General features: G+C 70.8%; 388 protein-coding genes, 31 pseudogenes, 4 CRISPR repeat arrays and 1 riboswitch (1 of these 424 running past the window's edge). Of the genes and pseudogenes, 199 read left to right on the top strand and 220 right to left on the bottom strand.

What is annotated here, in order from left to right:
* On the bottom strand, positions 1-703 hold the 5' portion of the coding sequence (locus CFW40_RS35170; protein WP_088801797.1) for a Mucin-2. It extends 692 nt beyond the left edge of the window; 703 of the gene's 1395 nt are visible here — the first part of the coding sequence; its start codon is at positions 701-703; its stop codon lies off the left edge, out of view.
* Here CFW40_RS35170 and CFW40_RS35165 point away from each other — a divergent pair.
* Entirely contained in the window at positions 702-929 is a 228-nt protein-coding gene (locus CFW40_RS35165; protein WP_143034500.1) for a hypothetical protein, read from the top strand. The genes CFW40_RS35170 and CFW40_RS35165 overlap by 2 nt on opposite strands.
* A gap of 8 nt (positions 930-937) precedes the next feature.
* Here the strand turns inward: CFW40_RS35165 and CFW40_RS35160 are convergent.
* From CFW40_RS35160 to CFW40_RS38810, 3 genes and pseudogenes are all read right to left on the bottom strand, one after another.
* Positions 938-1132 (bottom strand): annotated as a pseudogene (locus tag CFW40_RS35160) (helix-turn-helix domain-containing protein); the annotation flags it as partial.
* 150 nt (positions 1133-1282) lie between these two features.
* Entirely contained in the window at positions 1283-2668 is a 1386-nt protein-coding gene (locus CFW40_RS35155; protein WP_088801795.1) for a hypothetical protein, read from the bottom strand.
* Between the two features lie 1134 nt (positions 2669-3802).
* Entirely contained in the window at positions 3803-4534 is a 732-nt protein-coding gene (locus CFW40_RS38810; protein ID WP_143680879.1) for a hypothetical protein, read from the bottom strand.
* A 210-nt stretch (positions 4535-4744) separates the two neighbouring features.
* Between CFW40_RS38810 and CFW40_RS37460 the strand changes: the two genes are divergently transcribed.
* On the top strand, positions 4745-5764 hold the full coding sequence (locus CFW40_RS37460; protein ID WP_176956275.1) for a hypothetical protein: 1020 nt from the start codon (positions 4745-4747) through the stop codon (positions 5762-5764).
* Between the two features lie 133 nt (positions 5765-5897).
* Positions 5898-6371: a DUF1266 domain-containing protein gene (locus tag CFW40_RS35135; RefSeq protein WP_088801791.1), complete on the top strand. Its 474-nt coding sequence runs from the start codon at positions 5898-5900 to the stop codon at positions 6369-6371.
* Positions 6372-7292: 921 nt separating this feature from the next.
* Positions 7293-7754: a CRISPR direct-repeat array (repeat unit 29 nt; unit sequence CGGCTCACCTCCGCTCCCGCGGAGAGCAC).
* 18 nt (positions 7755-7772) lie between these two features.
* On the opposite strand, the gene cas2e is transcribed toward CFW40_RS35135, so the two are convergent.
* The 9 genes from cas2e to CFW40_RS38590 form a co-directional block, all read right to left on the bottom strand.
* Entirely contained in the window at positions 7773-8102 is a 330-nt protein-coding gene (cas2e, locus tag CFW40_RS35130; RefSeq protein WP_088801790.1) for a type I-E CRISPR-associated endoribonuclease Cas2e, read from the bottom strand.
* 3 nt (positions 8103-8105) lie between these two features.
* Positions 8106-9050 (bottom strand): type I-E CRISPR-associated endonuclease Cas1e, encoded by a 945-nt coding sequence (cas1e, locus tag CFW40_RS35125; protein WP_088802558.1) that lies wholly within the window; start codon positions 9048-9050, stop codon positions 8106-8108.
* Between the two features lie 47 nt (positions 9051-9097).
* Positions 9098-9757, bottom strand: a complete 660-nt coding sequence (gene cas6e / locus CFW40_RS35120; RefSeq protein ID WP_088801789.1) for a type I-E CRISPR-associated protein Cas6/Cse3/CasE — start codon at positions 9755-9757, stop codon at positions 9098-9100.
* Positions 9754-10575, bottom strand: coding sequence for a type I-E CRISPR-associated protein Cas5/CasD (gene cas5e, locus CFW40_RS35115; RefSeq protein ID WP_088801788.1), 822 nt, complete (start codon positions 10573-10575; stop codon positions 9754-9756). Before cas5e ends, cas6e begins: the two co-directional genes overlap by 4 nt.
* Positions 10572-11741: a type I-E CRISPR-associated protein Cas7/Cse4/CasC gene (gene cas7e / locus CFW40_RS35110; protein ID WP_088801787.1), complete on the bottom strand. Its 1170-nt coding sequence runs from the start codon at positions 11739-11741 to the stop codon at positions 10572-10574. Before cas7e ends, cas5e begins: the two co-directional genes overlap by 4 nt.
* A gap of 48 nt (positions 11742-11789) precedes the next feature.
* Entirely contained in the window at positions 11790-12587 is a 798-nt protein-coding gene (casB, locus tag CFW40_RS35105; protein ID WP_088801786.1) for a type I-E CRISPR-associated protein Cse2/CasB, read from the bottom strand.
* On the bottom strand, positions 12584-14128 hold the full coding sequence (gene casA, locus CFW40_RS35100; RefSeq protein ID WP_088801785.1) for a type I-E CRISPR-associated protein Cse1/CasA: 1545 nt from the start codon (positions 14126-14128) through the stop codon (positions 12584-12586). Before casA ends, casB begins: the two co-directional genes overlap by 4 nt.
* A gap of 221 nt (positions 14129-14349) precedes the next feature.
* The gene (gene cas3 / locus CFW40_RS38595) at positions 14350-15888 is read right to left on the bottom strand and encodes a CRISPR-associated helicase Cas3' (RefSeq protein WP_256992069.1); all 1539 of its coding nucleotides are present in this window, start codon (positions 15886-15888) and stop codon (positions 14350-14352) included.
* 104 nt (positions 15889-15992) lie between these two features.
* Positions 15993-17153: a CRISPR-associated endonuclease Cas3'' gene (locus CFW40_RS38590; RefSeq protein WP_256992063.1), complete on the bottom strand. Its 1161-nt coding sequence runs from the start codon at positions 17151-17153 to the stop codon at positions 15993-15995.
* Positions 17154-17315: 162 nt separating this feature from the next.
* Positions 17316-17588: direct repeats of the CRISPR family, unit length 29 nt; unit sequence GTGCTCTCCGCGGAGGCGGAGGTGAGCCG.
* Between the two features lie 437 nt (positions 17589-18025).
* Between CFW40_RS38590 and CFW40_RS35090 the strand changes: the two genes are divergently transcribed.
* Complete coding sequence (locus tag CFW40_RS35090) at positions 18026-19018, top strand: methyltransferase domain-containing protein (protein WP_306427460.1); 993 nt, start codon at positions 18026-18028, stop codon at positions 19016-19018.
* Between the two features lie 466 nt (positions 19019-19484).
* Positions 19485-20239: a CRISPR direct-repeat array (repeat unit 28 nt; unit sequence GTGCGCTCCGCGGAGGCGGAGGTGAGCC).
* Between the two features lie 22 nt (positions 20240-20261).
* On the opposite strand, the pseudogene CFW40_RS35085 reads toward CFW40_RS35090, so the two are convergent.
* Positions 20262-20807 (bottom strand): annotated as a pseudogene (locus tag CFW40_RS35085) (Uma2 family endonuclease).
* Between the two features lie 770 nt (positions 20808-21577).
* Here CFW40_RS35085 and CFW40_RS35080 point away from each other — a divergent pair.
* Positions 21578-21931, top strand: coding sequence for a hypothetical protein (locus CFW40_RS35080; RefSeq protein ID WP_143034501.1), 354 nt, complete (start codon positions 21578-21580; stop codon positions 21929-21931).
* 343 nt (positions 21932-22274) lie between these two features.
* The gene (locus tag CFW40_RS35075; protein ID WP_143034502.1) at positions 22275-22463 is read left to right on the top strand and encodes a hypothetical protein; all 189 of its coding nucleotides are present in this window, start codon (positions 22275-22277) and stop codon (positions 22461-22463) included.
* A gap of 22 nt (positions 22464-22485) precedes the next feature.
* Here the strand turns inward: CFW40_RS35075 and CFW40_RS37455 are convergent, their stop codons facing one another.
* On the bottom strand, positions 22486-22656 hold the full coding sequence (locus CFW40_RS37455; protein WP_176956276.1) for a hypothetical protein: 171 nt from the start codon (positions 22654-22656) through the stop codon (positions 22486-22488).
* Positions 22657-23219: 563 nt separating this feature from the next.
* On the opposite strand from CFW40_RS37455, the gene CFW40_RS35070 reads away from it, so the two are divergent.
* Both CFW40_RS35070 and CFW40_RS39095 read left to right on the top strand, forming a co-directional pair.
* The gene (locus tag CFW40_RS35070; RefSeq protein WP_088801782.1) at positions 23220-24443 is read left to right on the top strand and encodes an IS701 family transposase; all 1224 of its coding nucleotides are present in this window, start codon (positions 23220-23222) and stop codon (positions 24441-24443) included.
* Between the two features lie 208 nt (positions 24444-24651).
* Positions 24652-24744 (top strand): annotated as a pseudogene (locus CFW40_RS39095) (restriction endonuclease); the annotation flags it as partial.
* Positions 24745-24839: 95 nt separating this feature from the next.
* On the opposite strand, the gene CFW40_RS37450 reads toward CFW40_RS39095, so the two are convergent.
* The 4 genes from CFW40_RS37450 to CFW40_RS35050 are packed head-to-tail and all read right to left on the bottom strand — an operon-like array spanning position 24840 to position 29747.
* Positions 24840-25889 carry a hypothetical protein gene (locus tag CFW40_RS37450; protein WP_176956277.1) on the bottom strand — a complete coding sequence of 350 codons (1050 nt, stop codon included), beginning with the start codon at positions 25887-25889 and terminating at the stop codon, positions 24840-24842.
* The gene (locus tag CFW40_RS35060) at positions 25886-28081 is read right to left on the bottom strand and encodes a putative T7SS-secreted protein (RefSeq protein ID WP_088801780.1); all 2196 of its coding nucleotides are present in this window, start codon (positions 28079-28081) and stop codon (positions 25886-25888) included. The genes CFW40_RS37450 and CFW40_RS35060 overlap by 4 nt, the downstream gene beginning before the upstream one ends.
* Positions 28081-28689 (bottom strand): hypothetical protein, encoded by a 609-nt coding sequence (locus CFW40_RS35055; protein ID WP_088801779.1) that lies wholly within the window; start codon positions 28687-28689, stop codon positions 28081-28083. The genes CFW40_RS35060 and CFW40_RS35055 overlap by 1 nt, the downstream gene beginning before the upstream one ends.
* On the bottom strand, positions 28686-29747 hold the full coding sequence (locus tag CFW40_RS35050) for an SseB family protein (protein ID WP_088801778.1): 1062 nt from the start codon (positions 29745-29747) through the stop codon (positions 28686-28688). The genes CFW40_RS35055 and CFW40_RS35050 overlap by 4 nt, the downstream gene beginning before the upstream one ends.
* 294 nt (positions 29748-30041) lie before the next feature.
* Here CFW40_RS35050 and CFW40_RS35045 point away from each other — a divergent pair, with 294 nt between their 5' ends.
* Positions 30042-30491, top strand: a complete 450-nt coding sequence (locus tag CFW40_RS35045; RefSeq protein WP_176956278.1) for a transposase — start codon at positions 30042-30044, stop codon at positions 30489-30491.
* Between the two features lie 865 nt (positions 30492-31356).
* Here CFW40_RS35045 and CFW40_RS35035 read toward each other — a convergent pair.
* The 5 genes and pseudogenes from CFW40_RS35035 to CFW40_RS35010 form a co-directional block, all read right to left on the bottom strand.
* Positions 31357-31515: pseudogene (locus CFW40_RS35035) on the bottom strand (IS5/IS1182 family transposase); the annotation flags it as partial.
* A gap of 555 nt (positions 31516-32070) precedes the next feature.
* Positions 32071-32469: a hypothetical protein gene (locus CFW40_RS35030; protein ID WP_088801775.1), complete on the bottom strand. Its 399-nt coding sequence runs from the start codon at positions 32467-32469 to the stop codon at positions 32071-32073.
* Complete coding sequence (locus tag CFW40_RS35025) at positions 32466-32750, bottom strand: hypothetical protein (RefSeq protein ID WP_088801774.1); 285 nt, start codon at positions 32748-32750, stop codon at positions 32466-32468. Before CFW40_RS35025 ends, CFW40_RS35030 begins: the two co-directional genes overlap by 4 nt.
* A 2524-nt stretch (positions 32751-35274) precedes the next feature.
* Entirely contained in the window at positions 35275-37026 is a 1752-nt protein-coding gene (locus tag CFW40_RS35020; RefSeq protein ID WP_143034503.1) for a hypothetical protein, read from the bottom strand.
* Positions 37027-37441: 415 nt separating this feature from the next.
* Positions 37442-37807, bottom strand: coding sequence for a hypothetical protein (locus CFW40_RS35010; RefSeq protein ID WP_256331103.1), 366 nt, complete (start codon positions 37805-37807; stop codon positions 37442-37444).
* A 152-nt stretch (positions 37808-37959) separates the two neighbouring features.
* Positions 37960-39020: direct repeats of the CRISPR family, unit length 24 nt; unit sequence GTGCTCTCCGCGCAGGCGGAGGTG.
* Between the two features lie 372 nt (positions 39021-39392).
* Here CFW40_RS35010 and CFW40_RS35005 point away from each other — a divergent pair.
* The 3 genes and pseudogenes from CFW40_RS35005 to CFW40_RS34995 all read left to right on the top strand — a co-directional run.
* Positions 39393-39743, top strand: a pseudogene (locus tag CFW40_RS35005) (calcium-binding protein); the annotation flags it as partial.
* 360 nt (positions 39744-40103) lie between these two features.
* Complete coding sequence (locus CFW40_RS38585) at positions 40104-40436, top strand: tryptophan-rich sensory protein (RefSeq protein ID WP_306427452.1); 333 nt, start codon at positions 40104-40106, stop codon at positions 40434-40436.
* A gap of 47 nt (positions 40437-40483) precedes the next feature.
* Positions 40484-41578, top strand: a complete 1095-nt coding sequence (locus CFW40_RS34995) for a hypothetical protein (RefSeq protein ID WP_143680877.1) — start codon at positions 40484-40486, stop codon at positions 41576-41578.
* Positions 41579-41924: 346 nt separating this feature from the next.
* Here the strand turns inward: CFW40_RS34995 and CFW40_RS34985 are convergent.
* From CFW40_RS34985 to CFW40_RS38575, 3 genes and pseudogenes are all read right to left on the bottom strand, one after another.
* Positions 41925-42238, bottom strand: a pseudogene (locus tag CFW40_RS34985) (plasmid stabilization protein); the annotation flags it as partial.
* 234 nt (positions 42239-42472) lie between these two features.
* A complete protein-coding gene (locus CFW40_RS34980; protein ID WP_088801770.1) occupies positions 42473-43030 on the bottom strand; it encodes a hemerythrin domain-containing protein in 558 nt (185 codons plus the stop codon).
* Positions 43031-43347: 317 nt separating this feature from the next.
* Positions 43348-43472, bottom strand: a pseudogene (locus CFW40_RS38575) (hemerythrin domain-containing protein); the annotation flags it as partial.
* Positions 43473-43495: 23 nt separating this feature from the next.
* Between CFW40_RS38575 and CFW40_RS37445 the strand changes: the two are divergent.
* The 3 genes from CFW40_RS37445 (at position 43496) to CFW40_RS34965 (ending at position 46185) form a co-directional block, all read left to right on the top strand.
* Positions 43496-43639, top strand: a complete 144-nt coding sequence (locus CFW40_RS37445) for a hypothetical protein (RefSeq protein WP_176956279.1) — start codon at positions 43496-43498, stop codon at positions 43637-43639.
* A gap of 522 nt (positions 43640-44161) precedes the next feature.
* Positions 44162-45604 (top strand): FG-GAP-like repeat-containing protein, encoded by a 1443-nt coding sequence (locus CFW40_RS34970; RefSeq protein ID WP_088801769.1) that lies wholly within the window; start codon positions 44162-44164, stop codon positions 45602-45604.
* 230 nt (positions 45605-45834) lie between these two features.
* Positions 45835-46185, top strand: coding sequence for a hypothetical protein (locus CFW40_RS34965; RefSeq protein ID WP_088801768.1), 351 nt, complete (start codon positions 45835-45837; stop codon positions 46183-46185).
* Positions 46186-47417: 1232 nt separating this feature from the next.
* On the opposite strand, the gene CFW40_RS39090 is transcribed toward CFW40_RS34965, so the two are convergent.
* Positions 47418-47942 (bottom strand): hypothetical protein, encoded by a 525-nt coding sequence (locus CFW40_RS39090; protein WP_088801767.1) that lies wholly within the window; start codon positions 47940-47942, stop codon positions 47418-47420.
* Positions 47943-48142: 200 nt separating this feature from the next.
* On the opposite strand from CFW40_RS39090, the gene CFW40_RS37440 reads away from it, so the two are divergent.
* The gene (locus CFW40_RS37440) at positions 48143-48334 is read left to right on the top strand and encodes a hypothetical protein (RefSeq protein WP_088801766.1); all 192 of its coding nucleotides are present in this window, start codon (positions 48143-48145) and stop codon (positions 48332-48334) included.
* A 219-nt stretch (positions 48335-48553) separates the two neighbouring features.
* A pseudogene (locus CFW40_RS34945) lies at positions 48554-48898 on the top strand (transposase family protein); the annotation flags it as partial.
* A gap of 82 nt (positions 48899-48980) precedes the next feature.
* Here CFW40_RS34945 and CFW40_RS34940 read toward each other — a convergent pair.
* Together CFW40_RS34940 and CFW40_RS34935 are read right to left on the bottom strand one after the other, a co-directional pair.
* Positions 48981-49547: a GNAT family N-acetyltransferase gene (locus tag CFW40_RS34940; protein WP_088801765.1), complete on the bottom strand. Its 567-nt coding sequence runs from the start codon at positions 49545-49547 to the stop codon at positions 48981-48983.
* Between the two features lie 243 nt (positions 49548-49790).
* Positions 49791-50279: pseudogene (locus tag CFW40_RS34935) on the bottom strand (IS5 family transposase); the annotation flags it as partial.
* A gap of 260 nt (positions 50280-50539) precedes the next feature.
* On the opposite strand from CFW40_RS34935, the gene CFW40_RS34930 reads away from it, so the two are divergent.
* Positions 50540-51565 (top strand): XRE family transcriptional regulator, encoded by a 1026-nt coding sequence (locus tag CFW40_RS34930; RefSeq protein ID WP_143034506.1) that lies wholly within the window; start codon positions 50540-50542, stop codon positions 51563-51565.
* Positions 51566-51798: 233 nt separating this feature from the next.
* On the opposite strand, the gene CFW40_RS34925 is transcribed toward CFW40_RS34930, so the two are convergent.
* Positions 51799-52494 (bottom strand): DUF4232 domain-containing protein, encoded by a 696-nt coding sequence (locus CFW40_RS34925; RefSeq protein WP_088801763.1) that lies wholly within the window; start codon positions 52492-52494, stop codon positions 51799-51801.
* Positions 52495-53615: 1121 nt separating this feature from the next.
* Here CFW40_RS34925 and CFW40_RS34920 point away from each other — a divergent pair.
* A complete protein-coding gene (locus tag CFW40_RS34920) occupies positions 53616-55646 on the top strand; it encodes an ABC transporter ATP-binding protein (protein ID WP_088801762.1) in 2031 nt (676 codons plus the stop codon).
* A gap of 397 nt (positions 55647-56043) precedes the next feature.
* Here CFW40_RS34920 and CFW40_RS34915 read toward each other — a convergent pair whose 3' ends face one another.
* The gene (locus CFW40_RS34915) at positions 56044-57132 is read right to left on the bottom strand and encodes a zinc-binding alcohol dehydrogenase family protein (protein WP_176956280.1); all 1089 of its coding nucleotides are present in this window, start codon (positions 57130-57132) and stop codon (positions 56044-56046) included.
* A 101-nt stretch (positions 57133-57233) separates the two neighbouring features.
* On the opposite strand from CFW40_RS34915, the gene CFW40_RS34910 reads away from it, so the two are divergent.
* The gene (locus CFW40_RS34910) at positions 57234-58127 is read left to right on the top strand and encodes a LysR family transcriptional regulator (RefSeq protein ID WP_088801761.1); all 894 of its coding nucleotides are present in this window, start codon (positions 57234-57236) and stop codon (positions 58125-58127) included.
* A gap of 265 nt (positions 58128-58392) precedes the next feature.
* On the opposite strand, the pseudogene CFW40_RS38560 reads toward CFW40_RS34910, so the two are convergent.
* Both CFW40_RS38560 and CFW40_RS34900 read right to left on the bottom strand, forming a co-directional pair.
* A pseudogene (locus CFW40_RS38560) lies at positions 58393-58500 on the bottom strand (transcriptional regulator); the annotation flags it as partial.
* Positions 58501-58719: 219 nt separating this feature from the next.
* Positions 58720-59484 (bottom strand): SDR family oxidoreductase, encoded by a 765-nt coding sequence (locus CFW40_RS34900; protein ID WP_088801760.1) that lies wholly within the window; start codon positions 59482-59484, stop codon positions 58720-58722.
* 299 nt (positions 59485-59783) lie between these two features.
* On the opposite strand from CFW40_RS34900, the gene CFW40_RS39085 reads away from it, so the two are divergent.
* A complete protein-coding gene (locus CFW40_RS39085; RefSeq protein ID WP_371127031.1) occupies positions 59784-60062 on the top strand; it encodes a transposase in 279 nt (92 codons plus the stop codon).
* A gap of 221 nt (positions 60063-60283) precedes the next feature.
* Here CFW40_RS39085 and CFW40_RS34890 read toward each other — a convergent pair whose 3' ends face one another.
* Positions 60284-61099: an SDR family NAD(P)-dependent oxidoreductase gene (locus CFW40_RS34890; protein WP_088801759.1), complete on the bottom strand. Its 816-nt coding sequence runs from the start codon at positions 61097-61099 to the stop codon at positions 60284-60286.
* A gap of 922 nt (positions 61100-62021) precedes the next feature.
* Between CFW40_RS34890 and CFW40_RS37435 the strand changes: the two genes are divergently transcribed.
* The 3 genes from CFW40_RS37435 to CFW40_RS34870 all read left to right on the top strand — a co-directional run bounded on the left by CFW40_RS37435 (position 62022) and on the right by CFW40_RS34870 (position 64457).
* Positions 62022-62174, top strand: a complete 153-nt coding sequence (locus CFW40_RS37435; RefSeq protein ID WP_176956281.1) for a hypothetical protein — start codon at positions 62022-62024, stop codon at positions 62172-62174.
* Between the two features lie 29 nt (positions 62175-62203).
* On the top strand, positions 62204-63364 hold the full coding sequence (locus tag CFW40_RS34875; protein WP_256331105.1) for an NUDIX domain-containing protein: 1161 nt from the start codon (positions 62204-62206) through the stop codon (positions 63362-63364).
* A 223-nt stretch (positions 63365-63587) separates the two neighbouring features.
* Positions 63588-64457, top strand: a complete 870-nt coding sequence (locus CFW40_RS34870; RefSeq protein ID WP_088801757.1) for an LLM class F420-dependent oxidoreductase — start codon at positions 63588-63590, stop codon at positions 64455-64457.
* 119 nt (positions 64458-64576) lie between these two features.
* On the opposite strand, the gene CFW40_RS34865 is transcribed toward CFW40_RS34870, so the two are convergent.
* Complete coding sequence (locus CFW40_RS34865) at positions 64577-65317, bottom strand: class I SAM-dependent methyltransferase (protein ID WP_088801756.1); 741 nt, start codon at positions 65315-65317, stop codon at positions 64577-64579.
* 428 nt (positions 65318-65745) lie between these two features.
* On the opposite strand from CFW40_RS34865, the gene CFW40_RS34860 reads away from it, so the two are divergent.
* Entirely contained in the window at positions 65746-65964 is a 219-nt protein-coding gene (locus tag CFW40_RS34860; RefSeq protein WP_088801755.1) for an EF-hand domain-containing protein, read from the top strand.
* A gap of 455 nt (positions 65965-66419) precedes the next feature.
* Here CFW40_RS34860 and CFW40_RS34855 read toward each other — a convergent pair whose 3' ends face one another.
* Positions 66420-66956: a hypothetical protein gene (locus CFW40_RS34855; protein WP_088801754.1), complete on the bottom strand. Its 537-nt coding sequence runs from the start codon at positions 66954-66956 to the stop codon at positions 66420-66422.
* A 315-nt stretch (positions 66957-67271) separates the two neighbouring features.
* Here CFW40_RS34855 and CFW40_RS37430 point away from each other — a divergent pair, with 315 nt between their 5' ends.
* On the top strand, positions 67272-67436 hold the full coding sequence (locus CFW40_RS37430; protein WP_176956282.1) for a hypothetical protein: 165 nt from the start codon (positions 67272-67274) through the stop codon (positions 67434-67436).
* A 243-nt stretch (positions 67437-67679) separates the two neighbouring features.
* On the top strand, positions 67680-68375 hold the full coding sequence (locus CFW40_RS34845) for a hypothetical protein (protein ID WP_088801752.1): 696 nt from the start codon (positions 67680-67682) through the stop codon (positions 68373-68375).
* A 94-nt stretch (positions 68376-68469) separates the two neighbouring features.
* Here the strand turns inward: CFW40_RS34845 and CFW40_RS34840 are convergent.
* A pseudogene (locus CFW40_RS34840) lies at positions 68470-69138 on the bottom strand (LysR family substrate-binding domain-containing protein); the annotation flags it as partial.
* A 309-nt stretch (positions 69139-69447) separates the two neighbouring features.
* On the opposite strand from CFW40_RS34840, the pseudogene CFW40_RS38555 reads away from it, so the two are divergent.
* Both CFW40_RS38555 and CFW40_RS34830 read left to right on the top strand, forming a co-directional pair.
* A pseudogene (locus CFW40_RS38555) lies at positions 69448-69597 on the top strand (MFS transporter); the annotation flags it as partial.
* 314 nt (positions 69598-69911) lie between these two features.
* Complete coding sequence (locus tag CFW40_RS34830; RefSeq protein ID WP_088801750.1) at positions 69912-72086, top strand: SpoIIE family protein phosphatase; 2175 nt, start codon at positions 69912-69914, stop codon at positions 72084-72086.
* A 65-nt stretch (positions 72087-72151) separates the two neighbouring features.
* On the opposite strand, the gene CFW40_RS36845 is transcribed toward CFW40_RS34830, so the two are convergent.
* The 4 genes and pseudogenes from CFW40_RS36845 to CFW40_RS38550 form a co-directional block, all read right to left on the bottom strand.
* Positions 72152-72445 carry a hypothetical protein gene (locus tag CFW40_RS36845; protein WP_143034507.1) on the bottom strand — a complete coding sequence of 98 codons (294 nt, stop codon included), beginning with the start codon at positions 72443-72445 and terminating at the stop codon, positions 72152-72154.
* A gap of 403 nt (positions 72446-72848) precedes the next feature.
* Positions 72849-73832, bottom strand: a complete 984-nt coding sequence (locus CFW40_RS34825) for a glycine betaine ABC transporter substrate-binding protein (RefSeq protein WP_088801749.1) — start codon at positions 73830-73832, stop codon at positions 72849-72851.
* Positions 73832-74056, bottom strand: a pseudogene (locus CFW40_RS34820) (ABC transporter permease); the annotation flags it as partial. The gene CFW40_RS34825 and the pseudogene CFW40_RS34820, both read right to left, overlap by 1 nt.
* Before the next feature lie 296 nt (positions 74057-74352).
* A pseudogene (locus tag CFW40_RS38550) lies at positions 74353-74523 on the bottom strand (Lrp/AsnC family transcriptional regulator); the annotation flags it as partial.
* 345 nt (positions 74524-74868) lie between these two features.
* Here CFW40_RS38550 and CFW40_RS34810 point away from each other — a divergent pair.
* Positions 74869-75345 (top strand): GNAT family N-acetyltransferase, encoded by a 477-nt coding sequence (locus CFW40_RS34810; RefSeq protein ID WP_176956283.1) that lies wholly within the window; start codon positions 74869-74871, stop codon positions 75343-75345.
* Between the two features lie 96 nt (positions 75346-75441).
* Here the strand turns inward: CFW40_RS34810 and CFW40_RS34805 are convergent, their stop codons facing one another.
* Positions 75442-76026 carry a helix-turn-helix transcriptional regulator gene (locus CFW40_RS34805; RefSeq protein WP_088801747.1) on the bottom strand — a complete coding sequence of 195 codons (585 nt, stop codon included), beginning with the start codon at positions 76024-76026 and terminating at the stop codon, positions 75442-75444.
* A gap of 104 nt (positions 76027-76130) precedes the next feature.
* On the opposite strand from CFW40_RS34805, the gene def (CFW40_RS34800) reads away from it, so the two are divergent.
* The 3 genes from def (CFW40_RS34800) to CFW40_RS34790 all read left to right on the top strand — a co-directional run bounded on the left by def (CFW40_RS34800) (position 76131) and on the right by CFW40_RS34790 (position 78689).
* Positions 76131-76793 carry a peptide deformylase gene (def, locus tag CFW40_RS34800; protein ID WP_088801746.1) on the top strand — a complete coding sequence of 221 codons (663 nt, stop codon included), beginning with the start codon at positions 76131-76133 and terminating at the stop codon, positions 76791-76793.
* Positions 76794-76929: 136 nt separating this feature from the next.
* Complete coding sequence (locus CFW40_RS34795) at positions 76930-77901, top strand: ATP-binding cassette domain-containing protein (protein ID WP_088801745.1); 972 nt, start codon at positions 76930-76932, stop codon at positions 77899-77901.
* The gene (locus tag CFW40_RS34790; RefSeq protein ID WP_088801744.1) at positions 77898-78689 is read left to right on the top strand and encodes an ABC transporter permease; all 792 of its coding nucleotides are present in this window, start codon (positions 77898-77900) and stop codon (positions 78687-78689) included. Before CFW40_RS34795 ends, CFW40_RS34790 begins: the two co-directional genes overlap by 4 nt.
* Here CFW40_RS34790 and CFW40_RS34785 read toward each other — a convergent pair.
* On the bottom strand, positions 78610-81804 hold the full coding sequence (locus CFW40_RS34785; RefSeq protein ID WP_088801742.1) for a BTAD domain-containing putative transcriptional regulator: 3195 nt from the start codon (positions 81802-81804) through the stop codon (positions 78610-78612). The genes CFW40_RS34790 and CFW40_RS34785 overlap by 80 nt on opposite strands.
* 161 nt (positions 81805-81965) lie before the next feature.
* On the opposite strand from CFW40_RS34785, the gene CFW40_RS34780 reads away from it, so the two are divergent.
* Positions 81966-83033 carry an RICIN domain-containing protein gene (locus tag CFW40_RS34780; protein WP_088801740.1) on the top strand — a complete coding sequence of 356 codons (1068 nt, stop codon included), beginning with the start codon at positions 81966-81968 and terminating at the stop codon, positions 83031-83033.
* Between the two features lie 108 nt (positions 83034-83141).
* A pseudogene (locus CFW40_RS38805) lies at positions 83142-83381 on the top strand (Mobile element protein); the annotation flags it as partial.
* Between the two features lie 23 nt (positions 83382-83404).
* Here CFW40_RS38805 and CFW40_RS34770 read toward each other — a convergent pair.
* Positions 83405-83899 (bottom strand): DinB family protein, encoded by a 495-nt coding sequence (locus CFW40_RS34770; protein ID WP_088801738.1) that lies wholly within the window; start codon positions 83897-83899, stop codon positions 83405-83407.
* 353 nt (positions 83900-84252) lie between these two features.
* Here CFW40_RS34770 and CFW40_RS34765 point away from each other — a divergent pair, with 353 nt between their 5' ends.
* Positions 84253-85074 (top strand): maleylpyruvate isomerase family mycothiol-dependent enzyme, encoded by an 822-nt coding sequence (locus tag CFW40_RS34765; RefSeq protein WP_256331106.1) that lies wholly within the window; start codon positions 84253-84255, stop codon positions 85072-85074.
* 87 nt (positions 85075-85161) lie between these two features.
* Here the strand turns inward: CFW40_RS34765 and CFW40_RS34760 are convergent, their stop codons facing one another.
* The 3 genes from CFW40_RS34760 to CFW40_RS34750 form a co-directional block, all read right to left on the bottom strand.
* A complete protein-coding gene (locus CFW40_RS34760) occupies positions 85162-86280 on the bottom strand; it encodes a M20 family metallopeptidase (protein WP_088801735.1) in 1119 nt (372 codons plus the stop codon).
* Between the two features lie 138 nt (positions 86281-86418).
* On the bottom strand, positions 86419-87237 hold the full coding sequence (locus CFW40_RS34755) for a glutamate racemase (protein WP_176956635.1): 819 nt from the start codon (positions 87235-87237) through the stop codon (positions 86419-86421).
* A 352-nt stretch (positions 87238-87589) separates the two neighbouring features.
* Positions 87590-87793, bottom strand: coding sequence for a hypothetical protein (locus CFW40_RS34750; RefSeq protein ID WP_256332133.1), 204 nt, complete (start codon positions 87791-87793; stop codon positions 87590-87592).
* Positions 87794-88254: 461 nt separating this feature from the next.
* Here CFW40_RS34750 and CFW40_RS37425 point away from each other — a divergent pair, with 461 nt between their 5' ends.
* Positions 88255-88416 (top strand): hypothetical protein, encoded by a 162-nt coding sequence (locus tag CFW40_RS37425; RefSeq protein ID WP_176956284.1) that lies wholly within the window; start codon positions 88255-88257, stop codon positions 88414-88416.
* A gap of 127 nt (positions 88417-88543) precedes the next feature.
* Here the strand turns inward: CFW40_RS37425 and CFW40_RS34745 are convergent, their stop codons facing one another.
* From CFW40_RS34745 to CFW40_RS34735, 3 genes are all read right to left on the bottom strand, one after another.
* Entirely contained in the window at positions 88544-89140 is a 597-nt protein-coding gene (locus CFW40_RS34745; protein ID WP_143034508.1) for a peptidase inhibitor family I36 protein, read from the bottom strand.
* A gap of 166 nt (positions 89141-89306) precedes the next feature.
* Positions 89307-90803 carry an MFS transporter gene (locus CFW40_RS34740; RefSeq protein ID WP_088801727.1) on the bottom strand — a complete coding sequence of 499 codons (1497 nt, stop codon included), beginning with the start codon at positions 90801-90803 and terminating at the stop codon, positions 89307-89309.
* Positions 90800-91384, bottom strand: a complete 585-nt coding sequence (locus CFW40_RS34735) for a TetR/AcrR family transcriptional regulator (RefSeq protein ID WP_088801725.1) — start codon at positions 91382-91384, stop codon at positions 90800-90802. Before CFW40_RS34735 ends, CFW40_RS34740 begins: the two co-directional genes overlap by 4 nt.
* Positions 91385-91551: 167 nt before the next feature.
* Between CFW40_RS34735 and CFW40_RS34730 the strand changes: the two genes are divergently transcribed.
* Entirely contained in the window at positions 91552-92037 is a 486-nt protein-coding gene (locus CFW40_RS34730) for a GNAT family N-acetyltransferase (RefSeq protein WP_088801723.1), read from the top strand.
* A gap of 56 nt (positions 92038-92093) precedes the next feature.
* On the opposite strand, the pseudogene CFW40_RS37610 reads toward CFW40_RS34730, so the two are convergent.
* Positions 92094-92236 (bottom strand): annotated as a pseudogene (locus tag CFW40_RS37610) (IS630 family transposase); the annotation flags it as partial.
* A gap of 239 nt (positions 92237-92475) precedes the next feature.
* On the opposite strand from CFW40_RS37610, the gene CFW40_RS37415 reads away from it, so the two are divergent.
* Positions 92476-92748: a hypothetical protein gene (locus tag CFW40_RS37415; protein ID WP_088801721.1), complete on the top strand. Its 273-nt coding sequence runs from the start codon at positions 92476-92478 to the stop codon at positions 92746-92748.
* 479 nt (positions 92749-93227) lie between these two features.
* Here the strand turns inward: CFW40_RS37415 and CFW40_RS34715 are convergent, their stop codons facing one another.
* The 4 genes from CFW40_RS34715 to CFW40_RS34700 form a co-directional block, all read right to left on the bottom strand.
* Positions 93228-94046: a tyrosinase family protein gene (locus CFW40_RS34715; RefSeq protein WP_088801720.1), complete on the bottom strand. Its 819-nt coding sequence runs from the start codon at positions 94044-94046 to the stop codon at positions 93228-93230.
* Between the two features lie 40 nt (positions 94047-94086).
* Positions 94087-94608 carry a tyrosinase family oxidase copper chaperone gene (locus CFW40_RS34710; RefSeq protein WP_088801718.1) on the bottom strand — a complete coding sequence of 174 codons (522 nt, stop codon included), beginning with the start codon at positions 94606-94608 and terminating at the stop codon, positions 94087-94089.
* Between the two features lie 644 nt (positions 94609-95252).
* A complete protein-coding gene (locus tag CFW40_RS34705; RefSeq protein WP_088801717.1) occupies positions 95253-97016 on the bottom strand; it encodes an amidase family protein in 1764 nt (587 codons plus the stop codon).
* Positions 97017-97308: 292 nt separating this feature from the next.
* Positions 97309-97716 (bottom strand): DUF6303 family protein, encoded by a 408-nt coding sequence (locus CFW40_RS34700; protein ID WP_088801715.1) that lies wholly within the window; start codon positions 97714-97716, stop codon positions 97309-97311.
* A 582-nt stretch (positions 97717-98298) separates the two neighbouring features.
* Here CFW40_RS34700 and CFW40_RS34695 point away from each other — a divergent pair.
* From CFW40_RS34695 to CFW40_RS34640, 11 genes and pseudogenes are all read left to right on the top strand, one after another.
* On the top strand, positions 98299-98658 hold the full coding sequence (locus CFW40_RS34695; RefSeq protein WP_088801714.1) for a hypothetical protein: 360 nt from the start codon (positions 98299-98301) through the stop codon (positions 98656-98658).
* A gap of 899 nt (positions 98659-99557) precedes the next feature.
* Positions 99558-102116, top strand: coding sequence for a Pls/PosA family non-ribosomal peptide synthetase (locus CFW40_RS34690; protein ID WP_088801712.1), 2559 nt, complete (start codon positions 99558-99560; stop codon positions 102114-102116).
* A 5-nt stretch (positions 102117-102121) separates the two neighbouring features.
* A complete protein-coding gene (locus CFW40_RS34685) occupies positions 102122-105784 on the top strand; it encodes an amino acid adenylation domain-containing protein (protein ID WP_256331107.1) in 3663 nt (1220 codons plus the stop codon).
* 32 nt (positions 105785-105816) lie between these two features.
* Positions 105817-106854, top strand: a complete 1038-nt coding sequence (gene sbnB / locus CFW40_RS34675) for a 2,3-diaminopropionate biosynthesis protein SbnB (RefSeq protein ID WP_088801711.1) — start codon at positions 105817-105819, stop codon at positions 106852-106854.
* A gap of 81 nt (positions 106855-106935) precedes the next feature.
* Positions 106936-108009: a 2,3-diaminopropionate biosynthesis protein SbnA gene (gene sbnA, locus CFW40_RS34670; protein WP_088801709.1), complete on the top strand. Its 1074-nt coding sequence runs from the start codon at positions 106936-106938 to the stop codon at positions 108007-108009.
* 275 nt (positions 108010-108284) lie between these two features.
* Positions 108285-108494: a hypothetical protein gene (locus CFW40_RS34665; RefSeq protein ID WP_088801707.1), complete on the top strand. Its 210-nt coding sequence runs from the start codon at positions 108285-108287 to the stop codon at positions 108492-108494.
* Complete coding sequence (locus CFW40_RS34660; RefSeq protein ID WP_088801705.1) at positions 108481-109869, top strand: amidase; 1389 nt, start codon at positions 108481-108483, stop codon at positions 109867-109869. Before CFW40_RS34665 ends, CFW40_RS34660 begins: the two co-directional genes overlap by 14 nt.
* A gap of 118 nt (positions 109870-109987) precedes the next feature.
* Complete coding sequence (locus CFW40_RS34655; protein ID WP_088801704.1) at positions 109988-110278, top strand: muconolactone Delta-isomerase family protein; 291 nt, start codon at positions 109988-109990, stop codon at positions 110276-110278.
* A 168-nt stretch (positions 110279-110446) separates the two neighbouring features.
* Positions 110447-110817: pseudogene (locus tag CFW40_RS34650) on the top strand (SgcJ/EcaC family oxidoreductase).
* A gap of 153 nt (positions 110818-110970) precedes the next feature.
* Positions 110971-111255 (top strand): hypothetical protein, encoded by a 285-nt coding sequence (locus CFW40_RS34645; protein WP_256331108.1) that lies wholly within the window; start codon positions 110971-110973, stop codon positions 111253-111255.
* 109 nt (positions 111256-111364) lie between these two features.
* Complete coding sequence (locus CFW40_RS34640) at positions 111365-112009, top strand: LysE family translocator (protein ID WP_088801702.1); 645 nt, start codon at positions 111365-111367, stop codon at positions 112007-112009.
* 132 nt (positions 112010-112141) lie between these two features.
* Here CFW40_RS34640 and CFW40_RS34635 read toward each other — a convergent pair whose 3' ends face one another.
* From CFW40_RS34635 to putP, 4 genes are all read right to left on the bottom strand, one after another.
* Positions 112142-114208 carry a SpoIIE family protein phosphatase gene (locus tag CFW40_RS34635; RefSeq protein ID WP_088801700.1) on the bottom strand — a complete coding sequence of 689 codons (2067 nt, stop codon included), beginning with the start codon at positions 114206-114208 and terminating at the stop codon, positions 112142-112144.
* A gap of 147 nt (positions 114209-114355) precedes the next feature.
* Positions 114356-115669 carry a HAMP domain-containing sensor histidine kinase gene (locus CFW40_RS34630; RefSeq protein WP_088801699.1) on the bottom strand — a complete coding sequence of 438 codons (1314 nt, stop codon included), beginning with the start codon at positions 115667-115669 and terminating at the stop codon, positions 114356-114358.
* Positions 115666-116337, bottom strand: a complete 672-nt coding sequence (locus CFW40_RS34625) for a hypothetical protein (RefSeq protein WP_256331110.1) — start codon at positions 116335-116337, stop codon at positions 115666-115668. The genes CFW40_RS34630 and CFW40_RS34625 overlap by 4 nt, the downstream gene beginning before the upstream one ends.
* Before the next feature lie 233 nt (positions 116338-116570).
* Positions 116571-118073, bottom strand: coding sequence for a sodium/proline symporter PutP (gene putP / locus CFW40_RS34620; RefSeq protein ID WP_176956286.1), 1503 nt, complete (start codon positions 118071-118073; stop codon positions 116571-116573).
* A gap of 624 nt (positions 118074-118697) precedes the next feature.
* On the opposite strand from putP, the gene CFW40_RS34615 reads away from it, so the two are divergent.
* The 3 genes from CFW40_RS34615 (at position 118698) to CFW40_RS34605 (ending at position 122594) form a co-directional block, all read left to right on the top strand.
* A complete protein-coding gene (locus CFW40_RS34615) occupies positions 118698-119078 on the top strand; it encodes a peptidase inhibitor family I36 protein (protein ID WP_088801693.1) in 381 nt (126 codons plus the stop codon).
* A 536-nt stretch (positions 119079-119614) separates the two neighbouring features.
* Positions 119615-120997 carry a family 2B encapsulin nanocompartment shell protein gene (locus CFW40_RS34610; protein WP_088801692.1) on the top strand — a complete coding sequence of 461 codons (1383 nt, stop codon included), beginning with the start codon at positions 119615-119617 and terminating at the stop codon, positions 120995-120997.
* Positions 120998-121133: 136 nt separating this feature from the next.
* Complete coding sequence (locus tag CFW40_RS34605; protein WP_088801690.1) at positions 121134-122594, top strand: cysteine desulfurase; 1461 nt, start codon at positions 121134-121136, stop codon at positions 122592-122594.
* 113 nt (positions 122595-122707) lie between these two features.
* On the opposite strand, the gene CFW40_RS34600 is transcribed toward CFW40_RS34605, so the two are convergent.
* From CFW40_RS34600 to CFW40_RS34580, 5 genes are all read right to left on the bottom strand, one after another.
* Positions 122708-123274, bottom strand: a complete 567-nt coding sequence (locus tag CFW40_RS34600) for a GNAT family N-acetyltransferase (protein WP_088801689.1) — start codon at positions 123272-123274, stop codon at positions 122708-122710.
* Between the two features lie 197 nt (positions 123275-123471).
* Positions 123472-124107 carry a GNAT family N-acetyltransferase gene (locus CFW40_RS34595; protein ID WP_088801688.1) on the bottom strand — a complete coding sequence of 212 codons (636 nt, stop codon included), beginning with the start codon at positions 124105-124107 and terminating at the stop codon, positions 123472-123474.
* 162 nt (positions 124108-124269) lie between these two features.
* Positions 124270-125838 (bottom strand): IPT/TIG domain-containing protein, encoded by a 1569-nt coding sequence (locus CFW40_RS34590; RefSeq protein WP_371127242.1) that lies wholly within the window; start codon positions 125836-125838, stop codon positions 124270-124272.
* Between the two features lie 172 nt (positions 125839-126010).
* Positions 126011-126763 (bottom strand): IPT/TIG domain-containing protein, encoded by a 753-nt coding sequence (locus tag CFW40_RS34585; protein ID WP_088801685.1) that lies wholly within the window; start codon positions 126761-126763, stop codon positions 126011-126013.
* Positions 126764-126882: 119 nt separating this feature from the next.
* Entirely contained in the window at positions 126883-127575 is a 693-nt protein-coding gene (locus CFW40_RS34580; RefSeq protein ID WP_256331111.1) for a hypothetical protein, read from the bottom strand.
* A gap of 729 nt (positions 127576-128304) precedes the next feature.
* Between CFW40_RS34580 and CFW40_RS36835 the strand changes: the two genes are divergently transcribed.
* Positions 128305-129222 (top strand): hypothetical protein, encoded by a 918-nt coding sequence (locus tag CFW40_RS36835; protein ID WP_119098163.1) that lies wholly within the window; start codon positions 128305-128307, stop codon positions 129220-129222.
* Positions 129223-129666: 444 nt separating this feature from the next.
* Positions 129667-130695, top strand: coding sequence for an aminoglycoside phosphotransferase family protein (locus CFW40_RS34570; RefSeq protein WP_088801683.1), 1029 nt, complete (start codon positions 129667-129669; stop codon positions 130693-130695).
* A gap of 89 nt (positions 130696-130784) precedes the next feature.
* On the opposite strand, the gene CFW40_RS34565 is transcribed toward CFW40_RS34570, so the two are convergent.
* On the bottom strand, positions 130785-131861 hold the full coding sequence (locus tag CFW40_RS34565; protein ID WP_256331112.1) for a S1 family peptidase: 1077 nt from the start codon (positions 131859-131861) through the stop codon (positions 130785-130787).
* 642 nt (positions 131862-132503) lie between these two features.
* On the opposite strand from CFW40_RS34565, the gene CFW40_RS34560 reads away from it, so the two are divergent.
* From CFW40_RS34560 to CFW40_RS34550, 3 genes are all read left to right on the top strand, one after another.
* Positions 132504-133694 carry an acyltransferase gene (locus CFW40_RS34560; RefSeq protein WP_256331114.1) on the top strand — a complete coding sequence of 397 codons (1191 nt, stop codon included), beginning with the start codon at positions 132504-132506 and terminating at the stop codon, positions 133692-133694.
* 123 nt (positions 133695-133817) lie between these two features.
* Positions 133818-134876 carry a class I SAM-dependent methyltransferase gene (locus CFW40_RS34555; protein ID WP_088801680.1) on the top strand — a complete coding sequence of 353 codons (1059 nt, stop codon included), beginning with the start codon at positions 133818-133820 and terminating at the stop codon, positions 134874-134876.
* A 180-nt stretch (positions 134877-135056) separates the two neighbouring features.
* Positions 135057-136325, top strand: a complete 1269-nt coding sequence (locus tag CFW40_RS34550; protein ID WP_088801678.1) for a glycosyltransferase — start codon at positions 135057-135059, stop codon at positions 136323-136325.
* On the opposite strand, the gene CFW40_RS34545 is transcribed toward CFW40_RS34550, so the two are convergent.
* Positions 136307-137251: an alpha/beta fold hydrolase gene (locus CFW40_RS34545; RefSeq protein WP_256331115.1), complete on the bottom strand. Its 945-nt coding sequence runs from the start codon at positions 137249-137251 to the stop codon at positions 136307-136309. The genes CFW40_RS34550 and CFW40_RS34545 overlap by 19 nt on opposite strands.
* A 122-nt stretch (positions 137252-137373) precedes the next feature.
* Here CFW40_RS34545 and CFW40_RS34540 point away from each other — a divergent pair, with 122 nt between their 5' ends.
* The 4 genes and pseudogenes from CFW40_RS34540 to CFW40_RS34525 all read left to right on the top strand — a co-directional run bounded on the left by CFW40_RS34540 (position 137374) and on the right by CFW40_RS34525 (position 141120).
* Positions 137374-137982 carry a TetR/AcrR family transcriptional regulator gene (locus tag CFW40_RS34540; RefSeq protein ID WP_088801674.1) on the top strand — a complete coding sequence of 203 codons (609 nt, stop codon included), beginning with the start codon at positions 137374-137376 and terminating at the stop codon, positions 137980-137982.
* A 318-nt stretch (positions 137983-138300) separates the two neighbouring features.
* A pseudogene (locus CFW40_RS34535) lies at positions 138301-138735 on the top strand (ankyrin repeat domain-containing protein); the annotation flags it as partial.
* Between the two features lie 223 nt (positions 138736-138958).
* Positions 138959-140455 (top strand): PLP-dependent aminotransferase family protein, encoded by a 1497-nt coding sequence (locus tag CFW40_RS34530; RefSeq protein WP_088801670.1) that lies wholly within the window; start codon positions 138959-138961, stop codon positions 140453-140455.
* Positions 140456-140841: 386 nt separating this feature from the next.
* The gene (locus tag CFW40_RS34525) at positions 140842-141120 is read left to right on the top strand and encodes a hypothetical protein (protein WP_088801668.1); all 279 of its coding nucleotides are present in this window, start codon (positions 140842-140844) and stop codon (positions 141118-141120) included.
* Between the two features lie 80 nt (positions 141121-141200).
* On the opposite strand, the gene CFW40_RS34520 is transcribed toward CFW40_RS34525, so the two are convergent.
* Positions 141201-141827, bottom strand: coding sequence for an alpha-ketoglutarate-dependent dioxygenase AlkB (locus tag CFW40_RS34520; RefSeq protein WP_088801666.1), 627 nt, complete (start codon positions 141825-141827; stop codon positions 141201-141203).
* A 222-nt stretch (positions 141828-142049) separates the two neighbouring features.
* Here CFW40_RS34520 and CFW40_RS34515 point away from each other — a divergent pair, with 222 nt between their 5' ends.
* From CFW40_RS34515 to CFW40_RS34505, 3 genes are all read left to right on the top strand, one after another.
* The gene (locus CFW40_RS34515; protein WP_088801665.1) at positions 142050-142808 is read left to right on the top strand and encodes an IclR family transcriptional regulator; all 759 of its coding nucleotides are present in this window, start codon (positions 142050-142052) and stop codon (positions 142806-142808) included.
* A gap of 117 nt (positions 142809-142925) precedes the next feature.
* Complete coding sequence (locus tag CFW40_RS34510) at positions 142926-144164, top strand: PP2C family protein-serine/threonine phosphatase (RefSeq protein WP_088801662.1); 1239 nt, start codon at positions 142926-142928, stop codon at positions 144162-144164.
* 172 nt (positions 144165-144336) lie between these two features.
* Positions 144337-144756, top strand: coding sequence for a PPOX class F420-dependent oxidoreductase (locus CFW40_RS34505; RefSeq protein WP_088801660.1), 420 nt, complete (start codon positions 144337-144339; stop codon positions 144754-144756).
* Between the two features lie 68 nt (positions 144757-144824).
* Here CFW40_RS34505 and CFW40_RS34500 read toward each other — a convergent pair whose 3' ends face one another.
* The gene (locus CFW40_RS34500) at positions 144825-145712 is read right to left on the bottom strand and encodes a SigB/SigF/SigG family RNA polymerase sigma factor (protein WP_088801658.1); all 888 of its coding nucleotides are present in this window, start codon (positions 145710-145712) and stop codon (positions 144825-144827) included.
* A gap of 274 nt (positions 145713-145986) precedes the next feature.
* Between CFW40_RS34500 and CFW40_RS34495 the strand changes: the two genes are divergently transcribed.
* The 4 genes from CFW40_RS34495 to CFW40_RS34480 all read left to right on the top strand — a co-directional run bounded on the left by CFW40_RS34495 (position 145987) and on the right by CFW40_RS34480 (position 149820).
* Positions 145987-146880, top strand: coding sequence for a virginiamycin B lyase (locus CFW40_RS34495; protein ID WP_088801657.1), 894 nt, complete (start codon positions 145987-145989; stop codon positions 146878-146880).
* A 182-nt stretch (positions 146881-147062) separates the two neighbouring features.
* Positions 147063-148352 (top strand): PP2C family protein-serine/threonine phosphatase, encoded by a 1290-nt coding sequence (locus CFW40_RS34490; RefSeq protein ID WP_088801655.1) that lies wholly within the window; start codon positions 147063-147065, stop codon positions 148350-148352.
* Positions 148353-148505: 153 nt separating this feature from the next.
* Entirely contained in the window at positions 148506-149348 is an 843-nt protein-coding gene (locus CFW40_RS34485) for a DUF1206 domain-containing protein (protein ID WP_088801653.1), read from the top strand.
* Between the two features lie 151 nt (positions 149349-149499).
* Entirely contained in the window at positions 149500-149820 is a 321-nt protein-coding gene (locus tag CFW40_RS34480; protein WP_088801651.1) for a hypothetical protein, read from the top strand.
* A gap of 67 nt (positions 149821-149887) precedes the next feature.
* On the opposite strand, the gene CFW40_RS34475 is transcribed toward CFW40_RS34480, so the two are convergent.
* The 4 genes from CFW40_RS34475 to CFW40_RS34460 all read right to left on the bottom strand — a co-directional run bounded on the left by CFW40_RS34475 (position 149888) and on the right by CFW40_RS34460 (position 156258).
* Positions 149888-151693: a M28 family peptidase gene (locus CFW40_RS34475; protein WP_371127314.1), complete on the bottom strand. Its 1806-nt coding sequence runs from the start codon at positions 151691-151693 to the stop codon at positions 149888-149890.
* 379 nt (positions 151694-152072) lie between these two features.
* The gene (locus CFW40_RS34470) at positions 152073-153602 is read right to left on the bottom strand and encodes an aldehyde dehydrogenase family protein (RefSeq protein WP_088801648.1); all 1530 of its coding nucleotides are present in this window, start codon (positions 153600-153602) and stop codon (positions 152073-152075) included.
* A 66-nt stretch (positions 153603-153668) separates the two neighbouring features.
* Positions 153669-155060, bottom strand: coding sequence for a VOC family protein (locus CFW40_RS34465; protein ID WP_088801646.1), 1392 nt, complete (start codon positions 155058-155060; stop codon positions 153669-153671).
* A gap of 28 nt (positions 155061-155088) precedes the next feature.
* Positions 155089-156258: an FAD-binding oxidoreductase gene (locus CFW40_RS34460; RefSeq protein ID WP_088801644.1), complete on the bottom strand. Its 1170-nt coding sequence runs from the start codon at positions 156256-156258 to the stop codon at positions 155089-155091.
* A 179-nt stretch (positions 156259-156437) separates the two neighbouring features.
* Between CFW40_RS34460 and CFW40_RS34455 the strand changes: the two genes are divergently transcribed.
* Together CFW40_RS34455 and CFW40_RS34450 are read left to right on the top strand one after the other, a co-directional pair.
* Positions 156438-157364, top strand: a complete 927-nt coding sequence (locus CFW40_RS34455; protein ID WP_088801642.1) for a LysR family transcriptional regulator — start codon at positions 156438-156440, stop codon at positions 157362-157364.
* 388 nt (positions 157365-157752) lie between these two features.
* Positions 157753-159150, top strand: coding sequence for an amino acid permease (locus CFW40_RS34450; protein ID WP_176956287.1), 1398 nt, complete (start codon positions 157753-157755; stop codon positions 159148-159150).
* Positions 159151-159223: 73 nt separating this feature from the next.
* Here CFW40_RS34450 and CFW40_RS34445 read toward each other — a convergent pair whose 3' ends face one another.
* Positions 159224-160138 carry a LysR family transcriptional regulator gene (locus tag CFW40_RS34445; protein ID WP_088801639.1) on the bottom strand — a complete coding sequence of 305 codons (915 nt, stop codon included), beginning with the start codon at positions 160136-160138 and terminating at the stop codon, positions 159224-159226.
* A gap of 186 nt (positions 160139-160324) precedes the next feature.
* Here CFW40_RS34445 and CFW40_RS34440 point away from each other — a divergent pair, with 186 nt between their 5' ends.
* Both CFW40_RS34440 and CFW40_RS34435 read left to right on the top strand, forming a co-directional pair.
* Positions 160325-163249, top strand: coding sequence for an FAD-binding and (Fe-S)-binding domain-containing protein (locus tag CFW40_RS34440; protein WP_088801637.1), 2925 nt, complete (start codon positions 160325-160327; stop codon positions 163247-163249).
* 87 nt (positions 163250-163336) lie between these two features.
* Positions 163337-164485 carry a Glu/Leu/Phe/Val dehydrogenase gene (locus CFW40_RS34435; RefSeq protein WP_088801635.1) on the top strand — a complete coding sequence of 383 codons (1149 nt, stop codon included), beginning with the start codon at positions 163337-163339 and terminating at the stop codon, positions 164483-164485.
* 28 nt (positions 164486-164513) lie between these two features.
* Here the strand turns inward: CFW40_RS34435 and CFW40_RS34430 are convergent, their stop codons facing one another.
* The 4 genes from CFW40_RS34430 to CFW40_RS34415 form a co-directional block, all read right to left on the bottom strand.
* On the bottom strand, positions 164514-164717 hold the full coding sequence (locus CFW40_RS34430) for a hypothetical protein (RefSeq protein WP_256331116.1): 204 nt from the start codon (positions 164715-164717) through the stop codon (positions 164514-164516).
* A 796-nt stretch (positions 164718-165513) separates the two neighbouring features.
* Complete coding sequence (locus CFW40_RS34425) at positions 165514-166980, bottom strand: MDR family MFS transporter (protein WP_088801631.1); 1467 nt, start codon at positions 166978-166980, stop codon at positions 165514-165516.
* Between the two features lie 361 nt (positions 166981-167341).
* A complete protein-coding gene (locus tag CFW40_RS34420; RefSeq protein ID WP_088802552.1) occupies positions 167342-167617 on the bottom strand; it encodes a hypothetical protein in 276 nt (91 codons plus the stop codon).
* Positions 167618-167760: 143 nt separating this feature from the next.
* Positions 167761-168771 carry an aldo/keto reductase gene (locus CFW40_RS34415; protein ID WP_088801630.1) on the bottom strand — a complete coding sequence of 337 codons (1011 nt, stop codon included), beginning with the start codon at positions 168769-168771 and terminating at the stop codon, positions 167761-167763.
* A 365-nt stretch (positions 168772-169136) separates the two neighbouring features.
* Between CFW40_RS34415 and CFW40_RS34410 the strand changes: the two are divergent.
* Positions 169137-169578: pseudogene (locus CFW40_RS34410) on the top strand (TetR-like C-terminal domain-containing protein); the annotation flags it as partial.
* Here the strand turns inward: CFW40_RS34410 and CFW40_RS34405 are convergent.
* From CFW40_RS34405 to CFW40_RS34375, 8 genes are all read right to left on the bottom strand, one after another.
* Complete coding sequence (locus CFW40_RS34405) at positions 169538-170218, bottom strand: S26 family signal peptidase (protein WP_256331117.1); 681 nt, start codon at positions 170216-170218, stop codon at positions 169538-169540. The pseudogene CFW40_RS34410 and the gene CFW40_RS34405 sit on opposite strands and share 41 nt — an antisense overlap.
* Positions 170218-172074: an ABC transporter ATP-binding protein gene (locus tag CFW40_RS34400; protein WP_088801628.1), complete on the bottom strand. Its 1857-nt coding sequence runs from the start codon at positions 172072-172074 to the stop codon at positions 170218-170220. Before CFW40_RS34400 ends, CFW40_RS34405 begins: the two co-directional genes overlap by 1 nt.
* Positions 172071-172619: a redoxin domain-containing protein gene (locus tag CFW40_RS34395; RefSeq protein WP_088801626.1), complete on the bottom strand. Its 549-nt coding sequence runs from the start codon at positions 172617-172619 to the stop codon at positions 172071-172073. Before CFW40_RS34395 ends, CFW40_RS34400 begins: the two co-directional genes overlap by 4 nt.
* On the bottom strand, positions 172525-173196 hold the full coding sequence (locus CFW40_RS39080) for a MauE/DoxX family redox-associated membrane protein (RefSeq protein ID WP_176956289.1): 672 nt from the start codon (positions 173194-173196) through the stop codon (positions 172525-172527). The genes CFW40_RS34395 and CFW40_RS39080 overlap by 95 nt, the downstream gene beginning before the upstream one ends.
* 97 nt (positions 173197-173293) lie before the next feature.
* Entirely contained in the window at positions 173294-173467 is a 174-nt protein-coding gene (locus tag CFW40_RS37410; protein WP_176956290.1) for a hypothetical protein, read from the bottom strand.
* Positions 173468-173549: 82 nt separating this feature from the next.
* On the bottom strand, positions 173550-174389 hold the full coding sequence (locus CFW40_RS34385; RefSeq protein ID WP_143034509.1) for an AraC family transcriptional regulator: 840 nt from the start codon (positions 174387-174389) through the stop codon (positions 173550-173552).
* 98 nt (positions 174390-174487) lie between these two features.
* On the bottom strand, positions 174488-175027 hold the full coding sequence (locus CFW40_RS34380) for a hypothetical protein (protein ID WP_093649341.1): 540 nt from the start codon (positions 175025-175027) through the stop codon (positions 174488-174490).
* 25 nt (positions 175028-175052) lie between these two features.
* A complete protein-coding gene (locus CFW40_RS34375) occupies positions 175053-175262 on the bottom strand; it encodes a hypothetical protein (RefSeq protein ID WP_088801618.1) in 210 nt (69 codons plus the stop codon).
* A 421-nt stretch (positions 175263-175683) separates the two neighbouring features.
* Between CFW40_RS34375 and CFW40_RS34370 the strand changes: the two genes are divergently transcribed.
* The 3 genes and pseudogenes from CFW40_RS34370 to CFW40_RS34360 all read left to right on the top strand — a co-directional run bounded on the left by CFW40_RS34370 (position 175684) and on the right by CFW40_RS34360 (position 177389).
* Positions 175684-176676 carry a LuxR C-terminal-related transcriptional regulator gene (locus CFW40_RS34370; protein WP_088801616.1) on the top strand — a complete coding sequence of 331 codons (993 nt, stop codon included), beginning with the start codon at positions 175684-175686 and terminating at the stop codon, positions 176674-176676.
* A gap of 77 nt (positions 176677-176753) precedes the next feature.
* Positions 176754-177019 (top strand): annotated as a pseudogene (locus tag CFW40_RS34365) (transposase); the annotation flags it as partial.
* Between the two features lie 118 nt (positions 177020-177137).
* Positions 177138-177389 carry a hypothetical protein gene (locus CFW40_RS34360; RefSeq protein WP_218136774.1) on the top strand — a complete coding sequence of 84 codons (252 nt, stop codon included), beginning with the start codon at positions 177138-177140 and terminating at the stop codon, positions 177387-177389.
* Positions 177390-177404: 15 nt separating this feature from the next.
* Here the strand turns inward: CFW40_RS34360 and CFW40_RS34355 are convergent, their stop codons facing one another.
* Positions 177405-178022 carry a TetR/AcrR family transcriptional regulator gene (locus tag CFW40_RS34355; RefSeq protein ID WP_088801614.1) on the bottom strand — a complete coding sequence of 206 codons (618 nt, stop codon included), beginning with the start codon at positions 178020-178022 and terminating at the stop codon, positions 177405-177407.
* 68 nt (positions 178023-178090) lie between these two features.
* Between CFW40_RS34355 and CFW40_RS34350 the strand changes: the two genes are divergently transcribed.
* Positions 178091-179425, top strand: coding sequence for an alpha/beta hydrolase (locus CFW40_RS34350; RefSeq protein ID WP_256331120.1), 1335 nt, complete (start codon positions 178091-178093; stop codon positions 179423-179425).
* Between the two features lie 212 nt (positions 179426-179637).
* Here CFW40_RS34350 and CFW40_RS34345 read toward each other — a convergent pair whose 3' ends face one another.
* A complete protein-coding gene (locus CFW40_RS34345) occupies positions 179638-179979 on the bottom strand; it encodes a barstar family protein (protein WP_256331121.1) in 342 nt (113 codons plus the stop codon).
* On the opposite strand from CFW40_RS34345, the pseudogene CFW40_RS34340 reads away from it, so the two are divergent.
* The 5 genes and pseudogenes from CFW40_RS34340 to CFW40_RS34320 form a co-directional block, all read left to right on the top strand.
* A pseudogene (locus CFW40_RS34340) lies at positions 179863-180198 on the top strand (fumarylacetoacetate hydrolase family protein); the annotation flags it as partial. The gene CFW40_RS34345 and the pseudogene CFW40_RS34340 overlap by 117 nt on opposite strands.
* Before the next feature lie 172 nt (positions 180199-180370).
* A complete protein-coding gene (locus tag CFW40_RS38540; protein WP_088801613.1) occupies positions 180371-180733 on the top strand; it encodes a helix-turn-helix domain-containing protein in 363 nt (120 codons plus the stop codon).
* Between the two features lie 306 nt (positions 180734-181039).
* A complete protein-coding gene (locus CFW40_RS38800) occupies positions 181040-181231 on the top strand; it encodes a hypothetical protein (protein ID WP_176956291.1) in 192 nt (63 codons plus the stop codon).
* A 257-nt stretch (positions 181232-181488) separates the two neighbouring features.
* Positions 181489-182466, top strand: a complete 978-nt coding sequence (locus tag CFW40_RS34325) for an alpha/beta fold hydrolase (protein ID WP_306427451.1) — start codon at positions 181489-181491, stop codon at positions 182464-182466.
* A gap of 258 nt (positions 182467-182724) precedes the next feature.
* Positions 182725-183324 carry a hypothetical protein gene (locus tag CFW40_RS34320; RefSeq protein WP_088801611.1) on the top strand — a complete coding sequence of 200 codons (600 nt, stop codon included), beginning with the start codon at positions 182725-182727 and terminating at the stop codon, positions 183322-183324.
* Between the two features lie 76 nt (positions 183325-183400).
* On the opposite strand, the gene CFW40_RS34315 is transcribed toward CFW40_RS34320, so the two are convergent.
* From CFW40_RS34315 to CFW40_RS34305, 3 genes are all read right to left on the bottom strand, one after another.
* Complete coding sequence (locus CFW40_RS34315; protein ID WP_256331122.1) at positions 183401-185413, bottom strand: cellulase family glycosylhydrolase; 2013 nt, start codon at positions 185411-185413, stop codon at positions 183401-183403.
* Between the two features lie 231 nt (positions 185414-185644).
* Positions 185645-187171, bottom strand: coding sequence for an FAD-dependent monooxygenase (locus CFW40_RS34310; RefSeq protein ID WP_088801610.1), 1527 nt, complete (start codon positions 187169-187171; stop codon positions 185645-185647).
* On the bottom strand, positions 187168-187581 hold the full coding sequence (locus tag CFW40_RS34305; protein WP_088801609.1) for a hypothetical protein: 414 nt from the start codon (positions 187579-187581) through the stop codon (positions 187168-187170). The genes CFW40_RS34310 and CFW40_RS34305 overlap by 4 nt, the downstream gene beginning before the upstream one ends.
* A gap of 174 nt (positions 187582-187755) precedes the next feature.
* Here CFW40_RS34305 and CFW40_RS34300 point away from each other — a divergent pair, with 174 nt between their 5' ends.
* Positions 187756-188265, top strand: a complete 510-nt coding sequence (locus CFW40_RS34300) for a MarR family winged helix-turn-helix transcriptional regulator (protein WP_218136776.1) — start codon at positions 187756-187758, stop codon at positions 188263-188265.
* A 69-nt stretch (positions 188266-188334) separates the two neighbouring features.
* Here the strand turns inward: CFW40_RS34300 and CFW40_RS34295 are convergent, their stop codons facing one another.
* The 3 genes from CFW40_RS34295 to CFW40_RS34285 form a co-directional block, all read right to left on the bottom strand.
* Positions 188335-189954, bottom strand: coding sequence for an MFS transporter (locus tag CFW40_RS34295; protein WP_088801608.1), 1620 nt, complete (start codon positions 189952-189954; stop codon positions 188335-188337).
* Between the two features lie 299 nt (positions 189955-190253).
* Entirely contained in the window at positions 190254-190598 is a 345-nt protein-coding gene (locus CFW40_RS34290; protein ID WP_088801607.1) for a glyoxalase, read from the bottom strand.
* 1 nt (position 190599) lies between these two features.
* Positions 190600-190779 (bottom strand): CopG family transcriptional regulator, encoded by a 180-nt coding sequence (locus CFW40_RS34285; protein WP_088801606.1) that lies wholly within the window; start codon positions 190777-190779, stop codon positions 190600-190602.
* A 536-nt stretch (positions 190780-191315) separates the two neighbouring features.
* Between CFW40_RS34285 and CFW40_RS34280 the strand changes: the two genes are divergently transcribed.
* A complete protein-coding gene (locus CFW40_RS34280) occupies positions 191316-193136 on the top strand; it encodes a TIGR03767 family metallophosphoesterase (protein ID WP_088801605.1) in 1821 nt (606 codons plus the stop codon).
* On the opposite strand, the gene CFW40_RS34275 is transcribed toward CFW40_RS34280, so the two are convergent.
* Positions 193031-194698: an alpha/beta hydrolase gene (locus CFW40_RS34275; RefSeq protein ID WP_176956292.1), complete on the bottom strand. Its 1668-nt coding sequence runs from the start codon at positions 194696-194698 to the stop codon at positions 193031-193033. The genes CFW40_RS34280 and CFW40_RS34275 overlap by 106 nt on opposite strands.
* Before the next feature lie 255 nt (positions 194699-194953).
* Between CFW40_RS34275 and dacB the strand changes: the two genes are divergently transcribed.
* Positions 194954-196561: a D-alanyl-D-alanine carboxypeptidase/D-alanyl-D-alanine-endopeptidase gene (gene dacB, locus CFW40_RS34270; RefSeq protein ID WP_088801604.1), complete on the top strand. Its 1608-nt coding sequence runs from the start codon at positions 194954-194956 to the stop codon at positions 196559-196561.
* A gap of 134 nt (positions 196562-196695) precedes the next feature.
* Here the strand turns inward: dacB and CFW40_RS34265 are convergent, their stop codons facing one another.
* Positions 196696-197139 carry a hypothetical protein gene (locus tag CFW40_RS34265; RefSeq protein WP_143034510.1) on the bottom strand — a complete coding sequence of 148 codons (444 nt, stop codon included), beginning with the start codon at positions 197137-197139 and terminating at the stop codon, positions 196696-196698.
* A gap of 120 nt (positions 197140-197259) precedes the next feature.
* Here CFW40_RS34265 and CFW40_RS34260 point away from each other — a divergent pair, with 120 nt between their 5' ends.
* Both CFW40_RS34260 and CFW40_RS34255 read left to right on the top strand, forming a co-directional pair.
* On the top strand, positions 197260-197646 hold the full coding sequence (locus tag CFW40_RS34260) for a DUF6086 family protein (RefSeq protein WP_220457253.1): 387 nt from the start codon (positions 197260-197262) through the stop codon (positions 197644-197646).
* 44 nt (positions 197647-197690) lie between these two features.
* Positions 197691-198356 (top strand): antibiotic biosynthesis monooxygenase, encoded by a 666-nt coding sequence (locus tag CFW40_RS34255; protein WP_143034511.1) that lies wholly within the window; start codon positions 197691-197693, stop codon positions 198354-198356.
* A 127-nt stretch (positions 198357-198483) separates the two neighbouring features.
* Here CFW40_RS34255 and CFW40_RS34250 read toward each other — a convergent pair whose 3' ends face one another.
* Entirely contained in the window at positions 198484-198933 is a 450-nt protein-coding gene (locus tag CFW40_RS34250; RefSeq protein WP_088801601.1) for a protein-tyrosine phosphatase family protein, read from the bottom strand.
* Positions 198934-199090: 157 nt separating this feature from the next.
* On the opposite strand from CFW40_RS34250, the gene CFW40_RS34245 reads away from it, so the two are divergent.
* The gene (locus CFW40_RS34245; RefSeq protein WP_088801600.1) at positions 199091-199624 is read left to right on the top strand and encodes a GNAT family N-acetyltransferase; all 534 of its coding nucleotides are present in this window, start codon (positions 199091-199093) and stop codon (positions 199622-199624) included.
* Positions 199625-199756: 132 nt separating this feature from the next.
* Here the strand turns inward: CFW40_RS34245 and CFW40_RS34240 are convergent, their stop codons facing one another.
* A complete protein-coding gene (locus CFW40_RS34240; protein WP_256331123.1) occupies positions 199757-200755 on the bottom strand; it encodes a PhzF family phenazine biosynthesis protein in 999 nt (332 codons plus the stop codon).
* A gap of 84 nt (positions 200756-200839) precedes the next feature.
* Here CFW40_RS34240 and CFW40_RS34235 point away from each other — a divergent pair, with 84 nt between their 5' ends.
* The gene (locus tag CFW40_RS34235; RefSeq protein ID WP_088801598.1) at positions 200840-201742 is read left to right on the top strand and encodes a LysR family transcriptional regulator; all 903 of its coding nucleotides are present in this window, start codon (positions 200840-200842) and stop codon (positions 201740-201742) included.
* A 928-nt stretch (positions 201743-202670) separates the two neighbouring features.
* On the opposite strand, the gene CFW40_RS34230 is transcribed toward CFW40_RS34235, so the two are convergent.
* Positions 202671-203660: an ornithine cyclodeaminase family protein gene (locus CFW40_RS34230; RefSeq protein ID WP_088801597.1), complete on the bottom strand. Its 990-nt coding sequence runs from the start codon at positions 203658-203660 to the stop codon at positions 202671-202673.
* Positions 203661-204087: 427 nt separating this feature from the next.
* Here CFW40_RS34230 and CFW40_RS34225 point away from each other — a divergent pair, with 427 nt between their 5' ends.
* Together CFW40_RS34225 and CFW40_RS34220 are read left to right on the top strand one after the other, a co-directional pair.
* Positions 204088-204345, top strand: coding sequence for a WhiB family transcriptional regulator (locus tag CFW40_RS34225; protein ID WP_088801596.1), 258 nt, complete (start codon positions 204088-204090; stop codon positions 204343-204345).
* A 135-nt stretch (positions 204346-204480) separates the two neighbouring features.
* The gene (locus tag CFW40_RS34220) at positions 204481-205140 is read left to right on the top strand and encodes an NADPH-dependent FMN reductase (RefSeq protein WP_088801595.1); all 660 of its coding nucleotides are present in this window, start codon (positions 204481-204483) and stop codon (positions 205138-205140) included.
* Between the two features lie 232 nt (positions 205141-205372).
* Here the strand turns inward: CFW40_RS34220 and CFW40_RS34215 are convergent, their stop codons facing one another.
* From CFW40_RS34215 to CFW40_RS34190, 7 genes and pseudogenes are all read right to left on the bottom strand, one after another.
* Entirely contained in the window at positions 205373-205789 is a 417-nt protein-coding gene (locus tag CFW40_RS34215) for a hypothetical protein (RefSeq protein ID WP_088801594.1), read from the bottom strand.
* Between the two features lie 52 nt (positions 205790-205841).
* On the bottom strand, positions 205842-206318 hold the full coding sequence (locus tag CFW40_RS38530; RefSeq protein WP_256331124.1) for a sensor histidine kinase KdpD: 477 nt from the start codon (positions 206316-206318) through the stop codon (positions 205842-205844).
* Positions 206294-207334, bottom strand: a complete 1041-nt coding sequence (locus CFW40_RS34210; protein WP_256331125.1) for a histidine kinase dimerization/phospho-acceptor domain-containing protein — start codon at positions 207332-207334, stop codon at positions 206294-206296. The genes CFW40_RS38530 and CFW40_RS34210 overlap by 25 nt, the downstream gene beginning before the upstream one ends.
* A pseudogene (locus CFW40_RS34205) lies at positions 207331-207642 on the bottom strand (winged helix-turn-helix domain-containing protein); the annotation flags it as partial. The gene CFW40_RS34210 and the pseudogene CFW40_RS34205, both read right to left, overlap by 4 nt.
* A gap of 125 nt (positions 207643-207767) precedes the next feature.
* The gene (locus CFW40_RS34200) at positions 207768-210017 is read right to left on the bottom strand and encodes a xanthine dehydrogenase family protein molybdopterin-binding subunit (protein ID WP_088801593.1); all 2250 of its coding nucleotides are present in this window, start codon (positions 210015-210017) and stop codon (positions 207768-207770) included.
* Positions 210014-211012, bottom strand: a complete 999-nt coding sequence (locus CFW40_RS34195) for a xanthine dehydrogenase family protein subunit M (RefSeq protein ID WP_088801592.1) — start codon at positions 211010-211012, stop codon at positions 210014-210016. The genes CFW40_RS34200 and CFW40_RS34195 overlap by 4 nt, the downstream gene beginning before the upstream one ends.
* A gap of 1 nt (position 211013) precedes the next feature.
* Positions 211014-211505, bottom strand: coding sequence for a (2Fe-2S)-binding protein (locus tag CFW40_RS34190; protein WP_088802546.1), 492 nt, complete (start codon positions 211503-211505; stop codon positions 211014-211016).
* A 252-nt stretch (positions 211506-211757) separates the two neighbouring features.
* On the opposite strand from CFW40_RS34190, the gene CFW40_RS34185 reads away from it, so the two are divergent.
* From CFW40_RS34185 to CFW40_RS34175, 3 genes are all read left to right on the top strand, one after another.
* A complete protein-coding gene (locus CFW40_RS34185) occupies positions 211758-212216 on the top strand; it encodes an Rrf2 family transcriptional regulator (protein WP_088802545.1) in 459 nt (152 codons plus the stop codon).
* A 284-nt stretch (positions 212217-212500) separates the two neighbouring features.
* A complete protein-coding gene (locus CFW40_RS34180; protein ID WP_088802544.1) occupies positions 212501-213802 on the top strand; it encodes an acyl-CoA dehydrogenase in 1302 nt (433 codons plus the stop codon).
* Between the two features lie 215 nt (positions 213803-214017).
* Complete coding sequence (locus CFW40_RS34175) at positions 214018-214536, top strand: hypothetical protein (protein WP_256331127.1); 519 nt, start codon at positions 214018-214020, stop codon at positions 214534-214536.
* Positions 214537-214671: 135 nt separating this feature from the next.
* On the opposite strand, the gene tgmB is transcribed toward CFW40_RS34175, so the two are convergent.
* From tgmB to CFW40_RS34140, 7 genes and pseudogenes are all read right to left on the bottom strand, one after another.
* Positions 214672-215601: an ATP-grasp ribosomal peptide maturase gene (gene tgmB, locus CFW40_RS34170; protein ID WP_088801591.1), complete on the bottom strand. Its 930-nt coding sequence runs from the start codon at positions 215599-215601 to the stop codon at positions 214672-214674.
* An 8-nt stretch (positions 215602-215609) separates the two neighbouring features.
* Positions 215610-215801 carry a putative ATP-grasp-modified RiPP gene (gene tgmA, locus CFW40_RS34165; protein ID WP_030079154.1) on the bottom strand — a complete coding sequence of 64 codons (192 nt, stop codon included), beginning with the start codon at positions 215799-215801 and terminating at the stop codon, positions 215610-215612.
* A gap of 422 nt (positions 215802-216223) precedes the next feature.
* The gene (locus CFW40_RS34160; protein WP_088801589.1) at positions 216224-216940 is read right to left on the bottom strand and encodes an alpha/beta fold hydrolase; all 717 of its coding nucleotides are present in this window, start codon (positions 216938-216940) and stop codon (positions 216224-216226) included.
* Positions 216937-217722: a DUF1295 domain-containing protein gene (locus tag CFW40_RS34155; protein WP_088801588.1), complete on the bottom strand. Its 786-nt coding sequence runs from the start codon at positions 217720-217722 to the stop codon at positions 216937-216939. The genes CFW40_RS34160 and CFW40_RS34155 overlap by 4 nt, the downstream gene beginning before the upstream one ends.
* Before the next feature lie 41 nt (positions 217723-217763).
* A pseudogene (locus CFW40_RS34150) lies at positions 217764-218759 on the bottom strand (class I SAM-dependent methyltransferase); the annotation flags it as partial.
* Positions 218760-218799: 40 nt separating this feature from the next.
* A pseudogene (locus CFW40_RS34145) lies at positions 218800-219729 on the bottom strand (cyclopropane-fatty-acyl-phospholipid synthase family protein); the annotation flags it as partial.
* Positions 219730-219786: 57 nt separating this feature from the next.
* Positions 219787-220476: a rhodanese-like domain-containing protein gene (locus tag CFW40_RS34140; RefSeq protein WP_088801587.1), complete on the bottom strand. Its 690-nt coding sequence runs from the start codon at positions 220474-220476 to the stop codon at positions 219787-219789.
* Positions 220477-220782: 306 nt separating this feature from the next.
* Here CFW40_RS34140 and CFW40_RS34135 point away from each other — a divergent pair, with 306 nt between their 5' ends.
* The gene (locus CFW40_RS34135) at positions 220783-221835 is read left to right on the top strand and encodes an NAD(P)/FAD-dependent oxidoreductase (RefSeq protein ID WP_088801586.1); all 1053 of its coding nucleotides are present in this window, start codon (positions 220783-220785) and stop codon (positions 221833-221835) included.
* An 18-nt stretch (positions 221836-221853) separates the two neighbouring features.
* Here CFW40_RS34135 and CFW40_RS34130 read toward each other — a convergent pair whose 3' ends face one another.
* Positions 221854-222426, bottom strand: coding sequence for a helix-turn-helix domain-containing protein (locus CFW40_RS34130; protein WP_088801585.1), 573 nt, complete (start codon positions 222424-222426; stop codon positions 221854-221856).
* Positions 222427-222486: 60 nt separating this feature from the next.
* Between CFW40_RS34130 and CFW40_RS34125 the strand changes: the two are divergent.
* A pseudogene (locus CFW40_RS34125) lies at positions 222487-222648 on the top strand (NAD-dependent deacetylase); the annotation flags it as partial.
* A gap of 170 nt (positions 222649-222818) precedes the next feature.
* On the opposite strand, the gene CFW40_RS38525 reads toward CFW40_RS34125, so the two are convergent.
* The 3 genes from CFW40_RS38525 to sigK form a co-directional block, all read right to left on the bottom strand.
* Positions 222819-223391, bottom strand: a complete 573-nt coding sequence (locus CFW40_RS38525) for a hypothetical protein (RefSeq protein ID WP_256331128.1) — start codon at positions 223389-223391, stop codon at positions 222819-222821.
* A gap of 211 nt (positions 223392-223602) precedes the next feature.
* Positions 223603-224349, bottom strand: a complete 747-nt coding sequence (locus CFW40_RS34115; RefSeq protein ID WP_088801584.1) for an anti-sigma factor domain-containing protein — start codon at positions 224347-224349, stop codon at positions 223603-223605.
* Positions 224346-224933 carry an ECF RNA polymerase sigma factor SigK gene (gene sigK / locus CFW40_RS34110; protein WP_088801583.1) on the bottom strand — a complete coding sequence of 196 codons (588 nt, stop codon included), beginning with the start codon at positions 224931-224933 and terminating at the stop codon, positions 224346-224348. The genes CFW40_RS34115 and sigK overlap by 4 nt, the downstream gene beginning before the upstream one ends.
* 200 nt (positions 224934-225133) lie before the next feature.
* Here sigK and CFW40_RS34105 point away from each other — a divergent pair, with 200 nt between their 5' ends.
* Both CFW40_RS34105 and CFW40_RS34100 read left to right on the top strand, forming a co-directional pair.
* Entirely contained in the window at positions 225134-226372 is a 1239-nt protein-coding gene (locus tag CFW40_RS34105; RefSeq protein WP_088801582.1) for a lycopene cyclase family protein, read from the top strand.
* Positions 226369-227982, top strand: coding sequence for an FAD-dependent oxidoreductase (locus tag CFW40_RS34100; RefSeq protein WP_256331129.1), 1614 nt, complete (start codon positions 226369-226371; stop codon positions 227980-227982). The genes CFW40_RS34105 and CFW40_RS34100 overlap by 4 nt, the downstream gene beginning before the upstream one ends.
* 99 nt (positions 227983-228081) lie before the next feature.
* Here the strand turns inward: CFW40_RS34100 and CFW40_RS34095 are convergent, their stop codons facing one another.
* The 7 genes from CFW40_RS34095 to CFW40_RS34065 form a co-directional block, all read right to left on the bottom strand.
* Positions 228082-229095, bottom strand: a complete 1014-nt coding sequence (locus CFW40_RS34095; protein WP_088802541.1) for a DUF5914 domain-containing protein — start codon at positions 229093-229095, stop codon at positions 228082-228084.
* Positions 229092-230081: a phytoene/squalene synthase family protein gene (locus CFW40_RS34090; RefSeq protein WP_107440535.1), complete on the bottom strand. Its 990-nt coding sequence runs from the start codon at positions 230079-230081 to the stop codon at positions 229092-229094. Before CFW40_RS34090 ends, CFW40_RS34095 begins: the two co-directional genes overlap by 4 nt.
* On the bottom strand, positions 230078-231613 hold the full coding sequence (crtI, locus tag CFW40_RS34085) for a phytoene desaturase family protein (RefSeq protein ID WP_088801581.1): 1536 nt from the start codon (positions 231611-231613) through the stop codon (positions 230078-230080). Before crtI ends, CFW40_RS34090 begins: the two co-directional genes overlap by 4 nt.
* Positions 231614-231661: 48 nt before the next feature.
* On the bottom strand, positions 231662-232894 hold the full coding sequence (locus CFW40_RS34080; protein WP_088801580.1) for a beta-ketoacyl synthase: 1233 nt from the start codon (positions 232892-232894) through the stop codon (positions 231662-231664).
* On the bottom strand, positions 232894-233157 hold the full coding sequence (locus CFW40_RS34075) for an acyl carrier protein (RefSeq protein WP_088801579.1): 264 nt from the start codon (positions 233155-233157) through the stop codon (positions 232894-232896). Before CFW40_RS34075 ends, CFW40_RS34080 begins: the two co-directional genes overlap by 1 nt.
* A gap of 290 nt (positions 233158-233447) precedes the next feature.
* The gene (locus CFW40_RS34070; RefSeq protein WP_256331130.1) at positions 233448-235067 is read right to left on the bottom strand and encodes an MFS transporter; all 1620 of its coding nucleotides are present in this window, start codon (positions 235065-235067) and stop codon (positions 233448-233450) included.
* Positions 235064-235879 (bottom strand): thioesterase II family protein, encoded by an 816-nt coding sequence (locus tag CFW40_RS34065; protein WP_088801578.1) that lies wholly within the window; start codon positions 235877-235879, stop codon positions 235064-235066. Before CFW40_RS34065 ends, CFW40_RS34070 begins: the two co-directional genes overlap by 4 nt.
* Positions 235880-236381: 502 nt before the next feature.
* On the opposite strand from CFW40_RS34065, the gene CFW40_RS34060 reads away from it, so the two are divergent.
* Complete coding sequence (locus CFW40_RS34060) at positions 236382-237338, top strand: NAD-dependent epimerase/dehydratase family protein (RefSeq protein WP_088801577.1); 957 nt, start codon at positions 236382-236384, stop codon at positions 237336-237338.
* Positions 237339-237402: 64 nt separating this feature from the next.
* Here CFW40_RS34060 and CFW40_RS34055 read toward each other — a convergent pair whose 3' ends face one another.
* Positions 237403-237939 (bottom strand): DUF4232 domain-containing protein, encoded by a 537-nt coding sequence (locus CFW40_RS34055; RefSeq protein WP_088801576.1) that lies wholly within the window; start codon positions 237937-237939, stop codon positions 237403-237405.
* A gap of 419 nt (positions 237940-238358) precedes the next feature.
* Between CFW40_RS34055 and CFW40_RS34050 the strand changes: the two genes are divergently transcribed.
* A complete protein-coding gene (locus CFW40_RS34050) occupies positions 238359-240674 on the top strand; it encodes an FUSC family protein (protein WP_088802540.1) in 2316 nt (771 codons plus the stop codon).
* Between the two features lie 66 nt (positions 240675-240740).
* On the opposite strand, the gene CFW40_RS34045 is transcribed toward CFW40_RS34050, so the two are convergent.
* The 5 genes from CFW40_RS34045 to CFW40_RS34025 all read right to left on the bottom strand — a co-directional run bounded on the left by CFW40_RS34045 (position 240741) and on the right by CFW40_RS34025 (position 247643).
* Positions 240741-241151: a RidA family protein gene (locus tag CFW40_RS34045; protein WP_088801575.1), complete on the bottom strand. Its 411-nt coding sequence runs from the start codon at positions 241149-241151 to the stop codon at positions 240741-240743.
* A 134-nt stretch (positions 241152-241285) separates the two neighbouring features.
* Positions 241286-242014 carry a ribonuclease H gene (locus tag CFW40_RS34040; protein WP_088801574.1) on the bottom strand — a complete coding sequence of 243 codons (729 nt, stop codon included), beginning with the start codon at positions 242012-242014 and terminating at the stop codon, positions 241286-241288.
* A 284-nt stretch (positions 242015-242298) separates the two neighbouring features.
* Positions 242299-242991, bottom strand: coding sequence for a hypothetical protein (locus tag CFW40_RS34035; RefSeq protein ID WP_088801573.1), 693 nt, complete (start codon positions 242989-242991; stop codon positions 242299-242301).
* Entirely contained in the window at positions 242988-246800 is a 3813-nt protein-coding gene (locus CFW40_RS34030) for a virulence factor (protein ID WP_371127170.1), read from the bottom strand. Before CFW40_RS34030 ends, CFW40_RS34035 begins: the two co-directional genes overlap by 4 nt.
* Positions 246801-247442: 642 nt before the next feature.
* The gene (locus CFW40_RS34025; protein WP_088801571.1) at positions 247443-247643 is read right to left on the bottom strand and encodes a hypothetical protein; all 201 of its coding nucleotides are present in this window, start codon (positions 247641-247643) and stop codon (positions 247443-247445) included.
* A 434-nt stretch (positions 247644-248077) separates the two neighbouring features.
* On the opposite strand from CFW40_RS34025, the gene CFW40_RS34020 reads away from it, so the two are divergent.
* Together CFW40_RS34020 and CFW40_RS34015 are read left to right on the top strand one after the other, a co-directional pair.
* Positions 248078-248329, top strand: a complete 252-nt coding sequence (locus tag CFW40_RS34020; protein WP_088801570.1) for a hypothetical protein — start codon at positions 248078-248080, stop codon at positions 248327-248329.
* 567 nt (positions 248330-248896) lie between these two features.
* Positions 248897-250294 (top strand): sugar transferase, encoded by a 1398-nt coding sequence (locus tag CFW40_RS34015; protein ID WP_256331133.1) that lies wholly within the window; start codon positions 248897-248899, stop codon positions 250292-250294.
* 76 nt (positions 250295-250370) lie between these two features.
* Here the strand turns inward: CFW40_RS34015 and CFW40_RS34010 are convergent, their stop codons facing one another.
* Positions 250371-251315, bottom strand: a complete 945-nt coding sequence (locus tag CFW40_RS34010; protein ID WP_088801568.1) for a GDP-L-fucose synthase — start codon at positions 251313-251315, stop codon at positions 250371-250373.
* Between the two features lie 177 nt (positions 251316-251492).
* On the opposite strand from CFW40_RS34010, the gene gmd reads away from it, so the two are divergent.
* Genes gmd through CFW40_RS33995 form a run of 3 tightly spaced genes read left to right on the top strand, consistent with a single transcriptional unit; the run spans position 251493 to position 254202 of the window.
* Entirely contained in the window at positions 251493-252506 is a 1014-nt protein-coding gene (gene gmd, locus CFW40_RS34005; RefSeq protein ID WP_088801567.1) for a GDP-mannose 4,6-dehydratase, read from the top strand.
* The gene (locus CFW40_RS34000) at positions 252503-253081 is read left to right on the top strand and encodes a putative colanic acid biosynthesis acetyltransferase (RefSeq protein WP_256331134.1); all 579 of its coding nucleotides are present in this window, start codon (positions 252503-252505) and stop codon (positions 253079-253081) included. The genes gmd and CFW40_RS34000 overlap by 4 nt, the downstream gene beginning before the upstream one ends.
* Positions 253078-254202 (top strand): glycosyltransferase, encoded by a 1125-nt coding sequence (locus CFW40_RS33995; RefSeq protein WP_176956293.1) that lies wholly within the window; start codon positions 253078-253080, stop codon positions 254200-254202. Before CFW40_RS34000 ends, CFW40_RS33995 begins: the two co-directional genes overlap by 4 nt.
* 41 nt (positions 254203-254243) lie before the next feature.
* Here CFW40_RS33995 and CFW40_RS33990 read toward each other — a convergent pair whose 3' ends face one another.
* Positions 254244-255452, bottom strand: a complete 1209-nt coding sequence (locus CFW40_RS33990; protein ID WP_088802537.1) for a glycosyltransferase — start codon at positions 255450-255452, stop codon at positions 254244-254246.
* Between the two features lie 186 nt (positions 255453-255638).
* Between CFW40_RS33990 and CFW40_RS33985 the strand changes: the two genes are divergently transcribed.
* From CFW40_RS33985 to CFW40_RS33965, 5 genes are all read left to right on the top strand, one after another.
* Positions 255639-257144, top strand: a complete 1506-nt coding sequence (locus CFW40_RS33985; RefSeq protein WP_088801566.1) for a hypothetical protein — start codon at positions 255639-255641, stop codon at positions 257142-257144.
* On the top strand, positions 257141-258823 hold the full coding sequence (locus CFW40_RS33980) for a polysaccharide biosynthesis tyrosine autokinase (protein ID WP_088801565.1): 1683 nt from the start codon (positions 257141-257143) through the stop codon (positions 258821-258823). The genes CFW40_RS33985 and CFW40_RS33980 overlap by 4 nt, the downstream gene beginning before the upstream one ends.
* Complete coding sequence (locus CFW40_RS33975; RefSeq protein ID WP_088801564.1) at positions 258820-260388, top strand: oligosaccharide flippase family protein; 1569 nt, start codon at positions 258820-258822, stop codon at positions 260386-260388. Before CFW40_RS33980 ends, CFW40_RS33975 begins: the two co-directional genes overlap by 4 nt.
* A gap of 118 nt (positions 260389-260506) precedes the next feature.
* Entirely contained in the window at positions 260507-262015 is a 1509-nt protein-coding gene (locus CFW40_RS33970; protein ID WP_088801563.1) for a hypothetical protein, read from the top strand.
* A gap of 36 nt (positions 262016-262051) precedes the next feature.
* The gene (locus CFW40_RS33965; protein ID WP_088801562.1) at positions 262052-262480 is read left to right on the top strand and encodes an adenylyltransferase/cytidyltransferase family protein; all 429 of its coding nucleotides are present in this window, start codon (positions 262052-262054) and stop codon (positions 262478-262480) included.
* 65 nt (positions 262481-262545) lie between these two features.
* Here CFW40_RS33965 and CFW40_RS33960 read toward each other — a convergent pair whose 3' ends face one another.
* A complete protein-coding gene (locus tag CFW40_RS33960) occupies positions 262546-263277 on the bottom strand; it encodes a CDP-alcohol phosphatidyltransferase family protein (RefSeq protein ID WP_088801561.1) in 732 nt (243 codons plus the stop codon).
* 40 nt (positions 263278-263317) lie between these two features.
* On the opposite strand from CFW40_RS33960, the gene CFW40_RS33955 reads away from it, so the two are divergent.
* The 4 genes from CFW40_RS33955 to CFW40_RS33940 all read left to right on the top strand — a co-directional run bounded on the left by CFW40_RS33955 (position 263318) and on the right by CFW40_RS33940 (position 267284).
* Entirely contained in the window at positions 263318-264622 is a 1305-nt protein-coding gene (locus CFW40_RS33955) for a glycosyl hydrolase family 28-related protein (protein ID WP_088801560.1), read from the top strand.
* Between the two features lie 192 nt (positions 264623-264814).
* Positions 264815-265876, top strand: a complete 1062-nt coding sequence (locus tag CFW40_RS33950; RefSeq protein ID WP_088801559.1) for a CoA ester lyase — start codon at positions 264815-264817, stop codon at positions 265874-265876.
* A 5-nt stretch (positions 265877-265881) separates the two neighbouring features.
* Positions 265882-266757 (top strand): CoA ester lyase, encoded by an 876-nt coding sequence (locus CFW40_RS33945; RefSeq protein WP_088801558.1) that lies wholly within the window; start codon positions 265882-265884, stop codon positions 266755-266757.
* A 161-nt stretch (positions 266758-266918) separates the two neighbouring features.
* Positions 266919-267284, top strand: a complete 366-nt coding sequence (locus CFW40_RS33940) for a hypothetical protein (protein ID WP_306427449.1) — start codon at positions 266919-266921, stop codon at positions 267282-267284.
* 164 nt (positions 267285-267448) lie between these two features.
* Here the strand turns inward: CFW40_RS33940 and CFW40_RS33935 are convergent, their stop codons facing one another.
* Together CFW40_RS33935 and CFW40_RS33930 are read right to left on the bottom strand one after the other, a co-directional pair.
* Positions 267449-267844, bottom strand: coding sequence for a hypothetical protein (locus CFW40_RS33935; protein WP_088802536.1), 396 nt, complete (start codon positions 267842-267844; stop codon positions 267449-267451).
* A 214-nt stretch (positions 267845-268058) separates the two neighbouring features.
* Entirely contained in the window at positions 268059-269342 is a 1284-nt protein-coding gene (locus CFW40_RS33930; RefSeq protein WP_088801556.1) for a helix-turn-helix transcriptional regulator, read from the bottom strand.
* A 335-nt stretch (positions 269343-269677) separates the two neighbouring features.
* Between CFW40_RS33930 and CFW40_RS33925 the strand changes: the two genes are divergently transcribed.
* Genes CFW40_RS33925 through CFW40_RS33910 form a run of 4 tightly spaced genes read left to right on the top strand, consistent with a single transcriptional unit; the run spans position 269678 to position 275223 of the window.
* Positions 269678-271048, top strand: a complete 1371-nt coding sequence (locus CFW40_RS33925; protein WP_088801555.1) for an acetyl-CoA carboxylase biotin carboxylase subunit family protein — start codon at positions 269678-269680, stop codon at positions 271046-271048.
* Positions 271045-273057, top strand: coding sequence for a PEP/pyruvate-binding domain-containing protein (locus CFW40_RS33920; RefSeq protein ID WP_088801554.1), 2013 nt, complete (start codon positions 271045-271047; stop codon positions 273055-273057). The genes CFW40_RS33925 and CFW40_RS33920 overlap by 4 nt, the downstream gene beginning before the upstream one ends.
* Positions 273054-274379, top strand: a complete 1326-nt coding sequence (locus CFW40_RS33915; protein WP_256331135.1) for an MFS transporter — start codon at positions 273054-273056, stop codon at positions 274377-274379. Before CFW40_RS33920 ends, CFW40_RS33915 begins: the two co-directional genes overlap by 4 nt.
* 22 nt (positions 274380-274401) lie before the next feature.
* A complete protein-coding gene (locus CFW40_RS33910; RefSeq protein WP_088801553.1) occupies positions 274402-275223 on the top strand; it encodes a class I SAM-dependent methyltransferase in 822 nt (273 codons plus the stop codon).
* A gap of 77 nt (positions 275224-275300) precedes the next feature.
* On the opposite strand, the gene CFW40_RS33905 is transcribed toward CFW40_RS33910, so the two are convergent.
* Entirely contained in the window at positions 275301-275606 is a 306-nt protein-coding gene (locus tag CFW40_RS33905) for an agmatine deiminase family protein (RefSeq protein ID WP_218136777.1), read from the bottom strand.
* Between CFW40_RS33905 and CFW40_RS37400 the strand changes: the two genes are divergently transcribed.
* Positions 275590-275766: a hypothetical protein gene (locus tag CFW40_RS37400; RefSeq protein WP_176956294.1), complete on the top strand. Its 177-nt coding sequence runs from the start codon at positions 275590-275592 to the stop codon at positions 275764-275766. The genes CFW40_RS33905 and CFW40_RS37400 overlap by 17 nt on opposite strands.
* 60 nt (positions 275767-275826) lie before the next feature.
* Here CFW40_RS37400 and CFW40_RS33900 read toward each other — a convergent pair whose 3' ends face one another.
* Entirely contained in the window at positions 275827-277407 is a 1581-nt protein-coding gene (locus tag CFW40_RS33900; RefSeq protein ID WP_088798548.1) for an IS1182 family transposase, read from the bottom strand.
* Between the two features lie 484 nt (positions 277408-277891).
* On the opposite strand from CFW40_RS33900, the gene CFW40_RS33895 reads away from it, so the two are divergent.
* From CFW40_RS33895 to CFW40_RS33865, 7 genes are all read left to right on the top strand, one after another.
* Positions 277892-279208: an MFS transporter gene (locus tag CFW40_RS33895; RefSeq protein WP_088801552.1), complete on the top strand. Its 1317-nt coding sequence runs from the start codon at positions 277892-277894 to the stop codon at positions 279206-279208.
* Positions 279209-279327: 119 nt separating this feature from the next.
* Complete coding sequence (locus CFW40_RS33890) at positions 279328-280623, top strand: non-ribosomal peptide synthetase (RefSeq protein WP_088801551.1); 1296 nt, start codon at positions 279328-279330, stop codon at positions 280621-280623.
* A 146-nt stretch (positions 280624-280769) separates the two neighbouring features.
* Positions 280770-283976, top strand: coding sequence for a non-ribosomal peptide synthetase (locus CFW40_RS33885; protein ID WP_088801550.1), 3207 nt, complete (start codon positions 280770-280772; stop codon positions 283974-283976).
* Positions 283973-285910, top strand: coding sequence for a non-ribosomal peptide synthetase (locus CFW40_RS33880; RefSeq protein ID WP_088801549.1), 1938 nt, complete (start codon positions 283973-283975; stop codon positions 285908-285910). Before CFW40_RS33885 ends, CFW40_RS33880 begins: the two co-directional genes overlap by 4 nt.
* A 1-nt stretch (position 285911) precedes the next feature.
* A complete protein-coding gene (locus tag CFW40_RS33875; protein WP_088802534.1) occupies positions 285912-287828 on the top strand; it encodes a non-ribosomal peptide synthetase in 1917 nt (638 codons plus the stop codon).
* On the top strand, positions 287818-290673 hold the full coding sequence (locus CFW40_RS33870) for a condensation domain-containing protein (RefSeq protein WP_088801548.1): 2856 nt from the start codon (positions 287818-287820) through the stop codon (positions 290671-290673). Before CFW40_RS33875 ends, CFW40_RS33870 begins: the two co-directional genes overlap by 11 nt.
* Positions 290674-290962: 289 nt before the next feature.
* Positions 290963-291469 (top strand): DUF664 domain-containing protein, encoded by a 507-nt coding sequence (locus CFW40_RS33865; RefSeq protein ID WP_088801547.1) that lies wholly within the window; start codon positions 290963-290965, stop codon positions 291467-291469.
* 80 nt (positions 291470-291549) lie between these two features.
* Here CFW40_RS33865 and CFW40_RS33860 read toward each other — a convergent pair whose 3' ends face one another.
* Together CFW40_RS33860 and CFW40_RS33855 are read right to left on the bottom strand one after the other, a co-directional pair.
* Complete coding sequence (locus CFW40_RS33860) at positions 291550-292053, bottom strand: metallophosphoesterase (RefSeq protein ID WP_088801546.1); 504 nt, start codon at positions 292051-292053, stop codon at positions 291550-291552.
* A gap of 45 nt (positions 292054-292098) precedes the next feature.
* The gene (locus tag CFW40_RS33855) at positions 292099-292905 is read right to left on the bottom strand and encodes an SDR family oxidoreductase (RefSeq protein WP_371127038.1); all 807 of its coding nucleotides are present in this window, start codon (positions 292903-292905) and stop codon (positions 292099-292101) included.
* Between the two features lie 266 nt (positions 292906-293171).
* On the opposite strand from CFW40_RS33855, the gene CFW40_RS33850 reads away from it, so the two are divergent.
* Both CFW40_RS33850 and CFW40_RS33845 read left to right on the top strand, forming a co-directional pair.
* Positions 293172-293675 (top strand): hypothetical protein, encoded by a 504-nt coding sequence (locus tag CFW40_RS33850; protein WP_088801544.1) that lies wholly within the window; start codon positions 293172-293174, stop codon positions 293673-293675.
* 141 nt (positions 293676-293816) lie between these two features.
* On the top strand, positions 293817-294212 hold the full coding sequence (locus tag CFW40_RS33845) for a thiol-disulfide oxidoreductase DCC family protein (protein ID WP_088801543.1): 396 nt from the start codon (positions 293817-293819) through the stop codon (positions 294210-294212).
* A gap of 151 nt (positions 294213-294363) precedes the next feature.
* Here the strand turns inward: CFW40_RS33845 and CFW40_RS33840 are convergent, their stop codons facing one another.
* On the bottom strand, positions 294364-295095 hold the full coding sequence (locus CFW40_RS33840) for a L,D-transpeptidase family protein (protein ID WP_088801542.1): 732 nt from the start codon (positions 295093-295095) through the stop codon (positions 294364-294366).
* A 256-nt stretch (positions 295096-295351) separates the two neighbouring features.
* Between CFW40_RS33840 and CFW40_RS33835 the strand changes: the two genes are divergently transcribed.
* Entirely contained in the window at positions 295352-295831 is a 480-nt protein-coding gene (locus CFW40_RS33835; protein WP_088801541.1) for an EF-hand domain-containing protein, read from the top strand.
* 44 nt (positions 295832-295875) lie between these two features.
* Here the strand turns inward: CFW40_RS33835 and CFW40_RS39075 are convergent.
* The 3 genes and pseudogenes from CFW40_RS39075 to CFW40_RS33825 all read right to left on the bottom strand — a co-directional run.
* A pseudogene (locus tag CFW40_RS39075) lies at positions 295876-296046 on the bottom strand (FAD-dependent monooxygenase); the annotation flags it as partial.
* Between the two features lie 70 nt (positions 296047-296116).
* The gene (locus CFW40_RS33830) at positions 296117-296980 is read right to left on the bottom strand and encodes an urea carboxylase-associated family protein (RefSeq protein ID WP_088801540.1); all 864 of its coding nucleotides are present in this window, start codon (positions 296978-296980) and stop codon (positions 296117-296119) included.
* 141 nt (positions 296981-297121) lie between these two features.
* Complete coding sequence (locus CFW40_RS33825) at positions 297122-297802, bottom strand: GntR family transcriptional regulator (RefSeq protein ID WP_088801539.1); 681 nt, start codon at positions 297800-297802, stop codon at positions 297122-297124.
* Between the two features lie 744 nt (positions 297803-298546).
* Here CFW40_RS33825 and CFW40_RS33820 point away from each other — a divergent pair.
* Positions 298547-299284: a transglycosylase family protein gene (locus CFW40_RS33820; RefSeq protein ID WP_088801538.1), complete on the top strand. Its 738-nt coding sequence runs from the start codon at positions 298547-298549 to the stop codon at positions 299282-299284.
* A 97-nt stretch (positions 299285-299381) separates the two neighbouring features.
* Here the strand turns inward: CFW40_RS33820 and CFW40_RS33815 are convergent, their stop codons facing one another.
* Positions 299382-299819, bottom strand: coding sequence for a CBS domain-containing protein (locus CFW40_RS33815; protein ID WP_088801537.1), 438 nt, complete (start codon positions 299817-299819; stop codon positions 299382-299384).
* A gap of 192 nt (positions 299820-300011) precedes the next feature.
* Here CFW40_RS33815 and CFW40_RS33810 point away from each other — a divergent pair, with 192 nt between their 5' ends.
* Complete coding sequence (locus CFW40_RS33810; RefSeq protein ID WP_088801536.1) at positions 300012-302039, top strand: M3 family metallopeptidase; 2028 nt, start codon at positions 300012-300014, stop codon at positions 302037-302039.
* A gap of 112 nt (positions 302040-302151) precedes the next feature.
* On the opposite strand, the gene CFW40_RS33805 is transcribed toward CFW40_RS33810, so the two are convergent.
* Entirely contained in the window at positions 302152-302769 is a 618-nt protein-coding gene (locus CFW40_RS33805) for a maleylpyruvate isomerase family mycothiol-dependent enzyme (protein WP_088801535.1), read from the bottom strand.
* Between the two features lie 116 nt (positions 302770-302885).
* Here CFW40_RS33805 and CFW40_RS33800 point away from each other — a divergent pair, with 116 nt between their 5' ends.
* Positions 302886-303887, top strand: coding sequence for a LysR family transcriptional regulator (locus CFW40_RS33800; protein ID WP_088801534.1), 1002 nt, complete (start codon positions 302886-302888; stop codon positions 303885-303887).
* Here CFW40_RS33800 and CFW40_RS33795 read toward each other — a convergent pair.
* The 3 genes from CFW40_RS33795 to CFW40_RS33785 form a co-directional block, all read right to left on the bottom strand.
* Entirely contained in the window at positions 303866-305326 is a 1461-nt protein-coding gene (locus CFW40_RS33795) for an SDR family NAD(P)-dependent oxidoreductase (RefSeq protein WP_088801533.1), read from the bottom strand. The two genes, CFW40_RS33800 and CFW40_RS33795, sit on opposite strands and share 22 nt — an antisense overlap.
* Before the next feature lie 306 nt (positions 305327-305632).
* Complete coding sequence (locus tag CFW40_RS33790; RefSeq protein WP_088801532.1) at positions 305633-308260, bottom strand: MFS transporter; 2628 nt, start codon at positions 308258-308260, stop codon at positions 305633-305635.
* Positions 308257-308808, bottom strand: a complete 552-nt coding sequence (locus CFW40_RS33785) for a MarR family winged helix-turn-helix transcriptional regulator (protein WP_088801531.1) — start codon at positions 308806-308808, stop codon at positions 308257-308259. The genes CFW40_RS33790 and CFW40_RS33785 overlap by 4 nt, the downstream gene beginning before the upstream one ends.
* 75 nt (positions 308809-308883) lie before the next feature.
* Here CFW40_RS33785 and CFW40_RS33780 point away from each other — a divergent pair, with 75 nt between their 5' ends.
* Positions 308884-309093 carry a hypothetical protein gene (locus CFW40_RS33780; RefSeq protein ID WP_176956295.1) on the top strand — a complete coding sequence of 70 codons (210 nt, stop codon included), beginning with the start codon at positions 308884-308886 and terminating at the stop codon, positions 309091-309093.
* A gap of 107 nt (positions 309094-309200) precedes the next feature.
* Here CFW40_RS33780 and CFW40_RS33775 read toward each other — a convergent pair whose 3' ends face one another.
* Together CFW40_RS33775 and CFW40_RS33770 are read right to left on the bottom strand one after the other, a co-directional pair.
* Positions 309201-310577 (bottom strand): nucleotidyl transferase AbiEii/AbiGii toxin family protein, encoded by a 1377-nt coding sequence (locus CFW40_RS33775; RefSeq protein ID WP_088801530.1) that lies wholly within the window; start codon positions 310575-310577, stop codon positions 309201-309203.
* Positions 310574-311212 (bottom strand): hypothetical protein, encoded by a 639-nt coding sequence (locus tag CFW40_RS33770; protein ID WP_176956296.1) that lies wholly within the window; start codon positions 311210-311212, stop codon positions 310574-310576. Before CFW40_RS33770 ends, CFW40_RS33775 begins: the two co-directional genes overlap by 4 nt.
* A 204-nt stretch (positions 311213-311416) precedes the next feature.
* Between CFW40_RS33770 and CFW40_RS33765 the strand changes: the two genes are divergently transcribed.
* Positions 311417-312412, top strand: a complete 996-nt coding sequence (locus tag CFW40_RS33765) for a D-cysteine desulfhydrase family protein (RefSeq protein WP_088801529.1) — start codon at positions 311417-311419, stop codon at positions 312410-312412.
* Positions 312413-312677: 265 nt separating this feature from the next.
* On the opposite strand, the gene CFW40_RS33760 is transcribed toward CFW40_RS33765, so the two are convergent.
* Positions 312678-313589, bottom strand: coding sequence for a DMT family transporter (locus CFW40_RS33760; protein ID WP_088801528.1), 912 nt, complete (start codon positions 313587-313589; stop codon positions 312678-312680).
* Positions 313590-314209: 620 nt separating this feature from the next.
* On the opposite strand from CFW40_RS33760, the gene CFW40_RS33755 reads away from it, so the two are divergent.
* From CFW40_RS33755 to CFW40_RS33735, 5 genes are all read left to right on the top strand, one after another.
* A complete protein-coding gene (locus CFW40_RS33755; protein ID WP_088801527.1) occupies positions 314210-315361 on the top strand; it encodes a PP2C family protein-serine/threonine phosphatase in 1152 nt (383 codons plus the stop codon).
* A gap of 297 nt (positions 315362-315658) precedes the next feature.
* Positions 315659-315844 (top strand): hypothetical protein, encoded by a 186-nt coding sequence (locus CFW40_RS33750; protein ID WP_256331136.1) that lies wholly within the window; start codon positions 315659-315661, stop codon positions 315842-315844.
* 235 nt (positions 315845-316079) lie between these two features.
* Entirely contained in the window at positions 316080-316370 is a 291-nt protein-coding gene (locus tag CFW40_RS33745; protein WP_088801525.1) for a hypothetical protein, read from the top strand.
* A gap of 688 nt (positions 316371-317058) precedes the next feature.
* Positions 317059-318876, top strand: coding sequence for a M4 family metallopeptidase (locus CFW40_RS33740; RefSeq protein WP_088801524.1), 1818 nt, complete (start codon positions 317059-317061; stop codon positions 318874-318876).
* 133 nt (positions 318877-319009) lie between these two features.
* Positions 319010-320239 carry an MFS transporter gene (locus CFW40_RS33735; protein ID WP_088801523.1) on the top strand — a complete coding sequence of 410 codons (1230 nt, stop codon included), beginning with the start codon at positions 319010-319012 and terminating at the stop codon, positions 320237-320239.
* A 34-nt stretch (positions 320240-320273) separates the two neighbouring features.
* On the opposite strand, the gene CFW40_RS33730 is transcribed toward CFW40_RS33735, so the two are convergent.
* Positions 320274-321521 carry a cytochrome P450 gene (locus CFW40_RS33730; protein ID WP_088801522.1) on the bottom strand — a complete coding sequence of 416 codons (1248 nt, stop codon included), beginning with the start codon at positions 321519-321521 and terminating at the stop codon, positions 320274-320276.
* Between the two features lie 279 nt (positions 321522-321800).
* Between CFW40_RS33730 and CFW40_RS33725 the strand changes: the two genes are divergently transcribed.
* Complete coding sequence (locus CFW40_RS33725; protein WP_088801521.1) at positions 321801-322199, top strand: hypothetical protein; 399 nt, start codon at positions 321801-321803, stop codon at positions 322197-322199.
* Between the two features lie 100 nt (positions 322200-322299).
* Here CFW40_RS33725 and CFW40_RS33720 read toward each other — a convergent pair whose 3' ends face one another.
* The 7 genes from CFW40_RS33720 to CFW40_RS33690 all read right to left on the bottom strand — a co-directional run bounded on the left by CFW40_RS33720 (position 322300) and on the right by CFW40_RS33690 (position 331009).
* Positions 322300-322518: a hypothetical protein gene (locus tag CFW40_RS33720; RefSeq protein ID WP_088801520.1), complete on the bottom strand. Its 219-nt coding sequence runs from the start codon at positions 322516-322518 to the stop codon at positions 322300-322302.
* A 449-nt stretch (positions 322519-322967) separates the two neighbouring features.
* Complete coding sequence (locus CFW40_RS33715) at positions 322968-324305, bottom strand: MFS transporter (protein WP_088801519.1); 1338 nt, start codon at positions 324303-324305, stop codon at positions 322968-322970.
* Entirely contained in the window at positions 324302-325393 is a 1092-nt protein-coding gene (gene pdxA / locus CFW40_RS33710; protein WP_088801518.1) for a 4-hydroxythreonine-4-phosphate dehydrogenase PdxA, read from the bottom strand. Before pdxA ends, CFW40_RS33715 begins: the two co-directional genes overlap by 4 nt.
* A 24-nt stretch (positions 325394-325417) precedes the next feature.
* Positions 325418-326728, bottom strand: a complete 1311-nt coding sequence (locus CFW40_RS33705; protein ID WP_088801517.1) for a four-carbon acid sugar kinase family protein — start codon at positions 326726-326728, stop codon at positions 325418-325420.
* Between the two features lie 113 nt (positions 326729-326841).
* Complete coding sequence (locus CFW40_RS33700) at positions 326842-327666, bottom strand: DeoR/GlpR family DNA-binding transcription regulator (protein WP_107440536.1); 825 nt, start codon at positions 327664-327666, stop codon at positions 326842-326844.
* Positions 327667-327831: 165 nt separating this feature from the next.
* Complete coding sequence (locus CFW40_RS33695) at positions 327832-328227, bottom strand: SHOCT domain-containing protein (RefSeq protein WP_088801515.1); 396 nt, start codon at positions 328225-328227, stop codon at positions 327832-327834.
* Positions 328228-328279: 52 nt separating this feature from the next.
* Entirely contained in the window at positions 328280-331009 is a 2730-nt protein-coding gene (locus CFW40_RS33690) for a SpoIIE family protein phosphatase/ATP-binding protein (RefSeq protein WP_088801514.1), read from the bottom strand.
* A gap of 448 nt (positions 331010-331457) precedes the next feature.
* Between CFW40_RS33690 and CFW40_RS33685 the strand changes: the two genes are divergently transcribed.
* A complete protein-coding gene (locus tag CFW40_RS33685) occupies positions 331458-331796 on the top strand; it encodes a hypothetical protein (RefSeq protein ID WP_088802532.1) in 339 nt (112 codons plus the stop codon).
* Positions 331797-331871: 75 nt separating this feature from the next.
* Here the strand turns inward: CFW40_RS33685 and CFW40_RS33680 are convergent, their stop codons facing one another.
* Together CFW40_RS33680 and CFW40_RS33675 are read right to left on the bottom strand one after the other, a co-directional pair.
* Positions 331872-333329, bottom strand: coding sequence for an APC family permease (locus CFW40_RS33680; protein ID WP_256331137.1), 1458 nt, complete (start codon positions 333327-333329; stop codon positions 331872-331874).
* A gap of 317 nt (positions 333330-333646) precedes the next feature.
* The gene (locus tag CFW40_RS33675; RefSeq protein ID WP_088801512.1) at positions 333647-335731 is read right to left on the bottom strand and encodes a SpoIIE family protein phosphatase; all 2085 of its coding nucleotides are present in this window, start codon (positions 335729-335731) and stop codon (positions 333647-333649) included.
* A gap of 482 nt (positions 335732-336213) precedes the next feature.
* On the opposite strand from CFW40_RS33675, the gene CFW40_RS33670 reads away from it, so the two are divergent.
* Complete coding sequence (locus CFW40_RS33670; protein ID WP_088801511.1) at positions 336214-337758, top strand: AMP-binding protein; 1545 nt, start codon at positions 336214-336216, stop codon at positions 337756-337758.
* Positions 337759-337812: 54 nt separating this feature from the next.
* On the opposite strand, the gene CFW40_RS37395 is transcribed toward CFW40_RS33670, so the two are convergent.
* Complete coding sequence (locus CFW40_RS37395) at positions 337813-338166, bottom strand: hypothetical protein (protein ID WP_176956259.1); 354 nt, start codon at positions 338164-338166, stop codon at positions 337813-337815.
* Between the two features lie 274 nt (positions 338167-338440).
* Positions 338441-339454: a non-homologous end-joining DNA ligase gene (gene ligD, locus CFW40_RS33660; protein ID WP_088801509.1), complete on the bottom strand. Its 1014-nt coding sequence runs from the start codon at positions 339452-339454 to the stop codon at positions 338441-338443.
* Positions 339455-339572: 118 nt separating this feature from the next.
* Between ligD and CFW40_RS33655 the strand changes: the two genes are divergently transcribed.
* Complete coding sequence (locus CFW40_RS33655; protein WP_088801508.1) at positions 339573-340634, top strand: ATP-dependent DNA ligase; 1062 nt, start codon at positions 339573-339575, stop codon at positions 340632-340634.
* A gap of 85 nt (positions 340635-340719) precedes the next feature.
* On the opposite strand, the gene CFW40_RS33650 is transcribed toward CFW40_RS33655, so the two are convergent.
* The 4 genes from CFW40_RS33650 to CFW40_RS33635 form a co-directional block, all read right to left on the bottom strand.
* Complete coding sequence (locus CFW40_RS33650; protein ID WP_088801507.1) at positions 340720-341706, bottom strand: MASE1 domain-containing protein; 987 nt, start codon at positions 341704-341706, stop codon at positions 340720-340722.
* Between the two features lie 63 nt (positions 341707-341769).
* Complete coding sequence (locus CFW40_RS33645; protein WP_088801506.1) at positions 341770-342603, bottom strand: PP2C family protein-serine/threonine phosphatase; 834 nt, start codon at positions 342601-342603, stop codon at positions 341770-341772.
* Positions 342604-342869: 266 nt separating this feature from the next.
* Positions 342870-344498 (bottom strand): APC family permease, encoded by a 1629-nt coding sequence (locus CFW40_RS33640; protein WP_256331138.1) that lies wholly within the window; start codon positions 344496-344498, stop codon positions 342870-342872.
* A gap of 194 nt (positions 344499-344692) precedes the next feature.
* Complete coding sequence (locus tag CFW40_RS33635) at positions 344693-345487, bottom strand: helix-turn-helix transcriptional regulator (RefSeq protein ID WP_088801504.1); 795 nt, start codon at positions 345485-345487, stop codon at positions 344693-344695.
* Between the two features lie 132 nt (positions 345488-345619).
* On the opposite strand from CFW40_RS33635, the gene CFW40_RS33630 reads away from it, so the two are divergent.
* Entirely contained in the window at positions 345620-347035 is a 1416-nt protein-coding gene (locus CFW40_RS33630) for an MFS transporter (RefSeq protein WP_088801503.1), read from the top strand.
* A 72-nt stretch (positions 347036-347107) separates the two neighbouring features.
* Here CFW40_RS33630 and CFW40_RS36450 read toward each other — a convergent pair whose 3' ends face one another.
* Positions 347108-347614 carry an acyl-CoA carboxylase epsilon subunit gene (locus CFW40_RS36450; RefSeq protein ID WP_107446828.1) on the bottom strand — a complete coding sequence of 169 codons (507 nt, stop codon included), beginning with the start codon at positions 347612-347614 and terminating at the stop codon, positions 347108-347110.
* 293 nt (positions 347615-347907) lie between these two features.
* Between CFW40_RS36450 and efeB the strand changes: the two genes are divergently transcribed.
* Positions 347908-349167: an iron uptake transporter deferrochelatase/peroxidase subunit gene (gene efeB, locus CFW40_RS33620; protein ID WP_088801502.1), complete on the top strand. Its 1260-nt coding sequence runs from the start codon at positions 347908-347910 to the stop codon at positions 349165-349167.
* A gap of 72 nt (positions 349168-349239) precedes the next feature.
* Here efeB and hypE read toward each other — a convergent pair whose 3' ends face one another.
* The 15 genes and pseudogenes from hypE to CFW40_RS33550 form a co-directional block, all read right to left on the bottom strand.
* Complete coding sequence (gene hypE, locus CFW40_RS33615) at positions 349240-350364, bottom strand: hydrogenase expression/formation protein HypE (protein WP_371127039.1); 1125 nt, start codon at positions 350362-350364, stop codon at positions 349240-349242.
* On the bottom strand, positions 350357-351481 hold the full coding sequence (gene hypD / locus CFW40_RS33610; RefSeq protein ID WP_088801501.1) for a hydrogenase formation protein HypD: 1125 nt from the start codon (positions 351479-351481) through the stop codon (positions 350357-350359). Before hypD ends, hypE begins: the two co-directional genes overlap by 8 nt.
* Positions 351478-351840 carry a HypC/HybG/HupF family hydrogenase formation chaperone gene (locus tag CFW40_RS33605; RefSeq protein WP_088801500.1) on the bottom strand — a complete coding sequence of 121 codons (363 nt, stop codon included), beginning with the start codon at positions 351838-351840 and terminating at the stop codon, positions 351478-351480. Before CFW40_RS33605 ends, hypD begins: the two co-directional genes overlap by 4 nt.
* Before the next feature lie 50 nt (positions 351841-351890).
* A pseudogene (gene hypF, locus CFW40_RS33600) lies at positions 351891-354340 on the bottom strand (carbamoyltransferase HypF).
* Positions 354337-355266 (bottom strand): hydrogenase nickel incorporation protein HypB, encoded by a 930-nt coding sequence (gene hypB, locus CFW40_RS33595; protein ID WP_088801499.1) that lies wholly within the window; start codon positions 355264-355266, stop codon positions 354337-354339. Before hypB ends, hypF begins: the two are co-directional and overlap by 4 nt.
* Positions 355267-355269: 3 nt before the next feature.
* A complete protein-coding gene (locus CFW40_RS33590) occupies positions 355270-355650 on the bottom strand; it encodes a hydrogenase maturation nickel metallochaperone HypA (RefSeq protein ID WP_088801498.1) in 381 nt (126 codons plus the stop codon).
* A 127-nt stretch (positions 355651-355777) separates the two neighbouring features.
* Complete coding sequence (locus CFW40_RS39070; protein ID WP_371127040.1) at positions 355778-355882, bottom strand: hypothetical protein; 105 nt, start codon at positions 355880-355882, stop codon at positions 355778-355780.
* Positions 355876-356445: a hydrogenase maturation protease gene (locus tag CFW40_RS33585; protein WP_088801497.1), complete on the bottom strand. Its 570-nt coding sequence runs from the start codon at positions 356443-356445 to the stop codon at positions 355876-355878. Before CFW40_RS33585 ends, CFW40_RS39070 begins: the two co-directional genes overlap by 7 nt.
* Positions 356442-357863 carry a hypothetical protein gene (locus tag CFW40_RS33580; RefSeq protein WP_088801496.1) on the bottom strand — a complete coding sequence of 474 codons (1422 nt, stop codon included), beginning with the start codon at positions 357861-357863 and terminating at the stop codon, positions 356442-356444. Before CFW40_RS33580 ends, CFW40_RS33585 begins: the two co-directional genes overlap by 4 nt.
* Positions 357860-358582, bottom strand: coding sequence for a DUF6084 family protein (locus CFW40_RS33575; protein WP_088801495.1), 723 nt, complete (start codon positions 358580-358582; stop codon positions 357860-357862). Before CFW40_RS33575 ends, CFW40_RS33580 begins: the two co-directional genes overlap by 4 nt.
* On the bottom strand, positions 358579-359247 hold the full coding sequence (locus tag CFW40_RS33570) for a DUF5947 family protein (RefSeq protein ID WP_088801494.1): 669 nt from the start codon (positions 359245-359247) through the stop codon (positions 358579-358581). The genes CFW40_RS33575 and CFW40_RS33570 overlap by 4 nt, the downstream gene beginning before the upstream one ends.
* The gene (locus CFW40_RS33565) at positions 359244-359855 is read right to left on the bottom strand and encodes a hypothetical protein (protein ID WP_176956297.1); all 612 of its coding nucleotides are present in this window, start codon (positions 359853-359855) and stop codon (positions 359244-359246) included. Before CFW40_RS33565 ends, CFW40_RS33570 begins: the two co-directional genes overlap by 4 nt.
* A complete protein-coding gene (locus tag CFW40_RS33560) occupies positions 359852-361636 on the bottom strand; it encodes a nickel-dependent hydrogenase large subunit (protein ID WP_088801493.1) in 1785 nt (594 codons plus the stop codon). Before CFW40_RS33560 ends, CFW40_RS33565 begins: the two co-directional genes overlap by 4 nt.
* Before the next feature lie 83 nt (positions 361637-361719).
* Positions 361720-362808 carry a hydrogenase expression protein HypE gene (locus CFW40_RS33555; RefSeq protein ID WP_088801492.1) on the bottom strand — a complete coding sequence of 363 codons (1089 nt, stop codon included), beginning with the start codon at positions 362806-362808 and terminating at the stop codon, positions 361720-361722.
* 223 nt (positions 362809-363031) lie between these two features.
* Positions 363032-363775 carry a DUF4232 domain-containing protein gene (locus tag CFW40_RS33550; protein ID WP_088801491.1) on the bottom strand — a complete coding sequence of 248 codons (744 nt, stop codon included), beginning with the start codon at positions 363773-363775 and terminating at the stop codon, positions 363032-363034.
* A 519-nt stretch (positions 363776-364294) separates the two neighbouring features.
* Between CFW40_RS33550 and CFW40_RS37390 the strand changes: the two are divergent.
* A pseudogene (locus CFW40_RS37390) lies at positions 364295-364579 on the top strand (FadR/GntR family transcriptional regulator); the annotation flags it as partial.
* Between the two features lie 54 nt (positions 364580-364633).
* Positions 364634-365167: a GNAT family N-acetyltransferase gene (locus tag CFW40_RS37385; protein ID WP_093491053.1), complete on the top strand. Its 534-nt coding sequence runs from the start codon at positions 364634-364636 to the stop codon at positions 365165-365167.
* A 70-nt stretch (positions 365168-365237) separates the two neighbouring features.
* Here CFW40_RS37385 and CFW40_RS33540 read toward each other — a convergent pair whose 3' ends face one another.
* A complete protein-coding gene (locus CFW40_RS33540; RefSeq protein WP_088801490.1) occupies positions 365238-367685 on the bottom strand; it encodes an MFS transporter in 2448 nt (815 codons plus the stop codon).
* A gap of 591 nt (positions 367686-368276) precedes the next feature.
* Complete coding sequence (locus tag CFW40_RS33535; RefSeq protein WP_088801489.1) at positions 368277-368951, bottom strand: ScbR family autoregulator-binding transcription factor; 675 nt, start codon at positions 368949-368951, stop codon at positions 368277-368279.
* Between the two features lie 172 nt (positions 368952-369123).
* On the opposite strand from CFW40_RS33535, the gene CFW40_RS33530 reads away from it, so the two are divergent.
* Both CFW40_RS33530 and CFW40_RS33525 read left to right on the top strand, forming a co-directional pair.
* Entirely contained in the window at positions 369124-370107 is a 984-nt protein-coding gene (locus CFW40_RS33530) for a ScbA/BarX family gamma-butyrolactone biosynthesis protein (RefSeq protein ID WP_088801488.1), read from the top strand.
* Between the two features lie 197 nt (positions 370108-370304).
* Positions 370305-371069 (top strand): SDR family oxidoreductase, encoded by a 765-nt coding sequence (locus CFW40_RS33525; protein WP_088801487.1) that lies wholly within the window; start codon positions 370305-370307, stop codon positions 371067-371069.
* Between the two features lie 152 nt (positions 371070-371221).
* Here the strand turns inward: CFW40_RS33525 and CFW40_RS33520 are convergent, their stop codons facing one another.
* The 3 genes from CFW40_RS33520 to CFW40_RS33510 form a co-directional block, all read right to left on the bottom strand.
* On the bottom strand, positions 371222-371734 hold the full coding sequence (locus CFW40_RS33520) for a methylated-DNA--[protein]-cysteine S-methyltransferase (RefSeq protein WP_088801486.1): 513 nt from the start codon (positions 371732-371734) through the stop codon (positions 371222-371224).
* The gene (locus tag CFW40_RS33515; protein WP_088801485.1) at positions 371731-373251 is read right to left on the bottom strand and encodes an AlkA N-terminal domain-containing protein; all 1521 of its coding nucleotides are present in this window, start codon (positions 373249-373251) and stop codon (positions 371731-371733) included. The genes CFW40_RS33520 and CFW40_RS33515 overlap by 4 nt, the downstream gene beginning before the upstream one ends.
* 110 nt (positions 373252-373361) lie before the next feature.
* A complete protein-coding gene (locus CFW40_RS33510) occupies positions 373362-373589 on the bottom strand; it encodes a hypothetical protein (RefSeq protein WP_086717821.1) in 228 nt (75 codons plus the stop codon).
* 154 nt (positions 373590-373743) lie between these two features.
* On the opposite strand from CFW40_RS33510, the gene CFW40_RS33505 reads away from it, so the two are divergent.
* Entirely contained in the window at positions 373744-375060 is a 1317-nt protein-coding gene (locus CFW40_RS33505) for a cytochrome P450 (protein WP_143034512.1), read from the top strand.
* A gap of 97 nt (positions 375061-375157) precedes the next feature.
* Here the strand turns inward: CFW40_RS33505 and gcl are convergent, their stop codons facing one another.
* Together gcl and CFW40_RS33495 are read right to left on the bottom strand one after the other, a co-directional pair.
* Positions 375158-376939, bottom strand: a complete 1782-nt coding sequence (gene gcl / locus CFW40_RS33500; protein ID WP_088801484.1) for a glyoxylate carboligase — start codon at positions 376937-376939, stop codon at positions 375158-375160.
* 844 nt (positions 376940-377783) lie between these two features.
* Positions 377784-379010, bottom strand: a complete 1227-nt coding sequence (locus tag CFW40_RS33495) for an acyl-CoA dehydrogenase family protein (protein ID WP_088801483.1) — start codon at positions 379008-379010, stop codon at positions 377784-377786.
* Between the two features lie 163 nt (positions 379011-379173).
* Here CFW40_RS33495 and CFW40_RS33490 point away from each other — a divergent pair, with 163 nt between their 5' ends.
* Complete coding sequence (locus CFW40_RS33490; RefSeq protein ID WP_088801482.1) at positions 379174-379821, top strand: TetR family transcriptional regulator; 648 nt, start codon at positions 379174-379176, stop codon at positions 379819-379821.
* A gap of 64 nt (positions 379822-379885) precedes the next feature.
* Here CFW40_RS33490 and def (CFW40_RS33485) read toward each other — a convergent pair whose 3' ends face one another.
* A complete protein-coding gene (def, locus tag CFW40_RS33485) occupies positions 379886-380443 on the bottom strand; it encodes a peptide deformylase (RefSeq protein ID WP_088801481.1) in 558 nt (185 codons plus the stop codon).
* A 185-nt stretch (positions 380444-380628) separates the two neighbouring features.
* Between def (CFW40_RS33485) and CFW40_RS33480 the strand changes: the two genes are divergently transcribed.
* The 5 genes from CFW40_RS33480 (at position 380629) to CFW40_RS37380 (ending at position 385214) form a co-directional block, all read left to right on the top strand.
* Complete coding sequence (locus CFW40_RS33480) at positions 380629-381867, top strand: MurT ligase domain-containing protein (RefSeq protein ID WP_086716723.1); 1239 nt, start codon at positions 380629-380631, stop codon at positions 381865-381867.
* A 38-nt stretch (positions 381868-381905) separates the two neighbouring features.
* Positions 381906-382634: a type 1 glutamine amidotransferase gene (locus tag CFW40_RS33475; protein ID WP_086716724.1), complete on the top strand. Its 729-nt coding sequence runs from the start codon at positions 381906-381908 to the stop codon at positions 382632-382634.
* Positions 382635-382825: 191 nt separating this feature from the next.
* Positions 382826-383851, top strand: a complete 1026-nt coding sequence (locus tag CFW40_RS33470; protein WP_088801480.1) for a 6-phosphofructokinase — start codon at positions 382826-382828, stop codon at positions 383849-383851.
* 143 nt (positions 383852-383994) lie between these two features.
* Positions 383995-384954, top strand: coding sequence for a cytochrome c oxidase assembly protein (locus tag CFW40_RS33465; RefSeq protein ID WP_088801479.1), 960 nt, complete (start codon positions 383995-383997; stop codon positions 384952-384954).
* A 101-nt stretch (positions 384955-385055) separates the two neighbouring features.
* Complete coding sequence (locus CFW40_RS37380; protein ID WP_164993118.1) at positions 385056-385214, top strand: hypothetical protein; 159 nt, start codon at positions 385056-385058, stop codon at positions 385212-385214.
* A gap of 133 nt (positions 385215-385347) precedes the next feature.
* On the opposite strand, the gene CFW40_RS33455 is transcribed toward CFW40_RS37380, so the two are convergent.
* Together CFW40_RS33455 and CFW40_RS33450 are read right to left on the bottom strand one after the other, a co-directional pair.
* On the bottom strand, positions 385348-385782 hold the full coding sequence (locus CFW40_RS33455; protein ID WP_088801477.1) for an SSI family serine proteinase inhibitor: 435 nt from the start codon (positions 385780-385782) through the stop codon (positions 385348-385350).
* 216 nt (positions 385783-385998) lie between these two features.
* Positions 385999-386688: a hypothetical protein gene (locus CFW40_RS33450; protein ID WP_088801476.1), complete on the bottom strand. Its 690-nt coding sequence runs from the start codon at positions 386686-386688 to the stop codon at positions 385999-386001.
* Positions 386689-386842: 154 nt separating this feature from the next.
* On the opposite strand from CFW40_RS33450, the gene CFW40_RS33445 reads away from it, so the two are divergent.
* The 4 genes from CFW40_RS33445 to CFW40_RS33430 all read left to right on the top strand — a co-directional run bounded on the left by CFW40_RS33445 (position 386843) and on the right by CFW40_RS33430 (position 390770).
* Positions 386843-387598 (top strand): type 1 glutamine amidotransferase domain-containing protein, encoded by a 756-nt coding sequence (locus CFW40_RS33445; protein WP_088801475.1) that lies wholly within the window; start codon positions 386843-386845, stop codon positions 387596-387598.
* A 339-nt stretch (positions 387599-387937) separates the two neighbouring features.
* Positions 387938-388666: a 1-acyl-sn-glycerol-3-phosphate acyltransferase gene (locus CFW40_RS33440; RefSeq protein ID WP_088801474.1), complete on the top strand. Its 729-nt coding sequence runs from the start codon at positions 387938-387940 to the stop codon at positions 388664-388666.
* 85 nt (positions 388667-388751) lie between these two features.
* Positions 388752-389804 (top strand): NAD(P)-dependent oxidoreductase, encoded by a 1053-nt coding sequence (locus CFW40_RS33435; protein WP_176956298.1) that lies wholly within the window; start codon positions 388752-388754, stop codon positions 389802-389804.
* A 141-nt stretch (positions 389805-389945) separates the two neighbouring features.
* Complete coding sequence (locus CFW40_RS33430) at positions 389946-390770, top strand: TIGR02452 family protein (protein ID WP_088801473.1); 825 nt, start codon at positions 389946-389948, stop codon at positions 390768-390770.
* A 166-nt stretch (positions 390771-390936) separates the two neighbouring features.
* Here CFW40_RS33430 and CFW40_RS33425 read toward each other — a convergent pair whose 3' ends face one another.
* Positions 390937-392577 carry an alpha/beta hydrolase gene (locus tag CFW40_RS33425; protein WP_088801472.1) on the bottom strand — a complete coding sequence of 547 codons (1641 nt, stop codon included), beginning with the start codon at positions 392575-392577 and terminating at the stop codon, positions 390937-390939.
* Positions 392578-393217: 640 nt separating this feature from the next.
* Here CFW40_RS33425 and CFW40_RS33420 point away from each other — a divergent pair.
* The 4 genes from CFW40_RS33420 to CFW40_RS33405 all read left to right on the top strand — a co-directional run bounded on the left by CFW40_RS33420 (position 393218) and on the right by CFW40_RS33405 (position 395432).
* Positions 393218-393601, top strand: coding sequence for a hypothetical protein (locus tag CFW40_RS33420; RefSeq protein WP_088801471.1), 384 nt, complete (start codon positions 393218-393220; stop codon positions 393599-393601).
* A 42-nt stretch (positions 393602-393643) separates the two neighbouring features.
* Complete coding sequence (locus tag CFW40_RS33415; RefSeq protein ID WP_088801470.1) at positions 393644-394492, top strand: hypothetical protein; 849 nt, start codon at positions 393644-393646, stop codon at positions 394490-394492.
* 70 nt (positions 394493-394562) lie between these two features.
* Positions 394563-394943, top strand: a complete 381-nt coding sequence (locus CFW40_RS33410; RefSeq protein ID WP_088801469.1) for a roadblock/LC7 domain-containing protein — start codon at positions 394563-394565, stop codon at positions 394941-394943.
* A gap of 114 nt (positions 394944-395057) precedes the next feature.
* Complete coding sequence (locus CFW40_RS33405) at positions 395058-395432, top strand: hypothetical protein (protein ID WP_088801468.1); 375 nt, start codon at positions 395058-395060, stop codon at positions 395430-395432.
* Positions 395433-395448: 16 nt separating this feature from the next.
* Here CFW40_RS33405 and CFW40_RS33400 read toward each other — a convergent pair whose 3' ends face one another.
* The 6 genes from CFW40_RS33400 to CFW40_RS33375 form a co-directional block, all read right to left on the bottom strand.
* Positions 395449-396291: an urease accessory protein UreD gene (locus CFW40_RS33400; RefSeq protein WP_088802526.1), complete on the bottom strand. Its 843-nt coding sequence runs from the start codon at positions 396289-396291 to the stop codon at positions 395449-395451.
* Positions 396288-396983, bottom strand: coding sequence for an urease accessory protein UreG (gene ureG, locus CFW40_RS33395; RefSeq protein ID WP_088801467.1), 696 nt, complete (start codon positions 396981-396983; stop codon positions 396288-396290). The genes CFW40_RS33400 and ureG overlap by 4 nt, the downstream gene beginning before the upstream one ends.
* A gap of 55 nt (positions 396984-397038) precedes the next feature.
* Positions 397039-397713 carry an urease accessory protein UreF gene (locus CFW40_RS33390; protein WP_088801466.1) on the bottom strand — a complete coding sequence of 225 codons (675 nt, stop codon included), beginning with the start codon at positions 397711-397713 and terminating at the stop codon, positions 397039-397041.
* 129 nt (positions 397714-397842) lie between these two features.
* A complete protein-coding gene (locus tag CFW40_RS33385) occupies positions 397843-399564 on the bottom strand; it encodes an urease subunit alpha (protein ID WP_088801465.1) in 1722 nt (573 codons plus the stop codon).
* On the bottom strand, positions 399557-399868 hold the full coding sequence (locus CFW40_RS33380) for an urease subunit beta (RefSeq protein ID WP_088801464.1): 312 nt from the start codon (positions 399866-399868) through the stop codon (positions 399557-399559). Before CFW40_RS33380 ends, CFW40_RS33385 begins: the two co-directional genes overlap by 8 nt.
* A 17-nt stretch (positions 399869-399885) precedes the next feature.
* Positions 399886-400188, bottom strand: coding sequence for an urease subunit gamma (locus tag CFW40_RS33375; RefSeq protein WP_006608038.1), 303 nt, complete (start codon positions 400186-400188; stop codon positions 399886-399888).
* Positions 400189-400720: 532 nt separating this feature from the next.
* Here CFW40_RS33375 and CFW40_RS33370 point away from each other — a divergent pair.
* On the top strand, positions 400721-401665 hold the full coding sequence (locus CFW40_RS33370; protein ID WP_088801463.1) for a M28 family metallopeptidase: 945 nt from the start codon (positions 400721-400723) through the stop codon (positions 401663-401665).
* Positions 401666-401704: 39 nt separating this feature from the next.
* Here CFW40_RS33370 and CFW40_RS33365 read toward each other — a convergent pair whose 3' ends face one another.
* On the bottom strand, positions 401705-402019 hold the full coding sequence (locus CFW40_RS33365) for a type II toxin-antitoxin system Phd/YefM family antitoxin (RefSeq protein WP_088801462.1): 315 nt from the start codon (positions 402017-402019) through the stop codon (positions 401705-401707).
* 58 nt (positions 402020-402077) lie between these two features.
* Between CFW40_RS33365 and CFW40_RS33360 the strand changes: the two genes are divergently transcribed.
* From CFW40_RS33360 to CFW40_RS33350, 3 genes are all read left to right on the top strand, one after another.
* Positions 402078-402713 carry an ATP-dependent Clp protease proteolytic subunit gene (locus CFW40_RS33360; protein ID WP_088801461.1) on the top strand — a complete coding sequence of 212 codons (636 nt, stop codon included), beginning with the start codon at positions 402078-402080 and terminating at the stop codon, positions 402711-402713.
* A gap of 5 nt (positions 402714-402718) precedes the next feature.
* On the top strand, positions 402719-403027 hold the full coding sequence (locus tag CFW40_RS33355; protein WP_088801460.1) for a hypothetical protein: 309 nt from the start codon (positions 402719-402721) through the stop codon (positions 403025-403027).
* A 278-nt stretch (positions 403028-403305) separates the two neighbouring features.
* Positions 403306-403505, top strand: a riboswitch (cyclic di-AMP (ydaO/yuaA leader).
* A gap of 4 nt (positions 403506-403509) precedes the next feature.
* Positions 403510-403983, top strand: coding sequence for a C40 family peptidase (locus tag CFW40_RS33350; protein ID WP_088801459.1), 474 nt, complete (start codon positions 403510-403512; stop codon positions 403981-403983).
* Positions 403984-404085: 102 nt separating this feature from the next.
* Here the strand turns inward: CFW40_RS33350 and CFW40_RS33345 are convergent, their stop codons facing one another.
* Positions 404086-404754 (bottom strand): LysE family translocator, encoded by a 669-nt coding sequence (locus CFW40_RS33345; RefSeq protein ID WP_088801458.1) that lies wholly within the window; start codon positions 404752-404754, stop codon positions 404086-404088.
* Positions 404755-404825: 71 nt separating this feature from the next.
* Between CFW40_RS33345 and CFW40_RS33340 the strand changes: the two genes are divergently transcribed.
* A complete protein-coding gene (locus CFW40_RS33340; protein ID WP_088801457.1) occupies positions 404826-405767 on the top strand; it encodes a LysR family transcriptional regulator in 942 nt (313 codons plus the stop codon).
* A gap of 240 nt (positions 405768-406007) precedes the next feature.
* On the opposite strand, the gene CFW40_RS33335 is transcribed toward CFW40_RS33340, so the two are convergent.
* Entirely contained in the window at positions 406008-407234 is a 1227-nt protein-coding gene (locus CFW40_RS33335) for an 8-amino-7-oxononanoate synthase (protein WP_088801456.1), read from the bottom strand.
* Positions 407235-407390: 156 nt separating this feature from the next.
* On the opposite strand from CFW40_RS33335, the gene bioB reads away from it, so the two are divergent.
* The 4 genes from bioB to CFW40_RS33315 all read left to right on the top strand — a co-directional run bounded on the left by bioB (position 407391) and on the right by CFW40_RS33315 (position 411567).
* Positions 407391-408572 carry a biotin synthase BioB gene (gene bioB / locus CFW40_RS33330; protein ID WP_088801455.1) on the top strand — a complete coding sequence of 394 codons (1182 nt, stop codon included), beginning with the start codon at positions 407391-407393 and terminating at the stop codon, positions 408570-408572.
* Positions 408565-409869, top strand: coding sequence for an adenosylmethionine--8-amino-7-oxononanoate transaminase (locus tag CFW40_RS33325; protein ID WP_088801454.1), 1305 nt, complete (start codon positions 408565-408567; stop codon positions 409867-409869). Before bioB ends, CFW40_RS33325 begins: the two co-directional genes overlap by 8 nt.
* Positions 409870-409976: 107 nt before the next feature.
* Positions 409977-410678 (top strand): dethiobiotin synthase, encoded by a 702-nt coding sequence (gene bioD / locus CFW40_RS33320; RefSeq protein WP_088801453.1) that lies wholly within the window; start codon positions 409977-409979, stop codon positions 410676-410678.
* A gap of 181 nt (positions 410679-410859) precedes the next feature.
* A complete protein-coding gene (locus CFW40_RS33315; protein WP_088801452.1) occupies positions 410860-411567 on the top strand; it encodes a class I SAM-dependent methyltransferase in 708 nt (235 codons plus the stop codon).
* 110 nt (positions 411568-411677) lie between these two features.
* Here CFW40_RS33315 and CFW40_RS33310 read toward each other — a convergent pair whose 3' ends face one another.
* The 8 genes from CFW40_RS33310 to CFW40_RS33275 all read right to left on the bottom strand — a co-directional run bounded on the left by CFW40_RS33310 (position 411678) and on the right by CFW40_RS33275 (position 416906).
* Positions 411678-412049 carry a fic family toxin-antitoxin system, toxin component gene (locus CFW40_RS33310; protein WP_088801451.1) on the bottom strand — a complete coding sequence of 124 codons (372 nt, stop codon included), beginning with the start codon at positions 412047-412049 and terminating at the stop codon, positions 411678-411680.
* Positions 412046-412318, bottom strand: coding sequence for a toxin-antitoxin system HicB family antitoxin (locus CFW40_RS33305; protein WP_088801450.1), 273 nt, complete (start codon positions 412316-412318; stop codon positions 412046-412048). Before CFW40_RS33305 ends, CFW40_RS33310 begins: the two co-directional genes overlap by 4 nt.
* A 317-nt stretch (positions 412319-412635) precedes the next feature.
* On the bottom strand, positions 412636-413097 hold the full coding sequence (locus CFW40_RS33300) for a CAP domain-containing protein (protein ID WP_088801449.1): 462 nt from the start codon (positions 413095-413097) through the stop codon (positions 412636-412638).
* Positions 413098-413553: 456 nt separating this feature from the next.
* A complete protein-coding gene (locus CFW40_RS33295; RefSeq protein WP_088801448.1) occupies positions 413554-414018 on the bottom strand; it encodes an SRPBCC family protein in 465 nt (154 codons plus the stop codon).
* Positions 414006-414902, bottom strand: a complete 897-nt coding sequence (locus CFW40_RS33290; protein ID WP_088801447.1) for an RNA polymerase sigma-70 factor — start codon at positions 414900-414902, stop codon at positions 414006-414008. The genes CFW40_RS33295 and CFW40_RS33290 overlap by 13 nt, the downstream gene beginning before the upstream one ends.
* Before the next feature lie 168 nt (positions 414903-415070).
* The gene (locus CFW40_RS33285) at positions 415071-415544 is read right to left on the bottom strand and encodes a nuclear transport factor 2 family protein (protein WP_088801446.1); all 474 of its coding nucleotides are present in this window, start codon (positions 415542-415544) and stop codon (positions 415071-415073) included.
* Positions 415545-415569: 25 nt separating this feature from the next.
* Entirely contained in the window at positions 415570-416304 is a 735-nt protein-coding gene (locus tag CFW40_RS33280) for an SDR family oxidoreductase (protein WP_088801445.1), read from the bottom strand.
* 146 nt (positions 416305-416450) lie between these two features.
* Positions 416451-416906 (bottom strand): DUF6194 family protein, encoded by a 456-nt coding sequence (locus CFW40_RS33275; protein ID WP_088801444.1) that lies wholly within the window; start codon positions 416904-416906, stop codon positions 416451-416453.
* 47 nt (positions 416907-416953) lie between these two features.
* Here CFW40_RS33275 and CFW40_RS33270 point away from each other — a divergent pair, with 47 nt between their 5' ends.
* Positions 416954-417691, top strand: coding sequence for a MerR family transcriptional regulator (locus CFW40_RS33270; RefSeq protein WP_088801443.1), 738 nt, complete (start codon positions 416954-416956; stop codon positions 417689-417691).
* 440 nt (positions 417692-418131) lie between these two features.
* Positions 418132-418875, top strand: a complete 744-nt coding sequence (locus tag CFW40_RS33265; protein WP_088801442.1) for a DUF4232 domain-containing protein — start codon at positions 418132-418134, stop codon at positions 418873-418875.
* Between the two features lie 85 nt (positions 418876-418960).
* Here CFW40_RS33265 and CFW40_RS33260 read toward each other — a convergent pair whose 3' ends face one another.
* The gene (locus CFW40_RS33260) at positions 418961-420436 is read right to left on the bottom strand and encodes a helix-turn-helix transcriptional regulator (protein WP_088801441.1); all 1476 of its coding nucleotides are present in this window, start codon (positions 420434-420436) and stop codon (positions 418961-418963) included.
* A 599-nt stretch (positions 420437-421035) separates the two neighbouring features.
* Here CFW40_RS33260 and CFW40_RS33255 point away from each other — a divergent pair.
* The 6 genes from CFW40_RS33255 (at position 421036) to CFW40_RS33230 (ending at position 427045) form a co-directional block, all read left to right on the top strand.
* Positions 421036-421509, top strand: coding sequence for a carboxymuconolactone decarboxylase family protein (locus CFW40_RS33255; protein WP_088801440.1), 474 nt, complete (start codon positions 421036-421038; stop codon positions 421507-421509).
* A 275-nt stretch (positions 421510-421784) separates the two neighbouring features.
* A complete protein-coding gene (locus tag CFW40_RS33250) occupies positions 421785-422450 on the top strand; it encodes a 1,4-alpha-glucan branching protein (RefSeq protein ID WP_088801439.1) in 666 nt (221 codons plus the stop codon).
* A 124-nt stretch (positions 422451-422574) separates the two neighbouring features.
* Positions 422575-423000: a GNAT family N-acetyltransferase gene (locus CFW40_RS33245; RefSeq protein ID WP_088801438.1), complete on the top strand. Its 426-nt coding sequence runs from the start codon at positions 422575-422577 to the stop codon at positions 422998-423000.
* A 257-nt stretch (positions 423001-423257) separates the two neighbouring features.
* Positions 423258-424601, top strand: a complete 1344-nt coding sequence (locus tag CFW40_RS33240) for a hemolysin family protein (RefSeq protein ID WP_088801437.1) — start codon at positions 423258-423260, stop codon at positions 424599-424601.
* Entirely contained in the window at positions 424598-425617 is a 1020-nt protein-coding gene (locus CFW40_RS33235) for a hemolysin family protein (RefSeq protein ID WP_088801436.1), read from the top strand. The genes CFW40_RS33240 and CFW40_RS33235 overlap by 4 nt, the downstream gene beginning before the upstream one ends.
* Before the next feature lie 147 nt (positions 425618-425764).
* Positions 425765-427045 (top strand): FAD-dependent oxidoreductase, encoded by a 1281-nt coding sequence (locus tag CFW40_RS33230; RefSeq protein WP_088801435.1) that lies wholly within the window; start codon positions 425765-425767, stop codon positions 427043-427045.
* Here CFW40_RS33230 and CFW40_RS33225 read toward each other — a convergent pair.
* The gene (locus tag CFW40_RS33225; protein ID WP_088801434.1) at positions 427020-427643 is read right to left on the bottom strand and encodes a TetR/AcrR family transcriptional regulator; all 624 of its coding nucleotides are present in this window, start codon (positions 427641-427643) and stop codon (positions 427020-427022) included. The genes CFW40_RS33230 and CFW40_RS33225 overlap by 26 nt on opposite strands.
* Positions 427644-427768: 125 nt before the next feature.
* Between CFW40_RS33225 and CFW40_RS33220 the strand changes: the two genes are divergently transcribed.
* A complete protein-coding gene (locus CFW40_RS33220; protein ID WP_088801433.1) occupies positions 427769-428605 on the top strand; it encodes an SGNH/GDSL hydrolase family protein in 837 nt (278 codons plus the stop codon).
* Positions 428606-428767: 162 nt separating this feature from the next.
* Positions 428768-428917, top strand: a pseudogene (locus tag CFW40_RS33215) (IS5/IS1182 family transposase); the annotation flags it as partial.
* Between the two features lie 684 nt (positions 428918-429601).
* Here CFW40_RS33215 and CFW40_RS33210 read toward each other — a convergent pair.
* Entirely contained in the window at positions 429602-430861 is a 1260-nt protein-coding gene (locus tag CFW40_RS33210) for a hydrolase (RefSeq protein WP_256331140.1), read from the bottom strand.
* A 991-nt stretch (positions 430862-431852) separates the two neighbouring features.
* Between CFW40_RS33210 and CFW40_RS33205 the strand changes: the two genes are divergently transcribed.
* From CFW40_RS33205 to CFW40_RS33185, 5 genes are all read left to right on the top strand, one after another.
* Positions 431853-434177: a cache and HAMP domain-containing protein gene (locus tag CFW40_RS33205; RefSeq protein ID WP_088801431.1), complete on the top strand. Its 2325-nt coding sequence runs from the start codon at positions 431853-431855 to the stop codon at positions 434175-434177.
* 16 nt (positions 434178-434193) lie between these two features.
* Positions 434194-435540 (top strand): poly-gamma-glutamate synthase PgsB, encoded by a 1347-nt coding sequence (gene pgsB / locus CFW40_RS33200; protein ID WP_088801430.1) that lies wholly within the window; start codon positions 434194-434196, stop codon positions 435538-435540.
* Complete coding sequence (locus tag CFW40_RS33195) at positions 435537-436019, top strand: poly-gamma-glutamate biosynthesis protein PgsC/CapC (protein ID WP_033269075.1); 483 nt, start codon at positions 435537-435539, stop codon at positions 436017-436019. Before pgsB ends, CFW40_RS33195 begins: the two co-directional genes overlap by 4 nt.
* Positions 436020-436081: 62 nt before the next feature.
* Positions 436082-437122: an NlpC/P60 family protein gene (locus CFW40_RS33190; protein ID WP_088801429.1), complete on the top strand. Its 1041-nt coding sequence runs from the start codon at positions 436082-436084 to the stop codon at positions 437120-437122.
* Positions 437123-437163: 41 nt separating this feature from the next.
* Positions 437164-439083 (top strand): glycosyltransferase family 39 protein, encoded by a 1920-nt coding sequence (locus tag CFW40_RS33185; RefSeq protein WP_088801428.1) that lies wholly within the window; start codon positions 437164-437166, stop codon positions 439081-439083.
* A gap of 609 nt (positions 439084-439692) precedes the next feature.
* Here the strand turns inward: CFW40_RS33185 and CFW40_RS33180 are convergent.
* Positions 439693-440538 (bottom strand): MIP/aquaporin family protein, encoded by an 846-nt coding sequence (locus tag CFW40_RS33180; protein ID WP_088801427.1) that lies wholly within the window; start codon positions 440536-440538, stop codon positions 439693-439695.
* Positions 440539-440984: 446 nt separating this feature from the next.
* On the opposite strand from CFW40_RS33180, the gene CFW40_RS33175 reads away from it, so the two are divergent.
* Positions 440985-441335 carry a CrcB family protein gene (locus tag CFW40_RS33175; RefSeq protein ID WP_143034514.1) on the top strand — a complete coding sequence of 117 codons (351 nt, stop codon included), beginning with the start codon at positions 440985-440987 and terminating at the stop codon, positions 441333-441335.
* 52 nt (positions 441336-441387) lie between these two features.
* Here CFW40_RS33175 and CFW40_RS33170 read toward each other — a convergent pair whose 3' ends face one another.
* Together CFW40_RS33170 and CFW40_RS33165 are read right to left on the bottom strand one after the other, a co-directional pair.
* Positions 441388-442200, bottom strand: a complete 813-nt coding sequence (locus tag CFW40_RS33170; protein WP_176956300.1) for a recombinase family protein — start codon at positions 442198-442200, stop codon at positions 441388-441390.
* Positions 442197-442586 (bottom strand): annotated as a pseudogene (locus tag CFW40_RS33165) (hypothetical protein); the annotation flags it as partial. The gene CFW40_RS33170 and the pseudogene CFW40_RS33165, both read right to left, overlap by 4 nt.
* 328 nt (positions 442587-442914) lie before the next feature.
* On the opposite strand from CFW40_RS33165, the gene purB reads away from it, so the two are divergent.
* The 5 genes and pseudogenes from purB to CFW40_RS33140 all read left to right on the top strand — a co-directional run bounded on the left by purB (position 442915) and on the right by CFW40_RS33140 (position 448194).
* Positions 442915-444348: an adenylosuccinate lyase gene (gene purB / locus CFW40_RS33160; protein ID WP_088801423.1), complete on the top strand. Its 1434-nt coding sequence runs from the start codon at positions 442915-442917 to the stop codon at positions 444346-444348.
* Between the two features lie 11 nt (positions 444349-444359).
* Positions 444360-444765: pseudogene (locus tag CFW40_RS33155) on the top strand (uracil-DNA glycosylase family protein).
* A gap of 162 nt (positions 444766-444927) precedes the next feature.
* Entirely contained in the window at positions 444928-445806 is an 879-nt protein-coding gene (locus tag CFW40_RS33150; RefSeq protein ID WP_088802525.1) for an alkaline phosphatase family protein, read from the top strand.
* Position 445807: 1 nt separating this feature from the next.
* The gene (locus tag CFW40_RS33145; RefSeq protein WP_088801422.1) at positions 445808-447136 is read left to right on the top strand and encodes an MFS transporter; all 1329 of its coding nucleotides are present in this window, start codon (positions 445808-445810) and stop codon (positions 447134-447136) included.
* A 41-nt stretch (positions 447137-447177) separates the two neighbouring features.
* A complete protein-coding gene (locus tag CFW40_RS33140) occupies positions 447178-448194 on the top strand; it encodes a TolB-like translocation protein (protein WP_088802524.1) in 1017 nt (338 codons plus the stop codon).
* Positions 448195-448227: 33 nt separating this feature from the next.
* Here the strand turns inward: CFW40_RS33140 and CFW40_RS33135 are convergent, their stop codons facing one another.
* Both CFW40_RS33135 and CFW40_RS33130 read right to left on the bottom strand, forming a co-directional pair.
* Positions 448228-448659, bottom strand: coding sequence for a hypothetical protein (locus CFW40_RS33135; protein ID WP_088801421.1), 432 nt, complete (start codon positions 448657-448659; stop codon positions 448228-448230).
* Between the two features lie 90 nt (positions 448660-448749).
* Positions 448750-449490, bottom strand: a complete 741-nt coding sequence (locus CFW40_RS33130) for a TetR/AcrR family transcriptional regulator (protein ID WP_371127042.1) — start codon at positions 449488-449490, stop codon at positions 448750-448752.
* 97 nt (positions 449491-449587) lie between these two features.
* On the opposite strand from CFW40_RS33130, the gene CFW40_RS33125 reads away from it, so the two are divergent.
* The gene (locus CFW40_RS33125; RefSeq protein WP_088801419.1) at positions 449588-451297 is read left to right on the top strand and encodes a CocE/NonD family hydrolase; all 1710 of its coding nucleotides are present in this window, start codon (positions 449588-449590) and stop codon (positions 451295-451297) included.
* 189 nt (positions 451298-451486) lie between these two features.
* The gene (locus CFW40_RS33120; protein WP_088801418.1) at positions 451487-452674 is read left to right on the top strand and encodes an ROK family transcriptional regulator; all 1188 of its coding nucleotides are present in this window, start codon (positions 451487-451489) and stop codon (positions 452672-452674) included.
* A gap of 172 nt (positions 452675-452846) precedes the next feature.
* Here the strand turns inward: CFW40_RS33120 and CFW40_RS33115 are convergent, their stop codons facing one another.
* On the bottom strand, positions 452847-453593 hold the full coding sequence (locus CFW40_RS33115) for a GntR family transcriptional regulator (RefSeq protein WP_088801417.1): 747 nt from the start codon (positions 453591-453593) through the stop codon (positions 452847-452849).
* A 384-nt stretch (positions 453594-453977) separates the two neighbouring features.
* Between CFW40_RS33115 and CFW40_RS33110 the strand changes: the two genes are divergently transcribed.
* Positions 453978-454820, top strand: a complete 843-nt coding sequence (locus tag CFW40_RS33110; RefSeq protein WP_088801416.1) for an alpha/beta fold hydrolase — start codon at positions 453978-453980, stop codon at positions 454818-454820.
* Positions 454821-455084: 264 nt separating this feature from the next.
* Positions 455085-456707 carry an alkaline phosphatase gene (locus CFW40_RS33105; RefSeq protein ID WP_088801415.1) on the top strand — a complete coding sequence of 541 codons (1623 nt, stop codon included), beginning with the start codon at positions 455085-455087 and terminating at the stop codon, positions 456705-456707.
* The last annotated feature ends 2 nt before the right edge of the window (positions 456708-456709 follow it).

Here is a 456709-nt window from a genome sequence, read left to right as displayed (position 1 = left end):
ACGGGTTCTCGGCGAGGTCCGCGAGGTGCGTCCGCTCGGCGACGCACCGCTCGGCGTCGGCGCGGACGAGGAGCCCTCGGCGCAGCGCCTCGGCGGCAGACTTCGGATCGCGGAGGAGTTCGGCGGTGACGAGTGCGTCTCGCCGGCACTCCCACAGCGCGGCGGCCCGCCGCACCTCGGGGTCAGGGTCGGCCAGCAGCGCCGACCGCTCGCCCGGCGGCAGGATCCCCCATGCACGCACCGCTTCACGGCGCGCGGCCGAACTGTGATGAGTAGCCATCGAGGCCACGAACGACGGCGCCAAATGGGGCGAGTCCAGCAGGGCCATCCGGACAGAAGGGGCGGGGTCGTCGAGCAGGCGGACGCACACGGCGTCCGGGAGCGGCGCGACCTTTGTGCGCGGGTCGTACACCTCGGGTCCGTACGCAAGAGCAGCCCGCACCTTGGGAGAAGGATCGTCCGCGAGCCGGGCCCGCTGTGCAGGCTCCGCCCTGGCGCTCATGGCGAAGTCGATCCGGGCGCCCGGGTTCGGGTGGGCCAGGACCACCACGACGGCCGGCTCAGGGAGTCCGGCCCGCTGGAGGGCGTCACGGGGCGGACGGTCACCGCCTCCGTCGAAGGCGAGCAGGCGCAGTAGCAGCGGTGTCGGCAGCGCTGGATTGCGGGCGACTCCGTCCAGAGCGGATGCGTGGAACGACACCATGATTCCCCTACCCCTGTGTCTTCCTCGATTGGTCCGCGATCATGATCTCCCGTATGCCCGTCAGGAACCGCCGAACGGCACCAGCTGCGGTCAGGACGCAGCGATCCGCATGATCTGCGCGGTGCGCTCGGCCACCATGATGGTCGGCGCGTGGGTGCTGGCCCGCGGGGCGGTCGGCACCACCGAGGCACCGAGTGGCCGTCGGTGCACCACCCAGTGGGCGTGACCCGGGTTTCAGCAAGGACGGCGGAAGGTGGCCCGGTAGGTCTGCGGTGTCGTGCCGGTGACGCGCTTGAACCGTTCGCGGAAGGCGGTCGCGGATCCAAAACCGGCCTGCACGGCGATACGTTCGACGGGATGGTCGCTGTGCTCAAGTAGGTACTGGGCGTGTCGGACGCGTGCGCAGAGCAGCCACTGCAGTGGGGTCGGTCGGGGCCGGTTCCTGCCGGCTCGCGATCGGCCGGAGATCGGAGGAGGCGTCCGCCGCAGCCGGGAATGGGAACGCCCCGGCTACAGTCACGCGCAGGGGGCCGGAGCCACTGTCATTGGCTCCGGCCCCCGTTATCTGGGCGTGCGTGGTCAGTCGGTGTTCTCGCGCGGCGCGAGGAGGGCGAAGTACGTCTCGCGGGCCTCATCGCTCAGCTCACCGTCGAGCGACAGGGCTTGGCGCAGGGTACGGAGCGACTCCTGGGGCGGGACGTTCCACCGGTTGTGCGCCTCGCGCATGATCTCGCCGATCTCCCGGTAGGCCGTGTCGGGGTGGTGCCGGACGAACCAGTCGAGCATCTTCCCGATGGGCAGGCTGAGAGTCAGGTGCCACCAGCGCACCTCGTCGTCCTGTTCCCTCTGGTCCTTGGTCAGGGTGAAGGTCTCGGAGAAGTCGTCGAGTACCGCGTGACGGACCGTGGCTCCCAGCAGGTGGGAGGGCAGGATACGGTCCAGGCTCGCCGCCACGTTCCAGGCCAGTGCGTCGGAGACCTCCCGCACGGCCTGCTCGTTGCGCTGGCGCAGGACCCAGCGTTTGCGCACGTCCGGACGCTCCCACAGGAGCTGGTGGAAGTCGGCGGCGAACCGGTCGCGCACCTCGGCTGCCCCGGGGGCGAGGGAGTCACGGTCCCCGGCGGACATCGTGGCCCGGATGCCCTCGGCGGAGCGCTGACGTGCCTCCACCCAGTCGTCGACGACCGCGCGCGCCCACTGGTCGCGCCCGCCGACGCTCGCCTGCGGCTGGGGGACCTCGCTGTTGCTGCGCGAGAGGTAGGCGCGCAGCGTGGAGGCGGTGATGCCGCCGAGTTCCGCCATCTCCGGGATGCCGACCAACTGGGTGCCGGTCAGTTCCGGGGTGGCGAGGTCGACGATGCATTGCTCAAGCGGGAGCGCCTTGTCCTGCTCCTGGTGGTGCTTCGCCCACAGGGCGAGATGGTCGAGCCAGTTCTCGACGGAGGGGGCTTCGGGGTCGAAGGTGGTCACCTTGCCGGCGTGGGCTCGGGCGGGGTCGGCGCGTCCGTCGAGCATGTCAGCGGCACTGACCGTGACGGCTGCACGGGCCTTGCGCCGCTCGTAGTCCTCCTCGACGGGGTCCCAGACCTGTCCGGGGCGGTACCAGGTGGCGCCGTCGAACCAGTAGCCGCCGGCGCGGAAGAGCAGTGCGTCGCCCGACCACTGGGTGTGCCAGGAGGCCGTGTCGCCGTCGCTCATCAGCAGCACGGTCCGGCCGTGGTCGGGGTGGTAGCGCACCACCCAGCCGAGCTCGTGGTTGAGCGGGTCGGTGGTGAAGGCGTACCAGCCTCCGTTGCGGCGGACGCGGTCGAAGCGTCCCCACATGCCCTCGCCCTTGTTGCGTCCTACCTCCTCGATGGCCTCGGGGCCTTCGTCGAGGGGGAGGTGGGAGTCGTCGACGAACGGTAGGCCGGGCACCGGATGGTCGCCACGCAGGCCGTTCGCGAACAGACGGATGTGTCCCAACGTGGATGCCTCTTCCCTTGTTTGGTGCTGCACGCCTTGTGCAGCACCTTCATTCCCGTTCATACAGCACTGCCAAACGCCTTCGTGTAACGGCTTTCGGCCAATCTCTCCGGCGGGTGTCCGAGAAGTCCGCGCTCACCCAGTCGTCCATCGGTCATCTCCTGTCGGCTCCCGGCACAGCGCCCGGGGTGGGCGCTGTGCCTCACCCCTTCGGGGGGAACGGGGCCGTGGGACAGGAACGGGACCGGGAAGTTCTCCGGGCGTCCGTGCCGAGGTCAGCGGAAGGCTGAGGAGAGGGGGGAAGCAGCGAGGGGGAGCGCGTGGTGCGCTGGTGCAGCACGCGCGGCCGTCTCCTGGGTGGGAGACGGCTGTCCGGTTCCCCGAGGGAACAGGCCGGGCGTTCCCCCGGGGAACTGACGGTGCGTTCCCTGGGGGAACCTTGTGCGTCCTCACCTGTCGCCCCACCAGACGTGCCGCGCGCCGCGCGTCCTCGGTCGGCGTCTCTGGGTAACTGGCCTGTTGAGGGCTCGTTAGCAGCAGGACCGTGTCCCCCGCGGACTCAGGGCCCCGCAGCCGTCACGCAGCGGGGCCCTGATCTCGATTGGGCATGCCTTTGGGCATGCCTCTCCCGGGCTGGGCATGCCTCCCTCCATCGGGAAGGCCGGGGCCTGCTGGTGCAGCGATAAGTGCAGGTCAGCGCTGTCAGGCTCCCGAGCGTGACGCCTCGGCGTGACAGTAGTGGAGCCCCCCCAGTCCCCCAGGCCGCCCTTGGGGACTGGGGGACTGCGCTCCTGTTTTCCCAGGTAAAGGCGCTCCGTCCAGAGAGCTGGGGGCTGGGGGGAGGGCAGGCGGCTGTGTACCTGGCCCCGCGTTTTCCCTGGTAGGCGAACCGCTCTGTGTACCTGTGTACCGCCCCTCCTGCCTGCAAGGTTCCAGCCGGCATCCGTCCACGAGACCGGCCCCGCGCCCGTGCGCGTAGGGCGGTGCCACAAGTCCCACAAAGCGCTCGCAGGTCAGCGCATCACATTGATCGGGGGAAGCGTGTCCGGCAGAGCCGCACCGCTCACGCAGGACAGCTCGTCCATGGCAGGCAGTAGGGCCGTGAGCCGTCCGGCGGGGTCGTCTTCCCAGCCGTCAACTACATCTCGGACAGCGTCCACTGTTCCAGCTCGGCCAGCTTGGCCAGGACGTCGTCGTCGAACGCGGCGCCGGCCGAGGCGAGGTCGGCGGGGGCCGAGGCGGGCAGGTGTGGCGGCTCGGTGGTGGTCTTGCGGTCTTCCGGGTGTGGGTGGCCCAGGTGGGGCGGGGTGCGTTGTGGCGGGGCCGGGTGGCGATGCCCCGGGCGGCGAGGTCGCGTCCGCTCCACAGGAAGGAGGAGCCGGGGCGGTGCTGGCAGGAGGAGATGGCGTCGAGGCGGTACCAGCGGGTCGTGCCGTCGAGGAAAGCCTCCCAGCCGGGGGAGAAGGTCTTGTTGGCGCGCAGGTAGCGGTTGACGTAGCCGTGGACGGTGCCGTCGTGTTCGACCAGCCAGCGCTCCAGCTCGGCGTCGCCCTCGCGTTGGGTCAGGCTCCAGCCGTCTCCCAGCCGCGTGGTGAGGGCGAGGGTCTTGATGCGGGGGCGGTCGAGGGCGGCGCGGTGCCGGCGCTCGGCCGCGGCGTACTCGTTCTGGCGGGTCGTGTGGCAGGCCGGCCAGGTCAGCCGGTCGCCGAAGAGCGGGTGTGCGGCCTCCTTGCGATTGCGGGGGGGCCGGGGATCAGGTGCCAGCCGGCGGCGGTCAACCGGTCGCGCAGCGGTGGGGGCAGGATCATCGTCTCGGCAACGACGGGCCGGCCGCTGTCGTCGTCTTCGGTGACCGCGGTCTGGCACTGGCCGCACTGCGGCAGGTACACCGTCCGGTATGAGAGCACTGCTCCCCTTTCATTGCGTGATGCTCCGTCAAGCGCCTTTTTTCGTAGCAACATTCGTAGCATCTTTAGCCCGGATATGTGAGCGGTGGCGGCCACGGAGAAGCGCGGCGTGCAACAACTGACCGATTCTCGGACATCAGCCGCCCAGTGCGTCTGGAAGGCGTCTCGCGTGTCCAACAACGGCGTACGGAAATTCAAAGATCATCATGACGAGGTGGTGACTAGTCAGAGTGGTGTGCCCCCTGCCGTGCCAATCATCGGCCTGGTCGTCTCGGTGATCGCGCTTGGGGTGTCCCTGCTGGCCTTCCGACGAGCAAGGCAGGCCGAGCGCCGAGCGTCTTATCCACGTGTGCGTGTCCAGTTGACCTGGACAGATGCACCTTCCGAAGCACCCCAACCTGACGATCCCTTCGCTGACTTCACGGACGAGCAGCGCAAGAACTCCTTGCTGCTGGGGATCAGATCTGAGGGGAATCTTGGTTTTAATGGCGTACGAGCACGCGTGAAGTTCCGCCGTGCTTGGAGGCTGCGCTCTGTATCGACGTCGTGGGCTTCAGTGGACATGCCGCAACCAGAACAAGACCAGGCGGGACAGTACTCAGCCTATGGGTCGCTGGCGTTCCGTCCCTTCGGGAACTGGGCCGTCCGAAACGTCGGGCTTCACCTACACGCAGTCACGGCAGAACCCGTAGCCCTGTGGGCGCAGGATCCATGGCACAGGCGAATCCTGGTATGGCTGCTTCACCGCATCGGAGCCTTGGAGGACCGGGGGCGACGGAGGCGGGTGCAGCGGCAGCAGGAGGAGCAGGGGCAGACGGAGCAGGAGCAGGGGACGACGGAGGAGCTGCTCAGGAAGTGGATGGAAACCTACGAGTGGGCTGAGCAGCACCGTCCGTGGTGGTGGCGAGTTCGACTCCTTCGTCTTCGTCTGGTCGCTGCCCTCGACCGTGGTGATCCGGATACCCGCATCTACGCCACTGTTCAGGTTGCTTGGCGTGTCGCTCAGCATGGTGGTGAGGTCGTGCGACTGGCGCAGCGTCATACGTACCGCCTGTCCTTCGCGCGGAGTGCACCGATGGAGGGAGTCATCTCGGCTCATCGGTTCTCCGGCGCGTCGCAGTTGCGCGTCGACGACCCCCGCTACCGGTACCGGCTTCGACTTCCCGGGGGTTCCAGCGGTACAGCCTGAGCGCGGAATCCACAGTGCGAACCGGCCCTGCGGCCTACAGCACGCCGATCAGGGCGTTGTCCTCCCACTGGTCGACGACTTCGAGGTAGCCAGCGAGGACTTTGGAGTGGGGGCCCATCCGCCCTGCTTGGCGATGACGATCTGGTCGTGGCCCTTCAGGCGGGAGACAGCTGAGAGGGCCTTGCTCCACAGCGCCGCCGAGAGGGGCGGTGCTGTCTCCGATGCCGAGATCGCCGGAGTGAAGCAACTGATCGGTCGTATCACGCGCTACGAAGGCCGGTTCCGCGCAGAGGGCATCCTTGCCGCAAACAGCGGCGTGCGGTCCGCTCTGGCGTGGGATTACGGACGGGCCTCCTGCATGGCCCGCTGGGGAGTCGGCGCACGCTTCACGGACATCTGGGAAGCTGAACAGGCCGTCGCGCACGTCTCACAGCTGAGCCGCATGACATACAACTCCTGGGCAGAATTCGCCGCCGGCTACTTCCTCGGGCGCTGCCTGCACTTCGACGACGAGCAGTTCGGACACTGGTACACAGACATGCTCCACGCCCATAAAGTGCTAGCCACTCATGCCGAAAGCCCCTGGCGTGCCGTCCCCTGGGCATGACACGTTCGTACCAGCGACGGCTGCCCCGCCGAGTTCGACTCCGTTACCAGCCCCGCCGGCCCGCAGGGCTGGGGTCCTTCTCTGCCCCATCGGCGCCCGGGTGCCGATGGGCAGCGCGCTCGGCCGGCACTCCTACTCCAGGCGGGCCTAACGCTCGCTCTGCTGGTAGGCGCGACTCGGCGAGCTCGTTCAGCAGCGCCGCACGCCTGGGTTGGAGTGTTCAGCGGGACGGAAAATCGGCGCTTGAACCGGTTGACGCGGGACTGGTGCGGGCGGCGGTCCGGCGCGGGGATAGTCCCGGAAGTCCGAAGCCGAAGCGGCAGCCCTCCGCCTGCTCCCCGCAGGTCCCCTCTACCAGGCCACCGCCGACGCCAACAACACCTGCTCCCCGTACGCGCGGGATGGTCCAGGCCAGGAGGGCTTCCGTGACAGGCAGCTCTACTGCTTCCCGCGCCTGCGGGGATGGCCCCCCGCTGAGTCTCCTCGGCCACCATGCGGTTCCGCTCCCCGCCTCGCGGGGGTGTCGTCCCTGGCGTCGAGGCCGGAATTGAGGAACTTTGTGTTTCTGGATCCGCGGAGGTGCTCTCGTCGGCGGCGCGTGGCCAGCAGCCAGCTCCACCTGCCCTGACCGGTGGAGAGGGCCCCGAGCCGGACGTCCGCGTGGTTCAAATCCAGGTGGTGCGCATGGAACGATGCAGGTCACGAAGTCTGCTCCCCGCACGCGTGGGGATGGTCCCACCTCCGGTGACGGCCGCTTCGCTCCGGACTCCTGCTCCCCGCACGCGTGGGGGTGGTCCTATACGGGGCTCTCCGCGGAGGCGGAGGTGAGCCGGCCGGTCCGGTTGTTCCCGTCCAGCTGCCCGGTGCTCTCTGCGCAGGCGGAGGTGAGCAGCCGCGGCCGACGACCGGAACCCAGCCCACCTTGTGCTCTCCGCGCTTGCGGAGAGCACGCCTCGGAAAGCGCCTTGTACCGGCCCCGGCGCGGCTCATCTCCGCTCCCGCGGAGAGCACGAGAAGCACTTGGCCACCGCCTCCCGTTACCTCGGCTCACCTCCGCTCCCGCGGACAGCACCACGCCCCGGAACCTCAAGTGCGCCTCGCCCCCGGCTCACCTCCGCTCCCGCGGAGAGCACTCGTCGTCCAGGTTCGCGGAATCGTAGATAGCCGGCTCACCTCCGCTCCCGCGGAGAGCACTGAAGTACCTCCGCGAGCTCGGCACGCTCGTCGGCTCACCTCCGCTCCCGCGGAGAGCACCCCAGTTTCTCGCCCAGGTCGTGGCTGTCGATCGGCTCACCTCCGCTCCCGCGGAGAGCACCACCGAGGTCCACAACAACAGCACCACGCGCGGGGCGTTCGGCTCACCTCCGCTCCCGCGGAGAGCACCCTTCGCGACCTCCACTTTCAGAGCTGCTTTGCAATTTCGTGATCTGGTTTTCCCGTTGTGGGTGGTGAGCTGAAGGCGACCAGCGTGAGCCCGTCGAAGTCACGCAGGTGGCGGCGGCGGTGTCCGGAGATCCGCACGGTGAAGCCTTGTTCGTTGTCGGTCGGATAGACCATTACCGAGAGTCCGTCCCCTGTGCAGTCGGTGACAGCTGCCCAGAGTTCGTCTCTGACCTTTGCCGATACCGTTCCGACGTATAGCTCAGGTGTGACTTCCAGTAGCCAGCGTGTCAGTGCTCCTCGCAAGTGGTCGGGGACGGCTGTGACGGACAGGGTGATCATTGACGGCATGGGTCACCGGCCTGCCGCGCCGGGTTCTTCGCGTGCGCCGGCGTAGTTGACGCCGCCGGGCACGGCTCCCGTTACCGGGTCCCACAGGTCCACCACTTCGTCCTCGAAGTCCTCTGGCTCTTGCGCGGCGGAGTCGGGTTCAAGGAGCCGCTGGATGTCGGAGACGATGCGGGGCATCAGCCGGAACAGGCGTAGGCCCTCGCGGAAGCGGCGGCGGGCCGCCTGCTCCGGGTGGGGTGTGTCGTGGAGGGTGAAGGCGAGCGGGATGGTGAGTTCGGCTTTGTAGAGGTCTGCGATGTCATAGACGAAGGACTGTTGTTTTCCGCTGTGTACGAAGCCGAGGCCTGGTGAACAGCCCATGGAGGTGATCGCTGCGTGGACGATGCCGTAGAGGCAGGTGTTGGCGGCGGACAGGGCGAGGTTGACGGGGTCTTGCTGGTCCCAGGACGAGGGATCGTAGACGCGTTTGAACCGGCCGATGCGGTGTTGCTGGGCCAGGAGTTTGTAGAGGGCTTTCATCCGCTGTCCCTCCAGGCCACGCAGGCGTTCTAGGGAGGTTTCCCGGGGCACGGTGTTGGAGCCGAAGCGGTGTTCGTACATCCGCCGGGCCACAGCGAGGCGTTCGTCGTCGTCGGCCCAGGCGCGTGCCTGTCTCTCGAGCCATCGGGTGTTCAGGGAGCCGGGAACGGTGGCGCTGTAGGTGCGGACGCCGCCGGCGCCGGTGGTGACGACGGTGGTCCCGTGACGTGCCAGGGTGGCCATCGCGCGGGCGGTGATGCTGGTGCCGGGGCCGAGGAGGACGCAGCTGAGGGCCGCGGTGGGCAGGTAGACCAGTTCGGCTCCGCGCTGTTCGGTGGTGACGACCGCGCAGACACCGGTGTCGTCTTGCTGGACGCGGACGATGTCGAGGTAGAGGAACGAGAGGGAGTCGGCGGTGCGGGGCAACATCGCCACGGTGGGTGCGGCGAGTTTTCGGCGGGCCGCGCTGTGGGCGTTCACGGGGCTTGCCGGGCGGGTGCGAGGGTGAGCAGGCCGCAGCCGTAGGCCTTGCCGCGGCCGATGCCGTCGAGAATGCGTTGGCGCAGCAGGTCTGGGTCTTTGATGTGTGCGGTGCCGTCGAATCTGGTGCGGGCGTGGGTGATGTGGCGTTTGTCGTGGGCGCGTTGGCCGCGGGCGGTGTCGAGGGGGGTGGAGTGGGAGCTGCTCAGGTGCAGTCCGCTGTTTTCTTCGGCCTGGCGTTGCCACCAGTGGTCGGCGTCGGCTCCGGTCAGCGGTATGACGGCGGGGGCGCCGGTGGTGGCGCGGGTGGTGTGGCCGGGTTTGCGTACGGGGCTGGCGGTGATGCGGTATTGGATGCTCAGGCCGGGGCGCAGCGCGTCGAGCATGGGGGTCAGGTCTTTGGTGGCTGCGCTGGCGTAGCCCGCGGGGAGTTTGTCGAGGTCGGGTCGCAGTTGGCTTTGCAGGAGGATGACGGGGGTCGGGCCGGTGTCCTCGGCGCGGAAGAGCGCGCCGGCCTGGCGGCGGGCCTGGGTGCCGAGGCCGTCGGGGAAGAGCGTCATGATGCGGTGGTGCAGGGCGACGGCGCTGGACAGGTCGCGGCGTGCGTCGCGGTGTCGGAGATCGGGCTGGATTCGGGTGAGCCACAGAGCCGTCATTGTGCAGCTCCTTCGCTGTGCAGGGCGTCGAGGTAGAGGGTCAGCGCCGTGAGGTAGTCGGTGCCCAGGCCCGCGCATTGGCTGGCGGGCAGGGGGAGGGTGTGTCGGTAGAGGGCACGTGCCCGGAAGGCGCGGTGGCCTTTCGGATCGTCATTGAGTTCGCTCACGGCAACAGCGCCCTGCTGCTCCTGGTTTTGCGTGTGTTCGGCGGGCAGCCGGGGTGTGGGCAGTTGGTCGAGTGGGCTGTCGGAGTGGAAGTCGACGCGGGCGTCGCCGCGGGGGCGTGGCCGGGCCAGTGGTAGGTGCACGAGGTGATGCAGGGGGTCGGTCAGGAGCCCGAGCAGGAGGGGGCCTGCCGGGGGGCATGAGCGCCGTCCGAGGTAGGGCGGCCAGTGCGGGGTGCGTACGGCTTGTTCGCAGGTGCGCAGCGTGTCGGGGTCCCCGGTGAGGCAGATGGTGAAGGCGGCGTCGGCGAGGTAGGTGCGGTGGGAGAGGAGGGTGCCTTGGGAGGGGGGCCGTTTCTTTCCTTCCGCGGTGGTGACGGTCCCTTTCGCGGGCAGCCCGCCGCCGACGGTGTGGAGGTCGCGCAGCAGGACGCCGGGCCGGTCGGTGCGGGTGGTCAGCGACAAGCGGGCCAGGTCGTCGAGGCTTTCGTCGCGGGTGCGTCCCAGGCAGGCGCCGAGCAGTCCGATGATGCCGGAGCGGGTGGGGTGCGGGGCGGTGTCGCGCTCGTTGTAGTGGCTGCGGGTGCCCCAGGACTGCAGGGGTCCGGCCAGGTGCAGGAGGAGTCCGGGTGCCGCGGTATCGGGGGCGTTCACGCTGTGGCCTCGGCCAGGGCAGCGGTGACGGAGCCGGTGATCAGTTCGTCGAACGAGTCGTTCCGGGCCCCGAGCCCGGTCAGCTCCTTGTCCTCCGAGCTGGCCCAGCCCGCGTGGACCAGGCCACGCGGTCCCAGCAGCCGACCGGCTGCCTGCGCGTAGTGGGCCAGCGCCTGCCGTGAGGGCTGGCCGAATCCGCCGGCGCGGTCGGCGCCGACGGGCCTTTCGAACGCCGCGGCGTACGACAGGGGGCGGTCGGAGCGGACGCTGATGTGCACCAGATCCGGGATGGTGTGAGGCGCGGTGGAGGTCTTCTTCGCCTCGGGCAGCGACAGCACGAACGCCTCGCCGAACGACGTCGCCAACGTGCGGGCGGCCTCTACGTCGCCGCCGATGTTGCGCAGCAGGTCTGCCAGGTCGAGCGTGGCGTAGCGGTAGAACACGCCGGCGCTGAACTCGCCGCTGCCCATGTGGGCGCTGCCGGTGGTGTCCCGCCAGGCGTCGGTGATGTCGTCCACGGCAGCGAAGTAGTCGACTTCCACGTCCGTGCCGTGGGTGGTCAGGGCGTGTGCGAGCTGTACCGCGCCGTCGACGCCGGCGCCGTCGACCTCTGCCAGCATGCGGCCGAACAGGTTGATGATCCCGTTGCGGCGGCGCAGCACCGCGTCGATGTCGGCCTGTGGCAGGACGCTCTTGACGCCCTTCTTCATGTCCTTCGCGCCCTCGATGTCGACCCGGTGGGTCTCGGCGAGGTCGGCGAGTTCCGTGACCGCGGACGCGGGCACGTAGACCATGGCGTTGGTGCTCCAGGCCGGCTCTTCCTCCGAGGGCGGATCGGCCTTGATGCTGCTGCCTGTGGCGATGTGCTGCCCCGCACGCCGGGCAAGGTCCGCCGGCCAGCCGCGCTCGTCGCACAACGCGGCCTCGACTGCTTCTCCGATCCGGCGGGTGCGCAGCGCCTTCTCGCCGATGCTGCGCTGGAAGTAGCGGCGCACGGCGCGCTTCCAGCACTGGCTGCTGACCCGGGTGCGTTCCCGGTCGCCGTACTGGACCGTTTTGACGGAGTTGGTGTCGTCCCTGTTGAGGTTGGCGTAGGGCACGCTCTGCAAGACGTGGAAGTCGATGAACCGGCCGGCGAGGGCGGGCTGCGAAGCGATGATGGACATGTCTGTCTCCTTGCGGGTTGTCGGTGGCGCGAGGTCCGGTGGGGCGGGTCAGGCGGCGGGGCCATCCGGTGCGGAGGCGTCGTCGGCCTTCAGGGCGTCGGCAAGGTCGGCTGCTTGGCGGGCGCGGTAGTAGTCCTGCAACCACCAGCGAGCCACCCGCTTGCGCTGCTGCGGCCAGGTGCGCAGGTCGACCAGGAGCCGCGCCCAGTCCGGCGCCGTGTTCCGGTCGCACAACTGCCGTACGGCGGAGGGAAGGTGACGGTGCAGCCCGGAGGCGCTCTGCTTACACAGCAGGTTCAGGCGGGTCTCGGCGGCGCTCTCACGGATGCCTTGCCGGCCACCGCGGGCCACCGCGGCCGCGTAGGTCTGCCCCATGCTGTCCCCGAACCGCTCGCGACGCTGCGCCTCGGCCTGCGCCCGCCGGGCCGAGCGCTGCTCGGGAATCCCGGGTCCGGCTGCGGGCTCGGCCTCTACGGCAGCCGCGGCCGGGCGGGCCGAGTCGCTCTCCTGGTGGCCGGCCTGCTCGTCGGGACCGATGGCACCGTGCCGGTGATATGCGGCGATCAGCGCAGCGACGGTGTAGAACGCGCGTTGTCCCTCGGAGTCCCGCAGCACGGCGCCGGGCAGGAGCGGAGCCACGATGCGGTGCATCCGCGGCACGTCGTCCAGGCCCTTGCCGACGCCGCTGCGCAACGCCGCCCGCGCACCGGCGTCCTTGCCGGCCACGCGGGTGACCGCAGCGACGAATTGCCGGGCTTCGACCAGCCACGAGGAGGCGCCGGGACTCGCAGGCGGTGCGTCGTGGCCGGGCTGCTGGCGTTCACCGGAGGTGGCTGAAGTGGTCATCGGTCATCTCCCACGGAGGGGCGCTGGGCGCCGGCGGCTTTCTTCTTCCCACGCCCGCCATACAGCTCGATGCGCGCGGACTCCCGGGCCCGCGCGCCGCGCGCCGTGCCGGCGGCCGCTTCGGTGATGTGGTCGTAGATGCGCTCCGCCCGGGTACGAAAGGCCTGGGCTGCGCCGTCGAAGCGGCCTTCGTCCAGGCGCTTCCAGAACTCCGTCTCCGCCTCGGGCCAGTACCGGGCCGCCGCGGCCGCCGACCAGGCGCAGTCCTGGACCTTGGTATTGGCGAACTGCGCCCAGGCCTGCTTGGCCGCACGCTCCAGACGCTGTCCGTAGCGCTCCCCCGCCAGCCGCAACTGCCCGACCATCCGGGCCTGTTCCCTGTTGCGTTCCTCCATCAGATGCAGCACCGGCGGCGTGGTCGAGGAGACGACCTGGGTGTCTTTGGCCTGGCCCTCCTGATCGATGCCCAGGGCCTGGATACGGCATGTGCCCCGTCCGAACAGGTCGACGGCGGTGGGGAACACATCCGGCCGGCGGCTTTCCACGCCGGGCGGATCGCTCAGCAGCAGCGCGTCCAGGTCCCGCCACAGACCGCGCCGGCAGTCCGCGTAGCGGGCGTAGCGGTTGCCTGCCTGGCTCGTCTGCCAGATCAGGAAATCGTCGGTGCGGGCGATGCGCTCGCGGTAGGCCCAGGTGATGTACGCATCCACCGTGTGAGCGCCCGCGTCGTCGGGGACCAGCAGCAGTGCGTGCTGGTTGTGGCCTACCAGCTTCGACATCGGGCCGGTCACCACCCCCTTGAGCGTCAGCGGATCCGTCGGCTCACTGCGCTCCCACGGACAGGGGTCGCCATCGCGGACGTAGCGGCGGGCGCGGTCGGGCTCCGGCAGGCCGGCCAGCAGCGTCTCGAACAACGTGCCACCCAGCGGGTGGTACGACAGCGCCGTGCGCAGCGGTCCCGCCACGCAGTTCGCTTCTTTCGTACCGCGGACGGTCCGGGCGGAGCAGCGCCCGGAGGGCCCGTAGTACCGCCACACCAGCAGATGCTCCAGCGCCTGCGCCGAGGCGAGGGCTACCGGGCGGGCATCCGCGGTGTGCTCGAACCACGCGTGGTTCGAGCCGGACGGCCGGGTCGTGACGAGCTTGTTGATCCCGGCGCTCTTGTCGCACTGCGACGTCAGCCGGGGATCCTGAAGGAAGGGGTGCACCGGGTCATAGAGCCGGAAGCGATCGGCGAAGGCCTCGAAGTAGGCATCGACGCGCTTGGCGTCGAAGGCACCCGCGTCGAGGACATCGAAGCGCTCCTCATGCCAGTCGTCGGCGATGTCCAGTTCCGTGATCCGGGCAGTCAGCGCGTACAGCACCCGGTACAGCCCCGACAACGCCGGCGGCAGCGACACCGCGAGCGCACTGATCTGGTGCGCTCGCAGGAACAGCTCGCGCAGCGAAACGGCCTCCGGCCGGTCGCCGGCGGGCACCGAATCCGCCCACCGGACGGGGAAGGCCCGCTCCGTGAGCAGATCATAGAGGTCTGTGGACATGACACCTCTCTGCTGAGAGCTTCAGTAAGCTTCGGACCAGATCCCCGTGGAAAACGGGGGTGACCCGCGCGATGAAGGCGTCGCGACGCCACCGCAGGTCAACTCCCCGCGAAAGCGGGGGTAGGCGGTCACGGCCGTCGGACCGGACTCGGCGCCTGCTCGGTACTCCCGGGCACACCGAGCTGACAATCTGAATAGAAGCGCGAAGAAGGGGTTGTTCGCTACCGAGAGGCTTGAAGTCCCTCGGAAGTGAAAGAAATTGACCGGTCTCCGACCGTGCACGACCACATGCCGCCCCCTCGGTGGCGCATCGGCAAGACGCACAGCTCCCTCAGCGCGGCCAGCTGTCCCCATGACGCCGGCACCTCCTGCGCCACGCCCCGCCCCCGCAACCATCCCCCGGGCACCGGCACCGTCTGCCGCATTACCTCACGCGCCTGCGCCACCGAAACCCGCCCGGCCCGCCCCCACCCCGGAACCGGCGAGGCCCCCTCGGGGTCAAGCGTCACAGCACCCGCGTCCTGAAGAAACACGCACACCGCCCGCTCCGAGTCCGCCCCCAGACGCGTCGTCAGCAGCGCCTCATCAATCAGCGCACCATCCCGGCTCAACTCCGCCAGATCGACCATCTTCATCGGCGGGTTGATCATCGTGGAATCCGCCAGCGCCTCTTCCGCCAGTACCGCACCCAGATGCTCGGCATCCAGCCGCTCCTGCAGGTCACGCTCAGCGGAATCCTCCAGATGGTCGCAGAAGTCCTCCGCATACACGGCATCAACGAGCCCTTGCACATCCCCCGGCACGGCGATCGGCTTCCCTTCACGCTCGTGCAGCAGACCACTCGTCCGCCTCAGCAACGCCTCCGGATACACCGCCCCCCACCGCTCCGGTGCCCGCACCTTCCCCTGCGCATCCACCGGCTCCAGCACCGCCAGCCGAGGAGTCACCCCCACCCAGCCCACCCGGCCGCCTTCCTCGGGCGCCAGCCCCGCACGGTCATGCCGCATACACCGCCCGGCCCGCTGCAACAACTGAGCCAGCGGAGCAAGATCACTGATCACGACATCGAAGTCGAGATCCAGGGACTGCTCCACCACCTGCGTCGCCACCAGCACCGAGACCGGCGGCCGCCGACGCCCCTCCCCCGGCTTGCCGAACGCCCGCTCGCATGCCTCCGTGATCTCCAACCGCCGCGCAGCCGGAAATCGCGAATGCAACAGCAGCAACCCGTCCTCAGCCGCCGCCAGCTGCGGAAACTCCCGCCTCAGCAGGCGATATGTCTCCTGCGCCTCGGCGACCGTCGTACAGCACACCAACGCACCCCCGCCCCGTTCCACCAACGGCCGCAACTCCCCCACCACCGCCGTCCCACGACCGGCCTCAGACCCCACCGGCGCGTCCCTCGACACCGAAACCGCCCGCACCTCGATCTCCCGGGCACGCCCACTGCCCACCGCACACGGCGCCGAGACCGCCCCACTGCGCCCACTGACATACAGCCACCCCGGATACACCGGCGCCACCTCGCACGGCTCACCGAACCCACAGCCCCGCCGGTACGCCTCCACCAACGACGACGCCGAACGCCCCGACAACGTCGCCGAAAGCAGCACCACCGGAGCACCACACGCCCCCAGCCACTCCAGCAACCGCACCAAAAGACTGTGCATCCACGGCCCATACGCATGCGCCTCATCCACCACCAAGACCTTGTTCGACAGCCCCAGCAGCCGCAGCACGTTGTAGCGAACCGGCAACACGCCCGCCAACGCCTGATCAATCGTCCCCGTCGCCAACGGAGCCAACAGCCCCCGCTTAGCCCCCCTCAACCACCGCCCCGCAACCAACGCCGACCCCACATCACTCACCAAATCCCCTGCACCCTCCCCGCCCCGGGCTCCGCATACGCCTCACTCAGCCACGCCATGCTGTGCAGCAACGTCAACGCACGATCACCCGCGACATTCAGCCCCGCGAACTCCGCCACCCGGGCATGCATCGCATCCGCCGTCGCCATCGTCGGCAACGCAAAAAACAACCCCGAGGCCCCCGAGGCCCGCCCCATCACCGACGCCGCGTGCAACGCCGCCTCCGTCTTCCCCTCCCCCGTGGGCGCCGTCACCAGCAGCAACCCCGGGCCCTCCACAAGCCCCGGCACCCCCTCAGCCACCGACGCCTGCAACGCATTGGCACCCGCGAACGAGAACTGCTCATCGAAGGACTTCACGGGCCACTCAGCCACCCCCAGCCCCACCTCGGCCACCCACCCGCCGGCCACAGCCACGGCCTGCGCCCAATGCGCCTCAAGCCCCGCATCATCCGCAGCCCAACCCTCAACCGGCATCCGCGGCGTGATCACTGCCTCCTGGCTCGCCAGCCAATCCGCCACCACCACGAGCCCCAGCACCACCACCGCAACCTGCGCCGGCAACGGCCCTCGCACCATGTCCTCCGGACCGGCACCCACCAGCCGGCGCACCGCCTCCGCATGCGCCACCCGCTGAGCCTCCCAGCCAGGCCCCCCGAGCTCTGGCACGTAAGCCTCACCGTTTCGCAGAGCGCGATGCACACAACCGTGGTGACCACCAAGCAACTGCGCCACCTGATGATGAGCAGACCGCCGAACCGACCGCGACCCCGGATAGCCCCATGCCTCGAACAACGAAGTCAGAGCCCAGTGAGTGGCCTTGTCATGGTCGAGCCTCTGCTTCTCGACTCCCGCGGCATGCGCATATCCAGGGTCGCTCACGAGGTCGGCATAGGCCTCCCGCGCCATGACCTGAAATGCCGGAATGATCTTTCCGACGTCATGTAAGCCGGCCCACACACTCACCAGGCCCCGAACCTGCCCCTCGCTAAGGCCCACGGCACCAGCCAGACGCGCTCGCGCAGCATCCGTCAAAACCCGGTCCCACAGCACACCGGCAACCGCCGCAGTGTCCAGCAGATGACAGATCAACGGATACCGACGTGCCAGCCCCCGCTCCTTACCCCACAACCGCCCATCGACCACCGGCTCCGACATAGCCCACCCCCATCACGACGCTGTGACAGCAACAGGCATACCAGCGCCCACTGACAACGCCCCCACACAGCGCTTCACAGCGGTAGATTCACGCACATGCACAACCCCCGCCCCTTGAGTCAAGAAAACGCAAACCGCCTCTAACGCCGCAGGTGGCGAAGGGTGCTCTCCGCGGAGGCGGAGGTGAGCCGGCAGGCAACTTGCCGCTCATAGCAGCCCCGTTGTGCTCTCCGCGGAGGCGGAGGTGAGCCGGTGCCGCGCTGGGACGTCCGGACGTAGCCCTCGTGCTCTCCGCGGAGGCGGAGGTGAGCCGGCAAGGGAGCCTTCGTTCGCGATCCGGCAGACGTGCTCTCCGCGGAGGCGGAGGTGAGCCGAACACCACCGCGGACGTGAACACGCCTACCTCGTGCTCTCCGCGGAGGCGGAGGTGAGCCCATTCCTCGTGCTCTCCGCGCAGGCGGGGATGGTCCCCCGCTCAAGGCGGTGCGGGTGCGCAGGGGGAGCGATCGGATTTGGTCACGGTCCGCGATCGACCGGTGTGCGGCGCCGGTTGTGCGCCACGATGGCCGAGGTTGTTGTCTCGAGGAGGAATGTCCGTGGGTGACCACCGTAAGTCCGATCCGGATCCAAGCCAGGGCAAGCCGCCGCCTGGGAACTCTGACGGGAAGGTGCCCGACCCGCCGCCCCCGTCGGGAAAGCGGCGGAAGTAGGCGTCCTCCATGTCTGAACTCTGCGAGCTCCAAGGCCGCCTGGAAAGCGCCATGGAGGCCCAAGGCATCTGGCCGGCGGACTCGCCCTGGGTCCGCCGGGCCGCGCAGGATGCTCCACGGCACGCCTTCGCCCCAAATCGCGTGTGAGATTGGGACGGCGACATCTACGCCCCGGTCGACCACGCTAGCGATTGCGCTCGGTGGGCGAGCCTCGTTTACGGCGGCGTCTACGACTCCACCATCACCCAGGTCGCCGACGGCCTGCCGACGTCCAGCCTGTCCTGCGAGGCAGTGGTCGCCGACATGCTGGACTCGATGATCTTGGAGCCGGGGCACACCACGCTGGAACTGGGCACCGCAACAGGCCGAAACGCCGCTCTGCTCGCGACCCGAGCCGGGCCGGGCCGGGTTACCAGCGTCGAATTCGACCCAGATCTGGCGGCTGCCGCCCACACCAATCTCGCCGCGACGGACACTCACGTGGAACTCGTCGTCGGCGACGGCGAGCTCGGCGCGCCGGGTGCCGGTCCCTTCGACAGGGTGATGGCCACGTATGCCGTCGAGATGGTGCCCTGGGCCTGGGTGGAACAGACCCGGCCGGGAGGCCGCATCGTGACTCCGTGGGGCCGGCTGGGCCATGTGGCATTGACCGTTGCCCCGGATGGCCGTTCGGCAACTGGCTGGATGCAAGGGCTGGCCACGTTCATGCCCGCCCGCGGTATCGGCCAAGGGAGGTCTTGGGAGCAGGTTCGCGGCGATGAAGCACCCGAGGCTCAAGGTTTGTTTGGCCGGGATCTGGAGCCGCTGCGCCGAGACGCCAACGTGCTCTTCGCGCTCCGGGTGATCCTGCCTGACGTCCGGATCCGCACGGAATCCAGCCAGGGGGTCACCGCCTGGGTTCATGACGGCAACACTTCCTGGGCCACGATCGTCGCTTCCGAAGCCGGCCGAACTGTGGCCTACCAGGGTGGCCCGCGGCGCTTGGCCACCGAGCTGGGAGAGGCCTGGCATGCATGGGAGACGAGCGGCGCTCCCGGTCTGTACGACTACGGCATGACACGTACTCCAGAGGAGCAGTACCTCTGGAGCAACGATCCCGACACCGGCCCACGATGGCCAACAGCCGCACCTCTGCTCGGCACTGCCAAGCAATAACCTGCGCCAGCCTGGGTGGTGCACTGCCCGGTCCAGCCACTCCTGTGAGCTCGGCTGTGGCTCCACCAGGATTCCACCAAGTGCTCCCCGTGCCCGAGGGGATGGTCCCCGCGGCGCGCAACGCAGCCCGTGTGTCGAAGGCCTGCTCCCCGCACGCGCGGAGGTGGGCCGGCGGCGGCAGAGAGACTACGAAGGCGGCGACAGTGTTATCCGCGGAGGCGGAGGTGGGCCGACCAAGGACGCGGCGACCAGAGCGCGCGAAGGGTGCTCTCCGCGGAGGTGAGCCGACCCCCGGCCGACTCTCGCCGGACGCTGAGGAGTGCTCTCCACGGAGGCGGAGGTGGGTTGATCCTGGCCAGGTAGTGCCTGCGGGAGCCGTGTGGCCCGGTAGATTCAGGCGGGTGCATGATCGGCGTTCCTTGAATCACGAATCGGCAAAACGCTCTTAACGGCGCAGGTCGCGAAGGTGCGCTCCGCGGAGGCGGAGGTGAGCCGATGCGCGAGCTGAACAGGGCTAGCGAGGCCAAGTGCGCTCCGCGGAGGCGGAGGTGAGCCGTGGTGCTGTGTTGCTCTCCGATGATCCCACGGGTGCGCTCCGCGGAGGCGGAGGTGAGCCGGGCGGCCGCGTGCTGGTGCTGCTGCCGACTCTGTGCGCTCCGCGGAGGCGGAGGTGAGCCGCAGGCGAACGAGCGCAACGGCGACCAGCTCACGTGCGCTCCGCGGAGGCGGAGGTGAGCCCCGTCACCGCACGAGGAGAGAGCAGTGAACGACGTGCGCTCCGCGGAGGCGGAGGTGAGCCAATCCAGGTGTCCGCGAACCGGCAGGCCGACCGGTGCTCTCCGCGAAGGCGGAGGTGGGCCGCTGAGAGCCCCGCGGTAGCGAGGCCCCAGCAGTGCTCTCCGCGAAGGCAGAGGTGGGCCGTGGCTGCGCCGGCTGGCGGCTAAGGACCAGCAGCGCTCTCCGCGAAGGCGGAGGTGGGCCGGCCGAGCAGAGCATGGCTGCACAGCCGACACGGTGCCCTCCGCGAAGGCGGAGGTGGGCCACGACCGCCTGGGGCAGCACGCCTTCGAGGACCGTGCTCTCCGCGGAGGCGGAGGTGAGCCGTCGGGCCCTGCGCACTCTCCGCGGCCGGGCGGGTGCTCTCCGCGAAGGCGGAGGTGGGCCGTAGTCGGTCACCCGCTTCGGCCGGGGCGGAGCGTGCTCTCCGCGAAGGCGGAGGTGAACTGCATGGTTGAACCGCGGGCTACAGGCCGTTGGTGTCCAGGTCGAGGCCGAATGGCTCCGGGATCCGTACTGTGGTGCCGTAGGGGTGGGGCCGTCTGCTCGTGTGTAGCCGAGTTGGCATGGCTCCGAGTACAGAGTTACCGAACGCTCTTGACGGTCGACCAGTAGGTAGAGCGGCGCCCCGTACTCCGCGTACCGACGGCGTTTCACTTTCCGCATTGGACTCGCTGGTGACCTCGACGACGAGGAGTGTGTCCGAGGGCAGCAGTGCACCAGCGCCCTTTGCGACCGCGGCGGGTACCACCGCGATATCTGGTACGTACCAGTTGCTGGACCCGGGCAGGTCGAGGTTGCCGGAGCCGGTGACGCAGTCGAGTTCGCGGGCGCGGGCTCGGATCTGGTCGCGGATCGTCTCCGCGGTCGTTTCGTGGTCCCAGGTCGGTGACACCGGCTCGATGACGCCCTCGACGATCTGGGCGCGGTCGCCGCGGATGTGTTGGATGGCGTACTTGAGGGCGCGTTCGGGGTCGACGCCGTGGTTGTAGTCGGCGGACTCGATGCTCATCGGTCGGGACCGTCCTTCGGCTGGCCGCGAGGCGGCTGAAGGTTCTGAGCTATTCAACGACACGCCTGCCCGCTCCGGCACGCCACCAGTGGCTGATTCTCTGGGTGCGGTCTGCGGGTCTGCGGGTCTGCGGGTCTGCCGGAGGCCTGCGAAGCGTGCGTGGCCCGGGCATTCGAGCGGGTGCACGACTGCTTTGAATCACGAATCGGCAAAGCCGACCCTAACGTCACAGGCTTCGAAGGGTGCTCTCCGCGCGAGCGGAGGTGAACCGCCGCGGGATGCCCGTCCGCCGAGCTGCATCTGGCGCTCTCTACGCAGACGGAGTGAGTCGTTTCGGGCCGGGCAGTTGCCTGCGAGGGGTCGTGTGGCCCGGTAGATTCATGCGGGTGGATGACCGGCGTTCCTTGAATCACGAATCGGCAAAACGCTCCTAACGGCGCAGGTCGCGAAGGTGCTCTCCGCGGAGGCGTAGGTGAGCCGTTGGTGCGCGGCTCGTGACCGGCGCTCGCAACGTGCTCTCCGCGCAGGCGGGGATAGTCCCAGCGCCATGAAAGACGAACAGCTGCGGCTAATCCACGCACGCGCGGGGAGGGCCCCGACATGCCCCACCCCAATCACGACGTTGTGACTCCAACAGGCATAGCAGCAGCCACTGACAGCGCACCCACAGAGCGATTCGCAGGGGCAGATTTCACGCACATGCAGAACAACCGCTCCTTGAGTCAGGAAAACGCAAACCGCCCCTAACGTCGCAGGTGGCGAAGGGCCTCATGAGCCGGTGCCCGGCGTCCTGGAGGGCATGGCCATCCGGTGCTCTCCGCGCAGGCGGAGGTGAGCCGCCGCTCGCCCTCGACAACCCCGACGCCCGCTTCCTCGCAATCCAGTTCGGCCCGCGGATCGCCGCCCTCCTCGCCACCCCGCGCCAGCGGGCCGACGCGATCCTCGCCTACGACCTCATCGCCTCCAGCTACCAGCGAAACGGCGACAACATCGCCCGCGCGTGGATGGTCGATATGAACCCGCATCTCGACGAGCAGTCCCCGATCCAGGCCATCGCCGGCGGCCAGACGGATGCGGTCCTGGCCGCTGCCCGTGGTGAGCGAGACGGCCAGCACGTCAACTAATCCCCGGCCCGAACCTCACCCCCGGCTGCGTCAACCCGCCCGGCTCGACCAGCGAACGCCTGCCCGCCCAGATCCTCGCCGCGATCGACCTGCCGCCCTACCTATCCACCGCATACGACACCGCACTCCGCATCGAGCCAGCCGACGTTCCCGACGCCATGGGCTGGGCGCGAAGGCTGCACGCCTGCTGCAGACTGACAAATAAGTTCACCGGGGCGCCCTGCCCCTGTGCCTGCCACGGCAACGAGGCATAGAGCCCTGGCATCTTGGCCGGCTGGCCGGCTTCGATCTGGAGACAACCAGCCCCGACCCGTTGGGGCCTATGCTCAAGACGGGGGGTGCCGTGACCGGCGACGACTGGAACAACGACAGTGAGTACGAATCCGCGAAAGCTCAGGCTGACCGTGCGGCAAGAATCGGATGTGCGGTGAGCGCGGGAGTCGTCGCGGTACTCGTCGGCGCGATCCTGCTGGCCTGCGTGCTGGTCGTGGTTTTCTTCTTCGCGGCCTTCTTCGAGTTTCGTTCCCTCTGATCCTCAGAGCCCTACTGTGCGGTCAGCTCTCGGCCAGCAGGCGCCGGGCCAGGTTCCCCGCCAGGCGCTGGGCAGCGTGCGTACCCTCGCCTTCGCCGCTGGTCAGCAGCTGCAGCAGCGCGATCGCCACCTGTGCCTGGGGCAGTGTCATGACCTGCTGTCGCTGCTCGTCGACGTCGACGATGCTGTCCACGAGGCGATGATTCGCTCAACCCTTATCGCTCATGATCGAGACAACGGCCGCTGAGCTGCGCAGTTGCGAGCAGCAGCGAGCCGCTCCAGGACCTCGGCTCCACCGTCAAGCTCATGTGCTCTCCGCGGAGGCGGAGGTGAGCCGAACTCCGGACCTGTGGCGCCGGCCGAGCGCGAGCGGTCTTCGCGCGAGTGGGATCAGCTCTGGCAAGAGATCACATGCTCGCGGCACAGGCGGAGGTGAGCCGGCGGTGACCAAGCGGGCCGTCCGCGGCGCGAAGTGCTCTTTGTGCAGGTGGAGGTGGGCTGATCCTGGTCAGGTAGTTTCTGTGGGGAGCTGTGTGGCCCGGTAGATTCAGGCGGGTGCATGACCGGAGTTTTTTGAATCACGAATTGGCAAAGCGCTTCTAATACTCCAGCAGGATTTTGCTGTCTGACCTGGTCTTTCGCCGGGTGGCGGGAGTGTAGCGCGGCTTCGATCGTGTGGGGGCGGTCTCACGGGGACCGCCCCTCGATCGTGCGACAACGTCGCAGGTAGTGGCAACGGCGGGGCGGCCTCCGAGGGTGATCACCGAGTATGCCGCCGCGCAGTGGGACCTTGAACTGGATGATCTCTTCCTGACCATCGGGCACCGCTTCGGCCGAGTCGAGCTCCGCCGACGCATGCGTGACTACGTACGCGGGCTGCTCGCCTCGGTGGCCCGCAAGAACAGCTGGCAGCTGGCCGAACAGGCTGGCCACCGCACGCCTGATGGGTTGCAGCACCTCCTCGCTGGATCGAAGTGGGAGCCCAACGACATCCGTGACGACCTGCAGGAATACGTCGCCGACAAGCTCGGCGAGACCGACGGCGTCCTGATCATCGATGACACCGGGTTCATCAAGAAGGGCACCACCTCAGCCGGGGTCCAGCGCCAGTACTCCGGAACCGCCAGCCGGACCGAGAACTGCCAGATCGGAGTCTTTGCTGCCTACGCCTCCGCCCGCGGCCGGGCTCTGGTCGACCGCGAGCTCTACCTCCCGAAGTCCTGGACCGAGGACCGGGAGCGCTGCCGCACCGCAAGGGTCCCCGACGAGCGGGGATTCGCTACCAAGGGCGAACTGGCCCGGCATATCGTGTTGCGGGCCCTCGCCTCGCCACTGCCTATCGCCTGGGTCACCGCCGACTCCGCCTACGGCCAGGACAACCGCTTCCGCCGGCTGCTGGAACAGTCAGGTGTCGGCTACGTACTGGCCGTCCCCAAGTCCCAGTTCAGCGTGGGCTGTTCACGGATCGAGGGCCTGTTCGCGCAGGCCCCGGACGAAGCGCGGGAGAAGATCTCCTGCGGCGACGGCGCGAAGGGGCCCCGCGTCTACCACTGGGCAGCGGTGCGGGTGCCGGCCGTCGCCGAGTTCGACTACCAGGGCGAGGTCCCCCACCGGATGCGGTGGGCACTGGCCCGACGCAGCATCAGCAAGCCCGACGAGATCGCCTACTACCTCGCCTACGCACCCCTTCAGACCACGGTCCAGGAACTGGTGCGGGTCGCCGGGGCGCGCTGGGCGATCGAGGAGTGCTTCCAGGCCGCGAAGAACGAGTGCGGCCTGGACCAGTACGAGGTCCGCCGCTACGTGGGCTGGTATCGGCACATCACTCTGGCCATGCTCGCGCACGCCTTCCTGGCCGCTACGGCACACCAGGTCCGGGAAAAGGGGGCAGAACAGGTGGGACGGCCGGGGTCATCGGGCTCACAGTGGCAGAGGTTCGGCGACTCATGGCAGCTTGTCGTGCCCGGCCCCCGCACTTGAGTGGACACCGCGGACGACGTCACGCGCTGAGCTGGTCGAACTGGCGCCGCCAGCGCCAAGCAGTCGCCCGCCGCTGCCACTACCTGCGACGTTGTCGCACGATCGAGGGGCGGTCCCCGTGAGACCGCCCCCACACGATCGAAGCCGCGCTACACTCCCGCCACCCGGCGAAAGACCAGGTCAGACAGCGAAATCCTGCTGGAGTACTAGGTCAGGATTCGCCGAAGAAGTACTGCGCGCCTATGCCTTCGCGTGTGCGATGTGCGGGTACGACGGGACACTGGGACGGAACCCGGTCGGGACGAACCGCTCTATCTCCCCCGCCGCCAGCCGGAGTTCATGCCCGCCCAAGCCGAATCGAAGGATCACGTTCGGTAAGCGGATAGCGTCTCAGGGTCAGCCGAAAGGGCTCACCGCCACCTTGGAAGCCGCAATGTCGAGGCATGCCGCGCTCCCCTCGTCGATCTCGATGTTGAGATTAATCATGCGACCCGCCACCTCCGCGGCGTTCATCCAGCGGCAATGCTCCCCGCCCTGCGGTGCGTGGCGCGCTCCGGTGTACATCAGCAAGAATGGGCGCTCTCCGGGGCCGCGCTCCCGGAGGCGCGGCGTACTGCCGTCGTCCTCCACGGGGACCAGGACCTGAGCGGAGCGCAGCTCCTTCAGAAGTTCGTCCTCCGTAATGCGGCCGAGCAGCCTGAGCTGGACGGCCCGCTCCACCGTGTTCTCTGCCCGAAGCATTCCGACCGCCGTCGGGGTGGGGCGGTAGTGCCGGTTACGGACGAAGTCGCCGAACCCGCCGTCCTGGTCGATCTGCCAGTCCCCGACGATCCCTTCGAGGGGGACGCCGCTGAAGAGTGGGTACTCCGGATCGATGGCGATCATCCGCTTGCCCGGAGCGAGGACAGTCGACTTCCGCATGTCGTCGGTGATCTTCGGTACGAGCAGCCTTTGCCGTCCGTCCGATTCGACAGTCCGCCTCGAATAGGAGTGAGTGCGCAGATACGGCGGCTCCTTGACCTCCGGGAACGACTTGATCCGGGTCCGGAGCGCCTCCAGACTCTCCATCTCTCCTCCGGACCTGCGCGACACTCGGCCCGGGAAAGGCATGCCTCCCACCTGGGAGTCCAACAGCCAGTTCAGTGCCTGCTCTGGCGTCAAACCGCGTGCCTTCGCCTCCCGCATGCGCTGGATCCAGAAGCCCCGCGCGTTGATGGCGCGATACCCCTGCTCTGGGCTCGGGATGGAACCGGCGTTGTCAGAGCCGTCCGCCGCCATCCACAGATAACCGATAGCGCCCGCGGGATTGCAGTAAGCGATGTACCGAACGGGTCCGGCTGGACTCCTGCCGTATTCCTCGGGGCCGCCCACAAGCGTGAGGTGCACGTCCTCCGACAATGGGCCTTGGGGAGTCCCACCGTCTTTCGGCGGGCGATCGCCACTCATGATATCTCTCCGTAGATGTGGTACTTACCCTTTTCATCCATAAATACTTGTTTGAAATGAATGTTGCGACCACGTCCGAGCACGATCTCGTTCTCGTTTCCGCCGAAGTGACTGACATCTTCGACGTATGCCGCCGGCGTCCCTTCGGGCGCACGCAGATGAAGCATTGCGGGCTGATGGACGAATGTCGCCTTCCCTACTGCGGTCGACATGAAGCCCTTCTCTTGCACTGACTTACCGACCAGGTCCGTAGGATCGTCAATGTTGAATTCTGACAACCAATGATCGTACCCGGTGCCTCGTAGGACCTCGATGTCCTGCGGGAGTGGCTTTTTGGCCAGCGCTTCGTCGATTCTGGCTATGCGCTGCGCCATCTCTGGATCATCGCTGTGCGTTAGGCCTCGCAAGTCGTTGTTGAGAGCCTTGTAGTCATAGGGAAGACCTTCGCCTGTGTACTCATGCAAGGCATCATACTGAGCATCGTCCAGCTCCTTCCGAAACCCGTCCCAGTGACTTCGCCCGAACTCATGCGCTTCGGCCTCGGAGTCAAAGCGGCGCGCACCATCGAACAGTTCCTCGCTGGCGATCTTGTGCTTCTCGGCATCGGGTAGTTCGTCGAAGTTCGACTGCCCCGAGGGCTCTGGTTGCTTCGGCGTCTCGGGTGGAACCTCATCCGGAAGCGAGTGGCTCGCCTCTGTGCTAGCCCCGCCATGAGAGTCGCCCACCGTGAAGCCGTCGTCGCCCCAACCCGGTGGGGCTTCCTTGGGCCCGCCCATAAAGAAGCTGGGGTCTATGTCCTTCGGATTCGGCCCGCTGCTGAGCCCGAAGCTGTTTTCGAGCTTGTTGAGGTCGGAGCTCATGCCGTCGGTCGCCATGCTGTCGAAGGAGTGCGCGGCGGCTTGATCAACGTTCTGGATGGCCAGGTTGGGCTCCAGATGGGAGAGGTCCTGGCCGAGGCCGCCTCCGACGTCTTCGAAGGCCTTCGCCCCGGCCGCGTGGGAGGCACCGGTCGCCGCAGAGTGCTCAGCGGCGTCCTTGGCGCCGGTCTGGCCGACGGTCTTGGCGGCGTCTTTGGCGGCAGCGCTTTCCATGCCGTGGGCGACGGCTTTGGCTCCTACCTTGCTCGCGGCTCCTCCGCCGCCGAGGAAGTTCGTCGCGAAGGCGCCGATGGCCTGGTTGCGGTCGGTGCTCCAACCCTCGCCGATGAAGCCCTTGACCAGCTCGGTGGGGTGGTTGGCAGTGTGAATCAGGCCGCCGGCGACACCGGTGAGGTGGGTGGTGTAGTCGGCCGGGTGGGTCAGGTTGTAGGGGTCCTGGGGGTTGACCGTGCGGACCAGGCGCAGCAACGAGGTGCCGGTCTTGACGATGCCGCCCAGCTGGTGCTCGGCCCCGACCAGCTGGTTCTTCACCGTGTTGCCGACTTCGCGCTTGAGGCGGTCCAAGCCCTGGGGCTCGGCCGGTGCCCGGCCGGTGCCTCGGGCGAGCTTCACGGCCAGTTGGGCGCCGGCGCTGTCGCGCTGGCTGCGGGCCGTCTTGAGCAGGTGCTCCGCGGACTTGCGTCCCTCGTCGCCGGGGTCGTGGAACGGGCCCGGCTTCTGCGGGGACTGCTGCCCGTCGGCGTCGGCCTGCTCGGTGTAGTCGTCGACCTTGCGCTTGTACTGCTCCACGGCCGCCACGGTCAGCTTCTGGGCCCGCTTCCACCGCTCGACCGCCTCGCGGGCCTGCTTACCCGCCCACTCGACCGTGTCGGCGTAGTGATCCAGCGCAGCGGCCGCGTCCTCGAACGAGTCGGCGGCGCTCAGCCAGCGCTTGGGGTGGGTCTGCACCTTCTCGCGAAAGCGGTCGGCGGCCTTTCCGTGCCAGTCCGAGGGATCCATCTTCCGCAGCGCAAGGCCGGTACGCTCGAAGGCCGCGCCCAACTTCTTCACCTGCCGGGCGGACTTACGGATGCTGCTCGCGTCCCCGTGCAGCAGCAGGGCGGGGTCGTCGGTCTCGTTCAGCTCGAGCTCGCGGGTCTGGGCACCCAGCCCCTCGGCCGCCCAGGAGCCGGCTGCGTCGGCCTTGTCCGCCCAGCCGTGTGCGCCCACGTCATCAAGCAGCCTCGACGTGCCGTGGGTGACGGTCTGCACCCCGTCGGCGAAGGTGTCGCGGGCCGACTGGGTGACGCGGTCCACCTCGTCGAAGAAGCCCATCACTTCTCCTTCGCCGAAGTGCCGGCGTCGTGCCCGTCGTCGTCACCGCTGAAGGGTGCGGAGACGACGGCCTTCGCCACCCGGATGTGGCCCCCGGCCACTCCGGTCTCCGTGACGTCCGTCCAGGTGTGGGAGAGGTTCTTCCGGCTCTCCTTGGCAGCGTCCTGGAAACTGTCCATGGAGTAGTCGGGGGTGTAGGCGTCCTCGATCTTGCCGCCCACCTGGCTCCAGGACATCTTCTCCGCCTTCTCCGAGGTCAGCGTCGGGTCCGCAGTCGCGGACAGCACCACGTCCTTGAGGACGCCCGTGCCGTACTCTTCCGCCTCCTGGTAGTAGCCCGCGTTCAGATCCAACGTCCCGGCCACGTCGTCGCCCTCGTCCAGGAGCGCCTGGACCTCCCAGCCCCAACGCCTGGCGAAGTCGTCCAGCCACTGAGAAGCATCGGAGTGCCCCATCACGGTCGGCGACACCGACAGATCGGAGAAGCCCTGACCCGTGGTCGCCTCAGTCGCATCCGTGATCTTCTTCAGCTCGTCCAGCGCATCGTTGATGCCCTTGGACACCTGCTTCAGGATCTGCGGATCGACCCCGAAACCCCCACCACTCACGACGCGGCCACCTCCCCGTTGACGACGGATTGTTTATCGAGCGCAATCTCATCCGGCACGATCCCGGACACCGGTGGCAGGAAGGCGCGCAGTTCGGAGGTCACGTCCACGACGACCCCCATCGGGACCCGGTCCCGCCCCACCAGCGCAGGAAGCAGCTCGTGCAGCAGCTCCTCGCCGCTCACGCACAGGTAGCGCGCGTGCCGGGCCAGCTCGGCAGGTAGTTCGCCTGGCCTGGCGGCCTCCCATTTCTGCTGCAGGAAGGCGTGCATCTCGCGGGTGCTAGTGAAGGCGAACAGCCAGCGGATGTCCTCGATCTCCCCGCTCCACACCGCGCCCTCGCCGAGCAGGGGGAGCAGCAGCTCCGCCTCCTGCGCGGCCTCGACCAGTGCCTGCGGATCCCCTTCACCTCGCACGAACGCGTCCATCTGCGCCCGCAGTTCCGCTGATTCCCCGGACGAGCTCGTCATCGAGGTAGTCGAGCCGTAGCGGCTGCTGAGCTCTCGTACGTCGCTGTGGTGCTGGGGTTCCTCCGACAGCGCGCCCCCGCTGGCCGGCAGAAGGTCCCGCGTCCGTTGATCATGGGGCGCGGTGACCTCGACAACGAGCCGACGCTGACCGGGGACCAGCGAGGCCTGGACGCGGTGCCCGGCACCACCCTCCGCGGCCAGTGAGACACTCTGTCCCGGAGCCTCTTCCAGCTTGAGCCAGCCGGCTGCCTGGAGCCGCTGGTCCATCACCCCGAGCGCGTTGGCCAAAACGGAGTCCTCGACCTCGTCCATCTGCCAGCGATGGCGCGCCGCACACACCGATCGCAGCCCCTTGGCCCAGCAGTCGGGGCAGGTGATCGCGGACACCTCGTTGCCCTCATCCATCCGGCCCCGGACGACAAGGCCGTCCAGGACGCGGCTGGAGTTGGCGTAGAGCTCCTTCACCATCTCGGGGTCGGGCTTGACCTCCGGGGCAGGCGTGGCCTGCGGAGGGTGCGCGTAATACGCGGCTAGGTGGCCTTCGTCGAGGGAGGCGGCCATCTGCCCCTCCTCGTTGATATCCGCCATCCGCGTGCCTTCCCGTTAGCGTGATCACGTCACCGGCGGCCAAGGCTATCTGGCTTCGTTGATGTCTAGTGGTTCTGGCTCAACTTCCGGATGCTGTTGGTGATCTTCGCTCGGTGGGGTGAAGCTGTGCGGTCTTCCGTCCTTGCTTGGGGCCGGTGTGCTGCGCTTGTCTGAGCGGGGCGGATCGAGCAGTCGGAGGGCCGCTATGGCGATGGGCTCGGGGTACGGGGGGTCTCGCCCTTGACGGTGCGGATGGCTCGGGCGAGCAATCCGCGAGGCACCGCCACGATGTGGGTGCGCGACCGGCTGGATGAACTGTTCATCGATGAGGACTTCGCGGACTGGTATCCGGCTGACGGGAGAAAGGGGCTGACGCCGGCCCGGCTCGCGTTGGTGTCCGTGCTGCAGTACGGCGAGAACCTGACCGACCGACAGGCCGCTGACGCCGTGCGGTGCCGCCTTGATTGGAAGTACTGCCTGGGCCTGGAGCTGGACGATCCGGGGTTCGACTTCTCAGTACTCAGCGAGTTCAGGGACCGGATGGCCCAGGGAGACCGAGCCGACCGCCTGCTGGCCGTGATGGTCGACCATCTTGTGGCGGCTGGGCTGGTCAAACGCCGCGCCCGGGTGCGGACGGACTCCACCCATGTGCTCGCCGCGGTCCGTCGCCTGAACCGGGGAGAGTTGGTCGCCGATACCCTGCGGACCGCGCTGGAGGAACTCGCGGAGCACGGCGAGGAATGACTGGCCCGGCTCGTCACCCAGGACTGGGCAGACCGCTATGGCCGGCCGGTGCGTTATGACCGGCTGCCTCGCGGCGGGGACGCGCTTATCGCCTACGTCCTGAAGGTCGGCGAGGACGGCATGCACATTCTGCGGGCCGTCTACCGGGACGACGCACCGCCCGGACTGCGGGACCTGCCCGCCGTGCAGGTACTGCGGCAGGTCTGGGTTCAGCAGTACTGGTACGACGGCGATGGCCAACTGCGCTGGCGTGGACCGAAGTCCACTCGCGACCGGGCCAGCCGACGGGCAACCGAGCAGAGGAACACCGGCAAGACCAAGGCAGACGGCCGGCCTGATCCCGCCTCGGCACGAGTGCCGTGGTCAAGTATAGAGATCGTCACCCCGCATGATCCCGAGGCCCGTTACAGCCAGAAGGTCACAGCAGCCGGACAGCGCGACTGGATCGGCTACCGCGACCACCAGTGCGAAACCCTGCGACAGCCCTGGCCCGAACGTGATCGTGCAGGTCGTGGCCCGGCCGGCGCCGGAACAGGACATCGATGCTCTCGACCGCATCCATCAGGGCCTGACCACGCAGGGCTTCCAGCCGACAGAGCACGTCGTCGACGGTGGCTACGTCACCCCGGACAGCATCCACCGCACCGAACAGCAGTGGGGCATCAGACTGCTCCGCCCGGTCCGCGACGACCCCCGCGCCTCCGAACGATCGGGTTTCGCCAAAGAGGACTTCCACATCGACTGGCAGGCCCGCACCCTGACCTGTCCGCGCGGCGTGACCAGCCCGCCGTGGAAACCCTGGCACTGCTCTCCCTGGGCTCACACGTCCCAGTGTCCAGGTGTCCAAGCCGAGGGGGGAACTTCAACCGCTGACCAGAACGTAGAGGATGGCCGCGAACAGCGTCTCATCAGGCGTGTTCTGCGTACCGCCACCCTGCGGCCGCATCTTTGACGGAGGGATCAGCGGCTTCGCGATCTCCCACAGCCCATCCGGAACAATCCAACTCCACGTACCCCGCCCCATACGCAGACCAACGACCGCCTCACCACGTAGGACATGGTCTAAGGCGGCGCCCACCCTGTGCTCTCCGCGGAGGCGAAGGTGGGCCGGTCTGGGGAGTCGTCCCTCAGCGGTCACTGCTGTGCTCTCCGCGCAGGCGGAGGTGAAACGGCCCCAGGGTTCGGGATGGACGCGGAGCTTCGGTCCTCTCCGCGCGAGCGGAGGTGAACCGCAGTCCCCGAGCAGCTGCGGATGGGCTCCGGCGTGTTCGCCGCACCGGCGGAGGTGGGCCGCGCATGCCGCGGCGGAACCCGCCGTTGTAGCCGTCTTCTCCGCGCAGGCGGAGGTGAAGCTGAAGCATGGCGTGGCGGCACTTCGGGCATCGCTGTCGGTACTCTGTGTCCTCGGGTCCCGAGTTCCGTGTTCTCGCCCGTTCGTCAGGGCGGGGCGCCACTATGTGGAAACGACACAGCGCCACGTTGGTTCGGCGGCGCAGTGGCGGGCACCGCGTGTCCGCGCCGCGTGGCCAGTGGTCGATCTGGGGGGTCCGCCGGATATGTCGATCTTGGCGTTGTCCGGTCAGTGGAAGCCCAGCATTCCGGGTGAGTCGATGTCGACGGTGACCACGCCGGGCGGGTAGGCGTCCTCGTTGCCGGTCAGCAGGATCGACATGCCGGTAAACTCGGGGCGTGGCAGTGCGCAGTACAGGGCGTGGCAGGTGTCGGGGCCGCCGTAGCCGTCGCGGATCATGGTTCCGACGCTGACGGCGGCCATGGTGTCGAGGCTGTCGACGGCCACGGAGGAGAAGGCAAGGACGCGCTGCGAGAGGTTCTCTTCACCGGATTCGGCCTGCATCAGGCAAAGGGCGGGGATGCTGAGGTGTTCGCCGGGAGTGTTTGCCATGTTGCCGGCCAGGAGGTTCAGCGTTTTGTGGCCGCCGGCGAGTGCCCTGACGGCGCTGGTGTCGAGGATGATCACGCTGCGGTGCCCCGGGCGGCCCTGACTTTCTCAGCGGCGATCTTGTAGATGTTGCCGAGCACGTCGGGGGCTTGCTCGAACTCCTCCTCGGGGATGTCCACGCCCATCATGCGGCGTACGACCTCCCGGTCGGCGGCCAGCCGCTCTGCCCGCTGGGCTGCCGTCGGCTGCTGGGCGGCGAGCGCTTCGACCAGCTGGCCGATGCTCACGCCGCGCTCCTTGGCGAGCTCGGCAAGGTGATCGCGGGTCTCCCGCTGTACCTGGATCGTCGTCGAGGCCATAGGTAGACTATAGAGGCTTTACAGTGGCGGCGCCTCCGGGAAGATGAGCCGGGCAGAAACGTGCAGCGCACCCGCGCGAGCGGAGGTGAACCGCCGGTCTTCTTCGTGAACCGGTCCACGGTCTCGTCGATTGGCGCGTCCCGGTCGCTACCGGGTGCTCTCCGCGCAGGCGGAGGTGAGCCGGCAGCCATTCCTGGTCAGCGGCGATATCCGGACGTGCTCTCCGCGCGAGCGGAGGTGAACCGATCATGGTGCAGCGGTAGCCGTCACGGCGCTTGTCCTCGCCGCGCGAGCGGGGGTGAACCGTTCTCGTCCAGCAACCACTGATCGACGATGACGTCCGCTCCGCGCAGGCGGAGGCGAACCGTTCACGCAGCGGGACATGCAGTTCGCCGAGCTGTCCTCGCCGCGCGAGCGGAGGTGGGTCGTTCCCGGCCGGGCAGTGCCTGCGAGGGGCCGTGGGGCCCGGTAGATTCAGGCGGGTGGATGACCGGCGTTCCTTGAATCACGAATTGGCAAAGCGCTTCTAACGGTGCAGGTCGCGAAGGGGTGCTCTCCGCGGAGGCGGAGGTGAGCCGGCCGCAGGCGTAGAGAAACGAGGAGCCCGCGGGTGCTCTCCGCGGAGGCGGAGGTGAGCCGGAGCAGTCGCCGACGACGCGGGGCCAGAGGATGTGCTCTTCGTGCAGGTGGAGATGGGTTGATCCTGGTCAGTTAGTGCCTGCGGGGAACAGTGTGGCCCGGTAGATTCAGGCGGGTGGATGACTGGCGTTCCTTGAATCACCAATTGGCAAAGCGCTCCTAACGGCGCAGGTCGCGAAAGTTCGCCCTGCTGTGGGGGCTGTTGGAGTGCTCTCCGCGCAGGCGGAGGTGAGCCTTCTCCGGGGGTCACCTCCGGGCACATAGAGACGTGTTCTCCGCGCAGGCGGAGGTGAGCCGTTCTACGTCGAGGACATCGGGCCGCACGTACGGTGCTCTCCGCGGAGGCGGAGGTGAGCCGACCCTCTGGGGTGTTCCGGCGGAGGCTCTGGGGTGCTCTCCGTGCAGGCGGAGGTGAGCCGACATCACCATGCGGGACTGCTACGTGGGGCCGGTGCTCTCCGCGCAGGCGGAGATGGGGCGCCGAGGGCCGCCGCGCTGTTCGGCATCGAGTCGTGCTCCCGGGAGGCGGAGGTGAGCCGACGGTCGGGCAGATCCGGCAAGGTGTCGCGGGTGTTCTCTGCGGAGGCGGAGATGGGCCGCCCCGTCCAGCAGCAGCGTGGCGGTACGCCCGTGTTCTCCGCGGAGGCGGAGGTGAACCGGAGGTTTGGTTGTACGACTTCCTGCGGGCCGCTGCTCTTCGCGCAGGCGGAGGTGGGCCGGCCCGCTACGACGTGATGGCCATCGACCCGGCGTGCTCTCCGCGCCCGTGGGATGGTCCCTCGAACCCCGCCCGCACGGCCAGGAGCCGAGTCGGCTCCCCGCGCCTGCGGAGGTGAGCCGATCATGGTCTGCCCGGCGTCGGCATCGTCGAGCTGCCCGATAGATTCAGGCGGGTGCATGACCGGCGTTCCTTGAATCACGAATTGGCAAAACGCTCCTAACGGCGCAGGTCGCGAAGGGTGCTCTCCGCGCTGGCGGAGGTGAACCGGACCTGCGCGTCCTCGACCTGCACACCCTGGCGTGCTCTCCGCGCTGGCGGAGGTGAACCGGAACGTCGAGAGGATCCGCTCGACGAGGTCGCGTGCTCTCCGCGCTGGCGGAGGTGAACCACCTCAACAAGTTCGCCAAGCAGCTCCGTACCTGTGCTCTCCGCGCTGGCGGAGGTGAACCGTCGAGGGCGCGGGCGAGCGCCTTGAGGTCCCGGTGCTCTCCGCGCTGGCGGAGGTGAACCCCAAACCTGCTGGGTGGGCCGGGGCGCCCGGGTGTGCTCTCCGCGCTGGCGGAGGTGAACCGCGCGCCAACCGCAGGGGAGACGGACATGAAGGGTGCTCTCCGCGCTGGCGGAGGTGAACCTTCGTCGGCGTATACGTGGAGGCGAACGCCATCAGTGCTCTCCGCGGAGGCGGAGGTGAACCGCCAGCCCATCGGGAGGCGGATGGTGATGGCCGGTGCTCTCCGCGCAGGCGGAGGTGGGCCGGCGTCTGCTTCTCACTGGGTTCGGCGGTGAGGTGCTCTCCGCGGAGGCGGAGGTGAGCCGCTGACGAGCGGGCCCTGACGATGGCCGACATCGTGCTCTCCGTGGAGGCGGAGGTGAGCCGGTGGCGGCAGCGTGAACGCTCGGTCATCGCTCATGTTCTCCGCGGAGGCGGAGGTGAGCATCAGGACACCGCACTGGTCACGGCGAGTTCTTTAGCCAGATGCCGGCGCAGACATTGCGGTGCGGCAGCGCGTCACGGCCGCACCGCACGCCGCCAACACCGGAGCAGGTTGCCGCTCCAGCCGCTTCGCCAGGGCGGGACGCTCCACTGCCACCAGGGCGGCGGCTGCTTCGGTGCGCCAGTTTTGCGCAGGCCTCGCGTTCGTGCTGTGCTCGCCGCCCGCTATCTCAGTTCTTGCCCCGGGCGGGGTTCCGCTTCGCCCATGGCTGTTGAGCGATGCCGCGGTCCTTCATCTGCGCCACGACCTTGTCATGCCACTCGCGCAGCCACTCCAGGTCGACCGGTAACGGCAGGGTCGCCACAGTGGCGCCTTTGCGGCGGGTCAGGGTGGCATCCAACTGTCCGTTGCTCGTCTCCCACACCCTTACGGCCAACGAGGCCCGGTTGGTGTGCACAGGGACTTTAGATGCTTCCTGTTCGACGATCATGCGAGTGAGGTTGCCGTAAAGGCGCTGCAGTGGTCCCGCGTCAAAGGGCAGCGGCACGTCTAGGACGGATGCTTCCGGGCGGGTCTGGTTGATATCCGCGTGCAGGCCCCCGTAGCGGTCCTTCCACACCCATACCGGGATCGTGATCGCTGACTTTTTTGACGATGCCGTGTGCATGTCGGGGGTCACCGCAGTCGGTGCTGAGGTGCGGGCTCGTCCAATGCCCGCACGGCTCTTCCACTGGTTGAGCTGCCGCTTCTGCGATGGGGTGATGTGTCTGCCAGCCTCGGCCGCTGCTTTGACGAGCGCCTGCACCTGACTGCGCAGCGTCGCCTCCGAAATGTGGCGAGCAGGCTGCCGGCGTAGATCGCGAAGGTTTCGGCTCACCTCGTGCGAAGCCGCGAGCGCCGCCGTCGCGGCTATCCTTCCCGCGGCCTCTTCGGCTTCCCGCTGCGCGTCCAAGGCGTGCTGGCCTCGGGCCTGTGCTGACAGGAAGTCCGCAGCGGCGCCGACGATCTGGTCCTCGGCCTCGGTGCGGTCGTGTGCAGCGATCGCGTTGACACGGACCAGGAGCTCGCGCACCGGCGCGGTCTTCCGTGCGCTCACCACCTCATCCAAGCGGGCGAACAAATCACGGCGAACCTCGGCCTGCTTCTCCAGCCACACCTGCGCGTCTCGCACGGCCGCGTGCAGTTGGTCCTGGGCTTCCGGGCTCGCCCCGGCTAAGGCGGCGATCTCGCGGCACACCCGCGTCACCACGACCACAGAGTCGACCCGGCGCGCATCAGTCAGTCGGCGCAGCAGCACCTGGGCCCGGGCATCCGGCTCTGGTGCCTTTCTGGCTCTGCCCGCTGACCACCGCAATGGAGGGGCCGTGCGGCGGGATCGGACAATCCGCTCCACCGCCGGCGTCGACAGTCCCTGCTCGGCGATCTCGCACTCGTCCAGGGCGAACCACTCGGTGGGGCGCGCAAAAGCTTCCGTGCCAATACGGATCCGCCGGGCTGTGCCCTCGCTGTCCAGCCGGATCCGGTGCACGTACCAGCGGCGGATCAGTGTGTCCCGGTTAATCGGCACGGACACGCCGAGTACCGGTTCGATGTCGTCGTCGTCCCATACAGGCTCCACCGCCTGGTCCAGATGGACGCGCAGCCACCAGCCCTGGGAGGCGATGTCCACCACCGAGCCGATCGGCGCCCCGTCCGCCTGGCCGAAGCCGATCTCAGCCTGTTCGTCTCGTTCCCGGAGCCAGGCGGCGGCCGCGGACTTCACGTAGAGGTGGTCGGCGCTCGAGACGCCACGGGAGCGGCGGCCGCATATGTGGGGCTGATCGTCCGGGCCCGGGTGGTGGGCGAAGTGGCAGACGCGGTCCATGTAGAGCTTCGTGGTCAGCTGGGTGCCGCACCCGCCAAGTAGCAGACCGCACCAGAAAGTGTCGTGCCGGTGCCGACGGCGGAAGGCATCCAGCTCGATCGCCTCCAGCGGCAGCATCAACGGCTCCTCCGAGTCCGCGCCGCCGAGGACGGCCGTCTGAATCTGCCGCCTGTCACCCCGCATGCCCCCCTTCACCTCAACTCATCGTCCCAGTCCGGGGTTTACTCCACAGCCGATCCGCTGATTTGGCCCCAGGGCCGATGGCTATCAGCTCGGTGCCGAACGAGCCACGCTGGAGGCATACGCCAACCGGGCGAGGACGCTGCCGCAGGCGGCCGGGGCGACCAAGCCGCGCTCGGTCATCACCATGCCGATCGCCGTGCCGAGCCCAAGCGGTTCGCGGCCGTCCCGTCGAACGACCCTGCCGGTGCGCCGCTTCGGCTTCGCCGCGCGGGTAGCGCCGTTCTTCTTGTCGCCTCCCGGACGGCGACCAGGGCCTGGCGCGCAAGGTCGACCCCGCTCAGCTCGCCGGTCACGCGTGCACCGCCATGGCCGTGTCGCCGTCCAGCGGGCGTATAGCAAGGTCGGGCAGCCAGCCCCTCCACGGCACGGCCGCAGTCGTCTCGGTGCGGGCGGCGGCCTGCTCGCGCAGCTGCTCCAGGCGCTCGGCCAGCAGGTACTGCGCGGTGCGCTCCCGGGCGGCGTCGGCGGCCTTCGTTGCGGCGGCGACGGCATCCGCTCCGTTCGGATTGTGCTTGTGCCAGCGGCGGTTCTGCTCAGTGGCATACGCCCGCCGGGCCTCGGCTTCGGCTTCCTCGGTTTGAAGGCGCTGCTGCGGTACTGCTCTCCGCGCGAGCGGAGGTGAACCGCCGCGGGATGCCCGTCCGCCGAGCTGCATCTGGCGCTCTCTACGCAGACGGAGTGAGTCGTTTCGGGCCAGGCAGTTGCCTGCGAGGGGCCGTGTGGCCCGGTAGATTCAGGCGGGTGCATGACCGGCGTTCCTTGAATCACGAATCGGCAAAACGCTCCTAACGGCGCAGGTCGCGAAGGGTGCTCTCCGCGGAGGCGGAGGTGAGCCGGTCAGCATGGAGCCGAAGCGGACGTATTCGCCGTGCTCTCCGCGGAGGCGGAGGTGAGCCCGGTCCTGGCCTCGCTGGCAGCGGCTGAGCGGTGCTCTCCGCGGAGGCGGAGGTGAGCCGTAGACGAGGGCGCGCATGTACTGGCGGACCGCGTGCTCTCCGCGGAGGCGGAGGTGAGCCTCTTCCCACTCGTCCCAGTCGGACGGCAGCGGCGTGCTCTCCGCGGAGGCGGAGGTGAGCCGCTTCCCCGGAGAGCGCAGGGTCACCGAGCCGGGTGCTCTCCGCGGAGGCGGAGGTGAGCCGGCGTAGTTCCGCTGTACCAGCGTGATTCCGGCGTGCTCTCCTCGGAGGCGGAGGTGAGCCGGGCCAGCGGTCCGGCCTGATCTCCGTGCTGCAGTGCTCTCCGCGGAGGCGGAGGTGAGCCGACGCTCGGCCTCGCGGTAGTGCTGGGGTCCCTGTGCTCTCCGCGCAGGCGGAGGTGGCCCGCCTGGGTGGAACAAGACCTGGGACCGCCCCGAGTGCTCTCCGCGCAGGCGGAGGTGGGCCGCTGCTGGATCTGCCGGACCCGACGCGCGTGCAGTGCTCTCCGCGCAGGCGGAGGTGGGCCGCTCAACTGCAGCATCAGCCTGGGCTCCGGCGGGTGCTCTCCGCGCAGGCGGAGGTGAGTCAGGACCTGGTCGTACCGGCCCTCGACGTCGTCGAGTGCTCTCCGCGCAGGCGGAGGTGAGTCACGGGGGTGAGTGCCGTGGCGGACCGTACTGTGGTGCTCTCCGCGCAGGCGGAGGTGGGCCGCTCAACGCTGTACGACCCGGGAGTGCCGAGGGGTGCTCTCCGCGCAGGCGGAGGTGAGCCGGAGACGCCGCGTGCGCACCTTCTGCCTGCTGAGTGCTCTCCGCGCAGGCGGAGGTGGGCCGGCGGGCTGTCGTCTCGTACAGGCCGGCGACAGGTGCTCTCCGCGCAGGCGGAGGTGAACCAGGCCACCCCCGAGATCGTCGCCTTCATGATGAGGTGCTCTCCGCGCAGGCGGAGGTGAGCCGGCCATGGTCTGCCCGGAGGCGGAGGTGAGTTGATCCTGGCCAGGTAGTGCCTGCGAGGAGCCGTGTGGCTCGGTAGATTCAGGCGGGTGCATGACCGGCGTTCCTTGAATCACGAATCGGCAAAACGCTCCTAACGGCGCAGGTCGCGACGGGTGCGTGCGCTCCGCGGAGGCGGAGGTGAGCCTGCGACCCACGCCACGCAGGTACACCGGAGCGGGTGCGCTCCGCGGAGGCGGAGGTGAGCCGCCCGAGCTGCGGGTCGCCGGGGCGAGGCCGGCGTGCGCTCCGCGGAGGCGGAGGTGAGCCGTTAGTGCATGCCGGGGGGCGGTGGCTGCTCCACCCCCGTGCGCTCCGCGGAGGCGGAGGTGAGCCGGATTCCGCCGCGAAGGCGAAGGTCCTGCGCAACTCCAGGCTGAGCGTCAACGCCTCGCCGGAACCGGTGAAGAAGGACAAGACGATCACCGTCGCAGGCGCCCTGACCCGCGCTGACTGGGAGACCTACAAGTACGGGGGCTACACCAAGCAGCCGGTGAAGCTCCAGTTCAAGACGAAGGGAACCAGCACCTACAAGACCCTCAAGACCATCACGACGGACAGCGAGGGCAACCTGAGGACGACGACGAAGGCCACGGCGGACGGCTGCTTCCGCTACTCCTTCGCAGGCACGTCCACCACTCCGGCGGTCGCCTCCACAGCGGACTACGTCGACGTGAAGTAACCCTCGGGAGGGCCATCCATCCTCCAGTAAGCGCAGAAAGCTCAGGCCGGAGACCTTTCGGTCTGGGCTTTCTTGAGCCCTGGCCGTTTCCCGGTCGGCGGGCCGGTCGGCCACTGCATCCCTTCGCACTCTTCAAGCTGATCGACGGTCTCGGCGTCCCCCGAGACCGCCAGCCACCTCACCGCAGCAATCCGCAGGCAGGCTCTGGAGGGTTGCCTCTCTCGCCCCCTGTCTGCCACCGCGTCCTCACCTCCCGCTTCGTATCCGAGTCCGATGGAACCCGGAGCCGGCCCGCCTCCGGCGACCACACACGGTCATTAAGAAGGTGGGTTCCATGGCGCATTGACGACAGTCGCATACGTGAGCCCACCAGTATCAAGGGGCAGGCCACATGCTCTCCGCACAGGCCAAGGTGAACCGGTATCGACGTCCTTCCCCCGCCACGAGACGAGGAAGGCGAGCCGAACCCACGTGCAGCTGATCCACCGCACCGCACACACGGATTCCACCGCCGCGGCAGCACTCATGCCGTATGCGGCCTGGTGTACTTTCGCCACCGCCTTGAATGCAGCCAGCCATCGCTCGGCACAAGACCGCTTGATGCCTGCACATTTACCGGAAAAGCGCCGTGTTCGGCTCGATCAAGCCATTTCGTGTGGAACATCCCCGTCCACCGGGGCCGGCAGTCGATGATGAGCGGCCGGCGGGGCCGAACCCGTCGCGACGAAGGGGGCTCCTCCATGAGACCAGGCAGTAGCAGAGCCATGGCCGCCACGGCACTCACCCTGGGAGCGCTGCTGACCACAGCACTTCCTGCGGCCGCTGCGGAAGACCCTGGCCCGGCCTCCCGCTGCACGCCTGCCGTTCATGTCCTCGACCGGCTGCCGGGCGCCGGCGCCGGGTCCTGGGGCAGCGAGAGTGTCAACGACTTCGGCGCCGGCGGCTTGTCCGTCGGCCAGTCCGCCGGGCTGCCCGCCTACTGGACGGGAAGCACTGTGCACCGTGTCCCGCTCCCGTCCGGGTACGACCGCGGCTCGGTCGCCGCCGTCAACCACCGCGGTCTCATGGTGGGCAGCATCCAGGGCCCGGTGGGCGCCGCCGCCTTCAGCTACCGGGTCGGTGCCTCAGCGGTACGCATTCTCCCCGGCGGCACCTATGCCGCCGACGTCAACGACCGTGGGACCGTCGCGGGCGGCAACGACAGTTCGGACGCCGCCTATCTCTGGACCGGCGCCACCCTCACCCGGACCCTCACCGTCACACCCGGGCACACCCGGGTACGCGTACGCGGTATCAACTCCCGTGGAACGGTGATCGGCTACTCCTGGTACTGGGACGGCGTGAGCGAGGTGAGCGGCAGCGTCGGGCTGGTCTGGCCCGGTGGGACCACCGGTCCGGGACGGCAGCTCAAGCCCGTCGAGATCAACACCGACACCGACTGGTACCCGTCCGCCATCGACAACCACGGACGCGTCGTCGGTGAGCGCACATACGACCACCAGGACCTGGCTGCCGAGACCTACTGGGACGCCCCCTACACCAAGGACGGCGTCCAGATACCGGGGCTGCCCGCTCACGAGGGCAAGGGCTGGCTCAACGACATCAGCCCCAGCAGCGGCGTGGCCGTTGGCACCGCGATGTTCCCGTACGGCATCCCGCCGATCACCCCCATCGACCAGGCCCAGATCTGGCCGGGCTCCGGCCCTCTTCGAGCTCTCCCCAGCCTCGCCCCGACGGCCCGGCCGGCGCCGAGGCCGTCAACGACGGTGCCAGGGCGGGGGGCTGGGCCTACGACGGCGACCCCTACGACGGCGCAGGCACCCCGCACCCCGTGATCTGGACATGCGCCCTGGGTTGAGTGCTGTCTCGCAACTCCTGGTGGACCAGTACCGGCGTCAAATGCGGTGCATCGCAAGGGCCTCCGGCTTCGCGGGGTGGGAGTCGGCCCAAAGAGCCGCCGGGCTGCCCGTCACTCCGCAGCGGGCAGCCCTCGTCACCCTCACCCTCACCCTGCGTGCTGCCGTCCCGTACTTGCCGGCCGACGGCTCCAACAACCTGACTTGCCGGCCGACGGCTCCAACAACCTGACCGCCGTCGGCCTGGATGACCCCCACCGATTCGTCCGCGGCCTCCTCCGCAGCCTCGCGGCCCGCGCCGCCGCCGCAGATCGGGTTCTGGGGGTCAGCGGCCGACGGCGCGTCGTAGCTGCTCCTTGTTCATAGGGGAGCGGCCCTCGATGTTCTTCTTCTTGGCCTCTTCGTAGAGCTGGTCGCGGGCCGGTCCGCCCGGTCCCTTGTGCGAGCGTTCCCCGCCCCGCAGCGATGCGGACTTCGGGTCGCGTGTGGAGGTCTTGCCGGCGGACATCGCCTCGCCAAAGCGCGCGCGTTCCTTGTTCACGGTGCGGGCGGCGATCTCCTTGGCCGGTTCTCGCTCGTGTCGCGCTCCTCGGCCTGTTCCTTGACGTGCGCGTACTGCCGCTCACGCTTCTTGCTGGATCATGCGGGCATGGCTGCCCATCCCTTCACCCGAAGCCGAGCGCGGGGGCGGGCCTGGCGACAGGGGACGGGGAACTGTTTTCGCTGGATGCTGCGACCCTGCGGGCGAGGACCGCGAGGGTGAGCGCGCAGCCAGACCATATGAACCTGCAGCTGATCGTGATGAGTGAACGTACCCGTCCGCCGCACAGTTCGTAGCGCGGGCGCCGGTTACGGGAGGCTGCCGGTGGTGGGTCACCGGCCGCGGCCGGTGACGTAGTCACGCACTCGGTCCACCAGGCCCAGCCCGGGCGCCAGCAGCTTGTTGGCAGGCGGTGTGCTCGGCGCACCAGGATGGGGGCGGGTGGGAGCGCTCTTCTTCGCCTGGCGGACCTTGTTGCCCAGCTCCTCCAGGACATAGGGGTGCACGCCTTCGCGCAGACGGGTGAAGAGGTGGTTCTCTTCGTCGTCGACGTGGGCTCTCACCTCGGTGCGCAGCTTCACCACCAGCCGGTCGAAGTCGAGATCATCGGCTTCGCGCTGCTGGAGGTCGTTGAGGAGCTGTTCGACCCGGGCGTGATCGGCCAGTTCCTTGTCCGCCAGCGCTTCGCCGTCCTCCAGGTGCTCGCGCACCGCGGGGTAGAGGTACTGCTCCTCGGCGACGGAGTGCCGCACCAGCTCGATCGTCAGCGCATCCACCAGCCGTTTGCGGTCCTCGCCTCCGGGGGGAGAGTCTTGGAACTGCTCGAAGAGCTCCTCGACCTCACGGTGATCGGTCGTCAGCTCCGCAATCACATCGCCGCCATGCCCCACGGCACACCGCCTCTCACGTCGGCAGCCGGCCGCTCCGGCTGACGTCGCAACACCGGTTCCCGGACCGGCGAAACACCACACCGATGCGCGCCAAATTGCCCCGCTTGCCGAGCGCTGGGCGTGGCACGCGCGCCTTCGGCCCGGGAGGCGGGAGGATCATGGCGGGTGCGGTGCGCGCTGTGCCCCTCGTCCCGGCCGGTCTCTCACCGGCCGGCGGCCCTGTATCCGCCTCCCGATTCAGGGCGGCCGGCGGCACAGGGTCGACGCCAACGGCCGACGCGGCACCCGGCCAGTGGCACCCCGCGCTCAGGTGGGCGGCGGCCGGTGAGGTAGTCACGCATCCGGTCCACCAGCCCCAGGCCCGGCGCGAGCGCCTTGCCGGCCGGCGGTTCATCCGGGGCAGCGGGGTGCGGGCGGAGGGGGCGGTCTTCTTCGAGCGGCGGATGGTGATCTCGCCGTGCGCTGATGTGCCGGTTCGAGGGCACACTGCTGCGCAAAGCCGGCTGCGGAAACGTCGTCAGCATCGGCGCAGTCGACAACCTGAAGAATGCGAAGGGTTACCGCCCCGCTCTCGAAGACGCCCTCAGCGTCGAGGACAGCGCCGCCTGACCCGCTCAAACCCCGCTCGCAGGGCGCTCAGTACCCGCTCCGGCCCCGCCGGACGGAACTGGTGAGCGCCTGGTGCGTAGGGGAAAGCTCCTAGGTTCTGCCCGGCGGATCATGTGACCGTTTTGCCCCGGGCTCTGTCCTGTTCGTGAGGCAGGGCGGGGCGGGGCGGTCAGACGAACGATGAGTGGGCACGACTCGTACCGCGTGTACCAAAGAGCGGTCACCGGGTCAGGCGGTTGAGTATCAACGGAACGCTGGTCGACCACTCGCTGCGCGCATGGATGAGTACATCGAGGGACGGACGGTAGGCGCCAACTGCTGCGCCCGGAACGGAGTTGCCGTGCACTGCGCGATTGTGTTGGACCGAGTTATTTTCTGTTCATTCTGCAACCGTCCCGCTTTTGTTTCCGTCTATATCTGCAACCCCTTCCGTCCCACCGGGCACACAAGTCAGGGGGACGGATCCGAGGGGCGACCGATGTGTTACCCGTTGGAGGATTTGTGCGCAACCGAACCAGGAGCATGGTGGCAGGCGCTCTGGGAGCCGCCGTGGTCGCGGCCGCGGCCGGCGGCGCCATGGCAGCACCGACGGACGGCAACGGGCGGGGCCAGGACCAGCCCTCCACGAGTGCCGCCAAGCGGAGCAAGATCACCCAGGGCGACCTCGACGGCGACGGCTACGCGGACCTCGGCGTGGGAGCGCCCGAGGGCAGCGTCTCCGGGAAGTCCAAGGCGGGCTACGTGGCCGTGACCTACGGCGCCAAGGGTGGCGTCGACACCAAGCGGCACAGCACGCTGACGCAGGCCAGCGCGGGCGTGCCCGGCACCCCGGAGGCCAAGGACGGCTTCGGGTCGACCGTGGTGCGTGGCGACGTGGACGGGGACGGTTACGCCGACCTGGTCGTCGCCGCGAACAACGAGGCCATCGGCAGCACCACGCAGGCCGGTTCCGTTACGATCGTCTTCGGCTCCAAGAGCGGCTTGTCCCGCGACGCCATCGCCTTCCACGCGCCGAAGGTCGCCGCCAACGCGCACTTCGGCGACCAGATAGCCGTGGGCGACCACAACAAGGACGGCCTCAGCGACCTCGCCATCTCCGACGGCACGAAGGTGCAGCTCGTCAAGGGCGCGAAGAACCTGCGGCAGACCGCGACCCCGAAGATGACCAGCGTCACCCCGCCCGGCGGCGGCGTCAGCGTCGAACACCTGGCCTCCGGCGACATCAACGGGGACGGCTACACCGATCTCGTCACTGTCGCCTCCCAGGACTCGCCCTCCGACGAGGGCACGCTCGGCGTGCTGCCCGGCTCATCCGGGGGCCTGAAGAAGACGCCGCTGGGCAAGGGCATCCCACTGCCGTTCGCGCAGTACCGCCCTGTGGTCGGCGACATCAACGGCGACGGGAAGGAGGACGTCGTCACGGACACCGGCTTCTCGGACGGTCCGCAAGAGCAGAAGCTGCGCACCTACCCCGGCACCACCGACGGGCTCGACTCCGACAAGCCGGTGGACTGGAAGGGCAAGGCGCAGGAGGGCGAGGCTATCCGGCTCGCCGACTTCGACGGCGACGGCCACGACGACCTGGTGATCAGCAACACCGGCGCCGAGGCGCCCGGGGGCTACAACAACGCCGGTGCCATCAACGTGCTCAAGGGCACCGAGAACTGGTTGACCGACAAGGGGTCGCAGACCTTCTCGCTCGACACCGAGGGCGTCCCTGGCTCCATGGAGGGCAACGACAAGTTCGGTACGTCCGTCTCGCCGGCCGATTACAACGGTGACGGCAAGGCGGACCTGGCCGTGGGCATACCGAACCGCACCGAGGGCGTCGGCGCGGCGGCCCTGCTGTACGCGGGCACTGACGGACTGAGCGCCAAGGGCTCGTCACTCATCGACCCGAGTGACCTGGGTTCCCCGGCGACGAAGGGCCGCTTCGGCGCGGAGCTGACGAACCCGGCGAAGTAGGCCCGCACGCTGGGGCCTGTTCGGCAGATCACGTGCCTGCCGGCCGGTGGGCTCGTCGTCGCCGACATGGGGCGAGGTGATCTGACAGATGCCGAGTGGGAACGGCTGCGGCCGTTCCTGCCGGTCAAAAACCGGCGTTGTGGACGGTGGCGGGATCACCGGCATCGTTCGCCCTGGTGATATCGCTCCCCAGGCGTCGCTCGGTAGGCATCAGCTGCCACAGTTGGGGGATGAACGAAAACTTCTTGGCTCGACACCATGACCACTTGACTGCGTGGCTGAGGGATGGAGATGCCGAGAGCCTCAATGCATTCCTGGGCGCACACCACGCGTCCTTCGTGCTCGTGACGACAGAGGGAGCGCTCCTCGGCCTCGAGGCTCTGCGAGAATCCCTGCGTAGTGCGGGCGGCAGCCAGCCTGGCCTGTCGATCCAGGTCGAGGATGTCACCCGTATCACCCCCGAGGTGTACCGGTTCCAGGAGCACCACATCGTGGACGGCTCCGTCGTGGGCCTGCGGGTGGTGACTGCCGTGATGAAGGACGGGTTGCTGCTCAGCGTGCAGGAGACCGCCCGTCAGTAGCGGAACCAGCAGGCGTCACGCTTCAGCGTTATCGATCTCGCGTGGCGCGTACTCGTTCTACCACTCGCATTGCCTGCAACACCTCGCCGCCCGAGCCGGCATCCGAACGGCACGTCACGTCAGGTCAGGTCGCAACAGGGCAAACATCGCCTGATACGGCACTGACTACTCCCCCGTTTGCTGGACTGGACACTCAAAGCGCTGCCGGTGGGCAACTCGCCCGGCATGCCTCGGCATGCCTCGGGCCCTTGCAAGGGGCCGGATCGACGGGGCCAGCCCCCGGGGGATGGTGCGGTCGCACCAGTCGCACACCACCGTCACCAGAGCCCCGCGTCCTGAAGAACCCCGGCCGCCTCATCTGCGAATTCGAGCCAGTTGGGTTCCGTGACCGCTACCGGCGCACTGTCGAGTAGAAGTTCGCTGTTCAGAGGCTGAGACCGGTGATCGTCCGGATCGCACGGACCGCTTCCATCGTCCGGCTACCTGCCGCTGTCAGCAGCACACGGAAACCTGGCTCCTCCACACCCCCTTCCCCGCCATCCCGAGCTATCCAGGTAGCAAAAAGCAACTGCGATTGGCCTCGCCGCCCCCTGGACCCCGCTGTCACGGCCACGACGGGGAGGTCGGCCGCGAGCCCAGGCAAGATGACGGATCCATAGCGACGAACACTCCGGGCCCCTACGCGCTGCCCGGCGGCGCCAACCGCGGAGAGCTCCCTGCAGACGGCTGCGCCGACGGCCACGGCCCCCAGGCCGACTTGTTCTTGAGTACGGCTCCTTATGACCCGCCCTACGCCCCGCGCCGAGGAACTCGTCGACAGCAACCGGTGCCAGGCCTGCCGCCAGGACCGACTCGGCGTCATCACCGACTTCGCGGCCGCCCTGGACGCGCACCACTCGGCGATGTTCCATCGGGAGCGTCTGGCCCTGACCGAGGCAGGCACCAAGCACCAGCTGGAGGCCCGGACGAGGTCCCACGACACCCGGGCGGCAATCACCGCGCCCCCATCCGCCTGCGGGTCCTGGCCCCCGAGCTGGCCGACCTCGCCCAGCAGGCAGATGCCACGTACGCGCTGCGCAAGGCCATCGACCACACCGAGCTGGTCGCCCGGCGGCATGCGGCCAAGGAAGCACCGTCGCCTGCATCACCGCGGCCGCCATGCTACTGAACCCCAACAACCGCTGGCTGAGGGCGACCAGTGTCAGCGTCATGGCCGTCCGGTCCTGCCGGTCTCATACGCCGTACAACACTCGTGCGCCCGGGCAGTCGGGGCTCGGAGGAACGCGCCGATTTGCAGGGTATCGAGCACCGGTTTGCCTTCCACGCCACAACCACCGCCAAGAAGCGAAATGGTTCTGCCGTTTCGCGGATGTGGTGATCTCCTGCCGGTGGCGTCGGGGTTCTCCGGACGAGGTGCTGTCGACGAGCGTCCCGTTCATGTCGAACAGGGCGACTCTCCGGTCCGCGTTCATGAGATCCGCCTCCTTCGTGGCGCCGAGAGAGGGTGCTCTCGCCCGATCGAGAGGGGTGACGGCAACCCTGGTATCGCGTCGCCGGGACGCGATGGTGTCTCCCGTCAGTTGATGCGAGCCGGCGCCGAGCCTGTGCTGGCTGAACCCCGTGCCGGCCTTGCCCGCGTAGCGAAGGGCGCCGTCGTCCGCGTGGTAGCCGAGGAGCAGGGCGCCGAAGCCGATTCGGCTGCCAGTCAGTTCGGTGACCGGCTGCCCGCAGTTCCGAACGTGGGGAAGGTTGAGCAACGGACATTCGCGACACAGGCACTCAACGCCTCCTCAACTATTGACACACAAAGTATCCAAAGCGCTACCATCAGTCGTTGTAAGGGATGCGCAGCCGCGCAGCCCGACCCCCGACGCCTCTCATGCCCCACCCGCTACGGGTCCGCAAGCGCCCCGGAGCAGATCTGCTACCGGGGTTGGCCGAGGAGAAGGGGGCCGGGATGCATGACGGCTGGACCGGGGTCGCGATCGGGGTGATCGGAAGTGTGACGTTTGTAGTCACCTACGCCCTGCACGCGCTATCCGGACTGGCGGAGAGGACGGCCACGACCGTCCGGGCGCTGAAGTCCGCGAAGGCGGAAATCCAGCGCCCCGCCAAGGATGACAACGACACGGGCAACGACGTCCAGTAGTCGGGACGGCCCCCGCAAGCATCCCGCGGGGGCCGTCAACCCCGTTCTGGGCGCCTCAGCAGTTCTCATGGAGCGTCCTGCGTCGTGGGGTCGCCGCGCGAAGCTGTGCCCCAGCCACACCTGCCGTGAATGACTCAGCTTTCGATGGCACAGGGCACAGGAAAGCCTTCTGCCCCTACCTGTGGAGAACGCGGACTCGATGGGGTTCGTGGTGTGCAGGTGGAGCCAGTGTTCGGCGGGGAAGTAGAACGCCAGCAGCTGCGCCACCTGAGCTGTGAACTGGCGGCCCGGCGCCGGGAGATCGGCACCCGGTGGCGGCGGCTGACTGCAGGACGCCAGGCCCTGCTCGCCCTCGACCACCTCCGGTGCGGTGACACCTACGCGCAGCTTGCGGCCGGGTTCGGCATCGAGATAGCAACGGTCTACCACTACATCCGCGAAGCGATCGAGGTCCTGGCCGAGCTCGCGCCGACTCTCGACGACGTGATGGCGACGGCCCGCAGGAAGGCGTACGTGATCCCGGACGGCACCGTGCCGGCGATCGACCGGAAGCGCGCCCACCGTACGCCAGCAGCGGATCGAGGCGACCTTATCCATAGGTGGGTCCCGGATACCGCCTGGTGACTCGATGTCGCGCAAACCAGAGCTACTGCTGCTGCTTCCACTGCTCCTTGGTGATCTCGTACCGTACGTCTCCGTGCTCGGAACCCTCGATCATCTTCATGTCGGAGGGGGTGGGCGTGGTGTCCGTGAGCGTCATCCCGAGCTTCTCCATGATGTTGCGCGAACCGTGGTTCACGGACATCGTCTCAGCCCAGACCATGCGCACACCGAGCTCAGTGAATGCCTTCGCCAGCAAGGCTCGCGAGCCCTCGGTCGCATAGCCCTTGCCCCATGCCGCCTGTCGCAGTCGGTAGCCGAGTTCGACTTCGTCCACCGGGCCCTTTGGTTGTGGACGGGAGTGGAACCAGCCGATGAATGCACCGCCGTCCTTTTCGTGCGCGGCGAAGAGCCCGAGTGCGCCGTCCCACCGCTCGTAGCCGGCAAGGATGCGCGGCAGGTATTCCTCTCGGACGACCTGCGGCGCGGTCGGCTGGCCGCCGGTGAGGTATCGCATCACCACCGGGTCGCTGTCCAGCTCGATCAGGAGGTTGGCGTCGTCGGCAGTGAAGCGCCGCAGGACCAGACGTTCCGTCTCCAAATAGGTATCCATGAGTAGATCATGGCTGGATCAAGCCGGGCAGCCCAGCGGTTTCCCTCGGTACCTCGAGAACTCTGCTGCTCCAAAGGCCGCACTCCGACGCCCCGTAATCCCCTACGTCGCATGAACGCAACCTCGCCCCACTCAACGGTGAGCCTTCTCCGCTTGCGCGCTGACGTGAGAGTGGAACAAGTGCATGTACGGCGGTGGTTGTTGGCTGGCACGGCCCAGTGAATGCGGCGGCAAGGGTCAGCCTCAAGCCATGAGCCGACGGTGATAGATGAGGGCTGCGGCGATGCCGACGAAGGCGAGGAAGTGCTCGGCTTCGCGCTCGTAGCGGCGATGCAGACGTCGACAGCCGGCGAGCCAGGGGACCGTCCTCTCCACGGCCCAGCGGTAGCGGCCCAACCGCGTGGAGGACCCGATGCCCTTGCGGGCGATCCGGTGACGAATGCCCCTTTTACGAAGCCATCGGCGCAGGTGGTCGCAGTCGTAACCCTTGTCGGCGGGGAGCTTGGCTGGACGCCTCCGGCGCGGTCCACGCCGGGAGCGGATGGGCGGTATCCCGCGCACGAGCGGTTGCAGGGCAAGGTTGTCATGCATGGTGGCGCCGGCGATGCCCAGTGACAGGGGCAGTCCTTTCCGGTCCGTGACCAGGTGGATTTTCGATCCGCTCTTGCCACCGGGGGGGCGGGTTCGGTCCGGTCATTGGCCCCCTTTTGCCGCCCGGACACCAACGGTGTCGAGCCGGCGCCTTACCCGGCCTTTCCCGGACTCGCCGCCGCCCTTTGCTGCTACAGGCGCCTCGTCCGCCTCACGACGTAGGACAGGGTCTTAGGCGTTGAAGGCCACCCTGTGGTTCCAGTACAGGCAACCCACTCTCCCCGCCCCGGTTTCCCACCCCGCGCCCGGAACAGCTCGATTTGCTCTTGTGTGTCTCACTCACGCTTTGCAAGCCTGTCCGGGGTTCCCAATACAGGGGAGAGCGGAGGGGGTGGGCGGACGTGTCCGAGGAGCAGCTACCCGATCCTCGGCGAGCCAGGACACCAACGGAGTTCGTCCTGGTGATGCGGGTCATGAAGGACCTGTCCGGCCTGACGTACCGGCAGCTGGCCGTGCGCGCCGAAGAACGCGGGGACGTGCTCCCGGCCAGTACCCTTGCCGGTACGCTCAGCCGCGGCTCCCTTCCTCGCCCTGAGGTCGTGGAGGCTTTCGTCCGCGCCTGCGGTGGCTCTCCGGAGGACGTTGACCGCTGGCTGGGGGCCCACCGCGACCTGACCCGCGGCGGTCTTCATGCCACTGCCCCCGAGGACGCCACGGTGGCGGGCGACACTGACGCAAGCGGCGCTCACAAGGGGGAACCGCCCCCTGAAGGAGGGAAGGCTCCGGGGCCGAGGTGGTCGGCACGCGGTCGTCTCATCGGCAGCATCTCCTTGGCGCTGCTGGTCGTGGCCGGCGGGTCTCTGGCGGTCACGCGCCTTGTCGGGGACGAAACAGCTCAGGCGCATGTCGCCGGTGCGGCTTCTCCCTCCGCCACGCCCCGCCCTGCGCTGTCCGGTCCCCGGCCGGGCGTCTACCGCATCCGGTCCGCCGCCTCGTCGCTCTGCCTGTCCGAACGGGAGGGGGAGAGCGGCGGCCGCGTCTACCAAGCCACCTGCGCGAAAGCTGTCCCGGTCTACTCCGTGGAGCCGGTTGAAGACGGCGCCTACCGGATCCGCTCCCTCCACCCGGTCTTCGGCTACGGCTGCCTTGGTGTGACGGGCGGGAACCCCCGCGCAGGTGCCCAACTGATGGACGACTACTGCGGCCACCGCGGAAGCGCCGAACGTTTCCAGCTCCAGCCCGCCGGCCGCGCCCGCTACCGCCTTGTCCCCGCTCACACCGGCGCCTGCGCCTCGGTCCCCGGGGGCTCACCGACGGAATGGACCCCCGTGGTCCAGCTTTCCTGCCGCCCGGACGACCCAGGTCAGCTCTTCCTCTTCGACAGCCACCCCCCACCCACGGCCGTCCCCTCCATCACCAGCAACTGACCCGAACATGCGCCGACCTGACCATGCCCGCCCACCCGGCACGGAAGTCTCCTACCGCGGCTGCCTGGTCTCTGCACAGCGACCAGGCAGCCGCTCGACACCGTCTGGCTGCCCATCAAGTGTGTAGGCCACGGCGGTTCCGTCCTCGGCGTGCCGGTCGGCGGTGCCAGTGCGGGACGTGCGGCGCAGCGCGTTCCGCACTGGCGCGTCACTGGCCGCCGGGCCCCTTGCTCTCAGAAGTTGTACGGCTTCGTGGTGCTCCAGTTCAGCACGTCGGCCTCGTTCCAGCTGAACTGCGGCTTGGCGCCGCTGAGGGCGACGGAGTAGGAGGGGCCGGTGTGGCCGTCCGCGCCGCGCAGCGCGAGGGCGAACGACTGTGCCGTCTGGTGCTTCGAGCCGTAGTCGAAGAGGTTCACCGCGGTGTATGCCTTGCCGCCGGGCTGGAGCGTGAGGTGCTTGCCGCCGCCGGGGTAGTCCTTCTTCGAGTGCGGCAGTGCGGTGCCCTCGGCTTCGCCGAGCTTCACGGCCGGGTAGGAGGTGACCCAGCAGGGCTTGGTGCCCTTGTTCGTCGCGGTGACCAGCAGGTGGTCGCCCTGCTGCCCGGCGAACCGGTGCACCGCGGTGAGCAGCATCTCGTCGCCGCGGCACTGCCCGGCGGCGGCCGTGGTGCCCTTGCCCGCGACCTCGCCCGTCCCGCCCGAGGCGGTCGTCGAGCGCGCGCTCCCCTTGGTGTCACCGCCGCCGTTGGCCTGCTCCGCGCCGCCCGTGCCGCCCCCGCCGGACGCGGACTGGCTCTGCGCGCTGCCGGCGGCGTTGTCGCCACCCGCCGCCTTCGTACCGCCGTCGGCGCCGTTGCAGGCGGTCAGGCCCAGCGCCAGCGCGGCGGTGACAGCGGCCAGGGCGGCGCTACGAATCCGGGACGTACGCATATCGGGTTCCCCCTGCATCTCGTGCGGGAGTCGCCTTGGCCCTTCCCGCGGTGTGCACACCACTCTTCCCGGGGGCACTGACGTTCCGTGAACGCCTCACTCACGTCCCGCTAACACACCGCGCGCGAACGGGTGAGGCCGAGCCTCCGGCGGCTCAAACTCCCCACCATGAATCCGGCGCACCCACACGCGACCCGAACAGTCTCACCTACCCCGAGGCCACCACCGACCGGCACCACCGACCGCGCTCAACCGGCCAAGTGCCACACCCCACTGGCCAACCAAACGCCCATCGCAGCACTGCGCCGAAGCACGGTAAGCGTCCCCTGCGGCGCCGGCCGGGCAGAGCACCATGATTGTCACGGCGCGGCATGCTGTCTGTCAGCAGCAGTGCGCACAGCACAATCGCTGCCACCGGCTCCGGCGCTCCGCCAACCGCTTCAGCCAGCTCAGCCGGCTCAGCGCCCCGACGGACAAAAGCCCTGTCAGAACCCGTGTGCCGGGCCACGACGGACGTCGCTTCAACCGGTGACAGACCGACCACGTCCCCGGCCCTCTCCTTCTCCCCCGCCGCGTCCACCGTCCGGTCCTTCTTCGCCACGTACCCTCCCGGATGATCGACAGCTGTCCGTCAGGGATTTGGATACCAGGCCATCAAAAGGGGTTGCGAAGCGAGAACCTGATGCGTTTCAGGTGACCTCAGGTGACTGCCGGGAACCGCACCCGCCCTACCGACCCGCCCACCGTCGCAGGACACCACACACCACGGTTCCGGACCAGCCTCCAGCACCGCGCACCCCATCCGGAAGCGAACAAGCAGGCGGGGCAGACCGCGGGGGGCAGAGCCTGGGGCATGCGGCCAATGCAGCCGCCGACAGTGCCAGCAGTGAAAAGCAGGACGCCAGCACATGACCAACAGAAGCACCGTGTTTCGGCCAACCTCCTTTACCCAGGCCGCCCTTGCGGGACAACGCTCCAGGCACCGCACGCCTTCACGCGACCGACCATCCACGCACCTCCAGACCGACCGAAAAACATGTGTTCGAAAGCAGCAGGTGCGTCGTTGAGCCCGGCAAAGCACCGTCACACCCCCCAAACCGTCACACCCCCAAGGAGTCACCTTGACCAAACCCGGCCCAGCCCACCAGCAGCCTCAAGGAGGCAAGGACACGGATGCGGAAATCTCGGATGCGGAACGCGAGCTGTACGGCGGCCGGCTGCGCTACGACCAGGCCTACGTACAGCACGAGGGCCCGCTGATCCGGCTGTCGTTCGCACACATGGCGGCCGCCCTGCCGCGCATGATGGGCATGGTGCTGCGCACCGGCCGGCAATCGGACCGGCGGGCACTGGCCGGGGTGGTCATAGCTCAGCTCGGGCAGGGAGTGACGTCCGCCTGGGGGCTGGTCGCGGTCAATGGCGCCCTCACCGAGCTGTTCGCGAGCGGCCCGACCGGGGACAAGCTGCGCGACGCCCTGCCGTCCCTGCTCATGCTGGGCGCAACCGCAGTGGCGGCGGCACTGCTGTCGGCATGGTCCACGGCGATGTCGGGCCGGCTGGAGCCTCAGGTGGAGCGCGCGGTGTCCGGCCGGTACTACGCGGCGGTGACCGGCGTCGAGCTGGAGGCTACCGAGCGGCCGGAGGTACAGCGGCAACTGGAGGCAGGGAAGTTCGGGACGGACTCGGCGCGGAGCATGCTGCGGCTGTCGGTGGGCGTGGGCAACGTGCTCATCGCCATGATCGCCGCAGCGGGCGTTCTGGCGGCACTGCACTGGACGCTGTTGCCGATGCTGCTGGCAATCGCCCTCCCCAAAGGCTGGGGCGCCGTGCGCTCAGCTCGCCGCGAGTACGTCTCGCGCCTGCACTGGGTCGATCACCGGCGAGCCATCGCGTCGCTGCTGGCATACCTGACGCGCCCCCATGCCGCCGGAGAGATCCGCGTGCACGCGGCCGGGACGAAACTGCTGGCCGGATACGAGGAGATGTCCCGTCAGACGGAGGCCGAGCAGCGCAGGCTGGCCCGAGCGCAGGCGGGCACCGACCTGGTCGCCGGCGCTTTCGCCGGTCTTGCCTCGCTGTCCTGCTACGGGCTGCTGTGGTGGCTGCTGACGAGCGGCGGCCTGCCGCTCGCCGTAGGCGGGACAGCCGTCATCGCCATCCGCACCTCCACTGCCCGCCTGACCTCGCTCGTCCAGCAAGTCAATCGGCTCTACGAGGAGTTGCTGTTCCTCACGGACACCGAGACCGCCATCGAGGTGGCCGCGGAACACGCGATCCCGCCGGCTGGCACGGCGCTGCCGCCCGCCGTGGACCGCGTGCGCGTGCAGGATGTCTCGTTCACCTATCCAGGGGCCGACAGCCCCGCGCTGAAGGGGGCGAGCGTGACCGTGCGCCGGGGCGAGGTGACGGCCCTGGTAGGGGCGAACGGCTCCGGCAAGACCACCCTGACGAAGGTACTGGCCGGCCTGCTGCTCCCCGCCGAGGGACAGGTGTGGTGGGAGAGCGACGACGGCGCCCGGCTCGAACTGCGCGAGGCGCGCCGCTGCGACATCTTCGCCTCGGTGGGACTCCTCGCGCAGGACTTCCCGCGGTGGGAGATGACCGCGGCTGCGAACGTGGCGATCGGCGCCGGGGACCGCCCCCGTGACATGGGCCGGATCCGTGAGGCGGCGCAGGACGCCAACGTGCTCCCGCTCATCGAAAGCCTCCCCCACGGATGGGACTCGATCGTCTTCAAAGGCTACGAGCGCGGAGTCCAGCTCTCCGGCGGGCAGTGGCAAAAAGTCGGCACCGCTCGGAGTTTGTACCGCCGGGCGCCGTTCCTGCTCGTCGACGAGCCCACCTCCGCTCTCGACCCGCACGCGGAGATCGCCGCGTTCGAAGGCCTGTGGTCCCTCGCCGGGCAGGGCCACGCCGTTGTCCTGGTGACCCACCGCCTCGCCGCGACCGCGAACGCCGACCGGATCTACGTCCTCGAGCAGGGACGTGTCGTCGAAGAAGGCACGCACACCGAACTCATGGCGCACCAGGACGGCGTTTACCGCGGCATGTACATCGCTCAGGCAGCTCAGTTCGGGCTCTCCGCCGCAGCCGCCACAGCGCTGCCTGCTACCCGCCGCCCATCGGCACCCGCCGAGGGGGACCTCGTGTGACGTCGCGCTCTGCCGTGCCGGCTTGCTGATCAGCAGTCCGCCTTGCGACTGCCCCATCGACCGAGAGGTGACGACATGCCCCCTCTCGCTCCTGTATCCGTGCGACAGCCGAGGCCTACCTCGCCCGGCATCCCGACGAAAGGATGACATCGACGCCGGCCCAGCCAAGAGACAGCCTCGACACCAGCACTTTGACTTCCGCTTCGCCGCCTCCCTCACGGCCGAGCAGCACTCGCCGCTCACGCTGCAGGACAAAGAGGTCGCCGGCGGCAGCTTCGCCAGGAAGCAGTAAACGGCCGAGCCCCGATTGGCTTCGTTCACGTCAGACAGCAGCCGTATGGCCGCCTGTGCTCGTAAGGATGGCGGTCGTGCGGGTGGTGGGGGTCAGTGGGCCTTGTCAGCCGGCCGATGGGGTGAGGGTGGTGCGGTCGAACGGGCCACCGTGCGCGGCGGCATACGCGATGGCGTCGTTGACGGCATCGAGGCCGAATGACCGGACCCGTTCGGGGGCGAGATCCAGAGTGCCCGAGGCGAGGAGCCGGATGATGCCGACATTGGCTGTGCGCGGGTACATCCACTGCCCGCGCACGGTGATCGAGTTGCGCATGATCCATGGGTACGGGAGTGCGAGGTCGTCGCCACCGAGCATGCCGACGCCGCCCATGAGGACGACGCGGCCGTACTCGCGCACGGTCATGGCCGCCGCGCGCGACGCCGAGCTGGGTGCGCTCGGCGGGAGCAAGTCGATCACCATGTCGATCGGGCCGTCGGCCCCCGCGGACATCGCCGCGCGATCGGTGGCCTCGTCTCCGGTCAGCGAGACCGGGCGCAGACGCGGACCGAACCGGTCGGCGAGGAGGTCGAGGGCGGCCTGGTTGCGGCCCGGGGCGACCACGCGGCCCGCTCCCATCGCGAACGCGACCGCGACCGCGCTGCTGCCGAGATTGCCGGTGGCCCCGCTGACGAGCAGCGTCTCACCGGCTGCGAGCCCGCCTGCCAGCAGCCCGCCGTAGGAGATGGCGTGCACGGTGAGTGCGGCCCAGCGGGCCGGATCGTCGCCTGCCACGGTGGGCAGCGGGAAGACGTTCTCCGTCGGGACCCGCATGAGTTCGGCGAACGAACCGTCGTGCAGGTACCGGGCGAGCCGCGCGCCGCCCTCGCCGCGCGAGCTCCAGCCCTGGAGCGTGATGTCGGGCGTCAGGGCGTCGTCCCGCGAGCGCACCGTCGAGTCGCACCACACCAGGTCGCCGATGCGCAGCCGGGTGGCGTCCGGGCCGACGTGGATGATCCGCCCCACACCGCCGACACCGGGCACGACAGGAGGGACAAGGGGGTAGTTGCGCTTGCCACCGAAGACTTCGGCGGCATAGGGCGCCACGCCGGCGGCGAGGACCTCGACCACCACCTCACCGCCCCCGGCCTCGGGGTCGGGTACCTCCCGCACCGCGAGCGGGGCGCCGAACTGCGTCAGAACTGCTGCTCGCACGTGATGACCTCCGTGTTCGTCCGTGCTCGTGGGATCGACACTAGGAGCTGGGTGAACATGCGGGAAGCGATGATCTGGCATCTGTGGTATGCGTATGCCGCATGGACATCTCCAGCGCGGGACTGCGGGTCCTGCGGCAGATTGCCGAGTCCGGCAGCTTCACCGCGGCAGCTGCCCGGCTCGGCTACACGCAGTCGGCCGTCTCACGCCAGGCCGCAGCCCTCGAACGCAGCGCCGGCAGCGCCCTGTTCGAACGCCGCCCGGACGGGGTACGGCTCACTCCTTCCGGCTTGACGCTGCTGCGGCACGCTCACGCGGTCCTGGCCTCGCTCACAGCGGCTGAGCGTGAGCTCGCCGGCACCGTCCCGCGGACCGAACTGGTGCGGCTCGGGGTAGTCCTGAGCGCGGGCGCGGCGGTCCTGCCGGCCGCACTCGCACACCTCGCGGCGGCCGACCCGCAGATCACGGTCACCACCAGCGAGGGCACCACGCCTACTCTGATCCGGGCGCTTCGCGCGGGCTCGCTCGACCTCGCCGTGCTGACGTCGCGCCCACCCCACCGCCCCTTCGACGGCGACTCGCCGCGCCTGCACGTCGAGACCGTCGCGGACACCGAACTGGTCGTGGCAGTGCCCTCGACCGGAGAGTTCGCAGGACGCACCACGGTGCACGTCGACGAGCTGGTCGCCGCCGCGTGGATCGCCACCCCGTCATCGAGCTCCGAGCCGCTGCTCGGCGTCTGGCCCGGCCTGCCCGGACGGCCGCGCATCATCCACTCCGCACGCGACTGGCTGACGAAGCTCCATCTGGTCGCCGGCGGCTTCGGCGTGACGACGGTGCCGTCCGGGCTCTCACGGGTGCTGCCGCCCGGGGTGAGCCTGCTGCGTGTCGACGGCGCACCCCCCGAGATCCGCAGGGTGCTCGTGGCACGCCTCCCCGGCCACCCCGCCCCGGCGATCACGACCGTCAGCCGAGCGATCACTTCGACCGCCTGAACCGCCGCCAAGGCCGCGTTCGATCGCGTACACCCCTTTCCCCTCACGGGTGGGCACCGCGGTCATCGTCGGCCTGTTCTTCGCGGTACTGGCGATCGGCCTCGCCGTCGTCACGGCCCCGCACCAACTCCTCGTGCCACGCGACCACGCATAACGGCTGCCGGCAGCCAGCCTTCCGCCGAGGTGCGGCGCAGGCCAGGATGGTGGCCACCAATTTGAGATCGATCAAGGAAACGCGCAACGAGAGTGTGGCGCTGCGCACCCGTCAGGCGTCGAAGTGACGGCGCGCGTCCTCGATGTGACCGAGGTACTGGTGAGTCCAGCCGCAGATGGCGTCAACCGTGGCGCGCAGGGCCCGGCCCGGTGTGCTTGTGGGGGGCCATGGCGGCGAGGAAGTCGGCTTCGCTCAGCCGGTTTCGGCGCCGGGGCCGGGGCGGGCCGCGGGGGCCGGAGCGGGCCGCCGGGGCCGGGGCGGGCCGCCGGGGTCGGAGCGGGCCGCCGGGAAGACTGGTCCGCTGTCGAACGGCCCACCGCGCGTGACCACTGATCCGAGTGTTCCCTCACCCTGGGCGTGCCCTTCGCGTTGCGGTTGTTACAGATTGACGCCGCCGGTGACGTCGATCTTGGCGCCGGTGATCCAGCGAGCGTCGTCGGAGGCCAGGAATGCGACCGCGTCGGCGATGTCCGGGATCTGGCCGATGCGGCCGAGGGCGGTCAGGCTGATGTTGCGCTCCAGGTTCGCGGGGTCGGCCAGCGCTGCGGCGGTCATGTCGGTGCGGGTGAATCCGGCGATGACGGAATTCACGGTGATGGCGCGGGGGCCGAGGTGCTTGGCCAGGGTGTGGCTGAAGACTTCGAGCGCGCCCTTGGTGAGCGGATAGCCGATGCCGTGAGCGGAGGCGATACGGGTGGAGACGGATGAGATGTTGATGATCCGGCCACCGTCGCGCAGTCGTGGCAGCAGCCGCTGGGTGAGGAAGAACGGTGCCTTGATGTTGACCGCCACCATCTGGTCGAACTCCTCAGGGGTGAGAACTTCGATCGGTCGCCCCATGAGGTTGAGCCCCGCGTTGTGCACCAGGATGTCGACCGCCGGTTCCCCGTGGGCGCGCAGTCCGGCCTCCAGGCCGGCCATGAGTGTGTCCACGTCGCCGGGAACACCCAGTTGGGCGCCCACGAGGAAGGCCCGGCCGCTGGCCTCGGCGATGGCTGCAACGGTCTCCTCGGCCGCCGCCTCGTTGCTGCCGTAGTGTACGGCGACCAGGGCGCCGTCCCGGGCCAGACGCTCGGCGATGCCTCGCCCGATGCCCCGGCTGCTGCCGGTGACCAGTGCGACCTTGCCACTGAGGTTTCCCATGCGCACTCCTTGATCGTGTTCCGCGACACCTCCACATAAATAAGGCCAGCCTAACCTAAGTTTTATGTTCATTTCGTCCCCGGGCCGGCGCCACTTCTCGGCCGCGGACCGCGCTTCTCCGGCTGGATGCGCTTCCACGGTGGCCAGTTGGGGTCGGGTCGAAGGGGCGTGGCTCCTGGGCGGCCTCGGCGATTGCCAGCATCTGCTGGTCGTGACGACGCGTTCGCCTCGCGCGGGTCACCGGAGGTGATCTGCCCGCATCCGGCGCCGACCGTGCGGTCGGCGATGAAGGAGCCCTCGTGCGTCATGAACTGTCGGCTACTGAAAGGGAGTTCGTCCGGCAGCTGCCTCCTGAGGCCTTGCGGGGACGCAAGCGGCTGGATGACCGCACCGTGCTCAACGGGATCGTGTGGAAGCTCCGTGCCGGCACGGCCTGGCGGGATGCTCCTGAGCGGTACGGTCCATGGGCGCGCCACACACCCGCTCCCGGCGCTGGGCCCTGGACGGCACGTTCGAGCGGATGCTCCGGGCCGCCCAGGCCCGGGCGGACACGGCCGGCGACATCGACTGGCTCGTGACCGGCTCCGGCGCGGCCGCGGCGGGCAAGTGCGCTTCCGACGCTGCCCGCAGTGGGCTGAGGCGGGCCACCGCCTCGCCCACGCCGCCGGCATCGAATTCCCCGGGCGACGGGCACGGCTGCCGCCGGGGCGCCGTCCAGGCCCAGCTTTCCTTGGGCCTGGCCCCGCCATGGATTCCAGCCCCGCTACGGCCCTGCGGGACGGACGTGTCCGGTAATCCGCTACGGGCGCGGGGTGCGCGCCTCGATCCGGTGGCCGAAGGCGGTACCGCCGACGCCGACCGTGGTCACCCCGCCGTCAACGGTGAGGACGGCCCCGTTGACGTAGGACGCGGCGGGCGACAGCAGCCAGTCGATCGCCTCGGCGACCTCCTCCGGATCACCCGGCCGCCCGGCGGGAGTCAGCCGGTTCGCCTCCTCGTACGCCGCCTCGGCGCCACCCGCCAGCCCCGCCTCCGCCGCGAACCGCGCCATCCGTTGGTCGGCCATCTCCGTACGCACCCAGCCCGGGCACACCGCGTTGGCCCGCAGCCCCTGCGGCCCGTAGTCGACGGCGAGGGAGCGGCAGAGGTGGAGCAAACCCGCCTTGGACGTCGCATAGGCGGCGTTGCCGGCGCTGTTGCGGAGCGCACCGACCGAGGCCACCGCTACCACCGCGCCGCGGGCCGCCAGCAGATGCGGCAGCGCGGCACGCAGCAGCAGGAACGGGCCGGTGAGGTTGGTCCGTATCAGCTCTTCCCAGTCCTCGACCGTGGTGTCGCCGACCGCACCGCCCCGCCCGATTCCGGCGTTGAGCACCACACCGTCGAGTCTCCCGTAGGCCGTCACCGCCGTCTCAACGAGCTCGCGCACGGCCTCGGGGGCGGCGGCGTCGGAAGGGTGGGCCAGCGCTCCGGTCTCCTCAGCCACCCGGCGCAGTGGCTCCGGCCGTCGCCCCGAGATCACGACCTGGTGCCCGGCGGTGCACAGCAGCCGCGCGGTGGCGGCCCCGATTCCCGTTCCCCCGCCCGTTACCAGGACAACACGCTGTTCCGACATGCTCGTTCGCCTCCGAAGGTGGTCAGCTTCCGGCTCCCCGCACTGTGAGCATACGAAGCACCGGCACCGCGGGGGCCGACCGGGTGCCGCTGCCGTCGGCACCGGGGCTGGGCGCGGGGCAGGGAACCACCACGGCGAAAGGCAGCGGCCAACAAGCGGCGATTAATGATCGGTGGAACGGTGTGACGGCGCAGACTTGCGGCAGAAGCACGCCGCATCCGGACAGTCCTCTCGAGCTGTCTCGGAGAGAGCCTTGCCGAACGGAGCCCGATCCGGACGACTTACGCGGCTCCCGGGCCGGATCGCCCGGCTGGGCGGTGAGGCTGGATGACGGACTCCATCCAGACGGCCAAGGCCCCGAAACGCACCTCCCCGGATCTGCGCCGCCTCGTCGGCAGCGAGCGCGCGAGCCTGTCCGGATCGGCGGTCCGCACTGTCGGCCTTCCCACCCTGGCCGTGCTGGAGCTCCACGCCTCCACCACCCGGATCGCCGCGCTCGCCTTCCTCGGACAGCTACCGAGCGCCGTCGTGGCGCTCCCGGCGGGTGCGCTCTCGGACCGGTATCCCAGGCGCCCGCAGATGATCGCCGCGGACCTCACCTCGGCCGGAGTCCTCGCGACCATCCCGGCCGCCGCCCAGCCGTCGCGCCGCCCGAGGTCCGCCGCGGCCTACAAGCTCGGATACCGCACCACCGGCACCGACTGCTCCCCCAGCGCCGTCGCGCTCGCTGCCGCCCAGAACGCAGGGCCCGGACCTGGACCGGTATGGCGGTGCGCCGACGTCACCACCGACGCCCTCACGGCACCACCGGAGCCCGCGTACGCGGTGATCACCCGCCGCCTGGTCCTACCGGTGGCTGGACGACAAGACGGCCTCCCTCTACTGCGTCCGCCAACTCCTCGCGCCCGGCGGGACGTTCTGGGTGGTCACCGAGACCGCCGGCCGCCGCAAGGACACCGGCCCCCGCCAGTGCCTCGGGATCAACCCCGCCGAGGCCAAGACCCTCACCTCGGGCTGGTCCTCCGTCCGGACCGCCGACCTCGACGTGCTCCGCTGCTACGCCCTGCGCCCCTGACCCCGCCCCGCTTTCCGATGGAGGACTTGGTGACCACCGAGAAGGACACCGTCGAGATCTGGAACACCTACGGCACGCACCAGCTGACCAGGGGGCTTGAACTGCCTGAGCTGGACCGGTGGGAGTGGGGAGTCCCGGCGACCGGCCCCGGTATCAACGCCCTGGGTGAGGTGGCGGGACTGCGTGTCCTCGACCTCGGCAGTGGCCTCGGCCGGCACGCCGCGAAGCTGGCCGGCCTGGGCGCCGAGGTCACCGCCGTGGACGCCTCCCCCACCCAGCACCAACGCGCCCTCACCCGCTACCCGGACACCCCTGGCCTGCACCTGGTGTGCGCCGACGCCGTGCTCCACCTGCAGGCTGCCGACCCGTACGACCTGATCTACTCCGTCGGCTCGGTGCCGTTCCTGGACCCCGGCCGGCTGCTGCCCGCCCTCGTCAACGGCCTCAAACCGGGCGGGCGCCTGGTCTTCTCCGCGCTGCACACCAACTCCCACGGCACCGGACCCTCGACCGAGGTGACCCCGCGCCCCGAGATCCTGCGGCTGCCCGGCACTACCGAGGATCACCCCGTGAACATGTGGGTCCTCACGCCGCAACTGTGGGAGGACCTGCTGGTCCAGCACGGCCTCACCCTGGAGGAGGCCACCGCGATCGACTCCCCTAAGCCGGACAACCGCGTCTCCTACCGGCTGTATACGGCCCGCCGCCCGGAGCGCGTACCGAGCCGCCCCCGCACCAGCGCACCGCCCCCGCCGAACACCGCGCTGGGGGTCGGCGTGATCGTGCACGGCGCGGACGGTGTCCTGCTCGGCCGGCATCGGCGCCGTACGTGGGAGCTGGCCGGCGGGACCGTCGAGCCAGGCGAGACCTTCGCCGAGGCTGCGGTCCGCGAACTCCACGAAGAGGCCGGCCTGGTGGCCGACCCCGAGGACGCGCAGGTGCTGGGCACACTCCTTGACCGGGTGGGCGGCGTCGTACGGCTGACAGTGCCCGTCCGGATCACCCGGTGGTCCGGCGTCCCTCAACAGCGCGAGGAGGCCATCGGATCCTGGCGGTTCTGGCCCCTCTCCGCGCTGCCCCAACCACTGTTCGTACCGAGCGCCCAGTGCCTGACAGCCTGGCAACCTGCCCTCCCGCTGGACCACCCGCCTGCCCACTTCCAGCCGTACGGAAGGCCCGGCCGCGGTTAGACCGGCGGCCACCCACCACCGCGTTCGACAGGAAGACATCGTCAGCAGTTCGGCCTTCATCTACCAGGCCGAGGACGGCTGCCCGGCTCCGTCACCACTGTCCGAGAGCTGGGCGCGGCGTTCAAGGGCGTCGTGAGCGACCTCACCCGTCCTTTGGGGCAGCGCGCCATGTCACCCGGGCACGTCCGCGCTTCGCGCTTATGGTGAGGTCCGGAGGTGGAGAATGCGAGTGGGGTTGCATGCGCTCGGTATCGGTGACGGTGCCCGTCCCGAGGTGATCCGGGCGGTGGCCACAGCCGCCGAGGCATACGGTTTCGGGCGGCTGTGGTGCGGCGAGCACGTGGTGCTCATGGACGCCCCCGCCTCGCGCTACCCCTACTCCGCGGACGGCCGGATCGCCGTGCCCGCGGACGCGGACTGGCTGGACCCGCTGCTCACCCTGACCTTCGCGGCGGCGGTCACCAGCCGGATCGAGCTCGCTTCCGGCGTCCTCCTGCTGCCCGAGCACCACCCCGTCCTTGTCGCCAAACAGGCCGCCACACTCGATGCACTGTGCGCCGGGCGGTTCAGCCTCGGGGTCGGGGTCGGCTGGTCGGCCGAGGAATTCGCAGCTCTGGGAGTCCCCTTCGCCCAGCGCGGGCGACGCACCGAGGAGTACCTGGCTGCCATGCGCGCCCTGTGGTCCGAGGACCCGGCCTCTTTCACAGGGGAGTTCACCCGCTTCGAGGCGATCCGGGTCAACCCGAAGCCGCTGCGCGGCGGCCGACTTCCGGTCGTGGTCGGCGGCAACAGCAACGCCGCCTTGCGCCGCGCGGCCACACTGGCCGATGGCTGGTACGGCTTCAACATCCCGGTGGCCGACGTCCCGGCGCACGTCGCGGTTCTCGCCGATGAGTGTGCCCGCCAGGGTCGCGCTCTTGACGAGCTCACGGTCGCCGTCGCGCTGAGCGACGGCCTCCCCGAGCACCTGCCCGCGCTCGGTGCGGCGGGCGTCACCGAACTCGTCGTCGTCGGCGCGCCGCCGCCCGCTCCCGACGCGGCGACCGACTGGGTCGCGGAGCTCGCCCGGACCTGGATCCGACCGGAGGAATGACCAGGTGGCCGCCCGGGGTACCAGCGGCGTGCTTTCGTGCCCGTAAGGTCTCTATGGGGATGGACCAGGCGGCGACGCTTCCGGGCCTGCGGCTTACCTTGACGGCCCGGTGGCCGACCTCAGGTTGGCTTGCGCCACACGGAGATGTGCTTCGCGGAGTCCTGGGTGAACGGCGCCCCGTCCCAGTCCGCGACGCGACGTTCCAGCTCGAGCCCAGCGATCCGTGCCATCAGGTCGAGCTCTGCCGGCCAGGCGTATCGGTGCCGGGAGTTGCCGCGACGGTAGTGGCCGTTGTCGCCATCGCGGGTGAAGTGGTGCGAGACGAGAATCTGCTTGACCAGGTCGAAGGTGTCGAAGCCGAGATGCTGCTCGGAGACGTCGAACGGCACCGCGACCTGGCCGGGCGGCAGGAACCGCAGCGGCGGCACGCCCAGCTCGATGACGAATCGGCCGCCGGGCGCCAGGTGACGTGCGGCGTTGCGGAAGCACTCGACCTGCTCGTCCTGCGAGAGCAGGTTCGTGATGGTGTTGTAGACGAGATAGACCAGGGTGAATTCGCCGGCGACGACGGTGGTGGCCATGTCTCCGATGGCTACCGGGAGCGTGCTTTCGTCGATCTTGCTCCGCAGGACCGCTGCCATATGCTCGGACAGTTCGATGCCCACGACCGGCACGCCGCGATCCCGGAGCGGGACCCCCACTCGTCCGGTTCCGATGGCGAACTCCAGTGCCCGGCCGTCTCCGGCGAGCTCGGTGAGGAAGGTGAGAGTCGGTTCGAGAACGGCGGCCGAGGACATCTCGGTCTCCTCGGCGTCGTAGCGGTCGGCGGTCGCACGGGTCCACAGCTCACTGCTCGTCACGGTCGGCCACTTTGCCGGGTGCCGAGGAACGCTGTCGACGCATTTACCTTCCACCGGCTCCGATTCCACGGTTCGAGGACGGGCCGGTACAGACCTTTCAGGGCATCGTCCCGTTCGGGTCGCAAGGTCACGGCAGTGGTGCGGACGTGCTCCTCGGCGCAGCGTGCACCGCCCACAGCGCATCGTCTACTTCCCATGGCTCCGCCCGAGCCCCCAGCACCCCGGGATCATCAGTCCCGGAGTGATCCAACCGTCTTGTCAATCATGTCGTTAGGAGTTCTCAGTCCGCCCCACCCCCAGCAGGGCCGCCGAGCACGCCATGTGGCCCCGGAGTAGGCAGGAGCAGGCGGCGGGGACCGGCTTCGGGCAGGCTTTCCGCAGCCGGATAACCTGGGCCCGTCAGCGAAGATCGTAGGAGGACGGAACACATGGCAGACATCATGGAGACGGCGGCGCGGAAGGTCTTCGAGCGCTACGACATCGACGGCGACGGCGTGGTCACGGCAGACGAATACCGGAAGGTCGTGGCGGAGTTGGAAGGCTCGCAGATCACCGAGGCGCAGGCCCAGGAGCTGATCGACTCGCTCGACACCGACGGCGACCGCCAGATGTCCTTCGAGGAGTTCTGGGCGGCCATGAAGGGCTGATCCTCCGGGCCAGCACGTGACCGTGCCGCAGGCGGTGCGATTCCATGCTGTCCTTGTGTGAATCATGGACGGCTTGAGGCGAGGCCGCGCTGACGAGCTCACCCCAGGACAAGGGGGAAGCAGGCGTTCCAGCGTGGTTTGGCGGCCCTCGCGCAGTGGATGGAACGGGAGGCCCCGACCGCCCGCGGCCACGGCCACGGGGAACAGATCACCGTCGGCGGCGAGACGGGGCGGCAGTCGTGACGCGGCCGCCTCGGCCAGCGGCCCGAAGCCGCACCGGCTCCCACCTGGGACGCGACCGGCCGATGCGCATGCTCATCGCGACACCCTCGTGGCAGGGCGAGCGCAACGCTCCCCTCTCCGTCCGACGGCGGGAACGCCGGACCGGCGGCACTCCCATCCGGAGTACGGGACCCGCCAGGACATGCGGGTGTCTGAGCACCTGTAGCTGCATGTCAGTCCTGGATGCCTTTGGACAGAGCTTCGGCGATCATGCGGGTGGCGAAGTCCCGGTCGTCGGTGAGCCGGTTGATGTGCTCGGCGAGCAGGAAGGCCGTGGCTTCCAGAGGATTCATCTCCTTCGCGGTCCACTTTCCGTACTGCTTGCGCCACAGGCTGGGGCTCAGGCCCGTCCCTGCCGCGATGACCAGGCCGGCCATGGTCGGGATGGCCTCGGGACGGACGCTCCTGGGCATCATGCGCATCGTGGCGACGAGTTGGGGCACCACGCACTCGATGACGTCCTTGTCGTGGTCCTCGTAGGCCATCCGCAGCCAGTTCATGAACATGTAGATGAGCGTGCACGCACCGTCCAACACGTCACCAGCTCCCTTGGGACTCAGGGAGGCGGTGAACTGGTCGATCAGTTCCTGCTGTTCGGGGTCGGTCTCAGTCGTGCCGTCGTAGATGGCTTTGAGCCGGGAGTCGATCACCATGAGCGCTGCCCCCACATCGCCGGCGGGAGCGTAGCGGGGGTCGCAGGACGATGACACAGATTTCCTCCTCGTGTGGCCACGTTGGGTAGCGTGGCATATGCGTACGGTAGAACCCCGGTCACGAACGGGGCAGGAAAATACCGCGGGAGAATCGTCCGATACGCCTCAAACAGAACTCGTGAGCGACCCCTCCCTCTGACCAACGCATGCACGGCTCGCGGAAATTGCTACCTGCGTGCACGCCTGCATCCGTACAGCCGGGCTCCGGACTGGTTGAAGCCGTACTGGTCCTCACCAGCGGTATTCGACTCGCTGGCTGCCCTGTTCCTGGTCAGCGGGAGGAAGACAGGTGTGGACCTCATGTGCGTCGTCATGGCAACCGACCTGACGGCCAACCGGTATGCGGTCTACGGCATCCAACACAGCGACTTTTTCGCACAGCCGGGCCTGCAGTGGCTCACTGCCTTCACGCTGCTCGCGCTCGCAACAGGGCCCGTCGTCAGGTCCCGTCTCGGATTCAGCCTCAGCACCAATTGAAACGTCGCCCCAGGGCCCGGCTCTCAGTCCCTGCGACTCTCAGCGCTCCCTGATGCCGCGCACAGGACAACGTCGCCAACCTCCAGGAGTGGGCACACCACGCCGGCCCTGACGGGTCGGCTCGACGGCTGATCAAAGGGCTGCGTCAGCGGTCCAGTTGCGTGCAACTACCAGGCGGCCTGGTGAGTCTGACTCGCGAAAGGACCGTCACATTCCCCCCACAACTACATAAGGAGCATCCGTATGCGCAGAATTCTTGCCAGTTCCGCCGTTGTCGCGCTGACCGCCTGTGCACTCGCCGCCTCCCCCACCCAGGCGGCGACGATCACCACGTCCGGCGTCGGCTGGAAGCTCACCAGCCAGCTCGGTGTCACCAGCCTCAGCCCCAGCAAGACGTACACCATCACCTTCGCCACCGAGACGATGCGAAAGCGGTACACCCCGCTCCTCGCCCCCGCCGTCGCCCAGATCAACGCGGCCGGGCTCCACCTGAAGGTCGGCGGTGTGGAGCCGGTCAACCCGGCAAAGTGCGGGCCCGATTACCACGTGCAGATCACCGAGCTGTACCGCCCGTTGGGTCGCGCCGGCTTCAGTCAGGGCATGCCCTGCCCCAATCCCCCGAAGGGCGTTGGCGTCGGCGGCATCGTCGCCATCGACTCCGAGTACTGGACCGGCTTCCCCATCCCGGCACACATACTGCGCAACACGCTGGTCCACGAGCCGCTGCATGCACTCGGCCTCGATCACCCGAACACCGCCGACAAGGACGGCAAGCTGGTCGACTACAAGTGCGTGGCCACCAGTTACGGCAACATGCCGATCATGTGCAGCCCCAACGGCGGCTACAAGGCGGCCACCAGCATGGGCCACCTCACCGGGTACGACCTCAACGGGCTGAAGGCGTTGCTGGCCAACGCCCGTGCGCAGGGCATCAAGTAGCCCGCCACGTCACCAACCACGGCAGCCACGGCGAGGGTTGACGCCCCCGCCGTGCGCCGGCCCTTCACTCCATCCACTACGGGGACGGCTCCGTTCAGGATGTGCCCGCTCCCGCCTTTGCCGCCGCGTCCAGGTAGGCCACCACCAAGGGCCGCTCGTCGTCCCGGCGGGCGGCTACCGCCAGCCGGGGGGAGATGCCCCGGACCGGCACGGCGATCACCCCGTCCCGGACGACCAGCGGGGCGTTGCCGGTGGCCAGAAGTGCCACGCCCTGGCCGTTGGCGACCGCCTCGTAGGTCTCCTCGGCGCTGCCCACCACCCCGCCCATCAGGGGCGCACGCCCCTCCCGGGCGCCCAGGGCCAGCCAGTAGTCCCGCAGCGGGCCGGCCTCGGAGGGGAGGGCAAGGAACGGCTCGTCGAGGAGATCGGTGAAGTCCACCGCCCCCTCGCCATCGGCTGCGGCCCGCGCCGTCAGGGGGTGCTCCTGCGGCAGTGTCACAAGGCGTGGCTCCTGAGCCACCACCGCATGCCGGTAGCGGTCGCCGTCCGGCAACGGCAGGCAGACGAAGGCGACATCGCTGGATGCGTCCGCCAAACCGACAGTGGGATCCGCCCAGTTGACCTGTCGCAGGACGGGCCGTGCGTGCGGATGCCGGGAGACCAGCCGGGTGCGCAGTGCGGGCAGCAGCCCGCGGCCCGGGCTGGTGGACATGCCGATCACCAGGGTGTGCAGCTCGGCGGCCCTCGCCTCCTCCACGTCCGCCGAAACTGTTGATGTTCACGATCGATCCGCTGCCCCGCTCCCGCATCTGCGGCAGCAGCGCCCGGGTCAGCCGCGCCGGACCGAAGACGTGCAGCAGGGCGGCGCGGGCAGAACCCGTCCGTCAACACGCCGGGGGCGACCTTTACCAGCCGCCCTGTCAGCGGTCGCCCCTCGCCTCCCCTCTCGCTTGTACATCCCAAGAAGGTCTCCGGAGTGCCCTGATGAAATCCCTGCTCAAGCCCACCCCTGCCGCCGGCGCCGCGGCCGATACGCCGGAGGCGGCCCGGGGCACGTCCACCGCGGTGCTCGGCGCTGCTCGGGGTCGGTGCGCACACCGATGTGTGGGCGGTGGCGGCACTGATGGTGCCGGTCGGCCTGGGCGGGGCACTGGCCGTGGCGGCACTGACCGCCATGCTGCTCGACGCGGTTCCCGCGGACCGGGCAGGCACCGCATCCGCAGGCCGGGCGCCGACGCGGGAAGGCATGAGGCGTGAGGCTTGCTGCGGGCCGGGGACGTGCCCGTAGTGCCCCTCGGGCACGGACCAGGACCGGGAGCCCCCGCGGCCCCCGTCAGCGCACGGGCACTGGTGAGCGCAGGGGCGCCGGCACAGGATGCCGGCGCCGGTCGCCGGCGCGGAACGCCGGCGGCAGCCGACAGTGCGACGGCTTCGCAGGCCGGTGAGACCCTTGAGTCAGGAGCGTCTGACGCGATCTGGAGGCCCAGCGCGCCCGGGAGGTCAGGTGCTGCTCCCACGGACGACGGTGTAGTGCACATGGAAACCTCCGACAGCGATACCTCCGACAGCACAGATGCAGCCGGCCGTGGCCCGGGGCCGCGGGACGAGTGGTGGCATGCGAACCCGCCGATGCTGGAGCGGATCCTCGCCCTTTCCCCGGCGGGTATGGCCGTGCTGGACCGGGACCTGCGCTTCGTCTGGGTCAACGAGGCTCTGGAACAGCTCGGGGGTCTCCCCCGTGACCAGCGGCTGGGCAAGCGCCTGCGGGACGTGCTGCCGCTCTTGGACCTCACGCTGGATGCCCAGGGGATCGAGTCGCGTACGCGGGAGGTGCTCGATACCGGCCGGCCCCTGGTCGACCACCTGCTGCGAGGCGGCACCGAGGCGCACCCGCACCGGCCGCACGCCTACTCACTCTCCATCTTCCGGCTCCACGACGCCGCGAACCGGGTCCTGGGCGTCTCCTTCATCGTCCTCGACGTCACCGACCGCTGGCGGGCCCGGGAACGGCTCGCCCTGCTGAACGAGGTCGGGGCACAGACCAGCAGCACCCTGGACGTCATGCACACCGCGCAGACCCTGGCCGACATCAGCGTGCCGCGACTGGCCGACTTCGTCGCCGTCGACCTCCTGGAATCGGTGATACGCGGCGACACACCGCTTCCTGGGGCGCCCCTCCATGCGCCGCGGCTGCGGCGTGCGGGCCAGCAGTCGATCCACGCGGGCTGTCCCGAGTCGGTCGCGGCGACCGGGCAGGCCGTCGGCTTCCATCCCGACTCACCCGAAATGCAGTGCATGCAGGACGGGCGCTCCCGCCTGGAAGCCATGCCGGGCGCGTCAACCAGCAGCTGGTTCGCCACCGACCCGGCCCGGACCGCGAAAATCCAGGAGTTCGGTTTCTGCTCCCTCATCCTCGTCCCGATCCGCGCCCTCGGCGATGTCCTGGGCGTCGTCAGGTTCATCCGCTGGCAGCTGCGCGACCCCTTCGAGCAGGACGACCTGCTGCTCGCGGACGAGGTCGTGGCCCGCGCGGCGGTGAGCATCGACAACGCCCGCCGCTACACCCGGCAGCACAGCACCGCCCTGGCCCTGCAACGCAGCCTGCTCCCGCGCATTCTCACCGGCGGCAGCACCCTCGATGTCGCCTGGCGCTACCTGCCCGCCCATGCCTCCGACGGCGCGGGCGGCGACTGGTGCGACGTGATACCCCTGTCCGGCGCCCGGGTGGCCATGGTCGTCGGAGACGTCGTGGGCCACGGGATCGACGCCGCAGCCACCATGGGACGGCTCCGCACCACCGTTCGCACCCTGGCGGACATGGACCTGCCCCCGGACGAGCTGCTGGCCCACCTCGACGACCTGGTACTGCGCCTGATCGACGAGGAGCAGACCGCCGACCCGTCACTGACCCCCGCCGCGCTCGGCGCCACCTGCCTCTACGCCGTATATGACCCGGCCACCCGCAAGTGCACCATGTCCCGCGCCGGCCATCCCCCCGCCGCCGTCATCACCCCGGACGGCTCGGTGACCTTCCCCGACCTGCCCGCCGGGCCTCCGCTCGGCCTGGGCGCCCTGCCCTTCGAATCCGCCGAGGTCGACATTGTCGACGGCAGCGTCCTCGCCCTGTACACCGACGGCCTGATAGAGACGCGCGACCAGGACATGGGCCTGGGTCTTTCCCGGCTGCGTACCGCGCTGGCCTCCCCCGGCGCTCAGCTCGACGAACTCTGCGGAACCGTCCTGAACGACGTGCTCACCGGCCGTCCCGACGACGACGTCGCACTGCTCCTGGCCCGCACCCACGCCCTCTACGAGGACCAAGTGGCCACCTGGGACCTGGCCTCCCACCCGTCGGTCGTCGCGGACGCCCGCTCCCTGACCGCCGGCCGTCTCGCCGCCTGGGGACTGGACGACCTGACCTTCACCTTCGAGCTGATCGTCAGCGAGCTCGTCACCAACGCCATCCGCTACGGCAACGGACACCTCCGGCTGCGCCTGATCCGGCAGGATGCCCTCATCTGCGAAGTCTCCGACGCCAGCAGCAGCTCACCACGCATGCGCCACGCACGGACCACCGACGAAGACGGCCGCGGCCTCTTCCTCGTGGCACAGCTGGCCCACCGCTGGGGCACCCGCTACACGACCGACGGCAAGATCGTCTGGGCAGAGGAACACCTGCCGGCGAACAGCGAGCGGCATCGGGCGACCTGACCTCCTGCCGAACGCCGGTCACTGGCACCGTCGCGGCCGCGAGGGGCCCGAGGGAGCAACGACCGTCAAGCGCCTGAGCCGGGGCTCGGGGCTGCACTGAGCCGCAAGCAGTGGACATCTCCGGAGTGGGCCGCTTCGACCTCGGTCGTCGAGTCGTCTTCGAAGCGCAGGGTGAAGAACGGACCGGCGTCGATGAGGAGTTGAAGGCTGACCGCGGCATCGTCGTCGAACGCGGGTGAAACGACGGCGTTCCAGGCTGTGTCGCCGAGAACGGGCGTGAGCCTGACGGGTAGGCGAGCCAGACAGGTTGAGGGGTTGGCCCACCACTCCAGGTGGGCGCTGCTTTCGCAGGTGTTCATCTCGTGAGGGTATGTGCCAAGGCATTTGCGGCCCTGCTGTCCGGTGGTTCCCACTACCAACACCGCACCGCACGGCCCGTCCACATCAGACATCATCGACACCCACCTCGCGACACGCGCCGGCGTGACCACTCGATTCCCGACCGTGGCCCAGGCCGCCACCTGCGGCAATGCCCCACCGGTGGCGCCAAGCCACCGGCCGCCGTCCGCATCACCGGCACGAAAAACCAGGAGGGTTTGGCCGGCGCATGAGGGCGAGAGTGGGGATGACGGCACCCACCAACAAAACGGACTCCGCGATGATTGCCGCGGCCAGCACCGTGTAGGCGGTGGCAGACGGAACCTGACCGAGCAGACCGGGGAAGGCATCCATCGCGCTATGTCCGGCTGGGTGATCCGCCTGTCAGCCTTCCCGGATGAAGCCCTCCCGCACCAGCCAGTCCTTCGCCACCTCGTGCGGGTCCTCCCCGTCCACGTCCACCCGCGCGTTCAGCCGCTGGGCCTCCGCCCCCGTCAGCCGCTTGGTGATCGGGGCGAGGAGGTCGGCGATGGCGGGGTACTTCCTCATTGTGGCGCTGTTCATCTCGGGTGCCGCGTTGTAGTTGGGGAAGAAGTGCCGGTCGTCCTCCAGCACCTTCAGCTTGAGTTCGGGAATGCGGCCGTCGGTGGTGGCCGCCACTCCGAGGGCGCAGGCCGCGCCCTCGGCGACCTGGGTGTAGACGACGCCGTCGTCCATCTTTTTGAAGTTCCCGCGCCGGAGGGCGAATCCGTAGGTCTTCGCCACGCCCGGCAGGCCGTCCTCGCGCACCGAGAACTCGCTTCCGCCGCAGATCGTCGCCGCGCCCGGGTCCTTCTTCGTCAGACGTGCCACGTCGGAGAGTGTGCGCAGCCGGTACTTCTGCGCATTCGCCTGGTTCGCGACCAGCGCGTAGGTGTTGTTGAGCGGGGCGGCGGGCAGCCAGGTGATGCCGTTGCGGCGGTCCTCCTCGCGTACGGCCTCCCACTGCTCGTACGGGTTGACGACCCGCTTGGTGTGACCGAGGTAGGTGATCCAGGCCGTGCCGGTGTACTCGTACATCCCGTCCGCCGCACCGGACTTGACCGCCTCGCGGGCACCGATCGAGCCCTGGATGTTCGTCCGGTCCAGGACTTCCGCGCCGGCCGCTTTGAAGACCAGCCCCATGATCTGGCCCAGAATGATCTGCTCGGTGAATTCCTTTGAGGTCACGGTCAGTTGGGCGCCGTCCAGCGGTCGCCCCTTCCCGATGGAGCCGGGCTGCACCGAGTCGGCCAGCGGGCTGCCGCTGGTCAGCCCGCAGCCGCTCAGCCCTGCGACGGCGAGCAGCAGGGCGCCCGCGACGGCCGTACGTACCTGGGCCAGGCGCATCAGTCCCCCTCCAGGCCGCGTGGGCGTAGCAGCAACTCGACAAGTGTCCCCAGCCAGTCCGTGATCAGCGCCATGGCGACCGTCAGTACGGAGCCGAGCACCGGCACCGGCGTGCGCTGGTTGGTGGTGCCGGAGGAGACCAGGTCCCCGAGTCCTCCTCCTACGCCGAGGGCGGCCGGCGTCGCGGTGCCGACGTTCAGCACGAGCGCGGTCCGTACGCCCGCCGGCAAGGATCACGGTTTCGCCAGCCGCTTCGTCCGGGGTCATGACCTCCACGGCCGGGGTGTGGCTGTCCGGACAGCGCTTGGTGATCGCGAGGTTTCCCGCCCACTCGGTGCGGTGGGTGAGGATGCTGGTCAAGACCCCGAGCACCGTGGCGACGACCATGCACGGGAAGAGGGCGCCGGCGTGCTGACAGGCGCCCACCAGCAGCTGCCGGCAGCGGGTGCCCAGGTACTCCCAGAAGGTCACTTCTCGGTCCCTCCTTCAAGGCCGGTCCTCCAGCGGTCAGCGGTCCGTACGGCGCCTGCCGCGACGCCTGGCGCACCGGTGGAGTGATCCGGAGCGGCACCGGATTCTCCAACATGATCGCCGTCGAGGCCCGCACCATGCCGTCGCATCCCGCCATCCGGTCGATCACGCGCGCCAAGCCGGCATTCGAGAGTGCCACCAAACGGCACAGCATGTCACCACCCCGCCAGCGGCGAGGAGTACTTGGGCCTCGCCCGACGGGAGTGGCATCACCGGCTCAGCAAACTCGCACTGCTCGCCAACCGCTGACCCCCCCGGGCATCCGACGTGACTCCCCCGGTGGTGGGGGGACGGTACCGGGTCGGAGGGATTCCCGGTGTCCGTGACAGGTCGTTTGACACGGTGCCGGCGTCGCCGGCACGCGGGGGCGTACGAAACGGCTGGACCGGGGACGTAGGCGGCCGGGTAACGACGAGGACTGGCAGGAGACCCGATGCCTCCAAGTGCGCCGGCCCAGGCCCCGAAATGTGTGGCAACGGCAGCAGCCACCGGCCAGGATGGCGACGTGATCCGGATTCGCACCGCTTCTGCAGGCGACGTTGCCCTGCTCTCGGCCCTCAACCACATCGTTCATGACCTGCACACACAACACCGTCCCGACCTGTTCGTCGGCTCCCCGGAGGGGGATGGCGTCGAAGCCTTCTTCCGCGCTCGGATCGCCGATCCCTCCGTCACTGTGCTCCTCGCCGACGGCGCGGAAGGCAAAGCCCTCGGATACGCTCTCGCCCGAGTCAAAGACCGGCCCGGCACTGCTCTGACGCACTCCGAGGTCATCGTGTCGCTGGATCAGATCGCCGTGGTCCCCGAAGCCGCCCGTAGGGGTGTCGGCGCAGCGCTGCTCGAAGCCGTACGTGAAGTGGGGCGCGCGGCAGGATGTCGACGCCTCGTCACGAACGTCTGGCACTTCAATGCGGACGCTCGTGAGTTCTACCGAGCTGCAGGCTTCTCCCCCACGACCGTGCACCTGGACCAGCAGCTCTGACATCGAAGTCGAAGTCGAAGTCGACGCCTGCCCGTCCCGGGCCGGGGCAACAGTGCGGGGCCGCAATCCCGCGCGCCGCGGAGGGACCTCGGCTTCTCAGCCCTCGTCCGCGTCGTCCGAGTCGTCCGCCTGGTGGGGAAGCAGAGGGAACAGCCGGGTGATGAGGGCGACCGGCCGGGCGCCCTCGGGGCGGGCCAGAGGCCGGTGGTCGCGGTCCTGGTAGGGGGCGAGCGCCCTTCGGATCACCGCTGCCATCCGGTTCATCTCCTCGGATGTCAGGTAGGCGACGGCACTGAACGCTTCATCGCGGCGCCACTCGGCCGGTGCCTGTTCTCGCTGGTCGAGCCAGTGCTGCCAGCTCTCGTCCTCCAGGCCGCGGGCGAGAGCGCCGAATTCCTCCGTGGACGGGTCGGGCGCGGCCGCCGGCCGGCGCAGGCGCCAAGGACGTGCGCGGCCTCCCCGGTGAGGGGCTTCTTCGATGTGGCCGTGGCGGGCGAGCTGTCGTAGGTGGAATGAGCAGAGTCCGGAGCTGTAGCCCAGCCGGGCGGCCGCTTCGGTCGCCGTGACGACGCCGACCTCGGCGAGCAGGTCGAGCAGGGCTGTGCGGACCTCGTGCTCGCGCAATCCCTCACCGGCGGTGGAGGGACGGCCGGTCGGGCGGTCGACATCTTCTTCAGTCACTTTGCAAAGTCTGCTACTTTGCAAAGGACTTCGCAACTAGCCGTATCCCGCGCCGACTTCGGCTCGTCGATGCCTCCTTGACTCCACACGAAGGAAAACCCACGATGCCTGTTCCTCACGAGCAGCCTCGCGCCATCGACCGGCGGGTCCGTGTCCAGGGCATCCCGGTCTCTTCCTATCCGGCCCTGCCCCCGGAAGCCGGGCGGGGCTCGGTACGCCGGATCACGAGGGTGGGTGAAGAAATCCTCAACCGTCGATGCCGTGAGGTGACCGAGTTCGGCACCGCCGAGCTGTCGGCGCTGATCGACGACATGTTCCTGACCATGTGGGTGGCCGACGGTGCCGGCCTGGCTGCCAATCAGGTCGGCGTCGACCTGCGGCTGTTCGTGTACGACTGCCCGGACGACGACGGAGTCCGGCACGTCGGCCACCTCCTCAACCCCGTTCTCGACCAGCCCGAGGCCGGCCACCGCCGGCTCGTCGACGACTTCGAAGGGTGCCTGTCCGTACCCGGTGCGGCCATGGCGGTCCCGCGGACCGATCGTGCCGTCGTGCGCGGCTTCGACAAGGACGGCGCTCCCCTCGTGATCGAGGGAATGGGGTACTTCGCCCGGTGTCTGCAGCACGAGACCGATCACCTCCTCGGGCACACCTATCTCGACCGGCTCTCCCGGCGGGACCGCCGCGACGCACTGCGGCAGATGGACGACCGCTGCGCGGACGTTCTCGCCCGACGCGAGCTCAAAGCCGCCGGCCTGGGCCGGTGAGCCAACCGGCAGCCGGGCGCAACCTCATCGCAGAAGGGCCCGATGGGCCTACGGGCCTGTCCGAAGCAGCCTGCTTTCAAGGTGATGAAACCCTCCTGAAACCACGCTGAATGCGCCCTGCCGCACTCTCTGCGGCATGACGACACCGACCTCGCGCTCACTCGCCATCGCCGCCAAGGGGCTGCGCAAGGCCTACGGGGACAAGACGGTCCTCGACGGCATCGACCTGGCGGTGCCGGCCGGCACCGTCTTCTCCCTGCTCGGCCCGAACGGCGCCGGCAAGACCACCGCCGTCAAGATCCTCTCCACCCACGTCACCGCCGACGCCGGTGATCTGCGCGTCGGCGGCCACGACCTGGCCGTCGACCCGCAGGCCGTGCGGGAAGCGATCGGCGTCACCGGGCAGTTCTCCGCCATCGACGGCCTGATCACCGGCGAGGAGAACATGCTCCTCATGGCGGACCTGCACCACCTCTCCCGCCGCGCGGGCCGCCGCACCGCCGCCGAGCTGCTGGAGCGCTTCGATCTGGTGGACGCTGCGAAGAAGCCCGCCGCCACCTACTCCGGTGGCATGAAGCGCCGCCTCGACATCGCCATGACGCTGGTCGGCAACCCGCGGATCATCTTCCTCGACGAGCCCACCACCGGCCTCGACCCGCGCAGCCGCCACACCATGTGGGGAATCATCCGCGAGCTGGTTTCCGACGGTGTCACCGTTTTCCTCACCACCCAGTATCTGGCGGAGGCCGACGAGCTCGCCGATCGCATCGCGGTGCTGAACGACGGCAAGATCGCTGCCGAGGGGAGCGCCGACGAGCTGAAGCGGCTCGTCCCGGGTCGGCACGTGCGGCTGCGGTTCGCCGACCCGGTCACGTACCGGACCGCCGCCGTCGCGCTGTGCAAGGCGCCCCGCGACGACGCATCCCTCGCGCTGCAGCTCCCCTGCGACGGCAGCCAGCGCGAGCTGCGCGCCCTCCTCGACCGGCTGGACTCGGTCGGCATCGAGGCGGACGAGCTGACCGTGCACACCCCTGACCTCGACGACGTGTTCTTCGCCCTGACCGGCGGCACCCCCGTCCCCAACGAGCCCAAGGAGGCCGTCCGATGAGCTCCCTCTCCCTCGCCGTACGCGACTCGTCCACGATGCTGCGCCGCAACCTCCTGCACGCACGGCGCTACCCGTCGCTCACCCTCAACATCCTGTTGACGCCGATCGTCCTGCTGCTGCTCTTCGTCTTTGTCTTCGGCGAGGTGATGAGTGCGGGCATCGGCGGTGGCGGCGCCGACCGCTCCGAGTACCTCGCCTATCTCGTCCCGGGCATCCTGATGATGACCATCGGCGCCACCCCGGCAGGGACCGCGGTGTCCGTCTCCATGGACATGACCGAGGGCATCATCGCCCGCTTCCGTACGATGGCGATCCACCGCGGGTCGGTGCTCATCGGGCATGTGATCGGCAGCGTGCTGCAGGCGGTCATCAGTGTGGTCCTCGTCGGCGCCGTCGCCGTGGCCATCGGCTTCCGGTCCCCGCACGCCACCGCCCTGAAGTGGCTGGCAGCGTTCGGGCTGCTCGTGCTGGTCGCCGTGGCGTTCACCTGGATCGCCGTCGGCATGGGCCTGGCCAGCCCGAACGCGGAGGCGGCCAGCAATAACGCCCTGCCGCTGCTCCTCCTCCCGTTCCTTTCCAGCGCCTTCGTCCCGGTCGACGCGATGCCGGGCTGGTTCCAGCCGATCGCCGCATACCAACCGTTCACACCGGCCATCGAGACGCTGCGCGGCTTGCTGCTCGGCAGCGAGATCGGCAACAACTGGTGGATCACGATCCTCTGGTGTCTGGGGCTGGCCGCCTTCGGGTACGGCTGGTCGACGCGGCTGTTCCACCGCGACCCGAAATAAGCGCGCGGGCTGCCTCCCGCAGCTCGTCCCGCCCCAGGGCGGCGTACTCCGACACCGCCTCGGCGTACGCCGCCCGGCCGGCGTCCTCGGCCGCCTGCCGGGCACGGGCCGCCGACATCGTCGGCTGGAACTCGCGCAGCACCCGCAGCCGTTCGGCCAGCGCGATCATCCGTATGCCACCGGCGTCGCCGGACGCGAGCCCGGCCATGCCGAGCGCATGCAGCACCGTCCCGACCACAGGGAGCTCCAGCGGCGAGTGCGACGGGCCGGAGAGAAGAGTGCGCAGCCGCAGCCGCAACCGGACGACCAGCTCCGCGACAGGCTCAAGAAGGCCGGCGTGCGCGTGCGCCGACACCACCGCTGACTGGATCTGCAGCGCCCACGGGTCGAGCCAGGGGTCGCCGCTGTGCATCGAGCCCTCACTCGGCATCTGCTCCAGGGCGCTGCGCCACAGCCCGAGCCCGACCTCCGGCAGCCCGCGGGCGAGGGCGATCTCGGCGCGCACGCCGAGGTCGGGACTGTAGAAGGTGTCCTGCCGTGGGGTGTTGTCGACCTCAGCCTGCCGCAGCCAGTGCTCGGCCTCGTCACAGTCGCCGCGCTGCAGGCAAGCGAGGGCGAGGGCCGAACGGATGCCGATGTAGTCGTGCGCGTCGCCGAGCCGCGGCAGCACTTCGAGCGCCGCCTTGAGGTGCCGGTACGCGGCCTCGCCCCGCCCCGTCCTCAAGCACAGCTCGCTCAGCCGGGAATGGCCCACGAGCTGCAGGGACGGGATGCCGGTCGGTGCCAGAGCGATGGTCATCCGGCGGGCCGAGGCGAGCGCGCGGTCGATGTCGTGTTCGTACTCCCAGATGTAGGTGGCGACGCATTCGGCGATGCCGGCGACGAGCGGCTGCTCGCCGTCGCAGAGCTTGTGCAGCACTTCGTAGCCGGGAGGCAGCATCTCGGGGACCACGCTCAGCACCACGGCGGTGGCGCGCAGCAGCGTGTCCGGCGGGGCCGGGGGCAGCCGCCTGAGGGTGACGAGCTGGCGGGTGACGTCGGCGTGCGGGCCGTAGTCCATGAGCAGGCTTGCCATGCACAACACCGCGGCCGCGCGGGCAACTTCGACGTACTCGGGCTCGGGACGGTAGTGCGACAGCGGCGGGCCGGTGTCGGCGGCGAGGGCGGTGAGGCGCGGATAGTTGGAGTCGGTGGACCACAAGGCGGCGAGGACGGCGGTGACAGCAGCCGTGGTGGGGCCGTCCGCACGGGCCAGGGCGTACCGATGGGCCGCCACGAGGTTGTCCTGCTCGGCCCTGATCCGCTCCCGGGCGGCCCGCGGTTCCGGGCCGAAAACCCAGTCGTGGTACGCGGCCCCGAATTCCCTTGCCCAGGTCAGGAATCGGCCGATCGCCTCCTCTTCCCCTCCCGCCTCCGCCCGCCGGGCCGCGCTGAACTCCCGTACGGTCTCCAGCATCCGGAACCGCACGCCGACCGGGCTGTCGGCGACGGTGAGCAGCGACTGACCGACAGCCTGCTCCAGCAGAAGCAGCGCCTCCCCGCCCAGCACCTGCTCCGCCGCTTCGCCCGAGAAGCCACCGGGGAAGACGGACAGGGTGAGCAGCGCCGCCCTGGCGTCCGTGGCGAGCAGGTTCCAGCTCCACTCCACGACCGCGTGCAGCGTGCGATGGCGCTCCGGCGCATCACGCGCCCCGCCACGCAGCAGCGCGAACCGGTCGCCGAGGCGGCGGGCGATCTCCGGCACCGACAGCACCCGCACCCGCGCCGCGGCCAACTCCACGGCGAGCGGCAGCCCGTCGAGCCGGCGGCACAGCGCGGCCACCGCATCCGGCGGCAGCTCCACACCGGGCCGGGCGGCCCGGGCCCGCTGCGCGAACAGCTCGACCGAGCTGTCCAGGCCGAGCTCCGGCAGCACGTACACCGCCTCCGAGGTGAGGTCCAGCGGGGCCCGGCTGGTGACGAGCACCCGCAGGTCCCTCGAGAACGAGACCAGGTCCTGTACGAGGGCGGCGGCGCCCCGGATGACCTGCTCGCAGTTGTCCAGCACCAGCAGAGCGGGCCCGGCGCCGAGCGCACCGAGGATGCCGGTCAGCGGGTCGGCCGAGGCGTGACCGCTCAGGGCGCCGTGCCGCCCCTCGCCCGTGCCGAGCGCGGAGGCCACCTCCGCGGCCACGTCCTCGTCCGCGGTGACGCCGGCGAGCGGCACGACATACACCACGCGCTGCTCGGCCCGGCGGCTGACGGCGTATGCGAGCCGGGTCTTGCCGAGACCGCCGGGGCCGACGACGGTGACCGCGCGGGAGGCGCGCAGCAGCCGCGCCACCGCCGCCATGTCGTCGTCCCGCCCCAGCAGCGGGTTCGGCTCGTGCGGCACGCCGTGCCTGACCACCGGTGCCTCGCCGCGCAACAGCTCCTGCTGTACGGCCTTGAGCCCGGCGCCCGGGTCCGTGCCGAGCTCGTCGCGCAGCTCACGGCGGTACGCCTCGTACCGTGTCAGCGCGGCGGACGGGCCCACCGTCGCCGCCTCACCGCGCAGCAGCTCGGCAAGCAGCTCCTCGTCGCGCGGATGCTCCGAGGCGGCGAGGGCCAGCGGTCCGGCCGCCTCCGCGTGCCGCCCCAGACGGGCGAGCGCGAGCACCCGCGCGCGTACGAGCATGCCGCGGACGGGGGCACGCTCGGCGCGCAACGCGGCTACGGGGTCACCGGCGACGGCGACCGTGTCAGGCGCGCCCTCCCACAGCGCGAGCCCGGCTTCGGCCGCGGTCAGCGCCCCCGCATGGTCCCCGGCCCTGGCCCGGTCCGCGCCGGCGGCGGCGTGCAGCAGCAGGGCGGAGCTGTCGACCTGCTCGTCGTCGAGGGCGAGCCGGTATCCGCTCGGCGTGCTGACGAGGACGCCGGTGCCCAGCCGCGCCCGTGCCCTGGACACCAGGACCTGCACCGCCTTCCCCGGCCGGTCCGGCAACGCGTCCGGCCACAGCCCTTCCACCAGCCGTTCGGTGCTGCAGCCCGTACGCAGATCGCCCGCGAGCAGCGCGAGGAGGCCGCGGAGCCGGGGCGCGGTGACCTCCTCTCCGCGGTAGGCGACACGCGTCAGCAGCGTCAGTTCGATGGTCACTCCTGCAGATTAGCCAAAACGCCGGCGCCTGCCCGAACTTGCTTCATGGGTACGGCACTTGCTGCGGCGCACTACTCAAAATCGGCGGTAGCAGCAATAGTGCGGTCAACAAGGTGGAATGCACCACCCATACCGCAGTCGGACAGAGGGGTTGCACTGACATGAAGCCGCCCAGATCAGCGGTCTTATCCACAGCGTTCACCGTTCTTGTCGCCACGCTCAGCATCACGCTGGGCCTCGTCGTCGCCCAGGCCGGTATCGCGCGGGCCGCAGACACCTGCTCAGGCCTGTCCTGCCTGACGTTCACGTCGGTCAACGGCGGACGGAACCTGGATGTGCAGAACGGCAACACCGGAGACGGCGTCTTCATCGTCACCAACTCCCCGCCGGGCTACCACCAGAAGTGGGACGCCCGCTTTCAGGGATCCGACTCGTCCTTCGCCCTCGTCAACGGCGACACCGGCAAGTGCATCGAGGCCGGGCTCCCGCTCAAGCAGCAGTCCTGCTCCGGCTCTTCCGCGCAGCGCTGGTACTTCCAGCCCGTCAACGGCGCCACGGACACATTCATGATCCGTAGCGCCGGGGACAACAAGTGCCTTGATGTGGTCCGTGCCGCGCAGTACGACGATGCCTGGACGCAGACCTATGGCTGCAACGGCACCAAGGCCCAACAGTGGAAGATCCCGAGCAGCGCCGACGAAGCGGCGCTCAAGGCCGCCGTCGACTACGCGTCGAAGCGCTGCCAGAAGGACAGCTCCACCTGTTCATGGACCAAGGGCTCCCAGGCACCGGCCGAGCCGCTGCCGAAGAAGTGCGTCTCCCCCGTCTGGTACAACGGCACCGAGGCGCCGGTACCGTGGACGTTCTCCCTCAACACCTCCACCGGCTGGTCGAGCCAGCTCGGAGTGACCTTCACCTCCGGCCTCGGAACGGGTGCCGCGAGCCCCGTGCAGACCAGCGTCAGCCTCACCGTTTCCGGTCAGGTCACCTATGACGTGCGGGAAGATCTCGGCAACAGCCTGACGATCACCGTTCCGTCGCACCAGTACGGGTGGGTGGCACTGTCGGAGCTGGCGACCAAGGTGACCGGGCAGTGGACCTTCGACGCGAGCGGATTCCCGTGGCAGGCGAGGGACACCGTCACCGTTCCACTGAAGAGTGACGAGCAGGGCCGGTCCAGCATCTACCTGGCCCAGACCAGCCCGGACTTCACGACCTGCAACGGCTGAACCGACATACCGGACTGCCGGACTGCCGGACTGCCGGACTGCCGGAAAAGGGAGTGGGCCCGAGCGACCGCTACCGAGCGGGCCCACCAGTACGCCGCCGGCGCCCCCCGGGTCGGGGATCGGGCCACGGCCAACAGCGTCGAGCTCGCCTACACGCCGACCAACAACTCCTGGCCCAACCGCATCGAGGCCCAGTTCACCGCCCTGCGCTGCTTCACCCTCGACGGCACCGACCACGCCAGCCACAAGGAGCAGGGCAACATGATCCGCCGCTCCATCATCTGGCGGAACAAGCACGCCGACGACCAACGGCTCCGCGACGTGATCGGCAAGGCGAACGGTGCCTGATACAGCGCTAGGGGGTGTCTCCCCTAGCGCCCGGTCATCCCGTCGATCTGTTCCCGCAGAATATCGGCATGACCAGCATGCCGGGCGGTCTCGCTGGTCATGTGAGCAACGACCCATCGCACCGAGAGGAACGTGCCCTCGACCGGAATCGCGACAGGCTCTCCCAGGTCGCCGACGGAACAAATCGCGGCGTCGCTGGCCGCGATCGCCGCATGGTATTCGGCCAGCACCTGCCCGCCACTGCGACCGGCCGGCACCTGCATGCCAACATCCCCGGGATCGTCCGACTTCCGACCGGCCACGTGATACCCGAACCAGAACCGCTCCGCCAGAGTCAGGTGATGGACCAGGCCCAGCAGCGTGGTCCCCGACTCCACCAGGACCCGGCGTAGCTGCTCCTCCGTCAGGCCGTCGGTCTTCTTCACCACGCACTGCCTGGCGAACGATAGGAAAGCCATCGCGGTGTCCAGTTCACCACCGTCATTGCGGGGCACCGGGCGGCGCTGAGTCTCAGCCATGCAGGTGACTCTAGCGGCACCCGTCCCGCACCGCGCCGCGAATTACAGGGCGAACGTTGCCTGATGCGGCACTAGTACCTTCATGCCGTCGATCACGTCAGCGGTGGCATCACGAGCGCCCGCATTCATCGACGGGGAAAGGCCGTGGTGCGAAGCCCGAGGTCTTGTCGCAGCCTCCGTTGCCTGGTCTCCTGTACTCCCGGTGGTCCCGGTGATCCCCCTGATCCCGGTGATCAGCGACGCCGCAACGACTGCGGCCGCCCGGTGGCGCAGGCCTCATGCACGGGCACGGGCACGGGACCGAGGACGGGCAGAGGCACGGGCGCGGGTACGAGATCGAGGAGTGGCACGGCGTGGAACCGGTGGCTGGGCAGGACGTACCGGGCACACTGCCCGACGGGCTCGCTGCGGCCATACGCGAGACCGCCGGGGACATCGCCGCGCTGCTGCGCCGGGGCGCCGACACGGGGCTTCCGGTACCCGGGTCGGAGTGGAACGTCGGAGAGGCGGCGGCGCATCTGGCGCAGGCCAACGAACTGATGGCCGACATCGCGGCCGGGCACGCACGCAATTATGGGGACGGCACCCCGCAGAGCCTCGCCTCGGCCAATGAGCAAGCACTCGCCGAGTTCGACGAGCGGAGGGCCGAGCCGCTGGCCGCGATGATCGTGGCGCAGGCCGATGCTTACCTCAAGGCGTGGGACGAGGGCCCCACGGAAGAAACGGTCGTCACCCCGCTGGGTCCGATGGCCCCGGCCGTGCTGGGGTCGTACCTGCTCACGCACATGCTTGGCCACGGTTACGACCTCGCCCGTGCACTGGGCCGACCGCACATGATCGACCACGCCCGGGTCGAGCTGACCCTGCCGTTCCTGGTCACCGCCATGCCGCGGGTGACCGACACCTCCCGCACAGCCGGGCTCACCGCCGGCTACGCGATCCGCTTGTGGAGTGGTGCCCGCTTCGGCGTGACGGTGACCAACGGTGCGGTATCCGTTGACTCACCGCCGCCTGCCCGCCCGGACTGCACCATTCTCATCGAGCCGGTCACCTTCCTCCTGCTGGCACTCGGACGCCGCGGCCAGTGGAGCGCCCTCGCCCGCGGTCACCTCCTCGTCCGAGGCCGCAAGCCCTGGCTCGCTCCGCGCTTCCCGACTCTCTTCAAGGCACCCTGAACCCGGCGAACAGCGCACGCAGCACGCGGCCCAGGTCGCGCACACGCTCCACCTCCGCTCCCTCCGCCTCCCTCCCCCTCATCCCCCTCATCTGGTCTCGTTCTGCTCCTTCTTCTGCAACACGTTCACCAGTCCGGCAACAAGGTTGGCCCGCTCGGCCATGGCGTCGACCACCAGGTACTCGTGGTCGGCGTGGGCACCGCCCCCGACTGCTCCCAGACCGTCAAGTGTGGGCACCCCCAGCGCGGCCGTGAAGTTGCCGTCGCTTCCGCCACCGACCGCCTTGCCTTCGAGGTCAGGAAGCAACTGTTGTGCCACCGCGAAAAGCTCGGCCGACGCCGACTCGGGCATCGGTGGTCGGCTGACAGCTCTCTGGACCGCGATCTGCGCCTCATCGAGATGCGGTGCGAGTGCCGCGAACGCGGCTTCGATGCGTTCCTTCTCGCCGGCCGACTCGACCCGGACGTCGACGATGACGGTTGCCTCAGCGGGAACGACGTTGTCCAGGGTTCCCGCGGACGCGACGGTCGGGGTAACGGTCGTACCGATGTCGGGGCGGCTGAGCGCTGCGATGTCCAGTACTTGATGGGCGGCCTCAACCAGGGCGTTGACGCCGGCCGCGGGTTCCAGGCCCGCGTGGGACGCCCGGCCCGCGATGGAGACCTGGAACGTGCCGCAGCCCTTGCGGCCGGTCTTCAAGGCTCCGCCATCAGCGGCCCCCTCCAACACGAGCACAGCGCCACAGGCAAGGGCTCGTTCTTCGAGAAGAGCGCGAGAAGAACCGGAGCCGACCTCTTCGTCGGCGGTCACCAGGATCTCGACGCCCGACCGGTCGTCGAGCGTCGCCACACCATGAACGGCCTGCACCAGCCCGCCAAGCATGTCGAAGACCCCGGGGCCCGTCGCATACCCGCCTTCGACCCTGAACGGGCGGCGTTCAAGGGTGCCGAGCGGAAACACCGTGTCGTGGTGACCGAGGACCAGTACGGCGGGATCGCCACCCCCTGTCCAGTGGACGTGCGTCCCGGCTTCGCTCTCGACGAGAACGGCCCGCCCGCCAAGGCGGTTCTCCAGGATGGCGGCGACAGCTTTGGCCGATGCCGTCAAGGCGTCGAGGTCACGCGAAGGGGACTCGGTTTCGACGAGTGTCCTGAGGTCATCGAGCATCGCGTCGACCCGTACCTGGACGGTCTTGTGCATCGTCATACGGCAAGGTTAGTCGGCACGCCGTGGCGGACCGGCGCCGTGGGCGAAGGGACGGAGGCCTGCGGGGCGGCGGGACGGGCGTGGCGGCACTGGCCGACGGCCCGGACGCCGTCCGGATCGAAGGCCTCGCAAGGCTGCTCACGGACGGCCGCCCGACGACAGGGGCAGCCGGTCTCGACCGCGGCGGCCCGCCTGCAGCAGTCGGCCTTCGTCGTACACCCGTGCCGCCGGCGGAAGTTCCTCCTCGCGGCCGCTGAGGATCACGGTCAGGGTGCCCTCGTCAGGAGTCCCAGGAGTGGGCTGCTGACCGATCCGGCGCAGCGCCTGGGCGGCGACCGCGTCGGCCGTACCGTACAGAGCGAGCGGTGGACGGCCCGGGCGCTGCAGGGCCGCGCGGATGCGTTCGGCGATGAGCTCGTAGTGGGTGCAGCCCAGGACGACTGCCCTTGCCCCGTCGGGGGTGCGCTCCGCGGCGGCGGCGACCGCACGTCCGATGGCCATGTCGTCCGCGTGCTCGACTGCGTCGGCGAGCCCGGGGCACGGTACCTCGGTGACGTTCACATCGGCCGCGAACTCCTCGATGAGACTCCGCTGGTAGGGACTTCCTGTGGTCGCGGGGGTGGCCCAGACGGCGACCGGCCCGCCACCCGCGGCGGCCGGTTTGACCGCCGGGACGGTCCCGATGACGGGCAGGTCCGGCTCCAGACGGGCACGCAGGGCGGGCAGGGCGTGCACGGAAGCGGTATTGCAGGCGACGATCAGCACATCGGGACGGTGTACGGCAGCCGCTTCGGCGACGGTAAGGGCACGGGCCGTGAGCTCCTGCGAGGAGCGCGGCCCCCAGGGCATGCCGTCGGGATCGGAGGACAGGACGAGATCGGCGTCGGGCCGCAGACGGCGTACCGCGGCGGCTGCCGCCAGCAGTCCGATCCCCGCATCCATGAGCGCGATCTTCAGCCTGCCCTCGCGCGGCGGCGTCTGTACGGCTGCCGGGTATACCGGCCCTATCGGGTCTATCGGGCCTGTGGTGCCTGTGCGATGCACCTCGTGACAGCGCTCACGTTCGCGCTCACGCCGGTCCCTGTCGTCCTGCTCCACGCCAGTTCGCCTCTCGTACGCCGGTTGCTCCATGCACTGGCGGAGAGTCTGTTCCGTCATTGGTCCCCACGGCAGGACCAATCTCGGGAGAGTGGTACGGGTCCGGCGAGTGGAGGCGTTGCGCCCGCACCGTAGCCGCCGTCCGTCGGCGGCTACGGTGCGGGCACAACGCCTCCCCGGCCAGGCCGTTCGCCAGGCCAATTCGGCGAGGTCAGTCGACCGGCTCCTGCGGAACGGGCTGGTCGGAGCGCACGCCCGGGGCCTTCGGAACGCCGGTCCGCCCGGTGCCGGCCTGATCGGTGTCGGGAACCGTCTCATCAGGCCCCTCACCTTCGCTCTGTGAAAGTTCGGGGTCCCACGGATCAGGCACGTCACTGGCGGCATCAGCCTGGTGGCTCGGCAGGTCGTGGGGCACTGGAGTGCCCTCTTCGCTGGACGTGTCACGACGGGACATCAGTTAACGCGCCTCCTCTATGGCTGTGCGGTGTGGAGGGTCGTGGCTGAGGGGTAGTGGGTGGTGCGCGGTGTGGTGTCCTGAGCCGGTACCCGGGCTCCACCACGCCATGCCCGACGCGCGATGAGACACAGACCACCCCGCCCACGCATGCCGACCCGACATACCGGCCCCGCGCCGGGGAATCGATCACCGAGTGCGGTGGCATCGATGTGGCTCAGCGGAGGGGCGGCGTGGTCAACGACCAGATCCCTTGCGGGCTGACTTGGCCGACTCGGAGTTCGCCGGCCTGCCTGGCGCGTCGCCTGGCTTCGACCGGTTCGCCGCTCGACCAGCTCAATTAGCTCGATCAGCCCGTGCGCTCGTATGTTCTGGCCCGCCCAGACCTACCCCCTGCCGCGGCGCGTGCGCAACGATGAGGCATGCCCGATCCGCACTGCTCGAACTGCTGCCCCGTCACCCCGCCCAAGCCCGAGGAACCTGTCCCGTGGCCGGTCGGGGCGCTGCTGTGGCTCGCCGTTGTCGGCGGGGCCGGGGCGGGCCTGTACGTACTCGTCATGTGGATGGCATCCCACCTGTTCTGAGTGTCCGCCGGCACGTCACGGACATCGGTTCGCGACCACTGCCGACAGGCACACATGCATGCTGGGCATTCCGGACACGTCTCTCCCGTGCGTCACACGGAGCCCGCCCCGCACCCGAGGGTGTCGATCAGTCGCCGAAGTCCTCCCCCACGGTGAGGGCTCTCTCGGCGTTGGGGAGAGACGACAGCTGGGCCCCCGGGGCGATTTTCCCGAGCGTGGCGTACTGATAGCAGGGAAAACGGACGCAGATCGCCCGCCGGGCGGGGCCGTAACGAAGAGTGAAGTGCGTGCCGTTGACAAACGACCGTGCCGAAGTCGGCAGCTTCACACCATCAGTGCCCGCCTTCTCGATATTCGAGGCCGGAATAACGGTGACGTCGCCCGAGAGCCCAGTCCCGCTGTAGGAACAGAGGCTTTCCCCCGGGCAGCTCGGCGCTGCCTGTGCCGGGGTCGTGAAGCCGACGGCGCCGAGTACGAGGGCGACGACGAAGCTTGCGGAGGCTTTTTCACGCTTGCGGAACAATGACCTACTCCGAATCCTCTGGGTGATGGAATGGATACTGCGTGAACGGGATTCCCGGATGCTCAATTTACCGAACATCGGACGCTTTTCCATGAGCCCTGGACACGTATTGAACTCATGGATGCGATTGCGCCTCGGCTCACCCTCGCGCAATAACCTTGTCGGGCGGTGAAATTTTGTTCGGTTGCGCGCGTCATGCACGCCTTCCTTTGTCGAGACCTCACTCCTGCTGGGGCCTGCTGGGGTGTGCGCCGCCCTCCCGCTCCTCCGCTCCCCCTCGCGCCCCGGTTCAACGATGACTGAATCGCCTCGCCGCACAGACGCGGCAAGGCCGCGACACCAAGTACGAGCAAGCAAGTCGTCATCCTCAGCCGGCCCTCCCGGCACCAGCCGTCGGCCGCTGCGGTGCCCCGGCTCCCTTCGTGCGACGTGGCAGTGCGCCCGCGGCCAGTGTTCCGAGCGCGGCGAGGGACGCGAGGACCAGCAACGTGGTGCTCATGGCTGCGGTGAAAGCCTCGGGGGTCCGGTGCGTTCCGCCGATGGACGGCCCTTCGGCGGCTGCGGTCGGTGCGATGAGGGTCATCAGCATGGTTGCCACCGCGACGCCCAGCGTCGGACCGGTATTCATCGCGGTCTGCTGCAGTCCGCCGGCCACCCCGGCGTGTTCCACCGGCGCCTGGTGCACGAGGACAGCTGTCGCGGTGACCATCACCGCGCCGAACCCGGCGCCCAGCAGCAGGAATCCACCGCTGATGGCCGGTGCCGTCGATGCCCGGTCGAGTTGGGACAGCACCAGGACGCCGAGGGCGAGAAGAACCATCGCCGTCACGGTCGTACGTCGGGCACCGTACCGACGCTGGAGTACCGCCGCGGCCGGAGCCCCCAGCACCATCAGCACGGCCAGGGGCAGCACCCGCAGAGCGCTCTGCAGCGGATCCAGCCCGAGGACGCCCTGCAGGAAGTAGGTGCTGACGAACAGTGCACCGAACAAGGCGGCGGACGCGGAGAGCAGGACGGCCAAGGCTGCGGCGACGGGCGGCGAGCTCAGAAATCCGAGGGGGAGCAGGGGACTTGCACTACGCCGCTCCTGACGGAGGAAGGCGGCACAAGCGGCTGCGGCCGCCACCGCTCCGGTCACCGTGACTGCCGTCCACCCCGTTTCCGGCAGGGCGACAAGGGTGTGCACCAGAAACAGCAGCGCCACCGCGAGCAGGCAGGCCCCGGGGAGGTCGAGGCGGGTGGCGAGGGAACGATCCGTAGCGCCGGCGCAGGCCGAGGGATCCCGAGGAGACGCCGGCGTCTCCTTCGGCACGCGTACGGCCAGAGCCAGTACGCCGGTCACGAGCCCGGGCAGCACCGTGAGGAAGAAGACGGCTCGCCAGCCCAGGTGGGCGACCAGTGCCCCGCCGAGGACGGGGCCGGCTGCGGCTGACAGCCCGATGGCGCTGGTGCGCAGGGCGATCGGCATGCCCAGTTGGTCGCGGGGGTACGTGGCACGCAGCATCCCCAAGGTGGCCGGCTGCAGCAGAGCCCCAAAGATCCCCTGGGCCACCCGTAGGCCGATCACCCAGCCGATGCCGGGCGCCAGACCGATTCCCGCCGACGTAAGGGCGAAGCCCAGGATCCCGATGATGAAGAGGCGTTGGTGGCCGTACCGGTCACCGAGTCGGCCGGCGAAGACGAGCAGGCTCGCCACAGCGCTGAGGTAGCCGGTACTGGTCCACTGGACCTGCACGAACGAGGCGTGCAGATCCCGTTGGAGGGTGGGTTGGGCAACGGTGAGCACGGTGCCGTCCAGGGCGACGAGTACGGCGCCGGTGATGCTGCCGACGAGAGTGAGGCGCCGGTGGAGTCGTGTGGTCACCGGTCCGTCGGCCCGAGGTGTGCGTCCAGCACGGCCCGGAGCAGCGGCTCGATATCGTCGCTTCCGGTAGCGAGTGGGAGGCTGCCCCACGCCCACAGCTGGGCCAGGCCGTGCAGGTTCGCCCACAGGGCGCCCGCGCGTACCGCAGGCTCGGTCCCGGCTCCGGGCACTGCCCGGGTTACCAGATCGACGAGAAACCGGAAGAGCGGCAGGCTGGTCTCCCGCAGGCCGAGTTGGTTGCTCTCCAGTAGATCGTGACGGAACATCAACTCGAACATGCCGCGGTGGTTGAGTGCGAAGTCGAGGTAGCAGCGACCGAGCGCCATGAGCGCGGCACGGGGGTCGGCCCGGTGGTCGCCGGCCACCTCGGTGATCTGCTGGGCCAGGTCGGCGAACCCCTCTCGCGCGATGGCCGACAGCAATGCCAGATGGGTCGGGAAGTAACGCCGCGGAGCCCCGTGCGACACCTCTGCGCGCCGGGCGATCTCCCGTAGCGTCAGCGCCTGCATCCCCTCCTTGTTCACCAGGTCGACGCCGACCGCAACCAACCGGGCGCACAGGCTCGTGCCTTGCTCGTTCATAGACACTGTCTACCAGAGTTGAGTAGACAGTGTCTACGCTTCGAAATCGCTGGACATCCTTCGGGTTGGTCGGCGAACATCCGCCGGTGACAGATGAAGCCGAACAACAAAGACCCTTCACGCGGAGCCCGAGACACGTCCGCTTCGTCGAACTGTCTGGCGGAGCGATGTCCGCTCTGCTTGATGGAGACCTGTCCAAGGCCAGCAGAGCGGCGGGGGTTTCGCTGACCGAGTATTTCGTGACCGACAGGGCGCAGTGGCTGTGGAGGTTCCGGCTCGACCAGATGGCCGCCGACCCGGGCCATGCACGGTGGATGGCGCCGCAAGCAGTCGTCGACTGCCGGGGTCTCGTCGTCGGACGTGCCGGATTCCACGGACCGCCTGATGGAGACGGCATGGTCGAGATCGGCTACGCCGTCGCTCCCGACTTCCGTCGCCGCGGATACGCTCGGTCCACGCTGGCCGAGTTGCTGCGCCGGGCAGCCGGCGAACCCGCAGTGACGACCGTGCGGGCGGCGATCGCCCCTGACAACGTGGCATCCCTGGCCACCATCTCGGGCTTCGGCTTCGTCGAGGTCGGAGAGCAGTGGGACGAGGAGGACGGGCGTGAACTCATCTTTGAAGTCCCTGCACGCCCGGTTCCACCCGCTTGACGGAAAGGCTGGTGGCACCACACCGAGTGGTGACGGTGGTGTGCCCGGCGCAGTGTTCAGGCCACGGCGGGGAGGGGGTGTCCGCCCCAGCGGATGCCCTTCGCGCGGCGGATGCCGGCGCCTTCGCGGCGTTCGGCAGCCAGGACGTCTCGGTGGCGGGCGTTGGTGTACTGCGCCGGCGCAGGCAGGCGTGCAGCGCCCAGCTGAACAGCATTGGGTGTATTACCCATCTCTTACCCCTCTCTTGTTTGAGACGTTTCAAGGAAGAGGTGTAAGCTTCACATAAGAGGCACATAAGCGGCAAAACCGACTCGCCTGGGTAGCCGCCGGGAGGCGGATCGCCCAGGGAAAGCCCCCGAACCTCTGGTTCTCGCCCGTAGCGCGAACACCATCGGGTGGCGGGCCGCTAAATCCCTAGCAATAAGAAGGTGTGGACCTATGTCCACCAATCGATTGACACGAGCCATCGCGCTGACCGCAGGAGGGCTCCTGCTGGCTGGTGGCGCAGCGGTCGCCACTGCCGGGACAGCTGCCGCCACCACCCCGACACATGCGCCATTCAGCTACTCCAGCCACGACAGCGGCCATGACTGGGGCGACCACTACGGCCACGGCTATGGCTTCGGCGATGACTATGGCGACTACTACGGCGTCGGGGGCTACTACGGCTACGGCTTCGGCCCCAGCGTCATCGTCGTCTACTACGGCTGACGGCGGCCGCTGATGACCGTCGCCTCCTGACGGTCAAGCCTGCAACGCATCTGGTGCCCGGGATTCCCCATCCCGGGCATCCTCTATTCCACGCCATTCCACCAGGACAGGGCTCCGCTGGGGGCTGCGCCTCTTTACCGGGCAAGCTGGACGACTGCGAATACATTCCGCGCACGAGTCGGCACAGCGGGTTCTTCAGTCGGCGAGTTCTGCTGCGGAGCGCACCCGCCGGACGGCTTGCCCGGAGCACCGGCACGGCCCCGCACCGTAGCGCGCGAGGCCGTGCCCGCAGGTGGGTCACGCGGTCGGACGTGAGGCCGCAGATCGCGCGCGCCTCCGGCGGCTTGGTGCCCCGCCTCGGACGCCGGCTCCAGCGCCGAGCCTGGCACTGAGCCGGACACCGAGTCGGGCGCCAAGCCCTCGGGCGCCTGAGCGGGTGGCATCAGGGCGCGGAGCCCGGCGGTTCTGTCATGCACCTGTCACGCATAAGTGTAGAACTTGGTGTGATCCAGCAGATCGGCCGGGGTGACGTCGTTCCACGGTTTCATCGTGTCGTGGAGGTCGACGACATCGGGTGTGTTGCCGGTCGGCAGATACCCCGACTTGGGATGCAGCCGCTGCCAGTCGGCCCACAGCTTGTCGATGAAACAGTGGTGCAGCCAGAAGACGGGGTCGTTGGGCGAGGCACCGGTGGTCATCTGCCCACCGACCCAGACGTGCACGCGGTTGTGCAGATTCGGGCCGCGCCAGCCCTCGATGTTGTTGCGGAAGCCATCGGAGGAGCTGTTCCAGGGGGCGGCGTCGTAGGTGGATATCGCGAGTACGCGGTCCACCTCGGCCCGGGTCGGCAGTTCGCGGACGCCGGTGCCGAGCGAGCGGCGCAGGAACGTCCGGCCGTCCACGCGTATGTTCATCGGCCACTTGCCGTTACTGAAGGCGAACGGCCCCGAAGCCACCCGGCCGTCACCACTGCGCCCGTCACCGCCGAGGAAGTCGTCCGCCCACAGGGAGCTGCGGGGTGTGCGGTCAACGGTCCAGTCCCAGTAGGGCAGGGTGACCGACGGGGTGATGCTCTGCAGGGCCGCTTCGAACTGCAGCAGGAACCTGCGGTGCCAAGGGAGGAACGACGGGGACCGGTGGCCGGTCCGTTCTCCGTCGTCGGTGTCGCCGATGATGAAGGCGTTGTGGGTGCTGATGAACTCGTCATAGCGGCCGCTGCGCTTGAGCTCCAGCACCGCGTCGACGAAGTTCCGCTTTTCGGTGGCGGTGAGATACGCCTGATTCTTCCGGACTGCCATGTCGAGGACTCCTCGGTGGGGGGACGGTCAGGGGCAAGCGTCAGCCGGTGACGACCGGAACCAGGTCGGCGCCCTGAAGTTCACGAACGGCGGCGCGCGCCAGGGCCCGTGGCGTGGTGAACGTCTCGTAGTGGTTCACCAGGCTGATCCAGGTACCGTCCGCGTTCCGCATCACATGGAGGTCGTCGTTGTCGATGCGGACGACGAAGTCCATGCCGTCGTGCGGGCCGGCCTGGCCGGCAGGGGCATCTGGATGACTTCCCTTGCTCCCACGGCTTCCGCTGCTCCCACGGCTTCCGTGGCTTCCGCGCTCCGGGGTTTGCTCGTCGGCGGGCCAGCCCTCGATGTGACGGCCCTCGTACATCTCGTTGAAGGGCTCCGGCATTTCGTGCCCCCCGGGGTGCCCGTTGCTTCCGGGGTTTCCTTCGCCCGCTGAGTGTCCGTGACCGCCGACGGGGCGAGCGACGGCGGTGTCGGCAAGGGCAACCGGTGCGGCGAGCGCCGCTCCGGCAAGGGCCGCGGCGCTACCGTGCAGCACCTGGCGTCGGGTGGGACGCGACATGTTCCACTCCTCTGTCCTGTTCGTCTCGGCTCCTCCTCTGTGGCTGGTGCAGCCGGTGTGGCTGGACAGCAGAGGAGGGCTTCAGCCGGCGTGCCGAAGATCGGCCCGCGCCGCCACATGCTGGCAGGGACGAACGGATCATCAAGTGGCACCGTCGGATCAGGCAACGAACGAGACAACACCTGGGGGAAGGTGCAGAGTTCAACGGCGGTGATCGTACTCACGCCCCGGCGCACCGGCGCGCGGAACCGGATATTCCGCGCTACGGAGCGCTGTCAGCCGCAGATCCTTTCCTCGCGCGGCCGAAACCGTGACACGTCGCACGGCCGGAACTCGGCGCGAATGTACGGGCCTTGGGGTGGGTGGCGTTTGGGGCTCGTGCTTTCGCATCAGTGGAGATGGGTGTGTGGAGTGGAAGGGAGTGGAAAGTGGTGTGAGTGAGGGGCCTTCGTCCGGGCGTTCGGGACCGGGTCCGGGTTCGCGTCGGTTCCGGTTCCCCGTCGGGTCCGGGTTCGTGTCTGGTCCGGGCCCGGGTCAGCTGTGGTCGCGTAGCCGTGAACGCGCTGGGCCGGCGGTGGAGGGCAACTACTTCGCGCGTAAGGAGACATCTCGTGCGGCTGGGCCGGGCGCCGTCACCCGGCCCTTCACCGGGAGGTGTCGGGCCCCACCGACGGCAGGTAGCCCGGTGCCCGCCAGGCGTCCAGGCGGTGCTGCACCATGGCACCCAGCGACAGGAGTGCGGCATCCTGATGGTCACCGGCCATCAGGAGCAGGCCTACGGGCAGCTTGTTCACGAACCCGGCGGGCACCGACAACGACGGGTAGCCGGCGACGGCGGCGGGCGTCGAGGACGGGATCACATCGTTGTCGCCGCGGGCACAGTCGGTCGTCCAGGCGGGCGGGTTCGTCGGCGCGGCAATGGCGTCCAGGTGATGGGCGCTCAGGGTCTCGTCCATGGAACGCCGGGAGAGGTCCTTCAACTCGGCGCGCTTGGCGCGGTATGCGGGGTCGGTGGTGGGAGGCGCGACGAGGGCCCGCTCGAACAGCTCCTGACCGGCGAAGCAGGTCCGCTCCGCCGGGTGGGTACGGTGGAAATCGATCAGTGCGGCGAGGTTTCGAGGGCCGTGGCGAGTGGCGAGGTAGGCGTCGATGTCCCGGTGGAACTCGCTGTACAGCGCCGGGAATTCAAGTTCGGCGAGACGCTGCTGATATGGCGGGGTCACCTCCACGACCTCGGCTCCCGCGGTACGCAGTTTCTCTGCCGTGCGGGTCATCACGGCGTCCACCTCCAGGCCGAGCGAGGGCAGCCGCCACAGGCCGATCCGCTTACCGCGCAGGCTGCCGCGGTGCGTCAGCTCACCGAGGAGGTCCGGGGAGCCGAGGGGGCCGGCGGGGCCGAAGCCGCCGGAGCGGCCACCGGGGAGCGAACTGCCACCGGCAGGATGCGAAGTGCCACGAGGAAGCGCGGTTCCGCCAGGGTGCGAGGCCTCGCCACCGCTGAGGACGGACAGGGTGAGCGCGGCATCGGTCACATTGCGGGCCATCGGCCCCGCGGTGTCCTGTTCGGCGGAGATCGGCACCACGCCGGCCTGGCTGACCAGTCCGTGACTGGGCTTGTGGCCGACCACCCCGTTCATCCCGGCCGGGCACACGATGGAACCGTCCGTCTCCGTACCGATCGCCACCTGCGACAACGAGGCGGCGAGCGCGGCAGCCGAACCGGAGGACGACCCGCACGGGTTCCGGTCCAGTACAAACGGGTTATGGGTCTGTCCGCCCACCGCCGACCAACCCGATGTCGGCTTCGCCGCCCGGAAGTTCGCCCACTCGGACAGATTGGTCTTGCCGAGGATCACCGCCCCCGCGTCCCGCAGGCGGGTCACCAGCGGGGCATCGGTGTCCGGCGGGGTCCCGGCCAGCGCCGACGATCCGGCCGTGGTCGGCATGTCACGGGTGTTCACGTTGTCCTTGAGCAGAACGGGGATGCCGTCCAGTGGGCCGCGGGTGTCGCCGTGCCGGTGCCTGGCGTCGCTGGCGGCCGCCTGGCGCAGGGCCGTCGGGTCGGTGCGCAGCACAGCGTGGATCGTGGGGTTGATGGCCTTGATCCGCCGCAGATAGGCGGTGGTCAGCGCCGACGGGGTGAGCGAACCGTCCGCCATGCGGTCCTGCAACTCCAAGATCGTCACCGTGTCGAGGTCGACTCCCGGCACCGGGGGCGCGTCGGCCGACTGCGGTGAACCGCCAGAGCCGGCGCCGGCTGCAGCGGCTACCGCGCGCGCATGCGGCGCGCCCGCCGAACCCGCCGAACCCGTCGGGCCCGTCAGTGCCGTCGGGCTGGTCAGCCCGGTCAGAAGGGACCCTGTCGCCAGGGCAGCGGCCAGGGTGGCAACAACACTCGTCTTCCCCATGAGAGTTAGCGCACTACATCACGGCGCCCGGCACAAGGGTGCCGCAGCGCGCCCGCGCGCTATCCCGCCATGCCCCGCCGCCCCGCCATCGTCACCCCGGATGCCGCCCGCGCCGGACCCGCCACCCGTGCGCCCCTCCCCCTTTCTGCTCATGCAGTGGCGGTCCTTGCGTCGCCTCTGCGCTGAGGGAGCACGAGATCAGTGACGGGCCAGTGCCGGCCGGGGTAACCGCACCGGCGTCGGCGGTGGTGTGCGTCCCCGATGGTGCGTGCCCGCGGCTTCGGCTGCTGCCTCACCGCAGAGGAGTGGACGGGTCCGGGCCGATGGGCTGGACTTCGGTGTGCGCCATCAGCTGTACGGGGTCGTGGTCGCCGTCTTGGCATTCGGCCCACTCCCAGTAGTGGGAGCCGGGGCCGGTCTGGGCGTAGCCCAGGCGTGCGAGCGCCTGCCCGCGTGCGGTGAGAGTCGGCACGTACGGGCCGGGCAGCTCCGTGGAGGGCCACTCGTCGGCGGGGACGCCGTAGAGGACCACAGCGATCTCCCAGCGCCCGTCGCCGGGCGGCCGGGTCAGCTGTGCGCGGGTGAGGTGTCCGTGGGCCGTCGGCTCCGGTTCGGGGCCGGGCAGCTCGGCCTGCGGGTCGGGGACCTCGTCTTGCGGGACGACGGGATCGGTCTGCGGGACGGGAAATTCGGCACTCACGAGTTCTCCTCACTTCAGGCGGCATCGGTCACGACCGACGGCACCGACGACGCGGGGGACGGTCAAGACACCGGTGGCGGGCGGGCGGCAGGCAGCGGACCACGCGCGGCACCGGTCTCATGGAGCTGACCTCATGACCTGTCGTCGATGCGTTGTGGGCGAGGAGCTTGCCCGCCATGCGAGCGGCAAACCGCGAACCACCCGATCAGCCCACCTCTTCCCTGTCCGTGACCGTGACCTTGGCCGTAGCTCTTGCCGTGGCCGTAACCGTGGACGGTGTTCTCTGCGCTTACCCAGCGCACCGGCCATGCAAGGGATTCACTCCCTCGTATCCTCGCGATGCCACTCGCCCATGACCCCCGGCAGTGGGCGAAGTCGCAGGTGGCAGCACGTGGCCGGCATCGGGCGGGACGACCGTGCCGGGCCGCCGCCATCCCTGGTTTGGCCTCTCTCTGGATGCTTGTCAGTGTGACGTTCTGTTACCTGGGTAGGGCAGGGGGCGAGCCGGGACGGTGTTGCGGCGGCGGTCAACCTCGCGGACCGTCCCGGCCCGATAGTGCACAGAGAAAGGAACCGACCGTCATGAAGAACATCTGGGCGTACCCGGCAGACGTTGGCTACCAGGGTCAGGAGCCGTTGACGGGGTTCACCGTGGAGACCCCTGACGGGACGTTGGGGCAAGTCGAACGTCAGATGAACGAGCCGGGCAGGCAGCATCTCATCGTCGACACCAGCGTGTGGGTCTTCGGCGCGAGCCTTCTGGTCCCCGCGGGCATCGTTCACTCCGTCGACACAGCCGCCAAAACGGTTACGGTCACCCATGCCAGGGACAAGATCAAGGCCGCGCCCCGCTTTGCCTTTGACAGCCAGACCGCCGAAGTCGGCTACCTCACCGAGGTCGGCAGGTACTACGCATCGCTCGGACAGCCCGCCGCCCTGTGAGGAACGCGCAAACCCGGCCGAGCGTCGTACCAGGCCGTCGCCCTCTTCAGCACCCGCGGACGCCGGTGCAGGCAGAGGTGCAGGAGAGGTGCAGACACAGGCTCTGACCCAGGCGCAGACATAGGCGCAGACTTACGTGCCGTCGCGGCCGGCTTCCGGCCGTGGCGGCACGCGTATGCCGGCTCACGGCAAGTTGGCTCGTCCCGGTCTCCCCGGCGAGCGGCACCAGAAAACCGTACGAGCGAATGCCGGCCCCTTCGCTTTGCGATCAGGGCCGCTATGCACCGATTTCCTCGGCATGCATAACCTCCTCGTCGTTTTCCGCAACGAGCGATAGGGCGGATTTCGCTCGGCGGCAATGCAGGCGTCACGGGTCTTACATTCCGCCCCATCCCATTCTGTTCCCCTTCCGTTACATATCCGGCTCGCTGAGCATCAAAGTTATTGCCGGTGAATCCGTAATGCACCTCGCCGCACCCGCCGAAATGCGGGTCAGATCCTTTTGAGGGGCCGTGGACGTGGGCGTACTTGGGGTGAAGGGGCCGCACCCGCGTGCCCCCATTCGGGTGAAACAAGCCTGGTCGCGGGCGCACAAGATTCCGGTCGGAAAGGGGGCGCGTATCCAGGTTTTCGATACGTGGCCCGCATGAGAAAGTTTTTCCAAAATGTCCCCAACGGATTCCCACGCTAGCATCGAACAAAGGTTGTGCTGTCTGACCGTCTCTCGTGTCGAGCGCAGGCGATAAGCGGGAACCGTTTTCCCGCTGGCGGCCCCGCCGTCCGTGCCGGCACCTCACCCACCGCTCGGTTCGCCCCCTCGGGCCTGCGCCGGAACAAGCAAAGGCGCCAGGCGCCAGGGCACTGAACGACGGCGGCCGGAACTTCCCCAGGGAGCTCACATGGCGGGAAAGTCGTTTGAAGCGTTGCCTCCCGGTCTGGCGGAATCCCCCACGGTCCGGGGCGGGGTTGCCACCCCGCCCGCCGGTGTCGAGAGGGTTCTCGCTGCGGTACTGGCTGACGTCGTGCGCGTCGCTCAGGTGTCGGTCGACAGCCACTTCTTCGACGAACTGGGCGCCGACTCGATGGTGATGGCACAGTTCTGCGCCCGGGTCAGGAAGCATGCGGACCTGCCCTCGGTATCGATGAAGGACGTCTACCGGAACCCGACGATCCGGAGCCTGGCGACGGCGCTCACGGCCTCCGCGCCCGCTTCCTCCACAGCCGCCACGGCCGCCGCTGCCCCCGGTGCCCGCGCCGAGGCGCCGGCTGCCCCGCCGGTGGCGGTGGCTCCGACCGGCACGCCGCGCTACGTGCTGTGCGGCACGCTGCAGTTGCTGGCCTTCCTCGGATACTCCTACCTCGTCGCCTACGTCGCCGCCCGGGGCTACGCGTGGATCTCCGCCGGGTCCGGCGTGTTCGACGCGTACCTGCGCGCGGTGCTGTTCGGCGCGGCGGGCTTCGGGTGCCTGTCCGTCCTTCCGATCCTGCTGAAGTGGGTACTCATCGGCCGGTGGAAGCCCCGTCAGATCCGTGTCTGGAGCCTGGCGTATGTCCGCTTCTGGATAGTCAAGACGCTGATCCGTTCCGATCCCCTGGTCCTGTTCGTCGGGTCGCCGCTCTATGCGCTCTATCTCAAGGCGCTGGGGGCGAGGATCGGGCGACGCGTCGTGATTCTCTCCAGGAACGTTCCCGTGTGCACGGACCTGCTCGCGGTGGACGATGGCGCACTGATTCGCAAGGACTCGTACTTCAATGGCTATCGGGCCCACGCCGGCGTGATCCAGACCGGCACGGTCACCCTGGGGAAGGACACGGTCGTCAGCGAGGCCACCGTGCTCGACATCGACACCTCGCTGGGCGACGCGGCCCAGCTCGGCCACGCCTCCTCGCTGCACAGCGGGCAGGCGGTGCCCGACGGCGAGCACTGGCACGGGTCACCGGCGCAGCCGACCGATGTGGACTACCAGGTGGTGGGCGCGGCCGAGTGCGGTGCCACGAGAAGGCTGCTCCACAGCATCCTGCAACTGCTGACGGTGCTGCTGGTGTACGTGCCGCTGGCGATCGGCGCCGTGGGCATCCTGCTCGCCGCGGCCCCGCAGCTCGCCGCTGCCCTGGAGCCTGGGCCCTCGGCCCTCACGGGCTGGACGTTCTACGGTGACGCCCTGGCGTTCTCGCTCATCGTCTTCTTCGGTGCCCTCCCCCTCGGCCTCCTCCTGCTGACCACGGTTCCGCGCCTGCTGAACCGGACCATCACACCGGGCAAGGTCTATCCCCTGTACGGCTACCACTACGGGGTGCACCGGGCGATCACCTTCATGACCAACAGGAGGTCGCTGATGCGCCTGTTCGGTGACAGCTCCTGCATCGTCCACTACCTGCGGTGCCTGGGGTACGACCTGGCGCGGATCGAGCAGACCGGGTCGAACTTCGGCACGGAGGTGAAGCACGAGACCCCGTACCTGAGTTCCGTCGGCAGCGGCACGATGGTCGCCGACGGGCTGTCAATCAACAACGCGGACTATTCGAGCACCTCGTTCCGTGTCTCCCGGACGTCGATCGGAGCGCACAACTTCCTCGGGAACCGGATCGCCTACCCCTCGCGGGGCAGGACGGGCGACAACTGTCTGCTCGCGACGAAGGTCATGGTCCCCATCGACGGCGCGGTCCGGGAGGGCGTGGGGCTGCTGGGCTCGCCCAGCTTCGAGATTCCGCGGTCGGTCCAGCGCGACAGCAGCTTCGACGGGCTGAAGAGCGAGGAGCAGCTGCGCCGCCTGCTGCCCGCCAAGAACCGGCACAATGCCACCACCATGGCGTGGTACCTGCTGGTCCGGTGGGTCTACTTCTTCCTGGTCACGCTGCTCGTCTCGGCCGCCGCCGACCTCTACGCCCCGTTCGGTGCGGCGGCCATCGCGCTGGCCGACGTGCTCGTCGTGCTGTTCACCGCCGTGTACTACGTGCTGATCGAACGTGCCGTCACCGCCTGCCATCCCACGGACCCGTTGTTCTGCTCGATCTACGACCTCCGCTTCTGGCGGCGTGAGCGCTACTGGAAGGTGCCGTCGGAGACGTACCTGCGGATGTTCGACGGGACCCCGTTCAAGAGCGTGATCTGGCGGATGCTGGGTGTGCGGATCGGCAGCAGGGTCTTCGACGACGGCTGTTATCTGACCGAGCGGACGATGGTCACCATCGGGGACGGCTGCACGCTCAACGCGGGGAGCGTCGTGCAGTGCCACTCGCAGGAGGACGGCACCTTCAAGTCCGACCGCAGCACGCTCGGTTCCGGCTGCACGCTCGGCGTCGGCGCCTTCGTCCACTACGGCGTGGCGATCGGCGACGGCGCGGTGCTCGCGCCCGACTCCTTCCTCATGAAGGGCGAAGTCCTCCCGCACCACGCGTGGTGGGGAGGAAATCCGGCCCGGCAGCTCCGCCGGGGCGACGGCGGGGAATGGAGGTAGCTCCGATGGCAACGCCGCTGACGAACGACGTGGATTTCCGGCGCGATGAGCCCGCCGCCGGCGGGTTCGCCACGGTCCCGCGGTGGACCCGCACCCCGGTTTTGGGCACCGCGGCACACGAGTCGGTGATACCCGAGTACCTGCTGCCGGCGCTGGAACGGTTGGCCCAGGAGTGGGGCGTCACACCGCACTCGGTGCTGTTGGCCGCGCATGCCAAGGTCCTGGGCGCGCTGTCCGGTGAGCGGACGGTCGCGACCGGCTATGTCGCCGTGGCGGGCGGCGCTCCGTCGCCCTGCCGGCTGTCGACCGCGGCCACGTCGTGGCGGACGCTGGTGCGCGACACGCATCGGGTCGCATCCCAGCTGCCGGCGCGCGAGGGCGATCGGGCCGACGGCCCCGGGGGAACGCCGGACCGGTCCGTTCCGTCGCCCGAGACGGTCTTCGATCCGACCGGTGGCGACGGAACGGCCGAATCCGCCGTGCTGCGGGTCGCGGTGGTGTGCCGGAACGGCCGGCACCTGCTGCGGCTGCACTACCGGACCGATGTGCTCGACGAGGCGTGTGCCGCCAGGATCGCCGGGTACCACCTCACCGCGCTCGCGCTGATCGTCGCCGATCCGGACGCGGCGCACGGGCGGCAGAGTCTGCTGTCCGCCGAGGAACTGCACCTCCAGCTCGAAGGGCTCGCCGGGCCGCGGCGGGCGCTGCCGGACCACCGGTTCCACGAGCTGTTCGAGCGGCGGGTGCGGGCGCATCCGGACACCGTCGCGGCCGTGCACGCCGGCCGCCAATGCACCTACCAGGAGCTCAACACCCGTGCCAACCGGGTGGCCCACACGTTGCTGGCGCGAGGACTGCGCCGGGAAGACGTGGTCGCGGTGGTGACCGAACGCAACCTGGACTGGCTGACCGCCGTCCTCGCGGTCTTCAAGGCCGGAGGCGCGTACCTGCCCATCGAGCCGCACTTCCCCGCCGACCGCATGGCCACCATGCTCTCCCGTGCCTCGTGCGGGCTGGTGCTGACCGAACCCGGCAGCACCGCTCCCCTCGACCGGGCCCTTGAGTCGCTGCCCGGGATCCAGCGGCTCTTCATCGACGCGGCGTGCGAGGAGAGCGGCGACGACAGTGACCCCGGCGTCCCGGTGGCCCCGGACGACCTCGCCTACGTCATCTTCACCTCCGGTTCCACCGGCGAGCCCAAGGGCGCGATGTGTGAGCACGAGGGGATGCTCAACCACCTGTACGCCAAGATCGACGACTTGGGGATCGCCGAGGGACAGGTCGTCGCCCAGACCGCGCCGCAGTGCTTCGACATCTCCCTGTGGCAGCTGCTCTGTGCGCTGCTGGCCGGCGGGCGGACCCTGCTGGTCGAGCAGGAGGCCGTCCTGGACGTGCGGCGGTTCCTCGACACGATCGTGGGCGGCGGGGTCCATGTGCTTCAGGTGGTGCCGTCCTACCTTGATGTCGTCCTGTCCTTCCTGGAAGAGCACCCCCGTGAACTCCGCTCCTTGCGGTGCGTGTCAGTGACCGGCGAGGCCCTGAAGAAGGAGCTCGTCCAGCGCTGGTTCGCGGCCGCGCCCCGGATCGGTCTGGTCAATGCCTACGGTCTGACCGAGACCTGCGACGACACCAATCACGAGGTCATGGACCGGGTGCCGGACGGTGAGCGGATCCCGCTCGGCCACCCCGTCAACAATGTGCACGTCTACCTCGTCGACGCGTACCTGTCGCCGGTGCCGCTCGGCGCCCCCGGTGAGATCGTCTTCTCCGGAGTCTGCGTCGGCCGCGGGTACGTCAACGATCCCGAGCGCACCCGGCGGGCGTTCCCCGCGGATCCGCACCGCGCGGGCAGGCGGCTCTACCGGTCCGGCGACTACGGGCGGTGGTCGCCGGAGGGAAAGCTGGAGTTCCTCGGCCGCCAGGACGCCCAGGTCAAGATCCGCGGCTTCCGGATCGAGCTGGGTGAGATCGAGAACGCCCTGCTCGGGGTGCCCGGGATCCGCGACGGTGCCGTCGTGGTCGCGCCACGGGGCGGCCCGGCTCAGCGGCTGGTGGCCTTCTACTCCGGTCCGTGCCCGCTGGACGCGGCCGCACTGCAGGAGCAGCTGAGCCGGTCCCTGCCCTCGTACATGGTTCCGTCAGCCTTCCACTGGCGCGAGAGCCTTCCGCTGACGGCCAACGGAAAGACCGACCAGAAGGCGCTGTCCGCCCTCGCCGAGGAGGGCGGCACCGAGGAGGACGGCGGCACCACCGAGGAAAGCGGGACCCGGGACGGCCGTCACCCGCCCGCCACACCGGTCGAAGAGCGGCTTGCCGCCGCCTGGGCCAAGGCGCTGGGCATCCCGGAGAACCGGATCGGAGGCCGGGACAACTTCTTCGACCTCGGCGGCACCTCACTGTCGGCCGTACGCGTCGCGATCACCCTGGATCGCGTGGTCTCGCCCAAGGACCTCCTGCGGCACCCGGTCCTCGCCGACCTGGCCCGGCTGGTCGAGAGCCGTGCCACGGCCGGCTCCGCGCCGCCGCGGGCGCCGGCGGAGACCGGGCGGGGCAACACGGCCCAGGGCCGCACCACGCTGCAGGACCACGACACGGTGCCGGGCCGCACCACCGTCCCGGACACCGGCCGGCTGCCCGCCGGCGCAGAGCGAAAGGACACCACGATGGCATCCTCACTCCCGACCTCCCTGCCGGACCTGGAGTCGGTACCCGGCCGGACTCCGATGCTGCGGCTCGACACCGCTGCCGACGCGGCGAGCTGGGCGGCCGAGCACCGGGACGCGGTGCGTGCCGCGGTCCTCGAACACGGTGCGGTCCTCGTCCGCGGCCTGGAGCTTCAGCACCCGGCCGAGGTCGGCGCGCTCGTCCAGCGGCTGGGCCTCGCTCCGGTGACGGAGCGGGAATCCTTCGCCCCCCGGCAGACCTACTCCGAAGGCGTCTACTCCTCCTCGAAGTGGCCGCCGAACCAGCCGATGTGCATGCACCACGAGTTGAGCTACACGCTGGAATTCCCCGGCCTGATGCTCTTCGCCTGCCTCGGCGCACCCACCGAGGGCGGGGCGACCGGGGTCGCGGACTCCACCGCGGTGCTCGACGCGCTGCCGCCCGAGCTGACCGAGCGGTTCGAGCGGGAGGGCTGGCTGCTCACCCGCAGCTATCACGACGAGATCGGTGCCTCCTTGCCGGAGGCGTTCGGCACCGATGACCGGAGCGCCATCGAGAGTTACTGCCGCGCCCACGCGATCGAGTACGAGTGGCAGCCCGACGGCGGGCTTCGCACACGACAGCGCCGCAGCGCCGTGGTGCGCCACCCGGTCAGCGGCCGACGCTGCTGGTTCAACCAGATCGCGTTCCTCAACGAGTGGACGATGGCCCCCGAGGTCCGCGAGTACCTGATCGACGAGTACGGCGCCGACGGGCTGCCGTTCAACACCCGCTACGGCGACGGCGCCCCCCTCACCGAGGACACCGTGCAACTGCTCAACAAGGTCTACGAGGCGCACACCGTGCGCCGGCCCTGGCAGGCCGGTGACCTGCTCCTCGTCGACAACGTCCGTACCGCGCACAGCAGGGAGCCCTTCGAGGGGCCGCGCGAGGTGGTGGTGGCGATGGCCGATCCGCTGCGCCTGGCCGACTGCTCACCGACCGTCGAGGTGACCACCTCGTGAACACCAACCGCTCCAGTGCAACGGAGTCCGCCATGACGAAACCGCCGCTCACCGTGCCCCCGTTCGCCGTGATCTCAGGAGCGCAGGTCCAGACCGCCCTGCAAGGACGGGAGAAGCACCTCGTGGAGGTGGTCGAGGACACCTACCGGCTCCACGGCGCCGGTGCCTCGGTGAACCCTCCGTCCTGCTTCCTCCGGTTCCCCGACCGCCGGTCCTCGCGGATGATCGCGCTGCCCGCCTCGATCGGCGGAGAGGCGCAGGTGGACGGGCTGAAGTGGATCTCCAGCTTCCCGGAGAACGTGGCGTCCGACATTCCCAGGGCCTCCGCCGTGCTGATCCTCAACGACCCCGCCACCGGCTACCCGTTCGCCTGCCTCGAGAGCTCGATCATCAGCGCCACCAGAACCGCCGCGTCGGCGGCTTCGGCGGCCGACTGGCTCAGCCGCGGCCGCCCGCGCCCGGTGCGCGTCGGGTTCTTCGGGACGGGCCTGATCGCCCGCTACATCCATACGTTCCTGGAAGGCACCGGCTGGTCGTTCGACGAGATCGGCGTGCACGACCTGTCCGCCGACAGCGCCGCCGGCTTCCGCCTGTACCTGGAGCAGACCGGCACCGCCGGCCGGATCACCGTGCACCACAGCGCCGAGGAACTGATCCGCCTCAGCGATCTGGTGGTCTTCGCCACCGTCGCCGGCCGGCCGCACGTCCACGACCCCTCGTGGTTCGCCCACCACCCGGTGGTCCTGCACGTGTCGCTGCGCGACCTCGCACCGCAGATCCTGCTGGCCTCGACCAACATCGTCGACGACGTCGAGCACTGTCTCACCGCCGACACCTCCCCGCACCTGGCCGAACAGCTCACGGGCAACCGGGACTTCCTGCACGGCACGTTGGACGACGTCATGAACGGGCGGGTGACGGTGCCGGCGGACCGGCCCGCGGTCTTCTCACCGTTCGGCCTCGGCGTGCTCGATCTCGCGGTCGGCAAGTACGTCTACGACGAGGTGGTCCGCTCCGGCCAACTGCAGGTCGTCGACAACTTCTTCCATGAACTGCGCCGGTATGGATGAGACCGGCACCGGCGCAATGAGGAGTCCGCCCTAGTCGGATGGAAATCCGAAGGTGCTCTGCCTCCAGAGGAGGGACCCATCATGCCAGTCATCTCTGTTCCCTACGCCTTCAACGAGGAAGAACTCTACGTCGACCTCCAGGCGATCTTCGGGCAGTCCCTGTTCCTCAAGTGCGAGGGCCTCAACTTCGCCGGCTCGATCAAGCTGAAGGCCGCGACCGAGATGGTGGAGGCGGCCGAGCGGGAGGGCGCCCTGACTCCCGACTCGGTCCTGGTCGAGTCCTCGTCCGGCAACCTCGGCGTGGCACTGAGCATGATCGCGGCGAGCAAGGGCTACCGGTTCCTGTGCGTGACGGACTCCCGCTGCAACCTGTCGACCAGGCTGATGATGGAGGCCTTGGGCAGCCAGGTGCACGTCATCGCCGCCGACGAGTCCGGCAACGGCTTCCTCGGCGCACGGCTCGACTACGTCCGTGATCTGTGCGCCTCCGACGACCGCTGGGTGTGGCTCAGCCAGTACACCAATCCGGGTAACTGGCAGGCGCACTACCGCACGACGGCACCGGCGATCGCCCGCTGGTTCCCGCATCTGGACGTGCTGTTCATCGGGGCGGGCACGACCGGAACCCTGATGGGCTGTGCACGCTATTTCCGGCAGTGGCACCGGCCGGTGCAGATCGTCGCGGTGGACAGCGTCGGTTCGGTGACCTTCGGCGGTGCACCGGGACGCCGTATGATCCCCGGCCTGGGCATGAGCGTCCCTCCCCCGCTGCTCGACGAGTCCTTCGTGGACGAGGCGGTACGCGTGACGGAGGCGGACACCGTCCGCGCCTGCCACCAGCTCGCCCGGCACGGCTTCCTGTTCGGCGGCTCGACCGGCACGGTCGTCAGCGGCGCGATGGACTGGCTGTCCCGGCACGACACGCGCGGGCTCACCGCGGTGGCCATCGCCCCGGACCTCGGCGAGCGCTACCTCGACACCATCTACCAGGCCAACTGGGTACAGGACCTGTACGGCGAGGACATGCTCGGCTCCGACGGCGCCTCCGGCGAAGCCGCCCCGGCCGAGTCCCGGGAGATCCGCCCCGCACCGCCGAGGCGCGCTGAGGACCCGTATCCGCGCCCTCAGCGCAAGGAGCAGGCGGGCGACATCTAGATCCGGGCCCGTGTACGCAGGAAGCCGGCCGCGGTAGCCGGCACGGATCCGGTCGGCCGGTGCAGCCCGGCCGACCGGATCGCCCCGTCCTGCGGCGCGGCCGTTCGGTCGGTCGGCCGTTCAACATCGACGCAAAAGCTATGTGTTTGCTTTAACCTGCGTCACCCCGTACCCTGAGGCTAACGCAAAGGGATTGCGTTAGCCTCCTTTGTGACGCAGCTTCACCACCGCACCGACCGACCGCACACACCACACCCACGCGCCGAGGACCTGCCATGACATCCGTCGAACTCACCGCCGGCGAAGTCGCCCGATGGGCGCTCCACGCCGGACTCCCGCTGCCGGACGAGCGCCATACCGATGTGGCCGCGACCGCGAACCACATCCACAGCGTCATCCGCACCCTGCGCGAGCTGGACTTCGGGGAGACGCCGCCCGCCGCCACCTACATCGTCGAGGGGGAAACGGCCAATGGAGCCATTTGAGCTGACACTTGCCGAGGCGGCCGCTGCCGTGGAGGAGAGAAGCCTCTCCCCGGTGGAGCTGACCGAGTCCGTACTCGGACGGATCGACGCCGTCGAAGAACGATTGCAGGCCTACGTCACCCTGGCCGGCGAGACGGCGCGCGATGCGGCCGCGCGAGCGGAGCGCGAGATCGCCGCGGACGGATATCGCGGCCCCCTGCACGGCATGCCCTTCGGACTGAAGGACATGATCGACGCTGCCGGGGTGCCGACCACGGCCAGCTCCCGGGTCAGGGCGGACCACCTCGCGCAGGCGGACAGCGCCGTGGCCGGACGCCTGTCCGCGGCGGGCGGGGTTCTGATCGGGAAGACGCATACCCACGAATTCGCTTACGGGCTGACGACGCCTCAGACGCGCAATGCCTGGGACCAGGACCGGATTGCGGGCGGGTCGAGCGGTGGTTCGGCGGTTGCCGTGGCAGCGGGAACCGCCACCTTTGCCCTGGGGACGGACACCGGCGGTTCGATCCGCGTGCCTGCGGCTCTGAACGGGCTGGTCGGCCTCAAACCGACCTACGGCCTCGTCCCCCGGCACGGCGTGGTCGCCCTGTCCTGGTCGCTGGACCACGTCGGCCCCCTCACCCGCACCGTGCAGGACGCGGCTCTCGTACTGTCCGCGCTGGTGGGCCCTGTCCCTCAGGATCCGGCGAGCCTCCGCACGGCGCCGACCGCCTACCCGCTGCCCCCGGGGGACGGTGACCTGACGGGCCTGCGCGTCGGCATACCGGTCAACTACTACTTCGACCGTGTGGCCCCCGAAGTCGAAGCCGCCGTGCGCGAGGCCCACACACAGCTGGCGGACATGGGGGCCGAACTCGTCGAGGTCGAGATCCCGATGACGCGTTACGTTCAGGCGACCCAGTGGGGTCTGATGGTCCCCGAGGCGACCGCCTCTCACGAACGCACACTGCGGTCGGTCCCCGAGCTGTACGCGCCGGACGTCCGGATCCTCCTGGAGGCCGGCGAGCTGGTCTCGGCGGGCGACTACCTGCGGGCCCAGCGCTCCCGCACCCTCATGCGCCAGGCGTGGCTGAGCATGTTCGACCGGATCGATGTACTCGCGGCGCCCACCGTGCCGATGACCGCCACGAAAACCGACCAGACCTCCGTCTCGTGGCCGGACGGCAGCACGGAGAGCGTCTCCGATGCCTATGTCCGCCTCAGCGCCCCGGCGAACATCACCGGACTGCCGTCCCTGAGCCTGCCGGTCGGCCGCGATCATGCAGGCCTGCCCATCGGCATGCAGCTGATAGGGCGGCCCCTGGAGGAAGCGGCGGTGCTGCGCACCGGGTACGCGTACGAGACCGCCCACCCATGCATGAGGCCGCCGGCATGAGCGTTCGCCATGGCCGTCGTTGCGGGTCGGCGCGCCGTGCCCGTGCGTGATCACCACCAGACCGGGGCCGACGTTACTGTTCCCGAAGTCAGGCGTGACGTGGCGAGGAGAGCCGCTGATGGAGTTCCTGGTCGACATGGTGACCACCGTTCCGGAGGGCACGTCCGAGGAGGCCGTGGCGGCGATCCGGGCCCGGGAGGCGGTACGGTCACGGGAATTGGCCGCCCAGGGAAGCCTGCAGCGGCTGTGGCGGCCGCCGCTCGCGCCTGGTGAATGGCGCACCTGGGGCCTCTTCAGCGCGGACGACGCGGAGCAGCTGGAGCAGGTCCTCGCGTCGATGCCCCTGCGGGTGTGGCGGCACGACACGGTGACGCCGCTGTCCCCGCACCCGAATGACCCGGGCCGTTGAGGAGCAGCCATCTCGGCACCGGAACGGCGGCCTCGGCGGGACGTCTGCCGCGGCGGGCGGCCAGGCGGAGCGTCGTCACCAAGCCGAGAGGCCTTGCCGCGTCTCGCCCCTTCCTCCCGGCCCGGTTTTCGCAGCCTGCCGCCGTGCCGCCCCCACAGGAGAACCCTGATGAACAGCACACGAGACAGCGAGGCCGTCCTGCGCGACGTGCTCGACCGGTGGAAGGCGGCAGTCGACGCGCATGAACCGCAGCGGGTCGCCGCCCACTTCACCGAGGACGCGATCTTCCAAGGGCTGCATCCCTACAGCGTCGGGCGGCAGGGCATCACCGAGTACTACGATTCCCAGCCCCCGGGATGACCGCCGAGTACCGCATTCTCGAAACCAGGCGGCCCGCCGACGACCTCGTACTCGGCTACCTGGGCGTGGACTTCTCGTTCACCGACAGGCCCACGATCGCCGTGAACCTCACCGTGCTGCTACAGGAGAAGGAGCACGGCTGGTACATCAGCCACTATCACGTCTCCCGCCGCGGTTAGGCCGCTTCATCGCCCGCAATCCCGGAGGCGCCCGGGGCGCGAAAGGCCGGAAGGAGCATGCCGTGCGCCTCCTCTGGCCGGGTGAAGTCGACGAGGAACCGTGTCCGCCCCGGCGCCGGTGCCGTTTGTGAAAGCGTGATCTCCACTCGACGCATGTATGCGGCACTCGTCCTGACCGCCGGCGCTTCGGGCCTCGCGGTGTCGTCCGCCTCGGCCGCGCCCGTAGCCCCGGCCGCCCCGCCGACCGGGCAGGGAATCTCCGTCCTCAGTACCCTCGACAGCCTCGGTGTCGCGCCCGTGCCCGCCAAATACCAGGGCCAGATGCCCACGGTCACCGGGCAGCTCACCGGCCTTCAGCACCTCCATGACCTCGGTCAGCTGCACCAGGTGACCGACCTGGCCGCCCCGGTAGCCGGCCTGCTGCCCGTCGTGGCGTAGCCCCGTTCCGTATGGTTCGCGGCTGAAGCGGGAAGGGGCCGAGGCCGCGATCCACCGGGGGGCAAGGCACCGCGCCGCACCTGATCTAATGGTCGCCGAGGTGAGAGACATGGTGTCGACCGACCGGCTGCTTGCGTTCGCGGCGATGTCGTTGCTGGTGATTGCGATCCCGGGGCCGAGCGTGCTCTTCGTGATCGGCCGGGCTCTGGCGCACGGCCGCCGCACAGCACTGGCAACGGTACTGGGCAATGTGCTGGGCTCGTACCTGCTGGTGGCCGCGGTGGCGCTCGGCCTCGGCGCGTTGGTCGAGCAGTCCGCCGCGGTCTTCCTCGCCGTGAAACTGGCCGGCGCGGCCTACCTCGTCTTCCTCGGAGTCCAGGCGTTCCGGCACCGCAAGGAAATGAAGATGGGTACCGCGGAGGTGCCCGCGCAGCCCGCCCGCGGTGATCTGCGCACGATCGCCGACGGCGCCCTGGTCGGCGTCACCAACCCGAAGGGCATCGTGTTCTTCGCCGCCGTGCTCCCCCAGTTCGTGGACCGCGCGGCGGGCGGACTGCCCGCCCAGATGCTGGTGCTGGGCCTGGTGCCGATCAGCATCGGCCTGATCACGGACACGGTGTGGGGGCTCACGGCCTCGGCGGCCCGCGCCTGGTTCGCGCGTTCCGAACGCCGGCTGTCGCTGATCGGTGGCGCGGGCGGCTTCGCCATGATCGGTCTGGGTGTGACGGTGGCGGCCACCGGCCGCGCGGACTGACCGCACCCGGCAGTCGTCCGCTTCCCACTCCCTGCTTCCCTTTCCCGCTTCCCCGTTCCCCTTCCGCTTCCCGGTGGCGAGCCGGGCCGCGATGCGTCCAGGCCGGCCGTCGCTCGCCGCACCTGCGGGACATCACCGCTGCGCGCGATGCACCTGGGCGAGCAGCAGGACCGTGTCGTCGGCCGGGGAACTCGGCAGGAGGCCGGCGAGGATACGGTCCGCCGTGTCTTCCAGCGAGGCGGAGATCCGGCCCAGTTCCGTGCGCAGGCTGTTCAGGCCCTCGTCGATGTCGTGGTCCCGTGACTCGATGAGGCCGTCGGTGTAGAGCACGAGGGTGGCGGCGTCGGGCAGCTCGATCTCCGTCGTCCGGAAGGGACAGCCGCCGACGCCGAGCGGCACTCCGAGCACGTCGTCGATGAGCTGGATCCGGCCGTCCGGGTGCCGGACGAGAGGCGGAGGGTGGCCGGCGCTGGCGATCCGGGTGCCTCCGGTGGTGGGGTCGTAGCGGATGTAGAGGCAGGTCGCGAGCTCGATGCCGGCCTCTTCGGCGCACTGGTCGAGTTCGGTGAGCAGCCCGTCGGGCTCCTGGTCGTGCCGGGCCAGCGCCTTGGCGGCGATGCGCAGCCGGCCCATCGCCGCGGCGGCCGACACTCCGTGTCCCATGACGTCACCGACGACCAGGGCAACGCGGCCGCCGGGCAGGGGAATCACGTCGTACCAGTCACCGCCGACCTCGGTGACGCGGCTGCCGGGCAAGTAGCGGTGAGCGATGTGCAGGTACGGGCCGGGCGTCAAAGCGGTGGGTAGCAGGGCCCGTTGGAGGGTGAGCGCGATGTTTCTCTCCCGGTTGTACAACCGGGCGTTGTCCAGGCTCAGCGCCGCCCGGGAGGCGAGCTCACCGGCCAGGCTGAGGTCCTGTTCGGTGAAGGCCGGTCTGGCCGCCGACCGGCCGAAGACCGCGATCCCCTGGACCGTTCCCCGGGCGATGAGCGGAGCGAGGAGGAGGCAGGCCAGACCGCTGTCGGCCATCAGCCGGGCGCGGGTTTCGTTCAGCATGGTGCGGACCATGAACTCCTGGTTCACCGCTACGCACAGGGGACGGCCGGTCCGCAGCATCTGATGGATGGCGGAGCCCGGCGGGTAGTGCACGACGTCCACCCCGCTCACCAGTTCCGTCGCGGGCGGGGGAAGGACGGTGCCGTGCGCGATGCGGTGGGTGTCCACCGGCAGGGCGGGGTCGAACGCCGTCTGCTCGTCCTCCCACTCCACGAGCTCCACGACGGCCGCGTCGGAGAAGTCCGGGACCGCGGCTTCGACCAGTTCCTGGGCCGTGACCTGCACATCCAGGGTGGTGCCGATCCGGGCGGTGGCGCGGTTCAGCAGTGCCAGCCGCTGACGGGTGGCGGTTGCCTCCACGATGGCCTGCTCGCGGTCGGTCACATCCACCAGCAGGCCGCCCACTCCCTGGTGGGTGCCCACGGCCTGGGTGAGCGGGAAGAAACTCACCGAAAGGACCTTGTCCCGGTCCGGGTGGCCCCGGGTACGCATCCCCACCCGCACGCCCGTGACGGGTTTGCCCTCCGCGGCGACGGCGCGCAGCATGCGCTCGTACTCACCGCCGTCCGACGTGATCATGATCTCGGCGAGGCGCCGTCCGAGGTGTTCCTCGATGGGGAGTCCGTTCATGTCGGCGAGCGCCTGGTTGACGTGGAGGTAGCGCAGTTCCGCGTCGAACATGGCCAGGCCTATGGGGCAGGTCTCGAAGAGGGCGTCGAGGAAGGCGAGGTTGGTCTTCACCCGGTCCAGCTCGTCACCGCGGCTCGCCAGCACCATGATCACCGAGCGGCCCGCGGCCCCGGTCACCGGGAAGACGCGGAACCCGCAGTCGAGAACCGTGCCGTCCTGATGCACGGCGTCCAGGCGGCCGCGCCAGTACCCCAGGGTCCGACCCCGCTCCGCCATACGCGCGCAGGCGTCGGGTCCTCCCCCGGGCGGCCCGGGGAGAAGGAGGGCGCCGGGCTTCGTCAGCGCCTGGGCCGCGTGGTAGCCGAAGAGATCCCGGGCGCCCGGGCCCCAGTAGCAGATCCGGTTGTCGTCGTCGATGCCGAATACGGCGACGGCCACATGCTCCAGCAGCGAACCGGGCTCGGACCAGAGCGGGCCACGAGCCCTCGCGTCGCTCGGCCGATCTGCTGGCACCGGCTTTCCCTTCCACCCGCCGCGCGCGGTGGCGGTCCGCCCGCCGGACGGAGAGCGGCTCTCTTCATTCTGCGCTTGTCGCTCAGGCGCGGACACTCCGGCAGGGGGCCCGGATACGGCGGGGGCCGGGTACTGGCGAGACAGTTCTCAGGAGCTGCCGGTCCTCGACGACGGGGAGCGCCGCGGGCTCGGGACCGACGGCGGCAGGACGAGCTCGGCGACGGCGCCGCCGTCCGGCGCGTTGGAGAAGCGCAGCGTGGCGCCGAGGACACGGGCCTGTCCCATGGCGATGGTCAGTCCGAGGCCGTGGCCGGTCCTCCGGCCGCTTCCGGACCGGCTCCGGAACCGCTGGGGACCGTGGTCGAGGAGGTGGCCGGGGTAGCCGTCCCCGTGGTCCCGTACGGTGATGACGCGGCCGTCGACGGTCAGGAGGACCGGCGGGCGGCCGTGCCCGTGGGCGTTGGAGACGAGGTTGCCCAGCACGCGCTGGAGCCTGCGCTGGTCGGTCTCCACCCGGGTGTCCCGCTCGGTACGGACCTCGGCCTGCAGCCCGGTGGCCAGCACCGCACGCTCGGCCAGCGGTCCCAGTTGATGCACCTCGATATCGGCCTGCTCCACCTCCGCGTCGAGGCGGGAGATCTCCAGCAGGTCCTCGGTCAGCCGGCTCATGGTCCGGATCCGGTCCCGCACCAGCTCGGCGGGGCGGCCGGGGGGCAGCAGCTCCGCCGCGATCCGCAGGCCGGTCAGCGGGGTGCGCAGCTCATGCGCCACATCAGCGGTGAAGCGCTGCTCGCTGTGCAGCTTGGTCTGCAGTGTGGCGGCCATCGCGTCGAGTGCGGCCGCCACGGCGGCGGTCTCGTCCTGGGCGAAGGGGGCGCACAGGACGCGGGGGTCGTCCACCCGGGCGTCGAGATCGCCGGTGCTGATTCTGCGGGCCACCTGGGCGGTGTGGTGCAACCGACGGGTAATACGGGAGACGCCGAACAGTCCGACGGCGAGAGTGAGGGCGATCGCGAAGGCCGAGGAGCCGACGATGGTCCGGTCCAGTCCGCGGATCGCGGCGGCCCGCCGGCTGTAGTCGAGATGGACGGCCAGCGCCTTGCCGTCGGCGGGGGTGACGGCCCACATCGCCGGGCGGCCCTGGTGGTCGGCGAGCTGTGTGCCGCGCTCGCCCCGCAGTGCCATGGCGCGGAGCGGGGCAGGGAGGTCGGCGGGGTCCACCGCGGCGTCGCGGCCGAGGGGTTCCCCGGCGACGTACGCCGCCGCGACGGAGTCCAGCTGCGACAGCGCCGCGCTGCGGGCCTGGCTTTCCGCCTGCCGCCCGACCACGACGTGCACCAGGACCCCGACGACCGTGGCGAGGACGCAGCACATGACGATGACGAAGGCGGCGAATTTCCCGTGGAGCGTCGTCGTCCAGGCGGGCAGGCGCAGCCGGGTCCGGGGCCGGCCGGCGCTCATGGTGTGCGCTCCGGGGCGGGGGTGGCGGAGTGCGCCTGGTCGAATTCCATCGACCGCAGGGCCATGGTCCGCGTCCGCGCGTCCCATGCGTAGACCGTGCGGGTGTCGTAGCCGGGCGTGCCGGTGGGCTCCCGCAGGATCAGATCGCCGTTCGCGATCTCCACCGACAGCGGTGTCGCGCCGGCGTCCATGATCCGGGTGACCTGGCCGTGGTCGAGCGTGAAGACCCACAGTGCCAGGGAGCGGTCCGGCGACTCGATGCCGACGATGAGTTCGTCCTTGCCGTCCCCCGTCAGGTCCCGGTACTGGGGCTTTCGCACCGGACAACGCTCCGGCTCCGCGGCGCAGGCGTTGATCTTCCTCGTGGTGGCGGAGTCGAACTGCGGCCCGCCGCCGAGCGCGGAACCCGCGGCGGTCTGCGCCTTGACGACGGTGAACAGGTTCGCCTTGCGGATGTCCCCGGACGGCACGGGCGGCACCCCGGGAACGGCCGCGGGAAGGTTCTCGCCCGTTCCGCGCTCGGGTTGTGGCGCGGGCTTCCGCTCGGGCCACAGCCGCACCGGGGCGGAGGCGGCCGAGGTACGTCCGGCGCTCAGCGGCTCCCCGCTCTGCGTACAACCGCTCAACAGCACGGCCATGCCTGTCGCCGCGAGGGCGGACGACGCCATCCGTAGGAGCCCGGGGGGCGACAAGGAACGGTGAAGAGGCACATCTTTTCCCGTCGTGGTGCACGCTGAGCCTCTTGGATCATAGGACGCGTGACGCAGTGCCGGGACGGGTGCACCCGGGGGACGTTCAGGGGTGGGCCTGGTGGGCCAGTGGGTCCGGTGGGTCGCGTGAGCCCCGTGGGGCCGGGACGCGGAGCCGGGCGCAGTGGCCAGCGGCCCCCGCCCCCGCGGACTCAGCCGGCCGGCACCGTAGCGGCAGCCCGCTTCTCCATGGGGCCCGACCAGGTGCGGCGCGGAGGGCGGCCGACGAACTTCCCGAAGAGCAGCGCCGCCGCGGTGGCCGCGAGCACACCGGGCACCATCTCGTAGATGCCCGACCGGAGCGGCCCGAGAAGCGGGTCGATCTGCTTCCACAGGACGACGGTGACCGCCCCCGTCACGATGCCGGCCATCGCCCCGGCCCGCGTCATGCGCGGCCAGTACAGCGACAGCAGGATGACCGGGCCGAAGGCGGCGCCGAAGCCCGCCCAGGCGTAGGCGACGATATCCAGTACGGCGCCCCCGCTGAGTGCGATGACGTAGGCCACCAGCGCCACGACCACGACCGTCACACGGGCCGCCAGCACCATCGACGCGTCCGAGGCCCGTCGCTTGACGAAGGCCCGGTAGAAGTCCTCGGTGAGGGCCATCGCCGAGACCAACAGCTGGCTGTCCGCGGTGGACTTGATCGCGGCGAGCACGGCGACCAGCAGGATGCCCGCGACCCACGGATTGACCAACTGGGCGCAGAGCTCGATGAAGACGGTCTCCGGGTTGTCCAGCGGCTTGTTGAGGGCGGCGATCCCGACCAGGCCCACGAGCGAGGCACCCGCCAGACAGACGACCACCCAGCCCACCCCGATGCGGCGGGCCAACGGAATGTCACGGGTGCTGCGGATGCTCATGAAGCGGGCCAGGATGTGCGGCTGGCCGAAATAGCCCAGACCCCAGGCGAGCAGGGAGATGACGGCCACCGCGCCGAGCGGCTCACCGGACGTCCACCGGGCGCCGTCGAAGTGGGCCTTGGCTCCCATGTCCAGCAGGGACGGTGTCTTGTGGGCGAGCAGCCTGTGCATCGCGCCGAATCCCCCGAGCAGCCCGATAGCGATCACGGGGAGCGCAACGGCCGCGCAGAACATCACCGTGGCCTGCACCGTGTGCGTCACACTCACCGCGCGGAAGCCGCCCAGGACGGTGTAGACGACGATCACCACGGCGAAGACGGTGAGCGCGAACTCGAAACCGCCGCCGAAGATGTCCTCGAACAGCACTCCCCCGGCCAGGAGGCCGCTGGCCACGTAGACGGTGAAGAACACGACGATGACGGTTGCCGAGACCAGGCGCAGCATCCTGCTGTCGTCCTCGAAGCGCTCCTCCAGGTATGCCGACAGTGTTTTGGCGTCGCCGGCCAGCTCGGTGTAGGTACGCAAACGCGGCGCTACCAGACGCCAGTTGAGATACGTACCGACGGCGAGGCCGACGGCAATCCACGAGGCGCCTATCCCGGCCGCGTACACCGCCCCGGGCAGGCCGAGGAACAGCCAGCCGGACATATCGCTGGCCCCCGCGGACAGAGCCGCCAGTGGCGCACTCAACCGGCGCCCGCCCAGGGCGAAGTCGGAGAACGTCAGCGTGTCCTGGTACGTCCAGATACCCACGGTCACCATGGCAAGCAGAAATATTCCAAATACGATCATGACCGGTACGATCAGGGGTGTCACCACTGCTCCTCGGTGCAGGCACTGCCAGGAATCGCGGGCCCGGAGGGATCCCACACGGAGCTTCCGGACGGGAAGGCTCCGGCGCGAGCTGACAATACGGAGCAGTCATCGGGAGCGGCACCCCTTTGGACGGATGTCCCTTGCAATCAAAGGCCCCACAGGCCTGAGGCAGTCCGGGCGGCGGGGTCATACCCGGGCGCATTTCCCCACAGCGCACCAAACCCGTCAGGTACCCAGGAACCTTGCGTTCCGGACCAACGGGGAAGCGCTTAAGCAAGTTGGCGCTGACTCCGTCCGGCAGCTACCGGGCGGGACTTGCCGACCGTGAACCGAGTGCGAGTGCGCTCCTCGCGTGCGTGGAGGTGCGTGCGGCGTACGCCCGGTGCCTGCGCCGTCGCGCCCCGACAGGCCCTGGGGAGGCCAGAAATGCCCTGATTGGGCATCGCGACTGCGAACCATACTGGTGATGCTTCGCGGCCGGCCGCCCGTCGCCCCTGCGGCCCGGCGTGGCCTGGCTTTCCTGCTCGTATGCGACGTCCCGGCCGGCCCGCAGCGGCCCTGCCCCTCGCCGGCCACCATCGAGGAAAAGGAGTTCTTCCCATGCGCCGTCTTCGCTCGTTCGTCGTCGCCGCGGCCGCCCTGACCGCCGCCCTGGGGACCGTACCCACCGCGACCGCGACTCCCACGGCCTCCGCCCGCCCGGCGGCCTTCCCCTGCACCTCCGGGTACTTCTGCATCTACAGCGACTGGAACGGCGGGGGAACCCGTTGCCAGTGGTCGCAGTCCAGCAAGGCGAACACCGCCGACGACTGCTCTTTCATCCAGCGGGGACAGAACGTCCGCTCCGTATGGAACAACACCCGGCACCGCGTGCAGTACTACACGCAGACCAACTACCACGCGCGCGTCGGGTCCACGCCCTCCGGCGCGGGCGGCAATCTGCAGGGCAACTACCAGATCCGTTCCTTCAAGCCCCAGTAGGAGGAACCGGCACGGCACAGGAGCCGCCTTTCCCGTGGGTCACCACCCCCGGGGAAGGCGGCTCCTGTCATCTGTTGGGGGGGCACGGGCTCGGCGCATACCCGGGCTCGGCGCATACCCGGATCCGGGTCCGAACCCTGAGGCAAGAAGCCGCGGAAAGAAAGAGCCCCAGAATGGTTTGGTTCGGCGTCGAATGGGGTCAACTCCCCCCGCATAAGCCTTCCTTGAAGATTCACCAAGGACTGTTATGAGAGCAATTCACGTCGCATATCCGGCACGGCGAGTAGCAGGAAAAAGCGATCGGGAGGCCCCGACTCCGAAGATCCCGGAATGGGTGCGCACCATAGCGGCACCTCACACCCCGGCAGCCGCACATATATCCGGAATTGCGAAGTTCGTACAACGCATATTTCCGGCCTAACGCCGGCAAACGGTTGGTTGCGGGTGACGGGCCTCGACCACACGATCAGATTTCCCGCGTGTCGCTCGGCCGGGTGCCGGCCACCTGACACGCCCGTCGTCGAGGAGGTCCTGTGATGAACGACCAGACGAGTCTCACCCCGGATGCGGCACGGCAACTGGCGACCACCACCAAGACCAGCCCGCAGATGCGCGGTATCACCCCGCGTTATCTGCTCCGCGCCCTGCCGTGGGTGGATGTCGAATCGGGTGTCTTCCGTGTCAACCGCCGCCGCACCTACGTTCTCGGCGACGACCGCATCAGCACCCACAACGACGGTGGCTCGCCCCGCATCATCCCGGGCGACCTCCGGGAACTTCCGTATCTGCGGGACGCCGACGACGCACTGCTCTCCGAACTGGCGGACTCCTTCACGGAAGTCACCTTCGAGGCCGGAGAAATGCTGGGCCAGGACGGTGACGCGCACGACAAGCTGTGGGTGATCGCCCAGGGGCGTGCCGAGAAGCGGGTCAGCGGCCGCTACGGCGAGGACGCCGTACTCGAAGTGATCGGTGACGGCCAGTTCTTCGATCTCGACGCCTGGACCCGCTCCGAACCCCTGCCGTACCGCGTCCGAGCGCTCACCCCCGGCGTGGCCCTGTGCGTCGAACGCAGCGCGCTCTCCGGGCTGTGCGAACGCGACACGGCAGTAAGGGGAGCGATGGATGCCTACCTCTCGGCGGACGGCGTCCTGCCCGGCGCCGAGGTACCGGTCGATCTCAGCGCCGGACATGTCGGCGAACCGGAACTCCCCATGACATTCGTCGACTACGAAGACACACCCCGCGAGTACCACATGACCCTCGCCCAGACCGTGCTGCGCGTCCACACCCGGGTCTCCGACCTCTACAACGGGCCCATCGACCAGACGCGCGCCCAGGCCAACCTCACCGTGCACGCCCTGCGTGAGCGGCAGGAGGCCTCGCTGCTCAACCACCCGGAATTCGGCCTCTTCAACAATGTGGCCCCCGGACAGCGGGTGCAGGCGCGCACCGGCTCCCCGACCCCCGACGACCTGGACGAACTGCTGACCAGGGTCTGGAAGCAGCCCGGCTACTTCCTCGCCCACCCCAGGGCCATCGCCGCATTCGGCAGGGAATGTACGCGCCGGGGTGTGCCCCCGGTCATCGACAACCGCTTCGGCAGTCCGCTGCTGAGCTGGCGCGGGGTCCCGCTGCTCCCCTCCGACAAGGTGCGGTTCTCCGGCAATGCCGGCATCGGCACCACCGAGATCCTGCTGATGCGCACCGGCGAGGCGGAGCAGGGCGTGGTGGGCCTGCGTCCCGCGAAGGTCGAGGACGAGGTGGAGCCCGGCCTGTCGATGCGGAACATGGGCGTCGACCAGAAGGGCGTCACGTCATACCTGATGACGGCGTACTTCAACACCGCGGTGCTGGTCGAGGACGCACTCGCCGTGCTCCAGAACGTCGAGGTCTCCAACTACCATGACTATTCCTGACGTTACCGGGAGCCGTTGGCCGCACACGGCTCCCCCCGCGAACCCGCCGGCCGGCGACCGCACATCCGCCGATCCGGCCGATCCGGCCACGGCACTGACTACGGCACTGGTCACGGCGCTGGCAGGAGCGTCGGCCATGAGCACGGCCCCGACCGCGGCCACGACCGCGCCCGCGGACCCGGTCACCGCTGCGCAGGCCACCGCCGATCCGGTCACCGCTGCTCAGACCACTACCGATCCGGTCGCCGCTGCTCCACTCAGCGCTGAGCCGGCCGCCCACACCCAGGTCACCGACCACCCCGTACACCCCACCACTACCCAGCCCTTGCAAGCCGCCGCCACCCAGCCCGTACAACCCACCGGCCTCCCCGGCCAACACGCCGCCTTCTCACCCGAGATGGCGCGCCGGGACTTCCCGGTCCTGCACCGGACCGTGAACGGGCACCCCCTGGTCTGGCTGGACAACGGGGCCACCACACAGAAGCCACGCCAGGTGATCGAGACACTGACCGGCTTCTACGGATCCGCCAACTCCAACATCCACCGTGGTGCGCACACCATGGCCCGGGAAGCCACCGAGGCCTACGAAGCGGGCCGGGCGGCGGTCGCCCGGTTCCTGGGCGCACCGTCACCGGACGACATCGTCTTCGTCCGCGGCACCACCGAGGCGATCAACCTCGTCGCCCAGAGCTGGGGACGGGCCAACCTCGGACCCGGGGACGACATTCTGGTGCCCGTACTGGAGCACCACTCGAATATCGTTCCCTGGCAGTTGGTCGCCAAGGAGACCCGTGCCCGGGTGGTGCCCGTGCCCCTGCGGCCGGACGGCCAGATCGATTTCCACGCGTACGCCGACCTGCTCTCCATGCGCACCCGGCTCGTCGCGGTCAGTCAGGCGTCGAATGTGCTCGGCACCGTCCCACCGGTGCGCGAGATGACCGCACTCGCCCACCGCTACGGCGCCAAGGTACTGGTGGACGGGGCGCAGGCGGTGGCCCACTTCCCTGTCGATGTGCAGGACCTGGACGCCGACTTCTACGTGTTCTCCGGCCACAAGCTGTTCGCCCCGACAGGCATCGGCGCCCTGTACGCGAAGCCGGAGATCCTGCGGAACATGGCGCCGTGGCAGGGCGGCGGCAACATGATCGAATCGGTCAGCTTCCACCGCACCACCTACGCCCCCGTCCCGCACCTCCTGGAGGCCGGAACCGGGCACATCTCCGGCGTGGTCGGTCTGCTGTCCGCGCTGAACTGGCTGACCTCCTTCGACCGGGACGCCATCGCCGCCTACGAGAACTCGCTGATGGCGTACGCACAGCAGGCCCTGGCCACGGTTCCCGGCCTCGAGCTGCTGGGCTCCGCGCCCGACAGAATCGCGGTCCTGACCTTCACCCTCGCCGGCCACGACCCGTCCACGATCGCCGAGTGGCTGGACCGCGACGGCATCGCCATCCGCGCCGGCCACCACTGCGCCCAACCGGCCCTGGCCCACTACGGCCTGGAGAGCGCGGCACGCGCCTCACTCGCGCTCTACAACACATCCGAGGAGGTGGACAAGCTGGTGGCATCGCTGCACCGGTTGCAGCAGACCACCTGACCCCGCTGTCCGTACGGGTTGCCGACCGTGACTCCGGTCGGCAACCCGTACGTCAATGCCGGTCGGCGACCCCGGTCCCGGCACTCCGGCACCGGCACTCCGGCCGACCGAGGTCACCGGCCGCCGGCCGCCCGCTCTGTGCGCCAGTCCCGGGCCAGGACCGACCAGATCTCCATGTCGTGCCGTACGCCGCGGTACGGGTTGCTCTCCCGGAGCACTCCCTCCCGCACCATGCCGAGCCGCTTGGCGACCTTGATGCTCGCGGTGTTGGAGGAGGAAGCGATCCACTCCACACGGTGCATCCCGCGCTCCCCGACCGCCCAGTCGATGAGCACCCGGATCGCGCGCGTGATCAGCCCGCGCCCGACGGCCGCCTCCTCCAGCCAGCAGCCGACCTCGCAGTTGCCGGACTCGGTGTCGAACGTCCTGAAGAGGACGCCTCCGACGAGCACACGGTCCAGCCAGATGCCGTAGAGCCGGCCACTGTCGGCAGCAGCCTTGTCCGCATAGAGCTGCAGGAGCGCCGTGGCGGACGCGAGGTCGGTGGCGCGGTCCGGCAGTCCGATGGAGCGGCCGATGTATTCGCGGCCCCGGTCCATATGGGCGAGGTACTCCCCGGCATGCCACGGCTCCAGTGGCCGCAGCTCCGCTCCGTCGTCACCCAGCGATATCGCGAACATCCGCTTCCCCGTCTCACTTCCGCGTCAGGCTGTTGTGTGCTCGCGTTTCCGGGCGAATCGCTGTGTGCCGTCGTCGCCCGTGCGCTGCGTCGGGAATCGTCCCACAGCGGCGTGCGCCGCCTTCCTCTGCATCCCTGTCGCCTTGGCGCGTGGCGGTCCGTAGGCGCGCGAAGGCCGCGGGAGTGTGTCTTGACCCCCTACTGGGGCCGGTAGATGCATGCCGCCAGTGGGGCGTGCACCTTCCAGCCCAGCGTTTCGTAGAGCGCGCGTCCGTCGTCGGTCGCGCCCAGAATGCCGAGTTCCGCGCCCTCGGCCACGGCGTGGTCGGCGAGGGTGCGCATCACGAAGTTGCCCAGGCCGCGGCGGCGGTGTCCCTCCTCGGTCGTGACGCGGTCGACGACCGTGGCCCGCCCGAGGAGGGCCATCTGCCCGCCGGCGGCCGTGTCGCCCGCGGCATCCCGTACCCGGACGCGGACGACTCCGTCGTGGGTCTCCACGGCCACGGTGTAGCCCTTGGGCACCACCGGGTCGGTGACCTGCAGATCCATGGCCATCAGATGTCCTGCCTCGTCCTTGTCCACCACCCAGCCCTGCGGCAGCCAGTGCCCGGCGTCCGCCGGCTCCATGGGCACCTTGAGCCAGGTGTGCGGCACGGTCACAGCGGCGGCGGCCCGGCGTACCGAGGGCTCATCGGCGTGGGGCAGTACATGGCGCCCCACCTGATCGGGCCGGCCCACCTCGATGTAGACGCCCCACGGATGCTCGACCGGCCGGGGCGTGCGCCGTGACACGGACCAGCCGGACGCCCAGAGCCCGACCATTTCCGGAACCATCAAGCCCTCCCGAAGTAAGTGATGATCTCGACTAGGGCACCTTACTTGAGGGGATGGGGCGCGGCATTCCTCTTTTCGCTGTCCTCTCCCCCGGGATGGCCCCCGCGCCCCGCGACGCCCGAGCCGGCCCGCCGCTTCGGTGCCGGAAGCCGGCCCGGCGCCTCAGATCCCGGGTGAGGCGACCCGCGTATAGGTCTGCGGTGCGCTGGTGCCTCCGGGGCTGGTGACGGTGACGGCGACCGAACCGGCGGCTCCGGGCAGGGCGTCGACGACGATGTGGTGATCGGAGACGATGGTGAACCCAGCGGGGTCGGTGCCGAGGCGCACCTGGGTTGCCTGGGCGAAGCCGGTGCCGGTGAGGGTGAGGGTGGTGCCCCCGGCGGTGGGCCCCTGGTTCGGGACCACGGTCGTGACGACCGGTGCCGCCAGGTAGGTGTAGGAGACCCCATTGCTCGTTCCCCCGGCGGTGGTCACGGTGACGTCGACCGGACCGGCGGCGCCGGCCGGAACCACGGCGGTGATCTGGGTGTCCGAGACCACCGTGAATCCCGTTGCCGCGGTCGCCCCGAAGCGCACCGCGGTGGCTTCGACGAGGTGGACACCGGTGAGCGTGACGGAGTTCCCACCCGAGAGCGGTCCCGAGGGCGGGGCGACACCGGTGAGGACCGGGGTGCTGACGTAGAAGTAGGCACTCGGGAGGGTGCTGCTGCCGCCCGGGGTGGTCACGGTGATATCGACCGGGCCCGCGGTCGACGCGGGGACCACGGCGGAGATCTGGGTCGGGGACAGGACCGTGAAGGAGGTCGCGGGGGTGGTGCCGAAGGTGACCGCGGTCGTTCCGGTGAGGTTGGTGCCGGTGAGGGTGACGGCGTTCCCGCCGGACGTGGGCCCCTGGTTGGGGCTGACGCCGCTCAGGGCGGGCGTCACGGAGTAGGTGTAGGAGACGCCGTTGCTGGTGCCGCCGGGGGTGGTGACGGTGACCTGCACCGTGCCGGTCCCGGCAGGGGCGACGGCGGTCACGTGGGTGTCGGAGACGACGGTGAAGGAGGTTGCCGCCGTGGCACCGAACCGTACGGCGCTGGTGGTGGCCAGGCCCGTGCCGGTGAGAGTGACCGTGGTGCCCCCTGCGGCGGGGCCCGAGGACGGGGTCACGGACGTCAGGACCGGTACGGAGGCCGTGGTGTAGGTGAACGGCACGCCGTTGCTCGTACCACCCGGCCCGACCACGGTGACCTGCACCGTCCCCGACCCCGCAGGCGCCGTCGCCGTGATCTGCGTAGCGGAATTCACCACGAACGACGCCGACACCCCACCGAACCGCACCGCCGACGCACCCGTGAAACCCGAACCCGTCAACGTCACCGCCGTCCCACCCGACGACGGACCCGAAGCAGGAACCACCGACGTCAAAACCGGCGCGGGGGTGGCGACGTAGGAGAAGGTGACGAACTGGTTGCTGGTGCCGCTGGGGGTGGTGACGGTGACCTGCACCGTGCCGGTGCCGAGCGGGGTGGTGGCGGTGATCTGGGTGTCGGAGAGGACGGTGAACGACGGCGTCGGTGTGGCACCGAAGCGCACGGCGGTGGCACCGGTGAAACCGGTGCCGGTGATGGTCACGGTGGTGCCGCCCGCGGAGGCACCCGAGGCAGGAGAGACGGAAAGGGCTGCGGGTGTGGCTGCGGCCGGCATCTGCGCGGCGGAAGCGGTTGGCGGTTCTGCTGAGCGATTCACGGCCATGGTCCTTCGAGAGCGTGAGCCCCGGCCGGCCGCTCGGGAGAAGCGCCGGGCCGAGGCTCGTCAGGTGAGCTGAGGGAGAGCCGGACAGGGCAGGACGCACCCTGTCCGGACGGGTGGTGCGGAGGCTCGGCCGGGGGGCCAGGCCGCCAGCGGCTGGGGGCGCCGGTCAGATACCGGGGCCGGCCAGGTAGGTGAAGCCGTCGGCGAGGGTGGCGCTGCCACCCGTGGTGGTCACGGTGACGTTGGCGGGGCCGGGGGATCCGTCGGGCGTGGGCGGGGTGACGACGGAAACAGCGGTGTCGCTGAGGACGGTGAACGGTGCGGGCGTGGCGCCGAAGACGACCGACTGGGTGCTGCTGAGGTTGGTGCCGGTGATGGTCACCACGGTTCCGCCGCTGGCCGGGCCGGAGTTGGGGTTCAGGGTGGCGATGGTCGGGGCGTCGACGTAGGTGTAGGAGAGGCCGTTGTTGGTACCGCCCGCGGTGGTGACGCTGACGCTCACCGGCCCGGCCGCCGCGCCCGCCGGTACGGTGACGGTCAGCTGGCCGTCGTTGACCACGGTCGGGGTCGCCGTGGCGGCACCGAAGTGCACCGCGGTGGCGGTGGTCAGGCCGGTGCCGTTGATGGTGACGGTATTCCCGCCGCCGGTGATGCCGGATACCGGGGAGATGCTGGACTTGAACGGCGCGCCGACGTAGAAGAACGACAGCGGGTTGCTGGTGCCGCCGGGGGTGGTCACGGTCACGGGAACCGTACCGCTGCCCGACGGGCTGATGACGGTGACCGAGGTCGCGGTGTTGGCGGTGATGGTGGCTGTCTTGGAGCCGAAGTGCACGGCGGTGGCGCCGCCGAGGTTGGTACCGGTGATGGTGACGATGGTCCCGCCTCCGGTCGAACCCTGATTGGGAGAGATGGGCATGGCGATGCTCCTTCGGTGGAGTGTGTGAGTGGGGGTGAGCAGCCGAAACCGGGCGGCTGCCTGTGCCGCCGGTGTCGGGGTGGGCCGCTTGGTGGGGTGGCCGGTATGCCGGCCGGCCGTCAGGTGCAGCCGATGACGCTGCCTGACGGAGCACAGTTGTCCGGGGTGTTGCCGCTGACGCCGGTGCCCAGCAGGGTCACGCCCCCGGAGTTGACATAGATGCCGCCGCCGGTGGAGGTGGCGGTGTTTCCGGTGACGGAGCTGGCGGTCAGCGACACGGCACCGTTGTCGTTGTAGATTCCGCCCCCGGCGACGGCGGTGTTGCCGGTGACGGCACTGGTGAGCAGGGAGACCGTGCCCCCCAGGTTCGAGATACCGCCCCCCGGCCAAGGGGACATGGCACTGCCTCCGCGCACGGTGACACCCACGAGGCTCAACTGGCCTTTGGTGCCGGGCACGTTGGCGGCTCCCTGGACCTGGAGGACCCGGAAGGCCGGTGCGCTCGGGTCACGGACGATGGTGACGCCCACTCCCAGCAGGGTGATCGACGTGGTGATGGGCGGCAGCCCCACCGGGCCGGCGGGTCCGGTGCCGTGCGCGCTGGTGAGCTGGTAGGTGCAGAACGGGACCAGCGCCAGGGTGCCCCCGTCGGCCGCGTTGGCCGCCGTGATCGCGTTGACCAGCGAGGTTTCACTGCACAGCACCGGCGTCTGGGCGTGTGCCTCGTTCGGGACCGCGACGAGACCCGCGGTCAGCGCCACGGTCAGGGCGCAGACACCGAGGATGGAGCGCAATGTACGGACAGTTCGCATGACATCCCCAGGAAGAGGTGATGTGAGCCGCCGCACCAGCCGGTGCCGACGAACGGCACCCACCTGGTGTCTTCACGCCTCTGCGCGGGAGGGCATCCGTCACGGTGCCGGTGCTGCACCGCCGCCTGCCCTCACGTGGGTGCGTAGTCGAGGTAGGCCGGCTGCCACTCGCCCGAGAGGGTAGGCGGCCCACCGGATTGAATGGCTCCCAGTAATCCACCCGAGTGAGCACGCCTGCAACGCTCTTGACGTCCCGTCACCCGGACGGCAGAGCGCGTATCGGCTGTGCCGCACAACGCCGGAGGCGGCACCTCACGTGTGACCCCGCGGCCCCTCAGCGGGGCTTTGGACACCGGAACGGCGGCGCGACGGCACGGCCGGGGGCAGTCGCTCATCCGGGTCCGGTTCGGGTTCGGCCCGGTCCGGTCCGGCCGACTCGGGCCCGGTTCACCCGGGTCCGGCTCGGCCTCTTCTCCCCCGGCGGCCCCATGTCACGGAAGGCGATCACCTCTGCACCTTCTGCGACCAGCGCTGCGCCGGCCTGGCCCGGCGCGTACCGGATCGCTTGGCCTGCCGGCCCACCAGGGACGGGTCGCCGGCCGGTACGAAGCGGCGGAGTCCCGCCCGGTACCGAGCGCGTCACGCGAGGGCCACGCCGGTTCAACACCACGGTCATGGCCGACCTCCCAGGCTGGCTATCGACGGCCTGTCCACTCAAGAGGAGGCATCATGGCGACGAACATCCGGAAGCGCATTCCCCACGTGATCGGTGCGTCTTTCCTGGCCCTGACACTCACCGGAACGGTGGGTGCGATCACCGCGATGAGCAGTGAAGCGCCGCAGACAGCGAAGGCCTGGGCCCCGACCAGCACCGAACAAACCACAGGAGCCACCACCACCGGCGCCACCATCGGCGGCGGCGTGGGCGGCACCACAGGAGCCACCAGCACCGGCGCCACCATCGGCGGCGGCGTGGGCGGCACCACAGGAGCCACCACCACGGGCGCCACCATCGGCGGCGGCGTGGGTGGCACGACCGGCGCCACGACGACCGGCGCCACCATCGGCGGCGTTGTGGGCGGCACGACCGGCGCCACGACGACGGGCGCCACCATCGGCGGCCTTGTGGGCGGCACCACCGGCGCCACCACCACCGGCGCCACCATCGGCGGCCTTGTGGGCGGCACCACCGGCGCCACCACCACCGGCGCCACCATCGGCGGCGGCGGAGGCGTGCTCTGCAAGGTCACTATCGTCCAGGGCAAGCTCGTCCTGACTCCGGTGGGGTGCAGGCTCGGCGGCGGCACGACCGGTGCCACCTCGACCGGCGCCACCATCGGCGGCGTGGGCGGCACGACCGGCGCCACGACGACCGGCGCCACCATCGGCGGCGGCCTGGGCGGTACCACCGGCGCCACCACCACCGGTGCGACCATCGGCGGCGGCGTGGGCGGCACGACCGGCGCCACGACGACCGGCGCCACCATCGGCGGCGGCGTGGGCGGCACCACCGGCGCCACCAGCACCGGCGCCACCATCGGCGGCGGCGTGGGCGGCACGACCGGCGCCACGACGACCGGCGCCACCATCGGCGGCGGCGTGGGCGGCACCACCGGCGCCACCAGCACCGGCGCCACCATCGGCTGAGACGAGCCACGCGCTGCGCGGAGCTCTCGGCGGCGGGGACGACCTGATGCCCGCAGCGGGCACCTCGGACGAGGTCCCGCTCAGGGCCCCTCCAGAGGGGGCGCGGGCGACGGTCTCCTCCGCCGGCGAGGCGGGTGGGTAGCCATTCCTCCCCAGACCGTCCGAGTCCCCCGTCGGGACGGTGGTACCGACGGGGGCGCGGTCCGGCCCGCTGCTTTACCGTGCACCCGGGCACGAGCTCATCCCGCCTCGCTGCGTCTGGGGGCGGCGAGGCGATCCCCCCTTGTCTCCGGCTCCCCCGGCGAACGGGTCCGCCCGCACCGGGGGAACCGTGGGAACCGGACGCCTCCGAAGCAACCGAAAGCAACCGCGGACCGCATCCCCCCACCACCACGAATTCACTCTGGCGTCCCGCTCGTTCGCGCGGATGACAGGATGCGGGCCATGACATCGCAACTGCCGTTCGGAGACGGATTACGGGCAGAGCTGGGGACACCCGTACGGCACCGCAGGCTGGACAGCAGCCCGCGCTCGCGCGTCTGGCGGGTCGAGCTGAACGGGATACCGGCAGTCGTCAAACAGATCGTCGGCGCCCCCGACGCCGCTCAGCGGTATGCACGCGAGGTGACGGCCCTGCGGCTCGCCTCCCGGGCCGAACCGGCCCTCGTACCGGGCCTGCTGGGCACCGACGACGAGGCACGCGTGCTGGTTCTGGAACACCTCGAGCCCCGCCGGCCGTCCCGTGCATGGATCGTCGACTACGCCACCGCACTCGCCCGGCTGCACGCCACCGGCACCCCCGAGGACGCCGGACTCCTGCCGGCCTGGTCCGGCCCGGCGCAGGACGACATCAGCGCCTTCCTCCACCTCGCCGAGGCACTTCACGTGTCCGTGCCGTCCGGCGCGCCCGCCGAACTCGACGCACTCGTGGACCGGCTCGGCCGGGCACCGGGGCACGCCCTGCTCCACGGCGACCCGTGCCCCGGAAATGACCTGCACACCGCACAGGGCGTCCGGTTCATCGACTTCGAACAGGCCACCCTCGGCAACGGGATCGTGGAACTCGCCTACCTGCGCATCGGCTTTCCCACCTGCTGGTGCTCCACCGCGGCAGCCGCACCGCTCCTGGACCGCGCCGAGAGTGCCTACCGCACCGCATGGACCACCGCGACCGGCACCACGCCCCACGGAGATCTGACCGACGCCTGTGCCGGCTGGCTGCTGCGCGGCGACGCCCTGGTGCAGCGGGCCCACCGCGGCACCGTCGACCACCTGGCCCGCATCCCGGACCGCGACTGGAAATGGGGCACCGCCACAGCCCGGCAGCGGCTGGCCCACCGGTTCGGCGTCGTCGCACGGATGACGGCCGAGCGGGCCGACCTGCGCGGTCTGCACCGGCTCTGCTCGGACCTGCGCCGGCGCATGCTGGAGCGGTGGCCGACGCTCAAGCCACTGCCCGCGCTGCGCCCGTAGAGCGGCCGCCCCGGACCGGCCCACCCGGACCGGCCCGTCCACTCAGGCCCGTCCGCTCAGGCCCGTCCGCTCAGGACCGGCCCGGCAGATCAGCCGAGGTGAGATCCCGTCTTCTCCAGGGCCTCGCGTACGGGCTGGTAGAAGGACTCGCCGCCCAGCAGGCAGTTGCCCCTGCCGCCCGAGGTCAGGCCCAGCGCGGTGTCCCCGTCGAAGAGCGCGCCGCCGCTGTCGCCGGATTCCGCGCAGATGCCGGCCTGGACCAGATCGTCGACCGGCCCTTCCTGGTAGTTGGCCGTCACCTCGACGGCGGTGACGTCCCCGGTCCGGACGTGCGTGCTGCTGCCGCTGCGCCGCACCCGCTCGCCCACAATGGCGTCGCCCACCTTGCCGATCGGCTGCAGGCTGCCGTTGTAGAGGTCCACCCGGCTGGGGTGGGCGATACCGGCGTCGGTGTACTTCGCGATCCCGAAGTCGTCACCGGGGAAGGAGCCGGTCTCCGTCACCGCGGTCTGTGGACCTCCTTGGGTGGCGGACCAGTTGCGCACGGCGTTGGCGCAGTGGCCGGCGGTCAGGAAGTACGGCCGGCCGTCCCGGATGACGTTGAAGCCGAGCGAGCAGCGCGCGCCGTTGCCCCAGACGGCGTTGCCGCCGGCGATCAGCGGCCGGAGCGTGCCCGCCGACTGTCTGAGGACGACCCGGTCGCCGAGCGAAGCGGTGACCTTTTTGAGCTGCACCAGGCGGTCGCCCTTGACCGTACGGTCGGCGACGACGACCACCTGGTTGGTCCTGGGGTCCATCGCCCAGGACGTCCCGGGGATGGTGGCCTTCTGCTTGAGGGTCGCACGAGCCGCATTCAGCGAGGTCAGGGAGTGCTTGACGATCTTGGCTTCGGCGCCGGCTCCACGGACCTTGGCCACGGCGGCCGTGGTGGTCACATTGACGATGAGCTTGTTGCGCGGCGCGTCGTAGTAGAAGCCCGCCGCGCTGGTTCCGAGGGCGGAGCTGATGGTCCTGGCACGCTGAGCGGCAGCGGTGGCTGACGGGGGCTCAGGGGCCGTGGCAGGGGCGGCCTGGGCACATTGCAGGGTGAGTGCGGCGGCGATCAGGACCACGGCCCCCGCACTGCCGAGGACGGTACGGGACTCAGATGCGCTGGTGTGCTTCAACTCAAGACCTCTGGTGTGGGAGTGGGGACTGCGGTGGATATCCGGGCCCGCCGGAGGCAGGCGTTTCCCTCCCCCTTGACCCAGCCGTGTCCGCGCCGCCCGGCCCTTCGCGCAGACCTTTCCCGCACACGGGCGGCGACGCATCAGTTCGCTCCTCTGTCGCGGTGCCGCTGTGACCGAGCACCCTGTGCACCGGAATGCGTTGCCTCGTCATATGCCCTGCCTTGAGGATGACCGGCGCCCAGGCAGCCGGTGTGCATGGCACGGCGGAATGCCGTCATTCTTTCCCGCGGCTGCTTCGTGCTCCACCCGCCCGGCCACGGGTCCGCAGGAATCACCTGTACGGCCGGGGCGCAGCCAAGGGGTGGCACGTGGGCCACCGCCGGATACGGGCATGGCCGCGAGCGGGACTTACGGCGTATCAGGGGTCTTCCCCCTGGGCCGTATGAGTGAAATCGGGTCACCTCCCTAGGCACGGGCGTGGAGCGGATGGGTCAATCGAGGTATCCGCGCGACGGGCCGCCCATTCCTCCGCACGGGCCGGATCAGTCCTTTCCATCGATCCCCCGGCGACCCCCTCCGCGCACCCCTGTGCGTCCGCGTGGTGGTCATGGGCCCGGTCGTTCCCGCAGGAGGCCACTCGTGCACGATCTTCCCGGACCGTCGTCCCCCTCCACCGCGACGGCCGGCCGCGTCGTCGGCCGCATCGGCACACCGGAGCCGTCGGCGCAGGGCGGTACACGAGCGGGCCGGCCCCGGCAGTTGCCGTCTCTGACCGGTTTGCGGTTCGCCGCTGCGGGCGGAGTCGTCTTCACGCACGGTTCGCTGATGTTCAACCCTCACCTCGCCCGGACCCTGGGGCCCGAGGTATGGGTCGGGGCGAGTTCGGTTTCGCTCTTCTTCATTCTGAGCGGCTATGTGCTGACGTATTCCGCCCGCCCGACCGACACCGCACGCGCCTTCTGGCGGCGCCGGGCCGCCAAAATCCTGCCCAATCACGTACTGACCTGGTGTCTGGTCATGGCCGCGCTCGTCTGCGCCGGAGGCACGGCAACGCACGGTTCCGGTTGGCCGGCGAACCTTTCCAGCCTCTTCCTGGTGAACACCTGGGTTCCCAGCCAGCGCTTTGTCTCCGCGGGTAACCCGGTTTCCTGGTCACTGGCCGCCGAAGGGTTCTTCTACCTTCTCTTCCCTATGCTGTTGCCGTATGTCGAACGCCTGTCACGTCGTGGACTGCTGATCGGTGCGGGAGGGGCCGTCGCGGTCGTCTGGATCTGCCCGGTGCTCTACGAGTTCGTCCTCAACCCGGGCAGCCCGTCATTTCCCGGATACTGGTCCTTGTACATGCTGCCGATCACCCGGCTGCCCGAATTCGTCCTCGGCATGATGCTGGCCCGTATTTCCATGACGGGAATGCGGATTCCGCGCATCGGTGTTCTCCCGGCCGCCCTGGGCGTCATCAGCACGATCGTGGTGAACGCCGCGTATCTCCCGCACAGCTTCCTGTACGCGGCCTCGACGGTGATCCCGCTCGCCACCCTCGTTCTCGCGACCGCCGAGCTGGACCTGCGCGGCAGAAAGTCGCTGCTGCGCACGCCTGTCCTGGTGTTCCTCGGTGAGATCTCCTACGCCATGTATCTCGTCCACTTCATGGTGCTGGGGTTGCTGTATCTGTCGTTGACGGGTCATGGATGGAGCAGCCTCGCCGTGGTCCTGGCCGGCCTGCCCGTCGTGCTGCTGACCTCGTGGCTGCTGTATGCGGGGGTGGAGCGGCCGTGTGTGCGCCGCTTCTCCGTGTCCCGCCGTGCCCGCCTCCGTGCCGCCACCGCGTAGTGCACCCGGGCGTTCCGCTCGGTGCGGTGCGCGCCCGGTCCCGGAGCGGCCCGGCGTGCCCCGCCCGCCCTCCGTACCGGTGGCAGCGCTCCCCCTCAGGACCACCTCGGAAAGAAGCCCCCCATGAGTATGCGAAGCGAGCAGATCGCCGCCCACCGGCCCCGTTACCAGGACGAGCTGGCACACGGGCTGGAGCGGTTCTTCGAGCCACGGCGCACCACGTGTCCCTGGTGCACCTCCTCCCGGCTGCGCGGGCGCCTGCGCACCACCGACCATCCCCAGCACAAGCCCGGTACGTTCGTACTCGACCAGTGCCGCAGTTGCGGTCACGTGTTCCAGAATCCCCGGCTGAGCGCGGACGGCCTGGATTTCTACTACCGGGACTGTTACGACGGCCTGGGCGAGGCGACGATGGCGCGGCTGGCCCGCTCGCCCCTCGCGGTGCGGCTCTACCGGGCCCGCGCCCGGGCGCTGCTCCCGTTCGGCCGCCCGTCACGGTGGCTGGACGTGGGAACCGGTCACGGCCACTTCTGCGCCGAGGCCCGGAAGATCCATCCGGGCACCCGGTTCCACGGGCTCGACTGGGGCGAGGGCGTCGAGATCGCCGCACGCAAGGGCCGTATCTCCCGGGCCTACCGGGGTTCCTTCGTCGGGCTGGCCGGTCAACTTGCCTGCCAGTACGACGTGGTGAGCATGCATCACTATCTGGAACACACCCTGGCACCACGGCAGGAACTGGCCGCCGCCCACACCGCGCTCCGGCCCGGCGGCCACCTGCTGGTGGAAGTGCCCGACCCGGAATCCGCCTCCGCCCGGTTGCTCGGCCAGTGGTGGGGACCGTGGCTCCAGCCGCAGCATCTGCACTTCGTCCCTCTGGACAACCTGTGCAATGCACTGGCCGAGCAGGGATTCACCGTCGTGGCCACCGACCGGCACGAGCCCCATGTCCCCACCGATCTGACGTCCGCGGCGGTGAACCTGCTCAAATCCGTCCTGCCGAGCGAGGATCTGCCCTGGCTGCCCCGCCGGCCGGAGCGGGCCAGCCGCTGGATCCGCGGGCTTTCCCTGCTGGCCGTCGCACCCGTGCTGCTCGTCCTCATCGGGCTCGATCTCCTGCTGGCGCCCTTCGCCCGGCGCACCCGGCTGTCCAACGCCTACCGGGTGATCGCACGCCGCGACTGACCACCGCGCCGGGGTGCCGCGAAAACGCCCGCGGGGAGGCCACCCGGCTCTCGTCCACCACACCACTGCGCGGGGTTCCCACGCGCTCGGCTCCACACGGAAATGCGGCGGTTACACCGCCGGAGTGAAGCCGGTCGCAGTCGGAATCATCGCAGCCGACGGAACGGGACACTGCCGACCATGCACATCCTGATCGCTACCGCGGGTTCGCACGGGGACGTCGCTCCTTACACCGGCCTGGGTGCCCGGCTGCATCGCGCCGGACACCGGGTGGTGATGGCCACCCATGCGCGCTCGGCCGAGCTCGTACGCCGCAGCGGCCTGGGCTTCCACCCCCTTCCGCTCGACCGGTACGCCACGTCCGGCACGGAGGACACGCGGGGGCACGGGCCGAGGAAGGGCGCCGGCCTCACCAAGGCCGAACAGCTGCGACTGGCACGGGAATTGGCGCCGGAGATGGCCGACGCGGTGACCGAGGCCTGTGCCTCGGGTGCCGAGGTCCTGTTGTTCTCCAGCAGCCTGGCCCCGCTGGGGATCGTGGCGGCGGAGGGTCTGCAACTGCCCTGCGCCGGGGTGTTCTTGCAGCCCCTGGAGCCCACCCGGGAGTTCCCGCCGGTCATCTTCGACGTGCCGTCGTGGGGACCACTCGCCAACCGGGCACTGGGACAGTGCGCACAGTCATTGCTGGCCCGGGCCTTTGCTCCCGGGGTGCGCCATCTGCAGCGCCGGCTGGGCGTGACACGGGAGGCACTGGAGCGGCGCCGGGCCACCTGGCCCGTCCACCACGGATTCAGTCCGGCGGTGGTTCCGCGGCCCGCCGACTGGCGTCCGGGAATGGAGGTGGCGGGGTACTGGTGGCCGTCGGAAGTCCCCGGCTGGACACCGGAATCCAGGCTGGCGGATTTCCTCCAGGCCGGTCCGGCACCGGTCTTCGTGGGCTTCGGCAGCATGACGCCCAGCGACCCAGAGCGACTGGGACGCCTCCTGGCACGTGCCTTGCGGCTCGCCGGGGTACGCGGTGTCGTCCAGTCGACCCGGGCGGGCCTGTCGGTCGAGGGGGACGACGTCCTGACGGTGGGCGAGGTCCCGCACGCCCAGCTGTTTCCGCAGATGGCAGCCGTCGTCCACCACGCGGGTGCCGGGACCACGGCGGCCGGCCTGCGCGCGGGCGTGCCGGCCGTCCCCGTTCCGATGATGCTGGACCAGCCCTTCTGGGCGTCACGGCTGACATCACTCGGCGTCAGCCCCGGGAAGATCCCCTTCCAGCGACTGACCGCGGAAAACCTCGCGGCAGCCGTGGGGAAGGCGGTGCGCGACCCCAGATACCGTCATCGCGCCCGCCAGGTGGCGGCGTTGCTCGGTACGGAGGACGGCGCCGGCCGGGTGCTGGCGGCCGTCGAGCGCGGGGCGGGAGGAGACCGCAGGGGCGATCAGGACCCGGGCCGCTGAGGCTGCCCCGGTGAGTCCACCGAGTCCAGGAAGCTCACCATCCGGCCGTTGACCGCGCCCGCGTGGTCGATCTGCGGCCCATGGCCGGTATCGGCGACGATCTCGACGCGGGCGCCGGGCACCAGGCGCGGGACACGCTCCTGCTGCCGTTGCGGGTGCACCAGCAGGCTGTGCTTCCCGAGCAGCAGGTAGAGCGGGGTGCGGATACTGCGCAGCTCGGCTTCGGTGAGGGGGAGCGGTGCGGGGCGGCGGATGCGATGGGCGCGCACGCCGAGCCGCACCATCGCGCGCAGTTCCGGCACCACCAGGACCGGCTGGTCGAGCCAGGCGGCGAGACGGGGACGCAGCGCCTTCGGGGCGCAGGTCGCGAAGAGGCTGACGAAGATCCAGACGAAGAACCGCAGGCCCACCTTCTCCAGGCCGCCCGGGTCCAGCAGGGTGACCGAGGCCAGTCGGCCGGGCCGGTGCAGCGCCTGGTTCAACGTGAGCCATCCGCCGTAGGAGGACCCGATGAGGTGGACCCGGTCGAGTCCGAGTGCTTCGAGCGCCTCGTCGAGCCACTGTGCGGCACGTTCGGGCTGATGGATCGGTTCACGCTGCACGCTGCGGCCCGGGTCGCCAGGGGTGTCGATCGCATAGACCGTGCGCTGCGCGCTCAGAGCGGCGACGTTCGGGTACCACTGCGATGAGTTGCCGCCGGCACCGTGCACCAGGACCACCGGAGTGCGGGAGGCGGCACCGGGCTCCGTCGGTCCGTACCGGTAGACGTGGGTGGTCCCGAAGCGGGTCTCCACGTCGCACTCCGCGTCCGGCGCCGGCCCCAGGGCGTAGACGGCGTCGCACGCGGCGAAGTACCGGTCGCGCACCGCCTCGTTCACATAGCGGCCGACGGCGGGGTTGTGGTCTTGCGTCTTGGTGCCGGGCACGGCAGGCCACCTCCTGACAGCGGATTTTAGTGATACCACCGTATCACCAAAGTGGTACAGCGGTACCATGTAGCCGATCCCGCAGGCCGGAACGGGACGAACGAGGCGGAGGGCACGGGCTGATGCCGAAGCGCGTGGACCACGAAGAGCGGCGCACCCAGATCGCCGAGGCGCTGGTCCGGGTCGCCGGACGGCGCGGTTTGCACGCGATCGGGATGCGCGATGTGGCGGCCGAAGCCGGGGTGTCCCTGCGGCTGGTGCAGTACTACTTCGAGACCAAGGAAAAGCTGCTGCTCCATGGATTGCAGCAGCTGACGACCGGGCTCGGTGCCCGTATCGCCGACCGGGTCCGGGCCGCCGGGGACGCCCCGGGACCACGCGGGATGATCGAGTCCATCCTCCTCGAAACGCTCCCCCGCGACGAGGAGAGCCGGACTTTCCACCTCGTCTACACCGCCTACGCCGTGCTCTCCGTGACGGACGAGGCACTGGCCGCCCAGCCGTTCATCGACGGCCCCAATGCCGCCGAGGACTTGGTGGCCGACCAGTTGGAGCGGGCGCGCGAGGCCGGTCTGACCCCGCCCGGCACGGACGTACGCACGGAGGCGATCAGCCTCCTCGCCCTGGCGGCGGGCCTCGGCACCAGCGTCCTGGTGGGCCAGCGCACCCCGGAGGCCGCAGCAGCGATTCTCCGCCACCACCTGGACCGGCTCTTCCCGGACGGTGAATGAACCGGCCCGGCAACCGGAGCCGCTGCCGCTGCCGCTGCCGGGACAATTACGTCGCCCCCCTGGCATCTGCCGTTGGCCTCGGCCTCGCGACCACCACCTGCAGACCATCGATGACCTGCCTGTCCGCTCGTCGACCTCGGTGTCAGCCCCCGCCGTACGAAGGCCGGTTCGGCGCTGCGGAACGTCCTCCACGAGTGCAGCCGCGGGCGGCAGACATGGTGCCTCGCCGTTGCCGGAGAACTGCGGGAACGGTGGCTGAAGGGCCGGGGCCGGCCCCGATGACGCCCCTGAGGAAGGAAGCCGCATGACGGCACCGGCTACTCCCCCCTGATGTGGGTGGCCGCCGGCGGGCACCACCGGACCGTCCGGCTCCTGCTCGAGGCGGATGCCGGTCCGGACGCGCGCCATCGCGGCCGGACGCCGTTGGTGGCGGCGGCCGAGCGGGGATCGATTGCGGTGGTGCGGGCTCTGCTGTGCCACGGCGCCGACCCCCGTCTCACCGATACGTGGGGCCGGACGGCACGGAACCTGGCCCGCGAACGGTGCGGCAAGGACATCGAGAGCGAACTGCGGGAGAGGGCGCGCGCCCCCCGGGACAGCAGGTGCGTGGTCCGGCGCAGCCCTCGCTCCGAGGGCACGGAGCTGGTCGAGGTGACCGTCAGCTCACCGGGCGGAAGGGGCGCGGCCCAGTGGCAGGGGGAAACGGGGCATGCCCTGATCGCCACACGTCTGCAGGACGCGCTGCGGGGCTGAGACGCGTCGGCCGGCTTTCACGCTTACGGGGACGCCGCCGAATATCCCTGCGTCGCGGCGGTGTGGGGAGTGCGTGCGGCATCGCCCCGGCAGCCGGACAGGGCGTGCGGAAGGAACGGACCCTCCGCAGATCCTCCGCGGCCGGCCCCTGCGCCTCAAGACCAACCTGCCGCCTCTGTAGAGTCATTGGCCTGGTGAGTACGACCAATCCTGGGAGAGTGGCATGGCCGACCGGCACCGGTTCCCGCCTTCGGACCGCGCGGACCGGGCGGACCGCGCCGGCCGGACCCTGGGGAGCCGACAGCTCGCCGCGATGCTGCCCGACCCGGCGGAGGCACGGCCGGCCTACCGCCACCTGGCCAGGGCGATCGGTGCGCTGATACTTGACGGACGCATCGCGCTGCACGTCAGGCTCCCCGCCGAACGGGAGCTGGCCACGGCCCTGCACACCAGCAGGGCCACCGTCACCGCCGCGTACGACCTGCTGCGCGAGAGCGGCTACGCGCACAGCCGTCAGGGTTCCGGCACCTGGACGGCCCTTCCGGAGGGCCGGGCCCCCAGCGGCATCGCACGGCTCCTCGGCCCCCAGGACACCGCGATCGACCTGGCCAGCGCCGCCCCCGGACTGCCGGAACAGGCGCTCCTCGATGCCCTCACCCAGGTCACCCCGCGGCTGGCCGAGCACGCGCACACCCCCGGCTACCATCCCTACGGCCTTCCGGAATTGCGCGCCGCCGTCGCCGAACGTTTCACCCGGCGCGGACTGGCCACCATGCCCGAACAGATCCTGGTGACCGCCGGCGCCCAGCACGCACTCACGCTCGTCCTGGGGTTGCTGTGCCGGCCCGGCGACCGGGTCATGGTCGAGAACCCGTCCTACCCGAACGCCCTGGAGGCCATGCGCCGCGCCCGGCTGCGCACCCTGTCGGTCCCGGTGACCGACACCGGCTGGGACATAGAGATCACCGAATCGACCTTCCGCCAGGCGATTCCCCAACTCGCCTACCTTCTCCCCGACTTCCACAATCCGACCGGCTGCCTCATGCCCGATGAGGAACGCGTCCGCATTCTGCGCGCCGCCGAGCGCTCCGGCGCCTGGCTGGTCGTCGACGAGACCCTGGCCGACCTCGCCCTCGATGTCCCCGCCCCGCCGCCGTTCGCCTCCCGCGCCACCCCCGGCGGGGCCGGCCAGGTCATCACCATCGGCTCGATGAGCAAGACCCACTGGGGCGGTCTGCGCATGGGCTGGGTGCGCGCCCCCGCCCGGCTCGTCACCGAACTCGCCGGCCAGCGAGTCGCCACCGACATGGGCGGCTCGGTGCTGGACCAGCTGCTGGCCGTCCCCCTCCTGGCCCGTGCCGGGGAACTGTTGCCGGCCCGTCTGGAACAGCTGCGCCGGCAGCGCGCCGCTCTGGCCGCGGCCCTGGCCGAACACCTGCCGCAGTGGACCTGGCAACTGCCGCCCGGTGGACTGTCGCTGTGGGTCGACCTCGGCGCGCCTCTCGCCTCGGCGCTGGCCGAACGGGCCCTGGACTACGGGGTGCGGATCGAGGGCGGTGCGTACTTCGGTGCCGATCCGGGCCTGTTCGAACAGCGCCTGCGCATCCCTTACACCACCTCGCCGGAGACCCTGCGCGAGGCCGTGCACCGCATGGCCGCCGCCCTCGCGGGAGGGCTTTCACCGTCGTCCGCCACCCGCCGGGCGCACTGGGTTGCCTGATTCGGGCACCGCCTTCCCTCAATGGGCACCGGCCTTCGAGCGGGCACAGCTTTCGGTCGGGCGCAGCTTTCGGTCGGGCGCAGCTTTCGGTCGGGTCCCTGGGGTATCGGCTCCTCCAGTCGGCTTGCTCCGCACCGGAGTTGGCGTGGTCCCGAGCAGCCGTATGTCGGCCCGCCGCCGCCAGGGCCCCCACGCCACAACTACTCCCCCTCACCACCTTTTAGTCTGATAATTACTTTCTTTCACACTTCGTCTGCATTGCGTAAAGCCTTTGGTGTCAGCCGCATAGGGAGGGCGTCAGGGGTGCATGGTCAGTGATGCCCGGCCATCGGCAGGGCATCTCGCACCATGGCTTCGCACCATGGCAATGCAGAAAGGCACGATCGATGACTGACGGATTCAAGCGCGCCCTGGCTCTCGGCGCCGCCACCGTTGCTCTCGCCGGAGGCACCCTCCTCTCCTCGGTGGGTCTCGCCTCGGCCACGCCGTCACACCACGGAGACCACACGACCACCCGACACGTCGACAGGGGGCGGTGCCACATGGTCCACGGACACTGGACCCGCACCTGGCACCCGGCCTGGCGTGACCGGCACGGCGTCCGCCACCCCGGCTACTGGACCCGCACCTGGCACCGGGAGCACCTGGTCTGCCACCGCCACTGATCCCTCCCGGCAGTAGTTGCCCGCAGCCGTTGAAGGGCCCCCGAGCAGACGCGTACTCGGGGGCCCACCCGCGTCCGGCTTCAGCGCACGCCGTGGGGCCGGAACTGGATGCTGATCCGCGGCCCCGCCGCACGGCTGGTCTTGGGGATCGCATGCTCCCAGGTCCGCTGGCAGGAGCCGCCCATCACGATCAGGTCGCCGTGTCCCAGCGGCCGCCGTACGGCGCCGCCGCCACGCCGCGGACGGAGCAGCAGATCGCGCGGCGCACCCACGGACAGGATGGCGACCATCGTGTCCGCGCGCCGGCCGCGGCCGATCCGGTCGCCGTGCCAGGCCACGCTGTCGCGGCCGTCGCGGTAGTAGCAGAGCCCGGCCGTGGTGAACGGTTCGCCGAGCTCGGCGGCGTAGTGGGCGGACAGCGCATCCCTCGCTTCGGCCAGCACGGGGTGCGGCAGGGCGTCGCCGGCCTCGTAGAAGGCGAGCAGCCGCGGCACGTCCACCACCCGCTCGTACATCCGCCGGCGCTCGGCCTGCCAGGGCACCTCGGCGGCGAGCTGCGTGAACAGGGCGTCGGCCCCGCTCAGCCACCCGGGCAGCAGATCGAGCCAGGCCCCGTCGCCGAGCTCGGTCCTGCGCACGCCGCGCAGCGGGCCGAGACGGACCTCGTCGGCCTGGTCGAAGAGCGAGCCTTGAAGGTGCGTTGCCATGCTTCCAGAGTACCCATTATTCGAATGCATGTTCTGTAGCGCGGTCTCACGCGTGGGCACTCCCTGCGCCAGGGATTGCGCTCCGGCAACGCTCCGCACACCCCGGCACCACCCGCCGCACCCGCCACCCCCGCCGCACCCCGGCACGCTCCGTCCGCGAGGCACGCCACCCGCCACGACCCGGCCTTGCCTCCCCGGGGCCACCGGGAGCAGGCTGAAGACATGGGCAACGGAGAAGGCCCTACGCTCATCACTTCGGTCCAGCGCGCCTTCCGCTTGATGGAGGCCGTGGGTGCCCACGAGGGCGGCGCACCGGCGAAACAGCTGGCACGCGAGACAGAGCTGCCGCTGGCCACCACGTATCACCTCCTGCGCACGCTGGCGCACGACGGGTACATCCGGAAGCTGGAGGACGGCGGCTTCGTCCTGGGCGACAAGCTGGACACCCTGCACGCCGGAGGACGGGGGCAGGCGCTGCTCAACCGGGTCCGGCCCGCCCTCACAGCGCTACGGGACGAGCTCTCGGCCGCCGCCTACCTGACCTTCTTCGAGGAAGGCGAGATCCGGGTGGCCGAGATCGTCGACGGCCCCCGGGCACCCCGGGTCGACCTCTGGGTGGGTTTCGAGGACGCCGGGCACGCCACGGCACTGGGCAAGTGCGTACTGCGCGAGCTGGACGACGAGGCCCGCGACGACTATCTGTCCCGGCACCCCCTGGCCGACCTCACACCCCGCACCATCACCGGACGGGCCGAACTGCTGCGCAAGCTCGACACCCTGCCCATGGCACCGCTCGTGACGGACATGGAGGAGTACGCGCTCGGGACGATCTGCGTCGCGGTGCCGGTCTACAGCGGCGAAACCCTCGGATCCCTCGGCGTATCGCTGCGGGCGGACCACATCTCGCGCATCGAGGAGATCCGCAGCCGGCTGCTTCCGACAGCGAGCCGCGTGACCAGGGGACTGTCACTCACTATGTGAAATCCCGGCCCTTGCCACTCCCTCACAGATGCCGCTTTCCTTGATGAAACGGACATTTTCAGACGCCAGTGCCCCCAGCGCAGGCCCTGAGCAGGGAAGCGAGCCGCGGAACCGTACATGCGCCAAGCCCGGACCCATCACCACGACCGCCTGCCGCGGTGGCAAGCCCCCCAGCCGCTCTCCACGCTGCGGACAGCGGTCCGCCGGACCGCCCCGCCCCGGGGTGACACACCGGCCCGAGCGGCAGACACCCGCCACCACTACACCTCCTGCCTGCCGGTTCTGATCATCGCGGCCGTGACGGTCCTCGCCTTTTCCGGCGGAACCGGTATGAGCTGGCTGCCGCTGCTCGCCGTGGGCCCCGCGCTGGCCGCCGCCACCAGCGGGCCGTGGGGAGTGCTCCGCGTCGGTGTCCTGGCCGTGGCACTGGGTGCGGCGCTCGGCCTGCACGACGGTGCGCCGGGCAGCGACCAGGCGATCGTGCTGTCCACGCTGTCCGCCGTGACGCTGGCCAGCAGTCTGGCCGGTGCCCTGCGCAGGCGTCGAGAGCAGGTGCTGGCCGCCGTTCGCTCGGTCGCCGAGGCCGCTCAGCACGCCTTCCTCAAACCCGTGCCGGCGACGGTCGGGCCCTTCCAGACGGCGGTCCACTACAGCGCCGCCGCTGCCGAGGCCCGGATCGGCGGGGACCTCTACGCCCTGGTGCCGACGCCGCACGGGGTCCGGCTGATCGTGGGCGACGTGCGCGGCAAGGGGCTGCCGGCGGTGGGCATCGCCGCGCTGGTCCTGGGCGTGTTCCGGGAAGCCGCCTACGACGAGCCGGATCTGATCGGTGTCGTCCACAGGATCGAACGCAGCCTGGCGCGCAACCTCGGTCCGGACGACTTCGTCACCGCGGTGCTGGCCGGATACCCCGAGGCCGGCCGTATGGAGCTGGTCAACTGCGGGCATGCCGCTCCGCTCCTGGTCCACGACTCGGGTGTGCTGCCCGTCGAGCCCATCCGTCCGGCTCCGCCGCTCGGTTTGCGTGCCCTGGCCGACGAGGCCCCCGGCCTCCAGGAAATCGCCGTGCACGAAGGGAATCAGCTGCTCTTCTACACCGATGGCGTGACCGAGGCCCGGGATCACAAGCGTCGGTTCTACCCGCTCGTGGAGCGGCTGTCGCAGCACATTTCACCGGAGCCTTCGCGCACTCTCGCCGCGCTTCACGAGGACCTGCTCGCGCATGTGGGCGGCGAGCTGCACGACGACGCCGCCATGCTCCTCCTCCGGAAGACGGCCGACGCCCCCTCGGCGGTCCCGGACGCGCCGGACCCGTCGGCCGGACGGCAGCCCTGCCCTCCGGTGGCCGCCGAATAGGAGCACCCCCGGGGTGTGCGATGTGGCGGCGCCCCGGGAGGCGGGAACCGGTATGAGCTGAGTACGGTCGATCGTGTGGGTGTGCCTGATCGACACGCCCTAACGGCACCGTCTTCACCTGCCGACCCGAACGGCCCACAGCACCGTACGCACGTACTGAGGAGCGCTTCGCATGTCGAAACCACCGCTTCCCGATGAGGCAACCACCCTGTTGAGCAAGCCGAATCCGGCCGTCATCACGACGCTGCGGCCGGATGGGCAGCCGGTGTCCACGCCCACCTGGTACCTCTGGGACGACGGCCGGATCCTGGTCAACATGGATGAGGGCCGCAAGCGGCTGGAGCACGTCCGCAACGACCCCCGCGTCACGCTGACCGTGCTGGACGAGGGCAACTGGTACACGCACCTCAGCATCATCGGCCGTGTCGCCGCACTCCGTGACGACGAAGGGCTCGCCGATATCGACCGGCTGGCACAGCAGTACCTCGGCAAGCCGTACCCGCAGCGGGACCGCCGCCGGGTCAGCGCCTGGATCGAGATCGACCGCTGGCACGGCTGGGGCAGCATGAAGGACAGCAGCCAGCCGGGCTGACGCCGCCGCCGGGCCGCGGACCGCAGGCGTGTATGCCCCAGCCGTCGTCCCGGCAGCGACAGGTGCCTTCACCGCCCGGCCAGGAGCCCCTTGCGCAGGGTGGTGCACACGCGGGTCAGCAGGCGCGAGACATGCATCTGGGAGAGGCCGAGCTCCGCACCGATCTCGGACTGGGTCATTTCCTCCCCGAAGCGCAGCTGGAGCAGGGTGCGTTCGCGGTCGTCGAGCTCGGCCAGATGCGGCTTGAGGGCCTGGATGTCTTCCGCCAGGGCGAGGGCGGGATCTTCGGCGCCCATGAGGTCGGCGACGAGACCGGTGGTCTGCTGCTTGCCGCCGCCTGCTTGGACGGGGCGGTCTATGGAGTCGCTGTCGTAGCCGTTGCTGGCCACGAGCCCTTCCGCCACCTCGTCCTCCGCCAGATCGAGGCGGGCGGCAAGTTCGGCGACGGACGGCTCGTGGCTGCCCTCGCTCTCCAGCTCTTCCCTGGCACGGGCGAGGTCGATACGGAGTTCCTGCAGGCGCCGCGGCACGCGCACCGACCAGGTGGTGTCACGGAAGAACCGCTTGATCTCGCCCTGGATGTAGGGGACGGCCAGCGTGGTGAACTCCACGTCACGGGAAGGGTCATAGCGGTCGATCGCCTTGATCAGACCGATCGTGCCCACCTGCAGGACGTCCTCCATGGACTCCTGGCGGCTGGAGAAGCGCCGGGCGACATAGCGCACCAGGGAGAGATTCATCTCGATGAGGGTGTTGCGCGCGTACTGGTACTCGGGGGTTCCCTCCTCCAGTTCCTGCAGCCGCAGCAGGAACTGCTTGGACAACTCCCGTGCGTCGGACGGCGCGACGCGCAGCGGAGCCTGGATCCGCGGCAGCACCGACGGGGCCGGCGCGGCACACTCCTGCGGGGTGGTCTCCAACTCCGTTCCCACGTTCATGGTGCTGTTGCTGCTCATGCTGCTGGCTCCCGCCTGTTGCTGAGCCCCCGTCACCTGCTCCCCTACCCGCCGCGGCCACAGGCATGTCAGGGCGTCCTGTCTTGTCCGGCCCGGCCGTAGGAGGCAGCCTCCGGCGGCTCGTGGTCCATTGTGGCCCGCTGGAACGCGGCCTGGGTCTCGGCGAATCGCGGGAGATCGGAACGGAATCCCGTTGCGTGAGCGACGCCGTCATGCCATCCTCTTCTTAACGCAACAATCGTAGCAATAAGCGTCACTGGGGGAAGAGCCGCCGATGTCCCGCCGCGCCATTTCGTTCGAGGAGATCCCGGTCTCCGACGCCAGCTCAGGTCCCTATGCCCTCACCCTGGGCCCCGATGATGCGCTGTGGTGCACCCTGGTCCACGCCGGGGAGATCGCCCGGCTGGCACCGGGCGGGCAGCTCGATCGCCATCCACTCGACTCCGCCGGCTGCGGCCCCTCCCTCATCACCTCGGGGCCCGATGGGGCGCTGTGGTTCACGCGTAGCCAGGACCATCGGATCGGACGGATCACCGTGGACGGGAAGGCGACCTCGTTCCCCCTCCCGAGTTCCGGCAGCGGCCCCTTCGGGATCGTGGCCGCCGGCGACGGCGCCCTGTGGTTCACCCAGCTGCACACCGACCGCATCGGGCGTATCGACACGGACGGCCGGGTGACGGAGTTCCCACTGCACCTGCGCGGCGCCTTCCCCTCAGCCATCACGACCGGCCCCGATGAAGCCCTGTGGTTCACCCTCAACCAGGCAGACGCGATCGGTCGCCTCGGTTTCGAGGGCGACCTCACCCTCCACTCGCTGCCGACCGCGAACGCCGCACCGGTCGGCATCACCTGCGGAGCGGACGGCGCGCTCTGGTTCGTCGAGATAGGCGCCGGCCGGATCGGCCGTATCACCACGCAGGGCCGGATCGACGAGTTCCCGCTGCCGGACCCGGCGTCCCGGCCCCATGCCATCGTCGCCGGCCCGGCCGGTGACTGCTGGTTCACCGAATGGGGCGCGGGCCGCATCGGATCCATCACTCCCGACGGCCATATCGAGGAGTACGACCTCCCGAGCCCCGCTTCGGAACCGCACGGCCTGGCCTTCGGAGCTGATGGCGCCCTCTACGTGGCGCTGGAAATCGGAGCGATTGCCCGCATGGTGCGGTAGGCACACCGCGGTGTCGTGCTCGGCATGCTCCCTCTCGGTGTCACTATCGAGAGACAAGCATCGCCGCCGGGAGCAGGGGCGACCGACGGTGCCACGACATGGACAGCCCACGGGGCGAAGGCTCTGCGAGCCGCAACCCGAGGAGAGGTGCCTGAATGAGCAGTGCAGCTGCCCGGGCCCGGATGCTGGGTGACCTGATCACCGCCAGTCACGTGATCACGCTGGAGCAGGTGCCGGACCTGGTCGTCAAGCACGCGGCCCGGGTCGGCTGGCCGGGGGTGCTGATCTACCTGGCCGATCTGCAGCAGGAAGTGCTGTGCCTGCTTGCCGGTGAGGGGCCCGGTGCCGGCGGCGGCCCGGAGGCACCGCCGGACGTGGTGCGCATGGAAGGCACCCTCGCCGGGCGGGCGTTTCAGACCGGGGCCATTGTCGCGAGCCCCACCCCCGGGGCCGAGCAGTGGTGGGTTCCGTTGCTCGACGGCACCGAGCGACTGGGCGTGCTGCGCGCCTCCGGCCCCCCGGGCACGGAGATGGACTCCCAGGCGGCCCTGGATCTGCGCAACCTCGCCGGGCTGATCGCGCTGATGATCGTCAGCAAACGGGGGGCGAGCGACACCTATGCCCGGCTGGTGCGGCGCCGGAGGATGAATGTGGCCGCGGAGATGGAGTGGCGCATCATGCCGCCGAGGACCTTCGCCACCGACCGGGTGCTGGTCAGTGCGGTGATGGAGCCCGCCTATGAGGTCAGCGGCGATGTCTTCGACTACGCCATCGCCGGGGAGACCGTGCACCTGGCACTCTTCGACGCCATGGGCCACGACACGGCCGCCGGGCTGACAGCGAGCCTCGCGGTCGCCGCCAGCCGCAACCGGCGCCGGCAGAGCCCAGGAATCCTGCAGATCGCCGAAGCCGTGGAAGACGCGCTGGTGGAACAGTTCGGGTGCAGCCGCTACGCCACGGGCATTCTGGCCGAGCTGAACACCGGGACCGGGCTGCTGACCTGGACCAGCGTCGGACACCCTCCACCGGTCATCATCCGCAAGGGCCGCACCGCCCTGAGCCTGACCTGCCCGCCCGCCCCTCCCATGGGCACCGATCTGGGCCTGCCGCCCACCGTGGTCCGAGAACAGCTGGAGCCCGGCGACCGCCTGCTGCTCTACACCGACGGCATCACCGAAGCCCGTAACCACGAAGGCCGGGAATTCGGCCTGGCGGGCTTCACGGACTTCCTCATCCAGCACCACGCCGACGGGCTGCCCGTCCCGGAGACCCTGCGGCGCCTGATCAGGCGTCATCTGGCCTACCACGGCGGCCGGCTCAACGACGATGCCACGGTCCTGCTGCTGGAGTGGAACGGCCCCACCCCCTACCGCCCAGCCCGGGTCGAAGCCCTCGCCGGGCTCCCGGAGCACACCACCGAAGACCCGCCCCTGGCCACCCCCTGGAGCACACCCACCAGAGACGTCCTGTGAAACGCCGGGGCCGCCACGCGCCAGGGGTCTCCTGGCTTGCGGCGACCGGAGTGTGTCGCCGACGGCGGGGCAGAAGTATTCCGCTCTCGTCGGTCCTGGAGACCGGCCGGGTGCGCCCCCGACGGCGGGGCAGAAGCCCTCTGGAGGTCACACATGCCATCGACTCTTGCGGTACCGCACATCGGACGACGCACCGCCCGTCGCGCCGCGCGCGGCTCGGCGGTCCGGGCCGCGGCACGCGGTGGGTTCGCGGCCCGCGGCGTGATCTACCTCCTCGTAGGGGTACTGGCGCTGCGGATCGCGATCGGCGACCCCGGTGAGCAGGCCGACCGGGGCGGAGCGCTGGCGGAGATCGCCGCCCGGCCGTTCGGCGGCGTGCTGATATGGGCGCTCGGTCTGGGACTGGCCGGGATGGCGCTGTGGCGCCTGTCCGAGGCGGCCTTCGGTGCGGCAGGGCCCGACGGGCACAAGGCCGGAACGCGACTGTTGTCGCTCTTCCGTTGCGTCTTCTACGCCGTGGTGTCCTTCTCCGTGCTGTCCTTCGCGGCGGGGACGAAGGGCAGCGGAAGCGGGTCGAGCGACCAGCAGTCCCGGGACGCCACGGCCACGGCGCTGGAGCTGCCCGGCGGCCCCTGGCTGGTGGCCGCCGCGGGGGTGGGCATTGCCGTGGCCGGAGTCTGGATCACGGTGCGGGCCATTCTGCGCAGGTTCCACAAGCACCTCAACAGGAGCGGCATGTCACGGTCCACCCGGCGCGGTGTCGATGTGCTCGGCGTCTCGGGTGGCATCGCCCGCGGTGGCGTGTTCACGCTCGCCGGCGTCTACGTCGTCAAGGCCGCGGTCGCCTACGACCCCGGCCGCGCCAAAGGCATGGACGATACGCTCCGTTCCTTCGCCCACACCCCGGCCGGTCCCTGGCTGCTGGCCGCGATCGCCGCGGGTCTGGCGCTGTTCGGTGCCTTCTCGTGCGCGATGGCCCGCTGGCGGGACGTCTGATCCTGCGAGGCCTGCCCCCACGTCCCCGGAATCCTCTCCGCAAGTCCCGCACAGCTACCCCACGACACACCTCCACTCCACGGACCGCCCGCACCCCACGACACACTCCGCCCCACGACACATCCCACTGCACGTCAGGAGCTCTCTTCGGATGACCGAGACCCATCAGAATGCCCCGGCCGCACGGGCCGTCTACCGTGCCGAGGCTTTTGTGCGCAACGGCCGCTGGCACCTCGAAGTCGCCAGCCTCGACAGCGAACCCGACACCGGCGACACCGAAGCCCTGCTCGTCACGCTGTGGCCCGTCGAAGAGGCCCCGAACGGCAGCGACTTCCCCGCCGCCTCCCTCGTCGCGCAACTGCGCGACAGTGGCTTCGAACTCGCCGGCCCCGGTAGGGGTACCGGCTGGACGCCCACCGGCGACCGGGACCGTTACACCGCCTCCTGCTACGCGACGGACGAGACGACCTGACGTGGCGCCGGCATAGGTGGCACCGGAGGGGCGAGCCGGATTCCGCCCCGCCCCTCCGGGCCGTCGGTCAGCCGGTCTGCAGGGTGGCGTCGTCGATGACGAAGCTGGTCTGCAGGCTGGAGTCCTCGGTGGCGGTGAAGGTCAGGGTGATCCGCTGTCCGAGGTAGGGGGTCAGGTCCAGGGTCCGCTGGGTGTAGCCGCTCGATGCCGCGGTGTTGGAGAGGGTCGTCAAGGTGGTGCTGCCCACCTTGACCTTGAAGGTGTCGTAGGCGACCCGGTCGGTCTCCTCGGTGTCGATGTGCAGCCAGTAGGTCAAGGTCGCCTTGCCGCATCCGGCGGGCACGGTCACCGACTGGTTGAGAGTGTCGGTGGCGGCGGAGCCGTAGCCGCCGAGCCAGGCGAACCTGCTGCCGCTGTGGGCGGACTGGCCCGCCTGGGCGCCGATCGCCCCGGTGTCGCCCGTCCAGGGAGTGGTGCCGTTCTCGAATCCGCCGTTGACGAGCAGCTGTTGGGCGGTGCAGCCTCCGGTGCCCTTGATCGTCAGGGTGTACGGCGTGCTGTGGGTGACGGACCCGGTGCCGGTGACGGTGAGGGTGTAGGTGCCGGGCGGCGCGCTCGATGTCGTGGCGAGGGTCATGGTGGAGCTGCCGCCGGAGGTCACCGAGGCGGGGCTGAAGGAGACGGTCACACCGGCCGGAGCGCCCGAGGCCGACAGGGCCACCGTCTGCGGGGACCCGCTGGTGGTGGCCGTGGAGAGGGTGCTGGTGACCGAGCCGCCGGGGTCCACGCTGCCGGTGGCGGGGCCGGCGGTCAGGGAGAAGTCGTTCGCCGGGGTGGTGTCGGCGACGGCGAGCTTCCACAGGGTGGCGGCGATGCCGTCGACGCTGTGGTTCAGTCCGGTGGTGTTGATGTTGCTGGTGGTGTCGCAGGACTGGTGGTAGCAGGAGTCGTAGGCGCGGCTGGCGGTGCCGCCCCACTTGGCCGCCTGCGCGGAGGTCTTCCGGGCACTGGCGCCCATCGCATATCCGGAGGTGGGGATGCCCGCCTGCTCGAAGGAGTAGTCGTCGGAGCGGCCCGCCCCCTCGGTGTTCTCCTCGGGCTGGAGGCCCAGGGAGTCCCAGTACGCCTTCATCGGCTGGGCGGCCGCCGAGGTCAGGTGGTTGATGAAGTAGCCGCCGTTGAGCGAGGCGATCATGTCGAAGTTGTAGTACGCCTTGATCTTCGACCGCTCGGTGGAGGGGAGGGAGTTGACGTAGAAGTCGGAGCCGTTGAGGCCCTGTTCCTCGTCGGTCCACCAGGCGAACCGGGCACGGGCCGCCATGGCGGGGTGCTGCTGGGCGAGGGTGAGTGCCGTCTCCAGCAGCGCGGCGGAGCCGGAGCCGTTGTCGTTGATGCCGGGCCCCGCCCCGACGCTGTCGAGATGGGAGCCGAACATGTACACCTTGGTGGCGTCGCCCTGCGGCCATTCGGCGATCAGGTTGGGCCCGGCCCCGGTGGCGCAGCCGGAGGTGCAGGGCTGCTCGGTGACGGTGTAACCGGCCGCCTGGAGCTTGGCCTTGGCGTAGGCGACCGAGTCGCGGTAGCCCTGGCCGCTGGATTTGCGGGTGCCGCCGTTGCGGGTGGCGATGGCATTCAGCTCGGTCAGGTGCGCCTGGACCTTGGCCACATCGATGTCGGGGGCGTCGGCGGCCCGGGTGCGGGCGGTGGCCGGGCCGTGGTGCGCGGCCCGGTCGACGGCCGGTATCGCCGTGCCGGGCGGATGGAGCGGCGGGCCGGCCTGCGAGGCGGCCGCGGCGGTGGGGGCGAGGGTCAGCACGGCGGCTTGGAGGGTGGCGGCGAGGGCGACGCCGGCCACCGCGAGTCTTCGTAACACCATGGCTCCTTGAGGGGTAGGGAGTGCTACCGACGGAGGTTCTGGTGGAGCGCCGGGCCGTGGCGGCGTCTCGTTGGGCCGGCCTCGGCCACGTGGGGCGGCGTCAGCACGGGGCGAGAACGGCATGTCCATGACCCAGGCCGCCGTACCATCACACCGCGGCACCCACCGCGTCAACGGATGTCCCGGCGCAGCGCCGTGTTTGTCGAAAAACGGCAGGTGGCGCCCGATAACCGGGCACTTGGCCGGGTCCGCGGACGGTTTCGGAGGCCCCGGGCACGTCCCGGGCAAGCCCCGGGCACGACGAACCCCCGCCTTGCGCGAGGCAGGACGGGGACGGTCGACGGCGTGCGGCACGGGCGCGGGGCCCGTCCGGTACCTACAGGAAGCTGACGTTCTGGGCCAGGGCGAGCCGGCTGGAGTAGTTGATGGTGTTGGTGGCGGAGCGCATGTAGGCGCGCCAGGCGTCGGAACCGGACTCCCGGCCGCCGCCGGTCTCCTTCTCCCCGCCGAAGGCCCCGCCGATCTCGGCGCCGGAGGTGCCGATGTTGACATTGGCGATGCCGCAGTCGGAGCCCTCCGCGGACAGGAAGAGCTCGGCCTCCTGCTGATCGCGGGTGAAGATGCTGGACGAGAGGCCCTGCGGGACGTCGTTGTGCAGGGCGATGGCCTCCTCCAGGGTGTCGTAGGTCTGCACATACAGGATGGGGGCGAAGGTCTCCTCGCGGACGACGTCGGTCTGTGCGTCGACGCGGACGAGGACCGGCTCGGCGTAACCGGCCCGGGGCGCGGCGTCGGCGAGGCGCCGGTTGCCGCCCGCGAGGATCTTGCCGCCCTCGGCCTGGGCCCGGGTGAGGGCGTCCTGCATGGCGTCCAGGGCCGTGGTGGAGATCAGCGGTCCGACGAGGGTGCTCTCGTCGAACGGGTCGCCGATGGGGAGCTTCCGGTAGGCGGCGGTCAGCCGGGCGATGAGGGTGTCGGCGATGTCCCGGTGGACGATGAGACGGCGCAGGGTGGTGCAGCGTTGGCCCGCGGTGCCGGCCGCGGCGAAGACGATGCCCTGCACGGCGAGGTCGAGGTCGGCGGAGGGCGCGACCACGGCCGCGTTGTTGCCGCCGAGTTCGAGCAGGCTGCGCCCGAAGCGGGCGGCGACGCGCGGGCCGACCTCGCGGCCCATGCGGGTCGAGCCGGTGGCGCTGATCAGCGCGATACGGGGGTCGTCGACAAGCTTTTCGCCGGTGGTGCGGTCGCCCAGCAGCAGGCGGTGCACGTCGCGTGGGGCGCCGACGTCCTCGGCGGCCTGTGCCAGCAGCCGGTCGCAGGCCAGGGAGATCAGCGGGGTGAGCTCCGAGGGCTTCCAGATCACGGTGTCACCGCAGGCCAGCGCGACGGCGGTGTTCCACGACCACACCGCGGCGGGGAAGTTGAACGCGGAGATGACGCCGACCACGCCCAGCGGGTGCCAGGTCTCGGCGAGGCGGTGGCCGGGGCGCTCGGAGGCGATGGTGCGGCCGTAGAGCTGGCGGGACAGGCCGACGGCGAAGTCGCAGATGTCGATCATTTCCTGGACCTCACCGAGCGCCTCGGAGCGGATCTTGCCCGCCTCGATGGTGATCAGGTCGGCCAGCTCGCCCTTGTGGTCGCGCAGCAACTCACCCAGGCGGCGGACGAGTTCACCGCGACGGGGCGCGGGGGTGGTGCGCCAGGTGAGGAACGCCTCGCGGGTGGCGGCGATGGCCTCCTCGGTGTCGGCGGCGGTGGCCGCGCGCAGGCCGAAGAGGTCGTCACCCGTGATGGGGCTGCGGGCCGAGAAGTCGTCGCCGTCCGGGACGGTGACGCCGAGGGCGGCGAGGCTGTCGCGGGCACGGGTGCGCAGGTCCTCGGTGGTGGGGAGGGTGGTGCTGGTCATGATGCTCCTCTGGGGGTTGAGTGGTGTCGAAGGGTGCTGCGCCCGAAACGGGCGGCGGGCCGGGGGTCAGACGGGCGTGCCGTCGAGTCCGAGTTCCCGGGCGGCCTGCGCGAGGGAGCGGTTCTGCTGCTCCTCGTAGAGGTCGAACGGATCCAGGACGTCGCGGCCGAGGACGCCGGAGAGCCAGGCGCTGTCGTAGGCGGAACCCTGCTGGTCGCTGTTCCTGGAGCCCTCGTCGCTGAGGTTGGACTGGAAGATGCCGGCCGCGGAGCGCGGCAGGAAGTCCTCGTAGACCAGCGGTTCGGCCCGGAGCCAGCCCTGTTCCAGCAGGTCACCGAGCCCGGCGGGCGGGCGGCTGCCGTCACGTGGGCGCTCCGGCGCCACGTGGTAGGTGAAGTGCGCCAGGCCCGCCGCGGCCAGCCCCTGCTCGGTGTCGGGCAGTTCCTCCGCCCACAGGCGGCGGGCGAGTGCGGCCCGGTCGGCAGGGGGCAGACCGGCGGCCCGGTCGTCGACGCGGGCGAGCAGCCGGTCGTAGCGGGCCCGGCCCTCGCGGCTGAGGGCGATACCGCGGGCTTCGACCTCACCGAAGCGCACCCGCAGGGATCCGCTGATCACGCTGCCGTCCGGGGTGCGCATCGCGCGGGGCTCGGCGAGCGCCCGGAAGGAGGTCTGGCGCAGCAGGACGTCGGGACCCTTCCAGCGGGGTGGGCCCTGGATGGTGTCGATCATCTCGATGCCGCGCTCGGTCATCCGCCGGTAGAGCTCGTCGATGTCCAGGACGCGGGGGGTGAGGTGGTTGATGTGGGTGCTGCCCACGCCCCCGATGTCCGCGGCGACGGCGGAGATCCGTTCCAGGGTGGCGTACCACGCCTGGTCGACGGGCTCGGGGGAGAGTTCGAAGGCCTGCACGGCGAGGTGGAGGAACCGTTCGGCGTCCGCTTCGGGCAACTCCCCGGCGCTTTCCGCGCGGTCGGCGAGGGCGAGCAGTTCCGGGGGGAAGAGCCGGCGGGCGGCGAGGAAGTTCTCCAGGCGGGCGCGCAGGTCGGGGTCGAAGAACCGGGGGTCGGCGGGGGTGAGCAGGGAGGTGAAGACGCGGAAGGGATTACGGGCCAGTTCCCCGGCGTCGACGGGGCGGAAAGCGGTCGACACGACGGGGATCGCGCTGGCGGCGGCCTCCCGCAGATCGTAGAAACCGACCGGGTACATCCCCAGGGCGCCGAAAATACGGGCGACCTGGCGCATTTCCTCCGGAGAGCCGACGCGGATGGCGCCGTGCCGCTCCGCGGTCACCCGGCCGATGGATCCCAGGCGCTCGGCATCGGCGCCCTGTGCCCGCAGCACGTCCTCGTTGACCTCGCGGGAGACGTCCACGAGCGTGGTGTAGGCGGGCACCTCCCGCCCGTACATGTCCGAGAGCCGCTGGGCGAACGCGGCGCGCAGTTGCCACTGGCTGATCATCGGCAGGTCGTCCTTCCGTCGGGGGGATTCACACCACGTGGATTTCGGGGCGGATCTCGGCACCGGCCGTGAAGCGGTCGGCGCTGAAGGGGGTGACGTCGACGAACGGTGTGCGCTCCAGGTAGAGGTCGCGCACGATCTCGCCGACGGCGGGGGCCTGCAGGAAGCCGTGGCCGGAGAACCCGGTGGCGTACAGGAAGTTGTGCGGCGCGCCGGCCCGTCCGATCAGTGCGTTGTGGTCCGGGGTGACCTCGTACAGTCCGGCCCAGCCGCCGGTGGTCTCCATCCCGGCGAGGGCGGGCGCCCTGCGCCGTGCGGCGGCACGGAAGAGTGCGAGCCAGTCCGGGGTCCAGGTGGTGTCGAAGCCCTCGTCCTGTCCGGGGTCGGCGAGGCCGAACAGCAGGCCGTCGTCGCTGTTGTGGAAGTAGGCGGTCGAGGCGAAGTCGATGGTGAAGGGGATACGCGGGGCGGGCGGCGCGAGCGGCGCGGTGAAGGCGAGCTGGCGGCGCACCGGGCGCACCGGGAGGTGGACGCCCGCCATCTCGCCGAGCCGCGCGGACCAGGCGCCCGCGGTGCAGATGACCGTGGAGCAGGCGATCCGGCCGTGATCGGTGTGGACGGCCGTGACCCGGTCACCGGCGGTATCGAGGCCGGTGACGGTGGTGTGCGTGGCGAACGTGACGCCCGCGCCCGCGGCAGCGCGCGCATAGCCCTGGACGGCGAGTTGGGGACGGGCGTGGCCGTCGGTCGGGGAGTAGGCGGCGGCCACCAGCCCGTCGGTGCTGACGTAGGGACACAGCCGCTGTGCTTCGTGGGGGCCGATCATGCGGCTGGGTACGCCGAGGCCGTTCTGGAGGCGGACGGCGGTCTCGAAGTCCGCGGCCTGCTGGTCGCTGGTGAGCAGGAAGAGATAGCCGACGCTGTCCAGCCGGATGTCCGCGCCGGGACGCTGTTCGAAGTCCTGCCAGGCGCGCAGACTCCTGCTGCCCAGGGCGATGTTGAGCGGGTCGGAGAACTGCGCCCGCACTCCGCCGATCGGTTTGCCCGAGCTGCCGCCGGCCAGCTCGCCGCGCTCGATGACGACGACGTCGGACACCCCGGCCTCGGCCAGGTGGAACGCGATGCTGGTGCCCATCACACCGCCGCCGACGATCACGACGTCGGCGGTCGGCGGCACGGTGCGGGAGGTGGATGACATGGACAAGAGGCCGATCCCTTCCGGAGGCCGGCGCCTGCGCCGGGGGCATCCGTCCGGCGCAGGCGGGGCTGTCAGTGCATGGCGAGAAGAGCTGATCAGCTAGCTGCCCGTCATCGTGCAGCACTCCAACCTTTGACGTCTACGAACAGTTAGTACGTCCGATCTATTAGGATCTCTATATGGACTGGACGAGTGCCCAGCTGCGGTCCCTGGTGGAGCTGACCAGGCGTGGAACGATCACCGCGGCGGCCCAGGCCCTTGGATACACGCCCGGCGGCGTCTCCCAGCAGATCGCCGCGCTGGAGAAGGCCGCGGGCACGGAGCTGCTGCGGCGGGTCGGGCGGCGGGTGGAGCTGACCGATGCCGGCCGCACGCTGGCGTGTCACGCCGAGCGGATCCTGTCGACGGAGGCGGAAGCCGTCGAGGCTCTGGAGCGCACCCGGCACGAGATCTCCGGGGTGCTGCACGTCGGGCTGTTCGCCACGGCAGCCGCGGAGATCCTGCCGCCGGCGCTGCAGGAGGTGCGCCAGGTCCATCCCCGGCTCGCGGTGCACAGCCGCGATATGGAGGTGGACGAGGTGCACGACGCGGTCGCGTCCGGAGCGGTGGACCTGGCGCTCGGCCTCGATTACCCGGATGTGCCCCTTCCGCGGGAGCCCGCCCTGCAGGTGCGGCAGCTCTACCGCGAGCGGTTCTCGCTGGCGGTACCTGCCGGGTCGATGGCGGGCCGGGAAGTGATCGGCCTGGCCGATACGCAGGACCTGGGGTGGATCCTGCCGTCCGCCGACAGCTACTACGGCCGTGCGGTGCGCACGGCCTGCCGGCGCGCGGGCGTCGAACCCCGGGTCCAGCACGAGGTCACCGACACCGCGGCCACGCTGGCACTGGTCGAGGCGGGGATCGGGGTGAGCACGGTGACGGATCTGATGCTCGGTCTGCGCGCCTCCCGCCTCGATGTCGTACGGCTGCGGGAGAAGGTCGAGCGGCACATCGTGGTGCTGTTCCGCTCCTCCGTCGAGCACCGGCCCACGGTGGCGGCGCTGGTCGACGTCCTGCGGTCGGTGTCCGGTGCCCGGCACGGCACACCGGCCCGCCGCGCCCCGTAGGACAGCGCCCCGGCCGCCGGCACACCGCGACGCCGCACCGTCAACAGGCTTGCTCCACGGTCGAGTTGGCGCGCGCCGCAACAAGGTGCCCGGTGCACGAGAATCCGGAGCGCTCGCCCTGCGGAGCGCCTCCCCCAGTTCCGCTTGCGCTCAGCCACGCAAGTTGTCGCGCTGGGGTCCCTTTTGCCGGGGCGGATCCTGGGTGAAGGTTTCAGGCCAGTGGTGACCCCCGCCACGACGGTGGCCCGTCGTGCCGCCGTTGCCTGACAGGGAGCGAGCGATGTCCCCCCATCACACCCCGAAATCTCCCCTTCACGCGTTGCTGGGCAGAGGCCCCCAGGGAATCTTCCGGCGAACTCTTCCCCATGAACAGCCCAGCGGTGAGCGCATGGTGCGCACGCTCGGCCTCACCCAGCTGACAATGATCGGCATCGGCGCCATTATCGGGGCCGGGATCTTCAGCCTGGCCGCGGCCGTCGCCCGGGACGTCGCCGGTCCCGCCGTCCTGGTCTCGTTCCTGGTGGCCGGGGCCGCCTCGCTCTGTGCGGCCTTCGCCTATGCCGAGTTCGCCGGGATGGTGCCGAAGGCAGGCTCGTCCTACACCTACTGCGCCGCGGTCCTGGGGGAGATCGTCGGCTGGATCGTGGGCTGGGACCTGCTCCTGGAGTACACCGCCATCGTCGCCGTCGTGGCGATCGGGATGTCGGGCTACCTGGGATTTCTGCTGCAAGCGGTCGGCATCCATCTGCCGGTCTGGGCCCTGGGCGCCCCCGGCACCGGCGCCGGCCACCGGGTGGACCTGCTCGCGATGGCGATCTGCCTCGGCGTGGCCTGGCTGCTGACCCGCGGCACCCGCACCTCGGCCCGGGTGGAGACGGTGCTGACCCTCATCAAGATCGGCATCGTGCTGCTGGTGATCGTGGTGGGCTTCACCAAGGTCAAGACCGGCAACCTGCATCCCTTCGCGCCGTTCGGCTTCGGCGGGGCCTTCACCGGGGCCGCCACGGTCTTCTTCGCCGTGTTCGGCTATGACGCGCTGAGTACGGCCGCGGAGGAGTCGGTGGAGGCACGGCGCAAGCTGCCGAAGGCGATGATGCTGTCGCTGGCGGTCTCCATGGTGCTGTACGTGCTGGTCTGCATCGTGCTCACCGGGATGCAGCGCTACAGCGAGCTCAACCCGAACAGCGGGATTTCCAGCGCGTTCCAGAGCGTGGGGCTGAGCGGGCTGGCCAATGTGATCGCCGTCGGCGCGGTCATCGGCATCGTCACCGTGACCTTCTCCTTCATGATGGGTGCCTCCCGCCTGTGGTACGCGCTCAGCCGTGACGGGCTGATGCCCGCCTGGTTCGGCGCCATCCACCCCCGGCGCAAGGTGCCGCACCATGCCACCTGGCTGATCGGTGGGGTGTCCGCGGCGCTGGCGGGGCTGCTGCCCATCAACGCGGTCGCGGAACTCACCAATATCGGGGTGCTGCTGGCGTTCGTGGTGGTCTCCGCTTCCGTGCTGGTCCTGCGCTACCGCAAGCCGCACCTCAAGCGCGGTTTCCGCTGTCCGGGCATGCCGGTGGTGCCCGTCCTGGGGATGGCCTTCTCCGTCTGGCTGATGTCGTTCCTGCAGTGGGAGACCTGGGTGCGGCTCGGCGGCTGGCTGGTCGTCGGCCTGGTCATCTACGCCACGTACGGCTACCGCCGCACCCGCAGGGTCATGCCGGGAGGCTCGGTGGATCTCGACGCCCTGGACCGGATGTCCGACTCCGACGCGTCCGAGCCCGCACCCCTCCGCTGACGGCCGGCCGTGCCCGCGGGTGCTCCACCGCTCCCCGCCCCCGGAGCGGCGGAGCCGGCCCGCGGCCGGCCGGTCACTCCTCGCACGCGGGGTGCACATACGGCTCGCCGTCGGGCACCGCACGGCGCAGACAGCTGATCACCGCGGGGAGCAACGGGTTGCTGTTCTCGCTGCGGTGCAGCGCCATCACCGTGCGGTGTGCGGAGCGCTGGGTGACCCGGGTCGCTTCGATCCCGTCACCGGGAACGTGGCCGAGCGCCGGGACGACAGCCACCCCGAGCCCCGCGGACACCAGCTCCCGCACCACGGCGTAGTTGTTGCTGCGGAAGGCGACGGCGGCCTCGAACCCCGCGGCCGCACAGAGGCGGACGAAGGACCGGGCCCCGGCGGTGTCCTCCCGGCTGGTGATCCAGCGGGCCCCGGCCAGCTGGGACAGCTGGGCGGCCAGGCCGCTGTCACGGGCCCTGAGCAGCACCAGGTCCTCGCGCAGCAGTTGATGGCAGGTCAGGCCGTCGGGCCACTGGCGGGGGCTGAGCCCGTACTCGTAGACGAGCGCCACATCGAGATCGCCATGGCTGAGCGCGGTGACGAGTTCTTCGGGCTCGCCCTCCTCCAGCTGGATCCGGGCCCGCGGATGGCTTTCGACGAGCGCGGACAGGGCGGCGGGCACCAGCCGTACATCGGCCGTGGGAAAGCTGCCCAGCCGCAGCCGGCCGGTGGCGCCGGTGGCGAGCTCCTGGACGTGGTGGTCCAGGTCCTCCATGGCCGCCAGCACATGGGTACTGAGATCGACCAGGCGGTGGGCCGCGGCGGTGGGGCGGATCCCGTGCGCCTCCCGCTCGAAGAGCACCAGGCCGGTCTCCTTCTCCAGCGCGGAGATCTGCTGCGAGATGGCGGAGGCGGTGTAACCGAGGTCGCGGGCCGCGAGGGCGAACGAGGCGCTGCGGACGACGGCCTTGAGGGTGAGCAGATGCAGTGGCTTCAGCAACGCGGGCTCCCAACGACGCGGGAGGCGAGCATAGGCATCGACCGCCCCCGAACGCGAGCCTCAGCATTCCTTGCCCTCAAGCATGAATTCTTTCGCCCTGCTGGGCCTTGTCCCCGGCCCCGGGCGCCCCACATCGTGGACGGGGCCAGGCGGAACACGACCGGTGAGCACGAAGGAGCGAGCAGGGTGACCTCGACAGACCGGGGCGTCGACAGCCTCGACGCGGCAGCGGTGGCCGAAGCCCTCGACCACGGGGACTGCGGCAGGGTCGCCGGCGATGCCGGTCACCGGGCCCAGTACGCGTCCGATGCCTCGAACTACCGCCAGATCCCGCTCGCCGTGGTCTTCCCCCGCGAGCGGCAGCACGTCCTCAACGCCCTGCGGGTGTGCCGTCGCCTGGGGGTGCCGGTCACCGCACGCGGCGCGGGTACCAGCACCTCCGGGCAGGCCGTCGGACCCGGTGTGGTGCTCGACTTCTCCCGCTACTTCAACCGGCTGACGGCGCTGGATCCGCACGCCCGGACCGCGACCGTGCAGCCCGGCATCGTCCTGGACGACCTGCAGAGCGCTGCCGCCGAGCACGGTCTGGTGTTCGGCGCCGATCCCTCCACCCACAGCCGCTGCACCCTGGGAGGCATGATCGGCAACAATGCGTGCGGCTCGCACTCGCTCGCCTGGGGACGCACTGCCGACAACATCGTCGAACTCGAAGTGGTCACCTACCGCGGCACGGTGGTCCGGCTCGGCGAGATGACCCGGGAGGAGATCGACGCGGCCGTGGCCGCGGGAGACGACCGCGGAGAGCTGATCGCCGCCCTGCACCGGCTCGCCCAGGCCAATCTGGCCACGCTCCGCACCGAACTGGGGCAGTTCCCCCGGCAGGTGTCGGGCTATGCGCTGGAACAGCTGCTGCCCGAGCGGCGCTTCCACCTCGCCAGGGCCCTGGTCGGCAGCGAGGGCACCCTCGCCGTCGTGCTCTCGGCGACCGTCCGCCTCATCTCACCTCCCCCCGCACGGGCCCTGGTCGTCCTCGGTTTCTCGGACGCCGGCGCCGCGGCCGACGCGGTCCCCGCACTGCTCCGGCACCAGCCGCTGGCCCTGGAAGGACTCGACCGCGGACTGACCGACATCGTCACCCGGCCCGCGACCAGGACCACCATCGACACCCTCCCCACCGCCCGGGCCTGGCTGTTCGCGGAACTCGGCGGCACCGCGGACACCCTGTCCCGGCAGGCCGAAGCGCTGGCCGGGACCGCGCACGGGGCCGCCCGCTGCACCGGCAGCGAGATCGTCACCGATCCCGCACGCGCCCGCAGCCTGTGGCGCATCCGCGAGGACGGTGCGGGTCTGGCCACCCGCCTGCCCCCGGGGACCGGGACCGAAGGCGGGGCCGAGGCCTGGCCCGGATGGGAGGACGCCGCCGTCCCGCCCGAGCAACTGGGCTCCTACCTCCGCAAGTTCACCGACCTGCTGCAGCGCCACGAGCTGCAGGGCGCCGTCTACGGCCACTTCGGCGAGGGCTGTCTGCACGTCCGTATCAACTTCGACTTCACCACCGAGCAGGGCACCGCCGTCTTCCGCACCTTCCTCGCCGACGCCGCCCACCTGGTCGCCGTACACGGTGGTTCGCTGTCCGGGGAACACGGCGACGGCCAGGCCCGCTCGGCGCTCCTGCCCCTGATGTACGGGCCCGACGTCATCGCCCTGTTCGAGGAGTTCAAGAACATCTGGGACCCGGACAACGGCCTCAACCCCGGCATGATCGTGCGGCCGCTGCCCGTCGACGGCAACCTGCGCGTCAGCCCGCACCGCGCTCCCCTGCCCCTGGCCACGGTCTTCCCCTTCCACTCCGACGACGGCGACTTCACCAAGGCCACCCGCCGCTGCGTCGGCGTCGGCAAGTGCCGCTCCACCGTCCACCGCGGCGACGTGATGTGTCCCAGCTACCGGGTCACGCGGGACGAGAAGGACTCCACCCGCGGCCGCGCCAGGCTCCTGTACGAGATGACCCAGGGTGAAGTGATCACCGACGGCTGGCGTTCCACCGAGGTCCGCGACGCCCTGGATCTGTGCCTGTCGTGCAAGGGGTGCAGCGCCGACTGCCCTGTCGGCGTCGACATGGCCACCTACAAGTCGGAATTCCTCCACCACCACTACAAGGGCCGCCTGCGACCCGCCTCGCACTACACCATGGGCTGGCTGCCCCTGCTCTCCCGGGCCGCCGCCCGGATCCCCGGCCTGGTCAACGCGCTCACCTCTTCCCGACTGGCCCCGGCCCTCAAACGGCTGGGCGGCATCGCCCCGCAGCGGGACCTCCCCCGCTTCGCCGCACAGACCTTCCTGACGTGGTTGCGCCACCGCACCCCCGGAGGCGACGGCCGGCGCGGCCCCGTCCTGCTGTGGGTCGACTCCTTCAACAACCACTTCAGCCCCGAAGTCCTCCGAGCCGGCGTGGCCGTGCTCGAAGACGCGGGCTACCGGGTGCAGGTCCCCGAGGGCACCCAGTGCTGCGGGCTCACCTGGCTCACCACCGGGCAGCTCGGCGTCGCCCGCCGAATCGCCCGGCGGACCGTCACCGCGCTGGCTCCCGCGGTCCGCGCCGGCATACCCGTCGTCGGGCTGGAGCCGAGCTGCACCGCGGCCCTCAAGAGCGACCTTCCCGAACTCCTCGACGGCGACGAAGAAGCCCGCGCCCTCTCCCGGGCCACCCGCACCCTCGCCGAACTCCTCGTGCACCACACGCCCGGCTGGCAGCCCCCGCGGATCGAGGCCCGCTCACTCAGCCAGACCCACTGCCACCAGCACGCCACCTCCGGCTTCGGCGCCGACAGCACGCTGCTGGCCCGTATGGGCATCGACAACACCACCCTCGATTCCGGCTGTTGCGGCCTCGCCGGCAACTTCGGTTTCGAGCGCGGCCACTACGACGTCTCGGTCGCCGCGGGCGAACAGGTGCTGCTCCCCGCGGTGCGCTCGGCCGCTGCCGACACCCGGATCCTGGCCGACGGCTTCAGCTGCCGCACCCAGATCGCCCAGCAGACCCCCCGCAGCGGCATCCATCTCGCCGAACTGATCGCCCAGGCACTGCCCCCGTCCGACACCTCGTCCTGACGCAGGTTCCCCCCGCCTCCCTCGCCCTTCTCCTCCTTCCTCCCTTCCTCTCCCCCTTCCGTCCGTCCTACCGACAAGGAACACACCGTGACTGACGCACTCTCCCTCGTCGACGAGTGGGGCCCCGAGAAGATCGTCGTCGTCTCGCACCGGCGCACCGGTATGAAGGGCGTCCTGGTGATCGACAACACCGCTCGCGGCATCGGCAAGGGCGGCACCCGGATGAGCCCCGGTGTGACCGTCGACGAGGTGTCCCGGCTGGCCCGCGTCATGACATGGAAGTGGGCCGCTGTCGACCTCTTCTACGGCGGCGCCAAGGCCGGCATCGTCGCCGATCCGGCCTCCCCCGACAAGGAGGCGGTGCTGCGTGCCTTCGCCCGCGCGCTGTCCAACGAGGTGCCCCGCGAGTATGTGATGGGACTCGACATGGGCCTGACCGAGGACGACGCCGCCATCATCCAGGACGAACTGGGCGACCGCGGCGCCGCCGTCGGCACCCCCGCGCACCTCGGTGGCGTGGCCTACGACAAGCTCGGCGTCACCGGTTACGGCGTTGCCGAGGCGGCCGACGCCGCGGCAGCGCACCAGGGGCTGGAGATGGCCGGTTCCCGGGTGGCCCTGCAGGGCTTCGGTGCGGTCGGCAGCGCAGCCGCCCGCCGCTTCGCCGCCCTCGGTGCCACCGTCGTGGCGGTGTCCACCGCCCACGGAGCGCTGCACGACCCCAGCGGTCTCGACGTGGACGCGCTGCTGGCGGCCCGCGACGAGCACGGCGACCACTTCGTCACCCGCCACTCCGCCGGCACCGTGCTCGCTCCGGGCCGTGAACTCACCGTGGACTGCGACATCCTGGTGCCCGCCGCCCTGCAGGACGTCATCGACCGCACCACCGCGCGCGACATCAAGGCGAAGCTCGTGGTGGAGGGCGCCAATCTGCCCACGTCTGCCGAGGCCCGGAGCATCCTCGCGGAGCGCGGCATCACCGTGCTCCCCGACTTCGTGGCGAACGCCGGCGGTGTCGTCGCGGCCGCTTTCGCGATGGACGCCCGCTACTCCGGGTTCCGGCCCGACACCTCCACCATCGTCGAGACTGTCTCCTCGCGGCTGCGCGCCAACACCACGACCGTCCTCGACGAGGCCCGGCTGCAGCACATCACCCCGCACACGGCCGGCCGCCGCCTGGCCGAGGACCGGGTCCGCACCGCCATGCACAGCAAGGGGCGCATCCCCCGCGCCTGATCCGGCCGGCGAAGCCCGCGCCGCCCGTCTACCGGCACGACTCCGTGCGCTTGACCACGGTGAGCGTGACCCGCCGGCCCCGCAGGTCCGTGCCCGCCGCCGGATCCTGGGCACAGACCTTCCAGCCCGCCGGCCACAGCACATGACGGCCGGCGCCGCGCCCGTCCTTCAGCCGAACGGAGGTGTCGTAACGAAGCGCCGCGTAGGCGGCGACCAGCCCCTGCCCCGCCACCTGCGGCATCGTCCGGGGCCCGTCGGCATGCGCCGGAACGGCCGGAACCAGGCAACAGAGGGCAAGGACCGAGGCAGTAACGATTCTCTTCACCACCGGTGAACGATCCCCACGCACAACGGTCACCGCGCACAGCGGTCACCCTGGGCAACGGTCACCGCCGAAGCTCACTCTCCCGGACCGAGAATCATCAGATGCCGCGGATGCGGGAAAGGAACGAACCGTGCCTTGGCAGAGACCTCCGGGTCGATGGCAATCTCCAGGACGGGTGGGCGGGGGTGGGCCCTGTGGTGTGGCCGTGGCGGGTGGTTTTCTGGGAGGCGCCGCGCTGAGTGTCGGGGTCGCTGAGCGGTGACCCCGAAGGCGGGGCCGCACAGCTCCGCCGCTTCCGGGGCCCGGACGGCGACGAGCGCGGCCGGATCACCGCTCTGCGCGGCGGAGATGACCCGTTCGGGACTCACGGCGGATTTGAGGGCCGTGACGCCATCGGGATGTGTGCATCGGTAGTCGTGCGCACATCAGCAGATAGCTGAGTGCGTTTCCTCGACGTCGCGTCGGCGATATGGAGCGTTACGCGACGAAAGCCGAAGAGGCCCCTCGGGATTGCTCCCGAGGGGCCTCTGGGGGCTTGGCGGCAATGGTTGACGATGACGCCGGAGGAAAAAGGGCGCGCCTTCTCAGCGGAGCCGCTGAGGGTGCAAGCTCCTGGATGCCGCCGTGCGTTCCGGTGGGTGGCCGGCGCAGGCGGAGCGGTTTGCTCGTGACGAGAGGGGCGGGAGTTCGCTCCGCCCAGTCCTCATGATCCGATGAGTTGGTCCGCGGCGCTGTCGTCCTGGGCGGCGGCAGCGATCCGGCGCGGCAGTTTCGCGGCAATGATGATCGTCACCACGCTGAGAGCGGCGGCGACGCCGAAGGCCAGCTTCATTCCGCTCAGCTCGGCGGGCGCGGCGGCGGCGCCGTCGGCGAGCAGGTCGCCGGTGCGCGCGGACATCACGGTCACCACGAGTGCGGTCCCCAACGCGGCGGCGACCTGCTGCAACGTCCCGAGCATCGAGCTGCCGTGGGAGTACAGATGTGGAGGGAGCGCGCCCATGCCGAGCGTGAAGACGGGGGTGAACGTCGCCGCCAGGCTCACCATCAGCAGCGCGTGCAGTCCGAGCACCTGCCAGTACGGCATCGTCATCGAGACCTGGGTGAAACCGCAGAGGGCGAGCACCAATCCGATCGAGCCAGGGAGCACCAGCGGCCGGCTGCCGAACCGGTCGAACAGCTTTCCCACGGTCGGTCCGAGCAGTCCCATGGCCAGACCGCCCGGCATGACCAGCAAGCCGGTCTCCAGCGGACTGAGCCCGCGCACGTTCTGCAGGTACAGCGGCAGAAGGATCATCGACCCGAGCATCGCCAGGAAACCGACGGAGATGAGGGCCAGAGAAAGGCCATAGGTGCGGTGTCCGAGGGTTCGCAGGTCCATCAGGGGCGTGCCGGTGCGTTGCAGCTTGAGCTGGCGGATCACGAAAGCCGCGATGGCCGCGACCCCGGCGATGACGATGCCGATGCCGAGCCCGAACCTGCTGTCCGTCTCGCCGAGGAGGCTCAGGCCGTACACCAGGCCGCCGAAGCCGAGTGCCGCCACGGAAACACTGAGCCAGTCGATGGCGCTCACCTGCGGCTCGCTGATGTTGTCCACCTTGCGCAGCCCGAGCAGGGTCACCAGAGCCGCGATCGGCAGGACGACCACGAACAGCATCCGCCAGGAGCCGGCCTGCAGGATCAGCCCGGACACCGCAGGTCCGAGCGCGGGCGCCACCGAGATCGCCAGGGTGACGTTGCCCATCACCCGGCCGCGGTCCTGCTCGGGCACCACGATCATCAACGTGGTCATCAGCAGGGGCATCATCACGGCCGTACCTGCGGCCTGCACGACCCGCCCCAGCAGCAGCACCTCGAAGGAGGGCGCGACGGCCGACAGAGCGGTACCCGCGAGGAACACTCCCATCGCGATGGCGTAGGCCTGGCGGGTGGTGACCCGCTGCAGGAACCAGCCGGTGACCGGAATCACGGCGGCCATGGTCAGCATGAACGCCGTGGACACCCACTGCGCCGACTGCTGGGTGATGTGCAACGACTCCATCAACCGCGGGATGGCATTGATCAAGATCGTCTCGTTGAGGATCACCACGAATGTGGCCAGCACCAGCAGCCGCACCACGGTCGGTATGCGGCCCGCCTGCACGGCCGGTCGTTCTTGAATCGCAGCTGTCATGGCAGCACCTCGCTGGGGTTCCTGGGCTCAGTCGCCTCGCAGCCAGGGGCTGTCGGCACGAACGTGGGTGTGATTGTAGGAAGAGACCGGCATGCCCGGTAAGACTCATCGGCCGGCGCGAGTGTTTCGCATCTTCGCGCCGATCTCACCCGAATTTTCGCCCACCCCGCCGGCCTCCGGTCCCCGGCCCCGCCGTGACGAGGCCACCGAGCACGAACACGGCCCCGCTCTTTGGGCTCGGGGCCCGAGGCGGGCGGGCGCGGGCAGGCGGGGGCCGCGGTTGGCTGAGGACGTGGGCGGCCTCAATCAAATCGCCCCACCTGAGTTCTTCAAGGCGAGATACAGGAAAGGCGGTCGAAGATCAGAACGGAGCCGACAGACCGGAGTCGCGCAGGCGGGCCAGAGCAACAGACATGCACTGCTGAACAGTCCTCCCGTCGGCTCGCATCCCATGCGCCAACGGGCCGCCGCTGGCGGCGAACGTCCACGCTGGCGCGTTGTCGGCCAGTCTCTCGGCGTCCATCCTGATCATGGCGTTCACACCCTGCTCACCCAGCCACTCCAAGATCAGAAGCGTCACGTCCTCGACGCCGCGTTCCTCATCGATCTTCGGCCAACGGCCTCGGTTCCCCGTCATCACCCCGACTCTATCGAGGCTCCGGAGGTGGTCCAGGGGCCCAACCGACAAGTTCAGAGAACGCCCGCAAGCACCGCTGGGCCGACCACAGGGCTGTGAAGGCCGAGGCCAAGGACTCGTCGAAGGCCCGGCGGTAGCCCGGACTACCGGGAGCCCGCCACAGGGCGCGACTTGTAGAAGGACTCCTCCAGGTAGGCGGCCTCGTGCGGCTGGTAGGGCTCCTCCAAGTAGGCGGCCTCGTCTTCGTCGAGTTCGACGTCCACCGCGGCGACCGCGTCGGCCAGCTGGGCCGGCTTGGTGACCCCGACGATGGGCGAGGTCACCACCGGGTTGCTCATGACCCAGGCCAGGGCGACCTGGGCCGGGGACAGACCCCGCTTGCCCGCGATCTCATGGACGCGCTCGGCCACCGCCTGGTCCTCGTCGCGGTAGAGGATCTTGCCGCCCGCGTCGGTCTCGGCACGCGCCGTGGCCGTGTCCCGGGCCCGCGTCAGCCTGCCCCGCGCCAGCGGGCTCCACGGGATCACGCCGATGCCCTGGTCGGCGCAGAGCGGGAGCATCTCCCGCTCTGCTTCCCGGTGGATGAGGTTGTAGTGGTCCTGCATCGACACGAACCGGGTCCAGCCGTTCAGGTCAGCCAGGTACAGGGCCTTGGCGAACTGCCAGGCGTACATGGAAGAGGCTCCGATGTAGCGGACCTTCCCGGACTTGACCGCGTCGTGCAGCGCCTCGAGGGTTTCCTCGATCGGGGTGTCGTAGTCCCAGCGGTGGATCTGGTACAGGTCGATGTAGTCGGTCCCCAGCCGCCTCAGGGAAGCGTCGAGCTCGGCGAAGATCGCCTTGCGGGACAGCCCGGCGCCGTTCGGGCCGGGTCGCATCCGCATCCATACCTTGGTGGAGAGAACGACCTCCTCGCGCCGGGCGAAGTCTTTGACCGCCCGGCCGACGATCTCCTCGCTGCTTCCGGCGCTGTACCCATTGGCCGTATCGAGGAAGTTGACACCGCTCTCAAGGGCCTGCTTGATGATGTCCCGGCTGGCGTCCGCGCCCAGCGACCATGGCTCACCACCCTGGTCCGGCTCGCCGAAGCTCATACAGCCGAGGGTGATGGCGGAGACTTCCAGCCCGGTCGTTCCGAGTTTGATGTATCGCATGCGTCCGAACCTAGGAGTTAGCGTGCGCTCTAACGCAAATACGTCTCGGTCCGGAATTCGGAGGCGTGTGGCATGTGCGCCCTGTCAGGTTTCGACCGTTTCAGCCGGACGTCAGCGAACCCAGTGGTAGTGGGTAACAAACTGTCAATTCTCAGCCGAGCGCGTGGGGCACTACTCAGCCCCCGACGGCAAACCGCCCTCGCGGGTCCGTCGCCACGACCGATCATCGCTCGATCACTAAGGTCCGGCGCCGGGAAGGCCGTGAGTTCAGCGAGACGGACGTGCGGGTGTCGGTCATGACTCTCCTCGTTCTTCGGCCACCACGAAGGCGTTATCGGTTATCTCTTCGGTTAGATCGCCTCTGTGGGCTGGCCGACGTCATCCGGGAATGGGCCCACAGCGACCCGCAGCAGTACTTCCTCATCTACGGCACGCCCGTCCCCGGCTATCACGCGCCCGACGACATCACCGCGACTCGTCCGAGGTGATGACGGTGCTGCTCGAAGCCTGCGAGGGGCTGTCGGCGGACAGCCCGGCGACGCCCTTCGACACCCACCTGGAGGACCACCGCGAGTGGGCCGGCGGCCATCCGGCGACAGCCGCGGCGCTGCATCGCGCGCTGTCCTTCTGGACCCGTCTGTACGGTGTGCTGTCACTCGAACTCGCCGGCACTTCACTGGAATGGCGTTCGCCCCCGACCTGCTGATCACCGAGGAACTGAAGGCCCTGCCGCCGCGGTGGGCCAACCCCTGGGCTGCCCACTCGGTCAGCGGCGCGCCGAACTGCCTGGCTGGCTCGGTGTGTTGACCAGCGGCGTTTCCGGGACGGCTGACGCGCGCACGATGCCGAGGACCCGTGCCGCGGGGAAATAGCCGTACTGGCGTGAGTCGAGGCTGGCCTGGGGGTTATCGCCGAGGAGAACCAGCCGACCGGCCGGCACGTGTCGTTCGGGCACCGTTGCCAATGCCGGTACGGCGGCCCGGGGAACCGGGTCTCCCGGTACCGCCGCGACCCGCTTGATGATCCAGTGTCGGCCTTGCACCTCACCGGGCCCGTCGGCCGGGCGCAGCGGAGGCTGTCGCCATTGTCCCTCTGGTGCCTGGCGTTCGATGACCACGACGTGCCCGGGTGAGGGCGTGGCACCGCGCTCGACGAGGACCTGGTCGCCGTCGTGGTAGCCGGGCTCCATACTGCGGCCGCGTACGGTCACTCGGACGACGCGGCGTCCGAGGAGACGGGCGGCCGCGAGCGCGGTGCCCAGGAGCGCGGCCGGGGTTCCCAGCAGCGCGCCCCACGCCCATCCGAGCGTCGGCCCGGTCAGCGCGGCGCCGGCAGCCAGGGCCGTCGCGGACATGAGGAGCGCGCCCCGCGCCACCCGGGAGCGGCGCCGCCGGCGGGAGGGGTGGCGCAGGTCCGGCAGGGCGGGGCCTGGCCGGGCGGGTGTCATCAGCGGCCTCCCGTGAGCAGTTCGGGGCCGGGCTCGTGGTCGCCGTCGTCTCCGTATCCGTGTGCCTGGAGCGAGAAGAGTCTGGCGTACTCGCCACCCCACGCCATCAGCTCGGCGTGGTCGCCCTGTTCCGTGATCCGGCCGTCCGCCAGGACCACGATCCGGTCCGCTTGGCGCACCGCGCCCAGCCGGTGGGAGACCAGCACGCTGGTCCGCCCGGCCCGGTGGGTCTTGAGGGCTTCGTGGATCTCGTGTTCGGCCACTGCGTCCAGCCCTGCCGAGGGCTCGTCGAGGATCATCAGGTCCCGCTGGTCGCGGAGGAACGCCCGGGCGAGCGCGAGTCGTTGCCACTGTCCGCCGGAGAGCTCGACCCCGGCTTCCGTATCGCCGTCCGCCGTGCCGTCGGCGAACGTGCGGGAGAGCAGGGTGCTGTATCCGCGCGGGAGGCGGGAGACCTGGCCGTGAACGCCGGCCCGGTCGGCGGCGACCCGGATCCTGCCCCGGTCGTGCATCGCCGCGGGGTCGCCGAGGGCGATGTTCTCCGCCGCGGTCAGGTCGTAGCGCATGAAGTCCTGGAACACCGCACCGATGCGTTCGCGGAGCCGGGCCGGATCCATCTCCCGCAGGTCCACGCCGTCCCACAGCACCGCGCCGCGCGTCGGGTCGTAGAACCGGCAAATGAGTTTGATCAACGTGGACTTACCCGCCCCGTTGAGGCCGACGAGGGCCAGCGAGGTGCCGTGCGGGATGCGCAGATCGAGTCCGCGCAGGACCCACGGCTGGTGGTCGGCGTACCTGAACCACACGTCGCGGAATTCGATGCCTTGCCGCAGCGGAGCCGTGGCCACGGTGCGCACGAGGACGGGCAGGTCGGGGCCGGCAGTGGTCACGGCCGCGTAGTGGTCCAGCATCAGCAGTGCCTGGTGCGAGCGGGCCACGTCGCCCGCCATCGAGGTCAGGGCGCTCTGCACGCCCGCGACCGAGGCGACGAAGACGGTGATGTCGCCGATGGAGAGGGTGCCGGACCGTGCCGCCGTCACCGACCAGAGCAGACCGGCCCCCGAGACCGCGGCGGCCAGCAGGCCCAGTCCGCTCTGTACGCGGACCTCGCGCCGGTCGACCGCGCGGCGGGCCGCGTTCGCCGCGCGCCGCTCGGTCAGCATCCGGCCGCGCAGGAAATCGCCGGTCCCGAACAGCCGCACCTCCTTGGCGGACCGCACGGTGCCCAGGAGTTCGCTGTAGAAGGTCTCGCGGCGTTCGGCCGGGCCGATGTCCCAGAACATCCGCGCCCGCCGCCGCGAAATACCGATCTCCGCGAGGAGCGCGGGTACGCCGGCCAGCAGCACCAGCACCCCCATGACCGGGCTGATCACGATCAGCGTGACGAGGAAGCCGTTGACGGTGACGACGGCCCGCAGGACGCCGAGGACGCCGTCGACTGCTTGGTTCGGCGACACGCGGCCCGCCTGCTGGGCGAGCCGCAGCCGGTCCAGGAAGTCGGGGTCCTCGAACCGGCGGAGCCCCACGAGTTCGTTGACCGCGCCGAACAGCCGGTCCTGGGCGAGGAGTCCGACGGCGCGTTCCAGCTCGGCCCGTACGAAGGAGGTGAGGTGCGGGAGCAGGCCGGCGATGACACCGGCCGCCCCGAGGCCCAGGCCCGAGGTGATCAGCGAGCCGTAGGAGGAGCCCTGCACCAGCCCGTCGAGTGTCCGCTTCGTCAGCCAGGCCGCCGCCACGGGGAGGAGTCCGGCGGCCACGTTGAGGGTCACGTACAGGGCCAGGGCCCCGGGCGCGGCGTGCCGGGCGAGGGTGAACGCGGCCGCGAGGCGCCGGACGCCCGGACGGGTGGTGGTCATGCCGCCAGGGCGGCGGGCGCGTCCAGCCGCACGTCGTTGTCGGTGACCACGGTGCCGCCGACGCCGTCGGGCGAGACCGTCAGCACGGTGGGGAACGCCTTCACCTTGAAGGCGGCGGTGAGCAGGCCGTCCGACCGCTCGGAGACCACTCGGGCGACGGGGCTCAGCTGCTCGATGAACCCGCGGGACTCCTCGGCGTCACCGACGATGGCCACCAGTACCCGCTCGCGGGCGATGCCGCGGCGCTCCACGTGCTCCACGAACTTGGGCAGCTTGTCCTTGCACGGCCCGCAGGTCGGGGAGAAGAACGCCACCAGGGTGTCTTCCTCGGGCAGTTGGTGGGTCACCTCCTCGCCGTCCACGCTGGAGGAGGTGAACTCGCCCACGTGCTCGCCGACGTTGATGGTGTACGTGTCGACGGCCGAGGTGTTGGCGAGCAGCGCGGTGTGGTCACGCAGCCTCTTCACGACGCCCAGGGTGAGAATGAGATCCAGCACGCACAGGGCGCCCACCAGCACCAGGGCCGGGATGAGGAACGGCATCATGATTCTCCTTAGGTCGGGCCGGACGCTGTCGAGCGGCGCCTGGGCCGTGCTGGGTGGGGTGGAAGAGCGCGACGAGGTCGTCAAGGACCGTGACCAGCCCTCCCAGCAACAGGCCGAGCCCGGCGGGTACGACGGACCGGCTCAGGGCCGTCGGGTATCCGGCCCCGACGGTCCAGAGCGCGCCGAGGACGGCGAGCGCGGCGAGGACGGTGTTGCGTATGAGATGGCGGGGGCCGAGCGGTGTGGTCGAGGCCCCGAAGCAGCGGCAGGGGGTGCGGCTCCCCCGGCGCACGGTGACCGCGATGGCCGCGGTGAACACCGTGAGCAGCAGGGCCGCCAGCCCCAGTCCGGCGGCGGGCAGGAGACGGTGGGGCATCAGCAGCAGGGTGCAGGAGGTGAATTCCGCGAGCACCACGCAGCCGCCGACCGCGGTCACGGTCTGCGGCGGGAGCAGTCTCATGTCACGCAGGGAGGCCACGAAGGAGGGAAATGCCTGCCGTCCGACCGATTTGCTGATGGCGGACGTCAGAAAGATAATTCCGATGAGGCAGCGGATCCCTATTGCCGCATACGGCATTGAATTCCCTCCCGTGGGTTCAGGTCGATTCATGGGAGCGGGCCTTGCGGTGCGGCGGGCCGGGGTGTGCCGGCCCGCCGCACCGCATGATGGGGGTTCAGCAGTTGCCGGACAGGCAGGTGAGCGCGCCGGTGCACGTGTTCACCTTGCAGGCGGAGTGAGCGCACTGCCAGCAGTCGTTCCAGCAGTTCGTGCCGCATGCCGAGGCGTCGACACGGGGCACGAGACGTTCCAGCAGGGCACTGCCGACGGCTTCGAGCTTCTTGAACATGCCACCACTTCCTGTGGTCGTCGGGACGGGTTCGATGCCGCACGTTTCCTTTCCGGTACCGGCCGGGAAACCTGCGGCCTTCCTACCGGGCGAGTTCCGGCGATGCACACTGTGCCGGTCGCACGCGGCTGCGGTCTTGTAAAAAATCGGAGTGCTCCCGACGCCCTCGCAGAATGCGCGCCGGGAATCCGGTCATTGTCTTGCATTCGCGGCTGAAGTGCGCTTGGTCGTAATAGCCGGCCAGCAGCGCGGCCTCGGCGGCGGAGTGCCCGTCGGAGAGCAGACGCAGGCTGCGACGCAGCCGCATGATGCGGGCTGCCACCTTGGGCGTCACGCCTGTCTGCTCCACGAAGCGGCGTTCGAGCTGGCTCTGGCTCCAGCCGACATCGTGCGCCAGCTGGGCGATGGAGGCTCCCGGGTGCTGCACCAGGTGCCGCCAGGCGCGGGCGACGGACGGCGCGTGACTCGGGCCCGGCGGCAGGAGCGCGGAGAGTGCCGCGTCCAGCAGGTCGAACCGGCCATGCCAGTCGGGTCGGGCTGCCAGCGCCGCCGACAGGCCGTCGGCGAGATATCCAGGTTCACCGGTGAGGTCGGACATCTCCCGCACGATGTTGAGGAGTTCGCTCATCGGGATGCGGAACAGCCGGTAGGCCGTCCACGGTGTCATCTCGATCTCGACGCCGACCAGCCCGGAGTCGTGCTCGCTGAGCAGGGCACCCGTCCGCAGTCCGCTCACCGGAGCGGTGTACGCCTTGGTGGGGAACGGGCCGCCGGGAGTGTCGCCCATGCGTACGCTTCCCCCGAGCAGGAGGGTCACCGAGACCGCGTCGGTGGGCAGCTCCAGATGTCTGCACGGAGTGCGGCCTGTCAGGCGGAAGCCTCGGTAGCGCAGCACGCCGGGGCGCAGGTCGGGCCGTGGCAAGCGCTGGACGTGTTCACCGCTTGTCACAGGGCATGCCGAATAGTCCACCTGTGGTCCTTCCTTGTCGGGATCGGTCGGGCGGGGGGCGTGCGTGGTGTTCAACACAGCCCGTCGGATGCGCCCACTTCGATGAGCTGCCCGCTGATGCCCTGCGCGTCCGCGGCGAGGAGGAGCAGGACGGCGCCCGCGATGTGCTCGGCCGGTGTGCCGTCCAAGGCGACGAGGGCGTTGACCTTGACGTGGGCCGTAATGGCCGCCCGGACCCACCGGGCCGTCTCCCGGGCATGCCTCGGGGATGTCACCAGCACGATGCGGGCCTGATTTCCGGCGCCGAGCATGGTGCGGCGTACGGCGTCGGCGACGGGGAAGTCGGGCGCGTCACCTGGCAGCAGGTCCACGAGGCAGTCGATCCGGCCCAGTTCGGCCGTCACTTCGGCCAACATCCGTTGCGTCGCCCCGGTGTCGCCGGGCGCGAGTTCATAGGGCAGGGCTACGGCGGGTGCCGCCGCGAACTCCCGGACAAATAAGGCGACTTGATCGGCGGAGGGGCAGGCGACCGCCACCGCCGTACCGTCGGCTGTCAGCCTGGCGCACACCCGGCGCCCGACAGGGCCGTGTCCGTGGAGGAGCAGTGCCACGCGAGCCTGCGAAGAAGGCGCGGGCTCAGACATCCCGGGCGCTTCCGCCACCGGTGCTCGGTGACGCAGAGGCGCGCGGCCAGATGAAGTCGTCGGGTATCGCGTCGGCGGCCTGTGCGGACGTCGCGCGAAGCGCCGGTGCGCCATGCCCTGGTGCGCCGACGACGCCACGGGTGCCGAACATCGCGGCGAGCGGGGCCGGGGCTACGGGCAGACATCGTCCGGTGATCTTCATGTTCTCTCCTTTGCGCTGCCGGAGGCGAGCGGCCTGGACCGGCCGATGGCCTCAACGCAGTGAACAGAGAAGCACCGGGCAGAAAAGACCGTAAGGCCACTCCTGTGGCATCCCGTTGCCATGCAACTGCCTGCCACAGCAGGGCATCGCGGGAGTGACGGGGCTCGACCGTAAATAGCCTGGCCCGCGCCGACGGGGCACAGGACGATGGCACCGGACTTCCTGCGACCGGTTTTGAGGGAGAGCATGGGAACCTGCCACCGACCAGAGCCGTTCGGCAGGTCTGCGATGCCCCATCGGCTTCCTGCCCGGGCTCACCGACCCCCGGCCTTCGGACGGCCCGCCCGCGACGGCCGCCCCTCCCCCGGCGCCCCGGGAAGCGAGGCAGCCCCACGCCGCCGCCGGTTCAGGGAGAACCGCCATGGATGAGCCGCCTACGCTCGATGGCGGAGATCTCGCGGTATACCGGGCCATACTGCTCCATGACGAGCACGACCGGATGCGCCTGGCCGACAGGCTCGGCATGCCCGAACCACAGGTGCGCAGGGCGATCGAGCGCCTGACGGCCATGGCACTGCTGCGCCCTTCCTGGGAACAGCCCGATCTGCTCCGGGCGGTCAGCCCCGATCTGGGCTTGGAGCTGATGCTGCAGCGCGAGCAAGAGGATCTGGCTCTGCGCCAGGAGCGGCTGGCTCAGACCCGTACGGCGCTGGCGACGCTCGCCACCGAGTACGCCTCGGCCGACGCGACCGTCGTGTCTGCCTCCGACGGTACGGAGCTGCTGATGGGGCTCGACCGGATTCGCACCCGGCTGGAGACGCTCGCCACACGCTGCGCGCGCCAGGCGGACTCCTTCCAACCGGGCGGCTCGCTGCCCACGGAGGCGATCGCGGCGGGACAGTCGCTGAACGAACAGGCGATGCTGCGCGGAGTGAAATTCCGCAGCCTCTATCTGCAGAGCATCACCAATGACCGGGCCACCGCCGACTACGTCCAGTGGGCCAGGAGCTACGGCAGCGAGATCCGCCTCGCGCCGTCACTGCCGATGCGGCTGCTGATCGTCGACCACGAGGAAGCCGTCATCCCGGGCAATCCCGTGAACGGGCAGCCCACCGCCCTGCTGATCCGTACGCCGCCCGTGATCAGGGCGCTGGAGGCGCTCTTCGAGGCGTACTGGAAGGACGCCGAGCCGATGACACCGCCCTGCGAGGGCCCGGCCGGGCCGGAGCCGACTCCCCAGGAACGGGAATTGCTGCGCATGCTCGCGCACGGCGACAAGGACGAGGCCGTGGCCCGGGCCCTCGGCGTATCGGTGCGCACGGAGCGGCGCATGGTAGCCGAGCTACTGGCCCGGATCGGTGCGGGCAGCCGCTTCGAACTGGCCGTGAAGGCGGCCAAGTTGGGGTGGATCTGAGTTTGCTGCCTGGCCGCGTGGGTTCGCCGGTTCACTTACTGATCGTTTCAGAATGAGTTCGGTGCAGGGGCTTGGCGGAGCTGTTCGCCGACCGTGGCTACGACTTCGACAAGTACCGGCGCCTCGTCCGGGCCCGCGGGATCACACCGAGGATCGCTCGCCGCGGCACCCCACACGGCTCCGGCTGGGCAGGCCCCGCTGGGTCGTCGAGCGCACCTTCGCCTGGCTCCACCAGTTCAAACGACTCCGCATCCGCTACGAGATACGAGCCGACCTTCACCTCGGAATGCTCCAACTCGCCTGCAACATGACCTGCTTGAGACCACTCCGAACCTCATTCTGAAACCATCAGTAAGAGATTCCGCTGGTCCGGGCGGCGGTATCGCGGCGCTCGCGACGGCGCCCCTACCCGCAGCATCTCTTAGTTCAGAGAAGCCTGCATCCGCTGCCCCGTCCTCCAGATGGATCCCCGCCAGAGGCCACGCCTCATCGAGATCATCCAGAACCTCCGAGAGCGCATCAGCGAAGCCCGCGCCAACGGCCGGCTCGGCGAGGTCGAGGGACTCCAGGTCAGCTTCGACGCTGCGATGGTCATGCTCAACAGCCTCAAGCGATCTCCGACCGATGGTCGGCCGCAGCTGGTCGACCTTGGCATGCCGGTCTTCACCGACCACGCACCCTCGCCCCGGCAGGGACCGGGAGGGCCCCGATAACCGGCCCTGATCCTGTCAATGAGCGAGTTCTGCTTGGCGAAGACTGCGGAACACCGCCGGGGTCGTCCATCCGCGCAACGTGGCGTGAATCGTCGAGCGGAATGCGGCCTCGGCCGTCGCGGCGTCGAAGGCCCCGGCCAGTTCAAGAGTCACAAGCCCGTGGAGGGTGGCCCAGATCGACAGGGCGATCGACGTTGCCTCGCCGACGAGGACGGACGCTGTCACGGCGCGATCGATCGCCGCGAGGAGCGGACGGATGGGGTCACTGGCACCGACCTCCCCCGACGGGTCGAAAGACTGCACACCACCGAACAGCACCGTGTACAGGTGGCTGTGTCCTCGCCCCCAGCGACGGTAGGCGACGGCCAGCGCGTAGAGGTCGGCGAGCGGGTCCGTGGAGGTCTGCACCGCCGACACGTCCTGGAACAGGCCGGCGACGGCTCTATCGCGCACCGCACCGATCAGCCCGTCCTTACCGCCGAACAGGGAGTACACCGCCGTCGTCGACGCCTCGGCGGCAGCGGCCACGGCGCGGACCGTGAGCGACTCTCGCGGACGGGTGGCGAGCATCTCGGTCGCGCACTCCACAAGCCGCTCTTTGACGGCCTCGTCGTTTGTTCTCGGCCTACCCACGGCCAGCAGCCTACCCCCTCTGATAACGTCGTTTTGAAACAGCGTTCTGAAATTTTTGGAGGTCTGTCGTGCCCACGTCCGCCATACGTCTCGTCCGCTTCACCGGACGCTTACTGCTGGCCCTGGCCGCCGTTACGATGCTGGTCGTCGTCTTTCTCGCACTGATCGCCCTCACGGACGGGGCAGGCTCGGGGCTCGCCGCATGGTTGACGACCCTTGGAGTCGGAGCTGTCCTCGCGATGTGGCTGGGTCGGCGCCGTACTTGGCCGGCGCGGCTCGTGCCGTTTCTGCCGGTGGTTGTTGCGGCAGCATTGACGGCGTCGGTCTGTATCCCGACGGTGCCGACGGCCCGGCGATACCCGCTCGCCCTGCCGTTCGTGGCCACGCAGCACTGGAGCCTGGCCACCGGCAGCCGGGTAGCGGTGTACCACTACCCGCCCGCGAACCCCGGCCCCCGGCATCCCATCCCGTTCGTGTACCTCAACGGCGGACCGGTCCGTGGCATCTCGGTGCTCGACCATCGGTTCCTGCAACTCCTGGCACGCCAGGGCTATGACGTCTACGCCTATGAACAGGCCGGTGGCGGACGAAGCGACCTGCTTCCCATGGGCCAGTACACGATCTCCAGGTCGGTCCGTGACCTCGCCGCCTTCGCCGACCGCCTGAACAAGGGCAAGGTCGACATCCTCGGATTCTCCTCAGGCGGGGCCGTGCTCACCCGAGCCCTGGCTGACCCGAGCGTCGCCGCCCGCCTGCACCGGGCGATCATTGCTGAGCCCGGCCCCATGGACGGCCCCACCGCACACATCACCGGGCGCAGGGGCCGAAAATCCGCGCGCGGCCTCGCGCCGGCCATGACCGGACCGCGATCGACGCACGTCCCCCGGTACGCCGTGGCGTTCGGCCTTATGGGACTCGGGCTCCTCACCCCCGACACCGGACTGATCGGACAGGCCGAAGGCGACAACGCCTTCACCGCCGCCGACCTCGGCAGCGACACCGCATCCGCCTACTGCGCGCGCGACGCACACCGCATCCCCGCCGAGGACACCGCACGGAACTTCTCCTTCAGTCCCGCCGCCAGCCTCCGCATCCAGCAGACGGTCAAGGACTCCCCCTCCATCGCTTCGAAGCTGAGGCGCTCCCGGACCCCCGCGATGCTGATGATCGCCGAGTGCTCCTCCCAGGTTCGTCAATGGGAGACCACCGTCCTTGCCAATGACCCCGCCATCCAGCGCACGCAGTACCTGCCCGGAGTCGGACACCACATGTGGAACGGCCTGGACGACAACAACGACCGAGCTGCCGCTGTCATCACCGCCTTCCTTCAGGACAAGCCAGCCCCCCTGCCGAACTACCCGACCCGCGACGAGATCCCTGCCTTCTTGCACGACCGCAAATGAAGACGTTGCAGCCCGTCAACGGCAATGGCTGGCGAACCCTCGAAGCCGTCCGGGTCCTGCGTCAGCCAAGGACGACCTCTTAGTGCGGAAAAGGGCCAGCGGACTTGTAGAACTCCTTGCACGAGCACTTCGTGAGAGCGGCTGTGATGTCGATGTTGAGCATCTCCACGTCCACCTCCCCCGCGTGCTGAACAAGGCGTCCTCGTGACCAGTCACTGGAGTCGCAGGATGCCGGGAGCGCGATCGTCGAAGATCTCGACGAGCCAGTCGAAGACAGTGGATCCGCGCCCTTCTCTCGCTGTGGCAAGGTCGGCGCTGACACAAGAGCGGTTCGTGGGGTGACAGCGTGACAACCGGATCTCCAACTGGCGAGCTGTCTCCGGATAACCGAGATGCTCGCGAGATACCTGGTGGTCGCGCCACTCCACCACATAGTCATCGTCGTCGGGCGTCCCGAAGCCACCGCTGAGGCAGTCGGCGAAGGCATCGAGGTTGGCGCCCCCGTCCCCCGCCCGCGCCAGGCGTTCGCGGTCGCGCTGAACTACGCGGATCACATCGAGGAGTCCGCCCTCGATACTCCCGCTCAGCCGGCCGTCTTCACCAAGTATCCGACCTCGCTGGCCGGCCCGTACGACACGGTGGAGTTGCCCAGTGGGATGGTGGACTGGGAGGTCGAGCTGGTCGCGGTCATCGGTCTCCGCGCCCATCGGGTGCGTGCGGAGGATGCCTGGAAGCACGTCGCCGGTCTCACGCTGGGGCAGGATCTCTCGGCCCGCCGTATCCAACTCCAGGGGCCGGCATCGCAGTTCGCGCTCGGCAAGTCGTTCCCGGGGCCCGCCGCCGACTGGACGAGCTGGTCGTCGCCGCCGACGACCCCGACGACCTCGGTCGTATGGGGACCGCCCTGGACCGCCTGGAGATGCCGTACGCCCGCGATGGGCATGCTTGCGCGCCGTCGATCGGGGGACGGAGGTGACCGTCACCGTCGAAGTGCAGCCCCGTCTCCTGCAGCCGGCCGCCGCGTCCGTGCCCTGCAACGGGTCCGGCCGCGCCGATCGGGTCGGGGGCCGGGCACCGGCGGTCCTGCGCGAGGGCGCCGTCCGGTCGCGCCGCCTGGGGCATGGGGTGCTGGGGTCGACAGATCAGGAGGCCTCGCTGCGGGCCACCGCGGGCACCCTGCACGTGGCCCGCAACACCGTCACCTACCGCGTCAAACGCGCCGAAGAACTCCTGGCCACGGCCACCGCCGCAGGCAACTCACTGAAACTGCGGCTCGCTCTGGAAATCGCCCGCACCCTGCTCGGCTGACGTCACCGCCATGGCACCACCGGCGCAACACCACCGGCACGGAGTGAAACAACCCTTTTGCCCGCAATCCTCGCCGAGCATCGCGGGATACCGGATATCCGCATGGATGGGTGAGTGAGTCCCCGCGGGCGATGCACGCGGTCCGTGCCGTGCCGTGCAGTGCAGTGCCGGAGCCGGGCGGGGCATCAGGGCAGGGCCGCGCGGCACGAGGTGCACGCCCCCGGTCCCCCGCCCCGGCCTGGTCGTGGAAGGGGGGCACGGGGGAACGAAGGGCGAGGAGCGCATGGTGAGGTGGTGTCGGGGCGCATGGCGCGGGAGCAGGATCCCGTCGGTGAACGCGTCGACGGCCCTCCCGCCGTGTTCGGCGGACGGACGGCTCCCGCTGCGCGGACGCTCATGGACGTCCTGGACCTCACCGTCCTGGACCTCACCGTCCTGGACCTCACCGTCCTGCTCCATCCGCGCGAGCCGGCCCTGGACGACGACAGACCTCGCTGAGCTACCGGGAGCTCGCCGGTGCGGTCGATGCACTACGGCGCCGGCTGGCGGCGGCCGGGATCGGCGTGGGCGACCGCGTGGGGGTACGTCTGCCGTCCGGCACCAATGACCTCTACGAGGCAGGTCCCGGAAACCCGTTGGCTCCGCATTCACCGGGACAGCCCCTGCGGTGACCCGTTCGGAGCGCGTGACCGCGCGCGCCGGCGCGGAGAGGTGAACACTCAGGTGCCGTAGGCCTCATGGAAGGCGTGAACACCATGGCAGCATTGCCGGTTTTCGGCTCACGGCACCGCATACGTCGCACACATGCCCTCGCGGCCGGGTGCGCCATGGCCCTGTGCGCGTCCGTGGCGGCCCCCGCCACCGCGGACGGGGGCACGACCACGGCCAAGCCCACCATCGTGCTGGTGCACGGGGCGTTCGCGGACGCCTCCAGCTGGAACGGGGTCGCCGAACGGCTCCAACATCGTGGGTACGCCGTCATGGCCCCCGCCAATCCGCTCCGCGGGCTGTACAACGACTCCGCCTACCTCGCCTCCGTACTGGACAGCATCAAGGGTCCGATCGTCCTCGTGGGCCACTCCTACGGCGGCTCCCTGATCAGCTCGGCCGCCGCGGGCAACCCCCGGGTGAAGTCCCTGGTGTACGTGGCGGCGCTGATGCCCGACGTGGGTGAGAGCGGGATGTCCCTGGCCGCCGGGTTCCCCAGCGAACTCGGCACCGCCACGAGGTCCGTGCCCTACCAGACCGACGGCGTCAGCGGGACCGACCTCTACCTCAAGCCCGACAGGCTCCCTCAGGTATTCGCCGCCGACCTGCCGGAGCGCACCACCAGGCTCATGGCGGCGACCCAACGGCCCGTGGCCACCACCGCGTTCTCTCAGCAGGCCAAGGCGGCGGCCTGGAGACACCTGCCGTCGTGGGCCCTCGTCGCGAAGCAGGACAAGACCATCAACCCCGACCAGGAACGCTTCGAGGCGAAGCGCGCGGGTTCCCACACGGTGGAGATCGACTCCTCCCACGTGGCCATGGTCTCCCACCCCGAAGCGGTCACCGGCCTCGTCCTCCAAGCCGCCACCGCGGCCGATTCCGCCCGTCCTGCGCTGCCCGCCACGGGGGCTGCCCATGACGCCCGCGCCGCGACCGCACGCATCACCGGCATCGCCGCCGCCGCGCTGATCGCGGGCGCGGGAGCCCTCCTCCTGGGCCGCAGGCTGAGACGCCCCGCGCCCTGACGGCGCATGCCGCCGCGCCGCCGACATCTCCTGGCGGAGCGTCGTCAACAAGCACAACGGGGACCTGCGGTTCCACTCCGTCCCCGGCGACACCCGCTTCCAGATGCGCCTCCCGCTGGCCTCCGCCGGCCCCTCTCCCCTGCAGGAACCGACCTGAATTCCCCGGACCTCATCGCCCCCTCGGTTCCGCCCGACACCGCCTCCGCCCCTTGCCAACCCGGCCCTGAAACACGCGTACGGTCCGGATATCGTCCTGCCATGACCGACGAAGCCCCTGATGACATCGCCTTTCACGTCGCCGCATGCCCCTTCACCCCGCGTCTGGTGGAACAGATCGCCGGCCTGGCGGAACTGCCGTTGGGCGACTGGGCGGTCGCCGAGGCGGCGATGCGGCGTCTGGGCTGGTGCGAAGCCGGCGACGACTTGCCGTGGGAAGACTCGTTCGTCACCGCCGAGGGGCACCTCGCCCATCTCGGGGACGCCCTTGCCGTGTCATTCGCCCACTTCTACTGGGTCGACGACGATGACTGGAGCGAAGACCTGTGGGGCTCGTTGCCCGGCTGGTCCAGCCAGGCACACGCCGAACGTGCGGTGTTCGACGCGCACATCGACGCGGCTGTCGCCGCGTTCACCCAACGGCTCGGTCCACCGGAGCAAGACATCACGATCGAAGGCGGCACGGCGGCCATGGGAGAAGGCAACTGGCGCCACGCGGCCTGGCGTTGCGGGGACAACCTGCTCGTCATCGGCCCCCGCCATGAAGGACTCTCCTACTTCCAGTTCGAGGAAGCCATCGTCTGCATAGGCTCGCTCGAGGCGTCCGCTCCGCTGCCCGCCCTCGGCGACTTCGTCTCCTGACCGCCCGCCGGCGGCCCGGCCCGGCCCGGAGGGCCGACATCCCGTCACGGCCGTCGAGGCAGGGGGCCCAGCGGCATCAGGAAAGCGGTCGGCAGAGCAGGGCGTCGGGGCTGCCTCGGTGTCCGGGGCGGTGGGTGTAGGCGATGCCTGCCGCGTAGGTGTCGGAGGGGCACTGGCCTTTGTAGTGGCCGTAGGCGAAGTCACCGCCGGGGTCGCTGGGCGGGCGGTGGTCGCCACGGTCGAACCACAGGGTTTGGTCCGTGGTGCCCAGGGAGGTGCGGGCGGGCATGCACAGGGCGGCGGAGACCGACTCCCCGCGCAGGCTGTAACCGGTGAGGAAGTGGTCCGCGGGGCACTGCAGTTTGCTGTAGCCGGGTGCCCAGTCGCCACCGGCCGGAACATAGCGCTCGTCGCGTACGACCTCGGGGGTGCTTCCGGGCGTGCGCAGGTCCTGGGCCGCGGGGGCGTCGGTGCACAGACCGCGCCCCTGGGTGTGGCTGAGGCCGATCAGCCGTTCTCCGTCGGGGCACGCCGCTTTGCGGGCGCCGCCGTCCCAGTCGCCCAGAGCTCGGGCGCTCAGGGACTGGACGAAATCCCGGTGGTCCAGGGTGAGTTGGTGCCAGGACGGGGTCGGTGACACAGGGCCGGTCCGCTGTGGTGCCGTCTGCAGCCGGTGCCACGCCGTGGTACGCCAGTCGTTGCCGTCCAGGATTCCGCTGCGGTGCCCGGCGCGGTCGTAACGCAGCATGGCCCAGCTGTCCCCGGCAGGGCGGCCCTGGGCGTCGGTGCTCCAGCCGACGAGCGGCCAGTAGGCGAAATCCGTGTCGTTGTCGGCGAGGACATCCGTCAGGTTGGCGAACCAGGCGCGGGCCGCGGCACCCGACTCATCCGCACCGATGCCGAATTCGCTGATCCACAGGGGCGCGGTGAAGTGCTGTCCGGACTCGGCGGAGACGAAGAACGCCTGATCCTGCAGTACGGCGCGCAGCTGGTCGCGGGGCAGGTCCTGATAGCGAGGGTCGCTGGTCTCCCCCACGCCGGTGGCGCCGCTGTGGTGCGGGCCGGTGTAGCCGTAGAAGTGGGCCGAGTAGACGAGCTTCCCGGAGCGGACGAGGGTGTGCGAGAGCGTACGGACCGGGGTGAGGGTGGGACGGCCGTGCGGCAGGCCGTCCACCGGCAGTCCGGTCCAGTTGATGCCTTCGATGATGAGGAGCAGCCGGGGGTTGGCCTCGGTCTGGATCCGGTCCGCCGCTTCCTGGGCGGCGGCCTGCCAGTCGTGGTTGTCCCCCAGGCCCCAGTTGGGGTCGTCCCAGACGTCACGGCGCACTTCGTTGTAGAGGTCCGCCCCCACGACACGGCTGTTGTCCTGGTAACGGCGGGCCAGGAAGACCCAGTCGTCAGCCCATTGACGCGTGCTCTGGCGGCTGTTCCACCGCTCGTTGCCGTCGAGGCCGCAGCACCACCGGGTGGTGTTCGTGTGGTTGTTGAGGATGACGGCGAAACCGTTCGCGGTCAGGGCTGCGACCACGGCGTCGAAGACCTGCAACGGTGTTCTGCCGCGTAGCTGCGGGTTGGCGGCGACCGCGGCATCCGGCACCGGGGCGTCGGAGTGGATCAACTCGTTGGAGAACGGCAGCCGGATGCTGTTGAGGCCCAGGGCCCGGAAGTCGTGCAGCAGTGAGGCGATGCCCACGCGGTCGAGGCCGAGCGGTATGCCGTGGGAGTTCTGACCGCTGTGGTGTGCGGCGGCGTCGTTGATGTCGCCCGAACCGTTCCACGAGCCCTGCGCGCCGTCCCAGTTGCCCGACTTCAACCGGAACCGCTTGCCGTCGGCGTCGACGATATAGCGGCCTCTGGTGGACAGCGGTGCCGTCCATGCGGCGGCGGGTACGTGGACGGCCGACGCCTGGGCGGATGTGGGTACGGCCGACGCCGCGACGGATGGGCGTATGGCCGACGTACCGGCAGCGGGGGCGTCCGGCCTGGCAGGGGCAACGGCAGCGGCCGCGCCCGGGACCGGGCCGCCCGTGAGGACAAGGGCGAGGCACAGCGCCGCGGCACTACACGCCGGGCGTAGGAGAGGCTTCACGTCATCCGCCTGCTTCGTCGGGTGTGCCCGTCGGGTCCGCCCGGCGGGCAGCCCCGCGACGGGCGCACCGCCGGCGGGGCACCGACAAGTTACCGATGAGTGGCAGGCGGGGCCATACCGCTGCAGCCGATTCCGGCCCGGTCGTACGGCTGCCCGGCCGCTGTCGACGGCCGGGGCACGAGACCGCATCCGCCCGTCGGATCCCGGCACCAGTGCTCGGGGCTCACGGGCTCACGGGCTCAGATGCGTAGGCGCAGGCGCAGGCGTCGTCCAGGACCGGAGCGCGGCGGCCACCTCCTCGATGCCGGGGGCGGTCCAGGCGCGGGCGATATAGCCGTCCGGGCGGACCAGCGCGGCGGACAGCCCCGACCACGGGAGGGCCTGCGCCACCTCGACCCGGGCCGAGCGAAGCGGCGTGAAGACGGCGTCCGGAGTGAAGTCGGCGAGCAGGAACCGGTCGACCGCCAGCCGGCGGTGCAGGGTGCCGTCCGACAGCTCGAGGTCGGGGGCGCGGCAGCCGTCCAAGGGGTGCCCGGAGAAAGGAGGGGGGTAGGACAGGCCGAGTCCGGACAACCAGGCGGTCAGGTCGTCCGCGGTGTCGCCGCCCTTGGCGATCAGCGCGCTCATCAGGTCGCGCAGCGCGGCACCCGCCGGGGTGAACGTGGTCATCAAGGCTGCCTGGGCCAGCGTGTTGCCGGCCAGTCCGGCGGCGACGGGGGCGCGCTCGCTTTCGTAGCCGGCCGCTCCACCGGTGATCAAGGGCGGAGCCCAGCCGTGGATCTCGGCGGCCAGTTTCCACGCCAGATTCGCGGCGTCCTGCAGACCGACGTTCAGTCCCTGGCCGCCGGCGGGGAGATGGACATGTGCCGCGTCACCGGCCAGAAAGATGCGGTTCGCGCGGTACTTCACGGCGTGCCGTGTCGTGTCGTTGGCCGTGGACAGCCACAGCCCGTCACGCAGTCCGTGGTCGCTGCCGGTCATCCGGCGCAGGATGGCGCGCAGTTCGTCGAGGGTCAGGGAGCGCGCCTGGCGTGCGCGTACCTCGTCGGAGGTGAGTCGGGTGTCCGCGGCTTCGGTGCCGAACACGCGGTACGCACTACCGTCGGAGAGGCCGTAAGCACCCTCGGGGAAGGGGAGGAAGCTGAGCTGACCGTGCCGGTGGTCCCAGTAGTGCGCCGCCCCGTCCGGAGGGTCGGTCAGGGTGACGTCGGCGACGAAGCCCACCATGGAGGGCGGGGTCCCCGGGAAGTCGATGCCCGCGTGCCGTCGTACGAGGCTGTGTGCGCCGTCGGCACCCACCAGATAACCGGCCCTGCGCACACCGCCGTTGACGGTCACCTCGACCCCGTCGGCATCCTGGGCGAACCCGCTGACGTCGTGGCCGTAGTGCACAGCAATGCCGCGCAGGCGAAGGTGAGCCGCCAGCACGCGCTCGGTGGTCGTCTGCGGGACCATCAGCACAAAGGGATAGGGCGTGTCGAGCTGCGCGTAGTCGAGCAGGTCCGGAAGTACGGCGAAGTGCGCCTTCGGTTCGGGGCGCCCCAGCGAGACCAGGATGTCGGAGAGCCGCCGGTCGTCTTCGGTGCGCAGCAGGGTCAGGACTTCCAGGGTCCGGGGGTGCATCGTGGTGGCCCTGGCTTGCTCGCTCCGGCCGGTCCTGCGCTCCAGCACCTCCACGGTGATCCCGGCGGCGTCCAGCAGGGCGGCGGTCAGCAGCCCGACCGGCCCGCCGCCCGCCACGATCACCTCGACGCTCACCGGCTCCCCCGCTCGGGGTGCAGCAGCCAGATCCCCGTGGCGAGACCGGTGGTGGAGGCGATGTGCACCGCGAGTGCCTTTTCGTTGGGTGCCCAGACACCTGTCGTGGGGCCTCCGGACCACATCGCCGCCGCAAATCCGGCACCGGCGGCCGCCATGGCGCCCCACAGCGGCCGGCCGCGCCGTGGCCCGGCGAGCACGCCGATCCCGATGGCCGCCAGGCTGCCCGCCGTGACCAGGGCCTCGCGGGCCATGTGGTACTGCACATGGCCCGCGCCGTCCCGCACCTCGGGCGCCCGGTAGGTGTCATCCGTGATGTGGGTGACGGTCTGCCAGACCGACGGCAGCGCGGCCGCCATACCGGCGGCGGTGACGACTTGGCCGAGCTTTTCACGCCTGGTGGGCGCCATGACTTCTCCCTTTCGATGCGCGGTACGCGGTACGCGGTACGCGGTACGCGATGCGCCGTAGGCGGCACTCGATACGCGGCGGGCGGCACGCGGCGGGCGGTAGACGTCGCAATTAACTTAACATGAAGATAATTAACGTTCGCCTTTTCGTGACGCGCTGGTAGGCTCCCACGCGTGACCGAAAGCTCCCCCCGCGACCGTGTCGACGGCATGATCGACGTCATCTCCAGCGCGCACGACCTGCCCCACCTGGAATCCAAGGCGCTGGTGTACCGCCTGCGGAGGGTGGCTCACCACATGGAGATCGAGCTCAAGCGCGAACTGGCGCAACACGGGATCGAGTTGTGGGAGCTGGAGCTGCTGGCCTGTCTGCGCAGGGCACCACACCATCGCCTCAGCGCCAAAGACCTGCTGGAACAGATGCGGCTCACCACCGGAGCCGTCACCAACCGCGTATCACGACTCGAAGCCAAAGGGTGGGTCAGCAGAGAGCTCGACCCCACCGACCGCCGCAGCGTTCTCGTCACGCTCACCGAGAGCGGCCTCGACCGCGCGCTGCAGGTTTTCGCCACCAAGACCGAGGCCGAACGCACCCTGCTCTCCGCGTTCACACCCGAGCAACAGCGCGCGCTCAATGGCACGCTGCGCACGTTGCTGATCAGCCTGGAGGGCCGCCACCCCTGAGGCCGGCGCACCCCGGGCTTGCCCCAGATGACATTGCCTCAGGCGCGTGGCGGTCGTCTCCAGCCGTTATCAGGCCGACGTGCCGAGGTCGGCCGGCCTGGGAGCGGTGCGCGGGCTGCCGGCCTGTCGGCGTCGCACCAAGAAGCACGCGAGGGCGCCGACCGTGATCACGATGATGGGCAGTGCCAGGGTCGGCCGCATCGCGTGCACGACCCCCTGTTGGAACGTGGCGGCCGTCACCTGCTCGATGTGGTGGACCAGACCCGTCGGCGTTCCCTGCGGCAGGTGGACCACCGCGCCGCTCTGCCCGACGCCGACTTCCTGACCGCTCTCGGCGGCGTTACGGAAACCCTCCAGGAACTGGCGGCGGACACCGGCCGGGAGGCCCGCAGCCCGCTTTGCCGCTTCGTCCTGCAGCGAGACAGACAGGCGGTTCTGCAGTACGGCGCCGACCGCGGCACTGCCGATCACGGTGCCGATCTGGCGGATCGTGTTCAGCACACCGGACGCCGCCCCGGCCATCGTGGGCTCCACGTGGTACATGGCGACCGTGACCATCGGGCCGAATACACAGCCGATACCTACCCCGGCCGTGATCAGGGCGGGCTGGAACTCCCACCACGCGCGGCCGACATCGGTGACCCAGGTGAGCCAGGCCATACCCGCCGCGAACAGGGTCAGGCCGGCCATCAGGACGTACTTGCCGCCGATCCGGTCCGCCATCCGGCCCGCGACGGGTGACAGCACCGCGGACACCACCATGGCCGGCGCCATCACCAGTCCGGCCGTGAGGGCACTGAAGCGCAGCACCGACTGCAGGTAGATCATCACCGGCAGGAACAGGCCCAGCATCCCGACCTGGACGGTCGCCGACACGAAGCTCATGACCGTGTAGTTGCGGTCGCGGAAGAGCACGAAGGGCAGCAGCGGTTCGCGGCGCTGCCGGGCGGCCTGGTGAAGCAGGAACAGCACGAGCAGCAGGGCGGCCGCGCCCAGCAGGGCCCAGATCCCGGCGTTCCAGTCGTAGCGCTGGCCCTCGGTGAGTGCGAAGGTCAGGCATACCAGCGTTGCCGCGGCGAGCAGGACGCCCACCACGTCCAGCTTCCGGCGGCTGCCGTGCCGGATGCCGGGCACGAGCGTGACGGCCATCGCGAGGACGAGCGCGCCGATCGGAACGTTGACAAAGAAGATCCACCGCCAGCCCGCCGTGCTGACCAGGAGCCCGCCGAGAGTGGGCCCGGCGATCGTGGCCACGCCCGCGACACCGCCCCAGACACCGAGCGCGGCTCCCCGGCGCTCCGCCGGGAAGGTGCCGATGATGATCGTCATCGTCTGCGGCATCAGCGCTGCCGCCCCCAGCCCCTGCGCCGCCCGGGTAGCGATGAGCTGGGCCGGATCCCGCGACAGGCCGCACAGCACGGACGCCACGGTGAACAGCGCGACGCCCCCGATGAACATCGTGCGCGGCCCGCGCACATCGCCCAGCCGCCCGAATGTGATCAACAGTGCGGCGAGAACGAGGATGTAGATATTGATCACCCATAACACCTCGTCCAGCGACGCATGCAGGTCGCCGACCATGCTGGGGATGGCCACGTTGACGGCCGTCAGGTCCAGCAGTGTCATAAAGAATCCCAGGCTGAGCGTCAGCAGCACCGCCCAGGGATTGCCACGCCACCTACTGCTCATGCGAACTTCGTCCTTTGCTTCTGGTGTCCCAAAAGGGCCCGGCTTTCCGACGGCCGGCCAGCTTCGGTATCCGCCCTGGGAGGGCCGGTGCACCGCCGTACCTTTCCCCGGAATTCGACTCGTGAGGTTCGATCAGTGCGCGCGCACGGGCAGGAGAGGCAGCGGCGTGCTGTCGTCTCTCCTGCCCGGCGCCGTGCCACTGCCCAGCGGCGCGAATATCGTCACTGCCGCAGACCGGCCGGGCAGGGCGCCGGCACCGCCGGCCGAGGAGAACCGCCCACCCGGGCACGAGCCGGATGTCAGCTCTTGGCGGGGGCCTGCAGACTCCACAGCCGCCCGTCGGGGTCCCGTACGGTCATCTCCCGGGTGCCGTAGTGCGTGTCCTCGAACGCGGTGGCCACCTCCACGGCGGGGCCGGGACGGAACAGATCCGCATCGGGCACCTTCAGTGCGACCTGCACGCCGGGCTCCCGGTCCTCAGGGACCTCAACCACGACGAAATAGGGGCCCTCCCCGTTGCGAAACACGCCGGAACCGTCGCCGGCGGAGGTCTCCAACTCGTAACCCAGTTCCTGGAAGAACCCGGCGGTCTTCCCCCAGTTGCGGGTCTCCACGAAGACCGCCTCGATACCTTCAGTTGCCATGTCATGACTCCTTTCCGGAAGCGTGCTCCCGCTGTCCATGGGCGTCGTCGAGGTAGGCACGCAACGCGTCGGCGACCAGCGCCGACAGCGACATGCCCCTCTCGATCGCGTGATGCTTGACCTGCCTGATCAGCCCCAGCGGCAGATACACGTTGAACTGTTTGACTTCCGTGTCACCCATACACGGATACTAGCTCGCTAGATTGCTAGCATGCTAGCCCACAGAATTCCTTCTGTCTGTTCTTTCGGTCCTCCCGCCCGCCCCGGGGCTGGTGCAGCAGCCGGCCGGCGTGGAACCGGGCTGCCTCGGCGACAAGAACGAGGCGGCGCTGCAGCACGCCGCAGTGCATGTGCTCGCCGATACACACCGGCACGCCGTCTTCATCCCGGGAACTCACCCATGGCGCGGCGGGGTTCAGCGAGGGAAAGGGCAACATTCCGCCGCGCGCCTCGGCGTGGCGGCGCCGGGGCGACTTGGCCGACGCATGGCCTCTTCCGCCATGGGCGCTCGCCACAGCCCCCGCGCGTCACCGGGGAGCCACCGGAACGCTACGGGGGCGCCACTGAGGGGGCGGACCCTGCCGATGGGTAATGGGTGTGCCCAGTTCCGGGCCCGTTCAAGTTCTGGTCACGCTCGCCACCCAGGATCTGGAATGAGACATTCCGCTTGGTGACACCGCTGTGGTCAGGCACACCGGCCACGGCACGGAGGGCCTTATGGCCGGTATAGAAACCCACGTCCCCACCAACCGTCGTCGCTTCCTCCTCAGCTCCGGTGCCGCCGTCGCCGGAGCCGGTGCCGCATGGGCACTGCCGAGCCGGCGCAGCAGCAGCGGTGCCCCGGGCACCGCACACGCACAGCCCCTCACCCGTACGTCGCCGGGCCACGCCGGTGGGCGGCGCGCGGCCCCGTTCGGCACCACCACCCTCGACACCACGGCCCGCCTCGTCGGCAGCGGCGGCTACCGCCGGATCACCTCCGGTCCCGGATGGCCCCTGGTCGTCCGGGGTGAGCTCGCCTCCGCCTCGTCCGGACGCCAGGACCGGCGGACCGCTCTGGCGTGCTTCCTCCAGTTCACCGACCTTCATGTGGCCGACGTCCAGAGCCCCTTGCGCACCGAGTACCTGCGTGTCGGATCGCCGGGATCGTGGCGGGCGCAGGAGGCGCTGTCGGTGGCCGGTGCGGTGTCACTGGTGGAACAGGCCAACGCGGTCCGCACGGGGCCGCACACCGGCCGGCCGCCGGCCTTCGTCATGTCCACGGGCGACAACATCGACAACCACTCCATGGTGGAACTGGAGTGGTTCCTGACCCTCATGAGCGGTGGCCGCATCACGCCCAACACCGGTGACCCGACCTCGTACGAGGGGGTACAGGACTCCGGCCTCGGGTTGTACTGGCATCCGGACAGCGGCCTGCGCGACCAGGACAAGAGACGCGGACTGCCGGCGATCCCCGGCTACCTCGAAGCCGCGATGCGCCCGGTCGTCAGCCCCGGCCTGCGACTTCCCTGGTACTCGACGCCCGGCAACCACGACGATCTGCCGGGTGGCTGTCTGGCCCCGCAGGACCCCGTGCTGACGGAGTACATCACCGGGGCGCGCAAGCTGTTCTCCGTACCGGATGCCGATGTGGCCGCCTTCCGCAAGGTACTGGACAGCGGCGACGACCCCAAGAGCACCGTGCTCAAGGACATCCTCCGCCGTAACGCCTCCCGTGCCCGCACCGTGACCGCCGACGAGCGCCGCCGGATGTTCACACCCCACGAGTACCTGCGGGCGCATCTGAACCCGGACTTCGCCGGAGCAGGGCCGGCCGGACACGGCTACACCGACAACCACCTCGACGGTGACCGGATGTACTACTCCTTCACCATCGCCGAGGGTGTCATCGGCATCAGCATCGACACCACCTACCGCAGCGGCCACTACGAAGGATCCCTGGGCACCGAGCAACTGCGGTGGCTGGAACGGACATTGGCCGCGCACAGTGCCCGCCATTACGACGAGGACGGACGGCTGGTGCGCAACACGGGTGCCGATGACGCGCACATCCTGGTGTTCAGCCATCACCACAGTCCGAGCATGACCCGGCGCCCCGACGCGGCCCGCTCGGAGGAGAAGCGGCACGACGGCGAAGAGGTCATCGCCTTGCTGAGCCGGTTCCCGAACGTGGTGGCATGGATCAACGGCCACAGCCACATCAACCACATCACGCCGCATGCCCACCCGACGGCCGCCCGCTCCTTCTGGGAGGTCAACACCGCCTCGCACGTCGACTATCCCCAGCACGCGCGGATCATCGAACTCGTGGACAACCACGACGGGACGCTGTCCCTGTTCACCACCCTCATCGAATCCGCCGCCCCGCACCACACGGACTTCGACGACCTCTCATCGGTCGGCCTCGCCTCGCTCTACCGCGAGCTGTCCTACAACGCCCCCGGCCTCGCCGCGGGCCTGACCGACGGCGTCCACGAAAAAATGGCGGGCACCGCGGCGGACCGCAACACCGAACTCCTCGTCCGCCGGGCGTGAGAGGGAGCCACCCTTCCGGCGGGCACGGGCAGCGGGTCCGCCGCGCAGGTCACGTCATGGTCCGGAGCGGTTTCGCCGAGGAGATAGGCGTTCACGATGCCGTCCACGCACGCATTGCCGTTCTGGTACTGGCCGTGATCGCCGCCTCCCGTCACCGTGACCAGCCGCGAACCGCGCAGCGCACGGTGTGCCGCACGTGCGCCCTCGTAGTAAGTGGCAGGGTCACGAACCGAGTTGAGCATCAGTGTGGTGGGCAGGCCCCGGCCGGTGACGTGGACGTGCGGCGCGTCGGAGACCGGCCAGGCCGCGCAGGTCGCCGCGTAGGCCAGCTCGCGCGCCCCGACGAGCGGATAGGCCGCGGCGTCCTTCGCGCTGCGGTCGAGCCAGTAGTCGAGGTCGCCGCGCCACGGGGTGTCGTTGCAGGTCACCGAGGAGTACACGGCGGCGAATCCCGGTGACAGGTAGCTCGCGAAGAGCTTGGCGACCCGGGTGCGCTCGGCCGGTGTGGTGGACGGCCAGTGGTCGAGGGCCCTGAGTGCGGCCGCCAGCTGCGGGAACTGCCGCGCGTTGTACATGCTCTGGATCGTGAGGTTGTCGAGCTGATTGGGTCCTATCGTCAGCGTGCCGATGGTGAGCGGGCGCTCGTGCAGGGCGCGACGGCGTGCCTCCCACCTCGCCTTGGCCGCGGCGGCCGTGCGTCCGTAGTGGTAGGTCGTGTCGTAGCGTGCGATCCAGGGCAGGAAGTCGTGCTCGAAGCGTCGCTGGAAGCTTTTCGGCAGACCGCCTTGGGCGTGCTGCCATGTGCCGCTGAAGTCCTCGTTGCTGTCCAGCACCGCGCGCTCGATACGCTGGGGGAATTCCGTCGCGTAGTAGGCGCCGAGCCAGGTGGCGTACGAGGGGCCGTAATAGGAGATCTTGCGCACGCCCAGCAGTGCACGGAACAAGTCCATGTCGCGCACGGCCTGGTCGGTGGTCAGCCGGCGGACCAGATCGCCGCTGTGCCGCAGGCAGCCGGCGACGAGCTGCCGCGAGCGGGCCAGGACACCGCGGAGGGCCGCGGGTGAGCGATCGCGGAAGTCATGGGCGTAGAACTCCCGGAACTCGGCGTCGGTCTGGCATTGCGCGGGCGTGCTGCTGCCGACGCCGCGCTGGTCAAAGCCGACCACGTCGTACGCGGCTCCCACGGAGGGCGAGCGCGCGACGAAGTCAGCGGGCCGGGTGAGTCCCGAGGCCCCGGGCCCGCCCGCCGCCATCATCAGCACCCCGCGCCGGCGGGCGGGGCCGGTCGCACGGTGCCGGGACACCCCGATGGTGAGGTCGGCCCCGGTTCCCGGATGGTGCCAGTCGCGCGGCACGGTCATGCGCGCGCACTCCAGTGAGGGCTTCGCCGCGCATGGCTGCCAGTGCAACTGCTGGTGGGCATAGCGCGCCGGTACCGGCGCGGTGGTCCGGTCCGCCGCCCGGGCGGGCGGCGCGGTGGGCGGCACCGCCGAGATCAGCACGGCGGCCACCGTTCCGGACAGGGCGGCCACCGGCCACCACGGTTTTCTCCACGCGGACATCGATCCTCCCGTCGGCGCGCAGGGTGCGCTGCCATGAAAGGGATCCTCGGGGGTCAGGGGACCGGTTTCGATCACACTGGTGCCCGTTTCCGGGGTGGCACCAGGACCACCCCCGAGGGGCCGGTGCGCTGGAGCGTCCGGGGGACCGCGGGGCCCCCCGGCCGACGCCTGCGGCCCCGTGAGGGCGGTGAGCAGTACCTTCAGGGGGACATAGCGGTAGATACACGACAGATCAACACCATCGGTGGAGTCTGCATGTCCCCCTCCGTCACCCCTCGGCCCTCCCACGGGCGCCTCGCCAGACTCCTGGGCGTTCTGCTGGCCGTCGGTGTCGTCCTCACCGGACTCGTCCAGGTCGCTCCCTCCCCCACGCCCCAGGCGCTCGATCCGCGGATCACTTCGATCATGCGGAAGCCGGATTACCGGTATGCCCGGTGGGGGCTGCTCCAGCGGGACCCGGAGACCGGCAAAACGACGCAGTCCCGCGACGCCGACCAGTTCTTCATCCCCGGGTCAACGGCCAAACTGTTCAGCGTCAGCGGCGCCTGGCACACCCTTGGCGGCGACCACCGCTTCAGCACGCCGATCCACGCCGTCGGGCAGCGCCACAACACCACGCTCAAGGGCAACCTGGACCTGGTCGCGCAGGGCGACCTCACCCTGGGTGGCCGAACGCGCAAGAACGGCACCGTCGCCTTCACCACCGTCGACCACACCTACGCCAACGCTGTCCCGGGGGCCACCCTCACCCCGCAGAATCCGCTGGCCGGCATCGACCAGCTGGCCCGGCAGGTACGCCGCTCGGGGATCCGCCGGGTCGACGGCGACGTGGTCATCGACGCGCGCCTGTTCCGGCCGGATCCGGTCCTCGCCCCGACCCCCACACCACTGATCATCAATGACAACGTCATCGATCTGCTGACCTCCCCCGGCGCCAAGGCGGGCGCCCCGGCCGGCCTGGACTGGCGCCCGAAGGTCGCGCCCTACCACGTCACGTCCTCCGTCCGTACCGTCGCGGCGGGCAAACCGGCCGACATCAGCGTGAGCAGCTCCGCCGACGGCACCCGGATCCGCCTGTCCGGCACCATCGCCGCGGGTTCGGCTCCCGTCCTCCGGCTGTCCGCCATCAAGGACCCGAACGCCTTCGGCCGGACCGCGCTGATCGAGGCACTGAAACGGGCCGGGGTCGAGGTCCGCGCGAAGGCGATCGGCCCCAACCCGGTCCGGCAGTTGCCGAAGTCCTACCGGGGCGTGCCCACGGTGGCCCGGTACACCTCCCCTCTCTACGCCGAGTACGCCAAGCTCATTCTCAAGGTGAGCCACAACCTCGGGGCGAACCTCGGGATCTGCCTGATGGCCACCAGTACGGGAAGCACCAACTGCGAGGACGGCTTCCCCGTACTGGCCACCTTCCTGGACCATGCACGGGTGGCACGCAAGGCCGTGCAGCTCGCCGACGGCCGCGGCGGCAACCCGGCCGACCGGGCCACACCACGCGCCCTGGCCCAGATGCTGGCGTACTGGCAGCACACCTCCGAGGCGCAGCGCTTCCGCACCTCGCTACCGGTCCTGGGCATCGACGGGACCCTGGCGGATTCCTGCCGCAGCTGCCCGTCACGCGGCAAGGTCTTCGCCAAAACCGGCACTGCGACCGGCGGTGACGCCCTCAATGACCGGCTGGCCGTGGGCGCGGAGACCGCGGCCGGCTATCTGGAGACGCGCCGGGGCCACTTCGATGTGTTCTTCGCCGGAGTGAACGGCGCCTCGACCCCCGGCGCCGCCATCAACGGCGTCCTGGCCCTCGGCAACGACGTGGCCGATGTCGCCGCCTACCTCCAGCAACAGGCCTCCGGCCACCACTGAACGACGGGACCGCCCGCCGACGGAGCGCGGTGCTGCGCCCCTCCCGGGGTGGGTTCGGACCAGGACCCGCTCGTGCGGGAACATGAAGTGCGCCGGCCTGCCCGCCGGCCGACCGGCCGACCGGCCGACCGGGGTCAGAAGACCAGCCTGGCCCTGGTGTCGATCAGCTGCGGTGCACGGTCCTCCGCCACGCAGCGCAGCGCTTCTCGCACTGCGAGGGCTCCGAGGCGGAGGAAGACCAGCTCGCAGGTGTCGACATGGTGCCAGGACATGGCGCGCACGATGACCCGGGCGTTCACCGGTGCTCCTCGGCGGGCTTCGGGGTCCTCGGTGTCCGTGCCGGACAGTTCCCGCAGCACGCCCCGGCAGAGGAAGTCTTCGAAGTCCGGTGCCGGTTCGGGTGAGACGGCGCAGGCGAACTCGACGGACGAGGCGACCGCTGCCGGCAGGGGTTCGAAGTCGAGCTCGACCCTGCCGTACGTCGGCGCACAGCCGCCGAGCGTCTGCCGGGAGTGCACCTTCACTCCCCGTACAGGACGGGCGAGTCCGAGGGGCCAGAGGGCTGGTGTGGAGGTCATGACAGGCACCGTATGGGCGGGGAGACCCACGGGGAAATGGCATCCGCGGGGGTGGACGTCACAGGACCAGCCGGGAACGCCCGATTACGCTGTCACCGTGACCAGCGGAGAGGCGTCCCCGTGAGCCAGTACTACGACATGGGCGACCAGACCCTGTGGAACCCGTCCAATGGGGTCTCCCGGTTGTTCCTGCGCCAAGTAGCCCTCCATGAAGAAGAATTGGCTCTGCCGTCCGGGATCGGACCGATGGATGCCGACGAGTGCCGGATCGACCCCACCGACTTCACAGCGTTCGTCGACGCGCTGCTGGCGCGACACCGCCATACCGGCCATGCCGTCATGATCGCCCTGTCCGAAGGGTTCGTCGCTACGGTGCTGGTCCTCGCGGAGAGGGCCGGCATCGAGGTGGACTGGAAGGCGGCCGACCGCGCCACGGGCGATGGCCTCAGGGACGTTTGTCGGTCCCGTGCAGCGCCGGCCGCACGGCTTGACCTCAACTTCGGTTGAGGTCGGATGGTTGGTCCCCACCCCACCCCTGGAAGGCGCGACAGATGGTTTCTCGATCATTGCCCGACATGCCCCGGGCCGATGCCGGCACGATCCTGGTCAGTGAATGGATCGTGGACACCCCGGAGCGGCAACATGCAGCGGCGGAAGCATTGCTCGGTGAGTGGCGCGAGTTGTGCACGAGGATTCAGCCCGAGGCATTCCAGCAGCTCAGCTGTTTCGGGAGCCTGGACGGACGACTGCTTCTGAGTCTTGCGCGGTGGGCGAGCGACGAGGCTCATCTCGCCTTCATGCGTGAGCACCGAGCAGGCATGGTGGGCCGCATTGATCAAGAGGTGCCGGGAATTCAACGACCGGGACTGATGCGCTACCGGTTGCTGCACAGCGTTCTTCCCGACGCTGTTCCGAAGTCTGCGGATGTCCTCGTCGTGCTGCGTGCCGAGGCCCGCGCGGCGGATTTGGTCAGGAGTTGGGCGGACCGGACAGCGGTCAAGTTACGTGAAGCGACCGCGGCCGCGCCGGGGCCCGCGCACGTCCTGGTGAGCACGGATGGCCTGCATGCTCTTCTCGCTGTGCGGAAGACACCCGATGACAGCTGGGACCACGGCATGCCGGCTACCGCAGGGGGCATTCATGTGCACGATCCGCAGCGCTATCGCCTGCTCGGAAGCGTCCATGGACCGCGCCACCGTGTCGTCGACCGGACCTGACACGGCCCCGGACCCGGTCCCTGTGAGGTTCGGGCGAGGTTCGGGGCGTGGCAGCTCGTCGCTGATGGGGCCACCGCCGCCCTCGGGGCCAAGCCGTGGTAAAGCGTCCGGCTCTGCGGGCGGCCCCCTACGCGTCGTCTGCGAAGCGCAGGACGAAGCGTCGTTGCCATGGGGTTTCCACGGCGCGAGGGTGGTAGTGCTGACGGACGTAGGCGACGGCTCGGTCTGGCGGTACCCCGTCGAGAACGGCCATACATGCCAGGGCTGTTCCCGTTCGGCCGCGGCCGCCGCCGCAGGCTACCTCGACGCGTTCGTTCGCTGCCCGGGTCAGCGCCTCCTTGAACAGCAGACGAGCCTGGCGGCGGTCCTTGGGAAGCCGGAAATCGGGCCAGCACAGCCACCGGGCATCCCACTCGGTCCGTGGGGGCTGCTTGCCGAGGAGGTAGACGGCGAAGGTGGGCATGGGTGCGGATGTGGGTCCTGAGGGGAGGGGGTGGCGCAGGCCCCGGCCGCGGACCAGGGCGCCCGAGGGGAAGCGTAGGACTCCTGGGTCTGCTGCGCTCCAGTGCTCGGTCATACGCGCACCCTATCGATCGGCCACCGTGTGAGCCGTTGGGCCGTACATGCGAGACGGCAACTCATGCTGTATGGAACCGGGTTGGCGTGGTCCGTGGCATGCGCCGTGCGGGGGCCGGCGTTGCCTGTGGCCTGGTGGGGACAGCATGATGCGGAGAATGACAACGAACCCGTCTTCAGTGTCGCCTGCCGTGATCCGGCTCGCGCGGTATACGGCTGCGGAGCTGAGGGAGATCGTCGGGGACGACGATGACCCTTTCGGCGTTGCGGAGGCCGGTCTGACCTGGCTGCCCAAGCAGGAGCACTTCGCCGTCCGACGGGACGGCCGCCTCGTGGCGCACACGGGTCTGGTGACGCTTCCCCTTTCGGCCGGCCCGGTCGAGACACAGGTGGTGGGCTTCGGCGGGGTGGTCGTCGCTCCTGATCTGCGGGGGCACGGGCTGGCACGGCTCGTGGTCACCTCCGCTCTGGAACACGCCCGCACGATGGGGCCGCAGTACGGACTCCTCTTCTGCCGCCCGCACCTTGTCCCCCTCTACCAACGCCTCGACTGGCGGACCCTGCAGGAGGACGTCGAGGTCGAGCAGCCGGACGGGCCGGTGACCATGCCGCTGCGGTCCATGTGGGTGCCACTGCGCCACGGGGCACAGTGGCCCGCGGGGCCGGTACGTCTGCGGTCCCTCCCGATGTGAGCGGCCCCCGATGTGAGCGGCCCCCCGATGTGGGCGGTTCCTTCCCCCCTCGGGGGTGTCCCGCCGTGATGCTTCGCGGCCGCCGGTCGGTGAGGCCGGCGGCCACCTGCCACCTCCGTCACGCCCGCGGGCTCACCGGCCCGGAGCGGGCAACGGGACGGCCTGCCCCGTGACCCGCACCTGTGGGTCATCGGGGTCGAGGTCGACGTAGAGGTCGCTGGGCCGGCCCATGTCCTCGCCCTGCCGGATGTGCACCCGCAGCGGCTCCGTGACCAGCCCCAGGGCGCGCAGGTACCCGCCGAAGGCCGCGGCGGCGGCGCCGGTAGCCGGGTCTTCCACGACACCGCCGACCGGGAAGGGGTCGCGGGCGTGGAAGTCGAGGCGTCCGGGGCCCGCGCGGTGGACGAGGTGCACGGTCGTCCAGCCGTGCTGCCGCATGAGGTCGTGCAGCGCGTCGAAGTCGTAGTCGAGGGCGGCCAGTTGTGCCCGGCTCCGTACTCCGAGGACGAGGTGGTCGTTGCCCGCGAAGGCGATGTGCGGCGGGAGGTCGTCGTCCAGATCGTCCCTGGTCCAGCGCAGGGCCCGCAGCGCCGGCTCGACCTGGGTGGCCTCCTCGGCCGGGTGGGAGTGCGCCGGCACGCTGGTGAGCGTGGCCTGGGTCAGCCCGTCGACGAGGCCGGTCCCCACCCTGATCTCCCCCGCGGGCGTGTCGAACAGCAGCTCGCCGGTTCCGTAGCGGGAGGCGAGGGCCACGGCCGTGGCGATCGTGGCATGTCCGCAGAAGGCGACTTCGGCGCGAGGGCTGAAGTACCGCAGGCGGTAGCGGCGGGCGGCAGTGTCGTGGGCCGTGACGAATGCGGTCTCCGAGTAGCCGACGTCCGCGGCGATGGCGAGCATTCGCGCATCGTCGAGGGATGCGGCGTCGAGCACCACACCGGCCGGGTTGCCGCCCGCCGGGTCGGTGGTGAAGGCGGAGTAGCGCAGGACTTCGATGCTGTCGGAGCTCTGGAGGGTGTCCGAGCTCCGGTCGGCGTCCGGGCTCGCGTGGGTGTCCGGGCGCGAGTCCCGGCCGACGGGGGACGTATGAGGCGAGGTACGGGGCGACGTATGAGGCGACATGGGAGAAGTCATGGCTTCACGATGGCAGCGCGATCCGATCGCGTCCAACGATGGTTTTCGCTCGGTCCCATCGGATATCGCGATAGCGTACGTTCGGTGGACACCAGACTTCTGCGTACCTTCGTGACGCTCGCCAGGGCGGGAAGCTTCACCGCCACGGCTCGCGCACTCCATCTCGCCCAGTCCACGGTCACCGTCCAGATCCGCACGCTGGAAAAGGAGTTGGGGACCCCGCTGTTCGACCGGATGCCGTCGGGGACGGTCCCGACCCGGGCGGGACTGCGGCTGCTGGAAGAGGCCGAAGAAGTGCTCGACGCGGTGGCCCGGCTCCGCGCGACGGCCGCGGCCGGGCAGCGTGATGTGACGGGCGGGACCGTCGAGGGCCAGGTTGCCGTCGGCGCGGGGGATTCGCTGTGCTCCTCCCGGCTGCCCGCGGTGATTGCTTCCTTGCGGCACGCGCACCCTCGCCTGGATGTCCAGCTGCACGCCGCCGGCACGGCCACGGCTGTGGACGGACTGCGCACCGGGCGGCTGGACATCGCACTGCTGCTGGAGCCGGAGGTCGGCGAGAGCGATCTGCTGGCCCGCAGGATCGCGGACGAATCGCTGGTGTACGTGGTGGCGCCCGGTCATCCGCTGGCCGGACGGGCAGCCGACTGGGAGGAGTTGGCGGGCGAAAGCTTCTTCGTGCACGAGGAGGGGTGCTCGTACAGTGACCGGCTCGTCCGCACACTGCTGGGCCTGCCCGGGGCTTCTCCCCGGATCACCCGGTTCGGCAGCATCGATGCCGCCCGGTCGTGTGTCGCGGCGGGTCTCGGTCTGACGATGCTCCCTCGTGTGACCGTCGAACGCCACCTTCAGGGCGGCCAGTTGGCGGTGGTGGACGGCCCGAGGGCGCAGCCGGTGCCCGTCCAGCTCGTCCGGCACCGCAGACGGTGGTTCGCGCCGGGCGCGCAGATCGTGGCCGAGGAGTTGACGCGCACCTTCGCAAAGGCGTGAAGCCGTGGCAGAGGTGACCGGCAGCGCCGCTCCTCGCCACCACCGCTTCGCCGTCAGCTCAGAGGCCCCACGAGAGTTCGGTTTTGTCCTTCGTCCGCGTGGACGCCCGGCGCGTCGTTTGGACAGGCCCCGGCCCTCCGACACCGTGAAGACGTGCGCCCTCTCCTCCTTCGCCTCGCCGCAGCGGCAGCCGTACTCCTGGCCACCAGCAGCTGCGTATCCCTTTCCGCCGACGGCCCCTTGCACGGTCCCGGTCGCGCGCCGGGCGGACGCACGGTCGCTCCGGCCCGGCCGTCGCCGTTGCTGCTGCCCACCCGGGGGGCGTCGCACGAGCGGGTGGTGGATGTGGCGTCCGTGCGGCGGAAGGCGAAACGGCACCCGAAGACACACAAGCGAGATGATGCCGCCCCCCGGCATACGGCGCCGGGAAACCAACGGCCGCGGGGCATGGGACGGACACTGCCGCGCCCCGCTCACGCCGCGCCGTCGAGGTCACGTCCGGAGCCGGTACGGGCGGCGCCCCGGCATCGGCGCCACACGGCCCGGGGCCGGGCCCAGGCTCCGGCCCCGGCTCCGCGAGAGCTCCCGCGGGCCTCGCGGCCCCGGCCCGGCACGGACGCCGGCGTGGTGTGCCGGATGGCGTCCGGCCACGTCCGTTCGGACCTTCTGCAGTTGTGCCACCGGACGTACGGACGCTGAGGCGGTCCGTTCGCCTCTGCGCCGTACGCCCGGTGACGCTGGTGAAGCCGGTGAGACCGCCCGTCCCCTCCGGATCGCGGCAGTACGGCCGCAGCCGTCGGGTTCCGGGTGAGGCCGTTCAGCCGGGCGGGCAGGCAGCGTTGGGGCGCTCCCGCCGGATGCCACCGGGCAGGCAGCCTGGTTCACTCCAGCCGGTGAAGGTGGTCAGGCCCGTCCCGATGCGTGTGGATCAGTCCAGCCGGATGTCTGTCCCCGCCGACTGTTCACGGGCCGCGGCGACGACGAGGGCTGCGGCCGCCGCGTCCTGCACTGCCACTCCGACGGATTTGTAGAGGGTGATCTGGTCCGGCGAGGAGCGGCCCGGTTTGCTGCCTGCGAGGAGTTCGCCCAGCTCGGCGTGCACCTGGGCCTCGGTGATGACGCCGTCGCGCAGAGGGATCAGCAGGTCGTTGCTGCCCGCCGGGAAGGGCGCCAGCGCCGCCTGCCGTGACTCGACACATACCAGTGCTTCGGCCACCGTGGCATCGTCGATCTCCCGGCCCTCCGGGTTGAATCCCACCGAGGTCACATGCACGCCCGGGGTCAGCCAGGAGCGGCGGATCACGGGGGCGACGGAGTGGGTGGTCGCGGCGGCGATCTCCGCTCCGTCAAGGGCCTCGGCGTAGGTGGCGCTCGCCCGGGCGGGGATGTCGAGTGCGGAGGACAGGTGGCCGGCCAGGGCGGCCGCCTTCGCCTGGTCGCGGCCCGCCACGCGGATGTGCCGGATCGGGCGGACCCGGCACATCGCCTCGGCATGCGACCGGGCCTGCGCTCCGGTGCCCAGGACCGCCAGCACCGAGGCGTCCTCACGGGCCAGCAGGCGTGCCGAGAGCGCCGAACAGGCGGCGGTCCGCGCCGCGGTGATGGCCGTGCCGTCCAGCAGCGCTGCCGGTTCTCCGGTGTGCGGATCGAAGACGACGATCAGTGCCTGGTGGGTCGGCACGGGGGTGCCCCCGTTGTGCGGGAAGACGGAGACCAGCTTGCTCATGAGCACCCCGGCCGACGGTACGTAGCCAGGCATGGCTGCCAAGAACCCGTCCCGTTCCGGCACCAGGGCGGCGACGCGGTCCGGCGAGGAGGCGCGGCCGGCGCTCAGGTCCGTCATCGCCGACGCCAGGGCGTCGATCAGCGAATCCATGTCGAGCAGCGCCTCGACCTGCGCACGCCCCAGTACCAGCATCCGTCTCAACCTCCTGATCACAGCGGTACGGCCGACGTTACGCCGAGCCGTGGCGGCGACCGTAGTCCCCTGCGTGTTCGGGCGACGCGGTGCACGTGCCATCACGCCACCCTGCGCGGCGGAGGAGTGCCACGGCGAGGCACGGGTAGGCGCCGCGACAGCCCTGGGCAATGGTGGTCCCGCCGCGCCGGACGGCAATGCCGGCTGAGGATGGCCATGGCGATCGGCGACTGCGATGACGGCAATGACAGCGATGACAGCGCATTGTGGTCTCAGGAGCGGGCACACGAGGACAGCGAGCACAGCGAGTAAGACGAGTCAACAAGGCGCCTGGAAAAGGTAATTGAGGCCGTGCACGGACAGTTAGCCCCCGGCGCCCCGAAGTGAGGGAACCGACCGCGCTCGGGCGCGGAGAACGGAGGTAACCATGGACTGGCGTCACGACGCGGTGTGCCGCGAAGTGGACCCGGAGATTTTCTTTCCCGTCGGTAACACCGGCCCCGCGCTCCTGCAGATCGAGGAGGCCAAGGCCGTCTGCCGCCGCTGCCCGGTGATGGGGCAGTGCCTGCAGTGGGCGCTCGAATCCCGTCAGGATTCCGGCGTCTGGGGCGGGATGAGCGAGGACGAGCGGCACGCCATGCGGCGCCGGGCCGCCCGGAACCGGGCGCGCAGCGCTTCCGTGTAGCTGCAGCGCAGGTCAGAACATGGCGTGGTGGGTACCGGGTGCGCCGCCTGTGCGCCTGTACGCTTTCGTCGCCCCCAGGCGGTGGCCGTGTGTGCGGCATCGGCACACGCTCTCCTGTGCCGGAAGGACGTCACCATGCCCACGGATGGACACCCCGCACCCCTGCGCGTCCTTGTTCTCGGCGCCGCGCTGCGGGCAGGGTCGACCAATGCCCGGCTGGCTTCCCTCGTCGGACGCATGATGACCGAGGCCGGCGCCGTGGTGGACCTGGCCGCGATGCGGGAATTCGACATGCCCCTGTACGACGGTGATGTCGAGGCCGAGGGAGGCGTTCCGGACGGTGCGCTGGCGCTGCGTGACCGGCTGGAGCGCTGCGAGGCCTTTGTGATCGCCTCCCCCGAGTACAACGCTTCCGTGCCTGGGGTCGTGAAGAACGCGATCGACTGGGTCTCGCGGGTCCGGCCGCAGCCGTTCAAGACCAAGCATGCGCTGCTGGTCTCCGCCTCCCCCTCCCTGGTCGGCGGCAACCGGGGGCTGTGGGCGCTGAGGGTTCCGCTGGAGCATCTGGGCACCCGGGTCTACCCCGATATGTTCAGTCTTGCCGCGGCGCATCAGGGGTTCACCGAGGACGGGCAGCTGACAGATCCCGCCCTGCAGGAACGCCTGCGGGAGACCGTGACGGCCTTCCTCCATCTGGTCGAGGCCGATGCACGCTATGTCTGTCTGCAACGCCGTTGGTACGAGTTCCCGGGCGACCGCACCGAGGCTCCCGTCACCCAGCGGGCGGAGGACTGAGCCGTTCCCTCCGCGGACACGCCTCCCGGCGCAGCGCTCGATCCGGGCTGTTGTGCGCCGGGGACGCGGCGGGTGAGGCCGTGTCGGCAGGTAGCGCTGTGCCGTCCGGGGCCGGGGAGGGGCGTCAGGCCATCCGGACCAGGCGCCCCTCACCTGCGGGGGGCGGTGCCTGTCGATCCCACCAGCCGTCCTGGTCGGTCTCTACCGGTCACCGAGGCCTGTCCGGTCCGGGTCACGACGAGGTCGTGTTGTGGTGGGACCGGCACCAGGTGGCGACCTTGGCGAGGTCCTTCTGCCGCTGCTGGAGCGTGGGGACGAGGGATTTGCGGTGGGCGAGCTTGTGGTTGAGGAAGGTCGCGATCTCGGTGTGACCGGCGGCCTTCGCCTTCTCCGCGCGCTTCTCCAGGCGGGCGACGGAGCCACGGACCCCGGCCTTGCCCTGCAGACGGTGAAGAGCCCGGTGGAGGCGCTTATCGATCTTCGGGGCGCGCTTGCACAGCGCCTGTGCGCCGTCGCCCGTACGGGTCTTGGCGGAGTTGGCGGAGGCGGACGGGGCCGGGGTGCTGTCCGCGGCAGCGGCGGTGCCGGCGACACCGAGCAGGGCTGTCGCGGCAGCCACCGACGAGAGGGCGATGCTCCGGGTACGCATAGAGGTCCTCCTCACGAACGGGACGGGCACGGTGCCCGTCCGCGAGGAGAAGTTAGGGATGTTCTTTGTGGAAACCTTGTGGGCGGTCCGCGGGGTCCGCCAGCCAGTCCCGGCGCGCCGGCAGTGCCGTGTGCTGAGGACGGTGGGCGGGCGCGGCGGGGAAGACGACCTCGAAGCGGGCTCCCCGGCCGCCGGGGCCGTCCAGCAGTCGCAGGCCGGCCCGGTGCAGGGCGGCCTGCTGGGCGACCAGGGTGAGACCGAGGCCGGAACCCGGGCTGTCCGGACGACGCTGGAAGCGCTGGAAGACCGCCTCCCGGCGCTGCCGCGGCACCCCCGGCCCGCGGTCCTCGACGCCGGGGACCACGCAGGGGGAGCCGCTGTCCTCACCGGCCCGGAGGGAGAGCGCGACATGGGCACCGCCCTCGGCGGACCGGCCGTGGACCAGCGCGTTCGTCAGGAGGTTGTCCAGCAGCGAACGCAGCCCCGGCTGCCACCCGTGGATCGTCAGTCCCGGGCTGCTGTGGACCACCACCTCGGCCCCGGGGTCCTGCGCCGGGCATCCGCCGCGGCTTCGTCGGCGAGATCCGCCATATCGATGACGGCGAACGAGTCGGCCTCGACCAGATCGCCTTGGGCAAGTGCCCGCAACATCACCAACAGGCCCAGCAGACGGGCGTGTTCATGCCGCAGATCGTCCACCGTCTCCGCGCGGTCGGCGGCGTCGAGGTCCTGGAAGGCGTCGAGGATGTCGAGGTTGGTCTGCATGCTCATCAGCGGGGTGCGCAGTTCGTGGGACGCGGCGGCGGAGAACGAGCGTGCCGAGCCCAGCGCCTCGGCGGTGCGGGTGGCCTGCTCGTCGTACCGGGTCAGGAAGGTCTGCAGTGTCCGGGCGAGATCGTCGACCTCGGTGATGCGGGTCGGGGCATGATCCAGGCGGGCGGCGCTGGTGTGCGGGTCGAGTCCGCCGGCCGCCTGCTGCAGACGCCGCAGCGGCCGGGCCGCGCGGGCGGCGAGCAGCCAGGCCGCGGCGCCGGCCGGCGGGGCCGCGAGCAGCGCCACCATGATCACCCTTCGGCGCACCATCCCGAGCTGTGCCTCGCGCGCGGTGTCCGGGGAGAACAGCCACAGCATCCCGTGCACCCCGGTGCCGCTGCCGGCGACCGGCACGGCCAGCACCCGCCAGCTCTTGCCCCGCGACCGCACGGTGGACGGATGCCGGGTGCCGACGGGCAGCGGAACCGAGGCGGCGGGTTGCGGTCCGTCCATGACGGTGGTCTCGGGGCCGGACAGCCGGACGCCGACGTCCAGGGCCGCGGTGAACAGCTTCCGCTGGCGGGCCTGTTCGGCGCGGGGCCGGTCGTGGGAGCTGGCGCGCAGCAGGCCGCGCGCCGCCACGGCCACGCTCTGCGCACGTTCGGTGAGACGCCGGTCCGCCTGGATACGCAGGTCCTTGCCCACCAGCTGCACCAGGAGCCAGCCGGACACCACCACCAGCAGTGGCACCACCATCCCGACCACGAGCGCGATACGGGTGGACAGCCTCATCGTGCCGACCCGCTCTCGTCGTCCCGCAGCACAAAACCGACGCCCCGCACGGTGTGCACGATCCGGCTGCGCCCGCCCGCTTCCAGCTTGCGTCGCAGATAGCTGACGAAGGTGTCCACCGCGTCGGTGCGTACCTCGAAGTCGTAGCCCCCTACGCGTTCCAGCAGCTGGTCGCGGGTCAGCACCTGGCCGGCGTTGCGGGCCAGGACCTCCAGCAGGGCGAACTCGCGCCGGGTCAGCTCCACCTCCCGGTCGTCGAGCCGCGCGCGGTGTGCCGCCGTGTCGAGCGCCAGACCGCCGACGCGTACGGGATCCCGGATACGGGGTCCCGGGGGCCGGGGTGTGCCGGCTGTGGCCGTCGGCGTCGGACAGGGGCGGGGAGGCGGCGCGCCATAAAACGGTGCGCCGGAAGACGGTGCGCCGGGAGCGGTGCCTACAGCAGGTGTTCGATCCTGATCGGCAGTTCGCGGGCGCGGTATCCGGTCGCGTGGAAGACGGCGTTGGCGATGGCTGCCGCGGCGCCGACCATGCCGACTTCTCCGAGGCCCTTGACGCCCAGCGGGTTCACGACCGTGTCCGGTACCTCCACGAACTCGATGTCGACATCGGGGGCGTCGGCGTTGACCGGCACCAGGTACTCCCCCAGGCTCGCGTTCGCCCAGCGGCCGTCGCGGGGGTCGACCACCGTGCCCTCCAGCAGCGCCTGGCCGATGCCCCAGAGCATGCCGCCCATGACCTGGCTGCGCGCGGTGCTTGCGTTGAGGATCCGGCCCGGGGCGAAGGCACCGACCATCCGGCGCACGCGGACCACACCGAGGTCCGGGTCGACGGCGACCTCGGCGAACTGTGCGCCGAAGGTGGCGAGCCCGTACGGCACGTCCGGGAGCGGCGGGGTCCAGCTGCCGAGGGCGTCCATGTCGGTCATGAAGTGGCGCTGCATCAGGTCGCGGTAGGACTCGACGCCGCCGGGCCGGTCCGGCAGTTCCATCCGTGCGTCACGGACGACGACGGCGGCCGGGTCCGCCTGGTACAGGGGGGAGGCGGGGTCGGCGATCGCCTGCTCGATCATCTGGTCGCGGAGCGTGGTGGCCGCGGTGTGCACCGCGGCGCTGATCATGCCGGCGCCTGCCGAGCCGACCGTCGCCGCGACGTTCGGCAGGTCGGTGTCGCCGTACTCGAAGCGGACGTGCTCCACGGGGATTCCCAGGCCGTCGGCGGCGACCTGGGTCATCGCGGTGGCCGACCCGGTCCCGAATTCCTGCGTGCCGGCCTGCACCACGGCGAAGCCGTCGGCATAGAGACGGGCCCTGGCACGTTGCGGCTGCATGGGGAAGAACACCGGGTATCCGGCGGTGGCCATGCCTTTGCCGATCAGCCAGTTGCCGTCCCGCTGGGAGCGGGGTTCGGGGTTGCGGGAGTGCCAGTCGAAGCGGGCCGCGCCGCGGCGGTAGCACTCCTCCGCGCCGTCGCTCGACCACGGATGACCGGTCCGGGGGTCGGACTGTGCGTGATTGCGCAGCCGGAGTTGTACCGGGTCGACGCCGATGCGGTGGGCGAGCTCGTCCATCAGGCATTCCATGGCGTACATCCCGGTGGTCTCGCCGGGCCCGCGGGTGAAGGTGGGTGTCATGGTGTTGCCGCGGATCAGCCGGTAGACGCCCTCGTAGTTGGGACAGGCGTACGCCTGCGAGGCCATGCTGAGCGAGGGTTCGGCCCAGTCGTCGAAAGTCGAGGTCAGCGAGAGCTTGTGGTGGCGCAGGGCGGTGAGCCGGCCCTCGTCCGTGGCGCCGAGCTCGATGCGCTGCTCCTGCTCCTCGCGGTGGCCGCAGGAGGTGAACATCTGCTCGCGGGTGAGCGCCAGTTTGACGGGGCGCCGCACATGGCGTGCGGCCATGGCGGCCAGGGTGACATGCGGCCAGATCATGGCCTTGCAGCCGAATCCCCCGCCGACGTACGGAGCACGGACCCGCACCTTCGACGGGGGGATGCCCAGCAGTGCCGCCACGGTGCTCTGGCTCGCCACGATTCCCTGGGTGGCGTCGTAGAGAGTGAGCCGGTCGCCGTCCCAGACCGCTGTGGTGGCCGACGGCTCGATGGGATTGTGGTGGTTTGCCGCGAAGTGATAGGTCACGTCGAGGCGTTGGGTCGCCGCCCGGAAACCGGCCTCGACATCTCCGCGCACGCTGCGTGCGGGAAGGAATCCCGCGAAGATCGCTTCGGGTTCGTAGGCCTGGTCCCGGCCCTCTTCGAGCGTGGTGACGGAGGGGCTGCGCTCGTAGTCGACACGGACCTGCCGGGCCGCGAACTGGGCGCGTTCGCAGGAGTCGGCGATCACCATGGCCACCGGCTGTCCGAAGTAGTGCACGGCTTCGTCCTGCATCGGGAAGAAGCTCTCCCCGGGGGCGGCGTGACCGGCCAGCGACGGCAGCAGATGGGGCGGGGCGGCGACTCTCGGCAGGTTCCGGTGGGTCAGTACAGCCAGCACACCGCCGGCGTTCTCCGCGGCGCGGGTGTCGATGCCGGTGACCCGGCCGCAGGCGGTGCGGGCACCGACGAGAGCCGCGTACACGGTGCCGGGCAGGGTGTACTCCGCTGCGTAGCGGCCGCTTCCGGTGACTTTGGCCCGGCCGTCGACGCGCGGGAGAGGCCGGCCGACGGCCGTGAGGGTGGCGCCCGTGGTCATGCCGTCCCGCCTCCTTGCGCGGCAGCGGTCTGCAGGGCACGGACGATGGTCCGCCGGGCGAGTTCCGCCTTGAACGCGTTCATCGGGCGGGTGACGGCGGGGGCCAGCTCCGCGCCCGCGGCCCGTGCGAGCACGTCCGCCTCGGCGCGCCGCCCCACGAGCAGGTCCTCGGCCCGGTGCGCGCGCCACGGTTTGGTCGCCACGCCGCCGAGGGCGAGCCGGACCTCACGGATCACTCGGTCCTCCAGCGCCAGCGCCGCGGCTGCCGAGGCGAGGGCGAACTCGTAGGACTCGCGGTCGCGCACCTTGAGGTAGAGCGAGCTGCGCGCCACGGGGGCCGGGGGCACCTCGATCGCGGTGATCAGTTCACCGGGTGTGAGGGGGTGCTCCCGCTCGGGTGTGTCCTCGGGGAGCAGGAAGAAGTCGTCGACCGGGAGGCTGCGGGAGCCATGGGCACCCTCCACGTGCACGACGGCGTCCAGGGCGACGAGTGCGACCGCCATGTCCGAGGGGTGGGTGGCGATGCAGTGGTCGCTGGTGCCGAGGATCGCGTGGCCGCGGTGGGCCCCCTCCAGAGCGGAACAGCCGCTGCCGGGAACGCGTTTGTTGCATGCGGATTCGGGGTCCCGGTAGTAGGCGCACCGCACTCGCTGCATCAGGTTCCCGCCCATGGAGGCCATGTTCCGCAGCTGCGCGGAGGCTCCGAGCAGCAGTGCCTGGGAGAGCATCGGAAAGCGTTGCACCACGGCCGGCGCCTCGGCCACCTCGCTCATCCGGGCCAGCGCGCCGATGAGCAGTCCCCCGTCGGGACGGTCCTCGATCCCGGCCAGGGGCAGTCGGTTGATGTCCACCAGGCGATGGGGCCGCAGCACATCGAGGCGGAGCAGGTCGACTTCCGTGGTGCCGCCCGCCAGGTAGGAGCTTCCGGGGTCGCTGGTCACCGCCCGGACCGCAGTGGTCACATCCGTCGGACGGGTGTAGCTGATGGCACGCACGTCACTGTCCTGTCCTGTGGCCGTACACCTCGCGGATGGCGGAGCGGATGTGGGGATAGGCCGCGCAGCGGCAGATGTTGCCGCTCATCCACTCGGCGATCTCGCTGTCGGATCCGGCATGTCCTTCGTTCACCACGGCGACGGCCGACATGATCTGCCCGGGGGTGCAGTACCCGCACTGGAAGGCGTCGTGCTCGAGGAAGGCACGCTGCATCGGGTGCAGTTCCCCGCCGTCGGCGAGGCCTTCGATGGTGGTCACTTCCCGGCCTTCGCAGGTGACGGCCAGCGTCAGGCAGGCCAGCACTCTGCGCCCGTCGACCCAGACCGTGCACGCCCCACAGGTTCCCTGGTCACAGCCCTTTTTGGAACCGGTGAGAGCCATGTGCTCACGCAACGCGTCCAGCAGGCTGACCCGGGGTTCCAGGTCCAGGACGCAGGAGACACCGTTGACGACCAGGGCCATTTCCACGCTGTCGGGCCCTCGCGTTCGCATGGCCGCGGACTCGGCCACGGACATGGACGCGCCTTTGTCTGCCACGACACTCACCTCGGAGTCGGTGCCTACGTCGAGCCTCCGTCCGGTCGTACGGGCTCGCAACCGGACGACGGGCATGACGGAGGGCCTGGGAGGGGGCCGGCAGAGGGCGGGACGCAGGCGTTCCGGGCGGGCGTGGCTGCCCCCGGAGAGCCCGGGCCGGGACACCCGGAGGTCCCGGACGGGGCCCCTTACGGGATAATGCGCAGCATGCGGATCTCAGCCAGAGCGGACTATGCCGTGCGGGCGGCGCTGCAACTCGCCGCTACCCGGGATGCGGGGCCGCTCAAGGCGGAGGCCATTGCCCAAGCGCAGGACATTCCGCATAAATTCCTCGAAGGCATCTTGAACGACATGCGCCGGGGCGGGCTCGTCCACAGCCAGCGCGGCGGCAACGGCGGCTACCGGCTGGCCAAGCCCGCGGAGGCGATCAGCATCGCGGATGTCATCCGCGTCGTGGACGGCCCGCTGGTGTCGGTACGCGGAGTCCGCCCACCGGAGTTGTCCTACACGGGGCCCGCCGAGTCACTGCTGCCGCTGTGGATCGCGCTGCGGGCCAATGTCCGCCAGATCCTCGACGGCGTCTCCCTGGCCGATGTCGCCTCGGCCGAGTTGCCGGACCCGGTGTCCGCACTCACCGAGGACCCGGCATCCTGGGCCAACCCGTAGGGCTCCGTCCAGGATCCTCTCAGGGCTCCTTCAGGACACCCTGAGGGTTTCGGGGTGCCTCTCCGCGAAGGTCCGGATGCCAAGACCGGCCTGTCCATCCCTTGAACGCCCCTTGATCCGCCCGCAGTCCGGAAGCATTCTCTTTCCTATTAATCCAGTGGGAAAACTAGGAATCAGGGGTGGGAGAAATGGGCGTGCGGACACCGGTACGTACCGATTCACCGGCAGGCCATCCGGTCTCCCCGGCCGCGCCGGAGTCGCCCGACGGGACGGTCAAGGGCGCCATGCCCAAGAAATCCGCCGCTCGCCCCGCCTTCACGGAGCCCCGCCCCCTCGCCGAGGAAGGGATCCGGCTCCGCATCACCCGGGAGATCGCGGATGATCTCGCCGTCGACGCGCTCAGCCGCGACCGTGCGGGCAAGCCTCCGTTCGACGAGGCCGCACGGCTGCGCGAAGCGGGCCTGCCCGGCCTGCTGACACCGCCCGGACCTGCCCAGCGCGGCACCGACTGGCGTACCGCCTGCGCGGTCATCCGGGAGATCGCGGCGGCCGACAGCTCCATCGGTGAACTGCTGGCCCGGCACTATGCGTTGTCGTGGAGTACCCGTTTCTTCAGCACCCCGGAAAAGGCCGACGGGCTCGAACTCCGGTCGGTGGCGGCGCAGTGGCTCTGGGGCGGCAGCACCGATATCCCGGACCTGGAGCCGACGGCGGGCCCCGATCTGACGCTCACCCCGGCCGGCGGCGGGTACGTCCTTCACGGGTGCAAGGCGCTCGCCGCGGGCGTCCAGGTCGCCGACCGGCTGATGCTGGGCGCGGTATGCGCCGAGAGCGGTGAGTCAGTGATCGTCTGCGTCGATCCGGCCCACCCGGGGGTGGTGGCCGATGCCGAGCACGACCGTCTCGGCCAGCGGCTCACGGGCGCCGGGCGCCTGAGCTTCGACGGTGTCCCCGTCCCCGCCGACCAGGTGCTCGGCGCCGTCCCCCACGATGAGCACGCCCTCTCCCCCTTCGCCACGCTCGCCCCGCTGGCGCTCCGGCTCGCCCTTGTCCACGTCAGCCTGGGGACCGCCGAAGGAGCGCTTGCCGAGGCCCGGGACATCGACCGGGCCGCCTCGCGCAGCCGGCCGGCCACGGGGTCGGACGACGGGGCGTACCCGGAGGCGTACTCGCAGGCGTACTCGGATGTGTACGCGGACCGGACGGGTGCGGACCCCTACCAGCTGCTCGCCTACGGGGAGTTGGTGACGGCCGCCCACACCGCCGCGGCGGTGGTCGAATCGGCGACCGAGGCCTTGGCGCGCGGCCTGCTCGCGGGGCAGGAACTCGGTGTGGACGAGCGCGCGGACATCGCGGTCCTGGTCGCCGCGGCCGAGGCGGTCACCGGCAGGTCGGCGATGGACATCACGACCCGTGTCCTGGAACTCACCCAGGGCGCCGACTCCCCGGACAGGGCCCTGGGGTTCGACAGGTTCTGGCGCAACGCACGTCTGCTGACGGCGCAGGCCTCCCCCACCCACGCTCTCCGCGACATCGGCGACCACTATCTGAACGGTACGCACCCCGCCCTGACCCTGCGCGCCTGACGAGCTGTGCCGACCGGGCGGAGTCCTCGGTTCCGCGGACACCGGGCGGAGTCCTCTGCCCCGCGCGCTACCGCGGGGTCACCCCGCCGCGCCACGGGGGTTATTCGCCCGGCACGGTCGGCGTAGCTTCGGACGGATCCGTGCCGGGGGCTGCTACATCTCGTGGGGGCGCCCCCGAGCGGGGGCAGCCCCCGTCGGTCCTGGGAGGTGGCGCCGTGTCCGTATTGCGCAACGATTCCCTGCCGCCTCCCAGACGGGGGGAGCCCCTGCAGCGGCTGCTGTTCGGCGGTGTGTACGGCTCGGTGCTCGCCAGTGCGCTGGCGGCCGCGCTGGGCCATGAGGGGAACCCGGCGGACCCCGGGTACGACGCGTTGTGGGTGGCGCTGTCGGCGGTGGCATCGGCCGCCGCCCACGGCTACGCCCATTCCATCGCGCACCGGACGGACGAGGACTCCCAGGTCACCGCCAGCGCGGTGCGTTCCATGCTGACCGAATGGCCGCTGGTGGCCGCGATGGTGCCGACGATCGCGGTGCTGCTCGGCGCCCAGGCGAAGTGGTGGGGTGAGGCGAGCGCGATCGACGTCGCCCTGGGCTTCAACATGGTGGCGCTGTTCGGCTGGGGGGTGTGGGCGGCCCGGGTGGCGGGCCGGCGCTGGGCAGGGTCCTTCCGGGTCGGTGGGGTGGATGTGATGATCGGGCTGTTCATCGTGGTGGCGAACGTCCTGAGCAAGTAGGGGACGGCGGCGGCCGCCCGGCGCGCGCCGCACTCGGACGGCGGTGCGCCGGGCCGCGAGGGTGACGGGCACGGCGCAACGACACGGCCCTGCCCCGCCGCCCTCGCCGCCCCGCGGCCGTCCGCCGCCGAGGAATCAGCTGAGGGGTTCCACGGCCAGCCAGGCGGCGATGGCCTGGGCAATGGGCTGGTCGGTCTCCAACTGGACGAAACCGAACTGGCCGCCCTGGTTGCATTCGAGGAACCACCATGTCCCGTCCGGGCCTTCGGCGAAGTCAAAAGCACCATAGGCAAGCCGGGCGGTGGACATATAGGTGGTCACCGCCCGGTGGACGGAGTCCGGCACCTCGGCAGGCTCCCAGGTGCCGTGCTGACTGAAACGGCTGTCCACCTCGTCGGGATCGGCTTTCTTACGGGCGGCGAACAGCTGCTCGCCGACGCAGGTCAGCCGGATATCGGCCTCCTTGTGGATGTGCTGCTGGAGCAGGGTGGGGCCGGCCGCGACGCCGCTGAAGTCCGCGTCCGGGCTGATGCGCGTGGTGGGCAGCACGAGTGGCGGGTCACCGGGGTGCTTTCCGCTGACCGACTTCACCACGAGGTCCTGGTGGGCGGCGGCGAACTGCCGGGCGACCGCCGGGAACGTGGTGATCAACGTGGGGGGCACGAGGAAACCGCTGCGATGGGCGATATGGAGCTGCCAGGGCTTGTTGCGTGCCTGCACGGACGCGACAGGGTGGTTCATCCAGCGCGCCGGGGTGCAGGAGAGCATGCCGTACAGCGCCTGCTCGGATTCCGCCGTGATCCAGGCGGACTGTTCCGGGGCGCGGGCCCCGGGGGTGCCGGGGCGGCGGACCCATACCGAACGCAGACTGCTGAGGCTCACCATGCGGGTGCCCGCTTTGAGGTATCCGTGGAAGTCGTCCCCGGCGTACTCCGCCGACAGGGCGACCCTACCGGGCAGGTCGGCGGGGTCGAGGCGGACGAGCGGGACACCGAGGTCCTGCAGCGTGGACACCACGATGTCCGCCGTCAAGTCTTCCTCGCAGGTGAGGACCAGGACGGTCATGGGGGCGCTCAGTCGTCGAAGTGGGTCTTGGAACCGGCGGTGGAGGCGGTGGTCCCGGTCGCCAGCAGCACCGCCCGGCTACAGGTGGCCGGGCGCCCGTCCGGGAGGACGTTGAGTTGCCGCGTGGCGTCATAGCTGTAGGGGGTGGTCGTCGGCGATTTCACCGCCGGACGGGCGTAGCTCAACGCAAACGGTCGCATACCTTCTCCTTCGAAGCCCGGTTTCCGAGCCCTTGCCGCGGGGCACACTTGAAGGCCCCGTTTGATGACTCTGCACGGAAGACGCGACAATCTGGTCAGTAAGTTGCCTCATTTGCTCGTTTTCGGCGATCCTCTTGACTCAAATGCGGCGATCACGTACTCGCCGGTCGTGCCAAGTACCGCCGTCGAGGCGCACCCTGACGGCCCGTTCAGGAAAGAGCGCACACCGATTGCCCACCCTGAAGGAGACTTCCCCGCACGCGACTTGAGCACGCGGAAGGGCCCGGCACGGCGATCCGGGCCGGGGCGGAACTGCACGCCGGATCGCGCGCACCGCTCGCTCCGCGCCCGCCGCGTGGACGACGGACGGGACGTGTGCACAAAGATGTGCCGTGTGGGGCTGGTGTGCGGCAGCCGGGCCGCTATCCGGGCGACGGCCTCTCTTCGGCCGGCACCGGCAACGGCTCATCGGCCATGATGGCAGTGACGAGCTTCACAGTCAGCCGGTGCCAGGCGCGGGCGCCGCGGAGCATGGTGTGGCCGCCGCGCGGCATGGCGACCGCGTGGGCCCGAGCCCCCGACCGCCGGGCGCGGTCGGCGAAGAGCCGGGAGCCTTCGGCGTCGGTGATCCGGTCGCGGTTGTCGTGCAGCAGCACGACGGTCCGGTCGCGCAGCTGGGAGACGGGTTCCCCGGGCGGGCACCACGGGGCGAGCGCGACGATGCCGCGGACCGCCGGATGTCCGCCGGTGTGCAGGGCGGCCCTGCCGCCCATGGAGTGGCCGATGAGCACGACCGGCACGTCGGCCGCGAGCGCGGCCAGCTCGTCGAGCGCCCGGCGGGCGTCCTGGGCGGCGTCCGCCTGCGGGCCGTTCCAGCCGCGGCAGCGGTAGCGCACGGAGGCGAGCAGCAGTTGCCGCCCGCCCGGTGCCCGGGTCATCGCGGAGCCGAAGGGCCGCATCCGCAGTGCGGGGAGGTTCAGCCGCGGAGGCGGAGTGCGGCCGTCCGCCCGGCCGCCGTGCAGCAGCAGCACCGCGGCCCGTGGCGGGTCCGGGTGGCGGTGGACGAGCAGCGGCCGGTGCGGGTTCCGGCGTCCGCCGCCGATGTCCGGGTCCGTGGGCCGTTCCGGGCCGGTGGTCATGGGCGGGGGTCCTCCGGGTGGGGGTGTCGGCGCGGTGGCGGGGGAATGAAGCCGCTGGTGCGGGCCGTGTAGGCAGCGTAGCCGGGGCGGTCGGCCAGGTGGTTCTCCATCAGTCGCTTACCGCTGCCGTGGATGAGCAGGTACGACATCACCAGTGGCGAGACCACGGCGACCGTGTCGCTCTGCGGGGTGCCGCAGGCCGACAGGAACAGCCCCCACCAGACGAGGAAGTCGCCGAAGTAGTTGGGGTGGCGGGTCCAGGCCCACAAGCCGCGGTCCATGATGCGGCCCCGGTTGCCGGGGTTGGCTGTGAAACGGACAAGCTGGAAATCGCCGACGCTCTCGAAGACAAAGCCGGTCGCCCACACCACCCCGCCGGCGACGGCACCCGTCCCCGGCGGCACCGCAACGTACTGAGCGACCTGCACCGGGAGCGAGATCAGCCACACCAGTCCGCCCTGCAACAGGTACACCGTGCGCAGGGCGTAAGCGTCGCGGCTGCCGGGGGCCTTGGCCAGCAGCCGCTCATAGCGGGGGTCCTCGCCGTGCCCGCGGCCGCGCCGGGCGAGGTGGACGGACAGCCGCAGCCCCCACACCGCCGTGGCGACGGTGACCAGGAGCCGCCTGCGGTCGTCCCCGTAACCGGCGGACAGGGCACACGTCGTCAGCGCCACCGCCGTGAACGCCGCGCCCCAGGCGACGTCCACCAGCCGGTGCACCCCCTTGGCCCGGGCGACGGCGAACGTGGAGAGCAGGACGGCGAACGCGACGCCCGCCGCCACGGCGAGGTTGACGGCGAAGGCCGCCCAGGGGAATCCGGTCCCCGCAGCGACTCGACCGAGCGCACCTCCAGCCCGCCGGCCTCCAGCAGGCCCACGGTCTCGCCCAGGGGGCGCATATGCATATCGGGGGCGATGTAGGACTCGATGAACGCACCGCCGCCGGGTGCGGCGGCGCCACGGGACATCTGCTGGATCAGCACCCGTCCGCCGGGGCGCACCAGGGCATGCAGCCGGGCGGCGAACCCCGGGTAGGCGGCGTCGCCCACGTGCTCGCCCATCTCGATCGCGCCCACCGCGTCGTAGCCGTCCTTCGTGAGGTACCGGTAGTGCCGCAGTTCGACCTCGACGAGCTCGCTCAGCCCGAGCTCCTGCACCCGTGCGGCCACGAGGCGTGCTGCTCCCGCGAGAGCGTGACCGCGGTGACCTGTGCGCGGTACTCCCGGGCCGCGTGGAGCGCGAGGCTGCCCCAGCCGCAGCCGAGGTCCAGGAGGCGGGCACCGAGGCCAAGGCCCAGCTTGCGGCAGACCAGCTCCAGTTTGTCGCGCTGGGCGTCGGCCGGCCCGTAGGACGGGTCGGCGGGGCGTTTCCAGTAGCCGCAGGAGTAGGCCATGGTCTCGTCCAGCAGCAGCGCGTACCCCCCAGTCGTTGGACAGGTCGTAGTGGTGGCTGATGGCGGCCCGGTCGCGGGCGGTGCTGTGCAGCGCGCCCCGCAGCCGTGCCTGCGGGGCCCCGGGCGCGGGCGGGCGCGGGCCCAGGGCGCCGAGCCGCAGGGCGGTCAGCGCCATCCGGGCCAGTTGCCGGGGGCCGGGAGCGGTGGGAGCCGTGCCGTGCTCCCGCACCGAGCGCCACACTCTGCTCAGCCCCTCGGCCAGGTCGCCCTCGACGTCCAGATCGCCGGCGATGTACGCCTGTGCCAGGCCGAGTTCGCCGGGCTGCCACAGCAGCCGGCGCAGCGCGCGGGGTGAGCGCAGCACCACGACCGGTGCCGTCTTCGGTCCGGCTTCACTGCCGTCCCAGGCGCGCAGCCGCACCGGCAGGTCCCCCGCGAAGTACTCAGCGAGAAGGGCGGCAAGACGGGGCGCGGAGCGCGATCCGGCCGCCGGGCGCCAGCAGGCGTTCCAGGGTCTCGAAGTAGACGGGCCAGTAGTCCTCACCGACCGCCTCGATCATCTCCACGCTCACCACGGCGTCGTGGACCCCGGTCGCCTGCCGGTAGTCACACAGTTCGACCGAGACCCGGTCCGCGTAACCGGCCTGCGCGATACGCGCCAGGGCGAGCGCGCGCTGCTCGTGTGACAGGGTCACGGTGACCACGCGGGCGCCGCGCGCGGCGGCGCGCAGGGCCAGCTCTCCCCAGCCGGTGCCGATCTCCAGCAGGCGCGTGTCCTCGCCGACACCGGCCAGGTCCAGCAGCCGGTCGATCTTACGGTGCTGCGCCCCGGTCAGATCGCTCCAGACGGCGGGGCGCCTGGGAAAGAGGGCCGAGGAGTACGTCATGGTCCGGTCCAGGAAGAGCGCGAACAGGTCGTTGGACAGGTCGTAGTGCCGGTGGATGTTCTCCCGTGCGCCCTCCGGTGTGTTGCGCTGGGCGCGGGGACGTCGGTGCGCCCAGGCGCCGCGCAGCCGCTGCAGGGGCCGGGGTACCAGCGAGGTGAGGTGGGAGGCGAGCACGGTCAGCACGCCGACCAGTTCGTCCGTGTCCCACTCCCCCGCCATGTAGGACTCCCCGAAGCCGATCAGCCCGTCGGCCCCGATCCGGCGGAAGAACGCGTCCGGTTCGTGCACCCGCAGCAGGGGCCCCTCGGCGCCGGTGACGGGTGCGTCGCCGAGCGCGGCCCGCAACGGCAGGGCGGCCAGGGCCCGTTGGACGAGGAGCCGGGTCGCGTCGGTACGGGCGGCCGAGCCGCGCGGACGGCGCGCCACATCCGGCCACCTGGCCGCGTCCACCCGCTCCGTGGCCGTGGTGGGGGCGGCGGCCGGGGCGAGGACTGCGGGCGGACGGCGTATCCGGCCGGCCTCATGCCGGCGGACGTATGCGACGGTTATCTTCCGGTTTTGCTTTCGTCAGCCCTCGCGCACCGCATCTGCGACGCGATCGCCGTTGTTCTCGGCGCTTTCGCTCCCGGGAAGGACGACCGGCAGCCCCGCTGCTTCCCACGCCTCAAGGCCGCCCGCCACGCTGTAGACGGAAGACCGGCCCGCGCGGATCGCCTGCATGCCGCCCTGCGCGCTGCGGTTGCCTGTGCGGCAGACGAAGGCCAGTGGGCCGTCAGGCAGATCCGACAGCGACGCTGGCAATGTGCTGAGCGCGGCGTGGACGGCGCCGGCCGGGTGACGCGCTGCCCATTCATCGTCTTCACGGACATCGACCAGTGTGAGTTGCCCATTCTCGGCGCGGCGACGCGCCTCAACAGGAGACAGGTCAGCGGGCATGCGACCGTCGCCGGAACTCAGGCTCTGCGTGGGCAGGACCGTCCGGATCGCCTCGTAGTTCGAGGCATGGACGACGGCTATCTGCTGTCCCATCATCGGGCAGACATTCATTGCCTCTTCCCAGTGACGGGTGGACTCCCATTCCGCCACGTTGACGAGAGAGAATTTGCTCCCCGGAACGATCGTGCGGAACATGTACGTCCGAATGAAACCGGGCTGCGCCGCCATCACCTCCGCAGCATCTTGCCATGCGGCGAGATAAGAGGCTTCCTTCTCTTCATCGATCTCGATCGGAATGATCACGACGTGGCGATTTTCCATCTGCTGCTTCCTCGAGTATTTCAACTACCGGCATGCCGCTCGATCCGGAGGAATTCCCAACGAATGCGGGAACACGACCGAGTCCTGGAGACACCGGCTTTCAGTTGGGGGCCGGAACCATCTGGACGCAGCTTGCACACACGTATCCGCAGGCGACGAATCCTCTTGCTGGACTGGCAAGATGCTCGGCGTGGTCCGGGGCCGTCGGCCGACCGGCGAGCCATCCCCGGCGGCGAGAGCCAGCGCGTCTTGCCAGGACAGCATGAACCTTTGCGGCATCCGTGGCGCCCGTCGGACGCTGATGGCATGAGCGAGTTCGAGTTGATACGAGATGGTGAACAGACCTGGGACGTCGTGGTGGTCGGGGGTGGGACCGCCGGCCTTTCCGGGGCTTTGAATCTGGCCCGGGTGCGCCGGTCGGTTCTGGTGATCGACAAGGGTGAGCCCCGCAATGCTCCGGCTGCTGGCGCCCATGGTGTGCTCGGCCGCGAGGGCATCTCTCCTCTGGAGCTACTGCGGCTCGGGCGCGAGGAGGTCGCTTCGTACGGCGGTCGTGTCGTTTCGGGGCAGGTCACGCGGATCTCCCGGGACCGCGCGGGCTTCCGGGTTGTCACCGAGGACGGGCAGCACCTACGGACACACAGAGTGCTGGTGACCACTGGTTTGGTCGATGTGCTGCCGGACGTTCCAGGGCTGGCCGAACGGTGGGGGCGGGACGTGCTGCACTGCGTGTACTGCCACGGCTGGGAAGTCCGGGACAAGGTCATCGGGGTGCTCGGCAACTTCCACCAGGCACTGTTGTTCCGTCAGATGTCCAAGGACGTCACGCTGTTCCTGCACACCGCAACGGAACTGACCGACGAACAGTGGGAGCAGCTGACTGCTCTCGGCGTCGACGTGGTCGACGGTGAGGCCACCGGGCTCGAGGTCGACAGCCAGGACCAGCTGGCGGGCGTGCGGCTGGCATCGGGAAAGGTGGTGCCGGTCCAGCAACTGGTGGTCGCCCCCCGGTTCCTCGCGCGCGCGGGTTTCCTGCGCGAGCTGGGCGTGACGATGCAGGAACACCCCATGGGCCTGGGGGAGCAGCTCCAGGTGGACGCCTCCGGGTTCACCGGAGTGCAGGGCGTGTGGGCCGCGGGGAACGTCAGCGATGTACTGGCCGGGGTTCCCGCCGCGGCAGCCGCCGGCACCACCGCGGCCGCCGCGATCCACATGGACCTGCTGAAGGCCGACGCGGAAGCCGCCGCCCGTGCGGCGAAGGACGGTGAAGTGTTCAGCGGGGCGATGGAGGCCGAGGTGTCGCGGCGGGTGCAGGGCAGCCGTGCGCACGGACTGGGCTTCCTCCCCGGCGGGAACTGAGCCCTTACCGCGACCGGGTCAGGTGGCGCGGACCCGGAGGTGGGCCCGTTCTCCCTGGCGTCCAAGCAGGATGAGAAGTTCAACGGCCTGGTCGCCGTCGGCGCCAATCCAGTGCGGCACGTGCGTGTCGAACTCCGCGGCCTCGCCCGGCTTGAGGCTCAGGCTCTGCTCGCCCAGCAGCAGCCTGAGCCGTCCGGCGAGCACATAGAGCCACTCAAAACCGTCGTGAGTCTGCAGCTCCGGCTCCCTCTGGGACGTGGGTGAAATGAGAAGCTTATAAGCTTGGGCGCCGCCAGGATCGCTCAGCGGCACCAACGTCATGCCTCCCCGGGTCACCGGGCGCAGGTGAATGCGCGGGTCTCCCGTACGGGGCGCGCCCACGAGATGGTCGAGGGGCACCGCGTACACCTCGGCGAGTGGCAGCAGCAGCTCCAAAGTCGGCTTGCGACTGCCGCCCTCCAGACGAGACAGCGTGCTCTCGCTGATTCCGGTCCACTGGCCAAGCTCAGCCAGGGTGATCCCCCGCCGGCGACGCAGCTCCCGCAGACGGGGCCCGACCGCATCCAGAACGTCCTTCTTCGCGCTGTTCACACCCTGATACTGCCCGAAACGGCATGGCCCCTTCCAGTTCGAGTTCGAGCAGCAACTGAGCAGTCCGCGACGGTGACGTTCGGCGAGCGGCTCGACCCGGAGGTGCTGGCGCAGGCATTGGAGAGCGCCAAGGCCTGCGCGGTGTTCCTCGCGGTGGGGACCACCCTTCAGGTGCAGCCGACAGCGATCGCCGCGGACCACGGCGCTCGGAAGACGGCCGTCCCTGAGCAGTGATCAGTCGCGGGCGAGATGTCGATGACGGCCGGAACGCGGTCCACGCGTGCGCGGCGCGCAGGGCGAAGACGAAGCGGACTCCGATCACCCAAGCGGTGTCGGCGGCCGAGGGGCTCGAATCCGAAGAGGTGACCTGCCCCCTGCGCTGTGTGCTCGCCTCACCGTGGGAGCTTCGCGGTGCGTTCAGGGTGGGCTGCGGTGATGTACCGCATTGCGGTTTGAGACGAGATGCCGAATAGGCGCATCAGGTGGAGCGGGTCGTCGACCTCGAACGCCTCATCGCGGATCCGGTCCTGCCGCAGCGTCGGCATTGTGAGTCCGGTGGGCCGGAAGATGGCGGTGAATGTGGTGCCGATGGGCGAGTGAGTGGTGTCTACCGCGGTCCATCGGTTGATCAGCAGATGCGGGTTGGTGGTCACCGGCCAGCGGCGGTGACGTTCGCGGAGCCACGCGGAGGCGCAGCGGTAGGTGAGTTCGTCCAGGTAGATGATGTGCCGTTTGCCGGGGCGCCGGACGATGAGGCGCTCACGGGACAGGTCGAGGTCGGTGAGCAGTAGGTGGCGCATGTCGGTGTTGCTGAGCGCGTGGACGCAGACCAGCACCATCACGAAGCGCTGAAAGTCGTTCCGCGCGTGGCTGAGGACACCGGCCAGCCGGTCCGAGGGCACGGACGGCGGGACCTTGTTGATCCCTGCGAAGACGAGGCCGCGGGTGGGATCGCGGAAGATCACGCCCTCTTGTCGAAGGGCCCGGAAGACGTTCCGCAGGACGATGTGGATCGAGCGGGCCGGCGTCCCCTTGCGGCGGCCCGCTCACCGAGGATTCGGTGCCGGGGGCGGGGCGGATTGGTCTCGATTTTCCGGCCACCACGACGCCTCGACGGACACCGGCGGCCGGCCCTGGACGGCCGGCCGCCGGTGTTCCCCGTCGTGAAACGTCAGCTCATACCCGCAGGATCCCCAGCGGCGGGCTGGTGGGACTGCTGGAGCCGCCCGCGGGTTCGGCCGTGATGCCGACCCCGTCCGCGCCCTGCGGTCCGCCGGTCAGCAGCATCGTGCCCGAGGAGCGGCCGGGCTCGACGAGTCCGGCGGGCACCATCGTGCCGTTGCGGCTGTACCAGAGTTCGTACACCCGCTGATCCGGCAGTGCCGGCAGGCCGTGGTAGAGGAAGGCGGTCCGTCCCATCCGCCGGGAGGCCACCACGGTCCCGCTGCCCCCGCCCTTGAAGGCCGTGGTGTGGAAGGTGGCGTCCGGCGCGGTCATCAGGGCACTGACCTCGGCCGCCTGCGCCTCGGCGCGGGCGGTACGGTCCCGCTGTTGGTCGGCGTCGTAGCGGGCGTTGACGGCCAGTCCGCCGGCGACCGCGGCGACGGCCAGGCAGGCGGCGGCCGCGAAGTAGGGCAGGCGGCGGCGTGCGCGACGGCGCAGCGGGACCACCGTGGCCTCGCGCGGTACGGGCGGAAGCTGCCGGACTTCGGGAAGGGCCGCCATCACCCGCACCCGGAGATCCGCCGGGGGCACCTCGGCGACCGCCAGGGCGAGCCGGGCGGCGGTCTCCTGCAGCTCCCGCACTTCTCTGGCGCAGGCCTCGCACTGGACGAGGTGGCGGTCGAACTCCGCCGCCTCGCGGCCGGAGAGCGCCCCCAGGGCGTAGGCACCGGTGAGCGTGTGCAGATCGACGGTGTTCATGCCGACACCCCCAGGCAGTCGCGGAGCCGGATCAGTCCGTCGCGCAGCCGTGTCTTGACCGTGCCCAGCGCCGTGCCCAGCAGGTCGGCGGTCTCCCGGTAGGTGTACCCGCGGTAGTAGGCGAGCGTCACCGACTCCCGCTGGAGTTCGGTCAGCTGCCCCAGGCAGCGGCGCACCTGCTCACGCTCCAGCCGGCGTTCGACCTGTTCGCTGACCTCGTCGAAGGCCGCGGTGTAGGCGTGCACTCCGGCTCGGTGGTCACGGTCGGCCGCCGCCTGGGCCGAGCGCACCCGGTCCACCGCGCGCCGGTGGGTCAAGGTCATGATCCAGGCCATGGCGCTGCCCTGCCGCGCGTCATAGCGGGCCGCGGACCGCCACACCTCGATCAGCACCTCCTGTGCCACCTCCTCGGACTGGGCGGGGTCCCGTAGCACCCGGCGCACCAGACCCAGCACGGAACCGGCAACTGCTGTGTAAAGGCTCTCGAATGCTTGCTGGTCACCGCGGGAGACGCGGTCGAGCAGTGCTTCCAGGGCACCGGAATGCGGCGCTGAGGATCGGTCGCCGCGGGCTGCGACGGGCATGGACACCTCCGGACGGTGACAGGGTCACCGGTGATTCGGCGCCGGGCGGCACCCGGATTGGTCGGAGAGGATTCTGGCCTACGCCGCGGCGGGCACCGCGGGCGGGCCCTCCGGTTTTCCCGCGCGTCGGACCCCGCCTCCCGGCCCCTCGCTGCGGAAGGATCACCGTCGGGCTCATCGAGGCACAGGGAGGTCCGGGCGTGCGGGACGCGGAGGTCGTCATCGTCGGCGCGGGAGCGGCCGGACTGTCGCTCGCCTACCGGCTGTGCGCACCGGAGGCGGGCAGCCGGGAGCCGAGGGTGCTGCTCGTCGACGCCCCGCACGGGCCGCTCACCCCGCAGGAACGGACGTGGTGTTACTGGGAAGCGCCGGGCGGCGCCTTCGACTCGGCGCTGACCGCCTCGTGGGAGCGGCTTCGGGTGCACGGCCCCGACGGGGCGGCGACGGAAGGCCGGCCCGCGCCCTTGCGGTACAAGATGCTGCGCTCGCGCGACTTCGAGGCCTTCGTCGGCGCCCGCCTCGCCGGCCGGAGCCATGTCGTCCGGGCCGGCGCGACGGTGGAGTCCGTACGGGACGCCGCCGACGGCGCGGAGGTACGGGGGCGCGACGAGGCCGGACGTCCGGTGGTCTTCCGGGCCCGCTGGGCCTTCGACTCCCGGCCCGGCGTCCGGCTCCCGCCGGCCCGCACCACCCTCCAGCAGCACTTCCGGGGGTGGTTCGTCCGCACCGGGCGGCCGGCGTTCGATCCCGCGACCGCCGACCTGATGGACTTCCGCACCCCGCAGCCCGCCCACGGCCTGTCCTTCGGGTACGTCCTGCCGCTGAGCGAGCGCACCGCGCTGGTGGAGTACACCGAGTTCTCCCGCCGGATCCTGCACACCGCCGCCTACGAGCGGGCGTTGCGCCGGTACACCGCGCAGGTGCTGCGGCTGGACGGGTTCCGGGTGACCGCCGTCGAGCAGGGGGTGATCCCGATGACCGACGGCCGGTTTCCGCGGCGGGCGGGCCGCTCGGTGTTCCGCATCGGGACCGCGGGCGGCGCCACCCGCGCGTCGACCGGCTACACCTTCGCCGCCGTACAACGGCAGTCCGCGCACCTCGCGGCCGCCCTCCTGGCGGGCCGGCCGCCGCTCCCCCCACCTGCCCACACGGCCTGGCACCGGGCGATGGACGCCGTGCTGCTGCGTGCACTGGACCGCGGCCGGGTGGACGGCGCCGAGTTCTTCACCGGACTGTTCCGCACGGTGCCGATGGAGCGGCTGCTGCGGTTTCTCGACGGCCGCTCCCGCCTGTGGGAGGACTTCACCATCGGCCTGCACACCCCGGTGCTGCCCATGCTCCGAACCGCCGCCGAGCTTCCGCTGCTGCGCCGTACGGGCCAGGGTGCGGTGAGCCGGCCCGTCGCACGTACCCGCAGACCGGAGGAGAGCCGGCCATGACACCGCCGCACGAGGGTAAGCCCGGCCACGGGGTGCGCCCTTCGGAAGAGAGCGTGATCCGCGGACGTGTGCGGGGCGCGGCCGCGCGGCACGGACGTGACCGCCGGGCGCAACGGGTGCCGGGGCCGCCGGGGCGGGAGCGGGCCGCACCCGACAGCCCCGGTGTGGCGGTGGTCGGCGGCGGGATCGCGGGCCTCGCCGCCGCGACCGCGCTGGCCGAGCGGGGCGTGCGGGTGACGCTGTACGAACGCGAAGCGGACCTGGGCGGCCGGCTGGCGGGCCGGCCCGTGCGGCTCGCCGACGGCTCGACGGCGACCATGAGCCGGGGGTTCCACGCCTTCTTCCCGCAGTACTACAACCTGCGGGGGCTGCTGCGCCGGGCCGACCCGGGACTGGACATGCTCCGACGGCTGCCCGACTACCCGCTGTGCCACCGTGCGGGCCTGCGGGACAGCTTTGCGCGGGTGCCCCGGACGCCGCCGTGGAGCGCGCTGGGATTCGTGGCGCTGAGTCCCACGTTCACCTGGCGGGACCTGGCGCGGATGCGTCCGGGTGCGGCCCTGCCGCTGCTCGACGTAAGGGTGCCGCAGGTCTACGAGCGGCTGGACGGCATCAGCGCCCAGGACTTCCTCTCCCGCATCCGCTTCCCCGAGGCCGCGCGGCATCTCGCGTTCGAGGTGTTCTCCCGGAGTTTCTTCGCCGACCCACGGGAACTGTCCGCAGCGGAACTGGTGTTGATGTTCCACATCTACTTCCTCGGCTCCAGCGAGGGGCTGCTCTTCGACGTGCCCGCCGAGCCCTTCCCGCAGGCGTTGTGGCACCCGCTCGGCCGGTATCTGACGGGGCACGGGGTGCGGCTGTGCACGGACACCACGGTGACGAGGGTCGAGCCGGCGGACGGCGGGGTGCGTGTCGTCGCGCGGGGCGAGGCACGCCGGTTCGACGCGGTGGTGCTGGCGCTGGACCCCGGCGGGCTGCGGCAACTCGTCGCCGCTTCGGACGGGTTGGGGGACGCCGCATGGCGGGCACGGGTCGGGCGGCTGCGGACCGCGCCGCCCTTCCTGGTGTCGCGGCTGTGGCTGGAGCGACGGGTGCGCGCCGACCGGCCCGGTTTCCTGGGCACCAGCGGCTACGGGTCCCTGGACAACGTCAGCGTGCTGGAGCGCTGGGAAGGGGAGGCGGCCCGCTGGTCGGCGCGCACCGGCGGCTCGGTGCTCGAACTGCATGCCTACGCCGTGGCCCCGGGAGCGGACCGGGCGGACGAACAGCGTCGCCTGGTGGAACAGTTGCACGCCGTCTACCCGGAGACGCGCGGTGTCCGGATCGTCGACCGGCGGCACGAGTGGCGCGCGGACTGCCCGCTGTTCCCGGTGGGCGGCTTCGGCGACCGGCCGACCGTGCACACGCCCGACCCCCGGGTGGTGGTCGCGGGCGATGCGGTGCGCACCCCGTTCCCGGTGGCGCTGATGGAGCGCGCGGCGACGACCGGGTTCCTCGCGGCCAATGCGCTGCTGAGGCGCTGGGGGGTACGCGGCCAGACCTTGTGGACCGTGCCGGACAGGGGGCGCTCCGCGGTACTGCGGTGGGCGGCGCGGTGGGCGGAGCGGTGAACGGGGGTGTTCCCGGTTTGTCGAGGTGGCGGAGCCGGTCTTCGAAGTCCCGTGCAGCAGGCGGTACTTGAAGCCAGGGCTCAAGGCCGCCCGCCGGTGTCAGCCCGGGAAACGTCCGCTGCTGCGCAGTTCCCAGCGGCGCTCGGCATAGGCCAGGTCGTCCCGCCACAGCCGGCGCGAGCCGGCGCGCAGCAGCGGGCGCAGGGCGGGCGCGGCCGCGCGCGCGAGGGCGAAGCCGGGGCGCCGGGAGGTGGCGACGATCGCCTCGGTGACCGCGGTGCGCGGCCGCCCCCGGCCGTCCGGGCCCAGCGGGGTGGCGTGGGTCTCCACCACGGAGCCCCGGCCCTCGCCGGCCACGATCCGCATCACCACCGTGCGCGGCTCGGGGGCGGTGAAGTGGGCCGTGACCGGCACCACGGCGCGCCCGGCGACCTTGAAGGAGACCTCGACCGCGATGCCGTCCGCCCCTTCCCCGCCACTGTCCGAGGGGGTGCCGGCCACGGTGAGGTCGACGAAGGAGTACGGGTGCAACCAGGCGCCGTGCCACGGGTCGAGACGGTTGGCCAGCACGTCCTCGGGATCGCAGCGGCCGGTGACGGTGTGCACCGCGGTGAGGGCACCCGCCGTCCGCGGCCGGGCGGGCAGGACCGGTTCGGGCAGCGGCTGCTCCCCGCCGGCCCCGTCGAGGCGTACCCAGGCCAGCAGCCCGTCGTCGTAGGCCGGGAACGGCTCCCAGCCCGCGAACGGGGCGCCGTCCAGGGCGAGTCCGTGCCAGCGGCAGCGGAGGATGCCACAGTGCACGGGGCTTCGGTCCAGCGGCGCGCCCAGGTGCGGACAGGCCCCTGGCCCCGCCATCAGCCGGCCGGCCGGGTCGCGCCAGGCGACGACCTCGATACCGGCGACGGTGCGGCCGAAAGCCCGGTGGACGCCGATGCCGCCGCTCGCGCCGAGGACGAACCAGTTGCCGGACGGGCGGGCGAGGGCTGCCTTGACGGCGTCGGCGATACGCGCGGGTTGCGCGTCGCGCCAGGTGGGACGCTGCGCTTCCCACGGCACGGGCCGCGGCCGCAGCCGGAGCGGGAGCCGCGGAGGCCGGGGGGCCTGTCGGGTCATGAGGTCTCCTCCTGCGGGCGGTGTGGCACCCCGGCACGTCGCACGGCGGGGCGGCGGGCGGCGATGCGGGCGGCGGCGACCCGGACCAGACCGCCGGACGCGGTGGCCGCGCGGCGTCTGCGGGAGACCACCGCGCGGCGGTGCAGCACGGCGTACCCGTCGTCGCGTACGGCATCGAGGATGGCGCGGTAGAGGACGAACGCGGTGCGGATACACGGGCGCGACACCGGGTCGAGCAGGGCGAGGCCGGGCTCCGCCTCGCGGTAGACGCCGCGGGTGAGCTCGGCGGCCGCCGTCATGGCCGCGGTGATCCGCGGGTCGTGGTGGCCGGTGTCCCGGCTCCACCGCAGCAGTGCGCGGTCGACGCCGTGCGCCGCCAGCAGGTCGGCGGGCAGGTAGATCCGGCCCCGGTCGAGGTCTTCGCCGACATCGCGCAGGAAGTTGGTGAGCTGGAAGGCGATGCCCAGGGCGGCGGCGTGCGGTGCGGCTTCCTCCTGCGGCCCGACCGTGCCGAGCACCGGCAGCATCTCCAGCCCCATCACCGCGGCCGAGCCGTGCACATAGCGCCGCAGGTCCTCGTACGTCGGGTAGTCCGTCACGGTCAGATCGCTGCGCATCGACGCCATGAAGTCCGTGAAGTGCCGGTGGTCGATGCCGTAGACGGCCGCGGTGTGCGCCACCGCACGCACCACCGGTTCCGCTGTCTCTCCCCCGCGCAGGGCCTCCTCCAGGCAGCGTTGAAGGGCGTCGAGCGCCCGTGCGCAGTCGGCGGTGGAGCGGCCCGCTCCGGGTTCGTCGACGAGGTCGTCGGCCCGGCGGGCGAAGCCGTACAGGGCGTGAACGGCCGGCCGTCGTTCCACGGGCAGCAGCCGGGTGGCGAGGAAGTAGGTCTTGCCGTGCCGGGCGTTGAGCCGGCGGCAGTGGGCGTAGGCGTCGCGCAGAAGGGGGTCGGTGATACCTGCGGCGTCCAGTTCGCGAGCGGTCATGCCGGGATGCCTCTCGGGGTGGGGCGGGGCGTGCCTGCGGGGGAACGGGCGGGCCGCGGGCCGGTGATGCGGGCCGCGGCGAGCTTGCCGGAGATCAGGACGGTGGGGACTCCGACACCAGGGGTCGTGCCGCAGCCCGCCAGCACGGCGTTCTCGGTGCCGCGCACGAGGTTGCGGGGGCGGAAGGGGCCGGTCTGCGCCAGGGTGTGGGCGGCGGAGAACGGTGTTCCGGCGGCGAGCCCCTGCGCGGCCCAGTCGGCGGGGGTGACCAGGTGGTGCACCTCGGTGGCGGCACCGATGCCGGTGAGTCCCCGGCCCTCCAGTACGGAGAGCAGGCTGTCTCTGTACCGGGGGGCCAGGTCGTGCCAGTCCCCGGCGCCGGGGCCGGTCTCGGTGTTGGGGCAGGGCGCCAGGATGTAGTGCAAGTGGCGCCCTGGCGGGGCGAGCCCGGGGTCGGTGGCGGTGGGACGGGTGAGGAGCAGCGAGGGGTCGCTCATCAGCCGGCCGGTGCGGGTGAGTTCGTCGAAGGTCCGCTCCCACGCGGCGCCGAAGGAGAGCGTGTGGTGCGCCAGCCGCGGCCAGGTCCGGTCGGTACCGGCGTGCAGGACCACCGCGGAGGGCGCGTGACGGAGGCGGAGCGGGCGGCGGGGGCGCCGGCCGAGCAGCCGGTGGACGACCGGGAGGTCGGGGGTGAGGACCACCGCGTCGCAGGGGATGCGCTCGTGCGCGGTCACCACGGCGGTGATGCGGTCACCGCTGCGTTCCAGCCGGGTGACCGGGTGGCCGTAGCGGAAGACGGCACCTGCGTCGGCGGCCGCGTCCGCCATGGCCCGGGGCAGGGCGTGCATCCCGCCGCGGGGGAAGTACACCCCGCCCACCGTGTCCATATAGGCGATGACGGCATAGGCGGCCAGGGCACGCGCGGGCGGCACACCGGCGTACAGCGCCTGGAAGGAGAAGACCCGGCGCAGCCGCGGGTCCGGCAGGAAGCGGCCGATGCGGTCGTCGAGCCGGCCGAAGCCGCCGAGCGCGGCGAGGCGGACCAGATCCGGGTGCAGCAGCTGCAGCGGTGAGTCGAAGTTGGCGTCGATGAAGCGGTGCCGCTGGACCGCGTACAGCTGCTGGAGCCAGTGCCGCAGCCGCCGGTAGCCGTGGGCCGCCGCGGGGCCGGCGAACCGTTCGACCTCGGCCTCCATCGCCTGGGCGTCGGTGTGTACGTCCAGCTCGCTGCCGTCGGCGAACCGGGCGCGGTACGCCGGGTGCAGGGCCCGCAGTTCCATCCGGTGGGTGAGGCGTTCGCCGACCGCGGCGAACGCCTCGTCGATGAGGTCCGGCATGGTCAGTACGGTCGGCCCGGTGTCGATGCGGTAGCCGTGGCTCTCGATCCGGCCAGCCCGGCCGCCGGGCAGCGCCTCGCGCTCGACGACCGTCACCCGCCGGCCGGCGCCGAGCAGCTGCAGCGTGGCGGACAGTCCGGAGAGGCCGGCGCCGACCACCACGACGTGGTCGGTGGGGCCCTTGACGGTTCTCATGCGCTGTCCCCTTCGGCTGAACTGCCCCCCTCGGCACAACCGCTGTCTTCAGGCGGACCGGAAGACCAGTGCGGCGTTCTGCCCGCCGAAGCCCATGGAGAGGCTGGCGGCGGCGGACTGGGCCGTGGTGCGGGGCACTTTGGCCACGATGTCCAGGTCGATGGCGAGGTCGGTGTCCTCGTGGTTGGCGGTGGGAGGGATGGTGTCCCGTTGCAGGCTCAGGACGGTGACGGCCGCTTCGATGGCGCCGGCCGCTCCGATGGCGTGTCCGAGCGCGCCCTTGAGGGAGGTGACGGCGGGGGGCTCGGGGAAGACGCTGCGCAGCGCCTTGGCTTCGGCCAGGTCGTTGCGCCGGGTGCCGGTGCCGTGCGCGTTGATGTGGTCGATGTCCCCGGGCGCCGCGCCGGCGTCCGCCAGCGCTGCGGTGAGGGCCGCCGCGGCTCCCCGGCCGTCCGGGTCGGGGGCGGCGTAGTGGTAGGCGTCGCAGCTCGCCCCGTAGCCGGCCAGCTGTGCGCGCGGGCGGGCGCCGCGGGCCTGCGCGTGGGCCGGGCGCTCCAGCACCAGGACGGCTGCGCCTTCGGAGAGGACGAAGCCGTCACGTCGGGCGTCGAAGGGGCGGCAGGCGCCCGCGGGGTCCTCGCTCCGCCGAGAGAGGGCTCCCATGCGGTGGAAACAGGCCGCGGGGATGGCGTGGCGCGCGGATTCCGCCCCGCCGGCCAGGACGATGTCGCAAGTCCCGGCGCGCAGCAGATCACGGGCGATGCCCAGGGCGCTGCTGCCGGAGGCGCAGGCGGTGGAGACGGCGAAGTTGGGTCCCGTGACCGCCAGGTCGAGCGCGATTTCGGCGGCTGCCATGTTGGGCACGCTGCGGGTGATGGCGAGCGGCGAGATGTCGAGCGGGCGGCCGGCCGCGAGCTTGGCGAACTCGCCGACATAGCGCTCCATGCTGCCCGTGCCCGTCCCCATGACCACCCCGATGCGTGCGGGGTCCCGGTCGGCCGGGCCGCCGAGCCCGGCGTCGGCGACGGCGTGCCGGGCGGCGAGGACCGCCATGGCGACGAAGCGGTCCAGCCGCCAGGCGGTTTTGCGGCCGACCAGGGCGGCGGTGTCGAAGTCCGGCACCCGGCAGGAGATGTCCACCGGCAGACCCGCGAGTTCCGGGTCCCGGGCGGCGGTGGACCGGCCGGTGAGCAGGCCGTCCCAGGTGGCCCGGGCGCCGATGCCGGCCGGGGTGATGACGCCGAGGCCGGTGACGGCGACCTCCCGGCACTGACCGGGCATCAGGCCCCGCTGTTCGGCGCCGCGGTCAGAACCGTGTCGGGGTCCCGGGCGTCCATGAGGGCTGCCAGCTCCTCGATGGTCGTCTGCAGGGGAACGTCCTCCAGCGAGATCCCGGTGCGTTCCTGCAGCATCAGCCCCATCTCGACCAGCGCGAGCGAGTCCAGCCCCAGGTCCTCGAAGGTGCGCTCGGGGGTGACCTGGGCGGGGTCGAGATCGAAAGTGTCGGTGAGGGTGCTGGTGATCAGCTCGGTACGGGTGAGCACGGGTGACTCCTTCGGTGGGTGAGGCGGTGCCGGCGACGGCCACGGGCGCGGTGCCGTCCGGCGCGTTCGCCGGTGCGGGCCGGCACCGCGCGTCCGTTCAGCGGCAGCCCTGAACGCCCCGGAAGGTGCCGGTGCGGGCAGGGCTGTTCATCGCGGCTCCAGGCGAGCGGGCGGCGGCAGTGGGCACACCGGAGGCCGGTGTACGGGGGCGGTCTCGCGCTCCCTACCTTCTCCGACCCGGTGCTCGGGCAACGGGCTTGAAGGCACCTCCGAACGAGTGACTTGTCGCTCTATCGGGCCGGGGGCGCCTCGTCCCCGGGCCCGGCCCCGGCCGCGGCCGGTACCGCGATCCGGCCGTCACCGGGGACGCGGGCGTCGTGCGCACCGGCCGGCCGGCCGAGCCAGCGCGCGGCCGCTGCGGCGGTGACCAGCGTGACGGCTCCGGCGACCACGGCAGTGAGCGTCATCGCGTCCGTGAAGGCCCGCCGCGCGGCTGCCAGCACACCGGCGCGCAGCGGGCCGGGCAGGCGCATCGCCTGTAGGGGGACGGACAGCATGCTGTGTTCAGCCGCCTCCGTCACGAGTGCGGGAGCGTGCAGATGGGTGAGGGAGGTGGTGAGCCGGGAGGTGAAGACGGCCGCGAGCAGGGAGCCTTGGACGGCCACCCCGAGGGCGGAGCCGACCTGGCGGGTGGCGTCGTTGATGGCCGAGCCGAGTCCGGCTCGTTCGGTGGCGACCGAGCCCATCACCGATTCGGTGGCCGCGGCCGCCACCAGCCCGGCGCCGACGCCCGCGACCAGTTGGAACACTGCACAGTGCGGGTAGCCGGAGTCGGGCGTGGTGGTCGCCAGGACGGCGAAGCCGGCCGTCACCAGCATCAGGCCGCCGACGACGGGGACCCTGCCGCCCAGCCGTGCCCGTACCGGCACGGCGCACACCGCGCCGAGCGCGAGTCCGGCCGGCAGCGGCAGCGTCCGCACCCCGGCCTGCCAGGGGCTGAAGCCGAGCACTCCCTGGAGGTAGAGGGTCAGGACGAACAGCGCCCCGAACATGGCGAAGGACATCAGGGCGAGGGCCGCGGCGGCCACTTTGATGTCCGGCACCCGCAGCAGGTGCAACGGGAGCATGGGGGCGGGGGCGCGCAGTTGGCGGCCGACGAAGGCGGCCAGCAGCAGTGCGGCGACGGCGAATCCGGTGAGTGCGGCCGGGCTGGTCCAGCCGCGGTGCGGACTCTCGGTGATGGACCACACCAGGGCCAGCAGCCCCGCGGCCGACAGCACGGCACCGGGCACGTCGAAACCGGCGGGCCGCCGCGCACGGGACTCGGGCACCAGCGCAAGCGCCAGGACGATGATGACGACGGCCGGCGGCAGATTGATCCAGAACGCGGCGCGCCAGGAGGAGTGTTCCACCAGCCAGCCGCCGATGACCGGACCGCACAGGCCGCCCATACCGCCGACCGCGGCCCATGCGGCGATCGCCCGGCTGCGCAGGCGGGCTTCGGGGAACAGCTGGTGGAGGACCGCCAGTGTCGCGGGCATCAGCAGGGCCGCCCCGGCGCCCATGCAGCAGCGCGCGGCGATCACCTGCCACGGGTGGCCGGCCAGCGCGCCGCCGAGCGAGGCGCCCCCGCAGACCGCCACTCCGCACACGAAGGAACGCCGCCGGCCCCAGGCATCAGTGAAAGCGCCCACGGCCAGCACCGTTCCGCCCAGCACCAGGGCGTAGCCGTCCACGATCCACTGCACCTGCGCGGTGGAGGTGTCCAGGTCGCCCTGCAGGTCGGGGACGGCGACATTGAGGACCGTGAGGTCCAGGCCGAGCATGAACAGGCCGAGGCACACCACGGCGGCCGCTGCCAGGCGCCGCGCGGATCCGGCCGCTCCGCCGGCCGGTGCAGCGGCCGTCATGCCGTCGCCACGGGGTGGTTGACGACGGTGCCGAGCGCACCGGTGAGGTGGTCCACCAACGCCTTCGTCGCCGTCTGCGGGTAGGTGTGCCCGCCGGGGAAGAGCCGGGGGCATACGGGTGTGGTGACCAGGTCGTTCCAGGCACGGAGTTCCTGCACGGGGGTGACCGGGTCCTGCTCGCCGCCATAGAGGGCCAGCGGTACGTCGAGCGGCGGCTCGGGGCGGTGCCGGTAGTGCAGGAGCAGCAGGCAGTCGGCCAGCAGCGGGGTGCAGGCCGCGGCCATCAGCCGGGCGTCGGCGAGCAGTTGCTCGGGGATCGGGCCGACGAGCTCACGGAGGCCCGCCAGGCCGGCCGTCAGACGCGGCGGCAGCCCGGCGCTGTAGGCGTCGATATGCGGCGCCGATAGTGAGGACACCGCCAGCAGCGAGGGCAGGCGGCCGTGGGTGCGCCGCAGATGCCGGATCGCCTCGTAGGCCAGCAGTGCGCCCGCGCTGTGTCCGAAGACCGCGAACGGGCGGGGGTCGGCCCAGTCGTCCAGCACCGCGGCCAGGCGGGCGCTGAGGTACGCGGGGTCGGTGAGCGACGGTTCGGCGGAGCGGGCTCCCCGGCCGGGCAGCGCCACGGAACACGGCTCGATCCAGGACGGCAGCAACGGCACCCACCGCAGATAGCAGTCCGGGCCGGCGCCGGCGGGCGGCACACCGTACAGACGCAGCGCCGCCCGCGGCCGGGCGTCGAGCACCACGCGCTGCGGCACCGCCGATACCGCGACCGTCGCCGAGGCCGACTCCTCCGTGAAACCGACGCCCATGACATCCGCCCTTCGCCTCGCGCTCCACTGGTCCGGGCTCCCGCCCGTGCCACGCAAAGCGCCCCGAACGGGGCGGCGTTCCGCCGTGGCGTCGGGGCCGACCCGGCACCACGGCCGACCGGCCGGCGGACCCGGGAGCCGTCCGGCCGGGCACACGGCCGATGCCCACGCCGACCCTGCACTCCCTCGCCCCGCACTCCACACACCACGCACGGTGCCGCCCCCTCTGACACCAACGGCGGCAGCCACGGCTACCGCCACGCGAGTCCGCCGCGCGCCGTGGCCCCGCACCGATCCGTGCCGCTCGGCGGCCGGCCGGGGTGTGCGCCCACGCCATTGCCGATCCCACCCCCTCCATTGCGATGACACATCACTAGAGTTATAGTCTCTAACGAAAGCGAAAGATCGAAACGAACTCCTCTCGCCTCCCAGCGCCTTTCTCCACGGTCATCAGCCCTCACCCATCGGCCACCAGCCACCCGCCCATGAAGAAGGAATCGCCATGTCTGCCGCAGAACACTCCCTCCATGCAGTGCTGGGCGCCGGGCCCGCCGGTACCGCGCTCGCCGGTGAACTCGTCCGCCGCGGTCACGCCGTACGCCTGGTCAGCCGCTCGGCACCGGACAACGCCGCCGAGGGCATCGAGCGGTTCGCGGCCGATGTGAGCACGCCCGAGGGGGCGCTGGCCGCCATCGAGGGCGCCGCCGTCGTGTACCACTGCGTGAATGTCGACTATCACCGCCAGATCGAGGTGATGCCGCAGGTCCAGCGCGCGGTGCTGGCCGCCGTCGAGACCACGGGCGCCCGCCTGGTCGTCCTGGACACGCTGTACCCCTACGGCCCGACGCACGGCGAGGTGATGACGGAGGACACTCCGTGGCGGGCGACCAGCCGCAAGGGGCAGATGCGGGCCGAGCTGGACGAGCGCTATCTCGCCGCCCACCGGGCGGGCCGCGCCCGGGTCGCCCTCGGGCGGTCGGCGGACTTCGTCGGCCCCGGTGTGCTCAACTCCACGCTCGGCGGAGCGGTCTTCCCCGGCGCGCTGACCGGAGGGGAAGTCCTCGGCATGGGCGATATCGACCTGCCGCACAGCTACACGGACATCCGCGATGTGGCGGCCGGCCTCGCCACCCTCGGCGAGCACCAGGAAGGCGACGGCAGGATCTGGCATCTGCCCACCGCGCCTGCCGTCACCACCCGCGAGATCCACGCGATGATCGAGGAGCGGGTGGGCCGCCCGCTGCGGCGCGTGGTCCTTCCCGAGCCGCGCCCCTTCGGGCCGTTCGATGCGGCCTTCATGGACGAGTACGCGGAGATGTTCTACCAGCACACGGAACCGCAGATTGTGGACTCCGCGACCTTCACGCGGACCTTCGGCGTCCACCCGACGCCGCTGAGTGCCACTCTCGACGCCACCGTCGACTGGTACCGCGCGCTGCTGGCCGGCGCCCGGAGCTGATCCGGACGCGGCACGCCGGAGGCCCGACGCGCGGTGCGTCGGGCCTCCAGGCTGCCACAAGCGGTCAGGAAGCGCTGGGCGGCGTCGCCGACCAGGCCGTCACGCCCAGCTTCCCGCCGTCGACGGCCTTGTCGAACGCCACCACGCCGTGCGAGTTGCTGCCCGTCGGCGACACCTGCAGGTACTTGGCCCGCACGGACGGGCCGGCATGCGTCCAGACCAGGTCGGCGAAGGCACTCTTGCCCGGCTTCAGGGTGATCCTGTGCGCGCCCGGGTCCTTGGCGAAGTAGGTGTCACCGTGGTACGCGGTGGTCTTCAGGGCCGTGTGACCGGCCCCTTCCAGCGCCAGCCCCGGGTAGCCGCCTATCGCGCACGCGCTCGTGCCGGTGTTGGTCACCTTGAGGTAGGTGCCCTCGTGATTCATTCCGATCTGGCTCGAACCCGCGCTGGTGGTCGCGACCTTCAGCGTCCCCGGCCGGCACGCCCCGGCCGCGCCGGATCCTGCCGCACCGGCCGCGGAAGCCATACCGGCGCCCGCTCCCACAGCAAGGGCGACAGCGGCGGTCACAGTGGCGGCGGTACGCAGACCACGGATGGTCATCAGTCATCAACTCCCTGTTCTCCGACACCCGGAGAAACCTCGGTGTGTCACACCCGCCGTCCGGCCCGCACGGCCCTCCCCGGCCTCCACGACTCGCACGGGAGAACCGGCCACCGGACCGGTCGGTGGGTGCTGGTTCGTTCGTAACCCACCCTCGGTGCCGCCACTGGTGATCGGCTAACGCCTGACTAACACCCGGAAAACCGGAGGGCGGCTCCGGGAGGACGGAGGAGTGCCCGGAGCGGGGGGAGAAGTTCGCGAGGGGGAAGCACGCGAAGCCCGGGAGTGCGGTACGCGGGGTACGAGGACCCGCACATGCCACACGACGGCGTCCGGACGATGCGGATGAAAGCCTTCCGATCAGGCGTGCGATGCTGGAGCACCCCTGATCATGGCAAGAAGTGGGAGTGTACGGCACCGTGAGGGCAGCGATACGGCGGGCTGGGACGAGAACCTGGGACCGCTTCGCGGCGTCCGACCCAGGGCTGCTGCGGCTGAAGGCGGGACTGCGGACGGTCGGGGCGATCGTGCTCACCCTCGTCGTCCTCGCCCTGCTCGGCACCGGAGTCACCCTGATGGTCGCGGGTGCCATGGCGGCCATGGTCGCCACCTTCGCGATCAGGGAGAAGGAGGTGCGCGGCCAGGCGATCACGCTGGCGCTGGGCCTGCCCGTCGCGCTGGCCGCCATGTCGCTGGCGGCGCTGCTGCACACCCTGGTCATCGCCGGTGATGTGTTCTTCGTCCTCCTGATCTTCGGCGCCGTCTACTCCCGGCGGTTCGGCGACCGCGGCACCGCGCTCGGCCTGATCGGTTTTCAGGTCTACTTCGTCTCGCTGTTCGTGCACGCCACCGTCCCCGCCCTCCCCGAGCTGTATCTGACCCTGGCCATTGCCCTCGCGTGCAGCGCGGTCGTACGGTTCGCCGTCGTCCCGGAGACACCGCAGCGCACCCTGGGCCGGCTGCGCGAGGCCTTCCGGGCGCGTTTCGCCCAGCTGCTGGCCACCCAGATGGAACTGCTGGACGCCGGCCCCGAGGAACTGGACAAGGTCCTCGACGACCTGCGGCGGCACACCGCCCGGCTGCACGAAGCGGCCTTGATGATCCAGGGCCTCCTGGAGGAGGGCACCCAGAGCGCCGCCGCGGCGGGACTGGTGCAACGCCGTGTCGCGGACGCCGAGATCGCCGCCGAACGGCTGGGCATGCTGATACTCAACGCCCGCAGCGCCGAACGGGCGGACACCCTCACCATGCATCTGCCGCACGCTCCCGTGCCGGCCACGGCGACCCGTACCCCGGCCGAGGACGCGGCGACCGTCACCCTGCGCCGGGACCTGAACTCTCTGCTCCTGCTGGTCGCCCGGCGCGCATCCGACGACCGCGGCACCGCGCTCGCCCATGTACGCAACAGGCTGCTCGGCTACCGCGACGAGGACAACCTGCCGCGCGCCTCGTCCGTCGTCCAGGACGTCTTCCGCGGGGTCGGTGAGAGCGCGCGGGCCGTGCTGGGTCTGCGGCTGGCGCTGGACGGGCCGCAGGACGAGTCGGACGACACCCCGGCCACCACGCGCTCACGTGAGGAGTTCGACGCCGAGGATCTGGCGATCGTCGCGGCCGAGGAGGCCGAAGAGGCGGAGGAGGACCGCACCGGACTCCAGCGGCCGACCACGCGTGCCGCGTGCCAGGTCGCGGTGGGCTCGACGCTGGCCATCATCGGCGGTGAGTTCCTGTCCAGCCAACGCTGGTACTGGGCGGTGCTGACCTGCTGGGTCGTCTTCCTCAACACCGCGTCCACGGGCGAGATCCTGGTCAAGGGCTACCGCCGGCTGGTGGGCACGGTCCTCGGCGTGGTCGCCGGTGTCGCGCTTGCCGGGCTGGTCGGCGACCACACCTGGCCCGCGTTCGCCCTCGTGCTGCTCTGCATCTTCGGGATGTACTTCACCGCACCGCTGTCGTACGCGCTGATGTCCTTCTTCGTCACCGCGATGCTCGGCCTGCTCTACACCCTGCTCAACACCTACAGCCTGAGCGTGCTGGTGCTGCGTATCGAGGAGACGGCGCTGGGCGCGGCGTGCGGGATCATCGCCGCCGTACTGGTGCTGCCGGTCCACACGGACCGCCGCACGGACGAGCAGCTGGGCACGGTGCTGGTCCGGCTGCGGGATGTCGTCTCCGCCGCGGTGGAACAGCTCAGCGGCGGGCCGGCCGTCGACCTGCTGGGCAAGGCCCGCGATCTGGACACGGCGCTGGACGACCTCCGTGCCTCCACCCAGCCGCTGACCCATCCGATCACCCCGCTGCGGGTGCGGCGGCGGACCGCCCGATACCTGGTCGCGCTGCTGGAGACCGCCGCCTACCACGCCCGTTCCCTGGCGGCGACGGCGGAACTCGTGCCGTACAGCAAGACCATCGCGGCCGACCCGCGCCTGGAGCGGGCCGGCCGCCGGATCGGGCAGAACATCGATCTCATCGTCGCGCGCGTACTGGAGGAGAGCACCGAGGGCGAGGTGGAGTCCGGCGTCAGCATCGCGGCGATGCTGGATGCCGCCGGTTCCGAGGCACTGCGTTCGGGCACGGTCACCTTCCGCGTGCTGCGCCACCTCCAGCGTCTCGACGAGGGCGTGGTGGGCATCGCCCGCCCGCTCGGCGTACCGGTGGCGAGCCCCAAGGGCGGCAGCAAGGCCGGCTCAGGGCCCCAGGCGAGTGGCGCAGCCGATGCCGCAGCGGCTCGTGGGTGACGCGGATCGCCGGGCCCTCGCGGCCTCGCACCGGTGGGCCCGAGCTGCAGCGCAGCCCCCAGCCGCTCAGCTCGGTCCCCCGCCGATCACCGCGTCGACTTCCACTTCGACGAGCCAATCGGGATCGATGAACCGGGAGACCTCCACGAAGGTGCAGGCCGGCCGGACGGAGGAAAAACGCTCGCCGTGGGCCCGTGCGGCATCCTTCCACCGCGACACGTCGGTCAGCATGATGCGGGTCCGCACCACATCCGCGGTCGACGCCCCGGCCTCCTGCAAGGCCCTCTCGGCGATGTCCAGGCACCGTGCTGTCTGGACGTAGACATCCCCGGGGCCGACGGTGGAACCGTCATCCCCGAGAGGGGCCGTTCCGGCAACGGCGACGAAACTTCCCGCCCGCACCGCGCGCGAGAAGCCGATCTGCGGCTCCAGCGGCGACCCTGAGCTGACTACCTGACGCACAGCTTCCCTATCCATCTCGCCATGGTGCCAGAGCTGAACCGGGCAACCGGATGCCCCTGGAGTCAGGGTCTCTTCCCTCTTCCGGGAAGCCCACGCCGCGGGTTCGCCGCCGGTTCAGGCGCATGCCGGTGTTTCGCTGCCGAGGACTTTCAGTCCCCGCTGCCGGCGCCCGAGCGGCACGCGGGGTGTCCCCAGCCGTCCGGGTTCTTGGAGATGGGCTCGCCTGCCGCGTAGGAGCGGCCGCAGCGGCAGCGGCCGGGGAACTTGGCGTTGAGGGTCCGCGTCGTGTTGCCCGTTCGCCGCTTGGGCGAGGACGTGGTCTTCGCCGCCGCGGCGGAGGCGCCCCGGCGCGGGCCGGCGGGCCGGGCGGGCGGGGAGGCCGGCGGTGGCTGCGGGGAGCCGAGCTCGCTGCCGGCGGCCTGCTGGACGACCGCGGCCTGGCTGGCGGCCCGGTCGGCGAAGTCGTTGAGCGGATCGCCGTCCACTTGGTGCGCCGGTACGTACCGGAACTCCACGGAGCGGTCGGCGAGCAGCGCGTCGATGCGCATCACGAGTTCCTGGTTGGCGACGGGCTTGCCCGCGGCGGTCTTCCAGCCCTTGCGCTTCCAGCCGGGCAGCCAGGTGGTGACGGCCTTCATGGCGTACTGGGAGTCCATCCGGACCTCCAGGGGAAGACCCGGTTCGGTGGCCGCCAGCAGGCGTTCCAGGGCCGTGAGTTCGGCGACGTTGTTCGTTGCGGTGCCCAGCGGCCCGGCCTCCCACCGCACGACGGCCCCCGCACCGTCGGCGATGACCCAGGCCCAGCCCGCGGGCCCGGGGTTTCCTTTCGACGCGCCGTCACAGGCGGCGATCACGCGTTCTGCCATGGGCGCGATCATGCCAGCCGGCGGCCCGCCGGGCGAAGTCGCCTCTTCCGGCCGGTCCTGCCGGTTCCCGGATGCCCGGTCCGGCCCCGGATGCGGTTGCCGTGCCAGGCCCGAAAGATGAGTGTGGTGGGCGCCCGGAGAGAGCACCCACCACCTCCTTGGCCCAGCCACTGGGGATCAGTGGCAGCGGCCACACCTGGCTCAGTGCTCCGGCGTCCCGAAAACGGACAACCGGGCCGGCTGACGTTGCCGGCTCAACAGCTGTGCCTCGCGGCTTGCGTGAGGGGCCTCTCAGGTCAGGCAAGGCCTGCGTACGTCACCGTCCGCCCTGGTTTCAACGCACGGGCGACCCGCTGAGCCAACTCCTCTCCGATGCGCTCCAATTCGACGCATCGGGCGTGGTGACGGTCTTCGTCGCGCTCTTCCACGTACCGATTTATCCCGGCGTCATGGTCGCCGGCCCAGGTGTACAGGTCGTCCACCAGATCGTCGGGCAGGTCGAGGGCAGCCGCGGGGTCGTCCGGCATGAAGTCGCCGAACCCCTCCGCACGAAAAGGTCCCCAGTGGTACTCGGCCATCATGGTCATGTGAAGGGGATGCGGTGGAGTGCCATGTGACTCCAGAGTCCAGTGCAGGCGTGCGCACCCCCAGCACACGAACTTCGCCGTGTCCTGCCGAGCGTCCCAATAGCGCACAACCCACTGGGGCCCCAGGTGCCGGGCCAGGGACTGGGCAAGTCCGAGGCCGGTCTTGACGTGTTTACGCAACGCGGCCTTGGCGGTGGGACCTTCGGGGGGAAGAGCGGCATTCCAGGAGAAGAGGCCGTGCACCAGGCTTTCGGGAAGGACCAGGGCGGGATCGGCCACCGGCACACCGGTCGTGAAATCGTCCGGGGCAACCGCATGGAAGCCCGCGGTCGAGGTGAACAGGGGGGAGTCATCTCCTCGTGCCTGGATCAGGAGATGACGAGGAGCCTCTTGCTCGTTCATGCCGGATTCGCTCCTATGATGAAGCCGTTGTCGCCCACCGAGATGGCGACGCGATGGGTCCTGCCATTGAACACGGTCTCATAGATCGGTCGGCCGCCACCCGCGCCTTGTTGTATGCCAACGACCTTTCCTTCACTCAACGCTTTCGCGAGAAGTTTCGGAAGATCTTCCGAGGCCACCCCCCTGTCAATGAACTCACCTGCGTGCCGGAAGATGATGTGGATGAGCCCGGTGTACGCATTTCCGGACTCCAGCCAGGCCACCGGAACGCCCGGCCTGGAGAAGCGTACCGCCATGATTACCTTCGACCGGGTCATTTTGGCGCCACTGACCTCAAGCTTCCTGACCAGATCCAAGTCGACACTGTTGGCCGCCTTGGCGCGGTCAGTCATACGCTCAGAGATCCGAAGGGCCATCCCCGCGAAGCTTTCCGGATTAACCAGGTCCGCTGCCGGCGGCTTTTCTCCGAATATTTTCTTCAAGTCCGCGAGAAGCTTTTCGGCGCCGACTCCGGTCCTGATCGCATCCTCTACCTTGACCGCGTACTTTACTGCCTGCAGGACCTTCTCGCCGGGTACGAACGCGACAGCGGCCCAGGCGCATCCAGAAAGGCTGCCCCCGTCGTTCCCCGGGGTGAGCTGGTGGTAGCAGTCGACGAAGTCCTGGGTGAGAGCCTTCCAGATACCCGCGAGGAATGCCTTGTCGACTTCCTTTACGATGTCAAGGTTCGAAAAATGCTTGGAGATTTTCTTGGTGAGTCCCTTGTAGGACTGCGTGTCGAGGAAAACGGCGTCTGATGCCTGACATCCTGCCGCGGTGGCGGGCACGTTCGGGTTCAGGCACAGGTAGAAGCTGACTGTGGCGTCGAAATGCAGAGTAAACGTCACATCGCAGCCCGAGTTGCCCATGCCCAGTACGCATGGAGTCACGTCCGGCTCGCCTATCGGCGTGACCTTGTCCACGACAGAGAAGGTGCGATCGATCCCGGTACCGGCCCCCTTGGAAACCTGCTTATTGGCTTGGTTTCGTTCAGCCTCGTCTGCGGCCTTCTGGGCGCTCTCCGCGTAGGTCTTGGCATCCTTGGCCGCTTCTTCGGCGGCGGTGGCGTCCGCGTCCGCGCGGTTGGCCGCTTCGCGGGCTTCGTGGGCGGCCTGTTCCGCTGCATCGGCGGCGTTGCGGGCCGCTTCGGCGTCGAGGGCCGCCGTATCGGCGGAGGCCCGGGCATCCTTGGCATAGCCCTCGGCCCTGCCTGCGGCCGCGTCGGCAGCGGCAGCGTCCTCCGTGGCCTGCCGGTCGTAGTCGACGGTGCGGGTCAGTGATTGCGCGGCTTTGGACGCCGCTTCGGCGGCCTCGGCGGAGTAGCCAAGTGCCTCATTGGCGTAACCACGGGCTTCTGACGCATAGTTGGCGGCATTCGCAGCGCTCTGTGAGGCGGCCTTCGTATCCTCGGCAGCCTTGTCGGCAAGGCGCTGGGCAAGTGCCGCTTCCTTCTTGGCATTCTTGGCATGGGCCTCGGAAACGGCGAGCTGCTGCTCGGCGATGCTCTTCGACCCCTGGCCGGAGAGCACGATCAGCGGGGCAGCGGAGTCGGTGGTGACGAAGGGCGAGCCCAACTGGATCGCATCGTTGGCCGGTTTGGCGACCTGCGCCGCCGCCTGGCGGGCGTCGACGGCTGCCTGAGCGGTGGCATAGGCGAATCCGGCGGCCTTCGCCGCAGCCAGCCGGGCTGTGACGGTCTCCTTCCTGGCTTCGTCGGCATGCGACTTGGCTTCCTTGGCATGCGCTTCGGCCTCGTCGGCGTCCTTGACCGCGGCCTTGGCCTCGTCAGCGGCATGCTGGGATGCGGCGATGGCATCAGCGGCGGCGCTGGTGGCCGTCCTTACCGCGGCGTCGGCCTTGAGCTTGTCGGCATGGGCCGCGTCGGAGGCGGCTCGGGCCCGGCGTGCGGCGGCTTCGGCACGCGTGGCGGCGGCATCCGCGTCCGCTGCGGCCTGCGTAGCCGCGTCGGCTTCGTTACGCGCCGACTTCGCCGCCGATTCGGCAGTGGTGGCTGCGCGATCCGCGGTATCGGCTGCCGCGCGGGCCTCGGTGGCGTCGTCATCGGCCTCGTGCGCGTCGGCGTACGCGCCCTTCGCGTCCGCCCTGGCACGTGCGGCTTCTGCTCTTTGCTCGGCGTCCCAGGCGTCGTCTCGCTTGGCCTTGGCGTTGTCGCGGGCCGTCTCCGCCGCTTTGCGCTTTTCGGCTGCGGTGCCGGCCGCGGAGTCCGCCTTCTGCTTCGCTTCTTCCGCCGTGGATTGATAGTTCTCGGCGTTGTGCCGGTGCTGGGCGGCTTCGGCCTTTTTGGCGTCAGCTCTCTCCTTCTGCGCCTCGGCCGTCTTTTCCTCAGCCTCCGCGGTCAGCCGCTTGGCGTGCGCATCGGCCGCCGCGGCCTTGGCGTCGGCCTCTGCCTTGAGGGCATCCCGCAGCTTGGCTTCGGCAGTCTCCTTGTCCTTCTTCGCGTTGTCGCGGTGTTCCTTCGCGGAGGCGGCCGAAGCTTTGGCCTGCTGTTCGGCGTACTGCGCCGCCTGCTTACGGAATGCAGCCTTCGACTGCGCGGCCTGAGCCAGCGCGCGCTGCGCGATCGTCGCGCTGTCGGAGGCCGAAGCGTGCGTGGCCGACTCAGCCGTCTGGCCGGCGACGACCATCGCCTCCAGCGCCGCCGCCACGCCATGGGTGACCTGCGCCTTTTGCCGGGCGGCCAGCAACCCACGCCCGCGCGGCGCCCCGTTGGCGTCGGCCATGGCGTAAGCGGCCTGCTCGGCGGTATCGGTGGCGGTGACCGCACGCTTGGCCGCGACTGCCTGCTGCTTGAGCAGAACCAGCTGGGACTTCGTCACCGACTGGGCGTTGGCCAGGCTCTTCTTGGCCTGGTCGAACTGCGCCGCACCGGGCTTGGCGGGCTTGCCGCTGCCGGCTCCGCCGGGTGACCAGTAGGACTGCCACCGGGCGACATGGTCGGCCACCCAGGAGTTGCCCAGCATGTTGCCGAGGATCTTCGCTCCGTAGGCGAGGGCCTTGCCCGCGCCGGTGTTCGCGTCCAGGATCTGGTTGCGTTGTGTGGCCTGTGAGGCGATCTCCTGCTGCCACTCCTCGGCAGCGCTGTTCACCTCGTCACCGAGTACCTTCTCGGGGTCGATCGGGTCGCGCCACGCGCAGGCGGCATAGCGGTTCTTCAGGTTCTCGACCGCGATACGGAATTCGGCGCTGTCCGGCTGCGGTGCCGACTTCGGAAAGCCGCCCGATTCCAGGAAGATCCGGGCGTTGTCGGCACCCATCGCCTCGAACGCATCGCCTGACAGGAAGGTGTATGCGTCGTGTACGGCGTTGGCCCGGTTCCACTCGTCGGGCGGCAGACCCGGGTCCGGACCCTTGGAGTACAGCGGGTCGCCCAGGGCAGTCACCGCATTCTTGGTGGCCTCGTCGGCCAAGGGGGTGGAGTCCTTGTAGAACTCCTCCTCTTGCTCCCAGAAACGGCCTGTGTACCACTGCCAGAGACCGGTCTGGTGGTAGAAATCCTTCTTCCCGTCGCCCGGAGGACCCGGCGGCCAATGAAAGTCGGCGTCCGTGAAACCGCCTGGCGTGTCCAGGCCTTCGAGGGGCGCCTTCCACCCCTGGACCAAGGCTTCGAGGGACTGCATCGCCTTGTCCGCGGCGCCTTTGTCACCGTCATACGCCCGCCCGAGTGGGGTGTCCTGCCAGTGCCGGCGGTCGGCCAGAGCGTGCAGCTTGTCCTGAGGCTGGCTGAGTCCGTCCTGAGCGGCCGCGGCCATCGATGTCCCGCCCAGCCGCAGCACGTCGTTCATCAGGCATTGGTCCTGTCGCAGCTGCTCGGCCGCGGTGACCTCGAGCCAGTCGTAGGAGTCAGCGGCCGTGCCGGTGTGGCCCTCCTGCTGCGCCGTCAGGTCTCCCGGCTGAACGGCCAGACCGGCCAACAGCGCCAGCGCGGTGACCGGAGTCAGCGCCGGCGCTAAGCGGGCAAGTCTTCGCTTCCCGCGTCTCCCCGCCGTACCTCTGGATGGCAACTCGACTCCTTCCGCACGCCGCCCTCGGCAGCGCGAAGCATGTGTGTGGCATATCCGGTGAATCCCGTGCCTCCTGCGCCGCGTTGACGCCAGGACGTGAGCAATGGAGATGAGCATCCAGTTGTGCCCGTAGACGCGCTCTTTGTCGGCAGGTCACGGAATCTACACACTAGGCACACTGAATGTGCATATGACAAGATCCGGGAGACGGTTACCCCGGATCGTGATCGTTGCGGGACCTCCACCAAGACGCACGGTCGCGAGCGTCCGCCGCGACGGCCTCATGGGCGTCGATCGGCGGCCTGCGAGGACCCTGCCGAGTCCGACCCGCCGTCCGTTGTCCGATCCCGTTCAGAGGAGACCCATGTCCGGCCTCACCCACCACCGACGTCACAGACGGATCTCACGACTGACCGTCATGGTCGTGACCACCACCTTGCTGACGGCCGCAGGCAGTACCGCGTCGGCAGACAACGCGACATCGCCCAAGGCACCCCACGCCTCCGCAGTGACCGAAGCGGCCCGCCGCGCAGCGTCAGCGCCTTCCCGCTCGTCTGCCTCACAAGCCGCGGCCTTCGGCATGTTCGGCATCGATGCCCAGGGCAGGCTCTACTCCTACGCCCCGACCGAGCGCGGATTCTCGCCCCCGAGAGTTCCTCGCCACCGACTACGGCGATGTGCGGACAGCGAGCAGCGCCGATGACGACGGGGACGGTGTCGCCGACGACACCTGGGTCTGGACCAACGACGGCGGAATGTCCAGCAGCTACGGATACGTCGGAGGTGGATGGAACATCTACGACACCGTCCTCTCCCCGGTAACCTTGCCGGCACCCCGGCTACGACGTACTGGGCCGAGACGCATCGGGCGCCCTGTGGCTGTACTTCGGCCACGGCGACGGCACCGTCGCCGACCGCCGCAGGATCGGCGGAGGCTGGGACGCCTATACCCGGATAGCCGGCAAGGGCGATCTCACCGGCGACAAGTGGCCCGACATCGTCGCCCGCGACACCTCCGGCGCCCTGTGGCTCTACCAGGGCACCGGAGACCCGGCCGCCCCCTTCGTGACACGAACGAAGATCGGGCCGGCTGGAACACCTACGACGCCCTGGTCGCCCCGGGCGACATCGACCTCGACGGGAAGGCCGACCTCATCGCCCGCCAGCCCAACGGCGACCTCTGCTTCTACAAGGGCACCGGGGACGCAGCCGCTCCTTTTGAGGCGAAACGAAACATCGGTTCCGGCTACCAAACCTACCGCGTGCTGTTCTCCTGACCCTGGGCCGGCGTGGCGTCGGGGGGTAGGCATTTCGCCGGTCCGGCGTCGGCGTGGGGCGTATCTCTTCGGCGGACCGGTCGGTTGACCGGTGGGGTCCGTGCGGCCGGGCGAGAGGCCACTCTCCGACAGGTTGCGCAGCGACCACAACTGGGAGTGAGAGCAGCCGAGTTCGGGTATCCGGGCACGGGTGTCGCAAGCCGGTTGCGGGCAACGCACCCCGGAACGTCCGGCGGCCGCGCACGAGTGGTGCGGCCCGCCCCGGTGCGGGCGCCGGAACAACGGCCGAAATCGGATCACGCGACCGTTGGCTTGTAAACAATCGGACACATGAACACTCAAAATAGGTAAACCACAGCAGTCGGGCGCACCGTGCTCTAGCGTCACGTCCGACACGGAGGCGGTTGTAAGGCCGGGGGGCTCCAGCCGCGCCGGAATGAGGGGACGACCAAGTGGGGGGCCATGGGGTTGTTCGAAGCTGCCGGGTCTCGGGTGATCGAATCACCTGCCGGAACAGCCAAGATGGATCGCGCGCCGCAGCGTAACGAGTCAGGCAGGCACAAACCGATGGAACGCTGGCTGGTGCGGCTGGCGTGGGCCGTGGACGCCTTGGGCGCCCTGGTGCCGGTCGGCATGCTCTGTGCCGTGACACGACAGCCGCAGCCGTGGCTCACGGCGGTGCTGGCCGGTCTGTCGTGGCTGGCCGTCGGCACAGCGAAGAATCGTTACACCAGAGAGGAGCTGAGCAGCGGCAACACGGTGCTGCCGGTCGTGCGGGACTGGCTGACCATGCTGGGCGTGCTCGCGGTCATCTGTGTCGCGGTGCGGATCGAGGTCGACCTCGGGGTCTGCGTGCTCGCACTGCTGCCGTGCCTGGGACTGGGCGTGCTCCGGCGCCGGCTCGTCCACCGGTATCTGCTGGCCATGCGCCGTCGTGCGCAGGCGCTGCGACGCGTTCTGGTGGTCGGGGAGGCGGGCGCCGTCGATGTGGTGCTCGCGGAGCTGGCGCACCGTACCGACCACGAATATGTCGTCGTCGGCAGCTGTCTCGTGGGAGAGGAAGCCACCGACTCGGCGCTGCCCGTCCCCGCCCGGCTCGCCTGCGACGGGGAGGCACCCGAGGGGGCGCCGGACGGGGAGACCGTCCTCAGGTGCGCCGCGCAGCTCGACGCCGATCTCGTCTTCGTGGCGCCGGGGCGTCAGCTGTCCGCGGCGCGGGTGCGCCGACTGGCCTGGGCGCTGCACGACGGGGGTCGAAATCTGGCCATACTTCCGGGCCTCATCGATGTGTCACAGCACCGGGTCCGGCTGGCCAAGGCGGCGGGCCTGACGGTGATGCACATCGACCCGGCGGGCCAACGGGGTCTTCCGGTGTTGCTGAAGCAGGTCACCGACCGGTTGGGTGCCCTGCTGCTGCTCGTGCTGCTCTCCCCCGTCTTCGCCGTCGTGGCCGCGGCCATAAGGCTCACCACGGCAGGACCGGTGTTCTACTGGCAGATCCGGATCGGCCGGGATCTGATGCCGTTCCGGATGTGGAAGTTCCGCACGATGGTGGTCGCCGCCGACCGGATGCGGGGCGCGCTGGAGCGGGCGAACGAGCACGACGGGGCGATGTTCAAGATCCGGCGGGACCCCCGGGTGACCCGGGTGGGCCGTCTGCTGCGGCGCTTCTCGCTGGACGAACTGCCCCAGCTGTTCAACGTCCTGGCCGGCCACATGTCCCTGGTGGGGCCGCGGCCGCCGCTTCCCGAGGAGGTCGAGCGGTACGACGGGACCGAGATCCGCCGGTTATCCGTCAAGCCGGGGCTCACCGGTCTGTGGCAGGTCAGCGGGCGGTCCGATCTCTCCTGGGACGAGACCGTCGCACTCGATCTGAGCTATGTGGACAACTGGTCCTACGGCAGGGACATCGGTGTGCTGGTCCGGACCGTGCGCGCCGTGGTGGACGGGCGCGGTGCCTACTAGCCACACAGGGCTCCGGTGTACGGCCGGCGCCTCGCCGAGGGGCGGGCGCCGGACGCACACCGGGGGCCGGGCCCGCTCACACCCGGGCCGCCTCCTCCTGCCACGCCCGGTAGGTCCGCGCGATGCCCTCGGCCAGCGGGATGGTGGGCGACCAGCCCAGCGCACGCATCCTGCTGATGTCGAGCAGCTTGCGCGGGGTGCCGTCGGGGCGGGACGGGTCGAAGGCGATCCGTCCCTCGTATCCGACCGCGGAGGCGACGCAGGAGGCGAGGTCGGCGATGGTCAGGTCCTCGCCGCAGCCGACGTTGACGGTGTCGTCGCCGTCATAGCGGCGCAGCAGCACCTCGCAGGCCGCGGCCAGGTCGTCGACGTGCAGGAACTCGCGCAGGGGGGTGCCGGTGCCCCAGAGCGTGAGCTTGGCCAGTCCCTTCTCCTTCGCCTCGTGGAAGCGGCGGATGAGCGCGGGCAGGACGTGCGAGGTCTCCAGGTCGAAGTTGTCGCCGGGTCCGTAGAGGTTCGTCGGCATGGCGGAGATGAAGGAGGCTCCGTACTGCCGGCGGTAGGAGCGGATCTGGACCAGTCCGGCGATCTTGGCTATCGCGTACGCCTCGTTGGTGGGCTCCAACGGCCCGCTCAGCAGGGCGTCTTCGGTGATGGGCTGCGTGGCGTGCTTGGGGTAGATGCAGCTCGATCCGAGGAACAGCAGCCGGCGGACCCCGGCCTGGTGCGCACCGGCGATGACACTGAGCTGGATGCTCAGGTTGTCCTCCAGGAACTGCACGGGGTAGGTGCTGTTGGCCATGATTCCGCCGACTTTGGCGGCCGCCAGGACGACGGCATCGGGCCGGGCCGCGCGCAGGAACTCCGCGGTGGCACCGGCGTCACGCAGGTCGAGCTCCGCGTGCGTACGGGTCACCACGTCATAGCCCTGGGCGGTCAGCCGCCGGGCGACGGCGGATCCCACCAGGCCTCGGTGGCCCGCGACGAAGACGCGGGCGGGTGTGGGCAGCAAGTCATCCATGGGGCGGATTGTGTCAGTTATCCCGATACGTCCACCGGCTATTTCAGGAAATATCTGCCGCACTCCGCTCTCGACCATGGGCCACGGAGCGGGTAGCGTCCACGCCCCGCGGTCCGCCGGCGCGTGGGAATTTGACCGACCGATCCCGTTGTACATCACTTCTCGTGGGGGGAAGCCATGCCGAAAACCGCGGTTATCACCGGTATTACCGGACAGGACGGTTCTTATCTCGCCGAATTGCTGCTCGGTAAGGGCTATGAGGTGCACGGGCTGATGAGACGCTCGTCGAGCTTCAACACCGAGCGCATCGACCACATCTACCAGGACCCGCACACCCCGGACCGCAGACTGGTGCTGCACCACTGCGATCTCTCGGACGGGGTCGCCCTGGTGAACCTGCTGCGTGATGTGCAGCCCGACGAGGTCTACAACCTCGGGGCCCAGTCCCATGTCCGGGTGTCCTTCGACGCTCCGCTGTACACCGGCGATGTGACCGGGCTGGGCGCCGTACGGCTGCTGGAGGCCATCCGCGCCAGCGGGGTGCAAACCCGGCTCTACCAGGCCTCGTCCTCGGAGATGTTCGGCTCCACCCCGCCGCCGCAGAACGAGGCGACGCCCTTCCACCCGCGCAGCCCGTACGGCTGCGCCAAGGTGATGGCCTACTGGTCCACGGTCAACTACCGCGAGGCGTACGGCCTGTTCGGCGTGAACGGCATTCTCTTCAACCACGAGAGCCCACGGCGGGGCGAAACCTTCGTCACCCGCAAGATAACCCGCGCGGTGGCCCGCATACAGGCAGGACTGCAGGAACACCTCTACCTGGGCAACCTCGACGCCGTCCGCGACTGGGGCTACGCCCCCGAGTACGTGGAGGCCATGTGGCTGATGCTGCAGCGGGACGAGCCCGACGACTATGTGGTGGCGACCGGTGTGGCCGCGACCGTGCGCGACTTCCTGCAGGCCGCCTTCGCCACCGTGGAGCTGGACTGGGAGCGCTATGTGCGCTTCGATCCGAAGTACGAGCGCCCCTCCGAGGTGGATGCGCTCATCGGCGACGCGTCCAAGGCCAAGAGCCTGCTGGACTGGTCGGCGAAGGTGCAGTTCGACGAACTCGCCCGGATCATGGTCGAGTCGGACGTACGGCAGCTGACGGACGAGCTCTCCGGCCACCGGGTGCGGGTGGACCGATGACCTCTGCTTCCACCTCTACCGGTCCCTCTGCCTCTGCCTCGACCTCTGCCGCCACCGGCCGCCGGCTGCGCGGTTTCACCGGTGCCGGTTACGACAAGGGCCGGGGGCTGCTGACCCAGGCCGCCTGGTTCGCCGTACTGAACCTGGTGTTCATGAAGTGGTGGTGCCCGCCGCGGCTGCGGCCCCCGCTGCTGCGGGCGTTCGGCGCCCGCGTCGGCGAACGGGTGCTGATCCGGCACCGGGTGCGGGTGCAGTGGCCGTGGAAGCTGACGGTCGGCGACGACGTCTGGCTCGGTGAGGACTCCTGGCTGATCAATTTGGAGCCGATCAGCATCGCCAGTGATGTCTGTGTCTCCCAGGGCGCCGTGCTGTGCACCGGAAGCCATCAACGGCGCTCGCCCACCTTCGAGTTCGACAATGCGCCGATCCACCTGGCGGAGGGGTCCTGGGTGGCCGCCCGCGCCATGGTGCTGCGCGGGGTCACCGTCGGGGCGGGTGCGGTGGTGGGCGCCGGCGCGGTGGCCCACCGCGATGTGCCTCCGGGGGCCGTGCACACCACCGGGGGTGCGGTATGAGGGTCACCCACGTCGTGACCCTGGTCAGCGATGACGGGGCGTACGGCGGCCCGGTGAGCGTGGCCACCGGGCAGCTGGGCGAACTGGCCTCGCGTGGCCACGCGGTGGAACTGGTCTCGCTGTGGCGGGGGCGGGGCGCGCTCCCGCGGTCCGTGGACGGAGTCCCGCTTCGGGCCCGGCCGGCCCGCACCCTGGTGCCGGGGCAGGGGTTCCTCGGCCTGTTTCACCCGGGGCTGCTGCCGCTGCTCTGGCGCAGTGCCGGACGGGCGGAGGCGCTGCATCTGCACGCCGGGCGCGATCTGGTCTCGCTGGCCGCGCTCGCGGTGGCCGTGGTACGCCGCCGCCCCTTCGTGGTGCAGACACACGGCATGGTCCAGCCGCGCCGCTCGGCGGTGGCCCGGCTCTTCGACCGGGTGTATGTCCCGCTGCTGCGCCGGGCGGCGGCGGCACTGGTGCTCACCGACGAGGAGGAGGCCGGGCTGCGGCAGGTGCTGGGGCCGCGTGGCCCGCGCCTGGTCCGGCTACCCAACGGAGTCCGTACCCGGCCCGACGACACAAACCGGAGCGCGGCCGATGTGCTGTTCCTCGCCCGCCTGCAGAGCCGCAAACGGCCCGAGGCCTTCGTCCGGATGGCGGCGCTGGTGCACCGCAAGCGTCCCGAGGTGTCCTTCACCCTGCACGGTTCGGACGAGGGACGGCTCGCTGAGGTCCGGCGGCTGATCGCCGAGGAAGGGCTCGGCGAGGTGGTGACGTACGGCGGGGCCCTCGATCACGACGCCGCCGTGCAGCGGACCGCGCGGGCCACCGTGTACGTCCTGCCCAGCGTCGACGAACCGTTCCCGATGAGCGTGCTGGAGTCCCTGGCGGTGGGCACGCCGGTGGTCTGCACCGACAGCTGCGGTATCGCCCCGGCTCTTGAGCGGCGCGAGGCCGCTGTGGTGACCGACGGTTCGCCGGAAGCCCTGGCCGATGCGGTGCTGCACCTCCTGGAGGACCGCCCGCTGCGGGAGCGCGTCACCCGGGCGGGCCGGGAGGCCGTCGAGGAGGAGTTCTCGCTGGCGGCCGTGGCCGACCGGCTGACGGAGCTGTACGGCTCGCTCGCCCGGCCCGGCACCGGGTGATCCGGGGCGGCGGGGACGGACACCGCCCCCGCCGCCCGCGGCTACCGCCCGGCCTTCGCGGTCCGCAGCAGCGCCATGATCCGCTCCAGACCGGCCCGGCTGCTCAGCCGCTGCTCGACGTACTGCGGGCCCCGGGCTCCCAGCCGGGCCGCCCGCGCGGGGTCGTCGGCGAGCGCCCGGACCTCCGCCAGCAGGGCCTTCGGGTCCTCCGGTGCGATCACCGACCCGGCGCCGGCGCGCAGCACCTCCTGGGCGGTCCCCCCTTCGGCGGCCACCGACGCGATCACCGGCAGGCCCGTCATGAAGTACGAGGTGAGCTTGGACGGCAGGCTCATGTCCAGCACGGAGGCCTTCTGGGTCACCGCGAGCACATCGGCGGCGGCAAGCACCTCGGGGAACTCCGCGGTGTCGGCGGGCGGCAGGAAGGACAGCGAGGAGACGCCCGCGGCGAGCCGTTGCAGGTGTGCGCGCTGGTTGCCGTCGCCCATCAGCACGATCCGTACCGGCGCGGCTTCCTGATCGGCGAGCCGGGCGGCCTCGACCAGTACCTCCAGTCCCTGCTTGAGGCCCATGTTGCCGGCGTGCAGCACCACGGTCTCCTTCTCGGACCAGCCCAGCCGTGCCCGGGTCCGTTCCCGGTCGCCGCTCGGGCCTTCCACATGGGTCCAGTTGGGCACCACCTGCACCCGGGCGCGCGGCACACCCATCGCCGTGACCCGTTCCACGAACGATTCGTGCACCACCCCGACGACGGCCGCCCCCCGCAGGACCCTGGCCTCCACCGCTCCGGCGAGGGCGGCGGCCCGGCCACCGCCCTGGATACCGCTCTGTTCGGCGGCGGCACCCATCAGGTCCTGGACCACGACGACATGCGGCACCCCCGCCTGCCGCGCGAGGCGCGCACCCAGCACTCCCCCGGCCAGACTGGGCATCTGGGTGAGCACCACGTCGGGACGGATACGCGGTGGTGCCACGGCGCCGTGCGCCAGGATGCTGGCCTCGAACAGCGCGCGGCGCAGGGCGGTCTGACGCGGCGGCACGGTGTGGCGCCGCCGGTGCACCGTGACCCCGCCGCGGCGCTCACGTACCCTCCACCGGCCGCGATACCCCTCCGCCACCCGCCAGGCCGGGTAGTGCGGCATGCCCGCGAGGACATGGGTGTCGGCGCCGGATGCGGCCAAGTGCTCGGCTATCTGTGTCGAGTACGGCCCTATGCCGGTGTGTTCGGGCGCGTAGTTGGTCGAGACCACCAGCACACACCGGCCCGCGAACGAGTCTTCCAAGACTGGCCCCCCTCAGGATGTGCGGTCATCGTAGGAGCCCGCCGGGGCCCGCGGGCTGTGAATTGGGTTGCGATTGTGTCCCGAAGGCGACCTTGTTTTCCCGATGTCCCTTAGATTGTGATCGCTGGTGGGGAGTTGGGGGGAGGTGAACCGATGAGGCAGGGAAAGCAGCCGGGTGCCGCGGCGCCGGTGCGTGGCATCGCCGCACTGGCCTGCTGGGCGCTGCTGCTGGTGGTGCTGCTGCCGGTGCTGATCCTGCAGTCGCTGGACGCCCGCCTCGGTGCCGCGCTCGTCGTGCAGTGCGTGGTGGTGCTGCACACCGGCGGCGCGCTGGCCCGGGTGCTGACGGATGTCCGGGCCCGGGTGATCGCCTTCGGCTTCTGGCTCTTCGCGTATGTCTGGCTGGGTCTCGCGCCGCTGGCCATGCTCGCGACGGATGCGTATCCGCGGGGATTCATGGTCGACGCGAACACCGCGTTCCTGACAACGGCCGTGGTGGAGACGGGGCTTCTGGCCTACAGCGCGGGCTCGGCGCTGGCATCCTGGCGGTCGGCGCGCTCCTCCGTGGTCCTCGAACCGCTCCTGGCCCGCCGGCTGTCGCCGGTGCGGGTGCTGCTGCTGTGCGGCCTGGCGCTGCTGCTGGCCGTCGTGCTCATTCCCGGCCAGGGCGGGTTATCGGCGTTCTTCCTGAGCCGGCAGGCGGCCAACGAGGCGGCGGCAGCGGCGGAGCCGGCCGGGTCGGCGGACCGCGCCATGGCGGCCTGGGCGCTGTCGGTACCGGCGTTCTGGGCGCTGGTGGCGCTGGTACACGTACCACGGTTCTCCGAGGGCGACCGGACGCTGCGCGGATTACGGTGGCTGCTGCTGCCGCTGCTGATCGCGGTGAACGTCGTGGTCAACAACCCCATCAGCCAGCCGCGTTTCTGGGCCGGGACGGTCCTGCTGGCGCTGGTCTTCAGCGCGTCCTGGCTGCGGGGGCCGCGCGCCTTCCGCTTCGGTGCGGCGGCCGTGGCGGCGGTGGTGCTGGTGGTCTTCCCGTACAGCGACTACTTCCGCTACGACAAGCGGGAACCGGTCCATGTGGTCTCGCTCGCCGAGCAGTTCACCGGCAACGGCGACTATGACGCGTTCCAGCAGATCGAGACGGGTGTGGACTACGTCCGTACCCACGGCTTCACCCCGACGGCGGCGCTGGGCCCGCCGCTGTTCTTCGTGCCGCGCGCCGTATGGTCCGGCAAGCCCGATGACGCGGGCATCCTGCTCGCCCGGCACGCGGGCTACACCTTCACCAATCTGTCCGCGCCGCTGTGGGTCGAGACCTATATGTGGGCCGGTTTCCCGTCGGTCATCGCGGTCTTCGGCCTGGTCGGTGCGGTGGGGCGGCGCATCGACCTCCTCCGGCACCGGCTGCGGCGGCGCCGGGGCACCCTCGCGGCGCTGGTGGTGCCCGCCTTCGGCTTCTACCAGCTGGTGCTGCTGCGCGGCAGTCTGATGGCCATCGTGGGCCCGCTGGCGCTGTTGGTGTGCATCCCCCTACTGATCACCCGTAAGGCGGGACGGCGGGTCCTGCCGCCGGCCGCGCAGGAGACCGTGTGCGCACCGGCATCCCCGGCGCACCGCGTCACCTCACCTCAACCCACAGGAGGAGCACGTACGTGAGCGTCTTCGACGAGCCCGCGGAGGAGCCGGACCAGATCCGCGACCAGCTGCGCCAGCTCCTCCGCTATCGCGCTTTGCTGGTGCTCGGGCTGGTGCTGGGCATGCTCGGCGGCGCCGCCGTGTCCCTGCTGGGCGGCTCGACGTACACCGCGACGGGTGAGGTGGTGGTGCATGCGATCAGCACGGCGCCCTTCGAGGCCGGCGGTGTCTCGGTGGACAAGCAGATCAGCATGGGCACCGAGCGGCAGATCGCCCAGAGCGCGTCGGTCGCGGCCGGTGCGGCCAAGGCCCTCAAGCTGGACGCCGACCCGGCCACGCTCCAGCGCGATCTGCGGGTGAGCAATCCGCCCGAGACCCAGACCCTGATGTTCGAGTACAGCGCGGACTCCGCCGACCGGGCGTCCGCGCGGGTCAACGCCTTTGTGCACGCCTACCTCGACTACCGTCAGGACGCCGCGACCCAGCGGATCGACAAGACCGTCAGCAAGCTCGGCGAGGAACTGAAGCCGCTTCAGGAGCAGCGCAAGGTGCTGGACCGGCGGATCGCGGGGGCGAGCGGTTCGGGCCGGGCCACCGACGAGTCCGAGCGCAGCAACCTGGTGTCGGAGATAGCGGATCTGCAGGGCCGGATCTCCAGTCTGAAGTCCCTCGACACCACGCCCGGCGACATCGTCCGCAAGGGTGACCCGCCCGCCTTCCCGTCCAGTCCCGGTCTCGTCGTGCTGCTGCTGGCGGGCGCCGTGATCGGGCTGGTGCTGGGCATCCTGGCGGCCTGGGTCCGCTCGGTGCTGGAACCGCGGGTCCGGTCGGTGGCGGATGTGCAGGACAACCTGCGGGCGCCGGTGCTCGGCATCCTGCCGCGCCGGCAAGGGGGAACGGAGCTGCTGGAGGTCGGGCGGAGCGGGCGCGGCAACCGCGCCGAGGCCTACCGCACGATCGCCTTCCGGCTGGTGCACGACCAGCGGTTCGCCGGACGGGGCAGTCTGCTGATCGTCGCCCCCCGGGAGAACGCGGACGCCGTGTCGGTCGCGGTCAACCTGGCCGGTGCGTTCGCCGAGATCGGCAACGACATCCTGCTGGTCGAGGCCGATCTGCGCACCCCCCGGCTCGCCCAGCGGCTGCCGGTGCACCCCGGCCACGGCCGTCCGGTGCCGGGCAGCTGGGCGGACGGCGAACGGCTCGCCGTGGACGCGGGGGTCGACGGGCGGTTCGATCTGCTGCCCGGCCGGGAGGTCCCCAACCCGGCGCGCACGCTGTCCTCTCCGCAGTTCGCCCGGCTGCTCAACACGCCGTCGGGGCCGAACGAGAATGTCGTGGTCATCACGGGACCGCTGCTGTCGCATGCGGACGGGCTGGCCGTCGCCAAGCAGGCCGCGGGCGTCGTGGTGGTCTGCGATATGAACGAGGTCCGCCGGGACGACCTGGACCGGGTGTGGGAGCTGATCACCACGGCCGGCGGGCACATCCTGGGTGCCGTCCTGGACAAGGGCAGCCACGGGCCGTCGCTGCGCCGGCTGGCGGACGGCGGGCCCACGCACCGCAAGCGCGGCCGGAGCCGCGGCCGCGCCGCCGTGGTGGCACCGCCGCCCCAGCTGCCCGGCCCGCCGCCGCCCGCCCCCGGCCCCGCGCCGGCGGGCAGAGGGCCCCTGGACGCCGACACCACCTCGCTGCGCAGGTGACGGCCATCCGCCCGGCGGACTCCGGCCGGCCCGCGCCGACGGCTCCCGGACCGGCCGCGGGCGGCGGGCGCGGGGTCGCCACGACCGCCCGCGGCAGTCTCTTCGGCCTGGCGGGCTCGGCGGCGAACGCGCTGTTCGGGTTCGTCCTCGTCGCCGTCGTCACCCACGGGCTCGGGGCCCGCGGGGCCGGCGCGGTCTTCACCGGCGTCGCGGCCTTCACCATCCTGAGCAATACGCTCAAGCTGGGGGCCGACACCGCCCTGGTGCGCTTCGTCTCCCGGGACCTCGAACTCAGCGGCGGGGGCGGGGTGCCGGGGCTGCTGCGCATCTCGGTGCTGCCGACGCTGCTGGCGAGCACCGCGGGGGCGGCGGCGCTGCTGTTCTCGCCGGGGACGGCCGGCCTGCTGCTGCCCGATCTGCCACCGGGGGAGGCCGCCTCGCTGATCCGGCTGTTCGCGGTGTTCCTGCCGGTGACGACGGTGGCGTTGGTACTGCTCGGGGCCACCCGCGGGTACGGCTCGGTGGTCCCGTTCGTGGGCGTCGAGCAGATCGGCAAGCCGGCACTGCGGGTCCTCCTCGCGGTGCCGCTGGTCCTCCTCGCGCCGAGTGTGACCGCGCTCTCGGCGGCCTGGCTGGTGCCGGGGGTGCTGGGCCTGGTGGCCGCCTGCGTCTCGCTGCGCAGGTCACGCCGGATGTGTCCGGGCACCGGCCGACCGTCGCCGCAAGCAAGGGAGTTCTGGGCCTTCGCCGGTCCGCGGGCCGTCTCGTCGGTGTTCGACATCACCGCGGTGTGGACCGGGGTGATCCTGCTGTCGGCGCTGGGCACCGCCGCCGAGGCCGGCGTCTACACCGCGATCGGGCGGCTGGTCACGGCGGGGACGCTGCTCCAACTGGCGATCCGGCTGGCGGTGGCCCCGCAGATCAGCCGGCTGCTCGCGGGCGGAGACGTGCCCGGCGCGCACCATCTGCACCGGTTGTCGACGCGCTGGATCGCGCTCTTCTCCTGGCCCGTGTTCCTGGTCCTCGCCGCCTACCCGCGGACCGTGCTGTCGCTCTTCGGGCCCGGCTTCTCCGGTGGCGCGCCGGGCCTGGTGGTACTGGCGGCCGCCTGTCTGGTGAACGTCGGCGTGGGCAACGCGCAGACGGTCATCCTCATGGGCGGGAGGAGTGTCTGGAACCTGGCTGTCGCCGGCGCCGCGTTCGTGGTCCAACTGGGCAGTGCCGTATGGCTGGTTCCGCGGTACGGGGTGCTGGGGGCGGCGGTCTCCTGGGCCCTGGCGATCGTGGTGGACAACGGCGCCTCGGCGCTGCTGGCCCGCTACCGACTGGGCTTTCGCACCGTCGACCGCGGCTATGCGGGCGCCGCGCTGGTCGGCGTCGTGGCGGTGGCGCTCCCGGTGTTCGCCATGCGGACATTTCTCGGGGACAGCGTCCCTGGCGCGTTCTTGGGAATTGTTTTGTCCGTTGGGGCGTTCGGGGCCGCCATCTGGCGCTATCGTTTGCCGCTGGGGGTAGGGGAGTTCTTCGGTGCGCTGCGCAAGCGTGGTTCGGAAAACTCGCGGTGAACACCGGGCTCATTTCCGCACAGAAATCGTCTCGTTCCCGCTTCCTCCCCCGACAATTCCCATCGCGCCATGCTTCCAGGGGGGACCTGTGCGCCAAAGAAGCAGAACCATCCATCTCGTGCTCGCGGCCGCGGTACTGGGTACCGCGTCCACGGCACTGACCGCCGCTCCCGCTCAGGCCACCGGTGAATCCACACTGACCGCCGATCCGCTGAGCACCTGGCAGACCGACGGCATCGTGTGGGCCATGGCCTACGCCAAGGGCATCGTGTACGTAGGAGGCACTTTCAGCCACATTCGGCCGCCGGGTGCGGCCCAGGGCACCGATGAGGTCGCCCGGACGAACTTCGCGGCCTTCGACGCGAAGACCGGCCGGCCGCTGCCGTGCGCCCCGGCGTTCACCGGCGGCACGGGCACCATCCGGGCCATGAAGGCCTCGCCGGACGGCTCGAAGATCTACATCGGCGGCTCGTTCGGCAAGGCCGGCCCCGTGGGGCGGTCCAACACGGCCGCCCTCAACACCGCCGACTGCACGATCGGGGCGGACTGGAAGCCGACGGTCAGCTCGACCGTACGGGCCATCGACGTCACCGACGACACCGTCTACCTCGGCGGTGGCTTCGGCACCGTCCAGGGGCAGACCCGCGAGCGGGTCGCCGCCCTGCGGCCGGACAGCACCCTGCTGCCGTTCAAGGCGACGATCCGGGGCTCCTCGGTCGGCAACGACCCCACCCCGGCGGTCAACGCCCTCACGGTCGCCCCCAAGCTCAACAAGATCATCATCGGCGGCCGGTTCACCTCGGTGAACGGGAGCCTGTTCGGCGTGCACGCGCTGGCCGGACTGGACGCGACCACCGGCAAGGTCGTCGACTCCTTCACCGGCTGGATCCCCAACCGGTCGGCCGTCAAGTCGCTCGTCAACGACGGCACCAACTTCTACCTGGGCGCCGAGGGCACCGGCGGCGGGGTCTTCGACGGGCGGGCGGCCGGACGCCTGTCCGACGGCTCGCAGCTGTGGAAGGACACCTGCCTGGGCGCCACCCAGGCGGTGCTGCCGTACAACGGTGTGCTCTACAGCGGGTCGCACGCGCACGACTGCTCCAACACCCCGGGCGGCTTCACGGACATCAACAACCGCCAGCACTTCCTGGCGCAGTCGATCTCCGACAAGACGATCCTGCCGTGGTTCCCGGACACCAACGACGGGATCGGCGAGCAGATCGGCCCGCGGGCGCTGACCATGGCGGACGGGGTCCTGTGGGCGGGCGGCGAGTTCACCACCGTCAACGACGCACCGCAGCAGGGCCTGACCCGGTTCGCGGCGGCGCCGGACACCGGGGCGCCGCAGGTGCCGCTGCTCAGCGGTTCCAGCGGCTCGCGCGGAAAGATCACGCTGAACTGGAAGGCATCCTGGGACCGGGACAACGGCGTCCTGACCTACAAGATCTACCGTGACGGCGCGTACCTGACCTCGCTCAACCAGGACTCGCGCTACTGGAACCGGCCCAATATGAGCTTCACGGACACCGTGGAGCCCGGGTCTCAGCACCGTTACTCGATCGAGGTCACCGACGGCACCAATGTCTCGGGACGCAATGGCCCGGTCTATGTGACCGCCAGGAACTGACCGCAGGGCACGTGGGGGTAATCAAGTGGGGGGTAAATGACGCACCGAGTAGGTTACGCACCCGGGGTCTACGACCTTTTCCACGTCGGGCACCTGAATATTCTCCGGCATGCCAAAAGCCAGTGCGACTATCTGGTGGCCGGTGTGGTGTCGGACGAAATGGCCACGCAGGCCAAGGGGAAGGCACCGGTCATTCCGCTCACCGAGCGGCTGGAGATCGTGCGCAGTGTCCGGTTCGTGGACGCGGCGTTCGTCGAGACGGTGCCCGACAAATTGGAGACCTGGCAGCAGGTGCGGTTCGACGTCCTCTTCAAGGGCGACGACTGGCGGGGGACTCCCAAGGGCGACAAGCTCGAGCGGGATTTCGCGACGGTCGGGGTCGATGTGATCTATTTCCCCTACACCGTGCACACGTCGAGTTCCCTGTTGCGCAAAGTGCTCGACGGGCTTGCGCATCCGGCCTGAACCCGCCGGGTTGACCCCCGCCGCACCCGGGCAGTCCGCCCGGGTGCGTTGTCCGTCCCGGCCCGTCAGCGGCCCGGGACGGACAATTCGCGGTACCACTTGACCAGGAACGCCACCATGAAGAGCACATGGGCGACGAGCAGGCAGCAGTACAGCGCCATGAACAGGTCCCGGCTGCCGAACAGCAGGAATATCGCGCAGAAGACCCCGTAGTCGACCGGGAGCAGGGCGACGGCGCGCAGCGTGGAGGCCGGCGGGGCGGGTACGGGTCCGCCCGCGCCGCTCTTCTGCCGTTCGGCGCGCCGGAGTTGTTCGGTGAGGATGCCGCCGAAGAAAACCACCACCGCGGCGAACTGGAAGACGACGGGAAGGAGCAGACAGCGAGGGTCGGAGAATCCGAAGTAGCGGTAGAACGAGACCAGCACGGCCATGTGGACCGCCAGCATTTTCGCGCAGTCGACCACATGGTCCAGCCACTCCCCCGCGGCGCTTCCGGTCCGGGTCAGCCGGGCGAGCTGTCCGTCGGCGGAGTCGAGGGCGAAGCCGATGACCAGGGCCGCGAATATGCCGGCCGCCACGGCGAAAGAGGGCCGCAGCGTCGCAATCATGACCACGCCGGCAAAGGTGAACACCGCACTGATCAAGGTAATTTGATTGGGTGTCAATTTCAGCGTGTAGCCCGCGGCAGCTAACACCCGGCCGGCCGGCCGGTTCACATAACGCGAGTACAGGGACACTCCCTTCGAGGATTTCTGGGCGGCCGACAGCTGTCTGATCGCATATCCGAACTGGCTCATGTCCCCCACCTGATGAATGGACCCCCGAAGGAGCAACATCATGGCAGGCAGAACCTCCCCGTCAACCGGTGGCGCCACCCGCCGGTCCGTGCTGGCGGGATCGGCCGCCGCGCTGGCAGCGGCCCTCACCGGGTGTGACGACTCCTCGCCGCCCCCTGCCACCCGGCAGTCGTCCGACGATGCCGAGGTGCCCCCGGTCACCGGTCACAAGCCCAAGGGCAAGGACGTCATCGACGTGGTGGCGGATTGTGGCGCCAAGGGCGACGGGCGCACCGACGACAGCCGGGCGTTCGCCCGCGCCTACGCGTACGCGGCGGGCCGGGTGTGGGACCACATAGGCCGGACCGTGATCGATGTACCGGCCGGGACCTATCTGATCCGCTCCCCCAACGCCCTGCTCCATGCCCAGGGGGGAAAGCTCAAGGCCAACGGCTTACGGTTCCGCGGGGCCGGCAAGCGCATGACCCAGCTGCTCTTCGCGCCGCGGCAGGCCGAGAACGCCTATCTGTGCCGCAACGAGGACAGCTGGGCGAATGTGATGTTCGAGCAGATCGGCTTCGCCGCCGTCACCCCCGGCGCCTCGTTCTTCTACTCCTACTCGACCGGGCAGGCGCAGGACTACCGCTTCACCGAGTGCGAGTGGACCGGCGAATGGACCTACGGCGTCGCCCTCGACGGCAGCAACACCAACTCGGAGATGCGCTGGGACGCCTGCCGGGTGGGCGGCGCCTACCGCAAGGCGTTCCTGTACTCCGGACTGTCCCAGAAGTCGCTGAGCCGCCCGCAGCAGGACCAGTTCCTGAACTACTGGTTCAACGACATGAAGGTCGAGTACGCCTGGGGCAACTTCCTGGAGTTCCCCTACGGCGGCTCCATCACCTGCCGCGGCGGCTCCTACATCGTCACCGGCCGTCGTCCCGACGACTCCGGCGACTACGGGCACACCAGCACGTTCTTCCGCTTTCCGCGCGGTCCGCACCACGACTCCGTACAGCGCTTCCACGCCGAGGACATCCGCTTCGAGGTGCGCGACCCGGACACCGTCGTGATCGACTGCGCCTGGGACAGCGGGACGGTGCACTTCAACGACTGCGACGACACCGCCCAGGCGTTCAAGTCCTTTGCCCAGGACAGCAGTCCGCACCGCTATCGCATCGGCGCCCAGGGCCCGCTGGTGCGCTACGACTCCTGCCAGCTGTCCGGGCAGCACGCCTACGAGGCGGAGAGCGGCGGGCCCGGCGCCCGGGCCCGCTACGACATGTGCCGCCTGCGCAACCACTCCCAGCAGGACTTCATCAAGGGCGCGGGCGACCGGGTGTCGTTCGTCGACTGCCTGGGGTCCTGAGCGGGCCGGCGGCGGTGCGGGCGGCGGGCGCGGCGCGGGGCCCGTGCGGCAGGCGCCCCGGCCGCCGACGGTGATCAACGGCACACGTACTGGCCAGTAGCATTCTCCCGGCGCGGGCCTAGAGTGAGGGCCGAATGGCGCCGCCGGGCACCCGGCGGCGGCCCCGCCCTCCGAGCCGACCAGGGAGACTGCATGCGCTCTCCGAAGGACTTCTTCCGCCCGCTGGCCGTCGGGGCGCCGACCCCGGTACGCGAGGTACCGTTCCGGCCGTCCCGGATGATCCATTTCTTCGATCCGGGCAACGAGAAGATGGCCGCGAAGGTGCCCGCCATCGCGCCCACCGTGGACGTCCTGCTCGGCAACCTGGAGGACGCGGTCGCCGCCGACCGCAAGGAAGCGGCCAGGTCCGGTCTGGTGAAGATCGCCAAGGCCACGGAGTTCGGCGACACCCAGCTCTGGACCCGTATCAACAGCCTGGACTCGCCCTGGGCGCTGGACGATCTGCTGACCCTGGTCACCGAGATCGGCGACAAGCTGGACGTGATCATGGTGCCCAAGGTCGAGGGCGCCGAGGACATCCACTACGTCGACCGGCTGCTGGCGCAGCTGGAGGCGAAGGCACAGGTCCGGCGGCCGATCCTGGTGCACGCCATCCTGGAGACCGCCACCGGCGTCGCCAACGTCGAGGAGATCGCCGGGGCCAGCCCCCGGATGCAGGGCATCTCGCTCGGCCCCGCCGACCTCGCCGCCAGCCGCCGGATGAAGACGACCCGGGTGGGCGGCGGCCACCCCGGATACCTGGTGCGGGAGGACCCGCACGGCGCGGACGGCGACGCGCCGCGGGCGACCTTCCAGCAGGACCTGTGGCACTACACCCTCGCGCGGATGGTCGACGCCTGTGCGGCGCACGGCATCCTGCCGTACTACGGCCCGTTCGGTGACATCAAGGACACCACCGCCTGCGAGGACCAGTTCCGCAACGCCTTCCTGCTCGGCTGCGTCGGCGCGTGGAGCCTGCACCCGGTGCAGATCGGCATCGCCAAGAAGGTCTTCTCGCCCGCACCCGCCGATGTCGCCTGGGCCCGCCGGGTCATCGAGGCGATGGGCGACGGCACCGGTGCGGTGATGATCGACGGCAAGATGCAGGACGACGCCACGTACAAGCAGTGCCAGGTGGTCGCCGAACTCGCCGACGCCCTCGCCGCCCGTGACCCCGAGCTGCGCGACGCCTACGCCGCGGCCGAAAAGGAGTAAGTCCCGTGTCCGACGCGATCCTGCGGCCGCGCCGCTCCGTGCTCTACATGCCCGGCGCCAACGAACGCGCGCTGGAGAAGGCGAAGTCCCTGCCCGCCGACGCGCTGATCCTCGATCTGGAGGACGCCGTCGCCCCCGATGCCAAGGCCGACGCCCGGATGCGGGTCGCGGCCGCCGCGGCCTCCGGCGAGTACGGCTACCGCGAGGTGACCATCCGGGTCAACGCCCCCGGCACCGCCTGGCACGCCGACGACCTGCGGGCCGCCGCCGAAGCCGGTCCGGACGCGGTGGTGGTGCCCAAGGTGGAGTCCGCCGAGACCGTGCGGGAGGTCGAGCGCGCGCTGGAGGCGGCCGGCGCCCCGGACCGTACGGCCATCTGGGCCATGGTGGAGACGCCGCGCGCGATGCTGGACGCCCGGGCGGTGGCCGCGGCGAGCGAGCGGCTGACCGTGCTGGTGATGGGCACCAATGACCTGGCCAAGGAGCTGCACGCGGAGCACGTCCCCGGCCGGGCGCCGCTGCTGACCGGCCTGTCGCTGGCGCTGCTGGCGGCGCGCGAGAGCGGCAAGGTGATCCTGGACGGCGTGTACAACGACGTGAAGAACCCCGAGGGGTTCGAGGCGGAGTGCGTTCAGGGGCGGCAGTTCGGGTTCGACGGGAAGACGCTCATCCATCCGTCGCAGGTCGAACCGTGCAACCGGGTTTTCGCCCCGTCGGCGGACCAGATCGCCCGCTCCCGGAAGATCATCGACGCCTTCGACGAAGCCACCCGCGAGGGACGCGGGGTCGTCACCGTCGACGGCCGGCTGATCGAGAACCTGCACGTCGAGGACGCCCGCCGGATCCTCGCCCTCGCCGAAGCGCTCGACGGGCGCGGATAGGGCCGGGGCGGCACGGCCGTCCAGGGCCATACCGGTGAATCCCATAATCGGACAGGGTGAACATGTGAGGCCGGCGGTTGCTCCTGCTAGGTGGATGCGGGCATCCGGGATACCAACATCCGGGGACCATCCATGAGGTGCAGGAGCACACTGTGAAGAACATGGCACGTGTCAATTTCGTGATGGCAGGAGCTTGTGGCCTGCTCCTGGCCGCAGGCGGAGCCGCGCCCACCCTGGCGTGGGCGGGCTCCGGCGGCGACGGGGTCTCGAACAGCGACACCGTCGCCCGCTTCGACGCCAGGTTCCACTGCGGGCACCGGTCCAGGCTCTGTGTCAACGGGCCGGTGCTCAGCGGAAATCCCAGGCAGTCGCAGAACGTCCACGTTTCCGGCTCCAACAGCAACAGCGGCAGCCCGAAGACCTCCCAGGGAAACACCAACGACGACAGCGGTGGCACCACCGGCGCCGCGAAGAAGTCCAGCAACAACCAGCAGGCCATCGGCTCCTACGGCACCCAGAAGCTGTGACGGCACACTGATCTGCGCCGGCCCCGGGGCTCTTGGGGCCGGCGGGGTGCCGGAAGCGGAAACGGCGATCGCCCGGCGGATGTCCGCCGGGCGGTCGTGTGACGCTCCGGTTCATGCCGGGGTCGTGCCGGGGCCGTGCCGGGCCCGTCAGTACCTTGTCCCGGTCAGTGGACCAGGATACCGAGGATCCGCTGCACGTTGTTGGAGCTCCCCGAGGAAGCACCGGAGACGGAGTTGGCGCCGTTGGTGGTTCCGTTGGTGTTGGAGAGATTGCCGCTGTTGTTCGGGTTTCCGTGGTTGATGAAGTTGCCGCTGTTGAGGCTGTTGCCGCTGTTCACCGGCCCGTTGATACAAGCGTGGGGCGAGGCGAGCACCGGCGACTTGTAGTGGACCTGGCCGAGGCGGTTGTTGCAGACCACGCCTTGGACCGTGCCGGTCACGGTGCCGACATCGGCGTCCGCCACCGCCGAGAGCAGGGAGTCCGGGATGCTCACCGCCTGGGCGACTCCGGCGCCGAGCAGCACCAGCCCGCACGCCCCGACCGCGCTTCCCGCCCGCATCATTCTTCTCACGTCGCTCCTTGCCGCTTCGTCCTTCTGCTGCCAGACGTATCGTGCTGCCGTTGCGGTCCCGTAGCCCCGCTCAACCCGCGGGAGTCAAACGCCCGTCGGCCACAATCAGCCGGGTGGCCCAACCGTGCGCTGTCGGCCGCCCGGGAAGGCGGTCCCGTCCGGCGCCCGGTCCGCGGAGCCGGCGGCGCGGCCGGGCCGCCCTTCAGGTGGTGCTGTGCGGATGGCAGGCCGTGGCCGAGCGGGGCGGCCACGTCTGGGGGTCGAGGATGCCCAGGACATAGGCGCGGGCGACGAGGGCGGGGCGGGTCGGGGCGTCCAGGAGGTCGCGCAGACGACTGAGGTGGTAGTCGACGGTCTGCCGGGAAAGGTGCAGTGAGGTGGCGATCTCCGCGTTGCTGCGGCCGGCGGCCAGCAGGGACAGGATGCGGACCTGACTGGCCGTCAGCTGGGGGTGTGCTTCATGGGCGAGTCCCTGGTGGGTGACGACCGCCCAGACGCTGGTGGCACGGTGCGCGCTCCGGCCGACCGTCGTCAGATGCAGCCGGGCGCGGCGCTGCCGGCCGCGGGCGTCCTGGAACACGGCGGAGGTCTGGATCCGCCGGCTGCGGCGGGCTATCAGATCGTGCCAGCTGCGTCGCAGCGCGCCTAACTCCGGGGCGGGCGCCAGCACGGTGTGCGCACGGCGGCCGACGAGATCCGACAGCCGGGTCTGCAGCAGCTCGGCGGCCGCGGCGCTCGCCTGCTGGATCCGCCCGCCCGCGGAGATCAGGGCGCAGGCCAGTCCGCTGTGATCACGCAGTGCGTGCAGGTTCTCCTCGGCCTCCCGGCGCTGGCGCAGGGCTCGGGTGTAGTCGCTGATGTCGACGTAGATGCCCGCGACACAGGTCTGGCCCCCTTCCCTGACGGGGAAGCGGTGGCCGGCCGCCTGCCCGCTGGTGCCGTCGGAGCGGTGGTAGGTGAGGGTGTGCCGCACGGGCTTGCCGCGGGCGAGTACTTCCCGGTCCAGGGCGAGAACTTGTGGCGAGTCGGCGGGGCCGTCGATGTCCGCGACGGAGGCGCCGATGACGTGCTCCGGTGTGGTCCCGTACAGATGGGCGTAGGCGTGGTTGGCCCAGAGGTAGCGGCCTTCCGCGTTCCGGATGAAGGCCGCGGCGGGGGCGAGGTCCGCGAAGGCGTCATAGCGGCGGACGCCGGGGGCCCGCGTGGCGACCTCCACCGCCAGCCCGCGGGAGCGGCCCTGCCGGGGCACGCCCAGGGGCCAGTTCACATCGAAGACACGACCGTCGAACTGGGCCTGCCAATGGCTGGATTCGGGTGCCGCGGCGGGCTCGGGAAGCTCTCTTCGCACCGTGTCGAGGAAGCGCTGGGCCGTCATCGTGTCGTCGAAGGCGCCTCCGCCGCTGTCGATCACACGCAGCTCACGATCGGCCTCCCACCAGGACACCGGAAGGTGTTCGAGCAGCGACTTCAAACTGGTCTCGTCCACGACGGGCCCCTTTTGTGGTGAAGAGTTCAACGGTTTTGGACGGCGCGCCACCGGCATGCGTATCCCTCAGCGCTGCGCGGCATGCCCGGTTCTCGGCCGATCTGGCGGCGTCCGCGCACCTCCAGGGCGCTGCGCCCGCCATACGGCCTCACAGAACCTTCACCGATGATCAACGGTATCCACAACTCTGGCATTTGCCTGAGCGGTTGCGGCCCGATGCGGGGAACGGTGTGCCGCGTGGCTGCTTCGCTTGAAGCATGGCGTCCGGATGTGAGAGTCGGGCGTCCCCGGCCGTTTCGAAGGCCCCTACCCGTATGAAGAGGAGTCGGATTCCAGTGAGCAAGGTGCTGTTCGTGTATGCCAAGGGCGGTCCGCCCTTGGGGTACGCCCTGTCACGGGTCGCCGCACGGTCGGCAGTGCACCTGCTGGCACTCAGCGCGCTCCCGCCCACCGTGGCCGCGTCCGCTGACCGGCTGTGCGCTTCGGTGCTGAGCCCTTCCGAACCCGAACGGCAAGACCTGGTGTCTCTGATCGTCTCCCGGGCCCAGGCGGTCGGTGCGGACGCGGTCGTCACCTTCTCCGAGTACGCGGTCGTCGCGGTCGCGGAGGCCTGCGAGAAGCTCGGCCTGGCCGGTGCGGGCAACTCCTGCGCCCTCGCCCGCGACAAGCGCATGATGCGGCGCACCTGGCAGGACCAGGGCATATCCCAGCCCCGGTTCCGTCCCGTCGCCACCGAGCAGGATCTGCACGACGCGGCCGCCGCGCTCCGTTTCCCCCTGCTGCTCAAGGCCGCCTGGAGCGCCGGCTCCACCGCCCACCGGATCATCCGCCACGCCGACGAGGTACCGGCGGCCTGGGAGCGGGCCCGGGAGGTGATGGCCGAATCCGCGCAACTGGGGTACGCCGAACTCCATGTGGCCGGTGCCGGGGCGGACTTCCTCGTGGAGGAGATCGTGCAGGGCACCGCGTCGGAGTGGTTCGACCAGGAGGGCTGGGGCGACTACGTCAGCGTCGAAGGCGTCGTCGTGGACGGCGAGTTCCGTCCGGTGTGCCTGAGCGGGCGGATGCCGACGGTGGAGCCGTTCACCGAGCGGGCCGGGATCACTCCCGCCGCGCTGCCGCACGACGCCCAGCGGCGCATCGTGGCCCTCGCGCGCGACGCGGTCGACGCGCTGGGGCTGCGCAACTGCGGTACGCACACCGAGATCAAGCTCGGTGCCGACGGGCGGATGTGGGTGATCGAGACCGCCGCTAGGTTCGGCGGGGCGATGACCGTCCCGCAGATCGAGGAGGTCTTCGGCCTGGACCTGATCGGCATGCTCACCGACCACCTGCTGGGGCGCCCGGTCGCCTGGCCCGACGCTGCCCGCACCCCGCAGGAGGCGGACGGCGCGGCCGGCTCGCTGGTCGTCCTGGCCGTCGACGGCGAGGGGGAGGCCTGGCCGGACCGGCGCATCTGGGACTTCCCGACCGTGCGCGAGGCGGTGCCCGTCAGCGCGGGCAGCCGGCTGTCCGTGGTGGCCGAGAACTCGCTGCCGGACGGGACGCTGGTGCCGGTGTACGACCCGGCCGCGGGCGCCAACACCATGGCGGCGCTGTGCCTGCTGTCCGCCGCCGACCCGGAGACCGTGATCCGCGACTTCCGGACCCTGGTGGACGCCCTCCCCCGGGTCCTCCCCCACGGCACCGCGGAGGCGCAGTCATGACCGCCACCGTCCTGTCCGCCGGTACACCGCAGCCGGCCACCGACCGCACCGTCGTCGGCGAGAACCTGTCCCTGCCGCTCTTCCGCACCCTCTCCGGCGTCCTGGCCGGCCACCCCTACCTCAAGGTCGTGGTGGACCGCGTCGAGAACACCTGGCACCTGCTCGACACCGCGGCCCACCCGTTCCACGTCAACTACATCGCCACCCGGGTACTCGGCATGGAGCTGGCCGACCTGGACTCCTGCCTGGACGCGTTCAACGCCTCGGTCTACATGGATCCCGAGCGCCGCTTCCTGCTGGGTGTGCTCTCGCTGCACACCGACGAGGACACCGAGGGCCGGGAGCGGCCCTTCCTCGTCCTGGAGACGACCGAGGCCGACACCATGAACGGCCAGCTGCTGGAGGAGTTCTACACGTTCGTCCGCCACCGGGTCGACGGACGGCTGCCACTGCTGCTCAAGCCCGCGAACCACGGGCAGGAGCACGAACTCGCCGCCATCAGCGATGTCCATGTGCCCCGGATCCTGGGCCATGAGCTCTTCGGCAACCGCACCCGTACCCCGCTCAACCCCGGCGAGGCGGTCGGGCGGCTGCGCTACTTCCGGACCCAGGAGGAGTACGCGGCCGCGGCCGGCGGGCTCGGCTGGTCCGACATCGTGGCCATGGCGTCGCTGCCGGACGATGTGCCGCGGGTGGCGGGCTTCCTCAACACCGCGCCCGGTACACCGCTCTCCCACACCAATGTCCTCGCCTCCGGCTGGGGCATCCCCAACGCGATCGTCCGCGACCTGGACCGCCTCGTCGAGGCGGACGACCTGGACGGCGCGTGGATCCGCTACCGGGTGCAGGACGACGAGATCAGCCTCGTCCCGCTGGGCCATGCCCCGGCGCTGGAGGCCCCGGCCTGGCACCAGCAGCGGATCCGGATGGAACCGCCCCTGCTGGAGGACGTGCCCGCGCTGTTCCTGCACCGGCTGCGCCGCGCCGACCAGGACCGGTACGGCACCAAGGCGGCCAGCCTCGGGGAGCTCCATCACGTCCTCGACAGCCGCTCCGTCGACCTCACCGCCTTCTACGGGCAGCCGAGGCCGCCCCGCGCCGACCTCTACGGCCACCTCGCGGCCCGCCTGGGCGCCCCGGACGCGACGCCCGCCGAACTGCGTGACCTGGCCGCGGACTTCGTGGCCGGTACCGTCGCGGCGCCCGACGGCATCGCCCTTCCCTTCGCCCTGCAGCACCGCTTCCTGACGTCCTCGCCGGCCGTACAGCAGGGCCTGGGCAAGCTGAAGATGGCCCTCGAACTCGACGCCGTCGACGTCCTGGACGCGCTCTGTCTGCATCTGCAGCAGCTCATCCGCAACACCCCCATGCCCGACGAGGTGACCCGGCAGATCACCCAGGCGCTGCCCGACGGCCCCGACGCCGGGGGCCGGCTCGTGGTGCGCTCCTCGTCCAATGCCGAGGACCTGCCCGGGTTCTCGGCGGCCGGGGTCTACGACTCGGTCAGCACCGTCCACGGCGCGGAAGAACTCCTCGACGCGGTACGCCAGGTATGGGCCTCCCTGCTGTCGCCACGCAGCGTCCGGCTGCGCCACCAGGCGGGCATCTCCCTCGACGACACCTACATGGGCGTGATCATCCAGCGGTATGTGCCGGCGGAGCTGGGCGGGGTGCTGGTGACCTGCAACCCGACCCGGCGCACGGACTTCCGCAATGTCTACGTCAACTGCTCCCCCGGTTCGCCCGAGACGGTCGTCGACGGAACGACGCTGCCGCTGCAGTACCTGTACAACACCGTCGAGGGCGGCGGCCGCACCGTCGCGCTCGGCTCGACCGGCAAGGACCTGCCCGTCGGGACCCGGGAGAAGCTGGCCCGGCTGGCCCTGACCGGGCGGCTGCTCCAGTCGCACTTCAGCGACGGTGACGTGGACCATCCGCTCGACATCGAGTGGCTGATGACCGATCAGGGGGACTTCCGCCTGGTCCAGATCCGCCCCTACGCGCTGTGATCCGCCCGATCGCCGGCCTGCGGGCGGCCCGTGGCCCCCGGGCCTCCGGGGTGTCCCTGACGCCCCGGGCCCGCCGGATCATCCGGCTCAACAACGGCTTCCAGCTGCTGTTCAATCTGTTGTGGTGGATGCCCGTCTTCTACGCCTACCAGCGGGAGGCGGGGCTCTCCGACGGGCAGATCTTCGGCATCCAGAGCATCTACTACATCGCGTTCTGCCTCTTCGAGATCCCGACCGGGATCGTGGCCGACCGGATCGGTGCCCGCAACTGTCTGCGGGCCGGTGCCGTCGTGATGACCGCGGCGAACCTGGCCCCGGTCCTCGCCCCCAGCTACACCGGCTTCCTGGTGCACTTCCTGGCCATCGCCGCGGGCCGCTCGCTGACCTCGGGCGCCGCCAGCGCCTATCTCTACGACGGCCTGGCGGCCGAGGGCGCGGGAGAGCACTACCTGAAGGCCGAGGGGCAGGCGCGGGCGCTGGGGCTGGCCGCGAAGGTACTGTGCTGGCCGCTGGTCGGTCCGTTGATGGCCCTCGCGCATCCCACGCCGTACGTGTTGAGCGCCGCGAGCGCGGCGGGCTCGCTCGTGTGCGCCGTGGTGCTGCCGCGGCAGGCGGCGCCCGCCGGCCGGGCCGAGGCGAAGGCGACGTCGCGCGGCGGGCTCGTGTTTCTGCGCGATGCCGCCACGGCGCTGCGCTGTGTGTGGGCCACGCCCTGGCTCGCGCTGCTGATGGTGCAGGGCGTGGCGGTCTTCACGCTCTCGCGGATCTGCCAGGTGAACCTCTTCCAGCCGGTGCTGCTGGATCACGGCATCCCGGAGGGATCGCACGGCGGGGTGCTGGCCGCCATGACCGTCGCGGAGGCGGTGGCCTCGGCCCGTCCGCAGTGGCTGGGCTCGCGGCTGTCGCCGGTGGCGTGGGTCTCGCTGCTCAGCCTCGCGATGGCGGCCGCGCTGGCTGGCAGCACCCTCGGCGGACCCTGGACCGTGGTCGCCCTGCTGTGCGTGTTCGCCGCAGTCACCGGGTTCGCCTATCCGCTCCAGCGCAAGCTGGTGAACGACGCGATCCCGGCGGGTGCGCCACGGGCCACCCTGCTGTCCGTCGAGAGCATCGTGGACCGGGCGGTGTGCGCACTGGCGGCCGTGGCCGCGGGTGCCTATCTCTCCGCGGGCCGGCTGGACGCCCTGCTGTGGCACAGCGCGGTGGTGACCGGCGTGGTGATGCTGGTGCTGCAGCTGGTGCTGCGGCGTGCCCCGGGACGGCCGCGAAAGCAGCCGGCGCCGGACCCGGTTCCGGAGCTGGTCACCACAGCAGGAAACCCCTGAGCCGCACCGTCATACTGGGGACGTGCGGGGTACGGACACCGGGCGCTACGGCGAAGGTCTGTTCCGCCCGGAGGAGACCGGCGAGGCCGGTCGTATCGACCTGGGAGCGCTCGCCTACGACGAGGTGAGCGCCGCCCGGCTGACGTCGTTGGGGGCCGGTCCCGGCTGGAACTGCCTGGACGTGGGCGCGGGAACCGGCACCCTCGCACGGTGGCTGCTGGAGTCGGCCGGTGTCACGACGGTCCTCGCGGTGGACCGTGACACCCGGTTCCTCACCGCGGCCGGGATACCGGGCCTGACGACGCTGGACGCCGACATCACCGCCCCGGACTTCGATCCCGGCCGGTTCCGGCTGGTGCACGCGCGGTTCGTGCTGATGCATCTGCGCTCGTGGCGCCGCATGATCGCCAAGCTGGTCTCGCTGGTCGCGCCCGACGGCGTACTGGTGCTCAGCGACGCCGTGGACCTGACGAGCGCCACCGCGCCGGGCACCCCGTACACCACGGTGATGCGGGCGATGTGGCAGGCGCTGCGGGAGAGCATCGGTACGGACATCTCCTGGGTGCCGGACTACCCGCAGCTCCTGCACGAGGAGGGGCTGTTCCACGTGGCCGCCGAGATCCACGTTCCCCCGTTGGTGCCGGACAGCGCGATCAGCCGCTTCTGGGCCGATACGTGGGGCCGTTCACGGGACGCCATGCTGGCGACGGGCCGGGTGGACGAGGCGCAGATCGAGCGGGCGGTGCAGGATTTGTCCTCGCCGCGGTGCGCCGGCCTCTCGCCCGGCATGCTCACGGCTTGGGGGTGGAGGACCGAGGAGGCCACCCGGGGCCGTCCCTGCTGACCGGGCGTGGCGCCCCCGACCCCTGCCGCGCCCGGCCCCGGGAAAGGGTCGTGCACCGCCGTCCCGGGCGGTGACGTTCAGCGCGCCCTGGGGAGTTGCTGGGTGGAGCAGTGGATGCCGCCGCCCTCACCGAGGTTGTCAACGGGCAGGGGCACCACCTTCCGCCCCTGGTAGAGGTCCCTCAGGGTGGCCGCGGCAGCGCCGTCGGCCTTCCGGTCGCCGAAGCGGGGCATGATGACCGCTCCGTTGGCCACGTAGTAGTTCGCATAGCAGGCCAGGAAGTCCTTCCCCCGGCGCCCGATATCGGCCGGCTCGAACTCGGCGAGGGTCCGGGCGATCAGCCGGGCGGCGGCTTCGAGGATCTGGGTGGGCCTGTCCGGCATCCGGCGTCAGACGCTGCAAGCGGCGGTCGTCGCCGCCGTGGGCGGGGCACTGGGCGCCTGCGGTACCCAGCGCTGGCTGAGCGGTACCACTTCGCTCCGGCGGGCGCACGAGCTGATCCGTGGCGCCGTCGAGGCGGAGCTCCGCGGAGACACCCCCTAGAAGGTCGATGAAGATCTTGGTGAGGGGCTGTCCGGCCGTCAGGCCGGACAGCCCCTTCGGTCATGCACCGGCCGGGGCGAGGTGCCAGGTGCCTCGGGTGTGGGTGAGTCCGAGGTTGATCAGTCGGCGGAGGTTGAGGGCGGCGGCCCGGGTGTGGAGCCATGTGTCGTTCTTGATGGTGCCGCGGTAGCGGAGTTTTCGGTTGCCGTGCTGGACGAGCCAGGCGACGGCGCGTTCGACGGGGGGCCGCCAGCGGCGGTAGTCGGCCTGCCAGCCGGGGTCGGTGGCGGTCTGGTGGCGGGCGGCCGCTTGGAGGTTGTGGCCGGGTCGGATGGTCAGGATGCGTCCGGCCCTGGCTTTGGTGCACCGCTCGCGCAGGTGGCATCCGGTGCATAAATCCCTGAAGGAGGCTTTGCGCTGGTGGTGCTGCCCGCCGGGGCCGGACAGGGCCACGGTGTGTCCGGCCGGGCAGGTCACGACGGCGGTGGTGGTGTCGATGGTGAAGTCGTCGAGGGTGAAGCCGCCGGGGACGGCCGGCCGCAGCGGTGCGGGCTTGAGGAACAGCCGGTGCCCGGCCTGGTGCAGGGCCTGGCGGGCGTCGCCGGTGGAATAGGCGGTGTCACCGAAGACGTCCACCGGCGTGTCCTCGTCGGCGAGCAGATCCAGGCCGACGGCGGCCTCGTGGTGCTCGGGCCCGGCGCCGGGCCGCAGGGCGACGGCCGTGTACAACCCGGTCTCGGGCTCGATGGCCAGGTGGGCCTTGAAGCCGTCCTGCTGGTGGGAGCGGGTCTTGTGCACGTGGCGTGCTTCGGGATCGACGGTGGACACGATCCGCTCATGGGCGGTGCCCTGGGTGATGCGCCAGCGTCCGTCACGGCCGTCGGAGTTCTCAGCGGGCTCGACGTCCTGCCCGGCGACCAGGGCCAGGATGCCCACCGCGTTGGCGGCTTTCTCTCCGAGTTGCTGGTCGGGCAGGTGGCCCAGCAGCCGCAGAGCATCGGTGACCAGCGCGTCGACCAGTTCGGTGCGGGCCTGCTCGTCGTTCCAGGCGATGCGGGGCTTGCCCGGGTCGGTGTAGTCATGTGCGGTGCACTGGGCAGCGGCGACCGTGTCGGCGCCGGGGACTTCACGGATCACCGCCCGGACGGCGGCGATGATCTGGGTGACGGTGTCCTGGGTGGCGACCGCGTCGTCCAGCACGGTGGAGTCCAAAGCCCGGCGGTGCTTGCCTTTCAGTACGCCGGTGGCCTTCACGACTTCGCGTACGGCCTCGAAGACGCGGTTGGGGCGGGCGGAACGGGCCAGCCGGCGGCGGAAGTAGGCCAGCAGCGACGGATCGAACGCCATGTCGTGAAGGCCCAGTCCACATGCGGCCTTCCACCGCAGGTCGCACCGCAGTTCCTGGACCGTCTCGAAGTCCGACAGCCCGTGCAGGGCCTGCAGCATGATCGTGGCGGCCAGGATCTGCGGCGGCATGCTCGGCCGTCCGTTCGCCGACGGATACATGTCCGCGAACATCTCAGCCGGGAACAGCTCGCCACGATGCTCGGCCAGGAACGCGAACACACTCCCGGCCGGGATCAGATCCCCGCACGTCTCCCACACGTCCGGCCCGACCATCTCGCCGACCCATTCACCCATCGCCACATGACAAGTCTGGCCCTACCGCTCACGCGGCAGGGCCAGAACCCAAGATCTTCATGAGACTTCTAGATGTATTGACCTGGAGCGGACTGGGCCGCGCAGTGCGAACTCCGGCCGGACCGGAGGCGGTTCCGTTCACCCCGCCCGGCCCCGCGGCCCCCACGGCCTGCGGGGCCGGGCTCTTCTTCATGGTGGGGCGCCATAGCGGAGGAAATAAGCGCTTCGGTCAATAAGAGGACATCGACGACTGTTTTCGGTCGGATTCCGGTACGTGACGCTCTGTACACGGTCACCTGGCCGCCCCGCGCAGTCGTCGCGGAATCCCCTTCTCACACCCAAGGGTGCCATGTGGCAGTCATGCGGTGATTGCCAGGATCTGGCGGAGATTTTTCTGTCATGGTGAGTAAATGGTGAAGAAATCCGACCGAAAGTGTGCATCGGGTTTTGACCCCGGATCGATCGTTCGGCGATGGTCCCTCATATGCCCGACATACCCCGACCCGCGACCAGCGGCCCGCTGCGCCTGCGCGACTTCCGTCTTCTGCTCGCCGGTGCCGCGGCCGGACAACTCGGTGCCCAGGTCACCCTGGTCGCCCTGCCGCTCGTCGCGGTGCTCGAACTCGACGCCCCCGCCTTCCAGGTGGGGTTGCTCACTGCCGCGGAGACCGCCGCGTTCCTGCTGGTCGGGCTGCCGGCCGGGGCCTGGGTCGACCGGATGCGCAAGCTGCCGCTGATGATCCGCGCCGATGTGGTGCGGGCCCTGACGATGGCGAGCATCCCGCTGGCCGCCGTCACCGGTGTGCTGACGATGGCACAGCTGTACGTCGTCGCCCTGGTCACCGGGGTGGCGACGGTCTTCTTCGACATCGCGCACCAGAGCTTCCTGCCCCAGCTGCTGCCCAAGGACCAGCTGGTCTCGGGCAACGGGGCACTGGAGACGATCCGTTCCTCGGCGCAGGTCGCGGGTCCCGGCATCGGCGGCGGTCTCGTCCAGTTGCTGGGGGCCGCTCTGGCCATCGTCACCGACGCGGCCGGTTATGCGCTCTCCGCGCTGTTCCTGTGGCGCATCAAGAAGCCCGAGAGCCTTCCCGAACGCCGTCCGGACGCCTCGCTGCGCCGGGACATCGGCGAGGGGCTGCGCTTTGTGTGCGGGCACCGCCTGCTGCGCGTGATCGCCGTGACGACCGGGCTGGGCAACTTCTTCGCCGCGGTGCTGATGGCCACGCAGTCCGTCTTCCTGGTCCGGGTGCTGGGCCTGGTGCCCGGAGTGGTCGGCCTTGTGCTGGCCGCCTCGGCCCTGGGCGGACTGGCCGGCGCGCTGTGCGCGGGCCGGCTCGCCGCCCGGTTCGGACAGGCCCGGCTCATCTGGCTGTCCCCGCTGGTCACCGGCCCGTTCGCGGTGCTGTGGCCGCTTTCCGGGCGCGGGGCCGGGGCGGCGCTGTTCGCCCTCGGCTCCGGGGTGGTCTTCTTCGGCGTCGTGCTCTACAACGTGGCGCAGGTGAGCTTCCGTCAGACCGTGTGCCCGCCGCGGCTGCTCGGCCGGATGAACGCCACGCTGCGGTTCCTGATGTGGGGCACCCTGCCGCTCGGCGCCCTGGCCGGCGGTGCGCTGGCCGACGCGTTCGGGGCGCGGGTGGCGCTGGTGTGGTGTGCGGCCGGATTCCTGGCCGTACCGCTGCCGCTGCTGTTCTCCCCGCTGCGGCGGATGCGTGACCTGCCCGCCACGGGGCCTGCCGAGGACCCGGACACCGACCCGTCGGGCTCCGCCGGCGCGGCCGAACCCGCCGCCCTCGGCTGACGGCCGGCCACCTCGTCCGGCCTCCCCCTGCCACTCGCCCCCGCTGCCTGCCCCCGCGCACGGCCTTCCCGTCCGCATCGCCTCGGACGAGGCAGCTCCGTCACGTCAGAGAGGATCACGTGCTCAGCATCACGAGCCAGTACCTGGCCCGCTACCGGCGGCTCGACACCGGCGACGGGGCCCAGGTCCTGCTGCCCGTCACGGGCGCCCAGCGTCGCTTCGCACTGGTGCGTGCCATGGACCCCGCCGGGCGGCCGGATCTCGTGCCGATGTTCTTCGCCTTTCCGCGCGGCACGGTGGATCCCGTACGCCTCACGGGAGCCGCGAACCGGCTCGCCGCCCTGCACCCCGCGCTGCGCTCCCACCTCACCGTGCTGCGCGGTACGCCCGCGCTGCGCCCGGAGGAGCCACAGGTACCCGTGACCCGCCTGGCCTGCCAGTCCGGTGAGGACGCGGCCACCGTGCTGCGCCGCGCCCTGGGCAGTTGGGCCCCGCAGGGTGCGCCGCTGCGGCTGTTCCTGGTGCAGGACGGGCCGCAGGGGGCGGAAGACGTGCTCGCCGTGGTCCTGGACCACGCCGCGTGCGACGGCCAGTCGCTGGCCCGGATCGTCGGAGAACTCGGCGCGGCCTACGACGAGGACGCCGGCACCGAGCGGCCCTCCGCCTCCGAGATCGCGGCCGAACTGGCCGCGTACCGGGACGCCGTGCTGCTCCAGCTCGACGCGGAGGAGCGCGCGGGCGCACCGGCGGCGATGGCCTACTGGGGCGAACGGCTGCGCGCGGTGCGCGAACAAGCCCCCGCGCCACGGCACCGGCCCCTCTCCACCGGGACCACGCCGAGCGGTGCGGCCGCACTGCGGATACCCGCGCCGCAGGCGGGGGTGCCCTTCCCCGAACTGCTGGGCGCCTGCCGTGCGGCCGCGGCGGTGCTGTTCGGAGCGGGCCATGTCGTGCCGCTCGGCTACCCGTGGGGCGGCCGTCCGCCCGCCGCCGCTCCGGTGCTCGGCTGCTTCCTCAACACCGTGGTCTTCCCGACCGCCACCGGGGAGGCTCCCGCGGCGTCCGCCACGGCCGAAGCCTGGTGGGACGACCTGGACCATGCCGCCACCCCGTTCGACGCCGTGGTGCACGCCGCCCGCGCGGCCGGCTCCGGCTGGACCGGCCGGCTCGACGGCATGCTGACCGTCGACGACGCCCGGCGGCACCCGCCGCTGCGGCTGGGCGGGGTGACGGGCCGTGAGGTCCATATCGACGGCAGGGCCGTGCGCGGCCCTTTCGCGGTCTCCGTCACCCAGGGCCCCGAACTGCAGCTGCGCATGGTGTGGGACCGCACGGTCCTCACCGACGACACCGCCGAGAGCGCCTTCAGCGCGCTCGCCGGCGCACTGCGAACCCCGGTTCCGACGGCCGGCTGACCCTTCCCGGGGCCCCGCCCCGCCTTTGCTCACCGACACCGACACCGCCAGACCGGCCGCGCGATCCGCGGCCGGGCTGCGCCCCAGGCCGGGCCCGACCACGCCCCGGCCGGAGACACCCGCCCCGACAACCTCAGGGATCGCCCATGCTTCCGCTCTCCTCCTCGCAGGAGATCGTCTGGCTGCACGAACAGGTGCAACCGGGCAGCCGCGCCTACAACTTCACCGCCGCACTCGACCTGTGGGGCACCCTCGACACCGAGGCGCTGCGCCGCGGCCTCGCCGCCACGCTCGACCGGCACCCCGGGCTGCGGCTGGAACTCGTCGCCGTCGACGGGGCGATGCCGGGGCAGCGGGTAGCCGAGGCCTGTGCGCCACGGCTGCACACGGTGGACCTGAGCGGGGAGGCGGACCCGGAGGCCGCGTTCCAGGAGCTGCTGCGCACCGAGGCGGAGACCCCGCTCGACACCTTCGAGGCACCGCTGCTGCGCTGGACACTGGTCCGGCTCGCGGAGGAACGTCACCGGCTCATCCATGTCGAGCACCATCTGATCCACGACGGCCACTCGTTCGCGATCCTGCTGCGCGACGTGTTCAGCGTCTACCGGGGCCACGTTCTGGGCGAGCCGGTGGAACTGCCGCCCGCGCCCTCGTACGCCGACCACGTCCGGGCGAGCACCCGGGACGAGAAGAGCGGCGAGCGGCGGGACGGCCTGGAGTTCTGGGCCGGTGAACTGCGCGAGATGTCCTACGACATGCCGCTGCCCGGCCTGACCCGGCCCGGCTCCCGGCGCCGGCACCACGGCGGCCAGCTGCGGCAGTCGATCGGCGCGGATCTGGCGGAGGCACTGCGCGCCCATGCCCGGGAGCGCGGGCTGACGCCGTTCGCCACGCTGCTGGGGCTCTTCGCCGAACTGCTGCGCCGGCACAGCGGCCGCTCGCAGATGGTGATCGGCACCGCGGTCGGCAACCGCCCGCGCGGTTTCGAGGGCGCGGTGGGCATGTTCGTCAATACCATTCCGCTCGCGCTCCGGCTGGACCCGGCCGCCCCGGCCGAGGAGTCCATGGACGAGGTGACCGACACCCTCATCCGTGCGCTGCCGCACCAGGAGGTGCCGATCCAGGAGCTGACCCGCACGCTCGGCCTGCACACCTCGGGCGCCGACAATCCGCTGTTCAGCGTCATGTTCAGCGCCCACGACGCCGAGCTGCCCGAGATCGACGTCCCCGGGCTGGACATCACCCTGTTCGAGGGCTTCAACACCGGCACCACCCGCTTCGACCTGGACGTGGTGCTGCTGCCGGACGACCGGCGCGGGGTCAGCGTCCGGCACGGCGCGGCGGGGATGACCCTGGTCTGGGACTACGACGCCGATATGTTCGGCGAGGACGTGGCGAAGCTGCTCGCCGGGCGGTTCCTGGACCTGCTGCGGGCCTACCTCGACACTCCCGGCGCCGCCCTGGCGGACCTGGCGCCGCCTGCCCCGCCGCAGGCCCTCCCGGCCGTCGCGCCGCCGGCCCCGGCACACGATCCGCTCGACCCGGCCACCGCGCACGACCCGTCCCTGCCCGCGCTGCTCGTCGGCGCCCGCCGGATCACCTACGGCGACCTCGAGGAGCAGGTCAGCTCGCTGGCGCAGCGGATGCGGGCAGCGGGGGTGAGCGCCGGGCAGCCGGTGGCCGCCGTGCTGCCGCGCGGCGCCGATTCGGTCGTGACGCTGCTGGCCTGTCTGCGGACCCGTGCGGTGTACTGCCCGCTCTCGCCGAACGACCCGGCGGCCCGCCTGGAAATGCTGCTGGGCCGGCTGGGCCCGGCGCTGGTGCTGACCTCGGCGGACGCCCCCGTCAGCCTTCCCGGCGGGCTGCCGGCGGCCACCGTCGACGCCGCGGTCCTGCCGCCGGCGCGGGCGGCCGGGACCGTCCCCGGTGCCGCCTACATCATTCACACCTCCGGCTCGACGGGCATCCCCAAGCCCGTCGCCGTCGGCCGTGCGGCACTGGAGAACCATCTGACGGGCGCCGCCGACCGGTTCGGCCTGGGCCCGGGTGACCGGGTGCTGCTGTTCGCGCAGCCGACCTTCGACGTGGCCCTCGAAGAGGTGCTGCCGTCGCTGTACGCCGGGGCGTGTCTGGTCGCCCCCGAGCGCGAGGTGCTGACCGGCACCGAGCTGGCCGCGCTGCTGGTCGCCGCCCGGGTGACCGTGGCCAACCTGCCGACCAGTTACTTCCTCGCCACCCGCGCGGAGATGCGCCCCGTGCTGCGCGACGGGCACTGGGCGCCGCGGCTGCTGGTGCTCGGTGGTGAACGCCTCCCGGCGGACGTGATGCGTGCCTATCTGGCCGACACCGACAGCACCGTGCTCAACGTCTACGGCGTCACGGAGGCCGCCATCAGCTCGACCGTCCACGAGCTCACCCGGGACGGCCTCACCGACGGTGCGGAGATCCCGCTCGGCACCGAGCTGCCCGGCGAACGGATCCATGTCCTGGACGCCCACCACCGGCCGCTGCCGGACGGCGCGGTCGGCGAACTGGCCATCGCCGGGGCCGGCTTGGCCGAGGGCTACGTCGGCAACCCGGAGACCACCGCCGCCCGGTTCATCGACGTCGAGGCCCTGGGCGGCGAGCGGGTCTACCTCACCGGTGACCTCGGCTACCGCGGCCGCGACGGGCTGCTGTACTTCCTGGGCCGGCGCGACCACCAGATCAAACTGCGCGGCTACCGCATCGAACTGGAGGAGGTGGAGGCCGCCGCCTCGGCCGCGCTCGGCGGCCGGTCCTGCGCCGTCGTCCTGGACCGTGCGGCCCCGGGCGGGCCCCGGCTGGTCGGCTTCCTGGAGGGCACGGACGACGGTGCGCCGTGGGACGAGCAGGCGCTGCACACCGAGCTGAGCCGCCGGCTGCCGAGCGCCCTGGTACCGGGGCGCTGGGCGCGGCTCGACGCCATGCCACGGCTGGCCGGCGGCAAACCGGACCGCACCGCGCTGACCCGCCGGGCCGCCGCACTGGAGCCGGCCGCCCCCGTCGAGGAGAACACCGACGCACCGGCGCAGCCGCCGTCCGACCCGACGCTGCCCTCCGATCCGATGACGGAACTGCTGGCCGAGGGCTGGCGGGAGGCCCTGGGCCACGGCCGCTTCGACACCTCCTCGGACTTCTTCCGGGCCGGCGGCCACTCGCTGCTCGCCGCGCAACTGGCGGCCTGGCTCGAACCGCGGCTGGGGCAGCGCCCGCCGCTGCGGCTGCTGTTCCAGAACCCGGTGCTGGCCGACCAGGCCACCGCGCTCGCCGCCGTCGGCACCCCAGCCGTGCCCGCTCCCGCCGCTTCGACCACCGTGACGGAGTCCCGATGACCCAGCCGATGACCGCCCGGACGCCGGCCCCGACGACCGCCTCCGGCGCCCGACTGCCCGCACCGCAGGGCTCGCTCAGCATCGCCCGCGGCGCGGCCCCGGCCACGGAGGGGACCAGCGGGGTGCTCTCCCGCTTCGAGGAGTGGACCCGGCGCTCCCCCGAGGCCCCCGCGGTGATCGACGGTGCGCACCGCTGGACGTACCGGGACATCGACGCCGCCGCCGACGAGGCCGCACGGGCACTGCGGGACCGGGTACGCCCGGGAGACCTGGTCGGCGTCTGCCTCGACCGTTCGGCCGCCCTCGTGGCGACCGCCGTCGCGCTCGCCAGGATCGGCGCGGTCTATCTGCCGCTGGGTCCGCGCCCCGGTGAACGCCGCACCGAGGCCGTCACCGAGGACCTGAACGTCGTCTGTCTGATCGGCGATCCCGAGGTGCTGCCGCCCCGGCACCGGAGCGCCGAGCACCTGCCGCTGGCGCTGCCGGGCGAGGGCGCCAACGCCACCGCCACGGTGGTGGCGGCGTTCGCCGACCCCGGCGCCACGGCCCGTTCCGCACCTCCCGGGGCGTTCTACGCCGTGCTGACCTCGGGCTCCACCGGCCGCCCCAAGGCGGTGGCCGTCGGCGAGCCCGCGCTCGGCGGCGTGCTGGACTGGTACCGCGCGACGAGCGGGCTTGCCCCCGGCGACCGGCAGTCCCTGCTGATCGGTGTCGCGTTCGACCCGCATCTGATGGAGCTGTGGGCCGGGCTGACGTCCGGGGCGGCTCTGGTGCCCGCTCCGGACGAGGTCCGCTGGGACCCGGCGGTGCTGGCCGACTGGTGGCGGGAGTCCGCGGTGACAGCGGTGGTCTCGGCCACCCCGATGGTGGAGCCGCTGCTGGAACAGCCCTGGCCACAGGACCTGACGATGCGTCACCTGTTCGTGGGCGGTGACCGGATGCGGCGCCGGCCCGGCAAGGACGTGACCTGCACCGTCCACAACGCCTACGGTCCGGCCGAGGCCACCGTGGTCTCCACCGTGTACGCCATGCACGGCACGGACGGGGCGGCGGGCACGGAGTCCGCGCCGCCGATCGGCCGCCCCCTCCCGGGCGTGACCGTGGTCGTCGCCGACGCGGACGGCCGGCCCGTCGCACGGGGAGCGGAGGGCGAACTCCTCATCGGCGGAAGCGGTCTGGCGCTCGGCTACCTCGATCCCGGCCTGACCGCACGCCGCTTCCTGGCCGTGCCCGAGGGCGTCGAGCTGCCGGGTGTGGAGCGCCTGTACCGCACCGGGGACCGGGTGCGGATGCCGGACGACGGTGCGCTGGAGTTCCTCGGCCGCCTCGACGACCAGGTCAAGATCAGCGGCGTACGGATCGAACCGGCGGAGGTGGAGGCCGCGTTCGAGCGGGACCCGGCGGTCCGCAGCGCCGTCGTCACCGCGCCGCGCACCGCCGACGGCCACACCCGGCTGGTGGCGTACGTACGCCCGGCGGCCGGCGCCGCGCTCACCGCGGACGCGTTGCTGCCGGCCGTACGCGCCTGGCTCCCGGAGCAGGCGGTGCCCTCGGACGTACGAATCGTGGACTCCTTCCCCCTGGACGCCAACGGCAAGGTGGACCGGGCCGAACTGGCCCGGCAGGCAGCCGCCGGAGCGCCCCGGCCCGGCGACGCCCCCGCGGACGGCGGCGGGCCCGCCGGCACCACCCCCGGCGAGCGGCTGGTGCTGAGCGCCGTAGGCGATCTGCTCGCCCGGTCCGAGATCTCGCTGGGCGAGAGCTTCACCGGTGCCGGCGGTACCTCGCTGCTCGCCGCCCGGCTGCTGACCGTCATCGAGAAGGAGAGCGGTGTCCGGCTGCGCGCCCCCGAGCTGCTGCGCCAGCCGGACCTGCGCGCCGTCGCGCAGCTCGTCGACACGCGCCTCGCCGCCCGGCAACCGGCAGGAGCCTGAGATGACCACCCGCACCCCGTACTCCCCCGACACCCGGAAGGAAGAGCCCGTGTCCACCGAAGGCGCCCCGCAGGACGAGCGCACCCCGGCCGGTGACCGCCCCGTGCCCGTCCCCGAGGCCGGGCGGCCCACACCGGCCGCCGGGCTGACGGCCCTGGTGGCCCGGCATGCCGCACGGACCCCACAGGCCCTGGCCGTGGCGGACGGCGACACCACGCTCACCTACGCCCAGCTCGTCTCCTCGGCCCGTGCGCTCGCCGCCCATCTGCGCGAGCACGGCGTGCGCCAGGGTGACGCCGTGGCGCTGCTGATGCCGCGCTCCGCCCGCACGGTCGTCGCCCAGCTCGCGCTGTGGTGGGCGGGCGCCGTGTGCGTACCGCTCGATCCGGCGCATCCGCGCTCCCGTTCCGAGGCGCTGGCCGCCGACGCGGGCGCCACGCTGACCGTCGGCGACGGCAAGCTCCTCGAATCGGCGGCGCTCTCCGGCGCCACGCTGGCGCTGCCCGGTGAGCCGCTGGTGGACGGCGAGGACCTGCCCGGGGCCGAACTCGCGCCGGATGCCGCCGCGTTCATCATGTTCACCTCGGGCTCGACGGGCCGGCCCAAGGGCGTGGCCGTGCCGCACCGGGCGATCGCCGAGCTGGTCTGCGACCCGGCGTACCTCACCCTCACCTCCCGCGACCGGGTGCTCTTCCACTCGCCGATGACCTTCGACGCCTCGACGTTCGAGGTGTGGGGAGCCCTGGCCAACGGTGCCGCCGTGGTGGTGTGCACCGTCGAACGGCCCTCGTTCGAGGACCTGGCCCGGCAGGTGGAACGCCACGGCGTGTCCGTCGCCTTCTTCACCACCGCGCTCTTCCATCAGCTGGCCGGCCGCCGCTCGCGGATCTTCGCACAGCTGCGCACGGTGATCGTGGGCGGTGAAGCGCTGTCCGCGCACCACGCCCGCGAAGTGCTCCAGGCCTTCCCCTGGCTGGAGCTGGTCAACGCCTACGGGCCGACGGAGGCGACGACCTTCACCACGACCCACCGCGTCACCCTCGCCGACTGCGACGGCCAGGTGCCCATCGGCCGGCCGATCGCCGGGGCGACCGTGCACCTGCTGGACGGCGACGGCCTGCCGGTCCCGTACGGGGAGCTGGGCGAACTGTGGATCGGCGGCAGCCGGCTGGCGCACGGCTACACCGGGCAGCCGGAGCTGACCGCCGAGCGCTTCAGCGACCACCCCGAACTGGGGCGTCTCTACCGCTCCGGTGACCTCGTCTCCCGGCGTCCCGACGGCTCCCTCGATTTCCACGGGCGGACGGACGACCAGGTGAAGATCCGTGGCTTCAGGATCGAACCGGCGGAGATCGAACACGCCCTGCGGGAGCAGCCCGAGGTGGCGGACGCGGCCGTGACCGTGCACCGCCCCTCCCCCGACGACGCCCGCCTGGCCGCCTTCATCGTGGCCTTGCCGGGACCGGTGCCGCGCCCCAACGCCCTGCGCGACCGGCTCGCCGCCGTCCTGCCCGCCCATCTGGTCCCCGACGAGGTGCAGGTGGTCGACGCGCTGCCGCTCACCGCCTCGGGGAAGGTCGACCGCCGCGCGCTGACCGACCTCGTCACCGTGGACCGGCCCGACGCGGCGGCCGGGCCGCTGGGTCCGCTGGAGCAGGCCGTCGCCGAGATCTGGGGCCGGTCGCTGGGCCGTGAGGTCACGCGTCCGGATGCCGACTTCCTCGCGCTGGGCGGTCATTCGCTGCTGGCGCTGGCGGTCACCGACGACCTGCGCGAGGAGCTGGGCGTGGAGCTGACGCTCGCCGACTTCTTCGCCGCCCCCACGGTGGCGGGGCACGCCGCGCTGGTCGAGCGCGCGCTCCTCGCCGCGCACAGCGATCTGCACCCCGGCACCCCGGAGGACACCGATGGCCACTGACACCCCCGCCGCCGCGGCGCTCCAGGAGGAGCTGCTGCGCCGGGCCCGCTCCCGTGCCGCCCGTCCCGCCGCCGCGCCCGCACCCGTCCGCCGAGGACCCGCGCCGCTCTCGCACGCCCAGCGCCGTATGTGGCTGATGGACCGGCTGGGGCACGGCGATGCCTCGTACAGCGTGCCCTTCGCCACCCGGCTGCGCGGTCCGCTCGACCTGGACGCGCTGGCCGCCGCGCTGGCCTCGCTGGTACGCCGTCACGAGATTCTGCGTACCCGCTACGGGCAGCGGGACGGTGAGCCGTACCAGGAGGTGCTGCCGGCCCCGGAGGCGATCGCGCTGCGCGTCGTGGAGGCGGACGCGGACGGCTCCGGCGCACTGCTGGCCGAGGAGGCGCACCGCCCCTTCGATCTCGCCGCCGGTCCCCTTCCGCGGGCCCTGGTCCTGCGGCACGGGGAACAGGACCACACGGTATTGCTGACCTTCCATCACATCGCCATCGACGGCGCCTCGTTGGAGACCGTGGCCGGAGAACTGGCCCGGACCTACGCGGCCGTCGCCCAGGGCACCACCGCCGAGGCGGAGCCGGCACCGGCACAGTACGCGGACTTCGCACGCCGCGAGCAGGCGGCCACAGGCCGCCTGGAAGCGGGCCTGGACCACTGGGCCGAACGGCTCGACGGCGTCCGCCCGCTGCGTCTGCCCCGCCCCGCGCACCCGCCCGCCGACACCGGCATCCGCCCGGCCGGTGTCCACACCGCGCCGCTCGCCCTCCGGGTGCCGGCCGCCCTGCGCGAACTCGGCCGCCGGCACCGGGCCACCCTCTTCACCGTGGCGCTCACCGCGTCCTTCGCCGCGCTGCACCGCTTCACCGGCCAGGACGACCTGGTGATCGGGGTCGCCGGCACCCACCGGCAGGGCCCGGAGATGCGCGGCCTGGTCGGACTGTGCGTCAACACCCTCCCGGTCCGCGTGAACACCGCCGGCGACCCGTCCTTCACCGTCCTTCTGGAGCGGGTACGAGAAGCGCTGCTGGACGCCCAGCAGCGCCGTGAGGTCCCGTTCGACCTGATCCTCGACCGCCTCGGCGCCGCCGCCCGCAACGCGGACGGGACGGCGCTGATCCGGGTGACCGCGGACGTCCTGGGCGCCCCCACGACGCTGCGGCTGCCCGGTTTGGCGGACACCTACGTCGAGGTCGGCGCCGGAGAAGCCAAGTTCGACCTCTCCTTCGGCATGGTGGACACGGACGCCCCCGCCGGAATCGTCCAGTACAGCCGGAGCGCGCTGGACGAGGAGGCGGCGGCCGCTCTCGGCACGCACTACGCCGCCCTGCTCACCGCGGTGGCCGACGACCCGGGGCTCCAGTTGTCCCACCTGCCCGGCGGGCCGCCGGCGCCCGGGGGCGAAACCGGCGGACATCCGGCCGAGGTGCTGCTGCGCTCGCACCCCGAGGTGGCCGAGGCCGCCGTGGTCGAACCGGCCGGCGGCCCGCTGCTGGCCTATGCCGTACTGCGCGGCATCGGCGGGCCCACCCCCGCCGAGCTCCGCTCCCGTCTGCGCTCGGCGCTGGCCCCTGACCTGGTGCCCGCCGCGGTGACCCTGCTGGACACCCTGCCGCGCACGGCCGACGGCACGCCGGATCCGGCCCGGCTCCCGGGGGTCCCGACGGCCCCCGCGCCGGAGGGGGCGCATGCGGACGCCGTGATCGAAGGGTTCACCGCCCTCCTGGGCCACGCGCCCGGACCGGACGACGACTTCTTCCTCCTCGGCGGCCACTCGCTGATCGCCGTCCAGCTCGCCGAGCGGCTGCGCCAGTCGCTGAAACTGCCGCTGACCGGCCTGGACATCATGCAGGCCCGCACCCCGCGCGCGGTCACCGCGCTGCTGGCCGCACGTGAGGCGGAGCGGGCCGCCGCGCCCTCGGCCGGGTCCGTGCGCCCGCGGCGCTCCCGCGAGGGCACGGTGCTGGTCACCGGCGGCACCGGCGGGGTCGGCGCTTTCGTGCTGCGCGAACTGGCCGCCCGAGGACGTCCGGTCCTGGCCCTGGCCCGCCCCGAATCGGCCCACCTCGTGGCCGGGGACGGGGTGGACGTCATCGAGGGCGACCTCACCGACCTGGACGGCCTGCGCAAGGCCGTGGACGGCGCCGATGCGGTGATCCACGCGGCCTGCACCTTCACCCGTCCCGAGGTCGATGTGACGGCGATGGCCGCGATGGTCGGCGCCTGGTCGCGCGGCCCGTTCGTCTTCGTCAGCAGTGTGGACGCCTACGGACACCCGGCCGGCGAGTGGGTCGCTGAGGAGTCCGCCTCCCGGCAGCCGCTGAGCGGGTACGGACAGGCGAAGACCGACTGCGAAGGGCTGCTGCTGCGGGCGGCCGGCACCCAGGGCCGGGGAGGCGCGAGCGCCGTCCGTTCCCCGCTCGTCTGGGGAGCGCACCAGCGGCTGCGGGACCAGTTGCGCTGGGGGGCGACCGGGGTGCTCTACCAGGCGGCCCGGGAGGGCCGGCCGATCGTCCTGCCGCGGCCGGGAACGCACGGCCATGCGTGGTACGGCGCGGCCTGGGTGCACGCCGCGGCCCTGGCCCGGGCCGTCGTCTCCTGTCTGGACTCGCCCGTCCACGGCGTCGCCAATGCCGTCAGCGGCCACCTCGCCTGGCGGGAGCTCGCCACCGGGCTGACCGAACTGCTCGGCAGCGACAGCGAGATCCAGGAGACGGACGAGGTCCACCCGGACCTCGACCACCGCTGGCACTACCAGTCCGACCGGCTGGCCCCGTCCCTGCGCGCCCGGCCGGGCGAGGACTGGCGCTCCGTGCTGGCCGCCATGACCGGACCTGCCGGGCCCTGAGGACCGGCAGGTCGGCACGAGACGCCCGGTGACCCGTGGGGGGCCACCGGGCGTCTCCCGTTGCCGAACCTCGGCGCCGGCGCGCGATCGAGTTCCCCGATCCGGGAAAATCCCGCCTCTCGGCCTGCCCCGCACCGATTCCCGGGGCCGGCTTGCGACCATGGGCGGGCTGCCGGGGCCGACGCCCTCCGGGTGCCTGACCGCCACCGGAGCGCAACACCCCGGTCCAGCGGTACCGGTATCCGCGGACCTTCCGCGCGAGGACCCCGCCGCCGCAAAGGAGCCTTGAATGAACGCCGGCACGGATCTGCTCGTCGACGCCTTCGGACGCATCCGTGAGGTCGTCGAAGACGTCGTCTCCGGACTCGACCCCGACGAGCTCAGCACCCGCCCCGACGACGCCAATTCGATCGCCTGGCTGGTCTGGCACCTCACCAGGATCCAGGACGATCACCTCGCCGGGGTAGCGGGCACCGAGCAGATCTGGACCGCGGACGGCTGGTACGACCGCTTCGGCCTCCCCTTCGCGGCCGACGACACCGGCTACGGCCACTTTGGCAAGGACGTGGCGGCCGTAGGCGACCTGAGCGCACAGCTCCTGACGGGCTATCACGGCGCCGTCCACGACAACACCGTGCAGTACCTCGCCGGGATCGACGACAAGGACATGAAGCGTGTCGTCGACCGCGGCTGGACACCGCCCGTCACCCTGGGAGTCCGCCTGATCAGCGTGATCGCGGACGATCTGCAGCACGCCGGCCAGGCCGCCTACGTCCGCGGCCTGCTCGGCCTGTGAGCAGTGTGCGGACCGGCCGGTGAGGAGCGTGCGGGCCGGCCGCTGACGAGTGCGCGGGCCGTGCGGCAGTCACCGCGGCCTCATGTGCCGCGGGGCAGACGGTGCAGCTGTACCCCGGTGAGCCGGCCCTGCGCCAGCTCCACCGTCATGTAGGTGCAGTACGGCTGCCGGCGGCGGTCGGTCGGCGACCCCGGGTTCAGCAGGCGCAGCCGGTCGTCCGCCGTGGAGTCCCAGGGGATGTGGCTGTGGCCGAACACCAGCACATCGAGCTCGGGGAACCGTGCGGCGCAACGGCGCTCCCGCCCCTGCGCGGGACCCGTCTCGTGCACCACGGCGAACCGGACGCCCGCCAGTTCCGCGTACGCCACCTCGGGCAGCCGGGCCCGCAGCTCCGGGCCGTCGTTGTTGCCGTACACCCCGATCAGCCGCCGGGCGCGGGCCTGCAGCAGGTCCAGGGTGGCGGTGTCGACCCAGTCGCCGGCATGCACCACGACATCGGCACGGGGCACTTCGTCGAGCAGCTGTGACGGCAGTACCTTGGCGCGCTTGGGCAGATGGGTGTCGGCAATGAGCAGGAGTCGCACGGGGCCTCTCCTCGGCGGTGCCACGGACGCGGGGGCGCGCGGCGGTCAGTGTTCCTGGGCGGTCGGCCGCACGGTGATCTCGTTGACCGCCATATGCGGCGGCTGGGTGACCATGAAGGTGATGACGCGGGCGATGTCCTCGGCGTGCAGCCAGCTTTCCTGCGGCATCCCGTGGGCCGATGCGGCCTGGCTGCCGCCACGTGTCATCTCCGTCGAGGTCATACCCGGTTCGACGAGTCCGACCCGGACCTGCCGTCCGGTCACCTCCTGGCGCAGCGCCTCGCTGAAGGAGCACACCGCATGCTTGGTGGCCGAGTAGACGCTGTTGTCCCTGCGGGGCACCCGGCCCGCGACAGAGCTGACGGTCACCAGGTCGGCGACGCCCCGGGGCCCCTCGTGTGCCGCGCGCAGCAGATGCGGGAGTGCCGCGTGCGACATGCGCAGAACCGCCGTGAAGTTCAGGCCGACCATCCGGTCCCAGTCCTCCGGGTCGCTGTCCTCCACCGCGCCGCGCGCACCGAAGCCCGCGTTGTTCACCAGGACATCCAGCCGCCCGAAGTGGTCGACGGTCTCCTCGACCACCCGCCGTGCCTGCCTCGTGTCACCGAGATCGGCCGTCAGGGCGAGGGATGCCCCTCCCCGCTCGCCGAGGGTCCGCGTGAGGTGTTCCAGTCGCTCGCGACGGCGGGCGACCAGGGCGAGGGAAGCGCCCTCCCGGGCCAGCGCCAGGGCGGCGGCCGCACCGATACCGCTGGAGGCCCCGGTCACCAGCGCCACGCTGCCCGACAGCGCCGCCCCGCCACCACCCGCCCCACCCTTTTCCTGACGCACCGTCACAGACTCCCCGGACACTGAACCGCTCCTCACCTTCCCACTCCTCCCGCCCGCTCTCTTCGACCCGCTCTCTTCGGCCGGCAGCGGCCGAACCCGGTCCGCACACCCGTACCCCGCCGAGCGCCCGCCGTCCCTCCCCCTCCGCCATCTGCCCCTTGCCCTCCACCGTCATCCACCGGCCGGCCCCCACCGGCATCCGCCACCAAGTCCCGCCACGGACGGTGCGCACGCCATGACAGCGGGTATTACTCACGGGAACCCCCCTTTGGCTCTGGGAGCTGCTCATGAAGCACACCCATCCCCTGCCGGGCGACATCGGACTCACCCGGATATCCGGCGTCACCGGCCAGTTGATCCGCTTCGGACAGTGGATCAACGGCGACGGTTTCTCCGACTACGAACACGCCTTCCTGGTCCTGCCCGGCGACCGGCTGCTGGAGGCCGAGCCGGGCGGCGCCCGCATCCTGTCCCTCACCGCCTACGCCGACGCGGACGTGGTCTACGTCTGCCCGGAAGGGCTCACCGAGCGGCAGCGCACCGGCATCTGCGCCGCCGCCACCCGCTACGCCGGGGTCCCCTACAGCTTCCTCGACTACCTCGCGATCGCCACGCACCGCTTCCATCTGCCCGTTCCGGGCCTGCGCCGCTATGTCGCCAGCACCCGGCACATGATCTGCTCCCAACTCGTCGACCAGTGCTACCTGGACGCCGGTGTGCATCTCTTCGCCGACGGCCGCTGGCCCGGCTACGTCACGCCGATGGCCCTGTACCACCTGCTGGCCGCCTGACCCGACCACCCGCGCACCCGGCCCCGGCCACCGGCACGGTCCGCATACGGCCGGGGCACGGGTGCACCGCTCCGCGGATCCTCGCGGCGGCGGGCACCTATCATGGTGATCGCCAGGGCACCGGTGCGAAGGGACGGGAAGATGCGGCGGCAACCCGTACTTGTCTATGACGGCGACTGCGCCTTCTGTACATCCTCGGTCCGGTTCGCAAAGCGGCGTCTGCGGCCGCGCTGTGACGCCACCCCCTGGCAGTTCGCCGACCTCGCACGGCTCGGCATCGCGCAACGGCGCGCCGAACACGAAGTGTTGTGGGTGACCCCGGCCGGTTCCGTGCACGGTGGCGCCCAGGCCGTCGCCAAGCTGCTGATGAGCGCGGGCGGCGGATGGCCGGTCGTCGGAGCGCTGCTCACGCTCCCGCTCGTGCGGTGGGTCGCCCAGGGCGTGTACCGGATCATCGCGAGGAACCGCCGGCGGATGCCGGGCGGTACGGCGGCCTGTGCGCTGCCGCCGTCTCGCGGTGGACGCGGCAGTCAGTGAGCGTACGGCCCGTCTGAGCGGTGCCGGTCCGGCACGCGGACGGCACGGCGTACGGACGAGACGGCGTACCGGACGACGCGGCGCCCGGTGGCGTTCCGCCATCGGGCGCGCTCTCCCCTCCGCAGCCGGGCCCGGCCCGCCCGCTCAGGGCTCAGGTGCCGGGCTTACGGCCGTAGACGTAGACGTCGTCACCGTTCTTGAGCAGCGACCAGTACTTCTTGGCGTCGTTGCTGCGCATATTGACGCAGCCGTGCGAGCCGGGGGCCGACCAGACGCTGCCGCTGATGGAGTGGAACGCCTGACCGCCGTCGAAGAACTGGCTGTACGGCATGGCCACGTGGTAGATCGTCGACACATGGTGCAGGTGGCGCCAGTAGATCTTCTTGGCGCCGGTGCGGGTCTCGTACCCGTCGCGTCCGGTGCGGACCGGGACCGGCCCGAACACCAGCTTCGATCCGTCCTGGATCCAGCTGAGCTGGCGGGTGAGGTCGACGCAGGCGATCCGGCCCTTGTTCGTGGGGCACTCATGGGCCTTGTTCGGGTTGCTCCCGGCCGCCTTCTGCTGCGCCACGAGGCTCATCACGCCCCAGGTGACGGGCCCGGCGTAGCCGATGTTCGGGGTGATGCCGTGGCTGGTCTGGAAGGCACGGATCGCCCGGCAGTCGGCCGCCGACTGCCGGCCGTCCACGGTCAGCCCGAGGAACTTCTCGGCCTGCTTCTGATAGGGGCCGCGGCTCGCGGTGCAGGACGACGCGGTGGCGGCCTGGGCCGTGGAGCCGAAGGCCACCGACAGAGGGAGGGCCAGCGCCGTGAGGGCAAGCGTCGCGCCCGCGCGGCGTGCGGCGCCGGACCTCCGTATCCGCAGGTTCAGTTGTCTTTTCATGCCCCGTAGGACCGTTTGCCCGACCCGTCGGTTGCAGGCGTGACCGACCCGAAATATCTGATAAGCCGTGCCATGATCCGACCGTCGTGAGCACGCCCCGGTGGACCGGAGTCCGAACACACCCTCCGTCATAACCTTCTGCGATCACACGGGCACTTAATGTGCTCATGGCGGCGGGTGGGCGCGGCACCCCCGCGCGCACGGCCGGCCACCTCTCCCGGCACCGCCGGGAGTCCACCTCCGGAAGGGATGACGCATGATCTCCGATGCCCTGCGTGCCGAGTACGAGCACCGCTTCTCCACCTACGACACCGATGGCGACGGCTACCTGACCGCGCAGGACTTCACCGAGCGGGCACGCGTACTGACGGAAGCGGTGGGGGAACCGGCGGACTCCGCCAAGGCGCAAGCCCTCCGTGCGGGGATGCGCAACACCTTCGACGAGCTCGCCGCCCTGGCGGACGTGGACAGCACGGGGCGCCTGGACCGGGAGCAGTTCGTCGCGGCGTTCGCCCGGGCCGGCGCGTCGGGGATGATCGGCAAGGTCGTGGGGCCGTCGGTCGCCGCGACGGTCGCCCTGGCCGATTCCGACGGGGACGGTGTGGTCAGCCTGGCGGACTTCACGGCCGTGCACCAGGCGGCCGGGTACTCGGCCGCCCAGGCGAAGGCGGCTTTCACGGCACTGGACGAAGACGGCGACGGGCGGCTGATGGTCGCCGCGTGGCAGGCGCCCTGAGGAGCGGCAGCCGCCTCGCCCGGCGCCGCCGACGGGTGCGGCGCGCGCAGCCTGTCGATCACCCGGCAGCGCACGCCACGGCGCCACAGCTCGGAGGCCGCCGTCAGCCCTACCGGCCCCGGCCCCGCGACCAGCACATCCACATGGGCCACGGCTGCCTCCCGGCGGGAAACGCTCTCCTCTCCAATGCAACACGGCGCCAGGGGGCTGTCCATCGCGCGCGGCCCCTTGCGCACGTCCCGTGGCGCGCGAGCGCACGCGGCCTCGCGGGGCTGCCGCGCCGCGCTATGTCCAGCGGGGCAACGTCACACCGTGCAGATTGCGGTAGGCGGCCGGCTGCGGGGAGGCCCAGCCCTCGAGGAGGGCGTCATCGACCTCGTACACCTCGATGCCGATCGGGTGGCACACCTCCAGTGGGTCCCCCGCGTCCGGTCCCCACAGCGGCACGGACAGATCGCCGCCCGGGCAGGTGGACAGCGCGCACAGCAGGTCGAGTTCGGCGAAGAACTCGAAGTGGTCGCCGGGCCGGGCCGGACAGGCCTTCATGAAGTACTGGTCGTCCTCGTTGAGTCCGGTGCACTGGAAGACGTTGAGGACGTCGTGCACGTCGAACTCCGTGAGCCCGTACGGCAGGACGGCGCGGACCAGGTTCGAGTGGCAGTGGAAGTCGAAGTCCTCGCCGGTGAGCATGCGGTTGACGTACGGGTCGCAGCGGGTGCCCAGCAGGTCGTGCACCCTGCCGCCCGTGTCGTCGGTGCCGTAGTCGGCGAGCGTGTCACCGGTGACGGTCAGCAGCGGGCGCAGGAAGGGGAGGGTGGACCACAGGCGGTCGTAGGTGCTGACGTGGGCGCGCTGCAGCTGACGGGTGCGTGCCGCCCAGAGGCGTTCGCGCGGGTCGTGGCGGTTCCATACGTTGAAGTCACCGACCTGCGGCCCGTCCACGGTGACGATGCGGCACAGATGGCCCGCGGGTACCTCCCAGGCGCGGCCGGAGCGTATCGGGATGGTGAAGCTGTCGACCAGGCGGCGGCCGCCGGAGCTGCCGGAGTTGTCGCTGCCGGAGCGGCCCGAGACCCGGTCGTAGAAGGCCTTGTCGACATCGAGGGGGCCGCCCTTGGTGGCCTGGTAGGCGGCTTCGTTGGTGACCATCGGTGTGCTCGCTTTCCTGGGAGGCCCGCCGGGGTGGCAGGCGGGCGGGCGGTCGAAAGGGCGGATCGGGTGGGGGTCATCGGGTGGGGGTCATCGGGTCGGAGTCATCGGACGGGGACCATCGGGTGGGTCCGGGCTCGTTCAGGTGCAGCGGGCCGCGCGCACGATGTCGACGACCTGGCACTCCGAGTCGTCGAGGTAGCGGGCGAGCGCGGCGGCCGCTTCGGTGCGCCGACCGGCGCGGAGCAGATCGCACAGCTCACGGTCGCGTGGCACCCATTGGCGCTGAAAACCCGGTTCATGCGGCACCTCGGCGAAGGCCAGGCGCAGTTGGGCGACGGTCGTACGGAAGAAGCGGTTGAGCCGTGCGCTGCCGAGCAGGTGCACCACGTCCCGGTGGAAGTCCAGCGAATGCGTGGCCGTGCGATCCCACCGGCCGGCCGCCGCGGCCTCTTCTGCGGCTGACACATACCGGTCGAGTCCGTCGAGCGCCGCCTGTGGGGCGGTGAAGCTCTGCTCCACGGCCCGGAGTTCCAGGGCCCGGCGGGTGGCGTAGATGTCATGGACGTCCTCGACATCGAGGCTTTTGACCGCGGCGCCCTTGTAGAGCTGGTGGACGGCGAGACCTTCGTGCACCAGCAGCCGTACGGCCTCGCGCAGGGTGTTGCGCGAGACGCCGCACTCACCGGCGAGAGCAGCATCGCGCAGGGGGTGACCCGGCGTGAGCACACCGGTCGTGATCCGGTCGCGCAACCGGTCGGCGACCGCCTCGGCGGCGAGATGCGGGGGTGCCGCACCCGTCTCGTTCGTTTCATCAGCCACAGAACGAAGCTACCTCAGGATTGTTCAGCAATGTGGGCGATCAAGAGATCCACATGGGTCAACCGCATACCCACGACGGCGAGTATGCGCAGCTCATCACCGTCTTACGTCACACTGGGCGCCACACAAACACTCCGCCCTCTGACGAGATCGTTCAAGCATTTCCGGCCACATCGCCGTCGCCGCCCCCTTCTCTCGTCACCCCCTTCCTTCGGCGTCCGCCCCCGCCGGTCTCCGCTTCCCCTGCCGGCACCCGTCCGCGCCGCCGGGCCCCGGCAGGGTCGATCCACCTCGCCGTGCCCGTGGGCAAGGCGCCGTTGCACCAGGGCGGAACGGACCGTTGCGCCGCCACAAGCCCGTGCGCGGTGCATGCGGACCTGCGCAGCGCGTGCATCGAGTGCGCCGGTCGCGCTCGGCGGACACCCCCCGGGCCGGGCAGGCGATCACCGGCCGCGGGGGTGTGATGCGCCCACGGTCAGCCGGGTGCGCCCCTGCCCGTCTGAACAGGTGCGCACGGTCCAAGCACGGCCGCGCCACGGCGGCAAGGGTGCAGGCCGGGCCGCGGCGGCGCTACCGCGCGCTCTGCCGGGGCGAACTCGGGCCGTGGTTGTCTCTTCCCCGTCAAATTCATGGCGCGGCACGGAAATCGCGGTTCGAGCACCATTCGAACGCGTACGCCGCATACGCGCCAGGATTCCTGAATGACCGCCAGGCAACTGCGCGGCGAGCGACGGGAGTAAGGGCATGGAATTTCCGCAGGCAGCAAAAGCGCCTGCCCGGAGTGAATTCCGGGGCTATGGTGTCCGGGGCATCACGGCGGCCGCGGTCCTGCTCGCAGCCGGCGCGCTGAACCTGGCGTCCGGGCAGCCCGCCGAGGCCCGCTCCGGCGGTGCCTGGGACCGCCTGGCCGGGTGCGAGAGCGGAGGCAACTGGCGTATCGACACGGGCAACGGGTTCTCCGGCGGGCTGCAGCTCGCCCACTCCACCTGGCACTCCTTCGGCGGCGGCGCCTACGCGACCCGGGCGGCGCGGGCGACCCGGTCCCAGCAGATCCAGGTGGCCCAGAGGGTACTGGCCCGTCAGGGCTGGGGCGCCTGGCCGGCCTGCTCGGCCTCGCTGGGACTCAACTCGGCCGACGCACACCGCACTGCGCGAAGTACCCCGGTGCGCCCCGCACCACAACAGCAGGCAGACCCGTCGGCCCGGGCACGGGCCCGCCATCCCCAGCACCGTCATTCACAGCCCCGCCATTCACAGCCCCGCCCCGCCGAGTCCCATGAGAAGCGATACAAGGTGGGCCGCCATCGGAGTACCGGCGGCTCGGTCGTCGTCAACTCCGGCGACACGCTGAGCGGTATCGCGTACGCACACGGCCTGGGATGGCGGGAATTCTACCGGCTGAACCGACAGGTCATCGGCGCGAACCCGCATCTGATTTTCCCCGGCACACGGCTCGCCGTACCACACTCCGGCGCCCACTGAGCGGGTAACGGAATATTCGGAATTCCCCTGGCCAGCGGGCCGGGGGAATTCCGCCAATTACCCTTTCTTTCACGCCACGGCGGTGCGGGCGGAGCAGTCAGCCCGCGGTCGCGTACACGCGGTTGGCGAACTCCGCGATCTCCGCGTCGCTGAGGTTCTTGGCGAGGTTCGCCTCGGTGATCATTCCCACCAGTTGGTGGCCGCCTTTGACGTCGATCACCGGCAGGCGCTTGATGTGGTGGTCCTCCATGCTCCGCAGGACCTCTGAGGCGTCCGCATCGGCGTCGATCCAGTGCAGCTCGCCGCTCATGGAACCGGCCTGCACCGTCGCCGGGTCGACACCTTCGGCACAACAGGTGACGACGATGTCGCGATCGGTGATCATGCCCGTGAGCCTGTTGTTGTCACCGCAGATGGGCAGGCAGCCGACCTTCAGGTCCCGCATCATCTTCGCCGCATCCATCAGCGATTCGTGTGCACCCACACAGCGCGCTCCGCCGGACATGATGTCGCGGGCTCGCAGCTTGCTGGCCATGATTCCTCCTGACTCAGGAGTGTTGGTTGCCCCGCTTCGATCACACCACGGATGGCCCCACGACGCTTCCCGGGACGGGATCCGGGCGCCGCCGCGCGGACACGTTCGGGGTGACAACTACCCGCGCACGCAAGCGCCGTCGTGGGACGAGTGCGGGACCGGACGTCACCCGCGGGCGTAGTGTCAGCCTCTGTGACGACGTCGAATCCTTTCTTCGAGCCGAGTGATCTCCCCTACGCGCTACCTCCTTTCGCGCGGATCCGGAACGATCACTTTCTTCCTGCCTTTACCCGCGGCATAGCCGATCAGCTGGACGAGATCGCGGCGATCGGTGCCTGCGCCGAACCGGCGACCTTCGAGAACACCGTGGAGGCGCTGGAGCGCAGCGGCGCGCTGCTGGGCCGGGTGAGCAGTGTCTTCTTCAACAAGGCGGCGGCGGATACCGACGAGGAGATCCAGGCGATCGAGGTCGAGATCGCTCCCCGGCTGGCCGCCCATGACGATGCGCTGCTGCTCGACTCCGCGCTGTTCGCCCGGCTGGACACGCTCTTCGGGCAACGCGAGCGGTCCGGATGGGACACCGAGCAGGTGCGGCTGCTGGAGCGCCACCACGCCAACCGGGTCCGGGCCGGTGCCCGGCTCGCCCCGGAACAGCAGCAGCACCTGCGCGAGCTGAATGCCGAGATCGCCGCCCGGTGCACCGAGTTCGGGCAGAACCTCCGGGCGGCCACCGCGGACGCCGCGCTCGTGCTGGACCGTGCCGAGGAGCTGGCCGGTCTGCCCGAGGACCAGATCGCGGCCGCCGCCGCGAACGCCCGGGCACTGGGGCACGAGGGCAAGTACGTGCTCAGCCTGAAGAACTTCTCCCAGCAGACCGAGCTCGCCGCGCTGGACGACCCTGCGCTGCGCGAGCGGCTGTTGGCCGCGTCCCTCGGGCGCGGCAGCGACACCAACGGACCGGTCGCCGTCGCGCTGGCCACCTTGCGTGCCGAGCGCGCCGCCCTGCTCGGCTACCCCAGCCATGCCGCCTGGGAGGTCGCGGACCGCACCGCCGGCACCACGGACGCCGTCGAGGAACTGCTCGGCCGGCTGGTCGCCCCCGCCACCGCCAATGCCGAGCGGGAGGGCGCGGCCCTGGCCGAGGCGGCCGGCGTGGCCACGATTCGCGCGGCGGACTGGCAGTACTACTCGGAGCGGGTGCGCAGGGAGCGGTTCGCGCTCGACGCGTCGGTCCTGCGGCCCTATCTGGAGCTGGAGACCGTACTGCACGACGGTGTCTTCCATGCCGCCGAGCTGGTCTACGGGATCAGCTTCACCCCGCGCCCCGACCTGGTGTCGTACCACCCGGACGCCCGTATCTACGAGGTGCACGACACCGACGGCAGCCCGCTCGGGCTGTACATCGGCGATTTCCACGCCCGCGAGTCCAAGCGGGGCGGCGCCTGGATGAACGCCCTCGTCCCGCAGTCCCGGCTGCTCGGCCAGAAGCCGGTCGTGGTCAACAACCTGAATGTCGCCAAGCCTCCGGCGGGCGAGCCGGTGCTGCTGACCTGGAGCGAGGTCAACACGCTGTTCCACGAGTTCGGGCATGCGCTGCACGGCCTGTTCTCCGATGTGCGCTATCCGCTGCTGTCCGGCACCGAGGTGCCGCGTGACTTCGTCGAGTTCCCCTCGCAGGTCAACGAAGTGTGGGCGGACTGGCCGGAGGTGCTGTCCCACTACGCCCGGCACCACGTCACCGGCGAGCCGATGCCGGCCGAACTGCCGGCCCGGCTGCGCGAGGCGGAGAACTTCGGCGCGGGCTTCCGGATGGTGGAGCACCAGGCCGCCGCAGTGCTGGACTGGGCCTGGCACTCCCTCTCCCCCGGCGAGGCACCGGCCGCCGACGAGGCCGAGGCCTTCGAGGCGGCCGCGCTGGAGCGTTACGGGCTGTCGGTGTCCGCGATCCCGCCGCGCTATCGCACCGGCTACTTCGCCCATATCTTCAGCGGCGGCTACGCGGCCGGGTACTACGGCTACCGCTGGGCGGAAGTGCTGGACGCCGACACCGTGCGCTGGTTCCGCGAGAACGGGAAGACGATCCGCGAGAGCGGTGAGATCTTCCGCCGGGAACTCCTCGGCAAGGGCGGCAGCGTCGACCCGCTCGGGGCGTTCCGTGCGGTGGTCGGCCGGGACCCGGACCTCGCGCCGCTGCTGGCGCGCCACGGGCTGGAGGGCTGATCCGGGCAGGCCGCGCGGGCGCCGGGGCCGGTGATGCGGGACCGGCGGTCGCCGGGTGGCGGCAAGGGCCCGAAGACAGGTCCTGGAGCCGCCGCCGGGCCGCCGGCCGGACTCAGCCGGCGGCGTACCGGTGCTGCCGCTCCCCGTGGAGGCGGCCGGGCGGGAGCTTGCGGCCGAACGCGACCAGCAGCAGGTCCTGGGCGGCGCCGGTCAGCGGTGTGCCGGTGCCGAAGGACCAGTCGAGGTCGTCGGCGCGAAGCTCGACACCGCTGAGGTCGGCCCCGAAGAACCTGGCGGACCTGGGGGTGACCTTCTCCAGGAGGAGGCGTACCCGGTCTTCGGGAACGCGGCGGCCGAGACCGAGGGCGACCGTGATGTCCAGGCCGTGGACCACGTCGTGCCCCAGCGCCGACGCGAGGCCGCCTACCGGCGGTGTCCAGGGGTGATGTGCGTGGTCCCGCAGGAAGCCGGCGAGTTCACCCGTGGTGGCGGCCTCCGCGTCCCTGCGGGCGCACCGGTCGGCCATCCGGTGGATGCTGCCGCGGGAGCGGACGAGTTCGGCGGCCACCTTGGGGAGCGAGTAGCGGAACCCCATCGACATATGGGCCGCGACCTCGCGTACCCGCCACCCCACGCACAGTGTCGGCGCCGCCCACTGCTCGGCCGTCAGCCCGTCCAACAGGTCGGCCAGTTCCCGGCGTTCGGCCGCGATCGCCGCTTCGATGCTCATCCGGCTGCTCCTCCCCCATGAGGGTTCCTCTCGTGAACTGCCTCCGGCTTCCAGGATCTTGTGCGCTCGTCCATAAGTCCAAGAGCTGGCTCTACTCCTCTCTAGAATCAGCAGTTATGGAACTTCGGCAGCTGCAGTACTTCGTCGCGGTGGTGGAGGAGGCCGGCTTCACCCGTGCGGCTGCCCGGCTGCATCTGGCGCAGCCCGGGGTGAGCGCCCAGATCCGGCAGCTCGAAAGGGAGTTGGGGCAGCCGCTCCTGGACCGCTCCGGCCGTACGGTGACCACGACGGAGGTGGGCCGGGCCGTCCTCACCCATGCGCGGGCGGCGCTCGCCGCCGTGGAGGAGATACGGCAGACCGTGGACGAGTTCAGCGGGCTGCTGCGCGGTCGCGTCCGGGTCGGCCTGATCTCCGGCGCCGGTACCCGAAGATTCGATCTGGCGTCGCTGCTGGCCGATTTCCACGATGCGCATCCGCAGGTCGAGATCTCCCTCACCGAGGAGACGGCGGAGCGGATGCTCGCGGCACTGCTCGGCGGTGCACTCGACATCGCCGTGACCGGGCTGGCGGACGAGCAGCCACCGGCCGGCATCTCCTACCGGCTCGTGATCGACGACCCCCTGGTCGCCGCCGTCGCGCCGGGCGACCCCCTCCTGACGGCGCACGCCGGCCGTACGAGCGTGCCGCTGACCGCGCTCCGCGAGCGCCCGCTGATCAGCCTGCCGCGCGGCACCGGTCTGCGCGGGGTGCTCGAACGCGCCTGTGCACAGGCCGGATTCCGGCCCCGCGTCGCCTTCGAGGCGTCCGTCCTGCCGGTGCTGGCGCGGCTGGCGGCCCGTGGCCTCGGCGTGGCCGTCCTCCCGGCGCTGCCGGCACACGAGGCGTCCGCCGCCGGGCTGCGGACGCTGGAGATCACCGGGCCGCGGCTGCGCGGCCGGATCGCCCTGGCCTGGCGGACGGAGGGCCCCGCCGGCCCTGCGGCCAGAGCCCTGCTGGGACGGCTGCGGACCGCCCTTCCCGAACCGGAAAGCCGCGAGGAGCCGCCGGCCCCGCCGCGGACCGGGGACGCCCGGCCCGCGGCGGACGGCGGTCCGGGTCACCAGGCCGCGGGCGCGTAGTCCTTCAGGAAGCAGCCGAACAGGTCCTCGCCCGCCTCACCGCGGACGATCGGGTCGTACACCCGGGCCGCGCCGTCGACCAGGTCGAGGGGGGCGTGGAAGCCCTCTTCGGCCAGGCGCATCTTGTCGGGGTGCGGGCGCTCATCGGTGATCCAGCCGGTGTCCACGGCCGTCATGAGGATGCCGTCGGTCTCCAGCATCTCCCGGGCGCTGGTGCGGGTGAGCATGTTCAGCGCCGCCTTGGCCATATTGGTGTGCGGATGGCCGGCGCCCTTGTAGCCGCGGCTGAACTGGCCTTCCATCGCCGAGACGTTCACCACGTACTTACGGCGTGCGGGGGCCGCCGCCATCGCCGGGCGCAGCTTGCTCACCAGCAGGAAGGGCGCGGTCATATTGCACAGCTGGACTTCCAGCAGCTCGACGGGGTCGACCTCGTCCACCTTCTGGATCCAGGTGTTGGTCGGGTGCAGATCCGGTACGAGGCCGCCGGCGTCGATCGCGGTGCCCGCCTCGATGCGGGCGGGGGTGGCGGAGCCCGTGGTCAGGGCGAGGGAGGTGATGTCCTCGGCACTCAGCGCGCCGGCGGTGGCGGAGGCGGCGGTGAGGGCGGCGGGCGCGCCGCTGCCGAAGTGGCCGAGGACGACGGAGGCGGGCAGCTCCCCGGCGGGCAGCGGGGCGGACTCGGCGGTGATCAGCTGTCCGTACGCCTCGGGAGAGCGGCGGACGGTCTGGGCGGCGTTGTTGATCAGAATGTCGAGGGGGCCCTCGGCGCTCACCGTGTCGGCGAGCGCGATGACCTGGGCCGGGTCGCGGAGATCGATGCCGACGATCTTCAGCCGGTGCAGCCACTCCGCACTGTCCGGCATCGCCTTGAAGCGGCGGATGGCGTCGTTCGGGAAGCGGGTGGTGACGGTGGTGTGGGCGCCGTCGCGCAGCAGGCGGAGGGCGATGTACATGCCGATCTTGGCCCGGCCGCCGGTGAGCAGTGCGCGCCGGCCGGTGAGGTCCGTGCGGGCGTCGCGGCGGGACCGGTTCTCCTTGGCGCACGGCGGACAGAGCTGGTGGTAGAACGCGTCGACCTCGACGTAGCGCGACTTACAGGTGTAGCAGGACCTGGGGCGCTGCAGGATGCCGGCGATCTGGGTGGTCACGGAGCTGGTGAGGGCCAGGCCCTGGGTCTCGTCGTCGATCCGGTCGGGCGCGCCGGTGGCCGTGGACGCGGTCACCGCACGGTCGTTGGCGGTCTTTGCCGCCCGGCGTTCCTGCCGGCGACGCTGCTTGACCTTGCGATAGATCCCGGCGGTGGCGCGCCGTATCGCGATCGCGTCCGGGTGGTCGACGGGCAGCGCGTCGAGCTCTTCCAGCACGCTCAGGCAGACCGCCATCCGCTCCGAGTCGATACCCGTGCCATCGGCCCGGCCTGTTTCGGTCACCGTCATCGCCGCTGCCGCTTCCCTGGGATCGTGTGTTCTATTCACGCTTCGGCGGAACTTTACGTAGCGGGGGGCCGCGGCGCCAAACCCGGCAGGGGCGCTCGCGCTGGTGAGCGCCCCTGCCGCGGGGCAGCGGCAGGGGGCGCGGCGGCCGGTGAGCACCGCCCCGCCGCTCCGGGCCGGTCCACCAACACGGCCAAGGGACCCGGCGCTCCCCGCACCGGGCCCCTCACCCTTGCCGACTCCCCGCATCGACCGACGCCATCCCTACCGACGTCCGTCTCTGCCCACGTCCGTCTCTACCGGCGTCCGTCAGCTCGCCGGGTCGTGGTTCAGCTCGATGTCGAACGCGCCGTTCCCGTCCGCCCCCAGGTGCAGCGGGGTGGCGACCGGCGGATAGCCGGCGGCGATCAGGGTGTACTCGCCGCTGTCGAGGTCGGTGAAGACGTACTCACCGTCCTGACCGCTGGTGGCGCTGGCCACCACGTTGCCCGCCGGGTCCAGCAGGGTCACCCGGGCGTCGTCCACCGGGCCGCCGCGCACCGTACGGACGGTGCCACGGACCTGGGCGCCGAGCGTCAGCCGCACCTCGTACCAGTTGCGGTTGCCCGAGGTGACCTCCACCTGGAGGGCGGACGGGCGGTGCTGCTCGGCGCTGACGGCCAGGGTGTAGCTGCCCGGGGTCAGCTCACCGAACGCGAAGCCGCCGTCCTGGCCGGCCACGCCCGAGGCCACGACCTCGCCGCGTACGTCGGTGGCCACGACGAGTGCGCCGGGCACCGGTTCGTCGCCCTTCTCCTCGCGGACCTCGCCAAAGAGACCGGCCGCGCCGCTGAGGGTCAGGTCGAACGAGACGGGCTCGCCGCCCACCACCACGGTCACGGCCTGCGGCCGGCGGGCCCCGGCGGAGCCGATCAGTACGTAGGTGCCGGCGCCCGTCGTGGGCAGGGCGTAGCCGCCGTCGGCCGCGGTCGACGTCCGGCCGAGCTGGCGGCCGCCGACGCTGATCAGGGTGACCGCGGCCTGCGCCACCGGCCTGCCGTCCCCGTCCCGGACGGTTCCCCGGATCACCGGGCCGCTCGCGCCGGTTGCGCGGTCCGCGGAGCCCGAGGGGGCCGCGGCGAGGACCGGTACGGCGTCGGCGGCCGGGGCATCGGCCGGCGCCTGCGGATCGGCACCGCCGGTGTGGCCGGCCGCGTCCTCGGCGCCGTTCGCCGCACCGTCGACGGCGTCCCCCGCGCCCTTGGCGGTCTCCGCCTCGGCCTCGGCCAGCGCACGTGCCTGCAGACCGGAGATCTGCCGCAGCGGCATCTCCTTGATGAACCACATCAGCACGAAGGCCAGGGCGACGACGATCGCGCCCATCAGGAACACGGTGTGCATCGAGTCGGCGAAGCCGCGCTTGAACGGCTCGGCCAGCCGCGGATCGAGGTGCTGGATGAACGACGAATCGCTGAGCACGCCCGAGGAGTTGCCGTTGCCCGGGTGCTTGAGCATGTCCAGCACGGGCTTGTTGGCCGGGTCGCGCAGTACCGCGGGGTCGTGCAGTGCGGCCTGGAAACGCTCGGTGGACGCGGCGTCCTTGAACGCCGAGGAGATCTTGTCGCCGACCGTGCTGAACAGCACGGACAGGAAGATCGCGGTACCTGCCGTGGCGCCCATCTGCCGGAAGAAGGTGGACGAGGCGGTCGCCACGCCCATGTCCCGCGGCGGTACCGCGTTCTGCACGGCCAGCACCAGGGTCTGCATACAGCCGCCCAGGCCCAGGCCGAAGACCAGCATGTAGACCATGGTCTCCCACAGCGGGGTGTCCCACTGGACCCGGAAGTGGAAGAGCAGCATCGCCGCGATCATCAGCGCGGTGCCGATGATCGGGAAGATCTTGTAGCGGCCGGTCTTGGCGGTGATCTGGCCCGACGCGATGGAGGCGATGAACATGCCCGCCATCAGCGGCAGCATTTCCAGACCGGACTTGGTGGGGCTGGCGCCCTTCACGATCTGGAGGTACTGCGGGATCATCAGCATGCCGCCGAACATGCCCATACCGATCAGCACGGACAGCAGACTGGTCTTGCTGAAGGTGCCGTTGCGGAACAGCCGCATCGGGATCAGTGCGTCATCGCCGATCCGGCGCTCGACGAAGATCCAGGCGATGATGCCGACGATCCCGATGGCGTAACAGGCGAGCGACCGGGACGAGTCCCAGCCCCACTCCCGGCCCTGCTCCGCGACGAGCAGCAGCGGCACGACACCGACGGAGATGGTGAGCGCTCCCCACCAGTCGATGCGGTGATCGCGCCGGGTGTGCGGGATGTTGAGCACCTTCGCGACCACGAACAGCGCGATGATGCCGATGGGTACGTTGACCAGGAAGACCCAGCGCCAGCCGGTGATGCCCAGCAGCTGGTCCTGTCCGGCGAGCGCCCCGCCGATCAGCGGGCCGGCCACGCTGGAGGTGGCGAAGGTGCCCAGCATGTAGCCCTGGTACCGGGCGCGTTCGCGGGGCGGGACGATGTCACCGATGATCGCCAGCGCCAGCGACATCAGACCGCCGGCGCCCAGGCCCTGCACCGCCCGGAAGGCGGCGAGTTCGGTCATCGAGCTGGAGAACGTGCACAGCACCGAACCCGTGACGAAGATGCTGATCGCGGCCAGGTAGTACGGCTTGCGGCCGTACAGGTCGGACAGCTTGCCGTACAGCGGGGTGGCGATCGTCGAGGTGATCAGGTAGGCGGTGGTCGCCCAGGCCTGCTCGCTGAGGCCGTGCAGATCGTCGGCGATGGTCCGGATCGAGGTGCTGACGATGGTCTGGTCGAGCGCGGCCAGGAACATCCCCAGCATCAGGCCGCTGAGGATGGTGAGGATCTGACGGTGACTCAGGATTCCGGGTTCGGGTATCGCCTCGGCTCCCGCGGCGGGTGGGGAGGTGGCTGTGCTCATGTACGTATGTCTCCCTGCTCCACGGCGCCGCCCTGGTCTCCCCCGGGGCCCAGCCGTGTGTGTTGTCGTTCTGCCATGTCTTCGTTGAGACGGCCCAGCAGCCGGATCAGGTCGGCCCGGTCCTCGGGCGGCCACGGTTCGAGCAGCGCGGCCAGTTCGGCATCGCGCTGACGGCGGTAGTGCGCGAAGGCCGCGCGCCCCGCGTCGGTCGCCGCCAGCAAGGACCCTCGGCGGTCCTCCGGGTCGGGACGACGGGTCACCAGTCCCCGCTCGACCAGCGAGCGCACCTGGCGGCTGACGGTCGACAGATCGAGGAACGCGTCGGCGGCCAGATCGGTCGCCCGCTGGTCCCCGCCGACCACCAGCCTGGCCAGCAGCACCCGGTCGGCGGCGCCACCGTCGGTCTTGGCGCGCTGTTTCCACGCGGCGATCAGGCGCGAGAAGCGGACGATCTCCGTTCCCAGCCCGGCGGCCGCCTCGTCCAGCCCCGACGAGGCGGTGACCTGCACAGCAGCCCGGTCGCAGGCGTGGACCGTGCCCTTACTCATCGTCGTGATCCTTCGCGGTGAAGTGGTCGATCCGCTGAATACATTGCTTGTATCCAGCAAGCATAGCGGCTGGAAGTGAGTGCCGCGCACCACCCGGTACCGGGCCCCGCGCGCTACTTCCAGGTGCGCGGCCGGGGCGTCGAGACCACGACCGAAGGCGCGGTCGAGCACATCGAACAGCTCGCCCAGAAGTACCTCAACGCGCCCTACCCCTGGTACGGCGGCCGCGACGAGGAGCGGGTCCTCTTCGTCATCGCGCCGGAGAGCATCAGCGGAACGGGCTGAGCGCCTTCGGGCACGGCCCGGAGCACCGCCGCAGCGGCGCTCCGGGCTCCACCGGTCCCGGCGGGGAGGGGAGCCCGCTCAGTCCGAAGCGCCGGCCTCACCTCCGCTCAGTCCGAAGCCCCAAACTCGCCTCGGCTCAGCAGCCGCACCGCCTCGTCGGGGTCCTGGAGCAGCCACGCCCGCCGGGCCAGGGCCGGATGGTCCTTGCGGAAGTCCGCCACCACCGCGGCCGCGTCCCGCAGGGCACAGGTGTCGCGGCCGGACAGCTCCCGGGTGATCACGACCGTGTTCTCGAACGGTAGGTGCCGCTCCAGCAACAGGTTCTGCGCCGCGTCCATGCCCCGCTCGGCGAGGACACCCGCGCATTCCGCGGTGAGCGAGGCGAACCAGGCGACCCGTTGCTGGTAGGCGGCGGTTTCGCCACTGCCGTCGTCCATGGCGAAGGTCGGCTCCAGAGCCTTCACCAGGCGGTAGGCGTACCCGTACTCGACGCGCCGGTGCGGGGTCGTGAACGCGGCGTGGTCCGGGTACTCCTTGCGCAGCTCGAACCAGTCGGCTTCGATCCCGTGAAGAGTTTCCGGCAGCACCGGATGGCAGTCGTAGGTGCCGTCGTCCACTCCCCGGAACACCTCACGGAGCAGGGCGAACGGCAGCTCGGTGCACTCGGCGAGCAGAACGGCGTCGTAGAGGTCCTTGCCCTCGGGGTGCCTGTCGCTCACCAGCCAGAGCACCTTCCAGGCGAGGGAGAGCGCCTGGGTCGCCGCACCGACCACCACCGGGGCCGTGCCCTGCGGTCCGCGGATCCCGGCGGGCTCCGGGGGAACGGGCAGACGTTCGTTGAAGACGAAGTCGAGCTGCACGCTGCCCGACGGCACACCGTCGGCTTCGGCGGTCCACGGGATGACGAGCCGCCGGCCCGGCACCCGGTCGTACGACCAGATCTCGTCGCCGACCGCGGCGTGCGCGTGCAGGCGTACCGGACCGCCGCGGTGGGACAGTGCCTCGGCCGCGGCGGCGATGCCGTCCAGCATCCGGTCCGTACGATCGTCCGTGAGCTGCCAGGTCTCCGGCACCACGACGAAGTCAAGATCCCCTGGCTCACGCGCCGCGTCCCCGAACCACGACGTGAGCAGCATGCTGCCGCGGAGGACCAGATGACCGGCCCACGGAGAGTCGGCGAGGGCGGTCAGGACGTGGTGCAACGCATGGCGCCGTGCCTCGTACCAGCGCCCGCCGACCACCGCGTCCGTGAAGCTCGGCTCGCCCAGGCGCATCCCGAAGGCATGGTGGGTCGCGGCGGGGTCGAACACCGGGTGCTGCACCACACCGTCGTCCGGTACGGGAAGCAGCGTGGCCGGCAGGTCCATATCCGCCTGCGTCGCCTCGTCGGGCCGGGTCCGGGGCACGACGGCCGTGTCCTCCCACGGTCCGTACCGGAACGCCTGCCAGTGCGCCGCCGCGCCCGTCTCGTCGGTCCCCGTCATGGAGCCGCCCTCTCCCCCGTCATCACGCACTCCTCGTCCATCCAGCCCGCGTCGAGCGCGAGATTCCCGTCATGCACCACGAACTCCCGCTCCACGGCAGCGATGTGATGGCCCCCGGCCCGTAGCTGCCGCGAGAGCGCGTCCAGGCGCTGCCCGGCGTTCGCACGGCCCACCCCGCGGCACCGCTGTGTCACGAACCGCTCCACCCGGCCGTCGGGCCGCGCCCGCCGTGCGTTGCGCGAGAGGTGCGCGCCGTGCCCGACGACGAGGGCGAGCAGGGAGCCGACGGGAGCGGAGCGGGCCAGTACCAGCTTGAGGTGATGCTCGAAGTAGTAGCCGGGGCCGAGCGCCGCGGCCTCCTCGTCGGTGCCGGGTACGCCCGCGCTCCACGGCGTGGCCTCGATCTTCGTCCGCAGCACGTCGAACCCCGCGGCCCGCAGACCGTCCCCCTTCGCCGCGGCATCGGCCCTGACCTCCTCATACGTCCCGGCCCCGCGCAGCGTCAGCATCGGCTGTGACGGCACCTCCCCGTGGTCCAGCAGGATGTGGACGCTCTTCATGCGATGCGCCGCCGCATAGGCGGCCAGGCGTGCGGCCACCTCATGGTCCCCCTCGTCCCGGACGGTGAGATGCACCTCGAACTCCCCCGCAAAAACAGGCCTCCCGGCCGCTTCCGTCCGGCCTCCGGGCAGCACTGCCCCGCTACTCGTCCTCATCCCGAGATGATCACACAGCATCCGGCGACCGCACTCCGGCCGGCTGAGCGGGGCCGACGGCGGGTACGGCATGGCACTCTGGCCGGCGGACCGGCACCGCAGGGCAGACGGAAGGAACTAACGATGAGTGCGGACAGCGACACCCCGCGGCGGGCGACGCTCGCGACCTGGCCGACCCCGCTGGAGCCGGCGCCGCGGCTGGCCCGCGCGCTCGGCCTCGGGGCGGACGACCTCTGGATCAAGCGTGACGACCTCACCGGGCTCGGTGGCGGCGGTAACAAGGTCCGCAAACTGGAGTGGATCTGCGGTGCGGCGCTCGCCGAGGGCGCCACGACCCTGGTCACGACCGGCGCCGCCCAGAGCAACCACGCCCGGCTGACCGCGGCCGCCGGCGCGCGGCTCGGGCTCGATGTGGTGCTGGTGCTGGCCGGTGCGGCCGGCTCCTCGGCCTCCGGGAACCTGGTCCTCGACGGCCTCTTCGGGGCCACCGTCGTCTGGGCCGGGGAAGTAGGGGGCGCACAGCTCGCGGCCGCGACGGAGGAGGTGGCGGCGCGGCTCCGGGAGCGGGGAGCCGTCCCGGCGCTGATTCCGCTGGGCGGTTCCAGCCCGCTGGGCGCGTACGGCTATGCCGAGTGCGGGCGCGAACTCCTCGGGCAGGCCCCCGACCTGGACACCGTCGTCGTCGCCCTGGGCTCCGGAGGCACGATGGCCGGCCTGGTGGACACCCTCGGCCCCGGCAAGGTGCTGGGCGTCGACTGCGGCGCCGTGCGCGACCCTGCGGGCACCGTCACCGGCCTGGTCAGCGCGCTGTCCGGCACCGTCCACGCGCCGGAGACCCTGCGTCTGCGGCAGGACCAAGTCGGCTCCGGTTACGGCACGTTGACCGAGGAGTCAATGGATGCCCTGACGCTGGCGGGCCGTACGGAGGGCATCGCGCTCGACCCCGTCTACACCGGGCGTGCGCTGGCCGGACTGCGGGCGGCGGTGCGGGACGGAAGCGTGGCACCCGGGCGGCGCACCGTCCTGCTGCACTCCGGCGGCCTGCCCGGTCTGTTCGGCCACGGCGACGCCGTCGCCCGGTGCCAGCAAGCGCTCACGGTCCTTCCCGTCCACGGGTAAGCGTGGCGGGTCGCCAGGGCCTGTCTTCAAAGTCCCGCCGTTCGCCCGCAAGGCAGACGGGACTTTGAAGACAGGCCCGAGACGAGTCAGATCTCGGTGAAGGCGCCGGGCACGCCGAGCGTTCCCGCGGCGGGCGCTGCTGCGGATCGCCGGGGCGGTCGAGGAGCATGCCCGATGCCCTGGTGGCCGCCGAGGTCTCGGACACCGGCAAGCCGCCTGGGCGGTTCCGGACCGAGGAACTGCCCGCGGTCATCGACACCTTCCGCTACTTCGCCGTACCGGCGTCGCGGGCGGCGGCCGGTGGCGCCTCGTGGGCGCCTGTCAGGTCCTGGGCCAGGGCGACGCGGGAGAGCAGCACCGCGCCCCACAGGACCAGCCCCACGCCCAGCGCCTCGGGCAGCAGCCACCAGCCGGCCCGTACCCGTTCGTCGAACAGGGTGACGCCCAGCGACAGGCTCACCAGCGCGTCGCCGAGCGTGAGGACCGGCTGCGAGGCGGTCAGCGGGCCGGACTGCATGGCGTTCTCCAGGAGGAAGATGGCCAGTACGCCGGTGGCGGCGAAGCCGTAGGTCTGCCAGGTGGTGAAGAACGCGGCGGGTCCGCCGGTCTGCCAGGCGTGGGTGGCGTCCTTCAGCATGGCCGCGGTGAGGGCGTACCCGACCGCTGTCGCCCCGGCGAAGCAGGCGGCCCGTACGCCGCCCGCCCCGCGGCGGAGCGCGGCACCGACCGCCGTGGCGATCACCGCGGCGCAGACCACCAGGGCGGGCACCCAGCGGTCGAACGGGGCGTGGGTGGTGCCGAGGGTGGGCGCCGCGGCGGCGAGGGCGGATCCGAGCCCGACGACGAGCAGCCCCACACCGATCCAGCCGGTGCGGGGGATCCGTCCGCCCAGCAGGACCCGTCCGATGAGCAGCGCGAGGGGCAGTTCGAGGACGAAGAGGGGCTGCACCACCGACAGTGCGCCCTGCGACAGTGCCAGCGCCTGGAAGCAGGCCGCGGCGACGACCGCGAGCATCCCGCCGAGCCAGACGGCACGGTGCAGCAGGTCGACGAGCAGGCCGAGGCGCAGTCCGCTGGACAGCGGGACCGTTCGGGCGGCGCGCCGCTGCAGGACCGTGGCCAGCGCATTGCTGGCCGCCGCGAGCACGGCGAACACCACGGCCGGCCACGTGGTCACGGCCCACCTCCTCGTCGGCCGCCCGGACACCCGGCGGGGCCCGCGCCGGTGTCGGGCGGCGGCGGGGCGGCGCTGCACTGGGCCCCGACGCTATCCGGCGGCCGGCCGGGACCGCCCGGCGACACGGGCGCCGGGAGGCCGCATTCGCTGGGCCGGACGGATGGTTCCCGGCGGCCGGACGGCCACACCCCCGGGGGCCGGGCGGCCGCATCCCCGGGGGCCGGGCGGCCGCATCCCTGCCGGTGCCGCCACGGCCCTGGCGGCCGGCGCCCCCGAGCTCGCCGTGTCCGCTGCGCTCCGCGCTCCGCGACGGGCACGCGGATGTGCGCAAGGCCGGGGTTCTCGCGCTGCGTGCGCACTCCGGCCGCAACGACGCCCACCGGGCCTGGGCCACGGTCGCGGACGACCCGGACGCCGATGTCCGCGCAGCGCCCGGCTCGCCTCGAAGGAGTGACACGCGTTCGGGCCGCCCCACAAGGCCGGTGGCCGGAGGCTGCGGGCGTAGCGGGGCCGGCCGGGCGAGCCACGACCCTCGCCCGACCACCGGAGCACGCTGTATAAATCTCCCCGAACCAGGCATATTCCTGCTACCCGACATGGACGGCTGGTCAGGACTCCCTATGTCCCCTTTCTCTCCGCGATGGCCCCGATACGTCCAGTTCGCTCCGAGCGTCCTGGTCGCCGGAGGGCTTACCTGGGACGCGTTCTCACCGGCGGACTACTGGGGCGACCCGATGCTGACGGCCGCCAGCGTCACGGCCGGCGCGCTGCTCTCCCTGCGGCACACCCTGGCGATCGGTGCCGCCATCGTCGTGGGCGTCTTCGCGCTGACGGTGAAGGACGGCACCGCCGACAACCTCGAAGGCCATCTGGAGCTCGTCAACACCCTCTTCGCCGCACTCATGGGCGTCGGGGTCAATCGGGTGATCGCCCGTCACGGACGCCATCTGGATATCGTCCGTTCGGTGGCGGAGGCGGCCCAGCGTGCCGTACTGCCCGCCCCGCCGGAACGCATCGGCCGGCTGGCCATCGCCGCCCGTTACCAGGCCGCGCAGAGCGAGGCCCGGATCGGCGGCGACGCCTACGCCGTCCAGCGCACCCCGTTCGGCGTACGGCTGATGATCGCCGATGTGCGGGGCAAGGGACTCGGGGCGGTGAGCGCAGTATCGGTGCTGCTGGGTGCGTTCCGTGAGGCCGCCGAGCAGGAGCTGGACCTGAGGGCGCTGGCCGACCGGATGGAGCACGCACTGCTGCGGGAGAGCGAGCACACCTCGGAGGAGAACCGGCTCGAAGGCTTCATCACGGCCCTGATCTGCGAAGTCCTCCCGGGGGCGGCAGGGCTGCGCCTGCTGAACTGCGGCCACCCTGCGCCCTACCTCTGCCACGACGACGAGGTGCGCGCACTGGAGGTCGACGATCCCGGCCTTCCCCTGGGGATGGGCGCCCTGGGCGCGGCACGGACCGACCCCACCGACTGGCCGTTCCCGGCGGGCAGCACACTGCTGCTGATCACCGACGGCGTGACGGAGGCCAGAGACCACGCCGGAACGTTCTACGACCCCGCGACGCAGCTGGCGGACCACGGCCCGTTCCGGGGACCCCGGGAATTGATCGACCGCTTGGCGGCGGATGTCGAGCACTGGACCGGCGGGCCGCGCGACGACGATATGGCGGTCCTCGCGATCACCCGCCAGGTACCGGGCCGCGGGAGGCCCGCACCGGGGGAAGCAGCACCGAACACTGAGACGCGTTCGCAGACGCGACCGGCGTAAGGAAACCCCGCATCGCCGCCGCCCGGCCCGTCAGCCCAGGCAGCTCGTCCTTGGGCCGGCGGACCACCACAAAGCCCGCCGTCCAGCGGGAGTTCGGCGACCGCCCGGCCTCCGCGTCCGCCCCCGCCCGCAGGCCCCCCTTGATTCATCCCGTGGCTCTTCCCGTGACCCTTTCCGTGACTCTTTGCGAATTTTCTCGTGTGCTGCCGAGAATCCGGTGAGTGGGATGAGAAGATCAGTCAGAGCATCAGCATCCGCACCGAGCGCTCCGTCGCTCCCGCGCAGATCGGAGTTGATGTGTCCGACAACAGATCAACCCTGCTGAGTCAGCGCTCCGCCGTCATCTTCCTGCTCGGCGCCCTCACCGCTATCGGCGCCGGTGTGCTCACCTTCTTCAACGGCGGCACCCCGGCTTCCGCCACTCTCGTCGGCGGCGCCGCCTTCGGGGCCGCCGTCACCTTTTTCCATACGGTCATCGACTGAATTCCCGTCGCGGCATCGGCACTCCCCGGCCCGGCGGCGCCCTGGGTGCCCGCGCGTACGACCCACCGGAAGCGCGGGCCCACCGGGCCAGGCGCCGCAAGGCAGGCGGGACTTTGAAGACAGGCCCTAGCGGAATCCGTGCCGCCGCATGCGGTGCGCTCCCGCACCTCAAGTGCCAAACTTGAGTCACCGCGCCCGGCCGCCGGCCGGGGCCCTTGTCGCCGAGGGGACCACCATGACCTGGGCATCTTGGACCACTGTCGGGATTCACGCCCTACCCGGCGCGGTTCGCACCGCGGAGATCGGCGTGATCAACGGCGACCTGACCATCCATACGACCTGGTCGGACGATCTGGCTCATGTAGCTGTGCAATACACCGGAGCCACGGACTGGTACACCATGGCCGGCAGCCCCGTCCCGTGCCATTCCGAAGAAGCCAGCCGCGCCTTCCACCAGGCCGTCGTCGAAGCCGCCCGCGGCGGAGAGCGAGCCGAGGCCTCCCTGGAGGAACTTTTCCACCGGTAGCCCGCCACGGCCCGGACGGCCAGCACGGCCCGAACGATCAACGCGGCCCCACGGGTCGGCGCGGCCGCTCCGGCCGGCGCGACCCCACCGGTGAGCGCGGGAGCACTCTGATCACCGGCATCCGCAGGGTGTCCGGCGGCCGACGCCATACGCCCCCCGGCACCACCTCGACGGCCGCCGTGTCTCCCACATAACCGACCGACGGCCTTCTGCTCGCCGCCCCGGGTCTCCCGGCGCCTCCCCGCGCCGCCACCTCCTCAGCACCCCACCCCTGCCCCGGCCCCGGCCCGGCCCCGACCCCGGCCCCACGCTGCCGCGCATCGACGCGCCTTCCCGCGAAGGCCACCCCGGACAGGCCGGACAGGCCGGACAGGCCGGACAGGCCGGACAGGGCAAGCGACGCCGAATCGCCGACAATTCACAGTTCGGCGCGGCTCCCGAGCAACCAAGTGGCGCCACTCCATGTCTCTCCCCATGGAGCACTGTTGGTCATCTTCTGGCCATCTAAAGTTCGCCCTTTGTTAAATCTCGCACATAAATCTCGCATTCTGATCATTTTGCTTTACATGCTCATGCCAGACATACCAGGGTTTGCGCGGGGCCCCACGGCCCCCGTGGTGCACAACAGCACCGCGCGTACGGGCGGTTGGCCAGCCGACCGCCCCCGCAGCGCTAAGGACCCACAGCAGTGCGTAGACCCCACATACGCGGGCACCGTCTGGCCATCGCCGTCGCCGTGACAACGGCCGCCACCCTCACCGCGGGGGCGGCGGGCAGCGCCTTCGCCGGCCCCGCGGCCTCGCCGGCCGCTTCCCCCTCCGCTTCAACTCCCGCTCCCCAGAAGGCCGTGGAAGCGGCCCGCGCCGCCGCGTACGCCCACGCCTCGGCCACCGGAGTCGGCAAGAAGGACACTCTCAAGGTCACGGACACGCTCATCGATCCGGACGGGCGAGCGCATGTCCGCTTCGTCCGCACGCACCGCGGGCTGCCGGTGCTCGGTGGTGACCTCGTCATCCACCTGACCGCCAAGTCGGCGTACGAGAGCGTGACCCGGGCCTACCGTCACCAGGTCGATGTGCCCGACGCGCACCCGAAGCTGTCGGCCGGTCAGGCCAGGACGAAGGCCGCCGCCGTGGCGAAGGGCCGCGCCGGTGAGCCCGAACTGGTCGTGGACGCCCGCGCGAACCGGACCACGCTGGCCTACCGGGTGCAGGTGGCCGACAGCCGCACCTCCGAGGCCGGCGGCGCCCGTACGCTCGTCCTCGACGCGGCCTCCGGTGCGGTGCTCAGCAACACCGCGGCCGACGACTCCTTCCTCTCCCCCGCCGTCCAGGCCAAGTTGCGTGCGCGGGGCGAACGGCTCAGCCCCGCCACCGGCCTGGGTTCCACCGCCCCGGGCGCCCCGGCCGCCACGGAAAAGGCGGCCGGGAGCGCCGGCTTCCCCTCCGCGGCCACCGGCTCCGGCGCCTCCCTCTTCGTCGGCAAGGTGCCGCTGTCCACCACCCGGACCGCGCAGAAGTCCTTCACCCTCAAGGACCCCACCCGCGGGAACACCGAGACCCGGGACGCCGGCAACAAGGAGGCGAAGAAGGTCACCGACGGCAAGGCGTTCACCAGCACCACCAACCGCTGGGGCAACGGCACCACGAACGACCGGACCACCGCCGCCGTCGACGCCCAGTACGGCGTCACCAGCACCCTGGACTTCTACAAGAAGACCTTCGGCCGTAACGGCATCAAGAACGACGGCCGCGGGGCACACGCCCTGGTGCACTTCGGCCAGAAGGTGGGCAACGCCTACTGGAACCCGGACTGCGGCTGCATGCTCTACGGCGACGGCGACGGCAAGACGTTCACCAAGCCCTTGGTCGTACTGGACGTCACCGGCCATGAGCTCACCCACGGTGTCGTCGAGGCAACGGCCAACCTGCAGCCCACCCGCACCGACGAGGAGGGGAACGCGTTCGGCGAGCCCGGTGCCCTCAACGAGTCGCTGGCGGACATCTTCGGCAGCGCGGTCGAGTTCTCGGCCAACAACCCGAAGAACCCGCCGAACTACCTGCTGGGCGAGAAGCTGGGCCTCGACCAGAAGTTCCTGCGCCGCCTGGACAAGCCGTCCCTCGACAAGCTCGAGAGCACGGTCGACTACTGGTCGAAGGCGTCCTACGACACGGAGGTGCACGGCGGTTCCGGTGTCTCCTCGCACGCCTACTACCTTCTCGCCGAGGGCAGCGGCAAGAAGACGATCGGTGGCGTCGCCTACGACTCCGCCACCTACAAGGGCTCGAAGGTGACCGGCATCGGCCGGAACAAGGCGACGGCGATCTTCTACCGGGCGCTCACCCGGTACATGGTCTCCACGACCGACTTCCATGACGCCCGGACCGCGACGCTGCACGCGGCCAAGGACCTGTACGGCGCCGGGAGCACCGAGTACAAGACGGTGGACAAGGCCTGGGCCGCCGTCAACGTCACGGCGGCCAACGCGCCCACCGCCCAGCACTGACCGTCCGGGTCAGGTGCACTGTGGTGCCCCCGCCGCACGCGGGGGCACCATGTGCGTGCCGCCCACAGCCCGGCCCGCGGGTCCTTGCCGCGGTTCTCGACGCCTCGGCGGGCGGGCGCCTACGTTGGGGACCATGATCAGCGATCGCACGGGCGGCCCCCGGCGGCTCGGCTATCCGGTAGCGGCGGGCGTGTTCGCGATCGGCATGGCCGGGACGACGCTCCCCACCCCGCTGTACGGGCTCTACCGCGAGCAGCTGGGATTCTCCGAACTGATGGTGACCGTGGTCTTCGCGGTGTACGCCCTCGGTGTGATCACGGTGCTCCTCCTCGCGGGCCACCTCTCCGACGAGGTGGGTCGGCGCCCGGTGTTGTTCTGTGCCCTGGGGCTGTCGGCGGCGAGCGCCCTGTGCTTCATCTTCGAGGGCGGGCTGCCGATGCTGCTGCTGGGGCGGGTGCTGTCCGGGTTTGCCGCGGGGCTGTTCAGCGGCGCCGCCACGGCGTGTGTGCTGGAGCTCGCGAGGCCGGGCCAGGAGGCGCGGGCGGGATTCGCCGCCACCGCAGCGAACATGGGCGGTCTCGGCTGCGGCCCGTTGCTGTCGGGCCTGCTGGCCCAGTACGCACCGTGGCCGTTGACCCTGCCCTTTCTGGCGCACCTGGCGCTGGTGGCCGTGGCCGCCGCGGCGACCTGGCTCCTGCCGGAGACCGTCGGGCCTCCGCACCGCCCGCGGAGACTGCGTCCCCAGGGCCTTCGGCTGCCGCCCGAAGTGCGGGGCGTCTTCACCCCGTCGGCCGTCGCCGCCTTCGCCGGTTTCTCCCTCCTGGGCCTGTTCACCGCGGTCGCACCGAGCTTCGTCGGCCAGACCCTGGGCGTCCACAATCTGGCCGTTGCCGGGCTCATCGTCTTCACGGTGTTCCTGGGATCGACGGCCGGCCAGTCCCTCACGGAACGGATCGGTGTGCGCAGGGCCCTGCCGGGCGGCTGCCTGGTGCTGGTGGCGGGGCTCGTGCTCGTCGCCACCTCGCTGGCCGTGACCTCACTGCCGCTGCTGGTCATCGGTGCGGTGTGCGGCGGTATGGGCCAGGGCCTGGCGTTCCGCGCCGGCCTGACCGCCGTGGGCCGCGCGGCACCGCCCGAGCACCGGGGCGGCACCATCTCGGCCTTCTTCCTCGTTGCCTACCTCGGCATCTCCCTGCCGGTCGTCGGCGTCGGAGCGCTCACGCTGGCGCTCGGCCTGCGCGGCGCGGGCCTGGCCTTCTCCGCCTGCGACATCGCGCTCGCCGTCACCGTCGGCCTCTACGTACTGCGCAGGCCGCTGACGGCCGCCGACCGGCCTGTCCCCCCTCTGCCCCGGGGGCGTTGAGGAAATCGTGGGGGATCCGTGGGAGACGTGCGCCTCAGGCAGTACCGGCAGACCGTGCCGCGCCTACGCCCGGCCGGAGCCGCACCCGGAGCCGCGCCGGCCCCCGGGTGAACACTCCCTCGTCGGCGGGCGCGGTGTCCTCCGCGAAACTCATGGCGGGGAATGCGTCGAGCAACTGGTTGACGCCGACCTCGATCTCGGTCTTGGCCAGGAGGGCGCCTACGCAGAAGTGCCGGCCCAGGGAGAAGGCCACATGGTCGGCGGCGGCGCTGAAGGCCGTGGCGGTGGTCAGATCGGTGCGGAAGAGGTCGAAGGCGGCGGGCCGTGCGTAGCGGCGCTCATCGCGGTTCGCGGAACCGATGAGACAGGTGACCGTGGCGCCCGCGGGGACCGTGCCACCGCTGAGGGTGACCTCGGCAGCGGGCTGACGCATGATCATCTGGACCGGCGGGGTGTAGCGCAGGGTCTCGGCGAAGGCCGCGGGAATGAGCGACCGGTCGGCGCGTACGGCCGCGAACTGGTCGGGGTGGGCCAGCAGGTTACGGAACAGGGCGGCGAGGACCTTGTCCGTGGTTTCGCCGCCGGCAGCCAGCAGCAGGCTGACGAACGAGGTGATGTCCTGATCGTTCATCCGGGTGCCCTCGACCTCCGCGGTGCAGAGGCCGGAGAGCAGGTCGTCGCGGGGTGCGGCACGCCGTTCGGCCAGGATCGGCCGTAGGTAGGCGGCAAGCTCCTCACCGGCGCGCCGGCCGGCGGCCGCGATCCCGGGGTCCTGGGCCAGGTTGGACACGAAGCCGACGACCGATGCGTACCAGCCGTGGAAGCGGTCGTGGTCGGCCCGGTCCAGACCGAGCATGTCGACGATCACGTTGATCGGGAAGCGGGTGGCGAACCGCCCCACCAGATCGGCCTCCGCGTCGTCGCGGAATGCGTCGATCAGTTCCCTCGCGTTGCGCTCGATGACCGGCAGGAACTTCTCCCGCAGCTCCCGGCCGCGGAAGGCGGGGGCCACCAGGGCGCGGCGCACGGCGTGCTCACGACCGCTCATCTGGGGAAGGGTCCGGCCACCGTGCGCCGGTTCGAGCTGCCACTCGTAGTTGTCGGTGGTGAACACCGGCTCACGGAAGGCCCGTGCCACGTCCTCGTACCGCGAGAGCAGATAGCTGTCGGTTCCCTTGTCGTGGAACAGCGGGTGGTGCTCACGCAGGATGCGGTACGCGGGATAGGGGTCCGCCGCGAACTCCGGTGACAGGATGTCGGGCGGCTGCGGGAGAGTGCTCATCACGCGTCCTCCGCTTCCCTGGACGGATCGGCCCCCGCGCGGTGGGGCCCGGCCGACTGGTGACGCTAGGGCACTGCCTCGGGCTCGTCCAGAGCGCTTCGTTGAGCGAAGGGGCGGGGCGCCGGAATGCACGGCGGGGCCGGTCACCACTCGGATGGGCGGTCGCCTTCACTCTTCTGCCTTCCACGGCACGCTCTTCCGGCCGCAGCCGGAAACGCTGGGATCCGGCACATCCTCGATCCAGCAGCCTCCCTGCCGAGGCGGAGAAGTGAGCACCGCATGACCGCACCACCCGCCCCGGGCCCGCTGGGCCGTCTTTGCCGTGGGCATCTCCCCGTCGCTCTCCTCGCCGCTCTGCTCGTCGCGGTGTGCGCCACCTTCGGGTCGGCTCCGGCCTCGGCCGTGGGCCGTGCCGCCAGACCGGTCGCGAAGCCCGCCGAGGCGGCGACGGGGACCAAGCCCCTGGTGTTCATGGGCTTCGGCACGATGGCAGGTCTGACCCTGCTGGCCGGCGCGGGGCTGGTCGCGAGCGTCCGCAGACGGCGGGCAACAGCACCCGGGCCGACCGCTGTTGAGGGACCCGAGAGCAGCCATCTCCCGGCCCCCGCGGCCATGTCTCGCACACCGGTGAACGGCAGGAAAGGACCGGCCCTCAAACGGTTCGACGTCCCCGGCTGACACGGACTCCGGGCCGGCGAGCAGCCCGGGCATACAGCCGGTGCCGACCGAAGAGGACCCCTGGTCCTCTCGGCCGGCACCGGCTGGACAGCGCTCTGGATTACCGCTGGTAGCCGCCGCCCCAGCCGCCCTTCTCGCAGCCCTCGCTGAAGACCGGGCCGACGTGGTGGAGGACGGCCGCGGAGAGCCAGCAGGAGGCGTAGTGACCGTGGTGGTTGTGGTGGTGGCGGTCCTTGCCGTGAGCCAGGGCGGCGCTCGCACCGCCCATGACGATAGTGGTGGCCAGGGCGCTGGCTGCGATCGCGGCACGGATGCGCATATGTGCTCCTCAGGAGGATCAAAGGGGTATATCGACCTTTTCAGGAATCACCTTCACAGAACCTCCCAAAACCTTGCTCATCATTAATTGCGCAGGTCGGAGTAACCGTTTCCCGGCCCGCACAAAGGGCACGCCCGGCCAGGCCGACACCGAACGGGCCTCTCCTGCGGCGCTCGCGCACCCCCAACACCCCGGCGGAAAGGGCCCGTTCACCATCAGCGGGGTCGTTCGGCCACAGCGACGAGCGGATACCCCTGGCGTGGACCGATCCGCCGGGAATTGCCTTACAGGTGTCGCCCGTTCGAGGTGACGAAGAACGGCGGAGAAAGTCACATCAATCATTTTTTTGAATTCGGCTGACCGTCGAAATGCGTGCGGCACATCGGCAAACACCGAAGGTGTGCCAGGTATTCAGTAATCAGCCGGCCGGAAAGCGCGTCCGTCAGGGCTCAGGCTCCCTCCGGTGCCTCCCTGGCGGGCTTCCCTACGGGGCGTACGGCCGGTCGCAGGCCCAGGGTCACCAGTGCCACGGCCGCGGCGAGGAAGGCGGACAGCACCGCGAAGCCGGTCACACTGGATCCGGTGGCGTCGGTCAGCCAGCCGACCAGGTAGGGGCCGGCGAAGCCGCCGAGGTTTCCGAGGGCGTTGATCAGCCCCATCGCGACGGCCACCACCTCGAAGCGCAGCAGCTCGCCGGGGATCGCCCAGAACGGTCCGTACGGTGCGTAGAGCGCGGCGGCCGTCACACAGAGCAGCAGCATCCGGGGCAGGGCGCCGTCCACCGTCTGTCCCAGCAGCAGTGCGGCGATGCCCACGAGGAGCGGGACGGCCACCGCCTGGCGTCGTCTGCCCGTGCGGTCGGACCAGGCCGCGTTGGCGATCATCACGGCCAGTGCCACGGTGAACGGGATCGCGGTGAGCAGTCCGACCTCGGTGGACGAGCCGTCGTGCGTCAGCTCTTTGATGACCGCCGGCAGCCACAGGTTGAAGCCGTAGAAGCCGGTGATCCAGAAGAAGTAGACGCCGATGAGGACGAGCACCGGCTTCTGTTTGACCGCGTCGAGGTACGAGCCGCCGCCCGCCGGCGGTTTGGCGGCTTCGTCGGCGGCGATCGCACGCTCCACGTGGTCGGCCTCGGCGCGGGAGATCCACCGGGCCCGGGCCGGCCGGTCCGCGACCGCGAACCACCAGACCACCGCCCACACCAGGGGCGGGACGCCCTGCAGCACCAGCACCCAGCGCCAGCTGCCCTGGTCGAGCATCCACCCCGACAACGGCGCCATCAGCACCGAGGACAGCGGCAGGCAGGCCATCCACAGGGCGTTGGCCCGGGCCCGCTCCCGCAGCGGGAACCACGAGGCGAGCAGGATGAGTACGGCGGGCCAGACGCCGCCCTCGAAGAGGCCCAGCACGAAACGGGCCACGTAGAACTGCGACGTGGTCCGGACGAGGCCGGAGAGCGACGCGGCCGCCCCCCACGCCACCATGAGGAGCAGGACGGTCTTCCGGGCGCTCCAGCGCTGGGCGAGGATCGCGGCCGGGATCTGCAGGAAGACATAGCCGAGGAAGAAGACGCCGCCGACCAGACCCTTGTCGGCGTTGGACAGCCGTAGATCGCCGTGCATGTAGGGGAGGATGACGGAGACGTTGTTCCGGTCGAGGTACGCCAGCATGTACATGATGGCGGCAACCGGGATGACATAGGCCCAGCGCTTGGCGGGCGGCGCGGGTGTCGCGCGTGCCGCGGGCGGCGACTGCGGGATCGGCTGCGGGCCGGTGTCCGTCACTGGGCGACCGCCGTTCCGTAGGCGGCGCGGATCCGGTCGGTGAAGCGGCTGAAGCCGGCGGCGGCACGGAAGGCGGCGGCCATCGTGCCGTGCGAAGCGCGGCCGCTCCCGGCGATGTCGAACGCGGTGCCGTGGTCGACGGAGGTGCGCAGGACCGGCAGGCCCACGGTGACGGACACGGTGCCGTCGAAGTCGACGGTCTTGGCGGGGATATGGCCCTGGTCGTGGAAGTGGGACAGCACTCCGTCGAAGCGGCCTTCGAGGCCCTGGTGGAAGACCGAGTCAGCGGGGATCGGGCCCACGGCGCCCAGCCCCTCGGCGGCCGCCTTCGCCACCGCCGGGCGCAGGACGGTGATCTCCTCGTCGCCGAAGTGGCCGCCCTCGCCGCCGTGCGGGTTGATCGCGGCCACGGCCAGCCGCGGGTCGTCATGGCCGAAGACACGCAGTGCGGTGACGGCGTGACGGATGCTCGCGGCGACCCGCTCCTCGGTGATCTGGTCGAGCGCCTTGCGCAGCGAGACATGGCGGGTGGTGAAGAAGATCTTGAGGCCGCGGACCACGAACATGGTGTCGAAGTGTGCGGCGCCGGTGAGTTCGCCGAGCATTTCGGTGTGGCCGAGGTGCTGCGAACCGGCGGCCCAGATCGCCTCCTTGTTGATCGGTGCGGTGACGATGCCGTCGACCTCGCCGGCCAGCGCGGCGCTGGTGGCGGCCTCGATCGCGGCCACGGCGGAACGGCCCGCCACCGCGTCGACCGTGCCCCAGGGGAGATCGCCGGGGGCGATCCCGAGGTCGAGCACATCGATGGTGCCGGGCTCGAAGCGTGCCTCACCGGGGGCGCCGACCGCGTTGACCTCGACGTCCAGTCCGCAGACGGCGACGGCGCGGCGCAGGACGGCGGCGTCGCCGACGGCCAGTCCACGGCCGAGCACGCAGGTCGCCGGGTCGGCGAGGGTGCGGGCGGTGATCTCGGGGCCGATCCCGACGGGATCGCCGAGTGTGACCGCGAGGAGGGGCAGCGGGCCGTCGGGGACGGGACGGCCGGTAGCGGCGGTCCGGTCATCGGTCGCCTGCTGAGGCTGGGGCATGGGAGCGCCTTTCGGGGTGGGTGATCAGGTCGTGCTCAGGGTGGGGCCGAGGGTGTGCCGGGTGCAGGCCGCGCGCAGGTGTTCCAGGCAGTCGCGGGCAGCGTCGGGGCCGCCGATCAGGCCGCCCTTCGTGGCGAAGAGCAGACCGTCGTGCGGGCCGCCCACCAGACGCCCCGCGATGGCGAGCGGCAGCACCTCGGTCTCGATGGCGAAGCCGTCGGCGCCGAGCGCCGAGGTGACCGCGGCGGCGACATCGCCGCCCGAGGCGTACAGGCCGCCGGGGCACAGCTCGGTGACCGCGCGACGGGCGATCTCGGCGAGGGCGCGCAGGATGCGGGCGGCGGCGCGCGGGGCGGATTCGGCAGCGGCCTTGGCGGCGGATCCGGTGGCGGTGGCCGACGGGACGGGGGCCACCCGGACGCCGAGCACCGTGGCGCCCTCCGCTGCCGCCGCGCGCAACCGGGCCAGTACGGCGCCGGGGTCCGGGGCGGCGGGGTCCAGGTCGGCCCAGCGGGCGTCGAGCGCGGCTTCCGTGCGGGTGAGCTGGGTGCGGGTGCGGTCGGTGACACTGCCGACGACCGCCAGGATGCGGGCGGGCGGGCCGCCTGCGGGCCGCAGGCCCAGCTCCCCGGCGAGGGCGGCGCCGAACGGGCCGGAGTCCAGCGCCACCCAGCGGATCCGGTCCTCGACGGCGAGGCGGGCGGCGGCCCTCGCGACCGTGTGCAGATGTGCGTTCTCGGTGGCGTCGCAGACCACGGTCTCGGCCGGGCTCTCCCGCAGCGCCGCGGCGACCGCGTCGGGACCCCGCTCCACCACGTCCAGGGCGAGTTCGCCCGTGCTGCGCCTGCTCTGCGCGCCGAGCACGTCCGCGACCCGGGAGTGCCGGACGGGATCGAACGGGTCGCGGGCCACGGCCGTACGGGTCAACGGGACGCCGTCGACCAGATGCAGTCCGCCGACCGTGGTCCGGCCCGCGTCGGGGAAGGCGGGTACGGCCAGCGTCCGGATCCTGGCCGCGGGCTCACGGGCGGCGAGGACGTCCACCAGCGCGTCGAGTTCGCTGCCGGGGTTGCCCCGCAGCGTGGTGTCGACGCGCTTGACGATCAGGGGTGCCGCGTCCGCCGTCCCGGCGGCGGCCCGGACGGCCGCGGCGGCGCGGTCCGGGGGCAGGTGCCGCGATGCGGTGTTGACGACGAGGACGTCCACCCGGTCGGCGTAGCGCGCCACTTGGGCGAGGGCGCCGACGGTGACCGCCCGCAGGCCCAGGCGCGCATAGAGCGCGCCGGTGGCATTGCTGCCGGTGAGGTCGTCCGCGATGACGAGCACCTGGGCCACGAGGTCTCCTCCTGTCGGCTCCGGGGTCGTCTGCGCACCCTGAAGTGACCGGATCGCGCATTATTGATTGCGCGATTCACGCAATTCAGGGTGGCGACTGGCCGAACGGACTGTCAAGAGGTGTGCGGCCGGGCGCTCCCGGCGGGCGCCGGACCCCCGTCCACGGCGGCGCACACCGGCCATCCCTCGTCCCTGAAGGCGGCCAGCTCCCGCTCCCCGGCCCCGGAGATCAGGCCCGTACCGCCCGGCATCGCCGCCCAGTAGGGGAAGCCCGCTCCCCCGCTCCCTCCCCCGCCGAGCTTGGAGTGGTCGGCGAGCACCCAGGCGGCGCGGGCGCACTCGGCCATCGTCTCTTTCAGCGCGGCCTGTTCGGGATCGGGGCAGTTGATGCCGCGGCGGGGATCGAGACCGTCGACGCCGAGGAAGGCGATGTCCGGGGTGAGCCGGCGCAGCGCCTGATCCGTCCGGGTGCCCAGCAGCGACTCGTTGGGGCGCCGCAGCCGGCCGCCGAGCACCACCACCTCCACCTCCGCGTCCGCCAGCTCGACGAGCGTGGAAAGGCCGTTGGTGACGATCGTGAGGTCGCCGCGGTCGCGCAGCTCATGGGCCAGCCGGGCGACGGTGGTGCCCGCGTCGAGGAGGACGACATCACCGGGGCGGACCAGCGCCGCGGCGGTGCGGGCGATGGCGTCCTTCTCGCCCCGCTGTTCGCCTTCCTTGTCGTGCCAGGAGCGCTCCACCGCCCGGTGGTCGACCGCGCCGCCGTAGGTCCGGGTGATCCGGCCGAGAGCGGCGAGGGTGGCGAGGTCCCGGCGGACGGTGGACAGCGAGACGTCGAACTCGGCGGCGAGATCGTGCACGCTGATGTCGCCGGCGCCGAGGAGTTCCACCATCCGCTCGCGTCGGTGCCGGGTGGCCGAGCGTTCCCCACTGCTCACTTCGCTGCCGCCTCCGCCTGCCGTCGCCTGCCGGGCGCCCTGCGCGGGACACCCCTTGAAGTTGCGTGTTTCGCGCAATTCGAGGTTAGCAGTCGAGCAGCCGGCCGAGGAGGCCCCGGCGGGCGCCATCCGCCGGGGGCGGGGCCGTGGGCCGTGGGCCCACGGTCAGGCGAGGATCTTCGCCTTGGCCTTCTGGAACTCCTCCTCCGTGATGTCGCCGTGGTTCTTCAGATCGGCGAGCTTCGCCAGGGCGTCCGCATGCCCGCCCGCCTCGTCGCCGGTCGCGGCGGTGTCCCGGAGGTAGGCCCGCAGTTGCTTCTGCTGCCGTTCGGCCTGCGCGACCTCCCGTTCACTCATGCCGTGGCCCCGCGCGATGACATAGATGAAGACGCCCAGGAATGGCAGCACGATCACCAGGACCAGCCACCCCGTCTTGCCCCAGTTGCCGAGGTCTTGGCTGCGGAAGATGTCACCGATGATCCTGAACAGCAGGATCAGCCACAGGACCCACAGGAAGATCAGGCACATGGTCCAGAAGGCGTTGAGCAGCGGGTAATCCATCACGGCCTCCTCAGGCACTCACTCGGGCCCCCGGACTCGTCCGCCCCTTTGCTCAAGCATCCCCGCCGTCGGTCCGCTCCGCGACCAGATCGAGGCCGGTGAGCGCCTGTTCCGTCCAGATGACCTTGCCACCGCTCGTGTAGCGGGTCCCCCAGCGCTCCGCCAGCTGGGCGACCAGGAAGAGGCCGCGGCCGCCCTCGTCCATCGAGGCGGCCTGCCGCAGATGCGGAGAGGTGCTGCTGCGGTCGGAGACCTCGCAGATCAGGGAGGTGTCGCGGATCAGCCGTACACGGATGGGCCCCGCGGCGTACCGGATGGAGTTGGTGACCAGCTCGCTGAGGATCAGCTCGGCGGTGAACGCCCCCTCCGCCAGTCCCCATTCGATCAGCTTCCGTACCGCGGCGGCCCGTACCTGGGCCACGGCCGAGGGGTCGGGCGGCACGTCCCAGTCGGCGACGTGCTCGGTGTCCAGCACCCGCGTGCGGGCCACGAGCAGCGCGATGTCATCGCTGGGGCGCTCCGGCAGCAGAGCGTCGAGCACCACCTCGCAGGTTTCTTCCGGTGTCCGGCCGGCCGGGTCGGACAGCGTACGGCTCAGCAGCGCCATGCCCTCGTCGAGGTCCCGGTCCCGGTCCTCGACGAGCCCGTCGGTGAAGAGCACCAGACGGCTCTCCTCGGGCAGTTGCCGCTGCCAGGTCTCGAACGGCAGACCGCCCAGGCCCAGGGGCGGGCCGCCGGGCACATCGGCGACCTCCGCGGTGCCGTCCGGCAGCACGAACATGGGCTGGACGTGCCCGGCGCGCGCCATGGTGCAGTTCCCGGACGCCGGGTCGTAGATCGCATAGAGGCAGGTGGCTCCGGTGACCGAGCCCTCGGCCTCCTCGGCGCTCTCGTCCTGGTCGATACGGGTGACGAGTTCGTCGAGATGCCAGAGGATCTCGTCGGGCGGCAGGTCCAGGTTGGCGAAGTTGTGCACGGCGGTGCGCAGGCGGCCCATCGTGGCGGCGGCGTGCAGCCCGTGTCCCACGACATCGCCGACGACGAGCGCCACCCGGGCGCCGGGCAGCGGGATGATGTCGAACCAGTCGCCGCCGACGCCGCCGAGCCCGCCGAGCCCGGCCTGTGCGGGCAGATAGCGGTAGGCGGCCTCCACGGCGTTCTGCTCGGGCAGCCCGCGCGGCAGCAGACTGCGCTGCAGGGTGACGGCCATGGCGTGTTCGCGGGTGTAGCGGCGGGCGTTGTCGATGCTGACCGCGGCGCGGGCGACCAGCTCCTCGGCGAGCGAGAGTTCTTCGTCCTCGAAGGGTTCCGGTTTGTGCGAACGCCAGAAGATCGCCACACCGAGGATCACGCCGCGGGCCCGCAGCGGGACCGCGATCCGCGAATGGATGCCGTGCGCGACGATCTTCCTGGCCCGGCCGGGACTTTGCAGATGCCAGCCGGAGAACGCCGACAGATCCGCTTCGAGGGCCGCTTTCCCGGTGGTGAGGCTGGCGCCGAGGGTGGTGGCCGGCTCGAACCGGATCAGCTTTCCGACGGGGTAGAGGCCGCTGTCCGCCGGGGCGCCGCTGGTGGCCGTCCGCCGCATCTCGATGGCCGCACCGGTGGGGGCCGTGGGCTCCTCGCCGATCAGCACGTCCTCCGCCACGTCGACGGTGACGATATCGGCGAAACGGGTCGCGCCGAATTCCGCAAGCTCCTCGCAGGTGCGCACCACGTCGAGCGTGGTGCCGATCTCCGTGCCGGCGTCGTAGAGCAGCTTCAGGCGGCCGCGGGCCACATCGGCCCGGCCGGTGAGCGCCCGGAGCTCTGTGGTGTCCCGCAGCGTCGTCACGCTGCCGGGTGGTCCGCCGGCCTGGTCCGTGGAGCGCTGGTTGATCGCCAGCAGCCGCTCGCCGACCGGGTGGACCTCGTCGGTGACGGCCCGGCCGGAGGCCAGCAGGCGGGCGGTGGCGGGGTCGAGCCCGAGGTCGCCGACCTGGCGTCCTTCGACGTCCGGCGGCAGGTCGAGCAGGCGGCGTGCCTCGTCGTTGACGAGCAGCAGACTGCCGTCGCCGGCCACGATGATCACGCCTTCGCGTACGGCGTGCAGCACCGCGTCGTGATGCTCGTACATCCGGGTCATCTCGGCGGGGCCCAGGCCGTGGGTCTGGCGCCGCAGGCGGCGGCTCACCAGCGCCGTGCCGCCGGTGGTGAGGAGGAGAACGCCGGCGGCGGCGCCGAACAACAGGGGGAACTGGTCGTCGACGACGCCGCTCACCCGCTTGACGGTGATCCCGGCGGAGACCAGCCCGACGACCTTCCCCTTGTCCTTGCCGCTGTGGCCGAAGACCGGCACCACGGCCTGGACGAGGGGCCCGATGGTCCCGGTGATCCGCTCGGTGACCACCCCGCCGGACAGCGCCGGCTTCAGCGTGCCGACGAACTTCTTGCCGATCCGGTTGGGGATCGGGTGGGTGTAGCGGATGCCCTGGGTGTTCATCACGACGATGAAGTCGACCTCGGAGCGCTTGCGGGCGGCCTCGGTCCGCGGCTGCAGCACCAGCGTCGGATTGGCGCTTTTCAGTGCTTCCTCGATGCCCGGCGCATTCGCGAAGGCCTCGGCCACGGCGACGGATCTGTTGCGGGCTTCGCGGTCCCCGTCGGCCCTGGACTGCAGCACGAGCGCCGCGATGGCGGCGGCGACGAGCAACACCACGATCGCCACCTGCAGGAGAAAGACCTGACCTGCGACAGTTCGCATCCTGAGAACCGAACGCGGGCGGCCGTAGCGTCCGGCCATGTCCTCTTTCTACACCTCCCGCATACGGTGGGCGAGCCGCGCGATGCGGAGCGCAGCAGCAGTCAGAGCCCGCGCTGCGCCGGGCGGCCTCACGGGCTGTTCGAGGATGGTCCCGTGATCCGGGGCCGGGCGCCAGAGGGCGGGAAGACCCCCGGGTAGGTTTTCCTGTTGCACATATGCGAACCTCTACGACGAAGGGGACATACACGGCGCCCCTATCGCGCCACGCCACAGGGAACAAATCGCCCAGAGCATGCATGGTTCATGTAACTCTTCCCACAGGCCCGGCCGCTTGTACGACGGGCGTCTGCCGGTCGGGTGAGCCGGACACGGACACAACGTGCCTGGTCAGGCGCGCTCGCCGGGGAAAGGGAGCCGGCCGGCCGGCGGCTGCGGGGCTCCCGCGACGCCATCCGGCCCGCCGAGGCGGTATGAGACGTTCGTGGGCATGCATGTTCCCGAGGAGATCCGAGCCGAGGCGGCCGCGCTCATCGACCACCACGCGCTCGGACTGTGGAAGCCGAACGACGCCGACCGGCGAGCCGCCGTGGCGTTGTACCGCTTCCTCGAAACCGGTCAGCCGCTCACGGGCGAGCAGATCCGGTCCGCCCTGGCGCACGCGGAAACGGCGGCCGACGCGGACGAGCGGCTGCTGAAGCTGCTGCGGGAGACCGCGGGGCTGCTCGATGAGGGACCGGCCGCCGAGAGCCCGGCCGGGCGGGACGCCGTCGACCATGTATGCCTTCTGCTGGACGCGGTCGCGCTCTCCCGGCCCGCGGGGCAGTAGGAACCCGCCGGCCGGCAGAGAAGCGAAAGCCCGCCCGAGTGCCGGCCCGGGCGGGCGTCTGCGGTGCTCGGTGCCCTACGCGGACAGCGAGGCCGTGGACGGCTCCGGTGCGGGAGCCTGCTCGTCCTCGGGGACCGCGATCACCCAGTGCGTCTCCTGGCGCGGGCGCAGGTAGCACAGCCAGTACAGCGCGGCGACGGCCACGATGAGGCCGGTGATGACCAGGCTCGTGGTGCTCTGCCGGCAGAGCACCCAGGCCAGCACCACGATCAGCAGCGCCGGGACCGCGGGCCACAGCGGCATCCGCCAGGCCGGCCGGTGCTTGTGCTCCCCGCGGCGCGAGACCAGGGCGCCCAGCGCGACGAAGACGTACATCGCGGCCACGGCCACGCCGGTGACCTCGCTCAGGGTGTCGAGGTTGACGAAGCACAGGGCCGCACCGGGGACCCCCACCGCGAGCGTGGCCGCCCAGGGGGAGCCGAAGCGCCGGCCGACGTGCGAGAAGACGCGGTTGACGGCCGTCGGCCAGGCCGCGTCACGCGCCGAGGAGAACACCACACGGGAGTTCTGGATCACCATCACGATCGCCGCGTTGATGATCGCCAGGGCGATGCAGAGGCTGACGAACGTACCGACGCCCGAGTTGCTCCACTCCTGCACCATTCCGGCGACGTCACCGGCGCCGAGGGTCTTCAGGTCGGGGGCGCCGAGAGTGATCGCGACCACCGGGACCAGCACCACGGCCGCGCCGATGCCCAGGGTCCACAGCACCGTACGGGAGACGTTGCGGCGGGGGTTCTCCATCTCCTCGGCGAGGTACACGGCGGTGGAGAAGCCCTGCAGGATGAAGAGCGCGGTGGCCAGCCCGGCCACGATGAGGCCCGCGGTGACGGCGGTGCCGTGACCGTGTCCGGCGTCGATCACGGGGTGCACGAGCACGGACGCGGAGCGGTGGGTGTGGGTGAAGCCGAGGAACGCGACCACGGCGCAGGCGACGACCTCCAGCACCAGGAAGATGCCGGTGATCCAGGCGTTGGCGCGCAGATCGAGCAGGCCCATGGCGGTGGCCAGCAGCATCACGGCGGCGGCGGTGTACTGCGGATCCAGTTGGATGATCGGTGCCAGATAGTCGGCGGTGCCCAGGGCGATGATGGGCGGCACGATCATGACGACGATCAGCGAAAGAACGAAAACCAGCCACCCGGCGAGGCGGCCCATGAGCGTGCCCACCATCGCGTACTCGCCACCGGAGCTCGGTATCAGCGTGCCGAGCTCGGAGTAGGTGAAGGCCACCCCGATACACAGCAGTGCCGCGATGGCGATGGTCAGTGCGGTGCCCGTGCCCAGGGTGGCGAACGAGTCCGGCACGATCACGAAGAGCGAGGATGCCGGGGTCAGACAGGACAGCGTGAGCAGGGTGCCGCCGACCACACCGATCGACCGGGTGAGCTGGGGAGCGCCGGGGGCGTCTTTCACCGTCGCACTGCGGGGGTCCCGCTCAGGAGCTGCGGAGGCAACAGGCGTGTAGGGCATATCGGTATCCGTATCCCATCGGTGCTGACGGCAGGAAGGCGTGGCGTCTTGGCGGAAGAACGCCGCAAAGCGATCCGAACCCGGACATCCTCAGGTCTCGCTTCGGTGACCGAATACAACCCCTGCCGACGACTCACGTCAAGGTCTTGTTAAGGCCTTTGGGCAACGAAATCCGAAGCTCATCAAGGCCATCAGGGTGCTTATCCACGATGCATCCGCGGTAGACAAGCGGATTCCGCGTCGGAAAGAGCAGCACGACATCGCGCTGATCACCGCCGAATCCGTAGCGGTCCCACCAAAACCCGCCGCCCGTGCGGTCAGGCCCCGAGGGCGTGCACCCGGGCGATGAGCAGCGCGACATCGTCGTGGTCGTGCTCGTCGCGCAGCGCGGCGAGGAGACGGTCGCACAGGCCCTCCAGATCCCGCTCGGGCTCCGCCAGCAGTTCCAGGAGGGTGTCCAGACGTGTGTCTATGGGCTGGTCCCGGGTTTCGATCAGCCCGTCGGTGTAGAGCACCAGCAGATCGCCGTCGCGGAGCGGAACCGTGGTCTGCTCGAAGGGGACGCCCCCGACGCCGAGCGGCGCACCGGTGGGCAGATCCAGCAGCTCGGGCGGCCGGTCCGGGCGCACCACGATGGGGGGCAGATGCCCGGCGACGGCGATCCGGCACAGGGCGCGGTGCGGGTCGTAGACGGCGTACAGACAGGTGGCGAAGGCCGGGTCGAGACCGCCGGCGATGTGATCGAGGTGGCGGAGCACTTCGGCCGGATCGAGGTCGAGATCGGCCAGCGCGCGGGTGGTGGTGCGCAACTGGCCCATGGTGGCGGCGGCGTTGATGCCGCTGCCCATCACGTCGCCGACCACCAGCGCGGTCTTGTCGCCGGTCACCGGGATGGCGTCGAACCAGTCACCGCCGACCTCACTGGCCGCCTGGGCGGGCTGATAGCGGTAGGCGATCTCCATGGCCGTGGGCTGCGGCGGCCGGTGGTTCATCAGATGGCGCTGGAGGGTGAGCGCGGTGCGGCGTTCGCTCTGGTACGAGCGGGCGTTGTCGATGCAGACCGCGGCGCGGGCGGCCAGCTCCACCGCGAGCACCGCGTCGTCCTCGTCGAAGGGCTCCGGGTTGCGGACGCGGTACAGCGACAGCGCACCCAGGACCTCGCCGCGGGCGATGAGCGGCACGGCGAGGTAGGAGTGCAGTCCGGCCTTCCCCAGGAGGGCGGCGCCCTGCTCGTCCGGGGCGATGTGCGGCAGATCGTCCGGGCCGACGTGCGCAATGCGCACCGGACGGGCTTCGGTCACACAGCGGGTGATCAGCCGGTCGGCCTCATAAGAGGCGATCTGGCCGGTGGGGTCGGCGGCGCGGACCGCCTCGGTGGAGTACGCCGTGGCCACGGCCAGCGCCCGGAAACGGGCCGGACCGCCACGGGAGAGCGAGGTCGGGCGCCGGCCGTCGAGGACGGCGTCGAGGACATCGACCGCGGCCAGGTCCGCCAGCTCGGGCACGATGACGTCGGCCAGTTCGTGGGCGGTCTGGTCGACGTCGAGGGTGGTACCGACGGTGGCGGAGGCGTCGGCGATGACGGCCAGCCGCCTGCGGGCGCGGGCGGCCTCGGTGGCGGCGCGGTGCTGCTCGGTGACGTCCACGACCGACGTGGCCAGCCCCAGCACCCGGCCGTGCGGGTCCTCCAGCCGGTAGTACGACACCGACCAGGCCCGGTCGGCGTGGGGGTCGGCGGCGGTACGGCCGACGGTGAACTGGTCGAGCAACGGGGTCCCGGTGTCGAGCACCTCGCGCATCTGGGCCACGATGGTGCCGGTGTCCAGAAACGACAGGGCTTCTCGGACATCGCGGCCGAGGTGCTGGTCGGCGGGCAGGTCGTTGATGCGCTCCAGCGCCGGATTGACCATGACGAAGCGCAGCGAGGTGTCCAGGACCGCCAGGCCGATCGGTGACTGGGCGACGAGGCGTACGGACAGCGCCAGATCCCGCTCGACGCGCCGCAGCACGGCCTGGTCGGTGGCGATGCCCAGGGCGTAGGTCTCACCGCGCTCGTCCAGCAACCGCATATTGCGGAACTCGACGAGCCGGGTGGTGCCGTCCTTGTGCTGGACCGGGAAGACCCCTGCCCAGCTTTCGCCGCCCGCCATGACCTGGGAGAAGAGGCCCAGGACCAGATCGAAGTGCTCAGGGCCGACCAACAGCTGCGCCGCGGGCCGGCCGAGTGCTTCCTTCGCGCTCCAGCCGAAAAGCTGCTCGGCCTGGGGGCTCCACAGGGTGATCCGCCCGTCCGCATCCAGCATCACGGCGGCCACGCCCAGCACATCCAGCAGGCCGCCGGGACGCCCCGGTGTGGCCCCGACCGGGGCGGCACCTTCGGGGAACGCGTCGGTCGCACCCATCCAGGCACTCCTTCCGCCGGTCATCGCGGACCGACAGCCGTGGCGCTCTCCGTACATCGGCCGGTTCTCGCTGTGCTTCCGTTGGTCTCCATCATCTCTCGCCACGGGACGGACCCGCAGGGAGAGCGAGTTCCGCAGGGCATCGGCGACCCGTGCGCGAGCGAGCATTATCCGTCGCTGTTTCCAGGCGGGCGACCGTGTTGACGATATTCAGTGCGATGATTTCGGACGCGCTTTCGGGGCGGGTCCGTGGAGCGGTGGCCGGGCAGCGCACGGCGGGCATCTCGGTGCGCCCGCCAGGGGTTCTCCTCGTGTAACCGTCCGGCGCGGAGACCGACTTGGAGCCCGGCCGGAGACCGACTTGGAGATGTTGATCTGCAGCGACTATCCTGGCATTTGGTTGCCTGTAGCAACCAAATCTATGTACATCACATCCGGCGTAGCCGACTGCGCCCGCCGGCGTCAGGAGGAAGCCTCACATCATGCCCAACGCCGCCCGGACATTCCGCACCTATGTAGAGGAGAACCTCGATGTACTTAGCGCCGACCCGGGGCGCGAAGTCCTGGTACACCAAGGCCGCCGCGTCACGGCAGGTGAGTTCCGCTCACTGGTCCACCGCATGGCACGGGCACTGTGTGCCCGGGGCGTCGGCCGCGAAGCGACCGTCACGCTCCTGAGCGGCAACCTCCCGGAGATCATCGCAGCCCGTTACGCGGCCAACCTGGTCGGCGCCCGGGTCAACTACCTCTACAACAAGCTGTCCGCCGAGTCCCAGGCCGCCATCGTCCGCGATGTCGAGACCCGCGCCCTGATCGTCGACCCGCGCTATGCCGAACGGGCCGCCGAGGTCACCGCGTTGGCGCCGGTTCCGGAGGTGCTCGTCCTCGGCCCCGCCAAGGTGGGCACGGACCTGCTGGAGCTGGCGGCCGGTCAGTCCGACGAGCCGTTCGCGAGCCGGGCCCGGCCCGACGACGTCTGCACCATCCGCCACACCGGCGGCACCACCGGCCACCCGAAGGGCATCTGCACCACCTTCGAGCAGGCGCGCTGGTTCCACGGGGTGCTCCAGCAGCCGGAGTACGAGCGACGCCAGCTGGTGTGCACCACCCTCGCGCACGCCGCGGGCCTGATGGCCGACAGCACGCTGCACGCGGGCGGCACGGTCGTACTGCTCGACGACTTCGACCCGAGCACCGCGCTCGCCACCATCGCACGCGAGCGCATCACCGAGGTCTTCCTGCTGCCGCCGCTGCTCTACCAGCTGATGGACCACCCGGACGCGCGGCACACCGACACCTCCAGCCTGCGGATGCTGACCTACGGCGGCTGCCAGGCGTCCCCGGCCCGGATAGCCGACGCGGTAAGGACGTTCGGCCCGGTACTGATGCAGGCCTACGGCCAGAACGAGGCCGGCGGCATCAGCGTGCTCACCCAGGAGGACCACGACCCGCAGCGCCCCGAGCGGCTGCGGTCGGCGGGGAAGGTGCTGCCCGAGGTCGAGGTGGCGGTCCGCGACGAATCGGGCCGCGATCTGCCGGCCGGGGAACACGGCGAGATCTGCGTCCGCTCCGACATGATCATGAAGGGGTACTGGAAGCAGCCCGAGCTGACCGCCGAGGTCCTGCGGGACGGCTGGCTGCACACCGGGGACATCGGATTCCTCGACGACGAGGGGTACTTGACGATCGTCGACCGGATCAAGGACATGATCGTCGTGGTCGGCGGCCATGTGTACACGACGGAACTGGAGGACCTGCTGAACTCGCACCCGCAGGTACTGCAGAGCGCCGTGTTCGGAGTCCGCGACGCCGACCGCATGGAGCGGGTGCACGCGGCGGTGGTGCGGGCGCCCGGCAGCAGCGTCGACGGGCAGCAGCTGCGCGAGATGGTCTGCGCGGAGCGCGGTGCGATGTACGAACCGGCGCACGTCACCTTCGTCGAGGCGCTGCCGCTGACCGATGCCGGGAAGCCCGACAAGAAGGAGCTGCGACGGCGGGCCGAGCAGGAGGCCGGCACCGCGGGCTGACAGCGACGAGCCGCCGCAGCCGGGGGCTGCGGCGGCCTTCAGTGCTACTGCCGGTCAGAGGATGCCCAGCAGGCCGAAGGGGAAGCCCCCGAAGCCGTAGCCGTAGTTGTCGAAGCCGCAGTGGCCGTAGCCGCCGAAGCCGTTGTAGCCGCCGAAGCCGCCGAAGCCGCCCAGACCGCCGAAGCCGCCCAGGCCGCCGAAGCCGCCGTAGCCGAAGTTGCCGAAGCCGTGGTGGTGGTGGCAGTGGTGCCTGTGGTGGTGACGGCCCTCGTGGTGACGACCGTGGTGGTCGCCCTTGGAGGATGCAGCCGGCGCCTGCGGGGTGGCCGAAGCTATGCCGGCGAGCGGGACGACGGTAGCGGCGGCAAGGGCCGCGGCGGCCACGGAACGGCCTATGAACTTGCGCATTGCGTTTCTCCTGTTTGGCAGGAAATCTGACATTTGATGAGTACCGCGCCCCGCCGTAAACCCCGCAGACACGACGAACAGCCACTCCAACGGCCCCAAGAATTGCTCCGATAGCAGTAATGGATCGGTAAAGCGGTCTGGTGAAAGCCCTGGTCGGAGGCCGGGTGACGCCGAGCGCCGCACCGTAGGTGGCGCCGCCGTCAATCGCCCCCGTGCGGCCGACGGTTCCGGCCGCACGGCACGCGCCCTGCGTCAGCCCGCACGGCGCACGGCCTCAGTTCTTGCGGGCGCGGCTCGGCTGGACCCGGGACGGCTCCCCCGGCATCTTCGGGTGGTCGGGGGGATACGGCATGTCCCCCACTCCTTCGTCCGCCGCCTGACGGTCCGCGAGTTCCAGGACGGATTCCAGGCCGAAGGCGTGGTCCACCATGTCCGCGTGCACATCGCCGAGTTCGGCGAACCGCGGGGGGACCGTCCGCAGATCGAAGTCCTCGGGCGCGGCGTCGGACAGCTCGTCCCAGTGCAGCGGGGTGGAGACGGTCGCCCGGGGCCGGGCGCGCAGCGAGTAGGCGGAGGCGATGGTCCGGTCCCGGGCCATCTGGTTGTAGTCGACGAAGACCTTCGCGCCGCGCTCCTCCTTCCACCATGCCGAGGTCACCAGATCCGGCATCCGGCGCTCCAGCGCCCTGGCCAGAGTGATCGCGGCCCGTCTGACCTCGGTGAAGGTCCAGCGGGGCCGGATCGGGACGTAGACGTGCACCCCACGGCCGCCGGACGTCTTGGGCCAGCCGCGCAGTCCGTGCTCCGCCAGCAGCTCGCGCAGGAGGTGGGCCACCCGGACGGCGTCCGCGAAGTCGGTGCCGGGTTGCGGGTCGAGGTCGATGCGCAGTTCGTCGGGGTGCTCGGTGTCACCGCGCCGGACGGGCCACGGATGGAACGTCAGGCACCCCAGATTGGCCGCCCAGAGGACCGCCGCGGGCTCGGTGGGGCACATCTCGTCGGCGAAGCGGCCGCTGGGGAAGGTGATACGGGCGGTGGGCAGCCAGTCCGGCATCCCCTTGGGCGCCCGCTTCTGGTAGAAGAACTCGCCCTCGACGCCGTCGGGGAAGCGCTGCATGGTGGTGGGCCGGTCACGCAGTCCCCGCAGCACCCCGTCGGCGACGGCGAGGTAGTACTGCGCCACGTCCAGCTTGGTGAATCCGCGCTCCGGGTAATACGTCTTGTCGGGGTGGGACACGCGCACGGTGCGCCCCGCGACGTCGAGTTCGACAGCTCCGGCTCCGGCCATGACTCCACGCTAGGTTCCGGGCGCCGCCGCCGCGCGCCGGGCGATCCCGCACGTCGGCCTCCCGCGGAGCGGCCGTCCCAGCGCGCGGGATGCGGCGCCGGGCCTCAGGATCGGGACCATGGATCTGCCCGTCATGCCCCCGGTCTCCCCCATGCTCGCGAAGCCGGTGACCGCCATCCCCGCCGGCATGCTGTACGAGGCCAAGTGGGACGGCTTCCGCGTCATCGTCTTCCGGGACGGCGAGGACGTCGAGATCGCCAGCCGTACGACGAAATCGCTGACCCGCTACTTCCCCGAAGTGGTCACCGCGGCACGGGCCGAGCTGCCGCCGCGCTGTGTCGTCGACGGCGAGATCGTCATCGCCCATGACGGCCGGCTGCACTTCGAGGAGCTGCTGGAGCGCATCCACCCGGCGGACTCCCGGGTCCGCACGCTCGCCGAGCGGACGCCCGCCTCGCTGGTCGCCTTCGACCTGCTGGCGCTCGGCTCCGACGCGCTGCTGCACGAGCCGCAGTCGGCGCGCCGGGAAGCCCTGGTCGAGGCGCTGCGCCCGGCCGGGGCGCCGGTGTACACCGCGCCCGCGACGGAGGATCAGGAGCTGGCGCGCCGCTGGTTCACCCAGTTCGAGGGGGCGGGTCTGGACGGGGTGGTCGCCAAGCCGCTCGGTCTGCCGTACCGGCCGGGCGACCGCGCCATGTTCAAGATCAAGCATGCCCGGACCGCCGACTGTGTGGTCGCCGGCTACCGGCTGCACAAGAGCGGGCCGGTGGTCGGTTCCCTGCTGCTGGGCCTGTACGACGGCGACGGGCAGCTGCAGCACGTCGGGGTGTGCGCCTCGTTCCCCATGGCCAGGCGGCGTGCGCTGGTCGAGGAGCTGGCGCCGCTGCTGATGGACGAGGTCTCGGCGCACCCCTGGGGCGCGTGGACCGACGAGGCGGCGCATGCCTCCCGGCGGATGCCCGGCGGGCCCAGCCGCTGGAGCGGCGGCAAGGATCTGTCGTGGGTGCCGCTGCGCCCGGAGCGGGTGTGCGAGGTCGCCTACGACCACATGGAGGGCAGCAGATTCCGTCATACCGCCCAGTTCCGGCACTGGCGTCCCGACCGTACGCCGCAGAGCTGCACCTACGCCCAGCTGGAGGAGCCGGTGGGGTACGACCTGGGGCAGCTGCTGCCGGGCTGACCGGGCCGTGGCTGCGGGCCGACCTCGCGGGTTGCTGCCGGGCTGACCGGGCGGCGCGGCGCGCCGGTGGCCACCGGACGCCGGGTCAGGTGGGGCCGCTGTCCGGCGGCCAGCGGCGCCGGCTCTCCCCCGGCGCCAGCCGGTCCACCACGTCGGCCAGTTCGCCGCAGGCCTGCTCGATCTTGCGGCGGATGGTGTTCTGCTCGGTGACGATCGCCGACAGCAGCAATGCGGTGAGCGCCGCGGACGCGTTGAGGGCCTGCAGATTGACCATCGCCTCCAACAGGCTCTGGCCCTCGAACGGTCCGGTGCGTACCGTCGCCGCCCTGATGACCAGGACGGACACCAGCAGCACGCAGGGCGCGGCACCCGCCAGCTGGAAGCGCAGCGCGGCCCAGACGATCACCGGGAAGACCAGGAAGAGCAGCGACAGCTCGCTGTGGATGGCGATGAGCGTGACCGCGGCCGTGGCGACCAGCAGGGCCGCCGCCTCCGCCCACCGGTATCCGGAGATACCGCGGGGCCACCGCATCGTGCGGCAGACCAGGACGAGCGGGGTGATGACGAGGATGCCCATCGCATCGCCCACCCACCAGGCCACCCAGGTCCGCCAGAAGCCGCCGCCTGGCAGGGCTCCCTTGAGGTAGAGCGTCCCGGTGCCCAGCGTGGCGCTGATCAGCATCCCGGCGAAGGCGCCGAGGGCGACCAGCGCCACGCCGTCGCGCAGCCGGTCGAGTGCGGTGCGGAATCCCACCCGGCGGAGCATCCAGAAGGCGCACACCGGGGCCAGGGTGTTGCCCGCCATGATGCCCAGGACCGAGACATCGAGCGGGTTGATCGTGGCGACGACCGCGAGGGTGCCGAGGGCGATGCCCGGCCAGGTCCGCAGGCCCAGGAGGAGCAGACAGCTCAGGGAGATGCCCGTCGGCGGCCACAGCGGCGTGACCACGGCACCCGAGATGACCACCTGTTCCAGCAGGCCGATCCGGGCGGACGCGTAGTAGACGCCGGCGAGGCCGAGGATCATCAGGGCGACTGGTGCAAGACGGCGGAGTTGCTCGGTGCGCACCACATCAGCCATCAGACAACGCCCAGGACCGGGCGCAGGCTGCGACACGCACTCCCGGCCCGCGCTTCACCCGGCTCCGGGCGGGGTCGCGTCGAAGCGCAGGACGAGCACCGCCGAGTCATCGGTGTGCCCGGTGAACTCGGCCACGCTGATCGCCACGCCGGCCACCGTGGCCGGGGCACCGTCGGCATTGGCGCTGACCAGGCGGGTCACCTGGGTCAGCCCCGCCTCTATCGGGAAGGAAGGGCCCTCGACCACGCCGTCGGTGAGCAGCACGAACGCCCCCGCGGTGGCGAACCGGTGGCGGGTCACCGGGTAGCGCTCGCCCGGCAGGATGCCCAGCGGCAGGCCCCCGGGGTCGTCGGCGAGGCCGGAGCGGCCGTCGGTGGTGGCCCAGACAGCCGGTATATGACCGGCCCGGGCGCTGCACAGCTCCCAGGCTGCCGGATCGAAGCGGACGAAGGTGCAGGTCGCGAAGAGCCCGCAGTCGACCGAGACCAGCAGGTCGTTGGCCCGGCTCAGCACCTCGCCCGGGTCGGCGGCATGGCCGGCGACGGCCCGCAGCCCGAAGCGGATCTGTCCCATGAAGGCGGCCGCCTCGACGTCGTGCCCCTGCACATCACCGATGCAGAAGGCGAGCGACCCGTCGGACAGACGGAAACCGTCGTACCAGTCGCCCCCGATGTCCAGTCCGTGCCGGGCGGGTACGTAGGTCGCGGCGGCGCGCAGCCCCGGTACCCCCGGCAGCGCGTTCGGCAGCATCTCGCGCTGCAGCGCCTCGGCCAGCTCCACGCGCGCCCGCTGCTTCTCGGCGCCCTCCCGCGCCTGGGCGGTCAGCCGTCCGAGCGTGGTCAGCAGGTCGTCGGCGCTCGCCGACCGCGGGGGACGACGCCGCAGCATGGGCCGCTCCCAGGTGCCTCGGTCTGCCCGCCAGGGAGCGTGCTCCGTACGGCAGTCCGCGGTGGCCGCCTGACCTGGCCTGATGGGGGCTCCAGTGGAGCCCGCCTCTCCCGGTTCATCTTATTTCTGCGGGGGGACTTCCGCTTGACGGCCAGGGGCCGGGGCCGAGGGCCGGGTGGCCAGGGCGGGCGGCGGGCGGCGGGCAGCCCCCCGGACGATCAGGGCTTCCGGGTCGTCCCCGCCCGCCGCCGCGTCCTCCGGCCGGCTCAGGCAGCCGCCGGGCGGGCCGCCACCAGATGCCGGACGCCGGACCGTACGGCCCAGAAGAAGACCGCCAGCGCCAGGACGGCCACAGTGATCGAGTCGTACGGCGCCGGCAGCCGGCCGGAGCCCTCGAACGTGCCCAGCCCGGAGACCACGGTCAGGGCGACGAGGTAGACCACCAGCCAGGCACCGGTGCGGAGTTCGGCGCCGAGCGGACGGCTCGGGCCTGCGCCGTCGTCCTCGATGCGCACACCGGGGCGGCGCATGGCCAGGAAGATCAGCAGGCCGCCGAGGACCAGGGGCAGCGCGAGGCGCAGGTCGTCCCAGCCCGACCAGTAGACGAACTCGCTGGCCACCACGAAGCTGAGCGGGGCGATCCAGCGCAGCCCGGGAACCCAGCCGGCGGTGTGGCCGCCCGGCTCGGCGCGGAACACCGCGACCGCGACCGCGGAGGCGGCATAGATCAGCAGGTACATATCGCCCATGACGCTCACGATGTCCTGCCAGCCGCCGAACGGCAGCAGGAAGATCACAATGACCAGGAGGTTGATCGCCAGGGCCCGGCGCGGGATGCCGAACCGCTCGTTGACCTTCATGAAGTACCGGGGGATGGTGCCGTTCTTGGCGAGCGCGTAGGTGTGCCGCGCGTCGATCGCCACGCCGACGTAGGCCGACCCGCCGGGCGAGATCACCGCGTCCGCGTAGAGCAGGCTGGCGAGCCAGTGCAGGTTGAGGATCAGCGCGAGCTGGCCGAACGGCGAGTCGAAGGAGACCCCCTGCCAGCCGTGGCCGAGCAGATGCTCGGGGACGGTGAAGAGGAACGCCAGCTGCAGCGCCAGGTACATGGCGACGGCGAGGCCGATGCCGGTGAGGACCGCGGCGGGGATGGTCCGGCGGGGGTTGCGGGTCTCGCCCGAGAAGTCCAGTGGCGCCTGGAAGCCGTTGACGGAGTAGACGATGCCGCCGCCGGCCAGCGCGGTCAGGCAGGCGACGTAGCCGTACGGCGCGAAGCCGCCGTGGTCCGTGAGCCGGCCGGAGTGCCAGCCGGAGGCAATCAGCGCCACCACGGTGATCACCGGGACGACGATCTTGAACACCGAGATCAGGTTGTTGAGTTGGGCGAACATCCGCACCGCGAACCAGTTCAGCACCGTCAGCACCACGCTGAGTCCGGTGGCCAGGGCCAGGCCGGAGAGGGTGAGGGTCTGGCCGTTATAGATGCCCGGGAGGTAGTGCGCGGCATACTGCATGATCGCGCTGATCTCGGCGGCGGTGCCGCCCACCGACAGCATCGTCGACCAGCCGATGAGGGTGCCGACGAGCCGGCCGCTGGCGAACAGCGGCCAGCGGACCGTACCGCCGCCCTCCGGACGGCTGGCGCCGAGTTCGATCATGACCAGGGCGACCAGGCCGCACAGCAGCCCGGCCCCGACCCAGGACAGCAGCGCCGCGGGACCGGCCGTCTGCGCCGCGTACATGGCGGCGAACAGCCAGCCGGAACCGACGATATTGGAGAAACCGATACCCGTCAGCCCCCAGAAGCCCAGGTCACGGCGCAATCGGCGCTCCTGCGCCAGCACTTGTGGGGCGCCGGCCCCGTCGCCCTCACCTGATACCTGACGCTCCGTCACGAAAGCGGCCTCCTTGATTCACTGTTCCGGCTCGCCGGACCCTACTCGACGATGGCCGACGAGGAATCTTCCGTTCCACCAGCGGACACTTCCTGCACGCAGCGCATCGGTCGAGCACGCAGCGCAGTCAGGGAATACCGGAGGGTGTGCCCCGATCCGTCACGGACGGGCCGCGGCGGGCGGCCTCACCCGATTCACCCGAGCCGGTCGACCGGGACGCCGAAGGTCGTCGCCAGGCCGTCCCGCCCGGCGTCGGTGAGATGCACGACGCGGCGGTACGTCCCGTGGCGCAGCCATTCCAGGGCGAACAGCCGGGCGGTGAGCGCGGCACCGAGCGCGCCGGCCAGGTGGTGGCGCTGCTCGGCCCAGTCGACGCAGTAGCGGACGGCCGCCCGGCGTCGGGGGAGGCGGTCCGTCTCGACGCCGAAGGCGGTCAGCTCCCGGCGGCCGTGCGGAGTGAGGACGTAGACGACGTCCGTGGCGGCGGCACCCGCCTCCGGGGCCGTGGCGCCCGCGCTCGGAGGGGAGTCCGCGCTCGGGTCCGTCGCACCCCCGCTCCGCACCGTCCGCTCGGCGGCGAGGATGTCCCGCTCCCGGAGGGCGCTCATCACCGCGACGCCGAGCCGCCCCGCCAGGTGGTCGTAGCACAGGCGGGCGCGCCACAGCGCCTTGGCGCGGGTGTCGGCGTTCAGGGACCGCACCGGCAGGGGACGGGCGATCGCGGCGAGCTGTTCGAGGGCGCGGGCGACGTCCGTGGTGGCGAGCCGGTAGTAGCGGTGGCGGCCGTCGAGCTCGACGGTCAGCAGCCGGGCGTCGAGGAGCTTGGCCAGATGGCCGCTGATGGTGGAGTTGCTGACCCCGGCCTCGGCGGCGAGAGCGCTGGCCGGCAGTGCGCCGCCCCCGGCGAGGGCCAGCAGCACCTTGGCGCGGGAGGGGTCACCGATCGCCGCCGCGACATGGGCCACGTCGGTCTCGGTCGGGGCATCCATGTTCCCGACGGTACGCCGCTCACGCTTCGGCAGAGGGCGAAACGTCCTCCCGCTCCCCCGGCCTGCCGGGTACCTCCCTGGCGCGAGAACGTTTCGGCGCCTGCCGTACGGATCCGGCAGAACACTGGCCGTATGCCCACGCTCTGCGCACCCCCCACGGCACTACGGACCGCGGACCGGCTCACGCCGCTGCCGCTCGTCGCCGTGTGCCTGGGGTACTTCATGGTCATCCTGGACGTCACCGTCGTCACGGTCGCTCTCCCGGCGGTCGGCACCGCCCTGCACACCGGGGTGACCGGCCTCCAGTGGGTGGTGGACGGCTACACCCTGGTGTTCGCCGGGCTGCTGCTCTTCTGCGGCGGACTCGGCGACCGGCTGGGCGGCAAGCCGGTGTTCCTGAGCGGCCTGGTGGTGTTCACCCTCGCCTCCGCCGGGTGCGCACTGGCGCCCAGCGCCACCGTGCTGGTCCTGGCCCGGCTGGTGCAGGGGCTGGGCGCGGCGCTGATGGTGCCGGCCTCACTGGCACTGCTGCGGACCGCGTACCCCGGCCGGGCGGCGCGGGCCCGCGCGTTCGGCATCTGGGGAACCGTCGCGGGCCTCGCCGCCGGGGCCGGTCCCGCCCTGGGCGGCGTCCTGGTCGCCGGGCCCGGCTGGCGGTCGGTGTTCTTCCTCAATCTCCCCGTCGGCCTCGCCGCGCTGTTCCTCACCTCCCGTCACGTCCCCCACTCCCCCGCCGGCCGCGGCCACCGGGGCCTGGACCTCCCGGCCCAGACCGCAGCGGCGGTGTGCCTGGCCGGACTGGTCACCGGATGCATCGAGGCCGGAGCGCTGGGCTGGACGCATCCGGCCGTCCTCGGCGCCTTCGCCGGGTGCCTCGTGGGACTCGTCGCGTTCCTGGTACTGGAGCGGCGCTCACCCGCGCCGATGCTGCCGCTCACGCTCTTCCGCGCCCGCGCCTTCTCGGCCTCGGCGGTCATCGGCGTGCTGCTCAACACCGGCTTCTACGGGCTGCTGTTCCTCGCCCCGCTGTACTTCCAGGGGGTGCACCACTACAGCGCCCTGCGGACCGGATGCGCGCTGCTGCCCGCGGTCGGTGTGGTGGCCGCAGGCTCCGCGCTGGCCGGACGGATCACGGCCCGCACCGGGCCGCGGCTGCCCATGGTGGCGGGCCTGGTGGTGGGCGCGGCCGGGCTGGCCGGCTGGCTGGAGGCCGGCCCCGGCACGCCCTATCTCGCGCTGGTGGCGCCCATGGCCTGTGCCGGCTTCGGCACCGCGCTGACCATGCCGGCCTCCACGGCGGCCGTGATGGAGGCCGCGCCGGGCGAGCGCAGCGGTGCCGCGGCCGCCGTGTTCAACGCCGCACGGCAGATCGGCAGTGCCCTCGGCGTCGCCCTCTTCGGCACGCTGGTGGCCACCGGTCTCGTGCCGGGCCTGCACACCGCGGTGGGCATCGGCGCCGCGGGCTTCCTCCTGGCGGCCCTCCTCTCGGCCCGCTGCATCCCGGGCGCCGGCCGGGCCGGCCGCCGGACGCGGGAGCGGCGGATGTGACGGGCGAGGCCGGCGGCCGTGCGGGAGTCGCCGTCCGGAGGTACGCCGACCGGAGGTGCACCCGCCCGAGGTTCAGCCGCAGCTCCAGCAGCCCGACCAGCACGCGGTGTGCCGGGCGTGGTGCCGCCGGGCGGCGGACCGCTCCTCGGCGTGGCCGGGCTCGGCGAGGGCGCGCAGACCGGCGAGTTGCGCGCACAGCACGACGCTGATCGCCGCGATCTCCTCGGGCTCGGCATGGCCCCTCTCGATCCGCAGCCAGGATGCGGGCGGGCCATCGAGCGGCACCGCCTCCTCGACCGGCGCGACGACATCGACGGCCGTGCCCTCGCCCGCGGCCGAAGCGTCCCCGGCCGCCGTGCTCTCCTCGGCGGCCCCGCGCTCCTCGGTGGCTCCGCTCTCCTCGGCGCGGGTGTCGGCCGCGACGGATGCGGGCTCGCCCGTGACCGGGTCCGCGCCGACGGCCGTGCCCTCGTCGGTGACGGCGGCTGCGCCGAGGGCTTCACTCGCCTCGGTGGAGGTGCCGTCACCGACGGGTCTGGCCTCGCCGATGATGGTGCTCGCGTCGGTGGATGTACTCATGTGGGGTCCGTCGGATCGGTGGTGGAGCGCGGTAGGCGACCGGCGGCCCCGGCGTTGCGCTGTGCCGTGTCCGGGCAGGTCACAGGGCCGACGCTAGAAGCGCTCCGGGGCCCTGTCGCGCGGGGAGCGCGTCTGCTGCGCCATTCGGACGACCGGCCCGTGGCCAGGGCGTGATATCCGGCTCCGGAGCCGTGTTGCTCCCGGCCGTCGCCCCGTGGGCGACGAGCATCGCGCACAGGTTGGTGCCAGGCACGCGGCTTCCGGACGACTCAGCAGTCAGGATGGGCGGGACGATGAGATGTGATCAGGCCGGGGACGAACGTGCCCCTGTGAGCGACGACGGACGCCGGGGCTTTCTCAAGTGCGCGGCGGGGATCGCGGGTGTCGCGGCCGCGACGGGGCTCGGCGGTCAGGCAGCCGCCGCCGCTGCGGACCGTTCCGCGAGCGGGCTCCGCGAGAACGGGGGACTGCCCGACAAAGTGCCCTTCCACGGCCGGCATCAGGCCGGCATCGTGACTCCCCAGCAGCTCTTCGCCGGGTTCGTCGGCTTCGATGTGATGGCCGAGAGCCGCGAAGCCCTGACCGGTCTGTTCCAGAAGCTCACCACGCGCTGCCGGGTGCTGACGGACGGGGTGAAGCCGCTGGACGAGCAGGTCGCCGCGGAACGGCCCACCCCCGACTCACTCACCATCACGCTCGGCGTCGGCGCCTCCCTGTTCGACGACCGGTTCGGGCTCTCCGGCCACAAGCCCCGCCACCTCAAGGCCATGCCGGCGTTCCCCGACGACCGGCTGGAGCCGGCCCGCTGCCACGGTGACCTGTCGCTGCAGATCTGCGCCCAGCATCCGGACGCCATCGTCCATGTGCTGCGCGATCTGGCGCGGGAGACGCACGGCCTGCTGCGGCCCCGCTGGCGCGCGGACGCCTTCCTCAACCCGTCGCGGCCCTCGGGCTCCCCGCGTACCTTCATCGGCTTCAAGGACGGGATCGTCAATCCGGACACCGGCTCGTCCCGGGAGATGAACCGGCTGCTGTGGGTGACCCCGCCGTGCGGGGAGCCGGACTGGGCGCTGGGCGGCAGCTATCAGGTGCTGCGTCTGATCCGCTTCCACATCGAGAAGTGGGACAAGGTGCCGGTGGCCCGGCAGGAGCAGATCTTCGGACGGCGCAAGGCGAGCGGTGCGCCCCTGGACGGCAAGCAGGAGAACGACCCGCCGAGGTACCGCGACGACCCGCACGGCAGGAAGATCCCGCTCGACTCGCACATCCGGCTGGCCAACCCGCGCACCGAGAAGACCGACAGGTCCCGCTTCCTGCGCCGCAGCTACAACTACGACCAGGGCTTCGACCAGTCCGGACGGATGGACCTGGGACTGGTCTTCTGCGGCTACCAGCAGAACCCGGAGCGGCAGTTCGCGACCGTCCAGCGGCGGCTGCGGCACGAGCCGCTGGCCAAGTTCATCACCCCGCTCGGCGGCGGCTACTTCTTCATCCTGCCCGGGGTACGGGACGCCGACGACTGGTTCGGTTCCGGGCTGCTGCAGAAGACCTGAGCAGGAAGGACACCCACGCCGAGGGCGGCACCGGTTCCGGTGCCGCCCTCGGCCGTACGCCGGGGGACCCGCTCAGCAGATCCGCGGCAGCTGCTCCCCCAGCGGCAGATCGACCACCCGGGTGCCGCCCAGCGGGGTACTGGCCACCACCATGCCGGGGTGGGTGGCGACGGCCTCGCCGATGATCGCGGCGCCGGCCCCCAGCGGATGGGCGCGCATGGCGTCCAGCACGGCGTCGGCGTTCTCACGGGGCACGAAGGCCACCAGCTTGCCCTCGTTGGCGACGTACATCGGGTCCAGGCCGAGGATCGCGCAGGCGTTGGCGACGGCCGGCGGGACCGGGATGGCGCGCTCCTGGATGACGATGCCGGTGCAGGAGGCGGTGGCGATCTCGCACAGCGCGGCGGCCAGCCCGCCGCGGGTGGGGTCGCGCAGCACATGCAGATCGGGAGTGACGGCGAGCATGGTCTCGACGAGGCCGCCGAGCGCCGCGCAGTCGCTCTCGATCTCGACGCCGAACTCCAGGCCCTCGCGGACGCTCATGATCGCCACGCCGTGCAGGCCGATGTCGCCGCTGACGATCACCACATCGCCGGGGGTGACGCGCTGCGGACGCAGATCGACGCCCGCCGGGATCAGCCCGATACCGGCGGTGTTGAGGTAGACGCCGTCACCATGACCCGCCTCGACGACCTTGGTGTCGCCGGTGGCCACCTCGACACCGGCGGCCCGCGCGGCCGCCCCCATGGCGTCGGCGACCCCGGCCACCACCGGCATCTCCACGCCCTCCTCCAGGATGAAGCCGCAGGAGAGGTAGGCGGCCCGGGCGCCGCTCATGGCGAGGTCGTTGACGGTGCCGTTGACGGCGAGGTCGCCGATGCAGCCGCCGGGGAAGAAGAGCGGCCGGACGACATAGGAGTCGGTGGAGAAGGCGAGGCGCACGCCGCCGAGGGACACCGCGGCGGAGTCGCCGAGCTGGGCGAGGATTTCGCCGCCGAAGGCGGGGGCGAAGATCTGCTGGACGAGTTCCGCGGACAGGGCGCCGCCCCCGCCGTGCCCCATGACGACACGGGGCTGGTCGCGGAGCGGGGCGGGACAGGTCCAGCCGGAGATGTCGACGGTGGGCAGGCCACGGTCGGCCGGGGTGGGACCGCCGCGGGTGGAACCGCCGGGGGTGGGGTGGATGGTGTCAGACAACGGGGCTCGCCTCCTGGGGGGTGGGCGTGGTGCCGAGTCGGCGGTAGAGGTAGTAGGCGGCGCAGGCGCCCTCGCTGGAGACCATGGTGGCGCCGAGCGGGGTGCGCGGGGTGCACAGCGTCCCGAAGGCCTCGCACTCGTGCGGCTTGATGAACCCCTGGAGGACTTCCCCGCTGCGGCAGGCGGCGGGTTCCCTGGTGGCGATGCCGTCGACGGAGAAGCGGTACTCGGCGTCGTAGTCGCGGTAGCGCTCCGACAGCCGCCAGCCGCTGGCGGGGATGGTGCCGATGCCGCGCCAGGAACGGTCGGTGACCTCGAAGACATCCGCGAGCATGGCCCGGGCCGCCGGGTTGCCCTCGCTGCGTACGGCGCGGGGGTAGGCGTTGTCCACGGTGTGTTCGCCGCGTTCCAGCTGGCGCACGGTGCGGCGGATACCCTCCAGGATGTCCAGGGGCTCGAAGCCGGTCACCACGATCGGCACCCGGTGGCGTGCGGCCAGTTCGGGGTACTCCCCCATCCCCATCACACTGCACACGTGCCCTGCGGCGAGGAACGCCTGGACCCGGCAGTTGGGCGAGGTCATGATGGCCTCGATCGCGGGCGGTACCCGGACGTGCGAGACCAGCAGGCTGAAGTTGGGGATGCCGAGCTTACGGGCCTGATACACCGTCATGGCATTGGGCGGTGCGGTGGTTTCGAAGCCGATGCCGAAGAAGACCACCTCGCGGTGCGGGTTCTGCTGGGCGATCTTCAGCGCGTCGAGCGGGGAGTAGACGACCCGTACGTCGCCGCCCCGGCTGCGGACCTGGAACAGGTCCCGGTCGCTGCCGGGGACGCGGAGCATGTCACCGAAGGAACAGAAGATCACGTCGGGCCGGGCGGCGATCTCCAGGGCCTTGTCGATGACCTCCAGGGGTGTCACACAGACCGGACAGCCCGGCCCGTGGATCAACTCGACCTGTTCGGGCAGCAGTTGGTCGATTCCGTGGCGGATGATGGTGTGGGTCTGCCCGCCGCAGACCTCCATCAGGGCCCAGGGCCGGGTCACCGTGGACCGGATGTCGTCGAGCAGCCGGCGGGCGAGCTCGGGATTCTGGAACTCGTCGAGGTACTTCACCGGCCCGCCTCCTGCGCTCCGTCGCCGACCGCTGCCGTGGGTGCACCGCCCACTCCGGCGCCTGCCCCGGCGCCCCTCTCCTCCCCTTCCGGGGGCGCGGCCGCCGCCTCCCAGGGATCGCCGAACTCCTCCTGCAGCAGACCCAGTTCCTCGAACAGCGCCAGGGTCTTGCGGGCGGACTCCTCGTCCAGCCGCTGCAGCGCGAAGCCGACGTGGACGATGGCGTACTCGCCGACCTGCAGGTCGGGGACGTACTCCAGGCACACCTCCTTGACCACACCGCCGAAGTCGACGGTGGCCATCCGGGTGCCCTCCCGTTCCTCGATGTCCAATACCTTGCCGGGTACCGCCAGGCACATGGGCTTCTCCTCGTCGTGTCTACGTTGCGTCTGCCGCGTCGTGGCGCCGCTCAGCGCGCGGCGGCTCCTGCGGTGCGCGCCGCCACGACGATCTGGCCGAGCGCCAGTCCGCCGTCGTTGGGCGGGACGCGGCGGTGGCGCAGGACGGTGAAGCCGTCCTGCCGCAGGAGGCGGGCGGCGGCCTCGGCCAGCAGGGTGTTGGCGAAGACGCCGCCGGTCAGTGCCACGGTCGTCAGGCCCGTGCGCTCCCGGGCCAGTGCGCAGCCCCGGCGGACGAGGTCGGCGACCGCGGTGTGGAAGCGGGCCGCGATCAGCGCCGGGGCGGTGCCCGCGCGCAGGTCCGCGACGACGGCGGCGAGCACCGGCGCCGGGTCGGCGACGGTGTCGGCGCCCGTCGTGCCCAACGGCGCGGCGCGCAGCGCGAACGCATAGCCGGGCCCGTGGTCCTCGCCCGCGGTCAGGGCCGCGGATTCGAGGGCGACCGCTGCCTGGGCCTCGAAGCCGGCGTGGTGGCAGATCCCGGCCAGTGAGGAGACGGCGTCGAAGAGACGGCCCATGCTGGAGGTGGGCACACAGTTGAGGTGGCGCTCCAGCTGACGGGCCAGCAACTGCCGCTCCTGCGGCGGGCAGGCGGCCACCGGCGGCAGGTCCGCGGCCCAGTCGAGGCCGGCGGCGCGCAGATGGGCCAGGGCCATCCGGTAGGGGCGCCGTACGGTGGTGTCGCCGCCGGGCAGCGGGACGTAGGCGAGCTGGCCGAAGCGCCGGTATCCGTCGTAGTCGGCGAGCAGGATCTCGCCGCCCCAGATGGCGTGGTCGTCGCCGTAGCCGGTGCCGTCGAAGGCGACGCCGATGACGGGGTGGCCGTCGGGGAGGCCGTGTTCGGCCATGGCGGCGGCGATATGGGCGTGGTGGTGCTGGACGCGGACCAGCGGCCGTCCGTCGGTGTGCCGCTGGGCCCACTGCCCGGAGCGGTAGCCGGGGTGCCGGTCGGCGGCGAGCACCTGCGGGCGCACCCCGGTGACCGTCTCCAGATGCGCCTCGGCCTGCTCGAACGCGAGCTGGGTGGCCAGGTCGTCCATGTCGCCGATGTGCGCGGACAGCCAGGCGCGGTCTCCCTCGGCGACGCAGAGCACGTTCTTGAGATCGCCGCCGGTGGCGAGCGCGGGCCGGACCGGAACCGGGAGCGGCACGGGCAGCGGGGCATACCCGCGCGAGCGGCGGAGGAACAGCGGCTCCCCGTCGCTGACGCGGACCACGGAGTCGTCGCACGGGATGCGGATCGGCCGGTCGTGGGTGAGCCAGGCGTCGGCCAGGTGCGCAAGGCGCCGTACGGCTTCGTCGTCGTCGGTGACGATCGGTTCGCCGGCGACATTGCCGCTGGTCATGACGAGCAGCCGGGGCCCGTGGGGTCCCTCCGCTCGAGCGGGGCCGAGAGTGGGGGAGGGTCGCCGGGCAGGCCGAGCAGCAGGTGGTGCAGCGGGGTGTACGGCAGCATGACGCCCAGGTCGGGGCTGCCGGGGGCGACGGCGTCGGACAGCGCCGGAGCGTCCGGGGCCGGCACGGGGTCCCTGCGGCGGCGCAGCAGGACGATGGGCCGTACCGGCCCGGTGAGCAGGGCGCGCTCCTCGGCCCCTGCGCGGACCAGGTGTGCGATGTCGTCGATATGGCGGGCCATCAGGGCGAAGGGCTTGTCGCCACGGGCCTTTCGGCGGCGCAGCAGGGTGACGGCGGTGTCGTCGGAGGCGTCGCAGACGAGGTGGTAGCCGCCCAGGCCCTTGACCGCCACGATCGCTCCGTCGGCGAGCAGCCGGCGGGCACCGGCGACCGGGTCGGGACCGGGCACCGGGATGGGCGGGCGGGTGCGGTCGGCCGGGTCCGCGGTCAGCAGGCGCAGCCGGGGTCCGCAGTCGTGGCAGGAGATGGGCTGGGCATGGAAGCGCCGGTCGGCGGGGTCCGCGTACTCCCGTGCGCAGCAGGGGCACATCGGGAAGCGGTCCATGGTCGTCAGCGCACGGTCGTAGGGGACCCCGGTGACGATGGTGAAGCGGGGCCCGCAATGGGTGCAGGTGAGGAAGGGGTGCCGGTGGCGGCGGTCGGCCGGGTCGGCCAGCTCGGCGAGGCAGGCCTCGCAGGTGGCGGCGTCCGGGGAGACCAGGGTGCGGGAGAGGCCGTCGGCGCGGGAGGGGAGGATGTGGAATCCGGCGTCGCCGGTCACACCGACGTCCTCGGCGTCGACGGTCTCGACCACGGCCAGCGGTGGCGCATCGGTACGGATCCGCCGGCCGAACGCGGCGAGCGCGGCGGCGGCCCCCTCGACCTCGGTGACGACGCCCTCGCCGGTGTTGGTCACATGGCCCGTCAGGCCCAGTTCCGTGGCGAGGGTGTGGACGAACGGGCGGAAGCCGACGCCCTGGACGACGCCGCGCACGGTGAACCGGCGGCGTTCGGCGGCTGTCGCGGGGGCCGTCCCGGCGCCCGCCTCGGCCTGCCCGGTGGTCATGAGCGGCCTGAGGCCACGGTGTCGGGGTCGGGGTCGGTGGTGTGCGGGCGGCCGCCGTCCTGAGCCCGGGGGGCGTGGGCGTGCTCACGGTGGTGGCCGTGGTCCGTGCCGTGGGTGTGGTCCCCGTGGTGAGTGTGGTCCCCGTGGTGGGGGTGGACCGCGCCGTGGTGGCGGGCCCCGTCAGGGAGGTGGCCCTCGTCGCGCGGCTGGCCGTCCCCGGCGTCATGGACGTGATGGGACTTACGGGTCATGACCGGGATGTGCACCGGCGCCCCGTCGCGCGCGGCCAGCGCCCGGTCGACCAGGACGCCGTCCCCTTCGCCCCGGCGCGCCGAGGTGAGGACGACCTCGACGCCGGGATTGATGCGCTCGACGTTGGCGCGGAACTCCGCCTCGTCGAAGGAGACCGCCTCGGCGATATCGGTCTTGGTGACCACCACCAGATGGGCGAGCCCGAAGGCGGTGGGGTACTTCAGCGGCTTGTCCTCGCCCTCGGTCACCGACGCCAGCACGATGCGCAGCGTCTCCCCCAGGTCGTAGGAGGCCGGGCAGACCAGGTTGCCGACGTTCTCGATGAACAGCAGCCGGGTGTCGGCGGGCAGCCAGCCGTGCAGGTGGCCGCCCAGCATCTCGGCCTCGAGGTGGCAGAGCCCGTCGGTCAGCACCTGTTTGACGGGCACGCCGGAGCGGGCGAGCCGTACGGCGTCGTTCTCGGTGGCGAGGTCGGCGGTGAGCGCCGCGACCGGGATGCCCCGGCTGCGGGCGAGGGTGAGTTCCCGCTCCAGGAGGGCGGTCTTGCCGCTGCCGGGGCTGGAGAGCAGGTTGACGACCGCGGTGCCACGGGCGGCCAGGTCCTCGCGCAGGGTGTGGGCGCAGGCGTCGTTCTTGGCAAGGACCGCCTGTTGCAGGTCGACGACACGGCACATGGTTCAGCGCTCCTCAGGGATCGGGGCGGGTGCCGGGGCGTCGTTCCAGCACACACGGATGATCTGCAGTTCCCGGCCGGACAGCAGCTCGGTCGTCGCCCCGCCGCATCCGGGACAGCTGAGCCGGGGTGGCATGCCCACCGACCAGGTGTCCGCGCAGGGGCCGCAGCGGGCGCGGGCCGGGACGGGTTCGGTGATGAGCTCGGCCCCCTCCAGCACCGTTCCGGCACAGGCGAGTTCGAAGGAGAAGGCCAGCGCGTCCGGGACCACCCCGGCCAGTTCGCCGACCTGCAGCCGGACGCTGTTGACGGTGGTGGCCCCGGTGGGCCGCTCAGCGTTCTCGACCTGGTCCACGACCGCGAGCGCGATGGACATCTCGTGCATCGGTCCCTCTCTGGTGCGGGCACGACCGGGTGCCGCCCGGCTTCATTAGACGGCGGGCCCCAAGGGCGGCTGCGGTGCCTCGCCGGGGTGGCGCGGTGGCGTACACCGTTCGGTGCAGCGCCACCCGTCACATCGACCGGATGCGCAAATAGCGCCTGACGTCGGGCAGTACGGCCTTGAGGACAACGGCGAGCGTGGCGGCGAGTGCCCCGCCCAGGGCGAGCTTCAGCATGGTGTCGTGTTCCTCTCATCGCTGGTGTGCGGTGCGTCGGCGGCCGGTGTGGGCTCCGCTGAGCCGACCAGCCGCAGGATCAGCGCCACGGCCTCGTCGACCGCGGCGCCGACCGGTTCGCTGAGCCCGATGCCCTCGGTGACATCGGCGGGTTCACAGCCGACGACCAGGACGCGCTCCGGGCGCCGGCCGTCGGTTCCCGCGCTGAGCGTGTCGAGCAGCGCGAGCACCGTGTCGGGGGTCATGTGGTGACCGTCGAGCGCGGTGTCGTGGGGACGGGCGCCGGCCGGAGCGGTGGCGTCGAGGAGATGGACGGTGCCGGGTTCGGCGCCGCGCGCGGAGGCGTCCACCAGCAGCACCGTGTGGTAGCCGTCCAGCATCTGGTAGGCCAGGTGCACGCCGCGGACGCCGATGTCGACGACCTCGACCCCGTCCCGCAGCCGGTGCTCGCCCAGCCGTCGTACGACCTCGACACCGAATCCGTCGTCGCCGAGGAAGATGTTGCCGACGCCGGCGATCAGGGTCTTGGCGGGCGGCCCGGCGACCGGCGCTTCGGCGTTCACGCGTCCTCCAGGGGGGCGATTTCGTCGGGTTGGAAGTACAGGAACCGGCCCTGCTCGCGCCGGATGTCGACGCCCGGATCGCCCTCCACGGTCACCGCGAGGTGCACCCCGCCGTCGACGTCGTGCAACACGGCCTCGACATGGGCGGTGCGGCCCTGGAGGAAGAGGTCCTGGGCATCGGTGCGACGGAGTCCGGGCCGCAGCAGCACCCGGCTGCCCGCGCCGACCGAGTGCCCGTCAACCGTGATCCGGTCGCGTACGGGGTCGACACTGCGGTCGCTCTCCGGGTCCCACCAGGGGGTGTCCGGGCGCAGGCCCGGCACGTCGGGCGTCAGGTCGTCGGGGGCGGCCGGGCCAGGACCGGTCACCTCGCGCAGTGCCCGTACGGCACCGTGCAGACGCTCCAGCACCTCGGGCGGCATGGTGTCGGCGAGCTCGATGACCTCGGCGGCGCGGGGGTCGGTGCCGCGGGCCTCTCGCTTCTCCTGGTCGGTGAGGGCCGCGGTGCGCAGGGCGAGGATTTCGTCGATCTCCAGGGCGTCGTAGAGCGCGCCGGGACTCTCGGGGGCGATGGCCGGGTGGTCCTCCAGGATGATCGGGGAGGACAGGACCACATCGGCGCGGCCCGAGTCTCCGGCCAGCACGGGCCAGGCGTGCTCGTTGCGGCAGGCCGCGACGGCGCCCGTGGCCCACTCCGGCGGGTCGGTCATGGACACGAACGAGCCCGCGCTCAGGCCGAGGAAAAGGTGGGCGCCGACCAGCGAGTGCGGCAGCGCCGCGTCACGGTCGGCGCCGGTCTCCTCCGGTTGCCAGCCGCTGGTGTTCTCGACGGTCGCGGTCAGCCGCAGCGCCGCGTAGGGGCCGTCGAGTTCGCTCGCGGTCAGCCGCACGCGTCCATGGAGCTCCGCGCGGCGGCGCACCAGCCTGCCGACGAGGCGGCCGTCCGCGTCGTGCACCGGCTCGGTCTCCTCCCGCGCGGACCGGGTGAACGGGACGGTGACGCCTTCGCCGGTCAGCTGGGAGATCCCGGCCGCGAGCGGGACACGCTCCTCGACGCCCTCGTCCCAGGGGACCAGTACCCGGTCGGGCAGTTCGAGTTCCGCGACGGTCTCGAACTCGCCGTCCGGGCACCGGCGTTGGACGGTGCGCCGCTGGGCGTGCAGAAACCGCAGCTCGGCCGAGAGCCGGGCCCCCGACCTGGGCTCCATGAGGCATTCGGTGCGCTGGAAGGAGTGCTCCGCGCTCGGGGCGCCCCAGTGCGGCGGTACGAGGACACCGAACTGCCAGCGGAGTTTGTTCTTGGCGGCGGAGGCGCGGTACGGGTAGAGCACATAGCCCTCGAACAGCACGGCGTCCGCCACCTGGCGGGCGGTGGCGAAGCGGTCCGCCGTCTCGTCGGGCAGGACGCTGGTCGTCACGGCGCGCTCCTTTCGACGGCGGGGTGGGCGGCGGCGGTGCGCGCGGCGGCAGTTGTGGGGAACAGCCGGGCGCGCGGCGCGGGCGGTTCGGTGTCCTCCGCGGTGGCCAGCAGCGACTCGACGGTCGTCTGCCAGGAGGGCAGGGCGTGCCGCGAGCGGTAGGCGAGCAGCGCGTCGAGGGTTTCGCGCGGCAGCCGGAGCCAGCCGCAGCCGGGGAAGTGCGCCTCGGTCATCTCCTGCCAGACGTCCACGGGCATCCGCACGGACGCTTCCTTGTTCCAGGGCACCGGCTCGACGTGGAAGCCGCCGCTGCCGGCGAACACCGTGCCGGAGAACAGCAGCAGCAGCGGGACCTCGCCGTCGCGCAGCGCACGGAAGTAGCGGCCGGCCGCCACCTCCAGGTCGTAGCTGCACGGGACCGGGAGGTCCAGCTCGGTCTCGCCGGTGAAGCCGGGGACGACCTGGGAGATCTGGGCGAGCTGCAGGGGCTGCAGGGTGCTGCCCCAGCGGGAGCGTGCGCCGAAGAGGTCGCTGAGCGCTTCGGCCTCGTCGGGGTGGTAGCCGCGCCGGGCCGGTTCGATGCGGAGCTGGCAACGCAGCGCGACGGCGTGCACCCGGGCCCCTTCGGCGGCGGTGATCCGCAGCCGGAAGAGCAGGGTGGGGGCGGCGGCGTAGCGGTCGGCGCGGACACCGGTGCACTCGAAGGACAGATCGGTCACGGCCGGTCGTCCTCCTTCGGCTCCCTGGCCCTGCGGGCGACCTTGGCGAAGAAGTCACAGAGCGCGGTGCGGGCTTCGGCCCCGCCGTCGAAGCCCTGCCACAACAGGCGCATCCGGCCGACGAGTTCGTAGCAGATGTCGACGGGCACCAGATAGCAGTCGATCCGGCCCTCGGAGCGGCGCAGCAGCAGCGCCTCCACATCGGGCCGGAGGAGGCCGGTCAGCCGGCTGGTGGCGAGCACGCTCTGCCAGGTCGAGGGGTCGAGTTCGCTCTCGGTGGCGCCGGCCGGGCTGGGGTAGAGCGCGACCAGCCGGTCGGGGTCGGCATGGCGCAGGAAGAAGACGACGCCGACGGGGATCTGGAGGAGGTTCCAGGCCGCGTCGTCGAGGGTGTGGCCGGGGTCGACGAGATAACGGTCGGGGACGGTCTGGAACTGTCCGCCGCCGGCTCCGGGCCGGTCGAAGAGCAGTGCGCAGGGGGTGCAGGCACAGGCCAGCGCACGGCGTTCGGTGTTCACCAGGTGGCGGTGGTTGTGCTCGGCCAGCACGACACCGCACAGTTCGCAGCGTTCGGGGGTGGGCGGTACCGGGGCGCGGAAGCGGCGCAGGCCGCGGTGGGCGGCCGCCGGTCCGAGCCGCGGGGACGCCGCCTGCCGGCCGCTCACGGGGCGGTGGCGGCGGTCGGCGGACGACGGGAGATCTGCAGCAGCGCCGGTTCGGTCCGGTCCCCTGCGGCCTCCCACCGCACCGAGGTCACCTCGGGCGCGAAGCAGGACACGGCGGCCTCGACGGCCTGCTGGGCCTGCTGGTTCGTGCTCGGGCAACCGCAGCCTCCGCCGTCACCGGCGCGCAGTCGCAGCTCCCCGCTCTCCGCGTCGAACCCCGCGACATCGGCGGGGTGTTGGCGGCGGACACTGTCGAGCGCGCGGGTGATACGTGCCGCGGTGTCCTCGGGGTGCAGGTCGTGCAGCACGAGCAGGCTGGTCACCAGTTCATCGCTCAGCAGCGCCGCCCGGGGGCCGCCGCCGTCCGTGCCGCTGCCCACCAGGTGCATGATCCGGGCGAGTCCCGCGCCGTAGAAGTCCATCAGGAGCCGGACCAGTTCCTCGGCGGCGGCGCTCGCCTCGCGGTCGCGTCCGGCGAGGTGGTCCAGCACTTCTTCGACGCGCCGTCCGGCCGTCTCGGCGTTCGGCGTGGCACTCCGGGGTGCGGCGCCCTGGGGAGCGGCCGCTTCGGGGGCGGCGGCCGGTGCCGCGGTGGCTCGGGCGCTCATCCCGACAATCCGCTCAGGCCGGTGGGCACATGCATCTTCTGTACGGACTTGCCGTCCCCGACGTACATGTGGACGCCGCAGGGCAGACACGGGTCGAAGCTGCGCACCGTGCGCATGATGTCGATGCCCTTGAAGTTCTCCGGGGAGTTCTCCTCGAAGATCGGGGTGTTCTGCACCGCGTCCTCGTACGGGCCCGGGGTGCCGTAGGTGTCGCGGGTGCTGGCGTTCCACGGGGTGGGCGGGTACGGGTGGTAGTTGGCGATCTTGCCGTCCCGGATGACCATGTGGTGCGAGAGCACGCCCCGCACCGCCTCGGTGAAGCCGCAGCCGATGGACTCGTCGGGCACCTCGAACTTCTCCCAGGTCTGGGTGCGTCCGGCCCGGACCTCTTCGAGCCCCTGCTCGGCGAAGTACAGTGCCATGGCCGCCGTGTAGGCCTGGAAGTAGGTGCGGGCGCGGTTACGCTCCAGCGCGTTGCTCCACTTGGGGATCTTCCATTCGAAGCGGGTCTCGGGCTTGGTCATGCTGCGCGGCAGGTCGATGGTGACGCTGTGGCCGGTGGCCTTGACGTAGGGGGTGTCGACGAGCCCGGACAGCGCGGTGGACCACAGCCGGGCGATCGGGCCGCCACCGGTGTCCAGCGCCAGGTGCTCCTTGCCGTCGAACCAGCGCGGGGACATCACCCAGCTGTACTTGTCGTTGAAGTCCCGCTTCTGCGGCGCGGGGATGGTGTGCTGGTTCCACGGGTGGCGCGGGTCGACGGGGTTGCCGAGCGGGTCGTGGGTGACGAACAGTTCCTGCCCTGCCCAGTCCTGGTAGTAGGAGCTGCCCAGCAGGATCCGGATACCGAGGTTGATCTCGGTGAGGTCGTTGGTGACCAGCTTGCCGTCGACGATGATGCCGGGGGTGACGAACATCTTCCGCCCCCAGTCCGTCATGTTGCGATAGGTGAAGTCGCAGTGGTCGGGGTCGTTGAGCGCCCCCCAGCAGCCCAGCAGCACCCGCCGCCGGCCGACTTCCTCGTATCCGGGCAGCGCCTCGTAGAAGAAGTCGAACAGGTCGTCGTGGAGCGGGACGACCCGCTTCATGAACTCGACGTAGCGCATCAGCCGGCTGAGGTAGTCGGTGAAGAGCTGGACGCTGGCGAGGGTGCCGACGCCGCCCGGGTAGAGCGTGGAGGGGTGCACATGGCGGCCCTCCATGAGGCAGAACATCTCCCGGGTGTAGCGGCTGACCTGCAGCGCCTCGCGGTAGAACTCGCCCTCCAGGGGGTTGAGGGAGCTCATGATGTCGGCGATGGTGCGGTATCCGTGCTCGGCCGCGTGCGGAGCCTCGGTGCGCTGGGCGAGTTCCCAGACGCCGGGGTTGGTCTCACGGACCATCTTTTCGCAGTAGTCGACCCCGACCAGGTTCTCCTGGAAGATGTTGTGGTCGAACATGTACTCGGCGGACTCGCCGAGGTTGATGATCCACTCCCCCAGGTGCGGGGGCTTCACCCCGTAGGCCATGTTCTGCGTGTAGACGGAGCACGTGGCGTGGTTGTCGCCGCAGATACCGCAGATCCGGCTGGTGATGAAGTGCGCGTCACGCGGGTCCTTGCCCCGCATGAAGACGCTGTAGCCACGGAAGACGGAGGAGGTGCTGTAGCACTCCGCCACCCGCTTCTGCTTGAAGTCGATCTTCGTGTGGATGCCGAGGCTGCCCACGATCCGGGTGATCGGATCCCAGGACATCTCCGTCAGACCGCTGCCGTCACCGGCCGCCTTTGTCTTCGGTGCCATCGTGAGTGCCGTGCCCTTTCGTTGCGCGCGGAAGTGAGGTCGGACGGAGGCCCGGAAGGAGCCGGACGGCTACGGGGGTGCGCTCACCACGGTTTCCGGTAGCCGGTGGTCAGTTGGTCGCCGCGATGCCGCCACTTGGGTTCGTGGTCGACGGTCTTGGCCGTGATGCCGCGCAGCCGGCGGACGACGCTGCCGTAGGCGGCGCTCGCGGTGCTGGAGACCTTGCCGCCGGGCGGCTCGTCCATGAACGGCATGAACTTGTCGGGGAAGCCGGGCATGGTGCAGGCGATGCAGATACCGCCGACGTTCGGGCAGCCGCCGATGCCGTCCATCCAGCCCCGCTTGGGCACGTTGCATTTGACCACGGGACCCCAGCATCCGAGCTTCACCGAGCACTTGGGCGAGTCGTAGGTGGTCGCGAACTGGCCCTGCTCGTAGTAACCGGCCCGGTCGCAGCCCTCGTGCACGGTCGCCCCGAAGAGCCAGGTGGGGCGCAGCTGGTCGTCCAGCGGGATCATCGGGGCCGAGCCCACCGCCTGGTAGAGCAGATAGGTCAGCGTCTCGGAGAAGTTGTCCGGCTGGATCGGGCAGCCGGGCACACAGACGATCGGGATCCCGGCCTTGGAGGTCCAGTCCCAGCCCAGGTAGTCAGGCACGCCCATGGCTCCGGTCGGGTTGCCCGCCATCGCGTGGATACCGCCGTACGTGGCACAGGTGCCGATGGCGACCACGGCGAGCGCCTTGGGGGCGAGCCGGTCGATCCACTCACTGGTGGTGATCGGCTGACCGGTCTCGGGGTCGTCACCGAAACCGCACCAGTACCCTTCCGGCTTGATGGATTCGTTGGGGATGGACCCCTCGATGACCAGCACGAACGGGTCGATCTCGCCGCGTTCGCCCTTGAAGAACCACTCGATGAAGGTGTCCGCGCCCTGGACCGGGCCGCATTCGAAGTCGATCAGCGGCCAGTGGACGGCGATCTTGGGCAGCCCCGGCAGCACACTGAGCGCGATCTCCTCAATGCTCGGCTGGGTCGCTGCGGTCAGCGACACGGAGTCGCCGTCGCAACTCAGGCCGGCGTTGATCCAGAGAATGTGGATCGGGGACTCGTCCTCGGCGGACGGCTTTCCGTTCGCAGCGGCCTTGGCGGCCACGCTCGAAGCTGCAGACATGGGGATGGCTCCTCGGCAGATATGCAACGAAAGCACTCATTCAAGGCTTCCATCCACCTTGGTAACACCGATCCGGACCGGCGGGGCGGTCACCAGGGGCCATTGCGGTGACGCACCCCGAACCCCCTTCGGCGAATACCCGATGCCCCTCCCTGCCGCAGAACGCCGGGAGCCGGGTGACCGCGCTCGCGGCCGCCCGGCTCCCGTGTCGCCGTCCAGCGGGTCAGCCCAGCCCCCCGGCCTCCACCGCGGTCACGTCGAATCGTCCGCCGCAGACCCGCAGACCCGCACTGCCCGTGGTCATCGGCTCCTTGGATCCGGGCGGGTAGACGAAGACGAGCTGCGAGCGGTCCCAGCACGGGGTGTCCGAGACGCCCTCGTTGAGGGTGTGCAGCAGGACGTGTGCGCTCTGACCCGGCTGGAGCCGCACGGCGCCCCCGGAGCCGCCCCCGCGGGTGGCGGGCTTGCCGACGGCCGAACCGTCCCGCTTGATCAGCGAGACCCCGGGGTAGCCGCGCAGCGAACAGGCCTTCTTGCCCTTGTTCGTGAAGACGAGCGGGTAGCGGATGTTGCCCGCACCGATGTCGGAGGCGCCCAGGCGCAGCGACATCTGGTCGGCGGTGCAACGGTCCGACGCCGCCATGGCGGAGGCCTGGGACTGTGCGGCGCTCGGGGCCTTGCCCGTCGGCTTGCTGCCGGGGGAGGTCTCCTTCGCCGAGGAGGCCGAGGGCCCCTGACCGTTCGCGGGGGACTGCGGCCCTGCCCCGGTCGGCTTGCTGCCGCCGGCCGACTGCGAGCCGTCCCCGCTCTGCTGGTCGTGGGACGTGACGGGCGCGGCGTTCGACGAGGGGCGCGAGGTGGCGTCGGGCCCACTCTGGCAGGCGGTGAGCCCCAGCGCCGCGACGGCGATCAGCGATCCCGCGGCGACACGCCGGCCGCGGCCGAGTGTCTTGAAGGTGAGCGACATAAGTGTCCCCCTCGTCTGGTAGGTGCGAACTCTCGTCGTAGGTGCGCACGGTCCGTCCCATGCTCCTGCCAGCGTGGCCTCGGGCACTGCCGGTCCGCTAACGAGGCACTAACACACCACTAACGAGCCGGGGCGCTCGGCACGCCGGTCCCCCGGAAATCGGCGTGACCAGCCGGTATCCGGGGCGTGTCGCACAGAATCGCAGAGAATTCCCGAGTTGCGGATACGCCACCGCCAGGTTCGGCCGTTCCGTCGATCGAGATCACCGGCCCCATGGGCCCCGGCAGGCCCGCCGGCCCCGTTTCACCAGCGGTCGCCCCGGCCCCGCTCGCCCGGTTGACGGCCGACAGCACCGCCCGCACCGAGGCCGTCAGGGCGGACACTTCCTGCCCCGCTCCCCGCGGCGGGCTGCCGGTCGCCTCAGGCCCCGCCGCGGCGACCGAGAAGGAAACCACGCAGTTTCATGGCGGGTACACTCATCATGATCAACTCCTCAGACAACCTGAGAGGTATGACGGGATGTCGCTCCAAGCGCTCCGCCCCCGTCCACTGGTCGAACTGGCCGCCCAGCGGCTGCGCGACCAGATCACCGGCGGTCACTGGCCGGTGGGCACCAAACCCCCCGGCGAAACGACTCTGGCCAAAACCCTCGGCGTCGGCCGCTCCACGGTGCGCGAAGCCGTACGGGCCCTGGCCGGAGCCGGGTTGGTGCAGCCACGTCAGGGCGCCGGCGTCTTCGTGATCGCCACCGAGCCCACCGAGGACTGGCCCGCGCGTCTGCGCCTCGCGGCCGTCGCCGATGTCTAACGGCACCTGCCGATTACCGCCGAGCCCCCGGCATTGGACAGGATGGGCGGCATGACCGAGATCCGCACCCCCCGCCTCATCCTCCGCCGCTGGACCGACGACGACCTCGCCCCCATGGCGGACATCAACACGGACCCGTTGGTCATGCGCTGGATCGGCGATGGCTCCGTCCTGAGCCTGGAGCAGACCGCCGAGGAGATCGAACGGTGGGAGGAGGAGTGGGACGACGAGGGCTTCGGCGTCTTCGCCGTCGAATTGCTCGCCTCGGGCGAACTCGCCGGATGCGTCGGTCTGTCCGTGCCCGGATTCCTTCCGGAGGCAGCGCACGAGGTGGCGATCAGCTGGCGCTTCGGACGGCAGTACTGGGGCCAGGGCTATGCCGCCGAAGCCGCCCAGGCCGTGCTGGAGTTCGCCCTCCAGGACCGCGGCCTGGACCGCGTCATCGCCGTCAACCGGCTCGGCCACGAGGCCTCGGACAACGTCCTGCGCAAGCTCGGTATGTCCTTCGAGCGGGAGGCGACACATCCGGAGTACGGCCATGCGCTGACGGTGTACAGCATTGATCTCACGGAGTACCAGGCCTGAGCGGGGCCTGGCGCGGGGCGGCCCATGAGTCGGGCGGGGCCGCCCACGCTCCGTGCACCGTACGCCTGGGTCAGCGGGTGGCCGCCGACGGCTGGGCGAGGTCCAGGTCAAGGACCTCGTGGGCGCCGTCGGCGAGGGATATCGGGACGGCGTGCGGCGGGAAACCGGCTGCCGTGAGGGTGTAGTGAGCGCCGCTCAGCTCGGAGAAGGCAAAGAGGCCGTCCGGTCCGGTGACGGTGTACCCCGCGACGGCGCCGTCCTCGACGAGGGTGACGGCGGCATCGGCGAGCGGCCGGCCGTTCGGGCCCCGCACCGTTCCACGGACGGTGGCGGTCGGCTGCAGGCGGGCGTCCTGCCGTTCCGGCTCGCCACCGGACAGCTCGACGGCACGGGCCTGCGGCTGGTGGCCGGGGGCGCTCAGCACCAGGGTGTACGGGCCGGGCGGCGCAGGGGCGAGGGCCCAGCTCCCGTCGGTGCCGGAGGTCGTACGGGTCACCACGTCGCCACCGGCATCGGTGAGGACGATGCCTCCGCCCGCCAGCGGGGCACCATCGGGGCCAGGTCCCCCGAGCAGCACACCGCCCAGCCGGCCGGTGCCCGCGAGGATCAGATCGACCCGGGCGGACACGTCCCCACCTCGGTACATGGCCGAGGCGGCATACGGGGTGTGGCCGGGCGCGGCACCCGTGAGGACGTAGGTGCCCGCCGCGGGGGCCGCGAGTGCATAGCGCCCGTCGGCGTCGGCCGTGGTGACACCGGCCTGCCGCCCCTGGCGGTCGATCAGGGTGATGTTCGCACCCGGTATCGAGGTACCGGAGGTGTCCAGGACCCGGCCGGAGAAGCCGGACGGGCTCGCGGTCGGCCCGTTCGTGGTCGGCCCGGTTGCGGTCGGCCCCGCTGCGGTCTGCTCGGTTGCGGTCGGCCCGGCCGACACGCCCCGCACGGCCGCAGCGGCGGCCTCGGTGCCGGCACCGCCCACGCCCCCGGCACCGCTGTCACCGCTGATGCCACCGTCACCGCCGTCCGCGCTCTGCGCGACCAGGGTCGGCCGGGACGCCTGGCGCGCCGAGGGCAGGAAGGCGGCCAGGACGGCACCGGCGATCACGGCGGCCGTGGCGATCAGGAAGGAGGCCCGGAACCCGGCCATCGTCGGCACCGTGGCCGGTCCCATCCGCTGGGACATATGGGCCAGCACCATGCCGATCACGGCGCTGGACACGGAGGTACCGATCGAGCGCATCAGGGTGTTCAGACCGTTGGCCGCGCCGGTCTCGGAGGGGTCGACGGCGCCGACGATCAGTGCGGGCAGCGAGGAGTACGCCAGGCCGATGCCGGCGCCGAGGACCACCGCGATGATGACGGTCTGCCAGGGGGCCGTCATCAGGCCGAGGCCCGCGCCGTAGCCGATCGCTATGACCAGCATGCCGATCAGCAGCGAGACCTTGGGGCCGCGCCGGGCGGCGATCCGCGCGTACAGCGGGGCGACGAGCATCATCGTCAGGCCCAGCGGCGCCATGCACAGACCGGCCACCACCATGGACTGGCCGAGGCCGTAGCCGGTCGACGCGGGCAGCTGCAGCAACTGCGGGAGCACCAGGGAGACCGCGTAGAAGGCCACCCCGACAGTGATCGAGGCGAGGTTGGTCAGCAGGACCTCGCGCCGGGCGGTGGTCCGCAGATCGACCAGGGGGTCGGCGATGCGCAGCTCCATCACGCCCCACAGCACCAGGATCAGGGCCGCGATGCCGAACAGACCGAGGGTGGTGGGCGAACCCCAGCCCCAGTCGCTGCCCTTGGTGACGGGCAGCAGCAGGGCGACCAGGCCGGCCGACAGCCCGAGGGCGCCGGCCACGTCGAAGCGTCCCCGGGCACGCACCGCGCTCTCCGGGACGGTCAGGAAGGTGAGCAGCATCGACAGCGCACCGAGACCGGCGGCGCCGAAGAACAGGGCGTGCCAGTCGGCGTGTTGGGCCACCAGGGCCGCGACCGGCAGTGCGAGCCCGCCGCCCACGCCGATCGACGAGCTCATCAGGCCCATGGCCGAGCCGAGCCGTTCGCGCGGCAGCTCGTCGCGCATGATGCCGATGCCGAGCGGAATGGCGCCCATCGCGAAGCCCTGCAGCGCCCGGCCCACGATCATGATGAGCAGATCGCTGGTGAATCCGCAGATCAACGAGCCGACGACCATGACGGCGAGGCTGGTCAGCAGCATCCGCCGCTTGCCGTAGAGGTCACCGAGGCGCCCCATGATGGGCGTCGAGACGGCACCCGCGAGGAGAGTGGCCGTCATCACCCATGTGGCGTTGCTGGGCGCCGTGTTGAGCAACACCGGCAGGTCCTTGATGACCGGCACCAGCAGCGTCTGCATGACCGCGACCACGATGCCGGAGAAGGCCAGGACCGGGACGATGCCACCGCGGGCTCTGCGGTGCCCGGCCGTGGCCGTTTCGGGCACCGGGGGCTCGGCAGCGGTGCCCGCCGCCCTTCCGGGGAGCTGGTCCGTCGTCATCCGGGTCATGCGGGCGGCCTCCAGGGCGGCAGAGGTGAACGTCGGTGAGAGTGGGGTGTGCACGGGTCGTGAGAGCGGCGGAGCAGGGGTGAGCCGCAGCGTTCGAGGTGTGGGGCGTCTCCCCCGGACATCGGCACGATCAGGCCACGGATACGTGCATGCCGAACGTTTTATTGCAGCGGTCTATTCCGCGACACCAGCCGCCTGCGCTTCCCGGCGGCTGTGATATGCCTCACTCCGCCCCGCTCCTGACTCCCCCTCGCCCCGTTCATCGGGCCTCCCCCGGACTCGTTCTCGACGCGCGGACTCCGCTGAACCCGCCGAGTCCCAGTGAACAGCACACCACTGACAATCCCGTCCGGCGGAAACCTCCGAAGGCCGCTGCCCGGCCGCCCACCCACCGCTCCCCGCACACCCGTCCGCCTGCGACGAGAGGCGCCGCGGGAGCCCCCACGACGCCTCTGACCTGCACCGTTTATGCACGACATGCACACAGCTCAGCAGTCAACACCGCATACGCGGTATGTTTTCGCCTCCCGCCCGCGCCGGGCCATCCACGCCGCCCGGCCGCCGCGAGCCGCCCGGCCCGAGGCACCGGAGTCAGCTCACCGCGACATCGATCCCGGCGTCCGCCGGCGCCTTCCCCTGCAGGGCGGCATCGAGTTGTGCACCGCGCTCAGAATCCAGCTTGAGTTTGGCGAGGACGGCCGGAACCGCAACGCTCGGGAGGGTGTGCTCGAAGAAGACGGTCAGCCGGTGGCTGAGATCGGCCCGGTTGGTGAAGGCCTGGGACATCATCTGCAGCCCGGCGAAGGCGCCGACGTACAGCTCCGCGGTCTCCCGCACGACGATGCTCTCCATCACTTCACCGCGGTCCTTCGCCTCGTTCAGCAGCCCCTCCACGAACACGCTCCACGAGAGCATCGACTGCTTGCGGTCGAGGTGGTTGGAGCCCTGTTCGACCGCCAGCCGCGCCGCCCCGCGCTGGATCGGGTCACTGCGCAGCCGGTACGCCAGCACCTGGCCCGCGTCGACGAACTCCTGCAACTTGATCTTCTGCGGCTCGACGGCGATGTCCAGCACGTGCTCATCGAGTACCGCGAGCGCCAACTGCTCCTTGGAGGCGAAGTGGAAGTACAAGGCGCCCTTGGTGACGCCTGCGCGGTCGAGGACTTCGGCGATGGTCGCGCGGTCGTAGCCGAGGTCGTCAAAGACCGCGGCGGCCGCCTCCAAAATCAGTCGCCGGGTCCGGATCGCGCGGTCCTGTTGCGCCACAGGACGCCTCCTGTCTCTCGTGTTTTCCATGTTCGCATCAGTTAGCTACCGCTCAATTCCCCCCTGGGTCAGCCGCTTGCCGCAATTCGACACCCGGCGTTGAAAACAAAACCGGATGGTACGTATCTTATCAGCGATGTACCTCTTCCCGTAGAGACGCCTGGGGGCACTCATGAGCGACACGATGCACGTCAGCGGCACGGTTCAGCCCAGGGCTCCACATCAGACCCACGCGAAGGGGAATCACGGCGCGGCCGCCGGACACCGCCACGACCCTTGCGTCCCCCGGGAGTTCGTTCACCGGCCCATTGTCGACGACATTCTGGTCACCTCATGGCGCCGGCTGGACGACTCCCGCTTCGCGCTGACCGCCCGTTGGCCGCACGACCACGGGTACTTCACTCCGGTGCACGGCCGCCACCACCTCATCCTCACCGGCGAGACCATCCGCCAGGCGGGGCTGCTGTTGTGCCACACCGAACTCGGCGTACCGGTCGGCCACCACTTCATCCTCGGCAACCTGGTCTACACAACCCACCCCGAGCAGCTGGCCGTTGGCGGCGGACCCACCCGGCTGACGATCGATGTCACCTGCAGCCGGATGCGCCTGCGGGGCGGCACGTTGTCCAGCGGCCACTTCACCATGACCATCCGCAAGGCGGGCCGGATCGTCGCAACGGGCTATTCCGATGTCGCCGTCGCCTCCCCTGCCGTCTACCGCCGGATCCGCGGCGAGCGCGTGGCCGCCCGCCGCACCCTGGGCCCGCCGCCCGCACCCGTCCCGCACCAGCTGACCGGCAGCGCCATGGACAGCGATGTCCTGCTGTCCCCGACCGACAGGTCCAGCGGATGGGAACTGCGCATCGCACCCGGCCATGGCGCGATGGTGAATCCGGCGAATGACCACATCCCGGGAATGCTGCTGCTCGACGCGGCACAGCAGGCCGCCCGGGCGCTGACCGCACCTCAGGCCTTCGTGCCGTACGCCTTCGGCACCGAATTCCACCGCTACGCCGAACACGGCATCCCGTGCAGCATCGTGGCCCGGCACGTCCCGTCCGCGCTCCCCTCCACCACGACGGTCCAGGTCACCGGATCCCAGGAGGGCAAGCCGGTCTTCGTCTCCACCCTGACCGCGCTGGACGCCCAGCGCTGAGCGCACACCGCACCAGGCATAGCACTCTCTGCAGGGTCTCCCCACCTCATGAACCACCGGACCGCGCGACCCGGGAAGCCGTCCGTCGCGAGTGGTAACGGCTCTTGAGGCACGGGCATCGGGCTCCCCTGCTGTCCCACCAGCAAGCAATCGGCGGCAGCATGCCACCACAGGTGAACGGAAGGCCAAGAACGATCATGGGTGACCTCAAGGGCAAGACCGCACTGGTGACGGGCTCCAGCCGCGGCATCGGCCGGGGCATCGCCCAGCGCCTCGCGGAGGACGGTGCGCTGATCGCCGTCCACTACGGCAGCAATGACATCGCCGCCAAGGAAACGGTCGACAACATCACGCGGGCGGGCGGCCGGGCATTCATGGTCGGCGCGGAGCTGGGAGTTCCCGGTGACGCCGAAGCCCTCTTCGCCGCCTTCGACGCCGAACTCGCCGCCTCCGGTGCGGAGCCCGGCCTCGACATTCTCGTCAACAACGCAGCTCAGAACTTCCCCGGGCGCCTGGACGCGGTCACCCACGAGGAGTTCGACCGCACCTTCGCAGTCAACGTCAAGGCGCCGTTCTTCCTCATCCAGCACGGTCTGCAACGGATGCGGGACGGCGGACGCATCATCAACATCTCGTCGGCGGTGACGAGCACGGCGCACCCGGCGCAGATCGCCTACAGCATCTCCAAGGGCGCCCTGGAAACGCTCACCCGCACCCTCGCCAAGGACGTCGGCGCGCGCGGGATCACGGTGAACACCATCGCACCCGGCTGGGTCGAGACCGATGTGACGGCGGAGCGGAGGGCGACGCCGGAGGGGCGGGCCGCACTGGCGGCCTACTCCGTGTTCAACCGCATCGGCCGCCCCTCCGACATCGCGGACGTCGCCGCGTTCCTGGCGTCGGACGCATCCCGCTGGATCACCGGCCAGCGCTTCGACGTCACGGGCGGCTCGATGCTCTGACCCTCGTTCGTGCGTCCCCGCCGCTGCTCGACCAGCAGGAATTCACCGCCGGTGCAGTCGGTGCCCTGCTGGTCCAGGCCGAGCTGAGCAGCCGTGGGGTCAACCCATAACCCGGGGTGTCCAGTTCCTCGGCCGGCGCCGTCCAGGCGGACTCAGCCGGCGTCCGGCCCGGCCCCCTCGATGCCGAGGAGCTGCCGCTTGCGTACGGGCCCGCCCGCGTATCCCGACAGCGAGCCGTCGGCGGCGATCACTCGGTGGCAGGGCCGGACGACGAGCAGCGGATTCGCGCCGATCGCCGTACCGACCGCGCGCACCGCTCCCCGCGCCGCACCGATCCCGGCCGCGATGGCCCCGTACGTGGTCGTGGTCCCGTACGGGACGCCCTCCAGGGACCGCCACACGCGCCGCTGGAAGTCCGTGCCCCGGGTGTCGGCGAAGGTGAGGGCGAAGCGGGTCAGCTCCCCGTCGAAGTAGGCGCGGAGCTGACGGGCGATCTCGGCGAAGGCGTCCGGGTCGTACGTCCAGCCGTCCTGGACGGTCGCGCCGCCCTTCTGGCCGGGCACGCTGAGCGAGGCGAGCGCGGTGCCGCCGGGTGCGGCGGCTGATTCCTCGCCGACCAGCAGGAGTTCACCCAGTGGGCTGTCGAGGGTGGTGTAGAGCGTCATGGTCCGGTGCTTTCCGTGGTGGAGGGGTGGGTGTGCGCCGGTCCGGCGACCGGCACGTTCCAGAAGTGGTGCAGGGCGTACGAGCGCCAGGGGCGCCAGGCGTCCGACCGGGCGGCCAGGCCGTCCGTGGGGGCACCGGCCCGGCGCATTCCGGCCAGTACGGCCGTATCGCCGGTGAGCAGCACATCGGGGTCCCCGAGGGCGCGCATCCGGATGTAGCCCGCGGTCCACGGGCCGATGCCGCGCAGGCCGAGCAGCGCCCGTTCGGCTTCGTCCCGGTCGGCCCCGGCGTCCAGTGTGACGGTGCCGTCGGCGAGCGCGGCCCCGAGGGTGCGCAGGGCTGTCCGCCGCGACCCGGGCATGCCGATCTCCGCGAGCGAGGCCTCCGCCAGATCGTCGGCGCGGGGGAAGAGGTGGGTGAGTGCACCGGACGGCTCCGGCAGCGGTTCGCCGTACGCGGCGACCAGCGCGCCGCCGAGAGCCCGCCCGGCCGCGACCGAGACCTGCTGGCCGAGCACGGCGCGGACCGCCAGCTCGTCCGGGGCGGCGGTCCCCGGGGAGCGCAGGCCGGGATGGCGGTCCACCAGCCCCGCCAGGACGGGGTCTTCACCGAGCCGCTCGGCGACCGCGTACGGATCCGCGTCCAGGTCGAAGAGGCGGCGCACCCGCTGCCCCGCGGTGGTGAGATCGCGCAGTTCGGTGAGGCGCAGCCGGCAGTCCAGCCAGCCGTCTCCGGTCGCCTCGTCGACCTCGGCGATACCGGTGCCGTGCGGCAGCCGCAGGGTGCGCCGGTAGGTGCGGGCGCCGGGCTCGCCGCTGACCTCCTCGATACCGGTGATCGCGCGCCGCTGGAGGTGGTCGAAGAGCTGCCGTGCCGCATACGGGCCCCGGAAGGCCAGCCGCAGCGGCAGCACCCCGGGCGTACCGTACGACCCCGGCGGGGCGCCGCGGACCGCTTTCCCGGAGCGGCCGGCCCGCAGCTCGCCCGGTGTGAGCGCGTAGATCTCCTTGATGGTGTCGTTGAACTGGCGCACGCTGGCGAACCCGGCGGCGAAGGCGATCTCGGCGGCCCGCAGGCCGGTGGTCTGCAGCAGGACCCGCGCGGTGTGGGCGCGCTGCGCCCGCGCGAGCGCCACGGGGCCGGCGCCGAGCTCGGCGTTCAGCTGCCGCTGCACCTGCCGGGCGCTGTACCCGAGCCGGGCCGCCAGCCCGGTGACCCCCTCCCGGTCCACCACACCGTCCCCGATCAGCCGCATCGCCCGCCCGACGACATCGGCGCGGACATCCCACTCGGCGGAGCCGGGCACCGCATCGGGGCGGCAGCGTCGGCACGCCCGGAAGCCCGAGCCCTGGGCGGCCGCGGCGGTCGGGAAGAAGGCGACGTTGCGCCGTCGGGGCGTGGTGGCGGGGCAGCTCGGGCGGCAGTAGATCCCGGTCGTGGACACCGCGAAAAAGAAGGCGCCGTCGAATCTGGCGTCCCTGCTGCGCACCGCCTCGTACCTGCTGTCCTCGCTCATCACAGGTCCACTGTGCCGCAGGTCGCGCGGCGGTGCTGGCGGAAATCGGACGGCGTGCTCGAGCCCGGCGAAGGCGTCTGGCCCCGCTCGTCCCCCGGTCTTCGCCCCGGTCAGGCCGGTGGCATCGGCCAGTCGTCCAGCGAGCCGCCGCGCCATTCGACGAGCCGGGGGTCGTCCAGCGCAATGTCCTCGGCCGGACCGGCGACACCCGCGCGGCGGAGGAATTCGGCGACATCGCCACGGCCGTGGGCCAGGCCCACGATCTGCCCACGTACGGTCACCCGCCGGCCACCCGATGGGGTCGGCGGGTGCACGATGACAGGCGGATGCTCGGACATGCATCCAGCGTGCGCCGGGCTTTCTGGTCGCGCACCTCGGCAGCCGCCATGAGCAGCAATCCTTGTCCCTGCAAGCACTCACCAGGCCGGCCGGTGGCCGGGGCCGCGCGGAACCGCTCCACAGCGCCCCGGAACCGGCCTCCCCGACGGAACCATGAGGCCGACCGTGAACAACCCCCTGGACTCAGCCGAGTTCTCCCGGGACCCGTATCCGCTGCTCGCCGCCCTGCGGGCGCGCGGCCCGGTACAGCGGGTACCTACGGACAACGGCCGTACGACCTGGGTCGTCACCGGATGGGCGGAGGCCAGAGCGGCGCTGGCGGATGCCCGGCTGTCGAAGGACACCGCCCGCTACTTCGCCGACCGGCCCGGCAACCGCCGGCTGGCCCCCGCCGTGAGCCGCACCATGCTCGCCACCGACCCGCCGGACCACGGCCGGCTGCGGAGGCTGGCGATGAAGGCGTTCACTCCGGCGGCGGTGGCACGGCTGGAGCCCCGTATCCGTGCGATCGCGGAGGAACTGGCCGACGCACTGGCCGCGCGCGGGCAGGCGGACCTCGTCGAGGGGTTCGCCGAGCCACTGCCGATCACGGTGATCAGCGAACTGCTGGGGGTGCCGGAGCCGGACCGTGCGGCGGTCCGGCGCTGGTCCCATGACCTGTTCGCCGCGGCGGACCCGGACGCCGTGGACCGCGCGTCGCACGCCCTCAGCGACTATATGACGCGGCTGATCGCGGCCCGGCGCGAACACCTGGGGGACGACGTCCTCAGCGGCCTGATCGCCGCCCGGGACGAGGCCGACCGGCTGTCCGAAGCCGAACTCGTCTCCCTGGCCGTGCTGTTGGTGGTCGCGGGTCACGAGACCACCACCCATCTCATCGGCAACGGCATGGTGGCGTTGCTCCAGGACGACGCGCTCCGCTCCCGTCTCCGGGCCGATCCCGGTCTGCTCCCCGCCGCGGTCGAGGAATTCCTGCGCTACGACTCCCCGATCACGCTCGCGACCTTCCGCTTCGCCACCAAAACCTTCGACCTCGGCGGCGCCCGGATCAGCGCGGGAGAGGTGGTGCTGGTGTCCCTGGGAGCCGCCAATCGCGATCCCGCACGGTTCGTCGCGCCGGACGAGGTACGCCTCGACCGTCACCGCCGTACGGAGCGAACGGAGCCGGCGGAGGCAACAAAGGCATGGGACGCGGACGCTCCCGCCTCTCCGGACCGTCCCCGCCGCCCCCGCTCCCCGGAGGGAATCCCGGGCCCCGACCGCCCGGGCGGTCATCTCTCGTTCGGACACGGCCCGCACCACTGCCTCGGTGCGCCGCTGGCCCGCCTCGAGGCCCGCATCGCCTTCGAGGTGCTGCTGACGCGTTTCCCGGGAATCCGGCCGGCGGTGGACGGTTGGGACGCACTGGAGTGGCGTCACACCCGCCTGATGCACGGGCCGGCCGGCCTCCCGGTGGTCCTCGGCCCGTGACGGCGGACCGGCGCCGTGACCGCGCTGCGGCAGTCACGGCGCCGCCGGTCATGACACCGGTGCGCGGCGGGCGGGGTCAGACCTTGAGCTGCTTGCGTCAGACCTTGAGCGGCTTGATCGCGGTGGGCGCATGGCCCGGCTCGGTGGCGATGTCCTCCCACTCCTGGACACTGGCGAGGTCGCTGCCGCTCATCGAGATGTTGGTGATCCGCTCGAGGATCGCCTCGACCACGACCGGGACGCGGTGCTCGGCGGCCAGCTTCTTGGCCTCCTCGAAGGCGGCGCCCAACTCGCTCGGGTCGGTGACGCGGAGGGCCTTGCAGCCCAGGCCCTCGACGACCTTGACGTGGTCCACGCCGTAGACGCCCAGCTCGGGGGCGTTGATGTTCTCGAACTCCAGGTTGACCTGGAAGTTGATGTCGAGGTTGCGCTGGGCCTGGCGGATCAGGCCCAGGTACGCGTTGTTCACCAGGACATGCACGTAGGGGATCCTGTGCTGGGCGCCGACGGCCAGCTCTTCGAGCATGAACTGGAAGTCGTAGTCGCCGGAGAGGGCGACGACCGGCGTCTTTGGGTCGGCGGTGGCCACGCCCAGCGCGGCCGGGATGGTCCAGCCGAGCGGGCCGGCCTGGCCGCAGTTGATCCAGTGGCGCGGCTTGTAGACGTGCAGCATCTGCGCACCGGCGATCTGGGAGAGGCCGATGGTGGTGACGTAGCGGGTCTCCGGGCCGAAGGCCTTGTTCATCTCCTCGTAGACGCGTTGCGGCTTCATCGGGATGTCGTCGAAGTGCGTACGGCGCTGCAACCGGGCCTTGCGCACCTGGGTGGCGGCGGCCCAGTCGGAGCGGTCGGGCAGCGCGCCCGCGTCCTTGAGTTCGCGCGCGACCTCGACGAACAGCTCCAGCGCGGCCTTGGCGTCCGAGGCGATGCCGTAGTCCGGGGCGAAGATCTTGCCGATCTGGGTCGGCTCGATGTCGACGTGGACGAACGTCCGGCCCTGGGTGTAGACGTCGAGCTTGCCGGTGTGGCGGTTGGCCCAGCGGTTGCCGATCCCCAGGACGAAGTCGGACTCCAGGAAGTTCGCGTTGCCGTAGCGGTGCGAGGTCTGCAGGCCGACCATCCCGGCGTTGAGCTCGTGGTCGTCGGCGAGGATTCCCCAGCCCATCAGGGTGGGAACGACCGGGATGCCGGTCAGTTCGGCGAACTCGACCAGCAGCTCGGAGGCGTCGGCGTTGATGATGCCGCCACCGGCGACGATCAGCGGCCGCTGCGACCCGCCCAGGAGCGCGAGGGCCTTCTCGGCCTGGGCGCGGGTCGCGGCCGGCTTGAAGGGCGGCAGCGGCTCGTACGTCTCGGGGTCGAAGTCGATCTCCGTCAGCTGCACATCGACCGGCAGGTCGATCAGGACCGGGCCGGGCCGCCCGGAGCGCATCAGGTGGAAGGCCTGCTGGAAGACACCCGGGACCTGCGCGGCCGCCATGACCGTGGTGGCGGCCTTGGTGACCGGTGCGGCGATCGCGGCGATGTCGACGGCCTGGAAGTCCTCCTTCTGGATCACCGCGGTCGGCGCCTGGCCGGTGATGCACAGGATCGGGATCGAGTCACCGGTCGCGGAGTAGAGGCCGGTGATCATGTCTGTGCCGGCCGGGCCGGAGGTGCCGATGCAGACGCCGATGTTGCCCGGGTGGGTGCGGGTGTACCCCTCGGCCATGTGCGAGGCGCCCTCGACATGGCGGGCCAGCGTGTGATCGATCCCGCCGGCGCCCTGGAGCGCCGCGTAGAAGGGGTTGATCGCGGCACCCGGCACTCCGAAGGCGTGGCTCACGCCCTCCCGCTTGAGGATCTCCACCGCGGCACGAGCGGCTGTCATTCGAGGCATCGAGTACTCCTGCGTCGACCTGTCACGGGCAAGCTCCAGCGAAGGGCCGGAGGGACGTAATTCCGCATCATGGAATTAATATTTTGCTTTATGGAAGGAAAGTAGAGTGCGGCGACCCACCCGTCAAGGGGAGGCCGGACCTCCGGCGCGGAGGCCGGCGGTGCGGCACAGGTGGGGCGGGTGCACGGTGGCGCACCACCACGGAGGCACGGGCAGCCACTGCGGGCGGCGGACGGGAGGCAGGGGGCAGCCATACGACCAGCGGCCGTACGACGCGACACGACGGAGCCCCACCACAACTCCCTTGCGGTGGGGCCCCCTTACCGGACGCATGATTACCACTTACGGCAACCAGCCCATTGTTCGCACCCTCGGGCGCCGTCATTCAGCGAGGGCGACGGCCGCGGCACGGGGAAGCAATGCGCCGTTGCCTGCCGAGAACCGCGGCGACGTTATAGGTTTCGCCAACTCAAGGCATGACACTCGCCTGCCGCCGGCAACGACGCCGACATCCGCACCGATGACGACAAACCAGCCCTCACCCACTGGTTGAAGGTTGCATGAGCGCTTTTCGGCGCCCCGCGGCCAGGCCCTCCGCGTACACCGGCCGCCGTCATGCGCGCCGCATGCCGCCCGGGCGCACCCTGGCTCCTGCCCCGCCCCGGCGCATCCTCGGCGCACCACCGACGTATCCCCGTTCACCCCCGCCCCCCCGAGCTGATCCCCCGGAATCTCCCGTAACCGCATTTTGACGCCCGGAAGAAACGGCACGCGAAAAGCCCCGCCCGAAACCGGACGGGGCCCACACGAAAGAAAACTCCGCGCGCGCCATGGCACGCACACCTCAGCGGATCGGCATTCCCGAAACCGTCCGGGCGATCACCAGTCGCTGGATTTCACTGGTGCCCTCGAAAATCGTATAAATGGCCGCGTCGCGATGCATCCGCTCGACCGGGTATTCGCGGGTGAAACCGTTGCCGCCGAGGATCTGTACGGCCTGGGCGGTGACCTTTTTGGCGACCTCGCTGGCAAAGAGCTTGGACATGGAGCCCTCGGCGGAGGTGAACGGCTTACCGGTCACCGCCATCCAGGAAGCGCGCCAGACCAACAGACGGGCGGCGTCGATCTGGGTGCGCATATCGGCGAGCTGGAAGGCCACGCCCTGGTTGTCGATGATCGGGCGGCCGAACTGGGAGCGGGTCTTGGCATACTCCAGGGCCTCTTCGTAGGCCGCACGGGCGGTGCCGACCGCCATCGCGCCGACGGCGGGGCGGGAGGCCTCAAAGGTGGCCATGGCGGCGTTCTTCACGCGCTCGCCACCACTCCTGGCCTTCTCGCGGGCACGGGCGAGACGTTCGTCCAGCTTCTCCTTGCCGCCGAGCAGGCAGTGGCCGGGGACCCGGACGTCCTCCAGGACGACCTCGGCGGTGTGCGAGGCACGGATGCCGTGCTTCTTGAACTTCTGCCCCTGGGAGAGACCAGGGGTGTCCGGGGGGACGATGAAGGACGCGTGACCCTTGGAGCCGAGGCCGGGGTCCACGGCCGCGACGACGACATGGACGTTGGCGATGCCTCCGTTGGTGGCCCACGTCTTGGTGCCGCTCAGCACCCACTCGTCCTTGGCCTCGTCGTAGACCGCGCGGGTGCGCATCGCGGCGACGTCCGAGCCGGCGTCCGGTTCCGACGAGCAGAAGGCCGCGACCTTCACGTCGTCGACGTCTCCGTACATCTGCGGGATCCAGGTACCGATCTGCTCCTCGGTGCCGTTCGCGAGCACCCCGACGGCAGCGAGTCCGGTGCCCACGATCGACAGGCCGATACCGGCGTCCCCCCAGAACAGCTCCTCCATGGACATGGGGATACCGAGGCCGGTGGGGTCGAAGAATTGCTGGGCGTAGAAGTCCAGCGAGTACAGACCGATCTTGGCGGCTTCCTGGATGACCGGCCAGGGGGTCTCCTCGCGCTCGTCCCATTCGGCGGCGGCGGGGCGCATGACGTCCGCGGCGAAGCCGTGAACCCAGTCACGGACTTCCTTCTGCTCGTCGTTGAGCTCCATGGTGAACTCGGCCATGTCCCCTCCACTGCTGCCTGGCATTACTGTTGTTACTAGCGGTAACCCGCAGTGTGTTACTCACCAGTAGGAGATGTCAACTCCCCTGAGAACGAATTCACCGTGGAGATCGGGTGTTACGTTGCGCGAGCGCCACGGATTCACAAGGGTGGGGAGCACGACCATGGAAAGCACCGAGCACAGCGGCCGCCAGCAGACGGCGACCGAGCGCAGACGGCGGGAGCTGCTGGAGGCCGCCGAGCGCATCGTGCTGCGCGACGGCCCGGACGCATCGATGAACGCCATCGCCGCCGAGGCCGGCATCACCAAGCCGATCCTCTACCGGCACTTCGGCGACAAGGGTGGTCTGTACCGCGCCCTCGCCGTACGGCACACCGACGCCTTGCTGGCCAATCTGGCGACCGCGCTGGACGCACCCGTCCTGCGCCGGGACCGGGTCGAGGCCACCCTCGACGCCTACCTGCTCGCGATCGAGGCCCGGCCGCAGGTGTACCGCTTCCTGATGCACCCGTCGGACGAGGACAACGCGTCGGAGTCCGGCTTCGACGTCGGACGGCACTCCGCACCGCTGCTGCGCCGGCTCGGCGAGGAGCTGGCCAAGGTGATCACAGACCGGCTCGACCTGGGACCGGGCGGCGAGCTGCGGGCACGCGTATGGGGCCACGGCATCGTCGGCATGATGCACGGGGCGGGCGACTGGTGGCTGCGCGAACGCCCTTGTTCACGCGAGCAGTTGGTCACCCAGCTGGCCGATCTGCTCTGGGGCCGGCTGGCCGCGGTCGAGGACCGCGAGGGCGGCCCCGGCTTCTGAGCCCGGCTTGGGAACCCCGGCTCTTGAGCGCCGGAGGGTGAGACGACGGGAGGCGCCTGGCCGTTCAGCGGCCGGGCGCCTCCGTCGCGGCCCACGGGGCCCTGGCCGCCGCGCGCAGCGCCCGGCGGCGGCGCAGCCCGGTGAGGTGGTCGACGTACAGCCCGCCGTCGAGGTGGTCGCACTCGTGCTGGAGGCAGCGGGCGAAGAAGCCGGTGCCGGTCACGGTCCTGGGCTCACCGGTGACGCCGAACCCGGTCACCACGGTGTGGTCGTGGCGAGGGGTGCCGGCCTCGATGCCGGGCAGCGAGAGACAGCCCTCGGGCCCGCGGATGACCGGGCCGTCGGTCTCGACGAGCCGGGGGTTGACGAGGTGCCCCAGATGGCGGCGGTCCTCGTCGTCGGGGCAGTCGTAGACGAAGACCCGCAGCGGGACGCCGATCTGATTGGCGGCGAGGCCCACACCGTGGGCGGCGTACATCGTCGCGTACATGTCCTCGACCAGCCGGGCCAGCTCGCCGTCGAAGGTGGTGACCTCCCGGCAGGGTGCGGTCAGAGCCGGATCGCCGAGCAGGCGCAGGGGGCGGATCCGGCCGGAGGAGCCGGGGATGGTGCGGTCGGGCATGGGGGTAAGCGTACGGTCCGGCGCGCCCGGGATGTCGCCGGACGGGTGGCGGGGTTCGGGCCCGGCGCCGGATCTCGATAGGCTGATCCCCGACCGAAGCCTCGGCCGGTCATCGGCTGCGGAGGAAGCGTTCCACCGGCAGCCTCAGGGCAGGCGGGCGCCGGATGCAAGGAGGATCAAGGACGATGGCAGGCAACACGGAGCCGCTGTCGCCGCGGGCCAAGCTGGCCGTGACGGCGGGCAAGGCCGCGGCGGCGGTGTCGCGCGCGGCGGGCCGCGGCAGCGGATCGGTGATCGGTGGCCGGGTGGCGCTCAAGCTCGACCCCGACCTGCTGGCGCGGCTGGCACGGCACTTGGACGTCATCCTGGTGTCGGCGACCAACGGCAAGACGACCACGACGCGACTGATCGCGGAGGCTCTGCGGGCCAGTGGGCCGGTGGTCTCCAACGCGCTCGGCGCCAACATGCCGGCGGGTATCACCTCCGCGCTGGCCGGTGGATCGGACGCCAAGTACGGCGTCATCGAGGTGGACGAGAAGTACCTCGCCGGTGTGGCACGCGATGTGACACCGAAGGCCATAGCGCTGCTGAACCTCTCGCGCGACCAGCTCGACCGCGCCGCGGAGACCCGGATGCTGGCCGAGCACTGGCGGGAGGGCCTGGCCGGCTCCAAGGCCCTGATCATCGCCAACGCGGACGACCCGCTGATCGTCTGGGCGGCGTCGTCGTCCGCGAACGTGGTGTGGGTCGCGGCCGGGCAGGAATGGAAGGACGACGCCTGGTCGTGCCCGTCCTGCGGTGGTGTGATGCAGCGGCCGAGCGATGACTGGTTCTGCGCGGAGTGCGGCTTCCGCCGTCCCACGCCCAGCTGGGCTCTCTCCGGCGATCATGTCCTGGACCCGCACGGCAGCGCCTGGCCCATCAAGCTGCAGCTGCCGGGGCGCGCCAACAAGGCGAACGCCACGACGTCCGCCGCGGTGGCCGCCGCCTTCGGGGTGCCGCCGCAGGTGGCCCTGGAGCGGATGTTCTCGGTGCAGGCGGTGGCCGGGCGCTATGACGTGGTCACGTTCATGGAGCGGGAGCTGCGGCTGCTGCTGGCGAAGAACCCGGCCGGCTGGCTGGAGACGTTCTCGCTGATCGACCCGCCGCCGACCCCGGTCATCATGTCGGTGAACGCCCGCGGCGCGGACGGCACGGACACCTCCTGGCTGTGGGACGTCGACTACACCCGGCTCGCCGGGCACCCGATCTTCGTACTCGGCGACCGCAAGCTGGACCTGGCGGTGCGCCTGGAGGTCGCGGGGCTGGACTTCCACGTGTGCGAAAGCCTCGACGAGGCGGTGGGGATGGCGCCGCCCGGACGGATCGAGGTCATCGCCAACTACACGGCCTTCCAGGACCTGCGCCGGCGCGTGGGCAACTGAATGCGGTCCACCGACGTGAGGGACAAGGACGAGCGAGCATGAGTGACAACAGCCTGCGCCTGGTGTGGATCTACCCGGACCTGCTGAGCACGTACGGCGACCAGGGCAACGCCCTGGTGGTGGAGCGGCGGGCGCGCCAGCGCGGCCTGGACGTCCAGCGCCTGGACGTACGGTCCGACCAGCAGATTCCCACCTCCGGCGACATCTACCTGATCGGCGGCGGCGAGGACCGTCCGCAGCGGCTGGCGTCCGAGCGGCTGATCCGCGACGGCGGGCTGAGCCGCGCGGTCTCCAACGGCGCGATCGTCTTCTCGGTCTGTGCCGGGTACCAGATCCTGGGTCATGAATTCATCAACGACCTCGGGGAGCGCCAGGAGGGCCTGGGGCTGCTGGACGTGGTCAGCACCCGCGGCGAGGCCGAGCGCTGCGTCGGCGACGTACTCGCCGACATCGACCCGCAGTTGGGGCTGCCGCCGCTGACCGGCTTCGAGAACCACCAGGGCGTGACGCACCTGGGCAAGACCGCCCGGCCGTTCGCCAAGGTGCGGTTCGGCAAGGGCAACGGCGTCGGCGACGGCTACGAGGGCGCGTGGAACGACACCGTCTTCGGGACGTACATGCACGGCCCGGTGATGGCACGCAATCCGCACATCGCCGACCTGCTGATCAAGCTGGCGCTGGACGTCAATGCGCTGCCGCCGGTCGAGGACCGCTGGTACGAGGCGCTGCGTCAGGAGCGGATCGCCGCGGCGACCCAGCCTGCCTGATACCGCTTCCGCCTGGTGCGGACGGTTCGCCGCTATGTCATGCATGCCGGAATTGAACCCTTTTCGTGCGCCCGCAGTCCCGCACTGCGGGCGCACGTGTGCCCGGTGGCCCCGCACTTGTAGGGTGAGCGGAATCCAACCGGACGACGGGGTCCGGGCCCCCGGTTGAGTTGCAGAGGGTTTTTCGAGCAATGCGTATTGGTGTACTCACCTCCGGCGGCGACTGCCCCGGTCTGAACGCCGTCATCCGCTCCGTCGTCCACCGCGCCACCGCCGATCACGGCGATGAGGTGATCGGCTTCCGTGACGGCTGGAAGGGCCTGCTGGAGGGCGATTACCGCAAGCTCGACCTCGACGCCGTCGGCGGCATCCTGGCGCGCGGCGGCACCATCCTGGGGTCCTCGCGGGTGCAGCCCGCCCATCTGCGCGACGGCGTCGAGCGGGCCCGCGGCCACGTCGCCGAGCTGGGCCTGGACGCGATCATCCCGATCGGCGGCGAGGGCACGCTGAAGGCGGCGCGGCTGCTGTCGGACGCCGGGCTGCCGATCGTCGGCGTACCGAAGACCATCGACAACGACATCGCCGTCACGGATGTCACGTTCGGCTTCGACACCGCGGTGGGGGTCGCCACCGAGGCGCTGGACCGGCTCAAGACCACCGCCGAGTCGCATCAGCGGGTGATGATCGTCGAGGTGATGGGGCGGCACACCGGCTGGATCGCGCTGCACTCCGGCATGGCGGCCGGTGCGCACGCGATCGTGGTGCCGGAGCGGCCCTTCGACATCGACGAGCTGACCGCGCGGGTCGCCGAGCGGTTCGAGGCCGGCAAGAAGTTCGCGATCGTGGTCGTCGCCGAGGGTGCCAAGCCGCGCGAGGGCACCATGTCCTTCGACATCGGCGGCAAGGACATCTACGGCCACGAGCGGTTCGCCGGTGTCGCCCGGCAGCTCTCCGTGGAGCTGGAGAACCGCCTCGGCAAGGAGGCCCGTCCGGTGATCCTCGGGCACGTCCAGCGCGGCGGCACTCCGACCGCGTACGACCGGGTGCTCGCCACCCGCTTCGGCTGGCACGCCGTCGAGGCCGCGCACCGCGGCGACTTCGGGATGATGACGGCGCTGCGCGGCACCGACATCACGCTGGTGCCGCTGGCCGAGGCCGTGGAAACGCTCAAGACCGTGCCCGCGGAGCGCTACGACGAGGCCGAGTGCGTGCTGTGACTCCGCTGATCCCAGCGCGTTAGCTCCGTGCGGCGCGAACCGCCCCCGGCCACTGGCACCGATATGCGGCCCTGCCGCGTGGTGTGACCGGGGGCGGTTCTAGTCTTGTCGCCGGAGCATTGGTACGAATCAGGAGCGAGCGGATGGATCACAGCGGGCACGGCATGGACGGCATGAACATGGATCTGCCGCCGTTCACGCTGTCGCGGGGCCTGGAGTTCGGTGGTGATCCGTTCTTCCTCGTCGGCTGTCTGCTGGGACTCGGCCTGTACGGCTGGGCGGTGGTCCGGCTGCGGCGGCGGGGGGATGCCTGGTCGGTGGGCCGGACCGCCGCCTGGGCCCTGGGCGTGGTGACGGTGGCCCTGGTGATGTGCACCAAGCTCAACGACTACGGCATGGCGATGTTCAGCGTGCACATGGTCCAGCACATGGTCATCAGCATGCTCTCGCCGATCCTGCTGCTGCTCGGGGCGCCGGTGACGCTGACCCTGCGCGCGCTGCCGGCCGCCGGGCGCGGCCGCAAGGGACCGCGCGAGCTGCTGGTGGCGCTGCTGCAGAGCCGCTACCTGCGGATCATCACGCACCCGGCGTTCACCATCCCGCTGTTCATCGCGAGTCTCTACGCGCTCTACTTCTCGCCGCTGTTCGACTTCCTGATGGAGTCCCGGGCCGGGCACATCGCGATGATGGTGCACTTCCTCGCGGTCGGCCTGGTGTTCTTCTGGCCGATCATGGGCGTCGACCCGGGGCCGCACCGGCCGGGCCATGTGATGCGGATTCTGGAGCTGTTCGCGGGCATGCCGTTCCATGCCTTCTTCGGTATCGCCCTGATGATGGCCAGCGAGCCGATGGTCGACACCTTCCTGCACCCGCCGTCCTCGCTGGGGATCGAAGCGCTCTCCGACCAGTCGGCGGCCGGCGGTATCGCCTGGGCCTTCAGCGAGATCCCGTCCGTGGTGGTGCTGATCGCCCTGGTCTTCCAGTGGCACAAGTCCGAGGAGCGTCAGTCGCGGCGCGCGGACCGGGCCGCCGACCGCAACGGCGACAAGGATCTGGCGGAGTACAACGCCTACCTCGCCTCGCTCCACGCACGGAGCCGATGACGCGCACCGCTCTGGCGGTACGGGCCGCGGCCGGGGACGATGGTCCCATGGCCGCGGCCCGCGGCATGAGTGCCCGGGGCCGACGTGAGGAGGTTGCGGGTATGCCCGGATCTGCTAGGACGATGGCCGTGTGCACGGTGGGCGGGCTGGTGGTGGCGACCGCCTACACCGTGGCGATGGGTGCCAATGGCTGGCTCTGGTTCTCCTGGGTGGTGCTGGCTCTGGTGACGATCGGGGTGGTGGTGGCACGACCGGTCTGACGGGTGTGGTGGCGGCGCGGCCGGTCCGACGGGTGTGCTGGCGGCGCGGCCGGTCCGACCGGCGTGGTGACGCACGGGGCGCCGGTTCGAGCCGGTCGGTGCGGGGAGGCGCGGGCGCAGCACCTCGGAAGCGTCAGAAGCGGAACAACGGCCCGGTCGCGGCGTCCATCGTGCAGGCGTTGGGGAAATCCTTGTGCCAGTTCACCGGGACGCCGCGCCAGGTGCCGATCGCGGTGGCGGTCATCGGGTCGTACTCCCTGGTGCAGGCCTGCGGGTGGCCGGGCAGTGCGTCCAGGTTCCCGCGCGCCCAGGTCAGCGCGTCGCAGGCGGCGGCCGCGTGCGGATGTCTGCCGTGGACGTCCGGGCAGTTGAGCCGTACCCCCCGGCTCCAGGTGTTGCCGGCCCCGGACACCGTCAGCAGCAGGCCCTGATCGCCGGCCGGCAGCTCATCGGCGTGCGCCGGACCTGCGGAGAGCGTGCCGAGCAGGGCGGAAGACAGGGCGGCGAGCGCGGACACGCCCACGGTCAGGGTGGTCCGGAGGGATCGGCGTCTTGGGCTCACGGGCATCGATGTCTCCTGGGAAGCTCGGTGGGATCGCTGCGGGAGCCTGACGGCGACGCGACGACGCGTGGCGCCCGGCGGCCCCAGGCCACCTCGCCGGGCCGCGGCGGGCAAGCGGCCACGCCGCGAGGTCGCCCGTACGGACCTTCGATTGCCGCCCCTGGAGACAAGGGCGGCCGGCAGCGGAGGAGGCGGCTCCACTGCCGGCCGCCCGGACCGGGGTTACCCCACACGCTCGATCCGTGCGTTGCGGATCAGGAACTTCCCCTCCTCACGCACCTGCTCGAAGGCTGCGTTGTTGAGGAGGGCACAGCTGCCCGAGGCCGACGTCACGGAGACCGTCGTCGACTTGTTGTTGTCCAGGTTGGTCACCTTCAGTTTGGTCCCGACGGGGAACTGGTCACTGGATGCCGCCGGGGCGCCGCTCTCGCCGGAGAGGGTCACCGTCGAGCCCTTGCAGACCACATCGCCGTCGGCGGCCGGCGGGTCGTCCGAGGCCGGCGGAGCGGCGGAAGCGGAGGCGTCACCGGAGGCGGACGGGTCCGCCGACCCCTGTGGTGCCTCGGAGGCGGGCGGGGCGTTGGAGGCGGGCGGCTCATTGCCCGTCGGCGGAGCGCCCGCGGCGTCGTCCCCGCCCTGCCCGGCCGAGCAGCCGGCGGCTTTCTGCTTGACCTGGATCTCCTTGATCACGGCCTCGCGGTTGGCGATTCTTGCCGCCGACTGGGCGTCCGGGTTCGCCTTCTGGTCGGCGATGAACTTCTCGTTGTTGCTCAGGGCGGTGGCCAGTCCGTCGCACGCCACGGAGGCCTGGCTGGTGCCGGCGGTGGCGATGGCGATGCCGCCGACCAGCGCGGCGGCACTGACGCCGATGACGATCTTCTGACGCGTGCCGACTCTCTTCTTCCGGGACATCTCTGACTCCTGTCCTCGGCCTGGACCCTGGGTTCAGGCTCGGTCTCCGGTCGATACGGCGAGTCAACCCCGATGCATTCAAGGGGAGTTCAAAGTTGTCCGCGGATGCCAAAGCGGGTACCGAAGGGACCTGCGAGCCTGCGAGGATGTCCCGGTGCGCGTGCTGATGCCGGTTCCCGACCGCGATTTCGATGCCACCGAGGTGGCGGTGCCCTGGCGACTGCTCACCGATGCCGGCCACCGGGTCGTCTTCGCCACCGAACAGGCCGGTACCCGCCCCGCATGCGATCCGCGGCTGCTGACCGGCGTCCTGTTCGGACAGCTCGGCGCCGCGGAAGAGCCCCGGCGCTTCTACGAAGAGCTCACCCGGAGCGAGGAGTTCACCGCGACCCTCGGCTGGGCGGAGCTGGCCCCGGAGGAGTACGACGGGCTGATCCTGCCGGGCGGGCACGCACCGGGCATGCGGCAGTACCTGGGCTCGGAGGTGCTGCGGCGGCAAGTCGGCAGGTTCTGGGCGCTGGACCGACCGGTCGGGGCGATCTGCCACGGTGTGCTGGTACTGGCCCGGACACAGGAGGCGTCCACCGGCCGCAGCCTGCTGGCGGACCGGCGGACGACCTGTCTGCCCAAGTACATGGAGCGGTCGGCATATCTGGCCACCGCATGGCGGCTGGGCCGCTATTACCGCACCTATCCGGCGTATGTACAGGACGAGGTCAGGGCCGCACTGACCGGCCCGGACGCCCGCTTCGAGCGGGGGCCCAGGGTACTTGCCGCACGGGGCACCGCGACCGACGACTCCGCTGCGTTCGTCGTCCAGGACGGGCGCTATCTCTCGGCGCGCTGGCCGGGGGACGCCTACCTCTTCGGACGCCGGTTCTGTGCGCTCCTGGAAGCCGGTGAGCGCTGAGGCGTCGGCTGCGGCGGCGGCCCGTCGGCCGTCCTGGGCAGCGTGCCGCCGGCTCAGCCGGGTCCCCGCTGTCAGCACCTGCTCGGCCTGACAACCTCCGGTGCCTCCCAGGGGAGGTGGTCGCCGGCGCGGGGCGGCAGCATCGGCAGGGCGCCGCGCTCCGGCCACCAGGCACCAGGCACCAGGCACCAGGCACCGGAAAGGAGACAGCATCGATCCGGCCGAAGGTGGTTATCGGCGACGATACTTGTCCATAAACTCACTGGCCGTCCCCGGGCGCTCCGTGTGGCCTGGAACGATGTAGCCGCCCGGGTAAGCCGACCAAAGGGGAGCTGTCCTGTGCTCTACCAGGTGCTGAAGTACCTGCTTCTGGGGCCGTTGCTGCGGCTGGTGTTCCGGCCGAGGATCGAGGGGCTGGCTCATGTGCCGGAGGAGGGCGCGGCGATCATCGCGGGCAATCATCTGTCGTTCGCCGATCACTTCGTGATGCCGGCGATCGTGCCGCGCCGGGTGACGTTCCTGGCCAAGGCCGAGTACTTCACCGGACCCGGTCTGAAGGGGCGGCTGACCGCGGCGTTCTTCCGGGGCGTCGGGCAGATTCCGGTGGACCGGTCCGGGGGCCGTGCCTCGCAGGCGGCGATCTCTTCGGGGCTCTCCGTGCTGCGCAAGGGCCGGCTGCTGGGCATCTACCCGGAGGGCACCCGCTCGCACGACGGCCGGCTCTACAAGGGGCGTACCGGCGTCGCCTCGATGGCCATCAAGGCCGGGGTGCCGGTGGTGCCGTGCGCGATGATCGGCACCTTCGAGGCCCAGCCGACGGGCCGGCGGCTGCCGCGCATCATGCGGATCACCATCCGCTTCGGCGCACCGCTGGACTTCTCGCGCTATGCGGGGCTGGAGGACGAACGCCTGGCGCTGCGTGCCGTCACCGACGAGATCATGTACGCGATCCTCACCCTGTCCGGCCAGGAGTACGTGGACACCTACGCGGGCGAGGCCAAGGCCGCGGCGCAGGCGCGGGGGCGGGCGCACGGACGGCGGGGGCGCGGCAAGGGGCCCGTGGGCTGAACGGAGGGCCAGGTCCCGGGCGTTCCCCTTGCGCCGAGGGCGAACCGTACTACTGCCGCCCGCTGACGCTCCGTAGGGTCCGGTCATGACTTCAGGCAGCGCAGTGGTGATCGGGGCGAGCGGGCAGATCGGGCGGGCGGCGGTGCGGGCCCTGGCACGGGACGGCTGGGAGGTGCGGGCCGCGTCCCGGCGCGGCGGGCGCGACGACTCCTGGCCCGAGGAGGTCCGCTCGGTGGCGGTGGACCGGGAGGACGACGCGGCGCTGGCCGGGCTGATCGGCGACGGCTGTGACGTGCTGCTGGACTGTGTGGCGTACGGGGCCGCGCACGCACAGCAGTTGAGCGCGTTGGCGGACCGGATCGGTTCGGCGGTGGTGATCTCCAGCGGCTCGGTGTACGCGGACGACCAAGGGCGCGGCTTCGCCACCATGGGCGAGCCGGACGGCGCGCCGGCCTATCCGCTGCCCGTCCCGGAGTCCCAGCCGACCGTGCCCCCCGGCGACGAGGACTACTGCACCCGCAAGGTGGCCCTGGAGCAGGCGTTGCTGGCACAGGGCGAGAGGCTGCCGGTGACCCTGCTGCGGGCCGGCGCCATTCACGGGCCGTACAGTCCCCTGCCCCGTGAGCTCTGCTTCGTCAAGCGGGTCCTGGACGGGCGCCGGGTGCGGGTGCTCGCGTACGGCGGCAGCAGCTTCCACCCCGTGCACGTGGACAACCTCGCGGAACTGGTGCGGCTGGCGGCTCGCCGGCCGGGCAGCAGGGTGCTCAACGCGGGGGATCCGCAGGCGCCGACGGTCGCCGGGATCTCGGCGGCGGTGGATGCCGTGATGGGTGCGCCACGGAGCGAGGTCGTGGCGGTGGACGGTGCCCCGCCCTCGTCCGGTGTCGGCGTTACCCCGTGGTCGAGCCCGCACCCCATCGTCTACGACATGGCGGCGGCGGAGCGCGAGTTGGGCTACCACGCGGTGACGACGTACGAGGAGTCGCTGCCGGAGACGGTGCGATGGCTGACCGACCGGGTCAAGGGGCGCGACTGGTGGGAGGTGTTCCCGATGATGGCCGGCGTCTACCCGGACGAGAAGCTGTTCGGCTATGCGGCCGAGGACCGCTGGCTGGCGGAGCGGGGCCGGCAGGGCTGAGGACGGCGGCGGGCCGGCGGCGAGCGGCAGGCGGGCAGGCAGAGCGGCAGGCGGGCAGGCAGGCGGCGAAATCCGATCGCGTGGCGCGCCACCGGTCCTTACCTTGATCACCATGAAGAATCGGATACGGGGGTGCCGACGATGAGCGCCCGGCTGCGTGGCCTCGCACAGGAAACGGAACGGATCGTCGCGGCGGGTGCCTACCGCGCACCGGACGGACGGCTGGTGGAGATCGCGGCGGCGGTCGCGCGGGCGCGAGCTGAGACGCGGCTGTACGGTCCGGAGCCGGTCGCCGTGGCCGGACCGTCGCCCGGCGTGCGCACGGAGTTCGAGGTGACGGGGGAAGGCAGCCTCACCGCCGGCCGGCGGCTCGCCGGGACGGGCGCGGGCCCGCTCGCCGTGCTGAATTTCGCCTCCGCGCGCAATCCCGGCGGCGGGTATCTCAACGGTGCGCAGGCCCAGGAAGAGGCGCTGTGCCGGGGGTCGGCGCTCTACGCCTGTGTGCGCGAGGCCCCGGACTTCTACGCCGCTCACCGGGCGGATCCGAGCCCGTTCTACAGCGACCGAGTGATCCTCTCCCCCGGTGTACCGGTCTTCCGCGACGACCGTGGCACGTTGCTCGACGTGCCGTACGAAGCGGGCTTCCTGACGGCAGCCGCGCCGAACGCGGGGGTGATCGCGCGACAGCGGCCGGACGAGACCGGCCGGGTGGCGGCGGCACTGGCGGTGCGCGCGGAGCGGGTACTGGAGGTCGCGGCGGCCGGCGGGCACCGTCAGCTGGTGCTCGGCGCCTGGGGCTGCGGGGTGTTCCGCAATGAACCGGCCGACGTGGCACGGGCCTTCGCGGCCGCGCTGCTGGACGGCGGCCGCTTCGCCGGCTGGTTCGACCGCATCGTGTTCGCCGTGCTGGACCGCCGGGAGGACTCCCCCACCAGAGCCGCCTTCTCCGCAGTGTTTTCGGCGTAAGCAGCAGTGACGGTGGGGGTGTGGGGCGGGGCGGGCCGAGCGGACCGGGCGCCCTCGCGCCCCGGTGACGGAAGCGGCGGCCGGGAGGTTTCCCGGCCGCCGCTCCGTACCGTCACATCACGCCGTCATGTCATGACGGCGTGACATGCCGGTGGTGTCCCCGCCGTTACCAGGCAACGCCCGGAAGGCCGGAGGCACCCTTGGCGGCGGCCTTCGCCGTCGACTTGCTCGGCTGGGGCGTGGCGTGCGGAGCGCACGTCACGTCCTTGGCGTCGGTCTTCCCTTCCAGGAAGTACGCGTCGACCCGGTCGTTGATGCAGGGGTTGACCTGACCGGTGACACCGTGCGATCCGGCGTCCCGCTCGGTGATCAGACGCGAGCCCTTGAAACGGTGGTGCAGCTCGACCGCGCCGTCGTACGGCGTGGCCGCGTCACGGGTGCTCTGCACGATCAGAACACTCGGCAGCCCCTTCCCGGTCCGGACCTCGACCGGTCGCTGCTGCTTGACCGGCCAGGTGGCGCAGGGCAGGTTCATCCAGGCGTTGGACCAGGTCATGAACGGTGCCTGCTGGTGGATGCGGGTGTTGTCGCGGTCCCACTTCTGCCAGCTGGTGGGCCACTTGGTGTCGTTGCACTCGACGGCCGTGTAGACGGCGTTGCCGTTCTCCGCCGATTTGTTGCCCGCGAGATCCAGAAGGTTCGGGCCGGCGTTCTCCACCAGTGGCTTGGTGTTGCCGGAGACGTACGCGCTCCAGACCTCGGCGACCGGGGCCCACATGGAGTCGTAGTACGGCGCGTTCTGGAAGAAGCCGGTCAGCTCGGCGGGGCCGACGACACCGCTGATGGGGTTCTTCTTCGCGGTCGCGCGCAGCTTCTCCCACGCCGCCTGAACCTTCTCGGGGGTGTCCCCGATGTGGTAGGTGGCGTCGTTCTTGGCGACCCACTTCTTCCAGTCGCCCCAACGCGTCTCGAAGGCGACGTCCTGGTCGAGGTTGGCCTGGTACCAGATGTTCTCGCGGGCCGGGTTGACGACGCTGTCGACGAGCATCCGGCGCACGTGGCCCGGGAAGAGCGTCCCGTAGACGGCGCCCAGGTAGGTGCCGTACGAAACTCCCAGGTAGTTCAGCTTCTTCTCACCGAGCCCGGCCCGGATCACATCGAGGTCGCGGACGGTGTTCTTGGTCGTCATGTACGGCAGCAGATCGCCGCTGCGCTCGGCACAGCCGTCGGCGTACTCCTTGGCGAGCTTGCGCTGGGCGAGCTTGTCGGCCTCGCTGCCCGGCACCGGGTCGGCCTTGGGTGCCTTGACGAACTCCTGCGGGTCCATGCAGGAGATCGGCGCGGAGTGGCCTACGCCCCGGGGGTCGAAGCCGACAAAGTCGTACGCCTTGGCGGTCTTGGCCCACAGGGCGCTCTTGGTGGTGATGCGGGCCGGGAACTTCATGCCCGAACCGCCGGGTCCGCCGGGGTTGTAGACGAGGGCGCCCTGACGTTCCTTCTTGCTGCCGGTGCTGACGGCCCGGTCCACCGCGACCTTGATCGTACGGCCGTTGGGCCGTGCGTAGTCGAGCGGGACCGTGACATAGCCGCACTGGATGGGCGGCTTGAGGCCCCAGTCGGCGGGACAGGCCTGCCAGTTGATGCCCTTCTTGGCCGCGCGCGCGGCGGCGATCGCCACACCGCGCGCTTCGGCAGAACCGCGCTGGTGCTTGTCGCCCGCGCTGGCGGGCGTGGCGGATATCGCTCCGGCGAGGAGCGCGCCGGTCACCAGGGTGCCGGCGGCGCCGAGCGCTGCTGTTCTTCTCACGTGGCTGATTCCCCCTGCGTGGGATGCACTGGTGGCGGGATGGTTCATGGACTTACGGAGGGATCCTGACGTGTGGCCTCCCCTCCTGAACAGGCCTGACGCACACTTCTTTACCAACCTGTAGGTTTTTTTCGACGCCGCCGGAGGCGGCCGGTGAGGGTGCCGGCCTCCGTCCGGCCGCGAAGTGCGGTGAGTGCTGCGCCGGCGCCTCGGTGACGCGGACGCCGACCCGGCCGAGCGGCGGCGAACGGCCGGAGAGTGCAGCGGAACCTCACCATTCCGGCCAACGAATCAGGGCGTCCGGTCGGAATCCCGTGTCACCCCCGCCCCACCCGTGGGACCCTCAACGGGGCTGCGGTGACGCGGCGTTGACGGGCCAACAGCGCAGCTCGCTGCCGGGTGAGGCCACTCGGCGCAGAGTTCACCGCCCTGGCTGACCTGCTGGAGCACGGAGCGGCGCAATGGCTCCCGGAGGGGCGTGCAGGGGCGAGAATTCGTCAATTGCCGTAGACCTGCCCATCGGGCATGTGCCAGCCGCACACCTTCAGTAACCTTCCGTGAAGGCTCTCCCACTCACCGCCACAAGGGAGGGCTTCGGCGTTTTCACGCCGCGTCCGGACCGTCGCGAAGGAGAGCCGAAGTGCCGGGAATCGATCAGGTGTTGTCCCAAGCAATGGGGATCCCCGGCGTCCGGTGCGCCGGACTGATCGACTGGACCAGTGGTCTGACTCTCGGCACGGCCGGGCAGGCACCGCATGACGATCACGACGCGGCCGCCGCGGACACCGCCGAGGTGGTGCAGACCGTCGCACGCAACGCCACCTTCGACACCACCGGCGCCGCCGGCCCGGACCTCGAAGACCTCATCATCACGGCTGCGGGAAGCTACCACCTCATCCGTTTTGTGCACACGGCCTTCGACAGCCAGACCTATCTCTACCTCTGGCTGGACCGCACACAGGCCAATCTCGCCGTCGCCCGGCTCCGACTGCGCGATCTGGCGGCGGAGCTGGTCGCGTCCTGACGGCGCGCCCCGCCACACCGCACGAACGGTAAGGGAACAGCCATGGGCCTGCCCATATCTCCTCACCCGCCCGCCCCGGCCGGGCTGCTCGACCGGTGCGCCGCCGAACGCGTCACCGGCGCCCTCAGCGGCCCGCACGGCTGCCTCTACCTTCTCGACGGTGCGGTCTACTGCATCGAGAGCACCACCGCCCCCGGACTCGGCCCACGGCTCACCGCGTCCGGCAAACTGCCGCCGGAGGGCTGGCAGTACGCCGCCGAAACGGCAGGGCCGCGGCAGGACGGCGGCCAATTCCTGGTCAGCAAGGGCTGGCTGTCCCAGGGGGAGCTGGAGATATGCCACCTCGCCGCGCTGCTCGACGCCGCGTTCTTCGCCCTGCCACTGGCACCCGAAACCACTTCCTTCACCCCCGGTGCCGGGCACTGGCTGGGCGTCATACGCCCGGTCAGCGTCCTCGCCCTCCAGCAGGCGACAGCCCGCCGCCGCCTGCTGCTCGACCGGCTCCTCCCCTGGTCGGCGGTCGACTCCTCACCCGTCGTTCCCGTCAGCCCGCGCATCCCGGCCCCCACCACCAGCCGCCAACGACGGCTGCTCGACCACGCCGACGGCCGGCACACGCCCCCTGAACTCGCCCGGGCACTGGGCCAGTCCGCGTTCGGGACACTGCTCGACATCCGCCGCCTCGCCGCCGTCGGCCTCGTCCACGTCCCCCGGGCGCCCACCCCGCTCCCCCGGCGGCGGCCCGGCGCCTGCCTGAACGGCCCCGACCCCGTCGCCGCAGGAGACACCGCCGCGACCTGGCACCTACCGGCACCGGATGTCCTCGATACCACCGATCCGGATATTGCCCTCCTTGTCCGACTGCGTACGGCGTTGGAGGAAAACCTGTGAGCCCTTGCGCACGAAGACCGTGCACCCCATGAGGCGCGTCATCAGAAGGCACGCCGTGAAAAGGAGACTGATGACGATAGAACCCCGGATACGGGAGGAATTGCATACGCTGCGCGATCAAGTACGCCATTTCCAGGGCGGGATGGTGGCGAGCGTGGACGGCATGGTGATCGCCCATGACCTGCCCGATATCGAGCCGGACGGCCTGGCCGCCCTCACCGCCGCCGCGATCGGCGTCGCCAAACGACTCACCGACGCGACCGGACAGGGTCCCTTCGAGGAATCCCTGACGCGCGGCGCCGACGGCTATATCGCGGCCTATTCGGCCGGACGGCGGGCGGTCCTGACCGCCGTGGCAAGCCCGGACACCAACGTGGGGCGGCTCCATCTGCAGGCCAGAAGGGCCGCGGAACGGATCGGCGCCCTGGTGGACGCGCAGCCCCGCCGGTAGGCGCTCCCCGCCCGCACCCGCACGAACGCAGATCCCGGAAGTCCGGAGACCCGCACACCGCACACCGTAAACACCCGGCTTAACCATCAAGGAATCGAAAGGTCTGAACCCCTCATGGCTCAACTGGAATCCGCTCTCGCCGACGCGATGTCGACCATCGAGGGCGCGGTCGGCGTTGCCCTGGTCGATTACACCAGCGGAATGGCCCTGGCCACCCTGGGCGACAAGCAGACTCTGGACCTCAATGTCGCGGCGGCCGGCAATACCGATGTCGTACGGGCAAAGATGCGCACCATGGAGATGCTGGAACTCCAGGGCGCCATCGAGGACATGCTCATCACCCTGACCACGCAGTACCACATCATCCGACCGGTGACGGGAAAGAACGGCAGCGGCCTCTTCCTCTATCTGGTGCTGGACCGCAAGCGCGCCAACCTTGCGCTGGCGCGCCTCCGCCTCGCCCGTTTGGAGTCCGATCTGGAGGTGTGAGGCGACGCGGCCGCCGTCACTCGGCGGCCGCACTCCCCACGGCCGCGCTCCCGGCGGCCTCGTCCAGCAGGCGCCGCAGCCGCAGCGCGTCCGGGGCCACGGCCGTGGCCAGGGCCCCCGGGCCCGCAAGCGGCGCCAGGACGCCCTGCCCCACGCCGTCATCGGACCGCTCGCCCGCCGCGCCGCCGAGCAGCCGCACCTCGACCGGTCGCTCCTCGAACTCCGGCCCGATGACCAGGAGTTGACCGAGAGCGCGGTGCCCGTCCAGGACGGCCGAGGTGTCCCAGCCGGGGACGCCGGGCCCATACGCCGTCTCCTGGTCGAGCAGGGTCCGGCCCGCCCGGCGGACGGTGAGCCGGCTGCGCAGGGCGCCGGCCGGCTCCCCGCTGCGGCCCAGGACCTGTTCCTCGCGGAGCACCAGGCGTGCGGTGGGGGCCAGCTCAACGGTGGTGGTCATCCGCAGGTCGCTGCCCGCCGCCGAGATCAGCGGTTCGGGCAGCCAGTCGAGACGTGCGCCCTCACCCACCGTCAACCACACGTCGTAGCGGGCGTGTTCCCCCGTACGGCCGGGCAGCGCGACGGTCGCGGCGGCGGCCGTGAGGTGCAGGGCGCTGCCCGCCTCGGCGGTGGCTTCGATGCCCAGCCGGTCGCCGCCGAGCGGGGCGCTCATGGCGCCCACGACGCAGACCCTGGCCTGGTTTCCGTATCCGCGGATACGGCGCAGCGCGAACGGGCCGTCGCCGTCGAGGACGGGCAGCCGGGTGATCCCCTGCCCGTCGGCCCGCGCGACGATACGGGCGGTGGCGCACAGCCCGGCGACGGCGCGGCCCGCCTCCGGCGTGGGGAGTGCGAGGGTCATGCCGGGCTCGCGGTCCAGTCGGCCAGCCGTCCGCGGACCCACTCCGCCACCGGCCGGACGCCGTTCTCCGACTTCAGGGCGGTGAAGGCGACGGGCAGCTCGCCGCGCTGCGCCTTGGCGTCGCGGGCCATGCCCTCCAGGTCCACGCCGACGTAGGGCGCGAGATCGGTCTTGTTGATGACGAGCAGGTCGGCGGTGGTGACGCCGGGGCCGCCCTTGCGCGGGATGTCATCGCCACCGGCCACGTCGATGACGAAGATCTGGGCGTCGACCAGGCCCTTGGAGAAGGTGGCGGTGAGGTTGTCACCGCCGGATTCGACCAGGACGAGATCGAGCGGGCCGGCCGCCTCCTCCAGGTCCTCGACGGCTTCGAGGTTGGCGGAGATGTCGTCGCGGATGGCGGTGTGCGGGCAGGCGCCGGTCTCGACGGCGGAGATCCGCTCGGCGGGCAGGACGGCCTCGCGGAGCAGGAATTCGGCGTCCTCGCGGGTGTAGATGTCGTTGGTGACGACGGCGATGGACAGTTCGTCGCGCAGGGCGCGGCACAGCGCGGCGACGGTGGCGGTCTTGCCGGTGCCGACCGGGCCGCCGAGTCCGATCCGCAGGGCGCGGCGGGTGCCGTCGGGGCGTGCCGGGTCGGCGGCGCTGTAGGTGTGACGCTCGCGGAAGGTGTCCTGGTGGTCAAGGTGCATGGTCACTCCGGTGGTGGGGTGCAGCGGCGTGGGTCGGGTGGGACGGCCGCGAGGGTCAGGACGCGAAGAGCCGAACCGGCCAGGCGGCGTGCTGTTGGGCAGTGATGTCGAGCAGCGGCGCGGAGGCCGCGGGCAGTGCGCCGGTTCCTTCGGCCGCGATCCGCAGCGCGGCGTCGGCGGCCTGCTGTGCGACCTGGTCGAGATCGGCGGTGAGACGTGCGAGCACGGCGGTGGCGTCGAAGGGGTCCAGGCTCAGCAGCCGGACGGCCGCGGTGGCCGGGCCGCTGATGTTCTCGTAGGCCGCGGCGTATGCGGCATCGAGCGGCTGCAGACCCGCGGAGCGGGCAGCCAGGCCCAGGACAACGGGCTGGTGGGCGCCCCGGGGACGGGCCGCGGCGAGCGCGTCCAGCGCCTGGCTCGGCCAGGTCGCACGGGCGGCCCGCATCATCTGCCGGCCGAGCCGCCGGGCGACCTGCCGCAGCGCGGGTACGGGCGTACGGGCGTCGGCGGCGTCGTCCAGGAGGAGCGGGTCGTGGCCGTCCGCGGCCGCGGCGGCGAGCCCCGCGGCGACCAGGCCCGCGGTGTGCAGCCGGCCCCGGCAGAAGGTCTCCAGGGTGGCGGCGTCCTTGATGCGTCCCGCGGTGACGGCCGGTTCGGCGCCGCCGGAGTGGGCGTGCCCTCCGGCGGGGAACCGGCCGTCGGCGAGGACGAGCAGCGCTGCGCGGCTCATCGGTGGTACGTGTCCTTCATCGCGGTGCTCATCGGGGTGTTCATCAGGGCGCTCATCGGGTTACTGATCGGGGTGTGCATCGGCGTGCGTCCTCGGGCTCCTGGGGGCTCCGCGGATTCCTCGGATGTCTCAGAAGAGGAAGTACCGCTGGGCCATGGGAAGTTCGGCCGCAGGTTGCGGTTCGATCGCTTCGCCGTCGATGGTCACGGTGAAGGTGTCGGGGTCGACATGGACGCGCGGCAGGGCATCGTTGTTGCGCATATCGGCCTTGGTGAGGCCGCGGGTGCTGTGGATCGCCTCGAAGGGCTTGTCCAGCGCGAGACGTTCGGGAAGCGCGTCCTCCAGGGCCTGCCGGGAGACGAAGTTGACCGAGTTGCCGCCCGGAGCCTTGCCGGTGGCGCCGAACATCGGCCGCGGCAGCACCGGCTGCGGAGTGGGGATGGACGCATTGGCGTCACCCATCTGCGCATAGGCGATCTGGCCGCCCTTGATGACCAGCTGCGGTTTGACGCCGAAGAACGCCGGGTCCCACAGCACGAGGTCGGCGAGCTTGCCGTCCTCGACGGAGCCGACGACATGGTCGATGCCCTGGGCGAGGGCCGCGTTGATGGTGTACTTGGCGACATAGCGGCGGGCCCGGTGGTTGTCGGCACGGCCGTCGCCCGGGAGGGTGCCGCGGCGCCGCTTCATGACATGGGCGGTCTGCCAGGTGCGCAGCACGACCTCACCGATCCGTCCCATGGCCTGGGCGTCGGAGGACATGATCGAGATGGCGCCGAGGTCGTGCAGGATGTCCTCGGCCGCGATGGTGGAGGGCCGGATCCGGGACTCGGCGAAGGCCAGGTCCTCGGGGACGGCCGGGTTGAGGTGGTGACAGACCATCAGCATGTCGAGGTGTTCCTCGACGGTGTTGACGGTGTGCGGCCGGGTGGGGTTGGTGGAGGCCGGGAGCACATTCGGCTCGGAGACCATCGCGATCATGTCGGGGGCGTGGCCGCCGCCGGCACCTTCGACGTGGAAGGCGTGGATGGTGCGGCCGGCGATGGCCGCGAGGGTGTCCCCGAGGAAGCCGGCCTCGTTGAGGGTGTCGGTGTGGATCGCGAGCTGGGCGCCGCTCTCCTCGCAGACCGTCAGGCAGGCGTCGAGGACGGCGGGCGTGGCGCCCCAGTCCTCATGGACCTTGAAGCCGAGGATGCCCGCCCTCAGCTGGTCACGCATCGAGGCGAGGGAGGTGGTGTTGCCCTTGCCGAGCAGTCCGACGTTGACCGGCAGGGAGTCCATCGACGCGAACATCCGGGCCACGTGCCAGGCGCCGGGGGTGATGGTGGTGGCCTTGCTGCCCTCGGCCGGTCCGGTGCCGCCGCCGATCATCGTGGTGACGCCGGAGGCCAGCGCCTCGTCCGCCTGCTGGGGGCAGATGAAGTGGACGTGGGTGTCGATGGCACCGGCCGTCAGGATCTTGCCGTTGCCGGCGATGATCTCGGTCTCCGGGCCGATGACCAGGTCGGGGTGGACGCCGTCCATGGTGTCGGGGTTGCCGGCCTTGCCCAGGGCGGTGATCCGCCCGTCGCGGATACCGACATCGGCCTTGACGACGCCCCAGTGGTCCAGCACGACCGCGCCGGTGATCACGGTGTCGGGGGCGCCCTCGGCGCGGGTGGTGCGAGACTGGCCCATCGATTCGCGGATCACCTTGCCGCCGCCGAAGACCGCTTCGTCGCCGGCCCTGCCGGGCCCGCCCGCGCGGTCTTCGGTGATCTCGATGACGAGGTCGGTGTCGGCGAGCCGGATCCGGTCACCGACGGTCGGGCCGAGAAGGTCGGCGTACGCCTGGCGGGTCAGCTCAGACATCGAGAGCTCCTCCGGTCTCGCCCCGCAGGCCCACGACGATGCGCTTGCCCCCGAGGGGGACGAGCTCGACCTCGGTGGGGATGCCGGGCTCGAAACGCACGGCGGAGCCGGCCGGGACGTTCAGCCGCTTGCCGTGCGCGGCCGCGCGGTCGAAGTCGAGACCGGGATTGACCTCGGCGAAGTGGTAGTGGGAGCCGACCTGGACGGGGCGGTCGGCGGCGTTGAGGACGGTCATGCGCGTGAGGGGAAGGCCTTCGTTGAGGCGCACCGGCTCGTCGGCGTAGAGGATCTGTCCCGGGATCATGGTCTGCGCTCCCGTGGTCAGTTGATGGGTTCGTGAACGGTGACGAGCTTCGTGCCGTCGGGGAAGGTGGCCTCGACCTGCACGTCGTGGATCATCTCGGGGACGCCCTCCATGACCTCGTCGCGGGTGAGCACCTTGCGCCCTGAGGACATCAGCTCGGCGACGGTGCGGCCGTCCCGGGCGCCTTCGAGGATGTGCACGGTCAGCAGGGCGATCGACTCCGGATGGTTCAGCTTCACCCCCCGGGAGCGACGTTTTTCGGCCACGTCTGCCGCCACATGAATCATCAAGCGTTCTTGTTCATGCGGGGTCAGCTGCATACGTTCCACCTCACAGTCTTTCAGCCCGGACGCATTCGCCCAGGTCACAGGCGTGGACACACCCTGTGACGATAGATGTACCACGCAGTAATTAAAGGAGGAGCAAACCGACTTCCAGCACTTGGCCATCAACAGCCCCAGACCCGGAGACTAGTTCGGCGGGATTTCATCGGCGTTACGGCCAGGGACCTCTTCGCGCCTCCTCTTACGCCTGATGTAACGCGGTGTCATTACCGTCCGTTACGGCGCGACAACGGATTCCCGGGGCGGCCCGACCACCCACCTTCCCCCGGACGTGCGCGGCTCCGCGTGGCGAAATCCGCTCCCCAGGGCCGCGGGAACCCGAGGGAACAGACCCCTCCCACGCATCGCTGATCACCATGATCCGCACATAGCGGGCGCGAACCGCTCCGCGAACTCAACTGTCCGGTATGCGCTCTTGACGGTTTCCGGAGTGATCGCAATTCTCATGTGCGCGTCAACCCATGACGCACATCGAATCAGCTCCACCCCCCACACCAGGAGCCACATCGTGACTCGTTCCACCCGAATACGCCGGGCCGCGCTGGCCTCGGGCGCCGTCGCCGCCCTGGCCGCCACTCTCTTCACCACGGCCGGCGCCTACGCCGGTACCACGCCGAAGACCGCGCCGGACATCGACGTCAAGGCCGTCAAGGGCGACCTGGACCAGTTCCAGTCGATCGCCGACGCCAACGGTGGCAACCGCGCCCACGGAAAGCCGGGCTACAAGGCGTCCATCGACTTCGTCAAGGAGAAGCTGGACAAGGCCGGCTTCACCACCAAGGTCCAGGAGTTCGACGGCGGCGGCACCAAGGGCTACAACCTCGTCGCCGACTGGCCCGGCGGCGACGAGAGCAAGACCGTGATGGCCGGCGCCCATCTGGACTCGGTGCCCGCCGGACCCGGCATCAACGACAACGGCTCCGGCTCGGCCGGCATCCTCGAGGTCGCGCTCGCCGTCGCCAAGGCGGACCTCAAGCCCACCAAGCACCTGCGGTTCGGCTGGTGGGGCGACGAAGAGGACGGCATGGTCGGCTCGCAGGCCTATGTCGACAAGCTCGGCGCCGACAAGTCGAAGATCGACTCGTACCTCAACTTCGACATGATCGGTTCGCCGAACCCGGGCTACTTCGTCTACGACGACGACACCCGCCTGGAGAAGGTCTTCAAGGACTGGTACGCCAAGAAGAACATCGCCACCGAGAAGGAGACCGAGGGCGACGGGCGCTCGGACCACGCCGCCTTCAAGGACGCGGGCGTCCCCGTCGGCGGTCTCTTCTCCGGCGCGGACTACAAGAAGACCGAGAAGCAGGCGAAGGACTGGGGCGGTGAGGCGGGCAAGGCGTTCGACGCCTGCTACCACCAGGCCTGCGACACCTCGAAGAACATCGACGACAAGGCGCTGGACACCAACACGGACGCCATCGCCGGCGCCCTGTGGGAGCTCAGCTCCTGAGTCACCCGCCCCACCCCACGGTCAGCAGTCGCTGAACCGTCAGCTCTCGCGACCCGGCCGCCGGTCCCCGGCAGCCGGGTCGCGGTGTTCTGCCGCGATACCGAAGCGCCGCCGTTCGCCCGGAGCGGACGGGAGCTGCCGCACGGAGGAGACCGTGCTGATCACCTGCTCCTCCTCCGCGCCCTCGTCACGCCGCCCCAGCTCTTCAAGTAGCTGCAGGTCAGCGGCTGATACCAACGCCACCAACGGCTTGCCGTGACGGGTGACGACCACCCGCTCGCCGCCGTAGACGACACGGTTGATCAGATCCGCCAGCTCCGCTCGTGCTTGCGTCACCGGAATTTCGTAGGCCATGCTGCCATTCTAACGGGATGTACATCCTGTACATTTTTTACGGAAGAGAGGAGCAGACATGCTGCGACCGACGGCCCGCTATGTCCTTCCGGAGTTCACCGAGCGCACCGCCCAGGGGACGCGCACCATGGACCCGTATTCCAAGCTGCTCGGCGAGCGCATCATCTTTCTGGGCACCCCGATCGACGACGCCTCCGCCAATGCCGTCATGGCGCAGTTCATCCACCTCGAACACGCCGCGCCCGACGAGGACATCTCGCTCTACATCAACTCCCCCGGCGGCTCGTTCACCGCGATGACCGCCATCTACGACACGATGCATTTCGTGTCGTGCGACGTGGAGACCGTCTGCCTGGGGCAGGCCGCCTCGTCCGCCGCGGTGCTGCTGGCGGCCGGCGCTCCCGGAAAGCGGCTGGCGCTGCCCGGCGCCCGGGTCCTGATCCATCAGCCGTCATTCAGCGAACCCGTCCAGGGGCAAGCCAGTGACCTGCAGATCCAGGCGGCGGAAATGCTGCGCACCCGCGACGTACTGGAAGAGATGCTGGCGAAGCACACCGGGCAGACCCGCGAGCGGATCGCCACCGATATCGAGCGCGACAAGATCTTCGACGCCCCCGCCGCCCAGGAGTACGGCCTGATCGACCAGATCACCCGTAACCGCAAGCTGTCGGCGCTCCGGCCCGCGGCGCGGTGAGCCCGATGCTGCCGCCCGAACCACCACCGCTGCCCGCCCTGACCCGCGCGGAGGGGGAACTCATCGACAGCTACCTGGAAGTGATCGACCTGCTGGGCCGGATCAACCCGGCCCGCTGCGGTGGCACCTACAGCGGGCTGCGCGCCGCCCAGGCGCTGGTCGGCAAGGCCACCCGGCTGCGGGACGCCCTGACGTTGATGCACCACCGGGGCGAGACCGAACTGCACCGCGCGACGCTGACCCGGGCACTGCGGGTGCTGGACGGTGAGCGGCGGGCCGGGCTGGTGACGATGCCGCCACCCGAGGAAATCTGACCCGGCACACGCTCCGAGGCTGCGCATACGGCGTAGCCTCCGCACCCGATCTGAGGAGGCGACGAATTGCGCGGCGCGGACCCAATTCCTGCGGTCCCGGATGTTTCGCCCCTGGTCCGCGGGGTGCAACGCCCCGCGCCGCGGCACCTGAGGGAACAAATCTAACCATTCGGGTCAATTGTGACCCATCTCACATACGGCATTTTCAACTCGGAATTCGGATGCAAGGTGCGTGACGATCCCTTCGACGACAAGACCCCGCCACAGCGACGGGGCGGTCCGGACGGGCGCCTAATCCCGCCGCCGTGCCGGACGTCCGGTCGACGAGGTGGACCGGCGGGAGCGGAGGACCCGAGCAGGACGGGGCCCCGGCCTACACGGCCGAGGGCTCCTTGGGGTGAAGCCGTACGCACGGCCGGGCATCTTCGCCTGCCCGAACCCGACAGGTCTTCCTTCGCAGGCGGCTGACGAAGGGTTTGCGCATGACCATGCGCATGCATACGCCGAATCTGCTGGCGCGCGCCGGCACCGTCACCGCTCTGACGCTGGTCACGCTCGGCGGGACCACCGTCGCGCCAGGAGCGGCCGGGAATGCCGAAGCCGCATCCGTGTCCGCCCATGCGCTGCGGATCGCGGCTTCCAAGAGCGGAGCCCCCTACCGGTACGGCGCCCAGGGACCGCATGCCTTCGACTGTTCGGGGCTGATGCTGTACTCGTTCAAACGGGCCGGCCGGTCGCTGCCACGCACCGCCGCCGCACAGTACGGCCGCACCCGGCATATCCCGCCCGGCGCGCGCCGACGCGGCGATCTGGTCTTCTTCCATTCGCGCAGCGGTATTTACCACGTCGGCATCTACGCGGGACAGGGCCGGATGTGGCATGCACCCAAGGCCGGGAGCGTGGTGCGGCTCGAACGGATCTGGAGCCGTTCGGTCTGGTACGGGCGGGTGGGCTGATCCTGCGCATTCATCTCACGATCGGTCAATTTCCGGTGCGTTCGGCCGATTTCACCGAGGCCCACCGCACCCCGTTGAACAGCCCTGGGCGCGCCACCTCCCTCAGGACAGCGCCAGCTCGACGAGCAGGATGCCGCCCAGGGTCGTGAGCAGCGCTCCGGTGGTGGCTTCCAGGGCACGGGCCACCGAGGGGCGGCGCAGCCAGACGCCCAGCCGGTCGACCAGCAGGGCGACGGCGGGGAACCAGACCAGCGCCATGGCGACGACCATCGCGGCGAGCAGCAGCGTACGGGGCAGCGCGGGCGCTCCCGCCGGAACGAACTGCGGGAGCAGGCTGAGGAAGAGCACGGGCGCCTTCGGGTTGAGCGCATTGGTCAAGAAGCCCTGGCGCAGACTCCGCGTGGTGTCCAGGGCAGCGGCATGCGGGCGGCCGTCGGCCGGGGTGCCCGCCGCCGTGCGGGCCGTGCCGTCCGTGGTGGCCGCCGGGCGCCGGACGGCCGCGATCAGGGCGTGGGTGCCGAGGTACAACAGGTAGCCGCCGCCCAGGAGTTGGACCGCGCCGAAGAGCGCGGGCACGGCGACGAGCACCGCCGCGAGCCCGGCCACCGCCAGGGCGGTGTGCACCAGCAGCCCGCCCGCGACTCCGACGGCGGCCGCCACCCCCGCCCGGCGCGAATCGAGCGCATTGCGCACCACGACCGCGAAATCCGCGCCCGGCATGGCGACCATGCCCGCGGCGACTCCGGTGAAGGTGATCAGCTGTCCGTCCATAAGAGCAGCTTCGCCGGTCAGAGGCTTTAATGGGTATTGGCAATGTTCTTGGTGAGCCTGAAGAGATTCTTATGTACGACCCCACCCGGCTGGCCGCCCTGGTAGCGGTGGCGGAGGCCGGTTCGATCACCCGGGCCGCCGCCCGGCTGGGCTACACCGCTCCGGCGCTCTCCCAGCAGCTCGCCAAACTGGAGCGGGAGGCCGGGGCGGCCCTGCTGGTGCGCCACCATCGCGGTGCCCGGCTGACGGCGGCCGGTGAGCTGCTGCTCGTACGGGCCCGGCGGGTCCTCGACGAACTGGATCAGGCGCGGCACGAGCTGTCCCGGCTGGCGGGGCTGTCCGGCGGGCGGCTGCGGGTCGGCACGTTCATGACCGCCGGTACGCATCTGCTGCCGCCCGCGCTCAGCGCGTTCCGGCGGGCCCACCCCGATGTGGAGCTGAGCGTGACGGAGTACGTCCCGCCGCAGGCGAGTGCGGCGGTGGCGCGGGGTGAGGTCGATCTGGCGCTGACGCACGAGTACGTGCCGGGCGAGGCGATGCCGGCGCCGGAGGGCGTGCGTCTGGAGCCGCTGCTGACCGAGGAGCTGGTGCTGGTCACCGCGCCCGGTCATGCGCTGTCGGCGGGCTCCGGACGCCTGCCGCTCGCCGAGCTGGCCGGTCAGCCGCTGGTCAGCATGGCGCCGGCCAACCCCAACCGGCGCGAGGTGGAGGCCGCGCTGGCGGCTGCCGGGGCGAGTGTGGCGGTGCGCTGTGAGTCGCCGAGCTATGCGGTGGTGTGTGCGCTGGTGAGCGCCGGGCTCGGGGTGGCGGTGGTCCCGGAGATGGTGGCGGAGGGGTCGATGACACCCCTGGGGGTCCGCCGGGTGGACCCACCGGAACTGCACCGCCGGATCTCGGTGGCCTACCGCCCCGGAGGCACCCCCGCCGCGGACACCCTGCGGGCCCTGCTGCGCGGCGCCTTCCTCCGCCACTCGCCCGGGACGCCGGACACCCGGTTGCCAAGATCAGGGTGATGTCCTGGTGGCACCGGCAGACCCTGGTGGCACCGGCAGACCGAGGACAGCCGTTGCAAACCGCCGGGACACCCGGGCAGGATCGGTACGATCCCGCCTGTTGGCAGGGCGTCAACCGTTGCCCCGCATCGTGGGGCGTCGTCCGGCGGCCTCGAACGTTTCCGGCGGCCGGTCTCCGATAAGCGCTGCCGGACCGTGTACGACCTCACCACCTGGGGCCGACTCCGCACGCCGCCGGCTTCAGACCGTCGGCGCGGTGGCCACGATGGTGTCGACCGCCGTGTCGAGCTGATCGTCCGTCAGGTCCGCGCGGGCGGTGAGCCGGAGCCGGGAGATCCCGTCGGGGACGGACGGCGGGCGGAAGCAGCCGACCGCGAGTCCGGCCGTACGGCAGTCGGCGGCCCAGCGGAGCGCCGTTTCCGGCGACGGGGCGCGGACGGAGATCACTGCTGCGGCGGGACGTACCGCCGTCAGGCCCGCCGCGGTGAGCCGGTCGTACAGCCCCTGGGCGACTGCGACGGCACGGGTGGCGCGCTGGGGTTCGCGGCGCAGCAGCCGGAGCGCGGCGAGGGCGCCGCCGACCGCCGCCGGGGCAAGACCGGTGTCGAAGATGAACGACCGGGCGGTGTTGACCAGATGCTCGATGACGCGGGCCGGGCCGAGCACCACACCGCCCTGGGAGCCGAGCGACTTGGAGAGTGTCACGGTGGTCACCACGTCGCCGTCGCCGGCGAGACCGGCCGCCCACGGCGCGCCGCGGCCCTCTTCGCCCAGCACCCCCAGTCCGTGTGCGTCGTCGACGAGAAGTCCGGCGCCCCGTGTCCGGCAGGCCACGGCCAGAGCGGGGAGCGGCGCGGCGTCCCCGTCGACCGAGAACACCGAGTCGGTCACGACGAGTGCCCGGCCGTCGTGGCCGGTCAGCGCGGCGCGTATGGCCTGTGGATCGGCGTGCGGGGCCACTTGGGTGCGGGCCCGGGAGAGCCGGCAGCCGTCGATGAGCGACGCGTGGTTGCCGGCGTCGGAGACGATCAGGGTGCCGGGGGCGGTGAGCGCGGTGACCGCGGCGAGATTTGCGGCATAGCCGGAGGACAGCACCAAAGCGGCCTCGAAGCCGCAGAACGCCGCGAGTTCCGCCTCCAGCCGGGCGTGCAGCTCGGTGCTGCCGGTGACCAGCCGGGAGCCGGTCGCGCCGGCGCCCCAGCGGTGCGCGGCCTCGGCGGCGCCACGGACGACCTCGGGGTGCCGGGCGAGTCCGAGGTAGTCGTTGCCGGCCAGATCGAGCAGCGGGGAGTCGGCCGGGCGGGGGCGCAGGGTGCGCACCAGCCCGGCGTCACGGCGCTCCGCACTGGCCACATCCAGCCAGTCGAAGGCCGCGTCGTACGCCGGGCGGGTCGGCTCGGCACACGGCTCGGCGGGCCTCGCCGGGGAGGTGTCGCACGGCAGCGGCGGGGCGGAGTCCTGCGGCATCGGCGTCCTTCGTCTGTCGGCCTCGATTGTGGGCTGTCGATAGACGTTAGCGGTCGTTCCGCAGGCCCACGGTGTGGCGATACACACACCTCGATCGCGGCACCTTGTGGGAATCCTCCTTGGCCGGGGGCGGTGGCGTAGGCCAGGATCAACGCCATGGACCTGCTGAGCACACTGGTGGACAAGGGACTCCGGCGCGAGTTGCCGACCCGCGAAGAGGCGCTGGCCGTATTGGCCACCTCCGATGACGAACTGCTCGATGTCGTGGCCGCGGCCGGAAAGGTGCGCCGCCAGTGGTTCGGGCGGCGGGTCAAACTCAACTATCTCGTCAACCTCAAGTCGGGCCTGTGCCCCGAGGACTGCTCGTACTGTTCGCAGCGGCTGGGGTCGAAGGCGGAGATCCTGAAGTACACCTGGCTCAAGCCGGACGACGCCTCCAAGGCGGCCGCCGCGGGGGTCGCCGGTGGCGCCAAGCGGGTCTGTCTGGTGGCCAGTGGCCGCGGCCCGACGGACAAGGACGTGGACCGCGTCTCGGAGACGATCTCCGCCATCAAGGAGCAGAACGAGGGCGTGGAGGTGTGCGCCTGCCTCGGTCTGCTCTCCGACGGCCAGGCGGGGCGGCTGCGCGCGGCGGGCGCCGATGCGTACAACCACAACCTCAACACCTCGGAAGCCACTTACGGCGACATCTGCACCACCCACGACTTCTCGGACCGGGTGTCCACCGTCCAGCAGGCCCAGGCGGCCGGCATGTCCGCCTGCTCCGGGCTGATCGCCGGTATGGGCGAGAGCGACGCCGATCTCGTCGATGTGGTCTTCGCGCTGCGTGAGCTGGACCCGGACTCCGTCCCGGTGAACTTCCTGATCCCCTTCGAGGGCACCCCGCTCGCCAAGGAGTGGAACCTCACCCCGCAGCGTGCGCTGCGCATTCTGGCGATGGTGCGGTTCGTCTGCCCGGACATCGAGGTACGGCTGGCCGGCGGCCGCGAGGTGCATCTGCGCAGCATGCAGCCGCTCGCCCTGCACCTGGTCAACTCCATCTTCCTGGGCGACTACCTGACCAGCGAGGGGCAGGCCGGCAAGGACGATCTCGCGATGATCGAGGACGCCGGCTTCGAGGTCGAGGGCTCGGACACCACGACGCTGCCCGAGCACCGCAGGCCGTGCGGCGGTCATGCGGACACCGAGGCCCCCGCCGAGGACACCGGTGTCCCTACGGCCGCAGAGGACGCCGGAGCCCCGGCCGCCACCGTCCCGGCGCCGTCCGACGAGGCCCGTCGCGACCTGGTCTCGGTACGCCGCCGCGGCGCCGGTACCGACCTTCCGCCCAATGCCTGAGCCACTCACCCCCGACGCGCTGCTCGCACTCGACCGGCAGCATGTGTGGCATCCCTACGGGCCGATGCCCGGCAAGGCCGCACCGCTGCTGGTGGAGTCGGCATCCGGCGTACGGCTGCGGCTGGCCGAACCGGTCGAGGGCCGGGACGAGTTGGTGGACGGGATGTCCTCCTGGTGGTCGGCGGTGCACGGCTACAACCACCCGGTACTCAACGACGCCGCGCACGGCCAGCTGGAGCGGATGAGCCATGTGATGTTCGGCGGGCTCACCCATGAGCCCGCCGTGCGGCTGGCCAAGCGGCTGGTCGACCTCACCCCGGAGCCGCTGCAGCATGTCTTTCTCGCCGACTCCGGCTCGGTGTCGGTCGAGGTCGCCGTCAAGATGTGCCTGCAGTACTGGCGCTCGCTCGGCAAGCCCCGCAAACAGCGGCTGCTGACCTGGCGGGGCGGCTATCACGGCGACACCTGGCAGCCGATGTCGGTCTGTGATCCGGACGGCGGTATGCATGAGCTGTGGCAGGGGGTGCTGCCGCGGCAGATCTTCGCGGACACGCCGCCGCCCGGCTTCGACGCCGCGCCCGACGAGGCGTATGCGGCACATCTGCGGGAGCTGATCGGTCGGCACGCCGAGGAGCTGGCAGCGGTGATCGTGGAGCCCGTGGTGCAGGGGGCGGGCGGGATGTCGTTCCACTCCCCCGGGTATCTGCGGGTGCTGCGGGAGGCCTGCGACGCCCACGGCGTGCTGCTGGTCTTCGACGAGATCGCCACCGGCTTCGGCCGTACGGGCGCGCTCTTCGCCGCCGACCACGCGGGGGTCGCACCCGATGTGATGTGCCTCGGCAAGGCGCTGACCGGCGGTTATCTGACCCTGGCGGCGACGCTGTGCACCACGGCCGTCGCCGACGGCATCTCCCGCGGCGCGCTGCCGGTGCTGGCGCACGGCCCCACTTTCATGGGCAATCCGCTCGCCGCCGCCGTCGCTGACGCCTCGATCTCCGTGCTGCTGTCCCAGGACTGGGAACAGGAGGTCAAGCGGATCGAGGCCGGGCTGCGGGACGGTCTGGCACCGGCCGCCGGCATCGCCGGGGTGCGCGAGGTACGTGTACTCGGCGCGATCGGCGTCGTCCAGCTCGATCACGAGGTGGACATGGCAGCCGCGAGCCGGGCGGCGGTCCGGGCTGGCGTGTGGCTGCGCCCGTTCCGGGATCTGATCTACACCATGCCGCCGTACATCACCGGTGACGAGGATGTGGCGCGCATCTGCGCGGCGGTGTGTGCGGCGGCCCGGGAGGGCTGAACGCACCGCACCGGCTGCGCGCACGAGCCGGTCACCGGCGGGCCGGCCACCAGGAACCATTCGCACCATCCCCGCGCGGGGCCGCCGCGCAGAGTCGGAGGCAGACCATGTCGGTGCTGTTCGTGACGGGCACGGGCACGGAGATCGGCAAGACCGTGACCACGGCCGCGATCGCCGCGGCGGCGCTCGCCCGGGGACGTTCGGTGGCCGTGCTCAAGCCGGCCCAGACCGGGGTCACGGCGCACGAGAGCGGCGACGCGGCGGAGGTCGAACGGCTGGCCGGCCCGGTCACCACCGCCGAACTCGCCCGTTTCCCCGACCCGTTGGCGCCCTCGACGGCCGCGCTGCGGGCCGGTCTGCCGCCGGTGCTCCCCCAGGACATCGCCGAGGCCGCCGCCAAACTGGACGCCTCGCACGACCTGGTCCTGGTCGAGGGCGCGGGCGGGCTGCTCGTCCGCTTCGACGCCGACGGGCATACGCTCGCCGACGCCGCCCGGCTCATGGACGCCCCCGTCCTGGTCGTCGTCCAGGCGGGCCTGGGCACCCTCAACGCCACCGCGCTGACCGCGCTGGCGCTCCGCTCGTACGGGCTCGGCTCCCCGGGCGTCGTCGTCGGCAGCTGGCCGGCCGAGCCCGACCTGGCATCCCGCTGCAACCTGGCGGATCTCCCCGACGCCGCGGGCGCACCGCTCCTCGGCCTGATCCCGGAGGGTTCCGGCGGGCTCGCACCCCGGGACTTCCGCGCCGCGGCCCCCGGCTGGCTGGCACCGGTGCTCGGCGGATCGGGTGCGTTCCGTATTCCCACCTGACGACGGCGGGCACCCGGAGGGGGGTGCGGAGGAAAATGCGGCACTCCCGGGGCGCTCTTCCGCTCCCGACGCCGGCCCGTACAGATGTCCGGACTCCGACCGAGGCGGCTCTTTGCGGCTCCCGGGCCACGAGTGGGGAGACTGACAGCGGGAGCGGGCATCGTCGGCGAAAGGGTCCGTCATGTGGCAGGGCAGGAGAGTTCCGCACGTTCCACGGGTTCCGCGAGTATCGGGGGTTCCGCAAGGCAGCGTCCATCACCCGGTGTTCGCCCGCTTCTACGCGAGCTGCTGCGGTCCGGCCGCGGACGCGCGGGCAGGGGTCGCCACGCTCCGGAAGGAGTTGCTGACGGGCGCCACCGGCCGGGTCATCGAGGTCGGCGCGGGGAGCGGGCTGAACTTTGCGCACTATCCGGGCACGGTCTCGGAAGTGGTGGCGATCGAGCCGGAGGCCACACTGCGGGAGGTGGCCAGGTCGGCGGCGGCGCGCGCCGAGGTCCCGGTGGATCTGGTGCCCGGAGTGGCGGAGGCCCTGCCGGTCAAGAGCGAGGCGTTCGATACGGCGGTGGCATCGCTGGTGCTGTGTTCCGTCCGCGAGGTGCAGCGCGCCCTGGCGGAGCTGCGGCGGGTCCTGCGTCCAGGCGGTGAACTGCGGTTCTTCGAGCACGGGCGGGCCGCGGGGCGCGGGCTGGCGGCCGTGCAGTGGTCGCTGGACCGGACGGTCTGGCCCCTGCTGATGGGCGGCTGTCACACCGGCCGGGATCCGCTGGGCGAGATCCGGACGGCCGGGTTCGAGGTGCTGCGGGTGCGCCGGCTGAAGGTGCCGGAGCGCGGGCCGACACTGCCCACGTCGCCGGCGGTGCTGGGCACGGCGCGGCGGTCGGGCGACTGATGGTCTACGGGCGGACAGCGACCGGGCGGCCCCATGGCGGGGCGGGCGGCTGACCCCAGCCCCCCGGCGGGCTCCCGGCGGGCTCCCGGCGGCCCTTGGGCAGCCGTCGCTCACACCGTCCAGGTGCGCAGTTCGTCCGCGATGGTGCGGACGTCGGCCGTGCCCTCCTTGACGAGGCGGGCGAGGTCACGGACCTGCTCGGGCGAGATGGTGATCTTCAGGCCGCTGGCGACGAGATAGCCATAGGCGACGGCGGTCGCGAACATGGCGTTCGAACGCTCCAGCGCCGGCACCTGGAGCAGGAGTTGCAGGAGGGAAGCGGCACGGTCCTGGGGTTCGGTGTAGACGGGCACACCGAATATCTCGGCTTCATGGCGACTGACGGCGGCCACCAGCGCGCCCCAGTCGGTGACCTGAGGGTCTCCGGGTGTGTGCTGTTCGGCGATCAGAAGGAGCCAGGAGAGGTCGATGCGCAGCGTCACGTGGTGCCCGGCAGTCCTTCGTGGTGGGTGGCGGTCGCGACGCCGTCGGCGCCTCCTGGTTCCAGGCCGAATTCCTCGGCGAAGACGCGCTCGTACTGCTTCATGAAGTCGGAGGCGGCCTCGACGAAGGTCTGGCCGACCTCACCGGCGTCCTTGAGGACGAGCTCTTCGATGTAGCGGTTCATGCTCACTCCCCGCTGCAGGGCGCGCTCCCGCGCCGCTTCGGCGGTGGCCTCATCCACACGGACGTTCAGCTGTGTCTTCGCCACACCTCCAAGCTAGCGCGCATCCGCTAGCAGCGGCAAGCACTGGTCGGCCCGGGGCGAGTACTGGCCGGTCCGGAGGGTGGAAGGAGGGGACGGCAGGGCGGGGAAAGCGGCGGATCCGCCGGAGACGGACGGGGCGCACGGGAGACCTGCGGAGCGCACGGGAGACCTGCGGCGTACAGGAAGATCGCCTTCAGGACGGCCGCACCGGGGTCGGCACCTCGGCCGGCGCCCCGGCCGCCCCTCGCGCACAAGGCACCGCCCACCGGATGCCGCGCAGTGCGGTCGTCAGGCGGACGGCGCCCCGCGGGCCGGCGTCTTTACTTGTAGCCGAAGTCCTGGGTCCAGTAGGCCCGGAGCTTGCCGCCCAGGGCGACGCCTATCCCGGTGCCCTTGGATTGGCAGCTGAGGATGTTGTCACGGTGGTGGGGGCTGTGCATCCAGGCGTCGAACGCGCCCTGGGGAGTCCTCGGCCAGGCGTCGATGTTCTCCGCGGAGGCGTCGTCGTAACCCTGTGCCTCCATTCGCTCCTTGGGGCCCTTGCCATTGGGGCCGGTGTGCGCGTAGAAGCCGTGGGCGGCCATGTCCTGGCTGTGCAGCCGGGCCGCCTTGTCCATCCGCGGGTCGCGGTGCAGGGGCTCGCAACCGTGCTTCTTCCGGGCGTTTGACGAGCCGGTTGATCTCCGCCTCGTAGCGGTCGGCCGTAACAAAGCAATTGCCCTCTGGACGCCCGGCCATTGATGTGTGACACCCTGCCCGGTCCGGCCGGAATGCGGGAACACGCCCGCTTTTCACCACACTTCGAAGGCCTGACACTTCCCCCTTCCCGGCCCGCCATCTGCCTGGGAAGATGTCAACGACGCCTTTGCACAGGCGAGTTCACCGACTTCGCCGCCTTGGTTGCCCGATACGCGCAAGTAGGCCCTTGGGTTCATCGTCGAAAGACCGCCGCCACTACGCCACTTACGCGAAAGATCTGGCACTCCCCGGACCTCCGGCCCGAGAAATCCAACGCAACGAGAAGCCGCCTCCCCCTCGCCAGGGAAAGGAAATTGTGGCCCAGCCACAGAAAATCTACGCCTGGGACAGCGCGGGACCCCGCGCGGATATCGGGGTTTGCTCTCTGGTATTCCGGAGATTATTTCTCGGTGCGCCGCCACCCATCGGGGCCGTTGGCGGCGGGCCGCATCAGCCGGGCCCGCACCAGCCGGGCCCGGCCCTTGGCGTATGCGGGGTCCTCATGCGCCTGGCACCCCGGGAGGTGCAGTCAGTGCGGTGTTGGCGGTGTCGAGGATATTGCGAAAGGTCCGGGTGATGATCGGTCTCGCGAGACGCCGGGTGAGGAGGGTGCCGAGCAGCGGAACCGGGATCTCGGCGCGGGTGGTCCAGCGCACCTGTGTGCCGCCGTCAACCTCGGTGAACGTCATGCGGCCGAGTTCATGCCGGGACGGCGGCCAACTGCGTTCCACGACGTACTCGGTGGCGTACGGCGGGTCGTAGCGGGTGATGCGTTCCCGGAACCAGCCGATCAGCCAGAGGTGGTTGCGCACCGCGCCGACTCCATAAGGGGCCAACTCGCCGTGCCGGGTCAGGCGGCAGCGCAGGATCAAGGGTGAGCGCGTGTAGTGGGTGGTCGTGGTGAGCCAGGCGAACACGTCCTCGATCGGGGCGTCGATGACACGTTCCACCGTCATGGTTTCCACGGCTGGTGACCTCCTCGTTCGAGTGGGAGCACCGTCTCGGCGCGGTGCAGCTTGTCCGGGTTGCGCATGCCGTAGAGGCCGGTGATCCGTCCGTCGTGGATCTCGAACGCGACCAGCCAGTCGAGTTCCCCGCCGGTGACGAACCGTGCCGCGGGCATGCCGTTGTAGGTGGCGTGCTCGATGCGGGTCGCCGCGGTGGTGGTGCGGAGCACCCCGAGGACGAACCGGGCGACATCGGCGCGGCCGGTGATCGGACGGCGGGCGGCGATGACCTTTCCGCCGCCGTCGGAGATCTGCACGGCATCGGGCGCCAGGAGGTCCATCAGGGTCTGGACCTCGCCGGTCGTCGCCGCATGCAGGAATCGCTGGACGATCTTCCGGGTGGCGGCGGAGTCGGCCTCGAAGCGGCGACGCCGCGCATGGACGTGCCGGCGTGCCCGGTGGGCGATCTGCCGGACCGTGACCTCGGTCTTGTCGACCGCGGCGGCGATCTCACCATGGGTGTACCCGAACACGTCGTGCAGGACGAACACCGCGCGCTCGGTCGGGTTCAGCGTTTCGAGGACGAGCAACATGGCCATCGACACCGACTCGGCCAGGATCGCGTCGTCACTCACGTCAGGTGCGGTGCGGATCGGCTCGGGCAGCCACGAGCCGATGTACTCCTCACGCCGCGCCCGGACCGCGCGCAGGTGATTGAGGGCCTGACGGGTCACCACACGGACCAGGTAGGCGCGCGGATGCCCGACCCCGGCCGGATCGACCGCGCTCCACCGCAGGTAACTCTCCTGCAGCACGTCCTCGGCATCGGTGGCGCTGCCCAGCATCTCGTAGGCGAGGGTGAACAGCAGCGGACGGTACTCGACGAAGGCGTCCTCAGGCATGGCCTGCCCCCACCACCATGCGTCGGTACCCGGGTTTCACTCGCGGCTCCCCTCTTCGGCTGCCCATCGAGACACCTCACCCCGGCGAACCGTGACAGGCCGCCGCTGTGATGCGCGTCATAGCCGCTGCGGATGCCGTCCCGCGCCCCGGGCTCCCCGGCCCGCCCTCTACCCGAAGGCCTTCAGGGCGTCCTCCCCCTGGGTCCACCAGACACCGAGCCTCTGGCGCGTCAGGAGCCAGCCGTCGGGGCCCCGGCTGAACTCCCAGTCGTACGGGCCGCCCATCGCGTAGGGGGAGGAGGTCTTCCCGGCTTCGGTGACGGCGACGAACCACATGTAGCCGATGCCGGTCGCCCGGTCGCCGTCGATGTCGAAGTGCATGTTCAGGAGGTGATGCTGCATGCTCGGATACGGCGATTCCGCTGCTTGCACCGTCGCCCGGACCGCGTCCTTCCCGTGGATCTGCTGCCACGGCCCGAACTCCAGCACCGCGTCGTCGGCCCAGCAGGCGATCCAGGTCTGCCAGTCCTTGCGGTCGAGCGCCCGCCACCCCTGGATCATGAGGGAGCGCAGGGCTTCTTTGTCTTCCAGGTCCCGCAGTCTTCGTACCAGGCTGTCGTAGTCGGCGGCAGGGGGTGGCATGCCCGCTCCTTCCTTTCGGGGTGGGTCACTGGGCGCTTGCGGTGGGACGGACGACGATCTCGTTCACGTCGACCTGCGGCGGCTGTGCAAGGGCGTAGGCGATGGCCTCCGCGATGGCCGATGCGGGCAGCGCCACGGCGCGGTAGGTCTTCATCGCCTCCCTGGCCGCGGGGTCGGAGATGCTGTCCGCGAGTTCGGACTCGGTCACGCCGGGAGAGACGAGGGTGACCCGGATGTCCCCTGCCGACTCCTGGCGCAGCCCTTCGGAAATCGCGCGGACGGCGAATTTGGTGGCGCAGTAGACGGCGGCGGTGGGCGAGACCTCGTAGGCGCCGACGGAGGCGATGTTCACGAAGTGCCCGCCCCCTTGCGTGCGCATCGCGGGGAGGGCGGCGGCGATGCCGTGCAGGACTCCCCGCACGTTCACGTCGATCATGCGGTCCCACTCATCGGTCTTGAGCGCTTCCAGCGGGGAGAGGGGCATCACCCCCGCGTTGTTCACCAGGGCGTCGATCCGGCCGTGCCGGCGCAGCGCCGCCTCGATGAACGCGCGCATGTCTGCCGCGTCGGTGACATCCAGCTTGGCGAAGGCGGCGGTGCCGCCCTCCTTCGTGATCTCTTCGACCAGGCGCTCCAGCCGGCCGGTGCGGCGCGCGCCGAGAAAGACCCGGTGTCCGTCCGCCGCCAGACGGCGTGCGGTCGCCTCACCGATACCGCTGCTCGCACCGGTGATCGCGACAACCTTGGGGGGTGTTGGCATGTCGTTGGCTCCTTGGAGAGAACGGGCGGGCGGTCCGCTCTCCGGAGTCTGGGCGGCAGTGGAAGGAGCAACCAGGACAGGCCGTTCCTGGGGACGGCGCCCCCAGGAACACACCCGGGCCGGTCTGCCTGTCTGTCTGAGGTGTCCTATGACCGTCGCCGTGTGAACCTCGCACGCGCCGCGTCGTGGGCATCGCGCAGAAGCTGCACCACCGTGTCCGTGGTCCGCTCCCCCGGGTTGACGACAGCCAGCCAGCCGAGTGGCCCGTACACCGGATGCGGCATCACGCTGTCGGCGGCTGCGTAGTCGCGAGGCCGGGTGAGACGGCGTGGCTCCTCCCCGGTGAGCTCCCGGAACGTCGCTCGGTCGACGTGGATGTTCACGCGCCACCGGTCCGGCGGGTCAAGGGCGGAAGCGGAGTCGTCGGGGTAGTCCTTGACGACGATCGTGCCGTAGGGCTGGACGTTCTGCGGCAGCTGACCGTCGGGGGCGAAATAGAAGAAGGCACTCCCCCACGTGAACTCGGGGAAGTCGCCGCCCGGCTCCGGGCTGACCACGAGCGCGCCGTCGAAGCCCCGTACGGCCGTGAGGATCTGTTCCATACTCATGGTTCAAGCATCACCTTCAAGTGCTTATGTGGGGTTGGCCGATGGGCAAGCCGGCGAGCGGTGCGCCGCGGGTACTGCTGCGGACCATCGACGTGGCCAGGGAGTCGGGGTACTCGGTGCAACAGGTGCGCGACCTGGAACGGCTGGGGGTCATTCCCGCAGCCGCCCGATCGGGCAACGGCTACCGCTCCTACACACCGCTTCACGTGCATGCTCTGCGGGCCTACCGGGGACTCGCGGGTGCCATGGGGCCTGTCGCAGCCCGGCAGACGCTCGCACGGCTGCGGACGGAGACGGTCGCGGAGGCGGCCTCGGCGATCAATGCGGTCCACGTCCGGCTCGCTCGGGAACGTGAGGAGGCACTGCGCGCCCAACAGGCGTTGCGGGCGATCCAGGCCGAAGCGGAGGCAACCGGGTTCGAGCAGGAGAGCGACGCGATGACGATCACGGAACTCGCCGAAGCGCTCCGCGTACGCCCCTCGACCCTGCGGTACTGGGAGCAGGAAGGGCTTGTCACCCCGGAGCGGGTGACGTCCCTGCGAGCACGGCGCTACGGCCTGCCGGCCATCGGAGCAGCGCGCATCGTGACGGCTCTCCGCGGCGCCGGCTACGGCATTCCCGCCGTGCGCGAGGCCATGGACTCCCTGGGGCATCTCGACGGCCCGGGAGAGGCCCAACGCATCCTGCAGCAGCGTGTGGAGCAGATCGCCGCACGCACCGTGGCGCTCCTCCGAGCGGGCGCCGACCTGGCCGTCGTTGTCGAGTCGGCTGGGGGCTAGGGGCGCACCCGGGAGATCGCTTCCCGTTTCCCGTTCCCCGCATCCCGCTTCCTACGTCCCGTCACGGCGTTCCAGGAAGGTGCCGTTCTCGCAGGTCAGAGGGCGTACGAGCGTTCCGGCGTCCCGTTTTCGGCGTCGGCCGTGGCGCCCGGGACAGAGGGCGTCGCAAGCTGAGGTCAGCAAGCAACCACGGCCGCATGCCGCATACCTCAGGCCTCCACGGGCCTCAGGTCTCAGGCCGTCCGTATGCCTCATACCGAAGGGAGACACCGTGCGGACACGCTTCCGACTCCGCCGGTTCGGCAGCGCCGACATCACCGACGCGGTAGCTGTCGCCGTGTTCGTCGCATCGGCGGCGACCGTCTTCCTTCTGCTCGTCGACCGTCTCTGACGGCACGCATTCCGACCCCACGCAACCGAACAGAAGGCATCCAGTCACCATGCGCACCACTCGTCGCGCCACCCAGCTCGTCGCCGCTACCGCCGTCCTGACGGCAAGCCTGGCGCTGACCGCCTGCCAGAACGACACCACCAAGAACAACGGCAGCCAGGCCCCGACCGCGTCCTCCCGGCCCCTGAACGGCGGCCAGGATGCTCAGTCCCCTTCGGGCGGCGACAGCAACGGCAAGGACAACGGCCCCGCCAAGAGCGGTCACGCGTCCAAGGCCTCCGTGTCGTCGGGCGCCTCCGGCAGCGGGAACGCCGGTAAGAACGGCTCCGCCCAGACCGCCGGACAGGACAACGGCAGCCGGGTGACGACCACCGCCTGCACCGGCGCGCACGTCAAGGTCACCGTGACCAAGGTCCGTCGCCCCGTCAACCACATGCTGCTGACGGCCACCAACACCGGCTCCGTGCCCTGCAACGCCTACGGCGCGCCCTACCTCCGCTGGGATGACGGGCAGGCCGCCACCACGTTCCTCGAAGCCTCCAAGCCGCAGGCCGTGATCACCCTCGCGCCGGGCGAGTCGGCGTACGCGGGGATCATGTACCAGTCCGCTGACGGCTCGGGCAGCGAGGGCCACACCGCCCGCACCCTGGGCGTCCTGTTCGGCAACCGGGCGGGCGATGGCTCCACCGGCCCGTCCGTGCGCCTCACGCTGCCCAACGGAGGTGTCCACACCGACAGTTCGGCCTGGGTCACCTACTGGCAGTCCCGTTCCGAGGACGCGCTGACCTGGTGAACGAGCGCCCTGATCCGGTCGCAGGCGCCCGGCCCTAACTGGTCGCGGACCGAAGCCGGTAGCGGTCGGGGCGCGGCGGCCGGGCTCAACCATCCTCCTTCGGGGCGGGGATCCATTTGCTGCCGCCCAGCGGGTAGTCGTACTGCGGCCGACCCTCCATCCCACTGGTGTGGAACGGCTCCCCGTTGTCGTCGATGCGGAGCGTGCCGTGCCGGTTTCCGCTGGACCACTCCAGTTGCAGGTACCAGCGCACCGCGCGGACCCCGGCGTGCGCGGTGATCTTGAAGACCTCGGGGTCCCGCTCGCTCACCTTGTAGGGGAAGTCCCGCTGTCCACCCTGCGGCGCGATGCTGGGCTGCGGCGCGTCCAGGGAAACCCCGAACGTCTTGGGGGTGATGCCGCCGCCGCAGCCCACGCCCATGCTGTAGGCATTCCAGGCGGGCGGCGCGGCACTACTGACCACCCGCACCCGCAGCCCGTGCAACACCACGGTCCTGTCCCCCGTGCCCTGCACCGACACCTCCACCAGCTGGCTGTCCGCCGAGACCGCGCCCAGCGACGAAATCCAGCCCCGGGCGTCCTGTTCGGAGGGCGGCGGACCCATCGTGCCGGGGTCCCGGTCGACCAAGTAGCGCTGGCTGCACGGGCTCTCCCAGCGGTACGGGCGGACATCCACACTCACCGGGAGCCCGGCCCGGTCGTCCGTGTCCGGCCCGTTCGCCTCTCCGCCGCCGGCCGTACGGGACGGGGAGAGGGAGAGGAACGGGGAAGGGGACGGGGACGAACTCGTGCTCCCGGTAGCGGGCGGCTGCGCGGACGCCGAGGGCAACCGGCCGCCCCCGGCCCCCACCGCCCCGTTGCCGCTCTCCGCACTTGCGGTCCGCTCGGCCGCCGCCTCGCGGCCGTGCCCGTCCCCGTCGGCGACCAGTCCGGCGGCAAGCGAGGCGGAGACGGCCACGGTGGCCACGGCGATTCCGGCCGTCAGCGCGATACGCCGGCGGCGGCCCCCGGACACCACCTGGGTCACGGGCCGCCCCGCGGCGCTGGTCTCGGCGACTCGGGCGGAGGCGGAGGCGGCCGCGGGGTGAGCCGGTGGTGGCACGGGCGCGGTGCCGGAACCGGCCCCGCGGCCGGCCCCGGAACCGGTTTCGCTGTGGGGCTCGGTATCGGTCTCGGGCTCAGTTTCGGTATCGGGCTCGGATTCGGGCCCTGCCCCAGCCCCAAGCCCGTCCTCAGCCCCGGCAACCGTCTCCCCCTCCACGGCAACAACCGCCGTGGCCCTGCCCGCTTGTTTGCGATCTCGCTCCCGGCGTCGCGCCTCGTCCGCCAGGATCCACCGCCGGTGCAGCTCCACCAGTTCGTCCGGCGTCGCCCGGCACAGCCGTGCCAGCCGCTCCAGCGGTGCGTACTCCGTCGGCACCGCATCACCGTTGCAGTAGCGGTGCAGCGTCGACGTACTCATGTGCAGTCGCTTGGCGAGCGCCCCGTAGCTGTGCCCGGAGCGGTTCTTCAACTCCTTGAGCAGTGCCGCGACCCCGGATGTTTCCTCGACCGCCCCCACTGTGACTCCCTCCCCGCCGGCGCACTCCGCGCACGGACCGTTCACCCAACACGGCCGCCCGAGCCGGACCGCCCCGCCCCACCCCGCACCGACATCGCCAATTCCTCTGCCGGTTCCGGATTCTCGGTACTGGATTCTGCAGGGCACCGGCCCGCTTTGCGCGCCGACACGGTCATCGGCACCGGTTCGGCGGAGCTCAAGACCGGGCCGTCCAGTACCGCTTGAACACTTCCCGTTGCAAGGAGCACTCCAGGGAGGTGACTTCCTCGCTGCCCGCACCCACGCCGCCTGGGTCGCCTGGGTCGCCTTCGCCACCCACGGCGACCCCGGCCGGCAGCCCTACGACACCGACCAGCACGCCACCATCCACATCGACCGCAGCTGGCGCCTGCACCACGACACCCCCGCCTCGGCCACCACAGGGGAACCGGCATGCCCCGGACCTCCTGGCACGGACTCCCCGCCCTCCCCTCCCCCGCTGCGACACGGCAGGGAAGCCGCAGGTCAGGCGCCCGTGTCACATTCTGCCGCGCCGTTTCGTCATCAGTGTGCAAGCACCGACAACGAACGCAAGCACCACAACGCCATGGGAGATCACGATGAGTGCCCGACTGAACGCCTTCGGCAGCCCGACCATGAGCAAGGTCTTCAAGCACATCATTGCGGCAGGCAAGGTGCTGGATGACTCGACGCTGCCGGCCGCGACGCAGGAGCTGGTGAAGCTCCGCGCCAGCCAGATCAACGGATGCGGTTTCTGCACCGACATGCACAGCAAAGACGCTGCCGCGGCCGGTGAGACCTCGGTACGCCTCAACCTGGTCGCGGCGTGGCGGGAGGCGACGGTCTTCACCGAGGCCGAACGGGCCGCGCTGGAGCTGACGGAGCAGGGCACCCGCATCGCGGATGCGGCCGGTGGGGTCACGGACGAGGCCTGGGCGAACGCCGCCAAGCACTACGACGAGGAGCAGCTGGCCGCCCTGGTGTGCGCGATCGTCCTCATCAACGCCTTCAACCGGGCGAACGTCCTCATCCAGCAGCCCGCCGGCGACTACCGGCCCGGCCAGTTCGCATAACCCGGGGCCGGGAGCACGACACGCCCCTCGCCGCCCTCATGAAGAGGACGGTCCCGCACCGAAGAGGCGGCGAAGCCGTGCCCACCGGGAAGCCCCCGGGGCGTCCCCAGCGTCTTGGCCTTGTCCCTGGCGCTGGGGACGCCGGGCACCGTCGTGGAGCGGGGAGGGCTGCGCAGTGGGCTCTTCGTGCGGATCCCCCCGGAACCGCGCCATCAGCGCGTTGCAGATGGAAAGCTGGGGCGGTACACATCTGCGTCACGGGGAGAATTCTCGGCATGGCTGTCATCCACCACACCCGCCTCGTACCGACCAAGTTGGAGCTCCTGGCGTCCTGGCTGCCCTCCCGCCCGTGGTACGGCGACGGCGCGGGGGAGCCGGAGTTGGCCAATGCGGGTGGCTTCCGGCTGGACGACCCGCAAGGCGAGGTCGGGATCGAGTTCATCGTGGTCACCGACGCCCGCGGCCCTCTCCCGGCCGCCTATCTCGTTCCGCTCACCTATCGCGGCGCCCCGCTCGACGGGGCCGGGCACGCGCTCGTCGGCACCATGGAGCACGGAGTGCTGGGGCGGCGCTGGGTCTACGACGGCTGCCACGATCCGGTGTTGATCGGCCAATTGCCGGCTCTGATCGAGGGCCGGGCACAAGCCCAGGACCAGAACACCACGGGCACCCCGGCCCGGGGCGTCACCTGCTCCTATGCCGGCGAAGCCCCCCTCCCCATGGACTTCACCACGACTGCCACCGACACCCGGGAGAACACGGAACTGCCCACGCTGAACGGCATGGTCCTCCGACTGCACCGGGTACTTCGGCCCACTCCGGAGGCCTCGTCCCTGCCCCCGCGGGGAACGGCCGGTCACATCGCCGGCTCCTGGCAGATGCCGCACGGCAGCCGCGCCGCGGGACTGTTCGCCACCTTGCACACCGGCCTTCAGAGCTGAGGCCTGCCTTCACAGTCCTGTCGTTCGCCCGCAGGTGGCGGACAGGTGAGCGGCCTGCCGGGCGTCGGTCCACCGGTGGGGAAACCGTTCGCCGGACAGGCCGGCGTTCTGTTTGGCTCGGGTCATGAACGATCTACAGATCCGCTGCGCCGGCCTCTCGGACATCGACACCGTGTTGCAGTTCTGGCGCGAGGCCGCGGAAGGAACGAGCATCAGCGACGACCGCGACGGAGTGGCCCGGCTTCTCACCCGGGATCCCGAAGCGCTGCTCCTGGCGGAGCGCGACGGTGTCCTCGCGGGGACCGTGATAGCCGGCTTCGACGGATGGCGCTGCCACCTCTACCGGCTGGCCGTGCACCCCGGGCACCGCAGGCAGGGCATCGGCGGTGCGCTGCTGGCGGCCGCCGAGGAGCGGTTCCGTGCGCTGGGCGGGCGGCGCGGCGATGCGATGGTGCTGGACCGCAATGAAACGGCGCAGCATGCGTGGCGCGCGGCGGATTACGCGCCCGAGCCGCAGTGGAGCCGCTGGGTCAAGCATCTCGACGGCTGAGCGCCCGCCCCCCGACGCACCGACGCACCGACGCACCGACGCACCGACATCCAAAGAGCCCGGCCCGCCCCGGCACGGGGCGGGGCGGGCTCGCTCTCGACCGGCAACTTTGCTGATCCTTTACTATGGAGTCTCCCCTCCCCCGAGTGAAAGGTGTGTGAGCGTCCGGCCATGGACGAGCCTCCCAGTTGCCGATCATCCATTGGACAGAGCGCGAACCTCCCGATCCTGTTCGATCATGGGACGGAGGTGACTCGATGACCGACCTGCTCTTTCTGGGCGTGGCGCTCCTGCTGACCCTGGCCTGCGGGGTCTTCGTCGCCGCCGAGTTCTCCCTGACGACCGTCGAGCGCAGCGACCTCGAACGCGCCGCCGAGCGCGGCGACCGGGGCGCGGACAGCGGGCTGAAGGCGGTCCGCAGCCTCACCTTCCAGCTCTCCGGCGCCCAGCTCGGCATCACCGTCACCGGCCTGGTCATCGGCATGCTGTCCAAGCCGGCTATCGCCACCCTGCTGGCGGGACCGCTGGACGCGATGGGCCTGCCGCATTCGGTGGCGGAATCGGCCGCCCTGGTGCTCGGGACGGCGGTCTCGACGGTCGTGCTGATGGTCGTCGGCGAGCTGGTGCCGAAGAACTGGGCCATCTCCGACCCGCTGGCCATCGCGAAGCGGGTGGCCACCGCCCAGCGCGGCTTCAGTGCCGCCTTCAAACCGCTGATCCGGCATCTCAACAACGCCGCGAACCACACGGTCCGCCGGATGGGGCTGGAGCCCGCCGAGGAACTGGCCTCGGCTCGCGGTCCGCAGGAGCTGGTGGCGCTGGCGCGGCACTCCGCCAAGGAAGGCGCGCTGGAGCCCGACACCGCCGAGCTGTTCGTCCGCACCCTCAACCTCGCCGATCTGACCGCGGAGAACGTCATGACCCCGCGGGTGCAGGTGATCGCGCTGGAGGTGCAGTCCACCGCGGAGGACGTGGCCAATGCGACCCGGGCGACCGGACTGTCCCGCTTCCCCGTCTACCGCGGCAGCCTGGACAGCGTCGTCGGGGTGGCGCACATCAAGGACGTCCTCGCCGTCCCGGCCGAACGCCGGCCGCGGCACCCGGTGTCCGAGCTGGTGCGCGAGCCGCTGCTGGTGCCCACGACGCTGACCGTGGACCGGCTGCTGGACCGGCTCTCCGGCAGGCGCACGATGGCCGTGGTCATCGACGAGTACGGCGGCACGGCCGGCGTGGTGACGCTGGAGGACATCGTCGAGGAGGTGGTCGGCGAGGTCCGCGACGAACACGATCCGATGGAGACCCCCGACCTGGCGCCGGCCGGCACCGACGCCGAGGGCCGCAGGGTCTACCAGGCCGACGGCTCCGCCCGCACCGACCAGCTGCAGAGGCTCGGCCTGTGGCTGCCCGAGGGCCCGTACGAAACCCTCGCCGGCCTGGTCGCCACCGAACTCGGCCGGATACCGGTCGCCGGCGACACCCTGGAGGTGGCCGGCTGGCGGATGGATGTGCTGGACGCCGCCGGTCATCGTGCCGCGCGGGTGCTGTTGCACGCCCCGCTCCCGGGCAGCCATGACGAGCAGGACGCGGAGGCCCGCCGATGATCGGGTTGCAGCTTTTCGTGGGCCTGCTGACGCTGGTCGTCAACGCCTTCTTCGTGGGCGCCGAATTCGCCCTGATCTCGGTGCGCCGCAGCCAGATCGAGCCGTACGCGGAGCGCGGTGACCGCCGGGCGACCAGCGTGCTGTGGGGGCTGCAGCATGTCTCGGCCCTGCTGGCGGCCGCCCAGCTGGGCATCACGCTGTGCACCCTGGTGCTGGGCGCGGTCGCCGAGCCGGCCATCGCGCACCTCCTGGAGCCGGTGTTCCACGCGGTGGGGATCTCGGACACGCTGATCCATCCGATCTCGTTCGTGATCGCACTGTCGCTGGCCACCTACCTGCACATGCTCTTCGGCGAGATGGTGCCGAAAAACGTCGCACTGGCCGAGCCGGTCCGCAGCGCCCTGATGCTCGGGCCGCCGCTGGTCGCGCTGACCCGGGCGCTGCGCCCGGTGATCTTCGCGATCAATGCGCTCGCCAACGCGCTGCTCAAGCTGCTGCGGGTGGAGACCCGGGACGAGGTCGCCGCGACCTTCTCGGACGACCAGCTGGCGAAGATGGTCGAGGATTCGCGGGCGGCCGGGCTGCTCGACGAACGCGCGCAGGAGCGGCTGCGGGACGCCCTGGAGCTGGGCCGCCGCCCGGTCAGGGATGTGGTGCTGCCGGCCGAGAAGGTCGTCTCCGCGCAGATGGGGGCCACACCCGAAGAGCTGGAGCAACTGGCCGCCGAGTCCGGCTTCTCCCGCTTCCCCGTCGTCGACGACACCCGCCGCATCCTCGGTTATCTGCACGTCAAGGACGCGCTGGACGCCGCCCCGCGCGATGTGCCCTTCCCGGTGTCCGCGCTGCGCCCGATCGCCCGGGTCAAGGCCTCGACGCTGCTGGACGACGTGCTGACGGCGATGCGCGGATCCCGTACGCATCTGGCCGCGGTGATCGGCGAGGACGGGCGGCTGGCCGGGCTGGTGACGATGGAGGACGTGCTCCGGGAGCTGGTGCTGCAGCGGCCCGGGGCCTGAGGAGGGGCGGCAGCCCGAGCGTCTGACCGATCGGTTAGATTGTTGACCGATCGGTCAGACGCGGGCGCGCTCAGCGTACGGCGTGCTCCATCGCGTGCGTGCCCACACCGGTCGCCATCGCATCCGACGCGACGAGGGGGCAGGGGCATGGATCGCACCAGGTGCTGCATAGCGGGCGGGGGACCCGCCGGGATGATGCTCGGACTGCTGCTGGCCAGGGCCGGCGTCGAGGTGACCGTCCTGGAGAAGCACGGCGACTTCCTGCGGGACTTCCGCGGGGACACCGTTCATCCGTCGACCCTGCGGCTGCTGGACGAACTGGGCCTCGGCGAGGCGTTCGCCCGGCTGCCGTTCACCAAGCTGGAGGAGATGCGGGCGCAGGTGGGCACCACCACGGTGGTACTGGGCGATATGCGGCATCTCCCGGGCCGGCACAAGTACATCGCCATGGTCCCGCAGTGGGACTTCCTCGATCTGCTCGCGAGGACGGCCGCCGAGGAGCCGTGCTTCACCCTGCGGAGGCACACCGAGGTGAGGGGACTGCTGACCGAGAACGGCCGCGTCACGGGGGTGCGGTTTCGCGACGAGCACGGAAAACCCGGCGAGCTGGCCGCGGATCTGACGGTCGCGTGCGACGGCCGGCACTCGCGGGTGCGGCAGGCGGCCGGGCTCCGGCAGCGGCTGTTCGAGGTACCGATGGACGTCTGGCAGGTAAGGGTGGAGGCTCCCCGAAGCTCTCAACTTCGTTCGAGCAGGGGGGACCCCCATGCCGACACCCGCAAGGACGGGCGGGTCTTCGCGCGCTTCGGCGGCGGCCAGGCGGCGGTCACCATGGACCGCGGCACGTACTACCAGACGTCCTATCTGATCAAGAAGGGCCGGGACGCGGAGCTGCGCGCCCACGACATCCAGTGGCTGCGTGACCGGCTCGGGGCGCTGTTCGACTGGGACGACGAGGTGACCGGCGCCATCGGTTCGTGGGACGACGTCAAGCTGCTGGAGGTGACCTTCGGGCGGCTGCGGCGCTGGTACCGGGACGGCCTGCTGTGCATCGGGGACGCGGCGCACACCATGTCGCCGGTCGGCGGCGTGGGGGTCAATCTGGCGCTGCAGGACGCGGTCGCGGCGGCCCGGATCCTGGCGGTGCCGCTGCGCCGCGGCACGGTCGGCGTGGCCGATCTGGCGCGCGTCCAGAAGCGGCGGCACCTGCCGATGGCCGTGGTGCAGAAGTCCCAGCAGGCCGAGCACACGATGATCCGGTCCGCGCTGGACGGCACGCTCGACGCGGACCGGCTGCCGGTGCCGATGCGACTGTTGCGGCGGGTGCCGCCGCTGCGGACGGTGGCCGGTTATCTCGGCGGGTTCGGAGTCCGTCCCGAGCGGGCTCCCGCCTTCGCCCGGGTCACGCCCGGGGCTCGATCGCGCTGAGGGCGAACCCCTCCAGCTCCGCGGCCGCGGCGTCCAGGTCGAGGTCCGGATGGACCAGCCAGTGCGCGATCACCCCGTCGATCGCCCCACCGATCGCCAGGGCAACGACCCGGACATCGAACTTCCGGAAGACTCCCGCCTCCTGACCCTCCGTCAGCAATGTGGCGAGGGCCTGCCAGCGGCCGTGGGTGTCGTGCGAGCCGGGCGTCTTGAGCCGGGTGCCCCCCTCGTCGTCGAGCAGCATCTCGGTGATCACGCGTACCTGGCGGCGGTGGGCCTGCTGGTAGCCGATCATCGCCCGTACGTAGGCGACGATCGCGTCCCGCGGGCCGGCCGCCCGCGCCACCCGCTCGCCGACGTGGGCGCGGAACTGCTCCATCACCTGCTCCAGTGCCGCCCGGGTCAGGTTGTCCTTCGAGGAGAAGTGGTAGAGCACCGCGGCCTTGGACAGCCCGGCGCGCTCGGCGATCGCCGACAGCGAGGTGGCGGGGTAACCGCGGGTGGAGATCAGGTCGATGGTGGCTTCGATGAGCTGTTGGCGGCGGCCCCGTTCGGTGAAGGTCAGCGCGTCGGGTCCAGCCTCCCGGCGAGCAGTCATCGCGTTTCCACCTGCACCTTTCCTCGCCCTGACGACGACTTCAGACCGTACACCGCAGGTGCCGGGCGCACCGCCGTGAACCTCGCCATACCGCTCGGTATGGCGAACGGTAGGATCACCGCGCCATGGGAATGAATGCTCACTACACCAGTTTCGTCGCGGTCGGCGACAGCTTCACCGAGGGGATGTCCGACGGGCTCCCGGACGGCTCGTACCGCGGCTGGGCCGATCTGCTCGCCGCCCGGCTGGCGGCCGCCGCGCCCGGTTTCCGGTACGCCAATCTCGCGGTGCGCGGCAAGCTCATCGGGCAGATCGCCGACGAGCAGTGCGGGCCGGCCGCCTCGATGGGCGCCGATCTGGTCACGCTGGTCGGCGGGCTCAATGACGTTCTGCGCGCGCGGTGCGACGTGGACCGGGTGTGCGCGCGGTTCGAGGAGGCCGCGGCCCTGCTGGCGCGGGGCGGCGGGCGGCTGGTGCTGATGCGCAGTCCGGGACGGCAGGGGCCGGTGCTGGAGCGCTTCCGGCCGCGGATGGAGCAGCTGTTCGCACGGATCGACGAGACGGCCGCGCGGCACGGTGCGGTGGTCGTCGACCTGTATGCGTCGCGGGCGCTGTCCGACCCGCGGATGTGGGCCGATGACCGGCTGCACCTGAACGCCGAGGGGCACCTCAGGGTGGCGGAGGCCGTCTGGCAGGCGCTCGGACTGCCCGCCGCGTCGGACTGGGACGCACCGCTGCCGGCCGCCCCACCGCCGGGCTGGGGTGCGCGGCGGGCCGGGGATCTGCGCTTCGCGCGCGAGCATCTGGTGCCGTGGATAGGACGGCGGCTCACCGGCCGCTCCTCCGGCGACGGCCGGACAGGCGCCCAGTTCAGCGCTGAGCTGGGCAAAGCCTTCTGGGTCACCCCTGCGGACCACACAAACCCCGGCCTTGTGACGGACTGGCGACAGGTGGGGCCCTAGTGTCCTGCGTTCGGGGACGTTCGGGGCAGTGTCACGGATCGTGATGCTTCGGGATGCGGTGGTGACAGCCGGATGCCGGCTTGGGCTGACCCACACTCAATCAGGTGGAGGGAAGAACCAGTCGCGGCGGCCGTGGGCGACGAGCGTGGGGACCTCGACAGCTCCCACCGCAAGGTCCGCGCCCGCGTCGAGCACGCCTTCGCCCGCATGAAGACCTGGAACATCATGAGCGATTACCGTCTCAAGGGAGACGACGTACACCACGCCATGCTCGGCATCACACGCCTGCACAACCTCACCCTCGCCGGGTGACGGAGAAACGATCAGGTCACCCGCGATGCCGTAGATCATTTACGGGATAACGCTTTGCGCCGTAGCAACGGGCGGATGCGGCGTAGCCGGCAGGTTTCAACCCGGAGCCGTCCATGGCGGTGGCAGCCCTGCACTGCGGATATGCAGGGCAGCCACCGCCGTGCAACTCACGGCGAGACCGTGTCGCGATAACGGTCGAATACTGCGTCCCGCTCCCACTCCCAGGTCCAGTCCGAGTCCCGACGGTGGAACTCAGTAACGGCCAGGTCGAAGAACTGGCCGGACGGCTTCCGGCTGGATCCATTGACTCCCAGTCCGCCCAGACGAGGTTCATGGACACGCCGTGGCATTGTGGGCGGCGATGTCGTCCTTGGTGGGCCAGAAGGGCGGCTGGACGCCCTTGCTGCGGTAGTCGGACCGCGTCGGGTACGGCAGTGGAGCCGCCTGGGCACCAGCAGTGGCGTCATCATGCGCAGCAACCTGGCGGATCGAAACGGATGTCGTGCCACGCCCTCGTGCACCTTGCTCGGTTGCCCTCGAAGCTCGTCCGTTGCTGCCTGGGCCGCGGGGCACCCGTCGAGCGTCTGCAGCAGGTCGGCGTGCGATCGGGGCGTACGGCCGCGGCATACCGTCGCCCCGTGCAGTGGCCGACGGTGTAGTTGCCGACGGTGGCCTCCGGTCGGTTCAGCGGACGAAGTCGACCTCCGGGTAATGGCGCGAGGGGCCGTCGAGGAGGCTGCTGTGCTGGTGGCGCAGGTGCTTGTCGAAGAAGGCGGCGACATAGGTGCGTTGGACCTCGATGGAGCGGTTGGGGTCGATCGTGCCGAGTGCCTGCTGCATTACTTCCGGGGTTATCCCGAATGCGCCCGGCGCCTGGGGGAACAGGACCTGGTTGTCGACGAAGGAGTTGTGCCCGGAGCCGCGCAGCTTCAGGTCGAGCCGCTCTCCGTGCAGGTTTTCCCAGAGCCGCGCCCAGCTCGGGTCGGTGTTGCGGTTGTGGTGCTCGGAACTGAACAGCATGTAGGGGCGGTCGAGCCGCTGGTGTTCCGACCGGCCGAAGAGCTGGCCGTCCAGGTTCACGCCGGCGTCGATCCTGGAGTCCGCGTGCATGGCGGCGGCCACTGATCCGCCGCCGAGGGAAGCGCCGAACATCCCGATGTGCTTCGTGCTCACGGCCTGGGTCAGCCCGTGGGGGAGCGGCTTGTGTTCCACGTCCGGGTTGTGGCCGCGGGCGATCTCGGCCAGCTGGTTGATGACGAAGTGGCTGTCCGCCGCCCGGACGTCGATCAAGTCGCGCGATTTGGTGCCTGGCGGCAGCATGCTCACCTCATGTCGCCCGCCGGGGAACACCACATCGCCGGTGTCGTGGGTGTGGTCGATGGTGACGACCAAGTAGCCGCGGCTGGCCAGGTCCTGAACCAGTGCCGTACCCGTCGCACGGTTCCCACGCCCGCCGGGCGAGTACAGCAGCACCGGCAGCTTGCCGTCCTTGCGGGCGACCGGGGCGCCGGTGTGCCCGGCCGTGGTGGGCAGGGTCACCCCGCCCGGCAGCACCTGCTGGCTGTTGGGGAGGAGTGCGGCGGGGTACTGGCTCGTGTTCGTCGCCGGGTACCACAGCGAGACCATCAGCTCGCGTTGCTGTCCGGGCACCCACGGATCCATGCGGGACGAGTCGCGCAGGTGGAGGTCGACCGTCCCGACGCGATGGCGACCGGTCGGAGCAGGGAGAGTCAGCTGGCCCGGGGCTTGGGGCGGTTCCACGGCCGCTTCCGTGTCCGCGGACGCCGCTGTGTCCAAGGCCGCCGCCGCGGCCATGGGCGCATGGGCGGTCTTCTCCGCGGCGGTGGCCGGCGCGATCCCGGCGCCCAGGGCGAGGGTCAGTAGTCCTGTGGTGCCGGCGACCCGGGTGCGCAACCGGCTGTGGCGCCTTCGTGCGTGCTTCATGGGCAGCCCCCCTCCATGGTGGTGATCGACACGTGATCAGCGATCGGCTGGCGGTCATCGTATATGCAGTTTTGCCGTGGCCCGACCAACCCACTTGATAGTGCGGGGAGTTATCCACGGCGGTGGGTGAGGTGAGCGCTCATGACGCGTCCGGAATTGCGCGGTGTCGGCTTCGTACACCGCCCGTCGCCGGGCCCCTGTGACCGGCCTTTTGCGCTGGACCCCAATGCGCTGGGCGCTGCCTGTCGGCGCTGGTGGTGCATGCCACCGAGTTGAGCAACGTGGAGTGTCCGTGCGGGATGCGCGAAGGGGAAATCCCCTGGTGCGGCCGGTGACAGTTGTCGGCGCCGGGCCACTCGGTATCCCCGGGCAACCAGTTGCAGCAGCAAGGCCCAAGCCGGGGGAGGCCGGACGCGCACGACCGTTTCGTTGCCTCAGTGCGTTGACTGAAGGAGCGTCAGCCCCGGCCAGCACGCCTCTGCGAAAGGTGGCTGGTTCACGCCCTCGCATGGTGGTGGCCATCGGATCCAGGTTTGCTTCGACTTTGCTCACCGCTTTCACTGAGCGCTTTTATTACGCGGCAGTTCGTAACTGCTGACCGAGACGACCGCCCCCTGTGGAATTGCGTATTTTCTCGGGAAGGGGCAGTTTCGGTGGCTGCCTTCGGCCGCAACCGCGACTGTGCGTGAGGGATCGAATGCAGACGGGGAACGAAGGGGCAAACGACCCTGTCGGCTGTTGCGTGGGAAATTCCGGACGCCGGGACGAGGTCGAGACCGTGTAAGCGGCCGCTTCTCAGGGCGAGTTGAGCCAAGAGCCGTATGGGACCGGCATAGAGGGCACAGAACGAACACCCTTGTGATTATCCTGTGTTCCCAGTATTCATACTGGTTGAGTTGCCGCACGGCCATTCCCCACATTCCGAGAGGACGCTGTCCTGCACGCCGTTGCCCGCGCACCCCGTCCGCACCGCACCCGACGCCGCGCCGACATGCCCATGCTCGGAGGCGTCCGCCCACCGATCGCCGCACTGCTCTGCGGCCTGCTGGCCGTTTCCGCGTTGACCGCTCTTGGTCTCGGTACCGTTCACGAACAGGATGTGCCCCAGGCCCTGAGCGACGCGGAACGCCAGATCGCCCAGGATGCCGCCGACTCGGTCGGGACCTCCATCAACGCAAGTGCCAGGGCCGTGCGCCGCTCTGCGGCGTCGGCCACACCCGCCGGCAGCAGCAAACCGGCGACAGTTCTGCGGTCCCTTCTCCCCGCCGGGCACCCTGCGGCGGGCGGTGTGCTGCTCGACCCGCGCACCGGCAAACCGCTGGCGGCCAGCGGGGAGAAGGTGCCGCTGACCGGGGTGGATGCGAAGGATCTGGCGCGGCCCGATACCGGCAACATCGCGCCCCGGGTGGTCGCTTCCGGCACTGGCGCACCGCGGCTGTTGCTCTTCGCCCGGGTGAACGTCCCCGTCGCGGACCGCAAGCAGGACGAGAACCAGGATCAGGCGGGGGACCTGAGAGGGAATCAGGACGCGGAGGAACGCGGACTCCTGTTTGTCGTCTCCGAAAAGGTCGCTGCTCCAGCGGTGTACGGAGCGGGGCGCACCGGACAACTGGTGGACCGGAACGGCAAGGTGTGTGCTTCCGCCCCCACCACCGGCGCGACCCTGGCGGCCGCTACCGGCCACCGCACGCTGCCTGCCGCTGCGGCGAACGCCGCGAACACCGGCGTTCCCACCGGCGACGTCTCGGGCAGCGTGCTCGGTGACGGTCACCACGGGCTGCGCAGGGTCACGGGGTGGGCCTCGGTCGCCGCGGCGGACGGCAAGGACGACGCCTCCGGCCTGGGACTGACCGTCCTGACGGCCCGGGAGGTGGCTCCGGCGAAGACGGGAGCCGACCACATGTGGTTCGCCCTGGTGGCCGCGGGTGTGCTGGTGGTGATCGCCGTGCTGGTCACCCTGGTGCTGTGGGGCACGATGCAGCGTCCGCTGCTGCGGCTGCATCTGTCCGCCGCCCGGCTGGCCAGGGGTGTCGGCGAAGTGCCGGAGGAGCGTGCGGAGTTGGCGCGGCCGGTGCCGGCTCTCGGGTTCGGCGAGCCCGGCAGGGCCGGCCGGGCGCTGGAGTCGATACGCCGCCAACTGCTCGGCGAGACGGGGCCGGAGCCGGAGCAGGAGGTGCGGCGCCGTCCCGGCGTCCGGGCGCTGGTGCTCGTCTGCGCCCTCGTGATCGCCGTGTGGGGGGTGCCGCTACTGTTCCTGCTCAACCGGGTACCGGCGGCCAAGGCCGTACCGGCAGCCGCCGTCGCCGATCAACAGGCACGCACCGAGGCCGCCGCCGACCGGGTGCAGCGGTCCCTCGGCGGGAGCCGCACCGACCTCGCGGCGGCGGCGTCGGCCCTCTCCGGTGCGTCACGCGAGCGGGCGGCGGAGGTGCTGCGGCGCGAACGCGCCGACCACCCCACGTTCCGGTCGCTGTATGTGCTGGACCGCACCGGTGCCCTCGTGCAGCAGGTGGGCAAGCCGCCGGTGCGCACCCTCGTCCCGCCGACCGGCGAGGGGATCACCCAGGTCAACACGTCGGGCAAGATCCCGGCGATCGCCGCCTACGCCCGGATCCCGGCGCCCGGGAAGGCCAAGGGCGCCAAGAAGGCCGAGGACACCGCCCCGGCTGTCGTCGTCGCGGAGATCGGCGTGGACGCGTTGGACGACCTGGTTTCCCGGCCCGGGCTCGGCAGCGTGTGGCTGACCGACGAGCGCCACAGAGTGCTTGCGGCGAGCGTCGGCTTTGAAGCCTTCCAGTCCCTTCCCAGCCGGCGCCTCACCCGTCTGGTGGCGAAGACCGACGCGGCCCCCGGCGGCGCGGGCAAGTCGGCATCGGCCGTACTGCACGCGGGGACCTCCCCGGGCGAGGGCCTGTCGGTCGCGGCCGCCGCGCCACTGGCACAGAAGGGGCCTGCCGCCGGACTCGGCTGGCGGGTGGTCTCCGCCGAGCCGGCCGCGGCGCTCAAACTGGCGGCATATCAGGTCCAGGCACGCACCATGCTGGCCGGACTGCTCGCCCTGACCGCGGGCGGCGCCTGCCTGGGCTGGCTGCACATCGTGGTGGTCAGACCGCTGCGCACGCTCACCGGATGCGCGGAACGGCTGGCCGCCGGTGACCGCCGCACCGTGCTGTTCCCGGTCCACCACGACGAGTGCGGTTCGGTCACCCGCAGTCTGGAACTGCTCCGGCAGGCGCTGGTGGAGCGGGACCGTGGCGCGGGATCCGGTCTGGCCGCTGTCCCTGCCCCCTCGTTCCAGTGCGGCAGCGCACCGTAGTGAAGGATCGACCGACGTGCTTTTCCTCTATGTTGTCCTGCTGCTGAGCTGTGCCGTGCTGCTGGTCGCCGGCGTGCTGGAGCAGCGGCGCCACTACGCCGCGCTGGCGCAGATACCCACCCGGGTGCTGGTCAACGGCATTCGCGGCAAGAGCTCGATCACCCGGCTGTGCGCGGGGGCGCTGCGCGGCGGCGGTCTGGTCACCGTGGCCAAGACCACCGGCACCGCTGCCCGGTTCATCCACCCGGACGCCACCGAGGAGCCGGTGTACCGGAAGTTCGGCATCGCGAACGTCGTCGAGCAGATCGGCATCGTCCGGCGCGCGGCGGCGTACCGGCCGCACGCCCTGGTGATCGAGTGCATGGCGGTGATGCCCGCGCTGCAGGAGGTCAACCAGGAGAAGCTGATCCGCTCCACCATCGGCGTGCTGTGCAACGTGCGCGAGGACCACCTCGCCGAAATGGGGCCGACGCTGGACGATGTCGCCCGCTCGCTGTCCCGGTCGATGCCGTTCGACGGGGTCTGCGTCACCGCCGAGCAGGAGCGGCTGCACATCCTCGAAGAGGAGGCGGACAAGCGGCGGTGCCGGCTGATCGCCGTCGATCCGGAGTCGGTCACCGACGAGGAGCTGCGCGAGTTCAGTTGGTTCACGTTCAAGGAGAACGTCGCCATCGCGCTGGCCGTGGCCGAACTGCTCGGTGTGGACCGGGCCACCGCCCTGCGCGGTATGCGGGAGGCGCCGCCGGACCCCGGCGTGCTCTCCGTCGAGCGCTACCGCACACCGGACGGCAAGCGGCTGCGCTTCGCCAATGTCTTCGCCGCGAACGACCCCGAGTCGACGTTGATGAACGTCCGTCAGCTGGAGGAACTCGGGGCGATCCGCCGCCCGCTGAACCTCGTCATCAACTGCCGCCCGGACCGGGTGGAACGCAATGGGCAGATGGGAGCGATCGTCCCCGACCTGGCCCCCGAGACGGTCTTCCTCATCGGGCACCCCACCAAGAGTGCCCGCGACGGCATCCCGCCGGGCTCGCCGGGACGGGTGGTGGACCTGGGCGGCGACCGGCGCGACGCGCAGGAGCTGACCCACGCCGTCCTCGCCGAACTGGCCCCGGATTCCTCGCTGGTGGCCGTCGGCAATATCCACGGCCAGGGCGAACTCCTCCTGGACCACCTCGGCAAGCTGCCCCCGGACCACACCGACGAGCCGCTTCCGGTCGCGCACCCGCCCGAGGCGGAGCCGTACAGCTGGGTGGGGTCGATGAACGGCCCGACGTCCGGCGCACACGCCCAAGGCCCCTCCTCCGCCCATGCCGATGCCCCTGCCGACGCCCGGTACGAAACCGCAAGGAACCCGCTGTGATCCCCGTCATCGTCACTCCGCAGACCGCCGCACTGGGGATCGCCCTCGGACTGCTCTTCTCGCTGATCTGCTATCTGACCACCAACCTCTCCCCCGGCGGCATGATCACCCCCGGCTGGCTGGCACTGACCCTGGTCACCGATGTGGTCCGGGCCGCGATGATGATCGGCGTCACGGCCCTCACCCTCGCCGCGACCAAGCTCCTCCAGCGTCATGTGATCCTTTACGGAAAGCGGCTGTTCGCCGCCGTGGTGCTGTCCGCCGTACTGCTCCAGACCACGGTGATGCTCGCCCTCCAGCACGAGTTCCCGCTCCTGTACACCGCGCAGACCCTGGGCTTCATCGTGCCCGGCCTGATCGCCTATCAGCTGGTCCGCCAGCCATTGGCGGCCACCGTGGTCTCCACCACGGCGGTGACCCTCGGCACGTACGTGGTGCTGGTCGCCGGGCTGCTGCTGGGGGCCCTGCCCGTCGGCTGATCTTGGGGACACCCCCTAGCCGCACGCATCCGCCGTACCCGTCCGCACGTCGAGGAGGTCACATGGGCACCCGCCCCACCCCGTCCGGCAGGCCCAGTCGCCGCCAGGTCCTGGTCTGTGCCGCCGGTCTGGCCTCCGCCGGAGCGGTCACCGGATACGCCTGGCACCACTTCCGCAGCGGCGCACCGGACAGTGACGCCCCGGTACCGGCCGGCGGCTACCGCTTCGAGCGCCGCGCCGCGCCCGCCCGTACGGTGGTGCGCGCCGCCGACGACCGCGTGCTGGCCACCTTCACCGACGGCGCCCGCACCGCGCTGCTGACCGGCCCGACCCGTACCTGGAGCGAGCCGCGCACCACGCGTGCGGTGGTGCGCAGTGACGCCTGGGTGCGGCTGATGGGCGACGCATGGAGCCAGGGCAAGGAGCGCACCCACTGGTTCCGGGAGTGGTTCCCCAAGGCCCTGGCCGACCGCAGTCCGGACGTCTTCGCCGTGGCCTTCCAGTACGGCGACGGGGCGCCCGATCTGCGCACCGCATCGGGCCTGCGCTACGGCGGCAACGCCCGCTTCGGGCCGCGTGTTCCCGGGCAGTCGGAGACGTCGTTCCATTACCGCGATGAGAAGTCCGACTTCTACGACTACCTCGGCGTTCCCTGGACCTTCCCGGACGGCACCCGCAAGCACCCGGAGAAGGAGCGCTACGGGGCCGTGGACTGCTCCGGCTTCATGCGCCTGGTCTGGGGCTACCGGATGGGCTACCCCATGCACGCCACCAACGACCCGGGGATCGGCCTGCCCCGCCGGGCCTACGCCATCGCCACCCGGGCCCCCGGCGTACTGCTGATCCCGAACACCGGCCGACCGCCTGCCGACTTCAGTCAGCTGCTCCCCGGCGACCTCGTTTTCTTCGCCATCGACATCGGCAGACCGCACGGCATCGACCACTGCGGCATCTACCTGGGGCCGGACACCGAAGGGCGCCCGCGCTTCTACTCCAGCCGCTCGCGGGCCAACGGGCCCACCATGGGCGACTTGGCCGGCCGCGCGACGCTCGACGGCTCCGGCTTCTACGCCCAGGGATTCCGCATGGCCCGCCGCCTGTGAAGCCGACATCCCCAGCCCGCCGCCCCAGGAGAGACCCCGCCATGGCCACCGTCCCCCTCACCCGGGACCCCACCGACCGCCGCGACCGCATCCGCGACATCAGCCGCGCCCTCCGCGCCAAGCTCCGGCAACCCACCCCCCTCAGCCGGGAGTCATACGCCCTGCTGCTGATCCTGGCAGCCGCCGCGGTGCTCTACACCTGGGCCCTCGGGCGTGCCGCGGTGCACCCGTACTACAGCGCGGCCGTGCGGTCGATGGCGGCGGACTGGCACGCCTTCGTCTTCGGCGGGCTCGACCCGAGCGGCTCGATCAGCCTGGACAAAATCCCCGGAGCGCTGTGGCCGCAGGCCCTTTCCGTCCGGGTCCTCGGGCCGTACAACTGGGCGGCGGTACTGCCGCAGGTGCTGGAGGGCCTCCTCGCCGTCTGGGCGCTGCACCGGATCGTGCGTGCCTGGGCCGGGCCGTTGGCAGGGCTGCTGGCCGCGCTGGCGCTCACCCTCACCCCGGTCACCGTCGCGCTCAACCGGCACAACATCCCCGACACCCTGCTCGTCCTGCTGCTGGTCCTGGCGGCGGGGTCGCTGCAGAAGGCCGTCCGTACCGGGAGACTGCTTCCGCTGCTCGTCTGCGGGGCATGGGTGGGACTGGCCTTCCAGGCCAAGATGCTCCAGGCCTGGCTCGTCCTGCCGGTCTTCGCCGCGGTGTACCAGTTCGCAGCGCCCGGCCCTTGGTGGGACCGGGCCCGGCGGGTGCTGCTCGCCGGGTTCACCGCACTCGTCGTCTCCTGCTCCTGGCTGCTGCTGGTCTGGGCCTCCCCCGCCGCGAGCCGTCCCTACCTCGACGGAACCAGCAACAACAACCCCTTCACCCTGGTCTTCGGCTACAACGGGCTGAGCCGCTTCGGCCACGACCCGCACGCGCTGGGCGCCGTCGCCGGCACCACCGCCAGCCGCACCAGCGGGAACACGGGGTGGAGCATGGTGGTCAACCATGACGTGGGCCCGCAGATCGCCTGGCTTCTGCCGCTCGCCGTACTGGCCTTGGCGCTGGGCGTGTGGTGGCGCGCCGGACGACCGCGCACCGACGGGCCGCGGGCCGGGTTCCTGCTCTGGGGCGGCTGGCTGGTGATGCACCTCGTGGTCTTCAGCAACTCCAACGGCAACCACGGCTACTACACGGCCGTACTGGCCCCGGCCCTCGCCGCGCTGACCGGTGGCGGAATCGCGCTCTTCCGGTCCGAGTACCGCGCCGGCGGCCGACGCCGGGCGGCGCTGCCCGTCGCCGTCGGGCTCACGGCACTGTGGGCCGCGGTCATCGACGGCCCGCACAGCGAATTCGCGCCCTGGCTGCTGCCGGTGGTGCTGATGCTCGGCCTGTGCGGGACCGTCGGACTGTGGACCAGCGGGCCCCGCACCACACGAGCGGCCATGCACAGCGCCCTGGCGGCGTCGCTGGCGGCCGTACTCCTCGCCCCGGCCGTCTGGGCCGTCTCCTGCCTGAACCCGCGCTACCCCGGCTCACCGATCGAACCCCTGGCCGGCCCCGTCGGCCCCGGCTTCCACGGTACGCACCATCACCGGGCCAAGGTCCTCCGGAACCCCCTGAACACACCGTCCGCACGGGACACCGCACTGCTGCACTACCTCTCCGCGCACCGTTCCGGGGAGAAGTACCTGCTCGCCACCCAAGCCGCGTACGGCGCCGAGCCCCTGCTGCGCGCCACCCCCCAACCCCTCCTGGTCATGGGCGGCTTCACCGGCCTGACCCCCTATCCGACCGCACCACGGCTCAGGGACCTGGTCTTCGCCCACCAACTGCGCTACGCCCTCCTCACCACGCGCCGACCGTCCACTCCGGCGTCGGTCTGGGTGAAGAAAAGCTGCACCCCCGTCTCCCCAAGCGCCTACGGTCAGATCTCGGACGGAAGCTTCACCCTCTACGACTGCGCTGGAGGCAAATGACCTCCCCCCACGGCGAGTTCCGCGGCCCACACACTCACGAACAGCGACGGCTCCCGTACGCAGGCGGCTGCATCGTCACTCCGCATCCGGGACAGACGACGGCTTCGCACCCTCGCTGATGGGGCGTCACCTACGTCGGCCAGTGCGAGGCCCTCGGCGGGCACCTCCACAGCACAGCGCGCGGAAAGCACTACGGGCCCCAAGCGATAACTACCGAGCGTAGTTCCCTCTGGTCAGCAGGCCGTGCCCTCGCGCCATTTGATCCTGAAGTGGCGCGAGGGAACGGCGCTGCCGACAGCGTTGTGATCATTCAGTCGCGTAACTGGCACTGACCTGCATGACGGAGAGCAGATCTGTCCTGGCGATACGAGGTGCCTACCGATCCGTATCGGCGGGAGCAGCGAGCGGTCGCTCTGCTCGCAGAGTTCATCCAGGCTGCCAGAGCGCCCCTCGGCCGACCCGCGCCGGCGCCGTGCAACGTCACAGCATGTGAGCCAGAACCGGTACCTACTGACAAAGCCACGCGGGAGAGATTGCCCGGCGTGGCGACGTCGTTCAGCGCGGCTCGTCCCCAGGGCTGTACGAGGCCGCGGTCGGCATGGTTCGTGACTACGACTCCGGGGCGGGGACCCGGCCGGGGGGCTCAGGTTCGGCAGTGGGCAGGAAGTTGCCGATAAGAAACTTGTAGATGCCGGCGCCGAGAACGCCGCCGATTAGCGGTCCGACGATGGGCACCCAGAAATACAGGTTGCCCCACTGGTCTCGCCAGGCGCCTCGATAGCCCGTGATGAAGCTGGCGAGTCTGGGGCCGAAGTCGCGTGCCGGGTTGATCGCGTAGCCGGCGTCGGTGCCGAAGGCCATGCCGATGGCGACCACGACCAAGCCGATGATCAAGGGCGCCAAATTGGCGCCGGGCGGCGTGTTCAGCAGGTCGGTGATAGCGAAGATGAGGAGCAGCAGCAGGGCGGTGCCGATCACTTGGTCACGGAAAGCGCCCCACTCGTGGATTCCGGCCGTGGTCGAACCGTTCCCCGGAAGTGTGGAAAAGACGAACTGCGTCTTGATGCTGTGCGTCGGATCAGCCCGAGCCAACACCTCGGTGTAGTTCCAGCGCACCAGCAGTGCGGCGACGAAGGCGCCGGCTGTCTGGGCGAGGGCGTAGGGCGCGACCTTGGCCCACGGGAAGCCCCTGAAGGTGGCCAGGGACAGCGTCACGGCCGGGTTGAGATGGGCGCCGCTGAGGCGGGCCGCGACGTAGACGCCGAGTGTGACGCCCAGCCCCCAGGCCCAGGCGATGCTGTCGTGGTTGCCCAGTCCGCCCTTCGGATCGGTGAGGGCACCTCCCGCTACCACCTGAGCCACGACGCCGCACCCGAAGAGAATGAGGACCATCGTACCGACGAATTCCGCGGACATTTCGCGGAAAATCTGTGGCTTGTGAACCGGTTCGCTCATGGATATCGGCGTCTCCTCGGCAATTCAGAGCTCAGTGTGCCGGCGTCGGACCTTGGGCCTGATCATGATGGGACTGCGGACCTCACGCCACCCGGAGTCCGACTGACAAGGGGTAATCACTCCGACGGAGCCATGCCGTTGCTCCGTCTGAGTTGTCCTGTGACATTCGGTGATTCGGCCCGCGCGCGAGGGGACTCCCGGCCGGGAGCCACGAGATATTGTGCAGAAGCCGGGCAGAACGGTTCGCCGAAACCGCGACGTTTCGACTGGGCAGCGTCAACGTTATCCACCTGACGTGCCGTTCGAGAGGGTCGATCACAGCTGCAAGAGGCAGACTCCGCTATCGGCCGGTGAGCCGCGTCCGCTGCGCGATACCCCTCGCGTCATACCAGCCGGCGGCGCGACCACGACTCCGTTACCGAGCGTTTCGCGAGAGGGAGATTCCCGTGTCTCTACTACTGATGCTGCTGGGCGGATTCAGCGGCGGGGCGCTGCGGTACGGGATGGAGCAGCGCCTTCGGGCGCGCTTCCGGGATCCTACGCACTGGGTTTCGTTCGTCCTCAATTTCGTCGGGTGCTTCCTGTTGGGCGTGCTGGCGGGGTGGGCCTACCTGCATCGGATGACCAGCGGCACGATTCTGCTGGGCGGGGTAGTCACCGCATTCAGCTTCTGCGGCCACGAGGCCAGTCGGTTGCTCGTAAGCGGTCGACTCGGGGGCGCGCTGCTCAACTCCTTGACCGGCTGGTTCATCGGGGTGTCCGCCGCAGCCATGGGGGCCTTTCTCAGCCTCAGTTGAGGCTGCATCCGCCGGAACCACCGCACTTGCCGGGTGGGGGACAGTGTCTTCATCACCATGCATCCAGCCAGAAGCATCGTTGCAGTTGGCCGTCGTCCACGATGCTCGTGTCGATGACAGCACGCGGGGCAACGGCTTCCACATGCTTCTGCGCGGCCTCCACGGCGTCGATCGCGTCACGATGCAGCGGAGCAAAGTAGCGGGCAGCCGGACCGTCGTACAGCCCTGCCTGCCTGTCCGCCATAAGGCGCCCCAGGGACGATTCTGCAGCGACGAACGCTTCCCGCGCTCCCCTCGCCTCTTCGGTCTCCTCGGGAAGCGTCAGAGCCGTCCAGCGCTCCGCGATCTTGACCGCCGGAGCGTCGGTCGGTTCCAGCGCCATGACGACGTTGAGCCGACGGCCGACGGCCTCCGTTCGAGTGCGCCGGCGTACGCGGACGCTGGAGCCGGGCAGAGGCCGCGCGCCCGTTCCTCTCGCACTTGTACGAGAAGGAACGGGCGCACGGAAAGTCATCGCGCGCTTACACCCGTCACAGCGCAGCAGGTCAGTGAGGAGGTGAGACGCCTTCCCAGCGCCCGGAAATCCGTCGCCGGCCAGCGGACGGACCTTGCCCGCCGCCACGCCCTGTGCATGCCGCTGACCAGCCTCATCCACCAGCTCCGTGCGCAGGCCGACGCGCTCCCCTGCCTCGTTCCGGTAGGCGACGAGCCGCCGCCCCTCCTTGATCACCTGCCATCCCGCGTAGGCAGGGTGCGAGATGGTCCGGCTCATCGCTGCGTGCCGCCACGCGCCCCCAGACGGTCCCGGAATGCCTCGCGCTTTCACGTCACCGGAGATCGTCCGCGCAGATTCGCCAGCGCTCACTCGCCGGCAGATCTCCTGCACGACTTGGCTGGGTCAGGGTCAGGCACGAGCTGACGGCGCTTGCCGATGATCTCTACGCGGTAGCCGTACGAGGGCTGAGCCGTAACCCACTGCCGCTGCTCGGTGTCCCTCGTACGCGCGGAAAGCTGATCGCTGTATTCCTTTGCGCCCATCGCCCGGTTCAAGATCCGGCGCTTGTCTCGCTCGTTCGCGGAGTCAAGGTTGTTGTCGTACTCAAAGATCAGGCGGCCGGGCTCGGTGCCGTCTGCCGGGTCGATCACGTCGAGGACAGCACGGGCACCCTGGCGAGAGAACCGGTCCACCATGTAGCACCACAGCGCCGAGGTCTCACGGTTCCGTAGCGCTGCCAGCGCTTTGTCGAAATCAGGACGCTTGGCATCCGCCTAATAGCCGGACGCCAGATCTCCCCACACATGACGGACGGTGTAGCCGTTGCGGTCAGCCCAGCGACGCCCGGAGGCCTCCTGCGTGTCGGTGGACTGCTTTCGGTGGTGGTCGACGGCCGCCCGGCGAAGCGCCCCGAGCTGCTGCCGTACGAGGGCTGACCTCCCGCCCCCGGGCCGGGGAATGCCGGGTGCGGCCCCCGGCGTCCCGGCCCGGGGAATGCCGGGAAGAATGCTTGGAGGAACGTACAGCCGGGACCGGGGCGCCGACCTGCGTAAACCGCCAGTAGACTCTCACCACGTGACTGCTGTGTCTGCGAAGCCTCGCATCCCCAATGTCCTGGCCGGCCGCTACGCCTCCGCGGAGCTGGCCGTGCTGTGGTCCCCCGAGTACAAGGTCAAGCTGGAGCGGAAGCTGTGGCTCGCCGTGCTGCGCGCGCAGAAGGACCTGGGGGTGGAGGTCCCCGAGCAGGCGCTCGCCGACTACGAGCGGGTCCTGGAGACCGTCGACCTGGCCTCCATCGCCGAGCGCGAGAAGGTCACCCGGCACGACGTCAAGGCCCGCATCGAGGAGTTCAACGCCCTCGCCGGCCATGAGCAGGTCCACAAGGGCATGACCTCCCGCGACCTGACCGAGAACGTCGAGCAGCTGCAGGTGCGGCTGTCCCTGGAGCTGATGCGGGACCGTACGGTCGCCGTGCTGGCGCGTCTGGGCTCGCTGGCCGGCCAGCACGCCGAACTGGTGCTGGCGGGCCGCTCGCACAATGTCGCCGCGCAGACCACGACGCTGGGCAAGCGCTTCGCGACCGCCGCCGATGAGCTGCTGGTGGCGTACGGCCGGCTGGAGGACCTGCTCTCCCGCTACCCGCTGCGCGGTATCAAGGGCCCGGTCGGCACCGCTCAGGACATGCTCGACCTGCTCGGCGGTGACGCCGCCAAGCTCGCCGATCTGGAGCAGCGGATCGCCGCGCACCTCGGCTTCGGCCAGGCCTTCGTCTCCGTCGGCCAGGTCTACCCGCGCTCGCTCGACTACGACGTGGTCACCTCGCTGGTGCAGCTGGCCGCCGCCCCGTCCTCGCTGGCCAAGACCATCCGGCTGATGGCCGGGCACGAGCTGGTCACCGAGGGCTTCAAGCCCGGCCAGGTCGGCTCCTCGGCGATGCCGCACAAGATGAACACCCGCTCCTGCGAGCGCGTCAACGGTCTGATGGTGATCCTGCGCGGCTACGCCTCGATGGCCGGTGAGCTCTCCGGTGACCAGTGGAACGAGGGCGACGTGTCCTGCTCGGTGGTGCGCCGGGTCGCGCTGCCGGACGCGTTCTTCGCGCTGGACGGCCTGCTGGAGACGTTCCTGACCGTGCTCGACGAGTTCGGCGCCTTCCCCGCCGTCATCGCCCGCGAGCTGGACCGCTACCTGCCCTTCCTCGCCACCACCAAGGTGCTGATGGGTGCCGTACGCGCCGGGGTGGGCCGCGAGGAGGCGCACGAGGCGATCAAGGAGAACGCGGTCGCGTCGGCGCTGGCGATGCGCGAGCAGGGCGTGGAGCGCAACGAGCTGCTGGACAAGCTCGCCGCGGACGCGCGGATCCCGCTGGACAAGGCGCAGTTGGACGCCCTGATGGCGGACAAGCTCTCCTTCACCGGTGCGGCGGCCGACCAGGTGGCGTCCGTCGTCGCCCAGATCGAGGAGATCGCGGGGCAGCACCCGGAGGCCGCGGCCTACACGCCCGGCTCGATCCTCTGACCCGAGGGCCCGTGCGCTTCACCCCCGAAGAGCTGGAAGCCGCTCGCGACCGCCTCGTCCCCGACGTGGCCGCGAGCGGCCTTCGCGTGCTCTTCTGCCACCAATGTCGTGGCCCGGGCGACCGCCAGGGCCGATGAGCTGACCGCCCAGGAGTACCGCGAGGGTGGCCGGCTGCTGGCCGAGAAGGTGGCCCGGCTGCGCCCGCGCCGGCTCGCCGTCGCCGGTGTCACGGCCTATCGCGTCGCCTTCGACGACAAGCACGCGAAGATCGGGCCGCAGGAGCGCACCCTCGGCGACACCCGTATTTGGGCGCTGCCCAACCCGAGTGGGCTCAACGCCCATTGGACGCCGGCGACGCCGGCCGAGGAGTACGGCAGGCTGCGCGCCGCGGCGTTCGCGGCGGACGACGGCGCATAAGGTCGTCCACCGTTCGGCCGTCGGCCATCTTGAAGGCATGTACATGCCTACCCGACGCCTCTACTCTGACGCCGCCCGCGCAGCCCCCACTCCCGTACGGAGACTCCTGTGCCTGCCCTCTCCGAGTCCCCCTCCGCCGCAGCGTCCCCCTCCTCCCACCGCATCCGCCGCTCCCGCCGTCTCGAAGTCACCGCACTCGCCGGGGTGTTCGCCCTCGCCGGCACCGGGCTCGGCGTCTGGGCGGGCAACGGCTTCGGCGCCGAACCGGCCGTGGCCGCCCTGCCGACCCCCGACCACGTGGTCGTGGTGGTCTTCGAGAACCACGCCTACAGCCAGGTGATCGGCAGCTCCGGCGCCCCCTACATCAACTCCCTGGCCTCCGGGGGCGCCAGTCTCACCGCCTCCTACGCCGAGACCCACCCCAGCCAGCCCAACTACTACGCGCTCTTCTCCGGTGACACCCAGGGCGTCACCGACGACAGCTGCGTCGACCCGGGCTTCAGCGACGCCCCCAACCTCGCCTCCGAGGTGACGGCGGCCGGCAAGTCCTGGGCGAGCTACAACGAGTCGCTGCCGTCCGAGGGCTCCACCACCTGCAAGAGCGGCACATACGCGCAGAAGCACAACCCGTGGTTCGGCTTCGGCAATGTCTCCACCGGCTCGGCGCACACCTTCGACGCCTTTCCCACCGACTTCTCGAAGCTGCCGACCGTGTCCTTCGTCGTGCCGAACCTGTGCAGCGATATGCACGACTGCTCGGTGTCCAGCGGCGACACCTGGCTGAAGGACCACCTCAAGAGCTATGCGGACTGGGCGAAGACCCACAACAGCCTGCTGCTGCTCACCTTCGACGAGGACGACCGGCTCAGCGGAAACCGCATCCCGACCGTGCTCTACGGCCAGCCGGTGAAGGCGGGCGCCACCTCCGCCACCACCTACAACCACTACGACGTCCTGCGCACCCTCGAGGACATGTACGGCACCTCACACGCGGGCAACGCCGCAGGCGCCAAGGACATCAGCGGCATCTGGGCCGGCTGACGTGTACCTCGCGGACCGCCGCTCCGCCCCCTCGGCCTCCGCGCCGCCGCGTGACCGGCGCGCCACGACGGACCGCCGTCCGCTTCGGCGCGCCGTATCCGCCCTCCCCCCGACAGTGCTCGTACTGGGCACCGTCAGCCTCATCACGGACATCTCCTCGGAGATGGTCACCGCCGTGCTCCCGCTCTACCTCGTCTCCGAACTCGGGCTTTCTCCTTGGGGGTTCGGGGTGCTGGACGGGGTCTACAACGGGGTGAGCGCGCTGGTCCGGCTGGTGGGGGGCCGGTTGTCGGACCGGGGCGGGGGCGGCGGCCACAAGACGGTGGCCGCGGTGGGGTACGGGCTCTCCGCGCTGTGCAAACCGCTGTTGCTGATGGTGCACTCGTTGCCGTTGATCGGGGCGGTGCTGGCGATGGACCGCACCGGCAAGGGTCTGCGGACCGCGCCGCGGGACGCGATGATCTCCCTGGCCGCCGAACCGGCCGTCCGGGGCCGGGCGTTCGGGGTGCACCGGGCCATGGACACGGCAGGCGCGCTGTGCGGGCCGCTGGTGGCGTTCTTGCTGCTGCGGGTGGCGGCGGAAGGCTACGACGCGGTCTTCACGGTCAGCTTCTGTGTGGCCGTGCTGGGTGTGGTCGTCCTTGTGCTGTTCGTCCCGCGCCGCCTCCCGGATGCCGCGCAGGCCACCGGCGTCCGGGCCCCGGCCGGGCCCCGGACGCCGGTGCGCGCCCTGCTGGCACGGCCGGAGGTGCGCCGGCTGACCGGGTGTGCGGTGCTGCTGGGGCTGACGACCGTCAGCGACTCCTTTCTGTATCTGACCCTGCAGCGGCGGCTCGATCTGCCGACGGGCTGGTTCCCGCTGCTTCCGCTGGGCACGGCCGCGGCGTTCTTGCTGCTGGCGGTGCCGTTGGGGGCCGTCGCCGACCGGATCGGCCGCCGGCGGCTGTTCCTTGCCGGGCATCTGGCGCTGCTGGGCGCTTACGGGCTGCTGCTGGTGCCGTCGGCCGGCGGTGCGGCCCTGGTCTGTGCCGTGCTGGTGCTGCACGGCTCGTTCTATGCGGCGACCGACGGAGTGCTGGCGGCGGCGACCGCCGATGCGGTGCCCGAGGACGCCCGCGGCAGTGGTCTGGCCGTGGTGCAGACCGGCCAGACCGCCGCCCGGTTCGTCTGCTCCCTCGCCTTCGGCGCCGCCTGGACGGCCTGGGGTGACCGCACCGCCGTCCTGACCGCCGTCATCGGTCTGGCGCTCGCCGCGGCCGTCAGCGCCTTCCTTCTGCGCCGTGCCGTCCCGGCGCCGGCCTCGAATTCCCCCGCAAAGGACGCACGGTGAGCCGCATCCCCGGGAGCCGTACTCCCCTGAGCCGCACCCCCCTGAGCCGCGGCGCACGCCTGGTCCTCCTGCTCGTCACCGTGCTCGTGCTCGGCGGGGTCGCCGTCGGCGCGACGCTGCACGCCGCGGGGCGCGCCGCCCGCAAGGAGCACACCCAGGCGGGCGGCCCCGCGGTGGCCTCCGGTGCCGTACGCCTGGACGACCCGCACCACAGCCTGTTCCGCACCATGGCCTGGGGCCCGCACCGCGACGAGATCACCGCCGTCCCGGCCGGCCGGCTCACCGGCCCGCGCACCGCATCCGGCGTCCGCTGCCTGCGCTTCCACGCGGCCGCCGGCACCGGCCTCTGCCTCCAGGCGGTCCACGGCACGCTCCGCGACACCTACCGGGCCGTGATCCTCGACAAGCGCCTGCGCCCGCTGCGCCACTACGGCCTGGCCGGCACCCCCACCCGCGGCCGGGTCTCCCCCAGCGGCCGTACCGTCGCCTGGACGATATTCGTCAGCGGGGACTCCTACGCGGGTACCGCCTTCTCCACCCGTACCTCCGTCGTCGACACCCGCGGCCGGCATCTGGACGCCAACCTGGAGACCTATGCCCTGACCGTCGACGGGCGGCCGGTGCACGCGGCCGATGTGAACGTCTGGGGCGTCACCTTCGCCGACGACACCCACTTCTACGCCACCGCCGCCACGGCCGGAAGGACCTACCTCGTCCGCGGCAACCGCACCACCCGCACCCTCCGGGCGCTGCACCCCAACGTCGAATGCCCCTCGCTCTCCCCCGACGGCACCCGGCTCGCGTACAAGAAGCGCGTCAAGGGCGCGGACCCCAATGCTCCGTGGCGTTTGTTCGTCCTCGATCTGCGCACCTTGCACGAGAGGGCGACCGGCGAACACCGCAACGTCGACGACCAGGCCGTCTGGCGCGACAACCACACTCTCGTCTACTCCCTGCCGGGCGACTTCGGCTCGGACCTGTGGACCGTCCCCGCCGACGGCACCGGCGCCCCGCACCGGCTCGTCACCGCGGCGCTCGCCCCCGTCTTCCCCCGCTGACACCGCGGCACGGTATCCGCGTCCGCAGCCGCGTCACCTCCCCTCCCCCACCGCCACCAGCAGTTGGAAGGGCAGCTCCCGGTCACCCTGCCCCACACCCACCCCGATCCACCGGCCCTGCACCCGCCAGCCGTGCATCCGCGGGACATATCCGCACAGCGTGTCCAGCGGCGGCGGGACGGGCAGGCCCCTCGCCGACCGTTCCAAGCAGGCGGTGAGATCGAGCGTTTCGGGCTCGCCCCACCGTAACGACAGCGCCTGTACCAGCACCGTCAGCTCGGCCTCGAACTCCTCCGCGGCCTCGGCCACCTCGACGAGGTCCGCGTCCCAGAAATTCTGGCTGACCCGCAGACCGGCTATGTGGAACCCCGGCCCGCTCTCGACCATGGCGGACCGGGCCCGCACAGCGGGGAAATCCCGGAGCCGCAACCGGTCGATGGTGGCCAGATACGTGTCAGCGGTCATGCCGTCAGTAAACCGCCCGGGTCTGACAATTGACTCTCCCCCGCCGTGCGGCCGCGGTGGGGCGCCCCGGCGGGAGCGCCGGTGCCGGGGTCATGTCGCCGCCGTAAGACCGTTGATCATGCGGTCGAGAAGGCGGTCGAAAACGGCTTGCGGGGCCGGGTCGTTGCCCGTCTCCTCCAGCGCGTCGGCGAGATGGGGAAAGCTGCCGGCGGCGGCAGCGGTCTTGAGGTAGCGGGCCTGTGCATCGAGGAGTTCGCCGGAGGTGCGGCCGGCCGCCTCGACCGCCCGTTCCTGGGCGAGTTCGTACAGGACGTGGCTGGCCACGAAGCCGGTGAGCAGGCTGAAGGTCTCCAGCCTCGCCCGGGCATCGAGGCCGGCGGGGGCGAGGGCGGCGAGGGTGTACTCCCATACGGCGAGGGTGTTCGGGCCGAGCGTCTGCTGCGCGGGCAGGGCGCCCGGCAGCCAGGGGTGGCGGTGCATGATCGCGCGCTGCTCGTGGGCGATCCGCCGGAGGTCGGCGCGCCAGTCGCCGGAGGGCTCGGGCGGCAGCCGGTGGTCGCCGCCGACCTGGTCGATCATGAGCTCCAGCAGCGTCTCCTTGTTGGGGACATAGCTGTAGAGGGACATCGTTCCCGCTCCGATCCGGCCCGCGACGGCGCGCATCGTGACCGCGGCGAGCCCTTCGGTGTCGGCGAGGGCAACGGCCTCGGCGGTGATCGCGGCGCGGTCGTGCGCCGGGGGCCTGCCCCGTCGCGGGCGTTCGGCCCGCGACCAGAGCAACTCGGGATCCACACCGGCACGACGCCCTGACGAGCCTCCTGTACGGGCCACGGCAACCTCTCCTCTGTCCTGGTGCCATCCCACCACACGCTATTCTCGTACAACGTACTGGAAATATGGCGGAGCCCGCTCCAGGAATCGAGGCACCATGACGACGACCACGCACCACGCGTCCGCGAAGCAGCCGCCCCTGCACATACGCGCCCTGCGGCGCACCTTCCGGGGGCTGCCGCCCAAGCTCCACGACATCGCCTACGAACCCGGCCTCGCGGTCCCCGCGGCCGACGGCAGCGCACTGCTGACCGACCACTACTTCCCCCTGGCCGAGGGCGACTTCCCGACGCTCCTGGTCCGCTCGCCGTACGGCCGGGGCTTCCCCTGGGCGCCGATGTACGGCGTGCTCTTCGCCGAACAGGGCTTCCACGTCGTCCTGCAGAGCTGCCGCGGCACCGGAGGGTCGGGCGGCACCTTCGACCTGTGGCGCCACGAGGCCGCCGACGGCCGGGCCACCGTCGACTGGCTGCGCCGGCAGTCCTGGTTCACGGGCGCGCTGGGCACGATCGGCGCCAGCTACCTCGGCTACGTCCAGTGGGCGCTCGCCGCGGACCCGCCGCCGGAACTGCGCGCGATGGTGATCCAGATCGGCCTGCACGACCTGCACGGCTACTTCCACCCCGGCGGCGCCTTCGCACTGGAGAGCACGCTTGCCACCTCCATGGGCATGGTGCACAAGCACCGGGGCACGCTGAGGTTTCTGTCGGCCGCACTACGGCTGCTGCGCCACTTCCGCACCATCACGCGCGCCCTTCCGCTCGGCACGGCCTATGTGCCCGGCCTCGGCGGAAGGGTGCCGTTCCTGGAGGAGGCGATGACCCACCCCGAGCCGGAGGACGCGCACTGGCACGGGGCGGACCTGGGGTCCGTGGCCGAAAACCTGAGGGTGCCGACCAGCCTGATCACCGGCTGGCACGACGTGGCCCTCGACCAGACCCTGCAGCAGTACGACAGGCTGCGGCGGGCCGGCTGCGACCGCAGCCTCCTCGTCGGCCCCTGGACGCACAACTCCGCCATGCAGCAGGGCTGGCCCGAGGTCTTCGCCGAAAGCCTGGCCTGGCTGCGGGCCCACCTGTGCGACGATCCGAGCGGCCTGCGAACCACGAAGGCGCGGGTGCACGTGGCCGGCCGGGAGACATGGCAGGACCTCCCCGACTGGCCCCCGGCGACGACGGCCCACCACTGGTACCTCGACGGCGACGGCACCCTGCGCCCCCGGATGCCCGAGAACGCCCCGGCGCCGGTTTCCTTCCGCTACGACCCGGCCGATCCCACGCCCTCGGTCGGCGGCCCCCTGCTGTCCGGCAAGGCCGGGTATCAGGACAACACCACGCTGGAGGCCAGGGACGACGTCCTGACCTTCACCACCGCACCGCTCACCGAGCCGGTACACCTCCTCGGGCCGGTCGGCGTGGAACTACGGGTCACCACGGACACCGGTCACGCCGATGTGTTCGCCCGGCTCTGCGACGTCGACGACCGGGGCCGCTCGACCAACGTCTGCGACGGGCTGCGACGCCTGCGGCCCGGCCCCACCACGGACACCACCGGAGCCACCCCGGCTGCCGTCACGGTGCCGATGAGTTCCACCGCCTACTCCGTCCCCGCCGGACACCGGATCCGCCTGCAGGTCAGCGGCGGCGCCCACCCACGCTTCGCCCGCAACACCGGCACCGGCGAGCCTCCGGCGACGGCCACCCGGCTCCTACCTGCCGAGGTCTCGCTCCACCACCCGTCCCGGCTCGTCCTTCCGGTCGCGGGCGAAGAGTTCACCGGCGCCGACGGTGCCAACCCTGAACGCTGACGGAGCACCGGCGCCTTCGCCCCCTGCCTCCTGCGTTGCCTTTCCACCGGTGAAGGCGCCCCGCCTCCGCTCCCTCCCGGGCGCGCGCCGGGCCGGGCCCCTGCGTCCGCCCGGCGCCCCCGTGGGGCTCGCCGCCCCTCCGGTGACCGGCTACGATCCGCCACACACGCGAAGTGAGGGAGACGGACGTTGGGGCGGCTCACCGGCGGGGACCCCTCCCTGCTGCGACGGATCAACTCCGCCGTGGTGCTGCATGCGCTGCGCGCCGCGGACTCCCCCACGCTCACCCACCTCGTCCAGGTGACGGGGCTGTCCCGGCCGACGGTCGAGGGCGTGGTCGAAGGGCTCATCGAGACCGGCCTGGTGGCCGAGGCGGCCGCCGAGGAAGGCGGGACCCGCCGCCAGGGACGGCCGGCCCGCCGGTTCCGGTTCCGTACGGAGGCCGGGCATCTGCTGGGCATCGAGATCGGCCCGCACCGCGTCGCGGCCCTGCTGGCCGATCTGAGCGGCCGGGTGCTGGACACCGCGCAACGCCCCGTGAAGGAGAGCGCACCGCCCGACGAGCGGCTGGAGCGGGTCCGCGCCGTGGTGGCGGAGCTGCTGCGCCGCACGGGCGTGCCCCGGTCTTCGCTGCGGGCCGTCGGGGTGGCCGGCCCCGGCATCGTGGAGGCGGACGGCACCGTACGGCTGAGCACGGCGCTGCCCGGCTGGACGGGTCTGCCGCTCGGTGAGCGGCTGCGGCGCTCGTTCCGCTGCCCGGTGCTGGTCGAGAACGACGCGAACGCCGCCGCCGTGGCCGAACACTGGCAGGGCGCGGCCATCGGCTCCGATGACATCGTTTTCGTGCTGGCCGGACTCAGCCCGGGAGCCGGCTCGCTGATCGGCGGACGCCTGCACCGCGGATTCGGCGGGGCGGCCGGGGAGATCGGCGCCCTGCACCTGCTCGGCCGTGAAGCGACACCGGAGAGGCTGCTGTCGACGACCGGCACGCCGCTGCACCCCCTGGACGAGGCACAGGTCGCGGCGGTCTTCGCGGCGGCGCGGGAGGGGGACGCTCAGGCCCGCGAGGCGGTCGACCGTTTCCTGCGGCGGCTGGTGCACGATGTCGCGGCCCTGGTGCTGGCACTCGACCCGGAGCTGGTGGTGATCGGCGGCTGGGCGGCGGGGCTGGACGGCGTACTGGAGCCGCTGCGCGCGGAGTTGGCGCGCTATTGCCTGCGTCCGCCGCAGGTCGCCCTGTCCCGGCTGGGCGAGGCGGCGGTCGCCACCGGGGCGCTGCGGCTCGCGCTCGATCATGTGGAGGGCGAACTCTTCGCGGTGGAGAACACGGTGACGGAACGCCCCACGCGCCGCGACGCGGTGCCGGGCCGCCGCTGACCACCACGGACCAGTACTGACGGCCGCCGGCCGCCGCAGCCTGTACGGCACAGCGCCGGGGCCCGCGGCGCACAGCAGGCCCCGCCCGGCCACCGCGCTGCGTACGGCCGCACGCACACGGGCCCCACCGGACCGCAGTCCGGCAGAGCCCGTACCTCAGCCGTCGGGCGGCTCAGCCCGCGAGCAAAGCGACCGCGTCGCTCTCCCCGAAGGTCAGCCGGCAGGTGTCCGCGCGGTAGGTGGAGACCGCGACGGCGGTCGTACGGCCCCCGGAGACATAGCGGGTGGTGACCAGGAGGACGGGCGCGCCGGGGAGCCGGTCCAGTTGCCTGGCGTCCTCCGCACGCGCCGAGCCGAGCTCGACGGTACGGTCCTGGGCGTCCAGCTCCAGCGTCTGGAGCGCGTGCAGCACCGCGCGGGCCCGGTCCGGGGCGTCGAGCGAGTCGGCCGGGGCGCACTCCGGGAGCGCGGCCGCCGGGACGTACAGCAGCTCGGCGGCCACCGGCCGGCCGTGCGTGACCCGGCTGCGGCGCACGATGTGCACCGGGTCGCCGGGGGCGGTCGCCAGCAGTCCGGCCACCGCGGCGGGCACCGTATCGCTCTCGACGGCGTCGAGCGGCTGCCAGTCGTCACCGGGGGCGCCGGGCCAGGTGTGGCGGACGGGGTCGACGGCGACGCCGATCCTGGGCGGTGCGACGGTGGTGCCCACACCGCGGCGACGCTGGAGTCTGCCTTCCAGCTCCAGCTGTTCGAGCGCCTGCCGCAGCGTGGCCCGGGCGACGCCGAACCGCGCGGCCAGCTCACGCTCGTTGGGCAGAATCTCGCCGACCGTGAACTCCGAGTCCAGCGCCTCGCTGAGCACGGTCTTGAGGTGCCAGTACTTCGGCTCCGGCACCGTTTCGAGCTGCGTGGTCCCCACCCTGTCCTCCGCACTGGCCGCTACCGGGGTGCGCCCCGTGTGGGGCTCGGGCCCACCCCCGAGGCGCCGCCTTCGCGAGCCCGCCTGCACGCCCGCTTCTTCACGGGCCGCCTGCACGCCCGATAATGAGCGTTTCTTTATGAAAGGTTGTTGCAGTATCCCGACGATATGGCCGCCCCCACCCTTGGTCAAGACCAATCCGGCATCCGTTTCGGATCGGCACAACCGCCCGTAGCAGCCGCCTGTACCGGCCACCCCGGCCGTGTGGCCTGCCGTGCCTCGCCTACTCGTCCCGGCGGCCCCATACCGCGCAGTAGCCACACCTGGCATCGTGTCAGCGCACGCCCGGGACCACCGCACGTACCGCACCCCCGAGGAGTTCTGATGGCCACCCCGGTCTCCTTCGCCCGTGTCACCCCCGAGGACCGGCCGCCGTTCACGGTCGCCTACGAGCGCAAGGGCGCGGGCGACCCCGTCGTCCTGTTGCACGGTATTGGCCACCATCTCCAGGCCTGGCGCCCGGTGTGCGACATCCTGGCCGCCTCCCATGAGGTCATCGCCCTCGATCTGCCGGGCTTCGGCGCCTCCCCCGCGCTGCCCGGTGGTTCCTCCTACGCGTTGTCGTCGGTCGTCCCGCTGCTCATCGCGGCGTTCGAGGAGCTCGGGGCCAGCCGCCCGCATGTGGTGGGGAACTCGCTGGGCGGGCTGCTCGCCCTGGAGCTGGGCCGCGCGCGGGCCGTCCGGTCCGTCACCGCGCTCTCGCCCGCGGGCTTTTGGACCCGGGCCGAGCGGCGGTACGCCTTCGGCGTGTTGCGCGGTATGTACGCCGGGGCGCAGGCGCTGCCCGAGCCGGTGGTGGAGACCCTGGCCCGCACCGCACTCGGCCGCGCTTCCCTGACCGGCACCATCTACGCCCACCCCGGCCGTCGTTCGGCCGCGGCCGTCGTGGCGGAGACCCGGGCGCTGCGCGAGGGGCCCGGCTTCGCGCCGACGCTGGCGGCCGGCCGGGGGGTGCGGTTCACCACCGATGTGCCGGACGTCCCGGTGACGATCGGCTGGGGCAGCCGGGACCGCCTGCTGCTCCCCCGTCAGGGCGTACGCGCCAAGCACACGATTCCGGGCGCGCGGCTGGTACGGCTGCCGGGCTGCGGACATGTGCCGATGCACGACGATCCGGCGCTGGTGGCGCGGGTCATCCTCGACACCGTCGGCCAGGGCACCCCCTAGCGGGTCCGCCGGCTTCCCCTGGCCCGCGGCGGCGCGTACCCAAGCCGTAAACGTCCCTGCGACATCCTGGCGATCAGCCGGGGGTCTTGCGACCATGGCCCGGTCCGTTGGGTCGCGGGGCCGTAGGGGACCGAAGACCAACCCCGCCGACGGGCGGATCGCGCAGACGAACGGGCCGCTGTTCACCGTCCGTTCGGCTGCCGGGCACCGGACAGCGATACGAACGGGGCGGCAGTGAAGTCGGGCGAGGCATGGAGGTTGGAGATGGCGCACGGATCCGGCGGCGGCTTCGGACGGCGGTCGCTGCTGCAGGGCGCGGCGGCCGGCTCGGCGGCACTGGCGCTGCCCGCACTCTCCTGTGCCGCACCGGCGCAGGCCCGCAGCGGGCGGCCGAGCGCCGACTGGGGCGTGCAGGTCGGGGATGTCACCACCTCGTCGGGCCTGGTGTGGGTACGGTCCGACCGGCCGGCCCGGATGGTGGTGCAGACCGCGGCCACCGAGTCGTTCCGTAACGCCAGGACCTGGCACGGCCCGGTGACCGGGGCGGGGACGGACTTCACCGGCGTGACCTCGCTGCACGGCCTGCCGCCCGGTGAACAGATCCACTACCGGGTGCTGCTCGCCGACCCGGACGATCCCCGGCGGTCCGGCGAGCCGGTCACCGGCACCTTCCGCACGGCGCCCGCGGGCCGCACCTCCACGGACGCCGGGAGAGATTCCGGCCGGGCCGGTGACGGGCGGCGGGACGGCGTGCGCTTCCACTGGTCCGGTGATCTGGCCGGGCAGGGCTGGGGCATCAACCCGGACCGCGGCGGCTATCGCATCTATGAGGACATGCGACGCCGGAATCCGGACTTTTTCCTGTGCAGCGGCGACAACATCTACGCCGACAGTCCGATCCCCGAGCGGGTGACGCTCCCGGACGGCCGGATCTGGCGGAATGTGACGACCGAGGAGAAGGCGAAGGTCGCCGAGACGCTGGCGGAGTTCCGCGGCGCGTTCCGCTACAACCTGCTGGACGACCACCTGCGCCGCTTCAACGCCCAGGTGCCGACGATCACCCAGTGGGACGACCACGAGGTGCACAACAACTGGTATCCGGGGCAGCTGCTCGACGACGACCGGTACACCGTGAAGGAGACGGATGTGCTGTCCGCGCGCTCGCTGCGCGCGTTCAGCGAGTATTTCCCGATCCGGACGCTGCGGCCCGACCGGGGTGGCCGGGTCTACCGCGTCGTGCACCACGGCCCGCTGCTCGATGTGTTCGTACTGGACATGCGCCGCTACCGGAACGCCAATTCGCCGGACCGGCAGACCGACGACCCGCAGGGCATTCTCGGGGCCGAGCAGCTGCGCTGGCTCAAACGCGAGCTGTCCCGCTCGTCCGCGGTGTGGAAGGTGATCGCCTCCGATATGCCGCTGGGGCTGGTCGTGCCGGACGGCAAAACCAACTTCGAGGCGGTGGCCCAGGGGGATCCGGGCGCTCCCCTGGGGCGCGAGCTGCAGCTGGCCGAGCTGCTGCGGCACATCAAGCACGACCGGGTGACCGGCACGGTATGGCTGACGACGGACGTCCACTACACCGCGGCGCAGCACTACGCGCCGGAGCGGGCCGCGTTCAAGGACTTCGCGCCGTTCTGGGAGTTCGTGTCGGGCCCGCTGAACGCGGGCGGATACCCGGCGGTGAAGCTGGACGGAACATTCGGGCCCGAGCAGCCGTTCATCAAAGCGCCGGACCGTGCCAACACCTCTCCCGCGGAGAGCCCGCAGTACTTCGGCGAGATCGATATCGACGGAGGAAGCGGGGAGATGACGGTGCGGCTGCGTCGGGAGGGCGGCGAGGCGTTGTTCAGCAAGGTGCTGCAACCGGGACAGGTAGGACAGTAGAG

This window comes from Streptomyces sp. 2114.4 (assembly GCF_900187385.1).
Lineage (GTDB): Bacteria > Actinomycetota > Actinomycetes > Streptomycetales > Streptomycetaceae > Streptomyces > Streptomyces mooreae.
The sequence above is the reverse complement of the archived record's forward strand: the minus strand, read 5'-3'. Positions and strand labels throughout refer to the sequence as shown.

Excerpts from the sequence above, each read along its gene's own strand:
- CFW40_RS35165 (WP_143034500.1), top strand. The coding sequence starts at position 702 with ATGATTCCCCTACCCCTGTGTCTTCCTCGATTGGTCCGCGATCATGAT.
- CFW40_RS35135 (WP_088801791.1), top strand. The coding sequence starts at position 5,898 with ATGACGATCTGGTCGTGGCCCTTCAGGCGGGAGACAGCTGAGAGGGCC.
- cas2e (WP_088801790.1), bottom strand. The coding sequence starts at position 8,102 with ATGCCGTCAATGATCACCCTGTCCGTCACAGCCGTCCCCGACCACTTG.
- cas1e (WP_088802558.1), bottom strand. The coding sequence starts at position 9,050 with ATGTTGCCCCGCACCGCCGACTCCCTCTCGTTCCTCTACCTCGACATC.
- cas6e (WP_088801789.1), bottom strand. The coding sequence starts at position 9,757 with ATGACGGCTCTGTGGCTCACCCGAATCCAGCCCGATCTCCGACACCGC.
- cas7e (WP_088801787.1), bottom strand. The coding sequence starts at position 11,741 with ATGTCCATCATCGCTTCGCAGCCCGCCCTCGCCGGCCGGTTCATCGAC.
- casB (WP_088801786.1), bottom strand. The coding sequence starts at position 12,587 with ATGACCACTTCAGCCACCTCCGGTGAACGCCAGCAGCCCGGCCACGAC.
- casA (WP_088801785.1), bottom strand. The coding sequence starts at position 14,128 with ATGTCCACAGACCTCTATGATCTGCTCACGGAGCGGGCCTTCCCCGTC.
- CFW40_RS38590 (WP_256992063.1), bottom strand. The coding sequence starts at position 17,153 with ATGTCGGAGCCGGTGGTCGATGGGCGGTTGTGGGGTAAGGAGCGGGGG.
- CFW40_RS35080 (WP_143034501.1), top strand. The coding sequence starts at position 21,578 with ATGAGCCGGTGCCCGGCGTCCTGGAGGGCATGGCCATCCGGTGCTCTC.
- CFW40_RS37450 (WP_176956277.1), bottom strand. The coding sequence starts at position 25,889 with ATGAGTGGCGATCGCCCGCCGAAAGACGGTGGGACTCCCCAAGGCCCA.
- CFW40_RS35060 (WP_088801780.1), bottom strand. The coding sequence starts at position 28,081 with ATGGGCTTCTTCGACGAGGTGGACCGCGTCACCCAGTCGGCCCGCGAC.
- CFW40_RS35050 (WP_088801778.1), bottom strand. The coding sequence starts at position 29,747 with ATGGCGGATATCAACGAGGAGGGGCAGATGGCCGCCTCCCTCGACGAA.
- CFW40_RS35025 (WP_088801774.1), bottom strand. The coding sequence starts at position 32,750 with ATGGCCTCGACGACGATCCAGGTACAGCGGGAGACCCGCGATCACCTT.
- CFW40_RS35020 (WP_143034503.1), bottom strand. The coding sequence starts at position 37,026 with ATGCTGCCGCTGGAGGCGATCGAGCTGGATGCCTTCCGCCGTCGGCAC.
- CFW40_RS35010 (WP_256331103.1), bottom strand. The coding sequence starts at position 37,807 with ATGCAGCTCGGCGGACGGGCATCCCGCGGCGGTTCACCTCCGCTCGCG.
- CFW40_RS34995 (WP_143680877.1), top strand. The coding sequence starts at position 40,484 with ATGAGACCAGGCAGTAGCAGAGCCATGGCCGCCACGGCACTCACCCTG.
- CFW40_RS37445 (WP_176956279.1), top strand. The coding sequence starts at position 43,496 with ATGTGCCGGTTCGAGGGCACACTGCTGCGCAAAGCCGGCTGCGGAAAC.
- CFW40_RS34970 (WP_088801769.1), top strand. The coding sequence starts at position 44,162 with ATGGTGGCAGGCGCTCTGGGAGCCGCCGTGGTCGCGGCCGCGGCCGGC.
- CFW40_RS34965 (WP_088801768.1), top strand. The coding sequence starts at position 45,835 with ATGAACGAAAACTTCTTGGCTCGACACCATGACCACTTGACTGCGTGG.
- CFW40_RS37440 (WP_088801766.1), top strand. The coding sequence starts at position 48,143 with ATGCATGACGGCTGGACCGGGGTCGCGATCGGGGTGATCGGAAGTGTG.
- CFW40_RS34940 (WP_088801765.1), bottom strand. The coding sequence starts at position 49,547 with ATGGATACCTATTTGGAGACGGAACGTCTGGTCCTGCGGCGCTTCACT.
- CFW40_RS34925 (WP_088801763.1), bottom strand. The coding sequence starts at position 52,494 with ATGCGTACGTCCCGGATTCGTAGCGCCGCCCTGGCCGCTGTCACCGCC.
- CFW40_RS34910 (WP_088801761.1), top strand. The coding sequence starts at position 57,234 with ATGGACATCTCCAGCGCGGGACTGCGGGTCCTGCGGCAGATTGCCGAG.
- CFW40_RS34900 (WP_088801760.1), bottom strand. The coding sequence starts at position 59,484 with ATGGGAAACCTCAGTGGCAAGGTCGCACTGGTCACCGGCAGCAGCCGG.
- CFW40_RS34890 (WP_088801759.1), bottom strand. The coding sequence starts at position 61,099 with ATGTCGGAACAGCGTGTTGTCCTGGTAACGGGCGGGGGAACGGGAATC.
- CFW40_RS34870 (WP_088801757.1), top strand. The coding sequence starts at position 63,588 with ATGCGAGTGGGGTTGCATGCGCTCGGTATCGGTGACGGTGCCCGTCCC.
- CFW40_RS34860 (WP_088801755.1), top strand. The coding sequence starts at position 65,746 with ATGGCAGACATCATGGAGACGGCGGCGCGGAAGGTCTTCGAGCGCTAC.
- CFW40_RS37430 (WP_176956282.1), top strand. The coding sequence starts at position 67,272 with ATGGCAACCGACCTGACGGCCAACCGGTATGCGGTCTACGGCATCCAA.
- CFW40_RS34845 (WP_088801752.1), top strand. The coding sequence starts at position 67,680 with ATGCGCAGAATTCTTGCCAGTTCCGCCGTTGTCGCGCTGACCGCCTGT.
- CFW40_RS34830 (WP_088801750.1), top strand. The coding sequence starts at position 69,912 with ATGGAAACCTCCGACAGCGATACCTCCGACAGCACAGATGCAGCCGGC.
- CFW40_RS36845 (WP_143034507.1), bottom strand. The coding sequence starts at position 72,445 with ATGAACACCTGCGAAAGCAGCGCCCACCTGGAGTGGTGGGCCAACCCC.
- CFW40_RS34825 (WP_088801749.1), bottom strand. The coding sequence starts at position 73,832 with ATGCGCCTGGCCCAGGTACGTACGGCCGTCGCGGGCGCCCTGCTGCTC.
- def (WP_088801746.1), top strand. The coding sequence starts at position 76,131 with ATGCCTGTTCCTCACGAGCAGCCTCGCGCCATCGACCGGCGGGTCCGT.
- CFW40_RS34795 (WP_088801745.1), top strand. The coding sequence starts at position 76,930 with ATGACGACACCGACCTCGCGCTCACTCGCCATCGCCGCCAAGGGGCTG.
- CFW40_RS34790 (WP_088801744.1), top strand. The coding sequence starts at position 77,898 with ATGAGCTCCCTCTCCCTCGCCGTACGCGACTCGTCCACGATGCTGCGC.
- CFW40_RS34780 (WP_088801740.1), top strand. The coding sequence starts at position 81,966 with ATGAAGCCGCCCAGATCAGCGGTCTTATCCACAGCGTTCACCGTTCTT.
- CFW40_RS34770 (WP_088801738.1), bottom strand. The coding sequence starts at position 83,899 with ATGGCTGAGACTCAGCGCCGCCCGGTGCCCCGCAATGACGGTGGTGAA.
- CFW40_RS34760 (WP_088801735.1), bottom strand. The coding sequence starts at position 86,280 with ATGACGATGCACAAGACCGTCCAGGTACGGGTCGACGCGATGCTCGAT.
- CFW40_RS37425 (WP_176956284.1), top strand. The coding sequence starts at position 88,255 with ATGCCCGATCCGCACTGCTCGAACTGCTGCCCCGTCACCCCGCCCAAG.
- CFW40_RS34735 (WP_088801725.1), bottom strand. The coding sequence starts at position 91,384 with ATGAACGAGCAAGGCACGAGCCTGTGCGCCCGGTTGGTTGCGGTCGGC.
- CFW40_RS34730 (WP_088801723.1), top strand. The coding sequence starts at position 91,552 with ATGTCCGCTCTGCTTGATGGAGACCTGTCCAAGGCCAGCAGAGCGGCG.
- CFW40_RS37415 (WP_088801721.1), top strand. The coding sequence starts at position 92,476 with ATGTCCACCAATCGATTGACACGAGCCATCGCGCTGACCGCAGGAGGG.
- CFW40_RS34715 (WP_088801720.1), bottom strand. The coding sequence starts at position 94,046 with ATGGCAGTCCGGAAGAATCAGGCGTATCTCACCGCCACCGAAAAGCGG.
- CFW40_RS34710 (WP_088801718.1), bottom strand. The coding sequence starts at position 94,608 with ATGTCGCGTCCCACCCGACGCCAGGTGCTGCACGGTAGCGCCGCGGCC.
- CFW40_RS34705 (WP_088801717.1), bottom strand. The coding sequence starts at position 97,016 with ATGGGGAAGACGAGTGTTGTTGCCACCCTGGCCGCTGCCCTGGCGACA.
- CFW40_RS34695 (WP_088801714.1), top strand. The coding sequence starts at position 98,299 with ATGAAGAACATCTGGGCGTACCCGGCAGACGTTGGCTACCAGGGTCAG.
- CFW40_RS34690 (WP_088801712.1), top strand. The coding sequence starts at position 99,558 with ATGGCGGGAAAGTCGTTTGAAGCGTTGCCTCCCGGTCTGGCGGAATCC.
- CFW40_RS34685 (WP_256331107.1), top strand. The coding sequence starts at position 102,122 with ATGGCAACGCCGCTGACGAACGACGTGGATTTCCGGCGCGATGAGCCC.
- sbnB (WP_088801711.1), top strand. The coding sequence starts at position 105,817 with ATGACGAAACCGCCGCTCACCGTGCCCCCGTTCGCCGTGATCTCAGGA.
- sbnA (WP_088801709.1), top strand. The coding sequence starts at position 106,936 with ATGCCAGTCATCTCTGTTCCCTACGCCTTCAACGAGGAAGAACTCTAC.
- CFW40_RS34665 (WP_088801707.1), top strand. The coding sequence starts at position 108,285 with ATGACATCCGTCGAACTCACCGCCGGCGAAGTCGCCCGATGGGCGCTC.
- CFW40_RS34660 (WP_088801705.1), top strand. The coding sequence starts at position 108,481 with ATGGAGCCATTTGAGCTGACACTTGCCGAGGCGGCCGCTGCCGTGGAG.
- CFW40_RS34655 (WP_088801704.1), top strand. The coding sequence starts at position 109,988 with ATGGAGTTCCTGGTCGACATGGTGACCACCGTTCCGGAGGGCACGTCC.
- CFW40_RS34645 (WP_256331108.1), top strand. The coding sequence starts at position 110,971 with ATGTATGCGGCACTCGTCCTGACCGCCGGCGCTTCGGGCCTCGCGGTG.
- CFW40_RS34640 (WP_088801702.1), top strand. The coding sequence starts at position 111,365 with ATGGTGTCGACCGACCGGCTGCTTGCGTTCGCGGCGATGTCGTTGCTG.
- CFW40_RS34630 (WP_088801699.1), bottom strand. The coding sequence starts at position 115,669 with ATGAGCGCCGGCCGGCCCCGGACCCGGCTGCGCCTGCCCGCCTGGACG.
- CFW40_RS34625 (WP_256331110.1), bottom strand. The coding sequence starts at position 116,337 with ATGGCGTCGTCCGCCCTCGCGGCGACAGGCATGGCCGTGCTGTTGAGC.
- putP (WP_176956286.1), bottom strand. The coding sequence starts at position 118,073 with ATGATCGTATTTGGAATATTTCTGCTTGCCATGGTGACCGTGGGTATC.
- CFW40_RS34615 (WP_088801693.1), top strand. The coding sequence starts at position 118,698 with ATGCGCCGTCTTCGCTCGTTCGTCGTCGCCGCGGCCGCCCTGACCGCC.
- CFW40_RS34610 (WP_088801692.1), top strand. The coding sequence starts at position 119,615 with ATGAACGACCAGACGAGTCTCACCCCGGATGCGGCACGGCAACTGGCG.
- CFW40_RS34605 (WP_088801690.1), top strand. The coding sequence starts at position 121,134 with ATGAGCACGGCCCCGACCGCGGCCACGACCGCGCCCGCGGACCCGGTC.
- CFW40_RS34600 (WP_088801689.1), bottom strand. The coding sequence starts at position 123,274 with ATGTTCGCGATATCGCTGGGTGACGACGGAGCGGAGCTGCGGCCACTG.
- CFW40_RS34595 (WP_088801688.1), bottom strand. The coding sequence starts at position 124,107 with ATGGTTCCGGAAATGGTCGGGCTCTGGGCGTCCGGCTGGTCCGTGTCA.
- CFW40_RS34585 (WP_088801685.1), bottom strand. The coding sequence starts at position 126,763 with ATGCCCATCTCTCCCAATCAGGGTTCGACCGGAGGCGGGACCATCGTC.
- CFW40_RS34580 (WP_256331111.1), bottom strand. The coding sequence starts at position 127,575 with ATGCGAACTGTCCGTACATTGCGCTCCATCCTCGGTGTCTGCGCCCTG.
- CFW40_RS36835 (WP_119098163.1), top strand. The coding sequence starts at position 128,305 with ATGGCGACGAACATCCGGAAGCGCATTCCCCACGTGATCGGTGCGTCT.
- CFW40_RS34570 (WP_088801683.1), top strand. The coding sequence starts at position 129,667 with ATGACATCGCAACTGCCGTTCGGAGACGGATTACGGGCAGAGCTGGGG.
- CFW40_RS34555 (WP_088801680.1), top strand. The coding sequence starts at position 133,818 with ATGAGTATGCGAAGCGAGCAGATCGCCGCCCACCGGCCCCGTTACCAG.
- CFW40_RS34550 (WP_088801678.1), top strand. The coding sequence starts at position 135,057 with ATGCACATCCTGATCGCTACCGCGGGTTCGCACGGGGACGTCGCTCCT.
- CFW40_RS34540 (WP_088801674.1), top strand. The coding sequence starts at position 137,374 with ATGCCGAAGCGCGTGGACCACGAAGAGCGGCGCACCCAGATCGCCGAG.
- CFW40_RS34530 (WP_088801670.1), top strand. The coding sequence starts at position 138,959 with ATGGCCGACCGGCACCGGTTCCCGCCTTCGGACCGCGCGGACCGGGCG.
- CFW40_RS34525 (WP_088801668.1), top strand. The coding sequence starts at position 140,842 with ATGACTGACGGATTCAAGCGCGCCCTGGCTCTCGGCGCCGCCACCGTT.
- CFW40_RS34520 (WP_088801666.1), bottom strand. The coding sequence starts at position 141,827 with ATGGCAACGCACCTTCAAGGCTCGCTCTTCGACCAGGCCGACGAGGTC.
- CFW40_RS34515 (WP_088801665.1), top strand. The coding sequence starts at position 142,050 with ATGGGCAACGGAGAAGGCCCTACGCTCATCACTTCGGTCCAGCGCGCC.
- CFW40_RS34510 (WP_088801662.1), top strand. The coding sequence starts at position 142,926 with ATGCGCCAAGCCCGGACCCATCACCACGACCGCCTGCCGCGGTGGCAA.
- CFW40_RS34505 (WP_088801660.1), top strand. The coding sequence starts at position 144,337 with ATGTCGAAACCACCGCTTCCCGATGAGGCAACCACCCTGTTGAGCAAG.
- CFW40_RS34500 (WP_088801658.1), bottom strand. The coding sequence starts at position 145,712 with ATGAGCAGCAACAGCACCATGAACGTGGGAACGGAGTTGGAGACCACC.
- CFW40_RS34495 (WP_088801657.1), top strand. The coding sequence starts at position 145,987 with ATGTCCCGCCGCGCCATTTCGTTCGAGGAGATCCCGGTCTCCGACGCC.
- CFW40_RS34490 (WP_088801655.1), top strand. The coding sequence starts at position 147,063 with ATGCTGGGTGACCTGATCACCGCCAGTCACGTGATCACGCTGGAGCAG.
- CFW40_RS34485 (WP_088801653.1), top strand. The coding sequence starts at position 148,506 with ATGCCATCGACTCTTGCGGTACCGCACATCGGACGACGCACCGCCCGT.
- CFW40_RS34480 (WP_088801651.1), top strand. The coding sequence starts at position 149,500 with ATGACCGAGACCCATCAGAATGCCCCGGCCGCACGGGCCGTCTACCGT.
- CFW40_RS34470 (WP_088801648.1), bottom strand. The coding sequence starts at position 153,602 with ATGACCAGCACCACCCTCCCCACCACCGAGGACCTGCGCACCCGTGCC.
- CFW40_RS34465 (WP_088801646.1), bottom strand. The coding sequence starts at position 155,060 with ATGATCAGCCAGTGGCAACTGCGCGCCGCGTTCGCCCAGCGGCTCTCG.
- CFW40_RS34460 (WP_088801644.1), bottom strand. The coding sequence starts at position 156,258 with ATGTCATCCACCTCCCGCACCGTGCCGCCGACCGCCGACGTCGTGATC.
- CFW40_RS34455 (WP_088801642.1), top strand. The coding sequence starts at position 156,438 with ATGGACTGGACGAGTGCCCAGCTGCGGTCCCTGGTGGAGCTGACCAGG.
- CFW40_RS34450 (WP_176956287.1), top strand. The coding sequence starts at position 157,753 with ATGGTGCGCACGCTCGGCCTCACCCAGCTGACAATGATCGGCATCGGC.
- CFW40_RS34425 (WP_088801631.1), bottom strand. The coding sequence starts at position 166,980 with ATGACAGCTGCGATTCAAGAACGACCGGCCGTGCAGGCGGGCCGCATA.
- CFW40_RS34420 (WP_088802552.1), bottom strand. The coding sequence starts at position 167,617 with ATGACGGGGAACCGAGGCCGTTGGCCGAAGATCGATGAGGAACGCGGC.
- CFW40_RS34415 (WP_088801630.1), bottom strand. The coding sequence starts at position 168,771 with ATGCGATACATCAAACTCGGAACGACCGGGCTGGAAGTCTCCGCCATC.
- CFW40_RS34405 (WP_256331117.1), bottom strand. The coding sequence starts at position 170,218 with ATGACACCCGCCCGGCCAGGCCCCGCCCTGCCGGACCTGCGCCACCCC.
- CFW40_RS34400 (WP_088801628.1), bottom strand. The coding sequence starts at position 172,074 with ATGACCACCACCCGTCCGGGCGTCCGGCGCCTCGCGGCCGCGTTCACC.
- CFW40_RS34395 (WP_088801626.1), bottom strand. The coding sequence starts at position 172,619 with ATGATGCCGTTCCTCATCCCGGCCCTGGTGCTGGTGGGCGCCCTGTGC.
- CFW40_RS39080 (WP_176956289.1), bottom strand. The coding sequence starts at position 173,196 with ATGCCGTATGCGGCAATAGGGATCCGCTGCCTCATCGGAATTATCTTT.
- CFW40_RS37410 (WP_176956290.1), bottom strand. The coding sequence starts at position 173,467 with ATGTTCAAGAAGCTCGAAGCCGTCGGCAGTGCCCTGCTGGAACGTCTC.
- CFW40_RS34375 (WP_088801618.1), bottom strand. The coding sequence starts at position 175,262 with ATGAAGATCACCGGACGATGTCTGCCCGTAGCCCCGGCCCCGCTCGCC.
- CFW40_RS34370 (WP_088801616.1), top strand. The coding sequence starts at position 175,684 with ATGGATGAGCCGCCTACGCTCGATGGCGGAGATCTCGCGGTATACCGG.
- CFW40_RS34360 (WP_218136774.1), top strand. The coding sequence starts at position 177,138 with ATGGATCCCCGCCAGAGGCCACGCCTCATCGAGATCATCCAGAACCTC.
- CFW40_RS38800 (WP_176956291.1), top strand. The coding sequence starts at position 181,040 with ATGGCGCGGGAGCAGGATCCCGTCGGTGAACGCGTCGACGGCCCTCCC.
- CFW40_RS34325 (WP_306427451.1), top strand. The coding sequence starts at position 181,489 with ATGGCAGCATTGCCGGTTTTCGGCTCACGGCACCGCATACGTCGCACA.
- CFW40_RS34320 (WP_088801611.1), top strand. The coding sequence starts at position 182,725 with ATGACCGACGAAGCCCCTGATGACATCGCCTTTCACGTCGCCGCATGC.
- CFW40_RS34305 (WP_088801609.1), bottom strand. The coding sequence starts at position 187,581 with ATGGCGCCCACCAGGCGTGAAAAGCTCGGCCAAGTCGTCACCGCCGCC.
- CFW40_RS34295 (WP_088801608.1), bottom strand. The coding sequence starts at position 189,954 with ATGAGCAGTAGGTGGCGTGGCAATCCCTGGGCGGTGCTGCTGACGCTC.
- CFW40_RS34290 (WP_088801607.1), bottom strand. The coding sequence starts at position 190,598 with ATGGCAACTGAAGGTATCGAGGCGGTCTTCGTGGAGACCCGCAACTGG.
- CFW40_RS34285 (WP_088801606.1), bottom strand. The coding sequence starts at position 190,779 with ATGGGTGACACGGAAGTCAAACAGTTCAACGTGTATCTGCCGCTGGGG.
- CFW40_RS34280 (WP_088801605.1), top strand. The coding sequence starts at position 191,316 with ATGGCCGGTATAGAAACCCACGTCCCCACCAACCGTCGTCGCTTCCTC.
- CFW40_RS34275 (WP_176956292.1), bottom strand. The coding sequence starts at position 194,698 with ATGTCCGCGTGGAGAAAACCGTGGTGGCCGGTGGCCGCCCTGTCCGGA.
- dacB (WP_088801604.1), top strand. The coding sequence starts at position 194,954 with ATGTCCCCCTCCGTCACCCCTCGGCCCTCCCACGGGCGCCTCGCCAGA.
- CFW40_RS34265 (WP_143034510.1), bottom strand. The coding sequence starts at position 197,139 with ATGACCTCCACACCAGCCCTCTGGCCCCTCGGACTCGCCCGTCCTGTA.
- CFW40_RS34255 (WP_143034511.1), top strand. The coding sequence starts at position 197,691 with ATGGTTTCTCGATCATTGCCCGACATGCCCCGGGCCGATGCCGGCACG.
- CFW40_RS34250 (WP_088801601.1), bottom strand. The coding sequence starts at position 198,933 with ATGACCGAGCACTGGAGCGCAGCAGACCCAGGAGTCCTACGCTTCCCC.
- CFW40_RS34245 (WP_088801600.1), top strand. The coding sequence starts at position 199,091 with ATGACAACGAACCCGTCTTCAGTGTCGCCTGCCGTGATCCGGCTCGCG.
- CFW40_RS34240 (WP_256331123.1), bottom strand. The coding sequence starts at position 200,755 with ATGACTTCTCCCATGTCGCCTCATACGTCGCCCCGTACCTCGCCTCAT.
- CFW40_RS34230 (WP_088801597.1), bottom strand. The coding sequence starts at position 203,660 with ATGCTGGTACTGGGGCGTGCGCAGGTCGAGGCGCTGCTCGACATGGAT.
- CFW40_RS34225 (WP_088801596.1), top strand. The coding sequence starts at position 204,088 with ATGGACTGGCGTCACGACGCGGTGTGCCGCGAAGTGGACCCGGAGATT.
- CFW40_RS34220 (WP_088801595.1), top strand. The coding sequence starts at position 204,481 with ATGCCCACGGATGGACACCCCGCACCCCTGCGCGTCCTTGTTCTCGGC.
- CFW40_RS34215 (WP_088801594.1), bottom strand. The coding sequence starts at position 205,789 with ATGCGTACCCGGAGCATCGCCCTCTCGTCGGTGGCTGCCGCGACAGCC.
- CFW40_RS34210 (WP_256331125.1), bottom strand. The coding sequence starts at position 207,334 with ATGAGGCTGTCCACCCGTATCGCGCTCGTGGTCGGGATGGTGGTGCCA.
- CFW40_RS34200 (WP_088801593.1), bottom strand. The coding sequence starts at position 210,017 with ATGACCACGGGCGCCACCCTCACGGCCGTCGGCCGGCCTCTCCCGCGC.
- CFW40_RS34190 (WP_088802546.1), bottom strand. The coding sequence starts at position 211,505 with ATGCGAACGCGAGGGCCCGACAGCGTGGAAATGGCCCTGGTCGTCAAC.
- CFW40_RS34185 (WP_088802545.1), top strand. The coding sequence starts at position 211,758 with ATGCGGATCTCAGCCAGAGCGGACTATGCCGTGCGGGCGGCGCTGCAA.
- CFW40_RS34180 (WP_088802544.1), top strand. The coding sequence starts at position 212,501 with ATGCCCAAGAAATCCGCCGCTCGCCCCGCCTTCACGGAGCCCCGCCCC.
- tgmB (WP_088801591.1), bottom strand. The coding sequence starts at position 215,601 with ATGACCGTCCTGGTCCTCACCTGCGAGGAAGACTTGACGGCGGACATC.
- tgmA (WP_030079154.1), bottom strand. The coding sequence starts at position 215,801 with ATGCGACCGTTTGCGTTGAGCTACGCCCGTCCGGCGGTGAAATCGCCG.
- CFW40_RS34160 (WP_088801589.1), bottom strand. The coding sequence starts at position 216,940 with ATGACCACCGGCCCGGAACGGCCCACGGACCCGGACATCGGCGGCGGA.
- CFW40_RS34140 (WP_088801587.1), bottom strand. The coding sequence starts at position 220,476 with ATGGAAAATCGCCACGTCGTGATCATTCCGATCGAGATCGATGAAGAG.
- CFW40_RS34135 (WP_088801586.1), top strand. The coding sequence starts at position 220,783 with ATGAGCGAGTTCGAGTTGATACGAGATGGTGAACAGACCTGGGACGTC.
- CFW40_RS34115 (WP_088801584.1), bottom strand. The coding sequence starts at position 224,349 with ATGAACACCGTCGATCTGCACACGCTCACCGGTGCCTACGCCCTGGGG.
- sigK (WP_088801583.1), bottom strand. The coding sequence starts at position 224,933 with ATGCCCGTCGCAGCCCGCGGCGACCGATCCTCAGCGCCGCATTCCGGT.
- CFW40_RS34100 (WP_256331129.1), top strand. The coding sequence starts at position 226,369 with ATGACACCGCCGCACGAGGGTAAGCCCGGCCACGGGGTGCGCCCTTCG.
- CFW40_RS34095 (WP_088802541.1), bottom strand. The coding sequence starts at position 229,095 with ATGACCCGACAGGCCCCCCGGCCTCCGCGGCTCCCGCTCCGGCTGCGG.
- CFW40_RS34090 (WP_107440535.1), bottom strand. The coding sequence starts at position 230,081 with ATGACCGCTCGCGAACTGGACGCCGCAGGTATCACCGACCCCCTTCTG.
- crtI (WP_088801581.1), bottom strand. The coding sequence starts at position 231,613 with ATGAGAACCGTCAAGGGCCCCACCGACCACGTCGTGGTGGTCGGCGCC.
- CFW40_RS34080 (WP_088801580.1), bottom strand. The coding sequence starts at position 232,894 with ATGCCCGGTCAGTGCCGGGAGGTCGCCGTCACCGGCCTCGGCGTCATC.
- CFW40_RS34070 (WP_256331130.1), bottom strand. The coding sequence starts at position 235,067 with ATGACGGCCGCTGCACCGGCCGGCGGAGCGGCCGGATCCGCGCGGCGC.
- CFW40_RS34065 (WP_088801578.1), bottom strand. The coding sequence starts at position 235,879 with ATGGGCGTCGGTTTCACGGAGGAGTCGGCCTCGGCGACGGTCGCGGTA.
- CFW40_RS34060 (WP_088801577.1), top strand. The coding sequence starts at position 236,382 with ATGTCTGCCGCAGAACACTCCCTCCATGCAGTGCTGGGCGCCGGGCCC.
- CFW40_RS34055 (WP_088801576.1), bottom strand. The coding sequence starts at position 237,939 with ATGACCATCCGTGGTCTGCGTACCGCCGCCACTGTGACCGCCGCTGTC.
- CFW40_RS34045 (WP_088801575.1), bottom strand. The coding sequence starts at position 241,151 with ATGGATAGGGAAGCTGTGCGTCAGGTAGTCAGCTCAGGGTCGCCGCTG.
- CFW40_RS34040 (WP_088801574.1), bottom strand. The coding sequence starts at position 242,014 with ATGATCGCGCCCATGGCAGAACGCGTGATCGCCGCCTGTGACGGCGCG.
- CFW40_RS34035 (WP_088801573.1), bottom strand. The coding sequence starts at position 242,991 with ATGAACGAGCAAGAGGCTCCTCGTCATCTCCTGATCCAGGCACGAGGA.
- CFW40_RS34030 (WP_371127170.1), bottom strand. The coding sequence starts at position 246,800 with ATGGCCGCGGCCGCTCAGGACGGACTCAGCCAGCCTCAGGACAAGCTG.
- CFW40_RS34025 (WP_088801571.1), bottom strand. The coding sequence starts at position 247,643 with ATGCCGAACATGCCGAAGGCCGCGGCTTGTGAGGCAGACGAGCGGGAA.
- CFW40_RS34015 (WP_256331133.1), top strand. The coding sequence starts at position 248,897 with ATGGAACGCTGGCTGGTGCGGCTGGCGTGGGCCGTGGACGCCTTGGGC.
- CFW40_RS34010 (WP_088801568.1), bottom strand. The coding sequence starts at position 251,315 with ATGGATGACTTGCTGCCCACACCCGCCCGCGTCTTCGTCGCGGGCCAC.
- gmd (WP_088801567.1), top strand. The coding sequence starts at position 251,493 with ATGCCGAAAACCGCGGTTATCACCGGTATTACCGGACAGGACGGTTCT.
- CFW40_RS34000 (WP_256331134.1), top strand. The coding sequence starts at position 252,503 with ATGACCTCTGCTTCCACCTCTACCGGTCCCTCTGCCTCTGCCTCGACC.
- CFW40_RS33995 (WP_176956293.1), top strand. The coding sequence starts at position 253,078 with ATGAGGGTCACCCACGTCGTGACCCTGGTCAGCGATGACGGGGCGTAC.
- CFW40_RS33985 (WP_088801566.1), top strand. The coding sequence starts at position 255,639 with ATGAGGCAGGGAAAGCAGCCGGGTGCCGCGGCGCCGGTGCGTGGCATC.
- CFW40_RS33965 (WP_088801562.1), top strand. The coding sequence starts at position 262,052 with ATGACGCACCGAGTAGGTTACGCACCCGGGGTCTACGACCTTTTCCAC.
- CFW40_RS33960 (WP_088801561.1), bottom strand. The coding sequence starts at position 263,277 with ATGAGCCAGTTCGGATATGCGATCAGACAGCTGTCGGCCGCCCAGAAA.
- CFW40_RS33955 (WP_088801560.1), top strand. The coding sequence starts at position 263,318 with ATGGCAGGCAGAACCTCCCCGTCAACCGGTGGCGCCACCCGCCGGTCC.
- CFW40_RS33950 (WP_088801559.1), top strand. The coding sequence starts at position 264,815 with ATGCGCTCTCCGAAGGACTTCTTCCGCCCGCTGGCCGTCGGGGCGCCG.
- CFW40_RS33940 (WP_306427449.1), top strand. The coding sequence starts at position 266,919 with ATGGCACGTGTCAATTTCGTGATGGCAGGAGCTTGTGGCCTGCTCCTG.
- CFW40_RS33935 (WP_088802536.1), bottom strand. The coding sequence starts at position 267,844 with ATGCGGGCGGGAAGCGCGGTCGGGGCGTGCGGGCTGGTGCTGCTCGGC.
- CFW40_RS33920 (WP_088801554.1), top strand. The coding sequence starts at position 271,045 with ATGACCGCCACCGTCCTGTCCGCCGGTACACCGCAGCCGGCCACCGAC.
- CFW40_RS33905 (WP_218136777.1), bottom strand. The coding sequence starts at position 275,606 with ATGCCGGACAGGCCCACCCAGATCCTCGAAGCCGCCGCCCGGCTGATC.
- CFW40_RS33900 (WP_088798548.1), bottom strand. The coding sequence starts at position 277,407 with ATGGGTGAATGGGTCGGCGAGATGGTCGGGCCGGACGTGTGGGAGACG.
- CFW40_RS33895 (WP_088801552.1), top strand. The coding sequence starts at position 277,892 with ATGCCCGACATACCCCGACCCGCGACCAGCGGCCCGCTGCGCCTGCGC.
- CFW40_RS33885 (WP_088801550.1), top strand. The coding sequence starts at position 280,770 with ATGCTTCCGCTCTCCTCCTCGCAGGAGATCGTCTGGCTGCACGAACAG.
- CFW40_RS33880 (WP_088801549.1), top strand. The coding sequence starts at position 283,973 with ATGACCCAGCCGATGACCGCCCGGACGCCGGCCCCGACGACCGCCTCC.
- CFW40_RS33875 (WP_088802534.1), top strand. The coding sequence starts at position 285,912 with ATGACCACCCGCACCCCGTACTCCCCCGACACCCGGAAGGAAGAGCCC.
- CFW40_RS33870 (WP_088801548.1), top strand. The coding sequence starts at position 287,818 with ATGGCCACTGACACCCCCGCCGCCGCGGCGCTCCAGGAGGAGCTGCTG.
- CFW40_RS33865 (WP_088801547.1), top strand. The coding sequence starts at position 290,963 with ATGAACGCCGGCACGGATCTGCTCGTCGACGCCTTCGGACGCATCCGT.
- CFW40_RS33850 (WP_088801544.1), top strand. The coding sequence starts at position 293,172 with ATGAAGCACACCCATCCCCTGCCGGGCGACATCGGACTCACCCGGATA.
- CFW40_RS33845 (WP_088801543.1), top strand. The coding sequence starts at position 293,817 with ATGCGGCGGCAACCCGTACTTGTCTATGACGGCGACTGCGCCTTCTGT.
- CFW40_RS33840 (WP_088801542.1), bottom strand. The coding sequence starts at position 295,095 with ATGAAAAGACAACTGAACCTGCGGATACGGAGGTCCGGCGCCGCACGC.
- CFW40_RS33835 (WP_088801541.1), top strand. The coding sequence starts at position 295,352 with ATGATCTCCGATGCCCTGCGTGCCGAGTACGAGCACCGCTTCTCCACC.
- CFW40_RS33830 (WP_088801540.1), bottom strand. The coding sequence starts at position 296,980 with ATGGTCACCAACGAAGCCGCCTACCAGGCCACCAAGGGCGGCCCCCTC.
- CFW40_RS33820 (WP_088801538.1), top strand. The coding sequence starts at position 298,547 with ATGGAATTTCCGCAGGCAGCAAAAGCGCCTGCCCGGAGTGAATTCCGG.
- CFW40_RS33815 (WP_088801537.1), bottom strand. The coding sequence starts at position 299,819 with ATGGCCAGCAAGCTGCGAGCCCGCGACATCATGTCCGGCGGAGCGCGC.
- CFW40_RS33805 (WP_088801535.1), bottom strand. The coding sequence starts at position 302,769 with ATGAGCATCGAAGCGGCGATCGCGGCCGAACGCCGGGAACTGGCCGAC.
- CFW40_RS33800 (WP_088801534.1), top strand. The coding sequence starts at position 302,886 with ATGGAACTTCGGCAGCTGCAGTACTTCGTCGCGGTGGTGGAGGAGGCC.
- CFW40_RS33795 (WP_088801533.1), bottom strand. The coding sequence starts at position 305,326 with ATGACGGTGACCGAAACAGGCCGGGCCGATGGCACGGGTATCGACTCG.
- CFW40_RS33790 (WP_088801532.1), bottom strand. The coding sequence starts at position 308,260 with ATGAGCACAGCCACCTCCCCACCCGCCGCGGGAGCCGAGGCGATACCC.
- CFW40_RS33785 (WP_088801531.1), bottom strand. The coding sequence starts at position 308,808 with ATGAGTAAGGGCACGGTCCACGCCTGCGACCGGGCTGCTGTGCAGGTC.
- CFW40_RS33775 (WP_088801530.1), bottom strand. The coding sequence starts at position 310,577 with ATGACGGGGACCGACGAGACGGGCGCGGCGGCGCACTGGCAGGCGTTC.
- CFW40_RS33765 (WP_088801529.1), top strand. The coding sequence starts at position 311,417 with ATGAGTGCGGACAGCGACACCCCGCGGCGGGCGACGCTCGCGACCTGG.
- CFW40_RS33755 (WP_088801527.1), top strand. The coding sequence starts at position 314,210 with ATGTCCCCTTTCTCTCCGCGATGGCCCCGATACGTCCAGTTCGCTCCG.
- CFW40_RS33745 (WP_088801525.1), top strand. The coding sequence starts at position 316,080 with ATGACCTGGGCATCTTGGACCACTGTCGGGATTCACGCCCTACCCGGC.
- CFW40_RS33735 (WP_088801523.1), top strand. The coding sequence starts at position 319,010 with ATGATCAGCGATCGCACGGGCGGCCCCCGGCGGCTCGGCTATCCGGTA.
- CFW40_RS33730 (WP_088801522.1), bottom strand. The coding sequence starts at position 321,521 with ATGAGCACTCTCCCGCAGCCGCCCGACATCCTGTCACCGGAGTTCGCG.
- CFW40_RS33725 (WP_088801521.1), top strand. The coding sequence starts at position 321,801 with ATGACCGCACCACCCGCCCCGGGCCCGCTGGGCCGTCTTTGCCGTGGG.
- CFW40_RS33720 (WP_088801520.1), bottom strand. The coding sequence starts at position 322,518 with ATGCGCATCCGTGCCGCGATCGCAGCCAGCGCCCTGGCCACCACTATC.
- pdxA (WP_088801518.1), bottom strand. The coding sequence starts at position 325,393 with ATGCCCCAGCCTCAGCAGGCGACCGATGACCGGACCGCCGCTACCGGC.
- CFW40_RS33695 (WP_088801515.1), bottom strand. The coding sequence starts at position 328,227 with ATGGATTACCCGCTGCTCAACGCCTTCTGGACCATGTGCCTGATCTTC.
- CFW40_RS33690 (WP_088801514.1), bottom strand. The coding sequence starts at position 331,009 with ATGGCCGGACGCTACGGCCGCCCGCGTTCGGTTCTCAGGATGCGAACT.
- CFW40_RS33685 (WP_088802532.1), top strand. The coding sequence starts at position 331,458 with ATGCATGTTCCCGAGGAGATCCGAGCCGAGGCGGCCGCGCTCATCGAC.
- CFW40_RS33680 (WP_256331137.1), bottom strand. The coding sequence starts at position 333,329 with ATGCCCTACACGCCTGTTGCCTCCGCAGCTCCTGAGCGGGACCCCCGC.
- CFW40_RS33675 (WP_088801512.1), bottom strand. The coding sequence starts at position 335,731 with ATGGGTGCGACCGACGCGTTCCCCGAAGGTGCCGCCCCGGTCGGGGCC.
- CFW40_RS33670 (WP_088801511.1), top strand. The coding sequence starts at position 336,214 with ATGCCCAACGCCGCCCGGACATTCCGCACCTATGTAGAGGAGAACCTC.
- CFW40_RS37395 (WP_176956259.1), bottom strand. The coding sequence starts at position 338,166 with ATGCGCAAGTTCATAGGCCGTTCCGTGGCCGCCGCGGCCCTTGCCGCC.
- ligD (WP_088801509.1), bottom strand. The coding sequence starts at position 339,454 with ATGGCCGGAGCCGGAGCTGTCGAACTCGACGTCGCGGGGCGCACCGTG.
- CFW40_RS33655 (WP_088801508.1), top strand. The coding sequence starts at position 339,573 with ATGGATCTGCCCGTCATGCCCCCGGTCTCCCCCATGCTCGCGAAGCCG.
- CFW40_RS33645 (WP_088801506.1), bottom strand. The coding sequence starts at position 342,603 with ATGCTGCGGCGTCGTCCCCCGCGGTCGGCGAGCGCCGACGACCTGCTG.
- CFW40_RS33635 (WP_088801504.1), bottom strand. The coding sequence starts at position 345,487 with ATGGATGCCCCGACCGAGACCGACGTGGCCCATGTCGCGGCGGCGATC.
- CFW40_RS33630 (WP_088801503.1), top strand. The coding sequence starts at position 345,620 with ATGCCCACGCTCTGCGCACCCCCCACGGCACTACGGACCGCGGACCGG.
- CFW40_RS36450 (WP_107446828.1), bottom strand. The coding sequence starts at position 347,614 with ATGAGTACATCCACCGACGCGAGCACCATCATCGGCGAGGCCAGACCC.
- efeB (WP_088801502.1), top strand. The coding sequence starts at position 347,908 with ATGAGATGTGATCAGGCCGGGGACGAACGTGCCCCTGTGAGCGACGAC.
- CFW40_RS33605 (WP_088801500.1), bottom strand. The coding sequence starts at position 351,840 with ATGTGCCTGGCGGTACCCGGCAAGGTATTGGACATCGAGGAACGGGAG.
- hypB (WP_088801499.1), bottom strand. The coding sequence starts at position 355,266 with ATGTGCCGTGTCGTCGACCTGCAACAGGCGGTCCTTGCCAAGAACGAC.
- CFW40_RS33590 (WP_088801498.1), bottom strand. The coding sequence starts at position 355,650 with ATGCACGAGATGTCCATCGCGCTCGCGGTCGTGGACCAGGTCGAGAAC.
- CFW40_RS39070 (WP_371127040.1), bottom strand. The coding sequence starts at position 355,882 with ATGCTGAAGCTCGCCCTGGGCGGGGCACTCGCCGCCACGCTCGCCGTT.
- CFW40_RS33565 (WP_176956297.1), bottom strand. The coding sequence starts at position 359,855 with ATGAGCGCCCGAGCCACCGCGGCACCGGCCGCCGCCCCCGAAGCGGCC.
- CFW40_RS33560 (WP_088801493.1), bottom strand. The coding sequence starts at position 361,636 with ATGGCACCGAAGACAAAGGCGGCCGGTGACGGCAGCGGTCTGACGGAG.
- CFW40_RS33555 (WP_088801492.1), bottom strand. The coding sequence starts at position 362,808 with ATGTCTGCAGCTTCGAGCGTGGCCGCCAAGGCCGCTGCGAACGGAAAG.
- CFW40_RS33550 (WP_088801491.1), bottom strand. The coding sequence starts at position 363,775 with ATGTCGCTCACCTTCAAGACACTCGGCCGCGGCCGGCGTGTCGCCGCG.
- CFW40_RS37385 (WP_093491053.1), top strand. The coding sequence starts at position 364,634 with ATGACCGAGATCCGCACCCCCCGCCTCATCCTCCGCCGCTGGACCGAC.
- CFW40_RS33540 (WP_088801490.1), bottom strand. The coding sequence starts at position 367,685 with ATGACCCGGATGACGACGGACCAGCTCCCCGGAAGGGCGGCGGGCACC.
- CFW40_RS33530 (WP_088801488.1), top strand. The coding sequence starts at position 369,124 with ATGAGCGACACGATGCACGTCAGCGGCACGGTTCAGCCCAGGGCTCCA.
- CFW40_RS33525 (WP_088801487.1), top strand. The coding sequence starts at position 370,305 with ATGGGTGACCTCAAGGGCAAGACCGCACTGGTGACGGGCTCCAGCCGC.
- CFW40_RS33520 (WP_088801486.1), bottom strand. The coding sequence starts at position 371,734 with ATGACGCTCTACACCACCCTCGACAGCCCACTGGGTGAACTCCTGCTG.
- CFW40_RS33515 (WP_088801485.1), bottom strand. The coding sequence starts at position 373,251 with ATGAGCGAGGACAGCAGGTACGAGGCGGTGCGCAGCAGGGACGCCAGA.
- CFW40_RS33510 (WP_086717821.1), bottom strand. The coding sequence starts at position 373,589 with ATGTCCGAGCATCCGCCTGTCATCGTGCACCCGCCGACCCCATCGGGT.
- CFW40_RS33505 (WP_143034512.1), top strand. The coding sequence starts at position 373,744 with ATGAGGCCGACCGTGAACAACCCCCTGGACTCAGCCGAGTTCTCCCGG.
- gcl (WP_088801484.1), bottom strand. The coding sequence starts at position 376,939 with ATGCCTCGAATGACAGCCGCTCGTGCCGCGGTGGAGATCCTCAAGCGG.
- CFW40_RS33495 (WP_088801483.1), bottom strand. The coding sequence starts at position 379,010 with ATGGCCGAGTTCACCATGGAGCTCAACGACGAGCAGAAGGAAGTCCGT.
- CFW40_RS33490 (WP_088801482.1), top strand. The coding sequence starts at position 379,174 with ATGGAAAGCACCGAGCACAGCGGCCGCCAGCAGACGGCGACCGAGCGC.
- def (WP_088801481.1), bottom strand. The coding sequence starts at position 380,443 with ATGCCCGACCGCACCATCCCCGGCTCCTCCGGCCGGATCCGCCCCCTG.
- CFW40_RS33480 (WP_086716723.1), top strand. The coding sequence starts at position 380,629 with ATGGCAGGCAACACGGAGCCGCTGTCGCCGCGGGCCAAGCTGGCCGTG.
- CFW40_RS33475 (WP_086716724.1), top strand. The coding sequence starts at position 381,906 with ATGAGTGACAACAGCCTGCGCCTGGTGTGGATCTACCCGGACCTGCTG.
- CFW40_RS33470 (WP_088801480.1), top strand. The coding sequence starts at position 382,826 with ATGCGTATTGGTGTACTCACCTCCGGCGGCGACTGCCCCGGTCTGAAC.
- CFW40_RS33465 (WP_088801479.1), top strand. The coding sequence starts at position 383,995 with ATGGATCACAGCGGGCACGGCATGGACGGCATGAACATGGATCTGCCG.
- CFW40_RS37380 (WP_164993118.1), top strand. The coding sequence starts at position 385,056 with ATGCCCGGATCTGCTAGGACGATGGCCGTGTGCACGGTGGGCGGGCTG.
- CFW40_RS33455 (WP_088801477.1), bottom strand. The coding sequence starts at position 385,782 with ATGCCCGTGAGCCCAAGACGCCGATCCCTCCGGACCACCCTGACCGTG.
- CFW40_RS33450 (WP_088801476.1), bottom strand. The coding sequence starts at position 386,688 with ATGTCCCGGAAGAAGAGAGTCGGCACGCGTCAGAAGATCGTCATCGGC.
- CFW40_RS33435 (WP_176956298.1), top strand. The coding sequence starts at position 388,752 with ATGACTTCAGGCAGCGCAGTGGTGATCGGGGCGAGCGGGCAGATCGGG.
- CFW40_RS33430 (WP_088801473.1), top strand. The coding sequence starts at position 389,946 with ATGAGCGCCCGGCTGCGTGGCCTCGCACAGGAAACGGAACGGATCGTC.
- CFW40_RS33415 (WP_088801470.1), top strand. The coding sequence starts at position 393,644 with ATGGGCCTGCCCATATCTCCTCACCCGCCCGCCCCGGCCGGGCTGCTC.
- CFW40_RS33410 (WP_088801469.1), top strand. The coding sequence starts at position 394,563 with ATGACGATAGAACCCCGGATACGGGAGGAATTGCATACGCTGCGCGAT.
- CFW40_RS33405 (WP_088801468.1), top strand. The coding sequence starts at position 395,058 with ATGGCTCAACTGGAATCCGCTCTCGCCGACGCGATGTCGACCATCGAG.
- CFW40_RS33400 (WP_088802526.1), bottom strand. The coding sequence starts at position 396,291 with ATGACCCTCGCACTCCCCACGCCGGAGGCGGGCCGCGCCGTCGCCGGG.
- ureG (WP_088801467.1), bottom strand. The coding sequence starts at position 396,983 with ATGCACCTTGACCACCAGGACACCTTCCGCGAGCGTCACACCTACAGC.
- CFW40_RS33390 (WP_088801466.1), bottom strand. The coding sequence starts at position 397,713 with ATGAGCCGCGCAGCGCTGCTCGTCCTCGCCGACGGCCGGTTCCCCGCC.
- CFW40_RS33385 (WP_088801465.1), bottom strand. The coding sequence starts at position 399,564 with ATGTCTGAGCTGACCCGCCAGGCGTACGCCGACCTTCTCGGCCCGACC.
- CFW40_RS33380 (WP_088801464.1), bottom strand. The coding sequence starts at position 399,868 with ATGATCCCGGGACAGATCCTCTACGCCGACGAGCCGGTGCGCCTCAAC.
- CFW40_RS33375 (WP_006608038.1), bottom strand. The coding sequence starts at position 400,188 with ATGCAGCTGACCCCGCATGAACAAGAACGCTTGATGATTCATGTGGCG.
- CFW40_RS33365 (WP_088801462.1), bottom strand. The coding sequence starts at position 402,019 with ATGGCCTACGAAATTCCGGTGACGCAAGCACGAGCGGAGCTGGCGGAT.
- CFW40_RS33360 (WP_088801461.1), top strand. The coding sequence starts at position 402,078 with ATGCTGCGACCGACGGCCCGCTATGTCCTTCCGGAGTTCACCGAGCGC.
- CFW40_RS33355 (WP_088801460.1), top strand. The coding sequence starts at position 402,719 with ATGCTGCCGCCCGAACCACCACCGCTGCCCGCCCTGACCCGCGCGGAG.
- CFW40_RS33350 (WP_088801459.1), top strand. The coding sequence starts at position 403,510 with ATGACCATGCGCATGCATACGCCGAATCTGCTGGCGCGCGCCGGCACC.
- CFW40_RS33345 (WP_088801458.1), bottom strand. The coding sequence starts at position 404,754 with ATGGACGGACAGCTGATCACCTTCACCGGAGTCGCCGCGGGCATGGTC.
- CFW40_RS33340 (WP_088801457.1), top strand. The coding sequence starts at position 404,826 with ATGTACGACCCCACCCGGCTGGCCGCCCTGGTAGCGGTGGCGGAGGCC.
- CFW40_RS33335 (WP_088801456.1), bottom strand. The coding sequence starts at position 407,234 with ATGCCGCAGGACTCCGCCCCGCCGCTGCCGTGCGACACCTCCCCGGCG.
- bioB (WP_088801455.1), top strand. The coding sequence starts at position 407,391 with ATGGACCTGCTGAGCACACTGGTGGACAAGGGACTCCGGCGCGAGTTG.
- CFW40_RS33325 (WP_088801454.1), top strand. The coding sequence starts at position 408,565 with ATGCCTGAGCCACTCACCCCCGACGCGCTGCTCGCACTCGACCGGCAG.
- bioD (WP_088801453.1), top strand. The coding sequence starts at position 409,977 with ATGTCGGTGCTGTTCGTGACGGGCACGGGCACGGAGATCGGCAAGACC.
- CFW40_RS33315 (WP_088801452.1), top strand. The coding sequence starts at position 410,860 with ATGTGGCAGGGCAGGAGAGTTCCGCACGTTCCACGGGTTCCGCGAGTA.
- CFW40_RS33290 (WP_088801447.1), bottom strand. The coding sequence starts at position 414,902 with ATGCCTGAGGACGCCTTCGTCGAGTACCGTCCGCTGCTGTTCACCCTC.
- CFW40_RS33285 (WP_088801446.1), bottom strand. The coding sequence starts at position 415,544 with ATGCCACCCCCTGCCGCCGACTACGACAGCCTGGTACGAAGACTGCGG.
- CFW40_RS33280 (WP_088801445.1), bottom strand. The coding sequence starts at position 416,304 with ATGCCAACACCCCCCAAGGTTGTCGCGATCACCGGTGCGAGCAGCGGT.
- CFW40_RS33275 (WP_088801444.1), bottom strand. The coding sequence starts at position 416,906 with ATGGAACAGATCCTCACGGCCGTACGGGGCTTCGACGGCGCGCTCGTG.
- CFW40_RS33270 (WP_088801443.1), top strand. The coding sequence starts at position 416,954 with ATGGGCAAGCCGGCGAGCGGTGCGCCGCGGGTACTGCTGCGGACCATC.
- CFW40_RS33265 (WP_088801442.1), top strand. The coding sequence starts at position 418,132 with ATGCGCACCACTCGTCGCGCCACCCAGCTCGTCGCCGCTACCGCCGTC.
- CFW40_RS33255 (WP_088801440.1), top strand. The coding sequence starts at position 421,036 with ATGAGTGCCCGACTGAACGCCTTCGGCAGCCCGACCATGAGCAAGGTC.
- CFW40_RS33250 (WP_088801439.1), top strand. The coding sequence starts at position 421,785 with ATGGCTGTCATCCACCACACCCGCCTCGTACCGACCAAGTTGGAGCTC.
- CFW40_RS33245 (WP_088801438.1), top strand. The coding sequence starts at position 422,575 with ATGAACGATCTACAGATCCGCTGCGCCGGCCTCTCGGACATCGACACC.
- CFW40_RS33240 (WP_088801437.1), top strand. The coding sequence starts at position 423,258 with ATGACCGACCTGCTCTTTCTGGGCGTGGCGCTCCTGCTGACCCTGGCC.
- CFW40_RS33235 (WP_088801436.1), top strand. The coding sequence starts at position 424,598 with ATGATCGGGTTGCAGCTTTTCGTGGGCCTGCTGACGCTGGTCGTCAAC.
- CFW40_RS33230 (WP_088801435.1), top strand. The coding sequence starts at position 425,765 with ATGGATCGCACCAGGTGCTGCATAGCGGGCGGGGGACCCGCCGGGATG.
- CFW40_RS33225 (WP_088801434.1), bottom strand. The coding sequence starts at position 427,643 with ATGACTGCTCGCCGGGAGGCTGGACCCGACGCGCTGACCTTCACCGAA.
- CFW40_RS33220 (WP_088801433.1), top strand. The coding sequence starts at position 427,769 with ATGGGAATGAATGCTCACTACACCAGTTTCGTCGCGGTCGGCGACAGC.
- CFW40_RS33210 (WP_256331140.1), bottom strand. The coding sequence starts at position 430,861 with ATGAAGCACGCACGAAGGCGCCACAGCCGGTTGCGCACCCGGGTCGCC.
- CFW40_RS33205 (WP_088801431.1), top strand. The coding sequence starts at position 431,853 with ATGCCCATGCTCGGAGGCGTCCGCCCACCGATCGCCGCACTGCTCTGC.
- CFW40_RS33190 (WP_088801429.1), top strand. The coding sequence starts at position 436,082 with ATGGGCACCCGCCCCACCCCGTCCGGCAGGCCCAGTCGCCGCCAGGTC.
- CFW40_RS33185 (WP_088801428.1), top strand. The coding sequence starts at position 437,164 with ATGGCCACCGTCCCCCTCACCCGGGACCCCACCGACCGCCGCGACCGC.
- CFW40_RS33180 (WP_088801427.1), bottom strand. The coding sequence starts at position 440,538 with ATGAGCGAACCGGTTCACAAGCCACAGATTTTCCGCGAAATGTCCGCG.
- CFW40_RS33135 (WP_088801421.1), bottom strand. The coding sequence starts at position 448,659 with ATGACCGCTGACACGTATCTGGCCACCATCGACCGGTTGCGGCTCCGG.
- CFW40_RS33125 (WP_088801419.1), top strand. The coding sequence starts at position 449,588 with ATGACGACGACCACGCACCACGCGTCCGCGAAGCAGCCGCCCCTGCAC.
- CFW40_RS33110 (WP_088801416.1), top strand. The coding sequence starts at position 453,978 with ATGGCCACCCCGGTCTCCTTCGCCCGTGTCACCCCCGAGGACCGGCCG.
- CFW40_RS33105 (WP_088801415.1), top strand. The coding sequence starts at position 455,085 with ATGGCGCACGGATCCGGCGGCGGCTTCGGACGGCGGTCGCTGCTGCAG.